Raw genomic sequence first — 451,718 nt, forward strand, 5'->3', positions numbered from 1 at the left:
CACCCAGCCCAGCCCGCCGTGCGCCAGGCAGCCCGCCACCTCGTACTGACCGCGCACCACGTCACCGGCGTTCAGCTTGGGCACGAAGGAGTACGGGTGCCCGCACTTGGTGCAGAACCCCTCCGTCCGGCCCGGCCGGTCGCCGCGGGCCCGGCCCACCGGAGCCCCGCAGTCCGAGCGCGAGCAGAACCGCTTGCGCTCCGGCACCTCCGGGTTGTCCAGGACCGCCGTCGAGGGGTTCGGCCGCGGCACCTCCGGCACGGTGACCAGCCCGGCCCCCAGCCGGCTGCGCCCCGAGGACGAGGCCGAGCCCGAACTGCGCACCGACACCGAACGGGTGGACGCGGTCCCCGACAGGGCCCGGGACAGCCGCCCCGACACCGAGCGGCGGGAGGTGGAGGACCGCGAGGAGCGGGCCGAGGCCGAGGAGCGCGCCGAACCGTGGGAGCCCTGCGACCCCCGGGATCCGCGGGACCCGCCGGAGCCCAGTGAGCCGCGGGCCGCGCTCGTCATCCCGGTCGGCGGCGACACCAGCTCCTCCGCGCCCGCCGAGACCGCGCCGACCGGCGCCAGGCCGCACGTGTCGCAGTACAGCTCGCCGCCGCCCATGTCCTCGTACGCCCCCGGGCAGCCGGGACGCACGCACGTGGTCGCGATCAGGCTCATGCGTCCTCCTTCCCCGGCCCGTCGGGCCGCTGTTCCTCGTCGTGCGGCTGCTCGGGCCGCTGGTCCTGCGGTCGGGGCTGCTGCGGAGCCAGGGACTCCGCCGCCGCCTGCTGGTAGCGCAGCACCGCCTGCTCGGCGGCCCGCAGGTCGCAGGGCGCGCTCCACAGCATCCGCCGGGCCGTGTCGTACCGCTCGATCAGCAGCGGGTCCTCCGCCAGACCGTGCCGGGCCACCTTCGCCTTGTACGCGTCCAGGCGCCCGCGCAGCTCGGCCCGAACCGCCAGCGGAGCCGTCACCGCGGTCAACGATTCACGGGCCCGGCGCAGTTCCTCCTCGGCCCGCTCCTCCAGGGACTCCAGCAGCGGTGAGAGCCGGTGCCAGCGGGAGTGGCGCCGGTGCTCGGCCGCCGCCGCGAGCTGCTCCTGCAGGACCGTCGGCGGTCCGCTCACCGCGGGCACCTCCGACGCGGCGATCTTCGCCAGCACCTCGCCGCGTGCCGTCCGCGCCTCCGCCAGGGTCCGGTCGGCCCGCGAGAGCACGTCCCGCAGGCTGATCAGCCGCTGCTCGGAGTCCTGCCGGACGTCCAGCACCGCCTCGACCTCCCGGCGTACGTCCTCCAGCGCGAGCGCGGCCCGGTCGTAACGCCCGGTGTCCGGACGGCCGCCGCCGGGCGCCGAACTGCCCGTCGCCGGAAGCCAGAACGCCAGCGGGTCCGCGATCACCTGCTCCCGCAGCAGCGTCAGCTCGGCGGTGATGTCCTCCAGGTCGTCGCCCGAGGGGTGTTCGCCCGGGCGCACGCCCACCGAGTGGGCCAGCGAGCGGGTGCGGTGCAGTTCGGCGGCGAGCAGGTCGATCCGGGCGGGCAGCGTCGACCACACCGCGTCGGCGGCGACCACCACGTCCAGGGAGCTCGCGTACAGCGCGTTCATCCGGGCGACCAGCTCGGCCAGGGAGAGGCGCTCCGCGAGCGCGACGCCCTCCGCCGCGGCCCCGGCGATCAGCACCCCGGGCCCGCGCAGCCGTTCGGTCAGTTCGATCAGGTCGTCGCGGTTCGGCCAGCGGCGCCGCTCGCGGACCTCCCGGGCGGCGGTCAGCGCCCCGCTGTAGGCGTCGAAGTACGTCCACAGCCGGGTGATGTCCGCGTCGGCGGCCGACCACCGCTCCTTGGTCACCCCGGTCAGCGCGGCGCCTTCCAGCAGCCTGCGCCCCGCGTGGTCCTGGAGGGCGAGCAGCGAGGTCTCCACGGCCTCGTGCTCCGCGCCCAGCCGGACCAGGGCGCGGTCGACTTCGTCCCGGTCCATCCATGCCGCCCCCGGCTCCACCGACTGTGCCTCCGCTTCCGCTGCCGCCTCCGTGCCCGCCTGCGTGTCCCGCCTCGCGCCCGGTCCTGCGCCCCGTCCCGTGCCCGAAACCGTCACCGGCCTCAGCCGTCCCGGTACTTGGGCGCCGGCGGCGCCGCCACACCGGGCAGCACCAGCTCGAGGTGCTTGCGGTAGGAGTTCATCCACGGGCTGCCGCTGCCGCCCGCCCGGTAGTTCTCCAGCACCTTGTTGACCCGGCGGACCAGATCGGAGGCGTCCTTGTTCATCGCCACACCGTAGAACTCGCGGGTGAAGGGCGAGCCCACCAGCCGCACCGAGGGGTCCTGAGCCGCCTGGCCGGCCGCGAGGGCGTTGTCCGTGACGATGCCGTCGACCTCGCCGAGCTGGAGCCGGACCAGGCAGTCCAGCTGGTTGGCCACGGTGACCGGCACCGAGCCGTACGACTGGGAGGTCAGCGCGGCCTGCGCCGTCGAACCGGCGGCGAAGCAGATCCGCTTGTCCTTCAGCGAGGAGTCGTAGCCGGTGATCGGCGAGCCCTTGGGGACCAGCACCTGCTGCCCCGCCTCGAAATAGGCCGTCGAGAAGGCGACGTCCTCCAGCCGCTTGCAGTTGATGGTCATGGTCCGCACGACGATGTCGACGCGGCCCTCCTGGAGGGCCGGGACCCGCTGGCTGGTGGGGATGGCCCGGTAGATGACCGCGTTCTCGTCGCCGAGGATGTCCTTGGCGATGGCCTTGACCAGGTCGATGTCGAAGCCGTCGAGGCCGCCTTCGGCCGTCTGGTTGCGGTAGCCCCAGCGGAAGCTGTTCTGGTCCACGCCCGCGACGAGCTTGCCCGCCGCCTTGATCCGCGCGATCGCCGCCCCGTCCACGCCCGACGGGCGCAGGCTCGCCTCCGGGTCCGCGCAGGTGTCGGAGAGCACCCACGGCGTGGCGGGGGCCGCGGCCAGCGACGCGGGCTCGCGGACCGCCGCCGGGCGGCCGGTGTCCGGCGTGGCGTGGGCCAGCGGCAGCAGCGCCAGCGCGGCCGTCATGGCGCAGGCTGCGGCCATCGCGCTCACGCCGCCCCAGCCGCGCAGCCGGCCCGCGGCCCGGCGCAGCCCGGGCACGGCGCCCCCGGCCGCCCCGTGCGCCTCACGGCCCGCACGGCCCTCGTACCCCTCGTGGCCCGCGGCCCGCCCCGCCCGTATCCGCATCGCTCTCACCTGTACTCCGAAAGCCGGCGCCCGATACCGAGCAGAGCCGCCGCCGCACCGAGGACCACCAGGACCGCCGATCCCGCCACCAGACCGCCCAGCGCGTCGAGGCCGTCCCGGGCCGAGCGGGTGAACTCGCGCTGCTCGTGGGCCACCGCCTGCTCCAGGGAGGCGTCCACCGTGTCGAAGGCGGCCCCGCTGCTCTCCTTGTGCGTCTCGTCCCCGACGACCTGGGGCAGCGCGGCCTCGTAGTCGCCCTTCAAGTCCGCCTCCCGGGCCGCCGCGTGCCGCTGCTTCCACTGCTCGACGCCGCCGACGGCCCGGCTCACGGGCTCCCGGCCGGCCTCGTCGTCGGCCAGGTGCAGCGCGAGCGCCAGGCCGGCGTCCAGCTGCTTCATGTTGTTGGTGAAGTCCACGTCGTACTTGTCGGACTTCTTGTCCTCGGCCAGTACGGCGCCCCGCGCGATCAGCGTGAGGTTCTCACCGGCGCGCGCCTGGAGGGAGGCGATCCGGGCGTCGTTGAGCACCTTCATCGACTCCTGCCCGTCCGCCCGGGCTTCGCTCAGCGAGGACCGCGCCACCGTGTGCCCCACGGCCAGCCACAGCAGCACCACCACCGAGGCGGCCGTCGCGGCCACCAGCCCGTGGTTGAAGACCCGGTTCGTGTGCCGGTAGTTGCGCCGCTGCACCCACACCAGGGCGCCGATCGCCAGCAGGCCCGTACCGAGCGAGGCCAGCGGCCAGGACCGGGCGTCGTCGTGGTCCGTGTAGAGCCGGGCGGTCTCCGCCTCGTACAGCCGCTGCGCGGCGGGCAGCAGCTGGGTCGTCATCTGCTCGTTGGCGTAGCGGAGATAGGCGCCGCCCAGCGGCAGGCCCTGCCGGTTGGTGGCCCGGGCCTGCTCGATCAGGCCCGTGTAGCGCGGCAGCTGCTCGCTGAGCAGGGTGATCTGCTCGCGGGAGTCCGCGTTGCCGCCGGCGTTGGCGGCGGCGCTCACCAGCAGCCTGGAGGCGTTGGCGATGTCCTTCTCGTAGCGCTGGCGGACCTCGCGCGGCTCCTGCGCGCCCAGGAGGAAGCCGCTGGAGGAGGTCGTGTCGGCGTCGGCGAGGGAGCGGTAGATGCTCGCCGCGTCCGCGCTCAGCGGCTGGCTGCGGCCCACCACGTCGTCGGCCGCCGAGGCCCGGTCGGAGATCTGCACCGCGCTCACCGCGCCGAACAGCACGATCAGGGCGGCCAGGGCGGCGCCGATGATCCGCAGCCGGCCGGGCTCGGTGGTCGCGGCCTCGCGCAGCCGCTCCACGCCCTCGGCCCAGGCGGTGCTCCGCCCGGGCGGCGCGACGGGCGGCGGCGCCGGCGCCGCGGCGGGCGGCACGGAGACACCGCCCCCGGGCGCGGGCGCACGTGATGTGATCGCCACCGTGACCTCCCCCTCGGTCCTGTCGTCCCCCCCCGGACAACCGCCGGAAGGTACCCCCTGCGCAGCAGTATGGCCGTAGTGCCGATCGGCCACAGCACCTGGTACCGGATCTCGGGTGATCCGCTCCCGCGGAGATCCGATCACACGGCACCGGGCCGTCCAGCAGCCCGTACGTCTGCCTCTAGCCCTGAATACGTCTGCGCGAGCGCCACGGTTCCAGACCCTGCCGCTCCTGGGGCAGGTTCATCCGAAATGGGCACGGAGTTTTCCGTGGGCCTCGGGCGGGGACCCGAGCGCGTCCAGGCCGAGCAGGCCCGCACCCAGCACCGGCGGCGCCGTCACCACGCGGACGAGGGCGCGCGGGGCCCGCTCGGCGAGGGCCGCACGGATCCGGTCGTTCAGCTGAGGGTGACGGGCCGCCAGCACGCTGCCGCCCAGCACCACGGGCACCTCCTCGCCCAGCAGCCCCAGGCGCCCCAGCGCGACCGCGGCCATGGCCACGACCTCGTCCGCCTGCCGGTGCACCAGCGACAGCGCCACCGCGTCCCCGGCCGCCGCCACCGCGAACAGCACCGGGGTGAGCTCATGACGCCGAGCGGCCGGGATCCCGCCCAGGTGCAGCGCCTCGATCAGCGCGGCCATCGAGTCGTGGCCGAAGTACGCGGGCAGCGCCCGGGCCAGCTCCGTCGCCTCGCCCCGGCCGTCCTCGGCCCGGGCGGCGTGCCACAGCGCCTCCTTGGCCAGGCCGCCCCCGCCGCCCCAGTCGCCGGAGATCCGGCCGATCGCGGGAAAGCGCGCGGTGCGCCCGTCGGGGGTCATCCCGACGCAGTTGATGCCCGCCCCGCACACCACCGCGACCCCCCGCGGCTCGTCCACGGCGGCCCGCAGGACCGCGAAGGTGTCGTTGCGCACCGCGGTGGCCGCGCCCCAGCCGCGCGCGCCGATGGCCTGCGCGAGCCGGCGCTCCTCCACCGGCAGGTCGGCGTTGGCCAGGCACGCCGACACCTGGGCGGCGTACGGGGTTCCGGGCGCGGGCGCCGGAAGCCCGGCGGCCGCCGCGGCCTCGGCGACGGCCTGCCCGAGGACGTCCACGGCCGCCTCGACGCCGTGGCGCGGCGGCTGGAAGCCGCCGGACCGGCCGGTGCCCAGCACCGTGCCGTCGGCCGCGACCAGCGCCACGTCCGTCTTGCTGTTGCCCGCGTCGACCGCGAGCACGGCGGGCCGGCTCACGCCCACGGCAGGTACTCCTTGTTGTGCGCGAGGAGCCGGTCCGTCAGCCCTTCGGCCACGTCGAACCGGCCGACCAGCGGGTGCGCGAGCAGCGCCTTGGCGACCCGCTCGCGCCCGCCGCGCAGCGCCGCGTCCAGCGCGAGGTCCTCGTACGCGCTCACGTGCGAGACCAGCCCGGCGTACAGGGGGTCCAGCCGGGGCACCGGCAGCGGGACCGGGCCGGAGCCGTCGACGCGTGCCTGGACCTCGATCACCGCGTCGTCGGGGAGGAACGGCAGGGTGCCCTGGTTCAGCGTGTTGACCACCTGGACCGCCGGGCCGCCGTCGCCCAGCAGCGCGGCCGCCAGGTCCACGGCCGCCTCCGAGTAGAAGGCCCCGCCCCGCTTCGCCAGCAGCGCCGGCTTCTCGTCCAGCGCGGGGTCCCCGTACAGCGCGAGCAGTTCGCGCTCCATCGCCGCGACCTCGGCGGCCCGCGAGGGCTTGGCGCCCATCTCCCGTACGACCTCGTCGTGGGCGTAGAAGTAGCGCAGGTAGTACGAGGGGACGACGCCGAGCCGGTCCAGGACCGCGCGCGGCAGCCGCAGGTCCGCGGCTACGGCCTCGCCGTGCGCGGCGAGCAGGTCCGCCAGCAGGTCCTCGCCGTCCGGGCCGCCCCGGCGCACGCCCAGCTCCCAGGTGAGGTGGTTGAGGCCCACGTGGTCCAGGTGGATGTCGGCCGGAGCCAGGCCGAGCAGGGCCGCGAACTTGCGCTGGAGTCCGATGGCGACGTTGCACAGCCCGACGGCCTTGTGGCCGGCCTGGAGCAGGGCCCGGGTGACGATCCCGACGGGGTTGGTGAAGTCGATGATCCACGCGTCCGGGCTGGCCCGACGGATCCGCTCGGCGATGTCGAGGACGACCGGGACGGTGCGCAGCGCCTTGGCGAGGCCGCCGGCGCCCGTGGTCTCCTGGCCGACGCAGCCGCACTCCAGCGGCCAGGTCTCGTCCTGCAGCCGGGCCGCCTGGCCGCCGATGCGCAGCTGGAGCAGGACCGCGTCGGCCCCGGCGACCCCCGCGTCCAGGTCGCAGGTGGTGCTGACCCGCGCCGGGTGTCCCTGCCGGGCGAGGATCCGCCGGGCCAGGCCGCCGATCAGCTCCAGCCGTTCGGCGGCGGGGTCGATCAGCACGAGCTCGCTGACCGGCAGGGTGTCGCGCAGCCGTGCGAAGCCGTCGATCAGCTCGGGGGTGTAGGTGGAACCGCCGCCCACCACTGCGAGTTTCATCCGTTGTCAGCCTTTCACGCCGGTCAGGGTGACTCCCTCGACGAACGCCTTCTGGGCGAAGAAGAAGAGGACGATCACCGGGGCCATGACCAGCACGGTCGCGGCCATGGTCAGGTTCCAGTTGGTGTGGTGCGCCCCCTTGAAGGACTCCAGCCCGTAGCTGAGGGTCCAGGCGGCCGGGTTGTCGGAGGCGTAGATCTGCGGGCCGAAGTAGTCGTTCCACGCGGCGAAGAACTGGAACAGCGCGACGGCGGCGATCCCGGGCCGGGCCATCGGCAGGACGACGCGCAGCAGGGTGCGCACCTCCCCGCAGCCGTCGACGCGCGCCGAGTCCAGGTACTCGTCGGGGATCGTCAGGAGGAACTGGCGGAGCAGGAAGACGGAGAAGGCGTCGCCGAAGGCCATCGGGATGATCAGCGGCCACAGGGTGCCCGACAGGTCGAGCTGCTTGGCCCAGAAGAGGTACATCGGGATGACCACCACCTGGGGCGGCAGCATCATCATGGCGATCACGAGCAGCAGCGAGAGCCGCCGCCCGCGGAAGCGGAACTTGGCGAGGGCGTACGCGACGGGCACGGAGGAGACCACGGTCAACAGGGTGCCCAGTCCCGCGTACAAGAGGGTGTTGCGCCACCAGGTCAGGAAGCCCGGGGTGTGCCACACCGTGGCGTAATTGCCCCACTCCCAGGTGTCCGGCCACAGGTCGCGCGTCAGGGCCTGCCGGTCGCCCATCAGCGAGGTGAGGAAGAGGAAGACGAAGGGCAGGACGAAGAAGAGGGCGGCGGCCACGCCGAGCGAGTGCACCCCGATCCAGTGCAAGGCCGCCCTGCGGCCCTGGCTGCGCGTAGTCATTCACCTGCTCCGATCAGTCCGCCGCGGCGCCGCATCAGGAACGCGGTGAAGGCCATGGAGAGGGCGAACAGGACGAGCGCGACGACACACGCGGTGCCGTAGTCGAAGCGCTGGAAACCGAGGTTGTAGACGAGCTGGGGAAGGGTCAGGGTGGACTTGTCGGGGTAGCCGGGCTCGAACTGCTGGCCCGAGCCGCCGATCACACCGGCCGCCACCTTCCCCGCCACCAGCGGCTGGGCGTAGTACTGCATGGCCTGGATGATCCCGGTGACCACCGCGAAGAGGATGATCGGCGCGATGTTCGGCAGGGTGATGTGCCGCAGCCGCGCCCAGGCCCCGGCCCCGTCCAGCTCGGCCGCCTCGTACTGCTCCTTCGGTACGTCGAGCAGCGCGGCCATGAAGATGACCATGAGGTCGCCCACTCCCCACAGCGCGAGGGCGGTCAGGGCGGGCTTGGACCAGTCGGCGTCGGTGAACCAGCCGGGGGTGGGCAGCCCCACCGCGTCCAGCAGGGTGTTGACGGGGCCGGTGCCGGGGTTGAGTAGGAAGACGAACGCCAGGGTCGCGGCGACCGGGGGCGCGAGGTAGGGCAGGTAGAACAGGGTCCGGAAGACCCCGGTGCCCGTCTTGATCTTCGTGATGAGCAGGCCGACGCCGAAGCCGAAGAGGACCCGGCAGCCGACCATCACCACGACCAGCCAGAGCGTGTTGCGCAGGGCGGGCCAGAAGAGCGGATAGTCGGTGAAGACGTAGGACCAGTTGTCCAGGCCGTTGAAGGCGGGCTGGCGGAAGCCGTCGTACTTGGTGAAGGAGAAGTAGACGGTGGACAGGAGCGGGTAGGCGAAGAAGACGCAGAACCCGATCAGCCAGGGCGACATGAAGGCCGCCGTGCGCAGGGCGGAGCGGCGGCGCTTGGTCCGCAGGGTGGGGGAGGCCATCGGGGCTACTTGGCCTTCGCGATGTCCGTGTCGATCTGCTGGTCCGTCCTGGCGAGGCCGGCCGGGAGGTCGGCCACCTCGCCCTTCTCGACGGCGTAGGCGAAGTCGGTGAAGGTCAGCTGGTAGGTGCCGCCGTCGGCCTGGGCGGGGGTGGTGCTGGACTTGGGGTGCCGCGCGATGTCCAGGAAGGTCTTGAACTCCGGGCTCACCTGGAGCTGCGGGGACTCCAGGGCCGCCAGCGTGGAGGGCACGTTGTGGATGGCGTTGGCGAAGGCCACGACCGCCTCGGTGTCGGTGGTCATGTACTTGACCAGCTCCCAGGCGGCGTTCTGCTTCTTGCTGCCCGCCGCGATGCCCATGATCGTGCCGGAGAGGTAGCCCTTGCCGTAGTCGGCGGCCTGTTCGTCGGGGACGGGTAGCGGCGCGGTGCCTATCTCGAAGGTGACACCGGCCTCCTTGGCCATCGGCGCCCGCCACTCGCCGTCGATCTGCATGGCCACCTGGCCGGTGTGGAAGGGGTGTTCGGCGCTCCATTCGTCTCCGAAGGTGCTCCGGAAGCGCTCCAGCTTCTCGTAGCCGCCGAGCTGGGCGACCAGGTCGCGCTGCGCGGTCAGCATCTTCGCGAAGGCGGGGTCCTCGGCCAGGTTGGACGAGCCGTCGGCGCCGAAGTAGGTGGGGCTCCACTGCGCGGCGAGCCGCATGGGGGTGGTCTCGTAGCCGTGGAAGGTGGGCATCAGGCCGACCTGCTCGTACGAGTCGCCCTTGGGCTTCGTCAGCTTCCGCGCCGCCTCGGTGAACTGGCTCCAGGTCCTGGGGGGTTCGGTGATGCCGGCGGCGGCGAAGGCGGTCTTGTTGTAGACGAGGCCGTAGGCGTCGTTGAGCAGCGGCAGCGTGCACTGGTTGCCGTCGAACTGGGTGTACTCGAGCAGGGTCTTGGGGAAGACCTTGGCCTTGTCGATCCCGGACTTGCGCAGGAAGGGGTTCAGGTCGGTGAAGGCGCGGGAGTTGCAGAACTTGCCGACGCTGTCGGTGGTGAAGGAGGAGACCACGTCGGGGGCCTTGTCGCCGCCGGCCCGCAGCGCCTGGTTGATCTTGTCGTCGGTCATGTTGCCGGTGACCTGGACCTTGATGTTCGGGTGCGCCTTCGTGAAGCGGGCGATGTTCTCCTCGATCGCCTTGACCTCGCCGGGAGCGGACCAGCCGTGCCAGAAGTTGAGGGTCACGTCCGCCTTCGGGTCGTCGGCGGCGGTGTCGGAGCTCTGCCCCGTACAGGCGGTGGCGAGCGCGGATATCACGGCGAGGACGGCGGCCGCGGTGGTCAGGCGTCCGGATCTGGGCATGGCGGGGCTCACTCTCTGCTGGAGGAACGTTCCGTGGGGGGTGCCGGGGGTGCCGATGGGGGGTGTCGACAGGGGGTGCTGACGGGGGTGCCGGTGGGGACGTGCGGGGGCGGGGGTCGTGGGGGACCGGGTCAGCGGGAGGTGTCGAACACCTCGTCGCGGGTGGCGGCGAGCGCGCTCTCCAGCGCGCCGTGCAGGACCGGCCGCTCCAGGACCTCGCCCGGGACCAGGCGCGGCCGGGAGGGGGCCAGTTCGGCCAGTTCGGCCTCCAGCAGCGCGCGCAGCGGCTCGCCGCCCGCGCCGATGGCGGCCCCGGCCAGCACCACGATCTCCGGGTCCAGCACGGCGACGAGCGAGGCGAGACCGGTGGCGAGCGCGGTGGCGTACGCCTCCAGGAAGCGCAGGTGCGGCCCCTCGGGCGTGGCGGCGGCCCGGGTGAGCAGCGCGACGGCCGCGGCGACCTCCGGGCTGTGCGGGCTCTCCGGCCCGCCGCCCTGTCCGGCGCCCGGGGCCCCGGTGACCGGTCCGGGCTCGGGCTCGACGCCCAGGTCCGCGGCGAGCCCGGGCAGCACCTCCACGCCGGCCAGTTCCTGGTAGCCGCCGGAATTGGCCCGGGTGACCTGGCGGACCAGGGGGCGGCCGGGGACGGGCAGGAAGCCCACCTCGCCCGCGCCGCCGGTCCAGCCGCGGTGCAGCCGGCCGCCGAGCACCAGGGCGGCGCCGAGGCCCTCCTCGTTCCACAGCAGCACGAAGTCCTCGTGGCCGCGTGCCGCGCCGAGGCGCTGTTCGGCGACGGCGGCGAGGTTGACGTCGTTCTCGTACCCGACGGGCATCGGCAGGGCCGCCGCCAGGTCTTCGAGGAGGGTGGGGGAGTGCCAGCCGGGGAGGTGGCTGGCGTAGCGCAGCCGGCCGGTCTGCGGGTCGAAGGCGCCGGGCGTGGCGATGACCACCCGGCGCAGGTCGCCGCGGTGCAGTCCGGCCGCCGCGGCGGCCCCGTCGAGGGCCGCGGTCACCTGGTCGACGGCCTGCGCGCCCTCGGCGTACGGGACCTCGTGGGTGGCGATCACCGTGCCGGTGAGGTCGGCGACGGCCGCCAGTACGCGGCCGGGGGTCACGTCGAGGCCGCCGACGTAGGCCGCCCGCGGGTTGATCGCGTACAGCTGGGCGCTGGGGCCGGGACGGCCGCCGTCGGTGCCGGTGGCGACGACGAGCCCGGCGCTCTCCAGGCGTGCCAGGAGCTGGGAGGCGGTGGGCTTGGACAGTCCGGTCAGATGCCCGATGCGGGTGCGGGACAGCGGGCCGTGCGTCAGCAGGAGTTCGAGTGCGGCCCGGTCGTTCATGGCGCGCAACAGGCTGGGCGTTCCGGGCGTGGCGGCGGGCATGGAGCGGTCTCTCCCTCACCGAGGCGATCTGTTAGGTAAGTTTCCTATTACGTTCTGAGCTGTGTCAATGCCGCTGCCCCGCAGGATTCACCTGCGGGGCAGCGGGTCGTGCCGAAGCCGTCTCGTACGGCGGCGCGCGGCCGGCGCCGCTACTTGGTTATGCGCGGGCCGCCCGACTGCGGGATCGGGACGGTGGCCAGCGACTGCGGCGAGGCCGGGTTCGCCAGCGCGGACGGCGGGGCGACGGAGGCCGACGGATCCGCCGGGGCCTCCTCCTCGTCCCCGGCCGGCAGTCCGCCGATGATGCCGATGCCCGCCGCGTCGAAGGCCTCCTTGATGCGCCAGCGCAGCTCCCGCTCCACCGCGAACTGCTGGCCCGGCATCGTCTTCGCGGACACCTTCACGGTCATCGAGGCCAGCAGCACCTCGTCCAGGCCCAGCAGCTCCACCGGACCCCACAGGCGCTCGTCCCACGGGGACTCCTTCGCCAGGCCGTCCGCGACTCCCTGGATCACCTCGCGGATCCGCGACATGCTCTCCGTGGGCTTGACCTGGAGGGCCACGCCCGCGGTCGCCCAGCCCTGGCTGAGGTTGCCGATCCGCTTGATCTCGCCGTTGCGCACGTACCAGATCTCGCCGTTGTCGCCGCGGAGCTTGGTCACCCGCAGCCCGACCTCGACGACCTCGCCCGAGGCCACACCGGCGTCGATCTTGTCGCCGACGCCGTACTGGTCCTCCATGATCATGAAGACGCCGGACAGGAAGTCGGTCACCAGGTTGCGGGCGCCGAAACCGATGGCCACACCGGCCACACCGGCACTCGCCAGGAGCGGGGCCAGATCGATCTTCAGCGCCGCCAGGACCATCAGCGCGGCCGTGCCGAGGATCACGAAGGAAGCCACCGAACGCAGGACCGAGCCGATCGCCTCCGAACGCTGGCGGCGCCGCTCGGCATTGACCAGCAGGCCCCCGAGCGCGGTGCCTTCGACCGCCTCCGCGCTGGTGTTCATCCGGTTGATCAGCTTGGTCAGGGCCTTGCGGACCGCCGAGCGCAGCGCGGCCGCGATCACGACGATCAGCAGGATCCGCAGGCCGATGCTCAGCCAGGTGGCCCAGTTCTGCTCGATGAAGCTGGCGGCCTCGGTGACGCTGGTCTGCGCCTCCTTGACCGAGGCGGGCGCGTCCGGGACTTCGGCTGCCAGCGGCAGCGCGGCGGCGGGCCAGGGCACGACGGGAACCTCCAGGTATAGCGGTCTGCTCGCGGAACTGTGGGCGGGGCAGACCAACCACACTAACGGGGCAATCCCTTCACCATGTTTGCCGAGGGGGTTCCTGTTCGAGGGAGAGACGAGGCTCACCTGGGGATGACTGGACTGTGGTTGAAAACACCTCCGACCCGTTACGGGCGAGTGGTGGCGCTTCGACCAGCCGTAAGGAGAGACTGAAGGCAGATCGTCCCGGCGCGAGCCACGCGCCGCCGGCGTACAAGGAGGCAGCCCGTGCCGCACGTCCTGGTCCTCAACGCGTCGTACGAACCCCTCGGCGTCGTACCGCTCCGCCGCGCGCTCGTCCTCGTCCTGGAGAACAAGGCTGTCTCCCTGGAGGAAAGCGGCGCCTACCTGCACAGCGCGACCAGGGTCGTCCCCGCTCCCAGCGTGGTACGGCTCAAGCGCTTCGTGCGGGTCCCCTACCGGGGGCCCGTTCCACTCACCCGGCGCGCCCTGTTCGCGCGGGACGGCGGCCGCTGCATGTACTGCGGCGCCGTCGCCACCAGCGTCGACCACGTCATTCCGCGCAGCCGGGGCGGTCAGCACGCCTGGGACAACGTCGTCGCCGCGTGCCGTCGCTGCAACCACGTCAAGGCCGACCGGCACCTGCTGGAACTGGGCTGGCGCCTGCGCCACCAGCCGGCCCCTCCCTCGGGCCTGGCCTGGCGGATCATCGGCACCGGTCACCGCGATCCCCGCTGGATGCCGTACCTCCAGCCGTACGGGGCGCAGGACGCGCTGGAGCGGATCGGCGTCGCGGCGTCCTGAGCCGCGGGGGCCGCGCGGGCCCGCGGGCTAAGGGGTGACCGCGTACGCCTCCGCCGACCACAGCGAGCAGCCGTACCGCGTCGCGCGGCGCTCGCACGTCACGCGCAGGAAGCGGGTGTCCGGGGCGTCCAGCCGCAGCGACTCGTGCCCGCCCCGGGAGGCCGGCACGGTGACCGCCGGGCGCCAGGTCACCCCGTCCGCGGAGGTCTCCACCCGGTACGCCGACGGGTACGCGTCCTGCCAGTGCAGCTCCAGGCGGCCGATGCGGGCCGGAGCGGGCAGCTGCGCCTGCCACCACGCGCCGTCCACCGGCGGTGAGGACCAGCGGGTGGAGGCGGCGCCGTCCACGGCCGCCGAGGCCGGGAAACCGGGGGTCTCGTCCGCGGAGGAGGACGCCCGCGCGGTGCGCAGCAGGTCCGGGCCGCCGGTACGGAGCACTGCGCGCACCGTCAGCGTGCGGGTCTCCCCGTCGAAGGTCACCGGCACCTGGTAGGTGCCGGGCGCGGTCGTCGGCGCCACGACGACCTCCAGCGGGATCGCGACCTGGCCGCCGCGCGGGGCCACCACGGCCTGCGGGAGGCGCACTTCGATGCCCGCGGGCGGCCGGGCCGACAGCGGGCCGCGGACCTCGCCGGGGCCCAGGGCGGACAGCTGCGCCGTGACCCGCCGCGGGGCGCCGCCGATCTCGGCGTCGGCCGTGGCCCCGTCCGCCAGCTCGAAGCGGGCCCGCGGGCCGTCGCCGAACCACGGCACCACCCGGTGCACGGCCGGCGCGGCCCCGGCGCGGGCCCAGGACAGCCGTACCGCGTCGGCGTGCAGCCCCGGCGTGTCCACCTGGGTCCAGCCCGACGCCGCCGCATCGGCGACCTTGCGCCAGCCCTCGCCCGGTACGTGGGCCTCCACCGCCGCGCCGCGGGTCCCCGCCGGGAGCGGGTCGGTCATCACCGTCACCGCCGACACCGGGCGCGGCGCGTCCAGCCGCACCGTCCAGGCGCCGTCCTCCTTCGTCACCGTGCCCGTCGTGCGAGAGACCCCCGTCCAGGCGTCGGCCTCCGCCGCCGCCTTCGTCAGGAAGGGCTCCAGGACGGCCTTGTCCACGCGGGCCGTCCCCGGCTCCGCCAGCGCCTCGCGGGCTTCGGCCAGGGCCCGGGCGGACTGCCAGGCGGCCGTCCCGTCCCCGCGGGCCTGGGCCTGCAGGACGTCCACCGCCAGCTCGCCGGCCGTTCCGTAGCGCGCCAGCCGCTCCAGCCAGGGCCCCGCCTCCTGCGACAGGCCCGGCAGCCGGGCCGGGGCCTCGCGCATCACCGTGAACGCCTTGCGCAGGGCGGTCCCGGCCGCCGGGTCGCCCGCGGCGCGTGCCCGCCAGAACTGCTCCACCAGCGGCTTGAGGTACGCCGACTCCTCCAGCTTCAGCCCCGAGGACGTGGTGTTCCCGGCCAGCGCCGCCACCGCCTCGCGGGTGCGCGGGTCGGGTCCCGCCAGCTCGCGGACCGCCGCCGCCCAGGACTCCCCGGCCCGGTAACCGCGCGGGTTCCACGCGAAGTCCGCCGCCGTGAAGAGCGGGATCCGGGACAGGGTGCCCTGCGGCATCGCGTTGGCCAGCAGCGCCGCCGAGCCGCCCGCCACCGCCGGCTCGCGGCCCGCGTACGGGCCGAGGAAGATCCGGCCCGGGTCCCAGTCGTTGACCGGGTAGTTGTCCATGGTGACCAGCCGGTGCCCCAGCGCCGAGCGCGCCCCGGACAGCTCCCTGCCCGTGATGGTGCGCGGCACCACGCCCACGCCCGTCCAGGCCACCTCCACCCGCGGGTCCAAAGCGCCCGCCAGGGCCGTCCGGTAGGCGGTGGCGCCCTCCTGGTAGAACTCCGTCGGCAGCAGCGACAGCACGGGAGCCCCCGGATACCGGGCGGCCAGGTGCGCGGCCAGCACGCCCGCGACCTCCGCGTGCGCCTTCGCGGCCGCCGCCGGGCCCTTCCCGTACCGCTCCCGGTCGGCCCGGCAGCCCCACTCGGTGTAGCTGACGTCCTGGAACTGCACCTGGAAGGCGCGCACTCCGAGGTCCCACATCGCGTCCAGCTTGCGTGCGAGCGCCGCCCGGTCGGCCTCCGAGGACAGGCACATCGACTGCCCGGGGGCCACCGCCCAGGCCAGGACGACCCGGTTGGCGCGGGCCCGTTCGGCCAGCGCGCGGAACTCCTCCTGCTGCTCCTTCGGATAGTCCTGCCGCCAGGCCGTCGTGCGGTACGGGTCGTCGCCGGGCGCGAGCAGCAGCCGGTTCTGCTTGGTGCGGCCCATGAAGTCGAGCTGGGCGAGGCGCTGTTCCCGGGTCCAGGGCTCCCCGTAGAAGCCCTCGGTGATGCCGCGGACCGGCGCGGCCGGCCAGTCCCGCACCATGACCCCGGGGACCTTCCCGCCGCCCGCCGCGAGCAGCTGGCGCAGCGTCTGGGCCGCGTGGAACAGCCCCGCCTCCCCCACCCCGGACAGGGCGACCGTGTCCCGGCCGCCGGGCCGCCCCACGGCCAGCCGGTAGCCCCCGTCGGGCAGGTCCCCGGCCGGCGCCGCGCCGAGCGCCCGCAACGCCTCCTGCGCGCCCGCGTCCTGGAGCCGTACGACGGTGCCCCGCGCGGGCAGCGGCGCCCCGGGGGCGGGCTCGTGGAGGGTGCGCACGCCCGCCGCGCGCAGGGCGTCGCGCACGACCTGGACCGCGTACGGATCGGCGTCGGCCGGCGCCAGCAGCACGGCCTCCCCGCCCAGCGGCACCTCGCGCGCCGCGTCGGCGGCCATCGACTGCGGCCGCGGCCACACGGCGGGCCCCTCGGCGGCCGTGCGCGGGGTGTCGGCGCCGGGGTCGAGCGCGGGCAACAGGACGTCCCCGGAGGCGGGTTCGCGGACCGGTTCGAGCGGGGAGGAGGGCGTCGCGAGGACCCCGGGCGGCGCGGAGGCCACCGCACCGCCCAGCAAGCTCCCGATCACGGCGACGGCGGCCGCCGTGGTCCGCTTCCTGCCCCTGAGCTGCACGGATTCTCCTCGTCCCGAGACGTCACCCACTCGTACGAATGAGCCCGAGCCCACCACCCGTGCGGCTGGGGTGTCAATGCGCGTGGGTGATCTCACCCGGAAACGCCAGGAATGCGGTGCCCCGGACTGGGTAGGGCTGCGGTGTTCCCCGGCCGTGTCCCAGGGTGCTCGCCCGGTGTTGACCGGACGCTGACCCACCCTCATGCACAAAGGAGTGCGTCCATGGACGACCTGGCCCGGCTCGCGAACCTGCACGGCGTGGCCACCGCCTACCAGCCCGCCGCGGACGTCACCGTCGAGGTGCCGCGCGCCACGGTCGCCACCGTGCTCGGGACGCTCGGCGCGGTGACCGACACCCCCGAGGACATCCGGGTGTGCCTGGCGGAGGCCGAAGGGCAGGCGCGGGGAAGGCTGTTGCCCAACGTGCTGGTGTGGTGGGCCGGTTCGCCACCGCCGGACGAGCTGGCCGCGCTGCCGGCCGGGACCCGGATCCGCGTCGAGCTGGAGGAGGAAGCCGAGGAGGGGGCAGCCGAGGTCGTCGAGGGGGTCAGCGGCCCCCACGGGCCGCTGCCCGAGGGCCTGCCGCTGGGCGTCCACCGGATGGCCGTCACCACGCCGGACGGGCGGAGCGCCGAGGCCACGGTGATCCTGGCCCCGGACCGGGCCCCGGCCGCGCCCGAGCGGGCCCACGGACTGCTCGTCCAGCTCTACTCCCTGCTCTCCGAACGCTCCTGGGGCATGGGCGACCTCGGCGACCTCGCGGAGCTCGCCCGCTGGGCCGGCCGGACCCACGGCGCCGGCTTCATCCAGGTCAACCCGCTGCACGCGGCCGTGCCCGGCAGCCCCACCGACCCCTCCCCGTACCGGCCGTCCTCGCGCCGCTTCCCCGACCCGGTGCACCTGCGGATCGAGGACGTCCCGGAGTACGCGCACTGCCCCGACCGCGCGGCCCTCGCCGCACTGGCCGCGCGCGGCGGCGAGCTGCGCCGCGAGGTGCTGGAGAAGGGCGCGCTGATCGACCGCGACGCCGTCTGGGCGCTGAAGAGGACCGCCCTGGAGCTGCTGTACGCCGTCCCGCGCACGCCCGAGCGCGAGGCCGCCTACGGGGCGTTCCGCGCCGCGCAGGGCCCGGCACTGGACCGGCACGCCGCCTGGTGCGCGGCCGCGGCGGGGGAGGACCCCGGCGAGCGGACCGACTTCCACCGCTGGCTGGTCTGGCTGACGGACGCCCAGCTCGCCGCCGCCCAGCGGGCCGCCCGGGAGGCCGGCATGGCCGTCGGCATCGTGCACGACCTCGCAGTGGGGGTGCATCCCGACGGGTCGGACGCCCGCACCGGCTGCCTGCACGCCCGGGGCATCTCCGTCGGGGCGCCGCCGGACGCCTTCAACGCGCGCGGCCAGGACTGGGGACTGCCGCCCTGGCGCCCGGACGTGCTGGCCGCCACCGGCTACGCGCCCTTCCGGTCCCTGCTGCGGGGGGTGTTCCGCTACGCCGGCGCGCTGCGGATCGACCACGTGATGGGCCTGTTCCGGCTCTGGTGGATCCCCGAGGGCACCCCGCCCGCCGGGGGGACGTACGTGCGCTACGACGGCGAGGCCATGCTGGCGGTCCTGGTCCTGGAGGCCCACCGGGCCGGCGCGCTGGTCATCGGCGAGGACCTCGGCACGGTGGAGCCGCGGGTGCGTCAGGAGCTGGCCCGGCGCGGGGTGCTCGGCACGTCCGTGCTGTGGTTCGAGCGGGACTGGGACGGCGACGGCGGTCCGCTTCCGGCGGCCGCCTGGCGGGCCGACTGCCTGGCCACCGCCACCACCCACGACCTGCCGCCCACGGCGGCCAAACTCTCCGGGGGCCACGTGGAACTGCGCGACCGGCTCGGGCTCCTCACCCGTCCGGCCGAGGAGGAACGGGCGCAGGACGCGGCCGACACCGCCGAATGGCTGGAGCTGCTGGACCGGCTGGGCCTGGAGACGAAGGGCGAGGAGGCCGCCGTGCAGGCGCTGTACGCCTTCCTGCTGCGCACCCCCGCGCGGCTGGTCGGCGTGTGGCTGCCGGACGCGGTGGGGGACCGGCGCCCGCAGAACCTGCCGGGCACCTGGGACCAGTACCCCAACTGGCGGCTGCCGCTCGCCGATGCCGGGGGGCGGCCGCTCACCCTGGAGGAACTGGCCGCCTCGCCCCGCGCGAACGCCCTGCTGGAGGCGGTACGGCAGGGCGCGCGGCCCCGTACGGCACCCCCGGGCGCGCGCCCCGTTTAGGTGTTCGCTACGTTTGCACCGTGGACAAGAAGAACGCTCTGCGCGCCGGCGCCGTCACGGCCGGAACGACGCTGATGATGCTGCTGATGACGTCTCCCGCCCTCGCGGTGACCCGCGACGACGGTGACGACCCGGGCCCGGGCCTGAGCATTGGCGAGACGCTCGGCCTGTACGTGGCCGCGCCGATCGTGCTGTTCCTGATCATCGCGGGTCTCGTGATGGTCGGCGACAAGTCGCGCAAGCAGCAGTAACACCGGCTGACCTACGTCAGCCGACACGGGCCGGCCCCGCCGGTCCCGTACGACTTCCGGGCGCCGGGGGTCCGCACGCCGATCGCGTTTCGGCCGTGCGTCGACCCCCGGCGCCTTGTCATGTCCTCTTCTCGGGTGCCCTCGGGTGCCCTCGGGTCGTCTGGTCGTGGCCTAGAGGCCGGCCATCAGCTTGCGGAGCAGGCCCGTGAGGACCTCGACCTCCTCCTCGCTCAGCCCGGTGAGCGCGGCGCGCTGCACCTCCAGGCCGGCGGCCACGGCCTCGTCGATGAGGGCCAGGCCGCGGTCGGTGATCGTCACCTGGAGCCCCCGCCGGTCGTGCGGATCGGGCTTGCGGCACAGCAGCCCGGCCTTCTCCAGCTTGTCCAGACGCCCGGTCATGCCGCCCGTGGTCAGCATCAGCGTGGCCGACAGCTGGCGCGGCGACAGCGTGTACGGGGGGCCGGAGCGCCGCAGGGTGGCGACGACGTCGAACTCCCCGCGTGAGATGCCGAAGCGCGCGTAGGCCCGTTCCATCTCGTCCCCCATGGCCCGGGCGATCCGGTAGATGCGGCCGAAGACGGCCATGGGCTCGGTGTTCAGGTCGGGGCGCACCACGTGCCACTGGGCGGTGATGGCGTCGACGGCGTCCTTGTTGGCCTCGGTCATGTCCCGCAGTATCCAGCCTTCCCCAAGTCGTTCGCAAGAAAGTTGCTTGACGGAAAGTAGCTTAGGAGTAAGCTACTTTCCATCGACCTACTTCGGGGGGAAGTCACATGGAAAAGAGAGTCGCGGGAGAGCGGGCCCTGCTCACCGGCATCGGCATCAGCGCCGTCGGGATCGGGATGTACGTCCCTTTCTCGCTGGTCTTCTTCCACCACGTCACCGGCCTCTCCTTCGCCCTCGTCGGCCTGGTCATGACCGTCACCGGCGTGGCCGGACTGACCGTCATGCCGCTGGCCGGCTCGGCCGTCGACCGGTTCGGCGCCAAGCGGGTCAACCTGGTGCTCTACGGGATCCGGGCGCTCGGCTTCGCCCTCTACCCCTTCGCCGGTTCTCTGCCCGCCTTCGCCGCCGTCGCCCTGGTCACCGCGCTGGCCGACCGGTCCTTCGCCGTCGTCCAGCAGTCCCTCATCGGGGAGGTGGCGCGCGGCGCCGCCCGCGACCGGCTCCAGGCGTCCACCCGGGCCCTGCAGAACGCCGGGATGGGCGCGGGCGCCCTGCTCGTCTCCGGAGTGCTGGCCCTGTGGGGCACCGGCGGCTTCACCTACACCGCCTGGGGCAACGCGCTGGCCTTCGCCCTCGCCGGACTGCTCGTCAGCCGGGTCCGCCCGGTCCGCGACACCGCGACCGGCTCCGCCGGGCGGGCACCCGCCGGGTACCGGATGGTCCTGCGCGACCGGCCCTTCCTCGGGCTCACCGCCGCCAACTTCCTCACCGCGCTGGGCTACTCCGCCCTCTCCGTCCTCTTCCCGCTCTACCTCTCCACCTGGCTGGCGGCCCCCGACTCCCTCACCGGAGCCGCCTTCACCGTCAACACCGTCCTGTGCGCCGGGGTCGGCGTGCTGATCGCCGGCCGCGTGCGCCGCTCCGGCGCCCGCCGCACCCGCTCGGCCGCCCTGGGCGCCCTGCTCTTCGCCGCCGCCTTCGTCGGGCAGATCGTGCTCGGCACGCTGCGCCCCGGCCAGAGCGCCACCCTGGTCGCCCTGCTGGTCATCGTCGTCGTCTACACCCTCGGCGAGCTGGTGCACAGCCCCTCCGGCGGCGCCCTGTCGGTCTCCGCCGCCCCCGAGCCGGTCCGGGGCCGCTACCTCGCCACCTACCAGCTGTCCTACTCGCTGGCCGGCGCCCTCGCCCCCTCGCTCTTCACCGCCCTGCTCGCCGTCGACGGCCGCCTGCCCTGGGCCGTGCTCACCGTCGCCGCGCTCGGCGCCGCCCTGGCCCTGGTCCGGCTGGAGCCGCACCTGCCGGCCGAGGCCGTACACGCCGAGCCGCCCGTCATCACCGCCCCGCGCACGCCGGTGCCCGCCGCCGCCTGAGACCGCCGCCTGAGCCGCGCCGCCTGAGCCGACCGGCCCGCCGCCCGGGTCCCATACGTCCCGCGTTCCTCATCCGCCCGAGGAGTTCCCCGCCATGAAGCGCTTCGCCACCGTCGCCCTGACCGCCCTCGCCCCCGTCTCCTGGGGCTCCACCTACTTCGTCGCCAGCGAACTGCTGCCCCCCGACCGGCCGCTGTTCACCGGGGTCATGCGCGCCCTGCCCGCCGGACTGCTGCTGACCTCCCTGGCCCGGACCCTGCCCAAGGGCCAGTGGTGGTGGAAGTCCGCCGTCCTCGGCACGCTCAACATCGGCGCCTTCTTCCCGCTGCTGTTCCTCTCCGCCTACCGGCTGCCCGGGGGAGTCGCGGCCGTACTGGGCTCCGCCGGCCCGCTGTTCGTCGTAGGGCTCGCCGCCCTGCTCCTCGGGGAGCGCGCGCGGCTGCGCACCGTCCTGTCGGCCGTCGTGGCGGCGCTGGGGGTGAGCATGGTCGTGCTCACCGCCGAGGCGGAGCTGGACGCCCTCGGGATCGTCGCCGGCCTGGTCTCCTCCGCCTCCATGGGCGCGGGCACCGTCATGACCAAGCGCTGGGGCCGCCCCGAAGGCGTGGGACCCCTCGCGATGACGGGCTGGCAGCTCACGGCGGGCGGGCTGGTCATCATCCCCGTCGCCGTCCTCGTCGAAGGCGCTCCGCCCGCGCTCGACGGCAACGCCCTCCTCGGCTACGGCTACATGATGCTGATCAACACGGGGATCGCCTACTGGCTCTGGTTCCGCGGCATCGGACAGCTCAGCGCCACCTCGGTCACCCTGCTCGGCCCGCTCTCCCCGCTCACCGCCGCGGTCATCGGCTGGGCCGCCCTCGGGCAGGCGCTGTCACCCGTCCAGCTCACCGGGATGGCTCTCGCCTTCGGTGCCACCGTCGCCGGACAGCTGGCCGCCGCCCACGCTACCCGAACGTTCACTTCTGCTGAACAATCTGATCAGAACATTTCGATGGACCTGACGGTTGAGCGGGTGCGACGGTAGTCCGGCACCCATCAGATCCGACCCCGAGGGGGAGACCCACAGTGGCCGTCATGGACCGCGTCCGCACCGTTTCGCACGCCGCATCCGGCAGCACGGGGAAGAAGGGAGCCGCCGGGCTCGGCGTGCTCCTCGCCCTGCTCGCGACGGTCGTCTGGTCCGGCAGCTTCGTCGCCACCCGGGGCATGGCCGAGACCGTCCCGCCCGTGCAGGCCGTCTTCTGGCGCTGGGTCATCGCCCTGATCGCCGTCGCCCCCTTCGCCGCCCGCCAGGCCTGGCGGCAGCGGGCCCTGATCAGGCAGCACCTCGGCTCCATCGCCCTCGCCTCGCTGTTCGGCGTCGCCCTCTACAACACCCTCGTGCACCAGGCGGGACTGACGACCTCCGCCTCCAACATGGGCATGATCATGGCCGCCTCGCCCGTCGTCATGGCGCTCTACGCCCGCCTCGGCGGCGAACGCCTCGGATTCCGGCGGACCTTCGGCCTGCTGCTCGCGGCCTTCGGGGTGCTGCTGCTCGTCGGGGACGGCTCCCTCGGCTTCGACTTCGGCGCCGGCGACCTGTGGATGTTCGCCGCCGCCCTGTCCTTCGCCACGTACAGCGCCCTGCTGCGGCGCAAGCCCGCCGAACTGGGCCAACTGGCCTTCCTGATCACCACCTTCGTGCTCGGCGCGCTGATGCTGGCCCCCGCCTACGCCGTCTCCGTCACCGTCCAGGGCGGCTTCGAGGTCACCGCCGGGACCGTCGGACCGCTGCTGTACGTCGGGGTGTTCTCCTCGGCCGTGGCCTTCTTCGCCTGGAACAAGGCCATCGCGATCATCGGCGCGGCCCGCGCCGGAGTCGTCTACTACCTCCAGCCGGTGTGCGTGGCCGGCCTCGGCTTCCTGCTGCTGGGCGAGGAGACCGGCCCGGCGCAGCTGCTGTGCATGGCGCTGATCCTCGGCGGCGTCGGGCTGGGCAGCGCCCGGCGGTAGGTTCGCCCCCATGACCGAGTGGGACATCAAGAAGCTGCGGATCCTGCGGACCCTCGCCGAACGGGGCACCGTGACCGCGACGGCCGAGGCGCTGCACATGACGCCCTCGGCCGTCTCGCAGCAGCTGACCAACCTCGCCCGGGGGCTGGGCGTCGTACTGCTGGAGGCGCAGGGCCGCCGGGTCCGGCTCACCGACGCGGCCCACCTCGTCCTGCGGCACGCGGAGGTCGTGTTCGCGCAGCTGGAGCGGGCCGACGCGGAGCTGGCCGGGTACCTCACCGGGGACGCGGGCGAGGTACGGGTCGGTGCCTTCTCCACCGCCGTACCGGCGCTCGTGGTCCCCGCGGTGGCGGCCCTGCGCCGGACCCACCCGGGGGTGGAGGTCCGGGTCAGGGAGACGGAGGCCGCGGAGGCGTACGAGCTCCTGTCGGCCGGGGGCGTGGACCTCGCGCTGTCCCTGGCGGCGCACGCGCCGACCGCGCGCGACCCCCGCTTCACCCGGGTCACGCTGCTGGAGGACCCGCTGGACGTGGCCCTGCCCCCGGACCATCCGCTGGCGGACGCGGCGGACCTGCGGCTGGCCGATCTCTCCGGGGACCCGTGGATCTACGGGGGCAGCGGCCCGTGGTCGCAGATCGCGGTCGGCGCGTGCGAGGCGGCGGGCTTCGTCCCCGAGCAGGCGCACTCGGCCTCCGGCTGGACGGCCATCCTGGCCATGGTCGAGGCGGGGATGGGCGTGGCGCTGGTCCCGCGGATGGTGTCGAGCCGGGCCTCGGGCGTGGCCGTACGGGTGCTCTCGCGGGACCGGCCGACGCGGCACGTGATCGCGGCGGTCCGCCGCGGCGCCGAATCCGCTCCCGCGGTGGCGCACGTCCTGAACGCCCTGCACACCGCCGCGCGATGACAGCCCCGCCGGCGTTTGAGGCGCGGGGGCCCGGGGGCTGGCCCCCGGCCACGGCGCCGCACCCGCGGGACGACATCACCCCCGCGGGTGCGGGCAGAGCCCGGAGAGGCCCTTAGACCTGAGCGGCAGCGGCAGCGGCGGCGGCGTCGGCCGCCTGCGCCTTCAGCGCCCGCTCGACGCCCGCGCGGGACTCCGAGACCAGGCGGCGAAGGGCCGCGTTCGGCTCGGCCGAGGCCAGCCACGCGTCCGTCGCGGCCAAGGTGTCCTCGGACACCTGGAGGGACGGGTACAGACCCACCGCGATCTGCTGCGCGATCTCGTGGCTGCGGGTGTCCCAGACCTCCTTGACCGCCGCGAAGTACTTCTCGGTGTACGGGGCGAGCAGCTCGCGCTGGTCGGTCTGGACGAAGCCGCCGATCACCGCTTCCTGCACCGCGTTCGGCAGGTCGGAGGACTCCACCACCGAAGCCCAGGCCGCGGCCTTTGCCTCCGCCGTCGGCCGCGCAGCCCGCGCGGTCGCTGCGTGGCGCTCACCGGCCGCCGTGGCGTCCCGCTTCAGCTCCGCCGCGATGGCCGCCTCGTCGGCGACGCCCGTCGCGGCGAGCCGCTCCAGGAACGCCCACCGCAGCTCGGTGTCGACGACCAGGCCCTCGATCTCGGCCGCGCCGTCCAGCAGCGCCGACAGGTAGGTCAGCTGCCCCTCGGTGCGGGCCGTCGCCGCGAAGGCACGCGCCCACGCCAGCTGGTGGTCGCTGCCCGGCTCGGCCGCCCGCAGGTGCTCCAGGGTGGCCTCGGTCCAGGCCGCCAGGCCCTGCTCGCGCCACGCCGGGTCGGCGTACAGGTCGATGGCCAGCTTCACCTGCCGGTGCAGCGACTGGACGACGCCGATGTCGGACTCCTTGCCGATGCCCGAGAGGACCAGCGCGAGGTAGTCGCGGGTGGCGAGCTCGCCGTCACGCGTCATGTCCCAGGCCGAGGCCCAGCACAGGGCGCGCGGCAGGGACTGCGTGAAGTCGCCGATGTGCGCCGTGACGGTGGCCAGGGACTCCTCGTCCAGGCGGACCTTCGCGTACGACAGGTCGTCGTCGTTGAGCAGCACGACCGCCGGGCGGGTGCGGCCGACGAGCTCGGGCACCGACGTCAGCGCGCCGTCGATGTCCAGCTCGATCCGGTCGGTGCGCACGAGCGCGCCGTCCTGGAGCTCGTACAGGCCGATCGCGATCCGGTGCGGCCGCAGCGTGGACTCGCCCTTGGCGCCGGCGGGCAGCGCGGGCGCCTCCTGGCGGACGCCGAAGGCGGTGATCACACCGGCCGGCCCGGTGGTGATCTCCGGGCGCAGGACGTTGATGCCGGCCGTCTCCAGCCACGCCTTCGACCAGGCGGTCAGGTCGCGGCCGGAGGTCTCCTCCAGGGCGCCCAGCAGGTCGGACAGGCGCGTGTTCCCGAACGCGTGCGCCTTGAAGTACGCCTGCACGCCCTTGAAGAAGGCGTCCATGCCGACGTAGGCGACGAGCTGCTTGAGCACCGAGGCGCCCTTGGCGTACGTGATCCCGTCGAAGTTGACCATGACGTCGTCGAGGTCACGGATGTCCGCCATGATCGGGTGCGTCGAGGGCAGCTGGTCCTGCCGGTACGCCCAGGTCTTCATCGAGTTGGCGAACGTGGTCCACGCGTGCGGCCACTTCGAGCCCTCCGCGTACGCCTGGCAGGCGATCGAGGTGTAGGTCGCGAAGGACTCGTTCAGCCACAGGTCGTTCCACCACTCCATGGTGACCAGGTCGCCGAACCACATGTGCGCGAGCTCGTGGAGGATCGTCTCGGCGCGCACCTCGTACGACGCGTCCGTCACCTTCGAGCGGAAGACGTACTGGTCGCGGATGGTGACCGCGCCCGCGTTCTCCATCGCGCCCGCGTTGAACTCCGGGACGAAGAGCTGGTCGTACTTGGCGAAGGGGTAGTCGTAGGCGAACTTCTCCTGGAACCAGTCGAAGCCCTGCCGCGTGACGTCGAAGATCGCGTCGGCGTCGAGGAACTCGGCGAGCGAGGGACGGCAGTAGATGCCGAGCGGCACGATCTGCCCGCCCGGGCCCTCGTAGGAGCTGTGCACCGCGTGGTACGGACCGACGATCAGCGCCGTGATGTACGAGGAGATGCGCGGGGTCGGCTCGAAGCGCCAGACGTTGTCCTTGACGTCCGCGGCGTCCGGAGTCGGGGAGTTCGAGATGACCGTCCAGCCCTCGGGGGCCGTCACGGTGAACTGGAAGGTGGCCTTCAGGTCGGGCTGCTCGAAGCTGGCGAAGACCCGCCGCGCGTCCGGCACCTCGAACTGGGTGTACAGGTACGCCTGCTGGTCGACCGGGTCGACGAAGCGGTGCAGGCCCTCGCCGGTGTTGGTGTACGCGCAGTCCGCGACGACCCGGAGCTCGTTGGCACCGGCCGCGAGACCGGGCAGGGCGATCCGGGAGTCCCGGAAGACCTCCGCGACGTCCAGCGACCTGCCGTTCAGGACGACCTCGTGGACCGCCGGGGCGACCAGGTCGATGAAGGTCTCGGCCCCGGCCTCGGCCGACTGGAAGCGCACGGTGGTGACGGAAGGGTAGCTCCCGCCCTCCTGCGCCCCGCTGAGATCGAGTTCGATCTCGTAGGAGTCGACGGTGAGCAGCTTGGCCCGCTGCTGGGCCTCTTCACGGGTGAGGTTCGTGCCGGGCACGCGGTCATCTCCTTTGATGGTGACGTTGCCCCGCCATCCTTCCACGGGGGGCGCGTCACCGCGCCGGAGTAATCCACGGGCGAACACGCCGAGGTCCGGTGCGAGCCCGTCTCGGTAGCGCCCCATGCCCTACCTCGGTAGCATCGAGGTATGAAGATTAGTGTGAGCCTGCCGCAGGAGGATGTCGCCTTCGTCGACGAGTACGCCACACGAACGGAGGCCGAGTCCCGGTCAGCGGTGATACATGCGGCCATCGACCTGCTGCGGGCCGCGGAGCTGGAGGCCGAGTACACGGAGGCCTTCGCGGAATGGGACGCGAGCGAGGACGCGAAGCTCTGGGACCGGACATCGGGCGACGGGATCACCGATGAGGCGTGGTGACATCTACATGGTCGACCTGGAGCCGGCGCGAGGGAGCGAGGCCAACAAGATCAGGCCGGCTGTGATCGTCTCGAGCAACCCGGCCAACGAGTCCGTGTCCCGCAACGGCCGTGGTGTCATCACGGTTGCGCCGCTCACGTCGAACACGACACGGGTTCTCACGTTCCAGGTGTTCCTCCGCGGCGATGAAACGCGCCTGCCCAAGGACTCCAAGGTCCAGTGCGAGCAGGTCCGTGCGGTCTCGCCGGACCGCATCCTCCAACGCGTCGGTGTGGTGCCCCGTCAGCGGATGGCGGAGATCGACGCGGCGCTTCGGCGCCACCTGGCGCTCTGAACGCACCCGAGGGGCGGCACCGTCACGGTGCCGCCCCTCGGTCGTCCGCCCGCAGGGTCAGCCGCGGAGCTCCTCGGCCACGAGCTCGGCGATCTGGACCGCGTTCAGGGCCGCGCCCTTGCGCAGGTTGTCGTTCGAGAGGAACAGCGCGAGGCCGTTCTCGACCGTCTCGTCCACGCGGATGCGGCCCACGTACGAGGCGTCCTTGCCGGCGGCCTGGAGGGGGGTCGGGATTTCGGAGAGCTCGACGCCGGGGGCGTCCTTGAGGAGCTCGTAGGCGCGCTCGACGCTGATCGGACGCTCGAAGCGGGCGTTGACCTGGAGCGAGTGGCCGGCGAAGACCGGCACGCGCACGCAGGTGCCCGAGACCTTGAGCTCCGGGATCTCCAGGATCTTGCGGGACTCGTTGCGCAGCTTCTGCTCCTCGTCGGTCTCGAAGGAGCCGTCCTCGACGATCGAGCCCGCGAGCGGGATCACGTTGTAGGCGATCGGGCGCTTGTAGACGGCCGGCTCGGGGAAGTCCACCGCGTCGCCGTCGAAGGTGAGCTGGTCGGCGGCCTCGGACACCGCGCAGGCCTGGCCCTTGAGCTCGGCGACGCCCGCCAGGCCCGAGCCGGAGACGGCCTGGTAGGTGGTGGCGACCAGCGCGGACAGGCCGGCCTCCTCGTGCAGCGGGCGCAGCACGGGCATCGCGGCCATGGTGGTGCAGTTCGGGTTCGCGATGATGCCCTTGGGGCGGTTCTTGATCGCGTGCGGGTTGACCTCGGAGACGACGAGGGGGACCTCGGGGTCCTTGCGCCAGGCGGAGGAGTTGTCGATCACGACGGCGCCCTGCGAGGCCACCTTCTCGGCCAGGGCCTTGGAGGTGGCGCCGCCCGCGGAGAAGAGCACGATGTCAAGGCCGGAGTAGTCGGCCGTGGAGGCGTCCTCGATGGTGATCTCCCGGCCCTCCCACACGAGGGTGGATCCGGCGGAACGGGCCGAGGCGAACAGCCGCAGCTCGTCCACCGGGAACTTCCGCTCGGCGAGGATGGTGCGCATGACTCCGCCGACCTGTCCGGTGGCTCCGACGATTCCGACCCTCACGGTGACTCCTTTGGTACGTACGACGCGGGCGCGCGTGGAGCCATCATGCGTTCGACCCCATGAGCCTTGTCCAATCCATTGTCCGTAGTACGGACGATCTGGCGCAGCGGACGGGTTCCCGGGCCGGGGCAGCGCGAAGGGGCGGGTGCTCGCTGCGAGCACCCGCCCCTCCGTCATGCGGTCATGCGGTCACACGGTGACGTGCGCGGGGCGCGTTACGGCAGGACCTTCTCGATCTGCACGCTGCCGGTGCCGGCGGCGGTGCCGCGGGCGTTCAGCAGCTGGACCTGGCCGAAGAACTGCCGGCCCTCGGGAGCCGGGCTGCTGACCAGGACGTTCGCCGAGACCTGCGCCGTGGCGCCGGTGGCGAGGTTCACCGCGGCGGCCTCGTCGACCTGGACGGAGCCCAGGGCGGCCGAGAAGAACACGTCGCGGTAGTCGTAGGTGGTGGAGCCCGACGGGACCGCGTAACCGATCACCTTGACGGTGTAGGTGCCCGCGGCCGGGTTCACCAGGCTCACGGCCTCCTCGGAGTCGCCGTCGGCGGACGAGCCGACCTTGACGCCGTCCTTGTAGACCTCCAGGTCGAGGTCGGCGGCGGTGTCGGACACCTTGCCGATGGCGACGTCGAGGCGCGAGGTGCCCTCGGCGACGGTGACCTCGGTGGTGTGGGTCTCACCGTTCGCGATGGTCGGCTTGGCGACCTTCGCCGAGCCGAGCGGACCGCCCTTGAGCTTGCCGCCGGTGATGGCCGCGCCCTCGTTCTTGACGCTCCACTGGACCGGAGCCGGGGTGCCCTGCTTGACCTCGGGCAGGACCTTGACCGCGGGGTCGAAGGCCGCGCCGAGCACGGAGACGTCCAGCTTGTACGGGTTGTCCAGGACCGCGGACGTACGGCGCGCCTCGACCTCGATCTCCCAGACGCCCGGCGTCGGCTCGGGGTACGAGCGCACGTCGGGGCGGCAGGTGTTGGCCGGGTTGTCGTAGTTCGGGTAGCAGTTGACCGTGGACGTCGGGTCCAGCGGCGTGCCGTACGGGTGGATCGAGATGAAGCGGGTCTGGCTGCCGGCCGCGAGACCGCCGAGGGCGACCTCGAGGCTCTTCGCGCCCTGCGGGACGGTCACGAAGTACGACTTGTGGCTGTTGCGCTGCACGGAGGAGGTCTCCGACAGGGCGAAGGACGGCGAGCCCAGCGGAGCCGCCGCGACCACGGTCGTCAGGATCTGCTTGTCGATGCCCTCGGTGGTCTCGTCGTCCAGCTGCAGGATGCCGCTGTGGACGCCGCCCGACGTGGCGTTGGCCTCGACCTTGATGGTGACGGGCTTGTTCAGCGGCAGGGTGACGTAGTCGTAGCCGCCGATGACCTTGAAGGTCCCGTCGTTGTTGCGCCAGCTCAGGTTGTGCCGGGTGCCGTACTTGACGCCCGTGGTGCGGGTGACGACGACGTTGTAGACCTTCTTCTGGCCGACCTTGAGGCCGCCCTCGCGGTCGTACAGGCCGGTGCCGAAGCCCGGGGTCTTCAGGAACTGGTCGATCGCGGTGTCGACCGGCGCCTTGACCGTGTACTCGTTGGCCTTCGCGTCGCGCTGGATGGACTCCCACGCGCCGGGGACGTTGATCAGACCGGAGCCCTGTGCGTGCGCGGGAACGTCGGCGATCTTCTTGGCGGTGCTGGTGAGCGCGACCCGCAGGGAGGCCGGCGTCAGCTTGATGTTCTGCTGCTTCGCGGCCGAGATCAGCAGGGCGCTGGCGCCCGCCGCCTGCGGCGAGGACATCGAGGTGCCCTGGAGCATGCCGTAACCGGCCGGCAGGTCGTAACCCGCCTCCTTCACCGGCGCGCCGGGCAGCCAGGTCTGGATGGTGTTGATCGAGGCGCCGGGGGCGGTGATGGTCGGCGTGAAGCCGCCGTCCTCACGCGGACCGCGCGAGGAGAACGGGAACATGTTGTACTTCGTCGCCACGCCGGAGCCGTAGTTGGCGGCCCAGGTCTCCTTGGAGACCGCGGCGCCCACGGAGATGACCTTGTCCGCGAGGGCCGGGTCGCCGATCGTGTTGACGCCCGGGCCCGAGTTGCCGGCCGAGATGACCAGCTGGACGCCGTAGGTGTCGATGAGGTTGCGGTACAGCTCCGAACGGGCGTTGTTGCCGTCGTTCAGCGCCGGGAGACCACCGATGGACATGTTGACGATGTCCACGCCGCGGTTGACGACGAGGTCGATCATGCCCTCGGTCAGCGCGATGTTGGTGCAGCCGCCCGACCAGGAGCAGGCGCGCGAGGAGACGAGCTTCGCGCCGGGCGCCTCGCCGTTCATCTTGCCGCCGAACAGGCCGTTGGCGGAGGTGATGCCGGCGACGTGCGTGCCGTGCTCGGACTCGATGATGCCGACGTTGACGAAGTCGGCCTTCTTGCCGACCCAGTCACCGCCCAGCGGGTCCATCGGGACGTCCTTGCGGATCTCGATCACGAACGGGATGCGCTCGGCGACGTCGGTCGCCGGGTTGTCCGTGCCGAAGTAGCCGACCTGGTAGCCGTCCTTGTACGGCTTCATCGGCTCGTTGTTCGTGAAGTCGTTGTCCTGGTCGGTGTCGACGCGGACGGTGCCGGCGGCGACGTCGTAGAGCATGCCGAACCGGTCGGTGGTGTCCCCGTCCCGGTTGACGTCGCCCTTCATGTCGCCGTTGGCGGTGATCGACTCCGTGAAGCGGCTCCACTGGAAGGAGCCCTCGGGGGCCTTCCAACTGGCCCCGCCCGCGGTGAAGGTGCCGCCGGCGGAGGTCACCGGGGTGATCTGGGCGCGCCAGGTGGCGTCGCTGTCGGCGATCGGGTCGGTGGCCGTCACCCAGTCGACGATCTTGCGCTCGCCGGTGGTGGTCTTCTGCAGGGCCGGGTGGCCGAGGTCGACACCCGAGTCCATGATGCCGATGGTGACGCCGCGCCCGTCGGCCTGCGGGTTGTTCTCGACGAACTCCACCGCACCCGTCTCGAAGGACGGGTTGTACGGGTTCTTCGCCGGGGTGTTCTTGTCCGGCGCCGGGTAGGTCTCGGCCGCGGTCCGCTTGACCGTGCCGCTCTCGCGGTCGGCGTCGGGACGCGGGTCCGGCAGCTGGATCTCGTGCCGCAGGTCGATGCCGTGCACCGAGGACAGCTTGGCGGCCGCCTTCAGGGCGGCCTCCGCCCCGCCGGTGGGCAGGGTGGCGCGGACGTAACCGAGCTTGTCGTACGTCTGGCCCACCGAGGCGCCGGGGACGGCGTCGAGCTGGTCGGCCACCTGCTTGGTCTGGCCGGGGGCGGTCGCGACCATGACGGTGACGTTCGCGTCACCCTTGGCCTTGGCCTCCTGGAGCAGCTCGGCGTCGGCCGAACCGAGCTTCTGGTCCGCCGACTTGACCGCCGGGTTGGTGCCGGGCGCGTCGGAGCCGGTCGCGGCGAAGACGGGCGCGGCGCCGGTGGCCGCGAGGGCGGCGACCAGGCCGGCCGCGGCCGCGACGCGTGCGACGCGTCTGGCCCCGGGTATGGAGCTGGGGGATTCGAGGGTCATCAGCATCCCTGGTAAGTGAAAGATACGGTCCGGATTTCGGTGCCGGATGACCGGTCAGACTGTCGTACGTGACAGCTGTTTGGGAACGGTTGTCATTGACCGAGACCTGTCATGGCGGAGACTCGCCAGCGCGGGACATGCGCCATCGCGGCCGTACCGGGGCACAGTGGTGCGAACCTCAGCGGCTGATGAGTTGACTTGTCGACAAGGCGGCCATGCGTCAGCACCGGAACGCGGTCGCGTCCCGGTGGGGGTGTGACAGATTTCGCGCGTTCAGCGCTCGCGCGTGCGCGCGTAGTGGCGAGAGGCCTTCGCCCGGTTTCCGCAGACGGCCATCGAGCACCAGCGCCGCGTGCCGTTGCGCGAGACGTCGTGGAAGTGCAGGAGGCAGGTCGCGGAGGCGCACTTGCGGATCCGGTCGGGCCCTGACTCCAGGAGTTCCAGGTAGTTCCGGGCGGCCGTCCAGGCCGGACCCCAGCTCCGGTCGTCGAACTCGGTGCGCTCGCCGATGCCCTGGGCGCTGAGCGTGGGCCGGATCCGGCCGTGCTCCAGCACCGCGTCGACCAGGGCCCGCGCGCTCTCGTCGGCCGGGTCGGCCACCGCCCGGGCCAGGGCCTCGCGGGCGGTCAGCAGGTGGACGAGGGTCGGGGCGTCCGCGCGGAAGCGGCCGGCCAGGCCGGTGCTCTCCAGCCACACCGCGAGCCCTTCGAGCCGGGACAGCCCGGCGGCGCCCGCGAAGAGGTCGTGCGGTCCTTCCTCGCCGGCCCAGCGGGTGTTCAGCAGGTCGAGGGCGACCGGCTCCCCGGTCAGGGGCCGTGGGTCCACCGCCGTCATGCCTCCGCACCTCCCGTCGCCGCGCCGCTAACCCCTTAAGCGTACGTGACCGGTTGACGTCCCCTCCTCTAACCATTAACTTGAGCTTAGAAGGTTAGAACATTCCTCTGGGGAAGGCACTTCCATGACGCGCGTCATCAGCAAGCTCCGCACCGGCCACGTGGGCCTGAACGTCACCGACCTGGACCGCTCGCTCGCCTTCTACGGGGACGCCCTCGGCTTCCAGGTGCTGACCGAGGGCAAGGAGGAGGGCCGCCGCTTCGCCCTGCTCGGGCAGGACGGCGAGCTGGTCCTCACCCTGTGGCAGCAGGCGGACGGCGCCTTCGCGCCGGCCTCGGCCGGACTGCACCACCTGGCCTTCTCGGCCGGTGAGATCGAGGAGGTGCGGGAGTACGAGGAGCGGCTGCGCGCGCTGGGTGTGGAGTTCGCGTACGAGGGCGTCGTCGCCCACCGCGAGGGCGCGTCCTCCGGCGGCATCTTCTTCCACGACCCCGACGGCACCCGCCTGGAGATCTCCGTACCGACCGGCGCCGAAGGCTCCTCCGCCCCTGTCACAGGGGCTCCGACCTGCGGATTCTTCTAATGAGCAGCAGCGCTTACCACGCGGGCCCGCTGGCCGTGCAGGAACGGGTCGGCGTACGGGAGCTGGCCGAGCACGTTGGCCGCTCGATCGGCACGGGCATCCGGGACGTCGCCGCGGCGTTCCTCGCCCTCCAGCCGCACCTGGTCGTCGGCGCCGCCGACGGCGCGGGCCGCGTGTGGGCCTCGCTGCTCACCGGGGAGCCCGGCTTCGTACGGGCCACCGGGCCGGACCGGATCACGGTCGCCGGGGGTCTGCCGGCGGGGGACCCGCTGGAGGAGGCGCTGGCCACCGCCGGGACCCGGGTCGGCACGATCGCGCTCGATCCGCGCACCCGCCGCCGGATGAGGCTGAACGGGACCCTGGAGGTGACCGGGCGCGGCTTCGCCGTCCGCGCCGAGCAGGTGTTCTCCAACTGCCCGAAGTACCTGCAGAAGCGGCAGCCGCTGGAGCCGGTCGCCGAAGGGGCCGGTGTCCTGCGGCGCGGGGACGCCCTGACACCCGGCCAGGAGCGGGCCGTCCGGGCCGCCGACACCTTCTTCGTCGCCACCACGGCGGAGGCGGACGGGGTGGACGCCAGTCACCGGGGCGGGCTGCCGGGCTTCGTGGAGGTGTCCTCGCCGGGAGAGCTGACCTGGCCGGACTACGCGGGGAACGCCATGTTCCTCACCCTGGGCAACCTGGCGGCCGATCCGCGGGCCGGGCTGCTCTTCCCGGACTGGGAGAGCGGGGCGCTGCTCCAGCTCAGCGGCCGGGCGCAGACCGAGTTCGGGGCCGACGGGGAGCGGCGCGTCCGCTTCCACGTGGAGGCGGTGGTGGAGAGTGCGCATCCGGGGCGGCTGCGGTGGAGCGCCCCGGAGTACTCGCCTCACCTGGGCAGCACCACCAGGTAGGCGGCGGCTTCGCGGTCACCGGAGGCCGTCAGGGCGGTCCGCACGACCGCGGCCTGCTGCTCGGGCCAGTCGCACAGCTTGCGCGGGGTGATGTGGATGACGGTCACCCCGAGCCGCTCCAGCGTCTCCCGCTTGCGCACGCACTCGGACCAGTCCTCGTCCTCGCCCTGGCGCGGGGCCCGGGTGTCGATCTCCACGGCCACGGCGTGCTCGGGCCAGTACGCGTCGACCCCGCCGAGGTGCGGGCCGCCGGGCAGCCGCAGGTCCACGTTCCAGACGGGCTCGGGCAGCCCGTAGCCCCGTACGAGGTGGTAGAGCCGGTCCTCGGCGAGGGCCCGGCCCTCCGCGAGGAGCGACTCGACGGCGTCGACCACGTGCGGCCGGTTCAGCAGCCGTCCCACCGTCAGCTCCCGTACGACCGCGGCCGGTTCGCAGTGGCCGCTGCGCACGGCCTCGCTGAGCAGGCGGCGTACGGTAATGGCGTCCTCCAGCTGCGCGACGGCGTCGGCCACGGCCCGCGCGACGGGCGCCACGGGCAGCCCGGTGACCTCCTGGGGCCGGGGCGGGGTGTGGGAGCGCACGATCCGTACGTCCCCCGTGGACCGCAGCCGCCGGGTGCCGGGCACCAGCACGTCCACGTGCGAGAGAGCGGTCAGCGCCGGCACGGAGGTGAATCGGTACAGGGCCAGCGCCGCCAGCCCGGTGATCATGGCTTCCCCGCTGCCGCGCCGCTCCGCGTACAGCAGTGCGGCGTGCAGCCGCTCCTCGCTGGTCGCGGGCCCGGAGTGGAGGAGGAACACCCCCGGCAGGATCTGCCGCCAGGGCCGGCCGGCGGCGTCGGAGGCGGTGACTCCGTGCTCCCGCAGCTGGGCGAGGCTCAGCACGCGGGGGCGGGTGCCGGTGAGGTGGGCGAGGGGGAGGGGTGCGTTCTGGTTCATGACGCGGTGATTCCCTCAGGCCATGGCCTTGCTAACCCCTGTTACACGCCCGTCGGCAAATCGGGACAAGCTGGGGCTAAAGTACGGGCGTTCGAGTGCCGATGGGGTGCGCCCGTACGGGGACCGCTGCCGGGGGTTCGCAGGCCGAGCCCCCGGCAGCGGCGGCGCCGGCTAGCTGGCGGCCGCCGCGTCGCAGCGCTGCGCGGCGAGGGCGCGGGCCAGGTCGTCGCGCGACTCCAGCACCAGGCGGCGCAGCGCGGGGGCCGCGTCCGCATGGGCGGCGAGCCAGGCGTCGGTCGCCGCGACCGTGGACTCGGAGTCCTGGAGCGACGGGTACAGGCCCTTCACCACGTCGATGGCGATCTGGATCGACCGCTCGGCCCAGACCCGCTCGATCACCTCGAAGTAGCGCTCCGCGTACGGCGTCAGCAGGTCCCGCTGCGAGGACTGCTGCATGCCCGCGATCGTCGCCTCCACCAGCGCGTTGGACAGCGCGTCCGACTCGACCACCGCCGCCCACGCCTGGTCCTTGACCGCCTGCGAGGGCCGCGCCGCGAGGCAGCGCACCTGGTGCCGCTTGCCCGACGCCGTGTCGTCCCGCGCCAGTTCGGCGCTGAGCGCGCCCTCGTCGACCACGCCGTGCGCGGCCAGCGGGAGCAGGAAGTCCCAGCGCAGTTCCTGGTCCACCTCCAGCCCCTCGATCCGCGCCGACCCGTCCAGCAGCCCCAGCAGCAGCTGGAAGTCGCCCTCGGTCGCCGCGCTCGCCGCGAAGAAGCGCGCCCAGGTCAGCTGGTGCTCCGACCCCGGCTCGGCCAGCCGCAGCTCGTGCAGCGCGCCCGCCGCCACCTCCCGGCCGCCCTGCTCGCGCCAGTCGCGGGCCGCGTAGTGGGTGACCGACGTCAGGGTCTGCGAGTGGAGCATCTGCAGCACGCCGACGTGCGTCTCCCGGCCCGCGTGCGCCAGGACCAGCGAGACGAAGTCACGCGCCGGCAGCAGGCCGTCGCGCGTCAGGTTCCACAGCGCCGACCAGCACAGCGCCCGGGCCAGGGGGTCCGTCACGCTGCCCAGGTGGGAGCGCAGCGTCGCCAGCGAGCCCTCGTCGAAGCGGATCTTGCAGTAGGTGAGGTCCTCGTCGTTGACCAGGACCAGGTCGGGCCCCTCCAGCCCGGCCAGCTCCGCGACCGCGGTCCGGGCCCCGGCCACGTCCGCCTCGGCCCGCGCGTACCGGACCAGCGAGCCGTCCGCCGTCAGCCGGTACAGGCCCACGGCCACCCGGTGCGGCCGCAGCTCCTCGCCCTCCTGCACCACGGCGAGTTCGTTGATCCGCCCGACCTCGTCGAGCGTCACCACCGGCGTCAGCGCGTTCACTCCCGCGGTCTGCAGCCACGCCCGCGACCACTCGCTCATGTCGCGCCCGGAGACCTCGGCGAGGACCGACAGCAGGTCGTCCAGCGTGGTGTTCCCGTACGCGTTGGCCTTGAAGTAGCGTCGCGCGCCCTCCAGGAACGCCTCCCGCCCCACGTAGGCGACGAGCTGCTTGAGCACGGCCGCGCCCTTGGCGTAGGTGATCCCGTCGAAGTTCAGCTTCGCGGCCTCCAGGTCACGGATGTCGGCCGTGATCGGGTGCGTGGACGGCAGCTGGTCGGCGCGGTAGGCCCACGCCTTGCGGCCGTTCGCGAAGCTGACCCACGCCTGGTCGAAGCGGGTGGCCTCCACCAGACCGAAGGAACCCATGAAGTCGGCGAAGGACTCCTTCAGCCACAGGTCGTCCCACCACTTCATGGTGACCAGGTCGCCGAACCACATGTGCGCCATCTCGTGCAGGATGACGTTCGCGCGCCGCTCGTAGGAGGCCTGCGTGACCTTCCCCCGGAAGATGTACTCCTCCCGGAAGGTCACCATGCCCGGGTTCTCCATCGCGCCCAGGTTGTACTCCGGCACGAAGGCCTGGTCGTACTTCCCGAAGGGGTACGGGTAGTCGAAGATCTCGTGGAAGAGGTCGAAGCCCTGCTTGGTGACGAGGAAGACGTCGTCCGCGTCGAAGTGCTTCGCCAGCCCCTTGCGGCACATCGCGCCCAGCGGGATCGTCAGGTCCCCGCGCGTGTAGGTGTCGGTGACGTAGTGGTACGGACCCGCCACCACGCACGTGATGTACGTCGAGATCGGCGCGGTCTCGGCGAACCGCCACACGCCGCCCTCGCGCGACTCCTCCGCGCCGTTGCTCCACACCTGCCAGCCCTCGGGTGCGGTCACCTCGAAGCGGTAGGGCGCCTTCAGGTCCGGCTGCTCGAAGTTCGCGTACACCCGCCGCGCGTCGGCCGGCTCGTACTGGGTGTAAAGGTAGACCTCGCCGTCCTCCGGGTCGACGAAGCGGTGCATGCCCTCGCCCGTCCGGCTGTAGGCGCAGTTCGCGTCCACCACCAGGACGTTCTCCGCGGCCAGGCCGTCCAGGGCGATCCGCGCCCCGTCGAAGACCGCGGCGACGTCCAGCGCGCGGCCGTTGAGGGTCACGGAGTTCACCGAGGGCGCGATCAGGTCCGCGAAGGTGGCGCCGCCGGCGGCCGCGGCACGGAAGCGGATCGTCGTCACCGAGCGGAAGGTCCGGGGGCCTTCGGCCGGCTCGGCCTCGTCCACCGCGGACCTGAGGTCGAGGACCACCTCGTACCCGTCGACGGACAGCAGTTCGGCCCGCTCGCGGGCCTCGTCGCGGGACAGATTCTCTCCGGGCACGTGCACTCCTTCGTGCGTGATCGCGTTCGTGTGACGAATCCTCGCACGGGGAATGCGGGCGACCCCGTCCTGGTTGGGGACGGAGAACATGACCGACCGAGGAGAGCCATGACCGAGACCCAGGTGCGCGAGAAGACCCCCGTGGACTTCTGGTTCGACCCGCTGTGCCCGTGGGCCTGGATGACGTCCCGCTGGATGCTGGAGGTCGAGAAGGTGCGCGACGTCCGGGTCCGCTGGCACGTCATGAGCCTGGCCGTCCTCAACGAGGACAAGCTCGACCAGCTGTCCGAGGTCTACCGCGAGACCCTGGAGACCAAGGGCTGGGCGTCGGTGCGCGTGGCCGTGGCCGCCCAGCAGAAGTACGGCGAGGAGATCACCGGCGCGCTCTACACCGCGCTCGGCACCCGCATCCACAACGAGGGCCGGGGCGCGACCCGCGAGGTGATCGCGGAGGCGCTGGCCGAGGTCGGCCTGCCGGCCGAGCTGCTCGCGTACGCCGACTCGGACGAGTACGACTGGGCGCTGCGGGCCTCCCACAACGACGGCATCGACCGGGTCGGCCAGGAGGTCGGGACCCCGGTGATCTCGGTGCCCGGCGCCGACGGCGAGGACGTGGCCTTCTTCGGTCCGGTCGTCACCCCGGCCCCGCGCGGCGAGGCCGCCGCCCGGCTGTGGGACGGCACGCTGCTCGTCGCCTCCACGCCCGGCTTCTTCGAGATCAAGCGCACGCGCACCAAGGGCCCCTCCTTCGAGTAGGCCGCACGCCCGTACGGCCCCGCCGGCGCAGACCACAGGACCCCCGCGAGTCATGTCCTCGCGGGGGTCCTGTGCTGTGCACGCCCGCCGGTGAAAGGTGAGAAGACGATCACGAGGCGGACGGGTTCGCGGGGTGCCGGTCAGCCCTTGGCGGGGATGAGCAGCGGGGTGTTCGCCTTGGCGTCGGCGTAGCGCCTGGCCACGTCCTGCCAGTTGACGACGTTCCACATGGCCTCGATGAAGTCCACCTTCTGGTTCTTGTACTGGAGGTAGAAGGCGTGCTCCCAGGCGTCGAAGACCAGGATCGGCACCGAGGCCTGGCCCACGTTGCCCTGGTGGTCGTAGACCTGCTCGACGATCAGGCGGCCGCTGATCGGCTCGTACGCGAGCACGCCCCAGCCGGAGCCCTGCGTCGCCGAGGACGCGAAGGTCAGCTGCTTCTTGAAGGCGGCGAAGGAACCGAAGGACTCGGTGATCGCGGCGGGGAGCTCGCCGAGGCCGTCCTTCTCGTCCGGGACGCCACCGCCCTCGCCCGTCTTGGGGCTGGCCATGTTGTGCCAGTAGATGCTGTGGAGGATGTGGCCGGAGAGGTGGAACGCGAGGTTCTTCTCCAGCCCGTTGAGGGCGCCCCAGTTCTCCTTGTCGCGCGCCTCCGCCAGCTGCTCCAGCGTGGTGTTGGCGCCCGCGACGTAAGCCGCGTGGTGCTTGTCGTGGTGCAGCTCGATGATCTGCGGGTTGATCACCGGCTCCAGCGCCGCGTAGTCGTACGGAAGCTCAGGAAGCGTGTAGATGGCCATGCGTTGCGGTCCCCTCGGCGTGCCAACTGCTTATTGCAATTAATGCGCAACTGCACGCTAGCAGCATCTATTCCGGGCGGGCCCCTCAGGGGGCCGTGTACGCCGAGAAGGAACCGTCAGGCGGTACGGGCGGCGGCTCAGCCCCGACGGGCCCGGAGCTCCCGGACCCCCGCCACCGCGAGGATCACCGCGGCGGCCCCGCTCGACCACAGCAGCTGCGGCCGGGCCGAGTCGTCGAACAGCATCAGGACCAGCACCGCCGCCATGCCGAGCAGCGCCGCCCAGGTCGCGTACGGGAACAGCCACATCGGCAGGGTCAGCCGCTCGGGCATGTCCCGCTCGATCCGGCGGCGCAGCTTCAGCTGCGAGACCGCGATCAGCGCCCACACGAACAGCAGCACCGCGCCGACCGCGTTGAGCATGTAGAGGAAGATCGTGTCCGGCCACAGCAGGTTCAGCACCACCGACACGAAGCCGAAGGCCACCGACGCGAACACCGCGCGCCGCGGCACCCCGCCGCCCGAGACCTTCAGCAGCGCCTTCGGCGCCTCACCGCGCTCGGCGAGCGAGAACACGATGCGCGAGGACCCGTACAGATTCGCGTTGAGCGCCGACAGCAGGGCCACGAAGACGACGATCTGCATGATCGTCCCGGCCTTCGGGATGCCGATGGAGTCCAGGACCGCCACGTACGGGCTCTGGCCCGGCTTCAGCGAGTCCCACGGCAGCAGGGTCACGATGACCAGCATGGAGCCGACGTAGAAGAAGAGGATGCGCCACACGGCGCTGCGCACCGCGCGGGCCACGGACCGCGCCGGGTCGTCCGACTCGGCGGCGGCGATGGTGACGACCTCCAGGCCGCCGAAGGCGAAGACGACGGCGAGCATGCCGGCGACCACGCCGCCGGCGCCGGCGGGGAAGAAACCGCCCTGGCCGGTGAGGTGGGTGAGCCCCGCGGGCTCGGTGTCCGGGAGCAGGCCGAAGATCGCCAGGGTGCCGAGGATCAGGAACAGCACGATGGCGCCGACCTTCAGCGCCGCGAACCAGAACTCGAACTCGCCGAAGTTGCGCACCGCGGCCAGGTTGGTCACGGTGAAGACCACCATGAAGATCAGCACCCAGACCCACTGGTCGACGGCGGGCACCCAGGTGTTCGCGATGTCCGCGGCGCCGGTGGCCTCCACCGCCAGCACCACGACCAGCAGGAACCAGTAGAGCCAGCCCGCCGAGAAGCCGGCCCAGCGCCCCAGGGCCTTCTCCGCGTAGACCGAGAAGGAGCCCGACGCGGGCATCGCGGCCGACATCTCGCCCAGCGCCCGCATCACCAGCATCGCGAGGACGCCCGCGAGCAGGTAGGAGCAGATGATCGCGGGACCGGCGACGCCGATGCCGGCCCCGGAGCCGACGAAGAGCCCGGCTCCGATCACGCCGCCGAGACCCAGCATGGTCAGGTGGCGCTGCTTGAGGCTGTGGCTGAGGGGTTCCGGGGGCAGTTCGCCCGACGTGGGAGGTGCTTCTTCTTGCAGGCGCTCACGCATGAAGGGATCGCTCGTACTCTCGTTCGGCCCGGCGGCGGTGGGGGCTCCGCATCAGGATTTGGCGGGACCCCACAGTCTCACCGGGCGGCGGCCGTCCGCGCAAAACGGACGTGTGGTCAGATCTTCCTCGTGACGAGGATCACGCCGACTCGGCGGGGGAGCGGGAGATTTGTCAAATCCCCACCAAGCCGGGGAGCCGGGCTTTGTCCCCGGCAGCGGGGGGAGGGTGGCCGGCCGCGCACTAACGTCGGTGATCGTCCTGCCCCCACCACCCCACGGAGCCCCCGATGAGCACTGCTTCCGTCACCCTGCGGCCCGGCACCGTTCTCGCCGACCTGCTGCCCGCGAGCCGCGTCCGCGACATCGCGCTCGTCGTCGGCGGAGCCGCCCTCACCGGGCTCGCCGCCCAGCTCTCCGTCCACGTGGACGGCCTGGCCGCGCCGATCACCGGCCAGACCTTCGCCGCGCTGCTCGTCGGCACCGCGCTCGGCGCCGGCCGCGGCTTCCTCTCCCTCGCCCTCTACACCCTGGTCGGCATGGCCGGCGTGCCGTGGTTCGCGGGCGGCACCTCCGGCGCGGGCGGCGCGACCTTCGGGTACGTGCTCGGCATGCTGCTGGCCTCCACCCTCGTCGGCGCGCTCGCGCGGCGCGGCGCCGACCGGTCGGTCCTGCGCACGGCCGGTGCGATGGTGCTGGGCTCCGCCGTGGTCTACGCGGTGGGCGTCCCGTACCTGATGGCCGCCACCGGGATGCCCCTGGGGCTCGCCGTCGCGAAGGGCCTGACCCCGTTCCTGATCGGCGACGCCCTCAAGGCCGCACTGGCCATGGGCCTGCTGCCGGCGGCCTGGAAGCTGGTCGGCCGCCGCGGCTGAGCCCCCTTCGGCCGAGCGGCCCCCGGGCAGGTGTCCCGGGCCGAGCGGTCCCCCACGCGCCGGAGCCCGGCCCGCCTGTGACGGCGGGCCGGGCTCTGTCGTGCGTACGTACGCGACCAGGGGGTGTCAGCCCTGGAGCGCGGCCCGCTTGCGGCGGAAGTCCAGCACCACACCGACGGCCACGACCAGGCCGGCGACCAGGGTGGACAGCGTGACGACCTCGCGGTTGGCGTCGTCCACGAACATGTAGCCGATCACGAACATGATCAGTGCGGCGGTGGCCCAGGTCAGCCACGGGAAGAGCCACATCTTCACGGTCAGCTTCTCCGGGGCCTCGCGGACCAGGATCCCGCGCATCCGCAGCTGGGTGAAGCAGATCACCAGCCAGACGAACAGCGCGATGGCGCCCGAGGAGTTCAGGAGGAAGGTGAAGACCGTGTCCTTGAAGGCGTAGTTGAAGTAGACGGCGACGAAGCCGAAGACCGTCGAGCCCAGGATCGCGGCGACCGGCACACCGCGGGAGTTGACCTTGGCGAACGCCTTCGGGGCGTCACCGCGCTCGCCGAGCGAGAAGGCCATGCGCGAGGCGGTGTAGAGGCCCGAGTTCAGGCAGGACAGCACGGCGGTCAGGACGATGACCTCCATGATGGTGCCGGCGTGCGCGATGCCGATCGAGTCCAGGGCGGCGACGTACGAGCCCTTCTCGGTGATCGACTTGTCGTTCCACGGGAGCAGGGTCAGCACGATGAAGATCGAGCCCAGGTAGAAGACGCCGATCCGCCAGATGACGGAGTTGGTGGCCTGGGTGACCGCCTTGCGGGGGTTCTCCGACTCACCGGCGGCCAGCGTGACGATCTCGCTGCCCATGAAGGAGAAGACGACCATCAGCACACCGGTCAGCACGGCGCCGTAGCCGTTGGGGAAGAAGCCGCCCGCGTCGGTCAGGTGCGCGAAGCCCGCGCCCGGGTTGTCGGAGCCCGGCAGCAGGCCGAAGACGGCGAGCATGCCGACGATCACGAACGCGCCGATGGCGACGACCTTGATGCCCGCGAACCAGAACTCGAACTCACCGTAGGAGGCGACCGAGCCGAGGTTGGTGGCGGTCAGCACCGCCATCACGATCAGCGCCCAGGCCCACTGCGGGACGGCCGGGATCCAGCCCTCCAGGATGGAGGCACCGGCGGTGGCCTCCACCGCGAGCACGACGACCCAGAAGAACCAGTACAGCCAGCCGATGGAGAAGCCGGCCCAGCGGCCGAGCGCCCGGTCGGCGTAAGCGGAGAAGGAACCGGAGTTCGGGCTGGCGGCGGCCATCTCGCCCAGCATCCGCATCACGAAGACCACCATCGCGCCGACCAGCGCGTAGGAGATCAGGATGGCGGGACCGGCCTTGGCGATACCGCCGCCGGAGCCGACGAAGAGGCCGGCGCCGATGACACCGCCGATGGCGATCATGGACAGGTGGCGGTTCTTGAGACCGGCCTTCAGACCGTCGGAGGGCTGACCTTCACCGTTGTTTCCGGTGGGGCCGCCTTCCTTCTGGAGGGTCGTCGTGGAGCTCATGGACGGATCCTTAGGTTCTCGGGTTGCGAGCCCCGGCATTCAAACCTGAGATGAACGCAGTACGGAAGACCTCAATCCGGATCGTTGCGCTGGGACGAACCTCCAGGACAACGGCCCCGCCCTGTCCCATCTGCGCTCTTTGGGTTTACTTGAGCTTTAGAAGTGACTTACGCGACACCCACCGGCGTCCGTGCGGGGGCCACGTGCCACACTCGTCCCATGCGCGTGTACCTCGGATCCGACCATGCCGGTTATGAGCTCAAGAACCACCTGGTGGACTGGCTCAAGAACAACGGCCACGAGCCCGTCGACTGTGGGCCCCACATCTACGACGCCGTGGACGACTACCCGCCGTTCTGCCTCCGCGCCGCGGAGAAGACCGCCGCGGACGCGGACAGCCTCGGCATCGTGATCGGCGGCTCCGGCAACGGCGAGCAGATCGCCGCCAACAAGGTCAAGGGCATCCGCGCCATCCTCGCGTGGAGCGTCCAGACCGCCGAGCTCGGCCGCGAGCACAACAACGCCAACGTCATCTCCGTCGGCGGCCGCATGCACACCCAGGAAGAGGTCGTCAGCTTCGTCGACGCCTTCCTGAAGACCCCGTACTCCGACGAGGAGCGGCACACCCGCCGCATCGACATGCTCTCCGCCTACGAGCAGACCGGCGAGCTCCCCCCGATCCCGGCCCACCACCCGCAGGGCTGACCCCACGTCCGGCCGTGCCGCTCCCGCCCGGGGGTGGCACGGCCGTTGTCATTCCTTTGAGCTTCGAGGAGCTTCGCCGTGCCCGAGGGGCATACGATCCACCGCCTCGCCCAGGACCACACCGAGCGGTTCGCCGCACGCCCGGTCCGGGTCAGCAGCCCGCAGGGCCGGTTCGCCGAGAGCGCCGCCCTGCTCGACGGCCGTGAGCTGGAAAGCGCCGAGGCGCACGGCAAGCACCTCTTCCTGGAGCTCGGCGACGCCTGGATCCACATCCACCTCGGCCTCTTCGGCAAGCTCGGCTTCGGACCGGCCCCGGCGCCGCCCGCCACGGACACCGTCCGGCTGCGCCTGCTGAACGAGGAGCACTACGCCGATCTGCGCGGCCCCACCGCCTGCGCCCTCGTCACGGAGGGCGAGAAGAAGGCGATACACGACCGCCTCGGACCCGACCCGCTGCGCCCCGCCGACGACCCCGGCCGCGCCTGGGCCCGCATCTCCCGCTCCCGCACCACCGTCGCCGCCCTGCTGATGGACCAGAAGGTCGTCGCGGGCGTCGGCAACGTCTACCGCGCCGAGGTCCTCTTCCGGCACGGCATCGACCCCTACCGCGCGGGCAAGGACCTCTCCCGCGCCGAGTGGGACGCCCTGTGGGCGGACCTGGCCGCGCTGATGCGCGAGGGCGTTCGCCACAACCGCATCGACACCGTCCGCGACGAGCACCTCCCGGAGGCGATGGGCCGCCCGCCGCGGGTGGACGACCACGGCGGCGAGGTGTACGTCTACCGCCGGGCGAACATGCCCTGCCACGTCTGCGGCAGCGAGATCCGCACCGCCGCCCTCGCCGCCCGCAACCTCTTCTGGTGCCCGACCTGCCAGTCCCGTTAGCCGGTCCCGTGAGCCGGTCCCGTGAGGGAGGCCCGTCAGCCAGTCCCGTTGGCGCGGAGCGCTAGAAGCCGTGCGGCAGCCACGGGGCGACGTCCCCCGCGAAGGCGCGGGACGCCTCCGACAGGGAGCCCGCGCGCAGCTCGCGTACGAGACCGGCCGCCGCCAGCGAGGTGAGGGTGATCCCGCCCAGGTACGCCGAGCCGAGCTCCCGGACCGACAGCGACAGGTCCGCCGGCTCCGCGCTGCGGGTGCAGGAGGCGGCGCCCTCGGCGTCCGCGACCAGCCGCCAGCGCCCCTCGTTCCACGGGCAGAACGCGTCCTCGACCTCCAGCACCACGTCCACCGGCGCCCCGTACGTGCGCGCCTCCAGCGCCGCGGCCACGTCCACCACCCTCAGGTGCAGCGCGTCCCGCGTGCGCGCCCCCGACCGCCGGACGTCGCTGACCAGGTGCAGCACCGGGTCGTCCACCGGCCGCCGGGGCGCCCGCACCGTCCAGGTCTATCCCGAAGAGGTAGCGCCACAGCGCCGCGTACGCCGCCGGGTCCAGCGCGTCCACGTCGCCCACCTCGACCTTGCCGTCCGCACCGGCCGCGTCCCGGTCGGCCCTGACCCGGTAGCGGGCGTACCCGGCCACCTCGCCGTCCGCCCGCTCGGCGACCACACACTGCAGCGGCGAGGCGCCGTCGCGCCCCTCGGGCGGATCCAGCAGCGCCTGCCGCTCCCAGCCGGGCCGGCGGGCCGGCATACCCGGCCGGGTGGGGACCAGCGCCGCGTAGACGCGCTCGCAGTCGGCCAGCGCCTCCTGCGGGTCGACGAGGCGCAGCCGCACGTCGTCCGTCCCCGGCGGGACGGACAGCCGTACGCGGGTCGTGTCGACGTCCACGGACAGGGCGTAGGTCGCGGTGCCGTAGCCGAAGCGCCCGTAGATGGCCGGATCCGACGCCGTCAGCACGGCGAGCGGTTCACCACCCGCCTGGATGTCGTCCAGCTGGCGCCGCATCAGGGAGGTGAGCACCCCGCGCCGGCGGTGGGTGGGGGCCACACCCACCATCGTGACGCCGGCCGCCGGGACGAGGGTCCCGCCGGGCACCGAGAGGCGGAAGGTGAAGGCGCCGGCCGAGCCGACGCAGGTGGAGCCGTCCCAGACACCGAGGGAACGTTCCGCTTCCGTCACCGCCCTGGAGAATTCCCGCTCTTCGGAGGGCTCGGGCACGCCACCGAACGCCAGTTCCAGGTTGTCGTACCAGACATCCCACTCATCACCCTGCAATACGCGCGTCTCAAGAGCCATACGGCCATCCCTATCAGGGCATTCCGGCCCAGTCGACGCGTTTTCGGACGGCCGGAGGTCCCCGGGTGCAGGGGTACCGCTGCGCATCCGCAGTCAGGATGGATAGGGTCCCGAAACAATGGCCGGAGCACGCGTGGAGACCCTGACGGCCCGGATGCGCATGCTGTCGCACCGGGCCCGCACCACCCTGCGCAAATCCGCCGTCGACTACTTCCGCGGCGACGGCTCCGACTGGCTGGCCTTCGGCGGGCTCCTGCTCACCATTCCCGCGATCGCCTGCGGCACGCTCATGTTGCCCGTCTGGTTCTCGTCCTCCGCGCTCGTCCTGCCCATCGTGGCCGGGGGACTGCTGCTGCGCCCCGCCAGCCTGCTCGCCCTGTACGCGGCCTCCGCGACCGCGCTGATCGTCGAGGCCCTGGTCCTGGGCCCCTATACCCAGGGCCCCGCGCGCGTCACCCCCGGCACCGTCCTGGTGGTCGCGGCCTGCGGGTTCTTCGGGCTGGTCATCGCGCAGTTCCGCAGCCGCGTGGGCGTGCCCTGGCGGCGCGGCGGCACCATGCTCTTCGACCTGCGCGAACGCATCCGCGTGCAGAGCAAACTGCCTCCCCTGCCGCGCGGCTGGCACCGCGAGATGGCCCTGCGGCCCGCCGGCGGCCAGTCCTTCTCCGGCGACTTCGTGGTCGCGGCCCGCACCAACGGCGGCCGCACCCTGGAGATCGTCCTGACCGACGTCTCCGGCAAGGGCATGGAGGCCGGCTCCCGCGCCCTGCTCCTCTCGGGCGCCTTCGGCGGCCTCCTCGGCGCCCTGCCCCCGCACGGCTTCCTGCCCGCCGCCAACCGCTACCTGCTGCGCCAGGACTGGGAGGAGGGCTTCGCCACCTCCATCCACCTCGTCCTGGACCTGGAGACCGGCGACTACGAACTCCTTTCGGCCGGCCACCTCCCGGCGCTCCAGCTCTCCGCGGGCACCGGCCGCTGGGAGGAGAAGACCGGCGAGGGCCCGCTGCTCGGCGTCTACGACGGCGCCGACTTCACCCCCGCCCGCGGGAACCTGCGGCGCGGCGACGTCCTCATGCTCTTCACCGACGGCCTCGTCGAGACCGCCGACCGCGACATCAGCGAGGGCATCGACCGCCTCACCGGCGAAGCCGACCGCTACGTCGCCTCCGGCTGGGACGGCGCGACCTGGCACCTGATCGAGAAGGTCGCCAAGGACGTCAACGACGACCGCGCGCTCCTGCTGATCCGCCGCGCGCCCTGACGGAGGCGCAGGAGCCCTCACGCGCCACGCGGTCCTGCCTCGCACGGGGCGGGCCACTCCTCCCGGATTGGCCCGCCCGGCCGGCCCCGGCGGGCCCTACCGTGCCCCCATGGACCGCACGCTCGCCGACGACCTCGCCCGGCTCCCCGACCTGCTCGACGCCACCCGCCGCGCCGCCGCCGACGCGCTCGGCACGCTGGACGCGCGTCCCGTCGTACCGCCCGGCCCGCCCGCCGGGACCTCGTACGCCCCCGAACCCCTCCCGGAGCACGGCGTCGGAGCGGACGCCGCCCTCGCCGCCTTCCGCGAGCGCTGGGAGCCGAGGCTGTCGGCCTCCGCGGGCCCGCGCTACCTCGGCTTCGTCACCGGTGGCGCCACCCCCGCGGCCCTCGCCGGGGACTGGCTCACCGCCGCCCACGACCAGAACTCGAACTCCTCGCTGGACGGCGCCGGCCAGGACCTCGAACGCGAGACCGTCGGCTGGCTCCGGGACCTCCTGCGCCTCGGGCCGCAGCACACCGGCGCCTTCGTCAGCGGCGCCACCATGTCCAACACCACCGGCCTCGCCGTCGCCCGCGAATGGCTCGGCGAACGCCTCGGCGTCTCACCCGCCGACGACGGCGCCGGCGCCCTCGGCCCCGTCCGCGTGCTGTCCGGCGCCCCGCACTCCTCCATCGCCAAGGCCCTCTCCGTCCTGGGCATGGGCCGCAACTCCCTCGTCCCCGTCCCCACCCTCCCCGGCCGCGAGGCCGTCGACCCCGCCGCCCTCGACCGGGCCCTCGCCGCCACCCCCGGCCCGGCCGTGGTCGTCGCCAACGCCGGCACCGTCAACACCGCCGACTTCGACGACCTGCGGGCCGTCGCCGCCCTCAAGGAGCGCCACGACTTCTGGCTGCACACCGACGCGGCCTTCGGCGCCTTCGCCGCCCTCTCCCCGGACCACGCCCACCTCGTCGACGGCCTCGACGCCGCCGACTCCCTCTGCGTCGACCTCCACAAATGGCTCAACGTCCCCTACGACAGCGCCGTCCAGTTCACCCGCCGCGGTGACCTGCAGGCCCGCGTCTTCCAGAACGCGGCCGCCTACCTCGGCCCCCTCGGCGACCACCCCGACCTCGTCCACCTCACCCCGGAGAACTCCCACCGCCTGCGCGCCCTCGCCGCCTGGTTCACGCTGCGCGCGTACGGCCGCCAGGGCCACCGGGAGATCGTCGAGCGCGACATCGCCTGCGCCCGCGCCCTCGGCGAGCAGCTCTCCGAGGACCCCGCCCTGCGCCTGCTCGCCCCGGTCCGCCTCAACGTGGTGTGCTTCACCCTCACCGAGGCCCCCACCCCGGACCGCCTGAGCGCCCTGCGCGAGGCCGCGGCCGCCGACGTCTTCGTCACCCCGACCCGCTACGGGGGAATCCCCGCCCTGCGCGCCGCGTTCGCCAACTGGCGCACCACACCGGCGGACGTGCGCCGGGCCGCCCAGGCCCTGCGCAGAGCAGCGAAGGAGATCGCATGACGGACCGGCCCCTGACACTCGCGGAAGTCGAGGCCCTGGCGCGCAGCGCGCACGAGGGCCAGACGGACAAGGCCGGCCGGCCGTACGCCGAGCACCTCGCGGCCGTGGCCGAGGGCGTCCGCGTGCGCGGCGGCACCCCCGAACAGCAGGCCGCGGCCTGGCTCCACGACGCGATCGAGGACGGGGCCCTCAGCCGCGCGTGGCTGGACGCGGCGGCCCTCCCGCAGCCGGTCAAGGACATGGTCCTCGCGGTCACCAAGCGCCCCGGCGAGCCGGTCGAGCAGTACGCGGCCCGCATCCTCGCCACCCCCGGCGCCCTGCTCGTCAAGGAGGCCGACCTCGCGCACAACGCCGACCCCGTACGCCTGCGCGTACTGGACGACCCCACGCGCGAACGGCTGACGGCGAAGTACGCGTACGTCCGCTCCCTCCTGGGGCTCACCGCCCCGTGACCCGCCCGTCACGTCCGAAATGTTCCCGATGCGCGGGGCGTTGGCGGAAACCGAACCCGGACTCTTCGTCACGGGGCGGATAGGCGGGGCAGGTTGGTGGGAGGATGGTGCATGTGGGGGTGTGCGCGGCCGTGCGCCCCGGGCCGACCAGGGGACGACCGAAGGTGTGATCAGAAGTGGCCATTTCGCTGTCAGTGGTGGTTCTGTTGGCGGTCATCCTGGTGGTGCTGATCCGCGGCAACCACATCAAGACGGGCCCGGCCATCGTCGCGGCCCTCTTCGGCTTCTTCCTGGCGTCGAGCTCGATCGCGGACGACGTGAACCGCTTCCTGAACTCCCTCGCGACGATGATCTCCAACATCAAACTCTGACCGCCCCGCCCCGGCCAGCCGGGAACGACGAAGGCCCAGGCGGAGAAGACATCCTCCTACCTGGTGCTGGACCGCCCACCGCCACAGGGCGCGGCAAGTCCGCTCGCCGTCGCCTTCCCTGGGACGCTAGCCATTGCAGTCCCGTGCCCTCAGAATCTGGCTGCGCTGGCGGCGCCCAGCAGGGCACCGCCAGCGCATTCTCATCCGGCCTTCACTCTCCTATTGCTCAACCTCTTTTTGGTAAGACGGATAAGGCATGGGAGAGGAACGCCGGCCGACGTGAGGCCAAGAAAGTGCGGTTACCTTGCGCCTTCCCGGGTCGGGTTGCCGCGGAGGATCTTCACCTTACTGAGAGCGAGGGCATAGGTTCCCCCAAGGAGGAATGTCGCCAGATATTGCGCCCAGGTGATGTTGTCGAGTGCCCTGTTCGCTACGATGAGCACTCCGGCCCAGAGAAGGGTAAACACTATCTTGGCCATCTGAATTCCTACCTTAGGCGAGAGCTGCGAGGCAGCCGGTGGCGCCGGCGACGACGGTCTTGCTCACTATGTCCCTGGCCACGTCCTTGCTGATGAACCGGCTGACGACCAGAGCGCCAGCTCCGCCGATCCCGCCCTTGATCAGGCAGTCCTTCACCATCTGATTCATCTTGGTGTGGGTCATCAGGTACTCGCAGTTGCTCTTGTTCTTGTACATGATGCACATCGAACGCGCCTCTTCGAGCGGATTCACCTGAGCAGACTCAACTACGGGCTGCGGACCCGAATCGGTTGGCCACGCCAGCGCCACTGGCCAGAATCACGCTTGCCATGATGGCAGCGGACAGAGCGCCCGAAACAAGGCTCTTCATTATCGATCTTCCCCGATTCAACTGTTTATTCAGAGCGGCACTGGTCAGGTGCCGCGTCTTCTTGATCACGTGTGAAGCTACTCGCCGGTCAATTTGTTCGGAACCCTAGTTGAGCAAACCTTGAGCTTGGTTGGCGATGTATTTCGGCACCGTCGGAAGATTGGATAGTTTCAGTCACCTCGGGGCCCGTATTTAGCCACCGGTAAATCGTGCAACTCTAAAGCAATGGGCCCAGCAGAAGCACTGACTGCGCCTCAATCCGCCTTAGATCGCGTACGCGCCCTCGCCGTTGGAGACCTCCGGTCGAGGACCCCGTACTACGACACGCGGCCATGCGGTGCACTGGTCTGCGCAGTCACGAGGCGTGCAGTGAGGCGGGGATCAAGGGGCTGCACTTCCGTGACCTTTGGCATACGGGCAACACGCTGGCCGCTTCCACGGGTGCCAGCACGCGGGAGTTGATGACGCGGATGGGCCACAGCACCGCCCGCGCGGCGCTGATCTACCAGCACGCGAGCGCCGATCGGGACCGGCTGATCGCCGACACTCTGAGCGGGCTCGCGAAGAAGGGGCGAAAGGCGGCCGCCAAGGGCACGAAGGAAGATCCACCGCGCAAGAGGCACGCAGGGGGCACGCGGAGCGGGTCGCGGCCCCGGGAACGACGAAGGGCCAGGCGGAGGAAGCGTCCTCTGACCTGGCCCTTTGTGCTTCAGAGCGGGTGACGGGAATCGAACCCGCGTAGCTAGTTTGGAAGACTAGTGCTCTACCATTGAGCTACACCCGCAGCACGTGCGCCGCAGGTCCGGGGACCGCGGCACGGACAGCATCCTAGCGGGTCGCGCCGGGGGAGCGCACACCACATTGCGCGCCCGCGCCGGGGAACCGGCCGAAAGGCGTCGTGATATCCCGCGCATCAGAGGGTCTCCGGGCATGTACCCTACGTGTCGCACCGACGGGGTGTGGCGCAGCTTGGTAGCGCGTCCGCTTTGGGAGCGGAAGGTCGTCGGTTCGAATCCGGCCACCCCGACCACCAGCACTGTCCCCCTCCGAGATCCTTCCGGGTTCTGCGAGGGTCACCACAAGATCGCGTTGTGGGCTGATTGCCGCTTGCGGTTACTATGCAAGCTGCGTGCCCGTGTGTCTGATGTACCGGGCCGAAGTCCGCCGAACCGCTGAATCGCAGCGTGACGGCAGAATCCCCAGCAGTCAGCCACCAAGGAGACCGAACCGTGAAGAGCGCCGTGGAGACCCTGAACCCGACTCGGGTTCGGCTCACTGTTGAGGTGCCCTTCGAGGAGCTCAAGGACAGCCTCGACGCGGCGTACAAGAAGATCAACCAGCAGGTCACGGTGAAGGGCTTCCGCAAGGGCAAGATCCCGGCCCGCGTCATCGACCAGCGCTTCGGCCGCGGTGCGGTGCTGGAGGAGGCCGTCAACGACGCCCTCCCGAAGTTCTACACCGAGGCGGTCAACGAGGCCGACCTGAACCCGCTGGGCCAGCCCGAGGTGGACATCACGGAGCTGAAGGACGGCGAGCTGCTGGCCTTCACCGCCGAGGTCGACGTCCGTCCCGAGATCGAGATCCCGGACTACTCCGGCATCGAGGTCGAGGTCGACGCCATCGAGGTCTCCGACGAGGACGTCGAGAAGTCCGTCGAGCAGCTGCGCGGCCGCTTCGCGTCCACCAAGGACGTCGAGCGCGCCGCCCAGGACGGCGACGTCGTCACCATCGACCTGGAGGCCAAGGTCGACGGCGAGGTGCTGCCGGACGGCGTCGCCTCCGACGTCTCCTACACCATCGGCTCGGGCGAGCTCCTCGAAGGCATCGACGAGGCCGTCAAGGGCCTGGAGGCCGGTGGCGAGGCCACCTTCACCTCCCAGCTGAAGGGCGGCTCCGCCGAGGGCAAGGACGCCGAGGTCACCGTCAAGGTCACCAAGGTCTCCGCCCGCGAGCTGCCGGAGCTGGACGACGAGTTCGCACAGATGGCGAGCGAGTTCGACACCCTTGAGGCCCTCAAGGACGACAGCCGCAAGCGCCTCGAGAACATGAAGCAGTACGACCAGGCCACGCAGGCCCAGGAGCGCGTCCTGGAGAAGCTGCTGGAGCTCGTCGAGGTCCCGATCCCCGAGAAGCTCCTCGCGGACGAGGTCCAGACCCGCAAGCACAACCTCGAGCACCACCAGCTCGGCCAGATGGGCCTGACCATCGAGAAGTACCTGGAGTTCCAGGGCAAGACGGTCGAGGAGTTCGACGCCGAGACCTCCGAGCAGGCGATCAAGGGCATCAAGACCCAGTTCGTCCTCGACGCGCTGGTCAACAAGGAGAAGCTGGGCGTCAACCAGGAGGAGCTCACCGAGCACCTCATGCGCCGCGCCGCCTCCTCCGGCATGTCCCCCGACCAGTTCGCCCAGGCCGTCGTCGAGGGCGGCCAGGTCCCGATGCTCGTCGGCGAGGTCGCCCGCGGCAAGGCCCTCGCGGTCGTCGTCGAGGCCGCCAAGGTCGTCGACACCAACGGCGAGGTCGTGGACCTGTCCGACGAGGACGAGGAGCAGGCCGCCGAGACCGTCGAGGCCACCGTCGACGGTGACGCCGAGGCCGCGGCCGACGAGGCCAAGTAACACCCCGGGCCAAGCCCGCTGAGCAGTGCCCCGAAGGGCCCGGACGCAGCCGCGTCCGGGCCCTTCGCCATGGCGCCCGAAGGCTCCGGGAGCTTGCGCTCCGAGCGAACAGTTCGGGAAGCGGGATGGCGTTGTCCTACCTGCGCGTTAGGGTCCATGAATACGAGGGCACGTGAGCACCCGGGCGCCGGCGGACTCGTCCGCACCGGCCGGACCGTGCCCCAGAACGAGACGCTGAGACGGCACATGGCCGTCGGAGACGAGCAGGTGGATACGTGACGAATCTGAAGCCTTACGCCGCGGGTGAGCCGTCCATCGGTGGCGGCCTCGGCGACCATGTCTACAACCGGCTGCTCGGCGAGCGCATCATCTTCCTCGGCCAGCAGGTCGACGACGAGATCGCCAACAAGATCACCGCGCAGCTCCTCCTCCTGGCCGCCGAGCCGGAGAAGGACATCTACCTGTACATCAACAGCCCGGGTGGCTCCGTTACGGCGGGCATGGCGGTCTACGACACCATGCAGTACATCCCCAACGACGTCGTCACCATCGGCATGGGAATGGCGGCCTCCATGGGCCAGTTCCTGCTGACCGGCGGCGCCAAGGGCAAGCGCTTCGCCCTGCCGAACACCGACATCCTGATGCACCAGGGCTCCGCCGGCATCGGTGGCACCGCGTCGGACATCAAGATCCAGGCCCAGTACCTGCTGCGCACCAAGCAGCGCATGGCCGAGATCACCGCGTTCCACTCGGGCCAGACCGTCGAGGCGATCATCCGCGACGGCGACCGCGACCGCTGGTTCACCGCCGAGGAGGCCAAGGAGTACGGCCTCATCGACGAGATCATCTCGGCCGCGTCCAACGTGCCGGGCGGCGGCGGCACCGGGGCCTGATCCCGGCCCCCACCGCAAGCACCGAGCAGCCGACAGCCCGCAGAACGCCACCAGGATGGTGAACACCCAGATGCAGAACAACTTCTCCGCAAGCGGCCTCTACACCGGCCCGCAGGTGGACAACCGCTACGTCATCCCGCGCTTCGTCGAGCGCACGTCGCAGGGCGTGCGCGAGTACGACCCGTACGCGAAGCTCTTCGAAGAGCGCGTGATCTTCCTCGGCGTTCAGATCGACGACGCCTCCGCCAACGACGTCATGGCGCAGCTGCTGTGCCTGGAGTCGATGGACCCGGACCGCGACATCTCGATCTACATCAACAGCCCCGGCGGCTCCTTCACCGCGCTGACGGCGATCTACGACACGATGCAGTTCGTGAAGCCGGACATCCAGACGGTCTGCATGGGCCAGGCGGCCTCCGCCGCCGCGGTCCTGCTCGCCGCCGGCACCCCCGGCAAGCGCATGGCCCTGCCGAACGCCCGCGTGCTGATCCACCAGCCCTCCGGCGGCACCGGCCGTGAGCAGCTCTCCGACCTGGAGATCGCGGCCAACGAGATCCTGCGCATGCGTGACCAGCTGGAGACCATGCTGGCCAAGCACTCGACGACGCCGATCGAGAAGATCCGCGACGACATCGAGCGCGACAAGATCCTCACTGCCGAGGACGCGCTCGCGTACGGCCTGATCGACCAGATCGTCTCGACCCGCAAGAACTCCCACTGATCCTTGCCGACAGTTGGCGTGATCACGCAGCCGGATCCGGCGATGTGAACCACGTCAAGGGGGCCCCGCACGGGGCCCCCGGCAAGGTACCGTCGGATATGAGGCACCAGGAGCGCTGAACCAGGCGTCTCCCAGGCGAAGGGGAAGCACCTCGTGGCACGCATCGGTGACGGCGGCGACCTGCTCAAGTGCTCGTTCTGCGGAAAGAGCCAGAAGCAGGTGAAGAAGCTCATCGCAGGACCCGGTGTGTACATCTGCGACGAGTGCATCGACCTCTGCAACGAGATCATCGAAGAGGAGCTCGCGGAGACCTCCGAGGTCCGGTGGGAGGAACTCCCCAAGCCCCGTGAGATCTACGAGTTCCTGGAGAGCTACGTCGTCGGCCAGGAGCCGGCGAAGAAGGCGCTCTCGGTAGCGGTCTACAACCACTACAAGCGGGTCCAGGCCGGGGAGAACGGCGGCGCCCAGGGGCGGGACGACGCCATCGAGCTGGCGAAGTCCAACATCCTGCTGCTGGGCCCCACGGGCTCGGGCAAGACCCTGCTCGCCCAGACCCTGGCCCGCATGCTGAACGTCCCGTTCGCCATCGCCGACGCGACGGCGCTGACGGAGGCCGGGTACGTCGGCGAGGACGTCGAGAACATCCTGCTGAAGCTGATCCAGGCGGCCGACTACGACGTCAAGAAGGCCGAGACCGGGATCATCTACATCGACGAGATCGACAAGGTGGCCCGCAAGAGCGAGAACCCGTCGATCACGCGCGACGTGAGCGGCGAGGGCGTTCAGCAGGCCCTCCTGAAGATCCTTGAAGGCACGACCGCCTCGGTCCCGCCGCAGGGCGGCCGCAAGCACCCGCACCAGGAGTTCATCCAGATCGACACGACGAACGTGCTCTTCATCGTGGGCGGCGCCTTCGCCGGCCTGGAGAAGATCATCGAGTCGCGTGCGGGCGCCAAGGGCATCGGCTTCGGGGCGACGATCCGCTCGAAGCGCGAGATCGAGGCCAGCGACCAGTTCCAGGAGGTCATGCCGGAGGACCTGGTGAAGTTCGGGATGATCCCCGAGTTCATCGGCCGCCTCCCCGTGCTGACCTCCGTGCACAACCTGGACCGCGAGGCCCTGCTCCAGATCCTCATCGAGCCGCGCAACGCGCTGGTGAAGCAGTACCAGCGGCTGTTCGAACTCGACGGCGTGGAGCTGGACTTCGAGCGCGGGGCCCTCGAAGCCATCGCCGACCAGGCGATCCTGCGCCAGACGGGCGCGCGCGGGCTGCGCGCCATCATGGAAGAGGTCCTGATGTCGGTGATGTACGAGGTCCCGTCCCGCAAGGACGTGGCCCGCGTGGTCATCACCGCCGACGTGGTCCGCTCCAACGTCAACCCGACGCTGGTCCCCCGCATCGTCCCGAAGGACCAGGGCCCGCAGGAGAAGTCGGCGTAGCCGCACCAGGCATCACACGGGAGGGCCGCTGCCAGCCAGATGGCTGGCAGCGGCCCTCCCGCCATGCGGGGACCGGCCAAAGAAGTGCGAGACCCGGCCATCAGTTCGATTCCCCGTGGAGCTCCTACCCCGCAATGGGTTGACTACCGACTGGTAGAAATCACAACCCGCAAGGAGTAGGTGCATGAGCAAGACGCGACGGATCATCGGCATGGCGGCGGCGACGGCAATGGCGGGTGCGCTGCCCGTGCTCGCGGCATCGCCCGCGCAGGCTACGTCCGGGGACTGCACCAACTACATGCGGAACTTGGGCTACAACGTCGGATCCTACGTCGTCAGCGCTTGCAATAACGGTGAGGGCGGCTTCGTCGGCGAGCAGGTCTGTTTCAACATCCTGATCCAGCTGAACGTGAAGTGGGACGACGCCAAGGAGGCGTGCTACCAGGCGGCGCGTGACTGACGTCCTGGCGCAAGGGCCCAGCGGGTGCTGGGCCCTTGGCGGTATCAGGCCTTGGTGCGCGAGGTGTTGTAGAGCTTCGCCGTCAGGGCTGCAACCTCGTCGAGGGTGCCGCTGCTCCCGCCGAGGAGGAACGTAGCCGGGTCGGCGGCGTTAACGCCGACCAGGGTCGAGTGGTCGGCCCAGGCGCAGGAGGGGACCTCGATGTCCTTCGGCGTCTTGCTCGTGGGCTTGGTGCTGATCATCTTGATGTTCGCGCACTTCATTACGGCGCCCTTGAACCCGGCCGGGCTGAACTCCTTCGGAGTCCCGGCCAGTTCGTACTTAAAGCCGAGCTTCTCGGTTTCCTTGTTGTTCTGGCCGATGCCGGCGTAGTAACCGTCAACCGCCTTCTCTGCATCGGCGATCTCGCCCCACAGGCCGTTGGCCGCGAGCTGCTTGCCCTTCCCGTCCGTACCGATCTGGTATTTGGCGGTCGCGTTGTGTGCGTTCTGCACACCGAGCGCCTCCGCCTTGGCCTTGCCCTCACCAGTGACCGGGGCGTCGGCCGCAGGGGCACCAGAGGCGTCCGGCGCCTTCTGATAGCTGTCGACCGCAGCGGGGTAGGCCAGCTTGTAGCCCTTCGTGTCCGCCGCGATGTCGCCGCCCGCGCCGCCGCCCTGGAGGAAGTACCAGCCGCCGCCCGCGATGACCGCGACCGCGACGACCACGCCGATGATGACGCCGGCCTTCGACTTCTTCGGCGGCGTGCCGCCGTACGGGGGCTGCTGCGGGTAGCCGTAGGCGGGCGTAGGCGGCTGCTGCGGGTAGCCCTGCGGCGGCACACCCGGCTGCTGCGGGTAGCCGTAGCCGGGCTGCGGGGCGGGCTGGCCGTACGGGCCAGGCGGCGGGGGCTGCTGCCCGTACGGGCCCGGCTGCTGCGGCTGTCCGTAAGGTCCCGGCTGGTTGTAGCTCATCCCGCGTCCCCCCATGAGGTCGTTTATATGTTCCACACATCCTGGCGGAAGCCGATGCGGTGCGGGGCGCCGGGCCCCCTCATTACCGGTTTCATGACTGGACTGTTACGCCCTTAAACTGTGGTCCGTGACCGAGAACACGCAGACACCCAGCAGCCCCAACTCCGAACTGCCGACCCAGTACGCGCCGGCCGAGGTAGAGGGGAAGCTCTACGAGCGCTGGGTAGAGCGTGGGTATTTCGAGGCCGACGCGAAGAGCGACAAGCCGCCGTACACCATCGTCATTCCGCCGCCGAACGTCACCGGCTCGCTCCACCTGGGCCACGCCTTCGAGCACACGCTGATCGACGCCCTCACCCGCCGCAAGCGCATGCAGGGCTACGAGACGCTGTGGCAGCCCGGCATGGACCACGCCGGCATCGCCACCCAGAACGTCGTCGAGCGCGAGCTCGCCAAGGAGGGCAAGTCCCGCCACGACCTGGGCCGTGAGGCGTTCGTCGAGCGCGTCTGGCAGTGGAAGAACGAGTCCGGCGGGCAGATCTCCGGCCAGATGCGCCGCCTCGGTGACGGCGTCGACTGGTCGCGCGAGCGCTTCACCATGGACGAGGGCCTCTCCGAGGCCGTCCAGACCATCTTCAAGAAGCTCTACGACGACGAGCTGATCTACCGCGCCGAGCGCATCATCAACTGGTGCCCGCGCTGCCTGACCGCGATCTCCGACATCGAGGTCGAGTACCAGGACGACGACGGCGAGCTCGTTTCCATCCGCTACGGCGAGGGGGAGAACTCCATCGTCGTCGCGACCACGCGCGCCGAGACGATGCTCGGTGACACCGCCGTCGCGGTCCACCCCGAGGACGAGCGCTACAAGCACATGGTCGGCACCGAGATCGAGCTGCCGCTGACCGGCCGCCGCATCCCGATCGTCGCCGACGAGCACGTCGACCCCGAGTTCGGCACGGGCGCCGTCAAGGTGACGCCGGCGCACGACCCGAACGACTTCGAGATCGGCCAGCGCCACGGCCTGCCCAACCTCGCCGTCATGGACGAGCACGCCATCATCACGGCGCACGGCCCCTTCCAGGGCCTGGACCGGCTGGAGGCCCGCTCGGCCATCGTCGCCGCGCTGCGCGCCGAGGGCCGGATCGTCGCCGAGAAGCGTCCGTACACCCACTCGGTCGGGCACTGCTCGCGCTGCAAGACCACCATCGAGCCGCGGCTGTCCCTCCAGTGGTGGGTCAAGGTCGGTCCGCTCGCCCAGGCCGCCGGTGACGCGGTCCGCGACGGCCGGGTCAAGATCCACCCGCAGGAGATGGAGAAGCGCTACTTCGACTGGGTCGACAACCTCCACGACTGGTGCATCTCGCGCCAGCTGTGGTGGGGCCACCGCATCCCGGTCTGGTACGGCCCGAACGGCGAGATCGTCTGCGTCGGACCGGACGAGCAGCCGCCGACGGGCGAGGGCTGGACCCAGGACACCGACGTCCTCGACACCTGGTTCTCCTCGGGCCTGTGGCCCTTCTCCACCCTGGGCTGGCCGCACCAGACCGAGAGCCTCGCGAAGTTCTACCCGAACTCCGTCCTGGTCACCGGCTACGACATCCTCTTCTTCTGGGTCGCCCGGATGATGATGTTCGGCCTGTACGCGATGGACGGCACCCCGCCGTTCCACACCATCGCCCTGCACGGCATGGTCCGCGACGAGCGCGGCAAGAAGATGTCGAAGTCCTTCGGCAACGCGGTCAACCCGCTGGACTGGATGGACGCCTACGGTTCCGACGCGGTCCGCTTCACCCTGGCCCGCGGCGCCAACCCCGGTGTCGACGTCCCGATCGGCGAGGACTGGGTCCAGGCCTCCCGCAACTTCGCCAACAAGATTTGGAACGCCACGCGCTTCGCGCTGATGAACGGCGCGACGATCGAGGGCGAGCTGCCGGCCCCCGAGCAGATGTCGGCGACCGACCGCTGGATCCTGTCGCGGCTGAACAAGACCGTGGCCGAGGTCGACGCGTTCTACGAGGACTACCAGTTCTCGAAGCTGTCGGACTCCCTCTACCACTTCGCGTGGGACGAGGTCTTCAGCTGGTACGTCGAGCTCTCCAAGACGACCTTCTTCGCGGGCGGCGAGCAGGCCAAGGTCTCGGGCCGGGTCCTCGGTGAGGTCCTCGACGTCATGCTGCGCCTGCTGCACCCGGTGGTCCCCTTCGTCACCGAGACGCTGTGGACCACGCTGACCGGCGGCGAGTCCCTCGTGATCGCCGACTGGCCGGCCGACAGCGGTTTCCGCGACGAGGCCGCCGAGGCCGAGATCGGGCTCGTCCAGGCCGTGGTCACCGAGGTCCGCCGTTTCCGCAAGGAGCAGGGCCTGCAGGACGGCCAGAAGGTCCCGGCGCGTCTGGACCTGTCGGGCACCGCGCTGGCCGCGCACGAGGGCGCCATCCGCCAGCTCCTGCGCCTGCAGCCGGAGGGCGAGGACTTCCACGCCACCGCGACCCTGCCGGTCGCCGGCGCCACCGTGGCGCTGGACCTGTCGGGCACGATCGACGTGGCCGCCGAGCGCAACCGCCTCTCCAAGGACCTCGGCGCCGCCGAGAAGGAGAAGCAGCAGGCGCAGGCGAAGCTCGGGAACGAGGCCTTCCTGGCCAAGGCCCCGGACAACGTCGTGGACAAGATCAAGGGCCGCCTGGCCAAGGCCGAGGCGGACATCGCGCGGATCCAGGCGCAGCTGGACGCGCTGCCGGCCGCGTAAGCGCCCGTAGCCGCGCCCGTGAGGGTGCGAAGGCCCCCACACCGTCGGTCGATGTGGGGGCCTTCGCTTCGTGTCTTCCCCGCCCGGGACCTCGGGCCTGCTCGGCGGGCTCGGGCACGGTGAGCGTGGCCGAGCGCGTGCGCAGCCTGGGCGGGACGCTGACGGCGACGCGCACGGCGGACGGCTCCGAGGTCGTGGCGACGCTCCCGCGCGGCTGGCAGGCAGCAGGCCGCGGGCGGCGCCGCAGGCCCCGAAACGGCCGGGCCGGAAATCCTCCGGGTCCCCGTCCGTAGACTGGCCCTGTGAGTGAGCAGCAGCCCGAGAGCCACGACCGCGACGACAACGACGACCTCGCCGGTACCTTCGACGAGTTCGACCACATCGTGGCGGAAGAGTCCGACCGCGACCCCGACCTGGCGGTGATCGAGGCCGGCAGCCGCACCCTGCGGGCCCAGGCCGGTCCGCCCCAGGGCGACCCGGTACCCGCCCGGCCCGTCGACCCCGAGGTCGCCCAGGCGCTGCTGGAGGTGGAGCAGGAGCTTTCCACCCGCTGGGGCGAGACCAAGCTGGAGCCGTCGGTGTCCCGGATCGCGGCGCTGATGGACGTGCTGGGCGAGCCGCAGCGCGCGTACCCGTCCATCCACGTCACCGGCACGAACGGCAAGACGAGCACGGCCCGCATGATCGAGTCCCTGCTCAACGCCTTCGAGCTGCGCACCGGGCGCTACACCAGCCCGCACGTGCAGTCGATCACCGAGCGGATCAGCCTCGACGGGGCGCCGATCAGCGCCGAGCGGTTCGTCGAGACGTACCACGACATCAAGCCGTACGTGGAGATGGTCGACGCCTCCGAGGAGTTCCGGCTGTCGTTCTTCGAGGTGCTCACCGGGATGGCCTACGCGGCCTTCGCGGACGCCCCGGTGGACGTGGCCGTGGTCGAGGTCGGCATGGGCGGCAGCTGGGACGCGACCAACGTCATCGACGCCTCGGTCGCCGTGGTCACCCCCATCAGCCTGGACCACACCGACCGGCTCGGCTCCACGCCCGGCGAGATCGCCGTGGAGAAGGGCGGCATCGTCAAGCAGGACTCGACCGTGATCCTGGCCCAGCAGCCGGTCGACGCGGCGCAGGTGCTGCTGAAGAGGGCCGTGGAGGTCGACGCCACGGTCGCCCGCGAGGGCATGGAGTTCGGCGTCGTCTCGCGCGAGGTCGCGGTCGGCGGCCAGCAGCTGACGCTGCGCGGTGTGGGCGGGGAGTACGACGGCATCTTCCTGCCGCTGTACGGCGCGCACATGGCGCACAACGCGGCGGTGGCGCTGGCGGCCGTCGAGGCCTTCTTCGGGATCGGCCAGGACCGGGCGCGCGTCCTGGACCCGGACACCGTACGCAAGGCGTTCGCGTCGGTGACCTCGCCGGGCCGCATGGAGGTCGTGCGGCGCAGCCCGACGGTGGTCCTGGACGCGGCGCACAACCCGGCGGGCGCGGCGGCGACCGCGGAGGCGGTCACCGAGTCGTTCGGCTTCAGCCGGCTGATCGGTGTCGTGGCCGCGAGCGAGGGCAAGGACGTCCGCGGGGTGCTGGAGGCCTTCGAGCCGATCTTCGCCGAGGTGGTGGTCACGGAGAACTCCAGCCACCGCTCGATGGGCGCGGACGAGCTGGCCGCCGTCGCGGTCGAGGTCTTCGGCGGGGACCGGGTGCAGGTGGAGCCGCGGCTGGACGACGCCCTGGAGGCGGCGATCACCCTGGCGGAGGAAGAGGCCGAGTACGGAGGGGCCGGGGTCCTGGTGACCGGTTCCGTGATCACGGTGGGCGAGGCCCGCCTGCTGCTGAAGAGGGGCTGAGGTATGCGCACGCTGTGTGCGAGCACGCTGATCGGCGAGTTCTTCGTGATCGGCTTCGCGGGCCTGGTGGCGATGAAGAACCCCGATCTGACCCAGGCCACGGTCTGGACGGTGTGCGGGGTCTCGATGGTGCTGTCGGTGCTGCTGTGCGGGATGCTGTCGCGTCCCGGGGCGGTCCAGCTGGGCTGGGCCCTGCAGATCGGCCTGGTCGTGAGCGGGTTCGTCGTTCCCACGATGTTCTTCCTCGGCGCGGTGTTCGCCGGTCTGTGGTGGTGCTCGGTGCACTACGGCCGCAAGATCGACACGATCAAGGCCCGCTGGGCGGCCGCGCAGGAGGCGTCCGGGGCACCCGGTTCGCCTGACGCTGCGTGACGGGCGCCCGCAGGGCACCCCGTAGGGCCCTGTAGATTCGTCCTACCGCACCCGTATGCCGCAAGGAGCCCGAACATGACCCAGCGCACCCTCGTCCTGCTCAAGCCCGACGCCGTCCGTCGCGGCCTGATCGGCGAGATCATCGGCCGCATCGAGCGGAAGGCCGGCTGGACCATTCCCGCGCTGGAGCTGCGCACGCTGGACCAGGAGACCCTTGAGGCGCACTACGGCGAGCACAAGGGCAAGCCGTTCTACGAGCCCCTCATGGGCTTCATGGCCAGCGGTCCCGTCGTCGCCCTGGTCGTCGAAGGGGAACGCGTGATCGAGGGTGTCCGCCAGTTGGCCGGACCCACCGACCCGATCGCCGCGGCGCCCGGCTCCATCCGGGGGGACTTCGGCACCATCGTGCGCGAGAACCTGATCCACGCCTCGGACTCCGAGGAGTCGGCGGAGCGCGAGCTGAAGCTCTTCTTTCCCGCTCTCTGAGCCGCGCCGGGGCACTCCCTCCTGACGCAACATCAGCCGAATAGCGCTCATGACCTGGGGCGACCGAAGTAATTTCGGTCGCCCTTCGGTATGACCGGGCGCTTTGGGGAACGCATCGACAGGACACGACGTCACCACTAAGGGGGCGGGTATCCATTCCGGCGCGATTGCCGGAGTCCCGTCGCGCGGTGTCAGCACTCCCGGCACTACGATGGGGCCTCCACCCACACACCCACTCGCCGACCTGACAGCAGCCGCTATCAACTGGAAGGCCAGACGCTCCTCATGGGGAACAAGGGGAACAATATGTCGTTCATCGGCCGTGACATGGCGATCGACCTCGGGACCGCCAACACGCTGGTGTACGTGAGGGGCCGGGGGATCGTCCTGAACGAGCCGTCCGTGGTCGCCATCAACACGAACACCGGTGGCATTCTGGCGGTCGGCTCCGAGGCGAAGAAGATGATCGGGCGCACGCCCGGCAACATCGTCGCCGTACGGCCCCTCAAGGACGGCGTGATCGCCGACTTCGAGATCACCGAGCGCATGCTCCGGTACTTCATCCTCAAGATCCACAAGCGCCGCTACCTGGCCCGCCCCCGCGTCGTGGTCTGCGTCCCCTCCGGCATCACCGGAGTCGAGCGCCGCGCCGTCATCGAGGCGTCCACGCAGGCCGGCGCCCGCCAGGTGCACATCATCGAGGAGCCCATGGCCGCCGCCATCGGCTCGGGCCTGCCCGTCCACGAGGCCACCGGCAACATGGTCGTGGACATCGGCGGCGGCACCACCGAGGTCGCCGTCATCTCCCTCGGCGGAATCGTCACGGCACAGTCCATCCGGGTGGCCGGTGACGAGCTCGACAACGCGATCATCCAGCACATCAAGAAGGAGTACTCGCTCCTCCTCGGCGAGCGCACGGCCGAGCAGATCAAGATCACCATCGGGTCGGCGTACGACCTCGACAAGGACGAGCACACCGAGATCCGCGGGCGCGACCTGGTCTCCGGCCTGCCCAAGACGGTCGTCATCTCGGCCGCCGAGGTGCGCAAGGCCATCGAGGAGCCGGTCAACGCCATCGTGGACGCGGTCAAGACGACGCTCGACAAGTGCCCGCCGGAGCTGTCCGGCGACATCATGGACCGCGGCATCGTCCTGACCGGCGGCGGCGCGCTGCTGCGCGGCCTGGACGAGCGGCTGCGCCGTGAGACCGGCATGCCGATCCACATCGCCGAGGACCCGCTCGACTCCGTCGCGCTCGGCTCCGGCAAGTGCGTCGAGGAGTTCGAGGCACTCCAGCAGGTCCTGGACGCCCAGCCCCGTCGCTGACGGGGACACCCCCTGCCGGGGGCCGTGTGGAACACAAGGATCCGCCGTACGGGTGCTGCCGCGTCCGTGCGGCGGATCGTTGATATACAGGCAAAGAACCCCGGCGCGCGCCGGCTCCCCGGAGCCGCTCGCGCCGGCACAGCTATCACGAGGAAGGCACGGCCGCCGCACGTGAGGGACACACGAGAAAGCCGGCTGCTCCTGGTGCTTCTGATCGCCATCGCGTTCGCATTGATCACGGTGGACATCAGGGCGGGCGAGGAGTCTCCGGTCGACGGTGCCCGACAGGCCGCCGCAGCGGTCTTCGGCCCGGTCGAGAAGGGTGTGGCGACCGCGGTCGATCCGGTCGCCCACGCCATAGGGGCGGTACGGGACTCCGGCGAGCGTCACAACCGCATCGCCGCACTGGAGCGCGAGAACGCGGCCCTGAAGGCCAAGCTCGGCAGCGACGAGCAGACGCGCAGCCGCATCCACGAGCTCGACGAGATGCTCAAGCGGGCGGGCGCGGGCCAGTACGGCATCAAGGGCGCCGAGGTCATCGCCATAGGAGCGGCCCAGGGCTTCTCCTGGACCGTCACCATCGACGCCGGCAGCAAGGACGGCATCGAGCGCGACATGACCGTCCTGAACGGGGACGGGCTCGTCGGGCGGGTCAGCACCGTCGGCCCCGACACCGCCACCGTCGTCCTCGCCAACGACCCCGACTTCACCGTCGGCACCCGCCTGGAGAAGACGGGCGAACTCGGCTTCGCCACCGGCCAGGGCGACCGCGCCCTGTCCGTCCAGATGCTCAACGGCAAGGCCAAGATCAACCCAGGGGACCGGCTCGTCACCTTCGGCTCGCGCGGCAACAAGCCCTTCGTGCCCGGCGTGCCGATCGGCGAGGTGGTCAAGGTCGACCCCTCGCGCGGCGACCTGACCCGCACCGTCTGGGTGCGTCCGTTCGTCGGCTTCTCCCGCCTGGACATCGTCGGCGTCGTGGTCATGCCGCCGCGCGAGGACCCGCGCGACGCCGTCCTGCCGCCCAAGCCCGAGGCCCCCAAGCCCACTCCGACGGTCACCGTCACGGTCACCCCGTCGGGGTCCGCCAGCGCGCCCGCCCAGCCGGCCGACGAGTAGGAGCCGACCGCCATGCCCTTCAACCGGATCCTGCTCTCGGGCACGCTCGTCGTGGTCGCCCTCGTCGTCCAGGTCTCCATCCTGGGCCGGCTGCAACTGCCCGGCGCCGTCCCCGACCTGCTGCTGCTCACCGTCGTGGCCCTCGCGCTCGTGTACGGGCACGTCAGCGGCGCCCTCATCGGCTTCTCCGCCGGCCTCCTCGCCGACCTGGCGCCGCCCGCCGACCACGCCGCCGGGCGGTACGCGCTCGTCCTGTGCGTCATCGGCTACGTCGTCGGCCTGGTCCGCCCCGACTCCGGCCGGTTCCGCTCCGCCTGGGGCCCGATGCTCACCGTCGTGGCCGCCGCGATCGGCTCCACCCTGCTCTACGCGGGCGTGGGCGCCCTCGTCGGCGACACCGCCGCCCGTCACGTGGGGCTGACGGGGCTGCTGTTCACCGCGACCCTCTACGACCTGCTGCTCGCGCCCTTCACCGTGCCGTTCATCATGGCCCTGGCCCGGCGCGCCGAGAACGACCCGATGGCCGTCGAGGCCGGCGGCGGTCCCGCGAACAAGGCCGCCGACGTCTCCGCCGGCTGGCTGAGCGGCGGCACCGGCCTGCGCCTCGGGAGCCCGCGCGGCGGCCTGCGCCTGAAGACCGCGCGCTCGCGCGCCAACAAGGCGGGGCGCATAAAGGGCGTCAAGGCCGTCAAGGGTGTGAAGAGCATCAAGAAGCTGTGAGGGAGGAGCAGGCGTGAGCAACGTTCCGGAGACCGGCCGCACCTCCCGGGTGCAGATCCGGCTCATCATGATCCAGGTGCTCGTCTTCTCGATGTTCCTCACCCTCGGCGGGCGGCTGTGGTACCTCCAGATCCGCAACGGAGCGGAGTACTACCACGAGGCGAAGAGCAACCACGTCCAGCGGGTCGTGCAGCCCGCCGTGCGCGGCTCGATCCTCGACGCCCGCGGCGTCCCCCTCGCCGACAACGAGACCCGGCTGGTCGTATCGGCCAGCCGCACCGCCCTGATGAAGATGAAGGACAAGGGCAAGGGCGTCATGACCCGCCTGGCCGACGTCCTGGACATGAGCCCCAAGGAGGTCATGGACAAGGTCCGCCTCTGCGACTCCCAGACCCCCAAGCCCTGCTGGAACGGCTCCCCCTACCAGCCGATCCCGGTCACCCTCGAAGCCACCACGCAGCAGGCCCTGCAACTGCGCGAACGCCCCGAGGAGTTCCCCGGGATCACCGCGGAGCCCACCGCCGTCCGCCGCTATCCGGCCCCCGGCGGGGGCCGCACCGCGCAGGTGCTCGGCTACCTCTCGCCGGTCACCGACGAGGAGATCCAGAAGGCCAAGGACACCGACTCGCCGCACCTGCGGTCCGACCAGGTCGGCCGCTCCGGCATCGAGCGCACCTACGACAAGCAGTTGCGGGGCAAGGCGGAGGTCACCTCCTACGAGGTCGACAACCTCGGCCGGGTCATGGGCCAGACGAAGTCCGACCCGGGCGTGGCCGGGTCCACCCTCGTCACCAGCATCGACGCCCGGGTGCAGGCCGTCGCCGAGTACGAGCTCCAGCAGGCGATGAAGACCGTCCGCCAGGAGACCGACAACATCACCGGCCGCAAGTACGAGGCCGACTCCGGCGCCGTCGTCGTCATGGAGGCCAAGACCGGCCGCGTCGTCGCGATGGCCTCCCAGCCCGACTACGACCCCAACGCCTGGGTCGGCGGCATCTCCGGCAAGGACTACGCCAACCTCACCAGCAAGGACTCGAACTACCCGCTGCTCAACCGGGCCATCCAGGGCCAGGCCCCGGCCGGCTCCATCTTCAAGGTGGTCTCGGCGAGCGCGGCCGTGCGGGCCGGCTACGACTTCGACGACAAGTACAACTGCAGCGCCTCCTACAACATGGGCGGCCGCAGCTTCGCGAACTTCGAGTCCAAGGGGCACGGCCCCATCTCCCTCGCCGAGGCCCTCAAGTTCTCCTGCAACACCGTCTTCTACGCCCTCGGGCACAAGGAGTGGCAGCGCGACGGCGGCCTCAAGCCCAAGAAGGACGCGCACGACTGGTTCTACCGGACCGCCCGCGAGTTCGGCCTGGGCGCCGAGACCGGCATCGACCTTCCGAACGAGGTCACCGGCCGCATCCCCGACCGCCGCTGGAAGAAGAGCTTCTGGGCGGCCAACAAGGACTCCTGGTGCAAGCAGGGCAAGAAGGGCGGCACCTACGTCGAGCAGATCGCCTACGAGAGCTGCCTCGAAGGCAACCAGCTCAAGGCCTTCGACAGCATCAACTTCGCGATCGGCCAGGGCGACGTCCTGGTCACCCCGATCCAGATGGCCACGGCCTACTCCGCCATCAGCAACGGGGGCACCCTCTTCCACCCCATCGTCGGCAAGGCGGTGATCAGCCCCGACGGCAAGCGCGTCGAGATGATCAAGCCCAAGCCGCACGGCCGGCTGCCGGTCGACGCCAAGACGATCAGTGACCTCGACCGGGGCCTGCGCATGGTGGTCGAGCCCGGCGGCACCGCCGCCTGGCGGTTCATCGGCTGGCCGCTCGACAAGATCCCCATGCGGGCCAAGACCGGCACCGCCCAGGTCTACGGCAAGCAGACCACCTCGTGGCTGGCCACCTACACCGACGACTTCACGATCGTCATGACGATCTCCCAGGGCGGCACCGGCTCCGGAGCCTCCGGGCCCGCCGTCCGCAACATCTACAACGCCATCTACGGCCTCGACATGGCCGGCAAGCAGGACCTGAAGAAGGCCCTGCTGCTGCGGCCGGAGGCGAAACTCCCCAGGATCCGCCCCGACGGCTCCATCGACTCGCCCGAGATCCGGCCGTACGTGCCGCCGTCCCCGGAGGAGCTGGCGCCGCCCGTGCTCGCCGGGCCGCCCGCCCCGCCGCCCGCGCGGCAGGACTGAGGACCCACCACCATGCAGACCGCCAACAAGTTCTCCGTCTCCCGGTACGCGCCCGAGCGCGGGGCGATGGCCAAGCTCACCGCCCGCGACTCGGTGGTGCGCCGGCTCGACTGGCCGATACTCCTGTCCTCGCTCGCCCTGTCCTTCATCGGCTCCCTGCTGGTGTGGTCGGCGACCCGCAACAGGACGCAGCTGAACCAGGGGGACCCGTACTACTTCCTGGCCCGGCACGCCCTGAACACCGGCATCGGCCTCGTCCTGATGATCGGCACGATCTGGCTCGGCCACCGCACCCTGCGCGGCGCGGTCCCGGTCCTGTACGGGATCTCCCTCGTGCTGATCCTCGCCGTGCTGACCCCGCTCGGCGCCACCATCAACGGCGCCCACGCGTGGATCGTGATCGGCGGCGGCTTCTCGCTCCAGCCCTCCGAGTTCGTGAAGATCACGATCATCCTGGTCATGGCGATGCTGCTGGCCACCCGGGTGGACGCGGGCGACCTCACCCACCCGGACCACCGCACGGTCGTCAAGGCGCTGTGCCTGGCCGCCGCCCCGATGGGCATCGTCATGCTGATGCCCGACCTGGGCTCGGTCATGGTCATGGTCGTCATCGTCCTCGGCGTGCTCCTGGCCTCCGGCGCCTCCAACCGCTGGGTGCTGGGCCTGATCGGCTCGGGCGCGGCCGGGGCCGTCCTGATCTGGCAGCTCGGCGTCCTCGACGAGTACCAGATCAACCGCTTCGCGGCCTTCGCCAACCCGGAGCTCGACCCCGCGGGCGTCGGCTACAACACCAACCAGGCGCGCATCGCGATCGGCTCCGGCGGACTGAGCGGCTCGGGCCTCTTCAAGGGCTCGCAGACCACCGGCCAGTTCGTGCCGGAGCAGCAGACCGACTTCGTCTTCACGGTGGCGGGGGAGGAGCTGGGCTTCATCGGCGCCGGGCTGATCCTGCTGCTGCTCGGCGTCGTGCTGTGGCGGGCCTGCATGATCGCCCGTGAGACCACCGAGCTGTACGGGACGATCGTGTGCGCCGGGATCATCGCCTGGTTCGCCTTCCAGTCCTTCGAGAACATCGGGATGACGCTGGGGATCATGCCCGTGGCCGGGCTCCCGCTGCCGTTCGTCTCGTACGGCGGCTCGTCGATGTTCGCGGTGTGGGTGGCGATCGGGCTGCTCCAGTCGATCAAGGTGCAGCGTCCCTTGTCGGCCTGATGTCCCGTTCACCGTTCCGACGCGATCCGTCCGGGTAAGTTCCGTCTATGGCGGACACGAAGCGCGAGATCGAGCGGAAATTCGAGTTCTCCCCGGCGAAGCCGGCCCGGCGGGGAGTGCCGGACCTGACGGGCACGGCCGCGGTCGCGACCGTTCGCGACCAGGGCACCGTCGAGCTCGACGCCGTCTACTACGACACCCCCGACCGCAGACTCGCGGCCGACGGGCTCACCCTGCGGCGCCGGACCGGCGGCTCCGACGCCGGCTGGCACCTCAAACTGCCCGTCTCCCCGGGCGTGCGCGACGAGATCGGCGCCGCGCTGGGCGACGCCGTGCCGCGCACGCTGGCCGCCCTGCTGCGCTCCCGGGTGCGGGGGGCCGAGCTGGAGCCGCTGGTCAGGCTCCGCTCCTCGCGCCGGATCAGCCACCTCCTGGACGCCCACGGCGCCCTGCTCGCGGAGCTGAGCACCGACACGGTCCGCGCCGAGCGGGGCGAGGCCACCGCCGCCTGGACCGAGGTCGAGGTGGAACTCGCCGACGGGGTCGACCCCGACCTGCTCGACGCCGTCGAGAAGACCTTCCGCAAGGCCGGGCTCAAGGTCAGCGACGCCCCCTCGAAGCTCGCCCGGGCGCTGGCCGAGACCGGCGCGGAGCCGCCCACCCGGCCCGGGGACGACGGCACGGACGGGACGGCGGGCGCGTACGTCCTGGCGTACCTGCGCGCCCAGCGCGACGCCCTGGTCGCCCAGGACCCGGCCGTGCGGCGCAACCTCCCGGACTCCGTGCACCGGATGCGGGTCGCCACCCGCCGCATGCGCAGCGCCTTCAAGACGTACCGCAAGGTGCTGGACCGGGGCGTCACCGACCCACTCGGCGAGGAACTGCGCTGGCTCGCGGCCGAACTCGGCGTCGACCGCGACCAGGAGGTCCTGATGGAGCGGATCCAGGCCCACCTCGACGAGCTGCCCCGCACCCAGCTGTCCGGCCCGGTCCGCGGCCGGCTGCGGACCTGGAACGCCACCCGCCGCTCCGCGTCGCGCCGCCGGGCCCTGGCCGCGCTCGACAGCCCGCGCTACCTCACCCTGCTCGACTCCCTCGACGCCCTGCTGGACGATCCGCCGCTGCGCAAGGCCGCCCGCGGCCGGGCGGAGCGCGTCCTGCCGAAGGCCGTCCTGCACGACTACGAGCGCCTCGCCGGCCGCGTCGACGCCGCCCTCGCCCTCACCGCGGGCTCGGAGCGCGACCTGGCCCTGCACGAGGCGCGCAAGGCCGCCAAGCGCGCCCGGTACGCGGCGGAGGCGGCCGCGCCAGCCCTCGGCAAACCGGCCAAACGCCTGGCCAAGGCCGTCAAGAAGGTCCAGTCCCTGCTCGGCGACCACCAGGACAGCGTGGTCGCCCGCGAGGCCCTGCGCGGCCTGGCCCTCCAGGCGGACGGCGCCGGGGAGTCGTCCTTCACCTGGGGCGTGCTCCACGCCCGCGAGGAGGCCCTGGCCGAGCGGCGCGAAGGCGAACTCCCGGACCTCTGGGCGAAGGCCTCGGACCCGGGGCTGCGGTCGGCGCTGGGATGATCATGTGGGTGGGGCCGTCCGGGGCGCGGGGTACGCTTGAGAGCTGCCCCCTGCCCGCTTCACGAAAGTCGCGTGATGACCGAGTCGGTCTTCCCTCAGCTTGAGGCCCTGCTTCCGCATGTGCAGAAGCCCATTCAGTACGTCGGCGGTGAGCTCAACTCCACGGTCAAGGAGTGGGAGAGCTGCGACGTCCGCTGGGCGCTCATGTACCCGGACGCGTACGAAGTCGGGTTGCCCAACCAGGGCGTCATGATCCTGTACGAGGTGCTCAACGAGCGCGAGGGAGTCCTCGCCGAGCGCACCTACAGCGTGTGGCCCGACCTCGAAGAACTGATGCGCGAGCACAAGGTGCCGCAGTTCACCGTGGACAGCCACCGCCCCGTGTCGGCCTTCGACGTGTTCGGCCTGTCCTTCTCCACGGAGCTGGGCTACACCAACATGCTCACGGCCCTGGACCTCGCGGGCATCCCGCTGGAGGCCCGCAACCGTACGGTCGACCACCCCATCGTCCTCGCGGGCGGCCACGCGGCCTTCAACCCCGAGCCGATCGCGGAGTTCATCGACTGCGCGGTCATCGGCGACGGCGAGCAGGCCGTCCTCGACATGACCGAGATCATCCGGACGTGGAAGGCCGAGGGGCGGCCGGGCGGACGCGAGGAGGTCCTGCTGCGCCTGGCGAAGACCGGCAACGTCTACGTGCCGGGCTTCTACGACGTCGAGTACCTGCCGGACGGCCGCATCGGCCGTGTCGTGCCCAACCGCTCCGGCGTGCCGTGGCGCGTGTCCAAGCACACCGTCATGGACCTCGACGAGTGGCCCTACCCCAAGCAGCCGCTGGTCCCGCTCGCCGAGACCGTCCACGAGCGCATGTCCGTCGAGATCTTCCGCGGCTGCACCCGCGGCTGCCGTTTCTGCCAGGCCGGCATGATCACGCGCCCCGTGCGGGAGCGAAGCATCACCGGCATCGGCGAGATGGTGGAGAAGGGCCTCAAGGCGACCGGCTTCGAGGAGGTCGGCCTGCTCTCGCTGTCCTCCGCGGACCACACCGAGATCGCGGACATCGCCAAGGGCCTCGCGGACCGCTACTCGGACGACAAGGTGGGCCTGTCCCTGCCGTCGACCCGCGTGGACGCCTTCAACGTGGACCTGGCCAACGAGCTGACCCGCAACGGGCGCCGTTCCGGCCTGACCTTCGCCCCCGAGGGCGGCTCCGAGCGCATGCGCAAGGTCATCAACAAGATGGTCTCCGAAGAGGACCTGATCCGCACCGTCGCCACCGCCTACGGCAACGGCTGGCGCCAGGTGAAGCTGTACTTCATGTGCGGCCTGCCGACCGAGACCGACGAGGACGTGCTCCAGATCGGTGACATGGCGGTCAACGTCATCGCCAAGGGCCGCGAGGTCTCCGGGCAGAACGACATCCGCTGCACGGTGTCGATCGGCGGATTCGTGCCGAAGCCCCACACCCCGTTCCAGTGGGCGCCGCAGCTGTCGGCCGAGGAGACGGACGCCCGCCTGGGCAAGCTGCGCGACAAGATCCGCGGCGACAAGAAGTACGGCCGCTCCATCGGCTTCCGCTACCACGACGGCAAGCCGGGCATCGTCGAGGGCCTCCTGTCGCGCGGCGACCGCCGCATCGGCGACGTCATCCGCGCCGTGTACGAGTCGGGCGGCCGGTTCGACGGCTGGCGCGAGCACTTCTCGTACGACCGCTGGATGGAGGCGGCCGAGAAGACGCTGCCCGCCTACGGCGTGGACGTGGCCTGGTACACGACGCGTGAGCGCACGTACGAGGAGGTCCTGCCCTGGGACCACCTGGACTCCGGTCTCGACAAGGACTGGCTCTGGGAGGACTGGCAGGACGCCCTCGACGAGACCGAGGTCGACGACTGCCGCTGGACCCCCTGCTTCGACTGCGGCGTCTGTCCTCAGATGCAGACCGAGATCCAGATCGGCCCCACGGGCAAGAAGCTGCTCCCGCTCTCGGTCGTCAACAAGTAGCGGCGCCCTGACGTAACCCTTGGGTCACGAGAGGCCCCCACCCGCAACGGGTGGGGGCCTTCGCCGTGTCCTCCCCTGCATGGACATGGACCAACGGCCTCCCGCCGACGGCGGCGACGGGTGCCTGACGGGCGTCATCAGGATCCCCGTGAAGATCGTCGCCCTCCTCGTCGTACTGCCCGTACGAGTGGTCTGGGACCTGCTGGCCGCCGCGGGCCGGGCCGTGCACCGCCGTGTCCTCGGGCCGCTGTACGTCCATGTCCTCCAGCCGCTGCTCCGCGCGCTGGGATGGCTGCTGACCACCCTGCTGAAGCTGGTCTTCGTCTGGCCGTGGCTCGGGCTGTGGCGGTACGTGATCGTCCCGGTCGGCCAGGGGCTGGCGTGGCTGGGCCGCGGTGCGTACGAGCACCTGCTCGCGCCGGCCGGGCGGATCCTGTGGACCTCCGTGCTGCGTCCGCTCGGACAGGCGCTGGCCCGGATCGGCCGCGGCGGCGTGCGCTACCTGCTCGCCCCCCTCGCCAAGGGCGTGACCCGGACCCTGTGGGTCCTCGGCATGACGCTGTTCGTGTGGCCGTGGGTCGCACTGTGGCGGTACGTGCTCGCGCCCGTCGGCCGCGGGATCGCATGGCTGGCCGCGGCCCTGTACCGGTACGTCCTCACCCCCGTCGGGCACGCATTGCTCTGGCTGGCGCTCGCCGTCTACCAGTACCTGCTGCGGCCGGTCGGGCTGGGCCTCGTATGGCTCGCGGCCGCCGTGTACCGCTACCTGCTGCGGCCGGTCGGGCTCGGCGTGGCCTGGCTGGCCGTCGCCCTGTACCGGTACGTCCTCACACCGGCCGGGCAGGCGCTGCTGTGGGCCTGGCACGTGGCCGGGCGCCTCACCGCCGCCCTGTGGCGCGGGCTCAAGTGGGTCGGCTGGGTGCTCGTCGGCTGGCCCGCCTCCCGGATCCACCGGCACGTGCTCACCCCCGCCGGACACGCCCTGCGCGAGGTCTGGCGCAGCGCCCGCGCAGCCGTCCGCGAGGCACGGGCCACCGTGCGCCGTGCGCTCCTCGGTACTCCTCCCGTGGAACCGGCGAGGTCACGGGCGCGTACTCTGGGTAGTACGACAGCCGCCGACGCGGCACCCGCAGACGAGATCTCCCAGCCCCGACGGCAGGGGTGAGCCGGAGCGGGTCGAGAAGACCTCAGGGCGACGCGCGAGCCGCGGAGCCCCGCACAAGGAGAAGAACCACTGGGCAAGCGACAGCCCGAAGGCCCGCCTCCCGCACCGGTGGTGCAGCGCATTCGACTGCGCTACACCAAGCGCGGCCGCCTCCGGTTCACCAGCCACCGTGACTTCCAGCGCGCGTTCGAGCGGGCGCTGCGCCGCGCCGAGGTGCCGATGGCGTACTCGGCCGGCTTCACCCCGCACCCGCGCGTCTCCTACGCCAACGCCGCCCCGACCGGGACCGGCAGCGAGGCGGAGTACCTGGAGATCGCCCTCGCCGCGCCCCGCGACCCGCAGAAGCTGCGCGAGCTGCTCGACGAGTCGATGCCGACCGGGCTCGACATCATCGACGCCGTCGAGGCCCGCACCTCCGGCCTCGCCGACCGGCTGACCGCCTCGGTGTGGGAGCTGCGCCTGGACGGCGTGGAGCCCGCCGAGGCCGAGCGGGCCGTGGCGGCCTTCCTCGCCGCCGAGACCGTGGAGGTCCAGCGCCGCACCAAGAACGGCATGCGGACCTTCGACACGCGCGGCGCGGTCGTCAGTCTCGAAACGCTTCCCGCCCCGGCTGATAGGCCCCTGGACCAGGCCTGTGCGATACTGCGGCTGGTTGTTCGGCATCTGACACCTGCCGTGCGACCCGACGACGTCCTGTCCGGTCTCCGAGCTGTGGCCGACCTGGCGCCGCCGGTCCCCTCAGCGGTGACCAGGCTGGCGCAGGGGCTCTTCGACGAGGAGTCCGGCACGGTGACCGACCCGCTCGCGCCCGACCGCGAGGCTGACACGGCCGCCCCACCCACGGCCGCCGTAGCAGCCGACGCGAAGGCGCCGGAAGGTCCCGCCGCGTAAGGAACGTCGTCGTCGCGCAGCCCTGGCACTCGGGAGCCACCTGGGTCGGGCCGCGCACTGACCTGAAGACTTCCGCCAGGCCGTACGGACAACACGTACGGAACCGGCGGCCATGGACTACAGCTCCCGTGTGGCGAACGCGCCCCGGAGGCCGGTTCCGCGCTCATTACGCGGAGCCGAGCCGGACCGGAAGTCAGCCGCGGCGCCCGGGAGCGTGACGGGAGAACCGCCCGCAATGCCCAACAACGAAAACGACACCACCGAGAACACCAGCCCGAGTGACAACCTGCCCCCGCGCAGGCGTCGCCGCGCCGCTTCCCGCCCCGCCGGCCCGCCCGGCGCGACCGCCGCGGAGACGACCCCGGTGACGGAGGCCGCCCCGGCCGCGGCCCCGGCCGCCGAGGAGCCCGCCGCTCCCGCGCCGCGTGCCCGTCGCCGTGCCACCCGCGCCGTGACCGCCCCGGAGGCTCCGGCCGCCGAGGTCGTCGTCGAGGCTCCGGCCGCCGCCCCGGTCGCCGAGGAGCCCGCCGCTCCGGCGCCGCGTGCCCGTCGTCGTGCGACCCGTGCCGTGACCGCGCCCGAGGCTCCCGCCGCCGTGGCCGAGCCGGCGCCCGTGGTCGAGGAGGAGGCTCCGGCCGCTCCCGCCCCGCGTGCCCGTCGCCGTGCCACCCGCGCCGTGACCGCGCCCGAGGCTCCCGCCGCCGTGGCCGAGCCGACGCCCGTGGCCGAGGCCGCGCCCGTGGTCGAGGAGGAGGCTCCGGCCGCTCCCGCCCCGCGTGCCCGTCGCCGTGCCACCCGCGCCGTGACCGCCCCGGAGGCTCCCGCCGCCGAGGTCGTCGTCGAGGCTCCGGCCACCGCCGCCCCGGTCGCCGAGGAGCCCGCCGCTCCGGCGCCGCGTGCCCGTCGCCGTGCCACCCGCGCCGTCGCCGCTCCGGCAGCTCCGGCCGCCGAGGCTCCCGCTGCCGCCGTCGAGGACGAGGCCGCCGAGGCCGAAGCCGTCGTGGAGGAGGCCCCCAAGGCCGCCGCCCGCTCCTTCACCGTGGCCGACGCCCTGGACTCCCCGAAGCGCGGCGGCCGTCGCCGCGCCACCCGCTCCGCGGCCCCGGCCGCCCCCTCGCAGCCGGCCGCCCAGCCCGCCGAGAGCGCCGAGCCCGCCGCCCCGGCCGGCGCCCGCCGCGCCGCGCGTCCCGCCGTGGCCGTCTTCCAGGCCCCGGTCTTCGCCGAGCCGATGTTCCAAACCCCCGAGACCGCCGCCATGGCCGCCGCGGCCGCTGCCGCCGCCGCCCCGGCCGAGGCCGAGGAGGAAGAGGAGCTCACCGAGGTCACCGCCGAGACCGAGGCCGCCGCCGCCCCGCAGCCGGCCGGCCGTCGCCGTCGCCGTGGCCGTGGCGCCCCCGAGTCCGCGCCGGTCTCCCTGCCCGAGGTGCTCGCCGAGGAGGAGCCGGAGGCCGAGGCCGCCGAGCTCGACGAGGAGAGCGCCGAGTTCGACGAGGGCGACGAGTCGGGCGAGCGCCCCTCGCGCCGCCGTCGCCGTGGTGGCCGCCGCCGCCGTCGCGGTGAGGCCGCCGACCTCGACGAGTCCGCCGAGGAGGAGACCGAGGCCGAGCAGGAGAGCGCCGAGCACGAGGCGGGCGAGGAGGAGGACGAGGAGGCCGAAGAGGCCCTCGGTTCCAGCTCCAGCCGCCGCCGTCGCCGCCGTCGCCGCCGCACCGGTGACACCGCCGCCGACTCCGCCGAAGCCGGCGACGAGGACGGCGTGCGTACGGTCGTCAAGGTCCGCGAGCCGCGCCCGGCCCGCGAGAAGGCCGAACCGGGCACCGGCGCGGACGAGGTCCAGTCCATCAAGGGCTCGACCCGCCTGGAGGCGAAGAAGCAGCGCCGTCGCGAGGGCCGCGAGCAGGGCCGCCGTCGCGTCCCGATCATCACCGAGGCCGAGTTCCTGGCCCGCCGCGAGGCCGTCGAGCGCGTGATGGTCGTCCGCCAGAGCGGCGAGCGCACCCAGATCGGCGTCCTCGAGGACAACGTGCTCGTCGAGCACTACGTCAACAAGGAGGAAGCCACCTCGTACGTCGGCAACGTCTACCTGGGCAAGGTCCAGAACGTGCTGCCGTCCATGGAGGCCGCCTTCATCGACATCGGCAAGGGCCGCAACGCCGTCCTGTACGCCGGTGAGGTCAACTTCGAGGCGCTCGGCATGGCCAACGGGCCGCGCCGCATCGAGTCCGCCCTCAAGTCCGGCCAGTCGGTCCTCGTGCAGGTCACCAAGGACCCGATCGGCCACAAGGGCGCCCGCCTGACCAGCCAGGTCTCGCTGCCCGGCCGCTACCTGGTCTACGTGCCCGAGGGCTCGATGACCGGCATCAGCCGCAAGCTGCCCGACACCGAGCGCGCGCGCCTGAAGACCATCCTCAAGAAGATCGTCCCCGAGGACGCGGGCGTCATCGTGCGCACCGCCGCCGAGGGCGCGAGCGAGGACGAGCTGCGCCGCGACGTCGAGCGTCTGCAGGCCCAGTGGGAGGACATCCAGAAGAAGGCGAAGCAGATCTCGACCTCTTCGCCGAGCCTCCTGTACGGCGAGCCGGACATGACCGTCCGCGTCGTGCGCGACATCTTCAACGAGGACTTCTCCAAGGTCATCGTCAGCGGTGACAGCGCCTGGGAGACCATCCACGGCTACGTGAACCACGTCGCCCCCGACCTGGCGGACCGGCTGTCGCGCTGGACCTCCGAGGTCGACGTCTTCGCGACGTACCGGATCGACGAGCAGCTCGCCAAGGCGCTCGACCGCAAGGTGTGGCTGCCCTCGGGCGGCTCGCTTGTGATCGACAAGACCGAGGCGATGATCGTCATCGACGTCAACACCGGCAAGTTCACCGGTCAGGGCGGCAACCTCGAAGAGACCGTCACCAGGAACAACCTGGAGGCGGCCGAGGAGATCGTGCGCCAGCTGCGGCTGCGCGACCTGGGCGGCATCGTCGTCATCGACTTCATCGACATGGTCCTGGAGTCCAACCGCGACCTGGTCCTGCGGCGCATGCTGGAGTGCCTGGGCCGCGACCGTACGAAGCACCAGGTGGCCGAGGTCACCTCGCTGGGCCTGGTCCAGATGACCCGCAAGCGGGTCGGCCAGGGTCTGCTGGAGTCCTTCTCCGAGACCTGCGTCCACTGCAACGGCCGCGGCGTGATCGTGCACATGGAGCAGCCGACGACCATCGGCGGCGGCGGCAACGGCAAGCGCGCCAAGCGCCGCGGCGGCCGGGGCGAGTTCGACCAGCACGACCACGAGGTCGAGACGATCGAGACGGTCGAGACGGCCGAGGTCGAGGGCTTCGAGACCGAGACCGAGGCCGAGGTGGCCGCCGAGGCCGCCGCGCCGCGGGCCCTGCCCGAGCCGGAGTTCGTCGCGGACGAGGAGCTCTACAGCAGCCCGGCCGAGGCCGAGGCCGCAGCGGGCGTGAGCGGGCGCCGCAACCGGCGCCGCGCCACCCGCAAGGCCACCGCCCCGGCGGGCGCCCCGCGCGGTGCGCACACCCCGGCGCAGGCACCGGCCCCCGTGGCCGAGGTCATCGCCGAGCCCGTGACCGAGCCGGCCGACACCGTGCTGGAGCCGGTCGCCGAGGTCGTCGCCGAGGCCGTCGAGGCAGCGGAGACGATCGAGGCCGCGCCGGTCGAGGAGGCCGCGCCCAAGGGGCGTACCCGTCGCCGTGCGACCCGTAAGGCCACCGCCCCGGCGGGTGCCCCGGCCCCCGCGGCCGAGGCGGCCCCGGAGCCGGTCGTCGTCGCGGAGCCGGAGCCCGTCGTGGAGGCCGAGCCCGTGGTGGAGCCGGAGCCCGTCGTGGAGCCGGAGCCGGTCGTGGAGGCCGCGCCGGCGCCCGTCGCCGAGGAGGCCCCCGTCGCGGAGGCCGCACCGGCCCGTCCGCGCCGCCGTGCCACCCGTAAGGCCACCGCACCCGCCGGTTCCCCGGCAGGGGCGGCAGAGGCCGCCGTGGTGGTCGTCGAGACCCCGGTGACCGAGACCGCGACCCCCGTCGAGGAAGCGGCCCCCGCCAAGAAGGCCGCCAAGAAGGCTCCGGCCAAGAAGGCGACCACGGCGAAGAAGGCTCCGGCCAAGAAGGCGGCGGCCGCCAAGAAGACCGTGGCCAAGAAGGCGGCCACGACCAAGAAGACCGTGGCGAAGCGGGCGACGAAGAAGACCTCGGCGGCGGAGCAGCAGACGCCGCCGTCCGTCTCGGCTCCGACCGAAGCCTGATCGCGCGTTCCGTCCGCATCCCAGCGGCATGACCGTGGGCCCCGCCGAACGGCGGGGCCCACGGCCTGCGGGGGCCCGGTTTGACCCTCCGGAACCGGCCCCGTAACCTAGACCGTCGGCGTGTCTTAGTGCGCGCCGCGCTCCTGAGCACCTTCCTCCAGGCTCTGCCCGGAGAGGCCGCTCGTCCAATCCGGATCAGTGCGGTCCCCGTCGTGAAGAGGGGCCTGCCTGAGCGGCTGGCTTCAGGGGCATCCGTCCCGAGTGAGAGAGAGATCCGCGTGTACGCCATCGTGCGCAGCGGTGGTCGCCAGCACAAGGTTGCTGTCGGCGACATCGTTGAGGTTGACAAGATTCCCACTGCCAAGGTTGGCGACACGGTCGAGCTCTCGACCCTGCTCGTTGTCGACGGCGAAGCCGTGACCAGCGACCCGTGGGTCCTGGCCGGCATCAAGGTCCAGGCCGAGATCGTGGACCACCACAAGGGTGCCAAGATCGACATCCTTCGGTACAAGAACAAGACCGGCTACCGCCGTCGCCAGGGTCACCGCCAGCAGTACACGGCGATCAAGGTCACCGGTATCCCCGCGGCTGCGAAGTAAGAGGGACTGAGACATGGCACACAAGAAGGGCGCATCGTCCACCCGGAACGGGCGCGACTCCAATGCCCAGCGGCTCGGCGTGAAGCGCTTCGGCGGTCAGGTCGTTTCCGCCGGCGAGATCCTCGTCCGCCAGCGTGGCACCCACTTCCACCCCGGTGCGGGTGTCGGCCGTGGTGGCGACGACACGCTGTTCGCGCTGCAGGCGGGTGCCGTGCAGTTCGGCACGCACCGTGGCCGCAAGGTCGTCAACATCGTTCCGGCCGCCTGATCCAGCTTCTGCTGATCAAGCGAACGTAACCTCCCGAGGGCGGATCTCAGCTCTTCCCGGCGCGAGCCGGGAAGAGAGGTCCGCCCTCGGCGCGTTGTCACATAGACACGTTTAATGGGCAGCAAGGCCTGCCCGGGACATTCCCGTATGTATCTGGAGGAACACCCATGACCACCTTCGTGGACCGCGTCGAGCTGCACGTCGCCGCGGGTAACGGGGGCCACGGCTGCGCCTCCGTTCACCGGGAGAAGTTCAAGCCGCTCGGCGGCCCCGACGGCGGCAACGGCGGCCGTGGCGGCGACGTCATCCTCGTGGTGGAGCAGGCGATCACCACCCTGCTGGACTACCACCACAGCCCCCACCGCAAGGCCACCAACGGCAAGCCCGGCGAGGGCGGCAACCGCTCCGGCAAGGACGGCCAGGACCTGGTCCTGCCCGTCCCGGACGGCACCGTCGTCCTCGACAAGGAGGGCAACGTCCTCGCCGACCTCGTCGGCCAGGGCACCACCTACGTGGCCGCCGAAGGCGGTCGTGGCGGCCTCGGCAACGCCGCGCTGTCCTCCGCCCGCCGCAAGGCGCCCGGCTTCGCGCTCCTCGGTGTCCCCGGCACCACCGGCGACATCATCCTGGAGCTCAAGACCGTCGCCGACGTGGCGCTGGTCGGCTTCCCCAGCGCCGGCAAGTCCTCGCTGATCTCGGTGCTGTCCTCCGCCAAGCCGAAGATCGCGGACTACCCCTTCACCACCCTCGTCCCGAACCTGGGCGTCGTCACGGCCGGCTCGACCGTCTACACGATCGCCGACGTCCCGGGCCTGATCCCCGGCGCCAGCCAGGGCCGCGGCCTCGGCCTGGAGTTCCTGCGCCACGTCGAGCGCTGCTCGGTGCTCGTGCACGTCCTGGACACCGCCACGCTGGAGTCCGACCGCGACCCGATCGCCGACCTCGACGTCATCGAGGAGGAGCTGCGGCTCTACGGCGGCGGCCTGGAGAAGCGCCCGCGCCTCGTCGTCCTCAACAAGGTCGACATCCCCGACGGCCAGGAGCTCGCCGACATGGTCCGCCCGGACCTCGAAGCGCGCGGCTACAAGGTCTTCGAGGTCTCCGCGGTCGCCCGCACGGGCCTGAAGGAGCTCTCCTTCTTCCTCGCCGAGGTCATCGCCAAGGCCCGCGCCCGCAAGCCGAAGCAGGAGGCGACCCGCATCGTCATCCGCCCGAAGGCCGTGGACGACTCCGGCTTCACCGTCACCTACGACGAGGCCGAGGACGTCTACAACGTGCGCGGCGAGAAGCCGGAGCGCTGGGTGCGCCAGACCGACTTCAACAACGACGAGGCCGTGGGCTACCTCGCCGACCGCCTCAACCGCCTCGGGGTCGAGGACGCGCTGCGCAAGGCCGGCGCCCGCGCCGGTGACGGCGTCGCCATCGGCTCCGACGAGAACGCGGTCGTCTTCGACTGGGAGCCGACCATGATGGCCGGCGCCGAGATGCTGGGCCGCCGAGGTGAGGACCACCGGCTGGAGGCGCCGCGCCCGGCGACCACGCGCCGCAAGGAGAAGGAAGCCAAGCGCGGGGACTCGGCCCAGCAGGAGTACGACGAGTTCCGGCCGTTCTAGTCCCCTCCCGAGGGGATCCGCCCCGGAGGGTTTGAAGGCGCCTTTACGTCGGTCGCCTAGGATCCTCCGGGTGAACAGCAGCAACCTCCCCACCGTTTCCGTCGTGGTGATCGCGTACAACGACGCCGGGCTCGTGGGCGAGGCCGTCTCCTCGGCCCTCGCCCAGGGCCCGGTGGTCGCCGAGGTCATCGCGGTGAACGACGCCTCCTCCGACGACACCGCACGGGTGCTGGACGAGCTGGCCGCCGCCCACCCCCGGGTCAGGGTCGTGCACCGCACGGAGAACAGCGGGGGGTGCGGGACCCCGCGCAACGACGGGATCGCGGCCGCGACCGCCCCGTACGTGCTCTTCCTCGACAGCGACGACATCCTGCCACCGGGGGCGGCCGACGCCCTGGTGCGCACCGCCGAGGAGCACCGCGCCCCGGTCGCCGTCGGAGCCGCCGTACGGCGCGAGCTCCCGCAGCGCCACGACGTGCCGTGGATGCCCGGCCTCTACACCCCGGGCGACGTCATCGAACGGCCGGCGGACCGGCCCGAGCTCGTCCGCGACACCCTGTGCGTCAACAAGCTCTACGCCCGCGCCTTCCTGGAGGAGCACGGCCTGCGCTTCCCCGACGGCCGGTTCGTCTACGAGGACTTCGTCTTCACCTCCCGGGTGCTCGCCGCGGCCCCCCGCATCGCCGTGACCGGCGAGCTCGTCTACGTCTGGCACGTGCGCCGCGGCGCCGCCCAGGTGTCGATCTCCCTGGACCGCAAGGACGTCGGCAACTGGCGCTCCCGCATCGAGGCCCACCGCACGGCCGCCCGGAACCTCGCCGCGGCCTCCCCGGTGCTCGGCCGTGCCTGCCAGGTGAAGTTCCTGGAGTACGACCTGCCGATGTACCTGCGCGAGCTCGGCAAGGACCCCGCCTACCAGGCCGCCTGGTGGAGCCTCACCCGCGAGTACCTCGCCACCTTCGCGCAGGAGGACGTCGAGGCCGCCGCCGCCCCCGCCCGCTGGATCGTAGGGGTGCTGCGCGCCACCGCGACCCCGCCCGCCGACGTGGAGCGGCTCACCCGGCTGGCCGCCGACCCGCCGCGCCTGCTGCCCCCGTACGCCGTCGGCGCCACGGGCGGGCCGGTGTGGAGCGAGGAGCTCCCCGTCGAGCTGGACGGGCTGCCCGGGCTGCCGGTCACCGCACTGCCCGTCACCGTCGACGCCGAACCGGCCGGGCGCGGCGCCGTCCGGATCCGCGTGCACGAGCTGTACGGGCGCCTCGCCGAGGCCGGGCCCCGCACGGTCCAGCTGAGCTTCCTGCCCCGGGCGGGAGGTGAGCCCGTACGCGCCCAGGCCGTCGAGCTGCGCCCCGACGCGCAGGGGGGCTGGAGCGCCCTGCTGCCCTTCCGCCTCGCGGACCTGGCCGTCACCGGCCGCCGCCAGGGACTGCGCCGGATGCAGGCCTGGAACGTGCGCGTGGGCGTGCGGTGCGCCGACGGCAGCGAGGTGACCACCGCGCTGCGCCCCCGCGGCAGGCTCCTGCGCCGCCGCGCCCTGCCCAGCAGCCGGTACGGTGTTCTGCTGGCGCAGCCCTACCGGACGGGGGCCGGCGCCCTCGCGCTGCGCCTCGCGCCGGGTCCCGAGGGCGCGCTCTACCTCGTACGCAACCGCCTCCACCGGGCCCGGGCGGCCCGCGGGGCGCGCTGAAGGCCTTCGCTTTCCCCATCGAAGTCGGACAGGACCAAGGAGATACACATGACGTTTCTGATCACCGGCGGCGCCGGCTACATCGGCGCACACGTCGTCCGGGCGATGCTGCTCGCTGGCCAGAAGGTCGTCGTCCTCGACGACCTGTCCACGGGCAACGAGGACCGCGTCCCCGAAGGCGTCCCGCTGGTGGTCGGCTCGGTCCTGGACCGGCTGATCCTGGACGAGACCATCGCCGAGCACAAGATCACCGGCGTGGTGCACCTCGCGGGCAAGAAGCAGGTCGGCGAGTCCGTCGAGAAGCCGCTGTACTACTACCACGAGAACGTGCACGGCCTGACGGTCCTGCTCCAGGCCGTGGCCGCCGCCGGCATCCGCAACTTCCTCTTCTCCTCCTCCGCCTCCGTCTACGGCATGCCCGACGTGGACCTGGTCACCGAGGACACCCCGTGCGCGCCGCTGAGCCCCTACGGCGAGACCAAGCTGGCCGGCGAGTGGCTGGTCCGCGCCGCCGGCAAGGCGCACGGCATCTCCACCGCCTGCCTGCGCTACTTCAACGTGGCGGGCGCCGCGACCCCCGAGCTCGCCGACACCGGCGTCTTCAACCTGGTGCCGATGGTCTTCGAGCGCTACGACGCCGGCCAGGGCGCCAAGATCTTCGGTGACGACTACCCGACGCCCGACGGCACCTGCATCCGCGACTACATCCACGTCGAGGACCTGGCCGAGGCCCACGTGGCGGCGGCCCGCAAGCTCGCCGAGTGGGGCGCGGCCGGCGAGTACAAGGACCTCACCGTCAACATCGGGCGCGGCGAGGGCGTCTCGGTCGCCGAGATGGTCGAGCTCCTGAACAAGAACACCGGGCACGACTACCCGCCGGTGATCAGCCCCCGGCGAGCCGGCGACCCGGCGAAGGTCGTGGCCTCCGCCGACAAGATCACCAGCGAGCTGGGCTGGAAGGCCCGGCACGACGTCCGTGAGATGGTCACCTCCGCCTGGGCGGGCTGGGAGGCCAACAAGGTCGCCCGCACGGACCGCCACAAGGACGTCCACCAGGCCTGAGCGCCCCGGACACCGACGAAGCCGCCCGCCCCGGATGCGATCCGGGGCGGGCGGCTTCGTGTGTGTCGGGCGCCGGGAACTCAGCGCTCCAGGAAGGCGAACAGCTCTTCCCACCGGTCGGTGATCTCGCTGCTGGAGTACCGCTGCACCGCGCGGAAGGCCTGGTCCCCGAGCCGGTCGCGCAGCTCGGGGTCCGACATCAGCGTGTGCAGGTGCCCGGCCAGCTCCATCGTGTTGCCCAGCCGGGCCAGCAGCCCGTCCTCGCCGAACTCGACGATCTCCCGTACGCCGGGCGCGCAGTCGAAGGCGGCCACCGGCACGCCCGCCGCCATCGCCTCCAGCAGGGTGATCGGGAAGCCCTCGGCCCGCGAGGCCTGGGCGAAGACCGAGGCCCCGCGCAGCGCGCCCAGCACGTCGTCGGTGCTGCCCATCCACTCCACGGAGTCGTCCAGCCCCAGCGAGGTGCAGTGCGCCCGCAGCGTCGGCTCCTCCACGCCCGCGCCGTAGATCCGCAGCTTCCAGTCGGGGTGCAGCGGCGCGGCGTCCGCCCAGGCGTCGAGCAGCAGGTCGACGCCCTTCTCGAAGGCGAGGCGCCCGACGCACGCCACGACCTTCTCCGTGCGCGGGGCGGGGGAGTCCGGCATGAAGGGCAGCGGGTTCGGCATGCTGCCCACGTTCTCCATGCCCGCCCGGATCCACAGGTCCGCGTCCTCGGGGGTCAGCACCAGCAGCCGGTCGACCTGGGAGTAGTAGCGGCGGACCCGGTCACCGCGGGTCGACTTCTGGCTGGCCTCGAACGACTCGTGGCTCATCCCGATGACGCTGAAGCCCTTGGTGTCGGCCAGCGCCACCCACTCCATCGCCCAGACCTGCGTCACGATGACGACACCGCCCGGACGCGCCGCCCGCAGCAGCTCGCTCAGCTGCTCCGCCTTGGCCCGCATCTGCGCCCGCCGGGCCGCCTGGCGGCGCCGCTCGGGTGCGTTCAGCCGGCCCTTGACCCCGCGCAGCCGGCGCGCCGACGGCGGGTGGGCGTCGTAGAGCGTGGTCATCTCGTACGGCAGGTCCTGCGGCAGCTTCTGCCGGATCTCCTCGGCGACCGGGGCGATGCCGACGATGTGCACGCGGTGCCCGCGGCCGGTGAACTCCCGGGCCATCTGGTGCGACCAGGTGGTGACGCCGCCGAGCTCGTCGACGTTGTTGGAGACGATGAAGATGTCACGGCCGCCCGGGGTGGCGGTCTGCTGGCTCACTTGCCGCTCCTGGTGAAGAACTTCTCGACGATCTGGCCGGCCGCGTCCCCGCGGTCGTACTCGCCGAACTCGGCGAGGAAACGCTCCCGCGCCTGGGCGTACTTGGCGTCGGCCTCCTCGAAGGCGGCGAGCGCCTGCAGGAGTTCGTCCGCCGTGGCCACCACCGGGCCCGGGGCCTTCTCCTTCAGGTCGAAGTACGTGCCGCGGATGTCCGTGGCGTACTTCTCGTAGTCGTACGCGAAGAACAGCATCGGCCGGTCCAGGACCGCGTAGTCGAACATCACGGACGAGTAGTCGGTGATCAGTCCGTCGGCGAGGGCCAGCAGCGGGGTGATGTCGTGGTGGCCCGACACGTCGAGGACCCGCCCGCGCACGGACGGCGGCAGCGAGACGCTGTTCAGGTAGTGGGTCCGCACCAGCAGCGTGAAGCGGTCGCCGAGCCGGTCGGCGAACTCCTCCACGTCGAAGGGGAAGGTGAAGCCCTCCACCGTGCCGTCGGCGGCCGCCCGGAAGGTCGGCGCGTACAGCAGGACCTTCTTGTCCGGGTCGATGTCCAGCTCGGCCGCGAGGGGTCCGCGGACCCGCTCGCCGCTCTGCACCTCGGCCCGGTGCGCCTCGACGAGGGCGTCGTTGCGCGGGTAGCCGGTGCGCAGCAGCACCTCGTCGCGCAGCCGGAAGCCCTTGGCGAGGGTGCGGGTGTCGTGCTCGGAGCGGATCAGGAAGTGGTCGAAGCGGTCGACGGCGGCCTGGAAGCGGGCCTGGCCGGCGCGGCCCTGGGCCTTGGTGCGGGGCTCGTGGAAGCCCATCCGCTTGAGTGCGGACCCGTGCCAGGTCTGGATGTACGTGGTCCCCGGGCGCTTGGTCAGCGCCAGCGGGAAGCCCTGGTTGTCGACCCAGAACTCGGCCTGGGCCAGCGCCCGCAGGTAGGCCCAGCTCCAGCGCCGCACCAAGGTGGCCTCCTTGGGGAAGCCGGTGGGCTTGGCGCCCGCGTACGACCAGATCGCCTCGAACGGCGCGCCCCGGCGCACCATCTCCTCGTAGATGGCCTTCGGGCTGTCGCTGTACTGCTTGCCCATGTGGCTCTCGAAGACGACCGTGCCCTTCTTGAGCGGCAGCTTCGAGAAGACCTCGTGGTAGACCTTCACCTTCTGCTCGCCGGAGCCCATGTTCCGGCGGGCCCGCAGGGCCTTGCGCAGGCCCCGCTTGACCACACCGGCCGCCTTGCCCTGTATGGCGCCGTTGATCAGCGCCTGGGTGCGGACGGCGGCGGCGCTCTCGGCGGTCAGGACGTAGCTGAGGTTGCCCTTCTTGGTCATCTCCGGCTCGAAGCGGTCGGAGACCAGCCGGGTCAGCCGCGGCCGCACGCGCAGGCGGGCCGCCGACTCCAGGTCGAGTCCGCCGACCGAGACGCGCGTGGTGATCTTCTGGCCGCCGGCGGTCAGCTTGAGCCGGACGTCCCAGACGGCGTCGATGATGCCGAGGGGCCGGACGGTGCCGGCGACGTCGGCGCTGCCGGACCACTCGATCGTGTCACCCGCGTGGCGCACGGTTGTCACCGGGAAGCTGAACGAGCGCACGCCGATCTGCCGGCGGGCCCGGAATTCGAGCGAGGCCTTGAGCTCCGCGTCGGCCGGGATCCGGCCCAGCGGGTTCACGACGGCGCCCGCGAGCGTGACCGTGCCGCGCCCGTCGTCCTCGTAGGAGGTCAGGCGGTTGCCCAGCTGGAGGGAGGTGAGCGGGGTGGTGTGGAAGCCCTGCTCGGTGACGTCCAGTATCCGGCGGGCCTCGGCGGCGTCGGGGCCGTCGAGGTGCTCGGCGCACCAGTAGACGCGGCCGTCGCGCTCGGCGAGCGAGGAGGAGAGCCGGCCCTTGTTGGTCATGGCGTCGGCGGCCGGGAGCAGGTTGGCCCAGTCCTCCTTCCCCAGCAGGTAGGCGCAGATGGCCTGGAGGTACGTGACGTTCTCGTACGCGGCCCGGTCGATGCCCGCGAGGTAGCCGTTGGCGAGGCGGGCGAATTCCTGGCGGTACTCGTCGCTGAGCAGCGGCAGGTCACGCAGGTGGAGCACCAGGTCGTGCTTGAGGAACTTGGCGTCCTTCGCGGACTTGATGTCCGCGTGGCCCTTGGCCGCGAGCAGCTCGTCGACGCGGCGGTGGATCTCCATCCGGTGGACGAAGTTCGCGATCTCATGGCGCCGGTTGCTGATCGACTTGGCCGCGGCCTTCTCGACCACGTTCCAGAAGTAGACGTGGTTGGGGATCAGGGTGATGCGGCGGGCCGCCACGTACGCCTGCGCGGAGAACAGCAGGTCCTCGTAGTGGATGCCGACCGGGAACTCCAGGCCCTGCTCCAGCAGGAAGTCGCGCCGGTAGCACTTGTTCGTGGAGAGGGTGTCGTAGACCAGCAGGTCGGGGAACTCGGTGATCGACTCCAGCGTGCGCGTGCGGGCGTAGATCCAGGGGTACCACTCGGTGGTCTTGCCCCACCGGTTGTCGAGGTGCACGCGTACGCACATGCCCGAGACCAGGTCGGAGCCGGTGCGCTCGGCGGCGTCCAGCATGTTGCGGCAGGCGTTGCGCTCCAGGACGTCGTCGCTGTCCAGGAACATGACGTACGTGCCGGTGGCCTGCTGGATGCCGTGGTTGCGGGGCGCGCCGCAGCCACCGCTGTTCTCCGGCAGCTGGAAGGCGCGCACTCTCCCGGGGTGCGCCGACTCCAGTTCCTGGGCGACCGCGTAGGAGCGGTCCTTGCTGCAGTCGTCGACGATCACGACTTCCACACCGTGCAGGGTCTGGTCCAAAACCGACTGGACTGCTGTCGACAGACGCTCTGCGTCGTTGTAGACGATGACGACCACGGAGACGTCGGGCACGTGCACCTCGATCCCTTCGATTCGTTTCGTTGCGTTTCGGTCAGCTCATTCCGCTTATCTCGTCCACGCTACCGTGTGCCGCCCTCGCCTCAGGCAGGCCGACGCCCGGCCCACCCCCGCCGTGCATACTTCTGAGGAAGAGGTGAATGGCGGGCCCGGTCGCCCACAATCACCCGTTCGGAGCCAGCAGGAAGTGTTCATGACGAAGCTGTCCGTAGTTGTCCCTTGCTACAACGAGGAAGCGGTCATCGATCGCTTCGACGTGGAGATCCGCAGGGTCCTGGACGCCCTTCCCGTCGAGTACGAGGTCTGCTACGTCGACGACGGCAGCCGCGACGGCACCCTCGGCAAGCTCCGGAAGATCGCGGCGGCGCACGGCGAGCAGACCCGGTACGTCTCCTTCAGCCGCAACTTCGGCAAGGAGGCCGGCATGCTCGCGGGCCTGCGCGAGGCCACCGGCGACGCCGTCGTGATCATGGACGCGGACCTCCAGCACCCGCCGGAGCTCATCGCGACCATGCTGGAGCACTACCGGCAGGGCCACGACCAGATCATCGCCCGCCGCACCCGCGAGGGCGACAAGAAGCTCCGCTCCGCCCTCAGCCGCCTGTACTACCGCGGCGTCAACCGCTGGGTGGACGTGGAACTCACCGACGGCGTCGGCGACTTCCGCATGCTGTCGCGCCCCGCCGTCGACGCCCTGCTGTCGCTGCCGGAGTACAACCGCTTCTCCAAGGGCCTGTTCTCCTGGATCGGCTTCGACACCGTCCACTTCGACTACCGCAACGCGCAGCGCGAGGCCGGCGAGACGAAGTGGAAGTTCGGCTCCCTGCTGAACTACGGCATGGACGGCCTGATCTCCTTCAACAACCGGCCGCTGCGCATCGGGATCTGGTTCGGCGTGTCCCTGGTCGCCCTGACCGGCCTGTACGCGCTGTGGATCACGATCACGGCCATCACCAACGGGGTCGAGTCCCCGGGCTACGTCACCCTCGTGGCGATCATCACCGGTCTGGGCGGCGTCCAGCTGATCATGCTGGGCCTCATCGGCGAGTACATCGGCCGCATCTACTACGAGACCAAGCGCCGGCCGCACTTCCTGGTGCAGGAATCGCACGGCGCGCCGTCCGCCGACCGTGACCCGCAGGCCTCCCTGGCCGGCTCCGCCGCACGGGGCGCCCGTACTCCGGGGACCGCACGCGCCGCGGAGCCGACGATCGCGGAGCGCAGCGCATGACGGGCAGGCGGGACCAGCTGGGCCAGATCTTCCGCTTCGCCCTCGTCGGCGGGGTCAACACCGGCACCTTCTTCGGCATCTACCTCCTCCTGCACCCGTGGATGCCGTACTTCGCCGCGTACTCCCTCGCCTTCGTCCTGGCGATGGTCGGCTCGTTCTTCATGAACACCTACTTCACCTACCGGACCCGGCCGACCTGGAAGAAGTTCCTCCTCTTCCCGCTGACGAACGTGACCAACTACGTCATCCAGTCGGCCGGCCTCTACGCCCTGGTGACCTGGGCCGGGATGGACACCCGGATCGCCCCGCTGGTCGCGGCGGTCGTCGCCATCCCCTTCACCTTCCTGCTCTCCCGCAAGATCCTCGTCCCCAAAGCCGCCCGGGACCGGGAGCCGCGGCCGGAGCCGGCCGGCAGCTCGTCCACGGTCTGAAACCCCCGAGCGGCCCCCGCGGGCCACCCCGTAGATTGAGGTGGCAGATTCCGGCAAGGGGCAAGGGGACAGACGTGTCAGCGGCTAGGCAAGATGTCGTGGACGCCCGCAGGATCGTGGTCAAGGTCGGCTCCTCCTCCTTGACCACCGCGGCCGGCGGACTCGACGCCGACCGGGTGGACGCGCTGGTCGACGTCCTGGCCAAGGCGCGCAGCGGCGGCGAGAAGGAGATCGTGCTCGTCTCCAGCGGAGCCATCGCCGCCGGACTCTCCCCGCTCGGCCTGCGCCGTCGTCCCACGGACCTCGCCCGCCAGCAGGCCGCCGCCAGCGTCGGCCAGGGACTGCTCGTCGCCCGCTACACGGCCTCCTTCGCCCGGTACGGCGTCCGCGTCGGCCAGGTCCTGCTGACCACGGACGACACCAGCCGGCGCGCCCACTACCGCAACGCCTACCGGACCCTGGACCAGCTCCTCGCCATGGGAGCCCTCCCGGTCGTCAACGAGAACGACACGGTGGCCACGGACGAGATCCGCTTCGGCGACAACGACCGCCTGGCCGCCCTCGTCGCCCACCTCGTGCGCGCCGACCTGCTCGTCCTGCTCTCCGACGTGGACGGGCTCTACGACGGCGACCCGTCCCTGCCCGGCACCACCCGCATCGACGAGGTCCACGGGCCCGAGGACATCGCGCACGTCTCCATCGGCAGCGCCGGCAAGGCGGGCGTGGGCACCGGAGGCATGGTCACCAAGGTCGAGGCGGCACGGATCGCCGCCGCGGCGGGCATCCCCGTCGTCCTCACCTCCGCGAGCCAGGCCGCCGACGCCCTGGCGGGGCGGGCGACCGGCACCCTGTTCCACTCCACCGGGCGCCGCTCGGCGGACCGGCTGCTCTGGCTCCAGCACGCGTCGACCCCGCAGGGCCACCTCGTGCTCGACGAGGGAGCCGTCCGCGCGGTGACCCAGCGCGGCAGCTCCCTGCTGCCCGCGGGGATCGCGGCGGTCGAGGGCGACTTCGTCGCCGGGGACCCGGTGGAACTGCGCTCCGCCGACGGCCGGGCCGTCGCCCGGGGCCTGGTCAACTTCGACGCCAAGGAGCTCCCGCAGCTCCTCGGCCGCTCCACTCGCGAGCTCGCGCGGGAACTCGGACCCGCGTACGAACGGGAGGTCGTCCACCGGGACGATCTGGTCCTGCTGGAGGGCTGAGGTTAGGTAAAACCGCAGCGCGGCGGCCCTGGGACTGGTCAACTGTGAAGGCGGACCGACGCACGCGGCGGAGACAGGAGGCGGCTGGTGAGACGAGCGCTGACCAGCGTAGGCGCAGGGGACGGTGACGGCGTCGGGGGCGGGGAGGAGCAGCACCACACCTCACGCCTGTGGCACGTGACCCTGAGCGTCTCCGGCAAGCCCGCCCCCCTGTCCGAGGTCCGGCGCGGGCTGGAACAGCTGGCCCACGACCACCCCTTCCTGCTGACGAGCCGGTACGCCGACGACCACGCGGAGATCCGCTACTGGGAGGAGGCCCGCGACCTCCACGACGCGGCGGCCGTCGCCCTGCGCCTGTGGGGCGAACACCGCTCCTCGGCGAAGCTCCCGCCCTGGGAGATCGTCGGGCTGGAGGTCATCGACCGGGCCACCTACCACCTGCGGGTCGCGGAGGGCTACGGGCCGCCGCCGGCCCACCCGGTGGGCGTCCACCCGTACTGAGCGGCGCCTGCGGCCGCAGGGCCGTCGCGTGGGTGCCCGGAGGCCGTCTCGGGGCCGTCTCGGGGGGTGAAACCCCCAGCGGCGGGGTGCCTGCGGGGGCTTACCCTGGCGGCATGACCTCGCTCGATGCCGCCACCTCGCCCGTCCTCGCCACCGCGCACGCCGCCCGCACCGCCGCCGCGGCCATCGCGCCACTCCCGCGGTCCGCCAAGGACGCCGCCCTGCTGGCGATCGCGGACGCGCTGGAGGCCCGTACGGCCGAGATCATCGCGGCCAACGCCGTGGACACGGACAAGGCCCGCGCCGCCGGCACCAGCGAGACCGTCATCGACCGCCTGACCCTCACCGCGGAGCGCGTCGCCGCCATCGCCTCCGACGTGCGCGACGTCGCCGCCCTCCCCGACCCCGTCGGCGAGGTCGTGCGCGGCAACACCCTGCCCAACGGCATCGACATCCGGCAGATCCGGGTCCCCCTCGGCGTCGTCGGCATCATCTACGAGGCCCGCCCCAACGTCACCGTGGACGCCGCCGCCCTCTGCCTGAAGTCGGGCAACGCGGTCCTGCTGCGCGGCAGCTCCTCCGCGTACTCCTCGAACACCGCGCTCGTCGCCATCCTGCGCGACGCCGTCGCCGGCGCGGGCCTGCCCGCCGACGCGATCCAGCTCGTCCCCGGCGAGTCCCGCGACTCCGTCCGCGAGCTGATGCGCGCCCGCGGCCTGGTCGACGTCCTCATCCCGCGCGGCGGCGCCTCGCTCATCAAGACCGTGGTCGAGGAGTCCACCGTTCCGGTCATCGAGACCGGTACCGGCAACTGCCACGTCTACGTCGACGCCCAGGCCGATCTCGACATGGCCGTGGACATCCTCATCAACTCCAAGGCCCAGCGGCCCTCCGTCTGCAACGCGGCCGAGACCCTCCTCGTCCACCGCGACATCGCCGACGCCTTCCTGCCGCGCGCCCTCGACGCGCTCGCCGACGCCGGCGTCACCGTCCACGGCGACGCCCGGGTCCTCGCCGCCGCCGAAGGCACCAAGGCCACCGCGCTGCCCGCCACCGACGAGGACTGGGCCGCCGAGTACCTCTCCTACGACATCGCCGCCGGCGTCGTGGACTCCCTGGACGACGCCGTCACCCACATCCGGCGCTGGACCTCCGGTCACACCGAGGCGATCGTGACCACCTCGCAGGCCGCCGCGCGCCGCTTCACCCAGCTGGTCGACTCGACCACGGTTGCCGTGAATGCATCCACCCGGTTCACGGACGGTGGTCAGTTCGGCTTCGGCGCCGAGATCGGCATCTCCACCCAGAAGCTGCACGCCCGGGGCCCCATGGGCCTTCCCGAGCTCACCTCGACCAAGTACATCGTCACCGGCGACGGTCACGTCAGGTAGCCGCTCCCTGGACACGGTGTGGCCGGAATTCGGCGCACACCCTGCCCAAAGGCGCCCCCCGGGTCTAGGCTGGTCCTGTGCCGGACGACGTGGGGGGCAAGCCGTTCCCGGACGACGGGGAGCCCGACGACGACCGCGGAGGCGCGGATCAGTACTTCGCCTCCGTGGTGTTCGATGAGGCCTTCGTCCGGAATGCCGAGTTCCATGAACCGAGCGCCGCCGAGCGCCAGCGGGCGGCCGACCGAGCCCGCGCGGAAGCCGAAGCGGCCCGCGCCGTCGCCGGCGGCTGGACGGGCGACGACGACTACGACGGCTACGGATACGGCTACCCCGACGGGTACGAGACCGACGACCACGGCTGGGACCACGATCGCAGCTACGGCTACCCGGACGGGCCCTACGGAGCGTACGGCGGCAGCCTGCGCCCCTACCGCGGCCGCTCGCCCTGGCTGCGCCCGGTCGCCTGGGTGCTCGCCTTCGTGATGGGCCTCGGCATGGTCGCGCTCGCCTTCAGCGCCGTCTACCGCTCCGCCTCGGGCGAGGCGGAGCCCGCCCCGGCGCCCGCCAGCACCCCGCTGCGCGAAGTCACCGGCGTCGGCGCGTTTACGTACCCCTCCGACCGCCAACCCTGAAGGTAACGACCCCACTCGCACACGTCGGAGCTGGGGGCTTCTCTGAAGCGGGGACAGCGGGGAGAAGCGATGGCCGTGCCAGGAGATCCACCCAACGGCACCCCCGAGGGCATGGGCGGGGGCGACGACGAATTCCGGTCGGACGAGTACCGCTCGGACGAATACCGCTCGGTGGTGTTCGACGAGGACTTCGTCCGCGCTGCCCGGCTCCAGGAGTACTCGGCCCAGGAACGCATGGGCGAGCACGCCCGGGCCGTGCGCAGCCGCTCCCTGTGGTCCGGCGGCGGCTCCCTGTCCGGGACCGGCACCCCCGGCCGCGCCGCCCGCCAGGGCATGCTGCTCGTGCTGCTCATCGCCACGGCCTTCGCCGCCGCCGTCTACCTCGGGCTGCGCAACCCCTACGTGCCCCCGCCCGGCTCACCCGCCGAGGCGCTCAGCAGCACGGTGGTCCCGCTAGCGCCCGCCACCCCCGTGCCCGGCGGCCGGCCGGCCGAGCTGTACGCGCAGAGCCCCGCGGCCGACTACCGCATCGGGGCGGCCGGGATCACCCTGCCGGCGGTGCGCCGCACGCACCACTTCACCGACGTCCAGGTCATCACCGCGCTGTCCATCGCCAAGGACTACCTGGTGCAGTCCTCGCTGGACCCCGACGTCCTGTCGGGCGCCGGCTCCCGGCCCGTGCGCGTCCTGCTCGACCCGGACCAGCTGGCGCAGTTCGACCGCAGCATGGCCTCGCCCTCCGGCGACGGCCGGCACGCGGCCACCGGCTGGCTGGTCCGCTTCGACCCGGCCACCGCCGTCGTGGCCGACCCCCGGGTGCGGGTGAGTGGAACCCTCGCCTTCGAGGAGCTGGGCCCGGAGGTGCTGGAGGTCACCACCGACCACACATTCGTCTACGCCGTACGCCCGGCCACCGGAGCCCCGGCCGCGGCCGACGGCGCCTCGCTCTTCACCGTCCGGCGCGAGCTGCGGATCCGCTTCGACCGCGAGGACCTCGCGGCCCGGCGGCTGGAGCTGGCCTCGGCCCATGTGATGGCCGGCCCGCAGGACTGCTCCGCCGACCCGGCCGCGGGCTTCCGCCCGCTCCTGGCGGGCGCGGGGCCGACGACGGTGGGGCCGCCCGCGAGCGACCCGTACGTCAGCGGCCAGCCGCGGCGCACCGCCGGGCTGTGCGGCGTCCTGGCGCAGCCCACGACCCCGCCGTCCCCACAGACCCCGGCGGCCCCGCAGACTCCGGTGGCCCCACAAGCCCCGCCCGTCAGCCCTGGCCCGTAGTCCCGCCCTTGCCCTCGGAGCCGTTGGCCGGCCCGGTGCCGGTGAACCGGTCACGGAGCTTTCCGCCCAGGTCGCCCGCGCCCCCGGCGAGGTCGCCGACCAGCTTCATCAGCGGGTCCTTGCTGGTGCGCACCGAGTCGGCGTAGTGCGCGGCGGACTGCCGGAAGGAGTCCGACACCGAGGTGTCCTTGTCCTCCTCGCGCCGCGGGTAGTGGCCGTCCATGATCCGCTGGAAGTCGCGGTTCTCCGACCATTTCTTCAGCTCGGCCGCGCGCACCGTGGTGAACGGGTGCGTCCGGGGCAGCACGTTCATGATCTTCAGGACGGAGTCGCGGAGATCGCCGCTCTCCTCGTACTCCTCGGCCTGGGCCAGGAAGGCGTCCACGTTCATCTCATGGAGGTGGTTGCCGCCGGCGACCTTCATCAGCCCCCGCATCGAGGCGTGCACGTCCTGGCCCACCAGCAGCCCCGCCCGGTCGGCCGACAGCTCCGACTTGCGGAACCATTCCCGCAGCGCGGTCACGATCGCCATGATCGCCATGTTGCCCAGCGGGATCCACGCGACCTTCAGTGCCAGATTCGTCAGGAACAGCAGGATCGTGCGGTACACGGCGTGCCCCGACAGCGCGTGGCCCACCTCATGGCCCACCACCGCCCGCATCTCCTCCTCGTCGAGCAGCTCGACCAGGCTCGTGGTCACCACGATGATCGGCTCGTCCAGGCCGATGCACATGGCATTGGGCTTCGGGTCCTGCTGCACGTACATCTGCGGGACCTTCTCCAGGTCCAGGATGTGACAGGCGTCGCGGAGCATGTCGTAGAGGTGCGGGAACTGCGTCTCGCCCACCCGCACCGAGTCCGACAGGAACAGCAGGCGCAGGCTGCGCTCCGGGAGCAGCCCGCTCAGGGCCTTGAACACCGTGTCGAAGCCGCTCAGCCTGCGCAGGGCGACGAGGGCGGAGCGGTCCGCCGGATGTTCGTACGCCCGCGAGGAGATGCCGGGGAACCTCCTGCGGTCCCGCGCCGGTGCCTTCTCGAAACCCGTCGCCGTCATAGCGCCCTCCCCTGGATTGACCTGACCGACCTTGCGTCTATCCTCTCCAACGCCTGAGTCGGCGTGAGCGTGCCCCAGGCCCCCGCATACGATGTGAGCGAAGTCTCCGCCCGCTCCCCGACTCGATAGGTACCTGCCTGATGAGCCTCTCCTCCACCGCCCACAACCTGGTCGTCCTCGCCTCGGAGGGGGCCGAGCAGCACGGCGGCAACCACGACAGCCTCAACCCCTACCTGACCGGTGGCGGCGCCTTCGTCATCCTGATGCTGATGCTCTGGGTCACCACGCGCCTGAACCGCGACCGCTGAACCGCGACCGGTGAACCCCGACCGCTGAGCCCGCCGGGACCGCACCGTCCGCCGGGCCAGTAGGCTCTGCGCTCATGGGAGAGCAGGAGATGCCTACCGGTCCGGTCAAGCGCCGGCTCGGCGTGATGGGCGGGACGTTCGACCCGATCCACCACGGACACCTGGTGGCCGCCAGCGAGGTGGCCGCCCTTTTCCACCTCGACGAGGTGGTGTTCGTGCCGACCGGCGAGCCGTGGCAGAAGTCCCAGCGGGCGGTCTCGCCCGCCGAGGACCGCTACCTGATGACGGTCATCGCCACGGCCTCGAACCCCCAGTTCTCGGTGAGCCGCATCGACATCGACCGCGGCGGGCCGACGTACACGATCGACACCCTGCGGGACCTGAAGGCGCTGAACGACGACGCCGACCTGTTCTTCATCACGGGTGCCGACGCGCTCGCACAGATCCTGACCTGGCGGAACGCCGACGAGCTCTTCTCGCTCGCCCATTTCATCGGGGTCACCCGGCCGGGCCACGTCCTCACCGACGACGGGCTGCCCAAGGGCGGCGTCTCCCTGGTCGAGGTGCCCGCGCTGGCCATCTCGTCCACGGACTGCCGTGCGCGGGTCGCCCAGGGGGATCCCGTCTGGTATTTGGTGCCGGACGGCGTCGTGCGCTACATCGACAAGCGTGAGCTGTACCGGGGAGCCTGAGCTTCCGGAGAGAGGGGCCCCGCGGTGAACGACCGACAGGATCCGTACGACCCGTATGCCGCCCAGGAGCAGCAGCTCATCGGCTACGACGCGTACGGGCGGCCGGTGTACGGCCAGGCGCCCGCCCAGCCCGCTCCGCCCCCCGCGCAGTACGAACAGCAGCAGTACGAACAGCAGCAGTACGACCAGCAGCAGTACGACTACGGCTACGACTACCAGGGCTACGCCCAGCAGCCCCAGCAGCAGCCGCAGCCCCAGCAGCCGTACTACCCGCAGCAGCCGGCCGCCCAGGGGTACGGGCAGCAGCAGTACGCCCAGGCCCCCGCCTACGGGTACGACACGCAGCAGACCCAGCAGTGGATCCCGCAGCAGACCGCCCCGGAGCCCGAGGCGCCGCCCGCGCCCCCGGCCGCCCACGTCCCGGAGCCGCGCAGCCCCGAGCCGCCGCGCCGGGCCGACGGCGAGCCCGAGGCGGGCCGGGACTACCGCACCGAGATGTTCGCCTTCATCGACCAGCCGGACGAGGAGTCCGAGGACGTCATCGACTGGCTCAAGTTCACCGAGAGCCGGACCGAGCGCCGCGAGGAGGCCCGCCGCCGCGGCCGCAACCGGGTGGTGGCGCTGATCGTCGCCCTCGCCCTGTTCACCGTGGGCGGCCTCGGCTACCTCTGGTACACGGGCGGGCTGCCGTTCCTCGACGGCCCCGGCCAGAAGAAGAACGCCGCGAGCGCCGATCCGGCGGCGCAGAAGCGCGACATGATCGTCGTCCACCTGCACAACACCAAGAAGGGCGGCACCGCCTCGGCGCTGCTCGTCGACAACGTCACCACCAAGCAGGGCGCGACCGTCCTGCTGCCGAACGCCCTCGCCGTCACCCACCAGGACGGGACCGCCACGTCCCTGGGCAAGGCCGTCGAGGAGGGCGGCCTCGGCACCCGCGAGGCCCTCGACTCCGTCCTCGGCACCCACATCGGCGGCACCTGGCGCCTGGACACCCCCTTCCTGGAGAACCTGGTCGAGCTGGTCGGCGGCATCGAGGTCGACACCGACGCCGCGGTCCCGGCCGACGACGCAGTCAAGGCCCCGGCCGTGGCCCAGGGCCCCAAGCAGAGCCTGAGCGGCGCGATGGCCGTCGCCTACGCCACGTACCGCGGCCAGGGCGAACCGGAGGCCAAGCAGCTGGAGCGCATGGGCAAGGTGCTCCAGGCGGTGCTGCGCAAGGTCCCGGGCGACCCGAAGGCGGCGGCCGTGATGGTCGAGAGCATCGGCCAGATCCTCGACCCGGCGCTGAACGCGCAGACCCTCGGCGCCCTGCTGTCGCGGCTCGGCGCGCACGCCAAGGTGGGCGCGTACCGCACCGACCTCCTCGCGGTGAAGCCGGACGGCGCCCTCACGGACGAGGCGAACAAGGGCGTCGTCAAGGAGGTGCTGGGCGGTTCGGCCGCGCAGGCGCAGCCCGGCGCCGCCCCGCGCGTCGGACTCAAGGACGCCAACGGCGACGAGAAGACGCAGGTCGCGGCGAAGGCGGCGCTGATGAACAGCGGCTACACCTTCGTCGACGGCGGCAAGGCCGACAAGACCGCGGCCGCCTCGCAGATCACCTACCAGGACGACGCGCAGCGGGACCGGGCCATCGAGGTCGCCAAGACGCTGGGGCTGCCCGAGACGGTCGTGAAGAAGGCCGAGAACGCCGTGAACGCGGACGTCGTGGTCATCCTGGGCAAGGACTACAAGGCGTCCTGAGCGGCACTGGCAGACGCCTTCGCCCGCGCGGGACGCTCCGCGCGGGCGGTGTCCGCGGTACGTGAGACCCTTGTATGGATCTGCCCGCCAACCCGAAAGCATGGCCAGTGACCGCCACGGACCGCTCCATCGAGCTCATCACCGCCGCCGCCCAGGCCGCGGCCGACCGGCTCGCGCACGACATCATCGCGTACGACGTCAGCGACGTGCTGTCGATCACCGACGCCTTCCTGCTCGCCTCGGCGCCCAACGACCGCCAGGTCAAGTCGATCGTCGACGAGATCGAGGAGCGCCTGCTCAAGGAGCTCGGCGCCAAGCCGGTGCGCCGCGAGGGCGACCGCGACGCCCGCTGGATCCTGCTCGACTACATCGACATCGTCGTCCACGTCCAGCACAGCGAGGAGCGGGTCTTCTACGCGCTGGAGCGCCTGTGGAAGGACTGCCCCGAGATCGAGCTCCCCGAGGACGCCAAGCTGACCCTCGGCAAGGCCGAGGAGCACGCCAAGCTGCGTGAGGCGGCGGGCGACGAGGACCAGGACGGTGATCTGTTCTGAGCGCGACCACCACGGGCAAGTCCGGTAGGAAGATCGTCCTCTGGCGGCACGGCCAGACCGCGTGGAACCTGGAGCGGCGCTTCCAGGGCTCCACGGACATCGAGCTGACCGAAGCGGGTGTGGGCCAGGCGCGCCGCGCCGCGCGGTTGCTCGCCTCGCTGCGGCCGGACGCCATCGTGGCCTCCGACCTGCGGCGCGCCTCCGCCACGGCAGCCGAGCTGGCCGCCGTCACGGGACTGCCCGTGGCTCACGACGCGGCGCTGCGCGAGACGTACGCCGGTGAGTGGCAGGGCCTCACGCACGACGAGATCCTCGCGAAGTACGGCGAGCAGTACGCCGCGTGGAAGCGCGGCGAGCCGGTCCGCAGGGGCGGCGGTGAACTGGAGACCGAGGTCGCCGACCGCGCCGCGCCGGTGGTGCTGGAACACCTCGCCCGGCTGCCGCAGAACGGCACCCTCGTCGTGGTCAGCCACGGCGGCACCATCCGGACGACGATCGGGCGCCTGCTGGGCCTGGACTCGTCCGACTGGGAGAGCCTGGGCGGGCTCTCCAACTGCTGCTGGTCCGTCCTCGGTGAGGGCGCGCGCGGCTGGCGTCTGATGGAGCACAACGCCGGCACGCTGCCGGAACCGGTGCTCGGCGACGACGACTGAGCAGCTCACTGCCGTTCCCCGGCGCTCCCCGCCCGGGCCACCACCCGGATTTCACTTTCCGGCTGGTCACAGGCTAGAGTTCTTCTTGTTCGCAGCGCGGAACACCGGAGACGGGGGGAGCGCGGCGGAGAGCGGGGCTATAGCTCAGTTGGTAGAGCGCCTGCATGGCATGCAGGAGGTCAGGAGTTCAATTCTCCTTAGCTCCACAATCAGGATCCCGTCCCCAACAGGGGGCGGGATCCTTGTTTTTGTGCCCTTTGCGTTTGCTGACCCGGCCCGCACCGGCATGGCAGAATCGGACCGCCGGAGGGGGAGATCACGGCCCCGACGCGGGAGGGAGTCGCTGACGGATGGGTGCACACCGGCGCCGGTGCGACTGGTGCAACAACGGCACGCCGATCGTGCGGGACATGGACCCCGTCAACCCCGACTACCAGTACTGGTGCGAGGAATGCGCGCGGGCGCTGATCATAAAGGGCGACCCGATCGAGACGTACCGAGAGCTGGAAGGGGAGCCGATCTACGGGCGGCTGCTCGACGAGCACTGCACGCTGAAGCGGTTCTATCAGTTTGCGAGAGCGTGACAATTCGGATCAAAGCGGACATGGCCCGTGGTGCACGGAAACCGATTTTTGGACCAGGGCCATGACCGTGTAATGTTTGGGACGTCGCCAAGGGGAACCGGCAAGGGGAACCGAAGCGGCAAGCGGAACAAGGGGCTATAGCTCAGTTGGTAGAGCGCCTGCATGGCATGCAGGAGGTCAGGAGTTCAATTCTCCTTAGCTCCACAGTGAAGAAGCGGGCCACCCGGATCGGGTGGCCCGCTTCTCGTTGTGCGGTCGTCCGAGCGGGCGCCAGCGGTGCTGCGGTACCCTGACGCCATGCGTGCCGTACGCCTTCTGCTTACCGAGCCGCGCTGATCAGTACCGACCCCACGAGACGGTCGGCCTCGGCGCGGCGCCCCCTCCTGTGCGAGGGGTTTTTTCGTTTGGGCAGGCAGAGACGGCAGAGACGATCGATGGAGCTTCAGAAATCATGAGCGAGACGAACACCCCGGCCCCCGAGGCGGCCGAGGCGCACCGCTACACGGCTGCCATGGCCGCCGACATCGAGGCACGCTGGCAGGACGTATGGGACGCGCAGGGCACCTACGAGGCCCCGAACCCGACCGGTGACCTGGCCGGGGACCCCTCGGTGGTCGCACGGCCCAAGAAGTTCATCATGGACATGTTCCCGTACCCCTCCGGTGCGGGCCTGCACGTCGGCCACCCGCTCGGCTACATCGCCACCGACGTCTACGCCCGCCACCAGCGGATGACCGGCCACAACGTCCTGCACACCCTGGGCTTCGACGCCTTCGGCCTGCCGGCCGAGCAGTACGCCGTGCAGACCGGCACGCACCCGCGCGTGTCGACCGAGGCCAACATCGAGAACATGAAGGTCCAGCTGCGCCGGCTGGGCCTGGGCCACGACAAGCGCCGCTCCTTCGCGACCATCGACCCGGACTACTACAAGTGGACGCAGTGGATCTTCCTGCAGATCTACAACTCCTGGTACGACGCGGACGCGGGCAAGGCCCGGCCGATCAGCGAGCTGATCGCCGCCTTCGAGGACGGCTCCCGCGAGGTTCCCGCAGGCCGTGACTGGGCCGCGCTGAGCGCGGCCGAGCGGGCCGACGTACTGAACGAGTACCGGCTGGCGTACGCCTCGGACGCGCCCGTGAACTGGTGCCCCGGGCTGGGCACCGTCCTGGCCAACGAGGAGGTCACCGCCGACGGCCGTTCCGAGCGCGGCAACTTCCCCGTCTTCAAGTCCAGGCTCAGCCAGTGGAACATGCGGATCACCGCGTACGCCGACCGGCTGCTGGACGACCTGGACGCGCTGGACTGGCCCGAGGCCATCAAGCTGCAGCAGCGCAACTGGATCGGCCGAAGCGAGGGCGCGCGCGTCGACTTCGCGCTGGGCGACGAGGCCATCACCGTCTTCACCACCCGCCCCGACACCCTGTTCGGCGCCACCTACATGGTGCTGGCGCCCGAGCACCCGCTGGTCGAGAAGTTCATCCCGGCCGCCTGGCCCGAGGGCACCCACGACGTGTGGACCGGCGGGCACGCCACGCCGGCGGAGGCCGTCGCCGCCTACCGCAAGCAGGCCGCCTCGAAGTCGGACGTCGAGCGGCAGGCCGAGGCCAAGGACAAGACCGGCGTCTTCACCGGCGAGTACGCGGTCAACCCGGTCAGCGGCGCCAAGGTGCCCGTCTTCATCGCCGACTACGTGCTGATGGGCTACGGCACCGGCGCGATCATGGCCGTCCCGGCGCACGACAGCCGCGACTTCGAGTTCGCGCGCGCCTTCGAGCTGCCGATGCGCTGCGTGGTCGCCCCGACCGACGGGCGCGGCACCGACCCGGCGGAGTGGGACGACGCCTTCGTCGCGCACGACGCCGTACTGGTCAACTCGGTCGGCGAGGGCATCTCCCTGGACGGCCTGGACGTCGCCGAGGCCAAGGCCGCGATCACCGCCTGGCTGGAGTCGCGCGGCATCGGCGAGGGCACCGTCAACTTCCGGCTGCGCGACTGGCTGTTCAGCCGCCAGCGCTACTGGGGCGAGCCCTTCCCGATCGTCTACGACGAGGACGGCGTCGCGCACGCGCTGCCCGAGTCGATGCTGCCGCTGGAGCTGCCGGAGGTCGAGGACTACTCGCCGCGCACCTTCGAGCCGGACGACGCCACCTCCAAGCCGGAGACCCCGCTGTCGCGGAACGAGGCATGGGTCAACGTCGAGCTGGACCTGGGCGACGGCCGTGGCACCCGCTCCTTCCGGCGCGAGACCAACACCATGCCGAACTGGGCCGGTTCCTGCTGGTACGAGCTGCGCTACCTGGACCCGCACAACGCGTCGGCGCTGGTCGACCCCGCGATCGAGCAGTACTGGATGGGCCCGCGCGAGGGCGCTCCGCACGGCGGCGTCGACCTGTACGTGGGCGGCGCCGAGCACGCGGTGCTGCACCTGCTGTACGCGCGCTTCTGGTCGAAGGTCCTCTTCGACCTGGGGCACGTCTCCTCGGCGGAGCCGTTCCACAAGCTGTTCAACCAGGGCATGATCCAGGCGTACGCCTACACCGACGCGCGCGGTGTGTACGTCCCGGCGGCCGAGGTCGAGGAGCGCGACGGCGGCTACTTCTACCAGGGCCAGCCGGTCAAGCGTGAGCACGGCAAGATGGGCAAGTCCCTGAAGAACGCCGTCACCCCGGACGAGATCTGCGAGGAGTACGGCGCCGACACGCTGCGCCTGTACGAGATGGCGATGGGCCCGCTGGACGTCTCGCGTCCGTGGGACACCCGGGCCGTCGTCGGCCAGTACCGGCTGCTGCAGCGCCTGTGGCGCAACATCGTCGACGAGGAGACGGGCGCCGTCACCGTCGTCGACGGCGAGCCGGGCGAGGACACCCTGCGCGCGCTGCACAAGGCGATCGACGGGGCCGGCGCGGACCTGGCCGGGCTGCGCTTCAACACCGCCATCGCGAAGATCACCGAGCTGAACAACGCCCTGACGAAGGCCGGTCGCCCGCTGGAGCGCTCCGTCGCGGAGTCCCTGGTGCTGCTGGTCGCCCCGCTGGCCCCGCACATCGCGGAGGAGCTGTGGCACCGGCTGGGTCACAGCGAGTCGGTGGTCCACCAGGACTTCCCGGTCGCGGACCCGGCGTACGTCGTGGACGAGACCGTGACCTGCGTCGTACAGGTCAAGGGCAAGGTCAAGGCGCGGCTGGAGGTCCCGCCGACGATCTCGGAGGCGGAGCTGGAGCAGCTGGCCGTGACCGATGAGGGCGTCGTCGCGGCGCTGGGCGGTGCGGAGATCCGCAAGGTGATCGTGCGCGCGCCCAAGCTGGTGAACATCGTCATCTGACGTCACCCGCTCCCCATGGGGGACATCCCGTACGGGCAGGTTGGGGGTTCGATGGGAACCCCCGGCCTGCCCGTGGCGTTTACGGTGGAGGGGACGGACACGACGCGCGGGACTGGGGAAGGGACACTCATGGAGGTCGCGTTGATCATCTTCGCGCTGATGGTGCTTTTCACCTTCCTGGGGCTGGGCGTGTATGCGACCGTCAAGGTGGTGGGAGCGGCCAAGCGCGGGGTGGACCGCACCCTGACGCAGGCCCGCCGGACGGTGGAGGACACCACCTTGAAGGCGAAGAGCCTGGGCCAGGTCGGCGTCCCGGGCGCGCTGGCGCAGCTGCGGCTCGACCTGAGGACCTCGCTGCGGGCCACGCAGCAGGCGCTGCACGACGGGGCCAAGGCGGACGCGTCCCTGAAGGAATCGATCGCGCTGTTCGAGCGGCTGAGCGCCCACGGGCGTGAACTGGACGACGAGCTGAAGCGGCTCGAGCAGGATCCCGACCGGAAGCGGATCGCGGAGAGGCTGCCCGACCTGCGGGAACGGACGGCCAAGATCACGCAGGCCGCCGACTCGCTGCGGTGGGCGGCGCGCGACCGGGCGCGCCGTTTCGCGGAGGACGACCTGTCCGTCCTGGCGGCCCAGATCGAGGTCGAGTCGGGCGCGCTGCGCGACTGGTCGCGCGGGTCGGTGGACGACCTGACGGCGGCGGCTGCGGCGTGGGACGCGGCGCAGGGCCAGGCGGAGACACAGAGGCAGACCCAGGGGCAGGGCCAGGCGCAAGGGCACGCGCAGCCGCGGCCGGCCGCCTTGAACCCGGCCGCCGCGCCGAGCCCGTACCCGTGGGAGAAGGCCCGGCGGCCCGAGAGCACGACGTAGGTCCAGCCCCCCCGCAAGGCCGCCGTACAGCCCCGACGATGAGTCCGGGCTGCCGTCACGCCCCCACTGGCGGTAACCTCCGGCTCATGTCCCGCCATGTCGCCATCGTCACCGATTCCACGGCCTACCTGCCCCGACCGGCCATGGCGCGGCACGGAATCACCGCCGTCCCGCTCACCGTGGTGCTCGGCGGAGAGGCGCTGGAGGAGGGCACCGAGATCTCGGCGCGCAGCCTCGCCACGGCCCTGCAGAAGCGCCGCTCGGTCACCACCTCGCGCCCCGGCCCGGAGCAGTTCGTCCAGGCCTACCGGGAGGCGGCGCAGGCCGGCGCCACCGGCATCGTCAGCCTCCACCTGTCCGCGGAGTTCTCCGGCACCTACGACGCCGCCGTGGTCGCGGCCCGGACCGCGGCGGTGCCCGTACGCGTCGTCGACACGGGAATGGTCGCGATGGCGCTCGGCTTCTGCGCGCTCGCCGCCGCCGAGGTGGCCGAGGCGGGGGGCTCCGTGGACGAGGCCGTGGCCGCCGCCGAGAAGCGGGCGGCGGACATGTCCGCGTACTTCTACGTCGACACCCTCGACTACCTCCGTCGCGGCGGCCGGATCGGGGCGGCGCAGGCGCTCCTCGGCTCGGCCCTGGCGGTGAAGCCCCTGCTGACGCTGGAGGGCGGGCGGATCGAGATGCTGGAGAAGGTGCGGACGGCCTCCAAGGCCATCGCCCGCCTGGAGGAACTGGCCGTCGAGCGGGCCGGGTCCGCGAGCGTCGACGTGGCGGTCCACCACCTCGCGGCGCCGGAGCGCGCCGAAAAGCTGGCCGAGCGGCTCCGCGAGCGCATCCCGGGGCTCGTCGAACTGCACGTCAGCGAGGTCGGCGCGGTCATCGGCGCGCACACCGGACCGGGGCTGCTGGCGGCGGTCGTCTCACCCCGCTGATCACCGGAACGAGTGGCGAGGTTATCCACAACGGGTCGGTTGTCCACCGGAATTGAAGGCTCCGAGCGGGCTTCGGGAGGCGCCCCTACGGTCGTGGAATGACTCTTCGCACGCGTACTCCGTATCCGTCGGGCGCCACCAGCGGCCCGGGCCGATCCCGCCTCTCCGACAGCCGTCTGCGGCACCGCCGGGGCCGCCTTGGCCGCCACGGTCGTCCGGACCCGGCCGGGCCGTCGGGGCGTCGGGCTGCTCATCCGGAGCCGGACGGGGTGCGGCTCAGAGCCGAAGCCCTGCTGGGCGGCAGCAGCCCGCCGCGGGCCGTGGTGGAAGCCGGGGTCGAGCCTCATGCCCCGCCGGAGGGTGCGGCCGGGCTGTCCTCCGGGGACGCGGCCGGCTTGTCCTCCGGGGACGCGCGAAGGCTGGCCGTGCGGGAGCGGCTGCCGCTGTGGTTACAGGCCCGGTGCGGGATGGAGCCGCGCACGGTCGCCGCCGTAGCGGTGGTGCTGGTCGCCGCGGTCGGATTCGCCGCGCAGCAGTTCTGGTCGGCCCGGCCGGGGCCGGTGACCGCGCCCGCGGTGGTCGCTCCGGGGCCTGCGCCCCCACCCGCCTTGGCCGCTGCGGGCGCAGGGGCGACCGGGGCGACCGGGGCGCCTGGGGCCGGGGCCGGGGCCGGGGCCGGTGCGGGCGGGGCCGCCGTGCGCATCGTCGTCGACGTCAGCGGCAAGGTCCTGCGGCCGGGTGTGCTGCGCCTGCCCGCCGGTTCGCGGGTGGAGGACGCGCTGGCCGCCGCCGGGGGAGTGCGCCCGGGCACGGACACCACCGGGCTGAACCGGGCCCGGGTGCTGGTGGACGGGGAGCAGGTGTGGGTGGGCGGACCGGCGCCGCCGCCACCGGGCGGGCCCGTCGGGGGAGGCTCGGGCGCCGGCCCGCTCAGCCTGGGCACGGCCACGGTCGCACAGTTGGACGGCCTGCCCGGGGTCGGACCGGTGCTGGCGCAGCACATCGTCGACTTCCGCACCGCCCGCGGTGGCTTTCGTTCCGTGGAGGAGCTCCGCCAGGTGACCGGCATCGGGGAGCGGCGCTTCGCCGACCTGCGCAAGCTGGTGCGGCCGTGAACGGGCCCGAGGGGCGGGGCCCGGCGGATCTCCGGCTCGCCGGGCCCGCCGTGGCCGCTTGGGCGGCGGCCGCCCTCGCCCTGGACGCGCCCGCCGCTCGGACCGCCCTCGGGGTGGGGCTCGGGGTGGTCTGCGCGGGGCTGCTGATGCTGGGGGCGGGGCGGCGGCCGGGGCCGCGCTGGCGGATCGTCCCCGCCGTGGCGGCGGCCCTGCTGTGCGCGGCCGCGGGGGCCGGGGTGGCCGGGCTCCAGCGGGCCGAGGCCCGCGCCGGGCCCGTCGCGGGGCTGGCCCGGGACCATGCCCGCGTGCTCGCCGAGCTCACCGTCGCCTCCGACCCGCGGGCCGCCCGGAGCGGGAGCGGGCCACCGGTGGTGCTGCTGGACGCGGTGGTGACCCGTGTGAGCGGGCCCGACGGGAAGAGCACCCGAGTGCGCACCCCGGTGCGGGTACTGGCCGGGCATCCGGGATGGGCCGCGCTGCTTCCCTCCACGCGGGTGGCCGTGGTCGCCCGGCTGGCGCCGGCGCGGGGCGGGGAGCGGGCCGTGGCGCTGATCCGCCCGGCCGGGGACACCCCGCCCCGGGTGAGCGGCGGCCCGGACCGGGCGCAGCGGCTCGCGGGGCGGTTGCGGGCCGGGCTGCGGGAGGCCACCGCCGGGCTCGCGCCGGACGCCAGGGCCCTGCTGCCCGGGCTGGTCGTCGGGGACACCTCCAGGGTCCCGCCCGATCTCCACGAGGCCTTCCGGGCCACCGATCTGCTGCACCTGCTGGCCGTCTCCGGGTCCAACCTGACCGTGGTGCTGTTCCTGCTCATCGGGCCCCCGTCCCGCGCGCAGCAGGCCGAGCGGAGGGGGCTGGCGCCCCGCCTCGGGCTCTCGCTGAGGGCGACCGCCCTGTGCGGGGCGGGACTGACGCTGGCGTTCGTGGTGGTGTGCCGGCCGGAGCCGAGCGTGCTGCGGGCCGCGGCCTGTGGAGCGGTGACCCTGCTCGCCCTCGCCACCGGGCGGCGCAGGTCGCTGATTCCCGCGCTGGGCGCCGCCGTTCTGCTCCTGGTGCTCTACGACCCGTGGCTGGCCCGCAGTTACGGCTTCCTGCTCTCCGTCCTGGCCACCGGGGCCCTGCTCACCCTCGCCCCCCGGTGGAGCGAAGCCCTGCGGGCGCGGGGGACGGGCCCCCGGCTCGCCGACGCACTGGCGGCCGCCGCGGCCGCCCAGGCGGTGTGCGCGCCGGTGGTCGCCGTGCTCGCGGCCCGGGTCAGCCTGGTGGCGGTGCCGTGCAATCTGCTGGCCGAGCTCGCGGCGGGACCGGCGACGGTGCTGGGCTTCGCGGCGCTCGCGGTGGCTCCGCTGTGGATGCCCGCCGCGGAGGTGCTCGCCCGGTGCGCCGGGGTGCCGGCCGGGTGGATCGCGGCCGTGGCCCGGGCCGGGGCGCGGTTGCCGGGAGCGGAGTCGCCCTGGCCGGGCGGGCTCACCGGGGGCGTGCTGCTGGCCGCCGCGACCGTGGCCGTCGTAGGCGTGGCGAGGCTCCGCCACCGGCGGCGGCGATGGCTCTGCTCCGCGCTCGCGGCGCTCCTGCTCCTCGCCGTGCTGCGGCCACCGCAGCTCACCCGTACGCTCACCGGCTGGCCCCCGCCCGACTGGAGCTACGTCCAGTGCGCCGTGGGCCAGGGGGACGCCGCCGTACTCGCCGTGGGCCCGGGAGAGGCCCTGGTGGTGGACGCGGGCCCGGATCCGGTCGCGGTGGACGGCTGCCTGCGCGCCCTGGGGGTGCACCGGGTGCCGATGCTCCTGCTGACGCACTTTCACGCCGACCACGTGGCAGGGCTGTCCGGGGTGCTGAAGGGCCGCTCCGTGGGAGTGATTCAGGTCACCGGCCTGGAAGAGCCGCCGGGGCAGGCGGAGTTCGTCCGCCGCACCGCTTCCGCCGCCGGGGTGCCGGTGGTGCGGGCGGCGCAGGGGGAGCGGCGCCGGGCCGGGCCGCTGGAGTGGCAGGTGCTGTGGCCGCCGTCCGCCGGAGCGCCGCCCGAGGGGCCCAACGACGCGAGCGTCGCCCTGCTCGTGCGGGGCGCGGGGCTGACCCTGCTGCTGCTCGGCGATCTCGAACCACCTGCGCAGCAGGCCCTGTTGAGGGAACACCCGCACCTGGGCCCCGTGGACGTCCTCAAGGTCGCGCACCACGGCTCCGCGCACCAGGACCCCGGGCTGCACGCCCGGATCCGGCCACGGCTCGCGATCGTCCCCGTCGGCGTGGCCAACCGCTACGGGCACCCCGCCCCGGGTACGCTCGCCCGGCTGCGGGACCTGGGGGCGACCGTACTGCGCACCGATACCGACGGCTCGATCGCGGTCAGTGGAACCGGCGGGCGGCTGCGGGCGTTTCCAGCCAAGAGGCCGCGGAGGCGGCGCGGGCGGCCCAGTCGAAGCGGGCGGGACCGTCCTGTTTGCCCCCGCCCCGACAGCATGATCGAATTCGTTCTCGCCAGAGCGGTACAAGTCCACACAGCACGGGGGTGCAACAACCATGTTCGGTCGCCGACGGGGGATGGAGACGGCCGGAAGTCCCGGTCAGCGGTCATCCGCGACACTGACGCTTCCGCCGACGGCGCGTCTGCTCAGCTGCCGCGTACTCGACACGGTCCACCAGCCGATACGCCAGGCCACCTTCGAGGTGACCGACCCGATCGGCCGCCGGATCGTCCGGGGCGAGACCGATCCGTACGGCGGATTCACGGCCGCCGTCCCGGAGGGGGAGTACCGGCTGTCCGTCACGGCCGAGGGGTACGCGCCGTTCCACGGGGCGACGCTCGTGGGGGACCCGGCGCAGCCCGGGACCGCGGAGATCGTCCTCGACGCGGTGGAACCGCCGCTGCTGCCGCAGCCCGGTCACTGGGAGCTCGACCCGGCGCACTCGTCCATCGGCTTCACGGCCCGGCACATCGGCCTGGCCCGGATCCGCGGCCGGTTCAACACGTTCGCCGGCGCGGTACGGATAGCCGAGCGCATGGAGGACTCCACCATGCACGTGATCATCGATGCGGCGAGCATCGACACCGGGGCGCGGCTGCGCGACGAGCACCTGAGGTCGGGGGACTTCCTGGACGCGGCCCGGCACCCCACGGTGGAGTTCTACAGCGAACGGTTCATCCACCGCGTCGGCAGCCGCTGGGCCGTGGCGGGCGCCCTCACCCTGCACGGGGTCAGCAGCGCCGTCACCCTGGACACCGAGTACCTGGGCCTGGGCACGGGCATGGAGGGCGAGGTGCGGGCCGCCTGCCGGGCCACCACCGAGCTGGACCGCGGGGACTTCACCCTGAACTGGCAGTCGCTGCTGGCCCACGGGATCGCGGCGATCGGCTCCAGTGTGGAAGTGACCCTGGACGTGCAGATCGTGCACAAGGCCTGACGGACCGCGGGACGCCCCGGCTCCTACGAGGTCTCCAGCCAGCCTTCGTACTCGGCGGCGAGGTCGTCCAGCGAGGAGGGCTCCAGGCGTTCCTGCGGATCCTCGACGACCACCAGCCACTGGGCGTCCTCGGCGTCGTCCTCGCCGGCCAGCGCGTCGCGGACCAACTGCGGTTCCTCGGGCAGGCCGAAGCGGTCGACGACCTCCTGGGCCACCTCCTCGGCGGCGTCGCGGTCGGGCAGGACGAGTACATGTCGCACGTTCACCCGACCATTCTCAAGGATCGGCTGAGGGCGGTGGCGCGGGGGACTGTCGGTGCGGCGTGGGATGCTGGAGGCGATGGCCACCAGGAAGAATTCCACCGACGATCCGCTTGCCCCGCTCACCCTCGCGGTGGGGCAGGAGGAGCTGCTGCTCGACCGCGCCGTACGGGACGTGGTGGCGGCCGCCCGCGCCGCCGACGCCGACACGGACCTCCGCGACCTCGCCCCCGAGCAGCTCCAGCCCGGCACGCTGGCCGAGCTGACGAGCCCCTCCCTCTTCTCCGAGCGCAAGGTCCTGGTTGTGCGCAACGCGCAGGACCTGTCCGCGGACTCGGTCAAGGAGGTCAAGGCCTACCTCGACGCGCCCTACGAGGAGATCGTCCTGGTCCTCCTCCACGCGGGCGGCGTCAAGGGCAAGGGCCTGCTGGACGCGGCGCGCAAGGCGGGCGCGCGGGAGATCGCCTGTCCGAAGATGACGAAGCCGGCGGACCGGCTGTCCTTCGTTCGGGGCGAGTTCCGCGCGCTGGGCCGGTCGGCGACCCCGGAGGCGTGCCAGAGCCTCGTCGACGCGATCGGCAGCGACCTGCGGGAGCTGGCGAGCGCGGCGGCGCAGCTGTGCGCGGACGTCGAGGGCACCATCGACGAGGCGGTCGTCGGCCGCTACTACACGGGCCGGGCCGAGGCCTCCAGCTTCACGGTCGCCGACCGGGCGGTCGAGGGGCGTGCGGCGGAGGCCCTGGAAGCCCTGCGCTGGTCCCTGTCCACCGGAGTCGCGCCGGTCCTGATCACCAGCGCCCTGGCCCAGGCGGTCCGCGCGATCGGCAAGCTGGCCTCCGCCCCGCGCGGAGCCCGCCCCGGCGACCTCGCCCGGGACCTCGGCATGCCGCCGTGGAAGATCGACCGGGTCCGCCAGCAGATGCGGGGCTGGTCGGCCGACGGGGTCTCGGAGGCGCTGCGCGCCGTGGCCGCCGCCGACGCGGGGGTCAAGGGCGGTGGCGACGACCCCGAATACGCCCTGGAGAAGGCCGTCGTGGCGGTGGCCCGAGCCGCCCGCCCCCGCCGGTCCTAGGAACGGCCCCGGACGTCCCGGGTAACGCGAAGGCCCCGGCCGGCACCCTGGGGAAGGGTGGCGGCCGGGGCCTTCGGTCACTGCTTCGGTTGCGCCGCACCCGCGTGGCGAACGCTTCGTGTGCGGCGCGGGGTGCCGGTCAGGAGCGGGAGAGAGGGCCCGCTGGATCCGTTCCGGCGATCACATCAGAGCTCAGCCCTGGAGGGAGGCAACCTTGGAGGCCAGCGCCGACTTCTTGTTGGCGGCGGCGTTCTTGTGGATGACACCCTTCGAGACAGCCTTGTCGAGCGCACGCGCGGCGTCACGGGAAGCCACGGTGGCCTTCTCGACGTCACCGGCGAGGACGGCCTCGCGGGCCTTGCGGATCGCGGTCTTGAGCGAAGACTTGACGGCCTTGTTGCGCAGGCGCGCCTTCTCGTTCGTCTTGTTCCGCTTGATCTGGGACTTGATGTTCGCCACGAAAGAGCCTTTTCAGGTTCAGAGTTTGATCTTCGGATTGTGCCTCGACAGCTGAGAGGGCATACGAGACACAGCTGCCCAGGGTACCAGCCACGCTTCTGGTGGCCCAAACCGAGCGCACTACCCCGTCCATGGGACCATGGGAGTACTCAGACTCCGTTCCGAGTTCCGACTGCGACCGAGAATCAGGACACTGCGTGCCCGCGATCCCCAGCCACGTGCCCGAGCCGAGCCGTACCGACCCGGCGCTGATCCGCAATTTCTGCATCATCGCGCACATCGACCACGGCAAGTCGACCCTTGCCGACCGGATGCTCCAGCTCACCGGTGTCGTCGACCAGCGGCAGATGCGCGCTCAGTACCTCGACCGCATGGACATCGAGCGTGAGCGCGGCATCACGATCAAGTCCCAGGCGGTCCGGCTGCCCTGGGCGCCGACCACGGGCGAGGGCCAGGGCAAGACCCACGTCCTCAACATGATCGACACCCCCGGGCACGTCGACTTCACCTACGAGGTCTCCCGCTCCCTCGCCGCGTGCGAGGGCACGGTCCTCCTCGTGGACGCCGCCCAGGGCATCGAGGCGCAGACCCTCGCCAACCTGTACCTGGCGATGGAGAAGGACCTCGCGATCGTCCCGGTCCTGAACAAGATCGACCTGCCGGCCGCCCAGCCGGAGAAGTTCGCCGAGGAGCTGGCGAACCTGGTCGGCTGCCAGCCCGAGGACGTCCTGCGCGTCTCGGCCAAGACCGGTCTCGGCGTGGACGCCCTGCTCGACAAGATCGTCGCCACGGTCCCGGCCCCGGTCGGTCCCAAGGACGCCCCGGCCCGCGCCATGATCTTCGACTCGGTCTACGACTCGTACCGCGGTGTCGTGACCTACGTCCGTGTCGTCGACGGCCAGCTCAACAAGCGCGAGCGCATCCGGATGATGTCGACCGGCGCCACGCACGAGCTGCTGGAGATCGGCGTCTCCTCCCCGGAGATGACCCCGGCCGACGGCATCGGCGTCGGCGAGGTGGGCTACATCATCACCGGCGTGAAGGACGTCCGTCAGTCCAAGGTCGGTGACACGATCACCAGCCTGAGCAACGGCGCGACCGAGGCCCTCGGCGGCTACAAGGACCCGAAGCCGATGGTCTTCTCGGGCCTGTACCCGCTCGACGGCTCGGACTACCCCGACCTGCGCGAGGCCCTCGACAAGCTCCAGCTCAACGACGCCGCGCTCGTCTACGAGCCGGAGACCTCGGCCGCCCTGGGCTTCGGCTTCCGCGTCGGCTTCCTCGGCCTGCTGCACCTGGACGTGGTCCGCGAGCGCCTTGAGCGCGAGTTCGGCCTCGACCTGATCGCCACCGCCCCCAACGTGATCTACCGCGTGGTCATGGAGGACGGCAAGGAAGTCAGCGTCACCAACCCGAGCGAGTTCCCCGAGGGCAAGATCTCGGACGTGTTCGAGCCGGTCGTACGGGCCACGGTGCTCGCCCCGACCGAGTTCATCGGCGCCATCATGGAGCTCTGCCAGCAGCGCCGCGGCACCCTGCTCGGCATGGACTACCTCTCCGAGGACCGGGTCGAGATCCGCTACACCCTCCCGCTCGCGGAGATCGTCTTCGACTTCTTCGACCAGCTGAAGTCCAAGACGCGCGGTTACGCCTCCCTCGACTACGAGCCCACCGGCGAGCAGTCCTCCAGCCTCGTCAAGGTCGACATCCTGCTGCACGGCGACAAGGTCGACGCCTTCTCCGCCGTCACGCACAAGGACGCCGCCTACGCCTACGGTGTGCGCCTCGTCGCCAAGCTGCGCGAGCTCATCCCGCGGCAGGCCTTCGAGGTGCCGATCCAGGCCGCGATCGGCTCCCGCGTCATCGCCCGCGAGACCATCCGCGCCATCCGCAAGGACGTCCTCGCCAAGTGCTACGGCGGTGACATCTCCCGCAAGCGCAAGCTCCTGGAGAAGCAGAAGGAAGGCAAGAAGCGCATGAAGATGGTCGGCTCCGTGGAGGTCCCGCAGGAGGCCTTCATCGCCGTCCTCTCCAGCGACGAGTCCAGCGGCAAGAAGAAGTAGCCGCCCCCCGGCCGTCCGGTACGGAAGAGGCCCCCGCGCTCCGGCGCGGGGGCCTGTTTCGTTATGAACCGGCCGCTTGCGGGCCCTTACGCACGCGCCGAGCGCGCTCTAGTCTGATCACTGCTCGACGGTTACTCGCCAGTCACTAGCCGGCACGTCTCAAACCCGCCAGTCCCAAGCGCCCCGCAAGCGCCCTACGCCCGCGCACAGCCGCACGGGCCGGTCCGGAGGATGTCGTGAGCGACACACAGACCTATCTCGAGAACCGCCCGCCCAGCGTGGCGGCGCTCTTCCTTGAGCGCGTCGCCGCGACGCCCGACGACGAGGCCTACCGGTACCCGGTGCCCGCGGCGGGCGGCCAGGGCGCCACAGACGACTGGAAGTCGCTCAGCTGGGGTCAGGCGGCCGAGCGCGTCTTCGCCATCGCCGCCGGGCTGATCGCCCTCGGCCTGGAGTCGGAGCAACGCGTCGCGCTGTCCTCCAACACCCGGGTCGACTGGATCCTCTCCGACCTCGGCGTGATGTGCGCCGGCGGCGCGGTCACCACCATCTACCCCAGCACGAACGCCGACGAGTCGGCCTTCATCCTCGCGGACTCCGAGAGCCGGGTGCTCATCGCCGAGGACGCGAAGCAGCTGGCGAAGGCGCGCGAGCGCCGCGCCGACCTGCCGCACCTCGCCCACGTCGTCGTCCTGGACGCCGCCGACGCCGTCGCCGCCCCGGGCGACCCCGAGGGCTGGGTGCTCTCGCTCGCCGAGCTGGAGGCGAGCGGCAAGGAGTACCTCGCCAAGCACCCCGAGGCGGTCAAGGAGCGGATCACGGCGATCACCTCCGACCAGCTCGCCACCCTCATCTACACCTCCGGCACGACCGGCCGCCCCAAGGGCGTCCGGCTGCTGCACGACAACTGGTCGTACCTGGCCAAGGCCATGGTCGCCACCGGCCTGATCCACAAGGACGACGTCCAGTACCTGTGGCTGCCGCTGGCCCACGTCTTCGGCAAGGTGCTGACCTCCGGGCAGATCGAGGCCGGCCACGTGACCGCCGTCGACGGCCGCATCGACAAGATCATCGAGAACCTGCCGGTCGTGCAGCCGACGTACATGGCGGCCGTCCCGCGCATCTTCGAGAAGGTGTACAACGGCGTGGCCGCCAAGGCGCGCGCCGCCGGCGGCGCCAAATACAAGATCTTCCAGTGGTCGGTCGGCGTCGCCCGCGAGTACGCCAAGGTCACGCAGGACAACTACCGCCGCACCGGCCGCGCGAGCGCCCCCTTCGGCCTCACGACCAAGCACAAGATCGCGGACGCGCTCGTCTACTCCAAGCTCCGCGAGGCCTTCGGCGGCAAGCTGCGCGCGGCCGTCTCCGGCGCCGCCCCGCTGGCGCCGGACATCGGCTTCTTCTTCTCCGGCGCGGGCATCCACATCCTGGAGGGCTACGGCCTGACGGAGTCCAGCGCGGCCTCCTTCGTCAACCCGGGCGAGGCCTACCGCACCGGCACCGTCGGCAAGCCGCTCCCCGGCACCGAGGTCCGCATCGCCGACGACGGCGAGATCCTGCTGCGCGGCCCCGGCATCATGCAGGGCTACCACCAGCAGCCCGAGAAGACCGCCGAGGTCCTGGAGTCCGACGGCTGGCTGCACACGGGGGACATCGGCGAGCTCTCGGCCGACGGCTACCTGCGCATCACCGACCGCAAGAAGGACCTGATCAAGACCTCGGGCGGCAAGTACGTCGCGCCGGCGGAGATCGAGGGCCAGTTCAAGGCGATCTGCCCGTATGTGTCGACCATCGTCGTGCACGGCGCCGACCGGAACTTCTGCTCGGCCCTGATCGCGCTCGACCAGCCGTCGATCATGGTCTGGGCGGCCGAGAACGGGCTGGAGGGCAAGACGTACGGGCAGGTGCTGGCCGCGCCGGAGACGGTGCGGCTCATCGAGACGTACGTGCAGACGCTCAACGAGGGCCTGCAGAGGTGGCAGACGATCAAGAAGTTCCGGCTGCTGCCGCGCGATCTCGACGTCGAGCACGGGGACCTCACGCCGAGTCTGAAGCTGAAGCGGCCGGTGGTCGAGCGTGAGTTCAAGCACCTGATCGAGGAGATGTACGAGGGGTCGCGCGAGGCGTGACGCCGGCCGCGGGCTTGGCGGGGTGGGGTGTGGGGGCGCGGCCCTCGGACCCTGCCCTGCCGGGGCGTGGCTGGCTGCGGTGCGGGCCGTGTGCCGGGGCTCCGCCCCGGACCCCGCGCCTCAAACGCCGGCGGGGCTGGAGGGGCGCCGGCGAGGCTGGAGGGGCGCCAGCGGGGCTGAGGGGTGGGATCGGTGCGGGACAATGGGGGTATGCCTTCCGCACTGCCCGACGGTGAACCCATGCCCGAAGACGGCTCGCTGCCGTCGCACGCCCTGGTGGGTGCCGGGGAGCGGCCGCTCGGGTTCTACCTGCACGTCCCGTACTGCGCCACGCGCTGCGGGTACTGCGACTTCAACACCTACACGGCCACCGAGCTGCGGGGCACCGGCGGTGTGCTCGCCTCCCGGGAGAACTACGCCGACACCCTGATCGACGAGGTCCGCCTCGCCCGCAAGGTGCTCGGCGACGACCCGAGGGCCGTCCGTACCGTCTTCGTGGGCGGCGGCACGCCGACGCTGCTGCCCGCCGTGGACCTCGTACGGATGCTCGCGGCGATCCGGGACGAGTTCGGCCTGGCGGAGGACGCCGAGATCACCACCGAGGCCAATCCGGAGTCCGTCAATCCGGCCTACCTGGCCGAGCTGCGCGCCGGTGGCTTCAACCGGATCTCCTTCGGCATGCAGAGCGCCAAGCAGCACGTCCTGAAGGTGCTCGACCGCACGCACACGCCGGGACGGCCGCAGGAGTGCGTCGCCGAGGCGCGCGCGGCCGGCTTCGAGCACGTGAACCTGGACCTGATCTACGGGACCCCGGGCGAGTCCGACGAGGACTGGCGGGAGTCCCTCGCGGCGGCGCTGGGCGCCGGGCCCGACCACATCAGCGCCTACGCGCTGATCGTGGAGGAGGGCACGCAGCTCGCGCGGCGGATCCGCCGCGGCGAGGTCCCGATGACGGACGACGACGTGCACGCCGACCGGTACCTGATCGCGGACTCGGTGATGGCCGAGGCCGGCTACTCCTGGTACGAGGTCTCGAACTGGGCCACCTCCCAGGCCGGGCGCTGCCTGCACAACGAGCTGTACTGGCGCGGCGCCGACTGGTGGGGCGCCGGACCGGGAGCGCACTCGCACGTGGGCGGGGTGCGCTGGTGGAACGTGAAGCACCCCGGCGCGTACGCCGCCGCCCTGGCCGAGGGCCGCTCCCCGGGCGCCGGACGCGAGCTGCTCTCGCAGGAGGACCGGCGGGTCGAGCGGATCCTGCTGGAGCTGCGCCTGGTGGACGGCGTCCCGTTGTCGCTGCTCGCGCCCACCGGGCTCGCGGCGTCCCGCCGCGCCCTGGCGGACGGACTGCTGGAGCCCGGCCCGTACGAGGCCGGGCAGGCGGTGCTGACCCTGCGCGGGCGGCTGCTGGCCGACGCGGTGGTCCGGGACCTGGTCGACTGACCAGGTCCCGGGGCGGGGCTCAGCCCGGGTAGTTCTCGCGCCAGGGGCGGTAGTACGGGTTGTCCTGGCACTCGTTCATGATCTCGACCTTGCGCACCTTGTCGACCGGGCACACCGCGACGATGAAGGAACGGTCGATGCCACCGGGGAAGGCGACCTCCACCTGGGAGGCCCACTTGTGGGTGTCGCCGATGGTCCGGTTGACGTCCACCCCGCCGGGGGCGTCGATGTAGTAGTTCCAGCCGCTCTTCCACCACGTCTTGTACAGGTCGTGGTCGTAGGTCGTGGAGACGTACGGGGAGGGCTGGTTGACCAGGACGTACTGCTCGATGTCGTACTGCCCGGTGAGCGTGTCCTTCGGGTGGAAGCCCTCCTCGAAGACGGTCGACGGCGGACGGCTGTCGGCGCGGTAGAGCTGGCTGCAGTCGGTGCGCCAGGCGGGGGCCGGGGTGATGCGGTCCAGGTCGGCCCGCTGGTCGGCGGCGGCGAAGAGGTGGTCCTCGACGACCGGGCAGGAGTTCGCCGGAGCGGCGGCCGCGGCGGAGGCCGCGGGGGCCGCCTGGGCGGAGGCGGACGGGAGCAGGGCGGCGGCGAGCGCGGCGGCGACGGCGAAGCGCCGCCACGAGGCAGTGGTGATCATGATCAGCACCCTTGCCCCGCGTGGTCCGCCGTACACGGACTGTCACCCGAAGGTGAGCGTGTGCCGGAGCGGCCTTGACGCCCTGCCCGGCCGACAGGGCTTTATGGGGCCGTCACGAAGTCGATGAGTTCCTCGACGCGGCCCAGCAGGGTCGGCTCCAGATCGCGGTACGAGGTCACCCGGGACAGGATGTGCTGCCAGGCGGCCCCGGTGTTCTGCGGCCAGCCCAGGGCCCGGCAGACGCCCGTCTTCCAGTCCTGGCCGCGCGGGACCACCGGCCAGGCCGCGATGCCCAGCGCGGACGGCTTCACGGCCTGCCAGACGTCCACGTACGGGTGGCCCACGACCAGCACGTCCGGCGAGGTCACCGACGCCGCGATGCGGGACTCCTTCGAGCCCGGCACCAGGTGGTCGACCAGGACCCCCAGGCGGGCGTCGGGGGCCGGGGCGAACTCCGCCACGACCGCCGGGAGGTCGTCGACGCCCTCCAGGTACTCCACGACGACGCCCTCGATGCGCAGGTCGTCACCCCAGACCCGCTCCACGAGCTCCGCGTCGTGCCGGCCCTCGACGTAGATCCGGCCCGCCCGGGCCACCCGGGCCCGCGCGCCCGGCACGGCGATCGACCCGGACGCCGTACGGGCGGGCGCGGACGGGCCCCGGGAGGGGCGGACCAGCGTGACGACGGCGCCCTCCAGCAGGAAGCCCCGCGGCTCCATCGGGAACACCCGCCGCTTGCCGAAGCGGTCCTCCAGGGTCACCGTGCCCGCCTCGCAGGCCACCACCGCGCCGCAGAAGTCCGTACCCGCCACCTCGACCACCAGGTCGGGCTCGGCCGGCACCTGCGGCACGGCCGCGGGTCGCTTCCACTGCGGGGTCAGGTCGGGGGAGTACTCGCGCATCCGGCCGACACTAGGAGAGCCGCGGGCGTCATGCCCCCGACACGCCGAAACGATCCGCCAGTGTGGCGCGTTGCGCACGCACGAAGTCCGCCCCGACCACCGCACCGTGACCCGGTACGTACAGCGCGTCGTCCCCGCCCAGCGACAGCAGCCGGTCCAGGGCGGCGGGCCACTGGCCGGGCACCGCGTCCGGGCCCGCCAAGGGCTCGCCCGACTCCTCCACCAGGTCCCCGCAGAACACCACCTCGCGCTCGCCCGGCACGAAGACGGCCAGGTCGTGACCGGTGTGCCCGGGCCCCACATTGGCCAGCAGCACCTGCACCCCGCCCAGCTCCAGCGTCCACTCACCCGACACCGGATGCCCGGGCGCCACCAGCAGGTCCACCGCCTCGGCGGCCTCCGCCGGCGCCAGCCCGTGGCGCACCGCGTCCGCCCGCAGCCCGTCGCGGTCCGCCGACAGCAGCGCGGCCAGTCCGACCGCCCCGAACACCTCGGCCCCGGAGAAGGCCGCCGCGCCCAGGACGTGATCGAAATGGCCGTGCGTGAATGCGATATGGGTCACGCGCCGACCCGTCAGACGCTCGGCCTCGGCCCGCACCTGCGCGCCCTCCCGGACGCACGAACCGGGATCGACGAGGAGCACCGAATCGTCCCCCACCACCAGTCCCACCGTGCAGTCCCACACCGGGAGCCGTCGCCGGCCGGCCCGTCCGGTCAGCCGTTCCCAGCCCGCCTCTTCCCAATGCACGTCCATACGGCGACGCTACCTGGCGGGCCTCCCTTGCCAGGGGCTCACCGCCCGGCCGTACACTGAGCGGGGGATGTCTGGCACTCGAACGCCCAGAGTGCCAACGACCACGGCAGTAACGACCACGGCCGTACACGGCAACGGACCACAGCTGGAGGTGTGCGCATGCTCAGCGAACGCAGACTCGAAGTGCTGCGCGCCATCGTCCAGGACTACGTCGGGACGGAGGAGCCGGTCGGCTCCAAGGCGCTCACCGAGCGGCACCGGCTCGGAGTCTCGCCCGCCACCGTGCGCAACGACATGGCCGTGCTGGAGGAGGAGGGCTACATCGCCCAGCCCCACACCAGCGCCGGCCGGATCCCCACCGACAAGGGCTACCGCCTCTTCGTCGACCGGCTGGCGGGGGTCAAGCCGCTGTCGACGCCCGAGCGGCGGGCCATCCAGAACTTCCTCGACGGCGCGGTCGACCTCGACGACGTCGTCGGGCGCACGGTGCGGCTGCTCGCGCAGCTCACCCGGCAGGTCGCCGTCGTCCAGTACCCGAGCCTGACCCGGTCGACCGTGCGGCACGTGGAGCTGCTCTCGCTGGCTCCCGCGCGCCTGATGCTCGTACTGATCACGGACACCGGCCGCGTCGAGCAGCGGCTGATCGACTGTCCGAGCCCCTTCAGCGAGACCTCGCTGGCCGACCTGCGCGCCCGGCTCAACAGCCGCGTCGTCGGCCGGCGTTTCACCGATGTGCCGCCCCTCGTCCAGGACCTTCCGGAATCCTTCGAGGCCGAGGACCGCGGCACCGTTTCCACGGTGCTGTCGACCCTCCTCGAAACCCTGGTCGAGGAAGCGGAGGAGCGGCTGATGATCGGCGGTACCGCCAATCTCACCCGCTTCGGACACGATTTTCCCCTGACGATCAGGCCGGTGCTCGAAGCGCTGGAGGAGCAGGTCGTGCTCCTCAAGCTGCTGGGCGAGGCCAACGAGTCGGGAATGGCCGTACGGATCGGGCATGAGAATGCCTACGAGGGACTGAACTCCACGTCCGTCGTCTCGGTCGGTTACGGTTCGGGCGGCGAAACAGTCGCCAAACTCGGCGTGGTCGGACCGACCCGCATGGACTACCCCGGAACGATGGGAGCGGTACGCGCAGTGGCACGTTACGTCGGACAGATCCTGGCGGAGTCGTAAGTGGCCACGGACTACTACGCCGTTCTCGGCGTGCGCCGCGACGCATCGCAGGACGAGATCAAGAAGGCCTTCCGGCGCCTCGCGCGTGAACTCCACCCGGACGTGAATCCGGACCCGAAGACGCAGGAGCGCTTCAAGGAGATCAACGCGGCCTACGAGGTGCTCTCGGACGCCCAGAAGAAGCAGGTCTACGACCTCGGCGGCGACCCGCTGTCCGCCTCCGGCGGTGGCGGCGGCGCGGGCGGTTTCGGGGCGGGTGGCTTCGGCAACTTCTCCGACATCATGGACGCCTTCTTCGGCCAGTCCTCGCAGCGCGGCCCGCGCTCGCGGACCCGGCGCGGCCAGGACGCCATGATCCGCCTCGACCTGGAACTGGACGAGGCGGCCTTCGGGACCACCAAGGACATCCAGGTCGACACGGCCATCGTCTGCACCACCTGCTCCGGCGAGGGCGCGGCGCCCGGTACCTCGGCGCAGACCTGCGACATGTGCCGCGGCCGCGGTGAGGTCTCGCAGGTCACCCGGTCCTTCCTGGGCCAGGTCATGACCTCGCGCCCCTGCCCGCAGTGCCAGGGCTTCGGCACCGTCGTCCCGACCCCGTGCCCCGAGTGCGCGGGCGACGGCCGGGTCCGCTCCCGCCGCAGCCTCACGGTCAAGATCCCGGCCGGTGTCGAGAACGGCACCCGCATCCAGCTCGCGGGCGAGGGCGAGGTCGGCCCCGGCGGCGGCCCCGCCGGCGACCTGTACGTGGAGATCCACGAGCTGCCGCACCCGACGTTCCAGCGGCGCGGGGACGACCTGCACTGCACGGTGACCATCCCCATGACGGCGGCCGCACTGGGCACCAAGTGCCCGCTGGAGACGCTGGACGGGCTGGAGGAGATCGACATCCGGCCCGGCACCCAGTCCGGCCAGGCGATCCCGCTGCACGGGCGCGGCGTGACCCACCTGCGCGGGGGCGGACGCGGCGACCTGATCGTCCACGTCGAGGTCACCACCCCGAGCAAGCTGGACGCCCAGCAGGAGGACCTGCTGCGCCAGCTGGCGAAGCTGCGCGGCGAGGAGCGGCCCACCGGGCAGTTCGCGCCGGGTCAGCAGGGGCTGTTCAGCCGCCTGAAGGACGCGTTCAACGGCCGCTGACCGGCCCGCGAGCACCGCCACGAGCCCGGCCCGGGGATTCCCCGGGCCGGGCTCGTCGCATCGGGCCGGAGCCGGCCGGACGAGGGCCGGAGGTGGACCGGAGGGGAGTCCTCCGCCAGCTGGGGAAGCGGACTATGCCAGGCGAATGCCGTGATTCGGTCCGCTGAGCGGGACATGGCACGATGCAGTCCATGTCCATGTCCACGGCACCGAACGGTCTCTCCCCCCACCCGATCGTGCAGGCACCCATGGCGGGCGGCGGCTCCGGCCCGCAGCTGGCCGCGGCCGTGTGCGAGGCGGGCGGACTGGGCTTCCTGGCCGGCGGCTACAAGACCGCCGACGGGATGTACCAGGAGATCAAGCAGCTGCGGGCGCTGACCCGGCGCCGCTTCGGCGTCAACCTCTTCATGCCGCAGACCGGTTACGTGGACCCGGCCGCCGTCGAGGCGTACCGCGGGCAGCTGGCGGGGGAGGCGAGCTGGTACGGGATCTCCCTCGCCGACGAGGAGATCATCGGCACCAGCGACGACGGCTACGACGCCAAGCTCGCCATCCTCCTCGAAGACCCGGTCCCGGTCGTCTCCTTCACCTTCGGCTGTCCCTCCTCCGCGACCCTCGCCGCCCTGCGCAAGGCCGGTACGTACACGGTCGTCACGGTGACCTCCGACGACGAGGCCCGTACCGTCCAGCAGGCCGGCGCCGACGCCGTCTGCGTCCAGGGCGTCGAGGCCGGCGGTCACCAGGGCACCCACCGCGACGACCCGCAGGCCGACGGCACGGCCGCCGTGGGCCTCCTCGCGCTGGTGGCGCAGGTACGGGAGGCCGTGGCCCTCCCGATCATCGCCGCGGGCGGCCTGATGCGGGGCGCGCAGATCGCGGCGCTGCTGGCGGCGGGCGCGGAGGCGGCGCAGCTGGGGACGGCCTTCCTGGCCTGCCCGGAGTCGGGCGCCGCCCCGGAGCACAAGAAGGCGCTGACGGATCCGCTGTTCGTCCGCACCGAGCTGACCCGGGCCTTCTCCGGCCGACCGGGGCGGGGGCTGGTGAACCGCTTCATGCGCGAGCACGGGCCGTACGCCCCGGCCGCCTACCCGCAGGTCCACCACCTGACCTCGGGGCTGCGCAAGGCGGCCGCCGCGGCCAGGGACGCGCAGGGCATGGCCCTGTGGGCGGGCCAGGGCCACCGGCTGGCGCGGGCGCTGCCGGCCGGGGAGCTGGTGGAGGTGCTGGCGGCCGAACTGGCCGAGGCGCAGAGCACGTTGAAGAGCAGGCAGATGAGGAGTGCGTCATGACGGCCCCGGTGTTCGTGGTCGAGGAGGTCCCGGCGGGACCGGAGTTCGTCCTGGACGGTCCGGAGGGCCGGCACGCGGTGTCCGTGAAACGGCTGAACCCGGGCGAGGCGGTGGTCCTCACGGACGGTCGCGGCGGCTGGGCCGAGGCCGTCGTGAAGGCCGCGGAGGGCAAGGACCGGCTGGTCGTGGCCGTCTCCTCGGCCGGACGGGAACCGGAGCCGCAGGTCCGCATCACGGTGGTCCAGGCCCTGCCCAAGGGGGACCGCGGCGAGCTGGCCGTCGAGACGATGACCGAGACGGGCGTGGACGCGATCGTGCCCTGGCAGGCCTCGCGCTGCATCACGCAGTGGCGCGGCGACCGGGGGGCCAAGTCCCTGGCGAAGTGGCGGGCCACGGCCCGGGAGGCGGGCAAGCAGTCCCGCCGGGTGCGTTTCCCGGAGGTGGCCGAGGCCATGTCCACCAAGCAGGTGGCGGCGCTGCTGGCGGGCGCCGACCTGGCGATGGTGCTCCACGAGGACCGCGACACCCCCTCCGGGGCCCTGGCCACGGCCGAGCTCCCGCAGAGCGGCTCCGTGGTGCTCGTGGTCGGTCCGGAGGGCGGGGTCTCCCCGGAGGAACTGGCCGTCTTCGCCGAGGCGGGCGCCCGCCCGTACCGCCTGGGCCGCTCCGTCCTGCGCACCTCCACGGCGGGGACGGCCGCCACGGCTGTCCTCCTGGCCCGCACGGGCCGCTGGTCCTGACCCGTTGGTCCTGACCCGCCGGTCCTGACCCGCTGCTGGGAATGGGACGCCCGCGCCAGCGCCCGCTGGATACGATGCCCGAACCGATCAACGTCACGGAAGGCGAAGCAATGGCCGGGGAACCGCAGGCCGACTGCCTGTTCTGCAAGATCGTCGAGGGGCAGGTCCCCGCGGACGTGGTCCGGGAGAGCGAGACCACGCTCGCCTTCCGGGACATCAACCCGCAGGCGCCCACGCACGTGCTCGTCATCCCCAAGGCGCACTACCCCGACGCGGCCTCCCTGGCCGCCGCCGAGCCGGGCGTCGTCGCCGACATACTGACCGAGGCCGGGCGGATCGCCGCCGACGAGAAGATCGACGACCACGGCTACCGGGTCATCTTCAACACCGGCGCCGGCGCCGGCCAGACCGTCTTCCACGCGCACCTGCACGTCCTCGGGGGCCGCGGCCTCCAGTGGCCCCCCGGCTAGACGGACGTGTCCGTACGCGAGTTCGTGGTCCTGGGCACCGCGAGTCAGGTGCCCACCCGCCACCGCAACCACAACGGCTACCTCCTGCGCTGGGACGGCGAGGGCATCCTCTTCGACCCGGGCGAGGGCACCCAGCGCCAGATGCTGCGCGCCGGGGTGGCCGCGCACGACATCAACCGGATCTGCATCACCCACTTCCACGGTGACCACAGCCTCGGCCTCGCCGGGGTGATCCAGCGGATCAACCTCGACCAGGTCCCGCACCCCGTCACCGCGCACTACCCGGCCTCCGGGCAGAAGTTCTTCGACCGGCTGCGGTACGCCACGGCCTACCGGGAGACCGTGCCGCTGCGCGAGGAACCGGTGACCCGGGACGGGGAGCTGGCGCACGGGCCCTCGTACGTCCTGGAGGCGCGGCTGCTCTCGCACCCGGTGGAGTCCTTCGGCTACCGGATCACCGAGCCCGACGGGCGGCGCATGGTGCCGGAGCTGCTCGCCCGGCACGGGATCAAGGGGCCCGACGTGGGCCGGATCCAGCGCGAGGGCCGGCTCGGTGAGGTCACCCTCGACGAGGTGAGCGAGCCGAGGCCCGGCCAGCGGTTCGCGTTCGTCATGGACACCCGGCTGTGCCCCGGCGTGGACGCACTCGCCGAGGGGTGCGACATGCTGGTGATCGAGTCGACCTTCCTCGACGAGGACGAGCGGCTCGCCACCGACCACGGCCACCTCACCGCGGGCCAGGCGGGGCGCGTCGCGCGGGACGCGGGGGTGCGCCACCTCGTGCTGACGCACTTCTCGCAGCGTTACACCGACCCGGCGGAGTTCGAGCGCCAGGCCCGCGCGGCGGGCTACGAGGGCGAGCTCACGGTGGCCGCGGACCTGGTGCGCGTACCGCTGCCGAAGCGGGGCTGAGGCCGGGCCGAAGCCGGGCGACGGCGGCCGCCTGGGCGCCGCCCCCCGGCGGGCCCGGTCCCCGGCACGCCGACGGCTGGACCGGTGGGTGATCTGGGCCACACTGGGTTTGGTCCTGTCGCGCGTGGGCAGGGCTGGCAGCTTTCCGCCGGAAACCCATCGGGGAGTAGACGTGACCAGTAAGGACGACGACAGCCGCTCACCCGCGGTGGACCCGCTCGGTCCGCTGCGCGATCCCCAGGAACCGGGCTGCGACGTCTTCCTGACCGGCACGGTCTTCCTCGACATCATCTTCACGGGCCTGGACTCCGCGCCGGTACGCGGTACGGAGTCCTGGGCGCGCGGCATGGGCTCCAGCCCCGGCGGCGTCGCCAACATGGCCACCGCCCTGGCCCGCCTGGGCCTGCGCACCTCGCTGGCCGCGGCCTTCGGGGACGACCACTACGGCGAGTACTGCTGGGACGCCCTCGAACAGGGCGAGGGCATCGACCTGTCCATGTCGCGGACCATCCCCGGCTGGCACAGCCCCGTCACGGTCTCGATGGCCTACGAGGGCGAGCGCACGATGGTCTCGCACGGCCACGAGGCCCCGCCCCCGGCGGGCCCCGGCCCCTTCCCCCAGTGCCCGCCCCGAGCCCGCGCCGCCGTGGCCTCGCTGGGGCCCGGCCGCGGCGAGGAGTGGATCGGCGAGGCCGCCCGGCGGGGCTCGCGCGTCTTCGCCGACGTGGGCTGGGACGAGAGCGGGCGGTGGGACCTGGGGGCCCTGGCCGACCTGGAGCACTGCGAGGCCTTCCTGCCGAACGCGGGCGAGGCCATGCGCTACACGCGGACCGACTGCCCGCGGGCGGCGGCCCGGGCGCTGGCGCGCAAGGTCCCCATCGCGGTGGTGACCATGGGCGCCGAAGGCTCGTACGCGGTGGACGGGCGGACGGGGGAGACGGCCGAGGTCCCGGGGATCATCGTGGACGAGCTGGACCCGACGGGCGCGGGGGACGTGTACGTGGCGGGCTTCCTCACCGGCACCCTGGCGGGCTGGCCGCTCGCGGACCGGCTGGCCTTCGCCGGGCTGACGGCGGCCCTGTCGGTCCAGGAGTTCGGCGGCTCCCTGTCTGCCCCCGGCTGGCCCGAGGTGGCCCACTGGTGGCGGGCCGCCCCCGAGGCGCTGCACGGCCGCTACGGCTTCCTGGACGACCTGATCCCGCCGGGCTCGACCCCGGCCGCGCGCCGCCGGGCGGTGCCGACCATCGGCTTCCGGCACTCTGCGTGACCCCTGGTTCCACGGAGGCGAAAACCTCTCGGGGATGCGGCCGCGGAGACGTAGGCTTGGTACTCCGGAGGTCGTCGAACGGCGCGGCCCCTCAGCGGGAGGTATGTGCAGGCCACAGTGCCGGCCCATGACTCAGACACCGACAGCCCAGATTCTCCCCCAGCGCCCCGAGGGCGAGGGGGGACCCCCAGCGCCGGGGCAGGCGCGAGCCCACTTCACCGTGCCCGCCACGCACCCGATGGTGACCGTGCTCGGTTCGGGTGACGCGCTGTTGCGCGTGATCGAGAAGGCCTTTCCGAAGGCCGACATCCATGTTCGGGGCAATCAGGTCAGCGCGATCGGTGCGGCGTCGGAAGTCGCCCTGATCCAGCGCCTGTTCGACGAGATGATGCTGGTGCTCCGCACCGGGCAGCCGATGACGGAGGACGCAGTGGAACGCTCGATCGCCATGCTCAAGGCGAGTGAGAACGGCAACGGCCCGGACGAGACGCCCGCCGAGGTGCTCACCCAGAACATCCTCTCCAGCCGTGGCCGCACCATCCGGCCCAAGACCCTCAACCAGAAGCGGTACGTCGACGCGATCGACAAGAACACGATCGTCTTCGGCATCGGTCCCGCCGGTACGGGCAAGACCTACCTCGCCATGGCCAAGGCGGTCCAGGCGCTGCAGTCCAAGCAGGTCAGCCGCATCATCCTGACCCGTCCCGCGGTGGAGGCGGGGGAGCGGCTCGGCTTCCTGCCGGGCACCCTCTTCGACAAGATCGACCCGTACCTGCGCCCGCTCTACGACGCGCTGCACGACATGATCGACCCGGACTCGATCCCCCGCCTGATGGCCGCGGGCACGATCGAGGTGGCCCCGCTGGCCTACATGCGGGGCCGCACCCTGAACGACGCCTTCGTCGTCCTCGACGAGGCGCAGAACACCACCGCCGAGCAGATGAAGATGTTCCTGACCCGGCTCGGCTTCGACTCGAAGATCGTCGTGACCGGTGACGTCACGCAGATCGACCTGCCGGGTGGCGCCAAGAGCGGTCTGCGCCAGGTCCAGGAGATCCTCGACGGGGTGGTCGACATCCACTTCTCGCGGCTCACGTCCGAGGATGTCGTCCGCCACAAGCTGGTCGGCCGTATCGTCGACGCGTACGAGAAGTACGACGACAGCCAGCCGGCCCCGAACGGCCATCAGCGGAAGTAGAGCTCAGCGCACCATGTCGATCGACGTCAACAACGAGTCCGGAACCGAGGTCGACGAGCAGGCGATCCTCGACATCGCCCGCTACGCGCTCACCCGGATGCGGATCCACCCGCTCTCGGAGCTCTCCGTCATCGTCGTCGACGAGGCGGCGATGGAGCAGCTCCACATCCAGTGGATGGACCTGCCCGGCCCCACCGACGTCATGTCCTTCCCGATGGACGAGCTCCGTCCGCCGACGAAGGACGACGAGGAGCCCCCGCAGGGGCTCCTCGGCGACATCGTGCTCTGCCCCGAGGTCGCGAAGAAGCAGGGTGAGGACGCCCCCACGCAGCACTCCATGGACGAGGAGCTCCAGCTCCTGACCGTCCACGGGGTGCTGCACCTGCTCGGCTACGACCACGAGGAGCCGGACGAGAAGGCCGAGATGTTCGGTCTCCAGGCGGCCATCGTCGACGGCTGGCGCGCCGAGCGCGGCATCACCGGCCCGTCCCCGGCGCCGACCGTCTCGTGAACGCACCTCAACTGATCACCGGAGCGGTGCTGCTGGTGGTCGTGGCCTGGTTCGCGGCCTGCGCCGAGTCAGGGATCGCCCGCATCTCAAGCTTCCGCGCGGAGCAGGCCGTACGCGAGGGCCGGCGCGGCAGCGAGAAGCTCGCCCAGGTCGCCGGCGACCCGACCCGCTACCTCAACGTGGCGCTGCTCGTCCGCGTCACCTGCGAGATGGCGGCGGGGGTGCTCGTCACCTACGTGTGCCTCGACGAGTTCGGCGAGAACTGGACCGCGCTGCTCGTGGCGATCGGCGTCATGGTGCTCGTCTCCTTCGTGGCCGTGGGCGTCTCCCCGCGCACGATCGGCCGCCAGCACCCGCTGAACACCGCGACGGCGGCGGCGTACGTGCTGGTGCCGCTGGCCAGGGTCATGGGACCGATCCCCCAGCTGCTGATCCTCATCGGCAACGCGCTCACGCCCGGGAAGGGCTTCCGCAAGGGTCCCTTCGCCTCCGAGGCCGAGCTGCGCGCGATGGTGGACCTCGCGGAGAAGGAGTCGCTGATCGAGGACGACGAGCGGCGGATGGTCCACCAGGTCTTCGAGCTCGGGGACACCCTGGTGCGCGAGGTGATGGTGCCGCGCACCGATCTGGTGTGCATCGAGCGGTACAAGACGGTCCGTCAGGCGACCACGCTCGCGCTGCGGTCCGGCTTCTCGCGCATCCCCGTGACCGGGGAGAACGAGGACGACATCGTCGGGATCGTGTACCTGAAGGACCTGGTCCGCAAGACCCACATCAGCCGCGAGTCCGAGTCCGACCTGGTCTCGACGGCGATACGGCCGGCCGTCTTCGTGCCGGACACCAAGAACGCCGGCGACCTGCTGCGCGAGATGCAGCAGGTGCGCAACCACGTGGCCGTCGTCATCGACGAGTACGGCGGCACGGCCGGCATCGTCACCATCGAGGACATCCTGGAGGAGATCGTCGGCGAGATCACCGACGAGTACGACCGCGAGCTCCCGCCGGTCGAGGACCTGGGCGATGACCGCTACCGGGTGACCGCGCGGCTGGACATCACCGACCTCGGCGAGCTGTTCAAGGTCGAGGCCTTCGACGACGAGGACGTGGAGACGGTCGGAGGGCTGCTGGCCAAGGCACTGGGCCGGGTGCCGATCGCCGGTGCCTCGGCGGTGCTGGAACTGCCCGACGGGCGTCCGCTGCGGCTGACGGCGGAGTCCCCGGCGGGGCGCCGCAACAAGATCGTGACGGTGCTGGTGGAGCCGGTGGCCGCCACCCCGGTCGAGGGCGAGGAGGGCGAATGACGCCGGAACAGCTGCGGGAGTTCTGCCTGAGCTTCAACGCGGCGGTGGAGGAGTTCCCCTTCACGCCGGAGACCTCGGTGTTCAAGGTCCTGGGGAAGGTGTTCGCGCTCAGCGCGCTGGACGCCGCGCCCCTGAAGATCAACCTCAAGTGCGAGCCGGAGCTCGCGGTGCGGCTGCGCGCCGAGCACGAGGCGATCGTGCCCGGCTGGCACATGAACAAGCGGCACTGGAACACGGTGACCGTGGACGGCCTGCCCGACGCCATGGTCCGCGAGCTGGTGGAGGACTCCTACGACCTGGTGGTGGCGGGTCTGCCGCGAGCGGAGCGGTTGCGCCTCGACCGGCCGTGACCTGACCATATGCTTTCGCCCATGAGCGAGAGCACGGGGATCGACCCCGAGGACAGCAAGATCATCACGTTGGCGCGCAGCGCCCGGGCGCGCAACGGCGTGCCCGAGGGGGCCGCGGTGCGGGACGAGACGGGCCGTACGTACGTCGCCGGGACGGTGGACCTCGACTCCCTGAAGCTGAGCGCGCTGCAGACCGCGGTGGCGATGGCGGTGGCGAGCGGCGCCCGGTCCCTGGAGGCCGCCGCCGTCGTCACCGCGGCCGACGCCCCCGCGGACGCGGACCGCGCGGCCGTGAGCGACCTCGGCGGACCGGACACCCCGGTCCTGCTGGCGGCGCCGGACGGCACCCTGAAGTCCACGACGCCCGCGGGGTCCTGACCCGCAGTCGGTGCCATGGTCATGGGCAGTGGCCCGGGCCGTTCCTCACCCGGCCGCCGCCGGGAGGGCCGGCCCGGCGCCGCCGCGCCGGATCACCATCGCCATCGTCGCGGCCATCGCGCACAGCGCGCCCGAGGCGTACCAGACGACGTCGTAGGAGCCGGTGAGGTCCCGGACCACGCCGCCCAGGAAGGCCACCACCGCCGCGCCGACCTGGTGCGAGGCCAGGACCCAGCCGAAGACGATCGCGCCGTCGTCCCCGTAGTGCTCGCGGCACAGCGCGATCGTCGGGGGGACCGTCGCGACCCAGTCCAGGCCGTAGAAGACGATGAAGAAGAGCAGCGGCGGCCGTACCGACGGCGCCAGCAGCATCGGCAGCAGGAACAGCGACACCCCGCGCAGGGCGTAGTAGACGGCCAGCAGCCGCCGGGCCTCGAAGCGGTCCGTGAACCAGCCCGAGGCCACCGTGCCGACCACGTCGAACACGCCGATCACCGCCAGCAGCCCGGCCGCCGCCGTCACCGGCATGCCGTGGTCATGGGCGGCGGGGACGAAGTGGGTCCTGACCAGCCCGTTGGTGGAGGCCCCGCAGATCGCGAAGGTGCCCGCCAGGAGCCAGAACGGGCCGGTACCGGCCGCCCGGAACAGCACCGTCAGCGCCCGGCGGGCCGCGCCCGGGACGGGCGCCGGCTTGGCCGTGTACGTGCCCCCGTAGGGCGCGAGCCCCACGTCCGCCGGGTGGTCGCGCAGCAGCAGCCAGACGAAGGGGACCACGGCCAGCGCCGCCAGGGAGACCGTCACCGCCGCCGGGCGCCAGCCGTGGCGCTCCACCAGCCAGGCCAGCAGCGGCAGGAACACCAGCTGGCCCGACGCCCCCGCCGCCGTCAGGATCCCCGTGACCAGGCCGCGCCGGGCGGTGAACCAGCGTCCGGTCACCGTCGCCGCGAACGCCAGGGCCATCGAGCCGCTGCCCAGGCCCACCAGTACGCCCCAGTACAGCACCAGCTGCCAGGAGGCGGTCATCCACACCGTGGCCACCGATCCGCCCGCGATGACGAGCAGGGCCAGCGCCACGACCCGGCGGATGCCGAAACGGTCCATCAGGGCCGCCGCGAAGGGCGCGGTGAGCCCGTACAGCGCGAGGTTCACCGAGACGGCGAGGGCGATGGTGCCGCGCGACCAGTCGAACTCCGCGTGCAGCGGCTCGATGAGCAGCCCGGGCAGGGAGGCGAAGCCGGCGGCGCCGACGATCGTCACGAAGGCGACGGCCGCGACGAACCAGGCGCGGTGCACGCGCCCGGGGCGGCGCGGGGCCTGCAGGGCGCCGGGCAGGGTGCCGGGTGGGGTGCCGTGCGGGGCGGGGGTGGCGGCAGAGGCGGAGGCTGTCTGGGTCACGCGGACAGCCTCCGGTCCACGGCGCGCCGTACGACAGTGGCCTGACTGTCACGCTTCGATACGATCGGGCCATGGAGTCCGAGCCGCACCCCCACCGCGTCGTCGTCCTCGCCCTCGCCGGACTGCTCCCCTTCGAGCTCGGCATCCCGCACCGCATCTTCGGCCGCGCCAAGGACCCGGCCGGGCGGCCGCTCTACGAGATCCTGACCTGCGCGCTCGCCCCCGGCTCGGTGCGCACCGACGCCGACTTCGCCATCCAGGTGGAGCACGGTCCGCAGCTGCTGGCCACCGCCGACACGGTGGTGGTCCCGGCCTCCTACGAACTGGGCCCGGTCCACGAACACGGCAGGCTGACCGACGAGCTCGCCGCGGCCCTCGCGCACATCCGGCCCGGCACCCGCCTCGTCTCCATCTGCACCGGCGGTTACGTGCTGGCCGCCGCCGGGTACCTCGACGGCCGCCCCGCCACCACCCACTGGGCCAGCGCCGAGCACTTCCAGCGGCTGTTCCCGGCGGTACGGGTCGACCCCGGGGTGCTCTACACCGACGACGGTGACGTGCTGACCTCCGCCGGGGTCGCCGCCGGCATCGACCTGTGCCTGCACGTGGTGCGCCGCGACCACGGGGCGGCCGTCGCCAACGAGGTGGCCCGGCGGACCGTCGTACCGCCGCACCGCGACGGCGGGCAGGCGCAGTTCATCCAGCGCCCGGTGCCCGAGCCGCAGCTCGCCACCACCACGGCGGCCCGCGCGTGGGTGCTGGACCGGCTGCACGAGCCGCTCCGGCTCAGCGACATGGCCCGTCAGGAGGCCATGTCCGTACGGACCTTCACGCGCCGCTTCCGGGAGGAGTCGGGCGTCAGCCCCGGCCAGTGGATCCTGGGCCAGCGGGTGGAGCGGGCCCGCAGGCTGCTGGAGCAGACGGACCTCTCGATCGAGCGCGTGGCGCAGGAGAGCGGCTTCGGGACGGCGCAGTCGCTGCGCAAACACGTGCAGGCGGCCCTGGGGGTGAGCCCCACGGCCTACCGGCGCACCTTCAAAGCCGCGGCCACCCCGCCGTCTCCTGATGGGCCATCAGTCGGTGGCGGATCCGTGCATTGACTTCTCCCGCCGCCCGCTCGTCAATGGCCCCCTGTCGGCGGGACGCGGACCCAGGGGGCGGGCGGTGCGAACAGGGGCGCGCAGCACAAGACGGTGGGCGGCCGTCGCCCTGGCCGTGCTCGCGGCCGCGGGCGGCAGCGCGCTGGGCGCACCGGCGGCCGCGGAAGGGGAACCGCCGCCGCCGGGCCTGATCGACTTCCCGACGCAGTGCCTGCCGCCCCGGGAAGCCGGACTTCCGCCCGCCGACGGGCCGACCACCGCCCGGATCAGCGTCGACGACCCCGCTCCGCGGGTCGGGGACACCGTCACCGTGACCTACGAGGTCCTGCGCAGCCCCGCCGTCAACCCGGCCGGCGGCCCCCTGCCCGCCGACACGCTCACCCCGACCGGGCGGATCCTCCTCGCCGGCGCCCAGAGCGGCGAGGTCACCGTGGTCGGGGCCCGGCGCAACGACCCCGTGGAACCCGGCGCGCCCCTGCCCGCCGTCGTCATGACCGGCACGTTCACCGTCACCGCGCCCGGCGAGATCACCCTCGCCCCGGGCGCCTACACCCTGCACACCGGCCACCTGCTGGACCTCGACACCCCCTGCATCCCGGCCGCCCCGTCCGGCGTCCCCGTAGGCGAACGCCTGACCGCCGCCGAGCTACCCACGGCCAACCTGCGCAGCGTCTTCCTCGCCGCGGCCCACGGAAAGCCGGGCGCCGAGGTCGAGGTGACGACCGCCGGATTCCCGCCGGGCGCCGCCGTGACGGTGGCCGGGCGGGCGGGGGCCGCGGAGACCACCGACCGGGTGACCGCCGTCGCCGACGCTCACGGCACGGCCGTGGTCGGGCTGCCGGTCACGGACCGGGCCACCACCGCGGTCGTGGCCTACGAGGGCGCGGCCTGGTCCGCGCGGCGCGGCTCCGGCCCGGCCGCGTACACGGTCGTCGTCGCCGCCGGGCCGCCGCCGGGCACCGTGACGGTCACCGCGACCGTGGAACCGGGCGCCCTGGGCATGACCCAGACGGGCCAGGGCATCACCCTGGGCGCGGTCCCGTACGGCGCGGGCGGCGCCGCCTCCGGCCGGATCGGGACCGTCACCGTCACCGACGGCCGCGGCGGTCCGGCCGGCTGGTCGCTGACCGGCAGGCTCACCGACTTCCGCGGGCCCGGCGGGATCCGCGTCCCGGGAGCCTCCCTGTCCTGGACCCCGTCGTGCGTGGCGGCCGCGGGCAGCGCGAGCCGCTGTACGCCGGGCAGGGCGGGCGTGGTCGGCCCGGAGGGCGCGGTGCTGGCCTCCACGCCCGACGCGCCGCTGGTCGGCGGGACCTTCACGGTCGACGCCACGGTCACCCTCCAGCTCCCGCGGTACACCCCGCCCGGCGCGTACGCGGCGGTGCTGAGCCTGACGCTGTCGTGACGGGCAATCTCACCCCGGGTCGGCGGAACCACAGCTCAGAGCCGTGCGGTCGACGCCGTGCGCCCCTGGCTCACGCCCGTACACGCCCTCACCGCGGTGATCTGGTCGGCGCTGGGAGCGGCATCGGGGAGAATGGCCCGTATGAGCGATCGTTCCCCCGAGTCCACCGCCCCGCACCGTGCGGGCTTCGCCTGCTTCGTCGGCCGCCCCAATGCGGGGAAGTCGACCCTCACCAACGCACTCGTGGGCACCAAGGTCGCGATCACCTCCAACCGGCCGCAGACCACCCGCCACACCGTCCGCGGCATCGTGCACCGCCCCGACGCCCAGCTCGTCCTCGTCGACACGCCCGGCCTGCACAAGCCGCGCACCCTGCTCGGCGAGCGGCTCAACGACGTCGTACGGACCACCTGGGCCGAGGTCGACGTGATCGGCTTCTGCCTGCCGGCCGACCAGAAGCTCGGCCCCGGCGACAAGTTCATCGCCAAGGAGCTGGCGGGGATCAAGAAGACCCCCAAGATCGCCATCATCACCAAGACCGACCTCGTCGAGTCCAAGGTGGTGGGCGAGCAGCTCATCGCCGTCCACCAGCTCGCCCAGGAGCTGGGCTTCGAGTGGGCCGAGATCGTGCCCGTCTCGGCGGTTGGTGACAGCCAGGTCCAGCTGCTGGCCGATCTGATCGCGCCGCTGCTGCCGGAGAGCCCTCCGCTGTACCCGGAGGGCGACCTCACCGACGAGCCCGAGATGGTCATGGTCGCGGAGCTGATCCGCGAGGCCGCGCTGGAGGGCGTACGGGACGAGCTCCCGCACTCCATCGCCGTGGTCGTCGAGGAGATGATCCCGCGGGAGAACCGCCCGGCCGACCGGCCGCTGCTCGACATCCACGCCAACGTCTACATCGAGCGGCCGAGCCAGAAGGGCATCATCATCGGCCCGAAGGGCTCCCGCCTGAAGGAGGTCGGGATGAAGTCGCGCAAGCACATCGAGGCGCTGCTCGGGACCCCGGTCTTCCTCGACCTGCACGTGAAGGTCGCCAAGGACTGGCAGCGGGACCCCAAGCAGCTCCGCAAGCTCGGCTTCTGACCTGAGGGTGTCCCCGGGGGTCGTCCCCCGGGGGAACACCCGCTAGCGCAGGCGCCGCACCTTCAGCACGTTGTCCGGACGAGTCCCGGGCCGGCCGTCCGGGCCGGTCAGGGGCTGTACGTAGTCCTCCGCCAGGAGGACCTCCCAGTCGCCCTGCGGCAGCTCCAGCTGCCCGAGGACCTCCTCCGGGGTCGGGAAGCCGATCTCGGCGTGCTTGTCCGGGTCCCACGACGGCCCGCCCGCGTGGCCGACCACGAGCAGGATCCCGCCGGGGGCCACGGCGGCGGCGGCCGAGCGCAGCACCCGGTCGCGCGGGAAGTCCCCGTAGTTGTGCAGGAAGCAGGCCGAGACCAGGTCGAACTCCCCGTCGGGGAAGGACTCGGTGAGGTCGTGCCGCTGCCAGTCGACGCGCTCGCCGACCCCGGCCTCCTCGGCGTGTTCGGCCGCACGGCCGAGGGCCACCTTCGAGATGTCGGTTCCGGTGACCTGCCAGCCCTGCCGGGCCAGCCACACCGCGTCGGCGCCCTCGCCGCTGCCCAGGTCGAGGGCGCGGCCGGGGGTCAGGTCCGACACCTCGCGCACCAGGGCCTCATTGGGCCGGCCGCTCCAGATGCGGGTGCTCTCGCTGTAGCGGGCGTCCCAGAACTCCTCGTCCCCGGACTGGTCCTGGTGCGCGTGGTGCTGGTGACCGTGCTGGTGCCGGTGCTCGTGCTCGGACATGCGGGCCTCTTCCTCTGCGGGTTCGCCGGTACGCGTCCGATGCTGCGCCGGAGCCCGGGCCGGGGCAAATAACGTTGCCGTTCCGGCAAACCCGCAGGGTCCCTCAGGCGTCCGCGGGCTCCGCGATCAAGGCCGTCCCCACCCTGCGGAAGCCGACGCGCCCGTAGATGCGGGCCACGTCCTCGTCGCCCGCGGAGAGGAAGACCGTGCGGGCCCCGCGCGCGCGGGCCCGTGCGACCAGGGCCGCGGTGACGCCCAGGGCCAGGCCCTGGCGGCGGGCCGACGGGAGCGTGCCCACGCCCACGACCTCCGCGACGTCCCCGACCGGGTTGTACTGCCCCGAGCAGAGCACGGCGCCGTCCCGGACCGCCGCCGCCAGACCCGTGCGGCCCGAGGCGAGCATCGAGGCCACCCGGGCCCGCCGCTCCTCGGCCGACGGGTCCTGCATCGCCGCCCGGAGCTCCTCCGGGCCGGCCTCGCCGATCGCCGTGCCCGGGTCCGAGAAGGCCAGGGCGGGCACCGTCACCGCGGCCGCCAGCAGCGGGTCGTCCGCTTCGAGCAGGTGCACCAGCGGGTGCGGGGGCAGTTCCTCGGCCGTTTCCAGCACCATCAGCGGGTGCGCGTGGACGTGCAGCCCAGCCGCCTCCACCGCCGCGCGCAGCGAGGGGCTGGTTTCGGCCACCCACTCGAAGGCCTCGGGCACCTTCAGCTCCCGCTGACGGACCCGGACCCGCTCGACGTCGGCCGCGGTCGCGTCCGGGCCGCCGAGCGCGGGGCGCGCGTAGTACGGCCAGCCCTGGCCCTCCTGGACGAAGAGGGTCAGGGACCCGAAGTCCTCGGCGCGGGCCCCGCCCACCCGCGGCACGGTGTCGTAGTACCGCTCGAGCTCGGACAGCACGGAATCGATCATGTGGTCGGTCATCCGGACATCCAAGCAAAGAGCCGCCCCTCGGGCACCTGCTTTCAGGCCCGCCCGAGCCGCTCCGCGCCGAGGGCCGCCGTCAGGCGCCTTCCTTGAGGACGCGCGAGATCAGGGCCCGCTGCGCGTCCGACAGGTCCGGCTCGTGGCAGGAGACGGTCCGGCCGTCCACCGTGATCCGGTACGAGAACCCGTCCCGCACCCGGTCCGCCGCGTGGCCCGGCGGACCGGACCGCAGCGCCAGGTGGGCCAGGGCCCGCCACTCCTCCTCGTCGGGCATGCCCGAGGTGTCCACCTCGGCCCGGCGCTCGATGCCCGCGAAACCGCCCGTCCGCTCCACCTGAATCCGCATGACCGTCTTTCTACTCCAGACGGGCCCCGCTACCCCAGGCCCCCGCTACCCCAGGCCCACGGTGGACCAGGCCTTCTGGAGCGCCTGGTGCTCCGCGCCGCCCTCTCCATACAGGCTCACGGCCGCGGCCACCGACAGCCGGGCGAAGTCCGCGAAGTCGGCGTCCGGGGCCAGCTCCCCGCCCGTGAGGGTGGCGTACCAGATCCGCCCCGCCCGCTCCCACGCCTTGCCGCCCAGTTCGGTCGCGGCCAGGTAGAAGGCGTGGTTGGGGATGCCGGAGTTGATGTGCACCCCGCCGTTGTCACGGGAGGTCCGCACGTAGTCGTCCATCGTCGCGGGCTGCGGGTCCTTGCCGAGCTCGTCGTCGTCGTACGCGGTCCCGGGCGCCTTCATCGAGCGCAGCGCGACCCCGGACACGTTGGGGCCCAGCAGACCGGCCCCGATCAGCCAGTCGGCCTCCTCCGCCGTCTGCTCCAGCGAGTACTGCTTGATCAGGGAGCCGAAGACGTCGGACATCGACTCGTTCAGGGCGCCGGACTGCCCGTAGTACTCCAGGTTCGCCGTGTGCTGGGTGACCCCGTGGGTCAGTTCGTGGCCGATGACGTCCAGCGACACGGTGAAGTCGAGGAAGAGGTCCCCGTCCCCGTCGCCGAAGACCATCTGCCGGCCGTCCCAGAAGGCGTTGTTGTAGTCCTCGCCGTAGTGGACGGTCGCGTCCAGGGCCAGCCCGGCGTCGTCGATCGAGTGCCGGCCGAATCCCTTCAGGTACAGCTCGAAGGTCGCGCCGAGCCCGGCGTACGCCCGGTTGACCGTGGCGTCCTGGCCCGCGGGGTCCCCCTCGGCGCGCACCTGCGTACCGGGCAGGCGGGTGCGGTGCTGTGCGTCGTAGATGGTGCGGTTCGGTGCGTCGGAGGCGGGAGCGTCCGGGGTGGCGGTGATCCCGCGGACGGTGGTCATCCGGCGCCGGGTGCGCAGGAGGGAGTCGTGTTCGAGGGTGCGCTGCGCGAGGTCGGCGCGCCGGGAGTCCTCGGAGCGGGCGGCCCTGTCGAGGAGGTGCGGCGGCACGACGGTGCAGAAGACGGGGTGGCGGTGAGTGTGGGAGGCATCCATCTCCGCAATGTGGCAGCGGGTCACGACGCTGTCACTACCTGCCACCATGATTCATTCGGTGGTCTTAAAGGGGTGGCGCGCGGTTGACGGATCGTCCCGACCTGTGGAGGAAGAAAAGAGGTGTAGCTCACAATTGGTGCAAAACGGACGGGTCGGTCTTGCATACTGACACAGGTCCTCGCGTTACGGCGCGGCTCGGTTAGGCTCGGTCCATCATGCGTTTCGGGCTGCTTCTCCTTAGCTGCCGCGGCGAGGGTCTGTAGTCGTAGGCCGGCCCCCTCCCCGCGGAGTTTGGTGTTGCGGTTTTCACGACCGCCGTCGGCCGTCCCAGCGAACTACCGCGGACACGCGAGGAGCCCAACGCCATGAGCCAGCAGCCTTTTGTCGGTCGCCCCACGCCCATCACCAACGCGACCCACACCCAGAAGCCCTCCGGCATGCCGATCCACAAGTACGGCCAGTACGAGCAAGTGGACATCCCGGACCGCACCTGGCCGGACGCCCGCGTCACCAAGGCTCCCCGCTGGCTGTCCACCGACCTGCGGGACGGCAACCAGTCGCTGATCGACCCGATGACGCCCGCCCGCAAGCGCGAGATGTTCGACCTGCTGGTGCGCATGGGCTACAAGGAGATCGAGGTCGGCTTCCCCTCCTCCGGTGAGACCGACTTCGCCTTCGTGCGCTCGATCATCGAAGAGGGCGCGATCCCGGACGACGTCACCATCTCCGTACTGACCCAGGCCCGCGAGGACCTGATCGAGCGGACCGTCGAGTCCCTGGTCGGCGCCAAGCGCGCCACCGTGCACCTGTACAACGCGACCGCCCCGACCTTCCGCCGGGTCGTCTTCCGCGGCTCCAAGGAGCAGATCAAGCAGATCGCCGTCGACGGCACCCGCCTGGTCATGGAGTACGCCGGCAAGCTGCTGGGCCCCGAGACCGTCTTCGGCTACCAGTACAGCCCCGAGATCTTCACCGACACCGAGCTGGACTTCGCCCTGGAGGTCTGCGAGGCCGTCTGCGACGTCTGGCAGCCGGCCGAGGGCCGCGAGATCATCCTGAACCTGCCCGCCACCGTGGAGCGCTCGACGCCGTCCACCCACGCGGACCGCTTCGAGTGGATGGCCCGCAACCTGACCCGCCGCGAGCACATCTGCATCTCCGTGCACCCGCACAACGACCGCGGCACCGCCGTCGCCGCCGCCGAGCTGGCCCTGATGGCCGGCGCCGACCGCATCGAGGGCTGCCTGTTCGGCCAGGGCGAGCGCACCGGCAACGTCGACCTGATCACCCTGGGCATGAACCTGTTCTCGCAGGGCATCGACCCGCAGATCGACTTCTCGCAGATCGACGAGATCCGCCGCACCAGCGAGTACTGCAACCAGATGGAGGTCCACCCGCGCCACCCCTACGCGGGCGACCTGGTCTACACCGCCTTCTCCGGCTCCCACCAGGACGCCATCAAGAAGGGCTTCGACGCCATGGAGGCCGACGCGGCCGCCCAGGGCAAGACCGTCGACGACATCGAGTGGGCCGTCCCGTACCTGCCCATCGACCCCAAGGACGTCGGCCGCTCCTACGAGGCGGTCATCCGGGTCAACTCGCAGTCCGGCAAGGGCGGCATCGCGTACGTCCTGAAGAACGACCACAAGCTGGACCTGCCGCGCCGCATGCAGATCGAGTTCTCGCGGATCATCCAGGCCAAGACCGACGCCGAGGGCGGCGAGGTCACGCCGAAGGCGATCTGGGACGTCTTCCAGGACGAGTACCTGCCCAACCCCGAGAACCCGTGGGGCCGCATCCAGCTGCGCTCCGGCTCCACCGCCACCGACAAGGACGGCACGGACACGCTGACCGTCGAGGCGGTCGTGGACGGCATGGACACGGTCCTGAACGGCACCGGCAACGGTCCCATCTCGGCCTTCTTCGACGCGCTGGCCGGCATCGGCGTCGACGCCCGCCTGCTGGACTACACCGAGCACACGATGAGCGAGGGCGCCTCCGCCGTGGCCGCCTCGTACATCGAGTGCGCGATCGACGGGCGTGTCCTGTGGGGCATCGGCATCGACGCCAACACCACCCGCGCCTCCCTGAAGGCGGTCATCTCCGCCGTCAACCGCGCGGGCCGCTGACCCCGGAGCACGTACACACGCCTGCGTGGACCCCGTCCCTCCTGCCGGAGGGGCGGGGTTCCGCCGCTCCCGGCCGCACGCCGGCGGCCTGTCGTCCCGCACCGTCTCCGGCTCGGGCACCGGCTCCGTACGGATGGTGCCGGACGCCACCGCGTTGACGCGGTCCCCGGCCGATCCCGTGGGCGGCGCCGGCCGCCGGACGGGCCTGCCGCCCGTGCGGCGACCTCGGGAAACGCCGCGGGGGCGGTGGGGCGCAGATCGGCCAAGTCCGCGCGCGGGCCCATGTTGTCTCGTCACACGACTGACGCATCCTCACCGATGTGGCTAACATCACGCCAACCCGGCGACGTTGCCGGAAGGTTACGCGCGGAGGTGCGACGTGCTGCCAGTTCGGGGTGGGGACGGCCGGAAGCTGACGGTCTGGGGCATCCGTACCACCTGGAGCACCGTGGGCGATGGGGAGTTCTTCTGCCCCGGCTGCGGTGGTGACCGCAACTACCGCCGACGCACCGGTCGGCGCCGTTTCACCGTCCTCGGGGTGCCGCTGCTGCCGCGCGGCGAGGAGGGGCCGGTCGTCGAGTGCCAGGGCTGCCGGGCGCGCTTCGGCACCGACGTCCTGGACCACCTGACCACCACCCGGTTCACGGCGCTCCTGCGCGACGCCGTGCACACCGTGGCGCTGGCCGTGCTCGCCGCGGGCGGGACGGCCTCGCGCAGCGCGCTGGAGGCCGCCGCGTCCGCCGTACGGGCCGCGGGCTTCCAGGACTGCGGCGAGGAGCAGCTGGAGTGCCTCGTGGAGGCGCTGTCCGCCGACGAGGGCCGGCTCGGGCTGTACGGCGTCCCGGAGTGCTGCGGGGCCGCCCTGTCGATCGAGCTCCACGAGGCGCTGGAGCCGCTGGCTCCGCACCTCGCGGGCCCCGGCCGCGAGTCGATCCTGCTCCAGGGGGCCCGTATCGCCCTCGCGGACGGCCCGTACATCCCGGCCGAGCGCGAGGTGCTGTCGACCGTCGGGGCGGCGCTGCGGATCGACGCGGACGAGGTGGCCCGGCTGCTGTCGGCGGTGCGGGCGCCGTAGAGGGGCCCGGTTCGCGTAAGACCCGGTTCGTGTGAGACCCGGTTCGCGTGACGCCCTCCGGCAGGCCGCCCGCCTGTCGGAGGGCGTCCGCGTGCCGCGCCGCGTCCGCGATGCGGACTCGATCCGTCCGAAACTGCGCGGTAGGACGTAACGATCCGGCCTCGTGCGGCCGATTCCGGGCCCTGTGAAGGTCAAGTGAACGGCGCGGGCGATCTCTCCGTGCCCCTGGTGTCCACCTGTCGGACGGCCGGAGCGACGGCTTCCCGTGTGTGGATCCGCGCCGCCGTCAGGCCCATTCGCGCACGTCATCGTGGGTGCGCCGGGCGGTGACGCCGCGCGGGCGGACCGCTGTGGACGGCTCGGCGCATACCCCTGTGCGCGAGCCCGCACCACTGGAGAAAGCTACAGATCGGGACGACCAGAGGGTCAACAATTTGTGGAAGTCGACGATATCTGTGAGGCCCCCCACAGGCGTTCAATTCCGGTCACACGACAAGACGGCGCCGTTAACAGAGCGCGGCTTCGATCCTCCTGAGCGTGAACCCACAGACGACCCTGGCGGACCAACGGGTTAGCGACCCACTCCGGCCAGGGGTCACCCAGATCTCCTCTCGGTTACCTACCTCTTTGAAGGGCAAGGCAGAGATGGCACGTGTCGCCGCCCGGCTTTCCACCGATGGAGAGCGGAGCACGCACCCGGTCGACGAGGTGCTCCCCCTCCCCAAGCTCGCGCTGTACGGCTTCCAGCACGTACTCGCCTTCTACGCCGGTGCGGTGATCGTCCCGATCATCGTCGGCAACGCGCTGAAGCTGAGCCCTGAACAGCTCGTCTACCTGATCAACGCGGACCTCTTCACCTGCGGCATCGCCTCGATCATCCAGGCCTTCGGCATCGGCCGGATCGGCGCGCGACTGCCGCTGATCCAGGGCGTGACCTTCACGGCCGTGTCCCCGATGATCGCCATCGGCCTCGGCGCGGGGGGCGGCACCGCGGCCCTGCTCGTCATCTACGGCGCCGTCATCACGGCCGGCATCGCCACCTTCGCCTTCGCCTGGCTGCCCGCCAAGGCGTTCCGGATGGTCATGCGGCTGTTCCCGCCCGTCGTCACCGGCACGGTCATCACCGTCCTGGGCATCGTCCTGATCCCGGTCGGCCTCAACGACGCGGCGGGCGGCCTGGGCAGCCCCGACTTCGGCGACCCGAAGAACTTCGCCTACGCCGGCGGCACGATGCTCTTCATCCTCGTCCTGATGAAGATCGGCAGGCCGTTCCTCTCCAGCATTTCCATCCTCCTGGGCCTGGTCGTCGGCACCACCGTCGCCTTCCTCCTCGGGGACGCGAAGTTCGGCGACGTCGGCCAGTCCGACTGGGTGGGGATCACCACGCCCTTCCACTTCGGCGTCCCGAAGTTCGAGTGGTTCCCGATCGTCCTGATGCTCATCGTCATGCTGATCACCATGGTCGAGACGACCGGTGACACCTACGCCGTCGGCGACATCGTCGGCAAGGACGTCGACAGCGAGACCGTGGCCCGCGCCCTGCGGGCCGACGGCGCGGCCACCGCACTCGGCGGCGTCCTGAACTCCTTCCCGTACGTCGCCTTCGCGGAGAACGTCGGCCTGGTGCGGATGACGAAGGTGAAGAGCCGGTTCGTGGTCGTCGCCGCGGGCGTCTTCATGATCGTCCTGGGTCTCCTGCCCAAGGCGGCCGCGATCGTCGCCGCCGTCCCGCACGGAGTCCTCGGCGGCGCCGCGACCGTCATGTTCGCCATGGTCGCCCTGGCCGGTATCCAGACCCTGGGCAAGGTGGACCTGAAGGAGGAGAAGAACGCGCTGATCGTGGGCGTCTCCCTCGCCTTCGCCCTGCTCCCCGCGACCGTCCCGGTCTTCTTCTCCGAGCACATGGACCCGGACCTGTCCTCGCTCCTCAACAGCGGTGTCACCCTCGGTGCCACGGCCGCCATCGTCCTGAACCTGATCTTCAACGGCCCGGCCAAGGACGACGCCCACGGCGTCGCGGGCGCCGTCGAGGCCATGGCCGTGGCCGCGGCCGTAGCCGTGCCCGAGGCGGAGGCCGAGGAGGCGGCGGCTCCTGAGGACGCTGCCGAGTCCGCTCCCGAGTCCAAGGACTCCCCGGCAGCCATCCCGGCCCCGTCGGACGAGGGCGAAACCGCCCCCGCGTCGACCGCCTGACCCTCCCAAGGGGTGTCCCCGGCCGGCGCCAGCCCGGCCGGGGACGCTGCCGTCCACGGACCGCCCCTGACCGTCCCGTGACCGCCTCGCCCGTCGCCCCGTCCCCGTACGGGACAATGGGCGCATGAGTCTGTTCCGCGACGACGGCATCGTGCTGCGCACCCAGAAGCTGGGTGAGGCGGACCGCATCATCACGCTGCTGACCCGGGGTCACGGCCGGGTGCGGGCCGTCGCGCGCGGCGTCCGGCGTACGAAGTCCAAGTTCGGGGCCCGGCTGGAACCTTTCTCCCACGCCGACGTGCAGTTCTTCGCCCGCGGCAGCGAGCTCATCGGCCGCAGCCTCCCGCTCTGCACCCAGACCGAGATCATCGCCCCGTACGGCAACGGCATCGTCACCGACTACGCCCGCTACACCGCCGGCACCGCCATGCTGGAGACCGCCGAGCGGTTCGCCGAGAACGAGGGCGAGCCCGCGGTCCAGCAGTACCTGCTGCTCGTCGGCGGCCTGCGCACCCTCTCGCGCGGCGAACACGAACCGCACCTGATCCTCGACGCCTTCCTGCTGCGCTCCCTCGCCGTCAACGGCTACGCGCCCAGCTTCGACGACTGCGCGAAGTGCGGGATCCACGGCCCCAACCGGCACTTCTCCGTCGCCGCGGGCGGAGTGATATGCGGTGACTGCCGGGTGCCCGGCAGCGTCGTACCCTCGTCGGAGGCCATCGCCCTGCTCAGCGCGCTGCTGACGGGCGACTGGGGGTACGCCGACGCGTGCGAGGCACGCCACGTGCGGGAGGGCAGCGGGCTGGTCTCGGCCTATTTGCACTGGCATCTGGAGCGCGGGCTACGCTCCCTGCGATACGTCGAGAAATAGGAGCTGGGCACATGGCACGACGCGGAATTCTGGGACGCTCCCGCCGCGAGTACAAGGTTCCCGAGCCGCACCCGTCCGGTGAGCGCCCCCCGCGGATCCCCGGCGAGCTGGTCCCGAACCACGTCGCGGTCGTCATGGACGGCAACGGCCGCTGGGCCAAGGAGCGCGGTCTGCCCCGCACCGAGGGCCACAAGGTGGGCGAGGGCGTCGTGCTCGACGTGCTCAAGGGCTGCCTGGAGATGGGCGTCAAGAACCTCTCCCTGTACGCCTTCTCGACGGAGAACTGGAAGCGCTCGCCCGACGAGGTGCGCTTCCTGATGAACTTCAACCGCGACGTCATCCGGCGCCGCCGCGACGAGATGAACGAACTAGGCATCCGCATCCGCTGGGTCGGCCGCATGCCGAAGATGTGGAAGTCGGTCGTCCAGGAGCTCCAGGTCGCTCAGGAGCAGACCGTCGACAACGACGCGATGACCCTGTACTTCTGCGTCAACTACGGCGGCCGCGCGGAGATCGCGGACGCGGCCCAGGCGATCGCCCGCGACGTGGCGGCCGGCAAGCTCGACCCGTCGAAGGTGAACGAGAAGACCTTCGCGAAGTACATGTACTACCCGGACATGCCGGACGTGGACCTCTTCCTGCGCCCCAGCGGCGAGCAGCGCACCTCCAACTACCTGCTCTGGCAGAGCGCGTACGCGGAGATGGTCTTCCAGGACGTGCTGTGGCCGGACTTCGACCGCCGCAACCTCTGGGCGGCCTGCCTGGAGTACGCCCAGCGCGACCGCCGCTTCGGCGGAGCGGTCCCGAACCAGGCCGAGGGCTCCGCCTGACCTCAGGGTCCCGCCGCGCCGGAGCGCGCGGCCCCGTACGCGAAGACGCCCGGGCCCGTCCGATGTGGACCGGGTCCGGGCGTTGCTGGACCGAACCGCGGGCTCAGGCCGCGGCGGCCGCGCAGTCCGAACAGGTGCCGAAGATCTCCACCGTGTGGGCCACGTTCACGTAGCCGTGCTCGGCGGCGATGGAATCCGCCCACTTCTCCACCGCCGGGCCCTCCACCTCGACCGCCTTGCCGCACTTGCGGCATACCAGGTGGTGGTGGTGTTCCCCGGTGGAGCAGCGGCGGTAGACGGACTCGCCGTCGCTGGTGCGCAGCACGTCGACCTCGCCGGCGTCCGCGAGCGACTGGAGCGTGCGGTACACGGTGGTCAGGCCGACCGAATCGCCGCGGTGCTTGAGCATGTCGTGGAGCTCCTGGGCGCTGCGGAACTCGTCCACCTCGTCCAGGGCAGCGGCCACGGCGGCCCGCTGCCGGGTGGATCGTCCTCGTACTGGCGCGGTATTCATCTCGCCAGGCGCAGTCGCCACCGGTTCCTCCTCGTGTAGGCCTCCGGCCATTGTGCCAGGCGGCCGTCACTCCCAGGCGGCCTCGCGTGGATCATGGCCGGAGTACGCCCCCTCACGGGCCTGATCCCCTAGACCTTGACGTCGTCCCCCGTGCAGACGCCGTCGGCGGCGGCGCGGGCCGCTTCGGCCCGGCGCCGGGCCAGGGGCGCGGACAGCGCCGTCATGCCGATGAAGACGGTGATGGCGAGCAGCACGATCATGGCGCCCGAGGGCGCGTCGACGTAGTACGTGGTGGCCGTGCCGGTCAGGGCGACGGTGAGGCTGATCGCGATGGCCGTGCCCAGGGTGGCGGCGAAGCCGCGGGTGAGCCGCTGGGCGGCGGCGACGGGGATCACCATCATGGCGCTGACCAGCAGCAGGCCGACGATGCGCATCGCGACGGTGACGGTGACGGCGGCGGTCACGGCGATCAGCAGGTTCAGCGCCCGCACCGGCAGGCCGGTGACCCGGGCGAACTCCTCGTCCTGGCAGACGGCGAAGAGCTGGCGGCGCAGGCCGATGGTGACGGCGAGGACGAAGGCGGAGAGGATCGCCATCGCGGTGACGTCCTCGGGCGCGACGGCGGTGATCGAGCCGAACATGGCGCTGAGGAGCTTGGTCGGGGAACCGCCGCCCACGTGCATGATCATCACACCGCCGGCCAGGCCGCCGTAGAAGAGCATGGCGAGCGCGACGTCGCCGCTGGTCCTGCCGCGGGAGCGGATCAGCTCCATGGCGACGGCGCCGAGGACGGCCACCAGCGTGGCCATCCACACCGGGCTGGTGTTCATCACGAAGCCGAGCGCGACACCGGTCATGGCGACGTGGCCGAGGCCGTCACCCATGACCGCCTGGCGGCGCTGGACGAGGTACGTGCCGATCGCGGGCGCGGTGATGCCCACCAGCGCGGCGGCGATCAGCGCGCGCACCATGAAGGGGGAGGCGAGGAGGTCCATCAGCTCAGCAGTCCCGTCCGCAGGGGCTCGGCGTCGTGCGCCGCGTGGGGGTGTACGTGGTCGTGGCCGGGCAGGGCGTGCTGGCCCACGGCCTCCGGAGGCGGTCCGTCGTGCACGACGCAGCCGTCGCGCAGGACGACCGCCCGGTCGATCAGGGGCTCCAGCGGGCCCAGTTCGTGCAGGACGAGCAGGACGGTGGAGCCGGCGGCGACCTGCTCGCGCAGGGCGCTCGCGAGGACCTCCTGGTTGGCGAGGTCCACGCCCGCCATCGGCTCGTCCATGATCAGCAGCTCGGGCTCGACGGCGAGGGCCCGGGCTATGAGCACGCGCTGGTGCTGGCCGCCCGAGAGGGCGTTGACCGAGGCGTCGGCGTAGGCGTCCATGTCGACGAGGGCCAGGGCGCGGTCGACGGCGGCCCTGTCGGCCTTGCGCAGGAGGCCGAAGCGGGAGCGGGCCAGCCGGCCGGAGGAGACGACCTCGCGGACGGTGGCGGGCACACCGCTGGCGGCGGTGGTGCGCTGCGGGACGTACCCGATGCGGGACCAGTCGCGGAAGCGCTTGAAGTCCGTTGCGAAGAGGGACAGCTCGCCGCCGCTCAGCGGGACCTGGCCGACCACGGCACGCACGGCCGTGGACTTGCCGGAGCCGTTGGCGCCGAGCAGGGCGACGACCTCACCGCGGCGGACGGTGAGGTCGATCCCGCGCAGCACGGGTCGCGAGCCGAGCGAGGCCGTGGCCGCGCGCAGGGATATGACGGACTCGCCGTCCGCCGGGCGGGGCGTGGACTGCATGGCTCGCGCCTCCGTTGCTGCTGCCATTACTTGCTACCGAGTGCCTTCTGGAGGTTCTTCAGGTTGGACCGCATGACCTCGAAGTAGTCAGCGCCCTGGGAGGTGCCGGTGATTCCCTCGAGCGGGTCGAGGACGTCGGTCTTCAGGCCGGTGTCCGCCGCGAGGACCTTGGCGGTCTTGTCGCTGGCCAGGGTCTCGAAGAATACGGTGGAGACGTTCTCCTTCTTCGCGACGTCCTGGAGCTCCTTCATCCGGGCCGGGCTCGGCTCGGACTCGGGGTCGACGCCGGAGATGCTCTCCTGGTCCAGGTCGTAGCGCTCGGCGAGGTAGCCGAAGGCGGAGTGGGTCGTGATGAAGGTCCGGGTGGCCGCGTTCTTCAGGCCGTCCTTGAACTCGCCGTCGAGGCCGTTCAGCTTGGCAACCAGCTCGTCGGTGTTCTTCTTGTAGTCCGCCGCGTGGTCGGGGTCGGCCTTCTCCAGGGCCGCGCCGACGCCCTTGGCGATCTCCGCGTACTTGGTGGGGTCGAGCCACACGTGCGGGTCCGCGCCGGCCTCGCCGTGGCCGTGGTCGTGGCCCTCGGCGGCGTGCTCCTCGCCGTCGTGGTGTTCGCCCTCCTCGGCGTGACCCGGCTCGGAGCTGTGGACTTCGAGGGTGGTGAGGGTCGCGGCGTCGACGACGTTCTTCACGCCGGACTGGGCGACGGCCTTGTCGACGGCGGGCTGCAGGGTCTTGAGGTAGAGGACCACGTCGGCTTCGCCGAGCTTCGCGGTCTGCTTCGGGGTGATCTCCAGGTCGTGCGGCTCGACGCCCGGCTTGGTCAGGGAGTCGACCTTCACGTGGTCCTTGCCGATCTGCTCGGCGAGGAACTGCAGGGGGTAGAACGACGCCGTCACGCCGACCTTGCCGTCCTTGCCTGCCGTGGCACTGGTCGCGGAGCAGGCGGTGAGGGCCGTGGCGCCGAGGGCGACGGCGCCGGCGAGGGCGGCGGTGGGTATGAGGCGTCGTACGTTCATGACATCCATTTTCATCAAAAATGGAAACGATTGTCAAAAGCCCAGGCGAGGGGGGTCGTGCCCGCGTGCCTTGGAGGGGAACCGATTTGAAAGGGGGGGTGCGGGCGCCGGTAACCTAAAGACTTCGCCGTTCGTCCTCGTAATGAAGAGAGCACCGTGGCCGCCGACAAGATCGACACCATCGTCAGCCTGAGCAAGCGCCGTGGCTTCGTTTTCCCGTGCAGTGACATCTACGGTGGCTCCCGGGCTGCCTGGGACTACGGCCCGCTGGGTGTCGAGCTCAAGGAGAACATCAAGCGCCAGTGGTGGAAGGCGATGGTCACCGGGCGTGAGGATGTCGTCGGTCTCGACTCGTCCGTGATCCTGGCCCCCGAGGTCTGGGTGGCCTCCGGCCACGTCGCCACCTTCTCGGACCCGCTGACGGAGTGCACCTCCTGTCACAAGCGCCACCGCGCCGACCACCTGGAAGAGGCGTACGAGGCCAAGCACGGCCGCCTGCCCGCCAACGGCCTCGCCGACGTCAACTGCCCCAACTGCGGCGTGAAGGGCCAGTTCACCGAGCCCAAGCAGTTCTCTGGCATGCTGGAGACCCACCTCGGCCCGACCCAGGACACCGGCTCCAAGGCGTACCTGCGCCCCGAGACCGCCCAGGGCATCTTCACCAACTTCGCCATGGTGCAGACCACCTCGCGCAAGAAGCCCCCGTTCGGCATCGCGCAGATGGGCAAGTCCTTCCGGAACGAGATCACTCCGGGCAACTTCATCTTCCGCACGCGCGAGTTCGAGCAGATGGAGATGGAGTTCTTCGTCAAGCCGGGCGAGGACGAGCAGTGGCAGGAGTACTGGATGCAGGAGCGGTGGAACTGGTACCGCGACCTCGGCATCCGTGAGGAGAACATCCGCTGGTACGAGCACCCGAAGGAGAAGCTGTCCCACTACTCGAAGCGCACCGCCGACATCGAGTACCGCTTCAACTTCGGTGGCAACGAGTTCTCCGAGCTCGAAGGCGTGGCCAACCGCACCGACTTCGACCTCAAGGCCCACTCCGCCGCCTCCGGCCAGGACCTCACCTACTTCGACCAGGAGGCCGGTGAGCGCTACACCCCGTACGTCATCGAGCCGGCGGCCGGTGTGAACCGCGCCATGCTCGCCTTCATGCTCGACGCGTACATCGAGGACGAGGCCCCGAACGCCAAGGGCGTCATGGAGAAGCGCACCGTGATGCGTCTCGACCCGCGCCTGGCCCCGATCAAGGTCGCCGTCCTGCCGCTGTCCCGCAACCCGCAGCTGTCGCCGAAGGCCAAGGGCCTCGCCGCCGACCTGCGCAAGAACTGGAACATCGAGTTCGACGACGCGGGCGCCATCGGCCGCCGCTACCGCCGCCAGGACGAGATCGGTACGCCGTTCTGCGTCACCGTCGACTTCGACACCCTGGACGACAACGCGGTGACCGTGCGCGAGCGCGACACCATGAAGCAGGAGCGCGTCTCCCTGGACCAGATCCAGGCCTACCTCGGCAGCCGTCTGCTCGGCTGCTAGGACCACTGGGGCCGGCTCGGCCCGAACGACCGGTGGCCCGGTGCGCTCGCTGCGCACCGGGCCACCGGTCGTTCGCGTACCGCCCTCGTCAGGCCGTGGCTCCCGGGGCGCCCGGGGCCTCGGCTGCCCGTGCGGCCTCGGCCGCGCGGCGCTCGCCCGCCGCCCGGGACCGCTTCGCGTAGAGCGTGGTCCACAGGGCCAGGGCGCCCAGCACCCCGTAGATCATGATCGGGCTGAGGGTCACCATCGTCTTGGTGTCCAGCGCGTAGGCGAGGACGATCCGGACGGCGGCCTCCGCCACGTAGGCGACGCCCCAGACCAGGGTCATGGTGCGCATGGTGGTCCGGAACCCCTCGTACTGCCACAGGCCGTTCCACCAGGCGGTGCTCTGCGGGGTGCCGTCCGTGGCGAACTTGCGGCCGAAGTAGAACATCAGCGGTCGCGCCGCGGCCAGCGTGGCCAGGCACAGCAGCCCGAACAGCCCCGTCACGGCGGAGTCCTTGATCAGCAGCGTCCGGGCCGTGTGGTCGCCGACGAGCGAGACGACGGCCGTGACCCCCAGGAACACCAGCGTGACGACGGCGAACTCGTCCAGCTTGCGCCGCCAGGCCAGGCTGATGGCGCTGTCGAGCACCGGCCAGGCACTGCTGAGGAGCAGCGCCCGGAACTCGCTCCAGCCGTGGTCGTCGACGAGCGTGTTGTACGTGATGATCGGCGCCACGACGTTGAGGCCGATGGTCAGGATCCAGCCGAGGGCGGCCGCGGCCCCCGAGCGGGCTGGAGGCGCGGGTTGTGCTTCGTGGACGGACAAGTTTCCCCCTGGAACGTGCCTGATGAGTGCGGTAAGGGGACCGTAAGGACACCGCGGGGGCGGCGACAAGGTGAAGGCGCCCCAAATGATCATCAAGCTGTCCGGACCAAAGGATTCCGGACAGGTCCCGCCGGGTGTCGCCGGGTTCCGCCGGCCGCCTGTGTCCCGCCAGGCCCGTCAGGCGCGCAGGCCCCGGATGACCAGAGCGGTGACTGCCTCGAACTCGGCGAGGATCGTGGGGGAGAGCCAGTCCGCCGCGTATTGCGGGTCGTGGAAGCGGCCCGTGGCGTAGAAGACCGCGCGGGCGGCCGCCGGTACGTCGTCGGCGGCGAGCGTGCCCGACGCGACGCCCTCGGCGATGATCCGGGCCAGCTGGTCGATCAGCTGGTTCAGATGCGTGTCGACCACGCCGCTGTTCTCGGTGAGCAGCACCGTGTAGGTGGCGAACAGCTCGGGATCGTCACCCGCCTTGTGACGCTTGGCCTCGAAGAGCGCCTCCAGCCACGCCTCCAGCTTGGAGGGCGCACTCGCGGCGGGAGCCGAGGTGATCTCCTCCAGCGCGGCGACGCTCCTGGCGAGCCAGCGGTCCGTCACGGCCTCGCGCAGCGCTGCCTTCGACGGGAAGTGCCGGTAGACGCTGCCGTGGCTGACCCCCAGGGCGCGGGCCACGTCCACCACCGTCGCCTTGGTCGGGCCGAAGCGGCGCAGCACCTCCTCGGTGGTTTCGAGGATGCGCTCGGGTGTCAGGGGCTCGGCCGCGGCGGGGGACATGGGTATGACCGTACCGCCCGGCTCAGCGCTCGCTGTCGAGGTGGGCCATCTGGGCCGCCGGATACCGCTCGCCGGCCGCGGCTCCCGCCGGCACGGCGTCCTCGATGGCGGCCAGGTCGGCCGCGCTGAGGGATATCTCGATGGCACCCAGTGCCTCGGCCAGCCGGTCCCGGCTCCGCGCCCCGACCAGCGGCACGATGTCCTCGCCCCGGGAGAGCACCCAGGCGATGGCGGTCTGGGCGACGCTCACGCCCTTGCCCTCGGCGACCTTGCGCAGGGCCTCGACCAGGTCGAGGTTCCGGTGGAGGTTCTCGCCCTGGAAGCGCGGGCTCATGCCGCGGAAGTCGCCCGCGCCCAGCGCTCGGTCCCGGGCGAAGTGGCCGCTGATCAGGCCGCGGGAGAGTACCCCGTACGCCGTGATGCCTATGCCGAGCTCCCGCGCCGTCGGCAGGATCTCGTCCTCGATGCCGCGGGAGATCAGCGAATACTCGATCTGGAGGTCGGCGATCGGGGCCACGGCGGCGGCCCGGCGCAGCGTGTCGGCGCCGACCTCGGACAGGCCGATGTGCCGCACGTGTCCGGCCTCGACCGCCTCGGCGATGGCCCCGACGGTCTCCTCGATCGGCACGGCCGGGTCCACGCGGGCGATCCGGTAGACGTCGATGTGGTCCCGGCCGAGCCGCTGGAGCGAGTAGGCGAGGAAGTTCCTGACGGCCTCGGGCCGTCCGTCATAGCCGGTGAAACCGCCCTCGACCGTGCGCAGGGCGCCGAACTTGACGCTGGTCAGCGTCCGCTCGCGGGCCGCGGCGGGCGCGGTGCGCAGGGCTTCGTTGATCAGCAGCTCGTTGTGGCCCATGCCGTAGAAGTCGCCCGTGTCGAGCAGCGCGCTCGTGCCGTCGGGGACCGCGTCCAGATAGGCGTGGATGGTCGCGAGGGACTCGGCCCGGTCGGCCGTCCCGTAGAGGGCGGACATCCCCATGCAGCCCAGCCCCAGCGGGAACACGGCGGGGCCGGTGCTGCCGAGGGTGCGGCGGCGGGGGGTGTCGATGGTCGCGGTGGTGCTCTCGTTCGTCGTCATGACAACGAGAATGGCATGACGAGTGACAGATTTCAATATCTGTCACTCGTCAGTGTCGGGACATAGGGCACAGCACGGCAGGGCAAGGCAGGGTGCCAGTGGCGGAAGGGGGAAGTGGTGTCTGTCAGACCCGCGGGACGTCCGCCGCCGCGGCCGGTCCCACCGGAACCTCCAGCGTGCGGGCCGTGCGGTCCGCCGTCGCGCGGGCCCAGGCGCCGCTCGTCGCCGCGCCCACCACCAGGACCAGCAGCCCGCAGACCGAGATGATCCACCGGGCCGGCTGGGCCGCCGTGGAGAAGTCCGCGCCGCCCGCCAGTCCGGCCGCCAGCACCGAGCCGATGACCGCGACGCCCAGGGTGCCGCCGGTCTGCCTGCTGGTGGAGGCGATGGCGGCCGCGACGCCCGCCTGGGAGCGCGGCATCCCGGAGACGGCCGTATTGGTGATCGGCGCGTTGACCATGCCGAAGCCGAGCCCGAAGAGCACGTATCCCGTGAAGAGGAGCGGGGTGGAGGTCTCGGCCTGGAACAGGGCGAACAGCAGCCCGCTCGCCGACATGGCGACGCCCGCGATCAGGAGGCAGATCCGCGGCCCGCGGCTGCCCACCAGCCGCCCCGCCACCGGCGCGAACAGGAAGGTCAGCGCCGCCATCGGCAGCATGTAGAGCCCGGCGTGCAGGGCGCTGAGCCCCCGCACGTCCTGGAGGTAGAGCGTGTTCAGGAAGAGGAACCCGGCCAGTCCGGCGAACGCGCTGATCGCGATCACCGTCGAGCCGCTGAACGGCGCGCTCCGGAAGAACCGGAGATCGATCAGCGGCTCCTCGCGCCGCGGCTCGTAGACCAGCAGCCCCACGAACGAACAGGCGGCCACCAGGGCGCACCCCATGATCAGCGGCGAGCGCCAGCCGGCGGCCGGTCCCTCGATGATCCCGTAGGTCAGGCTGCCGAGCAGGGCGATGACCAGCAGCTGGCCCACCGGGTCCGGCCGGCGCGGCCGCGCGGCCCGGGACTCGGGGATGTGGCGCAGGGTCAGCGCCAGCGCGGCCAGGCCGATCGGCAGGTTGACCCAGAAGATCGAGCGCCAGCCCACGGAGTCCACCAGCAGTCCGCCGATCAGCGGGCCGGCGGCCATGGACAGGCCCGCGACCGCCCCCCAGACGCCGATGGCCCGGGCCCGCTCGGCCGGATCGGTGAAGGTGTTGGTGATGATCGACATCGCCACCGGATTGAGCATCGCGCCGCCGACCGCTTGCACCATCCGGAAGACGATGAGCCAGCCGAGGCTGGGCGCGAGCGAGCACAGCAGCGAGCCGAGCGTGAAGGCCACCAGCCCGGCGACGAACACCTTGCGGCGCCCGATCCGGTCGGCCGTGGAGCCCGCCAGCATCAGCAGCGAGGCCACGACCAGGGTGTACGCGTCGATGCTCCACTGCAGCCCCGCGACGTCGGCGTCGAGCTCGCGGCGCATCGAGGGGAGCGCGACGTTCAGGATGGTGTTGTCGAGGCTGACGATCAGCAGGCTCATGCAGCAGATCGACAGGACGAGCGTGCGCTGCCGGTGACTCGGCTCGATCATGCCGCCGATGCTACGTCCGCCCCACCCCCTCGGCATGCGGGACAATGGGCGGATGACCACGCTCCCTCCGCCCCTCGCGATCGGCCCGCACACCGTGCAGCCCCCGGTGGTGCTCGCGCCCATGGCCGGCATCACCAATGCCCCGTTCCGTACCCTCTGCCGGGAGTTCTCGGGCGGCAAGGGGCTGTTCGTGAGCGAGATGATCACGACCCGCGCCCTGGTCGAGCGCAACGAGAAGACCATGCAGCTGATCCACTTCGACGAGACCGAGAAGCCCCGCTCGATTCAGCTGTACGGGGTCGACCCCACGACGGTCGGCAAGGCGGTCCGCATGATCGTCGAAGAGGACCGCGCCGACCACATCGACCTGAACTTCGGCTGCCCCGTCCCCAAGGTCACCCGCAAGGGCGGCGGCTCTGCCCTCCCGTACAAGCGCAACCTGCTGCGCGCGATCCTGCGCGAGGCCGTCGCGGGCGCCGGCGACCTGCCGGTGACCATGAAGATGCGCAAGGGCATCAACGACGACCACCTCACCTACCTCGACGCCGGCCGGATCGCCGTCGAGGAGGGCATCACGGCGATAGCCCTGCACGGCCGCACCACCGCCCAGCACTACGGCGGCACCGCCGACTGGGACGCCATCGCGCGGCTCAAGGAGCACGTGCCGGAGATCCCCGTGCTCGGCAACGGCGACATCTGGTGCGCCGAGGACGCGCTGCGCATGGTCCGCGAGACCGGCTGCGACGGCGTCGTCGTGGGCCGCGGCTGCCTGGGGCGGCCCTGGCTGTTCAACGACCTGGTGGCGGCCTTCGAGGGGCGCCCGGAGGACTTCCACAAGCCGACGCTGCGCGAGGTCGCGGTGACCATGCACCGCCACGCCCAGCTGCTGGGGGAGTGGATCGGCGACGAGGCGCGCGGGGTGATCGACTTCCGTAAGCACGTGGCCTGGTACCTCAAGGGCTTCGCGGTGGGATCCGAGATGCGGCAGAAGCTCGCGGTGACCTCTTCCCTGGCCGAACTGGACGCTCATCTGAGCGAGCTGGACCTGGACCAGGCCTGGCCCGAGAGCGCGGACGGTCCGCGCGGCCGGACGTCCGGAAACAACCGAGTTGTCCTGCCGGAGGGCTGGCTGAAGGACCCGTACGACTGCGCGGGCATCAGCGAGGACGCCGAACTGGACACCTCCGGAGGCTGACAAATCGCCCTCCGTGGCGCGTGATATACGCCACGCATGGGAGGGGTTTCGCTCAGATGAGCAGATAAATCACGGGTAAGACTTTCAAAGGGTGGCACTGGGTGCCACCCTTTGTTCGTTCAATACTTGAACGCAAATGTATCGATGATCGCTCATCGGAGCAGGTATGAGCCTCAGGAGCCGCCTCCGGCTTCGGGATCTGAACGCTGAGCGAGGGTTCTGACTACCCATGAGTTACTTTCGATCTGCTGGCGCACGGGTGGTTACAGCCGTATGACGACCAAGTGGACGTACCCATAAGCCTTCGATCTGGGTATGTTCCTGGCCGTCAGGGCAGCCACCGAGCCTCGAGGAGTCGAGACCCGTGTCGGAAAACAAAGATCAGAAGTTCGTCTACGACTTCACCGAGGGCAACCGCGACCTCAAGGACCTTCTCGGTGGCAAGGGTGCCAACCTCGCCGAGATGACCAACCTGGGTCTGCCGGTCCCTCCCGGCTTCACCATCACCACCGAGGCCTGCAAGGTCTACCTCGAGAGCGGCTCGGCCCCGGCCGCGCTGCGCGAAGAGGTCAGCGCCCACCTCGCGGCGCTCGAGGCGAAGATGGGCAAGAAGCTCGGACAGTCGGACGACCCGCTGCTGGTCTCCGTACGCTCCGGCGCCAAGTTCTCGATGCCCGGCATGATGGACACCGTCCTCAACATCGGCCTCTCCGACGAGTCCGTGGCCGGCCTCGCCGCCCAGGCCGGCAACGAGCGCTTCGCGTGGGACTCCTACCGCCGCCTCGTCCAGATGTTCGGCAAGACCGTCCTCGGCATCGAGGGCGAGCTCTTCGAGGACGCCCTCGACGAGGCCAAGGCCGCCAAGAAGGTCGCCGTCGACACCGACCTCGACGCCGCCGACCTCAAGAAGCTGGTCAAGGTCTTCAAGAAGATCGTGGCGAAGGAAGCCGGCCGGGAGTTCCCGCAGGACGCCCGCGAGCAGCTCGACCTCGCCGTCGAGGCCGTCTTCAACTCGTGGAACACCGACCGCGCCAAGCTCTACCGCCGCCAGGAGCGCATCCCCGGCGACCTGGGCACCGCCGTCAACATCTGCTCCATGGTCTTCGGCAACCTCGGCCCCGACTCCGGAACCGGCGTCGCCTTCACCCGCGACCCGGCCAGCGGCCACGCGGGCGTCTACGGCGACTACCTCCAGAACGCCCAGGGCGAGGACGTGGTCGCGGGCATCCGCAACACCGTGCCGCTCGCGGACCTGGAGACCATCGACAAGGCCTCCTACGACCAGCTCATGACGATCATGACGACGCTGGAGAACCACTACAAGGATCTCTGCGACATCGAGTTCACGATCGAGCGCGGCCAGCTGTGGATGCTCCAGACCCGCGTGGGCAAGCGCACCGCCGGCGCCGCCTTCCGCATCGCCACCCAGCTCGTGGACCAGGGCCTGATCGACGAGGCCGAGGCCCTCCAGCGCGTCACCGGTCACCAGCTGGCGCAGCTGATGTTCCCCCGCTTCGACGAGGGCGCGAAGACCACGCTGCTCGGCCGCGGCATCGCCGCCTCCCCGGGTGCGGCGGTCGGCAAGGCCGTCTTCGACTCGTACACGGCCGTCAAGTGGTCCCGCTCGGGCGAGAAGGTCATCCTGATCCGCCGCGAGACCAACCCGGACGACCTGGACGGCATGATCGCCTCCGAGGGCATCCTGACCTCGCGCGGCGGCAAGACCTCGCACGCGGCGGTCGTCGCCCGCGGCATGGGCAAGACCTGCGTCTGCGGCGCCGAGGAGCTCGACGTCGACACCAAGCGCCGCCGCATGACGGTCGGCGAGACGGTCATCGAAGAGGGCGACGTCGTCTCCATCGACGGCTCCACCGGCAAGGTGTACCTCGGCGAGGTACCCGTCGTACCCTCCCCGGTCGTCGAGTACTTCGAGGGCCGCATGCACGCGGGCGCCGACGACGCCGACGAGCTGGTCGCCGCCGTGCACCGGATCATGGCGTACGCGGACCGCGTCCGTCGCCTGCGGGTGCGCGCCAACGCCGACAACGCCGAGGACGCCTCCCGCGCCCGTCGCTTCGGCGCCCAGGGCATCGGCCTGTGCCGCACCGAGCACATGTTCCTCGGTGAGCGCCGTGAGCTCGTCGAGCGCCTGATCCTCGCCGACACCGACGAGGAGCGCGACGAGGCACTCAGTGCCCTTCTGCCGCTGCAGAAGAAGGACTTCGTCGAGCTCTTCGAGGCGATGGACGGCCTGCCCGTCACCGTCCGCCTGCTGGACCCGCCGCTGCACGAGTTCCTGCCCGACATCACCGAGCTGTCGGTGCGCGTCGCCCTCGCCGAGGCCCGCCAGGACGCCAACGAGAACGACCTGCGCCTGCTCCAGGCCGTGCACAAGCTGCACGAGCAGAACCCGATGCTGGGTCTGCGCGGCGTGCGCCTCGGCCTGGTCATCCCCGGTCTGTTCAAGATGCAGGTCCGGGCGATCGCCGAGGCCGCCGCCGAGCGCATGAACGCCAAGGGCGACCCCCGCGCCGAGATCATGGTCCCGCTCGTGGGCACCGTCCAGGAGCTGGAGATCGTCCGCGAGGAGGCCGACCAGGTCATCGCCGAGGTCGAGGCCGCCACCGGCACCAGCCTCAAGCTGACCATCGGCACGATGATCGAGCTGCCGCGCGCCGCGCTGACCGCCGCCCAGATCGCCGAGGCCGCGCAGTTCTTCTCCTTCGGCACGAACGACCTGACCCAGACGGTGTGGGGCTTCTCCCGCGACGACGTCGAGGCCAGCTTCTTCACCGCGTACCTGGAGAAGGGCATCTTCGGGGTCTCGCCCTTCGAGACCATCGACAAGGACGGCGTCGGCTCGCTGGTCCGCCACGCGGTGGAACAGGGCCGGGCCACCCGCCCCGACCTCAAGCTCGGCGTCTGCGGCGAGCACGGCGGTGACCCCGAGTCGGTCCACTTCTTCCACGAGGTCGGTCTCGACTACGTCTCCTGCTCGCCCTTCCGGATCCCGGTGGCGCGCCTGGAGGCCGGTCGTGCGGCCGCCGAGTCCAAGGGCAGCGACAGCCGCTGACCCGCCGGCCCCGCGAGGGGCCCCATAGACCGCGCCTGTCCCCGGGTTCCCTGACTGCCCGGGGGCGGGCGCGCACTATTTCGTTGTTCGCCAAATCTTTACGCCAGCAGGCGGTGGACGGATCCCCACCCGTCCACCGCCGCTGTCATTCTGCCGGGCACGTCGGCGCTTCCCGTGCGACCGACCGCCAGGCCCCGCAAAGCCCCCCACGGCCTTCGCGGAGCGTTTCGGTCGCATCGGAGTGTGCCCGGCGGAGTACAGGATTTCGGTTGTCACGCCCCTGCCGAAAGGGGTTTCAACTGTGGCCGAAAGGGCGTGGTGACCACGTGTGACGGCATGCATACTCATGGGGCGGGGGGATTGCGGTTGCACAGGTGGGGGTTCGGTGCTGCGTATCCATTTCACTGGAGTGGACCTGGCACGCGTACGGATGGCAGGGCGTCCCGATGCGTTGTGGGAAACGATTCTGAGCTTTCACCGCTTAAGAGACCGGCGCGACGCCCGGTTGTTCGGTGAATGGCGGACGGAAACCCGGAGCAGGTTGAATGGTGAAACACGTACGCTCGGTATGCTTATACCGGGAAGGGGTTATTTCCCAGATTTCCTGACCCCCGTCGAGGGGCAGTACGGGTGGGACGTGGGCCTCGACGCCATACGGGGCATCCACCCCGAGCGCATGCGGCACGAGCTCGCGCTGCTCAGCGCGGGCGCGGGTACGGGTGCGTCCGTGCAGCCGAGGCTGCGCGAGTTCATGGACGCCGCCCCGGCCCACCTGCCCAGGGTGCTCGGCGAGCTGCGCGCGTACCACCGGGCGGCCGTGGAGCCGTACTGGACGCACATCCAGGCCCAGATCGAGGCCGAGCGGGCCGCCCGCGGGCGCGCCCTGCTGGACGGGGGCGCGGACGAGCTGCTGGCCTCGCTGCCGCCCATGCTGCGCTGGCGCGCCCCGGTGCTGGAGTGCGACTATCCGGTGGACCGTGACGTACGGCTGCGCGGGCGAGGGCTGCTGCTCCAGCCGTCCTTCTTCTGCCGGCGCACGGCGGTGACCCTGCACGACCCGGAGCTGCCGCCGGTGCTGGTCTACCCGGCCGCCGCGCACCTGGCCTCCGCTCCGGCGGGCGGCGACACCGCCCGGCCGGCGGTGGAGGAGCAGCGGGTGCGCACCCTGGGCAAGCTCGTCGGGCACACCCGCTCGGTGGTGCTGCGGGCCATAGGGGACGGGGCGACCACCAGCGAACTGGCCCGCCGGGCCGGGGTGTCGCTGGCCTCCGCGAGCCAGCACGCCTGCGTGATGCGCGAGGCGGGGCTGGTGACGACGCTGCGCCACGGCAACGCGGTGCTGCACACGGTGACCCCGCTGGGCGCCGCGCTGCTCAAGGGCGGGGCCGTGGCCTCATGACGGCGGCCGCACCCCGGGGTGGAGCCTCGGGGTGCGGCCGGTGGTGGGCGTGCGGCGCGCCGGCGCGGGGGTTGGACGCGGTGAGACGCCGGGTCAGACGCGGAACGGGCCCGTGACCTCGTACGTGATGCCGCCGGAGGAGCTGCCGCTCGTACCGCGCTGGCTGGAGAAGTAGAGCCGGTTGCCCGCGGGCGAGAAGGCCGGGCCGGTGATCTCCGAGGAGGACTGCCCGGTGATCCGCAGGAAGGGCGCGACCACGTCGTCCGGGGTGATCAGGCAGATCTCCATGTTGCCGCCGTCCTCGGCGATGTACAGGTCTCCGTACGAGGAGCCGGTGACGTTGTCGACGCCGGTCAGGGGGGCCGCGCCGCCGGGCACCAGCGAGTCGTCGTAGGCCAGCTCGTACGTGCCGGCGGCGAGGTTGAGCTGCCAGACCCGGTTGTCGCCCTTGGTGGTGAACCAGACGGTGTCGTTGGCGTAGTGGCAGCCCTCGCCGCCGCTGAAGCGCTTGGCGCCCGAGACCTGGTTCCGGGTCGTGGTCGGGGCGCCGTCCGGGTCCGGCACGGTCTGCCAGGTGAAGGAGCCGGAGGTGGCCGTGCCCGCCTTGAGGACCTGGAGGGTGCCGGAGGAGAGGTTGCCCCAGGTGCTCGGGACGAACCGGTAGAAGCAGCCGTCCGTCTCGTCCTCGGTCAGGTAGATCACCCGGCGCACCGGGTCGGCGGCCGCGGCCTCGTGCTTGAAGCGGCCCATGGCCGGGCGCTGGACGGCCGCGTTCACCCCGTACGGGTCGGTCTCGTAGACGTAGCCGAGGCTGACCTCCTCGCAGGACAGCCAGGTGTTCCAGGGGGTCTTGCCGCCGGCGCAGTTCTGGCGGGTGTTGGAGAGGATCCGGTAGGCGCCGGTGATCGTGCCCGAGGAGTTGAACTTCACGGCGCTCGCGCCGCCGGAGGGGTTGATCTCCGAGTTCGACACGTAGATCCAGCCCGTGCCGTCCGCGAAACAGGCGCCGCCGTCCGGGGCGCTGTGCCAGGTGTACGAGGTCCCGCTGACGGTCTGGCTCGAACGGGCGATCACCCGGCTGCTGAAGCCGCTCGGCAGCATGATGCCGTTCGCGTCCGCCGCGCCGAGGGCTCCGTACGGTCCCGCGCCGGGCTGGGCGGGCGCCGCGTAGGCGGCGCCGTGCATCAGCGTGCCGCCGAAGGCGGCGGCCGTCGAGCCGATGACGGCGCCGCGCAGGAAATTACGACGTTCCACGGTCACTCCTGGGGGAGGGAGGGTCCCGCGCCCGGTCGGGCGCGCGATCTCACGCGTGGAGGAACCTAGGAGAGCCGAGTTGACATGGCCATAACGCCGCATGACGCCCGGACGAAAAAACTTCGCGGTCGGGCGATGAGTTCTCCCCGGCGCCCCGGTCTACCTCTCGACAGCAGCGAGCAGCACCCACGAGAGAAGAGACCCCGACATGTCCCACGCCCAGATGATCTTCGTCAACCTGCCGGTCAAGGACCTGGACGCCAGCAAGGCCTTCTGGAGCAAGCTGGGCTACTCCTTCAACGCCCAGTTCACCGACGAGAACTGCGCCTCGATGGTCATCAGCGACACCATCGTCGCCATGCTCCTCGCGGAGGCCCGCTACAAGGACTTCACGCACAAGGAGATCGCGGACGCGACCACCACCTCCGAGGTGCTGCTCTGCCTGAGCGCCCCGAGCCGCGCCGCGGTCGACGAGCTGGTGGACGGGGCGCTGGCCGCCGGCGCCACCGAGCCCCGCCCCGCCCAGGACCACGGCGTCATGTACGGCCGCGCCTTCGACGACCTCGACGGCCACACCTGGGAGATCATGTGGATGGACCCGGCCATGGTCCAGGCCTGAGCCCCCGCCCGCGCGCTCAGGAGGTCGCGGCGGTCCGCACCGGGTAGGTCCGGACCGCCACCTCCTCGTCGTCCAGGCAGCGCCCCGACTCCAGGTCGAAACGCTGCTTGAGCAGCGGTGACGCCACGAAGGGCCGGCCCCCCACGGCCCCCACCAGCCCGCGCGAGAGCACGTGCGCCCCGGTGAAGGGGTCCTGGTTGCCGATGGCGTACGGGCGCCCCGCGCGGTCGACGAACACCGCGGCCTGGCTCCCGTCGGGCAGCAGCGCCGCGACCCCCCGCCCGGGCACGAGCGCGGACAGCTCGCACACCGTCAGCCAGCCCTGCGCCACCTGCAGTTCCACGGTCATCGGACTCCTCCGATCGTCAGGACGGCCAGGTCGGGCTTGACCTGGTCGCGCTCGGGTACGAACTTCACGGTCGGGTCGGGAGCGCCGGGTGCGTTGACGAAGGACACGAACCGGCGCAGCCGCTCCGGGTCCTCCAGCGTCTCGGCCCACTCGTCCCGGTAGTGCGCCACGTGCTCGGCCATCAGCGACTCCAGCTCCGCGCACAGCCCGAGCGAGTCGTGGACCACGACGTCCCGCAGGTGGGCCAGGCCCCCCTCCAGCCGGTCCAGCCAGGTGGAGGTCCGCTCCAGGCGGTCCGCGGTGCGGATGTAGAACATCAGGAACCGGTCGATCAGCCGGACCAGTTCCGCGTCCGACAGGTCCTGGGCGAGGAGGTCGGCGTGCCGCGGGGTGGCCCCGCCGTTGCCGCCGACGTAGAGGTTCCAGCCGCTCGCCGTCGCGATCACCCCGAAGTCCTTGCTCTGCGCCTCCGCGCACTCGCGGGCGCAGCCGGAGACCGCCGACTTGAGCTTGTGCGGGGCGCGCAGCCCGCGGTAGCGGAGCTCCAGGTCGATGGCCATCTTGACGCTGTCCTGGACCCCGTAGCGGCACCAGGTCTGCCCCACGCAGGACTTCACCGTCCGCAGGGCCTTGCCGTAGGCGTGCCCGGACTCGAATCCGGCGTCGACGAGCCGCGCCCAGATCCGCGGGAGCTGGTCCACGCTCGCGCCGAAGAGGTCGATGCGCTGGCCTCCGGTGATCTTCGTGTAGAGGCCGAAGTCGCGGGCCACCTCGCCGATCACGATCAGCTTGTCGGGGGTGATCTCGCCGCCGGGGATGCGCGGGACGACCGAGTACGAGCCGTTGCGCTGCAGGTTCGCGAGGAAGTGGTCGTTGGTGTCCTGGAGGGCGGCCTGCTCCCCGTCCAGGACGTAGCCGCTGGCGCCCAGGGTCGGTGCGAGGGAGGCGATGATCGAGCCGACGGTGGGCTTGCAGACCTCGCAGCCGTCGCCGCCCCGGGCCTCGGGGCGGCCGTGGCCGTCCAGGATCTCCTCGTACGAGGTCAGGCGCCGGGTGCGGACGATCTCGTAGAGCTCGGCCCGGGTGAAGGGGAAGCAGCCGCACAGCCCCTGGTCGGTGGCGGCCGGGAGCAGCTGGCCGATCACCTTGAGGCAGCTGCCGCAGCCGGTGCCCGCCTTGGTGCACTTCTTGACCTCGGGGAGGGTGGCGCAGGCGGTGATGGCCTTCTTGGTGACGTTGTGGCAGGAGCAGATGACCGCGTGGTCCGGGAGCGAGGACGGGCCGAGCGCGACGGGCGCGCCGAGACCGGCGGGCAGCACCAGCTGCTCGGGGGAGACGGGCGGGACGCTGCCGGTGAGCGGGCGCAGCAGCCCGTAGGAGTCCGCGTCGCCGACCAGGACCCCGCCGAGGAGGACCCCGTCGGGGGAGACCACGAGCTTCTTGTAGATCCCCGAGCGGGAGTCGGACCACACGACGTCGAGGCTGCCTTCGGCGGCTCCGTGGGCGTCGCCGAAGGAGGCCACGTCCACGCCGAGCAGCTTGAGCTTGGTCGAGAGGTCGGCGCCGGTGAACTCCTTCTCGCGGCCCAGCAGGTCCTCGGCGGCGGTCTCCGCCATCTCGTAGCCGGGCGCGACCAGGCCGTAGACCCGGCCGTCGACCGCGAGCGCGCACTCGCCGATGGCGTAGACGTGCGGGTCGCTCGTGCGGCACCGGGCGTCGACCGCGATGCCGCCGCGCTCACCGACCTCCAGCCCGGCCCCGCGGGCCAGCTGGTCGCGGGGGCGGACGCCGGCGGAGAAGACGACGAGGTCGGTGTCGACGGTCGAGCCGTCGGAGAGCCGCATGCCGCTGACCCGGCCGTCCTCGCCGGTCAGCACCTCCTGCGTGCCGACCCCGGTGTGCACGGTCAGGCCCATGGACTCGATGGTGCGCAGCAGGGCGGCGCCCCCGCCCTCGTCGACCTGGACGGGCATCAGGCGGGGGGCGAACTCGACGATGCGAGTGGTCAGGCCCAACCCCTGGAGGGCGCCGGCGGCCTCCAGACCGAGCAGGCCGCCGCCGACGACCGCGCCGCTCGTGCGCGTCTTGGCGTACTCCTCGATCGCGAGGAGGTCCTCGATGGTGCGGTAGACGAAGCAGCCGGGGGCGTCCTTGCCGGGGACGGGCGGCACGAAGGGGTAGCTGCCGGTGGCCAGGACCAGCACGTCGTACGGGAAGACCCGCCCCGAGCGGGAGGTGACGGTGCGGGCGTCCCGGTCGATGCTCTCGGCGGGGTCGTCGAGGTGGAGGGTGATGCCGTGCTCCGCCATGAACCCGGCGGGCGTCAGCGACAGGTCCTCGGGGGTGCTGCCGGAGAAGTACGAGGTCAGGTGCACCCGGTCGTAGGCCGGCCGGGGTTCCTCGCTCAGCACGGTGATCCGGTGGCCGGCGGTGGCGCCGCGCTCGGCGAGCGCCTCCAGGTAGCGCTGGCCGACCATGCCGTGCCCGATGAGCACGATGTGGGGCAGGGGCTCGGTCACGGTCATGTCAGTGGCCTCCGTCGTCGGTGAGCAGGTGGAACAGGTCGTGCGGTGATTCCTCGCCCTCCCAGGTGCGGGCGAGGGCGCCCACGGTGGAGAGCTCGCCGAGCAGGACCCCGCCGACGAGGCGGTCGTCGCGCAGGACGACCTTCCGGTAGGTCCGGCGGGTCGCGTCGGTGAGGCGGACCACGTCGTCGCCGGGGCGCGGCGTGGTCTCCCCGAAGGAGGCGAGGTCGAAGTGACCGTCGGCTCCGCCGAGGGTGAGGCGGGTGAGGGCGCGGGTGCCGGTGTACGGCGTGGGGCGGCCGGTGAGGGTCGCGGCGAGGGCGTCGGCCTGCTCCAGCGCCGGGCCGGCCAGGCCGTAGACCTGGCCCGCATGCTCGGCGCAGTCGCCGATGGCGTGGATGCGCGGGTCGCTGGTGCGCAGGTGGTCGTCGACCACGACGCCGCGGCGTACGTCGAGCCCGGCGGCCTGCGCGAGCCCGATGCGGGGGCGTACGCCGCAGGCGAGCACGACGAGGTCGGCGTCGAGGCGGTAGCCGTCGGCGAGTTCGACTCCCGTGACCCGGCGCGGCCCGCGCGCCCCGGCCGGCGGCGGGGCCGACAGCAGGCCGCGGACCCGGCACTCCGTGTGGATCTCCACGCCGAGCGAGGTCAGGTGGGTGTGCAGCAGCGCGGCCGCGTCGGCGTCCAGCTGGCGTTCCATCAGGCGCTCGCCCTGCTGGGCCAGGACCACCTGCGCGCCCCGCGCGGCCAGGGCGCGGGCCGCCGAGACGCCCAGCAGGCCGCCGCCGATCACCACGACCCGCCCGCCGGGGCGCACGGCCGCCGAGAGGGCCAGGCAGTCGTCCATGGTGCGGAAGGCGTGGACCCCGTCCGGGAGGTCGCGCCCCTCGGGCTCGAACAGCCCGCGCAGGGGCGGCAGCACCGCGTTCGAACCGGTGGCCAGCACCAGGGCGTCGTACCGCTCCACCGTGCCGTCGTCGCACAGCACCGTCCGGTCGGCGCGGTCGATCCGTACCGCCCGGACGCCGCGGCGCAGCGCCGGTCCGGGGGCGGGCAGGGCGGTCACCTCCGGCGCGTAGCGGCCCGCGAGCACTTCGGCGAGCAGCACCCGGTTGTACGGGACGTGCGGCTCCTCGCCGAGGACGGTCACCTCCGCGCCACCGGTCAGCCGCGCGGCCAGTCGCAGGCCCGCGAGGCCGCCGCCGATCACCACCACACGCTGTTCCGAGGTCATGCCATGAGCGTGCGCGGTCGCTGTTTCCCCTCCGCATCGCTCCTGTTACCCGGACGGAACGCCGACCTCAGCGCCCCGGTCGCCCGTCCGTGAGGGCTGCCGCGACCGGTGGCCCGAAGGGGCGGTGAGCGGCGAAGCTCAACCTTTGCGCAACTTTCCGGTGATCGATGGCCACTGCACCCACCGGCTCCATAAGGTCGGACGCGTGCCTGACATATCAACGACCATGATCATCGTGTTGTGCGTGGCCGCCGCGGCGGCCGGCTGGATCGACGCGGTGGTGGGCGGCGGCGGCCTGCTGCTCCTGCCCGCCCTGCTGCTCGGCCTGCCGAACGCCCACCCCGCCACCGTCCTCGGCACGAACAAGGCCGTGGCCATCGTCGGCACCGCGGGCGCGGCCGTGACGTACGTCCGCAAGGCCCCGGTGGACGTGAAGCTCGCCGTCCGCATCGGCTTGGCCGCGCTGGCCGGCTCGATGGGCGGCGCCGCGCTCGCCGGCGGCATCAGCAAGGACGCCCTGCGTCCGCTGATCATGGCGGTGCTCGTGGTCGTCGCCGGCTTCGTCGTCTTCAAGCCGGCCTTCGGCACCGCTCCGGCCGCCTCGCCCGTCAGCCGGCGGCGGGTACTGCTGGCCATCGGCCTCGCGGGCCTCGGCATCGGCTTCTACGACGGCCTCATCGGGCCCGGCACCGGCACCTTCCTGGTGCTCGCGCTGACGGCCCTGCTCCACCTCGACCTGGTCACCGCCTCCGCCACCGCCAAGATCGTCAACTGCTGCACCAACGCCGGGGCGCTCGCGATGTTCGCCTACCAGGGCATGGTGCTGTGGCAGCTGGCCGCGCTGATGGCGGTGTTCAACCTGGCCGGAGGCATGATCGGCGCCCGCATGGCGCTGCGGAAGGGCAGCGGCTTCGTGCGCGGCGTCCTGCTGACGGTGGTGGGCGCGCTGGTGGTCAAGCTCGGGATCGAGCAGTGGGGCTGAGGTCCGTGCCCGCCGCCACGGTCCCGCAGGCCCGTACGACTAGTACGTCCCCGTGAGGTGCGCGAAGACGACCACGTTGCCGCGGTAGCCGGTGCGCGGGGAGAAGCCCCCGCCGCAGGTGATCACCCGTAGCTCGGCCCGCGGCGAGGGCCCGTACACGCGGGTGTCCGGGAAGGCCTTGGCGTCGAAGACCTCGACGGCGTGGACCGTGAACACGGCCGTACGCCCGTCCGCGCGCGGCACCTCGATCGCGGCTCCGCGGCGCAGGGCGCCCAGCTGGTAGAAGACCCCCGGCCCCGCCGCGTCGTCCACGTGCCCGGCGATGACGGCCGTGCCCGTGGCGCCCGGGGTGGTGCCCTCGCGGTACCAGCCCGCCAGGTCGCGCCGCGCGGGCGGGGGCACTTGGAGGCTGCCGTCGCGCTCCAGGCCCAGGCCGGCCAGCGCGGCGTCGACCCCGATGGAGGGGATCCGGATCCGGCTGGGGGGCGATCCGGGCAGGGGCGCGATGCCGGGGCCGGTGGCGGCGGCGCCGGCGGCGGTCAGGGCCTCGGCGGGGGAGGGCAGCGGTGGCCCGACCGGCTCGCGGGAACCGCTGGTCACCAGCCAGATCCCGATGCAGGCGGCGAGCGCGACGAGGCCCCCGTGGCGGGCGGTGCGGATGCGGCCGGCCCGGCCGGGGGAGCGCACACCGGACCCCGATCCCCTTCCGGAGTCTCTCCGGGCGCCCCCTGCGGGGTCCGCGCGGTCGGCGTTCGTGGGCCAGGGCTGCCGGTCACGGCCGCCGAAGGCGCCGAAATCGCCACCCATGCGTGCCCCCTCGGCTGTCGTTTCGGGGTGATGGCCGTCGCCCGGCCCCGCGAACGGGGGGGACCTCGCGGGGCGGGCGACGGGGGACGGTACCGGGCGGACCGCGGCCGGAGCCGCGGTGGGCGTCCGTCAGCTCCGCGTGCCGCTCGCCCGGCGACGCAGGAGCCAGGTACCGCCGACGGCGGACGCGGCCAGGACGGCCACCCCCGCCGCGATCTTGACGGGGTCGGAGGCGGTGGTCGTGCCACCGCCCACCCCGGTGTTGACGTGGCCCTGCGGGCCGCGGTCGGTGACGACCAGGTCGCCGGTGGCGAACTTGCCGTTCGCGCAGGTCGCGCCGATGCCGTAGGTGCCGGGGCGGGCGCTGGGGGACACCTGGAACTGCCCCACCACCGCCTCCTTGTGGGTGCCCGGGACCAGCTTGAACCGGCCGCCGCCGACCGTCGTCGCATCGCCGTCGGCGTGGCTGCCCTTCCCGCAGGCGCCGGTGTTCACGGTGACGGTGGCGCCGGGGGCGGCGGACTTGGGCCACACCTCCAGCGGGGCGAAGTCCCCGGGGGAGAAGCCCACCATGCCGAGGTCGACGGCGGCGACCGCGCCGGCGACCGGGCCGATGAACGCGGCGGCGGTCAGCGCGGTCGCGGTCAGCACGTGTGCGGTACGTCGGCGCATGGGGTCACTCCTGGAGACACGGGGTCGTGTCTCCGAGGTAACCCGCCCCGCCCCGCCCCCGCCTCCTGATGTCTCGTCAGGTCTGCTCCGGCGTGGTCCGCCGCGTGACCGTTCTCGCAGGTCGCAGGCCTACAAGCGGCCATACGAGCCACACGCGCCGTCCGGGTGACCCCTCGGCGACGGCGGTGCGTACCGTGGTGGGGCCACCGGACACCCCGAGCCGAAGGAGGAGGGCCCGTGCCCACGGTCGAACGGCCATCGGACCCGAGCGCCGCGCTCCCGTTCTTCGTGTACGGGACCCTGCGCCCGGGCGAGGTCAACCACGACCTGTTCCTGCGCGGCCGCACCGCCTCGGAGGAGCCCGCCACCCTGCCGGACGCGGCGCTCTACGACGGTCCCGGCTACCCGTACGCCCTGCACCGCCCCGGCTCGGCCGTGGTCGGGGAGCTGATCACCGCGGCGCCGGACGCGTACGGGGAGCTGCTGGCCGCGCTGGACGTGCTGGAGGAGTACGCGGGCCCCGGCCGCCCGGGCAACCTCTACGACCGGATCGCCCGCGAGGCCCTGCGCCCCGACGGCACGACGGTGCGGGCCTGGGTCTATCTGGCGTCCCCGCCGTTGGCGCGCCGTCTGACGCAGGCGGGCGTCGAGATACCCGGCGGGGACTGGCTGCGGCGGTAGCGACCTGCGACGGCAGCGGGTCGACGGGCCGGCCGAACGGAACGGACCGGACGGGAACGGACCGGAACGGGCTACAAGCCCTCGGCCCCGCGGTTGCGCAGCCGCTGGCCGTACTGCTGGAGCACCCACAGCTCTTCCTGGACCGCGGCCAGCTGCTCCGGCGGGGCCTGCGGGCCGAGGCGCGACAGCGTGCCCTGGATCTCGTGGACCCGCCGGTCGACGGCCCGCAGCCGCACCTGGACCAGCTGGACCCCCGCGTAGACCTCGTCCACCGTCTTGGCGTGGATGGCCTCGACGGCGAGCTCCGTGACCAGCGCGCGCACGGTGTCGTTCGGGGCGGCCGCGCGGACGCGGGCCAGGTAGTCGTCGGCGGCGAGCGAGGCGCCGCCCGCGTCCAGGATCGCCTGGCGCACGGCAGCGTACGGCGGGGCCGTGAATTCGTCCATGCCGTAGGCGTCGAAGGCCGGCGAGACCAGGGCCGGCCGCTGGAGGGCCAGCTTCAGCAGCTCGCGCTCGGTGCGGTGGGCCGGGCTGCGCAGGTTCAGCGCGGGGCCGCCGGCCGGCTTCGGGGCGGACGCGGAGGGGGCTTCGGCCTGGTGGGAGGGCCGGCCGCCGCCCCTGCCCTGCTGCGGGGGCTGGTTCCCGCGCTCCCGGGCCCAGCGGGCCAGTTGCGCCACCCGCTTGACCACGAACTGCTCGTCGCGGATGCCCAGCATCCCCGCCAGCTGGACCGCCGACTCGTGCTGGATCGCGATGTTCTTGATGTTCGCGACGACCGGAGCCGCCTCGTCCAGGGCGGCCGCCCGGCCCGCCGGGTTCTCCAGGTTGTGCCGGGCGACGATGTGCCGCAGCGCGAACTCGAAGAGCGGCGTACGGGACTCCACCAGCCCGGCCACGGCCGCGTCACCCTGCGCGAGGCGCAGGTCGCAGGGGTCCATCCCGCCCGGGGTGATCGCGATCGAGGTCTCGGCGGCGAACTTCTGGTCGTCCTCGAAGGCCCGCAGCGCCGCCTTCTGGCCCGCGGCGTCACCGTCGAAGGTGAAGATCACCTCGGCGGTGGCGTTGTCCATCAGCAGCCGGCGCAGGATCTTGATGTGGTCCCCGCCGAAGGCCGTGCCGCAGGTGGCGATGGCGGTGGTGACCCCGGCCATGTGGCAGGCCATCACGTCCGTGTAGCCCTCGACCACCACGGCCCGCGAGGTCTTCGCGATCTCCTTCTTCGCCAGGTCGATGCCGTACAGCACCTGGGACTTCTTGTAGATCGCCGTCTCGGGGGTGTTCAGGTACTTCGGGCCGTTGTCGTCGTCGCGCAGCTTGCGCGCTCCGAAGCCGACCACCTCGCCGCTGATGTCGCGGATCGGCCACATCAGGCGGCCGCGGAAGCGGTCGATCGGCTTGCCGCTGCGGCTGTCCTGGGCGAGCCCGGAGGTGATCAGCTCCTTGTCGCTGAAGCCCTTGCCGCGCAGGAAACGGGTCAGGTGGTCCCAGCCGGCCGGGCTGTAGCCGACGCTGAAGTGCGCGGCCGCGGCCTGGTCGAAGCCGCGCTCCGCCAGGAACTTGCGGCCGATCTCCGCCTCGGGGCTGCCCAGCTGGTCGACGTAGAACTGGGCGGCCGCCTTGTGCGCCTCGACGAGCCGGATGCGCTCACCGCGCCCGCTCGTACCGGCGGTGTAGCCGCCTTCCTCGTACCGCAGGCTGATCCCGGCCAGGCCCGCCAGGCGCTCGACCGCCTCCGAGAAGGAGAGGTGGTCGATCTTCATGACGAAGTCGAGGGTGTCCCCGCCCGCCTGGCAGCCGAAGCAGTGGTAGAGGCCCTTGCTGGGGCTGACCTGGAAGGAAGGGGACTTCTCGTCGTGGAAGGGGCAGAGGCCCTTGAGGTTGCCGCCGCCCGCGTTGCGCAGCTGGAGGTAGTCGGAGATCACGGCGTCGATCGGGACCGCGTCCCGTACCGCCTTCACGTCGTCGTCGTTGATCCGTCCTGCCACCCGTGAAGTCTACGGCCGGGCGCCGACAAACCCGTCAGGCCCCCTCGGCCCCGACCAGCGACTCAAGCGGAACTGACGGGTCCGCCAGTGCGTCGCGATCCACCGGCGCCTTTGACCTGATCAGGGCCTGGATGTGCTCGGTGACGTCCCACACGTTCACGTTCATCCCGGCCAGCACCCGGCCCTCCGAGAGCCAGAAGGCGATGAACTCCCGCTTGCCCACGTCGCCGCGGATCAGCACCTGGTCGTAGCCGCCGGGCGGCGCGTACCCCGAGTACTCCAGACCCACGTCGTACTGGTCGGAGAAGAAGTACGGGACCCTGTCGTAGGAGACCTCCCGGCCCAGCATCGCCCGCGCGGCGGCCGGCCCGCCGTTGAGGGCGTTGGCCCAGTGCTCCACGCGCAGCCGGGTCCCGAGCGCCGGGTGGTGGGCGGCGGCGACGTCCCCGGCCGCGTAGACGTCCGGGTCGGACGTGCGCAGCGACGCGTCCACGGCGATCCCGCCGCCGTGCTCCCGGTCGACCAGCGCCAGCCCGGCCGTCTCGGCGAGCGCGGTGCGCGGCGCGGCCCCGATCGCGGCGAGCACCGCGTGCGCGGGGTGCTCCTCCCCGTCGTCCGTACGGGCGGCCAGCACCATGCCGTCGTGACCCACGATCTCGGTCAGCCGGGCCCCGAAGTGGAAGCGCACCCCGTGCTCGGCGTGCAGGTCGCCGAAGAGCCGGCCGATCTCCGGGCCGAGCACCGTGTGCAGCGGCGTGGCCTCCGGTTCGACCACGGTCACCTCGGCGCCGTACCCGCGGGCCGCGGCGGCGACCTCCAGGCCAATCCACCCGGCGCCCGCGATCAGCAGGTGGCCGTTGTCCCGGCCGAGTCCGGCCAGGACGCCCTTGAGCCGCTCGGCGTGCGCGAGGCGGCGCAGGTGGTGCACCCCCGCCAGTCCGGTGCCGGGGACGTCCAGGCGGCGCGGCTCGGCGCCGGTGGCCAGCAGCAGCTTGTCGTAGTGCAGGGCCGTACCGTCCCCCAGGACCACCTTCTTGGCCTCCCGGTCGAGGTGCACCGCGGGCTGCCCGAGGTGCAGTTCGACGTCGGAGGCCGCGTACCAGGAGGGCTCGTGGACGAAGACGCTCTCGCGCTCCTCCTTGCCCGTGAGGTATCCCTTGGAGAGCGGAGGCCGTTCGTACGGATGGTCGCGCTCGTCCCCGATGAGGATCACCCGCCCCGTGAACCCCTCCGACCTCAGCGCCTCGGCCGCCTTCGCCCCGGCCAGCCCCGCCCCGACGATGACGAACGTCCGGTGTGCGTCGACCACGTGATGCCTCCTCATAACCTCTCCGCCACATGCCACCACATGCGAGCGTCCCGCACTGAGCCTGCCGCGTGAAGGGGGAGTGGCTCGATCAGCTCACCCTTCGGCGCGTCGGGTGCGCCGCGTGAGACGCGCGTGCAGGGAACGGGCGGATGCGTCCGTCAGACACGCGATCTGGTCGATGACCGCCCGTTTCCTGGCCTTGTCGTCCGGGGCCGCGTCGAAGATCGCCCGGAACTGCGGGTCCAGGCCCTCGGGGGCGCGTGCGCTGAGCGCCTCCGCCAGTTCGGCCAGGACGACGCGCTGGTCGGCGCGGATCCGCTCCTGCTCGTCGCGCTGCATGACGTACAGGTCGGCGACCGCCTTGAGCACCGCGCACTCGTGGCGCGCCTCCCGCGGGACCACCAGCTCGGCGCCGTACCGGGTGAGGCGGCCCGAGCCGTACGCCTCCCGGGTGGCGCCCTCGGCGGCCAGGCAGAAACGGCCGATCAGCTGGCTCGTGGCGTCCTTCAGGCGGGCCTGGGCGACGGCCGACCCGTCGTACCCGTGCGGCCACCACTCCTGCTCCATCAGCCGGTCGAGAGCGGCCCGCAACTCCTCGGGCTCGGTGTCGGCGGGCACGTACCGGCCGATGGCGACCCGCCAGATCGCCGTGCGCTCCGGCTCGGCGAACAGCAGGTTGGGATCGAGGTGGCCGGCGTGCAGGCCGTCCTCGAAGTCGTGGACGCTGTACGCCACGTCGTCGGCCCAGTCCATGACCTGGGCCTCGAAGCACTTGCGGTCGGCGGGTGCGCCGCGCCGCAGCCACGCGAAGACCGGCAGGTCGTCCTCGTACGCGCCGAACTTGACCGAGCCGGGGTCGGTGGGGTGGTCCCCGCGGGCCCACGGGTACTTCGTCGCCGCGTCCAGGCAGGCCCGGGTGAGGTTCAGTCCGACGCTGACCAGCTCGCCGCTCGCCGGATCGGGCATGAACCGCTTGGGCTCCAGCCGGGTCAGCAGGCGCAGCGACTGTGCGTTGCCCTCGAAGCCGCCGCAGTCCTTGGCGAACTCGTTGAGCGCCTCCTCGCCGTTGTGGCCGAAGGGCGGATGGCCCATGTCGTGGGAGAGGCAGGCGGCTTCCACGAGGTCGGGATCGCAGCCCAGCGCGGCCCCCAGCTCCCGGCCGACCTGCGCGCACTCCAGTGAGTGCGTGAGGCGCGTACGGGGACTGGCGTCCCAGTCGTACGACCGGCTGCCGGGGGTGACGACCTGGGTCTTGCCGGCGAGGCGGCGCAGCGCGGCCGAGTGCAGCACACGGGCGCGGTCGCGCTGGAAGGCGGTCCGGCCGGGCCGTTTGTCGGGCTCGGCGGCCCAGCGCTCGGTGTCGGCTGCGTCGTAGAGGGCGTCGGGGTCGTCTGCGGGGCCGTACGGGGTGCCTTCCATGACAAGACGGTAACCGGAACGACTGACAGATCGGGATCAGGCGGAGACGAGTTCCGGCCGGGCCGGTCCGAGGGGCGCGGCCACGGGCTGAGCGGCGGCGCGGGCCAGGGCCTCGTCGTAGCGGTGCAGCACCAGCCGGGCCAGGGCCGGGTGGTCGCCCAGCGGAGCGGCCGCGAGGGCGGGCGCCGCGGCGGCGCACTGGGTGGCGAACCGGCCGTGGGCGGCGAAGTACGAGGCCACGGCGATCCGGTGGTGCCCGCGCGCGGCCAGGGCACGGACCGCCTCGGGGGTGCTCGGCGCGGCGGCCGAGGCGTAGGCCGGCACCACCGGGATCCCGCCGAGGCGTTCGGAGAGCAGCTCGGCGGTGCGGCGGGTGTCGGTCGCGGCGTCCGGGTCGCGGGAGCCGGCGGCGGCCAGGACGACGGCCGCGCCCGGGCCGGGGTCCGGGCTCCAGCCGGCCTCCAGGAGCCGCTCGTAGAGGGCCTCGACCAGCAGCGGATGCGGGCCGAGCGGGGCGGCGACGCGGGTGCGCAGGTGGGCCGCCCGCGCGGCGGCCGCGGGCAGGTCGCGCTTGACGTGGTAGCCCCGGCCGAGCAGCAGCGGGACGAGGACGGCCTCGCCGGTCAGCTCCCCGAGGACCTCGTCGAGGAGCGGCTCGTTCAACTCGATGTGGCCGAGGCGGACATCGAGCCGGGGGCGGAGTTCACGGACCCGTTCGAGGAGGGCGAGGGCGGTGTGCAGGGCGCGCGGGTCGCGGCTGCCGTGCGCGACGGCGACGAGGGTGGGCTGCATGGGCGGACTCCGGGTCGGCGCAGGCCGCTGAGCTGGGTGCCCAGCTGGATGGTGATGCGGCCGAGCAGCTCGGCGGCACTGTCGAAGGGGAAGGCGGGGGACTCGGGAGGGTGCACCGGCTCCGTCATGCACCGATCCTGCGCCCCGGAGGTTGCCGTCGTGTTGCGCCGGGGTGACGGGTGTTCTTTCCGGTTGCTCACAGCGCCGTCGGCACGGAATGTCGGGGGCTGCGGGGACCCGCACCGGCGCGGATCGGGCCGCCGGGCGAACCACACGGGCCCCACGAGCGTCCTGACCAGGGAAGCAGCAGCCGAGACACCAGGGGGACGGACGATGCGCGGAGCGCGCCTGCCGAGAGTCACGTGGAGCCGGGCGGCCGCGGCGCTGCGCAGCGTGCGGTGCCGGCGGCTCGCGGTGCAGGGCGTCATGGCGGGCTGCGTGCTGGCGCTGCTGCCCTCGGCGTGGATGCACGCGGCGGCCGCCGACCGGCTGCGGACCACCGCCGACGCGCCCGCCGCCGGGGTGGCGGTGGTGTTCGGGGCGGGCCTGTGGCGCGGGCAGCCCACCCCCTACCTCGCCGACCGGCTCGACGCCGCCGCCGAGCTGTACCGCACCGGCAAGGTCAAGGTCGTGCTGGTCACGGGGGACAACAGCCGCAGCGAGTACGACGAGCCCGACGCGATGCGCACGTACCTGACCGCGCACGGGGTGCCGGACGGCCGGATCGTCAGCGACTACGCCGGCTTCGACACCTGGGACTCCTGCGTACGGGCCAAGAAGATCTTCGGCGTCGAGCGGGCCGTCCTGGTCACGCAGGGCTTCCACATCCGCCGGGCCGTCGCCCTGTGCCAGGCGGCGGGCCTGGACTCCTACGGCGTCGGCGTGGCCGACGTGCACGACGCCACCTGGTACTACGGGGAGACCCGCGAGGTCTTCGCGGCGGGCAAGGCGGCCCTGGACGCGGCCTTCAAGCCCGCCCCCCGCTTCCTCGGCCCGAAGGAGCCGGGCGTGTCGCAGGCCCTGGCGGCCGCGGGCGGCTGACGGGCCCCCCCGGCCGTGCCCGCGGCGGCCCGGCGCCTGCCTCACCGCAGGCGGCGGGCGGCGCTGAGGTGGAGCACCCGGACTTGTAACGCGCCGCGGCGCCCCGCGTAACACCACCGACGCACGCTGGGGCGCATGCACCTCTCGGACTCCGCCACCGCCACGCACTGCCCGTACTGCGCGCTGCAGTGCGGCATGAACCTCCGTCCGGAGCCGGGCGGGGCGGGCGTGACGGTGGAGGAGCGCGCGGACTTCCCCGTGAACCGGGGTGCGTTGTGCGGCAAGGGCCGCACCGCCCCCGCCGTGCTCTCCTCCCGGGTGCGCCTGACGCAGCCGCTCGTCCGCACCCACGCCGGGCGGCTCGAACCGGCCACCTGGGAGGAGGCGCTCGACGCCGTCGCCGAGGGCCTCGCCCGGACGGGCCGCGCGTACGGACCGGACGCCGTCGGCGTCTTCGGCGGCGGCGGGCTCACCAACGAGAAGGCCTACGCGCTCGGCAAGTTCGCCCGCGTGGCGCTGCGCACCTCCCAGATCGACTACAACGGCCGCTTCTGCATGTCCTCGGCCGCCGCCGCGCACCAGCGGGCCTTCGGGCTCGACCGCGGCCTGCCCTTCCCGCTGGAGGACATCCCGCGCACCGGCTGCGTGATCCTCGTCGGCTCGAACCTGGCCGAGACCATGCCGCCCGCCCTGCGCTACCTCACCGAGCTCAAGGCCAACGGCGGCACCCTGATCGTCATCGACCCGCGCCGCACGCGCACGGCCGAGCAGGCCGATCTGCACCTGGCCCCCCGCCCGGGCACCGACCTCGCCCTCGCGCTGGGGCTGCTGCACCTGGTCGTCGCGGAGGGCCGTACGGACGAGGAGTTCATCGCCGGGCGTACCACAGGCTGGGAGGAGGCCCGGGCGGCCGCGATGGCCCACTGGCCCGAGCTGGTCGAGCGCATCACCGGCGTGCCGCTCCCCAGGCTCCGCGAGGCGGTGGCGATGTTCTGCGCCCCCGAAACCGCGATGGTCCTCACCGCCCGCGGCCCGGAGCAGCAGTCCAAGGGCACCGACACCGTCGGCGCCTGGATCAACCTGTGCCTGGCCACCGGCCGCGCCGGCCGGCCGCTCTCCGGCTACGGCTGCCTCACCGGGCAGGGCAACGGCCAGGGCGGCCGCGAGCACGGCCAGAAGGCCGACCAGCTCCCCGGCTACCGCAAGCTGACCGACCCTGCGGCCCGCGCGCACGTCGCCGGGGTCTGGGGCGTGGACCCCGACAGCCTGCCCGGGCCCGGCCGCAGCGCGTACGAACTCCTCGACGCCCTCGGTACGGACGTCCGCGCCCTGCTCCTCATGGGCTCCAACCCGGTGGTCTCGGCCCCCCGCGCCGCGCACGTCGAGGACCGCATCCGCTCCCTGGACTTCCTCGCGGTCGCCGACGTCGTCCTGTCCGAGACGGCGGCCCTCGCCGACGTGGTCCTCCCGGTCACCCAGTGGGCGGAGGAGACCGGCACCACCACCAACCTGGAAGGCAGGGTCCTGCTGCGCCGCCGGGCCCTGACCCCGCCGCCGGGCGTGCGCACCGACCTGTACGTGCTGCACGGACTCGCGGCCCGCCTCGGCGTCGAGAAGGGCTTCCCCACCGCCCCCGAGGAGGTCTTCGACGAGCTGCGCCGCGCCTCGGCGGGCGGCCCGGCCGACTACTCGGGCATCAGCTACGACCGCATCGAGGCCGAACAGGGCGTGTTCTGGCCCTGCCCGGACGGCTCGCCGGGCACGCCCCGCCTGTTCCTCGACCGGTTCGCCACCGACGACGGCCGGGCCCGCTTCGTCCCCGTCTCCCACCGCGACGCCGCCGAGGTCCCGGACGCCGACTACCCCCTCCTGCTCACCACGGGCCGCGTCGTCGCCCAGTACCAGTCGGGGGCCCAGACCCGCCGCGTGGACGAGCTCAACGCGGCCGCCCCCGGCCCCTTCGTGGAGCTGCACCCGCGCCTCGCCGCCCGCATCGGCGCCGTCGACGGCAGCCCCCTGGCGGTGACCTCCCGCCGCGGCCGCGCGGTGGCCCCGGCCCGCATCACGGACGCCATCCGCGCGGACACGGTCTTCATGCCCTTCCACTGGCCGGGCGAGGGCCGCGCCAACACGCTGACCAACCCGGCCCTCGACCCGGTCTCCCGGATGCCGGAGTTCAAGGTCTGCGCCGTCCGCGTCGAGCTGGTCTAGAGGAGCTCATCTCGGACATACGTCCGATCTGCATCGGGGTTCCCGCCAAGGGGTAACCATCCGGTCACGCACCGGACTCAGAAAGTGGGCGCACGACCCTCGTGGGGGTGATGTGCCGTACCCCACACTGAGGGCGGTGCCCCCGTCCTCGGAGCCCTGGAGGTCGCCCCCGTGCAGACCCGGACCCTGACCGTGAACGTGAGCGAGTCCTCGGAGGCCACGCCCGTGGACGAAGAGCCCGAGGTACTGGAGCTGATCGAACCAGTGCCCGCTGCGCGCAGGCGGAGCCCAGGGGACAGCGGGAGCGGAGCGGGTCCTTCCGCCGATCTGTTCCGGCAGTACCTCCGCGAGATAGGCAGGATCCCGCTGCTCACCGCCGTCGAGGAGGTCGACCTCGCGCGGCGCGTCGAAGCGGGTCTGTTCGCCGAGGAGAAGCTCGCCAGCACCCCCGATCTCGACTCGCAGCTCGCCGTTGACCTGGACAAGCTCGTCGTCATGGGGCGCATGGCCAAGCGCCGTCTCATCGAGTCGAACCTGCGGCTCGTCGTCTCCGTCGCGAAGCGGTACGTGGGCCGCGGGCTCACCATGCTCGACCTGGTGCAGGAGGGGAACCTCGGGCTCATCCGGGCCGTTGAGAAGTTCGACTACGCCCGCGGCTACAAGTTCTCCACCTACGCCACCTGGTGGATCCGCCAGGCCATGTCCCGGGCCCTCGCCGACCAGGCCCGGACCATCCGCGTCCCGGTGCACGTCGTCGAGCTGATCAACCGGGTCGTCCGCGTCCAGCGGCGCATGCTCCAGGAGCGCGGCTACGAGCCCACGGCCGAAGAGGTGGCCGCCCACCTGGAGTTGAGCCCCGAGCGGGTCCTCGAAGTGCTCCGTCTCGCCCAGGAGCCGGTCTCCCTGCACGCCCCGGTCGGCGAGGAGGACGACGTCGCGCTCGGTGACCTCATCGAGGACGGCGACGCCGCGTCCCCCGTGGAGTCCGCCGCCTTCTTCCTGCTGCGCGAACACCTGGAAGCCGTGCTGTCGACCCTCGGCGAGCGGGAACGCAAGGTCGTCCAGCTGCGCTACGGGCTCGCCGACGGCCGCCCCCGCACCCTGGAGGAGATCGGCCGCATCTTCGGCGTGACGCGCGAGCGGATACGCCAGATCGAGTCCAAGACCCTCAACAAGCTGCGCGACCACGCCTTCGCGGACCAGCTGCGGGGATATCTGGACTGACGGCGACGGGGACGGCGACGGGGACGGCGGCGAGGGCGCCCCGCGGGGCGCCCCCGGCCACCGCCCGCCGCGGTCCTAGTCGACCTCGACGACCGCCTGCGTGAACTGCGCCGCGTACAGCCGCGCGTACGCGCCGTCCGCCGCCAGCAGCTCCTCGTGCGTGCCCTGTTCCACGATCGAGCCGCTCTCCATCACCAGGATCACGTCCGCGTCGCGGATCGTGGAGAGCCGGTGCGCGATCACGAAGGACGTACGGCCGTGCGCGAGCCGCGCCATCGCCTTCTGGATGAGCACCTCGGTACGGGTGTCCACCGAGCTCGTCGCCTCGTCGAGCACCAGGATCACCGGGTCGGACAGGAACGCCCGGGCGATGGTGATCAGCTGCTTCTCACCCGCGCTGACGCCCGCGCCCTCGTCGTCCAGGACGGTGTCGTAGCCGTCCGGCAGGGTGCGGATGAAGCGGTCAGCGTGGGCCGCCCGCGCCGCCTCCTCGATCTCGGCGCGCGTGACCTCGCGCGCGGCGCCGTAGGCGATGTTGTCCGCGATGGTGCCGCCGAACAGCCAGGTGTCCTGGAGCACCATGCCGATGCCGCTGCGCAGTTCCTCGCGCGTCATCTTCGCGATGTCCACCCCGTCGAGGGCGATCTCCCCGCCGGTGACCTCGTAGAACCGCATGAGGAGATTGACGAGCGTGGTCTTGCCGGCGCCCGTCGGGCCGACGATCGCGACCGTGTGGCCCGGCTCGACCGTCAGCGAGAGGTTCTCGATGAGCGGCTTGTCCGGCTCGTAGCGGAAGGCCACCTTGTCGAAGGTGACCTGGCCGTGCAGCTCCTGCGGACGCTCCGGAACCTCGGCGTCCGGTTCCTGCTCCGCCGCGTCCAGCAGCTCGTAGACCCGCTCCGCCGAGGCGACGCCGGACTGCACGAGGTTCGCCATCGAGGCGACCTGCGACAGCGGCATCGAGAACTGCCGCGAATACTGGATGAAGGCCTGCACGTCACCGATCGACAGGGTGCCCGAGGCCACCCGCAGACCGCCGACGACCGCGACCAGCACGTAGTTGATGTTCGATATGAAGAACATCACCGGCTGCATGATGCCGCTGACCAACTGCGCCTTGAACGAGGCCCGGTACAGCGCCTCGTTCTGCTCGGCGAAGAGGGCCGCGGACTCCTTCTGCCGGCCGAAGACCTTCACCAGCGTGTGCCCCGAGTACATCTCCTCGATGTGGGCGTTCAGCGCACCGGTCGTCTTCCACTGCGCCACGAACTGCGGCTGCGACTTCTTGCCGATCTTCGCGGCCACGAAGACCGAGACCGGCACGGTCACCAGCGCGACCAGCGCCAGCAGCGGCGAGATCCAGAACATCATCGCGAGCACGCCGACGATGGTCAGCAGCGAGTTCAGCAACTGCCCCATCGTCTGCTGGAGCGTCTGCCCGATGTTGTCGATGTCGTTCGTGGCACGGCTGAGCACCTCGCCGCGCTTCTGCTGGTCGAAGTACGACAGCGGTAGCCGCGACAGCTTCGCCTGGAGCTCCTCGCGCATCCGGTACACGGTGTCGTTCATGACGTGGTTCGACAGCCGCGTCGCCACCAGCATGAGCAGACCCGCCAGGGTGAAGACCACCAGCGCCCACACCGCCACGACCCCGACCGCGCCGAAGTCGATGCCCCGGCCCGGGGTGAAGTCGGTGCCGGACAGCATGTCCGCCATCCCGCCCCGGCCCTCGGCCCGCATCCCGTCCAGCGCCTGCTGCTTGGTGAGGCCCTCCGGCATCTCCCGGCCCACGATCCCCGCGAACACCAGGTCGGTGGCCTCGCCGAGGATCTTCGGGCCGACGACGGCGCAGCCGACGCTGGCGACCACGGCCCCCACCATGCCCCACAGCTTCGCCCGGTCCTGCGCGAGCTGGCCCAGCAGCCGCTTGCCCGACCCCTTGAAGTCCATGGACCGCTGGACCGGTCCCACCATCATCCGTCCTCCGGGCCCGCTCATGCGGCCTCCGCCTCCGTCAGCTGGGAGAGCACGATCTCCCGGTAGGTCTCATTGCCGTCCATCAGCTCGTGATGGCGTCCCTCGCCCACGACCGCGCCCTCGTCCAGCACGATGATCCGGTCGGCGTCGCGGATCGTGGAGACCCGCTGGGCGACGATGACCACCGTCGCCTCCCGGGTCTCACGGGCGAGCGCCGCGCGCAACGCCGCGTCCGTCGCGTAGTCCAGGGCCGAGAAGGAGTCGTCGAAGAGGTAGATCTCCGGACGCTGTACGAGCGTGCGGGCGATGGCCAGGCGCTGGCGCTGGCCGCCGGAGACGTTCGTTCCGCCCTGGGTGACGGGCGCGTCGAGCCCGCCGTCCAGCGCGGAGACGAAGTCCTTGGCCTGGGCCACCTCCAGGGCGTGCCACAGCTCCTCGTCGCTCGCGTCCGGGCGTCCGTAGCGCAGATTGGAAGCGACCGTCCCGGAGAAGAGGTACGGCTTCTGGGGGACCATGCCGACCGTCCTGGCCAGCAGCTCCGGGTCGAGCCGGCGGACGTCCACCCCGTCGACGAGGACGCGTCCGCCGGTCGCGTCGATCAGCCGGGGGACCAGGCTCAGCAGCGTGGACTTGCCGCTGCCGGTGGAGCCGATCACCGCGGTGGTCTCGCCGGGACGGGCCGTCAGGCTCACGCCGCGCAGCACCGGGGCCTCGGCGCCCGGATAGCGGAAGTCGGCGCCGCGCAGCTCCAGCAGCCCGCGGCTGGCCAGTTCGCGGACCGGGTCGGTGGGCGGGACCACGCTGGAGCGGGTGTCCAGGACCTCCTGGATGCGCTCCGCGCAGACCTCGGCGCGCGGCACCATCATGAACATGAAGGTGGCCATCATCACGGCCATGACGATCTGCATCAGGTAGGCGAGGAAGGCCGTCAGCTGGCCGATCTCCATGCCGCCGCTGTCGACGCGCATCGCGCCGAACCAGATGACGGCGACGCTGGAGATGTTCACGACCACGATGACGGTGGGGAACATCAGGGCGAGGAACTTGCCGGCGAGCAGCGAGACGCCGGTGAGGTCGGCGTTGGCGTCGCGGAAACGGTCCTTCTCGTAGTCGTCGCGGATGAAGGCGCGGATCACCCGGTTGCCGGTGATCTGCTCGCGCAGCACCCGGTTCACGGTGTCCAGGCGGTCCTGCATCTGACGGAACAGCGGCCGCGTCCTGAAGACGATCGCGCCGACCGAGAGGCCCAGCACGGGCACCACGGCGAGCAGGACGCCGGACAGCCGCACGTCGAGCGAGAGCGCCATGGCGATGCCGCCGACGCACATGATCGGCGCCGACACCATCAGGGTGAAGGTCATCAGCACCAGCATCTGGACCTGCTGGACGTCGTTCGTCGTACGGGTGATCAGCGACGGGGCGCCGAACTGGCCGAGCTCCCGTGCGGAGAAGCTCTGCACCCGGTCGAAGACGGCGGCGCGGACGTCCCGGCCGAAGGCCGCCGCCGTGCGGGCGCCGTAGTAGACGGCGCCGGCGTTGCAGACGAGCTGGACGAGCGAGACGCCGAGCATCAGCGCGCCGAAGCGCAGGATGTAGCCGGTGTCGCCGTTGACCACACCGGTGTCGATGATGTCGGCGTTGAGGGTGGGCAGATAGAGGCTCGCGCTGGTCTGCAGCAGTTGCAGCAGGACCAGCACGGCGATCGGTTTCCGGTACGTCCCCAGATGGGTCCGCAGAAGTCGTATGAGCACGCGCAGGCTCCGGTCGGCAAGATCGAGGGGTTCCCCCCATCTTGGGCCAACCGGGGGTCCGATCCCCAGCGGATTTCCTAAAAGCCGGTCAAAAGGACTAGGCCGTGCCGGGATCCCCAGGACCTCCGGCGGGAGCTGCGAGCGGGAGTCCTAGAACGCCCCGGGGTGGAGCTCCTCCCGCGTCGCCACGTACTGCTGGCGCACCGCATGCCACGCCGGGAGCTCCTCGCCCGGCTCGAACACCTGAGCCGCGGGGGTGGGCCACAGCGGCGGGGTGTGCGGGGACAGCGTGCCCTGCGCCACACCGAGCGCCCAGGCCGCCTGGCGCGCCGCGCCCAGCGCCGCGTAGTCGGCCGGCGCCGGCACGACGACCTGCGTCCCGAACAGCCCCGGCGCCGCCGCCTGTACGGCGGGCAGCTCGGCCGCCGCGCCCAGCAGGAACACCCGCCGGATCTCGACCCCGCGCGAGCGCAGCACGTCCAGCGCGTCCACCAGCCCGCACAGCATGCCCTCGAAGGCGGCCCGGGCCAGGTGCTCCGGCTTCATCGAGTCCCGGCGCAGCCCGGACAGCGTCCCGGCGGCGTGCGGCAGGTTCGGCGTCCGCTCACCCTCCAGGTACGGCAGGAGTACGAGGCCGTGCGCGCCCGGCGTCGACTTCAGCGCGAGCTCGGACAGCCCCTCCAGATCGGTGCCGAGCAGCTCGGCGGTGCCGCGCAGGGCCCGTACGGCGTTGGAGGTGTTCACCACGGGCAGGTGCATGCCGGTGGCGTCGGCCAGGGAGGTGATCAGCCCGCCCGGCTCCGACAGCGCCTCGTGGTGCACCGCCATCACCGAGCCGGAGGCGCCGAGCGAGACCACGGCGTCGCCGGGGCCCAGCCCCAGCCCGAGCGCCGCGGCCATCGTCTCGCCCGTTCCGGCGGAGATCAGCAGCCCCTCGGGCGTGGTCCCGGCGGCGTCGGCCGGGCCGAGCACCTCGGGCAGCAGCGCCTGGTGGCCGAGCGCCCGCTCGACGAGGTCGGGCCGCCAGGAGCCGGAGGCCGCCGACCAGTAGCCCGTGCCGGAGGCGCCGCCGCGGTCGGTGGTCCGCCGGACCGGCCGGCCCAGCAGCTGCCAGACCAGCCAGTCGTGGGGGGACATCAGCACGGCCACCCGGCGGGCCGCCTCGGGCTCGGTGCGGGCCAGCCACGCCAGCTTCGCGATGGGCTGTGCGGCGTGCGGGACGCCGCCGACGGCCTCGGTCCAGGCGTGGCGGCCGCCGAGCGAGTCGATCAGCTCGGCCGCGGCGGCCTGGCCGCGCTTGTCGTTGCCGACCAGGGCGGGGCGGACCAGAGCGCCCTGCGCGTCCAGCGCCAGCAGGCCGTGCTGCTGCGCGGAGACCCCGATCGCCTGGACCCCTTCGAGGATCCCGCCGCCGGCCGCCTCGCCGAGCGAGAGCAGCCAGGCCTGCGGATCGGTCTCGTGGGGGCTGGCGCCGTCGGGTTCTCCCGTGGGCTGCGGATGGGGGGCGTACCCCTGGCGCAGCACGGCACCGGTCTCGGTGTCGCAGACGATGATGCGTGTGAAGGCGGAAGAGCTGTCCAGCCCGGCGACTATCCCCATGCGGTGAATTCTGCCGCACGCACGGCCGGTCCTGACCTCTCCGCGGTCCCCGGAACCTCACAGATCCCGGGAACCACGGCGTACCCCGGGCACACCCAGGGGTGTGCCCGGGGGACTGTTAGGTGTTGCTGGTGCCCCAGTCGTCCTCGGCGCCGCCGCCCGCCCGGTCGCGCAGCGCCCGTACCCGCCCGGCCAGGGCCTGCGGGACGGCGTCGCCGACCTTGTCGCTCACCGCGGCGAAGGCCTTCCCGGCGAACTGGCGCCCGGTCTGGCCCGCGCTCTCGGCGGCGTTGCGCACCGCGGGGTTCTTCGAGATCTCCCGCGCGGACTTCTTCAGCTGTTCGTAGCGCTCGCGCCCGGCCCGGCTCCCGAGCACGTACCCGAGGGTCAGTCCGACCACGAACGTGACCTTGTACCGCATGCCTGTCACCCTTCGTCGTGTGGTGCCCGGCCTGCTGTCGATACCGATTGGCGGAGCACCCCCCTGCTTGCGCTAATCTATGACTCGCAGCGGGCGCTCGCCCCCCGGCCAGGCCGGAGGTGGGCCGTTCGATGCACCGCAGCAATCCCCTGTAGCTCAATTGGCAGAGCAGCCGGCTGTTAACCGGCAGGTTACTGGTTCGAGTCCAGTCGGGGGAGCGCGGTCCCCTGTAGCTCAATTGGCAGAGCATTCGGCTGTTAACCGGAGGGTTGCTGGTTCGAGTCCAGCCGGGGGAGCAAGGAAGAAGAAGAGGGCCCCCGAGGGGTCCTCTTCTTTTCTTTGCCGCCCGTCCGGGAACCGGGCAGGCCTCGGCGCGGTCTCTCTGAACAGGCGAAGCCGATCATGCGAGGCATCCGAGGCAGGAGATCGTATGAGCGGCTATGCTGCGGCAGACGGCGCGCACAGGTGTACGCGCCACGCCGTGAAGGGGCGGTAGCTCAGCCGGTTAGAGCAGCGGACTCATAATCCGTCGGCCGTGGGTTCGAGTCCCACCCGCCCCACGGTTCGCCCGTGCCTGCAGGAAGGTTTTTCCTCCGGGCGCGGGCTTTTTGCTGTCGGGCCGAGCCCTGCCCCCTCGTGCCCCGGGCTCTTCGATGGGTCCGGCTCAGCCGGCCCCTACGGGCAGCAGACCGAGCCGCTGCTCCAGTCGGGCGGGCAGGGGCAGCAGCCGGACGCCCTCCTGCTCGTTCGGGTCCGTCCGCGCGACCAGGCAGACCATGTCCTCGGCGCCGCTGTTCACCGGCAAGTGGGGGGTGTCTGCGGGGATGTAGATGTAGTCACCCGCACGCAGCACCGTGTGCTCGGCCAAGTCCTCGCCGTGCCACACCTCGATCTGCCCGGACTGGATGAAGATGGCCGACTCGTGCCCCTCGTGCAGGTGCGGGCGGCCCCGGGTACCCGCCGGCATCACCAGGCGATGGAGGCACAGCCGCTCGGCTCCGGCCGACTGCGCGCTGACACCCGTACCGAAGGTGCCGCCCTGAAGCCCCTCGTATTGTCCGGTTCGGACTACCTTGCACTGCTTCTGATCTGTCACGCGCGCAGTACATCAGCCCGCCCGCGGCGGCCGATCGGTTCACGCCACGCCCTTCACCGGGGCTTCCGGTACCGCGCTCGCATTGACCCCCGGCGAGCGCCTCAACCAGAGGAGACCTTCCTCGCCCGGAACGGTGAAACGTGTGTCCCCGGAGGGCCCCGCTACCGAAACGCCCCTCCCGGCCCCTTCGGGGCGAGGCCGGCGCCCGGCCGGTGAACACCGGCCGGGCGTCGGCGTACGTGCCTGCAGGGCTGCCCTCCCGCGGCTGGCGCCGGGTCAGAAGTCCTCCGTTTCGTCCGTGAGGTGGCGCAGGACGTCCGTCAGGTCCTGGCGGCGGGCGTAGACCATGCGTTGACGGTGGGCGCCCGAGCCGTCGCGCAGGAGGCCGCCCAGGGTCTTCGCCGCGTGGTCGAGGTCGCCGGAGGCGGCCAGTTCCGGGGCGACCAGGTCCAGCAGGGCCTCCGCGAGGTCGGCCGCCGGGAGTTCGGCGCCCGTGTACGGGTCGAGGCCGAAGCCCTCCAGGCCGTCGTGGGCCGCCCGCCAGCGCGCGAGGCGCAGGACGTCGTCCCGTACCGGGGGATCGGGGCGCTGCTCGGCGATCTCCCGCAGGGCCGTGGTCACCAGGGCTCGGGCCAGTTCGGCCTGCAGGATCGCCGAGTCGATGTCCGGGGACATGTCGGGCGCCCGGATTTCGAGCGTCGGCCAGTGCCCGGACGGGCGCAGGTCCCAATAGACCATCTTGGTGTCCAGGGCCGCCCCGGAGCCGAGCAGGGTCTGCACCGAGCGCCGGAAGTGGGCCGTGGACGTGAAGTGCGGGGGCAGCCCCGCCGAGGGCCAGCCGGACCAGGCCATCGCCCGCCAGCTCGCGTGACCCGTGTCACGGCCGCCCCAGAACGGCGAGTTGGCGGCCAGCGCGATCAGGGTGGGCAGCCAGGGTCTGATCCGGTTGGACACGGCCACCGCGGTGTCCACGTCGAGCGTGCCGATGTGGATGTGGCGGCCGCAGCTGACGAGCGTGTCCGTGAGCGCGCCGAAGCGGCGGTGCTGCTCGCGCTGGCGCGGTTCGTCGTCGGTCAGGTGCAGCGGCGCCTCCACGGGAAGGACCGGCGAGGGCGCGGCGAGCAGCCGGCAGCCGTGCGCACGGGCCGCCCGGCCGAGGGTGCGCCGCAGGGCCGCCAGTTCCGTGCGCAGCGAAGCCGCCGAGTGGGCGATCGGGGTGGAGATCTCCACCTGGTAGCGGGTGCCCTCGGGGTGGATCTCGCCGGGCAGTCCGCCGGCCGTGGCGAGGACGAGCGGGGCGGCGGGGACCACCCGGAAGGTGCGGGAGTCGACGAGCAGGAACTCCTCCTCGACGCCGACGGTGAGGGGGACGGTGGAGCGCACCGCGTTCTGCCCGGTGCTGGTGCTCGTGGTGCCTTTGCCAGGTTCGATCACTACGCCTCCCTGGACATACGAGTCTTTTCATCATGAGCTGAACAGGAGGTGAGGAGCGCACGCCGATTCAGTCAAATGTCAGGTGACGGTGGCGAGTTACCGGCAAGCAACCGCCCGCGGCGGGGTCCCGGGGCCGGACGGGGCGACTGGGACCGCAGAGCGGAACGGCGGAAAAATGCCCGGGGGCGGCGGACGGCCGACGGTTATCATCCGCTGTGACCCGGACGACCGCACCCACCCGCCCCCGCCGTCGCATATTCGCCGACCTCACCCCCCTGCGCACGTCCCACGACTACCGGCGCCTGTGGGTCGGCGGGACCATCTCCTGGATCGGCCAGGCGATGACCACCCTCGCGATCTCGCTCCAGGTCTACGACATCACCGGCTCCAGCTTCTCCGTCGGGCTCGTCGGCCTCTTCTCCCTCGTCCCGCTCGTCGTCTTCGGGCTCTACGGCGGGGCCATCGCCGACACCGTGGACCGGCGCACGCTCGGCCTCTACAGCTCGCTGGGCGCCGCCGGGCTCTCGGTCGCGCTGGCCGCCGCCGCGCTGCTCGACTACCACCGGGTCTGGTTCCTCTACTCCGTCGTCGCGCTCCAGGCGGTCTGCGGGGCGCTCACCGGACCGGCGCGCTCCGCCATGATCCCGAGGCTGCTGCCGGCCGAACAGCTGCCCGCCGCCAACGCGCTGAACTCCGTGACCATGACCTCCGGGGCGACGGTCGGCCCCATGCTGGGCGGGCTGATCGTCGGCTGGTGGGGCTACCAGGCGGCGTACCTGATCGACGTGCTCACCTTCACCGCCGCGCTGTACGCGATGTGGCGGCTGCCGTCGATGAAGCCCGACCGCGCCGAGGGCACGCGGGGGAGGGCCTCGGTCGTCGACGGCCTGCGCTTCCTCGGGACCCGCCCCAACATCCGGATGACCTTCTTCTCCGACCTGGCCGCGATGGTGCTGGCGCAGCCGAAGGCCGTCTTCCCGGCGGTGGCCGTGCTCTGGTTCGACGGCGACGCGAAGACCGTCGGCCTGCTGGTGTCCGCGATCGCCGCCGGGGCGCTGCTGGGCGGGCTGGTCTCCGGCTGGCAGGGGCGGGTGCGCCGGCACGGGCTGGCGATCCTGATCTCCGTGGCCGCCTGGGGTCTGGCCATCGCCGTCTTCGGGGTCACGCGCAACCTCTGGCTCGGGCTGCTGTTCCTGGCCCTGGCAGGGTGGGCGGACACCGTCTCCATGGTGTTCCGCAGCACGATGATGCAGGCCGCCACCCCGGACGAGATGCGCGGCCGCCTCCAGGGCGTGTTCATCGTGGTCGTCGCGGGCGGGCCGCGGCTCGGGGACTTCTTCGCCGGGACCGTCGCCGACCTGACCTCCCCGACCGTGGCCGTCACGGGCGGCGGGCTGGCATGCGTGGCGGTGCTGGGGCTGCTCGCGCTCCGGTGGCGGGGCTTCGCCCGGTACGACGCGCGCTCCCCGCAGGCCTGATCACAGGGCCGTACGGAGAGCTGCGCCCGCGCCTCACCCGTCGGCGGGGCCGGAGCGTGGGGCGGGCGCCGAGGAAGGAACGATCCCTCGGGCCAGGCCCAGGGACACCAGGTCCTGGGGGCGGATGCGGAGCTGGTCGGCCGTCGCCGGGGCGGCCGACGGGGGGCGCTTGAGGATGGCCGCCGCCAGTTCGGGGGCGATCACCGAGAAGTAACTGTCGGGGGTGACCCAGGTGTTGCCCGGAGCCGCCAGCGCGAGCGCGCCGCCCGAGCCGCCCTCGCCGATGAGGAGGGTGGTTACGGGGACGGCGGCCGCGGCCACCGCGGCGAAGGTGTCGGCGATGGCGGCGCCCGCCCCGGCGTGTTCGGCGGCGGCGTCGTTGGCGGCGCCCGGGGTGTCCACCAGGGTGAGCACGGGGATGCCGAGCCGGTCGGCGAGGCGGATGACGCGGGCTGCCGTACGGTACCCAGCCGGGCGGGTGGCGGTGCCGCACTGGGCCGCGTACGCCACCGGCCGGCCCTCCCGCAGCCCGAAGCCGCACAGCATGCCCGGGTCGGTGCCGCCCGCGCGGTCCCCGGAGAGGGGCAGGCGGAGGTCGAAGTACGCGTCCAGGTACGCCTCGGCGTGCGGCCGGTCGGGGTGACGGGCCTGCCGGACGGCGTCCCATCCGGTGTGCGGCGGTGCTACGCCGGCCAGCGCGGCCGGGGGCTCGACCGGCCCGGCGGGGCGGGGCGCGGTCAGGACGCGGAGCCAGTCGGCCAGTGTCCCGGCGATGTCGGCCGGGGGGACGACGGCGTCCACGTGCCCGGCCGCGTACTGTCCCTCGGCGCAGTACGCCGCCGGGTCCGCGTCCACCGGGCGCACCCGGGACCCGGCGAAGCCGATCTGGGCGCCGGGGAGCGCGAGGACGACGTCGGCCCCGGCCCCCAGGGTCGCCCAGCCGCCGCCGGTGGTGGGATCGCGCAGGACGGCGAGCTGGGGGAGCCCCGCGGCCCGGGTCAGGACGCACTGGCGGGCCACGCGCTGGAGCTGGGTCAGCGCGAGCATGCCCTCCTGCATCCGGGAGCCGCCCGTGGCGATGAGGGAGATGAGGGGGAGGCGGTGCGCGCGGGCGTGGGCGTAGGCGGCTTCGAGCCGGTCGCCGGTGCGCTGGCCGAGGGACCCGCCGAGGAAGCCGAACTCGAAGGAGATCAGGGTGGCTTCGCGGCCGCCGATGCGGGCGGTGCCGGTGACGACGGACTCCTGCTCGCCGGTCCGCTCGGCGGCGCGGGCCCGGGAGTCGTCGTAGCCGGCCCAGGACAGGGGGCCGTCGGCCGGTGACTCCCGCCGGGGCGCGGGGAGTTCGGTGAAGCTGCCGGCGTCGGTCACGGACGCGAGGGCCGCACGGGCCGAGAGGCGGGTCGTCGTCACGAGGTCACCCTAAGGTCCCGGCCCCGCCCGCGCGACGGGCCGTCACGGCAACGGCAGGGCGATCTTGACGGCGTAGGCGGCGACCAGGCCGTAGCCGAGGCGGAAGGTCCAGACGCGGGCGGTGTCGGAGATGCGGGCGCCGACGAGGACGCCGATCACGACGAGGGTCTCCTGCCACAGGAGGGAGGCGCCGCCGACGCCGAGGAGGAAGGCGGCTCCGGCCGCGCCGGTCGTGAGGGTGGCGCCCTGGGCGGTGGTGAGGGCGGCGAAGTAGAGGGCGGTGGTGGGGTTGACGGCGGTGAGGCCGACGTACCGCGCGAAGGTGGTGGCCGGGCGGGCGGCGGGCTCCCGCGCCCCCGACACGGCGTGCTCTGCTGACGGGGTGGGGCGGCGGGCCCCGGTCAGGCCGTGGGCGGCGATGGCCAGGAGGATCGCCGCCGAGGCCAGGCGGACCCAGGCCTCCACCGGGGAGACGTGGGAGGCGACCCAGGGGCCGAGCGCGGTGGCGAGGGACGCGTAGCCGAGGTCGACCGTGGCGATGCCCGCGGCCGCGGCCACCGCCGCGCGACGGTCGCGCATCGCCTCCTGGAGCAGCAGCACGCTCATCGCACCCATCGGCATGGCCACGCCCAGACCCGCGACCGCGCCCGCCAGGGCCGGTGTCATCAGTTCGCTCATACGGCGAGGCTCGGCCCGTGCCCCCGGCGGATGCGCCCGCATATCGGGCCCGGCTGCGAGAATCGCGGTATGGACCGCCTCGACAGGGAAATCCTCGGCATCCTGCAGCAGGATGCGCGGATCTCGTACCGGGACCTCGGCGTCCGCGTCGGGCTCAGCGCCAACGCCACCGCCGACCGGGTGCGACGGATGCGCCGGGACGGGGTGATCCGCGCCTTCACCGTCGTGGTGGACCCCGCGGCCGACACCGCGGGCGGGCTCGTCGTCTTCATCGACCTCACGCTGCGGCAGGACACCACCAACGAGGAGTTCGAGCGGCAGGTCGCCAAGCTGCCCGGGATCACGGAAGTCGTGCACGTGACGGGCCAGTACGACTACCTCGTACGCGCCCGGGCCGCCGACCCCGCCGCCCTCGACGGGCTGCTGCGGCGGCTCAAGCTGGAGGCGGGCGTCGCACAGTCCAGCACGCGCATCGCCCTGCGCGCCGCCACCCGGGCGGCCCCGCGCTGACGGCGCCGCCCGCGCTGACGGCGCTGCCCGGTCCCCCGCGCGAGTTACAGTGCCGACTCCCACGTCACCGTCGTGCCCCGCGCCCCCGACGGCGTACGGCCGTCATCCGCCACCGTCAGGCGGACCCGGGACGGGAGCGCCTCCACCTCCACCTCGATCGCGGTGACCTCGGCGCGCCGGTGCGCCGCGGCCAGCGCGCCGCGCAGGGCGGACAGCAGGTTGCCGGCCACCGGCTCCGGGAGCAGGGCGTCCACCGGGCCCGCGAAGTGCACCGAGGGCTGGAAGCCGAACAGGACCGCCGCCCCGCCCGTCTCGCGCAGGACCCGGCCCCGGAAGGTCGTCGGGGCGTCGCTCGGCGGCTGCTGGAGGGCGAAGATGGCGGTGCGGACCTCCTGGATGGTGGAGTCCAGCTCGTCGACCGCGCGGGCCAGTTCCTCGCCCACCGGGTCCGCGACCGACGCGTTCGAGGAGCGCCGCCGGGTGCTCTCCAGCATCATCTCGGTGGCGAAGAGCCGCTGGACCACCAGGTCGTGGAGGTCCCGGGCGATGCGGTCGCGGTCCTCGTACACCGCGAGCTGCTCCCGGTCGTGCTGGGCGTCCGCCAGGACGAGGGCCAGCGCGGCCTGGGAGGCGAACTGCGAGGCGAGCAGCCGGTCCACCGCGTCGTACGGCGGGCCGCCGCGGGCGCGCGGCAGGGCCAGGGTGCCGATCAGCTGGCCGCCGCTCTGCAGCGGGAGCATCATGCTGGGTCCGAACCGCTCGCGGACGTGCGTGGTCATCCGGGGGTCCGTCGCCGAGTCCTCTATGAAGACGGGCTCGCCGCCGAGGAGTTGTTCCAGCACCGGGGAGCCGGGCGCGATCGCGGTCCCCACCAGGTCCCCGGGGTCCGCGTGCGTGGAGGCGGCCACGATCTCCATGCCGCCCGCGGGGGTCGGCTGGAGCACCACCCCGGCGGCGGCGTCCGCCAGCAGCCGGGCCCGTTCGGCCACGCACATCAGCGCGTCCGCCGCCGGGCGTCCGGCCAGCAGGGCCGTGGTCACGGCGGCCGCGCCCTCGATCCAGCGCTCCCGGCGGCGCGCGGTCTCGTAGAGCCGGGCGTTGCCGATCGCCATGCCCGCCTGCGAGGCCAGGACGCGGAGCAGGGCGAGGTCCTGGTCCGTGAAGGGACCGCCCCGCTTCTCGGTGAGGCAGAGGTTCCCGAAGACCTCGGTGTGCACCCGGATCGGGACGCCGATGCGGCCGGTGCCGTCGGGGAGCGGCGGGCGCGGATCGTCGGCGAGGGGGCCGAGGGGGCCGAGCAGGTCGCGGGAGCCGTCCGGCAGCCGGGGGATCGCCGCCCGCTGCGCCTCGGTCATTCCGGACGTGAACAGCTCGGTCAGCCGGCCGCGCTCGGGGTCGATGACCCCGAGCGCTCCGTACCGGGCGGAGCACAGCTCGGTCGCCGAGTCCACGAGGTGCTGGAGGGTGGCGCGCAGCTCCAGCTCGGAGCCGACGCCGAGCACCGCCTCCAGCAGGAGCGGCAGGCTGGCGGTCTCCAGCTCATCCGGCTTCCGTGCGCCGGGCTGCCGTGCGCCGGGCCGGCGCCCGGCGTCCGTCATTCGGCCAGTGGGTTGAGGACCATCGGGGCGATCTTCCCTTCGAGCATCGCGCCGAGACCCAGTACGGCGCACACGTCCGGCCGTTCCGCGATGGCGACGGGCATTCCGGTGGCGTCCCGCAGCATCTGGTCCAGGCCGGGCAGCAGGGCACTGCCGCCCACCATCATGATCCCCTTGTCCGTCAGGTCCGCGACCAGGTCCGGCGGGCAGTCCCGCAGCACCCTGCCGATGCCGTCGAGGACGGCGGTCAGCGGCGTGTGGATCGCGTCGCGTACCGCTGCGGTGTCCACGTGGACGGAACGGGCCAGTCCGGTGGCCACGTCGCGGCCGTGGATGAGCGTGGAGGCCGGTCCCTCGGGGGTGATGCCGTTGCCGTGCAGGGCCAGCTGAAGCGGCCGCACCGCCTGGCTCGGCAGCATCAGCTCGTGCGCGTGGCGCAGGTGCTGGACGACCGCGTGGTCGATGGCCTCGCCGCCTACCGGGATCCGCTGGGCGGTGACGATCGAACCGAGCGAGAGGACGGCGACCTGGGTCGCGGCGGCCCCGCACACCATGATCATCGTCGCGGTCGGCTGCTCCACGGGCAGGCCGCAGCCGACGGCCGCCGCGATCAGGGTGTCGACCAGTTCGACGCGGCGGGCGCCGAGCCCGACGAGGGTCTCCACGGTCGCCCGCTGGGCCAGCGGGTCCGCGTCGTGCGGGGTGCAGGCGGCGGCCCGCAGCCGGGGCTTGCGGCGCAGGGCCCGGCGTAGCTTCTCGCCGAGCAGGTGACGCAGCATCCGCTGGGCCATCTCGATGTCGACGACGGTGCCGCCGGAGACGGGGCGCACGACCCGGATGTAGTCGGGCGTGCGGCCGGTCATCCGTTCGGCGAAGGTCCCGACGGCGATGAGTGCACCGGTACGGGTGTTCACCGCGGCGACGCTGGGCTCGTCGACGACGAGGCCGGCGCCCTTGACGTACACGCGGGTCCTAGCCGCCCCCAAGTCGACGGCGACGTGGCAGCGGCGCAACTGCTCAAGACTGACGGTCACGGCAGATCCTCCCGAGAGCGCGGGCGCAAGAAGACCGGCGGAACTGCCGGTCGCTTTCATATCATCTCGGGTTTTTCGGACTTATCGCCCGTTGTGCTGCTCCGGCCGGGGGGTGGGGCGGGGCTGCATGGGGGTGGATTTCTGTACCGACAGGCAGCACCATGCCCGCACCACACGCACTACTCGCGCGTAACAAGGTAAAGGGGACCCGATGCTGACGACCCGCCAGGGGACGCTGGCGTTCCTGACGCTCTGCCTGGCCCTGCTCGCGCCCTTCCCGGCCCATGCCGCCGACCGGGTCGGCGCCGCCGCCTCCGGCCCGGCGGCCCCGCGCAATCCGGTGGTGCTCGTCCACGGTTACAACGCCGACCCCGGCGTCTGGGGAGCCCTGCGCGAGGACCTGCGCGCCGACGGGTACGACGACGCGCAGCTCTTCTCCTTCGGTTACGACACGCACCAGTCGGTCAACGAGGTCCTCTCCGGACGCCTCGCCGCCTACGTCGAGGACGTCCGCCGCCGGACCGGCGCCGCCCGGGTCGACGTCGTCTCGCACTCCTTCGGTTCGCTGGTCAGCCGCTGGTACGTCAAGTTCGGCGGCGGCGCGGCCACCGTGGACCACTGGGTCTCGCTGGCCGGGACCAACCACGGCACCTCCACCGCGTGGGCCTGCGCCCTGTGGGACCAGGCGTGCCGCGACATGACCCCCGGCTCGTACGTCACGAAGAACCTGAACGGCGGGGACGAGACCCCCGGCACGGTGAAGTACGCGACCTTCTGGTCCGGGTGCGACGAGGTGGTGAACCCGGACGACAGCGTCCCGCTGACCGGAGCCGCCAACACGCCGGTCGGCTGCCTCAAGCACAACGACCTGCTCGGCGACGACGGCACCTCGGCCGGCGTCCGCGCCTTCCTGGCCGCTTAGCGGGTGCCTGGTGAGCCAGGGCCGATCAGGCCGGATCGGGCGGGGTCAGACAGGATCGGGCCGGATCAGACCGGGCGGAGCGCGCCGTCGCTCCCGCCGGACGAGACCCGCTGGAGCAGGCCGTACGTGAACTCCGCGACGTACGGTCCGCCGCGTGCGGCGAAGGCCAGGCGCCAGCGGGTGGGCGCGGTGCCCTCCATCGGCCGCACCGGCGCGAAGGCCCGCGCCACCTCGTCCACCGTCGCCGACCAGGGCCGCAGGTCTTCCGGCGACTCCAGTACGGGCCCGGGCGCGCCCGGAGCCCGTACCAGCCACTCGTTCCACACCGCCCCGTCCGGCGCGGCCAGCACCTCGAAGCGCAGGTCCGGCCAGAGCGAGACCGGCCACAGCAGGGCCTCGCACTCCAGATCGCCGATCGTGCGGCGCTCGGAGGACTCCGGCGCGCCCAGCACCGAGCGGTACCGGGCCAGGGCGCCGCGGGAGCGGGGTGAGCGGACCATCGCTTGCCAGCGCTTGTTGGCCTCGCGCTGGTCCGCGAGCGAGGCGCCCAGCCGGCGGCGGGCCTCGTCGGCGAGCTCCGGCTGGAAGTCGGACATCCGCCGCAACAGCACCAACTGAAAGGCGTCCCGCCCGAAGAAAGTCATGGAGGAAACGATTCCACACAGGATCCTTACGTTCTCGGGATCCGGATGTTGTCGCCGACCGCGTAGCCTGCGGGCGCCATGAACTACTGCCACGCCTGCCGGAGGCATCTCAACGGCGCACTGGCGTGCGCCGGGTGCGGGACCCCGGCCGAGTACCTGATGCCCGCCGCGCCCGGCTTCGTGCCGGCCCCGGCGGCGCCGGTCGTCGACGAGCCGCCGACCGCGCTGGCCGACGTGTTCGCGGACTCGCTCGTCGTGCTGTCCGCCCCCAACGAGCGCAGGGCCGGTGCCCGCCGCCGGGCCACGCAGCGCAAGCGCCGGCGGACCGTGCTCACCTTCGGCCTCGGCCTGCTGCTCGTGTGCGGGGGCGCGCTGGCCGCGGTCCACCTGGTCACCGAGGTACAGCGCACCGACCGGGCCGCCAAGGTGGTGCTGACCGACGAGGGTCCGCAGCAGCCCGCCCCGCTGCCCGATCTTCCGCATTCCGGCGCGCCCACGGGCGCGGGGTCGGGGAAGGCCACGGCGAAGGCCGCGGGGACGAAGAAGTCCGGAGCCGGGGCGCCCTCCGGGAGCGCCGCGCAGGCGGGACCGACGACCTCGCCCCCCGCCCCGTCGACCTCGGGGCCGGTGTCCGGCACTCCGACACCCGGGACGTCCGTACAGCCGAGCGGATCGGGCACGCCCTCGCCGGGGGCTTCCGGCAGTGCGCAGCCGCCGCCCCCGCCGTCGCCGTCGCCCACGCCCAAACCGACGAAGAGCTGCGTGCTGTGGATCTTCTGCTCGTGACCGCTTGGTCCAGCCGTGCCGGCGGGACCGGCAGGACCTGCGGGACCGCCCGGATCAGCCCAGCATCCGCCTGAGCAGGTCCCTCAGCAGCGCCCGCTCGGCCGGGGACAGTCCCGCCAGCGGTTCGCGCGCGAAGTCCAGCGACTCGCGCAGCCGCTCCGCGGTCTGCACGCCCTCCTCGGTGGGGGCCGCCAGCTTCACCCGGCGGTCGGCCGGGTCCGGGCGGCGCTCGACCAGCCCGCGGCTCTCCAGCCGGTCGACGATCCCGGTCACGTTGGACGGCTCGCACCGCAGTTTCTGCGCGATGCGGCGCATCGGCATCGGCTCCAGGGAGAGCAGGTTGAGCACCTTGGCCTGCGCGCCGGTCAGCTGGTGGCTGGCGGCCGCGTGCTCGTACTCCATGTGGTAGCGGGCCACGACGTCGCCGATGAGCTCGACGACCTCGACGGTCACTGGGTCTGTGCGACGACTGGGCATGGGACCAGCGTACCCATTTGCTTGACAACATGAAATATCTAGGCGCATGGTTGTTTCACCTAGTGAAGCAATTCCTTCCTTACCCAGGAGCACCGCATGTCTGAGATCCCCGCCGTCAGCCGCGAGTGGCACCTCGTCCGTCGCCCCCAGGGCTGGCCCGTCGCCGAGGACTTCGCCCTGCGCGAGGTGCCCGTCTCGGCCGAGCCCGCCCCCGGCCGGATCCTCGTACGCAACCTGCACATGTCCGTGGATCCGTACATGCGCGGCCGGATGAACGACGTGAAGTCGTACATCCCGCCCTTCCAGCTGGAGCGGCCCATGGACGGCGGCGCGGTCGGCGAGGTCGTCGCCTCCGCCGCCGAGGGCTTCGCGGTCGGTGACCACGTCCTGCACGGTCTGGGCTGGCGCGAGTACGCGGAGCTCGACGCGAAGCACGCCACCAAGGTGGACGCCTCGCTCGCCCCGCTCTCGGCCTACCTCGGCGTGCTCGGCATGCCGGGCCTGACGGCCTACGCCGGGCTCTTCGAGGTCGCCTCCTTCAAGGAGGGCGACGCCGTGTTCGTCTCGGGCGCGGCCGGAGCCGTCGGCGGCCTCGTGGGCCAGTTCGCCAAGATCAAGGGCGCGTCCCGCGTGATCGGCTCGGCCGGCTCGGACGAGAAGGTGACGCTCCTCACGGAGAAGTACGGCTTCGACGCCGCCTTCAACTACAAGAACGGCCCCGTCGGCCAGCAGCTGCGGGACGCCGCCCCCGAGGGCATCGACGTCTACTTCGACAATGTCGGCGGAGACCACCTGGAGGCCGCGATCTCCTCCCTGAACGTCAACGGCCGGGCCACCCTGTGCGGCGCGATAGCCCACTACAACGACACCGAGGCCGCCCCCGGTCCGCGCAACCTGATGCAGGTCATCGGCAAGCGGCTGCGCCTGCAGGGCATCCTCGTCAACGACCACGCGGCACTGCAGCCGCAGTTCGTCCAGGACGTGGCCGGATGGCTGCGTTCCGGTGAGCTGACGTACGACGAGACGGTCGTCGAGGGCGTGGAGAACGCGGCGTCGGCCTTCCTCGGCATGCTGCGCGGCGAGAACACCGGAAAGATGATCGTTTCTTTCACCGGTTAGGCTCACTGCACACCGTCGTGACCGTGGGCGCGAGTCGCGGCGATTACCAGGAGGATTTCCTTACATGTCCATCCAGCAGTCCGACGTCGCGTACACCGCCATCGCCACCGCCGAGAACGGCCGTGACGGCCGCGTCGCCACCCACGACGGCCAGCTCGACGTCGTCGTGAACCCGCCGAAGGAGCTCGGCGGCAGCGGCGCCGGCACCAACCCGGAGCAGCTGTTCGCCGCCGGCTACAGCGCCTGCTTCCAGGGCGCCCTCGGCGTCGTCGCCAAGAACGTGAACGCCGACATCTCCGGCTCCACGGTCACCGCCGAGGTCGGCATCGGCAAGAACGCCGACGGGTTCGGCCTGATCGTCAAGATCTCCGCCGTCATCCCGAACGTGGACGCCGCCACCGCCAAGGACCTCATCGAGAAGGCCCACGAGGTCTGCCCGTACTCGAAGGCCACCCGCGGCAACATCACCGTCGAGCTCGCCGTCTGATCCGGCCCGTCCGCACGCCGAAGGCCGCACCCCGACCGGGGTGCGGCCTTCGCCGTGAGCGGGCCGGGGAGCACCCAGAGGACACGCCCTAAACTGCCCTCATGCGTGATCTTGCGGGTGGCCTGCGGTACCTGTTGGCCGGACAGCGGTGGGTGATGGGCCACGGCCGGTGGCTGGGCTTCGGGCTGCTGCCCGGGCTCGTCTCCTTCGCCCTCTACGCCGGAGCGCTGATCGGCCTCGGCTACGGCGCCGACGACCTCGTCGCCTGGGCCACCCCCTTCGCCGACGGCTGGTCCTCGCCGTGGCTCGGCCTCGTGCGCGGCTTCCTGACCGCGCTGGTCTTCTGCCTCGGGCTCTTCCTCGCGGTGATCACCTTCACCGCCGTGACCCTGCTGATCGGCCAGCCCTTCTACGAGTCCCTCTCCGAGCAGGTCGACCGCAGCGAGGGCGGCGAGGTCCCCCGGTCCGGGCTGCCGCTCTGGCTGGAGCTGTGGGTCTCGGCCCGGGACAGCGTGAAGGTGCTCGGCCGGGTCCTGCTGTACGGGATCCTGCTCTTCGCCCTCGGCTTCATCCCGGTGATCGGGCAGACCGTGGTACCCGTGCTCGGCTTCTGCGTCTCCGGGTACTTCCTGACCCAGGAGCTGACGGCCGTCGCCCTCCAGCGGCGCAAGGTGGACCTGCACGCCCGGCTGGCGCTGCTGCGCTCGCGCCGGATGCTGGTGCTGGGCTTCGGGGTGCCGCTGGTGCTGGCCTTCCTGGTGCCGCTGGTCGCGGTCTTCCTGATGCCGGGCGCGGTGGCGGGGGCCACCCTGATGGCGCGGGACCTCATGCCCGGTCCGGCGCCGCAGGCCGGGTCGGAGCGCGAGGCCGGACCCGAGGCCGGACCCGAGGCGGAGCGCCGGGAGCCGGCCGCCCCGCCCGCCAACGGCTTCGGACCCCCGCCGGTCTACTGAGCCCCCTCCCGGCACCGGACCCTCCCGGCACCGCACCGCACCGTCCCGTCACCGCGCTCGCAGGAGGGTGATGGCCCCGGCCGTGTCCTCGCCGCCGTGAGCGGCGGGGTCCGCGGTCAGCCGGCGGCGCATCAGGTCCAGGTACGGCGAGATCAGCTCGGCGCTGACCCGCTGCTCCTCGGCGGTGCGCAGCAGGGTGCCGGAGGCCGCGACCTGCATGGCCAGGTTGGACACCACCCCGGTGGTGAAGTCCCGCGAGGTCAGCCGCTCGGCGGCGTTGCCGACGAAGAAGCCCATCGCGCCGAGCCACTCGGACAGCAGCGGAGCCAGGTCCTTCGGGGCGACGTCCTCGCCCTCGATGAGCGCGTAGGCGTGCGAGATGCCCGCGAACAGCCCGTACATCGCGCTGAGCAGCGCCACGTCGTGCAGCGCGGCGTGGCCGGGGTCCGCGCCGACGAAGCGGGCCCCGGCCGGGACCTCCAGCGCCGTGCGGTGGGCGTCGAACAGGGCGCGCGAGCCGCTGTAGAAGACGTACCCGCCCGCCTCGGGGACGCCGATCATCGTGGGCGTGGCCATGATCCCGCCGTCGACGAACCGGGCCCCGCGCGCCTCGGCCCAGGCGGCGCGGGCGCGTCCCTCGGCCGGGGTGCCGGTGGTGAGGTTGACCAGGTCCTTGCCGGTCAGGTCGACGCCGTCCAGGGCGGAGCCGACGGTGGGGTCGTCCAGCAGGCAGACCACCACCAGCGTGTTCGCGGCGACGGCCGCGGCGGGGCTCGGGGCGACGACGGCCCCTTCGGCGGCCAGCGCCTCGGCCTTGGCGGCGGTGCGGTTCCAGACGGTGAGGGGGTGCTCGGCGGCGAGCCAGGTGCGGGCGAGGGCCGTGCCCATGTCGCCCAGTCCGAGCAGGGTGAGAGGGTTTCGCGGTGTGTTGTCGGTCATGGCGTTTAGCCTGGTGGCAGGCCGTGAGGCACTCAAGTACGCACTTCGGAGTGGGTGGTTACCCCGAAGTGAGCGAGCAGGTGGGGAGGGGTGGGCCCGATGGCGCTGACACGCAGGCCCGGCGCGGATCACTGCGGGATCGCGGCGGCGATGTCCGTGATCGACGGCAAATGGAAGGTGTCGATCCTGTGGGAGCTGAACCAGCGCCCGCGGCGTTTCGGCGAGCTGCGCCGGCTGGTGCCGGGGGTGTCCGAGAAGGTGCTGGCCGCGCAGTTGCGCGAGCTGGAGGCCGACGGCACGGTCCACCGCAAGGTCCATGACGAGGTCCCGCCGCGCGTCGAGTACTCCCTGACCCCGCTCGGACAGGACCTGAACGCGGCCCTGGAACCCCTCGGCGCGTGGGGGGCCAAGCACCTCCTGGACGACACCGCCTGAGCGAGGGTCAGGCGGCGGCCACCTCCACCGTCACCACCCCGGGCGTACGGTCGTCCGCCGCGGCGAGCAGGGCGCCGCCGGGCGCCCACACGGCCGCGCCCCCGCAGCCCGTCCAGGGACCCGCCGGGCCGACGTGGTTGGCGAGGACCACGTACAGGCCGTGCTGTCGGGCGATCCCCGGGTGGACGGCGGCGCGCTCGCGGACCCCCTCGCCCGTCCCGTACAGGGAGCTCGCGAGGTGGACCCGGCAGCCGTCCGCCGCGCCCCGGCCGGGCAGCTCGGGGAAGTGGTTGTCATAGCAGATGCCCAGGGAGAAGCGGATCCCGCCGAGTTCGAAGCGCCCGTCGCGCTCCCCGGGCCGGAACACGTCCTGCTCGTGCCGGTAGAGGTGCTGCTTGAGGTACGTGGTCACGTGCGCCCCGTCCGCGTCGTGGACCAGCGTCGCGATGGCGGGCCGCCCGTCGTCGGTCGGCAGGGCGACGTTGACGGCGGTGGCGACGCCGGCGGAGCGCAGCGGATCCAGCCGGGGGTCGTCGGCGGGGGTCATGAGCCCCGGGTCGGCGGCCAGCGCGTCCAGCTCGTAGCCGGTGAGCGCGAGCTCGGGGAACACCACGAGCCCGGCGCCCCGTTCGCGGGCCCGCACGGCGAGGGCGGCGGCCTGCGCGGCGTTGGCTTCGACATCGGCGGGTATGCAGGTCAGCTGCGCTGCGGCGATCTTCATCCCCCTCACCCTAGGACATGCCGTCAGAGCTCCGCGGGCCCCCGCAGCAGGGTCAGGAAGGAGCGGAACGCGGCCGGCATGTCCACCGACTCGGGGGCCAGCAGCCACTGGTACTGGAGGCCGTCCATGACCGCGGTCAGGAGCGGGGCCGCCTGTTCCGGCGTGAGGCCCGAGGGCAGGCGCTCACCGAACTCGGCGCGCAGGACCGCCGCCATCTCGCCGCGCACCTGCGCGTAGCGCTCGGTGAAGAACTCCCGCGCGGGATGTCCCTCGGTGACGCTCTCGCCCAGCAGCGCCGAGAAGGTCTGCACGATGCCCGGGCGCATGGCGTTGTACTCCACCAGGGAGGCCAGCAGGTCCAGGCGCCAGGTGTCCGCCGAGGCGCGCGAGCCGCCGCCCGTGTCCCAGCGGTCGCGCTCCTCCAGCACCGCGACCAGCAGGGCCTCCTTGGTCGGGAAGTAGTGCAGCAGCCCCTGCTGGGTCAGGCCGACGCGCTCGGCGACCGCGCCCAGGGACGCGCCCCGGTAGCCGCGCTCCGCGATCACCTCCAGGGCCGCGCGGATGATCTCCGCGCGGCGTTCCTCACTCCTCGCCCTGACCATCGCCCCGGCGCCCCTTCCGTTCACAGCTGCCAGCAGGACCGTACGCCATCCATATATAACGAACAGATGACGAACCCTACCGCTCACCAGGGAACGGGTCCACGATGGGGGCGCCCCACCGCAACGCACCCTCACCGCCATCCCCACCGCACCCGCACCCGCACCCCCACGAGGAGGCACGGCCGTGACCGATGCCGATCAGGCCCGCGAGAACGCCGTCGAGACGGCGCTGGGCAAGCTGGATCTCGACACCAAGGCCCGGCTGCTGGCCGGGCAGGACATGTGGTCCCTGCCCGCCGTTCCCGGGATCGGGCTGGAGTCCCTGGTCATGTCCGACGGCCCCATCGGGGTCCGCGGCGTGCGCTGGACCGCCGACGACCCGTCCATCGCCCTGCCCTCCCCGACGGCGCTCGCCGCCGCCTGGGACCCCGCCCTCGCCCGCCGGGCCGGCCGGCTCCTGGCCCAGGAGGCCCGCCGCAAGGGCGTCCACGTCCTCCTCGCCCCCACCGTCAACCTGCACCGCTCCCCGCTGGGCGGCCGGCACTTCGAGTGCTACTCCGAGGACCCGTACCTGACCGGCGCCATCGGCAGCGGCTACGTCAACGGCGTCCAGGACGGCGGGGTCGGCACCACCGTCAAGCACTTCGTCGGCAACGACGCCGAGACGGAACGCTTCACCGCGGACAGCGTCATCGCCCCGCGCCCGCTGCGCGAGGTGTACCTGGCGCCGTTCGAGGCCATCGTCGCCAACGCCCACCCCTGGGGCATCATGACCGCCTACAACCAGGTCAACGGCACGACCATGACCGAGCACCAGTACCTGGTGAACGAGGTCCTGCGCGGCGAATGGGGCTTCGACGGCTTCAACGTCTCCGACTGGATGGCCGCCCGCTCCACCACCGGCGACATCCTGGGCGGCCTCGACGTGGCCATGCCCGGCCCGCAGACCGTCTACGGGCCCGCGCTCGCCGAGGCCGTCCGCGCCGGCGAGGTCCCGGAGTCCGCCGTCGACGCGGCCGTGCGCAACGTCCTGCGCCTCGCCGCCCGCGTCGGCGCCCTGGAGGGCGCCCCCGCCGTGGTCGACGCACCCCCGGCCCCGATCGACGGCCAGGCGCTGGCGCGCGAGCTCGCCGCCCGCGGCTTCGTCCTCATCCGCAACGAGGGCGGCGCCCTGCCGCTCGACGCCGGCGACGGCCGCACCGTCGCCCTCATCGGCGCCGCCGCCCGCGACGCCCGCGTCCTCGGCGGCGGCTCCGCCACCGTCTTCCCCGAACGGATCGTCTCCCCCCTCGACGGCCTCGCCGCGGCCCTCCCGGCCGGCGCGCTCACCTTCGCCGTCGGCGCCGACCCCTCCGACGAACTCGTCCCCGCAGGCCAGGGCTTCGAGCTGCGCGCCGTCTGCCGCGACGCCTCCGGCGCCGTCCTCGGCGAGGGCGGCCTGCCGACCGGCCAGGTCCAGTGGATCGGGGACGACCTGCCCGCGGGCGTCACGTACGGGGCCCTGGCGAGCATCGAGGTCCGCGGCACCTTCCTGCCGCGCGAGAGCGGCGAACACGCCTTCGGCACCCGCGGGCTCGGCGCCTTCACCCTCGCCGTCGGAGGCCGGACCCTCTGGGAGGGCGTCCAGGAGATGGGCGACGAGGCCGACCCCTTCGAGGCCTTCTTCGGCGCCCCCAGCGAGCGCGGCCGCATCACGCTCACCGCGGGCGAGCCCGTGGAGGTGTCGCTGACCTACCAGGTCCCTGACGTGTCCGCCCTGCCGCTCAAGGCCGTCATGTTCGCGCTGCTGCACCTCGGCCCGCGCCGCGACCCCGACGAGCTGATCGCCGAGGCCGTGGCGGCCGCCCGCGCCGCCGACACCGCCGTCGTGGTCGTCGCCACCACCGAGCGCGTGGAGTCCGAGGGCTTCGACCGCCGCGACCTCACCCTGCCCGGCCGCCAGGACGAGCTGGTGCGCGCCGTGGCCGCCGTCAACCCGAACACCGTGGTCGTCGTCAACGCCGGGTCCCCGGTGGAACTCCCCTGGCGCGAGGAGGTCGCCGCGGTGCTCCTGACCTGGTTCCCCGGGCAGGAGGGCGGGGCCGCGCTGGCCGACGTACTCCTCGGGGACGCCGAGCCGGGCGGGCGGCTGCCCACGACCTGGCCCGCGCGGTTCGCCGACGCGCCGGTCACCGACGTCGTGCCGGCCGAGGGGCGGCTGGAGTACCGCGAGGGCCTCTTCATCGGCTACCGGGCGTACGAGAGGCACGCCGTCGTCCCCGCCTTCCCCTTCGGGCACGGTCTCGGCTACACCGACTGGACGTACGAGGCCCTGGAGGCCACCCCCGACGGGGTGCGGGTCCGCGTGACCAACACCGGCTCCCGCCCCGGCCGCGAGGTCGTCCAGGTCTACCTGGCGCCCGTGGCCGACAGCGTGGAGCGCCCGGCGAGCTGGCTGGCCGGCTTCGCGGGCGTCGAGGCGGGCCCCGGCGAGAGCGTCGAGGCCGAGATCCCCCTGCCGGCGCGGGCCTTCGAGATCTGGGACGAGGAGGCCCGCGGCTGGCGGCGGATCGCCGGCTCCTACGAGGTCCGCGCGAGCCGTTCACACGGTGACACGCGCCTCACGGCCGCGCTGGAGATCGCGTAACACACCGTAATCACCGCAATGGCCGGAAATCACCCCTGAAAGCCGGTCCGGGGGCGAGCCCTGACACTCGCCCCCGGACCTCGCGGACGCGCCGGCGTCAACGCGGCGGTTCGGCGGACGTCACCTGGCGGTGGGCGAGTTCCGCCAGCCGCGCCTGTCCGTCCTTGCCTGGATGGAACCAGTCCCAGCGGCTCAACTGCTCCGCTGCGAAGGGGTACTGGAACACCGCGCCGCCGTCGTAGCGGCACAGCGGGTCCTTCGCACAGACCTCGCGCAGCACCTCGTTGTACTCGACCACCCGCGCCCGCACCTGCTCGCGGCGGGCCGTGGCCCCCGTGGCCGCCGACAGCGGGTCGGCGAGCATCGACTGACAGATGCCCAGCTTCCAGACCTGCCGGACCATCGGGAGGTCCTTGCCCTGCTCCCACAGCCGCTGGAGGTCCGGGACGCTGGAGACGTACACCTGGGAGGAGGGGGAGGCGGCCCGCAGGTCCGCCAGCGCCTTCTCGAATCCGGCCCGGAACTCCGCGACCGGGGTCATCGACGAAGCCGTGGGCCGGCAGGCGTCGTTGGAGCCCACCATGACCGTGACCAGGTCGGGCTTGTGCACGGCGGCCGCCGCCAGCTGCCCCGGCAGGTCCGCCATCCGCGAGCCGGTCACCGCGTAGTTCCAGCTGCGGGCGGGCGCCTCGGAGTCCCCCAGCAGCCGCGCGGCGAGGGAGCGGACCGCGGGGTCGTTCCCGGTGGCCCAGGAGGCCTCCGGGCAGTCGGCCAGCACCGAACAGGCGTCGAAACCGCGGGTGATGGAGTCACCCACGGCCGCGATCGAGGCGGGCGCGGTGTTCCAGCGCGGCGCTCCCCGGGCCCCGCGTTCGTCCGGCGTCCCCGACCCGCCCGGGCCGCACCCGGTGACCGCCGCGGCCAGCAGTGCGACCGCCGTGCCCGCGCCCGCGAGGGTCCGGCGCACGCGGGGGCGCGGAGCGGTGGTGCGCATCGGAAGGACGCCTCCTTGTCGCCCCCCTTCCTTCGGGGGGTCCTGGTGAGTGAAAGCTCTGTGATGACGGGCTTCTGAGCGACCGTACGTCACACCAGGACCCCTGGCGCACGGTAGCTTTTTCCCGTGGCGTTTCGGCCGCAGGTCCCGTAGCGCAATGTCAAATAATTTCCGTTACATTACATCACGTCACATACTGTCCGTTTTCTGGAGTTTATTCCCGACCTCGTCCCACACTGGAGGTCCCGGTGACGACACGTGGAGTTCTGTACGTGCATTCCGCACCGCGCGCGCTCTGCCCGCACGTGGAATGGGCTGTTGCGGGCGTGCTCGGGGTGCGGGTGAACCTCGACTGGATCAGACAACCCGCCTCCCCGGGCACCTGGAGAGCCGAGTTCTCCTGGCAGGCCGAAGCGGGCACCGCCTCGAAGCTCGCCTCCGCCCTGCGCGGCTGGCACCTGCTGCGCTTCGAGGTGACCGCGGAGCCCTGTCCGACCGCCGAGGGCGAGCGCTACAGCTCCACCCCGGAGCTCGGCATCTTCCACGCCGTCACCGGCATGCACGGCGACATCCTGATCCCCGAGGACCGGCTGCGCGCCGCCCTCGCCCGGTCGGCGGGCGGCGAGACCGACCTGGAGGCGGAGATCGCCAAACTGCTCGGCAAGCCCTGGGACGACGAACTGGAGCCCTTCCGCTACGCGGGCGAGGGCGCCCCGGTCCGCTGGCTGCACCAGGTGGTCTAGCCGCCGGCCACGCAGAAGGCCCACCCGAGTCATCGGGTGGGCCTTCTGCGTGAGCCGGGCTCAGATCGTACGGAACGCCAGCGTTACGTTGTGACCGCCGAAACCGAAGGAGTTGTTGATCGCGGAGATCGGGCCGTCGGCCGGCAGCTTGCGCGGCTCGTCGCGCACGATGTCCGCGTCGATGTCCTCGTCCAGCTCGTCGCAGTTGATCGTCGGCGGGGCCAGCCGGTGGTAGAGCGCCAGCACGGTCGCGACGGTCTCGATACCGCCCGCGCCGCCCAGCAGGTGACCGGTCATCGACTTCGTCGCGGAGATCGCGATGTGGTCGAGGTCGTCGCCCAGCACCTTGCGCAGGGCCTTCAGCTCGGCCGTGTCACCCTGCGGGGTGGAGGTGGCGTGCGCGTTCACGTGGACCAGCTCGGCCGGGTCCAGACCCGTGTTGTCGAGCAGGTTCTGCACCGCGGCCGCGACACCGCGGCCGGTCGGCTCCGGCTGCGCGATGTGGTGGCTGTCCGCGGACAGACCCTGGCCCAGCACCTCGCAGTAGATCCGGGCGCCGCGCGCGGCGGCGTGCTCGGCGGACTCCAGGACGACGACGCCCGCGCCCTCGCCCAGGACGAAGCCGTCACGGGCCTTGTCGTAGGGGCGCGAGGCTTGCTCGGGGTTCTCGTTGTTCTTCGACATCGCCATCATGTTGGCGAACGCGGCGATCGGCAGCGGGTGGATCGCCGCCTCGGTGCCGCCCGCGATGACCACGTCGGCGCGGCCGGTACGGATCATCTCGACGGCGTAGCCGATCGCCTCGGCACCGGAGGCGCAGGCGCTGACCGGAGTGTGCACGCCCGCGCGGGCGTTGACCTCCAGGCTGACGTTGGCCGCCGGACCGTTGGGCATGAGCATGGGGACGGTGTGCGGGGAGACCCGGCGCACACCCTTGTCCTTCAGTACGTCGTACTGGTCGAGCAGGGTGGTGACGCCGCCGATACCGGAGGCGATCACGGTGCCCAGGCGCTCGGGGACGACGGCCCCGTCCTCGTCGGCCGGGCCGGTGTAGCCGGCGTCGGCCCAGGCCTCACGGGCCGCGACGACGGCGAACTGCGCCGAGCGGTCGAGCTTGCGGGTCAGCGGGCGGGGCAGGACCTCGCTCGGTTCCACGGCGACCTGGGCGGCGATACGGACCGGGAGTTCGGCGAAGCGCTCGCCCTCCAGGGGCTTAACGCCGGAACGTCCGGCCAGCAGACCTTCCCAGGTCGAAGCGCTGTCGCCACCCAGCGGAGTGGTTGCGCCGATACCGGTGACGACCACGGTGCGATTGGTCGGGCTCACAGGAATTCTTTCTCCACGTCTCAAGGGTGCTGAATTGTCACGGCGCCACCGCCAGGTGGCGACAAACGCTCGTCAGGCTCAGGCCTGGTGCTTCAGGATGTAGCTCGCGGCGTCGCCGACCGTCTTGAGGTTCTTGACGTCCTCGTCCGGGATCTTGACGTCGAAGCGCTCTTCGGCGGCGACGACGACCTCGACCATGGACAGCGAGTCGACGTCCAGGTCGTCCGTGAAGGACTTGTCGATCTCGACGTCCTCGACGGGGATGCCGGCGATCTCGTTGACGATCTCGGCGAGACCGGCGACGATCTCTTCCTGCGTGGCGGCCATGTGGCGCTCCTTCTGTGGATAACTGGGTACATCAGACCGGGATGTGGATCCCGGCCCTAGGGGAGGGTAACGACCGTCGCGGCGTAGACGAGTCCCGCCCCGAAGCCGATGACGAGCGCGGTGTCGCCGCTCTTCGCTGCTCCGGTCGCCAGGAGCCGCTCCATAGCGAGCGGGATCGAGGCGGCCGAGGTGTTGCCGGTGGTCTCCACGTCACGGGCGACCGTCACGTGCTCCGGCAGCTTGAGAGTCTTCACCATCGAGTCGATGATCCGCATGTTGGCCTGGTGCGGGATGAAGACGTCCAGGTCGTCCGCGGTGATCCCGGCGGCGTCGAGCGCCTGCTGGGCCACCTTGGCCATCTCGAAGACGGCCCAGCGGAAGACCGCCTGACCCTCCTGCGTGATGGCCGGGAACTTCTCGCCACCATCCCGGCCGAGGTACTCGTCCCACGGCACGGTCTGCTTGATGGTGTCCGACTTGTCGCCCTCCGAACCCCACACCGTGGGGCCGATGGCCGGCTCGTCCGAGGGACCGACGACCACGGCGCCGGCGCCGTCACCGAACAGGAAGGCCGTCGCGCGGTCCTCCAGGTCGGTCAGGTCCGAGAGCCGCTCCACGCCGATGACGAGCACGTACTGCGCCGAGCCCTCGACGACCATGCCCTTGGCCAGGGTCAGACCGTAGCCGAAACCGGCACAGCCCGCGGAGATGTCGAAGGCGGCGGGCTTGGCCGCGCCGATCCGGTGCGCGATCTCGGTCGCGACGGCGGGGGTCTGCTTGAAGTGCGAGACCGTCGAGACGATCACGGCGCCGATCTGCTCCGGGGAGACACCGGCGTCGGCCAGCGCCTTGCCCGAGGCCTCCACCGACATCGCGGCGACGGTCTCCTCGGGCGAGGCCCAGTGCCGGGTCGCGATGCCGGAGCGGGAGCGGATCCACTCGTCGGACGAGTCGATGGTCTCGAGGATGACCTCGTTGGGCACCACGCGGACCGGGCGGTAGCCGCCGACCCCGAGGATGCGGGCGTACGGGGAGCCCTTGGCAGGCTTGATCTTCGACATGCTGTGTGGGCTCCTTCTCTCAGGCCGTCAGTTCGGCGACGAGCGCCGCGGCCTTGTCGAGATCGTCCGGGGTCTTCAGGGCCACGCTCGGTACGCCCTTCAGCGCGCGCTTGGCCAGACCCGTCAGGGTGCCACCGGGGCACAGCTCGATGATCCCCGTGACGCCCAGCTCGGCGAACGTCTCCATGCACAGGTCCCAGCGGACCGGGTTGGCGACCTGGCCGACCAGGCGGGCGACGACGTCGGCACCCGTGGCGACGACCAGGCCGTCCTTGTTCGAGACGTACTTCAGCGCCGGGTCGGCCGGGGAGAGGGCCTCGGCGGCCTTCTCCAGCGTGGCGACCGCCGGGGCCATGTGGTGCGTGTGGAAGGCGCCCGCGACCTTGAGGGCGACGACCTTCATGGAACCTTCGGGCTTCTCGGCTTCCAGGGCGGCGATCTGCTCCATGGTGCCGGCGGCCACGATCTGACCCGCGCCGTTGATGTTGGCCGCGGTCAGGCCCAGCTTCTCCAGGTGGGCGACGACCACGTCGCGGTCACCGCCCAGGACCGCGGCCATGCCGGTCTCGGTGACGGCGGCGGCCTCGGCCATGCCCAGACCGCGGGTCCGGACGAACGACAGTGCTTCGGCCTCGGACAGGACGCCGGCGTAGGCGGCGGCGGTGATCTCGCCGACGCTGTGGCCCGCGACGGCCCCGAAGACCGTGGAGGAACCCAGTGCCGAGGCGGAGAGCAGGCCCGCGGCGACGAGCAGCGGCTGCGCCACCGCCGTGTCACGGATCTGGTCGGCGTCGGCGGTCGTGCCGTAGTGGGCAAGGTCCAGCTCGATGGCGTCCGACCACGCGGCGACGCGGTCAGCGGCACCGGGCAGTTCGAGCCAGGGAGTCAGGAAGCCGGGCGTCTGAGCGCCTTGGCCGGGAGCGACGAGTACGAGCACCCTCACACTCTCTCTTGTGGATGGTCCCTGCCGCCCGTGGGGACAGGGACGAAGAACCGTCGGGGTAATTGTTGATGTCCGACAAAAGTCTAGGACTGAGGATCTCCGTCGGCCAGACGCCCCAGGATCAGGGCGATCCGCAGCGTGAAGGCCGAGCGGACATCAGAAGGAGACCATCCCGTGACGTCGGTCACACGTCGCAGCCGGTAGCGCACCGTGTTGGGGTGAACGAAAAGCATCCGAGCGGCCCCTTCCAGACTGCTCGCCTGCTCCAGATAGACGCTCAGGGTCTCCAGCAGCGCCGAACCCGCCTCTTCCAGCGGTCTGTAGATCTCCTCCACCAGTTGTTCCCTGGCTGCGGGATCCGAGGCGATGGCCCGTTCCGGCAGGAGATCGTCCGCCAGGACCGGCCGTGGAGCATCCTGCCAGGCCGTGCAGGCCTTCAGCCCGGCCGCCGCGGCCTGCGCCGACTTCGTGGCGTTGAGCAGGTCCGACACCACCGGGCCCGCCACCACGGGACCGGCGGCGAACGGCCCGATCAGGGACTTGGCCACCTGCATCGGATTGTCGCTGCCGCCCGCGATGACGACCAGACGGTCCCCCAGGACACCGGTGAGGACCTGGAGTTTGTGGTGGCGGGCGGCGCGCCGGATCGCCTCCACCGTCAGCTCGCTGTCCCCCTCCGGCGCGGTGCCCAGCACCACGCACACGTGCTCCGGGGAGTTCCAGCCCAGCGCCGCCGCGCGGGACAGCGCGCCCTCGTCGGCCTCGCCGGACAGCACCGCGTTGACGACCAGCGACTCCAGCCGGGCGTCCCAGGCGCCGCGCGCCTCGGCGGCCTGCGCGTACACCTGGGCGGTCGCGAAGGCGATCTCGCGGGCGTACACGAGCAGTGCCTCGCGCAGGATCGACTCGTCACCCGGGGCCGCGACCTCCTCGATCGCCGTCTCCATGACCTCGATGGTCGTGCGGACCATCTCGACGGTCTGGCGCAGGGTGATCGCCCGGGTCAGCTCGCGCGGGGCCGTCCCGAAGACGTCGGTGGAGATCGCCTGCGGGGTCTCCGGGTGCCGGAACCACTCCGTGAACGCGGCGATGCCCGCCTGGGCGACCAGGCCGATCCAGGACCGGTTCTCGGGTGGCATCGCCCGGTACCACGGCAGGGTCTCGTCCATCCGCGCGATCGCGTTGGCTGCGAGCCGGCCGGAGGACTTCTCCAGTCGGCGCAGCGTCGCGGCGTGCGGATGGGCCGGAGCGGGATGCGCGGCGTGTGTGGCGGGCGAATGCTCACGTTCGGGTTGGGGCACGGGACAAGACTGCCTTATCGGGAACGCTGTGCGGAGTCCGGTCCCGTTCCCGGCCCACGCCCGGGACTACGGTGGCCCCCATGATTGATGTACGCCGAGCCGCCGACCGGTACGAGGGCGGGGACCTGCCCGCCGGGATCACCACCCGGCACGCCTTCTCCTTCGGGTCCTTCTACGACCCGGACAATCTGCGCTTCGGTCCCGTCCTGGCCTGCAACGAGGAGTCGCTCGCCGTGGGCGCCGGCTTCGACGAGCACCCCCACAGCCACACCGAGATCGTCACCTGGGTGATCGAGGGCGAGCTCACCCACCAGGACAGCACCGGGGAGAAGGGCCTGGTCCGGCCCGGGGACGTACAGCGGCTCAGCGCCGGATCCGGGGCGCGCCACGTGGAGCGCAACGAGGGCCCGGTGCCGCTGCGCTTCGTGCAGATGTGGCTCGCGCCGCTCACCGCCGGCGGCGAGCCCTCGTACGAGGTGGTCACCGGCCTCGCCGACGGCGCGCCCTACGAGATCCCCGGGGCCGGCGCCGTCCTGCGCGTGCGGCGGCCGGGCGCGGGCGAGCGGGTCGCCGTACCGGCGGCGGAACGGGTCTACCTGCACGTGGTGCGCGGGGACCTGCGCCTGGACGGGGCGGAGCTGGGCCCTGGGGACTCGGTACGGATCACCGACGAGCGGGACCTGGAGATCACCGCCGGATCCCCGGGGGAGCTGCTGATCTGGGAGCTGCCCCGCTAGGACTTGTGGAGCGGGCCGGGCTCAGCGCGAGCGCAGCTCGGCCAGGACCGCGTCCGTGAACGGGGTCCAGGCCTCGACCGCCCACGGGCCGAAGGCGCGGTCCGTCAGCGCCACGCACGCGGCGCGCGCGTCCGGGTCCACCCACAGGAAGGTGCCGGCCTGGCCGAAGTGCCCGAAGGTGCGGGCCGAGGAGGTGGTGCCCGTCCAGTGCGGGGACTTGCCGTCGCGGATCTCCAGGCCGAGCCCCCAGTCGTTGGGGGACTGGTGTCCGTAACCCGGCAGGACGCCCTTGAGCCCGGGGTGGACGACCGAGGTGGCCTCCGCGACCGTGCGGACGTCCAGCAGCCGCGGCGCCTGCAGTTCGGCGGCGAAGCGCGCCAGGTCGCGGACGGTGGACACGCCGTCCTTGGCGGGCGAGCCCTCCAGGGTCGTCGAGGTCATGCCCAGCGGCTCGAAGAGCGCCTGGTGCAGGTACTCCGGGAAGGGGATCCCGGTGGCCTTGGAGATGTGGTCGCCGAGCACCTCGAAACCGGCGTTCGAGTACAGCCGGCGCTGCCCGGGCGGGGCGCTCACCCGGTGCTCGTCGAAGGCCAGGCCGCTGGTGTGCGCGAGCAGGTGACGGACCGTCGACCCCTCGGGCCCGGCAGGCTCGTCCAGCTCGATCGCCCCCTCCTCGTACGCGACGAGGGCGGCGTACGCGGCGAGCGGCTTGGTGACCGAGGCGAGGGCGAAGCGGTGGTCGACGGGCCCGTGGGAACCGGCCAAGCTCCCGTCGGCGCGTACGACGGCCGCCGCGGCCGTGTCCACCGGCCAGGTCTCGATGATCCGCAGGCTTTCCAGGGTCTGAGCGCTCTCCATGGCGCCGAGCCTACTTGCTTGGAGTGCACTCCAGGGTTTTAGCGTGGGGGCCATGAGCCAGAGCCTGACGCAGCCGCGGTACACGATCAGCGAGGTCGAGGCCCGGACCGGTCTGACCCAGCACACCCTGCGCTGGTACGAGCGGATCGGCCTGATGCCGCACGTGGACCGCTCGCACTCGGGGCAGCGGCGCTTCACCGACAAGGACCTGGACTGGCTGGCCCTGGTGGGCAAGCTGCGCGCCACCGGGATGTCGGTGGCGGACATGGTCCGCTACGCCGAACTGGTCCGCGAGGGCCGCGAGGGCCGGGACACCGTCGCGGAGCGCCGCGAGCTGCTGGAGCGGACGCGACGCGACGTGCGGGCCCGGATCACCGAGCTCACGGACGCACTGGCCGTTCTGGACTTCAAGATCGGCATCTACTCGGGGAAGGCACAGTCATGACGGAAACCACGAGGCTCGAACAGGCCGAACTGGGCAAGGGCGGCCCGCTGGTCGGCGTCCAGGGCCTCGGCTGCATGGGCATGAGCGACTTCTACGGGGACACCGACGAGGTGGCCGCCCGCCGGACCCTGGACGCGGCCCTGGCCGCCGGGGTCACCCTCTTCGACACCGCGGACGTCTACGGGCGGGGCCGCAACGAGGAGTTCCTCGCCCCGTTCGTGGCCGCGCACCGGGACGAGATCACCCTCGCGACGAAGTTCGGCATAGAGCGCAGCGACGACCCCTCCTACCGGGCCATCCGCAACGAGCCGGCCTACATGCGCCGGGCCGTCGAGGACAGCCTGCGCCGGCTCGGCGTGGAGGTCATCGACCTGTACTACATGCACCGGCGCGACCCGGCCGTGCCGCTCGCCGAGTCGGTCGGCGCCATGGCGGAGCTGGTGCGGGAGGGCAAGGTGCGCCACCTCGGGCTCAGCGAGGTCACCGGCGCGGAGCTGCGCGAGGCGCACGCCGTGCACCCGATCGCGGCGCTCCAGTCGGAGTGGTCGCTGTTCAGCCGGGACGTGGAGCGCAGCGCGGTGGGCGCGGCGGCCGAGCTGGGCGTGGCCTTCGTCCCCTACTCCCCCCTGGGCCGGGGCTTCTTGACGGGGGCGTTCGCGGACGCCTCGGCGGAGCTGTCGCAGGGCGACTTCCGGCGCCACCAGCCGCGCTTCAGCGGCGAGAACGCGAAGGTGAACGGGGCGCTGCTGGCGCCGGTGCGGGAGATCGCCGAGGAGCTGGGGGCGAGCCCGGCGCAGATCGCCCTGGCCTGGGTGCAGCAGCGGGCTCAGGTGCACGGCCTGACGGTGGTCCCGATCCCGGGCACCCGCAAGCCGGAGCGCCTGCGCGAGAACACCGCGGCCACCCGGATCACCCTGACCCCGGCGCAGCTGTCCCTGCTGGAACCGATCGCCGCCCGGGTCGCGGGCGACCGCTACCCGGACATGACCTTCACCTCGGTGGTCCGGGAGGTCTGAGCGGCGGCTCGGCCGCTAGGTCGTCTCTTGAGATGCGACCGGCTACGCCTCCGCGGTGAAGCGGTCGTGCAGGGCCGTGTACTCGGCGTCCGTGAGCAGGCCCGCGGTGTGCAGCTCGCTCAGGTGCCGCAGCCGCTCGTCGCCGGAGCGGGCCCGGGGGACCGCGGCGAGCGGTGCGCGGGCCCGTACGGCGGCGAGGACGGCCGCCGCGAAGGGCAGCGACTCGTGCACCGCCCCGTACCCCACGCCGAAGACCGCCGCCGCGAGGTCGTGGTCCGGGCGCGGGTCCCCGACCGCGTCCCGCACCAGCAGCCGCAGGTGGCCGCCCGGGCGCTCGGGGGAGTGCCACTCGACGCCGGTGAGGGCGGAGAGCGGGTAACGCTGGTCGCAGGCCTTCCATTTGGTGCTGGTGGCGCCCGTACGCGACCAGCGGAAGGTGACGGCCGAGCCGTCGAACTCCACCCGGGCGTCGTACGCCTTCAGCTGCACCGGCGGCTGCGGCACGCCGACCAGGAAGCGCGTCGCCGGCTCGGTGGCGTCCGGCCCGAGCCGGGAACGCAGGGCGTCGGCGAACGTCGCGGCCTGCGGCGCGCGCTCGCGCGGCAGCACCAGCCGGTACGGATCGCAGTTCTCCTTGAGCTGCCCGGCGGCGGCCTCCATCAGCGGATCCGCACCCGGCCGGGGCAGGGCGCGCAGCACCACCGTGTCCCGCTTCCCGGCGGTCACGGTCACTCCGGACACCGCTTCCAGGGGAATCCGGCGTGCGCCCAGCGCATGAAAGAGCCGCGGCGTCCTCGGCGTTCTCAACCCCCGTGCGAAGCGGATGAGCACCGAGTCCGAGTCGAACTCCCAGACGGCATGGTTTCCGGCCAGTACGTCACCCATGCGCCACATCGTAAAGGGCGCCGCCCCCGCGCGTCCCCCTCGCTGCGGAGTCCTTTTTCGCGCCCCCCGGCCCGTCAGTCCTGCTCTGCCCCGGGGATTTCCCTGCGACATGCGTCGTCGCCGGTCGCGCACACAATGGAAGCGAAGGCGCCGGTTCCGATCTTGGCGAAGTTCTCCACCGAGTCCGTCCCTGGCGCGAAATAGCCGGTGTGGCTCCTGGCCCGCGCCGAGGACAGCAGCCGCGCGCCGAAGTCCGGGGACACCGGGTCGGCTCCGTGGCCCACCCCGCCGACCTCCAGGTGGGGCACGTCCGCGATCCAGTCGCCCTCGTCCCGCGTGGCCCAGACCCGAGCCGTGGTGTGCAGCCCCTCGACGTTCGAAGCGCGCATCCCGGGACTGCCCGCCACCACCACGTCCGTCACCCGGTCCGGCAGCTCGCGCGCGGCGACCCCGCACACCACCGATCCGTAGCTGTGGCAGAACAGCGCCACCTCCGCGTCCCCGGGCAGGGCCACCGCCAGCGACTTCAGCCGGACCGCGCCGTCGAAGGCCAGGCGGCCGGTGGCCGCGTCCATGCCGACCCCGGTGGGAGCGGTGTACCCGGCCCACGCGATCACCGCCGTACGGCTGTCCGGCGCGGCCGCGCGCTCGGCCGCGTACAGGGACTCGGCCATGCCGACGGGCGAGGTCAGGCGGCGCTGGCTGCGCTCGAAGGTCAGCGCGTCGGTGTCGACGCCGGGGACGATCACCGAGACCCGGCGGGCCCGTTCGAGGTCGCCGAAGACCTCGGCCACCCGGCCGCCGCCGGTGGGGTCGAAGGCCAGGATCTGGCGGCCGGGGTCCGCGAGCGAGGCGAAGCGGTGCGCACGGCGGGTGGCCAGGGCGCGGTCGGCCGGGGTCAGCGCCACGTCCCGGCTGCGGGCGTCCTCGACGCGGGCGGCCTGCTCCAGGCCGTGCAGGTTGGCCTCGTAGCGGGTCGCGACGGGCACCCCGTCGAGGTTGCCGACGACCAGGGGGTGGCCCTGCGCGAGCCGGGCACGCTCGGCGCCGTCCAGGGCGGCGAAGAAACGGGCCACCGTCCGTACGGGGGCGTCCGCGGGCGGCACGGGTCGGCCGTCCAGCCGGGCCTTGGCCCAGGCGGCGAGGGCGGTGGCCCGCAGCGGGGTGCCCCCCTCCGGGCGGTGCACGGCCGTCCAGCCGGTCGTCGCCAGCAGCACGAAGACCACCGCCAGCGCGAGCAGGGTGCGCAGGGCGGCGGGGCGCGGGTCGGCGCGAAGGGCGGTGGAGTGGGCGAGGCCGGGCACGTTCACTGGAACCAGCCTAGGAGACGCCCTCCGTGCCGGGCACGCCGGGTGACACGCCTCACGCCCGATCGTGGGACGGTGTGAGGCGCACCGCCGGGCCCCCGGCCGGCCCCCCGCGCGCCCGGCCGGCGTCGGCGCTCGGCCGCCAATGCGCGGCCAGCGCGGGGCCGATCCGGTCGAGGTAGGCCTCCGTCATCCGCCGGATCGCGGCCACGCTGCCGTCCTCGCCCTGCCCCCAGAGCCGCCCGGTGAGACGCATCACCCCGCAGAACGCGGCGACCGCCACCCGCGGCCGGGGATCGGCGTCCACGTCCAGGCCCTCGCGGGCCGCGATCAGCCGTGAGATCCGCTCCTCCAGGTCGGCGCAGCGGCGCAGGTGCACGGCGAGCAGCGCGGGAGTGGACTCGATCAGCCGGTAGCTGCGCATGTAGAGCTCGACCGGGACCGCCTCGGAGATGGCCTCCTCGACGGTGTCCCAGGCGGCGAGCGCGGCGCCGCGCAGGGCTTCGAGGGGCCCCTCGGCGGCCGGCCGGGCGTGCAGTTCGGCGAGGAAGTGCGCTTCGACCAGGTCCTGGACGGCGAAGGCGACCTCCTCCTTGTTGGCGAAGTAGCGGAAGAAGGTGCGCTGGGACACGTCCACGGCGTCGGTGATCTCGTCGACGGTGGTGCGGTCGTACCCCTGGGAGATGAAGAGGAGCAGCGCCGCGCGCAGCAGTGCGCCGCGGGTGCGCCGTTTCTTGCGTTCGCGCAGTCCCGCCACCGGCGCGGGCGGCGCCGACCGCTCGTCGGTCCTCACGGGGGGCTCCCTTCTGACGCCGAGTGGGCGGTCAGCGTACCGGTGACGGCCGCCGGGGCGGGCGCGGCGCCGCGCCGTGCGCGAGGGACCGGAGGCCGCCTTCGGAGGGCTCGCGGGGCCCCTCGCGCATGACACGTTCGGGGCTCCTCCGTCTGGCCCACGCACCCCCTGCGGGGGCCGGTGCGGGGCTGGTCCCGTGCCCTGCGGAAGCGTCAACTCCGCAGGAGCGGCCGCCCTGTCGGCGGGGCCGGGCCGGGAGGTCGCCTATCCGGGTGGACCCGTCCGGGGCCTCTTCCGCCCGCCCGTCTGCGCAGGTCAGCGTGGTGTCAGCGGAGCCCCGGCAACGGTCCGGGAGCCCGTCGTCCACAAGGAGTTGACCCGTCATGCGTACGTGTAACGCCACCCCCGCCGACACCGCCCGCGCCGGCAGCACCAGCCGTGTGAACACCACACGGGTGAGCACGGTCCTGGCCGTGACCGCCCTCGCCCTGAGCGCCCTCATCCCCAGTACGGCCACCACGGCCCACGCGGCGGGCCCGCCGGCCCTGGGGCCCTGCGCGACGGGGCAGTTGTGCCTGTGGGCGAAACCGGACTTCAAGGGCGCCCGGCAGACCCACGAGCTGAGCACCCTGGACGTCAACAGCTGCATCGCGCTGCCCGCCGGGACCACCGCCCAGTCACTGACCAACCGGACCGGGCGCCCGGTGACCACCTACCAGTCGGACGTCTGCGCGGAGACCGGTGAGTTCCAGACCTACCCGGGCGACGGGGTCTGGCTGCCCCAGTCGCCCTACCAGGTGCGGGCCTTCAAGGTGTGGGAGAACTGACCTCCCGCGGCGCCGGCGCCGGCTGCTGTACCGCCGCAGGCGCCGGGGCGCTCGCACCGCCGAGCCGGGCGACCTCGCCGCGCAGCGCCCGTACCTCCTCCTGCAGCTCACGGATGGCCGCCAGCTGAAGCCGTTCCACCTGGTCGTCGCGCTCGAAGCGGGCGATGAACCAGGCGGCGATGTTGGCGGTCACCACACCCAGCAGGGCGATGCCGGACAGCATCAGGCCGACGGCGAGCACCCGGCCGAGGCCGGTGGTGGGGGAGTGGTCCCCGTACCCGACCGTCGTCATGGTGGTGAAGGACCACCACACCGCGTCGCCCAGGTTCTTGATGTTCCCCTCGGGGGCGTCGCGCTCCACGCTCAGCACCGCCAGCGAGCCGAACATCAGCAGCCCCACGACGGCCCCGGCCACGTACGTCGTCAGCTGGATCTGCGGAGCCATCCGGGCCCGCCGGCCCACCAGCATCAAGGTGGCGACCAGCCGCAGCAGCCGCAGCGGCTGCACGAGCGGCAGCACCACCGCCGCCAGGTCCAGCCAGTGCGTGCGGACGAAGTGCCGGCGGGCCGGAGCGAGGGCCAGCCGCACCACGTAGTCGAGGGCGAAGGCCCCCCACACCACCCACTCCACGTGGGTGCAGGCCCGGTGCACGTCCGCACGCGCGTCGGGCAGGACGATCGGCACGGCGTACGCCACGGCGAAGGCGAGGGCGAGGACGAGCAGCGGGGTCTGGCTCCGCCGCTCCCACAGCAGCTGGCGGGACGGTTCCTTCATGCCCGCATCGTAAAGAACGCGTAAGGGGCGCCGGGACAGGTGTCCCGGCGCCCCCACGTAAGGGTGACGCTTACGCGTCGCCGCCCGCCGGACCCGGGTCCGCCGCCGCGACGTCCAGCAGCTGGTACCGGTCGACGGCCTGCTTCAGCACCGAACGGTCGATCCGGCCGGTCTTCGCGAGCTCGGTGAGCGTCGCCAGGACCACCGACTGCGCGTCGATGTGGAAGTAGCGCCGGGCCGCACCGCGCGTGTCCGCGAAGCCGAAGCCGTCCGCGCCCAGCGAGGTGTACGGGCCGGGCACCCACCGCGAGATCTGGTCCGGCACCGCCCGCATCCAGTCCGAGACCGCCACGAACGGCCCCTCGCCGCCCGACAGCTTGCGCGTCACGTACGGCACGCGCTGCTCCTCGTCCGGGTGCAGCAGGTTGTGCCGCTCCACCTCCACGGCCTCGCGCCGCAGCTCGTTCCAGGAGGTCGCCGACCAGACGTCCGCCCGCACGTCCCAGTCCTCGGCGAGGATCCGCTGCGCCTCCAGCGCCCACGGCACCGCCACGCCCGAGGCCAGGAGCTGCGCCCCGATGGAGCCCGCGGTGCCCTGCGACACCCGGTGCACGCCCTTGAGGATGCCCTCCACGTCGACGTCCGCGGGCTCGGCCGGGTGCTGGATCGGCTCGTTGTAGACCGTCAGGTAGTAGAAGACGTCCTCCGCCTCGGGCCCGTACATCCGCCGCAGACCGTCCTTGACGATGTGCGCGATCTCGTAGCCGTAGGCCGGGTCGTACGCCACGCAGCCCGGGTTGGTCGAGGCCAGCAGCTGCGAGTGACCGTCGGCGTGCTGGAGGCCCTCACCCGTGAGGGTGGTCCGTCCCGCGGTCGCGCCGAGGACGAAACCGCGCGCCAGCTGGTCGGCCATCTGCCAGAACTGGTCACCGGTGCGCTGGAAACCGAACATCGAGTAGAAGACGTAGACCGGGATCAGCGGCTCGCCGTGCGTCGCGTACGCCGAACCGGCGGCGATCAGCGAGGCCGTGCAGCCCGCCTCCGAGATGCCGTCGTGCAGCATCTGGCCGGTCGGCGACTCCTTGTACGCGAGCAGCAGGTCGCGGTCGACCGCCTCGTACTGCTGCCCGAGCGGGTTGTAGATCTTGGCGCTCGGGAAGAAGGCGTCCATGCCGAAGGTGCGGTACTCGTCGGGCGCGATCAGCACGAAGCGCTTGCCGATCTCCTTGTCCCGCATCAGGTCCTTCAGGATGCGGACGAAGGCCATCGTGGTCGCGATCGACTGCTGGCCCGAGCCCTTCTTGGCGGCCGCGTACGCCGCGTCGTCCGGCAGCTGCAGCGGCTTGGCGCGCACCACACGGGTCGGCACGTAGCCGCCGTGCGCGCTGCGCTGGTCGTGCATGTACTGGATCTCGGGCGAATTACGGCCCGGGTGGTAGTACGGCGGCGCGCCGCTCTCCAGCTGGGCGTCCGTGATCGGGATGTGCAGGCGGTCGCGGAAGCGCTTGAGGTCGTCGACCGTCAGCTTCTTCATCTGGTGCGTCGCGTTGCGGCCCTCGAAGTTCGGGCCGAGCGTCCAGCCCTTGACCGTCTGCGCCAGGATCACCGTCGGCTGGCCCTTGTGGGCCTTGGCCGCCGCGTAGGCCGCGTAGACCTTCTTGTGGTCGTGTCCGCCGCGGCCCAGGTGCTGGATCTGGTAGTCGGTCATGTTCTCGACCATGGCGCGCAGCCGCTGGTCGCCGCCGAAGAAGTGCTCACGGATGTACGCGCCCGACTCGGTGGCGTACGTCTGGAACTGCCCGTCCGGGGTCGAGTTCATCTTGTTGACCAGGATGCCGTCGCGGTCCTGCGCCAGCAGCGGGTCCCAGGAGCGGTCCCAGATCAGCTTGATGACGTTCCAGCCGGCCCCGCGGAAGATCGACTCCAGCTCCTGGATGATCTTGCCGTTGCCGCGCACCGGGCCGTCGAGGCGCTGGAGGTTGCAGTTCACGACGAAGGTCAGATTGTCCAGGCCCTCGCGCGCGGCGATGGACAGCTGGCCGAGCGACTCCGGCTCGTCCATCTCGCCGTCGCCCAGATACGCCCAAACGTGGGACTTGGAGGTGTCCGCGATCCCGCGCGCCTCCATGTACCGGTTCATCCGGGCCTGGTAGATCGCACCGAGCGGGCCCAGGCCCATCGAGACGGTCGGGAACTCCCAGAAGTCGGGCATCAGCCGCGGGTGCGGGTAGCTGGACAGGCCGTACGGGGCCTTCGACTTCTCCTGGCGGAACGCATCGAGCTGCTGCTCGGAGAGCCGGTCCAGGAGGTAGGCGCGGGCGTAGATACCGGGGGAGGCGTGCCCCTGGAAGAAGATCTGGTCGCCGCCGTCGCCCTCGTCCTTGCCCCGGAAGAAGTGGTTGAAGCCCACGTCGTAGAGGGAGGCGGAGGACGCGAAGGTGGCGATGTGGCCGCCGACGCCGATCCCGGGACGCTGGGCGCGCGAGACCATGACGGCCGCGTTCCACCGGGTGGCGTTGAGGACCTTGCGCTCGATCTCCTCGTTGCCGGGGAAGAACGGCTCGTCCTTGGTGGCGATCGTGTTGACGTAGTCCGTGCTGCGCATCTCGGGGACGGCCACGCGCTTCTCGCGAGCCCGCTCGATCAGCCGCAGCATCAGGTAGCGGGCGCGCTCACGGCCCCGCTCGTCGACCGCGGCGTCCAGGGAGTCGAGCCATTCCTGGGTCTCCTCCGGATCGAAGTCCGGGACCTGACTCGGGAGGCCGCCAATGATGATCGGATTGCGATCGGATGCGGAAGCCACGCTGTTCCTTCGCTGTCGGGGGAGTCGTGCTGTACCCGTGTCTGGGGGGCGCCGCCTCCCATGGTCTTACGCTCGGCCGAAATCGTCATCTTTACCACCGGGTAATCCCTGGAGCGACAGGGAACTCATCGGGAGGACGACGGGGATCGGTGGCGGTCGCGGCCACTTCGCCACCTTACGCCGGAGCCGGCCGGCCCCCTCCGCGGGGCGGTCCGTCCCTCAAACAGGTAGGAATGCCGTGAAGCGTCGCCGATGATGCCAAGCGAGCTGGAATGGTGTGGGATGAATCACCAGAGGTGCACACGGGAAGGCTGAAAGTTGCGGCGAGACGGCCGCAATCGTCACCGTTTCGACGGTCTCGGCGGCCGGGTACTTGCGCGATCCGCCCCGCCCGTGTGGACTACGCCCAATGCTGCGCGTACGCGCGCCGCCCGAAGACATTCACCGAACATGAGCAGGAGGCACCCCGTGAGCGCGACCGCGGACCACGCGGAGAGCCTGGCCGCCCGGCTGGGTTTCCAGTCCGAACAGGTGGTCCAGGAGATCGGCTACGACGACGACGTCGATCAGGAATTCCGTGAGTCCATTCAGGACCACATCAGCAACGACCTCGTCGACGAGGAGTACGACGACGTTGCCGACGCGGTGCTGCTCTGGTTCCGGGAGGAAGACGGCGATCTGACTGACACGCTGGTCGACGCCACAGAGCTGGTCGAGGACGGCGCACTGATCCTGCTGCTGACCCCCAAGACGGGCCGCCCCGGCTACGTCGAGGCCAGCGACATCAGCGAGGCCGCCGAGACCGCCGGCCTTTCGCAGACCAGGAGCATCAGTGTCGGCAAGGAGTGGGCCGCCACCAAGCTGGTGACGCCCAAGACCGCCGCCAAGTCCAAGCGCTGAGCCGCGCCCGCTGCCGAGCGGACACGCTTCCACACCCCGCCGACCAGGTGACACCGGTCGGCGGGGTGTGTGCGTTCCCCGCACCGGGCGGCCCCTAGGCTTTGCCTCACCCGAACAGCCCCATGCACGGATGCAGCGACGAAGGGATGCGAGAGATGGCGATCGAGGTCGGCGACAAGGCCCCGGACTTCGAGCTCAAGGACAACCACGGCGCGACCGTGCGGCTCTCCGACTTCCGGGGGGAGAAGGCAGTGGTGCTGCTCTTCTACCCGTTCGCCTTCACCGGCGTCTGCACCGGCGAGCTCTGCGAGCTGCGCGACCAGCTGCCGCGCTTCCAGAACGACGACGTGCAGCTCCTCGCGGTCTCCAACGACTCCGTTCCGACCCTGCGGGTCTTCGGGGAGCAGGAGAGCCTGGACTACCCGCTGCTGTCGGACTTCTGGCCGCACGGCGAGACCTCCCGCGCGTACGGCGTCTTCGACGAGGACAAGGGCTGCGCGGTCCGCGGCACCTTCATCATCGACAAGGACGGCGTGGTGCGCTGGACTGTCGTCAACGGACTGCCCGACGCGCGTGACCTGAACGAGTACATCAAGGCGCTCGACAGCCTCTAAAAACCCCCTGTGGGGCGGGAACCCGTCACTAGGATCGAAACGTTGATCCCATTGCAACCGCACGACGGGGCATCGCCCCACACAGAACCCAATGGAGGACCCGTGGGAGTCAGCCTCAGCAAGGGCGGCAACGTCTCGCTGACCAAGGCCGCACCTAACCTGACGGCGGTCATCGTCGGTCTGGGCTGGGACGCTCGCACCACCACCGGTGTCGATTTCGACCTCGACGCCAGCGCGATCCTGACCAACGACCAGGGCAAGGTCGCCAGCGACGCGAACTTCGTCTTCTTCAACAACCTGAAGAGCCCCGACGGCTCGGTGGAGCACACCGGTGACAACACCACCGGAGAGGGCGAGGGCGACGACGAGGCGATCAAGGTCAACCTCGCCGGTGTCCCGGCCGACGTCGCCAAGATCGTCTTCCCGGTCTCGATCTACGAGGCCGAGAGCCGTCAGCAGAGCTTCGGCCAGGTCCGCAACGCGTACATCCGCGTCGTGAACCAGGCCGACAACACCGAGCTCGCCCGCTACGACCTCTCCGAGGACGCCTCGACCGAGACCGCCATGGTCTTCGGCGAGCTCTACCGCAACGGCGCGGAGTGGAAGTTCCGCGCCATCGGCCAGGGCTACGCCTCGGGCCTGCGCGGCATCGCGCAGGACTTCGGCGTCAACGTCTGAGCCTGAGCGCAGTTCATCCGTCCGGCGCCGTGCACTGTGTGTACGGCGCCGGACTGGCTTTGCCACCAACACCGTCGTCCGGGGAGGACCACAACATGGGCGTCACACTCGCCAAGGGGGGCAACGTCTCCCTCTCCAAGGCCGCACCGAACCTCACCAGGGTTCTGATCGGTCTCGGATGGGACGCGCGCTCGACGACCGGGGCCGACTTCGACCTCGACGCCAGCGCCCTGCTGTGCAACAGCGGCCGGGTGCTGGGGGACGAGTACTTCGTCTTCTACAACAACCTCAAGAGCCCCGAGGGCTCCGTCGAACACACGGGGGACAACCTCACCGGCGAGGGTGACGGGGACGACGAGTCGATCATCATCGACCTCACCAAGGTGCCGGAGCGCGTGGACAAGATCGTCTTCCCGGTCTCGATCCACGAGGCGGACTCCCGCCGGCAGAGCTTCGGCCAGGTCAGCAATGCCTTCATCCGAGTGGTCAACCAGGCGGACGGCCAGGAGCTGGCCCGCTACGACCTCTCCGAGGACGCCTCCAGCGAGACCGCGATGATCTTCGGCGAGGTCTACCGGTACGGCGGCGAGTGGAAGTTCCGGGCCGTGGGGCAGGGGTACGCGTCGGGGCTCCGGGGCATCGCTCTAGACTTCGGGGTCAACGTTTCGTAAAGCCGTACAACACGATGGGGTGCCAGTGGTTCTCAAAACCTTCGGCTGGTCGTTCGCAGTCACTGCGCTCGGTCTGGTCGCAGCGGTGTTCTACGGGGGGTGGCCCGCATTCGGGATCGTGGCGATCCTGTCCGTCCTCGAGATCTCGCTGTCCTTCGACAACGCGGTGGTCAACGCCGGAATCCTGAAGAAGATGAGTGCCTTCTGGCAGAAGATCTTCCTCACGGTCGGTGTGCTCATCGCCGTCTTCGGCATGCGACTGGTCTTCCCCGTCGTGATCGTCGCGATCAGCGCCAAGATCGGGCCCATTGAGGCCGTCGACCTGGCCATGACCGACAAGGACATGTACAAGCAGCTCGTCACGGACGCCCACCCGGCCATCGCGGCCTTCGGTGGAATGTTCCTGCTGATGATCTTCCTCGACTTCATCTTCGAGGACCGCGACATCAAGTGGCTCGCCTGGCTGGAGCGTCCCCTCGCCAAGCTCGGCAAGATCGACATGCTGTCCGCGTGCATCGCCCTGATCGTCCTGGTCGTCACCGCGATGACCTTCGCCACCCACGCCCACCAGCACGGTGGCGCCCATGTGGACAAGGCGCAGACCGTCCTCATCTCCGGCGTCCTCGGCCTGATCACCTACATGGTCGTCGGCGGCCTCTCCGGCTACTTCGAGAACAAGCTGGAGGAAGAGGAGGAGGCCGAGCACGAGGCCGAGGAGGAGGCCAAGAAGAGCGGCAAGCCCGTCTCGGCCGTGGCGATGGCCGGCAAGGCGGCCTTCTTCATGTTCCTCTACCTCGAAGTCCTCGACGCCTCCTTCTCCTTCGACGGGGTCATCGGCGCCTTCGCCATCACCAACGACATCGTGCTCATGGCCCTGGGCCTCGGCATCGGTGCCATGTACGTCCGGTCGCTGACGGTCTACCTCGTCCGCCAGGGCACCCTCGACGACTACGTCTACCTGGAGCACGGCGCGCACTACGCCATCGGCGCGCTCGCCGTGATCCTGCTCGTCACCATCCAGCACGAGATCAACGAGATCATCACCGGTCTCGTCGGCGTGGTGCTCATCGCGTGGTCCTTCTGGTCCTCCGTGCGCCGCAACAAGCGCCTGGAAATGGAGGGTTCCGCCGCCGAGGCATGACCGCGGCGTTAATGCGGAACGCTCCACTTGCGGGGCGGCCGGAAGGGTCCTCGGACCCGGCGGGCCGCCCCGCTTCCGTATGGGGCAACAGGGGATTCAGGGGGGTAGGGGATGGGATTCTTCGACGGCATTCTGGGCAGCCGGGCCGTGCAGTTCCAGTCGGGCAGCGCCTCGTCGAACGCGATCGAGCTGACCAAGCGACATTCGACGGTGTCGCTCACCAAACAGGGGGCCGTGCACGGCAATCTGCGCGTCAACCTGTCCTGGCGCATGCGCACCTCGGACATCGGCGGCCGCTCCGGCCAGAGCGGCCAGCTCCTGCGGCACCCGTTCAAGCTGTTCAAGCCCGACATGGTGCAGGCGCACACCCAGGGCATGGTCAACGTCGACCTCGACATGGGCTGCCTGTACGAGCTGACCGACGGCACGCGCGGCGCCGTACAGCCGCTGGGCAACCTGTTGGGCGACCTCAACGACCCGCCGTTCGTCAAGCTCAGCGGGGACGACCGGTTCGGCTCGGGGTCCGGGGAGACCCTGTACGTCAACCTCGACCACGCCGACGACATCAAGCGGCTGCTCGTCTTCGTCTACATCTACGACCAGACCCCGGCCTTCGACCGGACGCACGCCATGGTGACCCTCTACCCGGTCACCGGGCCGCGGATAGAGATCCCGCTGGACGAGCGGCAGCCGCAGGCCCGCTCCTGTGCGGTCGTGTCCCTGGAGAAGGTCAAGGGCGAGCTCGTCGTGCGCCGCGAGGTGAAGTTCGTCTACGGGTTCCAGGCGGAGCTCGACCGGCTGTACGGCTGGGGGCTCCAGTGGGGGCGGGGCTTCAAGAGCAGCAAGAGCTGACCGCGGCTGCCGGCGGAGCCCTGCCGGGAGCCCCGCCGGGGCGGCGGCGTCAGTGGCGGATGAACTGCGGGCCCTGCACCGGCAGCCGGAAGGCCGGATCACCGCCCGGCCCCGGTACCGGCGCCGGGGACACCGGCTGCGGGTACCCGTAGGCGGGCGGGACGGCCGGCGGGGCCTGGGTGGGCGGCGCCGGCGGGGCCATCGCCGCCGTCTGGTCGGAGGTGGGACCGGTCGCCGGCGTGGCCGTGCCTGCGCCCGAGGCCTCGGCGGGGCTCTCGCCCGCGTTCTCGTCGACGGAGATCCCGTGGTCGGTCGCCAGACCCACCAGCCCGTTGGAGTAGCCCTCGCCGAGCGCGCGGAACTTCCACCCCTCGCCCCTGCGGTACAGCTCCCCGCAGATCAGCGCCGTCTCGGCGCCGGTCTCGGGCCGTACGTCGAAGTAGGCCAGCGGTTCGGCGCCGCCGGTCGCGGTGGCGTCGTAGAGCAGGATGCGCAGGTCGTGGACCTGCTGGAAGGGGACGTCCTCGGCCGAGGCGACCACCAGGATCCGGTCGACCCGCGGCGTCACCGCGCGCAGGTCCGCCTGGACGGCGTCGGTGACGGCGTCGCCGAGCTGCTTCTTGCCGAGCCGCCACACGGCCCCGGAGGGGTGGCGGGGCTGGTTGTAGAAGACGAAGTCCTCGTCCGAACGCACCCGGCCGTCCGGGCCCACCAGGAGCGCGGAGGCGTCCACGTCCGGTACCTCGGGGCCGCCGGTCCAGCGCAGCACCGCCCGGACCGCCAGGGCGGCCACCGGGATGTTCGAGCCCTTCTGCATCGCGTGCGTCATGCCCGTCATCCTGCCCTCCCGGAGTGGAGCGGGACAATGCGGCCCCCCGTAGGGCCTTGTCTCGAACGCGAGACCTGGGCATGGTGCAAGAGGGTTACCTGAATTTCATGTGCTTGAGGAACTCTTGACTCACGTTCGTACGTACTATTACCGGCCATGCCAGTTGGGCCGCCGAGGCAGTACGGGGGAAGCACATGCGTCACTTTGGGCACGTATCGCCCACGGTCCGTAAGGACCTCTTCCACCAGGAACCGGCGGAGTTCACCGGCGCTTCACCGGCCCGCATCCTCGCCGCGGCGCTCGGAGCCACTCTCTACAGCCCGGCCACCCGCCCCACGCTCGCCCGCGACATCCGCAAGCAGGCCGCCCGCGGGGTCGTCTCCATGGTCCTCTGCCTGGAGGATTCCATCAGCGACGCCGATGTCGCCGGGGCCGAGGAGAACCTCGTCCGGCAGTTCACCGAGCTCGAAGCGGACGGCGCGGAGCACCCCCTGCTGTTCATCCGCGTCCGCACGCCCGAGCAGATCCCCGATCTCGTGCGGCGCCTGGGCCGGTCCGTGAGCCGACTGGCCGGATTCGTACTCCCGAAGTTCGACGAGAGGCGCGGCATCGCCTTCCTCGACGCCGTCGCCGAGGCGGAGGCCGCGAGCGGGCGGCCCCGCCTGTATGCCATGCCCGTCCTGGAGACCCCCGAGCTGCTCCACCTCGAAACCCGCGTCGAAGCGCTCGCCGGCATCTCCCGCACGGTCAACCAGTACCGCGACCGGGTCCTGGCGCTGCGGCTCGGCGTGACCGACTTCTGCTCGGCCTACGGCCTGCGGCGCACCCCCGACATGACCGCCTACGACGTCCAGATCGTGGCCGGTGTGATCGCGGACGTCGTCAACGTCCTCAGCCGGGCCGACGGCACCGGATTCACGGTCACCGGACCGGTGTGGGAGTACTTCCGCAGCCAGCAGCGCCTCTTCAAGCCCCAGCTGCGCCGCAGCCCCTTCCTGGAGGAGGGCGTGGAGGAACTGCGCACGGCGCTCATCGAGCACGACCTGGACGGGCTGCTGCGCGAGATAGAACTCGACCGGGCCAACGGCCTGCTCGGCAAGACCTGCATCCACCCGGCGCACGTCACCCCCGTGCACGCGCTGTCGGTGGTCTCCCACGAGGAGTTCTGCGACGCCCAGGACATCCTGCGGCCCGAACGCGACGGCGGCGGCGTGATGCGGTCTGCTTATACGAACAAGATGAACGAGGTGAAGCCCCACCGGGCCTGGGCGGAGCGCACGATGCTGCGCGCCGAGGTCTTCGGCGTGGCGAAGGAGGAGGTCGGCTTCGTCGACCTCCTCACGGCCGGGCTCCAGGTGTGAGCGGGCCGGTGACGACGAGGGAAGGCAAGAAGATCGACACGGTGTGGTCGGGAACGTGGGTTGCGGACCGCCTGGGCGTCCGGCTGGAGGACGCCGAGGGGACCCCGGGCGGCCCGAGGCTGACCGAACTCCTCGGACTGGCCCTGCGGCGCAACCCCAAGCGGGCGCACCTGCTGGTCTCGCAGGTGCTGGGCAAGCACGTCCCGCAGTCCCCCCGGACGGTGTACGCCGCCGGGTACGGGCTCGGCGAACGCGTGCGGGCGCTGCTCGGCGACGAGGCGGCCGCCTCGGCGGTGGTCCTCGGCTACGCCGAGACCGCCACCGGGCTCGGCCACTGCGTGGCCGACGGCCTGGGAGCCGCCCCCTACCTGCACTCCACCCGCCGGCCCGTGCCGGGCGTGCGGCCCGCGGGCGGCTTCGAGGAGGCCCACTCGCACGCCACCTCGCACCTGCTGCTGCCCGAGGACCCGCGGCTGCTCGCGGGCGGCGGCCCGCTCGTGCTCGTCGACGACGAGTTCTCCACGGGCAACACCGTCCTGAACACCATCCGCGACCTGCACGCCCGCCACCCACGCGCGCACTACGTGGTCGTCGCCCTCGTCGACATGCGCTCCCCGGCCGACCGCGACCGGCTCACCGCCTTCGCCGCCGAGATCGGCGCCCGGGTGGACCTCATAGCCCTGGCCACCGGCACGGTCCACCTCCCGGAGGGCGTCCTGGCCAAGGGCCGGGCCCTGGTGGAGGAACACGAGGCGGGGCAGGACGGGGCTGCGGCGGGGGAGGAGCGGGGCGCGTCGGCACAGGACCAGGCCGCTGCTGGGCAGGGTCAGGCCGCTGCGGGGCAGGGCCAGGCCGCAGCTGGGCAGGGTCAGGCCGCAGCTGGGCAGGGCCAGGCCGCGGCTGGGCAGGACCGGGCGCTGCGGCCCGCGGGGAGCGAGGTTCCGGGCGGAACGCCTTCCGCCCCGGCGCAGGACCCGCGGCCGACGGCGCGCGTCGCGCTGGACTGGCCCGCCGGGGTCCCCGACGGCGGCCGCCACGGCTTCACCACCGCCCACCGCACCCGGCTGGAAGCCGCCCTCCCCGCCCTCACGGCCCAGCTGACCGCCGCGCTCGGCGCACGGCCCGGGCGGATCCTCGTGCTGGGCAACGAAGAGCTGATGTACGCGCCGCTGCGCCTCGCCAAGGCCCTGGAGGACGCCGGCGCCGGCGACGAGGTCCGCTTCTCGACCACCACCCGCTCGCCGGTGCTGGCCGTGGACGACCCCGGCTACGCCATCCGCACCCGCCTCGTCTTCCCCGCCCACGACGCCCCGGCCGACGGCCCCGGCGACCGGTACGCCTACAACGTCGCGGGCGCGGGCTTCGACACCGTCATCGCCGTCGTCGACTCGGCCGGCGACACCCCCGACCTGCGCAGCGGGCTGCTCGACGCCCTCGCCCCGCACACCGGCCGCCTCGTGCTGGCCGTCGTCCCGTCGTACATACCCGAGCGGCAGGAGCCGATCATGCCCGAGCCCCTGCCCCTGCCCCAGCCCCTGCCCCAGCCCCTGCGCGGCCCCGCCTTCTCCTCGTACGCCCCCGAGGACGTCGGCTGGCTGCTCCAGGACCTCTCCGCCGTCGAGCTGGAGGCTCCGACCGAAGAGCGCGAGGAGGCCATCCAGGCGGGCGGCGCGCACTACGCCGAGTCCCTGCCCGTCGAATACCAGCCGTCCCCGCAGTACCAGGAGCTCTACCGCAGCGCCCTGACCGCCTCCGCCGCCCGCATGGCCCGCGCCGTCGGCACGGTCACCGAGACCGTACTCGCCGAGCGTTCGCCCTCCCCGGTTCTGGTCTCCCTGGCCCGCGCCGGCACCCCCGTCGGCGTCCTGATGCGCCGCTGGGCCCGGGCCCGGCACGGCCTGGACCTCCCGCACTACGCCGTCTCCATCGTGCGCGGCCGCGGCATCGACGCCAACGCCCTGCGCTGGCTCGCCGCCCACCACGACCCGGCCGACGTCGTCTTCGTCGACGGCTGGACCGGCAAGGGCGCCATCACCCGCGAACTGCGCGAGGCCCTCGCCGCGTTCGACGGCTTCAACCCGGAGATCGTCGTCCTCGCCGACCCGGGCTCGTGCGTGGAGACGTACGGCACCCGCGAGGACTTCCTGATCCCCTCCGCCTGTCTCAATTCCACCGTGTCCGGACTCGTCTCGCGTACGGTTCTGAGGTCCGACCTGGTCGGACCCGCCGACTTCCACGGCGCGAAGTTCTACCGTGAGCTCGCCGGAGCGGACGTCTCCGTCGAGTTCGTCGACACCGTCGCCGCCCACTTCGACGAGGTCGCGGACGCCGTCGCCGACGAGGTCAAGGAACTGCTCGCGGCCGACCGCACACCGACCTGGGAGGGCTGGGCGGCGGTCGAGCGGATCAGCGAGGAGTACGGCATCCACGACGTGAACCTCGTCAAGCCCGGCGTCGGCGAGACCACCCGCGTGCTGCTGCGCCGGGTGCCGTGGAAGATCCTGGCGCAGCGTGGCGCCGGGGCCGACCTGGACCACGTACGGCTGCTCGCCGAGCAGCGCGGGGTACCGGTCGAAGAAGTCGACGGGCTCCCCTACACGTGCGTAGGGCTGATCCACTCCCGATTCACGCGCGGCGCCACCGGCGCCGACGGAAAGGCTGTGGCCTCGAAGTGACTGTCCTCCTAGCCAGCGACCTCGACCGTACGCTCATCTACTCGGCGGCCGCCCTCGGGCTGACCATGCCCGACCCGCTGGCCCCGCGGCTGCTGTGCGTCGAGGTCCACGAGAGCAAGCCGCTGTCCTACATGACGGAGACGGCGGCGGGCCTGCTGGCGGCGCTCACCGAGGACCCGTCGGTCGTCTTCGTGCCCACCACCACCCGCACCCGCAAGCAGTACCAGCGGATCCGCTTCCCCGGCCGCCCGGCCCCGTACGCGATCTGCGCGAACGGCGGCCAGCTGCTGGTCGACGGGGTGCCCGACCGGGACTGGCGGCGCGCGGTGGCGGGGCGGCTCGCGGAGGAGTGCGCGCCCCTGGAGGAGGTCCACCGGCACCTGCTGGCCGTGGCCGACCCGCAGTGGCTGCGCAAGGCACGGCTGGCGGAGGACCTGTTCGCCTACCTCGTCGTCGAGCGGGCCCTGGTCCCCGACGAATGGCTCAAGGCGCTGACCGAGTGGGCCGGGGCCCGCGGCTGGACGGTCTCGCTCCAGGGCCGGAAGATCTACGCCGTGCCGCGCCCGCTCACCAAGAGCGCGGCGATGCACGAGGTGGCCCGGCGCACGGGAGCGACCACGACCCTCGCCGCCGGCGACTCGCTGCTGGACGCGGACCTGCTGCTGGCGGCGGACGCGGCCTGGCGCCCGGGCCACGGCGAACTGGCCGACGCGCAGTGGACGGCCCCGACGGTGACCGCCCTGACGGCGGCGGGCGTCCTGGCAGGTGAGGAAATCATCCGCGCGTTCGGCCGTTCGGTTGCGAGACTGACGGCATGACCAAGGGCAACAGCACCAAGATCACGGACGAGCTCTACCAGTACATGCTCGACCACAACCCCCCGCTGGACAAGATCCAGCAGGAGCTGGTCGAGACGACCTACGCCACCTTCCCGGACGTCGCCGGCATGCAGTCGGCGCAGGAGCAGGGCCCCCTGCTGGCCTTCCTCGTCCGGCTGACCGGCGCCCGCCACATCGTCGAGGTGGGCACCTTCACCGGCTTCTCCTCCCTGTCGATGGCCCAGGCGCTGCCCGCGGACGGCCGCCTCATCACCTGCGACGTCTCCGAGGAGTGGACGGCGTACGGCCGCGAGGCCTGGCGGGCGGCGGGCGTCGCGGACCGCATCGAGCTGCGCATCGCACCCGCCCTGGACACCCTGCGGGCGATGCCGGCCGAACCGCACGTCGACATGGCCTACATCGACGCGGACAAGGAGAACCAGATCGCCTACTGGGAGGAGCTCGTCCCGCGGATGCGCCCCGGCGGCCTGATCGTCACGGACAACACGCTGTTCCACGGCACGGTCCTCGACGAGTCGGCGACGGGCTCGGCGGCGGGCGTCCGCGCCTTCAACGACCACGTCTCGGCGGACCCGCGCATGGACTCGGTGCTGCTGGCGATCTCGGACGGCCTGACGCTCTCGCGCAGGCGGGCCTGAGGCTTCCGCGCGGGCGGCCCTCAGGCCCGTACGGCTGCCTCCTCAGCCGCAGCCGCCTCCACCGCAACAGCCCCCGCCGCCCGCCGGCCGGGCGGGCGCGGGGGCACTGCTGCTCCCGCCCACCGCGACGGCGGACAGCAGCTTGACGGTGTCGGCGTGCCCGGCGGGGCAGTCGGCGGGCGCGGAGGACTCGGCCATGGGACGGCTGACCTCGAAGGTGTCGTCACAGGTCCGGCAGCGGAATTCGTAGCGAGGCATGCGCACAGGCTACGCAGCCGAACGGCCCGCGGACTACGCCCGCCCCACGCCTCTGCGAACCCGCTGCTCCCGGGCCGCCTGCTCGGGGTGTCGGGCGCGCCAGTACGGATTGTCGTGCGGCAGGGCGCTGCCCACCCGCCCGTACATCCCGAACCACATCAGCATCACGCCGACGACGAAGCTGAACAGCACGTTCTGGATCCGGAACGCCAGGAAGTTGAAGCTGCTGTCCAGCAGGGCGAGATTGACGAAGCCGCTCAGGATGAAGGCCACCCCGAGCACGATGTTCAGGGTGGAGGCGAAGGTCTTGCCGATCACCATCCCGGTGAACAGCAGCGCCCCGATGCAGATCGACAGGACGCTCAGCGCGCCGTTGGTGTTCAGCGCGAGCACCGTGTCCCCGCCCGTGTCGAAGAACCCGATCCGGTCGATGAGCCCCAGGATGCCGAAGGCGACCAGCAGCAGCCCGGTCAGACCGGCGCCGACCCGGTAGACCTTGCTCAGCTTGTGATCGGCGGGCAGGTGCTCGTCGAGCCGGGCGTTGACGGGATGCAGCATGCGCTGCAGGTATCCGTGGGAGGTCTCTTGCGGCTGGGCGGCCGCATGCGGCTCATGGGGCATGAACGGCGCGTAGTGCTCATGGGGCTCGGTGCACCCGTAGAGCGCGTGCGGCACGTAGGAGGCGTGCGGTACGGGAGGCGGCGCCTGCGGCGCACGGCGCGCACGCGGCCTGTGAAAGATCCTGGACCTGTGGGAGGTGTGGGACGTGTGAGACGTATGGGCTGCCATACCGCCCTCCTCTGCTCCGTCTCCGACGATCCGCCAGCGGACTCCGTACGCGAACCCCCATGCCCGGAACCCGTACGCGTCCACTCCCGGAACCTCCAGCATCCGCCGCTCCCGGACCCCCGACAACTCCGCCGACACTGCGCGGCTGGTCGCCCGGCGGCGCCCGCACGGTGCGGCTGGGTGTCCGGCGACTGCGCGCCCCGGCCAGCCGCCGCTCGGGCAGCGGCCCGCGCCCGCCCCGGCCCCACGCCGCCCCCGCGCGTCCAGGCCCCGCAGCCGCCCGACGTGGCCTACGCGCCGCCGCGCACCCCGCCGCCGCCCGTCGCGGACTACGGGCAGGGCTTCACCCCGGCCCCCGCGGGCCCGCTGCCCGGACTCACCCTGCGGCTCGTTGTCCCCGGATGTCGGCCACCACCCGGGCCACGGCCACCCGTACCTCCTCCATCTCCTGGAGGAAGTGCCAGTAGTCGGGATGCCGCCCCTCCAGGGCCTCCCGCGCCCGGCCCACCCGCGCCACGGCCTCGTCCAGAGGCCGCGCGTGCCGCGGATCCGGCACAGTGCGCCCCTCCATCGCCAGGCGCTGCGCATCCCGGATCGCGAACCGCGTCCGGTCCACCTCCGCCTGCGGATCCCGCGCCACTGCCTCCAGCCGCGTCAGCCGGTCCTGCGCCGCCGACACCGCCTCGTCCGTGGCTTCCAGCGCCCCGCGGACCGCCTCGATCAGCGTCCCCACGTCGCCCCAGCGCTGCTCGTCCCGCGCCCGGCCCGCCTCGAACAGCCGGTCCTCGGCCTCCGCGACGTCCCGTAGGGCCTGGTCCGGTACGTGCTGCAGGTCCTGCCAGCACGCGGCCGTGAACCTCCTGCGCAGCTCGCTCAGCACCGGATCCACCCGGTCCGCCCGGTTGCGCAACGCCTGCGCGCGGGTGCGCAGGCTCACCAGCCGCCGGTCGATCTCCGCCGCCCGCTCCGGCAGCCGCGCCGCCTCGGCCCGTATCGCCTCCGCGTCCCGCAGGATCCGGTCGGCACGCTGCACGGTCTCCTGCACCCCGTGCAGGGCCGCACCCTGGTTCAGCTTGGTCAGCTCCGGCCCCAGCGCGGCCAGCCGCGCTGCCAGATCATCGGCCCGCATCCCCTTGGCCCGTACGGCGTCCAGCGCGTCACTGGCCGCGATCAGCGCGGCCCTGGCCCGCTCCCGGGCCGGCGCGACCCGCGCGAGCTGCGTCTCGGCCCTGTCCAGCAGCGGCTGCAGCCCCTGCGCGAACCGCTCCAGCTCGCCCCGTACCCGCACCAGCTCGTCGCGCGCCCGGGTCAGCTGCTCGCGCGCCCGCGCGGCCACGGCCCCGTCCAGCTCGGGCCGGTCCAGGTCGTGCGCGTCGACCGCCTCGATGTAGTGGTGGCTGACCTCGTCGATCCGCCGCCCCAGCGCCGCGAACCCCTCGACCGCCTGCCGCCCCGCTGCCGACCCGTCCGCGGCGGCGATCGTCTCGATGGAGATCCGCAGATCCCGCTGCGCCGTGTCCAGCTCGTAGAACGCGGCGGCGGCGGCATCCTTCGCCGCCTGCGCATCCGCCCGCCGACTCTCGTCCCGCCCACCGAACCACCGCCGGGATGCCGTCGTCACAATCCCTCTCCCGTGCCGCGTCCGCGAAGCCCCGGTCCATTGTCCCCCACGGGAACGGGTTTGCGTGGGTGGTGTGCCCGCCATGTAGGCTGTCCACTCATCCACGGGTGCGTAGCTCAGGGGTAGAGCGCTGCTCTTACAAAGCAGATGTCGGCGGTTCGAAACCGTCCGCGCCCACCAGCGAAAAGGCCCCCCGCCGATCACGGCGGGGGGCCTTTCGCATCCAGTTCTGACACCAGCGGGAGCGAGCCGTGAGCCCGGACCGCCGCCTCAACACCCGGTCCCTGTGCCCGATGGCCCCCAAGGGTCGACGTGAGCCCAGACGTTCATCGCGTCGGCACTCTGAGCGCGCCCCAGCCTCCCCACCCCCGCCTGGGGCGGACACCGACGGCGGCCACCAGGGTCCCGGTCCCGCGCCGAGCGTCGTCCAGCCGGACGACCCAGAGCCCAGCATCCTGACCGCCGCAGGTAAAGGCCGGTAGCCATCCCGCGGCTCGACGGGCCGCCCGGTTCCCGTGATGAACACGCAGTCGCTCTTCTCCTGCGGCCCATAGTCCTTCTCTTCCTCCTATGCTCCCGTTACATGAGCACGGGTTCCCGGCAGGCCAAGCCAAGCCCACTGCACTCCGTGTCCGTCGCCGGGGCAGTGCTGCGCGAGGACGGCCGAATCCTTGCCATCCGCCGAGCCGACTCCGAGGTCTTCGCGATCCGTCTCTGGACGCCCTGGACGTTGCGGACCCCACGTCCGCAGCCCCGACGGGCGCCATCTCCCCACCAGAACAAAGTGAAGGATCGGCTGTGCCAGCTGACGTTGCCCAGCGCCTCGATCGCCTCCCCGAGGCGCGCTCCTATGACGACCTCAAGTTGACCATCGACACCTTTGAGCACCTGTGCGACTCGTCCTACCTCTCGATGGACCTCTCTCCGACCGACACGGACGACCTGGGCGGAGCACTCTCGCGCCTGCTGGAGCAGTGGATGATTCAGATTGAGGGGCTTCGCAGCCTGGGTGGTACCGCCTACCTGCCCTACGACTTCGCAGACCAATGCACGGCATGGCTACGCGTCTCTTCAACGGATGGGCATGCGGCCGATGTTCAAGCAGGCTGGAGCGAGATCCCGGGATGGGACGTCAACCCCTTTGACTACATCCCCCAAGACCGTGAGGTTTTGGACTTCAAGCCACTCCCTGAAGCCCGGATAACCTGCCTACTGGACGACCTGGCAGCCCGTATCAACGCCAACCGCATCGCCCTCGCATCCACAGGCAACTAGCGCGGTAAGAGTGGGCGGGTGGGGAGCAGCTGCTGCACGATGTGGCGTAGGCCGGTGTGGCCGCTCCGCGTCGGTACCGATCTCATTAGGCCCGAGCGATTAGGCGGCGCGTGGCCTGGTCAGCGGGAGGAGTGGTTCGTGGTGGTGCCACACGAGGTAGTGGTCGTCACGCAGTTCTGCCGAGCCCCACTCGACTCGCATCACGCCTTGTTCGACCGAGCAGGCGTACGCCACGATGACTAACCGCAGGTCTGGTGGGAGGAGCGCTACGTCCGGATGGATGTGCTACTCGTCGAGCTCCTCCAGGTCGAGGTCGAGCTTCAGTTGCATCGGCTCCGGGCCGTGACGTCGAATCAGGTCCGCGCGGGGGCCGTAGGCCTTGGCGAGGCGCGCAGCCGTGACCGGAACATCCCTTTTCGCGTAGAGAATCGGCAGAATGGCGTGGGTGCCGATGACCATCACCGTCCTGCCCTGTATGCGTAGGGAGGATGAGCCGTCGAGTGGTGTCAGGCCGGCGGCAAGCGTCTCGTACTGTGCCGCGTGGAGACCATGGCCGTACGCTTCTTTGGTCTGCGTGCGGACTTGCTCATGAGCGTGGCGAGCCCTGGAGTGCGCTTCGACGAGGCTGGCCGGGATCGTCTTGGCCAGCGGACCTGCCACGGCTCCGAAGGTTTCTATGGCCCAAGGCGTCACTGAAGTCACTCTGTGTAGCCCTCCCCTTGCGTCGTGAGAACGCGAGCTGACCGTGCCCACGGTGAGGGCGTTGGGTGGGACGTGCAAGAGGGCAGCATGAGGGCACGGGCGCACGGGCCGCGCATGGGCAATGGCTGACATCCAAGGGTGACAGCAACGACGGCAGACGTCTGCAGCTTCCGATGAACTCTCGGGGCGCCAAAACCGCGGCGGGCAAGTCGCGCCGGACTTGCGGGCGAGCTCGCAAAGCAGTGTCGGCGGTTCGAAACCGTCCGCGCCCACAGCCGGAAGTGGTAGGTGAGAGCTTGTTTCGGCCCCTCAGTCACGATCGACCAAGGGGCCTTCTTCTGTCTGCGAATCCACTAAGAGGTCACTTCTCCTCCGGAGTTGCCGCGGGAGCGGGGCTGGCCCACTTCCCACGCGCGCCTGAGGTGCGCCGCCCGACATCCTGGGATCAGGGATGGCCTCGGCCGGAAGGGGGTCTGGCGGGGGATGGCGTGGACTAGTTCTCCTCAGGGTCCGCCACGACGAATCCGCGCACGGCGGCGAGCCCCTGGCGGCTGGTCTCCTGGTTGGCCTGCACGCGCATCGTCTCGACGAGGGCCGCGTACCGGGGATCGATCCACTCATTCATGCGCGGAGCCTACGCCTCAGCCCTTGGGCTTCGGGATGCTGGCGATCGGCCCCTCCGGGCCGTAGTGCTGGCAGTCGCCGCGACGGTGACCGTGGTGCCGGTCGATCGGCCCGGCTCCAGGTGGCGGCATTGAGTGGTCCCGTCGACCCGTCGGCGGCAATGGCCGAGTCGCGGGCCCTTGGAGTCCCGCCTGTTGTTGTCGGTCACGACATGTTCATCGGGACGACGGTCTGCGAGTAACCCCCGGTGGCTGGCCTCTCCTCTCTCGGCGCAGGTAGGGCGCGAGTGGGGTCCCGGTCCAGGGTGGCGTCGTGAACTGCTGCCTCTGGAACGGGAGATGTGGCCTTGGCGCGATGCCGGGGTAGGAGGGGTCTTGTTGGGGTTCTGGTGCCCGTTGATGAGGGGAGCTGACATGGGCGTTGCGAAGCCGTTGTCGCACGAGGAGATTGCCGAGGGGCTGGCCGAGTTGCCGGGGTGGGAGCAGCAGGGCGACGCGATCGTCCGGACGTACCCCATCGGGTATCACGCTGCGGTGGCCGCGATCGTGACGATCGCGGACCGGTCGCGGCGGATCCGGCATCAGGCGGATCTGGACCTGCGCAGCGACAGTTTGCGTGCCTCGATCACGACGCATGACGCCGGGAACCGGCTGAGCGCCGCGGACTTCGACTTGGCGCACCGCATCGACGAGATCGTGGCCGCGCACCAGGCGATTCCGCTGGACTGAGCCCGTACGGACGCGGAGGAGGCCGGCGGCCGGATGTGCGGGAACCCCTCGCGGTCCGGGCGGCCGGTCCCTACGATGGCCGCCATGGCGACAGGGCGTGCGGAGATAAAGCAGGAGTTTTTGGCTAATGCACCTCACTACGAGGCTCTGAAGACAGAGGTCACCCACTCCCTGGAAAAGGCGCTCTCGAGCCTCCAGAAAGTGAAGATTCACTCCGTTACCGCGCGGGTGAAGTCCGTCGAGAGCTTTCTTGAAAAGGTCGAGCGGAAGTCGTATGCCGATCCGTTCGTGGAGTCTGAGGACCTGGTGGGGGTGCGGCTGGTGTGCCTCTTCCTGAGTGATCTGCCGAAATTGCAGGAGCTACTCAATCGGACTTTCGATGTCCTCTCGGAGGAGGACAAGGTCACTCAGGGGGATGCCTCCTCCTTTGGGTACATGTCGCATCACTACATCTGCCGGCTCTCCGCCGCGCTCTCAGGTCCCCGGTATGACGAGATCAAGGACATCAAGTTCGAAGTCCAGGTGCGTACGATCCTGATGGACGCCTGGGCGAACATCTCGCACCACCTGGCCTACAAGAACGAGGAGAGCATCCCCGCCGACCTGGTGCGTGACTTCCATGCGCTGAGCGGTCTCCTGTATGTGGCCGACCGGCAGTTCCAGACGCTGAACCGGGACGCCGCACATTCGGCAGCCCGTGCTGAGCGGGAGGTCCTCCAGAGTGAGGAGATCCTCGATTCGGCCATTAACAGCGATACGGTGCGGGCGTTGTTTCGGCGGCAGTATCCGGACCGCAAACACGCGAGTGAGACGGCGGTGTCGGAATTCATTTCCGAGTTGCCGTGGAGCGGTCTGGACGACCTTCGGGAACTGGCGAAGATCCTGCGCGACCGTCATGACGACGCACTCGCCTACGAGAAGCAATATCCGCCAGGTCTGAAGAGCCGCTCGTTTGCGGACGTCGGACTGGCCCGAGCTGCTCTGGCCATTCACAGTCCGGCCTATGCCGAACGTAAGTACGGCTATCTGGATATGAGGCACTCCAAGTTCCGAGCGGAGTAAGCGGACGGGAAAGACCCCCGGCCGGTCAAGGTCGGGGGTCTTTGGGTCAGGCGTTGGGGCGCTTGCCGTGGTTGGCCTTCTTCTTCTTGCGTGCACGTCGCTTGTTGCCTCGCTTGGCCATGGTGGAGGACTCCCTCGTCGGTGGTGTTCATGCCTTCGTCAGTCTAGGTTCGGGCTGGTTTGTCCGCATGTGCGGTGAGGTCATGGGGGCTTGGCCGCGGCGTTGGGGCGTGGGATCGTCGAAGGATGGGCGACTGGCTCGCGTGGGGCGGGGTGGGCGCGGCCGTGGTCGCGGCCGCCGGGGTGCTGGTGATGACCGAGCGGGCCCTGGGGGCCGGCTTCGAGCGCAGGCGGGGCGAGGAACGGGCGCGGATATGGGAGCGCCTCGGGGAACGGGACGAGCCGGCCGGGCCGTCCGTGCTGCCCGGCGCTTCGACGTTCGACGACGTCGGCGGCATCCGGCATTCCGCCCCGCGACTCGCCGACCGGCGGGACGACTTCACGCCGCTCCTCGTCGAGTACTACGCCTACGGGCTGACCCAGGCGCGCAGCAGCTTCGCGACCAGCCAGCGGTTCGCCGGGATCGGGGCGGCGATCCTGCTCTGCGGGGTGGCGCTGGCCGTGGCGAAGGCCGAGGCCGGCGGGGAGCTGTACCTCGGGATCGTGACTGGCTCGTTCGGGCTGGTCACGACCCTGATCGGGCAGCTGTTCCATCGGCGGGCCGACCTCGCGCTCAGGCACATGGCCGACCAGACCGCCGCGCTGCGCGACGACCGGCGGGCCGCCGAGACGACTCAGCAGGCCATCGAGCTGCTGGACACCGTGGAGGACGCCGGGCTGAGGGCCCGCCTCCAGGCCGGACTGATCATGAAGTTGTCGGGCGCCGAGCTGCCCCGGTAGCGGGATAGTAGGAGTATGTGCCGCTCCATTAAGACCCTGCGCCCGCCCGCGATCCCCGAGAAGGCGACCGAGGAGGAGATCCGGGCCGCCGCCCTGCAGTACGTACGGAAGGTGTCCGGGTTCCGGGTGCCCGCCGCGCACAACCGCGAGGTGTTCGAGGCGGCCGTGGACGCGGTCGCGGAGGCCACCCGGGACCTGCTCGACGGCGTACACGTACGGGGGCAGGCCGCCCCGGCGTGAGCCGTACGGGGCTACCTCGTTCGGGGCTACGTCGTGCGGCGGCGCATCAGCACCCACACGCCGGCGCCGAGCGCGCTCGCGGCGAGGGCGCCCCCCACTGCGATCTGGCCCGTGCTCATCGAGCCCACGCTGCCGCCCGTCCCGCCGCGCGCGGCGCCCGGCGAGACGTACAGGGAGGCGGTGACGCGCTCACCGCCGGGGCCGCCGCACTCGAAGGTGACGCGGTGCGTGCCCGTGGTGGCGTTGCGCGAGACGGTGGTGCTGGCGAAGAGGGTGCCGGAGTCCGCGTTGCCGGGGCTCAGCCGGACCTCGCCGAAGGCGGTCGACGTGGCCCTGGCGACCCGGGTGCCGCAGCCGTCGACGCTCAGGGCGACCCGGCCGCCCGGGGCGACGCTCGTGGGGGAGACGGTGGCGGAGGGGAAGGCGTAGGCGAGCGTGGCGGGAGCGGCGGCGGCCAGGACCAGGGTCGCGGCTGCGACGGTCATCAGGCGGCGCGGTGCGGCGGGCGGCTTCGCGAGCGGTTTGACGGGCATGGAGTGAACTCCTCGGCTCCTCGAAACGGCGCGGCCAGGGCACGGATGTGACGCGGATTCGGTTGCGCACCGTGCAGTGGACGCTAGGAGCCCAGGACCCGGGCGGCGATCGGGGCCGGGTGAACGGGTGAGCCACTGCTCCGACCGGGGGACCTGAGGGAGAGGTCGAGCAGGCGCCCGGGGGTTCAGGCCGCCGCCGCCGGGAGGGGACGGCGTACGAGGAACGCCGCCAGGGCGCCCGCGGCGAACAGGGCGACGATCGAGAGCGCCGTGCCGAGCCACTGGGTGCCCAGCCACTGCGTCCCGAAATAGCCCAGGGCCACGCTGTACCCGGCCCAGGCCATGCCCGCCAGCACCGACCAGGGCAAGAACTCCGCCACCCTGCGCTGCGTCTTGCCCGCACCCAGCGACACCACCGAACGCCCGGCCGGGGCGAAACGAGCGATCACCACCAGGGCGCCGCCGCCGCGCGCCAGAGCCGTACCGAGGCGCTCATGGGCCCGGGTCAGGCGGCGGGAGCGGGCGATGGCCCGGTCGAGCCGCGCCCCGCCGCGCCGCGCCAGCCGAAACGCGGCCATGTCACCGAGCACTGACGCCGTCGTGGCGATCACCAGCAGCAGCAGGATGTCCGGCACCTGAGCGGGCACCGGTACCGGCACGGGTCCCGCCGCCCCGGCAGCCGCCGCGGCCGCCGCAGCGGTGATCACCAGAACCCCGCTCGGCAGCACCGGAAGGAAGACATCGAGCACGACGGACACCGCCACCAGGGCGTAGATCCATGGGCTCGCGGTCAGCGACCCCAAAGTCTCAAACAAAGCGGGACTCCCCAGTCCGGTTGACGTGCTGCGGCATGAAGCGCCGCGACGTCGCGGGGGAGCGGCAGGAGCGGCTGACAGCCATACAGCGTACGCCCGACGGCGCCACCCCGGACGCCCGGGGCGACTTCCAAGCCACCGCCACGTCACCCCGCGGCCGCCGCCGCGTCAACTCCGCAGCCGCCGCTGCCGAGCAGCCTCCACGCAGCCTCGCACCGGCCCGGCCACCTGCCTCGAGGCACGGCGCATGCCGCTACTCCGCGCCGGTGAGCTCCCGGTCCAGCACCGTCACCAGCCGCGCCGCTCCCCGCTCCTTGCGCGCCTGCTCCAGCCACAGCCGCGCGCCGCGCCCCGACAACGCCAGCGTCATCAGCTGATTCCCGAACCACGGCCCGCCCGTACGACGCCAGTTCAACGGCGGCCGCCCCGTCCGCCCGTGCACGGAGAAACCGCGCCCCAGCCACCGGCCCGTCCGCGACCAGCCCAGCCGGAAGCCCCACTTCACCACGGTATGAATGGAATTGTGAACCGGCGAGCACGTCAGCTGGAACACGCGCGCCGTACTCGGTATTCGAGGCTCGGCCACATACGCGTGATGCACGTCCCCCGACAGCACGCACACCGTCGCCGGCGCCCGCGGACCCGTCCCCACCTCCTCGATCAGATCCGTCAGCGCCGCGAACGAGGCAGGAAAGGCCGCCCAGTGCTCCAGATCGCTGCGCCGGCGCAGATTCTCACCGATCCGCGCCCACCGCGGCCCGCGCTCCCCACGACACAAGGCGGCATTCCACGTCTCGGCATCATGGATCAGCGGCGGCATCAGCCACGGCAGCGAGGAGCCGATCAGCAAATGGTCATAACCGCCATGCCCGGCCAAGGCGTTCTCCCGGAGCCACTGCTCCTCCGTCGGATCGAGCATCGCCCGCCCGTCCTCGGCCAGCACCCGCGCCGCCCGCGTGTCCACCATCAGCAGCCGGGTCCGGCCGAAGTCACGCCGGTAGCTCCAGCGCACAGAGGCGGGATCGGCATCCGCGGCGGACGCGAAGGCCCGCAGCTCATCCGTACCGTCCGGGGTCCGGCTCACCGCCCCGTACAGCCCGTCCTGCGCCAGCTCGGCGGGCGAGAGATTGCCCAGGTGCTGGTACACCCAGTACGACATCAGACCGCTGAGCACCCGCTCCCGCCACCACGGCGTCGCCCGCATCTCCTCCAGCCACGCCGCGCTCGTGTTCCAGTCGTCGATGACGTCGTGATCGTCGAATATGTGCAGGCTGGGCACGGTCGACAGCAGCCAGCGGATCTCGGGGTCGAGCCAGGACTCGTAGTACAGCCGGGTGTACTCCTCGTAGTCCGCGACCTGGGCTCCGGGCGCATCCCGCAAGTCCCGCCGGGCCGCGAGCCACTCCTTGGTCTCCCGCGACAGCGCATCGGCGTACACCTGATCGCCCAGGAGCAGCAGGACGTCCGGACGCACCGCCTCCGGGTCGGCGGCCAGCCGCGACGCGAGGGTGTCGAGCGCGTCAGCGCCGTGCGGCCCACGCCGGCCGGCGGGCGGCGCGGCCTGACGACACGATCCGAAGGTGACGCGCAGCCCGGGAGCGGTCCGGCCGGCAGCGGACCGGTCGGCAGCGAGCCGGCCGGGGCCTGCCACCGCCGGCGTACTGATCGTGCTCGGCGGGAAGCCGCTGCCGGGCAGCGGCCACACCTGCCGGCCGTCGAGCAGCACCTCATACGCCGTCGTCGCACCGGGAGTCAGACCGGTCACCGGCACCAAGGCGTAGTGGTGCCCGGCTATCTGGAAGGTGCGAACACTCCCACCCGCCCCGTCGGCGCACCGCACCTCGGCCGTGCACGGCCGGTCCGCCTCGACCCATATGGTCGCCGAACCGCCCGTATCCCAGTCGACGTAGCGCAGCAGCGGCCCCAGACGCAGTCCGGCCATGTAACTCCCCCTCCTCCGTGTCCCCTTCGATCACGGTACGACGGAGAGGGGGAGCCACGCCTCCCCCTGACGGGGGAAAGATCGACCGGCTGGGTCAGCAGCCGTTCAGGACGTTCACCAGGGCCGTCTTCTCGGCGGAGTCCATGCTCAGGCCCCAGTACTGCTTCACGTGGACCCACATCCGCGCGTAGGTACAGCGGTACGCGGTCCGCGACGGCATCCACTCCGCGGGGTCGAGGTCGCCCTTGGCCTGGTTGACGTTGTCGGTGACCGCGATGAGCTGCGGGCGGGTGAGGTCGTTGGCGAACTGCTGGCGCTTGCTGGTGGTCCAGGAGCTGGCACCGGAACGCCACGCCTCGGAGAGCGCGACGACGTGGTCGATGTCGAGGTCGGAGGCGGCGGTCCAGGTGGCGCCGTCGTACTCGGAGTACCAGTTTCCGCTGATCGCGGCGCAGGAGGAGTCCTGGACGACGTTCACGCCGTCCCGCTTGAGGACGGTCTCGCGGGTGTTGCAGGTACCGGAGACGGTGCTCCAGTGCGGGAAGAGGTCACGGCTGTAGCCGGTGCTGGAACCCTCGGCCTTCGGCGTGACCGTCGCCAGGTACGTGCGGGCGGCCGAGGCGCTGATGGGGGTGGGCGGGGCGGCCTGGGCGGCGGGGGCGTTCACGAGGGTGGTGAGCGCGGCGAGGGCCGCCGCTGACGCGAGCACGCCAAATCGACGCGCGTAGATGCTGGGTATGAGTGCCATGAGGGACTCCCTGGGTGCGGGGGGATCGGCCGTGCGGCCCCGGCGGGGCGTGGCCAGGATGGCGGCGCCGGGTTTCGAGGGGATGGGCGCCAGATGACAGCGTGGCGACATGAGCACGTCACATCAAGAGTTCAACGTGCCGGATTTAAGGGGAAGTTGTAATTCCGGTGGTGGGGGGAGAGGGGCGAAGGGGGCTGGTGGGGCGAGGGCGGGGGCAGCTGCGCGGGCGTCCGTCAGCGGACCGGACGCGTCCGGGGATCAGGGCCGGGAGGTCAGACGGGACCAAAGTCCCCTTCCGGTCGCCCACCGACCTCGCGTACCGTGTACGGAGCAGAAGGGGAGTAGCTCTTCGCCGGACCGTCGACATACTGCTGGGTCACACCAGCCGGCGCCCGGAGGCAGGCCGCGGACAGCGGTCGGCCAGCGAGACCTTCGGCCGCAGTGTCCTGTTCAGGCGTAGGCGCGTTCTCGTACGCGCACACGCACCCCAGGGCGCCGCCGAGCCGAAGCGACCCCCGAATGCGTTCAACAGGTCTCTCGGTACCGATGGCGTCCTGCCCGACCGATTGAGGTTCCCTTCCCGTGTTCAGCTTCAGCATCATGGCGATCGCCTTCGGAGTCGTCTTCCTCGCCGAACTCCCCGACAAAACGGCCCTCGCCAGCCTGCTGCTCGGCACCCGCTACCGCGCCTCGTACGTCTTTGCCGGCATCGCCGCCGCCTTCGCCGTCCACGTGGCCCTCGCCATCGCCGCAGGCAGCGTCCTCACCCTGCTCCCGCACCGGCTCGTCCAGGGCATCGTCGGCGTCCTCTTCTTCGCGGGGGCGCTCATGCTGCTCCTGAAGAAGGACGACGGGGAGGGCGAGGAGGTCAAGGCGCCCGCCGACCAGTCCTTCTGGAAGGTCTCAGGGGCGGGCTTCATGCTCATCCTGGTGGCGGAGTTCGGCGACCTGACCCAGATCATGACCGCCAACCTCGCCGCGCGGTACGAGGACCCCATCTCTGTCGGCATCGGCGCCGTGCTGGCCCTGTGGGCGGTCGCCGGCATCGGCATCCTGGGTGGACGGACGCTGATGAAGTACGTGCCGCTGCGACTGGTGATCAAGATCGCGGCCGCGGTGATGGCGGCGCTGGGCGCGTTCTCGCTGTACGAGGCGATCGGGGGGTAGGGGCGGGGTGGGGCCTGGGGTGGGGGCAGGGGCGGGGGGTAGGGGTAGGCGGCGGGGCGGATATGTCGTTGCGGCGGGAACGCGCACGGGGCACCCTCGTGCGGTGACTGACACCACGGCCCCCACCAGCGCCTCGGACGAGCCCGCGCACTCGTCTTCGCCCTCTCCGTCGCCTTCGTCTGATGCGGATCCGCAGTTCGGCTGGTCCAACATGTTTGTGCACCCCGACGACGACCCCCGTACCGACGGAGGGTTCCAGGGGGAGCGTGCCGTACTCGTCGGCTACCTGCGCGACCAGCGGCTGACGCTGGAGCTCAAGTGCGCGGGACTCGACGCGAAGGCCCTCGCGCGGCGCTCGGTGGAACCGTCCAATCTGTCCCTGCTGGGTCTCGTACGTCACCTCGCGGGCGTGGAGCAGTACTGGTTCAGGCAGGTCATGGCGGGCCAGGACGTACGCCGGCACTACCGCTCGGAGGAAGACCCCACGGCTGATTTCACCGGCGCGGTGGCCGACCCGACGGTGGTCGCGGACGCCTGGACCACCTGGCGAGCCGAAGTCGCCTTCGCCGAACACCTCGTCGAGCAGGCCCCCAGCCTCGACGTCGCAGGTGACAGCGACGGCGAGCCGGTCGAACTCCGCGAGGTCCTGGTCCACATGATCGAGGAGTACGCCCGCCACAACGGCCACGCGGACTTCCTACGGGAACGCGTCGACGGGCGCCGGGGGCAGTAGGGGCGGGGCTTCGCGGGGGCGGGCTTCGGCGGGCGGGAGCGGGAAGGATGGGGTGGCTTCGGGTCGGCGGGAGCCACGCGGGCGGCATCAGAGAGGTCTTGGGGGTTTCCCGTCAGTCTCATCGTCTCTCCGTGTCGGGCCGGTCCCTCAAGGGCGCTCCCTTCGGTCGCGTCGCTGCGCGATGGCCTTCGGCCACCCTTGACCGACCGTCCCGCCCCGGACATACGAAGACTGCCGGGAAACCCCCAAAGGAACGGGCCGGGTCTTCTGGTCTAGGGGCGGGGAGGGTCGCGATGCACGGGTTGGGCGCCGGCGGCCGGATCTCCAGGAGCGGCCCCACCTCCCGGGGACCCGGGGTCGGGGGTGACGCGTCAGATCGCTACGCGCTTCTCATCTCTCAGCGTCCGACGCCCGTCCTAGGCTGGACATAGGCCGCCACAGATCGCTACACGGTCCCCGACGACGGCGACTGCCGGTCGTTTGTGGTGGAGAGGGCCGGCAGGGGGCTGGTGGAGGGTCGTGGGCGTCGATTCCTCGCCTCAGCCGAGCTGTACTCCCATCAGAGCGACCCCACTCCCCACAACCGGCGGACATACATCCCCAATTGGGACAAAAGAACGGCCGTTCCGACCGCCCACCCACGCTGACCCGGATACGGCTCGGAATAGCCACGCTCTGGTGCCTGGACCTCCCCAGACAGCCGTCAGACGCCGTCTTCGTAGACATCGAAGACTCGTGGGCGGCCTATGTCCAGCCCCGGACGGCCGTCGGACGCTGAGAGATGAGAAGCGCGTAGCGATCTGACGCGTCACCCCCGACCCGGCGATCCGATGACGATCGGCCCGCCTCGCGGACCGTCCGGCCAGCGCCCAGGTCGGTGGTCCCACGCTGCCCGTCCCTGTAATGGATGGCCCGGCCCGTTCCTTTGGGGGTTTCCCGGCAGTCTTCGTATGTCCGGGGCGGGACGGTCGGTCAAGGGTGGCCGAAGGCCATCGCGTAGCGACGCGACCGTAGGGAGCGCCCTTGAGGGGCCGGCCCGACACGGAGAGACGATGAGACTGACGGGAAACCCCCATACGCATCTCTGATGCCGCCCGCGGGGCTCCCGCCCCCGAAGCCTGCCCGGCTTAGTTCGCCGGCCGTACCGTCAGCTGGATCGAGCCGTCGGGGGTCGTCGTTACGGTCAGGTGCGTCAGGTCCGGGACGTGGGCCGTGGGGGTGTGGGCTGCCGCGCGGGGGCCCACGCCGATCACGCGCATGCCCGCGGCCCGGCCGGCGGCGATGCCTGCGGCCGAGTCTTCGAAGACGATGCAGTCGGCCGGGTCCACGCCGAGCGCGGCTGCGCCCTTGAGGAAGCCCTCGGGGTGCGGCTTGCTCACCTGGACGGATTCGGCCGTGACCCGTACCTCGGGCATCGGCAGGGCGGCGGCCGTCATGCGGGCCGTGGCCAGGGCGGCGTCGGCGGAGGTGACCAGGGCGTGCGGCAGGCCGGTGATCGCCGCCATGAACGCCGGGGCGCCCGTGATCGGGACCACACCGTCGGTGTCGGCCGTCTCGCGGGCCAGCATCACCGCGTTCTCCGCGTGGTTGATCTCCATCGGGCGCTCCGGCAGGAGCACGGCCATGGTGGCGTAGCCCTGGCGGCCGTGGACCACCTTCAGGGCCTCCTGGGGGTCCAGTCCGTGCGACACCGCCCACTCGCTCCAGCAGCGTTCGACCACCGCGTCGGAATTGACGAGGGTGCCGTCCATGTCAAGGAGCAGGGCCTTGGCGGTGAGGACGACGGGTGCGGTGGTGGTGCTGGCCGACATCGGCGGGGCTCCAGACAGGGCGGGAAAGAGAACAAGTGGTTCCGTCCACCGGTCAGGGAGTGAGGACGGAACCACTTTGTTCCTACACGATACAAAACGAAGGGGGGTCCGCGCCAATCGGTGGAAAGCCCGCCCCGCTACCCCTCCAGCGCCCGGCGGGTGATCGGGCCGTACACGCCCCATTCCTCATCGATGTCGTTGTTGTACTGGAAGGTCGACACGGCGTTCTCCACCCGCCAGTCGTACTTTCCGTTGATCTTGCCGTCGTAGAGACCCCGAGCCGTCAGCAACTGCTGGAGCTTCTGCACCTCCGGACCCGAATCGCCGTACCGCAAGGTCGGGCCGGACGCGGCCGGCGGGGCCGAAGGGCTGGCGGAGCGGCTCGCGCTCGGCGACGGGCTCGGGGAAGGCGGCGCCGACGACCGGGACGGGCTCGGCGACGGGGAAGGTGACGCCGACTTCGAGGGGCTGGGCGACGGGGAGGCCGACGGGGACGCGCTGCCCGGGGTCGGGGAGGCGGTCGGCGCGGTCGGGGCGGCGCTCACCGCGGGCGCCGACGCCTTCGCGTCCCGCAGGGCGGAATCGCTCCCCGCCGAACTAGGCAGCACCCACACGGCTACGGCCGTCCCGCTCAGGGCGACCACCGCCGCGGCGGCGATCAGCAGGGCCAGTGGGCGTCGGGAGGCCGGGCGGCCGCCGGTCCGCTTCTCCGGGCCCCCGCCCCCGCCCCCACCCCCTCCCTCGCCCCAGTTCGCGTTCCCGTTTCCGTTCCCGGTGCCGGTGCCGGTGCCGGTGCCAGTGCCGTTCCCGGTGTCGCTCCCGTTTGCGGTTCCGTTGGTGTCGGTGATGGCGGTGGCGTCACCGACCGCAATGGTGCCCATGCCACCGCCGACCTGCGTGGCGCCGCCGTGCGGGTGGGCGGCGTGCGGGATCGAATGGAGTTCGGTCGTCTCGGTCGTCGAGCCGGGCGGGCTCGACGGGTGCTCCGGCGTGGCCTGCCACGGGCCCGCCTGCCACGGGCCGTCCTGCCATGGGCCGGGCGGTGGCGGTACAGGTGTTCCGTATGGCGGGGTGTCGTTCTGTGCCGCCGTGGGGTGGGGGGCCGGGGTCACCACGCTCGATATGGACGGCGGGGGCGCCGGCTCGTCCGGTTCGCCCGGGTCGGGCAGCGTCACGTACGGGCGGATGCGCAGGGGGTTGAAACCCACACCCGGCGCGCACCCGCAGCCGGCACTCATGGCGCCGCATTGTGGACAGTGCTCACCGCTCACTGGAATTCCTCCCTGGCCGTTTGCCTGCGATTATGCAGACCCGCCGGAGCCCTCCCAACCCGCCCGAGAGGCCATAACCGGACACACCGCTCAGGATGGAGATGTTGATCCGGCCTGAGGAGGAGTCGATGGCTCAGGATGTGACCACGGAGGCCGTGGACCCCGGTTCCGGCCCGCGCAAGTCCGGCCCCGCCCCCGAGCACACCCCCCGCGAGGTGCTCGTCTCCATCGGTGCCCTGCTGCTGGGCCTGCTGATCGCCGCACTCGACCAGACCATCGTGTCCACCGCGCTGCCGACGATCGTCAGTGACCTCGGAGGCATGGCGCACCTGTCCTGGGTCGTCACCGCCTACATGCTGGCCTCCACCGCGGCGACCCCTCTGTGGGGCAAGCTCGGCGACCAGTACGGACGCAAGAAGCTGTTCCAGTACGCCATCGTCCTCTTCCTCATCGGGTCGGCGCTGTGCGGGCTCGCGCAGAACATGCCCCAGCTCATCGGCTTCCGCGCCTTGCAGGGCCTGGGTGGCGGCGGACTGATCGTGCTGTCGATGGCGATCGTCGGCGACATCGTCCCGCCCCGCGAGCGCGGCAAGTACCAGGGCCTCTTCGGTGGCGTCTTCGGTGCGACCAGCGTGCTGGGCCCGCTGCTGGGCGGCCTGTTCGTGGACCACCTGTCCTGGCGCTGGGTCTTCTACATCAACCTCCCCATCGGTCTGGCCGCGCTGCTCGTCATCGCGGCCGCCCTGCACATCCCGGCGCGCCCCTCGAAGCACACCATCGACTACCTCGGCACCTTCCTCATCGCCTCCGTCGCCACCTGCCTCGTGCTCGTCGCCTCCCTCGGCGGCACCTGGGGCTGGGGCTCGGCCCGGATCATCGGGCTCGCCGTCCTCGGCGCCGTGCTGCTCGTCGCCTTCCTCTTCGTGGAGCGGCGGGCCGCCGAACCGGTCCTGCCGCTGCGGCTGTTCCGCATCCGCACCTTCACGCTCTGCTCGGCGATCAGCTTCGTCGTCGGCTTCGCGATGTTCGGTGCGATGGTCTACCTGCCGACCTTCCTCCAGGTCGTCCAGGGCGTCTCGCCGACCATGTCGGGCGTCCACATGCTGCCGATGGTGCTCGGCATGCTGATCTCCTCCACCGTCTCCGGCCAGATCGTCAGCCGCACCGGCCGCTGGAAGGTCTTCCCGCTCGCCGGTACCGCCGTCACCGCCGTCGGCCTGCTCCTCCTGCACCAGCTGCACCGCACCAGCTCGACCTGGGAGATGAGCGCCTACTTCTTCGTCTTCGGTGCGGGCCTCGGACTGGTCATGCAGGTGCTCGTCCTGGTCGTGCAGAACGCGGTCAGCTACGCCGACCTGGGCGTCGCCACGTCCGGCGCCACCTTCTTCCGCTCGATCGGCGCCTCCTTCGGTGTGGCGATCTTCGGCACGATCTTCACCAACCGGCTCGACGACAAGCTGGCCACCGCCCTCGCGGGCGTTCCGCTGCCGCCCGGTGCGGGCGCCGCGCAGCTGGAGGCCGATCCGCGGGCCATCGGCGCACTCCCCGCCGAGCTGCGCCCCCGCGTGCTCGACGCCTACGCCACCTCCATCACCGACGTCTTCCTCTACGCCGTGCCGGTCGTCCTCGTCGCCTTCCTCGTCGCCTGGTTCCTGAAGGAGGACAAGCTCCGCGGTTCGGTCACGGCACCCGATGTGACCGAGACCCTGGCCTCCAATCCGGTCGAGCGCTCCTCGCACGACGAGGTGGCCCGCGCGTTGTCGGTGCTCGGCACCCGCGAGGGGCGCCGCCACGTCTACGAGAAGATCACCGAGAAGGCCGGCTTCGACCTGCTGCCCGCCGCGAGCTGGCTCCTGCTGCGGATCAACAAGTACGGGTCCGCGGAGCCCGCGATCCTTGCCGAGCGCACCAACGTGCCGCTGAGGGCCATCACGGAGGCCGCGCGCCAGATCGAGGAGCGTGGGCTCGCCGTCCGGGACGGGCTGCCGCTGGTGATGACCGACAAGGGGCGCGCGGCCGCCGTGAAGCTGGCCGAGGCCCGGCAGGAGTCCCTCGCCGAACTGCTCGGTGACTGGTGGGGCCCGGACCGGCCGACCGACCTGGTCAAGCTGGTCCAGGAGCTGAACAGCGAGCTGTGCGGATCCGACACCGAGGAGCCCTACGACGCCGCCCCGCGGCGCGACCACGCCCTGCACTAGTGAGGGTCTGAGAAGTCACGCGAGGTGTTTCTCGAACCAGTGCTCGGCATAGGGGCCGGAGTTGTAGGCGGGTATTTCCGCATACCCGTGCCGCGCATACAACGCGCGGGCCTCCACGAGGTCCGACCGGGTATCCAGGCGGACGCGTTCCGCGCCCAGGGCGCGGCCCTCGGCCTCCAGGACCTCGAGCAGCGCGGCCCCGCCGCCGGTGCCGCGGGCGCGCGGGTCGACGTAGACGCGGGTGAGCTCGGCGGTGGCGGGGTCCAGGAGTCGTATGCCGCCGCAGGCCAGGGGCTCGCCGTCCAGCCGGCCGACGACGAACCGGCCCGTCGGCGGGGTGAGCCCCTCGTCCGGGAAGTCGAGCAGTCCTTGGTCGATCTCGGCTTCGGTGACCTGGCGTTTCCAGTACCGGCCTGCGACCTCCGCGTAGTACGCGCGGCGCAGGAGCGTGGCGTCCGGGGTGTCGTAGGGCTCGGGGGTCACGGTCCAGGTGACGGCCTCAGTGAGGGACAGTTGAGCGTTCGGGTGAGTGTTCATGGCGTCATTGTGGAGTCCGGGACGGAGGGCGTGCGTTGGAATATCCACAGGCACGGGCCGATGATGAGGAAAAGGGTAAATAGCACAAATGGAGGGTGTGAGCGCCATGTCCCAGCATCCTGACGCCGTCCTGGTCCGCCGTGGCTACGAAGCCTTCGCCAAGGGCGACCTGGAGACGCTGAGCACGCTGTTTACGGCCGACGTCATCCACCACGTCCCCGGCAACAACCCGCTGTCCGGACACCACAAGGGGCGGGAGGCCGTCCTCGACCTCTACCGCAGGCTGGCGGAGGAGACGAACGGCACCTTCCAGGCCGAGCTGCACGCGGTGCTGGCGGACGGCCGGGGCCACGTCATGGCGTTCCACACGGCCCGCGGCGACCGGGGCGACCGGGGCATCGAGGTCCAGCAAGGCCTCTTCTTCACCATCGTCGGCGGCAAGATCACCGACATCGACGCCTGCACCCAGGACATCGACGAGGAAGACACCTTCTGGAGCTGAGCCGAGCCGAGCCGAGACGAAGAGAAGTCGCTGCGGTCCGGGGACCCCGCCCCGGACCGCACGGCGCCGGGCTCCGCTAGGCCTTCTTCGGCGCCGCCTGCTGCACGACCTCGAACGACCACACCGTCGACCCCGACGCCGCCGGCTTCGGGCGCTCGCCGCCGCCCGCCCCGCCGCCCTGCGCCCCGCCACCCTGGTGCGCGGCCTTCATCGGCCCCTCCATCCAGGCCTGGAAGTCCTCCTCCGAGCGCCACCGCGTGTAGACGAGGTACTGGTCGGTGCCCTCCACCGGGCGCAGCAGCTCGAACCACTCGAAGCCGTCCGAGGACTCCACGGCACCCGCCCGCGAGGCGAAACGCTGCTCCAGCACTTCCCGCTGCTCGGCGGGTACGGTCAGCGCGTTGATCTTCACGATGCTCATGCGGGCCATCCTAGGTATCCGGCGCGGGATATCGTCGTCCAGGTAATGAAACGCGGTATGAAGCGCGGCAGCCAGGCGAAGTCAGGGTTGCGGTCAACAGGGCGGGAGGCCGGCGGGGCGTGGCTAACGCGGCAGAGCACAGCGGTGCGAACGGACATGCCGGAGTCATAGGCGATGACAACAGGCTCGGGGCGGCACGCCTCCTCCTGTGGGCGCTGGCGGGTGCCCTCGCCGTCAGACAGGCGGCCGTCGTGCTACGGGTGCCACCCGGCGAATGGCTGAGCGGCCTCCACCTGCCCGGCGGTCTGCCCGGCTCGCTCTACGACACCGGCCAATTCGCCGGCACGCCCTTCGCCGGGCTGGTCCTCAAGCCGCTCGCCGGTTTCGCCGCCCCGTCGCTGGAGGTGGCCTGGACCTGCGTGACGCTGCTGTTCGTCGCCGCGATCGGGCTCGTCGCCGCACGCGCCCTGGCCGACCCGGTGCCCCGGCGCACCGCGCTGCTGGCCGCGCCCGTGCTCACCGCCCTGATGATGGTCTCGCTGCCCGTCCGCGAGGCCGCCTCACCGGGCCAGACCGCCGTGCTGCCCGTGCTGCTGGTACTGCTGGCCGTCTTCCGCGTCCCCGGTGACCGGCCCGCCGGACTCCTCGCCGGTCTGGCCGCCGCGCTCCAGCCGGGGCTGCTGCTCTTCGCCCCGCTGCTGTGGCTGACCGGGCGCCGCCCCGCCGCGCGGACCGCCGCCGTGACCTTCGCCGCGGCCACCGCCCTGTCCTGGGCGGCCATGCCGCGCGACTCCTGGACGTACTGGGTCGAACACCTGGCCGGTACCGGCCTCGGCGGCGCCCCCGACAGCCTCGCCAACCAGTCCCTGCACGGCGCGCTGCTGCGCCTCGGCCTGACCGGGCCCGCAGAGATCCTCCTCTACGCCGCCCTCGCGGGCGCCGTGGTCTGGATCGGCCTGCGCCGTGCGGTCCGCTACGCCCGCGACGGCCAGCTGCTGCTCGCCGTCGCCATCACCGGCTGCACGGCCGTCGCCGTGTCCCCGACCGGCTGGCGCTACCAGCTGCTGTGGGTCCTGCTCGCCGTCGCCGGGAAGGTCGGCCGGCGCGCCGCCGACCGGCCCGTGTGGCCGGTGGCCGTGGTCCTCGCCATGACCCTGCCGAGCGCGGTGCTGCTGCCGAACCTGGCCGCGCTGGCCCCCGTACGCGACAACGTGCTGCTGCTCACCGCGCTGGCCGCGGCCTGCGCCGTACCGTTCCAGCCGCGCTCCTCGCCGTACTGGCGCGAGCCCGTCCCCACCGACTACGGGCGCCCGGCGGCGGCCCGCTGGGCGCGGGTGCCGCTGCTGCCGTTCTGGCGGCGCGTACTGTCCCGGCCCAACCTGCTGCTGGAACTGCTGCTGATACGGGTCGGGTACTCGCTCTACTCGCACATCCGTGCGGCGGCCCCCACCAGCCGCTCGGTCGCCGAGGGCAACGGCAGCCAGATCCACGGCATCGAGCGGGCCCTGGGCCTGGACATCGAGCACGCGGTGAACCACGCCGTCGTGAACACGCCGTGGGTGGAGGCGTTCTTCAACTTCTACTACACCTCCTTCCACTTCGTGGTCCCGCTGACGATCCTCGCGGTCCTGTACTGGCGGCGCCCCGGCGACTACCGCTGGGCCCGCGCCTCGCTCGGTCTGGCCACCGTCCTGGCCCTGGCGGGCTTCTGGCTCTACCCGCTGGCCCCGCCGCGCCTGATGCCCGGACTCGGCTTCATCGACACCGTGCACGGACCGCAGGACCTGGCCAACCCCTCGTACGGGGCGATGACCGCGATCTCCAACCAGTACGCGGCGATGCCCTCGCTGCACTTCGGCTGGTCGCTGTGGTGCGGCATCGTGATCGTCGTACTGGCGCCGAAGGGCTGGCAGAAGCTGCTCGGGGCGCTGCACCCGCTGATCACGGTCTGCGCGATCGTCGCCACCGCCAACCACTGGGTCCTGGACGCGGTGGGCGGTGCGGTCGTCGTGGCCGCCGGCTTCGGGCTCGTGTACGCGCTGTCCGGGCCGCGGGGGCTGCAGGTGAAGCTGCCGGTGCAGCGGGCCGCCGCGGGTGCGCAGGAGGAGCCGGCCGTACGGGATGCGGCGGCGGGCGTGCGTTCGTAGGTCGCGTTCGTAGGCCCCGCTTGCGGCATGTGCGGCGCCCCCGTTCCGCGATGGCGCGGTGCACCCCTCGCGCGCATCATGGGAGGGGCGCGCCAAGGCCGTTCCCCCGTGCGGGGAGCGTGAGGACCTGGCCTCGGGGAGAGAGAGGGACATCTCCATGAGGAAGCGCACACATACCCGCACCGGCACGCGTACGCGGACGGACACCCGCGCCGCGGTGGCGCTCGCCGCAGCGGGTGTTCTGACCGTCTGCCTCGCCCCGGCGGCCCACGCCACCGGTGCCGTCGCCCAGCCGTGGCCGCACTGCCAGGAGGCGAGCGCCGATTCGTACGACAAACCGCCCCCCGCCGACCCGGGCCGCTTCGGGTACGGGGTGCTGCCCGCCACCGAGGGCGTGACCTGCCTCATCAACCAGGAGCGCCAACGGCTCGGCCTGCAACCGCTGTCGGACTCCCCCGAGCTGAGGGAGGCGGCGAACAAGCACGTGACGGCCGCGCTGGCCCTGAAGTGGTGGGGCAAGGGCAAGGACCCGCACCAGAACCCGCAGGTGCCCGGTACGGGCCAGGAGCAGATCGCGGCCCGCATCAAGAACGCCGGGTACTGCGCGAACGGCACCTCGTGGGAGGGCTACGAGATCGCCTACAACGGGTGGGGCGGCAACGGCACTCCGCGCGCGGCCGTCAGGTGGTGGCTGCAGAGCCCGACCCACGCCGAGATCATCCGCAACCCGGCCCTGACCGAGTTCGGCATCGCGCCGAGGGGCGGCGCGGCCGATCCCGAAGGAGCGGGGGCCTTCGACGCGGGCACGTACGTGGTCACGCTCGGCAGGTGCGAGAAGTAGCGCGCGCGGGCGGCCGGAAGCCCCCCCTGCGCCCGTACCCCCGCCCTGCTCAGTCCTTGCCGGGGCTGGTGACCCGGAGTTCCTTGATGCCGTTGAGCCAGGCCGCGCGCAGGCGGCGCGGCGGCTCGCCGGACAGGCGCAGGTCGGGCAGGGCGTCGGCCAGCGCGTTGAAGATCAGGTCGATCTCCATGACGGCCAGGGACTTGCCGAGGCAGAAGTGCGGGCCGCCGCCGCCGAAGCCCAGGTGGGGGTTCGGGTCGCGGGTGATGTCGAAGACGTCCGGGTTCTCGAAGACCTCGGGGTCGTGGTTGGCGGAGGAGTAGAACATCCCCACCCGGTCGCCCGCCTTGATTTTCCGCCCGCCCAGTTCGGTGTCCTGGGTGGCGGTGCGCTGGAAGGACACCACCGGGGTCGCCCAGCGCACGATCTCCTCCGCGGCCGTGGAGGGCCGCGTGCGCTTGTACAGCTCCCACTGCTCGGGGTGGGTCAGGAAGGCGTGCATGCCGTGGCTGATGGCGTTGCGCGTGGTCTCGTTGCCTGCGACCGCCAGGAGCAGGACGAAGAAGCCGAACTCGTCGGAGCCCAGGTTGCCCTCGCCCTCGGCCGCCACCAGCTGCGTGACGATGTCCTGGGCCGGGCACTCCTTGCGCTGCGCCGACAGGTTCATCGCGTAGCCGATGAGCTCCATCGCCGCGTTCGAGCCGACCTCCTCGGTGATCGCGTACTCCGGGTCGTCGTAGGCGATCATCTTGTTCGACCAGTCGAAGATCTTGGCGCGGTCCTTCTGCGGTACGCCGATCAGCTCGGCGATGGCCTGGAGCGGCAGCTCGCACGCCACCTGCGTCACGAAGTCGAAGCTGCCGTCGGCGGCCGCCGTCGAGGCCTCCTCGGCGATCTTCCGGGCCCGGTCGCGCAACGCCGTCTCCAGGCCGCGGATGGCCCGCGGGGTGAAGCCGCGCTGCACGATCTGGCGTACGCGCGTGTGTTCCGGCGGATCCATGTTCAGCATGATCAGACGCTGGGCATCAATCGCATCACGCGGAATGTGCTCGTTGAAGCGGATGATCGCCGTGTTGACGGTGGAGGAGAAGAGCTCGGGGTGCGTGGAGACGTACTTGACGTCCGCGTGCCGGGTCACGGCCCAGTAGCCCTCGTCGTCGAAGCCGGTGACACCGCGCCGCTGCGGGCACCACCACACGGGAGCCGTCTGCCGCAGCTGCGCGAACTCCGGCAGCGGGACCCGGCTTTGGAGGAGGTCGGGGTCGGTGGCGTCGAAGCCTTCGGGCAGCGCGGGGCAGGACATCGGGCGACTCCAAGGTCTGACGGCCCATCAGATGGTGGCTCGAAGGTAGTAACGAGTTCTAGAAGTGACAAGGGCCGGGGCGCCAACTGTTGCGTGGGGAAACCGTGCAGGGCACGTGCAAGACCCTTGCGTGGCGGGGCGTGAGGTCATAAGACTGCGGGGAGAACTAGAACGCGTACTAGTTCGGGCGGGGCGCCGGGACGGCCCGCCGCGCCGGCACAGTGCAGGAGAGGACGAGCTCATGGCCGCGGAACCCGTCATCGTCGAAGCCGTACGCACCCCGATCGGCAAGCGCGGGGGCGCGCTCGCCAACCTCCATCCCGCCTACCTGCTCGGTGAGACCTACCGCGAACTGCTGGCCCGTACCGCGATCCAGCCCGACTGCGTCGAGCAGATCGTCGGCGGCACCGTCACCCACGCCGGCGAGCAGTCGATGAACCCCGCCCGCAACGCCTGGCTCGCCATGGGCCTCCCCTACGAGACCGCCGCGACGACGGTGGACTGCCAGTGCGGCAGCTCCCAGCAGGCCAACCACATGGTCGCCAACATGATCTCCGGCGGCGTCATGGACATCGGCATCGCCTGCGGGGTCGAGGCCATGAGCCGCGTGCCGCTGGGCTCGGGATCCAAGCACGGCCCCGGCAAGCCCTTCCCGGACGAGTGGAACGTCGACCTGCCCAACCAGTTCGAGGCCGCCGAACGGATCGCCCGCAACCGGGGCCTGACCCGCGAGGACGTCGACCGGCTGGGCGTGCTCTCGCAGGAGAGGGCCCGCGCCGCGTGGGCCGAGGAGCGGTTCAAGCGCGAGACCTTCGCCGTCCAGGTGCCGACCACGGAGGAGGAGCAGGCCGCCGGGCAGGGCATGTGGCGCCTGGTCGACCGGGACGAGGGCCTGCGGGACACGAGCATGGAGGCCCTGGCCCGGCTCAAGCCGGTCATGCCGACCGCCGTGCACACCGCCGGGAACTCCTCGCAGATATCCGACGGGGCCGCCGCCGTCATGTGGGCGTCGCGCAAGATGGCCCGCGCCCTCAAGCTGCGGCCGCGCGCCCGGATCGTCGCCCAGACCCTCGTCGGCGCCGACCCCCACTACCACCTGGACGGGCCGATCGACGCGACCCGGGCCGTGCTCGGCAAGGCCGGGATGTCGCTGAAGGACATCGACCTCGTCGAGATCAACGAGGCCTTCGCCTCCGTCGTCCTCAGCTGGGCCCAGGTCTTCGACCAGGACCTGGAGAAGGTCAACGTCAACGGCGGCGGCATCGCGCTCGGCCACCCCGTCGGAGCCACCGGCGCGCGGCTGATCACCACCGCGCTGCACGAGCTGGAGCGCCGGGACAAGGAGTTCGCGCTGATCAGCATGTGCGCGGGCGGCGCGCTGGCGACCGGCACGATCATCCAGCGCCTGTAGACGCTGCACGCGGAGCCCGTGGGATGGGATGCGGAAGGCCCCGGTGGGCCGGACCTGGGGAGGCCGGCCCACCGGGGCCTTCGTATGACTGACTGCTGGCTATCGCTGCCCGCCGGTGGCTTAGTACCAGTGGTTGGCGGACCAGAAGTTCCAGGCGCCGACGGGGCTGCCGTAGCGCTCGTTCATGTACTCCAGGCCCCACTTGATCTGCGTGGCCGGGTTGGTCTTCCAGTCGGCGCCCGCGGAGGCCATCTTCGACGCCGGCAGGGCCTGGGCCAGGCCGTACGCGCCGGAGGAGGGGTTCGTCGCGGTGTGGTCCCAGCCGCTCTCGTGCGAAATGATCTTGTCGAACGCAGCGAACTGGGCCGGGTCCTTGATCATCTGCTGGGCGATCGCCTTGGCGCTCATCGGGGCGGCCTGCGCGGGAACCGCGGCCAGCATGGAACCGGCGACGCCCAGGGCGAGGACGGTACCCGCGAGGGTCTTCTTGGAAGCGGCGATGCGGCGGATGACGACGTTGGGCACGGATGAAACCTTCCGAAGGGGACAAGGGCGGTCGCAGGCATGCCGAGGACATGCGTGAGCCACTCACGCGGAGGAGAGGGGTTCGTCGGCGGCGGGTGAAGTACCCCTGCCGCCTTGCGACTCATCCAGTTCTACAGACCCCCGGGCGGCCTGGCAAAGGCCTCGCTTACTAGGTCCCATCGCAGTGAGGGCCCTGCGACCCCCGGGTGGGGAGGGCGGCATCCGCGCTGGTGGGAGCGGGACAAAGGGGTCGATACGGGGCCCTGGAGGGCTACTACCCGCCGTCGTATGTGACCTGGGTCCTATGGGGCGGGTCACCGTGGAGGCGTCTGAATCTCACGCTCAGTGTCCATATTGTCCCTTTTTTGGGTGTGGTCCGGCCCACTTCCCACCCCCGAATCGAAGGCGACGGCCGGGTCGAAGGCTGCTTTTCGCGTCGCCCGCCGCAGCGCCTTGAGGAGCGTGGCCCCCAGCGTGAGCGTCAGGACGACGGTCAGCACCGCCCGGCCCAGGTCCCAGCCCACCGAGGTCGCCAGGCAGTACGCGACGAACCGCGCCAGGTTCGCTGCGACCGGATCCCCCGGGTGGAAGGAGACGCCCTGGCCCATGCCCTGCAGGATCACCCAGCCCTGCAGGTTCATGACGGTGCCGTACGCGAACGAACCCGCGAAGCCGTACGCGGCCAGCATCAGCAGCTCCGCACGGCCCCGGATCCTCTCCGGGCCGGGCAGCAGACCGGCGCCCAGCGAGAACCAGCCCATGGCCAGCATCTGGAACGGCATCCACGGCCCGACCCCACCGGTGAGCAGGGCGGAGGCGAACATCGTGACCGAGCCGAGGACGAAGCCGAAGCCGGGGCCCAGGACGCGGCCGCTGAGCACCATCAGGAAGAACATGGGCTCCAGCCCGGCCGTGCCCGCGCCCAGCGGCCGTAGCGCAGCCCCGACGGCGGCGAGTACGCCGAGCATCGCCACGGCCTTGGCGTCCATGCCGTTGTCCGCGATGGTCGCGACGACCACGGCGACGAGGAGCGGCAGGAGCGCGGCGAAGAGCCAGGGGGCGTCCTGGGAGTGGGCGAGGCCCGACTGCCGGTCGGCGAGCAGGGGCCAGCCGAAGGCCGCGATGCCGATGAGGGTGACGAGGACGAGGGCGACGGCGGCGCGGGGGCCGATCCGTACGGGGCGGATGGGACGGGTGGGACGTACGGGGCGGGTCACCGGGTGCCTGCCAGGGCTTCGGCGACCTGGGCCACGGTGAGCCAGTGCCCGGGCGCGAGGATCTTCGCCACCTGGGGCGCGTAGGCGGGGGAGGAGACGACGACCTCGGCGGTCGGGCCGTCCGCCACGATCTCCCCGCCGGCCAGGATCACCACGCGGTGGGCCAGCTCGGCGGCGAGCTCCACGTCATGGGTGGCCAGGACGATGGCGTGGCCCTGGGCCGCGAGGGCGCGGAGGATCTCGACGAGGCGGGCCTTGGCGGCGTAGTCCAGGCCGCGGGTGGGTTCGTCGAGCAGGAGCAGGGCGGGGCGGCCGGTCAGGACCAGCGCCAGGGCCAGGGCCAGGCGCTGGCCTTCGGAGAGGTCGCGGGGGTGGATGGCGTCGGGGACGTCCGGAAGCAGGGCGCGGACGAGGTCCCGGCAGGTGCCGGGGGCCGCGCCGGCGTCGGAGTCGGCGGCGGCGCACTCGGCGGCGACGGTGTCGGCGTAGAGGAGGTCGCGGGGCTCCTGGGGGACGAGGCCGACGCGGCGCACCATCTCGGCCGGGGCCGTGCGGTGGGGGGTGCGGCCGCCGACGCTCACCTGGCCGGTGGTGGGGGCGAGCGTGCCGACGAGGGTGGCGAGGAGGGTGGACTTGCCGGCGCCGTTGCGGCCCATGAGGGCGACGATCTCGCCCGGCGCGACGGTCAGGTCGATGCCGTGCAGGATCTGGGCGGGGCCGCGGCGGAGGCCGAGGTCGCGGACGTGCGCAGGGCCTGCGGGGCTGGCACTGGTCCGGCCCGGCCTGGTCCGGCGGAGCAGGCGGGTGAGCAGGCCGGGTGCGGCGCCGCTGCTGGGGGCTCCGCCCCCAGACCCCCGCGCCTCAAACGCCGGCGGGGCTGGAAGGGTCGCCTCAAGCGCCGGCGGGGCTGGGTGGGTCGCCTCAAACGCCGGCGGGGCTGGATTCGAGGGCCGCTGTGGCGCCGCCGGGCGAAAATCCAGCCCCTCCGGCGTTTGAGGAGCGGGGTCCGGGGCGGAGCCCTGGGAGACGACGCCGCGGGCGGGCTCGGACAGTGGGGGTCCGGGCTCCGGTACGGGTGCCGAGGCCCCGGCGCGGGAAAGGCGGGCGCGGAGTGGGGTGGACAGGCGGCGGGCGTCGCGGACTGACAGGGGGAGGGGGGTCCAGCCTGCGAGGCGGCCCAGGGAGACCACCGGGGGGTGGACGGGGGAGATCGCCATGATGTCGGACGGGGTGCCGAGGACGGGGGCCGCGCCCGGGGACGGCAGGAGCAGGACCCGGTCCGCGTACTGCACCACCCGCTCCAGGCGGTGCTCCGCCATCAGGACCGTGGTGCCGAGGTCGTGGACCAGGCGCTGGAGCACCGCCAGGACCTCCTCAGCCGCCGCCGGGTCGAGGGCCGAGGTCGGCTCGTCGAGCACCAGGACCCGGGGGTGCGGGGTCAACACCGAGCCGATCGCGACGCGCTGCTGCTGACCGCCGGACAGGGTGGCGATGGGGCGGTCGCGCAGTTCGTTCAGGCCGAGCAGGTCGAGGGTCTCCTCCACGCGGCGGCGCATCACGGCCGGGGCCAGGCCGAGGGACTCCATGCCGTAGGCGAGCTCGTCCTCCACCACGTTCGTCACGAAGTGCGCGAGCGGATCCTGGCCCACCGTGCCCACCACGTCCGCGAGCTCGCGCGGCTTGTGCGTGCGCGTGTCGCGGCCCGCGACAGTGACCCGGCCGCGCAGGGTGCCCCCCGTGAAGTGCGGGACCAGCCCGGAGACGGCGCCCAGCAGCGTGGACTTGCCGACCCCGGACGGGCCGACCAGCAACGTCAGCTCGCCTTCGGGGATCTCCAGGTCGACGCCCTGGAGGGAGGCGGTGGACGCGCCCTCGTAGGTGACCGACACCTGCTCGAAGCGGATCACTGCGACGCCTCCTTGGGCGGTACGGGTGCCACGAAGGCGGGCAGCAGGCCGAGCAGGATCGCGGCGGCCGGCCACAGCGGCAGCGAGGGCGCCACCAGCGGGACCACCCCCGGGTGCAGGGCCGCCGGGTCGCGCGTCCCCGCGTGGATGAGGACGGCGGCGACGGCCGCGCCCGAGGCGGCGACCAGCCAGGCGCGCGGCCCCCACCGGTCGGGCCGGTAGCGGGTGCGCACCGAGCGGCGTCCGCCCAGGCGCAGGCCCGCGAGGGCCAGGGCCGCGCCGATGCCGAGTACGGGCAGCCCGTACGCGGCGCCCTGCGCGGCGAGCAGCCCGTACGTGCCCGCGCACATGCCGAGCAGACCCCCGAGGGTCAGGGCGTTGGTGGTGTGCCGGACGGCGGGCGGGACCTCGGCCGTGCGCCCGTACCCGCGGGCGTCCATCGACGCGGCGATCGCGACCGAGCGTTCCAGGGCGCCCTCCAGCACGGGCAGGCCGATCTGGAGGACGGCCTTGATCCCGCCGGTGGGGCGCCCGCGCAGCCGGCGGGCGGTGCGCAGACGCACGACGTCGGCGACCATGTTCGGCGCGAAGGTCATGGCGACGACCACGGCGACGCCCGCCTCGTACAGGGCGGCGGGCAGGGACTTCAGCAGCCGGGCCGGATTGGCGAGGGCGTTCGCGGCGCCGACGCAGACCAGGAGGGCGGCCAGCTTCGCGCCGTCGTAGAAGGCGAAGACCAGCTGCTCCGCCGTGACCCTCCCGCCGAAGCGGATGCCCTGCGCCCAGGCGGGCAGCGGGACCTCGGGGAGGGTGAACAGGACGTGCGAGCCGGGGATGGGGGAGCCCAGCAGCATGGAGAAGAGCAGGCGCAGGCCGATGACGAAGAGGCCGAGCTTGAGGAACGCCCCGTAGGAACGGGCCCAGGGGGCGCTGGTGCGGCGGGCCGCGACCACGTACCCGGCGACGCCCACGATCAGCCCGAGCAGCAGCGGGTTGGTGGTCCGGGACGCGGCGGTGGCGAGCCCGAGGGCCCACAGCCACCAGGCACCCGCGTGCAGGGCCGTGGCCCGGACGGCGTGCGGGGGGCTCCACCTGCTGTTCTCGTACGTCGACCGGGGCGGGGTGTCCGGCGCCGCGGGCGGGCTGCGCCGGGCCGGTGGTGTGGGGGCGGGTGCGGGGCCGTGGCCGGGGGCGCCGCCCCCGGACCCCCGCGGCGCCTTCGGGTCCGTCATCGTGCGCGGCGGCGGGACTGCCAGACGCCGGCCGCGGCCAGGGCGGCCACCGCCGCGATGCCCGCCAGCAGGCCCACCGACGGACCGGTGCCGGAGTCCGGGCCTGCGGCGGGGGCCGCGCCCGGGTCCGGGGTCTGCGCCCGGGCGGTGTCCTGCGGCGAGGAGATCGGCTCGCCGCAGCCCTGCTGCGGGTAGCCCGCGATCGCGCACAGCAGCGCCGCCCCGTTGTAGCGCAGCGGCTTGGCCACCGACGCCAGTGCCTCCGCGGCCGTGGCCTGCGGGGCTACCTGGGCGCAGGCCGTGCGGGGGCCTTCCTGCGGCGGGACCTCGCCCGCCGGGGCGTCCGCGGGCACGCCGAAGTCGATGACCAGCGCCACCCGCTTGGTGCCCTCGGCCGCAGGGGTCGCCCCGCAGACCGCCGCGAAGTCCGCCGCCGCCCGCGGCCGGGCCGCCTCGGCCCCGGCGTCCCGGCTCACCGCGAAGCGGAAGCCCTGCACGGAGCCGTCGGCCGGGCGGGCCAGCGAGGGGCCCGTGGTGGCGTACGACCAGGTCCCGCCGCCGGAGCCGCCGTCCCAGAACGACCAGTAGCGGTAGCTCGACGCCAGGGCCGGACCGGCGGCCAGGACGGCCAGGGCCATGCCGAGGGTCAAGGCCGCGCCGAGGGCCGAGGCCAGGGCCGGGAGGGAGGGACGGCGGCGGCGCATCAGAGCTGGTTCTTCTTCCGGCGGCCGCTCAGCAGGATGCCGATGCCCATGCCGGCCGCGGCGCCCGCGCCGATGATCCACCAGATGTTCTGGCCGCCGGAGGGCTTGTCGTCCTTCTCGTTCTCCACGCTGGTCGCGTCGGTGTCCGCGCCCTGCGGGGCCGGGCCGGTCGCGTTCAGCGCGGCGACCAGGTCGGTGCCGCCGAAGGACTTCGGGTCGGTGCCGGTGGCGTGTGCGGTCAGGATCAGGGTGCCCAGGGCCGCCGGGCTGTCCTTCGCCCACGCGGCCGAGTTCCCCTTGAGCCACTCCAGGGCGCCCGCCGCCGACTGCTTGTGCCCGGCCGCGGCCAGGGCGATCACCGCGTCGGCGGTGTTGCCGGTGTCCGGGGTGGGCTGGTCCGCGCCCGGGGTGACGGCCGTGAGGTGGCCGTCCTTCTTCAGCGCCTGGGCCAGGTAACCGGCCGCGCCCTGGGCGGCGGCCACCGGGTCGGCCGGGTCCGCCGCCGGGCAGGTCAGCGCTGCCGCGGGGGTGTCCGTACCGGAGGGGACGACGGCGGCGCCCTTGCCGAGGCCGGCCAGCGCCGCCGCGGCCGTCGCGTCGGCGTTGGCGAGGAGCTTGCCGTCGACGGGCTGGTACGCGAAGGCGCCCCGGTCGGCGGCCGGCTCGGCGGCGCAGCCCAGCTGGAAGGAGAGCAGGCCCGCGTACGCCGACTTGCCGGCCTTCGAGGTGACCTCGGCCGGCTTCTCGCCGGCCGCCGCGAGGGCGCTGATGACGATGCCGGTCGAGTTGGCGTCCGAACCGGTGTCCATGGCGCCGCCGGGGTTGCTGCTCCAGCCGCCGTCCGGGTTCTGCACGGACTTCAGCCAGCCCACCGCCTTCTTCACCGTCTCGTCGTGGCCGCCGAGCGCGGCCAGCGCCTGCACGGCCGCCGCGGTGGCGTTGGAGTCGATGTACGTCGAGGCGTCGCACTCCTTGGCGGTGTCCGCGCGGAAGGAGGGGAAGGAGCCGTTCGCGCACTGCTGGCCGGTCAGCCAGTCCACGGCCGGCGCGGCGGGCTTGACGCCGACGGTGTGCTGGGCGAGCAGCGCGAAGGACTGGCGCCACACGCCGTCGTAGGTGGGGTCGTTCTTGCCGTAGAGCCCGGAGGGGATGACCGGCGGCGCGGAGGGGGAGGGCGGCGCGGTGTCGGCGAGGGCTGCGGGGGCGACGCCCACGCAGAGCACGGCGGAGGCGGCGAGCGCGGCGGCGCTGCGACGGACGTTCATGGGGGCGGGTGCCTCTCCTGCTGGGGAACCGGAGGCAGGCACGCACAGGCACCGGGCTCCGGCTCCGTTTACCTCGACGGTGCCGGCCGCCGGGGACCCCGGCGGCGCGAGCCGCGCACTTCGGTACGGGGCGATCCGGCTTCCCGCCCGGGGTGCCGGGTGGGTCACGGTTGCGGGTCAGCGCCGGAATCGCACCGGCTTCCCCCCCCGTACGGGAGTGTGGACGACGGGCTCACTGTACCGGCCCGTAGCTTCCGTGCCCGGTGGCGCCGGGGGGCTGCGCCCCTTACCGGTCCCTCACAGCGCCCGGTACGTGACCGGGTCGCTGCCGGGGACCGCCTCCGCGCGGCCCTGCTTCACGAGGCGGCGCAGGTGGGCTTCGGCTTCCGAGACGGCGATGTTCCGCGAGCCGTACGGGATCTGCTCCCAGGGCCGGTTCCACTCCATCCGCTCCGCCAGCGCCCACGGCGTCAGCGGCCGGGCCAGCAGCCTCCACAGCCCGGTCAGCCGCTCCTCGTGGTGGTCCAGGAGCTCCCGTACGCGGCCCGGCGCGTCGGTGAAGGCGTGCTGGTGGGCCGGGAGGACCTCGGCGGGCCCCAGCCGGCCGATGCGTTCGAGGGAGTCGAGGTAGTCGCCGAGGGGGTCGGTGACGTGGGCGTCCTCCGGGGCCTCGTACAGGCCGATGTGGGGGGAGATCCCCGGCAGCAGGTGGTCCCCGGAGAAGAGGCGGCCGTTGCCCGGCAGGTGCGCCGGGTGCTCCTCCTCCAGGTGCAGGCAGACGTGGCCGGGGGTGTGGCCCGGGGTCCAGATCGCGCGCAGCCGGCGCCCGGCCAGCGGCAGCAGCTCGGCCGGGACGATCTCCCGGTCGGGGACGGCCGCGCGCAGCCCGGGCAGGGTCCGCATGCGGCTGCTCGCGCGGGCGGCGCGCATCGGCGCGATGTGTTCCTCGGGGGCTCCGGCGGCGGCGAGCTTCGCGCTCATGTAGTCGAACCAGACGCCGGGCTCCGAGGAGCGGGTGCGTACGACGACCTCGGTGTCGGCGGCGTGCATGGCGATCCAGGCGCCGGAGGCCTCGCGGACCTGGCCGGACAGCCCGTGGTGGTCGGGGTGGTGGTGGGTGATGACCACGCCGTGGACGTCGGCGACGGCGGTGCCGAGCGCGGCGAGGCCGGCGGTCAGGGCGTCCCAGGACGCGGGGTCGTCCCAGCCGGTGTCGACGAGGACCGGGCCGCGGTCGGTGTCGAGGACGTGGACGAGGGTGTGCCCGAGCGGGTTGTCGGGGATCGGCACCTTGATCCCCCAGACGCCTCCGCCGTGATCGGTGACCTGTGCCGTGTCCTGTGGCATGCGACCGTCCCCCCGCCTCTACAAGAACATGTTTCAGTAGTAGCCCAAGTCGACCACCTCCGGGGCTTTCTGACTAGTCGTTGGATCTTCCGTGCTCTTGCGCCCTCGCCGTGGACTCCTGGAACTAGAACTGGTATCAGTTCTGGAACGCCAAGCCGCAGGAGGCCTCAGCCATGACCGAGCTCGTGGAACACGGACAACTGTTCATCGGCGGGGAGTGGACGGATCCGCTGGGCACCGACACGATCCGGATCGTCTCCCCCCACACCGAGCAGGTCATCGGCTCCGTCCCGCACGCCTCCAAGGCGGACGTCGACCGCGCCGTGGCCGTCGCGCGCAGGGCGTTCGACGAGGGCCCCTGGCCGCGGATGACGCTGGACGAGCGGATCGCCGTCGTCACCCGCATCAAGGACGCCATCGCCGTCCGGCACGAGGAGATCGCCCGCTCGATCAGCTCCCAGAACGGATCCCCGTACTCCTGGAGCGTCCTGGCCCAGGCGCTGGGCCCGATGATGGTCTACGACGCCGCGATCACCGTGGCGCGCGCCTACCCGTACGAGGAGCACCGCGCGGGCGTCCTCGGCCCGATCCTCGTGCGCCGCGAGCCCGTCGGCGTCGTCGCGGCCGTCATCCCGTGGAACGTCCCGCAGTTCGTGGCCGCGGCCAAACTGGCGCCCGCCCTGCTCACCGGGTCCACGGTGATCCTCAAGCCCTCCCCGGAGGCCCCGCTCGACTCCTACATCCTCGCCGACATCGCCCGCGAGGCCGGCCTGCCCGAGGGCGTGCTGTCGATCCTGCCCGCCGACCGCGAGGTCAGCGAGTACCTGGTCGGCCACCCCGGCGTCGACAAGGTCGCCTTCACCGGCTCGGTCGCCGCCGGCCGGCGCGTGATGGAGGTGGCCGCGCGCAACCTCACCCGCGTCACCCTGGAACTCGGCGGCAAGTCCGCCGCCGTGATCCTGCCCGACGCGGACCTCGACGCGGCCGTCGCCGGGATCGTCCCGGCCGCCTGGATGAACAACGGCCAGGCGTGCGTGGCCCAGACCCGCGTCCTCGCCCCGCGCAGCCGCTACGAGGAGGTCGCCGAGGCGCTCGCCGCCGCGGCCGGGGCGCTGGTGGTCGGCGACCCGCTGGATCCCGCGACGCAGCTCGGGCCGCTGGTGGCCGAGCGCCAGCGCCAACGCTCCCTGGACTACATCCGCATCGGCCAGGAGGAGGGCGCCAAGGTCCTGTCGGGCGGCGGACGCCCGGCGGGCCTGGACCGGGGCTGGTACGTGGAGCCCACCCTCTTCGGGGACGTGGACAACTCCATGCGGATCGCCCGCGAGGAGATCTTCGGCCCGGTCGTCTGCCTGATCCCGTACGGGGACGAGGCGGAGGCGGTACGGGTGGCCAACGACTCCGAGTTCGGCCTCAGCGGCAGCGTCTGGACCGGCGACGTGGAGCACGGCATCGACTTCGGCCGGCGGATCCGCACCGGCACCTTCAACGTGAACACCTTCAGCCTGGACATGCTGGGACCGTTCGGCGGCTACAAGAACAGCGGCGTGGGGCGCGAGTTCGGCCCGGAGGGCCTGAGCGAGTACCTGGAGCACAAGATGATCCACCTGCCCGCCGGGTACACGGCGGGTACGGGCGAGGCGGGTGAGTGAGTGATGGGTGACCGCTGGCAGGTCGAGGTGGACCGGGGCGTCTGCATCGGCTCGGGCATGTGCGTCAACCACGCCCCGGACGGCTTCGTCCTGGACTCGGCGCGCCAGTCCCACCCCCGCGCCCCGCAGTCGGACGCGAGCGAGCCGGTCCTGGCGGCGGCGGAGGGGTGCCCGGTCGAGGCCATCCTGATCACCTTGGCCGGGACCGGGGAGGCGGTGTTCCCGCCGGAGGAGTAGATGAGGCGGACGGGGCGGTGGGGGCGCCGAAAGGGACCAGGCCCCCGCCCCGCCGGGCGGCGCCGCAGGTGACCGGCTGGTTCAGGACTTTTCTGGCGACGTCAGGTCGATCAGACGGCACACCGTCTCGATGTCGATCTTGACCTGGGCGATCGAGGCGCGGCCCGAGAGCCAGGTGATGAGCGCAGAGTGCCAGGTGTGTTCGATGACGCGGACCGCCGAGAGCTGCTGGGCCGTCGGCGGGGCCTCCAGGCCCATCGCGTCGAGGATGATCGCCGTGGTCAGCCGGGACACCGTGTCGACCTCGGGGCTCACGCTGCGGTCCGCGAAGGTCAGCGCCCGCACCATCGCGTCGGCCAGCTGCGGTTCCCGCTGGAGCGCGCGGAAGGCCCTCATCAGGGTCTCCGCGACCCGGGCCGCCGGGTCGTCCCCGGCCGGGGGGCGCTTGCGCAGCGTGGTGTGCATGTGCTGGAGCTGGTCCTGCATGGTGGCCACCAGCAGGTGCACCTTGGACGGGAAGTAGCGGTAGAGCGTGCCCAGCGCGACGCTGGAGGACTCCGCCACCTCGCGCATCTGGACGGCGTCGAAACCGCCCCGGCTGGCCAGCTGGGCGCTGGCGTGCAGGATCCGGCGTCGGCGTGCTTCCTGGCGCTCCGTCAGGGGAGGCGACGCCGGTGTGGTGACGGCCTTCACTTCCGCTGTCATGTGTCCCGTTCCGTGTCGTTGCGGGGCTGATCCGGGGCCAGCATGGCAGGCGTCGCATCCGTGGCGCGAATCACCTGCTCCACCTCTTACGGTGTGGTTTCCGGCCGGTAGATTCAATGGTCTTCGACGGATCAAGTCTGAAACTTGTTCTACATTATGCGAGCGGTTACGCTCCGGCGAAAGTTCAGCGAAAAGGGGGCGCGAGAGTGACCGCTGAGGCCATGGTGACGAGCCCTTTCGCGGGTGCCGCCACCGACGGCGACCGCCCGCTCCGCATCGCGCTCCTCACGTACAAGGGGAACCCGTTCTGCGGCGGCCAGGGCGTCTACGTCCGCCACCTCTCGCGTGAGCTCGTCCGCCTGGGCCACTCGGTCGAGGTCATCGGCGCGCAGCCCTACCCGGTGCTCGACACCGGCGCCACGCTCACCGAACTGCCGAGCCTGGACCTGTACCGCAGTCCCGACCCCTTCCGTACGCCCAAGCGCGACGAGTACCGGGACTGGATCGACGCCGTCGAGGTCGCCACCATGTGGACCGGCGGCTTCCCCGAACCCCTGACCTTCTCCCTGCGGGCCCGGCGCCACCTCGCCGCCCGCGCCGGTGAGTTCGACGTGGTCCACGACAACCAGACCCTGGGGTACGGCCTGCTCGGCGACCTCGGCGCGCCGCTGGTGACGACCATTCACCACCCCATCACCGTCGACCGGCAGCTGGACCTCGCCGCCGCGAAGGACCGCAAGAAGCGGCTCTCCGTACGCCGCTGGTACGGCTTCACCCGCATGCAGGGCCGCGTCGCCCGCCGGCTGCCGTCCGTCCTCACCGTCTCCGGATCCTCCAAGCAGGAGATCGCCGAGCACCTGGGCGTCCGCGACGAGCGCATCCACGTCGTGCACATCGGCGCCGACACCGACCTGTGGTCGCCGGACCCCTCCGTCGCGGAGGTGCCGGGGCGGATCGTCACCACCTCCAGCGCCGACGTGCCGCTCAAGGGGCTCGTCCACCTCGTCGAGGCGCTCGCCAAGCTGCGCACCGAGCAGCCCGACGCCCACCTCGTGGTCGTCGGCAAGCGCGCCGAGCGCGGGCCGGTCGCCCGCGCCATCGAGAGCTTCGGGCTCCAGGACGCCGTCCGCTTCGTCAAGGGCATCACCGACGCCGAGCTCGTCGACCTGGTGCGCAGCGCCCAGGTGGCCTGCGTGCCCTCGCTCTACGAGGGCTTCTCGCTCCCGGCCGCCGAGGCCATGGCCACCGGTACCCCGCTCGTCGCCACCACCGGCGGAGCGATCCCCGAGGTCGCGGGCCCCGACGGCGAGACCTGCCTCGCGGTGCCCCCGGGCGACGCGGGCGCCCTGGCCGGCGCGCTGGGCCGGATGCTGGGCGACCCCGAGCTGCGGGCCCGCCTCGGCGAGGCCGGGCGCGAGCGGGTCCTGGCCCGCTTCACCTGGGCCCGGGCCGCCGAGGGCACCGCCGCGCACTACCGCGCCGCCATCGAGCAGGCCGCCGCCCGGACCCGCCGCGCGAAGTGAGCCTCCGCCGCTCGTGCCCCTTGCGCTGCCCGCGCACCACCCTCTTCCTCCGCACCACTCTCCCCGTACACCCCCGCGACCGCGAAGGCAGGACCCCGTGCTGACCGTCGATTTCTCCCGGTTCCCGCTCGCCGCAGGCGACCGCGTGCTCGATCTGGGCTGCGGCGCAGGCCGGCACGCCTTCGAGTGCTACCGGAGAGGCGCCCAGGTCGTCGCCGTCGACCGCAACGGCGAGGAGATCCGCGAGGTCGCCAAGTGGTTCGCCGCCATGAAGGAGGCCGGTGAGGCCCCCGCCGGGGCCACCGCCACCGCCATGGAGGGCGACGCGCTGGCCCTGCCCTTCCCCGACGAGTCCTTCGACGTCGTCATCATCTCCGAGGTGATGGAGCACATCCCCGACGACAAGGGCGTGCTCGCCGAGATGGTGCGCGTGCTGAAGCCCGGCGGGCGCATCGCCATCACCGTGCCCCGCTACGGCCCCGAGAAGATCTGCTGGGCGCTCTCCGACGCCTACCACGAGGTCGAGGGCGGCCACATCCGCATCTACAAGGCGGACGAGCTGCTCGGCAAGATGAAGGCCGCGGGCCTCAAGCCGTACGGCACGCACCACGCGCACGGGTTGCACTCCCCGTACTGGTGGCTCAAGTGCGCCTTCGGCGTCGACAACGACCAGGCGCTGCCCGTCAAGGCGTACCACAAGCTCCTGGTCTGGGACATCATGAAGAAGCCGCTGGCCACCCGCCTCGCCGAGCAGGCCCTGAACCCGGTCATCGGCAAGAGCTTCGTGGCGTACGCGACCAAGCCCCACCTCCCCGTCGGCGCCGCCCTGTGACCTCGCCCGGGCGCACCGCACCCGAACACCTCGTCCTGGACGGCGTGCTGACCGCCGAGCAGGCCGCCGAGACGGTGGCGGGCATCCTCGCCGCGCAGCGGGAGGACGGGGCCATACCGTGGTTCCGCGGGCACCACCTGGACCCGTGGGACCACACCGAGGCCGCGATGGCGCTCGACGCCGCCGGTGAGCACGAGGCGGCCGAGCGCGCGTACGCGTGGCTGGCGCGCCACCAGAACCAGGACGGCTCCTGGTACGCGGCCTACGCCGACCGGCCGCAGGGGGTGGACACCGCCGAGCCGCAGGACGCCAGCCGGGAGTCCAACTTCACCGCGTACATAGCCGTCGGCGTGTGGCACCACTACCTCTCCACCGGCGACGACACCTTCCTGGACCGGATGTGGCCCGCCGTCTACGCGGCGGTCGAGTGCGTCCTGACGCTCCAGCAGCCGGGCGGCGAGATCGGCTGGAAGCGGGAGCCGGACGGCGCGGCCGTCACCGACGCCCTGCTCACCGGTTCCTCCTCCATCCACCAGGCGCTGCGCTGCGCACTGGCCATCGCCGAGCACCGCGAGGAGCCGCAGCCGGACTGGGAGCTCGCCGCGGGGGCGCTGCGGCACGCCATCCGCCGTCACCCGGAGCGGTTCCTCGACAAGAACCACTACTCGATGGACTGGTACTACCCGGTCCTCGGCGGGGCCCTGACCGGTGCCGAGGCCACGGCGCGCCTGAAGGACCGCTGGGACGAGTTCGTGGTCCCGGACCTGGGCGTGCGCTGCGTCCTGCCGAACCCGTGGGTCACGGGCGGCGAGTCCTGCGAGCTGGCGCTCGCGCTGTGGGCGACGGGGGAGTCCGACCGGGCGCTGGAGATCCTGCGCTCCATCACCCACCTGCGTGCGGACAACGGCATGTACTGGACGGGGTACGTGTTCCAGGACAAGGCCGTCTGGCCCGTGGAGCAGACCACCTGGACCGCCGGGTCCCTGCTGCTCGCCGTCGCGGCGCTGGGCGGGGACGAGGCCACGACCGCCGTGTTCGGCGGGACCGCGCTCCCGTCCGGGCTGGAGCCCGACTGCTGCGGTTGAGTTCCGTACGAACGGTCAGCGAAGGGCCTTCCCCCACCTGCTGTGGGGGAAGGCCCTTGGCCGTGGATCAGCGGCGGTACAGCCAGCCGGCGACGGCGTGTCCGACGAGGACGTAGACCACCGCGGCCACGCCGTAGCCGAAGACGACCTGGACCCATTCGCGGCTGAAGGTGAACAGGTCGTAGGACCAGCCGGCCAGCCATGAAGCGGTGTCATGGAAGAACTCCACCAGCTCGTTGCCGCGGTTGGCGTCCAGCAGGTAGAGCAGGATCCACAGGACGATCACGAAGGCGAGCACGTCCGCCACCAGTGCGACGGCCCGGCCTGCCTGATTGCTACCTCGGGCTTGTACTCGGGTGTGTGTGCGCATGTCCCGCGTCTTGCCGCCCCGGCCCGCGGCAAACCCGAACGGGTCCCCCAAGTCGCGGGCTCCCGGGGGCCGGGCGAGGCTGCGGGGGACACCAAAGTCCCCGGAGGAAGCCGTGTCCGTAGCCACGTCCACGACCGTTCGATTCCGTCGCGCCCTCACGGCGGTGGTGCTCTCCACCGCGCTGCTGGCCGGTGCCACCGCCTGCGGCGGCGGCGGGAGCAGCAGCGGGAGCTCGCGGGAGGAGCTCTCCGCCGCCTCGATGGGGGAGCTGGCCGCCCTCGCCGCCGCTGAGCCGGCCGCCGTCGAAGCCGACGAACGGGCCGCGGTGACGCCCTCGCCGAGCACCTCCGCCGAGCGGCAGAAGTTCGCCAAGACGCGCTTCGTCGCCAACGCGGGGCTCGCGGCCGGAGCCACGTACCAGTGGATCATCAAGCCGTACCGCGAGGGCAAGTTCAAGAAGGGCGCCAAGGGGCGCACCTTCGCCCTCATCAAGGCGGGCCTCGCGGGCGCGTTCGCGTACAACCGGCTGAAGGCCGCCGCCGACAACGCCAAGGGCGACCCGCTGCTGTCGAAGGCGATGGGGCCGCTGACGGCGAGCATCGACTCCCTCAAGGGCCTCGGCAGCAAGCTGCGCAAGGGCGAGGCGGGCGACGCCGACATCACCAACTTCGACAACGTCATCAAGGGCGTCAAGGAAGCGGGCAGGAACTCGGGCGCCGAGGTCGTCGACAAGGTCCCGAGCGCATCCGAGCTCGCGGGCTAGCACGGACTGGCACGGGCGAGCGCGGGCCGGCGGGGCCGGACCTGCTTCAATGGGCCCGTGATCGAGATCGTGGGGGTCGTCCTCGGGGCGGCCGGGGCCGGGTGGCTGCTGCGGCGCAAGCACCGCGCGCGGGTGGCCGCCGGGCCCGCGGCGGGCATCCCCGCCATGGCGCGGCAGCCGGCCGGCCAGGGCCGCTGGCGGCCGGGCCGGGTGTACGCCGACGGGGGCGCGGCCCGCTGGGTCCCGCAGCGCGGCGAGCCCCTGCCCCTGCCGGGCGCCCGGGCCACCGGCCTGCGCGTGCCGTCCGTGAAGGAGGGCATCTCCATCAACCCCGGCTCGCGGATCGTCACCTGCACCTACGAGGACGGCGGAAGCATCGAGATCGCCGTCATGCCCCTGGACGTACGCGAACTCCTGGCGGCCGTACCGCAGGCCGACCCGGGCACCCCCTCGACCTGATGCGCCGGAAGCCCCGGCCACCGCTGTGTGCGCGGTGGCCGGGGCTTCCGGTGTGCTGCGGGCCGGGTCAGCCCTGGGTGAAATAGCCGAACAGGTCGGTGATCACGTGGTTGCTGCCGCCGTAGCTGTTCCAGATGGTGACGCGACCGTCGCCGACGGGGCTGGTGACGTGGTTGGGCACGGTCTCACCGGCCCGCGTGTTGAGGCTGCTCGCCTCGGGGCGGGCCCCGCCGTGTGCGTACACGGTGAGGAAGCCGGGGCCCGTGGTCTCGGTGGCGGTGACGTTCAGGGCCGCGCCGAGCGCGTTCGCCGGGATCCCGGCGACGGTGGTGGTGGCGCCGGGGGCGAGCTTGCCGGTGGTGCGGGTGTCGGCGAGGCGGTTGGGGACGGCCGGGGTGAAGAGGGCCTTGCCGTCCTTGCCGTAGTAGCCGACCGCGTCCAGGATCAGGTGGGTGGAGCCGGAGTTGTTGTAGAGGGTGATGGTGCCGTCCGGTCCGACCGGGACGATCGCCTGGTTGGACTTGTCCTTGCCCGGTTCGAGGTTGAGGTTCGAGGTGATCGGACGCTTGGCCGGGTCCGGGTAGGCGATGACGTGGCTGTTCTCGGTCGCGCCGGTCCCGGTGAGGTTGAGGGCGACGGCCGTGGCGTCGGCAGGGATCCCGTTGACGCCGGCGACCTTCACCGTACGGGTCTGTCCGCCGCCCAGCGCGCCGCCCGTGATACGGGTGTCGACGACGCGGGTCGGGGCGAGCGGGGAGAACCGCTGCCCGGCGTTCGGCCGGTAGTAGCCGACGAAGTCCACAATGATGTGGGCCCGGCCGGCGTTGAGCTGGGCCAGGAGCTTGCCGTCGGCGCCGATCGGCACGGTGACGGTGTTGGAGGCGGTGCCGCCCGCCTTGATGTTGACGTTCGAGGTGACCGGGCGGGGCTGGCCCGAGGGCCAGACACTGAGGTGGGTCTCCTCGGTGGCGCCGGTGACCGTCACGTTCACGACTGCCGCGGACGCGCCGGCCGTGTGGCTCGGGCCCCAGCTGTAGTGGGCCACCGGCAGGGTGACGGGGGTGGCACTACCGCCCTGAACGGGGGAGTTGGTGGTGCGGGTGTCCAGTACGCGGAACGGGTCGAGGGCGACGTAGCCGGCCGGGGTGTAGGCGACCTGCACGGTCCGCTCGGTCGTGGAGGTGGCGCCCTTGACGTCCTGGAGCGTCATCGTCACCTTGTAAGCGCCGGGCTGCTTGTAGACGTGCCGGACGGTGTCCATCGGGTAGCGGGTCTCCTTGGCCCCGTCACCGTAGTCCACGTCCATGCGCTCGATCGGCCACGGACTGGCGGAGCTCCGCGGGTCCACCTCGATGGCCAGCGGGGCGACGAACTCGCCCGGGGTCTCGGCGCCCGGCAGATACGGCTGTGCGGTGAAGGCCGCGCTCAGCGGAGCGGCCGGGGTCACCTTGGCCGTCTTCAGGGCCTGGACCTGCTGCCCGGCGACATTGACCGCCACCACCTTGACCGTGCATTCGCACGGCGCGCTGTACACGTGCTCGGCGGTGGTCGCCCCGGTGATGACGGGGGTGGTGCCGTCGCCGAAGTCGTACTGGTAGGTGAGTGCGGCGGCCCAGGTGCTCACCGGGGTGGCCTTGGCCTTCACCGTGGTGCCGACCGGTGCCCACGCCTGTTCGAGCTCCAGGCCGACGCTGCTCAGATCGTCCTGCGTCTCGCGGGAGCCGCGGTCGATGTACCCGCCGTCCTTACCTGTGTTGGGGATACGCGGATCGTCGCCGACGGGCTGCCCGAGGAAGTCCGTGAGCAGTACGCCCGGCGCCGTCGGGTCGCCGGAGTCGACGGTGGGGGACCCGTCCCACGGTCCGACGCCCGCCCGGGACGGGCTCAGGATGTCGTGACCGCCCTGGCCGGTCGCGGCGTACAGGGCCGCCTGGTCCCTATAGGCGGCGCCGGCCCAGGTGTAGGCCACCTGTGCATCGCTGAACGGACCGGTGACCACGTTGTAGTCGGCGCGGGTGCCGGAGACCGCGGTCTGCGCCACCTGGATGCCGTAGCGCGGACCGGGTGCCGGGCACTCGCCGTCGGCCTCGGTGTGGATCACGTTGTTGAACAGGGCCGAGGCCGTGGATCCGCCGCCGAGGGTGACGGTCGCATCGCAGTCGGCGTAGACCGTGTTGTTGGTGACGACCGTGCCGGGGGCGTCGAACGCGGTGACCGCCGCGTTGGCGTAGCCGTGGATCTCGTTACGGCTCAAAACGGTCTCCCGCGCGCCCACGATCCGGACGGAGGTGCGCACCCGGCTGCGGAGCAGGCGCACGTCCGCGCTGCCGCCGTCGACCGTGACGGGGCCGGTGCCGTTGATGGCGTGGATGTGTTCCAGCTCGATGTCGGTGGAGCCGGTGACGGTGAGGCCGGCCTTGGTCACCAGCCCGCGGACCACCACGTGGGAGGTGCCGCTGATGGTCAGACTCCTGCCCTCCGCCAACTGGAAGGAGCCCTTACCCGACATGCCACCAACGAAGGCGATCGGCTTGCCGGGCTGCCCGGCCCGCCGGATGGTGACGGCTTCGTCTTACGGCGTGCCCGACAGGATGTGCACGGTCTGGCCCGGCAGAACGCGCTGGGCCGCGGTCGAGATCGTGCAGAAGGGCGCGTCGGGCGAACCGGGCCCGCTGTCGGAGCAGTTGGCATCCGCGGCATGGTTCACGTAGAGGGGAGAAGGGGTTTCGGCAGCGGCGGCCGCGGCGGCCGGCATGCCGAGCAGAAAGGTGAGGCCCGCGGTCAGCAGAACCGTCGCACGACTGGGACGCAACAGGAGGGTTCCTTCGAGCAGAAGAGACAGAGGTCGGCGGGTGTGGCGCTTCGCGACCGGCGTGCGGTCGATCCCCCACGGCGTCAGACGCGCCGGGCCCGCTGACGGTTCATCATCCACTGCCAGTCAGTAACTGTCACGTCGGATAATCGCGCCAATAGTGCCCCTATCCCACAGCACTAGCTGTTGAGTTCCGCCAGGACGCGCAGGGTGTGGGGGTCCGGGGCCGTGAGGAGGAGGTCGGTGACCGGGCCCTTGCGCCACAGGTCCAGGCGTTCGGCGATGCGCTCGCGGGGGCCGATCAGTGAGATCTCGTCGGCGAACGCGTCCGGGACGGCGAGGACGACCTCCTCCTTGCGTCCGGCGAGGAACAGCTCCTGGATGCGGCGGGCCTCCTCCTCGTAGCCCATCCGGGCCATCAGGTCGGCGTGGAAGTTGCGGGCCGCGTGGCCCATGCCGCCGATGTAGAAGCCGAGCATCGCCTTGACCGGCAGGAGGCCCTCCGCGACGTCGTCGCAGACCTTGGCCCGGGCCATCGGGGCGATCATGAAGCCGTCGGGCAGGTCGGTGAGCGCGGCCCGGTAGACGTCCGTGCGGGTCGGTGACCAGTACAGGGGGAGCCAGCCGTCCGCGATGCGGGTGGTCTGGGCGATGTTCTTCGGGCCCTCCGCGCCGAGCAGGAGCGGCAGGTCGGCCCGCAGCGGGTGGGTGATCGGCTTGAGGGGTTTGCCGATGCCGGCGCCGTCCGCGCCGCGGTACGGGTGGCTGTGGAAGCGGCCCTCCAGTGCGACGGGGCCCTCGCGGCGCAGCACTTGGCGGATGACGTCGACGTACTCGCGCGTCGCGGTGAGCGGGCTCGCGGGGAAGGGCCGGCCGTACCAGCCCTCGACCACCTGCGGCCCGGACAGGCCCAGGCCCAGCATCATCCGGCCGCCGGAGAGGTGGTCCAGGGTCAGGGCGTGCATGGCGGTGGCGGTGGGGGTGCGCGCGGCCATCTGCGCGATCGCCGTGCCGAGGCGGATGCGGGAGGTGTGCGCGGCGATCCAGGTCAGCGGGGTGAAGGCGTCCGAGCCCCAGGCCTCCGCCGTCCACACCGAGTCGTAGCCGAGGCTCTCGGCCAGGAGGGCGAGGTCGAGGTGGGCGGGGTGGGGGCCGCGGCCCCAGTAGCCGAGTGCGAGTCCTAGGCGCATGGTCGGTCCCCTCCGCGAGGCGTTCGCGCTCCCCACCGCATCTGACGGTGCGTCAGGTGACTGTAGGGCAACGGCCCCCCGCCCGGAAGGGCGGGGGGCCGTTGCCGTCGGGTCTGCGCTTCAGCCGCGCTGGATGCCCGAGGTGTCGTTCAGGATGCCGCGGCGGCCGTCCTGGGTCTGGGCGATCAGGGTGGCCGGGCCGCGCTGTTCCACGGCCAGGTACCAGGTGCCCGGGGCGAGCTCGGCGATCGGGGTGGGGGAGCCGTCCTCGGCGAAGAGGGGGCGGGCCACCGGAACGGCGAACCAGAACGGCGAGAAGTCCGCCGCCGGGGCGGGCGCCGGGGTCGGCGTCGCGGCCGGACCCTGGTGGGCGTCCTGCGGGGTGCCGCCGTACGGCGGGGCCGGCTGCGGGGTGGAGCCGTACGGCTGCTGCTGGCCGCCCGGGTAGCCGTACCCGGCACCCGGCTGCGGCTGTCCCCCGTACGGCGGGACCGCGGCCGGCTTCGGCTCCGGGACGAGCTGGCCCGCGAGCGCCGGCACCTTGGCGCCGAAGAGGGCGACACCGGCCAGGGCCAGCGTGGCGAGGAAGGCGATGATCGCGCCCGCGCCCAGGTCGAGCCGGGACGGGCAGGTGATCAGGGCCCACAGCGCGGACCAGGCCGCCGAGACCGCGAGTGCGCTGCCCCACGCCGACAGCGGCAGGCCCAGCACCTTGCGGGTCTCCGGCTGGAAACGGCCGGCGATGAGCAGCCCGACCGCGATGAAGCCCATGAGGAAGACCGTGGGGAGCACCAGGGCGTAGGCGTCGGTGTCCCACGCGTTCGGCAGGTCGGCGCCGGTCAGGGAGTAGAAATCGAGGAACGAGGCGATGAACAGCAGCACCGCTGCTCCGATCACCACGCCGTCGCCTCGAGTGAGGGAGCGGATGTTCACGTCTTAGGTGTCCTTCTCGGTCTCGGTCGTCTCGTGGTGCCGCATGCGCAGACCATGCCCGGAGCGGGCGGGCGGGCACCATGGTACGGAGGTTCCGCGCAGCCGAGAGGATCGGGGCGCTGACCAAGTCCCGGCGGGACTCCCGGGGGGACTACCCCCCGAGGAAGCCGACGATGCCGTCCGCGATGCCCTGGGCCGCCTTTTGGCGCCACTGCGGACTCGTCAGCTGCGCCGCGTCCTTGGCATCACGCATGTTGCCGCATTCGATGAACACCTTGGGCCGGGTCGACAGGTTCAGTCCGCCCAGATCGTCGCGGACGACCAAACCCGTGCCGCCGCCGAGGTAGTTGGCGGGCGCCGAGCCGGTGGTGCGGGCGAAGTTCCCGGCGATGCGCTCGCCGAGCTCGCGCGAGGGCCCGACGATCGGCGCGGTGTCGGCGCCGCCGCCCTTGACCTTGGCCGGGAGGATCACGTGGAAGCCGCGGTTGCCCGCGGAGACGCCGTCGGCGTGGACGGACACCACGGCGTCGGCGTGCGCCTCGTTGCCGATGCGGGCGCGTTCGGTGATGCAGGGCCCCCAGGGGCGGTCGGCCTGGTGGGTGAGGGCGACCTTGACGCCCTGGGCCTCCAGGATGGCCCGCAGGCGCTGGGAGACGTCGAGGGTGAACTCGGCTTCCATGTAACCGGAGTTGGTTGTCGTGCCGGTGGTGTCGCACTCCTTGCGGCCCGTACCGATGTCCACCTGCTGGTCGATCTCGGCGGTGTGCTGGAAGTTGCCGGTGTTGTGGCCGGGGTCGATGACCACCGTCTTGCCGGCGAGCGGACCCTTGGCGGGCGCGGCAGCGGTGGTGCTCGCGCTCGCACTCGGGCTCGTACCGGCGTCCGCGCTCGGCGTGGCCGTGGCCCCCGGCTTCGCGTCGCGCTGGCCCGGTGACAGTGCCGAGTGCGATGCGGGCAGCGGGAGCAGCCGGGGCTGCTGCCCGTCCGGCCCGGCCCCGGCCAGCACCTGGGTCACCACCCAGCCCGCCAGACAGGCCGGGGCGATCGCGGCGGCCGCGACGACCAGGGTGGAGCGACGCATGAACCACGGCCGGTCCGGACTGACCGACGCGGCGGACTCGGGGGGCGGGGGAGTGTCGTCGTTGGGCACGCCGCGATGCTAGACGGAGGGCCCCGCCCGATATAGACACTGCGCCATCCGAGGGCGCGGTGCGCTTATATGAGGGGAGCGTCGTCCCCCCCGTCGGTAGATTCCAGCATTCGCCGCGAGCTACCGGAGGGATCCGTACATGTCTGATACCAGCGCAGTCGGCTCAGGGACCGAGACCGATCGGGGCCTCCTCTTCCGGGGGAGCGACGTCGAGGAACTCAGTGACCTGATAAGCGCGCGGTTCGCGCCCCATCGATTATCGGTTCTGGCCGGTCATCCGCTCGACGGCCGTTTCCGGTCTGTCCATGAAGGGGCGCTGGCGGTGTACGAGCTGGGGTACGGCGCGGAGGTCGATGTCACGCCCGGAGTGCCGCTGGACTTCTACAACATCCACGTCCCACTCGCCGGCGACGGCACCGTGACCATGAACGGAAAGACGCTCGCCTCCCCGCTCAGCATCGCGGGACCGGAGCAGAAGCTGTCGATGCGCTGGAGCCACGACAGCGTGAACCGGGCTTTGATCATCCCGCGCCAGATCATCGATCAGGCCCTTGCCGTCCGGCTCGGCGACATGCCCCAGAGGCCCGTTGACTTCGTTCCGGTCCTGGACGACCGGGCGGGCCCGGTGAAGGCGTGGCTGAGCGTGGTGGAGCACTTCACCGAGTTCACCGACTCCCCCCTCGCCGCCCGTTCGCCCATGTCGGTACAGCAATTCGAGCGACTCCTCGTGGACGGTTTGCTGGACGCACAGCCTCACGTGCTCAGTGAAGCAGTGTCCGGCCGCTGCTGCGCAGCCCTGCCCAGCGCCGTACGCCGCGCCGCGAACTTCTGCGCCGAACACGCCGGCGAACCCATCTCGGTGGCCGATATGGCTCAGGCCGCCCGGGTCGGCGTGCGGAGTCTGCGAGAGGGCTTCCGGACGCACATGGCCACCACCCCGCTGGCGTATCTGCGCAGTGTGAGGCTGGACCTCGCGCGTCGCGATCTCCAGGCCGTCGGCGAGGGCCACGCGTCGAAGACGGTCACCGATGTGGCCCTGCGCTGGGGGTTCACCCACTTGGGCCGATTCGCCGGCCACTATCGCAATGCGTACGGGGAGACCCCTTCGCAGACGGTGCGCAGCGCCCGTTGCGTCCGGTGAAACCGGGGGGCCGGGCGCTGCGCTATCCGGAAACGTGTCGGCGTCCCGCCGAAAGCGGATAGCTGCACGACTCGCGCCAGGGTCATGCTGTGGTCCTGCCGGCCTGGGTCACCCCCGAGGCCCGCACGCGACGCATCTTCGTACGGCCCACATCCAACGGGGCTCGGCGGGATGCCCTCACGGCCGCTCAGAGCGGCTCGTTTCCAGACCGTACTGCACAACAGCAAACGGGGAGAACTCATCATGCAGATCAAGCGAACTCTCGCTGTCGGCGCCTGCGCCTTCGCCCTGTCCATGGTCCTCGCACCGGCGTCGGCGACGGCGCTGGAGGCGGATACGGGTGGTAACGCCTCGGCGCCGCTCCTGGCACGGTTCATCGAGGGCGGCGGGGCGACGGATTTCGCTCTCCAAGCCGAGCCCGCCGTCGGGTACATCTACAACCAGAGCGGCAAGTGCCTGGAGATCTCGAACTCCTCCACCGCCAATGGCGCGCGGGCCCAGCAGTGGGACTGCAACGGGCAGGCCGGCTCGAACTGGAGCATGGCTGACGCGGGTGGCGGCACCTACTACCTCGTCAACGCCCACAGCGGAAAGTGCCTGGAGATCGAGAACTCCAGCACGGCCAACGGCGCGCGGGCCCAGCAGTGGGACTGCAAGGGCCAGGCCGGCTCGAAGTGGAAGTTCTACGTGGTCGGGGGCACCGCCGCACGGGTCGTCAACGCCAAGAGCGGAAAGTGCCTGGAGATCGAGAACTCTTCCAAGTCCAACGGTGCGCGGGCGCAGCAGTGGGACTGCAACGGGCAGTCCGGGGCGTACTGGCACTAGGGCGCCACGCCCGGCCGAGAAGGCCGAGAACCATGACCTCCGTGCGGCTCCGGACCGCACGGAGGTCTTTTTTCACACCCTGACGGCGGGGCCGGTGCGGCGCAGGACGCGCAGGGAGTCGGTGACCGAGATCTCCTCGAAGGCGCCGGAGGCCAGGGCGCGCAGGTAAATCCGGTACGGGGCCTGGCCGCCGTCGGCCGGATCCGGGAACACGTCGTGGATGACGAGCGTGCCGCCCGGCGCGACGTGCGGGGCCCAGCCCTCGTAGTCGCCGGTGGCGTGCTCGTCGGTGTGGCCGCCGTCGATGAAGACGAAGCCGAGCTTGCCGCCCCAGGCCGCGGCGACCTGCGGGGAGCGGCCGACGATCGCGATCACGTGGTCTTCGAGACCCGCGCGGTGGAGGGTGCGGCGGAAGGTCGGCAGGGTGTCCATCAGGCCGATCTCCGGGTCCACGACGCTCGGGTCGTGGTATTCCCAGCCGGGCTGCTGCTCCTCGCTGCCCCGGTGGTGGTCGACGGTGATCGCGGCCACCCCGGCCTCGCGGGCGGCGTCGGCGAGCAGGATGGTGGAGCGACCGCAGTACGTCCCGACCTCCAGCAGCGGCAGGCCCAGCGCGGCGGCCTCGGCGGCCGCGCCGTACAGGGCGAGGCCCTCGTGTACGGGCATGAACCCCTTGGCGGCCTCGAAAGCGGCAAGGGTCTCCGGCTTGGGGGTGGCGGCCATGGGTTCCTCCGGCGTTCAGCGTGTCGTGGCGGCCCATGGTGCCCTACCGCCCGGTAGGGCACCATGCCGGGGCCGCCCGGCCCGGTTGACCCGTCCCCGCCGTCGCGTCAGCCGTCGACGTCCGCGCACATCGCCTGGACCGCGACGTCCACCGGGGCGGGGCTGTCGTTCCGGACGCCGGCGTCCCAACGGGTGTTGTCCGATCCGGGCGCCACCCCGGACCCCCTTCGTCTGCTACTTCAGCAGGCTGGCGAGGCCGGTGGCCCTGGCCGGCGCCGGGGACAGCCCGGAGACGACGCCGGTGAGCTGGCGCTTGGCGTCCCGGACGGTGGGAGTGAGGAAGCGCAGCGACAGCAGGTCGTCCAGGCCGAGGGGACTGGCGCTCGGGCGCCCGGGGGTGGGGGCGGCCTGGGCGGCCGGAGCGGAGGCGAGCCCGACGGCGAGCGCCAGGGCCGCCCCCGACACGATGCGGGAAACGGTGAGGTGAGCCATGAAGGCCCCAACGCCCTTGCAGCCGCCCGGTTATGGGCCCTGGTCAGGGCGGGGCGGTTCTTTCGCCCGACTGGAGCCGCCGATTACGCGATTCGGGCTACCTGCGCGCGACCGTGTGGTTACGCTCGGCTACGGAGACCACGAGACGAGCTTGAGGGGTGGCAGCCCATGGTCGGCGTCCGCGTACTCGACCCCAGCGCATCGCCGCTGGACTACTACGCTTACGAACTCCGCCGGTTGAGAGAGGCCGCCGGGCTCAAGCAGGCGCAACTGGGCGAGATCATCTACTGCACCGGCTCCTTGGTCGGCATGATCGAGAACACGAAGCGGGTGCCCACGCGGGACTTCTCGGAGCGGGTGGACGCGGCGCTGGGCACGGACGGGCACTTCTCGCGGCTGGTAGGGCTTGTCCTGCGGAGTCAGTTGCCTACGTGGTTCCAGGCGTTCGCGGAGATGGAGGCGCGGGCGGCGTACCTCTCTACGTATCAAGCACAGCTGGTGGATGGGCTGTTGCAGACGGAGCCGTACGCGCGCGCGGTGCTGCGGGTGTGGAACGAAGAGAACCTTGACGCCAGAGTGGCCGCCCGGATGGAACGACAGCGCATCCTTGACCGCGAGAACCCGCCACTGATGTGGGTGGTGCTCAGCGAGGCTGTGCTCCACCAGGAGATCGGCGGGCGGGAGGTTATGCGGAACCAGCTCGCGCACTTGCTGGCCCAACAGAAGCGGCAGTGGGTTCAGGTGCAGATCCTGCCGTTCGATGCGGGTGCCCACGCGGGACAGCCGGGCTCGTTCAGCCTCCTGCGACTCGAAGACGAGCATGATCTCGTCTACACCGAGGACTTCGTCCAGGGTCATATGACGGCCAATCCGCAGGCTCTCAAGGAGGGTTCGCTCCGATACGATCATTTGCAGGCCGCCGCCCTCTCGGTGGAGAAATCGGCGGCACTGATCGCCCGCGTAATGGAGGAACGCTATGGAGACCATCCAGAACCTGACGGGCGCGCCGTGGCGTAAGTCCTCGTACAGCGCTGACACCGGCGGTGAGTGCGTCGAGTGCGCCCCGCTCGGCGCCGCCGCCTGGCGTAAGTCTTCGTACAGCTCCGACACCGGCGGCCAGTGCGTCGAGGTCGCCACCCAGCCCTGCCTGATCGCTGTCCGGGACTCCAAGATCCCCGACGGGCCCGCCTTCACCGTCAGCCCCACCGCGTTCGCCGCGTTCGTCAGCGCCCTGTAAGAGGGCAGCCCGCCCCGCGCCGCCTCAGGCGCGGGGCTTCGCGCGGACGTGCATGCGCTCGCCCTGTCTGCCGAAGAGGCTGAGGACTTCCACCGGGCGCCCGTCCGCGCTGCTGAACCAGTGGGGCACGTGGGTGTCGAACTCGGCGACCTCGCCCGCGCCGAGGACCAGGTCATGCTCGCCGAGGACGAGCCGTAGCCGGCCGTCGAGTACGTACAGCCACTCGTAGCCCTCGTGCGCGCGCAGGACCGGCTCGGTGCCCCGGTCGGGGATGATCATCTTGTACGCCTGGAGGGGGCCCGGGGTCCGCGACAGCGGGACGTACGTGCCGCCGCTCGCCAGCTTGCCCGGGGTCGCCCGGACCCGGGGGTCGCCCACCTCGGGCGCGCCGACGAGGTCGTCCAGGGGGACCTGGTAGACGCCCGCGAGCGGGAGCAGCAGTTCCAGGCTGGGGCGCCGCTGGCCGGATTCCAGTCGGGACAGGGTGCTCTTGGAGATGCCGGTCGCCTCGGACAGCGCTGCCAGGGTGAGGCCGCGCTGGGCGCGCAGCCGCCTGAGCCGGGGGGCGACCTCGTCGAGGACGGTGCGGTAGGGCGCGTCCGGTGTCTCGGGTGCGTCCGATGCGTGGGGGCTGGCCATGGGGGTCATTCCATCCGGCTGTCCCGGAAACGGCAACAGGAGTTGCCGCCCTTCGCGCGGCGGACGCACGCTCCGCGCCATGAACACAGACCTGACCTCAGTCAAGAGTGCCGAGCAGGGGCGGTCCGGGACGCGGCCGCCGTCGGCCCGCTGGGCGCTCGCCGGGCTGTCGCTGTCCGTGCTGCTGTCCTCGCTCGGCACCAGCATCGCCAATGTCGCCCTGCCGACCCTGGCCGACGCCTTCACCGCTTCCTTCCAGAGCGTCCAGTGGGTCGTCCTCGCCTACCTCCTGGCCATCACGACCCTGATCGTCAGCGTCGGACGGCTCGGGGACCTCATGGGACGCCGCCGACTGCTGCTGGCCGGAATCCTCCTCTTCTCCGCGGCCTCGGTGGTGTGCGGGCTGGCGCCATCCCTGGGGGTGCTCATCGCGGCGCGCACCGCGCAGGGCCTCGGGGCGGCCGTGATGATGGCCCTGACCATGGCGTTCGTCGGTGACACGGTCCCGAAGGAGCGGACGGGCAGCGCCATGGGGCTGCTCGCGACGATGTCGGCGACCGGTACCGCTTTCGGCCCGTCCCTGGGCGGAGTGCTCATATCCGGCCTGGACTGGCGGGCGGTCTTCCTCGTCAACGTGCCGCTCGGCATCGTGGCCCTCCTCCTCGCCCACCGTCATCTGCCCGCCGGGCGGCCCGCGTCCGGCGCGGAGCGGCGGCGACCCCGCTTCGACCACCTGGGCACCCTGCTGCTCGCGCTGACGCTCGGGGCCTACGCCCTCGCGATGACGACGGGCCGCGGCGGCTTCGGTGTGCTCAACGCGGCTCTCGTGGTGGCCGCCGTCCTCGGGGCCGGTCTCTTCGTGCGCGTGGAGAGGCGGGCGGCGTCGCCGCTGGTGCAGCCGGCCGTCTTCCGTGATCCGGGGCTGGGCGCGAGCCTGGGGGCCAGTGCGCTCGTCTCCACGGTGATGATGGCGACGCTGGTGGTCGGGCCCTTCCACCTCGCGCGCGCCCTCGGTCTCCAGGCGGCCGCCGTGGGCCTCGTCCTGTCGGTCGGCCCGCTGGTCGCCGCGCTGGCCGGAGTGCCGGCCGGCCGCATCGCGGACCGCTTCGGCGCCCATCGCATGACCGTCGCCGGGCTCGCAGCCATGGCGGTCGGCGCGCTCGTCCTGGCCGCGCTGCCGAGCAGTCTCGGCGTCCTGGGGTATGTGTCCCCGCTCGTGGTCGTGACCGCCGGTTACGCGCTGTTCCAGACGGCCAACACCACCGCCGCCATGGCGGACGTCCGGCCGGACCGGCGGGGTGTCGTCTCCGGGATGCTCAACCTCTCGCGCAACCTCGGGCTGATCACCGGTGCTTCCGTGATGGGCGCCGTGTTCGCCTTCGCGTCGGGGACGAGCGACATCACGGCGGCGGGCGCCGGGGCCGTCGCCACCGGCACGCGGGCCACCTTCGCCGTCGCGGCGCTGCTGATCGGCCTCGCGCTGGCCCTCGCGGTGGCGGGCCGGGCCCGGACGGCACGACGCGCCGTCATCTGACCTTCCGTCAGAATGGAACGTGTTCTACTCTGGCCCGCGACCGGGACCCGGTGACCGACCGGACCGGGCGGGAGAGGGTGGGGCGAGGATCCGTATGGGCATCGGAATCACGCAAGAACAAAGGGAGTTGGCCGAGGCGGTGCGCGGCTGGGTGGCGCGGGCCGTGCCGCCCGAGGAGGTGCGCAAGCTCCTCGACACCCCGCCGCAGACCGGCGCGCGGCCCGCCTACTGGGACGCCATGACCGCGCAGGGTCTGCTCTCCCCGCACCTCGACGGCGGGACGCTGCTCGACCTCGCCGTCGTCGTCGAGGAGGCCGCCCGGGCCGCGCTGCCCGGGGCGTACCTGCCGAGCGCGCTGGCCTCCGTCCTGCTGGACCGGGCCGGCGCCGAGCCCCTCGCGGGCCGGGTCGGCGCCGTCGCGCTCGGCCCGGGGGCGCTGAGCGCCGTCGCCGTCGAGGGCGGCGGGTACCTGCTCGACGGGCTCGCGCCGCCCGTACTGGGCGCCGGCGAGGCCGATCTCGTCCTGCTCGCCGCCGAGGCCGCGCACGGCACGTGCTGGTTCGCCGTGGACGCGGCCGCGCTGGACATCCGTACGCACGAGAGCGCCGACCCGACTCGCCCCACGGCCGAAGTGCGGGCGCGCGGAGTCCTCACCGCCCCCGACCGGCTGCTGGCGGTGGACGCGGCCCTGGTCCGCGACCTGGCCTGCACGCTGTTCGCCGCCGACGCCTGCGGCACCGCCGCCTGGGCCCTGCACACCGCCGCCGAACACGCCAAGGTACGCGAGCAGTTCGGCCGGCCCATCGGCCGCTTCCAGGGCGTCAAGCACCTGTGCGCCGACATGCTGGTCCGGCTGGAGCAGGCCCGGGCGCTCGCCTGGGACGCCGCGCAGGCCATGGACGAGCCGGCGCCGGTGCGCTCGCTCGTCGCGGCCCTCGCCGCCGGGAGTGCCCTGGACGCCGCGTACTCCTGCGCCAAGGACTGCATCCAGCTGCTCGGCGGGATCGGCTTCACCTGGGAACACGACGCCCACATCCACCTGCGGCGGGCGGTCGTCGCCCGCCAGCTCCTCGGCCCCGGCGACGGCCACCGCCTGCGGGCCGTGCGGTGCGCCGCGGGCGGCGCGCGGCGCGAGCTGCGCATGGAACTCCCGGCGCGGGCCGAGACCTACCGCGCGAAGGCCCGTAGCGCCATCGCGCAGGCGCGCGGGCTCGACCCGGCCGCCGCCCGGCGGGTCCTGGCCCCCACCGGCTACACCGCGCCCTACCTCCCGCCGCCCTACGGACTGGGCGCCGGGCCCGTGGAACAGCTCGTCGTCCAGCAGGAGCTGCGCGCGGCCGGGGTCACGATCGCCGACCTCGGGATCGCCACCTGGGTCGTGCCCTCGCTGATCGCCTACGGGACGCAGGCGCAGCGCGACGCCTACGTCCTGGCGACCCTGCGCGGGGACCTCGCCTGGTGCCAGCTCTTCTCGGAGCCGGACGCGGGCTCCGACCTCGCCTCGCTGCGGACGAGGGCGGAGCGGACCGGGGACGGCTCCTGGAGGGTCAACGGACAGAAGGTGTGGACGAGTTCCGCGCACAGCGCCGACTTCGGGATCCTGCTGGCGCGCACCGACCCGGACGCGCCCAAGCACAAGGGGCTCGGCTACTTCGTCGTCGACATGAGGAACACCCCCGGCATCGACGTCCGGCCGCTGAGGGAGATCACCGGCGAGGCCCTCTTCAACGAGGTCTACTTCGACGACGCGGTCCTGCCCGCGGACGCGCTGGTCGGGGCCGCCGACGAGGGGTGGAAGGTCGCGCGCAACACCCTCGGCAACGAACGCGTCCACATGGCCGACCAGATGAGCTTCGACATGGGGCTGGAGGCCCTGCTCGCACGCTCCGCCGACCTCGACGGCTCGTACGGGGCGCGGATCGGCGCGCTGGCCGCCGAGGCGCACGCGCTGGCCTGCATCGGGCTGCGCATCACCCTCCAGCAGGTGTCGGGGCTGGAGCCGGGCGCGGGCGCCTCCGTACGCAAGCTCATCCAGACCCCGCACCAGCAGCGGACCGCCGAGCTCGCGCTCGAACTGCTGGGGCCGCTGGGCGCGGTACGGGAGGGGGCGGGGGAGCGGGCGGTGCACGGGATGCTCATGTCCCGCTGCCTGACCATCGCCGGGGGCACCACGCAGGTCCAGCTCAACGTCGTGGCCGAGCGGATCCTCGGCCTTCCCAGGGACTGAAGGGCATCAATGATGAAGTCGTACATCGTGGGCGTCGGCATGACGAAGTTCGAGAAGCCGGAGTCGCGGGACTGGCAGTACTGGGACATGGCGAAGGAGGCCGGGTCCGCGGCGCTCGCCGACGCGGGGGTGGACTACGGGCTGGTGGACCAGGTGGCGGCGGGGTACTGCTTCCAGGCCTCCACGGCCGGTCAGCGGGCGGCGTACGAGCTGGGGCTGAGCGGGGTGCCGGTCTACAACGTCAACAACAACTGCGCGACGGGCTCGACGGCGCTGATGATGGCGCGGCAGTTCGTGCAGGGCGGGATCAGCGACTGCGTGCTGGCGCTGGGCTTCGAGAAGATGAAGCGCGGCGCGCTGGGGGGCGGGTCCGACGGCGGCGACTTCGCGACCTCCCCGGTCGCCCGGCACTACGGGATCATGGCCGCGGGCCACGGCTTCGCGATGTCCCCGCCGACCGCGCAGATCTTCGGGAACGCGGCGCGGGAGCACATGGAGCGGTACGGGACGACGGCCGCGCAGCTGGCGGCGGTGGGCGAGAAGAACCACCGGCACTCGGCGAACAACCCGAACGCGCAGTTCCAGGACGTGTACTCGGTGGAGGAGATCCTGGCGGCCAAGGAGATCCACGCGCCGCTGACGAAGCTCCAGTGCTCGCCGACGTCGGACGGGGCGGCGGCGGCGCTGGTGGTGTCGGAGCGGTTCGTGGTGCGGCACGGGCTGCACGACAAGGCGGTGGAGATCGTCGCCCAGGCGATGGCGACGGACACGGAGGAGTCCTTCGCGTCGGGCTCGTGCATCGACGTGGTCGGCAAGCCGATGACGGCGGCGGCGGGGCGGAAGGTGTACGAGGCGTCGGGGCTCGGGATCGAGGACGTCGACGTGATCGAGCTGCACGACTGCTTCTCGGTCAACGAGCTGCTGACGTACGAGGCGCTGGGCATGTGCGGGGAGGGGGGCGGCGGGAAGCTGGTGGAGTCGGGCGCGACGACGTACGGCGGGCGGTGGGTGGTCAACCCGTCCGGGGGGCTGATCTCGAAGGGGCATCCGCTCGGGGCGACGGGGCTGGCGCAGGCGGCGGAGTTGGTGTGGCAGTTGCGGGGGGAGGCCGGGCTCCGGCAGGTGGCGGGGGCGGGGGTTGGGCTGGCGCACAACATCGGGCTGGGTGGGGCGGTGGTGGTGACGCTGCTGCGGAGGTAGGGCCGCGGGTTCGTTGTTGGGCCGCGGGGCCGCGCGGCTCCGCCCGGGGCGAGTGATCGGGGCTCGCCCCCCCCGCGGGGCTTCGGCCCGGGCTCAAAGATCGGGGCTCCGCCCCGGACCCCGCGCCTCAAACGCCGGCGAGGCTGGAATTCGGGGCTCCGCCCCGGACCCCGCGCCTCAAACGCCGGCGGGGCTGATTTGTGCGGCGGGGCTGGGATGGGTGCGGCTCAAAGATCGGGGCTCCGCCCCGGGCCCCGCGCCTCAAACGCCGGCGGGGCTGGAATGGCGGAGCCCGGGGCTAGCGGGGGGTCGGGACCAGTTCGCAGACGCCGTTCGTGCATTCGCGGCGCAGGCGGCCTCGGGAGAGGGTTTGGATGAGGCCGATGGTCCAGCACGTCGGGCAGCCGCGGAGGGCCAGGAAGCCGATCGGGGCGAGGAGGAGGCTGGCCGGGCCCGTGGTCGGCAGGAGGGCGAAGGCGGCTATCAGTGCGCCGAAGCCGATCGCGCCGCGTACCAGGTGCCGGGGCACGGAGGCGCTCGCGAAGTCGCGGCCGTCAGTCTTCATCGGGGGCTCCCGGGGTGGGGTCGGGGTCGGACGGGGTGTGCAGGGTGCGCTGCACCGCCGCGCGGGCCCGGTGCAGGCGCGACTTCATCGCGGCCTGGCTGAGGCCGAGCGCGTCGGCGGTCAGCCGGCCGCTGTAGCCCTGGATGTCCCGCATGATCAGCACGTTGCGCTGGTCCTCGGGCAGCGCGGCCACCGCCTTGGCCACCCGCGCCGCCTCCAGGCGCAGCACCACCTCGTCCTCGGCGGACATCGCGGCGGTGTCCGGCAGCGGCGCGCGGTGCCGCGGGATCAGCCGGGCGCGCCGCAGGCACTCGTTGCGGACGATGCGGAACATCCACGAGGCCAGCGCGCCGGAGGCCCTCAGCATCCCGATCTTGCGGTACAGGATGATCAGCGCCTCCTGGGCCGCGTCCTCGGCGTCCTCGGGCGAGGCGCACAGCGCGTGCGCGAACCGGCGTACGTGCGGGTGCGATCCGGACACCAGGGCGGTGATCGAGTCGAGGTCGCCGCCCTGCGCGGCGACGACCAGCGCCTCACCGGGCCAGGTCGTGTCAGCCACGGGACCGACCCCGCTTGCGCAGGACGAGGACCGTGCACGTGCAGAGCATGACGACGACGACGGCACCGGCGATGAGAGCGGTCACGACAAACCTCCAGGTCATGTCCCGGCGTGGTTGCCGGAACACCCATAAGAGGCGCGGCCACCGGAAAAGGATTCACCCCAGGCTGGGATCGATCACGGTTTCTCCCATCGAGGCGCGGCGGACGGCGTCCGCCAGGTCCTCGACCGGGCCGTCGCGCAGGATCAGGCCCGCCGCGCCCGCGGCCAGGGCGGCGTCGGCCAGGCCCGGGTGCGCGGACCCGGTCAGGACCAGGATCCGGCATTCCGGGTCGTCCTCCAGCAGGGGGGCCACGCTCGTGACCTCCTCCACCAGCGCCACCACCGGCCGGGCCGTGAGGTCGCGTACGACCTCGATGTCGGGCTGGAGGCCGAGCTGGAGCGCCAGGGCCGGGTTCTGCGGCTCCAGCAGGACGCGTAGCGCACGGGCCTGACGGTGGTCAACGGGCATTTCGGTCACCGGCGCAGCATATCTGACGTTGAGTCAGGAGTCTTTCCGTGCGTCTTCCCAAGTGCCGGGGCGTGCGTTATACATTCCCTCACCGGTCGGACCTAGAACGCGTTCTAGAACCGGCCGTCCCGCATGCGACCTCGGTGCGGCCGACGGTGCGGACAGCCGCACCGAGGTCTTCCAGCACGAGCCAAGAACAGGGAGCAGCATCCGTATGCCGATCGATGCCGCCAGGGCCCTCGCCGCAGAACCCCGCCAGGGGGTCATCGGCTGGGACCACAAGGACATCCAGCTCTACCACCTCGGCCTCGGCGCCGGCCGGCCCGCGACCGACCCCGACGAGCTGCGCTACACCCTCGAATCCAAGCTGCACGTGCTGCCCAGCTTCGCCACCGTCGCCGGCGCCGGCATGGCCATGCTGGGCGGCCTGGCCGCACCGGGCATCGACGTCGACCTCGCCATGGTCCTGCACGGCGGCCACTCCATCGAGCTGCACCGCCCCATCCCCGTCACGGGCCGGGCCACCTCCAGCTCCAAGGTCGCCGCCGTCTACGACAAGGGCAAGGCGGCCGTCATCGTGCTGCGCTCCGAGGTCGCGGACGCGGACGGGCCGCTGTGGACCAGCGACGCGCAGATCTTCGTACGGGGCGAGGGCGGGTTCGGCGGCGAGCGCGGGCCCTCCGTCACGTCCGAGCAGCCCGACCGCGCGCCCGACCGTACCGAGGAACGGCGCATCCGCGAGGAGCAGGCGCTCCTCTACCGCCTCTCCGGCGACTGGAACCCCCTGCACGCCGACCCCGAGTTCGCCAAGTTGGCCGGCTTCGACCGGCCCATCCTGCACGGGCTGTGCTCGTACGGGATGACCCTCAAGGCCGTCGTGGACACGGCCTTGGGCGGGGACGTGTCGCGGGTCCGCGCCTACCGCACGCGCTTCGCCGGGATCGTCTTCCCGGGCGAGACCCTGCGGATGCGGATGTGGCAGGAGCCGGGCCGCGTCCTGGTGTCGGTGACCGCCGTCGAACGCGACGACGCGCCGGTCCTGGCCGACACGGTCGTCGAGCACGCGTAGGACCCGGCACTCGGTCCGCGCAGGACCCGGCACGCCCAGCACTCGTAGCACGACACCTCACGGACTGAAGGAGCCGCACCGTGCGCGCAGCACTGCAGAGCGAGATCGGCCAGGACAAGCTGGAGGTCGTCGACGACATGGAGGCCGTGGGCCTCGGTCCCGGCAAGGTGAAGATCAAGGTCAAGGCCACCGGCCTGTGTCACTCCGACCTCTCCGCGATGAGCGGCGTCCTGCCGCAGCCCGCCCCCTTCATCCCCGGCCACGAGGGCTCCGGCGTGATCAGCGACATCGGCGACGGGGTCAGCGGCCACAGCATCGGCGACCGGGTCCTCGTCTGCTGGCTGCCGCCGTGCGGGCAGTGCTCGTCCTGCAAGCGCGGCCAGGGCCACCTGTGCCTGGCGAGCCTGGCCAACGCGGGCACCCCCAACTTCCGCCGCGCGGGCGGTGACATCTTCGGCTTCGCCGCCACCGGCACCTTCGCCGAGGAGCTCGTCGTCGACGCCGCGTGCGCCGTCCCGATCCCCGACGACGTGCCCTACGACATCGCCGCCCTCATCGGCTGCGGCGTCACCACCGGCCTCGGCGCGGCCATCAACACCGCGCAGGTGCAGGCCGGTTCCTCGGTCGCCGTCATCGGCTGCGGCGGCGTCGGCATCTCGGTCATCCAGGGCGCCAAGGTCCAGGGAGCGGCGCAGATCGTCGCCGTCGACCCGGTGGAGTCGCGGCGCGAGGGCGCCCTGCGGTTCGGGGCGACGGAGGCCGTCTCGCCGGAGGCCTTCGACGACGCCAAGAACCGGATCACCGGCGGCGATGGCTTCGACTACGTCTTCGAGGTCGTCGGCAAGTCCGCCACCGCCCTGACCGCCTACAAGATGACCCGGCGCGGCGGCACCGTCGTCATCGTCGGCGCGGGCGCGCTCGACGACAACTTCCAGATCGACATGTTCTCGCTGTTCTTCGACGAGAAGCGGATCCTCCCGTCGATGTACGGCGGCGGGGACGTGCTGCGCTCCTACGAGCGCACCATCGCGCTGTGGCGGGCCGGCCGCGTGGACCTGGCCGGCCTGATCACCCACCGGGTGCAGCTCGCCGAGATCAACGACGCACTCGACCAGATGCGCACCGGCGTGGCCCTGCGCACGTGCATCGAACTCTGACGCTCCGCCGACCAGTCTGAGGGGAACCGTACGGATGTCACTGCCACTTGAGGGACTCTCCGCCATCGTCACGGGCGCCGGCCGCGGACTGGGCCGGGCCGAGGCGATCGAGCTCGCGCGGCTCGGCGCCGGCGTGGTCGTCAACGACTTCGGCCAATCCGGGCGCGACGGCTCCGGGGAGGCCTCGGCCACCCCGGCCGAGGAGGTGGCCGCGGAGATCCGCGCCGCGGGCGGCCGGGCCGTGGCGCACCTGGGCGACGTGGCCGATTTCGCACAGGCGCGCGAGCTGGTCGAGCTGGCGGTGAGCAGCTTCGGCAAGCTCGACATCCTGGTCAACAACGCGGGCATCCTGCGCGACCGGATGGTCTTCTCGATGTCGGAGGAGGAGTGGGACTCGGTGATCCGGGTCCACCTCAAGGGGCACTTCAACACCACGCACTTCGCGTCCGCGCACTGGCGCGAGCGCTCGAAGGCGGCGGGCGGCCCGGTCTACGGCCGGATCATCAACACCTCCTCCGAGGCCTTCCTCGGCGGCTCGGCCGGCCAGCCCAACTACGCCGCGGCCAAGGGCGGCATCGTGGGGCTGACCACCTCGACCGCCCTGGCCCTGGCCAAGTACGGGGTGACGGCCAACGCCATCTGCCCGCGCGCCCGCACCCGGATGACCGAGGACGTCTTCGCGGGCTTCCAGGTGCCGCAGGAGGGCAGGCTGGACGCCCTCGCCCCCGAGCACGTCTCGCCGCTCGTCGGGTACCTGGCCTCACCGGCCGCCGCGAAGGCCAACGGCCAGCTGTTCGTCGTACACGGCGGCATCGTGGCCGTGATGGAACGCCCGAAGGTGGCGGCCAAGTTCGACACGGGCAAGGAGGCCTTCTCCTACGAGGAGCTCGACGAGGTCCTCACCCCGCACTACGCGTCCCGGCCGGCGAACGAGACCTTCGCCGCGACGGAGGTCCTGGGCCTCAAGCACGGCTAGGCGCGCTCACACACGGCTGGGCGTAGCGCTCTTCGGGTCGTCGGCGCGGCTGAGGGCGCTGGGCCACCAGGCGCGCGGCCCGATGTCCAGCACCAGGGCGGGGACGAGCACGGACCGCACGAGGAGGGTGTCCAGGAGGACGCCGAAGGCGACGATGAAGGCGATCTGCGCGAGGAACGCGAGCGGGATGACGATCAGCGCGGCGAAGGTCGCGGCGAGCACCACGCCCGCCGAGGTGATCACTCCGCCCGTCGCCGTCAGCCCGCGCAGGACGCCCTCGCGCGGGCCGTGCAGCAAGGACTCCTCCCGTACCCGGGACATGAGGAAGATGTTGTAGTCCACGCCCAGGGCGACGAGGAAGACGAAACCGTACAGCGGCACGGACGCGTCGGTGCCGCTGAATCCGAAGACGTGCCGGAAGACCAGCGCGGCCACCCCCAGCGTGGCCAGGTAGTTCAGCGCCACCGTCGCCACCAGCAGCAGGGGCACGGGGAACGAGCGCAGCAGCAGGACGAGGATCGCCAGGATGATCACCAGGACGACGGGCACGATCAGGTTCCGGTCCTGCTGTGCGGTGCGCTGGGTGTCGTACTGCTGGGCGGTGTAGCCGCCCACCAGGGCACGGGCCTGCGGCACGGCGTGCACCGCGGCCCGCAGCCGTCCCACCGTCTCCTTCGCCGCGTCGCTGTCCGCGGCGTCCTCGAGGGTCGCCTCGATCCGTACCCGCCCGGCGGCCGGTGCGGCCCCCGCGTCCGGTCCCGGCCGTACGACGGCCGAGGCCACGCCCCGGGTGCCCTCCGCCGTGGCCCGTACCTCCTCGGCCGCGGCCGCGTCGGTCACGATGACGGCCGGGTTGCCCGAGCCGCCGGGGAAGTGCGCGCCCAGGGTCTGCTGGGCCGTCACGGACGGCGCGTCGTTGACGAAGATCTCGTCCAGCGGCACGCCCTTGGCGGACAGCGTGGGCGAGAAGCAGGCCAGGAGGGCGAGCAGCAGGGCCGCCGACACCCACACGCGCCGCGGCGAACGGTCCACGAGGGCGGCGACGCGCCGCCAGACGGCGTGCCCGCCGCGGGCCCCTTCGGCCGGCTTCGGCCTGGCCGGCCAGTACGCGGCCCGGCCCAGCAGGACCAGTACGGCCGGCAGGAACGTCAGCGCGCCGAGCACGGCGCACACGATGCCGATGGCCCCGACCGGGCCCAGGGCGCGGTTGTTCGTCAGATCGCTGGCGAGCAGCGCGAGCAAGGCGAGGGCGACCGTCGCGGCGCTCGCGGTGATCGCGCCGAAGGAGCGCCGCAGGGCCGCGCGGGCCGCGGCGAACCGGTCGTCCCGTTCGGCGATCTCCTCGCGGAAGCGGGCCGCGAGCAGGAGGGCGTAGTCGGTGGCGGCCCCGATCACCAGGATCGAGAGGATGCCCTGCACCTGCCCGTCGACCCGCACGACGTCGTGGCGGGCCAGGACGTAGACGACGGCGCACGCCAGCGACAGCGAGAAGACGGCGCCGAGAATGATCACGAAGGGCAGCAGGGCGCTGCGGTAGACCGCCAGCAGGATCACGAGCACCGCGCCGAGCGCCACGCCCAGCAGGAGGCCGTCGATTCCGCCGAAGGCCTTCGCCAGGTCGGCCTGGGTGGCCGCCGGTCCCGTGAGCTGCGCGGTGGTGCCCGGTACGGCTTCGGCCGCGGCACGGATCCGGTCCAGCGTCGCGGCGAGATCGTCCCCGAGGTCGGGCTCCAGCTGGACGACGCCCCGCAGCGCTTCGCCGTCCTCGGAGGGCAGGGCGGGCGAGGGCGCGCCCACCACCCCGGGCACCCCTCGGAGGGCCGCCAGCGCGCGCGTGGCCGACTCCTGCTGCGCGGGTGTGACGGGCCCCCGGTCGGCGGTCCAGACGGCGATGGCGGGGAGCGTCTGCGCCTGGCGCAGCGCCTTCTGCTCGGCGGCCACGGCCGTGGACTCGGCGCTCCGGGGCAGGAACGCCGCCCGGTCGTTGGAGGAGACCTCGCCGAGCTTCCCCGCGTACGGGCCGAAGGCGCCGCCGATCGCGAGCCAGACGACGACGAGGACGACGGGCAGCACCCATCGGACGTGTCGGTGTGCGGTGATGCCCAACGCTGCCCCGTCTCACTCGGTGTCCACGCGACGAGTCCACCACACGAACTCCTGGAGCGGCGCCTGCAGAGGCCGTTACAGCGGCGCCTGCTGGAGCGGTACCGGGCGGGGCGCGGGCACCGAGGGGTCCACCCGTACGGGGGACGGGGACGGGTCCACCCGTACGGGGGACGGTGACGGGTCCACCCGGACGGGCGGGGGCGGCGACACCGGCAGGGCCAGGTGCGCGATCCCGCACGGGACCTCGGGCGTGGCGTACGGGAGGTGCAGGCGGCCCTGCGGGCTCCACAGACCCGTGCCGAGCCAGCCCACGGGCGCGCCGAGGCGGAACACGTGCCGGTCGGCGGGGCGCCACAGGCCGATGCCCGCCGCGCCGAAGCCCGCCCCGCCGCCGGCGCCGGGCGGGGCCCCGGCGTCCTCGAACCGCAGCGCGACCCCGCAGGTCTCCGGCATCAGGGCCTGGCCGGGCTGCGCCGCGAAGGGATGGGCCCGGCCCAGCCGGGCCAGGCACTCGGGGAAGCGGACCGGCCGGGAGCTGCCCAGCACTCCCCAGCCCAGCCGGGCTTCGCCGGGGGCGTCGGAGCGGATCAGCAGCAGCCCGCTGTCCGGGTCGGCCAGCAGCAGCCGGTCCTCGCTGTGCTCGGTGATCTGGAGCAGCGGGGAGGTCGCCCCGCCGTTGCCGAGGTCGACGGCGACGGCCTTGGTGGCGCCCTCCAGTTCGCGGTCCAGGGCCAGCAGCCGGCCCGCCCGGTCCAGCCACACGCCGCCCGAGCACCGCCCGGGGATCCGGGCGACCGGCCGGGGCCCGAAGGGGACCCCGGCCACCTGCCAGACCGTGGTCACGGTGTCCGCCGCGGCCAGGGCGAAGGCCGTGGCCCCGTCCGGGGACGGCGGGAGCAGACGTACCCGTAGGCCCTCCTGCGCGTCCACCGCGCCGAGCGTCAGCTCCCCGGTGCGGGGCCCGCCGGCGCCGCCGCCCGTCGGGTACAGCAGCGCGAAGGCGTGGCGGTCCGCGACCCGCCGGTGGATCAGCACCCGACCGTCGGCCAGCGGCAGCAGCTCGCTGTCGGCCTCCTCCGGCTGCGCGAGCGGCAGCGGAACCGCGTACGGCTCGGGCCCGCCCAGGGTCCACCGCTCCGCGTAGCGGGCCTCGCCCTGTCCGGCGAGCCGGGCGGCGTACGACCCGTCCGCGGCGATCGTGAACGGGACCGTGGTCGTCATGTCGATGGCACAGACAGTCATCCGGCCGTCACCTCCGGCGAGGAAGGTAGTTTTCGCACTTCCGCCGAACAACATCAAGCAACCCCGCTTCATACATATGGGTGTCCGTACGGCGATTCCCCTGTGGTGGGCGGGACGGTTGTGCTGTGTCATTTCGGGGTGTTTGGGGTGGAAGGAGGTGAGGTGGGCCTCAGTTCCACGGCGTCGCCGATCCGCGTCGGCAGGGCCTTGGGCGGGTCGTGGGCGGGTCGTGGGCGGGCTCCGGTCGGCCGGGCGGGGCGGTCGCCGCGGACGGTAGCCTTGGCCTGTGCCCCGTCTCTCTGAAGTCATCGCCGCGCTGGACGCTCTCTGGCCCCCCTCGCGGGCCGAGCAGTGGGACGCCGTCGGCACCGTCTGCGGCGACCCCGACGCCGAGGTCACCCGGGTCCTGTTCGCGGTGGACCCCGTCCAGGAGATCGCGGACGAGGCCGTGAAGCTGGGCGCCGACCTGATCGTCACCCACCACCCGCTCTACCTGCGCGGCACCACCACCGTCGAGGCCGGCACCTTCAAGGGCCGCGTCGTGCACACGCTGATCAAGAACGACATCGCGCTGCACGTCGCCCACACCAACGCCGACACCGCCGACCCGGGAGTCTCCGACGCCCTCGCCGGCGCCCTGGACCTGCGGATCACCGGCCCGCTGGTGCCCGACGCGAGCGACCCCGAGGGTCGCCGCGGCCTCGGCCGCATCTGCGAACTCGACCACCCCGAGACCCTGCGCGCCTTCGCCGCCCGAGCCGCCGCCCGGCTGCCGCAGACCGCCCAGGGCATCCGCGTCGCAGGCGACCCCGACGCCATGATCCGTACCGTCGCCGTCAGCGGCGGCTCCGGCGACAGCCTCTTCGAGCAGGTCAGGGCCGCGGGCGTGGACGCCTTCCTGACCGCCGACCTGCGCCACCACCCGGTGTCCGAGGCCCGCGAGCAGAGCCCGCTCGCCCTCGTCGACGCCGCGCACTGGGCCACCGAGTGGCCCTGGTGCGAGCAGGCCGCCGCGCAGCTCGACGCCATCTCCGAGCGCCACGGCTGGGGTCTGCGGACCCACGTCTCGCGCACGGTCACCGACCCGTGGACGGCGCACGCGCCGTCCGTGACACCCCCTTCTATCTCTGGAGCCCCCAACTGAACGCCGAGCCCGCCGACCAGATCCGACTTCTCGACATCCAGGCCCTGGACGTCCGGCTGTCTCAGCTCGCCCACAAGCGCAAGTCTCTGCCCGAGCACGCCGAGGTCGACTCGCTGACCAAGGACCTCACGCAGCAGCGTGACCTGCTCGTCGCCGCGCAGACCCAGGCCAGCGACGCGGCCCGCGAGCAGACCAAGGCGGAGCAGGACGTCGACCAGGTGCGCCAGCGCGCGGCCCGCGACCAGCAGCGGCTGGACTCCGGCGCCGGCGTCTCGGCCCGCGACCTGGCGAACCTGCAGAGCGAGGTCGTCTCCCTCGCCAAGCGCCAGGCCGACCTGGAGGACGTGGTCCTGGAGGTCATGGAGCGCCTGGAGGCCGCGCAGGAGCGGGTCACCGAGATCACCGACCGCGTCGCCGCCCTGGAGGCCAAGCTCACGGACGCCACCGCGCGCCGCGACGCCGCCACCGGCGAGATCGACGCCGAGGCCGCCAAGATCGCCAAGGACCGCGAGGTCATCGTCGCGTCCATGCCGACGGACCTGATGGCCCTGTACGAGAAGATCCGCGCCAAGCAGGGCGGGGTCGGCGCCGCGCGCCTGTACCAGCGCCGCTGCGAGGGCTGCCGGCTGGAGCTCGACATGGCCGAGGTCAACGAGATCAAGGCCGCGTCCCGGGAGCAGGTCGTGCGTCACGAGAACTGCGGCCGCATCCTCGTCCGTACGGCCGACTCGGGCATCTGATGCCGCGGTTTGTCGTGGAGGCGGACGGCGGGTCCCGGGGCAACCCGGGCCCCGCCGGCTACGGCGCGGTCGTCCTCGACCCGGAGACGGGCGAGACGCTGGCCGAGCGCGCGGAGTACATCGGCGTCGCGACGAACAACGTGGCGGAGTACAAGGGCCTGATCGCCGGGCTCCAGGCGGCGCGCGAACTGGCCCCGGCTGCGCAGGTCCTGGTCCGGATGGACTCCAAGCTCGTCGTCGAGCAGATGTCGGGCCGCTGGAAGATCAAGCACCCGGACATGAAGCCGCTGGCGGCGCAGGCGGCGCAGATCCTGCCCGCGTCGCAGGTGACGTACGAGTGGATCCCGCGGGACCGCAACAAGCACGCCGACCGTCTCGCCAACGAGGCCATGGACGCCGGCCGGCTGGGCCGGCAGTGGGAGCCGTCGGCCTCCACGGCGGCCCTCGACCACGGCGCCGCCCGCGTGGTGGCGGCCTCCTCCGCTCCGCCCGCGTCCGGGCCGCCGGGTGACGCGGCGGCGGGCGCGGCAGCCGTCCGCGCGGCGCTCGCGTCGGCGGGCGGCCGCACCCGGGCCGGTGCAGCCGTCTCCCCTGAACCAGCCCTCGCGGACACGCTGTTCGGGGACCCCGAAGCCCTGACGGGACCGGGACACCCGGCGGCGCCCGCGGCGCACGAGCCCGCGGCGGACACGCTGGTCATCGAGCCGTGCCTCGACTCCGACACCCCGGCGACCCCGCCGACCCCCGCGGCCGAGCCGTCCGGCGCGGCCGACACCACCGCCGCGGTGGCGGCCGCCGCCCCCGGGTGGGGCCCCGACATGGGCGCGCCCGCCACCTTCGTGCTGCTGCGGCACGGCGAGACCGCGCTCACCCCGCAGAAGCGCTTCTCCGGCAGCGGGGGATCGGACCCCGAGCTGTCCCCCGCGGGCAGGCGCCAGGCCGCCGCCGTCGCGGAGGCGCTGGCCGCACGCGGCACGGTCCAGAGCGTCGTCACCTCCCCGCTGCGCCGCTGCCGCGAGACCGCCCGGGCCGTCGCCGACCGGCTCGGCCTCGACGTGACCGTCGAAGAGGGCCTGCGCGAGGTGGACTTCGGCGCCTGGGAGGGCCTGACCTTCGCCGAGGTGCAGGAGCGCTTCCCGGACGACCTCCAGGCCTGGCTGGACTCCCCGAAGGCGGCCCCCACGGGCGGCGGCGAGAGCTTCGCGGCAGCCACCCGCCGGATCTCCGCCACCCGCGACCGCCTCCTGGCCGCGCACGCGGGCCGTACGGTCCTGCTGGTCACCCACGTGACCCCGGTCAAGATCCTGGTCCGCCTCGCCCTGGGAGCCCCGCCCGAAGCACTGTTCCGCATGGAACTCTCGGCGGCCTCCCTCTCGGCGGTCGCCTACTACGCCGACGGCAACGCCTCGGTCCGTCTCCTGAACGACACGTCCCACCTGCGCTGAACCAACAGCGCCAGCCCCGACACGCGAAAACCCCCGTCACCGGAAGCCCGGCGGCGGGGGCGGCGCCGCTCAGCGGCAGGCCAGCCACCCCGAAGGGGGGTGGGAAGGGCAGACGAGCCGGCCTGTACGCCGGGTTCTGTCGCCCGGAGACCTCGCGGTCGCCGGGGAGACGGCCATCCATCTAGGACCGGTGTTGCCACCGGCCTCGTGCGGTCTACCCGCGAACTCGGGCGGGCAGCCCTCAAGCGTTCGCGCAGACCCGTCCGAAGACGGATCCTCTTGACCTTGCTCCGGGTGGGGTTTACCTAGCCGCCTGAGTCACCTCAGGCGCTGGTGGTCTCTTACACCACCGTTTCACCCTTACCGGGGACCGAAGCCCCCGGCGGTCTGTTTTCTGTGGCACTGTCCCGCGGGTCACCCCGGGTGGGCGTTACCCACCACCCTGCCCTGTGGAGCCCGGACGTTCCTCGGCGGGATCCGGGGATCCCGACGCGGCCGCCCGGCCGACTCGTCTGCCGTGGCGACCATGTTACCGGCTGGCTCGTCGCCGCCCGACCTCGACGAGTCCTCCCCGTCACGCCGGGGCGAAGAGGACCTTCGCCGTGCCCGGGTCCGCCTCCGTCAGGCGGACGCGGATGCGGTCGCCGAGGGGGAGCTCCTCGGTGGACCGGATGCGGCCGACCACCGCGGGGTCCTCCAGGTGGACGGTGCCCACCAGCGGCTCCCGGTCCTTGACGTCGATGACCGTGGCGTCGAAGGTCTCGCCGACGCGGTCCTTCAGTACGGCGGCCTCGACCAGGTCCACGCATTCGCGCTCCGCCGTGTTCGCCAACCGGGTGCCCTGCGCCATCCGCTCGGGCAGCGCGTCCAGCGCCGCCACCGCCCACTGCGGGGGCTCGGCCCCCGCGGCCGCCGCCACGCACAGCTCGCCCGCGTACCGGTCGACGAGCCGGCGCAGCGGCGCGGTGCAGTGGGCGTACGGGGCCGCCACCGCGGAGTGGATCGCCGGGTCGGGGCTCCGGCCGCCGGTGAAGGCGGTGTAGCCGGCGCCGCGGAGCAGGCCGGTGCACTCCTGGAGGAAGGCCGCGTGGGCGGGGCGGTGCGGGTCGAGGGAGCGGACGAGTTCGGCGTACGGGACGTGGTGCGGCCAGTCGATCCGCAGGGCCTTCGCCGCCCGCCGGAGCCTGCCGACGGCGCCGTCGGGGGCGCTGGGCAGGGTGCGCAGGATGCCCTGACCGGCGGCCAGCATCAGATCGGCGGCGGCCATCCCGGTCATGAGGGAGATCTGCGCGTTCCAGCCGTCCGCGGGGAGCGGGGCGCGGTAGGCCAGGGCGTACGAACCGTCGTGCGCGACGACCTCCTGCTCGGGCACGTTGAGGGAGATGCCGCCGCGTTCGCGTTCCAGGGCCTCGCGCAGGCGGCCGACGTCCTCCAGGAGCGCGAGGGGTTCCTCCGCCGTGCGGGTGTCGATGGCCTTCTGGGCGCCGGCGTAGTCGAGTCTGGCCCGGCTGCGGACCAGGGCGCGGAGCACGTCCGTGGTCTCGATGCGGCCGTCGGCGTCCAGGTCGAGGCGCCACACGAGCGCGGGGCGGGTCTGGTCGGGCAGCAGGCTGGCCGCGCCCTCCGAGAGCGCGGCCGGGTGCAGGGGGATCTTCCCGTCGGGGAAGTAGAAGGTGGTGACGCGGCGGTGGGCCTCGGCGTCGAGCGGGCCGCCGGGGGTGACGAAGGCGGCGACGTCGGCGATGGCGTAGTGCACGCGGTAGCCGCCGCCGGAGCGTCGGGCCAGGTGCATGGCCTGGTCGAGGTCGACGGAGCCCGGAGGGTCGATCGTGAAGAAGGGGACGTCGGTGCGGTCCACATCGGGGAGGCGGGGGTGGCCGGCCGCGTGCTCGGCCTCGGCCAACACCTCGGCCGGGAAATCCCCCGGTACGTCCAGCTTCGTCCGCAGTTCACGCAGCGCGGCCCGCAGAGCAGCCCCGTCTGCGCCGGTCATGTGCATCTGACGGCGTGGCATGGCCCGAGCCTATGGGCGCCGGGGCCGGACGGCACGGCGAGCCGTCTACCCTGGCCCGGGGGCCGCATCCCCTGCGCCGTGTCGTATTGAAGGAGAACCACCGTGCTCGTGCTGCTGCCGCCGTCCGAAGGAAAGGCCGCCGGCGGCTCCGGCGCACCGCTGAAGCCGCAGTCGCTGTCCCTGCCCGGTCTGGCCCCGGCCCGTGCGGCGGTGCTGGAAGAGCTGGTCGAGCTGTGCGCGAGCGACGAGCTCAAGGCGCGCGAGGTGCTGGGTCTGAGCGAGGGGCTGCGCGGCGAGGTCGCGAAGAACGCCGCGCTGCGCTCGGCGCCGGCCCGCCCGGCGGGGGAGGTCTACACGGGCGTGCTGTACGACGCGCTGGGCCTGGCCGACCTGCCGCCCGCCGCGCGGGAGCTCGCCGAGCGTGCGCTGCTGGTGTTCTCGGGGCTGTGGGGCGCGGTGCGGATCGGCGACCGGATCCCGTCGTACCGCTGCTCGATGGGCGTGAAGCTGCCGGGGCTGGGGGCGCTCGGGGCGTACTGGCGGGGCCCGATGGCGGAGGTCATGCCGCAGGCCGCCGCGTCGGCCGCCTCTGCCGGGGGCGGGCTGGTGCTGGACCTGCGGTCGGCGGCGTACGCGGCGGCGTGGAAGCCGAAGGGGGAGCTGGCGGGACGGACCGCGACCGTGCGGGTGCTGCACGCGCAGGTGGTCGACGGGGTGGAGAAGCGGTCGGTGGTCAGCCACTTCAACAAGGCGACCAAGGGCCGGCTGGTCCGGGACCTGCTGATCACGGGCTCGGCCCCGGAGTCACCGGCGGAGCTGGTCACCGCCCTACGGGACCTGGGCTACGTGGTCGAGGCCGAGGCCCCCGCGAAGGCGGGCAAGGCCTGGCCCCTCGACGTGGTGGTGACGCAGATCCACCATTGACCCGCCGCTGCCGGGGGCGCCGCCCCCGGACCCCCGCGCCTCAAACGCCGGCGGGGCTGGGAATGTAGCCTCGCCGGCGCCAATTCCAGCCCCTCCGGCGTTTGAGGAGCGGGGTTCGGGGCGGAGCCCCGGTCTTTCAGCCGCGCCGGCGTGTGGGGCGCGGGGTCTGGGGCGGAGCCCCAGGGGCCCGGGTGGGCGCGGCCCGCCGGCACGCCTACGCGCGGCCCAGGGGCCAGGCGACCGCCGCCGGGGTCTGGTCCGTCGCGCCCGCGTACTGCGCGCACGCGTCCGTCAGGGTCTCCAGGAGGGTGAGGGGGTCCGGGAGGGGGTGTTCCATGCCGCGCAGCCAGGTCACCGCGTGCTCACCGGGCAGGGCCGCCGGGGGGACCAGGACGTAGCTGCCGCGGCAGTGCCAGCGCAGGCCGGGGTGTTCGTCCATCGTCTCGGGGTGGCAGTCCAGTTCGCAGGGCCACCACTCGTCCTCGTCCTCGGGGGTGCCGCGCGTGGCGGTGAAGAAGAGCATGCGGGCCTGGTCGCCCGTGCCACCCGACTCGGCGACCGGACCGACCTCGATGCCGGCCTCCAGGAGGCGGGCGAGGGCGGCCGCGCCGGCTTCCAGCGGGACGTCCAGGACGTCGTGGACCATGCCGGTCGCGGTGATGAAGTTGGCCTGGGGCTGGCTGCGCGCCCATCGCTCGACCTGGGCGCGGTCGGTCGTGGACTGGGTCTGCCAGGCGAAGGAGACGGGGTGACGTGCGGGCGTCGGACAGCCGATCCGGTCGCACGAACACCGGTAACCGGCGGGATGGGCGGCGGGGGCGAGCGGCAGACCGGCGGCGGCGACGGCCAGGAGGAGCGCCTCGCGCTCGCGTCCGGGGTCCTCGGCGGTGGGTTTCTGCCGCCGGCGCAGCCACTGGGAAATCCTGCTCTGCTCGCCGCGTTTGACGCGGCCGGACTCAGACCCCATCTATCCCCTCACCTCACCGTATCCCCGGCGGACCTTCACATGGTCCCACCATCCTGCGCCTCAGGTGACCGCTCTTGACGACCGGGGCCCCGGGGATCGGCGGCAGGAAATCCCCACATACCCATAGAATCAGGCCATTTGGTCTCGACCGGCGGCCCGCGGCCGGCCGCTCAGCGGGCGGTGACGTTTGCCACCCCGCCGAGCACCCGGTCCACCAGCGCGTCGGTGTAAGCGTGCGTCAGGGGCGCCGTGCGCAGCAGCCAGCGGTACGTCAGCGGCCCCAGGAGCATCTCCACCGTCAGCCGCAGGTCCGTGTCCGGGGCGAGCTGACCGGCCTCCCGGGCCGTGCGCAACCGGGCTTCGTAGAGCGCGAGCTGCGGCTCCAGCAGCTGTTCGGTGAAGCGGGCGCCAAGCTCGGGGTCGGTGGCCCCGGCCGCCGTCAGGGCGCGCGCGGGGGCCTCGTACGCCTCGTCGTTGAACTCGTCCACCGTCGCCCGCAGCACCTGCTTCAGGTCCGCCGCGAGGTCCCCGGTGTCGGGGAAGCCGGTCCACGCGCCGTCCCGCTCGGCGTCCCCGGCGAGGGCCAGCGAGGCGTCGAGCAGGACGGCGGCCTTGGAGGGCCACCAGCGGTAGATGGTCTGCTTGCCGACGCCCGCGCGGGCGGCGATGGCCTCGATGGTCAGCTTGTTGTAGCCGACCTCCCCGACCAGGGCGAGGGCGGCGTCGAGGATGGCGCGGCGCGAGCGGTCGCTGCGGCGGGTGGCGTCAGGGGTCTTGGTCATGGCCCGAACGTACCAAAGCGAGACGTCTCGTCTTCCCGGGATCCGGTGAACCACCCGACCGGTCCACTGCGCCGCCCTGTTTGAGGAGAGACGATTCTCTCCAATACTCGACTCCGTACTCCAACCGAGTAGAGCAAGCCGTGTAAGTCGTGAGGAGCCTTCTTTGCGCAGAAACGCCACACCCCGGCGTTACCTGATGTGCCCACCCGCACACTTCAAGGTCACGTACTCCATCAATCCGTGGATGGACCCCACGAAACCGGTGGACCTGCCCCTCGCACTCGCCCAGTGGGAAGACCTGAGGGACCGCTACCGCGCCCTCGGGCACACCGTCGAGACCCTCGCGCCCGACCCCGAGCTGCCCGACATGGTCTTCGCGGCGAACGGCGCCCTGGTCGTCGACGGCAAGGTGCTCGGCGCCCGCTTCGCCCACCCGGAACGGACCGCCGAGGCCGGGCTCCACCTCGCGTGGTTCCGCAGCCACGGCTACCAGGACGTCCACGAGCCCTCCCACGTCAACGAGGGCGAGGGCGACTTCGCCGTCACGTCCACCTACATCCTGGCCGGCCGGGGCTTCCGCTCCAGCCCGCTCTCGCACGACGAGGCCCAGGAGTTCTTCGCCCGCCCGGTCATCGGCCTCGACCTGGTGGACCCGCGCTACTACCACCTGGACACGGCGCTCTGCGTCCTCGACGGCGACGAGATCATGTACTACCCCGGCGCCTTCTCGCCCGGCAGCCAGGGCGTGCTCAGGCGGCTCTTCCCCGACGCACTGATCGCCGAGGAGGCGGACGCGGCGGCCCTCGGGCTGAACGCGGTGTCCGACGGCCGGCACGTCGTGCTCCCGCAGGCGGCGACCGGACTGCTGGCGCCGCTACGGGACCGGGGGTTCGAGCCGGTCCCGATGGACCTGGGCGAGCTCCTCAAGGGCGGCGGCAGCGTGAAGTGCTGCACCCAGGAGCTGCGGCCCTAATCCGCCTGCGGCTCGGAGGGCGGGGGCCAGGCCTGGCCCCAGTCGGCGTCCCGGGCGGCCTTGTACAGGTCGCCGTGGCGCTTGGTCACGTTGACCCGGGTCAGGCCCTCGCCCTGCGGCCCGCACAGCTCCAGCAGGACCAGCCCCTTGCGGATCTGCGGCCTGCGCGTGATCCGGAAGGCGGCGGGCCCGGTCGGGAAGCGGGTCGCGGCGACGTAGCTGAACTTCTCGTCCTCGTACGGGAGCGAGCCGCCCTTGACCTGCCGGTGCAGGGAGGACCGGCTGACCCGCGCCGAGAAGTGGCACCAGTCCTGGCCGACCTCGATCGGGCAGGTCCCGTCGTGCGGGCAGGGCGCGGCCACCCGCAGCCCGGCGGCGATCAGCTGGTCGCGGGCCTCGCGGATGCGCAGGTAGCCCTCCGGCGTGCCCGGCTCGATCAGCACCACGGCCTGTCCGGCCCGCGCCGCCTCGGCGACGACCGCCGTACGGGCCTGCGGGGTCAGCTCGCCCAGCACGTACGAGACGGTCACCAGGTCGGCGTCGGGCAGGGCCAGACCGGAGCCGATGACGGCCCGGCGCCACTGCGCCGCGCGCAGCGCGGGGGAGGGCGAGGCGTCCGCGATCTCCTTGCCGAGCTTGAGCGCGGGCTCCGCCCAGTCCAGGACCGTGGTCTCGCGCGGGCCGTCCCAGGTGGCGTCCACCGCCCAGGTGGCCGCGCCCGTACCGCCGCCCACGTCCACGTGCGAGCCCGGCGTCCAGGCGGGCGCCGCCTCCGCGAGCCCGTCCAGCGCGGTCCGTACGGCCTCGAAGGTGGCCGGCATCCGGTACGCCGCGTACGCCGCGACGTCGGAGCGGTCGCGCAGTACGGGCGCGTTGGTCGGGGTCTGCCCCCGGTAGTTGGCGATGAGCCGCTCGACGGCGGCCGCGGCCTGCCTGGGCGGGAGGCCGTCGAGCAGACCGCCGAGGGCGGTGCGCAGGGTCTCGGCGGTGGTGGGGGCGGAGGCGTTCACCCACCGAGTTTACGGCGCGCCGCAGCCGGGCCCGTCGGCCGGGCTCCCGCGGGCCCAGGCCCGCGCGTACAGGTTTAAGCGGTGGCCTCGCGGGGCTGCCACGGGCGGCACAGGCTCAGGAAGGCGGTCACCGCCAGGAGGGCGCACACCAGCTGGACCACCGCCATCGGCACCGCCGTGTCCTCGCCCGCGATGCCCACCAGCGGGGAGGCGATCGCGCCGACCAGGAACGAGGAGGTGCCGATCAGGGCGGAGGCGGAGCCGGCCGCGTGCGGGGTGCGCATCAGCGCCTGCGCGTTGGTGTTGGGCAGCAGCACGCCCATCGCCGACATCAGCACGAACAGCGCGGCGGCGACCGGGGGCAGTCCGACCTCCCCGAACACGCCGGTGGACATCAGCAGCAGCGACACCGCGGCGGCCGTGACGATCCCGAGCCCGACGGCCAGGACCTTGTCCAGGCTGACCCGGCCGACCAGCAGCTTGCCGTTGACCTGGCCGACGGCGATCAGGCCGACGGAGTTGAGGCCGAAGAGGAGGGAGAAGGCCTGGGGCGAGGCCCCGTAGATCTCCTGGATCACGAAGGGCGAGGCCGATATGTAGGAGAAGAGCACGGCGAAGGCGAAGCCGCCGGTGAGGGTGTAGCCGGTGAAGACGCGGTCGGCGAGCAGGCCGCGCATGGTGTGCAGGGCGGATCCGACGCCGCCGGTGTGCCGCCGCTCGGGCGGCAGGGTCTCGCCGAGCCCCCGCCACACGACCAGCGTGAGCACGGTACCGACGCCGGTCAGGACGACGAACACCCCGCGCCAGTCGGACACGCGCAGCACCTGGCCGCCGATGAGCGGCGCGATGATCGGGGCGGTCCCGGATATGAGCATCAGGGTGGAGAAGAAGCGGGCCATCTCGACGCCGTCGTACAGGTCGCGCACGACGGCCCGCGCGATGACGATCGCGGCCGCTCCGGCCAGGCCCTGGAGCAGGCGGAAGGCGATCAGCATCTCCGCGCTCGGGGCGAGGGCGCAGATCGCGGTGGCCAGGACGTAGACGACCATGCCGACGAGCAGCGGACGGCGCCGGCCCCACTTGTCGCTCATCGGGCCGATGACGAGCTGGCCCAGGGCCATGCCGGCGAGGCAGGCGGTCAGCGTGAGCTGGATGGTCGCGGCCGGGCTGTGCAGGGCGTCGGTGACCTGCGGCAGGGCCGGCAGGTACATGTCCATGGACAGCGGGGGCAGGGCCGTCAGCCCGCCGAGTACGAAGGTGACCAGCAGGCTGGTGCGCCGGGCGGACACCAGGGGTGTGGAGGCGGAGGCAGACGTGGGCGATGCGGGCGACGAGTCCTGCGAGGCGGCCGTCGCGGGGCCTCTTTCCGACATGCGGGACTCCCGTCCTCTCAGCTGCTGCACGCACCCCCGACCGACCCATGCTCTCAGCAATCGGAACGTCCGGGGACCGGGGCGCCGTGTGACGTACCCTGCGGCCCCATGGACGAACCTACGAAGAAGATCGCCGTGGTCACCGGCGCCGGCTCCGGGATCGGCCGCTCCGTGGCGCTGGCCCTGGCCGCCGCGGGCTGGGCCGTGGCCGTGGCCGGCCGCCGGACCGAACCGCTGGAGGAGACCGCGAAGGCGGCCGGGGCCGGCGCCGACGTGCTGTGCGTACGCGCCGACGTGAGCGACCCGGACGACGTGACTCGGCTGTTCGAGTCGGTGCGCGCGCACTACGGGCGCCTGGACCTGCTCTTCAACAACGCGGGCACCTTCGGGCCCGGCGGGGTCCCCCTGGAGGACCTCACCTACGAGGCGTGGCGCTCCGTCGTGGACGTCAACCTCACCGGCGCCTTCCTGTGCGCGCAGGCCGCCTTCCGGCAGATGAAGCAGCAGAGCCCGCAGGGCGGGCGGATCATCAACAACGGCTCCATCTCGGCGCACGTGCCCCGCCCCCACTCCATCGCCTACACCGCGACCAAGCACGCGATGACCGGCCTGACGAAGTCCCTGTCGCTGGACGGGCGGCCCTACCGCATCGCCTGCGGCCAGATCGACATCGGCAACGCGGCGACCGAGATGACCGAGCGCATGCAGACCGGCATCCTCCAGGCCAACGGGCAGCTGGCCGTGGAACCGGTGATGGACGCCGCCGACGTGGCCCGTACGGTCCTGCACATGGCCGAGCTCCCGCTGGAGGCGAACGTCCAGTTCGCGACGGTGATGGCCACCGCGATGCCGTACATCGGGCGCGGCTGAGGAACCTCGTTGCGCGCCCGCGCGAAGGCGGCAGATCATGAACGGATGACCGATACCGAGGTACTGCGCTACACCGCCTTCTCGCATGACCCGGCAGGCGGCAATCCCGCCGGGGTCGTGCTCGACGCGGCCGGGCTGGACGACGCCGCGATGCTGGAGATCGCCGCCGGGCTGGGCTACAGCGAGACCGCCTTCCTGACCGCGCCCCCGGAGGGTCTGGGCGGCCCCGAGGGCCGGTCCTTCACCGTGCGCTACTTCAGCCCCAAGGCAGAGGTCCCCTTCTGCGGGCACGCCACGGTCGCCACGGCCGTGGCGCTGGCCGAGCGGACCGGTCCCGGCGAGCTGCTCTTCGCCACCCCGGCGGGACCCGTCCCCGTCGACGTCGTCGCGGAGGCGGACGGACGGCTGCGCGCCACGCTGACCAGCGTCGAACCGCACACCGAGGAGATCGCCGCCGCCGACCTCGCCGAGGCGCTCGCCGCGCTGGACTGGCCGCAGGCCGACCTGGACCCGGCCTTCCCGCCCCGGATCGCCTTCGCCGGAGCCCGCCACCTGGTGCTCGGCGCCGCCACCCGGGCCCGGCTCGCCGACCTCGCGTACGACTTCGCCCGGCTGGAGGCGCTGATGCGGCGCCTGGACCTCACCACCGTGCAGCTGGTGCACCGGGCGGGCCCGGCGGAGTTCCACGTACGGGACCCCTTCCCGGTCGGCGGCGTCGTCGAGGACCCGGCCACGGGAGCCGCCGCGGCCGCCTTCGGCGCGTACGCGCGCGAGCTGGGCCTGGTCCCGCAGGACGCCGTGCTCACCCTGCACCAGGGCGAGGACATGGGGCGGCCGGGGGTGCTCACGGTGGAGCTGCGCGCGGGCGACTCCCGCGTGCGGGTGGGGGGCGGGGGCGTACGGATCGCGTGAGCGCGAGCACCCGCCGTGGAGGGAGGCCGGTGCGGCTCCGCTGCCGGGGCTCCGCCCCGGACCCCGCGCCTCAAACGCCGGCGGGGCTGAAGTGCCGCTGTGGGGGCTCCGGCCCGGACCCCGTGTCTCACAGGCCGGCGGGGCTGAAGTGCCGCTGTGGGGGCTCCGGCCCGGACCCCGTGTCTCACAGGCCGGCGGGGTTGAAGTGCCGCTGTGGGGGCTCCGGCCCGGACCCTGCGCCTCACATGTCGGTGGGGCTGCGTTGGACGGTATGAGGGTGTTCGGGTGGGCTGAGGCGGGCGTGCCCGCTGAGGTGGCCGCGCAGGTCGCTCGGCTGGAGGCCGAGGCCTGGCCGGGGGCTTCGCCGGGGCACGACCCGGCGCTGGCGCCGCGCGCGATGCTGCTGGTCGACGCCGACGGCGCCGTGGCCGCCTCCCTGGCGCTGCTGTTCAAGGAGGTCCCGCTCGCGGGGCGGACGTACCGGGCGGCCGGACTGAGCGCGGTCGTGACGCGGGCCTCGCTGCGCGGCCGCGGGATCGGCGGCCGGCTGGTCGCCGCGGCCCGCGCGGCGCTCGCGGCGGAACCGGGCCTGGACCTGGCACTGTTCAGCTGCGACCGGCCGCTGGGCCCGTTCTACGAGGCGGCCGGGTTTGAACCGCTGCCCTCCACCGTCCTGGTGGGCGGGACCCCGCACGAGCCCCTCGCCACGGACGCCCCGGGCTTCGACAAGACGGTCATGGCCGCCTTCTTCTCGGACACCCCCGAGCGGGACCGGGCGGCCTTCACGGGCGCCCGCGTCCCGCTGTACCCGGGGAGCGTCGACCGGCTCTGGTGACCGGACGCGCCGCTCAGCCGGCCTGGGTGGCCTGCGCCGGCTGCGGCTGCGCGGCCGGCGGGCGGCGGTCGAGGAGGAACAGCGTCAGCACGGGGACCAGGTACAGCGCCCACACCGTCAGCTGGAGGACGGTGGGGTCCGGCTGGAAGTTGAAGACCCCCTTGAGCAGGGTCCCGTACCAGCTGTCCGGCGGGACGGCCGCGCTGACGTCGAAGGCCCGGTCGTTCAGACCGCCGAGGAAACGCGCCTCCTGGAGGTCGTGGACGCCGTACGCGAGCACGCCCGCGGCCACGATCACCAGCATGCCGCCGGTCCACGTGAAGAACTTCGCCAGATTGATCTTCAGGGCACCCCGGTAGAAGAGGTACCCCAGCACGATCGCCGTCGCGATGCCCAGCAGGACCCCGATCAGCGGCGCCGAGGAGCCCTCCCCGCTCGCACGCACCGACGCCCACACGAACAGCGCCGTCTCCAGCCCCTCGCGGCCGACGGCCAGGAACGCGGTGGCGACCAGCGCACCGGTGCCCATCGCGAGCGCCGTGTCGAGCTTGCCGTGCAGCTCGGCCTTCAGATGCCGCGCGGTGCGCTTCATCCAGAAGACCATCCACGTCACCAGACCCACCGAGATGATCGACAGGCTGCCGCCGAGCAGCTCCTGCGCCTCGAAGGTCAGCTCCTGCGTGCCGAACTCCAGCATGGCGCCGAAGGCCAGCGAGAGCCCGCAGGCGATCGCGATGCCGAGCCACACGGGACGCAGGGCGTCCCGGCGCTCCGTCTTCACCAGGTACGCGACCAGGATGCAGACGACCAGGCTGGCCTCCAGCCCCTCGCGCAGGCCGATCAGATAATTGCCGAACACGGCGGTTCCTTCTCTCGGGCTGACTTACGCGAACAGCGTCCGGCCCCACCAGTCGTCCTTGTCGCGGACGCCCGGCGGGACGGCGAATATCGCCGAACCCACGTGCTGGATGTATTCGTTGAGGACGTCGGCCTTGGCCAGCTGGCGCTGGATCGGGACGAAGCCCTTGCGGACGTCGCGCTGGTAGGCGAGGAAGAACAGGCCCGCGTCGAGGCGGCCCAGGCCGTCCGTACCGTCGGTGAAGGAGTAGCCGCGGCGCAGGATCGTCGCGCCGTTGTTCGTGTCCGGGTGCGCGAGGCGGACGTGCGCCTCGGGCTTCATCGCCTTCAGGAACGGCTCGTCGCGCTCCTTCGACTTGCCGACCGGGGCACCCTCGCCCTTGTCGCGGCCGAAGATGTCCTCCTGCTCGCGCAGCGGGGTGCGGTCCCAGATCTCGATGTTCATCCGGATCCGCCGGGCCACCAGGTACGAGCCGCCGGTCATCCAGTCGCTGCCGTCGCCGGGGCCGACCCACACGTGCTTGTCCAGGGCGGCCTTGTCGGTGCCGGAGATGTTCCGGGTGCCGTCCTTGAAGCCCATCATGTTGCGCGGGGTCTGCTCGTCGGGCGTGGTCGACGAGGTCTTGCCGAAGCCCAGCTGCGACCAGCGCACCGCGGTCTTGCCGAAGCCGATGCGGGCAAGCTGGCGGATGGCGTGCACGGCGACCTGCGGGTCGTCGGCGCAGGCCTGGACGCAGATGTCGCCGCCGGAGCGGGCCGGGTCCAGGTTGTCGCCGGGGAACAGCTCCAGGTCCACCAGCGCCTCGGGGCGCTTGCCCTCCAGCCCGAACCGGCCCTTGGCGAACAGGCCCGGACCGAATCCGATGGTCAGGGTGAGGCGGGAGGCCTTCAGGCCCAGGGCCTCGCCGGTGTCGTCCGGCGGGGCCTCCGGGAGGCCGCCGAAGCCGCCCTCGCCGACGGGCCGGCCGGCCGTCATCAGGCGGGCGGCCTCGGTCCACTCCTTGAGGAGCTCGATCAGCTCCTCGCGGCTCTTCGTCTTCACGTCGAAGGCCGCGAAGTGCAGACGGTCCTGCACGGGGGTGGCGATGCCGGCCTGGTGCTCACCGTGGAACGGCACGGCCGCCCCGGCGGCAGCGGCCGAGACCATGTCCGGCCCGCCGCCCAGGGCGGCCGCCGCGCCGCCGGCCGCGGCCGCGCCGAGCGCGAGCCCGGCACCGCCCCAGCCCAGGACGGTGCGGCGCGAGGGCGCGGTGGCCGTCGCCGGCTCGCCGGCGCCGGGCTGTTCGGCCTGCGCCTGCGTCTGGGTCTGCGTCTGCGGCTCCTGCTGCGCCGCCGCCTGCGGCGTGGGCTCGGTCATCGCGCTCTCCCGCCTCCTCGTCCCCGTACCGTTACTTCGTGACCGCGGCGGCGAGCTTGGAGAGCGGCTCACCGAGGGCGCTGACGCCGTCCGAGAGCTCCTTGCGCTCCGGGTCCCCGACCTGCTCGTACGAGGTGAACTCGTAGGAGGTCTTGTCCGCGCGGTACTTGTCCAGCAGCGTGTTCATCGCCGCGAACTGGGTGTCCAGCTGCTTGACGAGCTCCGGGTCGTTCTTCGCGGCGATGGCCTTCAGGACCTCGTACGCCTTCTCCGCGCCCTCGACGTTGGCCTTGAAGTCGACCAGGTCGGTGTGGGAGTAGCGCTCCTCCTCGCCCGTGACCTTGCCGGTCGCGACCTCGTCCAGGAGCTCCTTGGCGCCGTTGGCGATCGAGGAGGGGGTGATCTCGGCCGTGCCGACCTTCTTCTCCCAGTCGGTCAGGTCCGCGATCAGGGTGTCGGCGAGCTTCTTGTCGTTGTCGTCGATCTTCTTGTCGACCCACAGGGACTTCTCCAGGCGGTGCCAGCCCGTCCAGTCCTTCGCCGGGTCCTGGCCGGCCTCCAGGCCGTCCTCGCGCACGTCGACCTTCGGGTCGATGTCACCGAAGGACTCGGCGACCGGCTCGGTGCGCTCCCAGCCGATGCGGGACGGCGCGTACGCCTTCTTCGCGGCCTCCAGGTCGCCGGCCTTGACCGCGTCCGCGAAGGCCTGGGCCTTGGGGAGGGTCTCCTGGGCCTGCGTGACCACGTACTGGCGGTAGGCGGCGACCGCGGCGTCCGCCTCGGGGCTGCGCTTGTCCTCGGCGGCGCCCTTGCCGGTGGCCTTGACCTTCTGGGCGATGCCGTCGCCCTTCATGCCGGGCTTGCAGACGATCTCGTAGTCGCCCGCCTTGATCTCGGCGGTGATGGAGGCCTTGGTGCCGGGGCCGATGTTCTCGCGCTCCGTCACGATGCGGGCGTCCGGGAAGAGGACGTAGACCTCGGTGACCTTGGAGCCCTTGTTCTCGACGTCGATCTGGACCTTGCCCGCCGGGAACTCGGTCGCGGAGACCTCGCAGGCGGTGTCGGAGGCGGCCACCTTGATCGCGCCGTCGCCGCCCGCGTCGCTCTTCTCGGAGCAGCCGGTGACGGCGGTCAGGGCGGCTGCCACGGAGGCGGCGGCGATGACGGTGAGGCGGGCGGGGCGCATGGGGGCTCCTGGGCGTCGGACGAGGGGGCCGTCCCAAGGGGGATCAGGCCGGTGAGGCGGACCTAACTTAACCGAGCCTTACCTCAGTCATACCCACTCGTACAGTGATTCAGCTCTCACCTTTTGTGGACGGATACGAGCCAGTCACGGTCGTTTCACGCCAACCCCATGGTCGGGTCAAGAGGGAGTCAAGCCCTGGTGACCGTTCCGTACTGCGGAAGGGCGGGTCGCGGAACTATCGGTTCCGCGGACGGGGACCACCAGCGGGGCGCCCGTGCGGGGGTGCGCGAGCACCTCCACGGGCTGCCGGTAGACCCGGCTCAGCAGCGCGCCGTCGAACACCTCGCCGGGAGGGCCGTCCGCGGCGATCCGCCCCTCGTGCAGGACGGCGGCCCGGTCCGCGTAGGCGGCGGCCAGCCCGAGGTCGTGCAGGACGACGACCACCGCGTCCCCGGCCGCGGCCCGCTCCCGGCAGATGCGCAGCACGAGCTCCTGGTGGCGCAGGTCCAGGGCGGCGGTGGGCTCGTCGAGCAGCAGCAGCGGGGTCCGCTGGGCCAGTACGCGGGCCAGCGCGACCCGGGCGCGCTCGCCGCCGGAGAGGGCGGAGAAGGGGCGCGCGGCGAAGGTCGTGACCTCGGTGGCGGCCATGGCGGCGGCCACCGCCTCGTCGTCGTGGTCGGCGCAGGCGGTGCCGGCCCAGGGTGCGCGGCCCATCCGTACGACCTCCTCCACGGGAAAGGGGAAGGCCAGTACGGCCGACTGGGGGAGTACGGAGCGGCGCAGCGCGAGGTCCGGGGCGCTCCAGTCGCCCACCGGGCGGCCGTCGATCCGGATCTCGCCGGAGGTGGCGGGAAGGTCGGCGGCGAGTGCGGCCAGAAGGGTGGACTTGCCGGCGCCGTTGGGGCCGACCAGGGCCAGTACCTCGCCGGAGCGCGCGGTCAGGTCGATGCCGGTGAGGACCTCGCGGTGGCCGAGGTGGAGGTGGAGGGCGGTGGCTTGGGCGAAAGGGGTGCCGGGGGTGGGGCGGGGGGGTACGGGGCGGGCGGTGCGGGTGAGGCGGGCAGTGCGGGTGGTTCGGGCGGTGCGGGTGGTTCGGGCGGTGCGGGTGGTGAGGGAGAGGAGGCGGGTCAGGGGGTTTGTGGGGGTGCGGCCGGGGGTTCTGGCCGGGGTGGGTGGGCCGGGCGGGCTCGTGGGGCTCATGCCCAGCCTCCTTGCTTGCGGCGGGTGCGGCGCAGCAGCCAGAAGAAGAACGGGCTGCCGAGCAGGGCGGTCAGGACGCCGAGCGGCAGTTCGGCGGGCTGGGCGAGGGTGCGGGCGGCCAGGTCGCCCGCGACCAGGACCACGGCGCCGGCGAGGGCGCTGCCCGGGATCAGGAAGCGGTGGCCCGGGCCGTGGGCCATGCGCAGCAGGTGCGGGACGAGCAGGCCGACGAAGGTGATGACGCCGGCGACCGCGACGGCGGCGGCGGTGAGCAGCGCGACGACCAGGATCAGGGCGAGGCGCAGCCGTTCGACGTCGACGCCGAGGTGGCGGGCGGGCCGCTCGCCCAGGGAGAGCAGGTCGAGCCGGCGGGCGTAGAAGGGGGCGACGACGAGGCCGGCGAGGGCGCAGGGCAGTACGGCGAGCACCTTGGGCCAGGTGGCCTGGGCGAGGGAGCCGAGCTGCCAGAAGGTGATCTGGTTGACCTGGCCGCTGTCCGCGAAGAAGACGAACAGGCCGATGAGGGCGCCGGCGAAGGCGTTGACGGCGATGCCGGTGAGGATGAGGGTGACGACCTCGGTCCTCCCGCCGTTGCGGGAGAGGAGGTACACCGCGCTGACGGTGACCAGGCCCGCGACGAACGCGCAGGCCGTGACGGTCCAGTTGCCGAGGAAGGTCAGGCCGAGGGCGATGGCGGCGACCGCGCCGACGGCTGCGCCGGCCGAGATGCCGATGACGCCTGGCTCGGCGAGGGGGTTGCCGAAGACGCCCTGCATGAGCGCGCCCGCGCAGCCGAGGCTGGCGCCGACGAGCAGGGCGAGGGCGATGCGGGGCAGGCGTACGTTCCACAGCACGCTTTCGCCGACGCGGTCCAGGGGGGCGCCGCCGAGGCCCAGGCGGTGCTGGGCGGAGGTGAGGACGTCGGGGAGGGGGATCTCGTAGGCGCCGGTTCCTGCGGAGAGCAGGGCGAGGAGGAGCAGGGCGGTGGTGAGGGCGGTGGTGAGGGCGGCGGTGGCGGTCAGGGGGGCGCGGCGGTGAGGCTTGCCGGGGTCTGCCGGGGGCTGTGCGGCAGGCGTCGGCGGGGCGGGGGTGGGGCCGGTTTCGGCGGGGCCGGGCGCGCGCCGGGGCGTCTCCTCGGGCGCCGAACGTGACGAGGGGTCGGAGGGTGCGGCGGCGGTGCGTTCGACGCCCTGCGGGGAGCGCCCCGACACACACCCGACCCCACCGAAACCGGCCGGGGTGGTGCCCTGCGGGAAGCGCCCCGGCACCCGCCCGGCTCCGCCGGGACCGGCCAAGGTGGTCCCGGGTGAAGTGGTCCCGGGTGGGGTGGTGTCCGGTGAGGGGTTGGGGAGTGCGGCGGGGGTGTGTTCGGCGTGCTGCGGGGAGCGGCCCGGCGCATGACCGGCTCCGCCGGGACCGGGCGGGGTGGTGCCCGGTGGGGTGTCGGTGGGTGCGGGGGGCTCGGAGCTGCGGGTGTGCAGGGGGTCTTGGAGGGCCACCTCAGGCGGCCTTGTTGTGGAGTTGGGTGATCAGGGAGGTGAGGACCTGGTCCGTGCGGGGGCCGTAGTTGAGGAGGACGCCGTCGTCGATCGTGAGGACGCGGCGGTCCATGCCGGCCGGGGTCTGCGCGACGCCCGGGATCTTCACCAGGCCGTCGACGCCGCCGACCGAGTCGAGGCCCTTGGACATGACGAGGATGGCGTCGGGGGCGGCCGCCGCCAGGGCTTCGCTGGTGATCGGGGTGAAGTCCTTGCCGAGGCCCGACTCCTTGCCGGTGTCGATCGCGCCGGCCGCTTCGAGGAGGGAGGCCGCGCCGGAGTCCGAGCCGCCCAGGAGGTAGACGGACGCGGTGCCGCGGAGGTAGAGGAAGGCGACCCGGGGCTTGTCGGTGGCCGGAACGTTCTTGCGGGCGGCGGCGATCCGGTCCGCGGTGCGCTGGTTGAGGGCGGCGCCGGCCTCCGGGACGCCCAGGGCGGCGGCGACCGTGCCGATGCGTTTCGGTACGTCGTCCAGGGACTTGGCCGGGGCCACCACCAGGACGGGGATGCCGGCGTCGCGGATCTGGCGGACCGCTTCGGCCGGGCCGCTGGTGGTCTCGGCCAGCACGAGGGTCGGGCGCAGCGACAGGACGCTCTCCGCGGACACGTCGTGGCCTCGGGTCACCACCGGGAGCGCGGCGGCCTGTTCGAAGGTGGCCGTGATGTCCCGGGCCACCACCCGCTCGCCGAGGCCGAGGGTGTGGACGATCTCGTTGAGGCTGCCCGTCAGCGGGACGATCCGGTCCGCGGACGTGACGGTGACCGGAGTGCCGTCCATGGAGGGCACGGTGACGGGGAGGGCGGGTACGGGAGCCGGGGTGAGGGGTTCCACCCGGTCCGGGGCGGCGGCGGGGCGCGGGGACGCGGACGGGGTGCCGGCGCAGGCCGTCAGCGCGAGTGACAGGGCTGCCACGGCGAGGGCGAGACGGGGGAAGCGGTGTGCGGCGGGGGGCGAAGGCACGAGGGCACCGTCCTGATGTTCCGGGGACCGGGGGGTTACGAACCCGACCGGAGGTAGCTTAGGTTAGCCTAACCTTGCTTTGCCAGACCCTGGAGGGGACGTTCATGTCCGTGAGACCCGTCCGTGCGTTCGCCGTCGCCCTGTTGGCGGCCCTGGTGGCGGTCCTGCTCCCGGCCACCGCCGCCCGGGCGGGCACCGTACAGGGGGGTCGGCTCGACTGGGGCGTCAAGTCGTCCTTCCAGAGTTATGTCACCGGGCCGGTGGCGAAAGGCGCTTTCAAGCTGAAGGGCGGCGCCGCGACGGTCGGCGGCAGCCTGTTCCGGTTCCACTCGGCGGCCGGTTCGTATGACGCCACCTCCGGAGCGTTCGAGGCCTCGTACGCGGGCGGGGTGACCTTTCAGGGGCACCAGAGGCCCGACGGCTCCTACGACTTGGACATGACCGTCAGCCGGCCCACCGTCAGGATCAGTGGCGGCAACGGCACGTTGTACGTGGACGTCTCCAGCAAGGCCAAGGGCACCGGCGCGGTCACGAGCCGGGCCCAGGTGCCCTTCGCCACCCTCGGCCTCGCCGGCGTCACGATGAAGGGCGGGGTGAGCCCGCTCAGCCTCACCAACATCCCGGCCACGCTCACCGCGGAGGGTGCCGAGGCCTTCGCCGGCTACTACGCGGCCGGGGCGCAGCTCGATCCCCTCTCGCTCTCCGCCGATGTGAAGGCGGCCCCGGCCCCCTCGCCGTCGGCCCCGCCGAGCGCCACGGCCGAGAGCCCCCGGGGCGGCTTCGCCGACGCCGCCGTCGACTGGGGGGTGCGCCGCACCTTCCGTGAGTACGTCACCGGCCCGGTCGGGCAGGGCGCCTGGAGCCTCACCGAGGGGGCCCGGGACGGCGGCGCGCTGTTCCGCTTCCCGCAGGGCAAGGGCGCGTACGACGCACAGAAGGGCACGCTCGACGCGGCCTTCGCCGGCAGCGTCCACTTCACCGGCGCCCAACTGGACCTCAAGCTCGCCCGGGTGAGCGTCACGGTGGAGGGCGGCAAGGGGGTGCTCCGCGCCGACGTCACGACCGGCGGCGAGACCAAGAGCGCCGTCGCGCTGGTGGAGTTCGACGCCAAGGGGCTGAAGACCGAAGGCGCGCTCGCCGTCCTCAGCGAGGCGCCGGCCACCCTGACCGAGGACGGCTCGCGCGCCTTCGCCTCCACGGCCCCCACGTCCCTGTACACGGCCGGCACCGAGATGGACCCCGTCTCGCTCGCGATCGCCCTCGACTCCACCGCCCGGCTGCCGGCCCTCCCCGACCTGGGCTCCACGCCCGCGCCCGCGGCGGCCCCGAGCGCCGAACCGGAGCCCGCCGCGGAGGCCGGGACGTCCTCGCGCGCCGGGCTGTACGCGGCCCTGGGCCTGGCCGTCCTGGTCCTGGCCTGCGGCGCCGGCCTCCTGGTCGTGCGCGCACGCCGCCGTAGCGCCGCCGCCCGCCCCTCCGACACCCCCTGAACCTTCCTCCCGTACCCCTCCCGTCACCTCAGGAGCTTCCAGCGATGCTGTCCCACCGCCGCCCGATCGCCCTCGCCGCCGCCGTCCTGACCGCCGCCGCGATCGGCGCCACCGCCCTCGTCCTGCCCGCCACCGCCGCGGGCCCCCCGGCCGAACCGATGAAGATCGTCGGCGGCTCCCTCGACTGGGGCGTCCTCGCGAGCTACCGGGCCTACGTGACCGGCATGGCCAAGGGCTCCATCACGGTCGCCGACGGCGCCCGGCAGAACGAGGACGGCAGCCTGCGCTTCGGCGAGCCGACCGGCCAGTACGACCCCGCCGGCGGCCACGTGGTGAAGGCGGCCTTCAAGGGCAGCGTCACCTTCTCCTCGCCGGCCCCGCCGACCGGGCACGGCTTCGAGGTCACGCTCTCGGACTTCCGCATCGACACCGGTACCAGGAAGCTCACCGCGGACGTCACCAAGGGCGGCGCCACGGCCCAGGACGTGCCGCTGGCCGCGGTGGCCTTCGCGGGGCAGTCGATGGCCAACCTGGGGACCACGCTCACGAAGGAGGCCGCGGACGCACTCGGTTCGCCGGGCTACGAGAACAAGGCGGGCGACCCGCTGACCGCGAAGCTGGAGTTCGAGAAGCCCGCCCCGACCCCGACCCGGCCCACGCCGACCCAGCCCACCCCGACCGCCACCGCGCCCACCTCGGCGGCGCCCACCACCCAGCAGCCCACCGGCCGGCCCGCCACGCCGGCCGACGGCGTGCAGAAGGTCCTCAGCGGGAAGCTGACCTGGGGCGTGAAGGAGTCCTTCCGCAGGTACGTGCTGAGCGCGGGCTCCATCACCCCGGCCGGCGGCGCCGCCAAGAACGGCGCACTCTTCGACTTCGCCTTCGGCACGGGCGAACTGGACGTCGGCAAGCAGAAGCTGAGCGCCTCCTTCCAGGGCAGCCTGCGCTTCCAGTACGCCGCCCACGGCGTCGACATGACCTTCGGCAACGCCCGCGTCGAGGCCACCGGTACGACCGGCACCCTGTACGTGGACGTCACGAACGCCTCCGGTAGCAAGGCGGCCGTCCCCTTCGCCACGCTCGACCTGTCCAAGGCGGACTACAAGACCAAGGGGGGCGTGCTGACACTCCCGGCGGTACCGGCGGTGTTCACCGCCGAAGGCGCGGCGAGCTTCGCCAACGCCACCACCGGCTCCCCGTACAAGGCGGGCGACGCGCTCGACCCGCTCGCCCTCTCCGTCGCGGTGGACAAGGACGCGGTGCTGCCGACCACCGGCGCGACCCCCGCCCCCACCGCCACGACGGTCACCACGACCGGCGGTACGGGCGGCAGCGTGGGCGGCGGCTCCGTCGGCGGGAACCTCGCCGCCACCGGCTCGGAGGTCCCCGCCGGAGCCCTCCTCGCCACCTCCGGCGCGGTGGTCGCGGCCGGCGCCGGCGCGGTGTTCCTCGCCCGCAGGCGGCGCGCCGACCTGGTCTGAGCCGTGCTTCAATTCCCGCGTGAACGATCTCGACGTGCTGAAGGTCTTCTGCGCGGGTGACGGCCGCCACGGCAACCTGCTGGGTGTCGTACGCGACGGCCGTACCTGCCCCGACGACGCGGCGCGGCAGGCGCTGGCCGCCGAACTCGGCTACAGCGAGACGGTGTTCGTCGACGACCCCGAGCGCGGGGTCGTCGACATCCGCACCCCCGGCACGCGGATGTCCTTCGCCGGACATCCGCTGGTCGGGGTCGCGTGGCTGCTGGACATCGAGGAGCTCCAGCCGCCGGCCGGCTCCGTATGGGCCCGCGACGACGGGGAGTTCACCTGGATCACCGCCCGCCCCGAGTGGATCGAGGGCAAGCGCACCGAGCAGTACGGGTCCGTCGCCGAGGTCGAGGCCCTGCCGGCCCCGCCCCCGGGCGAGGGCTGGCTGTACGCCTGGGCCTGGGAGGACGAGGCGGCGGGCCGCGTGCGGGCCCGCGGGTTCCCGCGCCGCCCCGACGGGGTCATCACCGAGGACGAGGCCACCGGATCGGCGGCGATCCTGCTGACGGCGCAGCTGAACCGCGCCCTGAACATCACCCAGGGCGCGGGCTCCCAGCTCCTGACCGCCCCCGGACCCGACGGGACGGTCGAGATCGGCGGCCGCGTCCGCTTCGCGCCGAGCCTCGACTAGGTATCCCGCACAGGAGAAGTGAGTACGCGGGCGCTGACGCTGTCCCCGGTCGCCGCGGTGCCATGGCGTCATGACGAAGACTTCGGCGCCCCGGCACCCCGACGAGCGGCGGCAATGGCTGCCGGTGGCGGCGATGTTCACCGTCCTGGCCCCGGCGGCCGCGTGGCTCGGCCAGGCGACCTCCTACCTGCCTCGGATCCCGTACCCGTTCGCCCTGTTCTACGTCCTCCCGCTGGTGATGGTGGCCGGCACCTGGATCCCGCCCCGGACCGACCTTCAGCGCAGGAGGCGCCTCGCGCTGGGGAGCATCGGCTGCCTCCTGGCCTTCCTCTACCCCCACGCGTTCCTCGTCACCGTGCTCACGCTCTGGGCGTTCTCGGGGGGCTGAAACGGCCGCGGGCCGCCCCGGAGGGGCTACGCGCTCAGCGGGAACCGTTCGCCCAGCTCGCGGAAGACCGCCCCGTTGAAGTCGAAGGCGCGCTTGCACTCGTCGACGATGCGCTGCTTCTCCAGGTCGTCCGCGGCGATCGCGTCCAGCAGCTCGCGGTACGTCCGCTTGAAGGCCGCCGGGTTGGCGATGTCCGCGAAGACGTAGAAGCGCACGCCGTCGCCCTTGCGCGCGAAGCCCCAGGTGCGCTCGGCCTTGTCGCGGATGATCTGGCCGCCGGAGAGGTCGCCCAGGTACCGGGTGTAGTGGTGGGCGACGTATCCGCCCGGCCACTCGGCCGCGCACCGCGCCACCCGGGAGGCGTACGCCTCGGTCGCGGGCAGCGCCGTGACGCCCTCGCGCCAGTTCGGGCCCCGCAGGTGGGCGAGGTCGCGTTCGAGCTCCGCGACGCGCATCAGCTCGGGCCGGATGAAGGGGCCGGCCACCGGGTCGTCCTTGAGGGACTCGGCCGCGTCCTCCAGGGCCCGGTACACGAACCACAGTTGCTCGGTGTAGCGCGTGTACGCGTCCACGCCGAGCCGTCCGCCCAGCAGGTCGCTCATGAAGCTCGACGTCTCCGCTTCGGTGTGCTGTTCGTGCGAGGCGACGCGGATGACCGTAGAGAAGGCGTCCAAGGCGGACCTCCAGACAGAGGAAACGGGCGCGGCGGCAGTGCCGCCACGCCCGATCCTCCTACTTAGGTTTGCCTAAGTCAATGCGTTGCCGACGCCTTGTCGGTAAAACGCCGGCCGGTTACGGAAGGGTCAGGATCTCCGCCCCGGAGTCCGTGACGACCAGCGTGTGCTCGAACTGGGCCGTGCGCTTGCGGTCCTTGGTGACGACCGTCCAGCCGTCCTCCCACATGTCGTACTCGTGGGTCCCCAGGGTCAGCATCGGCTCGATGGTGAAGGTCATCCCGGGCTCGATGACGGTCGTGGCGTGCGGGCTGTCGTAGTGCGGGATGATCAGGCCGGAGTGGAAGGAGGAGTTGATGCCGTGGCCGGTGAAGTCACGGACCACGCCGTAGCCGAAGCGCTTCGCGTACGACTCGATGACCCGGCCGATGACGTTGATCTGGCGGCCCGGCTTCACCGCCTTGATGGCCCGGTTCAGCGCCTCGCGGGTGCGCTCCACCAGCAGGCGCGACTCCTCGTCCACCTCACCGCACAGGTACGTGGCGTTGTTGTCGCCGTGCACCCCGCCGATGTACGCGGTCACGTCGAGGTTCACGATGTCGCCGTCGCGCAGGACGGTGGAATCGGGGATGCCGTGACAGATGACCTCGTTCACGGAGGCGCACAGCGACTTCGGGAAGCCGCGGTAGCCGAGCGTCGAGGGGTAGGCGCCGTGATCGCACATGTACGCGTGGGCGACCCGGTCGAGCTCGTCGGTGGTCACCCCCGGCGCGATCAGTTTGGCGGCCTCCTCCATCGCCTGGGCGGCGATCCGGCCGGCGATGCGCATGGCTTCGATGGTCTCGGCCGACTGCACCTCCGGTCCGGTGTACGGCGTGGGCGCGGGCTTGCCCACGTACTCGGGCCGGCGGATGTTTCCGGGAACGGAACGGACGGGGGAAAGCTCGCCTGGTACGAGCAGCGACTGGCCAGACATGCAAGCGAGTGTATCCAGCGGTGATGGGGCAGCATGGCGGCAGAGAGCGGTTGCAGCGGTATCGAGAGGAGCCCGACAGCGATGGCCCTGTTCAAGAAGCGCCAGGTGGGCAAACCGGGCGAGTGGTACTACTGCCTGGTCCACCAGAAGGTCGAGGAAGGCCCCGAGTGCCCGGCCAAGGACCGGTTCGGTCCCTACGAGAGCCGCGAGGAGGCCTCCCGCGCCATGGCGACGGCGCAGGAGCGCAACCTGGAGTGGCAGAACGACCCCAAGTGGAACGACGCGTCCCGCGAGGAGGACGAGGGCTCCGCGCCCTGACCGGAGCCGCCGCGCGGCCGGCCCCGGCAGCGGGGCCCGCGCGCGGCTACCAGCGGGTGGGCGGTGGCGCGGTCAGCTGGTCGACCAGCCGCGCCAGCCGGTCCCGCAGCCGGCGCGGCCCGCGCTGCACCGGCAGGCCGGTGTTCTCGCCGGCCGCCGCGCTGACCAGGTGCTGGACGGTGTCGAGGTCCAGCTCGGCGGCGCCGTCCGGCACCGACAGCGCCTCGTGCGCCAGCGTGCCCAGATCCGGGTCCCCGCCGTCCAGGGACAGTACGGTCGCCCCCGCCCGCCGGGCGTCGTGGACCCGCTCCAGCAGCCCCTCGCCGGGCTCCCCGGGCGCCACCACCAGCAGGGTGTGTCCGCGCCGGGCCGCCTCCAGCCTGCCCAGGCCCACCGACAGGTGCGCCGGCTCCCCGGGCCGCACGTGGTGGCGTACGAGCGTGGGCGCCAGCTCCGGCAGGCCCGACCAGGCGGCCTCGTCCACCAGGTGCGCCGCCAGGTGCCAGGGCTCGTAGCGCTCGGTCCCCACCAGCAGCAGGTTGCCGCCTGCCGGCACGACGGAGCGGCGCAGCGATCCGGCGAAGCGGCGGGCGGCGCCCGGCCACTGCGTACCGGCGAGCACCTCGCGCAGCAGCGCGACCCTCACGGCGTCCATGCCGGAATCCTGCACCATCGGAGGGGCGCGGGGGAGCGGTTCCCTCCGGTCCGCCGCGCCGGGTTCCCGTCCTCCCGTCCCGCCGCCCTCCCCGCGCCCGTCCCTTCGGCTGTGGGCTACCCGGCAGTACCCTCGCCCCCATGACTTCCTCAGACAACACGCAGAAGCCGCCGGCGAAGGATCCGTGGGACCTGCCCGACGTGTCCGGGCTCGTCGTCGGCGTCCTCGGCGGCACCGGCGACCAGGGCCGGGGCCTGGCCTACCGGCTCGCCCGGGCCGGCCAGAAGGTGATCATCGGCTCCCGCGCCGCCGACCGTGCGCAGGCCGCGGCCGACGAGCTGGGCCTGGGCGTGGAGGGGGCGGACAACGCCGCGTGCGCGCGCCGCAGCGACATCGTCATCATCGCCGTGCCGTGGGAGGGCCACGCCAAGACCCTCGAAGCGCTGCGCGAGGACCTCGCGGGCAAGCTCGTCGTGGACTGCGTCAACCCGCTCGGCTTCGACAAGCAGGGCGCCTACGCCCTCCAGGTCGAAGAGGGCAGCGCCGCCCAGCAGGCCGCGGCCCTGCTCCCGGACTCCCGCGTCACGGCGGCCTTCCACCACCTGTCGGCGGTGCTGCTCCAGGACGAGTCGATCGAGGAGATCGACACCGACGTGATGGTGCTGGGCGAATCCCGCGCCGACACGGACCTCGTCCAGGCCCTGGCCGCCCGTATCCCCGGCATGCGCGGGGTCTTCGCGGGCCGCCTGCGCAACGCCCACCAGGTCGAGTCCCTGGTCGCCAACCTGATCTCCACCAACCGCCGCTACAAGGCCCACGCGGGCCTGCGCGTCACGGACGTCTGAGCCCGCCGACCGCCACCCGCCGCCCGTACGCCACCCGTACGGCGGAGGACCCCGACATCCCGGACGCCCCGGCCGGGACATCCTTACGGCAGCACTGCGGGGCATGGGGGACACTGGACGGGCTCGACCCCGTTCCGTGTTCCCGAGGAGCCCTCCCCATGCCCCGCCTTGCAGTCTTCGCCGTCGTCGTGTGCGTCCTCGCGGTGGCCGCGGCCGTCGTCGCCTTCGTGGACGGCAGCCTCCTCGGGATCGTCTGGGTGCTGCTGGCCGGCCTCACGTCCAACATGGCCTGGTACTACCTGCGCAAGGCGAAGGCCGAGAAGGCCGCGCGCGCTTCCTGAGTGAGCGGCGCCGGTGCCCGGCAGGCCTTACGGGGCCGTGCAGAGGCCCTCGCCCTCCTGCCAGAAGCGGTAGAGGTCGCGGCCGCAGTAGGTCTCCAGGTCCGAGACGCCCAGGCCCGACAGCACGCCCTCCACCACGTCGAAGAAGAACGCGTTCACCTCCGGGATCCACAGCAGCGCGAAGACGGCGATCAGTCCGAACGGCGCCAGCGGCGCCACCTCCCGGCGCACGTTGTACGACAGCCACGGCTCGATGACCCCGTAGCCGTCCAGGCCCGGGACCGGCAGGAAGTTCAAGATCGCCGCCGAGACCTGGAGCAGCGCCAGGAAGGCGAGCGCGTAGCGGAACGCCATCGGCACCCCGTCGAGGGCGTCCAGCCAGAACGGCGCCGTGCAGACGACGGCGAACGCCACATTGGTCAGGGGGCCCGCCGCCGAGACCATGCTGTGCTTCCAGCGGCCGCGGATCCGGTCACGCTCGATGTAGACGGCGCCGCCGGGCAGGCCCAGCCCGCCCAGGATCACGAAGAGCACCGGCAGGACGATGCTCAGCAGCGCGTGCGTGTACTTGAGGGGATTCAGCGTCAGGTAGCCCTTGGCGCCGACCGAGATGTCACCGCCGTGCAGGGCGGTGCGGGCGTGCGCGTACTCGTGCAGGCACAGGGAGACGATCCACGCGGACGTCACGAACAGGAACACCGCGAGCCCGATGCTCGTCGCGTACCGCGTCCACACCGCCCAGCCGGTGACGGCCATGACGGCGAGAATGCCGAGGAATACCGAACTGATCTGCCGCTCGCCGCGGCTGCCCTGGTGACCCATGCCCGGAAACCTATCCCGGGGCCCTGGCGGAAATCGGTTCGGGGCCGGGACCGGGTCCGGTGACAATGGGCCGGTGCGTTACGCGATTCTCGGCACCACCCAGGCCATCCAGGACGACGGCACCACCGTCGCCGTCGGCGGAGCACGCCTGCGGGCGCTCCTGACCGCGCTCGCACTGCGACCGGGGCGCGTGGTCCCGGCGCACCTGCTCGTCGCCCAGGTGTGGGACGGCGACCCGCCGGCCGACGCGGTGGCCGCCCTGCAGGCGCTGGTCGCCCGGCTGCGGCGGGCGCTGGGGCACGCGGCCGTGCGCTCCGCCGAGGGCGGCTACCAGCTGGCCGCCGAGCGCGAGGACGTGGACCTGTACCGCTTCGAGCGGCTGGTCCGGGACGCGGCCGCGGCGCCGCAGCCGGCCGAGGCGGCCGCCCTGTACGAGGAGGCCCTCGCCCTGTGGCGCGGCCCGGCCCTCGCCGACCTGCCCGACCCGGCCGCGGAGGCCGCGCGCTGGGAGGCCGTACGGGCGGACGCGCGCCGGGGCCGGCTCGCGGCGGCCCTGGCCCTGGGCGAGGTGGAGCGGTCCCTGCCGGAGCTGACCGCGCTGTGCGCGCAGCAGCCGCTGGACGAGCCGTTGCAGGCGCTGCGGATCCGGGCCCTGCGCGACGCGGGACGCCCGGCGCAGGCCCTGGCCGCCTACGACACCGTCCGCCGCGAGCTCGCCGACCGCCTGGGCACCGACCCGGGACCCGCCCTGCGTGCCCTGCACGCCGAACTCCTGAGCCCGCCGGCCGCCGCCGGGCCCGCGGCGGACGCGCCGCCCCCGGCTCCGGCGCCCGCCGACTGCGCGGCCGCCTCCGGCCAGGGGAACCTCCGGGCGCGGCTGACCACCTTCGTCGGACGCGAGGACGACATCCGCGTCATCGGGGACGACCTCGCGCGAGCGCGGCTCGTCACGCTGCTGGGCCCCGGCGGGGCCGGCAAGACCCGGCTGTCCCAGGAGGCCGCGGAGGCCCACGAGGCGCGCGGCGACTGGCCCGACGGGGTGTGGCTCGTCGAGCTGGCCCCCGTCGACGACCCGGAGGACGTGGCCGAGGCGGTGCTCGCCGCGCTCGGCGCCCGGGAGACCAAACTGCGCGGCGCCGCCGCCGAGGAGCTGCGGGCGCTCACCGACCGCGCCGGGGACGATCCCCTGAACCGCCTCGCCGAGCACTGCGCCCGGCGCCGGATCCTGCTGCTGCTCGACAACTGCGAACACGTCATCGGCGCGGCCGCCGAGCTCGCCGAGCGGCTCCTCACCCACTGCCCCGGCGTGCAGATCCTGGCCACCAGCCGCGAACCCCTCGGCGTACCGGGGGAGTCGCTGCGCCCGGTGGAGCCGCTGCCCGACCCGATCGCGCTGCGGCTGCTCGGTGACCGCGGGGCCGCCGCCCGGCCCGGGTTCACCGTGGACGAGGACCCGGAGGCCGCCGCCGAGATCTGCCGCCGCCTCGACGGTCTGCCGCTGGCGATCGAGCTGGCGGCGGCGCGGCTGCGGCTGCTGACCCCGCGCCAGATCGCGGACCGGCTCGACGACCGCTTCCGGCTGCTGACCAGCGGAGCCCGTACGGTCCTGCCCCGCCAGCAGACCCTGCGGGCCGTCGTCGACTGGTCCTGGGACCTGCTGGACGCGTCCGAACGGGCCGTCCTGCGCCGCCTGTCGGTCTTCGCCGGCGGCTGCGACCTGGCCGCCGCCGAGGCCGTCTGCGCGCAGGGGTCCCTCGACGTGGCCGACGTCCTCGGCTCCCTCGTCGACAAGTCCCTCGTCGTCGCCACCCCCGGACCCGACGGCTCCGGCATGCGCTACCGGCTGCTGGAGACCGTCGGCGAGTACGCCGCCGAGCGCCTCGCCGCCGCCGGCGACGACCGGGAGGACACCGGACGCCGCCACCTCGTCCACTACCGCGAACTGGCCCGCGCCACCGAGCCCCTGCTGCGCGGCCACGGCCAGCGGGCCGCCGCCGACCGCCTCGCCACCGAGTACGAGAACCTGCGTACGGCCCTGCGCCGCGCCGTCGCCACCCGCGACGGCGAGGAACTGCTGTGCCTGATCCACTCCATGGGCTGGTACTGGCACATGCACGACCAGCGCGCCGAGGCCCGGCACTGGGCCGACGCGGCCGCCACCCTCGGACCCAACCCCTTCCTGGCGCCGCTGACCCCCGCCGAGCCGGTGTACGAGCGGCTCGTCGACTCGCCCCCGCCCTACAGCGGCGAGCTGCTCGCCGAGGGCTGGCGCGCCGTCCACCTGGTCCGGCTGGCCTCCCGGGACCAGACGAACGCCACCTGGGACAGCCCCGAGGTGCGGGTCCAGATCGACGGGGTGCTGGCCACCTACCGGCCCGGACTTCCGCAGACCTGCCGGACCCCCGGCTCCCTGTGGATCTACGCCGTCATGATCGCGGGCGACCCCGGGCTGCTCAAACGGGTCGTCGACGAGACCGTGGAATCCGCCCGCGCCCTCGGCTACCGCTGGGAACTGGCCTCCGCGCTCCAGCTGCGCGCCAACATCCTGGCCAACCGCGCCGACTGGGCGGGCGACGCCTCCCGCGACGCCGACGAGAGCCTGGCCCTCTTCCGCGAGCTCGGCGACGCCTGGGGCTGCGCCGAGGCGCTCTCCGCCCGCGCCGAGTCCCGCGAGAAGCGTGGCGAGTACGGGCCGGCCGCCCGGGACTACCGCGAGGCGATCGCCTACGCCGAACGCCTCGGCGCCAAGGCGCAGGTGACCGTCCTGCGCGTACGGATGGCCGGGACGCTCACCGAGGCGGGCAGGATGGAGGAGGCCGAGCAGATCCTCACCGAGGTCACCGCCACGGTGCAGCGGTTCGGCAACGAGGCCATGCCCGCCGCCCGAATGTTCCTCGCGGGCATCCTCGGCCGCACCGGCCGGATCCCCTCGGCGCGCAAGCAACTGCAACTGCTGCGCGACGAGTTCGCCTTCGGCGCCTTCGCGGTCTTCGACGGCTTCCTCCTCGGGACGATGGCCTGGCTGGACAACCAGGAGGGCCACCACGAGGAGGCCCGCGAGCGGCTGCGGCAGGCCATGACCTCCATCCAGGATCCGATGGCGCGGATGGTGGCCCCGCAGATGCCGGCGATCTACCTGATGACCGCGGCCGTCTCCCTGAGCTCGCTCGGCGGCCCGCAGCGGGCGTACGACGCCGCCCGGCTGATCGGCGCCTACGGCGCCCACCTGCCGCCCGGGCACTTCCCCGTCACCACGGAACGCGAGGACCGCGCCCTCGCCGAGAAGCTGGCACGGTCGGCGCTCGGTGACCGCGCCTACGAGGAGGCGTACGCCGAAGGCGGCGGCCTCACGCTGGAGGAGGCCACCGCCCTCATCTGACCCGGCCCCCGGCCGGTGTCCGTCCGGGACGCGATCCGGAACGGATCGGTCCGCGGGTCAGGTCTTCTGGCGGAACTTGCGCACCGCGAGCGGCATGGTGGCCGCCGTGATGGCGACCGACCAGGCCAGGGTCATCCACACCGAGTCGCCCACCGGAGTCCCGTTGATCAGGGCCCGGGCCGCGTCGGCCAGGTTGGACAGCGGGTTGTAGTCCGTGAAGGACTGCAGCCAGCCCGGCATGGTGGTCGGCGGCGCGAAGATCGAGCTGCCGAACTGGAGCGGCATCAGGACGATCATCGCCATGCCCTGGACGGCCTGCGCGGTCTTCAGGGTGAGGCCGAGCAGGATGAAGATCCACATCAGTGAGGCGCCGAAGACGGCGGACAGACCGATGGCCAGGAACAGGTCCAGCACCGACCCCTTGATCGACAGGCCGAGGATGAAGCCCACCGTGAGCAGGATCGCGATGGCGACCATCATCCGGCCGATCTCGACGACGATCTTGGCGAGGAGGACGGAGGACCGGGCGATGGGCATGGACCGGAAGCGGTCCATCACGCCCTTCTTGAAGTCGTCGTTGACGCCGGTGCCGACCGCCATCGAGATGTTCATGCCCATCATGGCCATCAGGCCGGGGATCACGTAGTTGACGTACGCGTCCTGGTTGCCCTTGCCGGAGATCGCACCGCCGAAGACGAACACGAACAGCAGCGTGAAGATGATCGGCATGAACAGGACGTCGAACATCGACTCCGGGTCCTGCTTGATCTGCAGGGCGTTGCGGCGCACCAGCGCGCCGATGTGCCGCAGGTTGGCCCGCAGGCCGATCCGGCCCTCGCCGCCCCCGGCGGCCACCGGGGCCGGACCGGGCGCGGTGGGCGCGGGCTTCGTCGTGGTTACGGTGCTCATGCCGCGACCTCCTCGGTCTTCTCGGTGGGGACGGATTCCGCGACGGCGGTGGGCTTCTGGCCGGTGATGGACAGGAACACCTCGTCGAGGCTGGGCAGGTAGGTGCCGAGGTCGGCGATCGCGTACCCGCGGGCGGCCAGCAGGCCGACCACGGCGGTCAGCTGCTCGTCGCTGAGGATCGGGACCAGCAGCACGCCCTCGTCCGGTACGGCCTGGGTGCCGGCCACGCCGTCCAGTCCGGCCTCGGACAGGGCGCGGGCCATGCCCGGCAGGTCGGCGGAGGCCACCGGGCGGATCCGCAGGGTGCGGCCGCCCACGCGCGCCTTCAGCTCGTCGACCTTGCCGTTGGCGATGACCTTGCCGCGGTCGATCACCGTCAGCTCGCTGGCGAGCTGCTCGGCCTCCTCCATGTACTGGGTGGTGAGCAGCACGGTGGCGCCCTCGGCGACCAGCCGCTGGACCTCGTCCCACACCTCGTTACGGGTGCGCGGGTCGAGACCGGTGGTCGGCTCGTCCAGGTAGAGCACGGCCGGGTTGCCGATCAGCGAGGCGGCGAGGTCGAGCCGGCGCCGCATGCCGCCGGAGTAGTTCATCGCGGCCTTCTTGGCCGCCTCGGTCAGGGAGAACCGCTCCAGCATCTCGTCCGCGCGGCGGCGGGAGTCCTTGCGGGAGAGGTCGAGCAGCCGCCCGATCATGTAGAGGTTCTCCCAGCCGGAGAGCTTCTCGTCGACCGAGGCGTACTGGCCCGTCAGGCCTATGGTGCGGCGCAGCTGCCGGGGCTGGCGGACCACGTCGTAGCCCGCGACGGTCGCGGTCCCGGCGTCGGGGACGATCAGGGTGGAGAGGCAGCGCACCAGCGTGGTCTTGCCGGCCCCGTTGGGTCCGAGGACCCCGAGGACCGTGCCCTCGCGGACGTCCAGGTCGACACCGTCCAGGGCCTTCGTCTCGCCGTAGTGCTTGACCAGCCCCCGTACTTCAACGGCGTTGGGGTTCTTGTCGTTTCGCGTCATGTCCACCATGGGACCACCCGCCACCGACAAAGCACCGACAGCGGACCGACAACCGGCTGACAGCCACCTGACGAAGGAGCGGCGAAGGAGCGGCGAACGCACGGCAGCCCGCCGACGCGGGGTCGACGGGCTGCCGGGGCTTGCGGGCTAGCGAGGCCCAGGGGGCCCGGTTGCCTCAGTGGAAGGCGTGCTCCGCCTGCGGGAAGGTTCCGCCGACCACGTCCTCGGCGAAGGCCTTCGCCGCGTCGCCCATGGTCGCGCGGAGGTTCGCGTACTGCTTGACGAACTTCGGCATCTTCCCGCCGGTCAGGCCCATCATGTCCGTCCACACCAGTACCTGCGCGTCGCACTCCGCGCCCGCGCCGATGCCGACCGTCGGGATGTGCAGGGACCGGGTGACCTCGGCGGCCAGCTCGGCCGGCACCAGCTCCAGCACCACGGCGAAGGCGCCCGCGTCCTGCGCCGCCTTCGCGTCGCGCAGCAGCCGGTGCGCGGCCTCGTCGCCGCGGCCCTGCACCCGGTAGCCCATGGCGTTGACCGACTGCGGGGTCAGGCCCAGGTGGGACATGACGGGGATGCCGGCCTGCACGATCAGCTCGGTCTGGGCCAGCGACCGCTCGCCGCCCTCCAGCTTCACCGCTCCGACCCCGGCCTCCTTCACGAGACGGGTGGCGCTGCGCAGGGCCTGCACGGCGCCTTCCTGGTACGAACCGAACGGCATGTCGCCGATCACCAGCGCACGGCGCGTGCCGCGCACGACGGCCGCCGAAAGCATGGTCATCTGGTCCATCGTCACCGGGACGGTGGAGTCGTAGCCGAGGTGGCAGTTGCCCATCGAGTCGCCCACGAGGATGACCGGGATGCCGGCCTCGTCGAACACGGACGCGGTCATCGCGTCGTAGGCGGTCAGCATGGGCCACTTCTCGCCGCGTTCCTTGGCGAGGGTCAGGTCGCGGACGGTGATGCGCCGGGTGCCGGTGCCTCCGTACAGCGTGGGGGAGGATGCGGGTTCGCGGGCAGGCGAAACGGCATGCGTCATTGCAACTGCTCCTTGTGTCATCTCGAGGCGCCCTCACGGCGTCCCCGGACTCACCCACCATGGTGGCATCCGCGTGGCCGAAGGCGGAAGTGCTGGGGAGCGCGCGCCCCGCCACACGATGCAATGTGCGCGTTTCGTGACAAGCGGAACCCGTGGCGTACGGCCGTTCGTCCTCCCGGACGTACGACCGTGAAGGACGGTCGTGACGTACGGCACGTAAGGCTTCGTCGATCGCCTAGGGTCAAGGGGCGGGGACGGAGCGCGAGCACGGCAGTGAGGGCAGTGGCATGGCACAGGCGTACATGACGGAGTCGGGGAACGGCGGCTCGGACCCCGAGCCCTCCGCGTCCCGCTTCCGACGCCGGCTGGCCGACCTGCGCAAAGACCCCGGAATCTGGCGCCGCGGATGGGTGCTGGCGGGGATCGCCACCCTGATCTCGCTGGTCATGATCTTCCACGCGGACCTTCCCAACGACGTGGGCAACCTCGGCAGCCTCACCGAGACCTTCCTGCCCTGGCTGGGCGTGGCCGTCCCGGCCCTGCTGGCCGGGGCCGTGATCCGCAAGTCCGCGACCGCGCTGATCGCCGTACTGCTGACCGCCGCGGTCTGGGCGAACCTCTTCGGCGGCCTGGTCACCGACAAGTCCGGCTCCGGCGGCAACCTCGTCGTCGCCACCCACAACGTGGACGCCGACAACCCCGACCCGCGCGGCACCGCCGAATCCGTCGCCCGGTCCGGCGCCGACGTCCTGGCCCTGACCGAGCTCAAGGGCAGCGCCGTCCCCGTCTACGAGAAGGCGCTCGCGGCCACGTACAAGTACCACGCGGTCGAGGGCACCGTCGGCCTGTGGAGCAAGTACCCGGTGAGCGCCGGCGCGCCCGTCGACATCAGGATGGGTTGGACCCGCGCCATGCGCGCCACCGTCGACACCCCCCAGGGGAAGGTCGCCGCCTTCGTCGCCCACCTGCCCTCGGTCCGCGTCAAGCTGAACGCCGGCTTCACCGCGAACCAGCGCGACGACAGCGCCGACGCGCTGGGCGCCGCGCTCGCCGCCGAACCGCTGAAGAAGGTCATCCTGCTCGGCGACCTCAACGGCACCATGAACGACCGCGCGCTGTCCGAGGTCACCTCCCAGATGCGCTCCACCCAGGGCGCGGCGGGCGACGGCTTCGGCTTCAGCTGGCCCGCCGAGTTCCCGATGGCCAGGATCGACCAGATCCTGGTCCGCGGGATCCGGCCGGAGGCCTCCTGGACCCTCCCGCGCACGGGCAGCGACCACCTGCCGGTCGCCGCCCGCCTCACCGTCAAGCCGTAGCCGGCGGTAAGGGCCGCTACGCCCGCTCGCGCCAGCCGTTCGTGATGGGCAGCCGGCGGTCCTTGCCGAAGCCCTTCGCGGAGATCTTCGTGCCCGGCGGGTACTGGCGGCGCTTGTACTCCGCCGTGTCCACCATCCGCAGCGTCCTGGCGACCAGCTCCCGGTCGAAGCCGGCCGCGACGATCGCCTCCATGCCCTGGTCCCGGTCCACGTACAGCGCGAGGATCGCGTCGAGCACCGGGTAGTCCGGCAGCGAGTCCGTGTCCACCTGCCCCGGGCGCAGCTCGGCGCTCGGCGGCTTCACGATCGAGTTCTCCGGGATCGGCGGGATCTCGCCGCGCTCGACGGCGGCCCGGTTGCGGTAGTGCGCCAGCCGGAACACGTCCGTCTTGTACACGTCCTTGATCGGGCCGTACGCGCCCACCGAGTCGCCGTACAGGGTGGAGTAGCCGACGGCCAGCTCCGACTTGTTGCCCGGGGCCAGCACGATGTGGCCCTCCTGGTTGGAGACCGCCATCAGCATCGTGCCGCGCAGCCGGGACTGGAGGTTCTCCTCGGCCAGGCCGGTGAGGCCGAGCGATCCCATGTACGCGTCGAACATCGGCTCGATGGGCACGGTCCGCAGGTTCAGGCCCGTTCGCTCGGCCAGATCGGCCGCATCGCCCTTGGAGTGGTCCGAGGAGTACTTCGAGGGCATCGAGATGCCGTACACGTTCTGCGCGCCGATCGCGTCGCAGGCGATGGCGGCGACCAGCGCCGAGTCGATGCCTCCGGAGAGCCCGATCAGGACGGAGCGGAAGCCGTTCTTCCTGACGTACGCGCGCAGGCCCACGACCAGCGCGTCGTAGACCTCCTCGTCGTCGTCGAGCCGGTCGGCGTACCCACCGGGGACGACCGGTTCGTACGGCTCCACGGGCTCCTCGGAGAGGACCACGCGGTCGATCCGCAGCCCGTCGTCCACCACGCCCTCGGGCGCGTCGGCGCGCGCCGCAGGGAGGTCGAGGTCGACCAGGACGCAGCCCTCGGAGAACTGCGGTGCGCGCGCGATGACTTCGCCGGCGGAGTCGACGACGATCGAGTCCCCGTCGAAGACCAGCTCGTCCTGACCGCCGATCATCGCCAGGTAGGCGAGCGTGCAGCCGGCCTCCTGGGCCCGCTTGCGGACCAGTTCCAGGCGCAGGTCGTCCTTGTTGCGCTCGTACGGGGAGGCGTTGATCGAGACCAGCAGCCCGGCCCCGGCGGAGCGCGTGGCCGGGACCCGGCCGCCCTCCTGCCAGAGGTCCTCGCAGATGGCCAGGGCCACGTCGACGCCGTGGACCCGGATCACCGGCTGGGTGTTGCCCGGTACGAAGTACCGGAACTCGTCGAACACGCCGTAGTTGGGGAGGTGGTGCTTGGCGAAGCGCAGGACGACCTGCCCGCGGTGCAGCACGGCGGCCGCGTTCTCGGGGGAGCCGGCCGGGCGGCCGAGCCGGGGCGTGGCCTTCTCGGTGCGGTCGAGGTAGCCGACGACGACCGGCAACTCGCCGAGCCCCTCGGCCGACAGGCGCTGGGCGAGCTCGCGCAGCGCGGTGCGGGAGGCCTCGACGAAGGACCCGCGCAGGGCGAGGTCCTCGACGGGGTAGCCGGTCAGCATCATCTCCGGGAACGCCACGAGGTGGGCGCCCTGCTCGGCGGCGTGCCGGGTCCAGTGGACGACCGAGTCGCAGTTGGCCGCGATGTCGCCGACGTGCGAGTCGATCTGATTCAGAGCGAGGCGTAGTTGAGGCACGGGGCCCAGTCTAATCGTCTTTCTGACGCGATGTCCTGGGCCCCGGCTCTCCCACGGCCCGCGTCAGCCGATCGGGCCGCCGAACTTGGCGGGCGCGAGCAGGGTGGCCGGACTGATGTCCGCACTGATCTTCGTCGTGCCCTCGGGGACCTCGTAGGCGACGACGCCGCTCGCGGAGGCGCCCGGCAGGATGTCGCCCCTGATCATCTTCGGCAGGTCGCCGTCGAAGACGATCTTGCCGGTCATGCCGTTGTCGTCACGGACGTTGGGCATCGCGTAGATGACGTTCAGGGTCTTGTCGGAGTCGTTGGTGATGGTGACGGTCATCTGGACCGCGTTGCCCACCTTCAGGTACTCGCTCTTCGTCACGTACTTCTTCGGCACGCTGATGCTGACCTTGACGCCGCTCGGGTACGTGAACGTCTCGCCGAACGCCAGCGCGCTGGTCATGCCCGGGACCTGGGAGGGCGACGGGGACTTCGAGGGGTACGAGGGCTTCGACGGATACGGGTACGGCGTGGCCGACGGCCACGGGGCGCCGCTGGGGTACGGGCCCAGCTCCATCTGCTCCTCCTCGATCTTCCGGTCGATGCGGTCGACGACGCCGACGGTGAGGAAGAAGCCGACGGCGGAGGCACCGAGCCCCAGCACGCCGAGGACGGTGCCGAGGATGGCCAGCGGCTTGTGCGGCCCGCCCTTGGAGGCGCGGACGAGGGCGCCGATGCCCAGGCCGATGCCGACCACGGCGGTCAGGGCGCCCGCCCAGAAGAGGAAGGGGATGAAGCCGAAGACGATGCCGAAGCCGCCGACGATGAGGGCGGCGATGGCCAGGCCGTTGGTGGCCGCCGGAGCGCCCTGCGGGTAGCCGGGGTACGGGCCCGGGCCGTAGCCGTGGGCGGCGCCGGGCTGGGCCCAGACGTTGCCGGGGGCGCCGGGGGCGCCGTGTGCGCCCGGGACGCCGTAGCCGCCTGCGGGCGGGGCCGGGGCGGCGGGTGCCGGGGTGGGCGGGGCGAACGGCATCGCGACGGTGGCGGGGGACGGGGCGGACGGGGCCGCGGGGGCCGCGGGGGCCGCCGGGGCGGGCGCCAGCGGGACGGTGGCCGGTTCGGTGGGCTCCGCCGCTTCGGGGGCGGTGGGGGAGGGCTGCAGCGGGACGGTCGCCTCTTCCGAGGCCGGGGTGGAGTCCGGGGCCGGGGTCGTGGAGGCCGCCGGGGCCGCCGGGGTCTTCTCCAGCGACAGCGCGGGTGCGGGCGCGGGCGTCGGCTCCGGCTCCGGTTCCGGCGTCGGCTCGGGTTCCGGCGTCGGCTCGGGCTCGGGGGAGGCGGGCTCGGGCGTGGGCTCCGGTATGGAGGCCGTCTCGGGAACGGGCGTGCCCGCGGGCTCCGTCGGCGGACCGGCGGGGGTGCTGGGCGGGTTCGGCGGAGTACTCATACCGGCGGGGTCGTCCTTTTGTCGCAGCAGCTCTGATCACCGCAAGAGTGCCATGCCGGCGCCCCGCCCCCATCCGAATTCCCGTGCGGTTCCGGTCACCGGCCGGAACCGGAACCGCACGGACGGGCCAGGCGTCCGTCAGAGCTGGTAGCCGAGGACCGTCATCATCCCGGACTCCGAGTGGTAGACGTTGTGGCAGTGCATCATCCACAGCCCGGGGTTGTCCGCGTCGAAGTCCGCGGTCAGCCTCTTGCCCGGCAGGAGGATCGCGGTGTCCTTGCGGGCCCCGCCCGCTCCGCCGCCCAGCGCGAACGTGTGCCCGTGCAGGTGTACCGGGTGCCACATCGCCGACTGGTTGCTGAACTCCAGCCGGACCCGCTCGCCCGCCTTCACCGGGTGCCGCTGGTCCGGGGTGTACGGCTTGCCGTCGAAGGCCCAGTTGTACCGGGCCATGGTGCCGGTGAGCCGGATCCGCACCGTACGGTCCGGCTCGCGGGGCGCCAGTACGGCCGGCCCCGCCGCCTTGAGCGCGTCGGCCATCACTGGCCGTACGTCCAGCTCGGCCGGCCGGGTCGCGGCGGTGGGCGCCGTCCCCGACCCGGTGCGCAGCACGGCGAGCGCCGACCGGCCCTTGCCCTCGGCCAGTGCGGTGAGCGGGAACACCCCGTCCTGCGCGGTGACCAGGACGTCGTACCGCTCGCCCATGCCCAGCAGCAGCGAGCTCGCCTTCGCGTGCTCCACCGGGAACCCGTCGGTGTGGGTGACCGTCAGTTCGTGGCCGCCGAGGGCGATCCGGAAGGCGGTGTCCCCGCCGGCGTTGATGATGCGCAGTCGGATCCGGTCGCCGGGGCGGGCGGTGAAGACCGACGGGTCGTCGGCCACGCGGCCGTTGATCAGGTAGTGCGGGTAGACGACGTCCCCCGCGTCCCCGCCGAGGAGTTCGCTGTTGCCGCCCATCATCACGTGGGAGCGCCCGCCGCCGGGTCCGGCCCCACCCCTGCCGGCGGGCGCGGGCGCCTGGCCGTGGGCGTGACCGCCGCCCGCCGCGGTCATGCCCTGGCGGAGCTCTGCGAGGACGGCGTCGGGCGTGGCTCCGTCCACTCCGTCGATCCAGTCGTCGAGGACGACGACCCACTCCTTGTCGTAGGAGAGCGGCTCCTTCGGGTCCTCGACGATGAGCGGGGCGTAGAGGCCGCGGTCCTGCTGGACCCCGGTGTGCGGGTGGAACCAGTACGTGCCCGGGTGCGTGACGGCGAACTTGTACGCGAAGGATCCGCCCGGGGCGATGTCCCGCTGCGTCAGTGCGGGGACCCCGTCCATGTCGTTGCGCAGTGCGATGCCGTGCCAGTGCAGGGAGGTGGCCGCCGGGAGGTTGTTGGCCAGGGTGAGGGCGAGGGTGCCGCCGGCGGTGGCCCGTACCTCCTGGCCCGGCAGCTTGTCCCCGTACGCCCAGGAGCGCACGGTGTGCCCGCCGCCGAGGTCGAGCGGGGTGGCGGTGGCGGTGATCTTGACCTCGGTGAGCGGTCCGGTGGCCTTGCGGGCGGCCTCGGCGGCCTTGACCTCGGGGCCGGCCGGGTCGACGTAGCCAGGCGGGCCGTCGGCGAGGGAACCGCCGTGGTTCATGGAGCCGTGGTCCGCACCGGTGGAACCGGAACCGGAACGGGAAGAGGACCCGGAGCCGGAGCAGGCGGAGAGCAGTCCGGAGCCGAGGACGGCGGCGGACGCGCCGAGGACGGCGCGGCGGGTGGTCGGACGGGTGGGAAGAGAGCGCATGGGGGCACCTCGTGGGTGTGGTGGTACGGGTTCAAGGGCGCGGTCCGGCGCCGCCCCACGGCCGTGCGCACAGGAAGGCGCGCGGGCGTGCGGGCCTGCGGGCACGGGGGCATGGGGGGCGGCGGCGAGGCGGCCTATACCCGCAGAACCGCCAGCCGGGTGAGGAGTTCGCGTGGTGACGACGGGCCCGGGCCACCGGACCGGCCGGGTATGCGGGCCGCGCCCCCGAGCGGCGCGGTGTCGCGGGAGCCGGCCGGTCCGGCGCCGAGGTACAGCAGGACGAGCCCGGTGAGCACGGTGACGCAGACGGACAGGGGGTCCATGCCGGTGCCGGTGCCGGTGCCGACGGCGGCGGTGGGCAGGGGCGCCCCGGCCACCGGTATCGGGTCCTGCGCGTGCACCCGTTCCGCTGTCCGGGTGTGACCGACGGAGGCAACGGAGTGGCCCGCGGGCGCGTCCTCCCCGGCATGGGAGTCAGCCGGATGGCCCAGGGAGTGCATGGTGACGAGGCCCAGCAACAGCGCGGCGAGCAGCAGCAACCGGGCCCCCGGGCCTGCTCGCTCGTCACTGCGCGTCATGCGCGGAACCCTACCCCCGGTGGGTATCCGATCATAGGACCGACCCTGGATCCTCCTAGGATTAGTCACACTATGTCCCCCCATGGTCTCTCTCTGCGGACCGCCTGGCCGGTCGCCGTGCTCATCGGCCTCGCCGGAGCCGCCTACACGGCGTGGGTGCTCGAAGTCGTCCTCTCCACGGGCCTCAACCCCATCGAGACGTACGTCAGCGAGCTCGCCGCCCAGGACCAGCCGCTCGGCGGCCTGTTCCGGGCCACCGACTTCACCGCAGGCCTGCTCGCCTTCGCCGGGGCCCTGACTGCCCTGCTCGGGCTGTTGAGGCACGCCGCGTCCCGCCGCCCCTGGGCGGTCGTCGGCTGGGCCGGGGTCACCCTCTTCGGCGCGGCCACCGCCGCCGACGCCTGGCTGCCGCTGAGCTGCACGCCCACCGCGGACCCCGGGTGCGCGGCCCGGGAGACGGCCGGGCTCGTCCCCGCCACCCATCAGGCGCACGCCATCAGCAGCAGCCTCGCCATGACCGGAGCCCTGACCGGGGTGGTGGCCCTGACCGTGGCCGCGCGCCGCTACGGCTGGTTCGCCCCGCTCGCCCGCTACGGTCCCGCGCTCGTCGTCCTCGAACTGCTCGCCACCGTCTGGACCCTGTCCGCCATCGCGCTGTTCACCGCCGGGCGCGGGACCTGGGCCCTGGGGGCCGGACAGCGGCTCCAGGTGCTGTTCGTCGCGCTCTGGCTGGGCCTGCTCGCGTACTCGGTCCACAAGGAGCGCCTACCGCCCGCCCGCAAAGCGCACCGCAGGTGACCCGCACCGGCCGGTTCGTCCGCGTGGACGGGGCCGCGCTGCACGTCCTCGTCGAGGGCCGGGGCCCCGTGTGCGTGCTCAGCGCCGGGCTGGCGCTGGCCTGGTTCGACTGGGACCCGGTCGCCGCGCTGCTCGTCGCCCGCGGCCGTACCGTCGTCCGCTTCGACCGCCCCGGACACGGGCTCAGCGCTCCGGCCACCGTGCCGCCGACCACCGCCGGGGAGGCCCGCCGGATCGCAGGCCTCCTGGACGCGCTGGGCCTCACCGGCCCCGTCACCGTCGTCGGGCACTCGATCGCCGGGTTCCACGCCGAGGCCTTCGCCCGCCTGTACCCGCAGCGCACCGCCGCCCTGGTGCTGGTCGACTCCAGCGTGGAGGAGACCCCCCGCGCCCTGCTGCCCGCAGGGCCCCGCACCGCGGCCGCCCGCGCGCTCGGCCGGGCCGTGAGCGCCGCGGGCCTGCCGGCCGCGCTGGGGCCCGCGGTGCGCCGGGCGGCCGTACGGGCCTCGCGCACCGGCGGCTCCGACCCGGCCGCGCGTGACCTCGTACGACGCTGCTACGGCACGGGCCGCGTCTGGCGCGGCGCCCTGCTGGAGAACGCCCGCTACCCGGACATGGCGGCCGAGCTGCTCGCGCTGCGCGCCGCGTACCCGCTGGCCGCGCCCGCCACCGTCCTCGCCGCCCACGACGGCTCCCGCGGCCGGCGCGCGCTGCGCTGGCCGGCCCGCCAGGCGGAGCTCGCCGCGCGGCTCGGCGCCCGCTTCGAGGTGGCCGGGCCCGCCGGCCACCTGGTCATGCTGGACCGCCCGGACCAGGTGGCCCGGGCGGTCCTCGCAGCGCGGGAACCGGGTCAGCGCCTGGCGTAGACCTTTTCGACGAAGCCGGCCAGCTGGTCCTCCGACAGGTGCTGGGCCAGGTCGGCCTCGCTGATCATGCCGACCAGCTTCTTGTCCTTGATCACGGGCAGCCGCTTGATCTGGTGGCTCTCCATCTCCTCCAGCACCTCGGAGACGTCCGCGCCCGCGTCGATCCAGCGCGGGGTGCCCTGGGCCATGTCACCGGCGGTGGTCTTCGACGGATCGTGGCCCTTGGCCACGCAGCCCACGACGATGTCGCGGTCGGTCAGGATGCCGCACAGCCGCTCGTCGGCGTCACTGATGGGCAGCGCGCCCACGTTGAGACGGCTCATGAGCTCTGCGGCCCGGTCCAGGGTCTCCGTGGCGGGGATCCACTGGGCCCCTTCGTGCATGATCTCTCCGGCGGTGGTCATTCGTGTTCAACCTCCTGAGCGCCGTTGTGCGGCGGACCCGGACGGACCCGCCTCGGCGCCCTCCTGGCCGCGGCCTGGTCATGCGGCCTGGTCACGGGGCCTGGCCATGGGGCCGTCCGGCGTACGCGCCTCCCCAGGGGGGAGTACACGCCCGTACGGGTGAGAGGGCGCCTCCCACCACCGTACGAGCGTGTCCCGTCACCCGCGCGGCGCGGCCCCGCGCTGCTTGAGCATGTCCGCCATCAGGGTGAGCTCCGAGCGCTGGGCGTCGACCATGCCCTGCGCCAGCGCCCGCTCGACCGGGGTCTCGCACTGCCGCGCGCATCCCTCGGCCATCACGACGCCGCCCTGGTGGTGGTCGGTCATCAGCTGGAGGAAGAGCACCTCCGCGTCCCGGCCCTCGACCGCGCCCAGCCGGGCCAGCTCCTCCTTGGTGGCCATCCCGGGCATCAGCGCGCCGGGCTTGGCCGCGCCGTGGCCCGCGTGCCCGCCGTGGCCGCCCGAGGTGCCCATCCAGGACATGGGCGGCTCGTCGGCCACGACCTTCGGCAGCCCCCACAGGTCCAGCCAGCCGAGCAGCATGCCCCGCTGGTTGGCCTGGGTGTTGGCGATGTCGTAGGCGAGGGTGCGCACGGCCTCGTCCTGGGTGCGGTCGCGGACGATGAAGGACATCTCCACCGCCTGCTGGTGATGCACCGCCATGTCGCGGGCGAAGCCCGCGTCCGGCGAGTGCAGCCCGGGCGTCCGCGGCGCGGCGGGTGCGGCCACGGAGCCGCTGCCGCCGTCGTTCCCGTTGGCGGCGGAGACGGTGGCCGCCGCCGCGAACAGCAGGGCCAGCAGGACGGCCGCGCCGGCGATCCAGTACGTACGCGGGACGCCGGCGCGGGGGAGCGGGCGGCTCACTTGCCGGCCACCCCGCTCGTGCAGGCCGCGCCCGGCTCCGGGGTCTGCTCACCCTGCACGTACTTGGTGAAGAACTGCGCCACCCGGGGATCGTCGGCGCTGTCCACGGTCAGCTGCTTGCCCCACGCGCTGAGCATGATCGAGCCGGTCTGCTCCTTGACCGGGCTCATCAGCGAGTACGGGGTCTTCTCCACCCTCGCGGAGAGCTTGTCGACGTCGGCCTTGGGCGCCTTCTCGTTGTACGTCACCCACACCGCCCCGTGCTCCAGCGAGTGCACGGCGTGCACCTCGGGCACCGGGTTCGCGTAGACGTCGCCGTTGCAGTTCATCCAGCGGGGGTGGTGGTCACCGCCGACCGGCGGGTTCATCTCGTACTTCACCGGCGTCTCGACGTGATTGCGGCCGAACTTCGTCGCGTCCCACAGCTGCTCGCCCTCCACGGGCTTCTTCCGGAGCTCCTGCTGCTCCTTGAACAGCTTCACCGCGGCGTCCTTCTTGCGCTGCTCGGTCTGCTTCTGGTCGATCAGCACCCACGCGCCGAATCCGACGAGGCCGACGACGACGGACGAGGCGACCGTGATCGCGATGGCCTTGTTGCGCCGCTCCCGCACCTGGTCGGCGCGGCGCATCTCGGCTATGCGCGCCTGGCGGGAGTGCGGGTCGGTGTGCTGGGGGGTCCTGCCGGACTTGCTGGCCATGTGCCCTGGTTCCTTCTGCTGAGGGGGGTGGACGGAACGCGAAACCAAACCGGACCGATCAGGTCCGTAGCACCTGGAGGGCATGCAGGTCCGGGGCGCGGGCCGCACGCCCGGGCGGCCGTACCCCTGCGGCCCCGGCGGCCCGCGCGACGGGCGGCGGGTCGCCGCCGGCCACGGTGACGGCGGGCGGCGGCGTGGGCAGCACGCCCGGGGTCACGTGCTCCAGGGACGAGCAGCCGGGCAGGTCGTACGGGGACGCGCAGACGGCGCGGGCGGCGCGGCCTTCCGTGGCGCCGGCGCCGGCCTGCGGGCCGGCCTGCGGGGCGGCCTGCGGGGCGGCGTGCGGCTCGCCGGCCGGGAGGGCGGGACGGGCACAGAGGAACAGCACGCCGATCAGTACCCCGAGCACGGGCACCAGCAGGGCACACCGGAACGCGAGACGTCCACGACGCCCCTGCTGCCCGCGACGCCCCTGCTGCGTGTACCGCTGTTGCGTGTACTCCCGGCCCCCCATGGGCGCAGATGGTAATGCTCATGACGGGACCGAGGTCAGAGCGGGGGTGTCACGACCTTTGCGGGGTGCGTAATGTGGCGGAAACCACCGCTGGCGATACTGGTCCGCCCCCAGCTGTGCGCCGGGCGCCCCTCGGCGGTGGTGCACAGGCCGTCTGAACTGCGAGGATGAAGGCATGGACAAGCAGCAGGAATTCGTCCTCCGGACGCTTGAGGAGCGCGACATCCGCTTCGTGCGCCTGTGGTTCACCGACGTGCTGGGCTTCCTCAAGTCCGTCGCGGTCGCCCCCGCGGAGCTGGAGCAGGCCTTCGACGAGGGCATCGGCTTCGACGGCTCCGCCATCGAGGGCTTCGCGCGGGTCTACGAGTCCGACATGATCGCCCGGCCCGACCCGAGCACCTTCCAGATACTGCCGTGGCGCGCCGAGGCACCCGGGACCGCCCGGATGTTCTGCGACATCCTGATGCCGGATGGCTCCCCGTCCTTTGCGGACCCGCGCTACGTCCTCAAGCGCATCCTCGCCAAGACCTCCGACCTGGGCTTCACCTTCTACACCCACCCGGAGATCGAGTTCTTCCTGCTGAAGGACAAGCCGCTCGACGGCACCCGGCCCACCCCCGCCGACAACTCCGGCTACTTCGACCACACCCCGCAGAACGTCGGCATGGACTTCCGCCGCCAGGCGATCACCATGCTCGAATCGATGGGCATCTCGGTCGAGTTCAGCCACCACGAGGGCGCCCCCGGCCAGCAGGAGATCGACCTGCGCTACGCCGACGCGCTCTCCACGGCCGACAACATCATGACCTTCCGCCTGGTGATGAAGCAGGTCGCCCTGGAACAGGGCGTCCAGGCCACCTTCATGCCGAAGCCCTTCTCCGAGTACCCCGGCTCGGGCATGCACACCCACCTCTCCCTCTTCGAGGGCGACCGCAACGCCTTCTACGAGTCGGGCGCCGAGTACCAGCTCTCCAAGGTCGGCCGCTCCTTCATCGCGGGCCTCCTGCGGCACGCGGCGGAGACCGCGGCGGTCACCAACCAGTGGGTCAACTCCTACAAGCGCATCTGGGGCGGCTCCTCCCGCAGCGCCGGCGCGGGCGGCGAGGCCCCCTCGTACATCTGCTGGGGCCACAACAACCGCTCGGCCCTGATCCGCGTCCCGATGTACAAGCCGGGCAAGACGGGCTCCTCCCGCGTGGAGGTCCGCTCGATCGACTCGGGCGCCAACCCCTACCTCACGTACGCCGTCCTCCTGGCGGCGGGCCTCAAGGGCATCGAGGAGGGCTACGAACTCCCGGCGGGCGCCGACGACGACGTCTGGGCCCTCTCGGACGCCGAACGCCGCGCGATGGGCATCGAACCCCTCCCGCAGAACCTCGGCGAGGCGATCGCCCTGATGGAACGCAGCGAACTGGTCGCCGAAACCCTCGGCGAGCACGTCTTCGACTTCTTCCTGCGCAACAAGAAGCAGGAGTGGGAGGAGTACCGCTCGGAGGTCACCGCCTTCGAACTCCGCAAGAACCTCCCCGTCCTGTAATCGCATTTCAGGACACCTGCCACAGATATGTTGAACTTCGGGCTGAGGGTCGTGGACCGTCAGCCCGAAGCCGTCTTACCCCTCCTGGGCCATCGTGCGCGGAATCGTCGTCCCCTAGAGGCCGCCGACCGCCTTCCGGGCTCGCCCGTCGGCCCCTCCATCAGGTGGGTGTAGACGCGGAGTGTGAACCCAGGGTCTGTGGGCCCGAGGTGCTGAGCGCCTACTCTTCTCCCCGCTGTGCGGCAGGACGGACGCGTAGAAGAGCCGCAGCGCGTGCATCTCGCGCTCTTGCGTGGCCTGGTGGCGCTATCCGTCCGCGGCTGCGGCATGACGCCGACCTGGACGAGCGCCACCTTCTAGACACGGGCGTTGAAGTCAGTCCGGCGCACTGCGCCGCCACCCGAGAGGGAGAACAGCAGCCGCCTTCGTCATGGGGGACTGTCCGGGTGCAACCAGGCAGCATCACGTCCATGGGCGGGAAGTCCTAGCGGTGCTTGCGGAACACGTCAGCCGCGCGGGCAAGCGTCACCTTCCGCTCCTTGCTGCGCTTCGGCGGCGTGGAGACCAGGCTCGATCACCCCAACGAACGGCATGCCATCGAGACCGCGGGCGGGCACAGAGCACGCCACTAAACAGGGCTAGGCCGTGCTCGCCGACGGCTTGTTATCGCTACGGGCATCGATCAAAATCACATCATCCCTGTCACTTAGCCCGAGATCGGAAAGAATTCTTCGAGCTTTCATCTCGTGGGCTTCCGTGTACGAAATGATGACCTTGATCGAGTTTGCGGCGTCATTGGCCTGCTCATAGATCGCCACTTGATGTTCCAGATTTCGCTTCAAGTGGGAGTTGCTGGCGAGCTTGAACTCAATTAGCGTTTTATCGGTAGATCCGCTAGAAATCTTGTAGTCTACGGGGCCGCGTCCGTTATTAACCTCCCTATTGACGTCGAAAGCCGTCCCGTACCAGATAAGACCGAAAAACAGCTGAATCTCGGACTCCTGGCTGAACCCCCGCCCCCTCCTGTTGATCAGCCTGTAGCCGTCCTGGTGCTCGACGTACCGCTTGAAGGCATTTACTCGCGCGAGGCACTCGGCGCGAGAATCGGGGAGTTTTTCATAGAATCGGATTTTGGATTGCAGGTCGGAGATTACGTCATCCAACCCTTCGATGAAGGTGCTGACGAGGTCTTCTACCTTCAGGGCGCTCGAGTTGACCGCAATGTCACCCGAATCTTCCTTGAGTTTAATATAGTAGTCGACCAGCTCGGGGAATTGTCTGATAGTTGCAATTGCGGCCTCGTCAATCTCCTTACGTTTCGGCTTCTTGGAGAGGTGTCTATAGAAGTAGTTGCTCACCTGCTCACGGAGTTGGATATTCGAGACCGCAAGCGGGAGTTCGTGAAAATCCTTCACCAGATCACGCCTGTTAATCCACGTGTCATCGCGGGTGAGGATGTCCTTAGGCGTGAGCAGAATGAAGTCATCGCGCAATCGCGGCAGTACGTACTCCCCGTCCTCCCAAGTCTCTGTTTCGTAATTGAACCGCACTCTCCTCACGCGAAACGGCTTGCGAAGCTCCGGCTCAACGTTATCCAAAGTAAATCTTTGAGTGTAGTCGAGCAGGTATCCCTTGATCAAATTTGTCGTAAAATCGCTAATGGAGTCTCGACCAACGCCTCCTGTGATTAGGCAGATTTTTTCAGGGTGGCTCCCCTCCGTAACAGTCTCATGGCCGAAATTTTGGAACACCTCCGCCAATCCCTGATTGAGAGATCGGGCGAACGAAGCACCCAGCGCGCGGCCGCCATTTCCAAGCACCGTGAAGCCCAGCCAGTTCTGTTTCACCTCCTTGAAGTAGAACCAAGATTCAAGGAGCCCTGGAGCGAGTTTCCCTTCGGTTGATTTGTCTCGAAGGAAAGCCATGTAATTAAGGATTCCCTCGTGGAGGGTCCGATACTCCTCCTTCTCGCTATGGAAAAGGAGGAATGGGTCGATAAATAGTGGAAGGTCGCTGATTAGGCAGATGTCAAGGGCGCCATACTCCTCAATTCTGCCGCGAGTTACCCCAAAATGGTCAGAGAAGAAGACGCCCATCTTACCCCCATAGCTACTGCCTTTTTCGTCCACGCCAAGAGTCTCACAGGGGGGGCGAGCCAGGAGGCATGATTCCGATAGTCGGTTCGGCGGAAAGCAGGCGCTCGTGCCTCCGCCGCCTTCTGGGGAAGAGGGACTCGCGGCTCGACGACGGCATGCAAAGTGCTCAGGTTGATGCTCTGCTCGCCCTGGCCGCGGCTGCGTCATGCCGAGAGAACTCCTCATGGGAATCGTTGATCAACTCTGGTAGCCCCTGCTGGCTCGCTGCCGCCTATACGTGGATGTGAGGAGTCCGAAGGTGATCTCTCAGTCGATTGGCCCGCGCAGATATGCGAGGCGGGCCACCCGGAGCCGTGTGCTGAAGTTGCCGTACGTCGTGGGGGCCAGGCGTGGGACGTCTCTGGGTCGTCGGAGGCGGTCCAGGGAGACTTGCAGGAATAGTGACTGCCCCTCAGATGATCTTGGAGCAGATCCTGCAGGGTCCGCCTGGCGGCTGAGGCGGACATGACTTCCTCCGCAACAAGAGCCAGGAGTGAGAGGAATACCGCTCGCAAGTTGCGGTCTTCTAACCGCGCAAGACCGCCCGGTCTTGTAGGGGCAGGGCATCCGATACTCCGGGCTGGTGGTCGCGGTCCACCGCCGGAGTCGTTCCGTAATGCAAGCGACGGGCGGGACTTCGGCATCGCGCTCGACCGGCCGCCAGCGGCGCACCCGCGCCGGCATCGGGGCGCGTAGGGGGCGCGAGTTGGCGAAACGATACTGCGGCGGGCATTGGAGTGAACTGTCGTTCCCCTGGGTGCTCCCAGGCGTTGGACCGGCCGACGCGCACATCGACCAGCTGCGCGTCGTCGTTCCACAGATCCTTAGGGGAGTCATGCGTATTCGTTCTGCTGTCACCGCGTCCGTCCTGGCCGCCGGCATCCTGCTGGGCGGGGCCGGTGCGGCTCTCGCCAACGACGGGGTCGACATCGACTACTTCTCCGGCGGTCGCGCGGGCTTCTCGTCGAAGTGCTCCACGCTCGCCGCGGTGCCCGCCACCAAGCCCGGCTACACGGGCCCGACCTACACCTCCCACTGCCTCACGGACGGCGAGCTGGAGTGGGCGAAGGGCCACCACCTGGGCGCCTGATCCGGCAGCCTGTGCCGCGGGGGCGGACCGACGACGACGTCGCTCCGCCCCCGCGGCGTACCGGGACCAGGGAGGGCGGAGCCACCGGGCCTCGGGCAGTACCTTGCCCGGTCGGCCCGGATCCGCCTCAGCCCGCTGCGGACATGAATTCCTCGTGCCGCAGACGAGCCGTCTTGAGTAGCAGGGTCTGTAGCCGCTTGCGGTTGCGGCCCCGCGTTTTCAGAGCGTGGCAGTTGGGGCAGAGAGCGATCATCGTTTCCGGGGTGTCGGCTCCACCGCGGGCCAGGGGATTGACGTGGTCCACTTCGAGTATGGGGGCACCCGCGTCGGTACGTTCCTCGGGATGTCCCGGGCAATCACGGTTCTCGCACTTGTCCTGGCTACGGATCATTACCGCCTCGCGAGCTGTCACAGAGCGGTAGTAGCGCTCCACTTCCACGAGCCGGGAGCGACGTGTTCGACGGTCTGCCGTGCGGCGTGCCGCTGCGGTGAGCCGACGGTAGCGTTCGCGGCTACTGGAGACGTCCGACGAACCACCACGGGGAGGAATGCCGGCGGTGTCGTCGTGGACGGTCCCGTCGTCCTCTGCGAGGGCATCGAGCACCTCTGCCGGCCAGGTGTCACGCAGCGGTGAAGGGACAGGTGCGAGGACCCACACGAACTCGCGGCGCGCCAAGCCGTCCGTGCCGATACCCCAGCGCTGCCTCACCTGCACAATGACGACCCAGGACTCGAAGGACCACTGGCCTCCGTCGGGTTTGTGCCAATAGCGCAGCGCCCGCTGTTGCTGTTGATAGGCCTCCATGGAGCGGTTGCCGGAGACCATCCGCTGATGCCCGGTGAGGCCGTCCCCCGTATACCCGATCCAACCGATCTCGTTGATCGGGGCGTCCTGGTACGGTCCCTCGTCGTCGGAGTACACGCTCAGGATGCGGTCTCGGAGCGGCGTGATGCCCATGACCCGGTTGCCGCCGTAGACGTCCGAGATGGCATTCCTATTGGGGAAGGATTCGCCCACCCGGGGGCGGAGGGCTTCGCCCATGCGCTCCGCGAGGAGGTCTGCAAGGCCCAGGTCGTCGAGGAGGCCCGCCGGAGGGGGATTGAAGAAGGTCGACACGACATGGCTGGCCACGCGGGCAGCGATCTCGGGCTCGGCCGAGAGGAGCTCGTACGCGCTCTGCGGGAGCCCCGCAACGGGATCCACGGAGTTGAGTGCACTGAGCGTCGGCCGACGACCGTTGCTGGTGAGCGTCAGGGCTTCGACGTCGGCAAGCTCCCACAGGTCGGACGTTTTCAGGTGCCAGAACGGATAGAGGACTTGATCCGCGGTGGGCGGCACGTCCAGGTAGGTGGTCATCAGAGGGCCTACGGTGTCGCGGACCGTAGACCAACGGTGCTCACGGACCTCTCCCTGCACCGCCTTGCCGATGGCCCACAACAACAGGAACGGCCTGTGGAGGGCGCGCCCCTCGATTCGATTCGCCGGCGTCAACGATCCGACGAGTCCCATCAGTTCTGCTTCGACTGCCGACATCAGCACCTTCCTCGTGGACGACCCGCTACCCATCTCAGCACAGGGCTCTGACATCGCCGCCCCGGCGGCGTACCCGCCGCGCAGCTGAGGGCTGTGGGGTGTCAGTGGACCGCGCGGTGCCAGGTGGGACGGGTGCGGGTGGCGGGGGTGGTGGAGGTGTGGAGTTCGGCGTCCAGGCCCAGGACCGCCGTGGTGGTGGTGCCCGTGGCTTCGAGGACGGCCGCGGGGGCGCCCGCGAAGAGCATGCGGGACTCCGTCCACGCGGGCGGGCCGCCGAGGCCCGTGGTGCTGATGGTGCCGCTGTCCGCGCGGCCCGCCACCACGCGGCCCGCGGCGCCCACCGCGCCGTAGCCGGCCCGGCCGCCCGCCTCGGCGATGCTGGAGACCTGGGGCTTGGCGGCGGGGCCCGCCGTGACCAGGGCCGTGCGGACGACGCCCGAGTCCGGGCGGCGGAAGTAGAGGCGGACGCCCGCGCCGTCCGGGGAGGCCGAGAGCGGGACCGTCGTGGCGGGCAGGCCCGTCAAGGCCGGTCCCGTCAGCGGGGCGCCCGGGCGGGGCTGGATCCAGGCCAGGACCGACTCGGTCGTCGTGGCGTACACGTGGCGCCGCCCCGCGGCGTCGACGGCCGTCACCGGGTCGCTCTGCAGGTCGTCGCCGCCAAGGCGCTGCCACGGTGAGAAGGCGCCGTCCGGCTGCTGGACGGTGGCGCGCAGGGTGCGGCGGGAGTCGCGGAGGTAGACGGTGAGGCGGCCGTCCGCGTCCACGGCCGCCGCGGGTGCGCTGATCGCGGAGGTGCCGTCCTCGTCGGACGTCTCGGGGGTGCCCAGTGACTGCCACGGGCCGAAGGGGCCGTCGGGCGCGGACTGGACGGCGTACACGACCTCGCGCCGGTAGTCGGAGGGGGCGGGGCCGAAGGCCGTACGGGTGGCCAGGACGGCGACGCGGCCGTCCGGGAGGCGGACGGTGCCGGCGCCCGGGTCGATGCCCGTGCCCGGCAGGAGGGTCGGGCCCGCCCAGGCGCCGCCGGGGGCCCTCGTCCAGTACGCGCCCTGGCCGTCGAGCGTGGCGAACGCCCAGAGGCGGCCCGGGGTTCCCTCCGTCAGCCAGGACGTGTGGTCGGCGCGGGTGTAGCGCAGCGACTGGGCCCAGTTGCGCCCGGTCGGGTTGCCCGCCACCTTGCGGTCGCCGCAGCCGGAGGGGGATCCGCAGTAGTCCTGGTGGTCGTGCCACGCGTAGGTCCGCAGGAAGCCGGTCTTGGTCTCGGCCGTCTGCGGGTCCAGCGCGTGCGGGAGGGTGCTGTTGTGGTAGCCGAGGTAGTTCTGGACCGAGAACCGCGGCCGGTCCTTGACCTGGCCGGCGTAGACGGCGGTGGCGGCCTGGACGAAGCGCGCGCCGTACATGTGGTCCTGGTGGTCGGTGTAGCGGCCGTTCTCGCCGTAGCGGCCCGGCGTCGGGTCCTGCATCCGTATCGTCGTCGGCCGGTACCGCTCCAGGACCCCGGCTATCGCCTGTATCAGCTGGTCCTTCGTGTACGTGAACGGCTGCTTGACCGGGGTGCCGGAGGTCAGCTGGGACTCCAGCGCGGGTATGCGGCCGTTCCACAGGCCGCGCAGGCTCTCGGGGGTGTCCCCGGCGGTGCTGCGGGCCTCGCGCAGCATCAGCCACACCAGGTTGACCTGCGGTTTCGCTATGAGGACGTCGAGCTCGGCCCGGCCGCCGCCCGCGGTGGATATCACCGTGCGCTTCCACGCGCTGGTGCGGTCCCCGGTGGCCATCTGGGCGTAGGCGGAGCGTATGCCGTTCTGCCGGGCCTCCGCGTAGTGGGTGCGGTCGGCGGGCTGTTCGGGGTCTTGGGCGGCGCCGCCGCGGGCCTCGTTGCGGCCGTCGGACTCGCCGGAGGTCAGGTACGCGGTGGTGACCTGGGTGCCGGACAGCAGGGAGCGGCTGAGGTCCGGGTTCATGAAGAAGAGGTCGTCGTCGGGGTGCGCGACGACCTGGACGACCGTCCCGGCGGTGACGCTCGCGGGGAGGACGACCGACGGGTTCTCCTGAGTGCCGTCGGCCGAGGTCTGCTGGCCGGAGGCCACGGAGAGCACGCCGGTGGCGCCGGCTGTCAGCACGGTGAGCAGAGCCGCGAAGCGGCGGCGGGTCACGGGCATCGGGGCACGCCTTGGTTCGTTCCGGGCGGGAAATCCGCTGAGCAGTCAGAGAGAGGCCAAAACGCGGCACTTGGTTCACCGCTTTCGCCGATGACTGCGCTTTTTCCCGCCCGGGCCGATCGCCTCGGCCTGCCGCTACGGAGCCCCGTTGCGCGGCCCCACCGGCTGCCACGGCGCCAGGTGGGCGTCCGGGGCGTCCGCCGAAGACGTCACGTACAGGCGGGCGTCGAGCCCCACCACGGCCAGGCTGACCATGTTCCTGCCGGTCATCGTGGAGGACGGGGCGCCGACGAACATCAGCGGCGACCTCTCCCACGGCCGGCCCGACCCGACCTCCGACCCCAGCTGCCCGCCCGCCGCCCGGCCCGCCAGTACGTGCCCGCTCGCCGTCACCGAGCCGAAGCCGCTGAGCCCGCCCAGGTCGGTCAGGTTGTTCACCTTCAGGCCGCCGTCGCCCGTCACCAGGGCGGTACGGACGTTGCCCGAGCCGGGCTTGCGGAACCACAGCCGTACCCCGCCCTCGCGCCCCTGCGCGGTCAGCGGGAGCGTGGTGTCCGGCAGCCCGGTGGCCGTGACCGGCCCGAGCGGGGCGCCCGGCTTCGGCTGCGCCCAGCCCAGCACCGTCTTGGACGTCGCGCAGAACACCATGCGCCGCCCGGCGCCGTCGGTCGCGGTGGCCGGGGCGCCGTGCAGGTCGGCGCCGCCGTGCTTCTCCCACGGCCCCCAGCTGCCGTCCGCCTGCTGCACCCGGCCGCGCAGGGAGCCCGCGCCGTCGCGCACGTACGCCGCCAAGTGCCCGGCGCCGTCGACGGAGACGGCCGGCGCGCTGATGTCGGAGGTCCACGTCTCGTCCGTGGTCTCGGGGGTGCCGAGCGACTGCCACTCCCCGAACTCCGCCGCCCCCGGGCCCTTCTGGACGGCGTAGACGACCTCGCGCTTGTAGTCGGCCGGCCTGGCTCCGAAGGAGGTGCGGGTGCCGAAGGCGGCGATCCGGCCGTCCGTCAGGGTGACGGTGGTCACGCCCGGGTCCACTCCGGTGCCGGCCAGCAGGTCCGGCCCGCTCCACGGACCGACCAGACCCCGCCGGTGCCAGACGGCGACCTGCCCGTCGAGCACCTTGAAGGCCCACAGGCCGTGTTCCCGGTCGGAGGTGAGCCACGAGGTGCTGTTGCCGCGGGCGTAGTTGATGGCGTCCGACCAGCGGTTGCCCGCGGGGTGGTCGGCCACCTTGAGGTCCCCGCAGCCGGCGTCGCTGCCGCAGTGGTTCTGCCGGTCCAGCCAGGCGTAGGTGTCCAGGATGTCGAGCTTCTCCTTGGCCTCGTCCGGGTCCAGGGCGCTGGGGAGGTAGCCGTTGAAGTAGCCGAGGTAGTTCTGGAGCGCGAAGTGCGGCCGATCCCGGACGTCCTTCGCGTAGGCGGCGGTGGCCATCTGCACGAAGCGGGCGCCGTAGAAGTGGTCCTGGTGGTCGGTGTACCGCTTGGTGTCGGCGAACCGGCCGGGGGTCGGGTCCTGGGAGCGGACGGTCGTCGGCTTGTACTGCTCCAGGACGCCGACCAGGGTCTGGACGACCTGGTCCTTCGTGTACGCGTACCTCTGCTTGACCGGGGTCCCCGAGGAGAGCATCGACTCCAGACGGGAGACCTTGCCGTCCCACAGCCCGTGCAGGCTGTCGGGGACGTCGGCGTAGACGTTGCCCGCCTCGCGGAGCTGCAGCCAGACGAGGTTGACCTGGGGCTTGGCGAGGAGGACGTCGACCTCGGCCTGGCCGCCGCCCTTCGTCGGGACGGCGGTGCGCTTCCAGGGGCTGCTGCGGTCGCCGGTGGCCATCTTGGCGTAGGCGGCGCGGATGCCGTTCTGGCGGGCCTCGGCGTAGGCGGGCTTGTTGGGTGGGGTCGTGGTCTCCTTGGCGGCGCCGGCGTTGATGCCGTCGGCTTCGCCGGAGGTGAGGTAGACCGAGGTCACCGGGTGGCCGGTGGATATGGAGTAGCGCAGGTCCGGATTCATGAAGTAGAGATCGTCATCGGGGTGCGCGACGATCTGGAGCACCCGGCCCGGGTCGGGTGCGTCGGCGGGGGCCGCGGGGGCGACGGCCCTGCTGTCGGGGACGGCGGGACCGCCGAGGCGGCCGAGGGCCTCACTGCCCCGGAGCATGAGCATGCTGGCGGCGACCACGGCCGCGCAGAAGGTCACGGCTTTGACGAGTCCGGCCCGGCGCAGGCGGGGGGCGCGCGGGGTGGTGGTTGGCTGGTGGGGGACGTCGGTGGTCCTGCCGGTGCCGGTGCCGGTGCCGGTGCCGTTGCCGTTGCCCTTGCGGTTGCCGCCGGCCCGGCGGCGTCCGCGTCGGCCGCCGGCGCGCGGGGCGTTGCCGCCACCGCCGTTGCGCTCGGCCTCGCGGGCGAGCCGCGCGGCCTTGCGTCCGCCGGTGGGGAGTTGGGGCTCGGGGGCGCGGTCCCGGTCGGCCGACGGATCGTACGGGGTCGACGGGTCGTACGGGAGCCCGGCTGCGGCCGGGGTGGACGGCCGGGCTTCAGTAGCCCGCGCAGCGGGGTCGGCTGACGCCACGTCGTAACCGGCGGGGGTGAACGGGCCCTGCACGTACGGAGCTTGCGGGTACGGCCCCTGCGCGGCCCAGGCTCCGGCCGCGGGGTCGGGCCGGGGAGCGGTGTGGTCGTGCGGCAAGGGGTGGGGGCCCGGGGCCTGTTCGGCCGAGAAGTCGTGCGGGGCCGACGGGCCCTGGGGGTACGGCCCCTGGGGGTATGGCCCCTGCGCGGCCCAGCCCCCGGCCTGGTCGGCCCGGACGCCCCAGCCCTGGTCGGCGTCGGCGGCCCAGCCCCCCGACTCCTGCCAAGAGGGGCCGGAGCGGGGGTGTCCGTCGGGCATGGGGGTGGGCTCCTCGTGGCCGGTCGGCGGGGAGTGGGCCCCATCACGCGATAAGTATTCGGATAATCCGATAATCCACGTCATGGTACGTGCCTGTGGACAGGGCACCTGCTCGGCCCCGGCCAGCCCGTAAGCTCGGTTCAAACACGCCAGGGCAGTGGCAAGCGACGACCGCGGGAGGTGCGGGATGACAGTCCCGGGACGCAGGAGCAGCACCTTCAGCAGGCTGCTGCGCAGCGGCTTCACCGACCCCTCCGCCGCCGCCCGGCTGCTGGACGCCCCCGCGCTGGCCGCCGTACGCGCCGATCCGGTGCTGCTGGACGCCCTCGGGGCGACCGCCGACCCCGACCTCGCCCTCCTCGGGCTCGTCCGGCTCGCCGAAGCGCAGCCGCCGCAGGAGCTGCCCGGGCTCCTCGACACCCTCGTCAGCGCCAAGCCGCTGCGCGACCGGCTGCTCGGCGTGCTCGGCGCCTCCGAGGCCCTGGGCGACCACCTCGCCCGCCACCCCCGCGACTGGCACTCCCTCGTCACGTACGAGGCCGCCGATCTGCACCCCGGGCTCCCCGAGTTCGAGCGCGGGCTCGCGGACGCCCACGACCCGGTCGCCCTGCGCGTCGCCTACCGCCGCTGCCTGCTCTCCATCGCCGCACGCGACGTCTGCGGCACCATCGACGTCGTCGAGACCGCCGCCGAGCTCGCCGACCTGGCCACCGCCACGCTCCGCGCGGCCCTGCGGATCGCCTCCGCCGCCGCGCCCGAGGACGTCGCCCGGTGCCGCCTCGCCGTCATCGCGATGGGCAAGTGCGGGGGTAACGAGCTGAACTACGTGTCCGACGTCGACGTCATCTTCGTCGGCGAGGCCGCCCCCGGCACCGACGAGGCCAAGGGCCTGCAGGCCGCCACCCGCCTGGCCTCCCACCTCATGCGGATCTGCTCCGAGACCACGGTCGAGGGCACCATCTGGCCCGTCGACGCCAATCTCCGCCCCGAGGGCCGCAACGGCCCCCTCGTGCGGACCCTCGCCTCCCACATGGCCTACTACCAGCGCTGGGCCAAGACCTGGGAGTTCCAGGCGCTCCTCAAGGCCCGCGCCGTCGCCGGCGACCGCGACCTCGGCGCGCAGTACGTCGAGGCCATAACGCCCCTGGTCTGGCAGGCCGCCGAGCGCGAGAACTTCGTCGCCGACGTCCAGAAGATGCGCCGCCGCGTCGTCGACAACATCCCCGCCGCCCAGGTCGACCGCGAACTCAAACTGGGCCCGGGCGGCCTGCGCGACGTCGAGTTCGCCGTCCAGCTGCTCCAGCTCGTGCACGGCCGCAGCGACGCCACCCTGCACTCCGGCAGCACCCTCGACGCCCTCCAGGCCCTCGCCGCCGGCGGCTACGTCGGGCGCGCCGACGCCGCCCAGCTGCACGACGCGTACCGCTTCCTGCGCGCCATGGAACACCGCATCCAGCTCTACCGGCTGCGCCGCACCCACCTCGTGCCCGAGGAGGAGAGCGACCTGCGGCGCCTGGGCCGTTCCATGGGCCTGCGCACCGAACCGGTCGCCGAGCTCAACAAGGCGTGGCGCCGGCACGCCTCCGTGGTCCGCCGCCTCCACGAGAAGCTCTTCTACCGGCCGCTGCTCGACGCCGTCGCCCAGCTGGCCCCCGGCGAGACCAGGCTCTCCCCGCGCGCCGCGGGCCAGCGCCTCGAAGCCCTCGGGTACGCCGATCCGGCCGGCGCCCTGCGCCACCTCGAAGCGCTCGCCTCCGGCGTCACGCGCAAGGCCGCCATCCAGCGCACCCTGCTGCCGGTCCTGCTGGGCTGGTTCGCGGACTCCGCCGACCCGGACGCCGGGCTCCTCAACTTCCGCAAGGTGTCCGACGCCCTGGGCAAGACCCCCTGGTACCTGCGCCTGCTGCGCGACGAGGGCGCCGCCGCGGAGAACCTCGCCCGCGTCCTGTCCGCCGGCCGCCTCGCCCCCGACCTCCTGCTGCGCGCACCTGAGGCCGTCGCCCTGCTCGGGGACCCCGAGGGCCTGCAGCCCCGTGCGCACGAGGCCCTCGAACAGGAGGTCCTCGCCGCCGTCGGCCGCGCCGAGAACCCGGAAGCCGCCGTCGCCGCCGCCCGAGGGGTGCGGCGCCGCGAGCTGTTCCGTACCACCGCCGCCGACATCATCGGCTCGTACGGTACGGAGGACAGCCCGGCCGAGGAGGACCACGGAGCCCTGGTCGACCGGGTCGGCGGGGCCGTCTCCGACCTCACCGCGGCCACCCTCGCCGGGGCGCTGCGCGCCGCCGTCCACAGCCACTTCGGCGACACCCTGCCCACCCGCTTCGCCGTGATCGGCGTCGGCCGCTTCGGGGGCCACGAGCTGGGATACGGCTCCGACGCCGACGTCCTGTTCGTCCACGAACCCCGGGAGGGCGTCGGCGAACAGGAGGCCGCCAAGGCCGCCCAGACCGTCATCGCCGAGATGCGCCGGCTGCTCCAGCTGCCCAGCACCGACCCGCCGCTGCTCATCGACGCCGACCTGCGACCCGAAGGCCGCTCCGGCCCCCTGGCCCGCACCCTCGCCTCGTACGCCGCGTACTACCGGCGCTGGTCCCTGACCTGGGAGAGCCAGGCCCTGCTGCGCGCCGAGCCCGTCGCGGGCGACGCGGAGCTCGGCGCGCGCTTCATCGAGCTGATCGACCCGCTGCGCTACCCGGCGGAGGGCCTCGGCGAGGACGCCGTACGGGAGATCCGCCGGCTCAAGGCCCGCATGGAGTCGGAGCGGCTGCCGCGCGGCGCCGACCCGACCCTCCACACCAAACTCGGCCGCGGCGGCCTCAGCGACGTCGAGTGGACCGTCCAGCTGATGCAGATGCAGCACGCCTGGTCCGAGCCGGGCCTGCGCACCACGCGCACCCGCCAGGCCCTGGCCGCCGCCCACGCGGCCGGGCTGATCCCGACCGAGGAGGCGCAGATCCTGGACGAGGCGTGGGTCCTGGCGACCCGCGTCCGCAACGCGGTCATGCTGGTCCGCGGCCGCGCCGGCGACACCTTCCCCCCGGAGGCCCGCGAACTCGCGGCGGTGGGCCGCTACCTCGGCTACGCGGAGGGCACGGTCGGCGAAATGCTGGACGACTACCGCCGCATCACCCGCCGCGCCCGAGCGGTGGTGGAGGAGCGCTTCTACGGCGCGTAGCCACGGACGTCACGTGCGCAGTGACGCGAAGACGGCTCGGGTGGGGGTGCCGGAGGGGGTGTGCCAGGGGGCCGTTACGTGGGTGTGGGGGTCTGTCGGGGCGTGCGGGTTGAGGACGCGGGTCAGCGTTACCGTGGGGCCGGGCTTGCCTGGGACGACCACGACCGTGGGGTCCGGGGTGTCGCTCGCGCTCTGCGCCTGTGGGACCGCCTCGCCGTGGAGGAGTGCGTGGAGTTGGGTCAGGAGGACCGGGTCCGCCGCGCCGTCGTAGATCCACCGGGTGCCCAGGACGCCGTGCTCCGAGGTGCCGACGAGGGCATGCTCGGCGCCGGGGAGCGGGGCGCCGCGGTAGGTCAGCGGCACGTGGTAGGCGACCGGGTCGCCCGGGCCCGCGGTGTCGGTGACCACCATGAACTCGATGCCCACCTCCCCCTCCGGGTCGTCCAGCCGGAAGCCGCCCGCCCTGGCCAGCTCCGGGGCCCGGCCGGGCACGCCCTCGTACCACGGCTGCTCCGGCAGCCATGACGCCACCAGCTCCAGCTTTCCGGGAGACATCGTGGTGCGGTGGACGACGGCCATGGGACGGACCTCCAAGGATGCGGGTGTTGACGTTTCCGAAGCCTAGATCCGTCGGCCGACCGCGAGCAGGTGAATTAGAGGCCGGCCGTGGCCAGGCGGGTGCGGAGTTGTTCGTCCGAGAGGTCTTCCAGGTGGGTCAGGAACACCCACATGTGCCCCGAGGGGTCCTTGAGGATGACCGTGCGGTCCCCGTGGAACATGTCCGTCGGCGGCTGGAGGATCTCCGCCCCGGCGGCCTGCGCGCGCTGCGCCAGGGCGTCGACGTCCGCCACGTAGACGTGCAGGGTGACGGAGGTGCCCCCGCCGAGTGCGGTCGGGGAGGCGAAGGAGGCCTGTTCGGCCGCCTCCACGCTGGCGTCGCCCAGCATCAGGACCGACGGGCCGATGCTGATCTCGGCGTGCAGGATCCCGCCGCCCGGGGCGTCGAGCCGGAAGTCCTCGCGGGCGCCGAACGCCCGCTGGTAGAAGTCGATCGCCGCGGCGGCGTCGTCGACCATGATGTGCGGGATCACGGCGTGGCGGTAGCGCTCGGGGATGTGCGGCTCGGCGGCGTGGAGCTTGGCGTCGGCAGTGCGCTCGGTCATGGCGAACCTCTCGAAGAAGCACCGCCGGGCGATCCGGCGGCCTCTGAGAGCGACCGTAAAAGCTCAAGTTTGGTTCAGGTCAAGCTAAGGGCGCGCGCGGAACCTGTTCAGTACGGCCGCCGTCACCGGGTGCGGGGACGTCTCCAGGGGGCGGCGCGGCAGGTGGTGGGGGAGCGAGCCGAACCAGCCGCGCGACACGGTGTAGCCGAAGGCCAGGCACAGGAGGCCGCCCACCGCGTCCAGCCAGAAGTGGTTGGCGGTGGCCACGATGACGACGAGAGTTGCCGTCGGGTAGAGCAGGCCCAGGATCCGGGCCCACGGGGCCGAGGCGACCGCAAAGATCGTCAGCCCGCACCAGAGCGACCACCCTATGTGCATGGACGGCATGGCGGCGTACTGGTTCGACATGTGCTTGAGGTTCCCGGAGGCCATGGACCCCCAGGTGTGGTGGACCAGCACCGTGTCGACGAAGTTCTGCCCGTTCATCAGGCGGGGCGGCGCGAGGGGGTAGAAGTAGTAGCCGACGAGCGCGACGCCCGTGGTGGCGAAGAGGACCAGACGCGTGGCCGCGTAACGGCCGGGATGGAACCGGTAGATCCATACCAGCACGCCGATGGTCACGACGAAGTGGAGCGTGGCGTAGTAGTAGTTCATGCCCACGATCAGCCACGTCACGGAGTTGACCGCGTGGTTGACCGACTCCTCCACGGCGATGCCGAGGCCCCGCTCCACGCGCCAGATCCAGTCGGCGTTCGCGAGGGCGGCCGTCTTCTGCTCGGGCACCGCGTTGCGGATCAGCGAGTACGTCCAGTAGCTGACCCCGATGAGGAGGACCTCGAACCAGATCCTCGGCCTGCGCGGGGAGCGCAACCGGGTCAGGAGGGCGCGGTCCGGCCCCGGGCGGGTCGCCGTCTCGGTCACGCTGGGCGACGAGACGTCCGTCCGGGCTTCCAGTGTCTTCACGCTCGCTTCACCCATGGGGAGAGAGTCTGCCAGATGCGTTCTCGCCTCCGATCATCCCTCGGGACGGTCTTCGGCGCAGCCGCTCCCCCTCAGGGACGACCCCGGCCCCGGCCCTGACCGGGGCCCGAGGCCGTGGAGCCGCGCACCACCAGCTCGGGCAGGAACACGAACTCGCTGTGCGGCGCCGGCGTACCGCCGATCTCCTCCAGGAGCGTGCGCACGGCCGCCTGCCCCATGGCCTGCACGGGCTGCCGGATGGTGGTCAGCGGCGGATCGGTGAACGCTATGAGGGGGGAGTCGTCGAAACCGACCACCGACACGTCCTGCGGCACCCGCAGCCCCTGCTGGCGGGCGGCCCGGATCGCGCCGAGCGCCATCATGTCGCTCGCGCACACCACCGCCGTGCATCCGCGCGCGATCAGGGCGGCCGCGGCGGCCTGGCCGCCTTCCAGGCTGTACAGGGAGTGCTGGATCAGCTCCTCGACCTCGGCCTCGCCGAGCCCGAGCCGCTCCTTCATCCCCAGCCGGAAACCCTCGATCTTGCGGAGCACCGGTACGAACCGCTTCGGTCCGACGGCGAGCCCGATCCGGGTGTGCCCCAGCGCGGTGAGGTGGGTGACGGCGAGCTGCATCGCGGCCCGGTCGTCGGGGGAGACGAAGGGGGCCTGCACCTTGTCGGAGAACCCGTTGATGAGGACGTACGGGACGCCCTGCCCGCGGAGTTGGTCGTAGCGGCCCATGTCGGCCGTCGTATCGGCGTGCAGCCCGGAGACGAAGATGATGCCGGAGACCCCGCGGTCGACCAGCATCTCGGTCAGCTCGTCCTCGGTGGACCCGCCGGGCGTCTGCGTGGCCAGCACCGGCGTGTACCCCTGCCGGGTCAAGGCCTGGCCGATGACCTGGGCGAGCGCCGGGAAGATGGGATTGTCCAGCTCGGGGGTTATCAGCCCGACGAGGCCGGCGCTGCGCTGGCGCAGCCGCACGGGACGCTCGTAGCCGAGTACGTCGAGCGCGGCCAGCACGGACTCGCGGGTGCCGGCGGCCACACCGGGCTTGCCGTTGAGCACGCGGCTGACTGTGGCTTCGCTGACCCCCGCCTGGGCTGCGATGTCGGCTAGCCGTGCGGTCACGGGATTGGACTGTACCGGTCCCGGGTTCACAATGCCCACCACGTGCACGAATCCGGGGGAAGCCGGACGGTGCGCCCGTCCGTCTCCACGGGCGCGCTGGACAGTACGGGGCGTCCGGGCGCGGGGAGCTCCACCGCGGCGGGCAGGGTATTGAGCGTGCAGGCGAAGCCGGGGCGGGTGAAGAGGAGTACGCCGGCGGGCGCGGGCAGCCAGGTCAGCGGGCCCGCCTCCAGGGCGCCGAGGCCCGGCAGGGCGCGGCGCAGCTCCAGTGCGGCGCGGTAGAGCTCCAGCGTGGAGTGCGGGTCGCCGGTCTGGGCGGCCACGCTGAGCTCGCCCCACCCCTCGGGCTGCGGCAGCCAGCTCCCGGCCGGGCCGAAGTCGTACGGGGGCCGCGTGCCCGACCAGGGCAACGGCACCCGGCACCCGTCGCGCAGCCCGTCCTGGCCGGCCGCCGCCTCCGGCGCGGCCTGCGCGTCGCCGGCGGGTCCGGGGGTGCCGGTCCCGCTCCCGGTCTGCGTATCCGGGCCCTTACCCGTACCGCCCCCGCGGCGCCCCCGCCGGAACGCCGGGTCCTGGCGCACCTGGTCCGGCAGGTCCACCACCTCCGGCAGCCCCAGCTCCTCCCCCTGGTAGACGTACGCCGATCCGGGCAGGGCCAGCATGAGCAGCGCGGCGGCCCGGGCCCGCTCCAGGCTGCCGTAGCGGGTGCGGTGGCGTACGACGTCGTGGTTGGACAGCACCCAGGTGGTGGGGGCGCCGACCGAGCTGGTGGCGGCCAGTGACTCGTCGATCACGGTGCGCATCGCGCCGGTTTCCCACGGGCAGTTCAGGAAGCGGAAGTTGAAGGCCTGGTGCAGCTCGTCGGGCCGGACGTACAGGGCGAGCCGCTCGGAGGTCGGGGCCCAGGCCTCGGCGACGCCGATGCGCGCCCCCTCGTAGGAGTCCAGGAGGCGGCGCCAGGCGCGGTGGATCTCGTGGACCCCGTCCTGGTCGAAGAAGGGGAGCGGCTCGGTGCCGATGAGGGTGGCCTGGGCGCCGCGGCCGATGTCCGGCATCCCGGGGGCCTTGACCATGCCGTGGGCCACGTCCACGCGGAAGCCGTCGACGCCGAGGTCGAGCCAGAAGCGCAGCACCGACGTGAACTCCTCCGCGACCTCGGGGTGCTCCCAGTTCAGGTCGGGCTGCTCGGGGGCGAAGAGGTGCAGGTACCAGGCGCCGTCCGCGACGCGGGTCCAGGCGGGGCCGCCGAAGACGGACTCCCAGTCGTTGGGCGGGAGCTCCCCGCCGGGCCCCCGTCCCGGGCGGAAGTGGTAGCGGGCCCGGGCGGCGGGGTCGTGCAGGGCCGCCCGGAACCACGGGTGCTCGGCGGAGGTGTGGTTCGGGACGACGTCCACGATGATCCGCAGCCCGAGCGCGTGCGCGGCCCGTACGAGCTCGTCGGCGTCGGCGAGGTCTCCGAAGAGCGGGTCGACGGCCCGGTAGTCGGCGACGTCGTAGCCGCCGTCCGCCTGGGGGGAGACGTAGAAGGGGGTGAGCCACACGGCGTCGACCCCGAGACGGGCGAGGTGGGGGAGGCGGGAGCGCACTCCGCGCAGGTCCCCGACGCCGTCGCCGTCGCTGTCCGCGAAGGACCGTACGTAGACCTGATAGATGACGGCATCGCGCCACCACTCGCCGCTCGCGGTCGCGTTGCTGGAAGCGCTTGCAAGCGGGGATGCGGTCAGCTCATGGGTCATATCGGGGTCAACGCGGCTACACGCCCCGTGGTTGCGGGCCCGGACAGTCGAAGGTGACTCGAACTAACAGCAAGCTGCGGCAACCGTACGGACACACGGATGTAACGATCAGCCCTTCTTGCAGAAAATTGCCGCAAGCTCTTTCGGACGGCTTTCAGGCTTGTTACGTTCCCTGCAACTCGGGACCGCGAGGGCGCGGCCGGGATCATCGAAGGAGTTCATATGCGGCGTGGCATAGCGGCCACCGCGCTGGTCGCGACCCTGGCGCTCGCGGCTACGGCTTGCGGCGGTGACACCAAGGGCGACGGTGGCGAGACGAAGGCCGGCGGAGAGCTCTCCGGCACGGTCACGTGGTGGGACACCTCGAACGACGCCGAGAAGGCCAGCTTCCAGAAGATCGCCGAGGCGTTCACCGCGAAGCACCCGAAGGTCACCGTCAAGTACGTCAACGTCCCCTACGGTGACGCGCAGAACAAGGTCAAGAACGCCTTCAGCAGCGGCTCCGACGCCCCCGACGTCATCCGTGCCGACGTCGGCTGGGTCGCCGACTTCGCCTCGCTCGGCTACCTCGACGAGGTCCCGGCCGAGACGGCGAAGAAGGTCGACGCCGAGTTCCTCGCGCAGGCCGCGGCCAGTGGCAAGTACGAGGGCAAGACCTACGCCGTGCCGCAGGTCATCGACACCCTCGGCCTCTTCTACAACAAGAAGATGCTCGCCGACGCCGGCGTCCAGCCCCCCAAGACGCTGGAAGAGCTGAAGACCGCCGCCGCGGCCATCAAGGAGAAGACCGGCAAGGCCGGTCTCTACCTGCGCGGCGACGACTCCTACTGGTTCCTCCCGCTGATCTACGGCGAGGGCGGCGACCTCGTCGACGCGAAGACCAAGACGGTCACCGTCGACAACGCGGCGGGCGTCAAGGCCTTCAAGACCGCTCGTGACCTGGTCACCTCCGGTGCGGCGATCACCAACGCCACCGACGGCTGGAACAACATGCAGACCGCCTTCAAGTCGGGGCAGGCAGCCATGATGATCAACGGCCCGTGGGCGGTCGCCGACAGCTACGCCGGCGAGCAGTTCAAGGACAAGGCCAACCTCGGCATCGCCGCGGTCCCGGCCGGTTCGGTCAAGGCGGGCGCCCCGCAGGGCGGCCACGACCTCGCGGTCTACGCCGGCTCCAAGAACACCGCCGCGGCGCACGCCTTCGTCGAGTACATGACCTCGCAGGAGGTCCAGGTGCAGTCCGCGAAGGAGCTGAGCCTGCTCCCCACCCGTACCGCCGCCTACGAGCAGCCGGACGTCAAGAGCAGCGAGATGGTCCAGTTCTTCAAGCCGGCCGTGGACAAGGCCGTCGAGCGGGCCTGGATCCCGGAGAACGGCTCCCTCTTCGAGCCGCTGAAGGTCGAATACACCAAGGCGATCACCGGGGCGTCGAGCCCGGAGGACGCCGCCAAGTCGGCCGGTGTCGAGTTCCGCAAGATCCTCAAGGGCTGGAAGTAACGAAACCATGGCTGCTCACACCAGCCAGTCGGTGGCGAAGGCCGCGGGCGACGAAGCCGGTACCCCCGGTGTCGCCCGCGGCCGGAGCCGCAGGACTGACAGCGGGAACGGGAACACGGGTGGACTGAGGCGCGCCCTCGCCACCCACTGGTACGCCTGGGCCATGGTCGCCCCCGTGGTGCTCGTCCTCGGCGTGATCATCGGCTGGCCGCTCGTCCGCGGCGTCTACCTGTCGCTGACGAACGCCAACGAGCGCAACGTCGCCCGCGACATCGGCGCCCGGCACATCGACGCCACGTACGAGTTCGTCGGACTCGACAACTACGCGGCCGTGCTCAGCGACCCGGTGTTCGTCCAGCGGCTGGTGTGGACGGTGGTGTGGACCGTCGCGTGCGTGTCCGTCACCTTCACGCTCGGTCTGATCCTGGCCAACATGCTGAACCGGGAGTTCCGGGGCCGCGCCGCCTACCGGATGGCGCTCATCCTGCCCTGGGCCGTCCCCGGCTTCGTCTCCGTCTTCGCCTGGCGGTTCCTCTTCAACCGCGACAACGGCATCCTCAACAAGATCCTCGACGGCGGCGGCATCGCCGCGATCCCGTGGCTCGACGACCCGACCTGGGCCAAGTTCTCGGTCGTCGCCGTCAACGTCTGGCTCGGCGTCCCCTTCATGATGGTCGCCCTGCTCGGCGGCCTGCAGTCGATCCCCGGCGAGCTCTACGAGGCCGCCGAGATGGACGGCGCCGGACCCTGGCAGCGCTTCCGGCACATCACGCTGCCCGGCCTGCGCGCGGTGAGCATGACGGTGATCCTGCTCTCCACCATCTGGACCTTCAACATGTTCCCGGTGATCTTCCTGCTCACCCGCGGCGGACCGGGCGACTCCACCGAGATCCTGGTGACCCAGGCCTTCCGCGAGGCCTTCATCACGAGCCCGCGCGACTTCGCCGTCTCCGCGACGTGGGGCGTACTGATCCTCGCCCTGCTCATGATCTTCGCGCTGGTCTACCGGCGCTCGCTGCGCAAGCAGGGAGAGGTGTGGTGACCGTGACCACTACGCGTACGAGGGGCAGCCGATCCCCGCTCGCCTCCGTCGGCCTGCACGCCACCCTGGTCATCGCGGCCGTGATCGCCGTGTTCCCGGTGCTGTGGATCCTGCTGACCTCGCTCAAGCCCCCGCAGCACGCGATCACCACGGACTTCGTCAAGGAGCCCACCCTCTCCAACTACCGCTACCTGCTGGAGTCCAGCCACTTCTTCAGCTGGTTCGGCAACTCCGTCCTGGTCGCCGGCGTCACCACCGTCCTCGGTGTGTTCATCGCCGCCACCACCGGATACGCGGTCAGCCGCTTCAAGTTCCCCGGCATGCGGCCGCTGATGTGGACCCTGCTCATCACGCAGATGTTCCCGATGGCCATCCTCATCGTCCCGCTCTACAACCTGATGGGACAGCTCGGGCTGCTCAACCAGCCCCTCGGCCTGATCATCACCTACCTCACCATCGCCGTGCCGTTCTGCGCATGGATGATGAAGGGCTTCTTCGACACCATCCCGGTGGAGATCGACGAATCCGGCCGCGTCGACGGACTCAACCCCTTCGGCACCTTCTGGCGGCTGATCCTGCCGCTGGCCAAGCCCGGCCTCGCCGTCACCGGCTTCTACGCCTTCATCACCGCCTGGGGCGAAGTCGCGTACGCCTCCGCCTTCATGGTCGGCGAGGAGAACCTCACCCTCGCCGGCGGCCTGCAGACCTTCGTCACCCAGTACACCTCCAACTGGGGTGCCATGAGCGCCGCCTCGGTCCTCATCGCGATCCCCGCGGCGATCTTCTTCGTCTTCGCCCAGCGTCACCTCGTCGCCGGAATGACCGCAGGCGCCACCAAGGGCTGACCACCCGACGCCCGCTCCTTACCCACCGGCCCGATCTCTTCAAGGACGACATGACCCAGCACCTCGCCGACGCACGTCCCACCTCCACCGGCACGCAGCCCGGCTGGTGGAGAGACGCGGTGATCTACCAGGTCTATCCGCGCAGCTTCGCCGACTCCAACGGGGACGGCATGGGGGACCTCGAAGGCATCCGCAGCCGCCTGCCCTACCTCAAGGAGCTGGGCGTCGACGCCGTCTGGCTCAGCCCCTTCTACGCCTCCCCGCAGGCCGACGCCGGCTACGACGTCGCCGACTACCGGGCCATCGACCCCATGTTCGGCACCCTGCACGACGCCGACGCCGTGATCCGCGAAGCCCACGAACTGGGCCTGCGCATCATCGTCGACCTCGTCCCGAACCACTGCTCCGACCAGCACGAATGGTTCAAGCAGGCACTGCGCGAAGGCCCGGGCACCGCGCTGCGCGAGCGCTTCCACTTCCGCCCGGGCCGCGGCGCGAACGGCGAACTGCCGCCCAACGACTGGGAGTCCATCTTCGGCGGCCCCGCCTGGACCCGCGTCGCGGACGGCGAGTGGTACCTGCACCTCTTCGCCCCCGAGCAGCCCGACTTCAACTGGGAACACCCCGCCGTCCAGGACGAGTTCCGCTCCATCCTGCGGTTCTGGCTCGACCTCGGCGCCGACGGCTTCCGCATCGACGTCGCCCACGGCCTGGTCAAGGCCCCCGGCCTGCCCGACCTCGGCCGCGACGAGCAGCTCAAGCTGCTCGGAAACCAGGTCCTGCCCTTCTTCGACCAGGACGGGGTCCACGAGATCTACCGCTCCTGGCGCCTGGTCCTCGACGAGTACGCCGGCGACCGCATCGGCGTCGCCGAGGCCTGGACCCCCAGCGCGGACCGCACCGCGCTGTACCTGCGCCCCGACGAGCTGCACCAGGCCTTCAACTTCCACTACCTGAACACCGGCTGGGACGCCGAGGCGCTGCGCTCCACCATCGACGAGTCCCTCGACTCGATGCGACCGGTCGGCGCGCCCACCACCTGGGTGCTGTCCAACCACGACGTCGTACGCCACCGCACCCGCTTCGGCAGCCTGGAGCGGGCGCGCGCCGCCGCGCTGCTCATGCTGGCCCTGCCGGGATCGGCGTACGTCTACCAGGGGGAGGAGCTGGGGCTGCCGGAGGTGGTGGACCTGCCGGACGAGGTGCGCCAGGACCCCTCCTTCTTCAAGGCGAACGGCCAGGACGGGCTGCGCGACGGCTGCCGCGTACCGATCCCGTGGTCCGGCGACCAGGCCCCGTACGGCTTCGGGACCGGCGGCAGCTGGCTGCCGCAGCCCGCCGAGTGGGCCGGGCTGAGCGTGGAGGCGCAGACCGGAGACCCGGCCTCCACCCTGGAGCTGTACCGCGCGGCCCTGCAGGTGCGGCGCGCGCACCCCGCGCTGGGAGCGGGCGACGCCGTGGAGTGGCTGCCCGCGCCCGAGGGCGTACTGGCCTTCCGCCGCGGTGACTTCGTCTGCACGGCGAACACCACGGCCCAGCCCGTACGGCTGCCCGCGCCGGGCACGGTCCTGCTGGCCAGCACGGACCTCACCGAGCCGGACGTCCTTCCCGCCGACACCACGGTGTGGTGGCAGGGGTGACTTCCCCGCTGCGGCTGACGGACATCGCTGCGCAGGCCCAGGTCAGCGAGGCGACCGTCAGCCGCGTGGTCAACGGCAAACCGGGCGTCGCGGCCGGCACCCGCCACCGGGTGCTGGCCGCGCTCGACCTGCTCGGCTACGAGCGGCCCGTACGGCTCAAACGGCGCAGCAACGGCCTGGTGGGCCTGCTGATCCCGGAGCTGACCAACCCCATCTTCCCGGCGTTCGCGCAGGTCATCGAGCAGGCGCTCGCCGGGCACGGGTACACCCCCGTGCTGTGCACGCAGACCCCCGGAGGGGCCACCGAGGACGAGCTGGTCGAGCAGCTGGAGGAGCGGGGGGTCACGGGGATCGTCTTCCTGTCGGGCCTGCACGCGGACTCGGCGGCGGACCCCGCGCGCTACCAGCGACTGGCGGCGCGCGGGGTTCCCTTCGTCCTGATCAACGGCTTCAACGAACAGGTCAACGCCCCCTTCATCTCCCCGGACGACCGGGCGGCCGCGGACATGGCCGTGCGGCACCTGGAGGACCTGGGCCACAGCAGGATCGGCCTGGCGATCGGCCCGACGCGGTACGTGCCGTCCGCGCGCAAGGAACAGGGCTTCCTGGCGGTGCTGCCGTCGGCCGACGCCGAAGGCCTGATCCAGCGCACGCTGTTCACGGTCGAGGGCGGCCACGCGGCGGGCAACGCCCTGCTGGACCGCGGCTGCACGGGCATCGTGTGCGGCAGCGATCCCATGGCGCTGGGCGTCATCCGCGCGGCGCGCGAGCGGGGGCTGCGGGTGCCGGAGGACGTGTCGGTGGTCGGCTTCGACGACTCCCCGCTCATCGCCTTCACGGACCCCCCGCTGACCACGGTCCGCCAGCCGGTCCGCGCGATGGCGACGGCAGCGGTCGGAGCCCTGCTGGAGGCGGTCTCGGGCACGCCGGTGCAGCGCACGGAGTACGTCTTCCAGCCGGAGCTGGTGGTGCGGGGGTCTACGGGGCAGGGGCCGGGCTGAGCGGGGGGGTGGGTGTGCGGGGTGGCTTCGGGAGGGGCGGGAGCCCCTGGGGCGGCATCAGAGTGGCGTATGGGGGTTTCCCGTCAGTCTCATCGTCTCTCCGTGTCGGGCCGGTCCCTCAAGGGCGCTCCCTTCGGTCGCGTCGCTGCGCGATGGCCTTCGGCCACCCTTGACCGACCGTCCCGCCCCGGACATACGAAGACTGCCGGGAAACCCCCAAAGGAACGGGCCGGGTCTTCTGGTCTAGGGGCGGGGAGGGTCGCGATGCACGGGTTGGGTGCCGGCGGCCGGATCTCCAGGAGCGGCCCCACCTCCCGGGGACCCGGGGTCGGGGGTGACGCGTCAGATCGCTACGCGCTTCTCATCTCTCAGCGTCCGACGCCCGTCCTAGGCTGGACATAGGCCGCCCACACGCCTCAGATGTCGTCGAAGACGGCGACTGCCGGTCGTTTGTGGGCCATGGGCGGCGATTCCTCGCCTCAGCCGAGCTGTACTCCCATCAGAGCGACCCCACTCCCAGCAACCGGCGGACAGACCGCCCCAATTGGGGCAAACTAGCGTCCTTCCCGGTCGCCCACTCACGCTGACCTGGATACAGCTCGGAATAGCCGCGCTCTGGTGCCTGGACTTCCCCAGATGGCCGTCGGACGCCGTCTTCGCAGACATCGAAGACTCGTGGGCAGCCTATGTCCAGCCCCGGACGGCCGTCGGACGCTGAGACGCGAGAAGCGCGTAGAGATCTGACGCGTCACCCCCGACCCGGCGATCCGATGACGATCGGCCCGCCTCGCGGACCGTCCGGCCAGCGCCCAGGTCGGTGGTCCCACCCTGCCCGTCCCTGTAATGGATGGCCCGGCCCGTTCCTTTGGGGGTTTCCCGGCAGTCTTCGTATGTCCGGGGCGGGGCGGTCGGTCAAGGGTGGCCGAAGGCCATCGCGCAGCGACGCGACCGTAGGGAGCGCCCTTGAGGGACCGGCCCGACACGGAGAGACGATGAGACTGACGGGAAACCCCCATACGCGTCTCTGATGCTGCCCGCGTGGCTCCCGCCCCACCCGAAGCCACCCCGCACGGCGCATCCCACCCGCCGCCACCCCCAGGACACACGCAAGAAACAATTCTGCAATTTCTTGCGCAAGGTATTGCAGGGGTGTTGGTGGGCCCATACGGTCGCCAGCAATCCCCACCTCGGTCACCCACCTCGGTCCCACACCTCGGTCGCACCCCCACCTCTCCGCCAGGAGGCCCACGTGTTCCGCACGCGCACGCGCACCCGCACCCCCCGCACCCGCCCCCACCCCGCAAGAACCGGCAGAGCCCTGCTGGCAGCCACCGCCGCCGCGGCCGCCCTCGGCGCCGCGACCCTGACCGCCGTCGCGCCGCAGGCGCAGGCGGCGCCGCCCGGGGACAAGGACGTCACCGCCGTCCTGTTCGAGTGGAAGTTCGCCTCCGTGGCAGCGGCCTGCACCGGCACGCTCGGGCCCGCCGGCTACGGGTACGTGCAGGTTTCGCCTCCCCAGGAGCACATCCAGGGCGCGCAGTGGTGGACCTCGTACCAGCCCGTCAGCTACAAGATCGCCAGCCGGCTCGGTGACCGGACGGCGTTCAAGAACATGGTCGACACCTGCCACGCCGCCGGCGTGAAGGTGGTCGCGGACTCCGTCATCAACCACATGGCGGCGGGGGACGGCACCGGGACGGGCGGGAGTTCGTACACGAAGTACAACTACCCCGGCCTGTACTCCGGTTCCGACCTGGACGACTGCCGGGCGACGATCTCCACCTACCAGGACCGCGCCAACGTCCAGAACTGCGAGCTCGTCCAGCTCGCCGACCTCGACACCGGCGAGGACTACGTGCGCGGCCGGATCGCCGGGTACCTCAACGACCTGCTGTCGCTCGGCGTCGACGGTTTCCGGATCGACGCCGCCAAGCACATGCCCGCGGCCGACCTCGCCAACATCAAGTCCCGGCTGACGAACCCCGGCGTCTACTGGAAGCAGGAGGCGATCCACGGCGCGGGGGAGGCCGTCTCGCCCAGTGAGTACCTCGGCAACGGTGACGTCCAGGAGTTCCGGTACGCGCGGGACCTCAAGCGGGTCTTCCAGAACGAGAACCTCGCCTACCTGAAGAACTTCGGCGAGGCGTGGGGGCACATGCCGAGCGGACAGTCCGCCGTCTTCGTCGACAACCACGACACCGAGCGGGTCGGTGACACCCTCACCTACAAGGACGGCTCCGCCTACACCCTCGCCAGCGTCTTCATGCTGGCCTGGCCCTACGGCTCCCCGGACGTGCACTCCGGCTACGAGTGGACCGACAAGGACGCCGGCCCGCCCAATGGCGGCGCGGTGAGCGCCTGTTACACCGACGGGTGGAAGTGCCAGCACGCCTGGCGGGAGATCTCCTCCATGGTCGGCTTCCGCAACGCGGCCCGCGGGCAGTCCGTCACCGACTGGTGGGACAACGGCGGCGACCAGATCGCCTTCGGGCGCGGCTCCAAGGCGTACGTCGCCCTCAACCACGAGTCGAGCGCCCTGTCCCGCACCTTCCAGACCTCGCTCCCGGCCGGTGACTACTGCGACGTCCAGAGCGGGCGCGCCGTGACCGTGAACTCCGGCGGCCAGTTCACCGCCACCCTCCCCGCCGGGACGGCCCTCGCCCTGCACGTCAACGCCCGGACCTGCTCGGGCACGCCGGCCGCCTCCGCCGGCGCCTCGTTCGCCGTCAACGCCACCACCACCCTCGGCCAGAACATCTACGTCGTCGGTGACCGCGCCGAGCTCGGGGCCTGGAACCCGGCCGGTGCCCTCAAGCTCGACCCGGCCGCCTACCCGGTCTGGAAGCTCGACGTCACGCTCCCGGCCGGCACGTCCTTCGCGTACAAGTACGTCCGCAAGGACGCCTCCGGGAACGTCACGTGGGAGAGCGGCGCCAATCGCACGGCCACCGTCCCCGCGAGCGGCAAGGTCACGCTGACCGACACCTGGCGCAGCTGACGACCGCCACCCCCCGACCAGGGCCGCCCGGCATCACCTTTCCCCGCCACCGCCGGGCGGCCCTCATCCCTGCGACACGTGACGCGCGCACGACCGGCGTCGTCACGCCGCCCGACCCACGACCCGTACCCAAGGAGAGCCCGCCTTGATACGCCCCGCCGCAGGAGTCCTCGCCGCCGCCCTGGCCGTGACGCTCCTGCCCGCCCTCCCCGCCGCGGCCGCCGCCGCGAGGCCGCCCGCCCCGCCCTCGGACGCGAAGCTGGCCGCCGAGCCCGCCCGTCACGACCTGACCCGGGAGCAGTTCTACTTCGTGCTCCCCGACCGGTTCGCGAACGGCGACCCGGGCAACGACCGGGGCGGTCTGACCGGCTCGCGGCTGGAGACCGGCCTGGACCCGACGGACAAGGGCTTCTACCAGGGCGGCGACCTCAAGGGGCTCACCGACCGGCTCGACTACATCAAGGGGCTCGGCACCACGGCCATCTGGATGGCGCCGATCTTCAAGAACCAGCCGGTGCAGGGCAAGGGGACGGACGTCTCGGCCGGCTACCACGGCTACTGGATCACCGACTTCACCCAGGTCGACCCGCACTTCGGCACCAACGCCGATCTGGAGCGGCTGATCGAGAAGGCGCACGGGAAGGGGATGAAGGTCTTCTTCGACGTCATCACCAACCACACCGCGGACGTCGTGGACTACCGGGAGGCGTCGTACTCCTACCTCTCCAAGGGCGCGTTCCCGTACCTGACGAAGGACGGGGTGCCCTTCGACGACGCCGACTACGCCGACGGGAAGGGGAAGTTCCCGAAGGTCGACGGTGAGTCCTTCCCGAGGACCCCCTTCGTCCCGGACGCCAAGAAGAACCTCAAGTCGCCCGCCTGGCTCAACGACCCGACGATGTACCACAACCGCGGCGACTCCACCTTCGCCGGCGAGTCCTCCGGTCAGGGCGACTTCTTCGGTCTCGACGACCTGTGGACCGAGCGCCCCGAGGTCGTCAGCGGGATGGAGAAGATCTACGAGAAGTGGGTCGAGGACTTCGACATCGACGGCTTCCGCATCGACACGGTCAAGCACGTCAACACCGGCTTCTGGACCCAGTGGGCCACCGCCCTCGACGCGTACGCAGCCAAGCGCGGCCGCGACGACTTCTTCATGTTCGGCGAGGTCTACTCCGCCGACACGGCCGTGACCTCGCCGTACGTGACGCGCGGGAAGCTCGACGCCACCCTCGACTTCCCGCTCCAGGACGCGATCCGCGCGTACGCCTCCCAGGGCGCGGGAGCCGACCGGCTGGCCTCCGTCCTGGGCGACGACTACCGGTACACCTCGGGGAAGGCCAACGCCTACGAGCAGGTGACCTTCCTCGGCAACCACGACATGGGCCGCTTCGCCACCTTCCTGAAGCAGGACCGGCCGGGGGCCGGGGAGCAGGAACTGCTCGACCGCTACCGCCTCGCGAACGAGCTGATGTTCTTCTCCCGGGGCAACCCGGTGATCTACTCCGGTGACGAGCAGGGCTTCACGGGCGCGGGCGGCGACAAGGACGCCCGCCAGCCCCTCTTCGCCTCGCAGGTCGCCGACTACCTGGACGACGACCAGCTCGGAACGGTGCGCACGCACGCGAGCGATGCTTACGATCCGGAGCACCCGCTCTATCAGCAGATCAGTGCTCTCTCCCGGCTGACGAAGGCGCACCCGGCCCTGCGCGACGGCGTCCAGAGCGCACGCCTCTCCGACGGCTCCGTCCACGCCTTCGCCCGCACCGACACCAAGACCCGCACCGAGTACCTGGTCGCCGCCAACAACGCGACCGCCTCCCGGACCGTCGAGATCGACGCCCCGGCCGGCGCCCAGTACCGCACCCTGTACGGCGGCACCGCACTCATCCGCGCCTCGGCGGCCGGCAAGCTCACCGTCCCCGTCCCGGCCCTCGGCTCCGTCGTCCTCCAGGCCGTGACCCCCGCCGCCCAGCCCACCGCCAAGCCCGCCCTGACCCTGAAGGCCCCGGCCGCCGGCGCCACCGGCACCGTCGAGCTCAGCGCCGACGTCACCGGAGGCGGCGGCCGCGTCGTCTTCGCCGCCCAGAGCGGCAACGACAAGTGGCAGGTCCTCGGCACCGCCGACCACGCCCCCTACAAGGTCACCCAGCACATCGAGGCGCCCGCCGGCACCGCGCTGCGCTACAAGGCCGTCGTCGTCGACCCCGCGGGCCGCACCGCGAGCGCCCTCGCGCAGTCCGTCGCCGGACAGGCCCCGCCCGCCGAGGTCCCCACCGCCACCCAGCGCGACTACGCGGTCGTCCACTACAACCGGCCCGACGGGAACTACACCGACTGGCGGCTCTACGCCTGGGGCGACCTCGCCGACGGCGAGGCGACCCCCTGGCCCGCCGGTCACGGCTTCACCGGCCGCGACGCCTACGGCGCCTTCGCGTACGTCCGCCTCAAGCCCGGCGCCTCCTCCGTCGGTTACCTCGTCATCGACAAGGACGGCAACAAGGACGTCGCAGCCGACCGCACCATCGACGTGACGAAGACCGGCGAGATCTGGCTGGAGCAGGGCAAGGAGCCCGCCCGCACCGACCGCCCGGCCCAGCCGCCGCAGGACACCACGAAGGCCGTCCTGCACTACCAGCGCCCCGACGGCGCCTACGACGGCTGGGGCCTGCACGTCTGGACCGGCGCCGCGACCCCCACCGACTGGTCCAAGCCGCTGCTCCCGGTCCGCACCGACCCCTACGGCGCGGTCTACGAGGTCCCCCTCGCCGCCGGGGCGAGCTCCCTCAGCTACATCCTCCACAAGGGCGACGAGAAGGACCTGCCCTCCGACCAGTCCCTGGACCTGAAGGCCACCGGGCACGAGGTCTGGATGCTCGGCGGCAAGGAGAAGTACCTCCTCCCGCAGCCCGCCGGCTCTTCCGCCTCCCTGGACCTCGCCACCTCCCGCGCGATCTGGATCGACCGCGACACCGTCGCCTGGAACGCCCCTGCGGGCGCCGCCTCCGTACAGCTCCTCGCCTCCCGCGAAGGCGCCGTCACGGCCGAGAACGGCGCCCTGCACGAGGGCGGCGCCCAGTGGCTGCGCCTGACCGGCTCCCAGCTCACCGCCGCCCAGAAGCAGAAGTTCCCGCACCTGGCCGCCTACAGCGCCTTCACCGTCGACCCCCGCGACCGGGACCGGGTCCGGGCCGCCCTGCGCGGCCAGCTGGTCGCGAGCGCCCGCGCCGCGAACGGCGCCGTCCTCGCCGCCACCGGCGTGCAGCTCGCCGGCGTCCTGGACGACCTGTACGCGACGACCGCCGCCCTCGGCCCGGTCTTCAAGGACGGCCGTCCCACCCTCTCCGTCTGGGCCCCGACCGCCCAGCAGGTCTCCCTCGAACTCGACGGCCGCACCGTGCCGATGCGCCGCGACGACGCCACCGGTGTGTGGTCGGTCCGCGGCGAGCGGTCCTGGACCGGCAAGCCCTACCGCTTCGCCGTCACCGTCTGGGCCCCCAGCACCCGCCAGGTGGTCCGCAACGTGGTCACCGACCCCTACTCCACCGCGCTGACCGCCGACTCCACCCACAGCCTGGTCGTGGACCTGGCCGACCCGAAGCTCGCCCCGCCCGGCTGGAAGACGCTGCGCAAGCCCGCGCCCGTGCCGTTCACCTCCGCGCAGATCCAGGAGCTGCACATCCGCGACTTCTCCGTCGCGGACCGCACCAGCGCCCACCCCGGCCAGTACCTGGCCTTCACCGACACCGCCTCGGCGGGCATGCGCCACCTGCGCGGTCTGGCCGCCGCCGGCACCTCCTACGTCCACCTCCTGCCCGCCTTCGACATCGGCACCATTCCCGAGAAGGCGGCCGACCGCACCGAGCCGGCCTGCGACCTCACGGTGTACGCCCCCGACTCACAGGAGCAGCAGGCCTGCGTGGCGGCCGCGGCCGCGAAGGACGCGTACAACTGGGGCTACGACCCGCTGCACTACACCGTCCCCGAGGGCAGCTACGCCAGCGACCCGAACGGCACGGCCCGCACGGTCGAATTCCGCAAGATGGTCCAGTCCCTGAACGGATCCGGGCTGCGCACGGTGATGGACGTGGTCTACAACCACACCGTCGCCTCCGGCCAGTCGGACAAGTCGGTCCTGGACCGCCTCGTCCCCGGCTACTACCAGCGCCTGCTGGCCGACGGCAGCGTCGCCACCTCCACCTGCTGCGCCAACACCGCGCCCGAGAACGCCATGATGGGCCGCCTGGTCGTGGACTCGGTCGTCACCTGGGCCAAGGAGTACAAGGTCGACGGCTTCCGCTTCGACCTGATGGGCCACCACCCGAAGGCCAACATCCTGGCCGTGCGCGCAGCCCTCGACGCCCTGACGGTGGCCAAGGACGGCGTCGACGGCAAGAAGATCGTCCTCTACGGGGAGGGCTGGAACTTCGGCGAGATCGCCGACGACGCCCGCTTCGTGCAGGCCACGCAGAAGAACATGGCGGGCACCGGCATCGCCACCTTCTCCGACCGGGCGCGCGACGCGGTCCGCGGCGGCGGCCCCTTCGACGAGGACCCGCGGGTCCAGGGCTTCGCCTCGGGCCTGTTCACCGCCCCGAACGGCTCTCCCGCCAACGGCACCCCCGAGCAGCAGAAGGCCCGCCTCCTGCACGCCCAGGACCTGATCAAGGTGGGCCTGTCCGGCAACCTCGCCTCGTACGCCTTCACCGACACCTCGGGGCGCCGCATCAAGGGCTCCGAGCTGGACTACAACGGCGCCCCGGCCGGCTACGCGGCCGCCCCCGGCGACGCCCTCGCCTACGCGGACGCCCATGACAACGAGACCCTCGCCGACGCGCTGACCTTCAAACTCCCCGCGGCCACCAGCAACGCGGACAAGGCCCGTATGCAGGTCCTGGCCATGGCGACGGCCACCCTCTCCCAGGGCCCGGCCCTCTCGCAGGCGGGAACCGACCTGCTCCGCTCCAAGTCGCTGGACCGCAACTCCTACGACAGCGGCGACTGGTTCAACGCCGTCCACTGGGACTGCAAGGACGGCAACGGCTTCGGCCGCGGCCTTCCGCCGGCCGCCGACAACAGCCCGAAGTGGCCCTACGCCAAGCCCCTCCTGGCGGGACCGGTCCCCACCTGCGCGGACATCACCGCCACCGCGGGAGCTCACCGCGACCTGCTCACGATCCGCACCACCGAGCCGGAGTTCGCCCTCACCACGGCCGAGGCGGTCCAGTCCCGGCTGGCGTTCCCCCTCTCCGGCACGGAGGAGACCCCGGGTGTGATCACCATGACCCTCGGCGACCTGGTCGTGGTCTTCAACGCCACCCCGACGGCCCAGGCCCAGCGCGTCGCCGCCCTCGCGGGCACCGCCTACGCTCTGCACCCGGTCCAGGCGGCGGGCTCCGACGCCACGGTCAAGCGGTCCGCCTACGACGCGCAGACAGGAGAGTTCACCGTCCCGGCCCGCACGGTCGCGGTCTTCACACGACGCTGAGCCGGTCCAGCCGCTTCTCCAGCAGGATCACCCCGTAGACCCTGCCGTCCTTCCCCACCTTGTTGGGGAGCTCCCCGACCACCCGGTAGCCCGCACCCCGGTAGTACGCGAGCAGCCGGGGGTTGGTGGAGACGCAGTCCAGCCGCGCCCGCTCCCGCCCGGTCCTGGCGATCCGCCGCTCGGCGTGTTCGAGCAGACGCCGCCCGGCACCGGCGGGCGCGGCTTCCCTTTCCACCATCAGCCGGTGCACGTACCCGGCCACCGGAGGCTGGACGCCCCAGGCGTCCTCGTCGGACCACCACAGCTCGTACGCCCCGACGACCCGCCCGTCGCAGTCCCCGCCGAGCCACACCTCGCCGTCGGCCATCCGCGCGCGGAAGTGGTCGGCGTCCTTGTCGCCCGGTTTCCACTGCTCGATCCCGTGCTTCTGCATCCAGCGGGCGGCCTGGTCGTACAGGCGCACCAGGGTGCTCGCGTCCTGGTGCCCGGCCGGCCGGAACAAGATCCCGTCGTCAATGATCACGCGGGCATTATCGATGATCATGGGCAGCCGTGACACGGGGATTCACCGCTGGGCGGGCACGCCGTCCAGGACCTGACCGGCGACTTCGTCGGGGACCTCGCCGGGCCCCTCGTCGCCCACCCCGCCCGGAACGAGCGCGACGAGCCGCCCGACCAGCTCCCCGAAAGGCCCGTCGGCGGGCTCGCCGGCCAGGATCCGTACGAGGATCCCCGCCATCTCCGCGTCGTACGCCGCGCTCACGGCGGCCAGCGCCGCGAAGTCGTGCACCAGCTGCAGTTCCAGCTCGGCGCGCGGGATCCTGCGCCCGTCCAGCCAGATCAGCGCGGTGGACTCGGCGAGCGACACCCAGGAGCGCACCACGAGTTCCAGGCGCGCAGGGGGAGCGGCGATCCCGATGCCCAGGTGCGCCAGGATCTGCTCGTACGCCGCCTGGCGGACCTCGTCGATCATCGCGTTGGCGCGGCTGCTGCCGACCGCCGGCCCGCCCCGCATCAGCGCCGAGAAGCCCGGCCCGTGCTCGTCGACGAAGGCGAAGAACCGCCCCATCACCCGCAGCAGCCGCGCCCCGAGCGGCCCCTCCCTGGGCTCCACGAACAGCGCCGCCAGCTCGTCGGCCGCCCGCCGCAGCGCGGCCTCGTACAGGCTCTGCTTGCCGGGGAAGTAGTGGTAGACGAGCGGCCTCGATATCCCCGCGGCCGCCGCTATCTCGTCTATCGACACATCGTCGGGCGACCGGTGGCTGAACAGCTCCAGGGCCACCCCGATCAGCTGTTGCCGCCGCTCCTCGACACCCATCCTGCGTCGCACTCCGGTCGTCATGCCGACACCCTACTGGGGCGCGTTCACAGGTCCAGGACGAGGCGGTTCCCCTTCGCGCGGGAGACGCACAACAGCATCGAGTCCGCGCGCTCGCCGTCCGTGAGCAGCTCGTCGCGGTGCTCCACCTCGCCCGCCAGGACCCGGTGTTGGCAGGTCCCGCAAAAGCCCTGCTGACACGAGTACGGAGTGTCCGGCAGCTCCCTGCGCACCGCGGCCAGCGTGGTCTCGTCCGCGCCGACCTCAACCGTCCGCCCCGAGCGGCGCAGTTCGACCGTGAAGGGCTCAGCGGGGCCGGGCGCCGCCGCCGGGGCGAAGCGTTCCAGATGCACCAGGGCCGGGTCCGGGGCGGCGGCCGTGACGGCCCGCATCAGGGGGTCCGGGCCGCAGCAGTAGACCAGCGTGCCGGGCGGGGCCGTGGACAGCCGGGTCAGGTCGGGCCGGCCCGTCTCGTCCTCGGGCAGGACCGTGACCCGGTCCCCGTACGCCTCCAGTTCGGCCAGGAAGGGCATCGAGGCGCGCGAGCGGCCCCCGTACAGGAGGGTCCAGTCGGCGCCGGCCGCCGTGGCCGCCCGGAGCATCGGCAGGATCGGGGTGATGCCGATCCCGCCCGCGACGAAGACGTACGAGGACGCCGGGACCAGCTCGAAACGGTTGCGCGGCGGCCGCAGTTCCAGCTGGGCGCCCTCGACCAGCCGGGCGTGCGCCTCGCGGGAGCCGCCGCGGCCGTCCGCGATCAGCCGGATGGCGATCGTGTACCGGCCGCCGTCCGCCGGGTCACCGCACAGGGAGTACTGGCGGACCAGCCCCGAGGGCAGGGTGACGTCCACGTGCGCGCCGGGGGTCCACGCCGGCAGGTCCGGGGATTTCAGGGCCAGTTGCAGCACGCCCTCGGCCGGCTGCGTACGGGAGACGATCAGCGCGCGCAGCCGGCGGCGCGGGGAGTGGCCCGAGACGGGCGTCTCCAGCGCGGGCAGGGGCCACAGCGGGGACGCCCCGATGCGCCGGCTCAGGGCGCGCCGCGCCACCCAGGCCGCACCCGCCACCGCCGTCACCGCGAGGGTGCGCCTCATGCCCGGACCCCGCCGTTCGCGCCGGGGGAGGAGGCGAGGTAGGCCACGGCCTGGGCCGTCGAGCCCTCCTGCGAGGGGTGGTAGGTGCGGGAGAGGTACTTCGGGACGGACTTCAGCATCGCGCCCGTGGAGGGGAGCACGCCCTGCTGTCCGGCCAGGAAGAACTGCCCGAAGGACGCCTTGCCGTCCACCAGGTGCGGGTCGTTCGCCATGAAGAAGCGGACCCCGCGCTGCCACAGGAAGACCAGCGCGGAGAAGGCGGTCGCCCAGGTCCGCGCCCGGCGCCGGTAGGTGCCGTCCACGTGCATGAAGAGGTCGAAGGCCACCGCGCGGTGCTCGACCTCCTCGGCCCCGTGCCAGCGCAGCAGGTCCAGCATGGCGGGGTCGGCGCCCCGCCGGTCCAGGGCCTCGGCGTTGAGCACCCAGTCGCCCAGGAACGCCGTGTAGTGCTCGATCGCCGCGATCATCGCGACCCGCTCCATCAGCCACCAGTGCCGCGCCCTGCCGGGCGGCAGGGTCCGGTCGCCGAGCAGCTTCTCGAAGAGCCAGTCCACCTGCGCGGTGTACGGGGTCGGGTCCAGGCCCAGCCGCTTCAGGTGCGGCAGCACGTCGTCGTGGGCGGCGGCGTGCATGGCCTCCTGCCCGATGAATCCGACGACGTCGGCCCGCAGCCGCTCGTCCTCGATGTACGGGAGCACCTGCTTGTAGACGTGCACGAACCACCGCTCACCCGCGGGGAGGAGCAGGTGCAGCACATTGATCATGTGCCCGGCGAAGGGGTCGCCGGGCAGCCAGTGGAGCGGGGTGTCCTCCCAGTCGAAGGACACGTTCCGGGGCTTGAGGTCTATGTGTTCCGACGCCACGGGGGCGGGCGCGAGCGGCCTATTAGACATGGCGTCAATGTACTGAGGGGTAGGGGCGAAGAAAACCCCTCTGCAGCTGCTGGCGCAGCGAGCCCGCCGTCGAGCCGTCCGTCAGCGCAGCGAGCCCGCCTTCGAGCCGTCCGTCAGCTTGCCCGACAGGTCGACCTGCGCCCCGGCCGGAGCCTTGACCGCCAGCCGGTTGCCGTTCGCCGAACCGCTCACGCCGCCGCCCGACGCCGACAGCGACGCGAACTGCGCACTGCCCGCGGCCAGTACGTACCACTGCCCCGCCCGCGACTTCCACAGCACGCCCGCCAGCACCCGCGGCTCCCGGACCCCGCACGCCGGGGACCCCTCCGCCGTGGCCGCCTGCGCCGCCACCGGCGTGCCGGGGGCCAGGAACTGCGCCTGCACCCGGTCCGCCGCGCCCTGCCAGGTCTCGGCCCGCGTACAGAGCCAGGTCGCCGTCCCGTCGCCCTCGGGCAGCGGCTGCTTCGCGTAGGTCCAGGCGTTGACCGTACGGACGCCGTGCGAGCGGACCGAGGGCAGCAGGCATGCGATCCGCGACCAGTCGCCGAGCTCCGCGGCCTCCGTGACGTCGCGTTCGGCGCCCGGCGCGCCCGAGGTCAGCCGGGCCGGGGTCAGCTCGCCGAGGTCGGTGATCAGCCGGGTGGCCCCGTCGCCGGTCAGGGACAGGGCGTTCCAGCTCGTGCAGTTGCCCGCCGGGGCCGGGCTCGGCACCGGCGGGGTCACCCCGTCCGGGCCCGGCTTCAGCGCCGTCGCCGCGTCGCCGGGCTTGAGCAGGTCCCGCAGGGCCGCACCCGTGACCCACGGCGCCGTGAGGTACCGGACGTTGCCGTCGACCCGGCTGAGGACCAGCGCGGTGGCGGTGTCCGCCGAGGCGCCGTCGGTGCGGGCGAAGTCGAGGGCGGCGCCGGTGGTCCCGGTGCGCGGTTCGGCGTAGCGGACCACGCGCAGGCCGTCGTACAGCAGGACGACGACGGCCTGGTCGACTGCGCCCGCGAACAGCAGCTGCGCCGGTCCCATCGGCGGCCCGGCGGGGGTCCCCGGGGTCGCGGAGACCACCACGGAGGAGCCGGGCCGCGCCCAGACGGCCAGCGCCCGGCGCAGCAGCGCGGCGTCGTCGGCGCGGTCGCCGCGGGCGGGCCAGGTGGAGAAGCCCGTACGGGACGACGTACGCCACAGCGTCGGCGCGGCCCGGACCAGCTTGCCCGGGTCCAGGGCCTGTTCGGCCGCGGCGTTGCGGGAGTACGGCGGGGCGGCGGCGCCGTCCGAGCCCCAGCCGCCGCCGGGCAGCGCGAGCAGCGCCCCGCACACGGTGAGCGCGGCGGCCGCCGCCAGGGCGGCGCGGGTGAGACGGCGCCGGCGCAGCAGGTCGGTGGGCCGGGCCTGGAGCACGCACGGGTCGAACTCCGGGGAGGCGAACAGGGCGTCGTTCGCCGGATCACCGGAGCCCGCCACCGCGGCGGCCGGGTCCGGGATCCCGGCCTCGTCGAGCACCCGGAGCACCTCGGGCTCGGACAGCCGCTCCAGGGCCCGCAGCACACAGGCGGCCCGGCCGGCCCCGTCGAGCGTGGCCAGCCACTGGTCGAGGGCGAGCTCCTCGGCCCCGCCCGAGCGGGGGAACAGCCGCAGCCCCCAGACCTGGGGGAGCGCGGGCGGGAGCTGCGCGCGCCGGGGCAACGCCCGGAAGGTCAGCGGGATCCCCGCCTCCAAGGCGGCGCGCAGCACGCGCAGCCGGACGTACGCGTAACCGGAGTCGTCCCCGCCGGCCCGCTGGCCCGGCACCCCGCCCTGCACGGCCGCCACGGCGGCCGCCGCGTCCCGCCGGCCGCGCGGCAGCGCCCGCTGGACCAGCGAGTGGGCGGTGAGCACCCGCCTCTTACGGCCGAGGGCGGGCGGCAGCACCAGGTAGGCGAGCCGCACCAGCCGCGGGTAGTGCTCGACGATGGCGGCCTCGGCCTGCTCGACGTCCGGGGGCACGGGAGACACGGGAGGCAGGGAGCGGGTGGCGGTATCCGGCGCATTCACGTTCAGCAGAACGAGCGAATCGTCGGATGGTCACCCGCCGTCGTATCGCACGTTCGGGTCAATTCGGGTCATGTCGGGACGGCCGGCCACCAGGGGCAGGCGGTCAGGCGATCAGGCGGGCGCGCAGTGCCTCGACCGTCTCGTCCGGGACGACGAGCCCCTCGCGCACGTACTTCTCCATGGAGCCGTAGCGCGCCGCCACCTCGTCGAGCGCGGCCTCCAGGTAGGAGGGGAACACGCCGATCAGCGCGAGCGCGATCTCCGGGTCCCCGCCGGCCGCCGTGAAGCCCTCGATCATCGGGGCGAAGGCCTGCCTGACCGCCGGATTGACCGACAGGTACTCGGCCCTCAGCGTCTCGTCGTCCGCGCCGAGCAGCGACAGGACCACCGTCGCGCCCCAGCCGGTGCGGTCCTTGCCGGCCGTGCAGTGGAACAGCAGCGGGCCCGACGCGGGGTCGGCGGCCTCGGTGAGCAGCATCCGGTAGGCGGCCTGCGCGGAGCCTGAGTTCACGAACGACCGGTAGGTGTCGGCGAACAGAGCCTGCGCCTTGCCGCCGCCCAGGTGCTTCTCGGCCATGACCGGGTCGGACAGCAGGTCCTTCAGCTGCACCGCGGCGGGCACCTTGCCCGCGCTCAGCTTGTCCGCGAGGACGTCGGCGACCAGGAGCCGGGCCCCGGCGGGCAGGCGGTCGGGGTGGTCGGCGCGCTCGGCGTCGGTGCGGAAGTCGAGGACCGTACGCACGCCCAGCGCGTCCACGGCCGGGTCGGCGGCGGGGTCGAGACGGTCGAGCTGGCCGGAGCGCAGCAGCAGGCCGGGGCGCACGGTGCGGCCGCCGCGCAACGGGGTGCCTCCGAGGTCGCGGAAGTTGGCGACGGTGGTGGAGGGGATGGCGGTCATCGTGGCGGCTCCAGCGGGGTGCGCGGTGTGTTCGGGTCGTGCGGGGGGTGGGGGTGTGCGGGGGGCTGGCGTGCGGCATCGCCTGGCCGTCGCGTTATGCGGCGATTCCTGCAATTTTCCGGTGGTTCATCCCGGAAAGACAATCGGCGGCCACCGAGACGCCGATGCCGACCGCGAGCGCCACCAGGTGTCCGGCGTCCGTGAAGGTCCGCCCCCGCTTGACCACCGGCGCCGCCGCGAGCGCGAGCAGACCCACCCGGGCGGCCGTACGGACCTTCCCGCGCGGCAGGGCCGAGGTCAGCGCGCCGAGCACGGCGTTGAACCCGTAACTCGTGCCCACGTCCAGGGCGCGCCGGGTGCGGCGGTCGGCGGTCCTGCGCAGCGCGCCGAACACGAGGAGGGTCGCCGTGGTGTGCCCGAAGAGGAACACCGCGGCCGTCCACCAGGCGCCGTACGCGTACTCGGCGTATCCGAGGACCGCGACCAGCAGCAGCGCGTAGGGCAGAGGCATGGGCTCTTCCACGACCAAGGCGCTGGTCAGCAGCGTCTCCCAGCGCCCGGCGGCCAGATTGTCGACATTCGTCGAGCAGGCGCGCAGCAGTCGCTCCCGCTCGGCCGTCTCCATCCGCTCCAGGGCGAGTGCCCCGAGCTGGACCCCGCCGGCGTACACCGCTCCGAGTGGAATTGGTTTCACGTGTCCATGATCGGATACGGCCCCTGGGTGGGCTCCACCGGCCCCGTGCGAACATGGCCCGGTCATGTCAGAGCACCCCGCGCCGATGCGCGCCACGCGGGCCGCGGTATTCGCGGCGATGTGCGTCGCTCTGGGTGCGGTGGGGCATTCCTTCATGTCGGGCACGGATATTCCGGTTTTGGGTCTTCTGGGCGCCTTTGTGGCGGTCGGCGCGCTCGCGTGGTGCGCCGCGCGGAGGCGGCGGGGGCCGGTGGGGATCACGGCGGCACTGCTCGGCGTGCAAGGGGTGCTGCACCTCGTCTTCTCGGAGAGCATGCCGACAGGGCGCTCGCCCTTGCCCGCGCCCTCGCACACGCACGCCCACCACCACATGCCGGGCATGGACATGGACATGAGCGCGGGCATGAGCGCTGGCATGGACATGGGCCCGGGCGCCGACATGGCCGGTCACGGCGGCCTCGGAATGATCGCCGCGCACGTGCTCGCCGGACTGCTCTGCGCCGCATGGCTGGCGTGGGGCGAAGCCGCCGTGTTCCGGCTGGCCCGGGTGCTGGGAGCCGCCGCGCTGCACGCGGCCCGGCCGCTCTCCCGCGCCCTCGTCCTCGTACGGGCACGGCCGGCCGCCTTGCCGACCCCGCCTGCCTTCCGGGCCCCGTACCACCGGCCGCGCCGCCTGCGCGGGGCCGTGCACGCGCATGCCGTGGTGCGGCGTGGGCCGCCTGTGGCGATGCTCCTTCGCGCCACGGCCCCCGGCCGTCCTGCCCGCGCCTGACCGGCGCACCTCTCTGGTGAGGGGGCGGCGAGACCTGGGGCCGGTTCCCCATGTCTTCGCCAACACCTAGGACCACCATGTCCCTTGACGAGATCCACGACGTCCGGACCTCGGACGCCATCCCGGACGCCATCCCGGAAGCCGTTCCGGGCGAGGCGTCCAAGCGGCGCGGCGGCTGGGCCGCCGTGCGGCCGCTGCTGCTGCGCATGCACTTCTACGCGGGCCTGCTGATCGCCCCGCTGCTGTTCCTCGCCGCCGCCACCGGGCTGCTCTACGCCGCCTCGTGGCAGGCCGAGAAGATCATTTACGCCGACGAGCTGACCGTCGCCCGCGTCGGCGAGAGCGTCCTGCCGCTCAGCGCCCAGGTCGAGGCCGCCCGGGGCGCCGCGCCCGAGGGCAAGGTCGTGTCGGTGTGGCCCGGCCCCGACGAGGAGGCCACCACCCGGGTGATCATGGAGCGCTCGGGGCTCCCGGAGGGCGAGACCCTCACCGTGTTCGTCGATCCGTATACGGCCGAGGTGCGCGGGCAGCTCGCCACCGCCGGCGATGCTCTGCCGCTGCGGGCCTGGTTGAGCGAGTTCCACTCCAGCCTCCAGCTCGGGGAGTTCGGCCGGATCTACAGCGAGCTCGCCGCGAGCTGGATGTGGGTGGTCGCATTCGGCGGACTCGCCCTGTGGATCGGCCGCCGCCGTACGCGCAGGTCGCAGCTGCTGCTCCCGGAGCGCGGCGCCACCGGCCGGCGCCGGACCCTGTCCTGGCACGGGGCCGTCGGTCTCTGGGCCGTCGCCGGTCTCGTCGTACTCTCCGCGACCGGCCTGACCTGGTCGAAGTACGCCGGTGAGAACATCGGGCAGCTCCAGGACAGCCTCGGCGGGGCCACCCCCAACGTGTCCGCCAAGCTGAAGCCCGGCGCGGGCGCCGACGGAGCCGACGAACACGCCGGGCACACCATGGCCCCCGGCGAGGAGATGCCGCCCGCGCCGCCCGCGGTCGACGTCGGCATCGACAGGGCCGTGGCCGCCGCCCGGGCCGCAGGCGTCACCGAGGAGCTGCGCGTGACCCTGCCCGCCCAGGGCAAGGGGTACGTGGTCAAGGAGCAGGACAAGCAGGTGCCGGTGCACCTGGACGCGGTCTCCGTCGACCCCACGGACGGCCGGGTCATGGACGAACTGCGCTTCACCGACTACCCGTTGCTCGCGAAGATGACCCGCTTCGGCATCGACCTGCACATGGGCAAGACCTTCGGGCTCCTCAACCAGATCGCCCTGGCCGCTCTCGCGCTCGCCGTGATGTTCCTGGTCTTCTGGGGCTACCGGATGTGGTGGCTGCGCCGCCCCACGAAGGACCGCAAGCTGTCCGTCGGCCGCGCCCAGCCGCGTGGCGCCTGGCGCAAGCTGCCGGTGACCGTGCTGCTGCCGCTGGTGGCGGTGACCGCCGTCGTCGGCTGGTTCGTCCCGCTGCTGGGGATCAGCCTGGTCGCCTTCCTCGCGGTCGACGTGCTGCTGGGCTTCGTGGGGGGCCGCCGGGCCGCCAAGGCGGCGTAGCCCGGGTGGCGGCGCGTAGCGCCGTTTAGTGCCATCTAGTGCCGTGTAGCGCGGTGTAGCGCCTGCGCTCGGTGGGCCCGTACGCGCGGAAGCGAGTACGGGCCCACCGGCGTGCCGGGCGTCAACGGCCGCCTCAGGGGGCGTACTTGTAGCCCACCCGGCGGACCGTCCGGATCACGCCGCGGTGGGCCGGGCCCAGCTTGCGGCGCAGACGGGCGATGTGGACGTCCACGGTCCGGCCGTCGCCGACGTGGCCGTAGCCCCAGACGGTGGTGACCAGCTGGTCCCGGCTGTGCACGCGGTGCGGGTGCTTCACCAGGTGGGCCAGCAGTTCGAACTCCAGGTAGGTCAGGTCGAGCAACCGACCGTCGACCTCGGCCGTGCGCTGCGCCGTGTCGATGCGGACGAGGGCGTCGCCGCCCGTGGCGGTCGCGGCGTCAGGCGATGGCAGAACGGTCGGGGCGGGCTGCGGTGCGGCCACGGCCTGCGGGGCGAAGGCGATCGGCGGCTGCTGGTCGGCCGGTACGAGGACCAGGTAGCCGACCATCGGAGGCTGGCCCGGCAGCGTCGGCAGGGTGTGCTGCGGCGCGGGCAGCCAGGTGGCGCCGGGCGGGAGGAGGTCCACGACTCGGGCCACTTCGTCTCGGTGTACGGAACGCAGGTGGTGGCGCGCACTGGGCGGGTGGCTCAGGGAAGCGGTCGCAGCGGAGGCGGCGGAGGATGCGGCGGAGGTGAGGGAGCGGGTGTTCGCCATGAGTGGTCAGCTCTTTCACGCGGAGTGGTCGGCAGGAGACGTGCGTACGTCATCGATGTCGTACCGCGCAGACCGAAGGCCTCGGGCAAGGTCGGAAGGGTGGTCCCGGAGGCTTTAGAGGGCCGGCGCGTTCTTCGCGCGGCAACACTCCCGGTCGAACACGTGCGCCTGACGGGACGGCCAGAACGGCTCGAGGTCGCTGCGACCTGACGAGGTGTGCGAATGGCTGGCCATGGCCCCATTCAAGCAGAAGTCATGTCCAGGAGGCAGACCCTGTCTCACGTCGTGGAGCGGAATCTCATATTCCGCCGCCACGTCCGCGCCAAACCAGGACAAATGCGGGTCGTCAGTCCAGGTGCAGTCGCTCCCAGGCCGGCCCGGCGTCCCAGTCCTTCTCCTGACGCGCCCAGCGCGCCATGACCTCCACCACCTCGGCCGCGGTGGGCAGATACGCCTGGAAGTGCCGGTCCGCGGCCCCGGCCCGGTGCTCCAGCTGGTAGTCCTCGCCCTCGTCGCGCCACACCTGTATGTAGACGTCCGGGTCCACGACGAACCGCTCGACGATGAGGAAATGGTCCCGGTCCGCGCCGATGCGCTCCACGAGTTCGGTCAACGTGCCGAGCGCGGGCCGCTCGTAGGACTCGCCGCGCTCCGTCTGGATCCTGATCGCCAACATGTCCCCACCGTGCCACGGGGCACTGACAACGCCCGCCGCCCGCCGGTCCACGGGGGATCGGCGGGCGGCGGGTACTTCGCGGGGCGGCGGGTCCTAGACCAGGCCGTCCTTCTCCAGGCCGGTGCAGCAGGTGTCCGTGATGAGGCGGGTCACCACGTACGGGTCCACGTTCGCGTTCGGACGGCGGTCCTCGATGTAGCCCTTGCCGTCCTTCTCCACCTGCCACGGGATGCGGACCGAGGCGCCGCGGTCCGAGACGCCGTAGCTGAACTCGTTCCAGGGGGCGGTCTCGTGCAGACCCGTCAGACGCTCGTCGATGCCCGCGCCATAGTTCTTCACGTGGTCCATCGGCTTGCTGCCCTCGCCCAGCGCCTCGCACGCGGAGATGATCGCGGGGTAGCTCTCGCGCATCGCCTTCGTGGAGAAGTTGGTGTGCGCGCCGGCGCCGTTCCAGTCGCCCTTCACCGGCTTCGGGTTCAGCGTCGCGGAGACGTTGAAGTCCTCGGCGGTGCGGTAGAGCAGCCAGCGCGCGATCCACAGCTGGTCGGAGACCTCCAGCGGGCCCACGGGCCCGACCTGGAACTCCCACTGGCCGGGCATGACCTCGGCGTTGATGCCGGAGATGCTCAGGCCCGCGGCGAGGCAGTGGTCCAGGTGCTTCTCGACGATCTCGCGGCCGAAGATCTCGTCCGAGCCCACGCCGCAGTAGTAACCGCCCTGAGCGGCCGGGAAGCCGTTGACCGGGAAGCCGAGCGGACGCGAGCCGTCGAAGAAGGTGTACTCCTGCTCGATGCCGAAGATCGGCTCCTGAGCGGCGAACTTCTCGGCGACCGGACGCAGCAGCGCGCGGGTGTTCGACTCGTGCGGGGTCATGTCGATGTTCAGCACCTCGCACAGCACGAGGAGGTTGTCGCCGCCGCGGATCGGGTCCGGGCAGGAGAAGACCGGGTTCAGCACGCGGTCGGAGGCGTGGCCCTCGGCCTGGTTGGTGCTCGATCCGTCGAAGCCCCAGATCGGCAGCGCGTCGCCGTCCGCGAGGATCTTCGTCTTGGAGCGAAGCTTCGCCGTCGGCTCGGTGCCGTCGATCCAGATGTACTCAGCCTTGTAGCTCACGGGCCCCATCCTCAGACTCTGCGGGTGCTGCTGGTCGCTGCTTCATCGCTGCGGTGATGACCGCAGCGTGCCCGCCCGCGATTTCCCTTCCGTTGCCCGTGTGTGAACCCCGTGTTACCGAGGTTTACGCCGCAGGTCGGGTGGGTTGTGCGGGGCGACAGCGGGTTGGTGGCGGCGCGCCCGTCCGGGTGGGGCAGACTGGCCCCGTGAGCATTTCGTCTGATTTGAACCCTGTCGGCGACCCTGGCCCCGGCCGCTCCGGCCAGCCCGGCCCCGTAGAGCCCCGCCCCAGGGTGGGGCTGCTGGGGACCGGCCCCTGGGCGCACCGGACCCACGCCCCCGCCCTCGCCGCGCACGCCGGGTCCGAGTTCGTCGGCGTGTGGGGCCGCCGGCCCGAGGCCGCGGCGGAACTCGCCCGCGCGCACGACGTGAAGGTGTACGAAGACCCCGACGAGCTGTTCGCCGAGTGTGACGCCGTGGCCTTCGCCCTGCCGCCCGACGTGCAGGCCCCGCTCGCCGTGCGCGCGGCCGCCGCAGGCTGCCACCTGCTGCTCGACAAGCCCGTCGCGACGACTGTGGCCGACGCCCGCGCCGTGGCCGACGCGGTGGCCCGTCACCAGGTCGCCTCCATCGTCTTCCTCACCCTGCGCTTCGCCGAGCCCACCGCGGGCTGGGTCGCGGAGCAGGCCGGACGCCCGGGCTGGTTCACGGCGGCCGCGCACTGGCTCGGCGCCGTCTTCCCGCCCGACGGCACGCCCAGCGCGTACGCCGACTCGCCTTGGCGCAGGGCCAAGGGCGGGCTGTGGGACGTCGGGCCGCACGCGCTCTCCGTACTGATTCCGATCCTCGGCGAGGTCACCGAGGTCAGCGCCACCCGCGGCCCCTCCGACGTGGTCCAGCTGGCCCTGCGGCACGCCTCCGGCGCGGCCAGCACCGCCGTGCTCAGCCTGGGCGCGCCGCGGGCGGCCGCCGGGGTGGGGCTGGAACTGCGCGGCACCGAGGGCGTCTACGCGCTGCCGGGCTGGAGCGACGTACCGGGCGCCTACGGGCGCGCCCTGGACGCGCTGCTCACCGCGGCCCGGACGGGCGTACCGGACCCGCGGGGGGCGGAGTTCGGGGCTCGGCTGACGGAGCTGCTGGTGGAGGCGGAGGGGCAGTTGCCGGTTGTTTGAGCCCTTGCCGGCTATTTGATCAGGGCGTTCGCCACGATGATGGCTAGGCCGATCGTGGCGTCGGCCAGGCCGATGAGCAGGGCCGAGCGGAGCCGGTGTCCGACCCGGACCGCGACGAAAGAACCCCAGGCGAACAACAGCGCGGTGTTCAGGCCGAGCCCGACGGCGGTCACCGCGTCGGAGCCCCAGCCGGCGAGCCCCGCGATGACCAGCAGTAGGACGGTGGGAAGCGCGGCCGCGATCATCGGCCACTCGACCCACAGGGCCCGCGCCAGCAACCGCCACCGGTGCCCTACGGAGCCCCGCTGGTGACTGGCCATGTGGTGCGCGTAGCCGTGCGCGAGCCCGGCGGTGGCGGCGGTCACGAGCACCCAGCTGGCGTCGTAGAAAGGCGTGTACTCCTCACCCGCCTGATCCAGCGCGGCCAACAGCCCACTGGCCAGCACCGTTCCGTACACCCCGGCGAACATCCAGTCGGCGCCTTGGCGGGGCGGGGGGAAGGTGGGGTGGGGAGTGGGGGCGGGGGTGCGTTGTGGCTGCTGCTCGCTCACCGGGGTTCCTTGTGGGTTTTTTGGTGCGGTACATCCCTTTTGGGTAATGGAGTCACCCTACGGGGTGGCTTCGGGGGCGGGAGCCTCTCGGGCGGGATCAGAGATGCGTATGGGGGTTTCCCGTCAGTCTCATCGTCTCTCCGTGTCGGGCCGGTCCCTCAAGGGCGCTCCCTACGGTCGCGTCGCTGCGCGATGGCCTTCGGCCACCCTTGACCGACCGTCCCGCCCCGGACATACGAAGACCGCCGGGAAACCCCCAAAGGAACGGGCCGGGCCTTCTTTTTCAGGGACGGGGAGGGCCGGGAGGCGCGGGCTGGGTGCTGGCGGCCGAGTCTTCAGAGCGGGCCCACTTCCGGCAGGCGAGAGTGCTTAGCATCGGGGCATGCCTCAGCTCCAGCTGCTCCGTTTCGACCATGCGCCGGCGCTCCTCGCGTTCGAGAAGGAGAACCGGGCCTACTTCGCTGCGTCGGTACCCGACCGTGGCGATCACTACTTCGCTCATTTCGACGCGCGGCACCAGGGTCTGATGGCTGAGCAGGCCGAGGGACTGTGCTTCTTCCACGTCCTGGTGGGCAGCGGTGGGGAGGTGCTGGGGAGGGTCAACCTCATCGATGTGGAGGACGGTGCGGCCGAACTCGGGTACCGGATCGCCGAGAAGGCCGCAGGGCGGGGGCTGGCCACCGCTGCCGTGCGGGAGGTGTGCGCCCTGGCTGCCACGGAGTACGGGCTGACCGCGCTGCGTGCCGTCACGACCGTCGACAATCCCGCTTCGCGGACCGTGCTGGCCCGCACAGGATTCGTCCCCACCGGTGAGATCCGCATCGACGGCCGCCCCGGTGTCGCCTTTCTCCGGGATCTGCGGGAAGAGGTGTGACGACTACGGCTTCATCCCGTGGATTACCTCCGCCAGCGCGTCCACGGCTCGGGTGAACGACGTGTTCGGTGGGGAGGCGTAGCCGACGACCAGGCCCTCGCGGGGTGGGGTGGGGGAGGACGGGTGGTGGTAGGAGGAGAGGCCGTCCAGGGCGAGGCCTGCGGCGCGGGCGGCTGTGAGGGTGGGGGCTTCGTGGCCCGGGGGGAGGTCCAGGACCGCGTGCAGGCCCGCCGAGATGCCCGTCACGCGGATGTGCGGGGTGCGGGCTGACAGGACGGAGACCAGGTGGTCGCGGCGGGCGCGGTAGCGCAGGCGCATCCGGCGGACGTGGCGGTCGTACGCGCCGCACTCGATGAAGTCCGCCAGTGCCAGTTGGTCCAGCGCGCTCGCCCAGGACTCCCGTAGGCCCTTCGCCGCCAGGACCTGGTCGACCAGGTGGTCCGGGAGAACCAGCCAGCCGAGGCGGAGCGCGGGGGAGAGGCTCTTGCTGAGCGAGCCCGCGTAGACGACGTGGCCGGGGGCGAGTCCTTGGAGGGCGCCGACAGGTTTGCGGTCGTAGCGGAATTCGCCGTCGTAGTCGTCCTCCACGATCACGCCGCCGGTGCTGCGGGCCCACTCGGTGGCGGCGGCGCGGCGTGAGGGGAGCAGGCGGGCGCCGGTGGGGAATTGGTGCGCCGGGGTGAGGAGCAACGTATGGATTCGGGTGGGGAGTTCGGCGGTGAGTTGGGCGCCGTCCTCGTCCACCGGGATGGGGTGTGGGTGGACGCCGGCTGTGTCGAGGATGCTGTGGTGGAAGGGGAGGCCGTAGGCCTCGACCGCCCAGTCGCGGGGGCGGATCGCGGCCAGGAGGCGCAGGCCGTTGGCGAAGCCGGAGCAGATGACGATGTTGGCCGGGGTGGTGCGTACGCCGCGTGCGCGGGAGAGGTAGGCGGCCAGGGCCTGTCGCAGTTCGGGGCGGCCCTGGGGGTCGCCCGGTCCGAACGCCTCGGTGGGGGCCTGGGTCAGGGCCCGCCGTGCGCTGGTGGCCCACGGGGCCCGGGGGAAGGACGCGGGGTCGGGCTTGCCCTGGAGCAGGTCGTGGCGGGGGCCCGGGGGTGCGGGTGTGGTGGTGGGGGCTGAGGGGCTCGCGGCGGCGGCGCCTTCGGCGACGTGGGTGCCGGAGCCCTGGCGGGCGGTGAACCAGCCTTCGGCGACGAGTTCGGCGTACGCGTCGGCCACGGCGTTGCGCGCCAGGCCGAGGTCGGCGGCGAGCGTCCGGTACGGGGGGAGGCGCGTCCCGCCGGCCAGTCGGCCGGTGCGTACGGCGTCGCGCAGGGCCTGGGCGAGGGCGGTCCGCCGGGCGCCTTCGGCGGGGAGGTCCAGGTGCAGGTCGGCGCCGGAGTCGGGGGCGGTCATGCGGCGGGCGGGGTGAAGACGGTGTGGGTGGCCGTCAGGAAGCGGCGGACGGTGTCCCGTTCGGCGGGGTCGAAGGAGTCCAGCACCGCCAGGACCCCGTCGATCAGCGGGCCGAAGAACTCCCGGCCCAGGCGAATCGCCTCCGGCTCCACGCGCAGCAGGATCCGGCGCCGGTCGCGGTCGTCGCGGACGCGGGCCACGTAGCCGAGCCGTTCCAGCCGGTCGATCACGGCGGTGGTGCCCGCCGAGCCCTGTCCGAGGCGGGCGCCGAGCAGGCCCACCGTGGCCGGTTCGCCCGCGCGGGCCGCGTCCAAGAGGCAGATCAGGGCGCGGACGTCCGTGGGGTGCATGTGGTTGCGTCCTGCGAACTCCGCCTGGCGCAGGCTGAATTCGATGCTCACCGCTCGCAGCAGGTGCACCAGGTCAAGGTTCTCGGGTTCTTGGTCGTCGTTCATGGTCGCATTAGTATCTCTTGCTGAGCGAGATTATCGCCCGGCGAGGTAATGGGGTCTGTCATGTTCTCCGCTTCTTCCTTTCGCGCCGCCTACGACGAGGTGCTCGGGCCGCACGTCGAAGCCCTCGAACTGCCTACGCCGTACGGGGTCACCCGCGTCAATGCGTGGGGGCCGGCCGGCGGGACGCCGTGGGTGCTGCTGCCCGGGGGCGGGGCCACCTCCGCCGTGTGGGGCGCGTGCGTCGCCGCCGGGCTCGGCCGTGATCATCGGGTGTACGCCGTGGATCTGGTGGGGGAGCCCGGGCTGAGCATGCCCGCGCCGGGGCGGGCGGTGCGGAGCGTCGGGGACCTCGTCGGCTGGCTCGACGCCGTCCTCGACGGGCTGTGCCCGAACGGGCCGGTCGTTCTCGGCGGGCACTCGTACGGGGCCTGGATCGCCGCCCACTACGCCGCGCGGCGTCCCGCCCGGCTCGGCCGCCTCGTGCTGCTCGACCCGACGCGGGTTTTCGCCGGGCTGCGTCCTGGCTATGTGCTGCGGGCCGTACCCATGCTGGCGCGGCCCACGCCGCGGCGGATCCGCTCGTTCCTCGCGTGGGAAACCCGCGGGGCCGCGCTCGATCCGGCCTGGCTGCGGCTCCAGGACGAGAGCGTCGGCTTTCCCGCCGTGCGCCCGGTGACGGGTCCGCGCCCGGACCTGGCCGGGCTCGGGGCCCCGGTCCAGGTCCTGTTCGCCGGGCGCGCCCGCTGCCACGACGCGGAGCGCGCGGCGCGGGCCGCGCGGGAGGCGCTGCCGAGGGCGCGGGTCGACGTACTGCCCGGTGTCTCGCACCACGGGCTGCCGCTGACCGCGGCCGGGGAGATCGTCCGTCGGCTCACCGGGGCCGTCTAGCCGCTCACTAGGCGAGCCCGGTTCAGGCCTTGCGGGACAGGGCCTCGCGGACGGCTTCCTCCGAGCGGGCGACCACGGCCGTGCCGTCCTCGGCGGTGATGATCGGGCGCTGGATCAGCTTCGGGTGGGCGGCCAGGTGGGCGATCCACCGGGCCCGGGCCGCGTCGGTCTCCTCGCGCGGCAGGTCCCGTACGCCGGTCTCCTTGGCGAGCGGGTCGGACGTACGGGTGATGTCCCACGGCTCCAGTCCGAGCCGGCCGAGCACCTCGCGGATCTCGTCCTCGGAGGGCACGTCCTCCAGGTAGCGGCGCACGGTGTAGTCGGCGCCCTCCGCGTCCAGCAGGGTCAGCGCGCTGCGGCACTTGGAACAGGCGGGATTGATCCAGATCTCCATGGCGCCCCACTCTAACGAGGACGGGGTGCGGGTCTCACGAGGACGGGGTGCGGGCGCCGTCCGGCCAGGGCTTTTGTCAGTGCCCCCCGGTAAAATCGAGGGAGAACGACAGGACGCCAACTACCGTTTGGGAGGCTGTAGATGGCCACTGCCACCACCGTCCAGCACGTCAAGAAGAAGCCACTGCCGGCGGGCCTGCCCCGCGAGTGGTACGAGAGCCACAACCGCCGTCTGAAGGCCATGCGGCTGGCGATATCCCTGCTCGACTCGGGGACGTACGACGCCCGGCGCGCCACCAACCGGAAGATCCGGACGATGGCCGTCCGGACGGGGATCCACCGGCCGTCCAACGTCACGTGCAAGATGGTGCGCGCCTTCATCAAGGAGTCATGATCAAGGAGTCGTGAGGCGTCGGCTCGTCATCGGGCGCCGGGGCCCGGCCGGCCGCAGTGGCCGGGGCCCCGGTGTCCCGTCACGGTGGCGGCGGCGCTCCGTCCACCGAGAGCAGCAGGAGGGCCACGTCGTCGCGCGGACCGCCGTCCGTGAAGGCCGCCAGGTCCCGCCACACCGCGTGCACCAGACCGGCCGGGTCCCTGGCCAGGACGGGCACCCGGGCCGCCAGGGGGTAGAAGCTCCCCGTCGCGTCCCGGGCCTCCGTCACGCCGTCCGTGTGCAGCAGCAGCCGGTCCCCGGGCAGCAGGGGCAGCTCCGCCACCGCGGGGGCCGGTCCCGAGAGCCCCAGACCCAGCGGCGGGCCCGGCTCCACGGCCACCTCCGACACGGCGAAGCCGCGCAGCCGCAGGGCCGGCGGGTGCCCGCACGACACGATCCGTACGAGGTCCAGCCCGGGCGGGAACTCCAGCAGCACCGCCGTCGCGAACAGCTCCGGATGCTCCACGGGGCCCAGCGCCGAGTCGGCCACCAGCCGCCGGTCCAGCCGGGCCGCGACCGCCGCCAGCCCGGCGTCGTCGAGCACCGCCTCGCGGAAGGCGCCCAGCAGCGCGGCCACGGTGGCGACCGCCGCCAGGCCGTGCCCCTGGACGTCGCCGACCAGGGCGCGCACCCCGTACGGACCGGCCCGGACGTCGTACAGATCGCCGCCGACCAGGGTGCCGCGCTGCGCCGCCCGGTAGAGGCCCGAGCAGCGCACCCCGCCCACCTGGTGCGGCACCGGCGGCAGGACGGCCAGCTGGGCCGCCTCCGCCACCGTGCGGACGCTGACCAGCTGCGCGTCCCGGCGCCGGCGCACCCAGGCGATCACCACGCTCAGCAGCGCGACGGCGGCCACCGTGGCCATGTCCGTACCCCGGGCGTGGGTGATGCCGAGGCCGGGCACCCCCACCAGCAGGAGGACGATGCCGGCGAAGACCGCGGTGCCGGCCGCCCCGTACGCGAACGCGGCCACCGGCGGCAGACCCGCCAGGAAGAACCCCAGCTCCACGTCGTCCGGGGTGGCCCGCTGGGCGAGCACCAGCCCGACCAGGGCCACGGCGGGCGCGATCCGGGCCCAGCGCGGCGGTGGCTCCCCGCGCAGCCACCCGGGCTCCGTGCGTCCGCGTCTCACACCTCCACCCTGGTACGGGGTCCGGTCCCGCGCACCCCGGACCGGCCCGCCGGGTGGCCGCGCCGGGCCGGTGCCGGGACAGTGGTGGCGTGACAGGAGACCAGGGTGCGGCGGGCCCGGGGCCCGGCCGGGCGCACGTCGAGGCGCACGGGACGGGAGGCGGCTCGCCGAGCGAGGGGATCAGCACGCGGCTCAACTGGCTGCGCGCGGGGGTGCTCGGCGCCAACGACGGAATCATCTCCACCGCGGGCCTGGTGGTCGGCGTGGCGGGGGCGACGACCTCGCGCGCGGCCATCCTGGCGGCGGGTGTCGCGGGGCTGCTGGCGGGTTCGCTGTCGATGGCGGCGGGGGAGTACGTCTCCGTCAGCTCGCAGCGGGACTCCGAGCGGGCCGCGCTCGACCTGGAACGCCGGGAACTGGCCGAGGAGCCGGAGGCCGAGCTCGACGAGCTGACCGACCTGCTCGCCGCGCGGGGACTGAGCCGCGGGGTGGCCCGGGAGGCGGCCGAGCAGCTGACGGAGCGGGACGCGCTGCGGGCGCACGCCCGGGTGGAGCTGGGGATCAATCCCGACGAGCTGGCCAATCCGTGGCACGCGGCCTTCGCCAGCCTCGTCGCCTTCACGGTGGGGGCGCTGCTCCCGCTGCTGGCGATCATCCTGCCCGGGCCTTCGGCGAGGGTGCCGGTGACGGTGGTGGCGGTGCTGGCCGCGCTCACGTTGTGCGGGGTGCTCAGCGCACGGCTGGGCGGGGCGCCCGCGGGGCGCGCGGTGCTGCGGAACGTGGGCGGCGGCGCGCTGGCCATGGCCGTCACCTACGCGGTGGGCACCTGGCTGGGGACCGGCTGAGCGAAGCCCCACCCCCGGGGCTCCGCCCCGGACCCCGCGCCTCAAACGCCGGCGGGGCTGAAAGTGTGTCGGCGGGGCTGGAATGCGCTGGGGGCCGGGCGCGAGGCCGGGTTCGCGGCCGGTTCGGACCGCCGGGCCGCGCGCCGTACACGCCGACCGGGGCGGATGGTCGCGCCGCGCGGCCGCCGCACCGGCAGGATGGGGGCATGCGCATCGCGGTCACCGGGTCGACCGGGCTCATCGGCAGTGCACTCGTACGGTCCCTGCGGGCGGACGGGCACGAAGTGGTGCGGTTCGTGCGGCGGGAGCCCGCGGCCGCCGACGAGGCGCGCTGGGATCCCGTACGCGGGTACGTCGACCCCGCAGGGCTGGCCGGGTGCGGGGCCGTCGTGGGGCTGGCCGGCGCCGGGGTCGGCGAGCACCGGTGGACGGCCGCGTACAAGAAGGAGATCCGCGACAGCCGGGTGCTCGGCACCGCCGCGCTGGCCCGGGCCGCGGCCGCGCTCGACGAGCCGCCGAAGGTGTTCGTCGTGGGCTCCGCGATCGGCTACTACGGGGACACCGGCGACCGGGCCGTGGACGAGACGGCCCCCGCCGGGCACGGCTTCCTGCCGTCCGTCTGCGTGGAGTGGGAGGCGGCCGCCGCCCCCGCCCGCGAGGCCGGGATCCGCACCGTGTTCGCCCGCAGCGGCCTGGTCGTCGCCCGGGAGGGCGGAGCCTGGGGGCGGATGTTCCCCCTCTTCCGCGCCGGCCTCGGCGGACGGCTCGGCAACGGCCGCCAGTACTGGTCGTACATCTCCCTGCGGGACGAGGTCGCGGCCCTGCGCCACATCATCGACGCCCCCGGCCTCGCGGGCCCCGTCAACCTCACCGCCCCCGAGCCGCTCACCAACCGTCAGATCACCGCAGCCATGTCCCGGGTGCTGCGCCGGCCCGCCGTGCTGCCCGTACCGGCCGTGGCGCTGCGCCTGGTGCTCGGGGAGTTCTCCTCCGACGTGCTCGGCAGCCAACGGGCCCGTCCCGCCCGGCTGCTGGAGTCCGGCTTCGTCTTCCGCGACCCCGGCATCGAGCAGGCCATTCGCGCCGCGCGCTGACAGGCCCGCATGCTCCATCGGAACCGCGTGCGACCGGCGTGCGACCGTTCGTGACCCGGATGCGACCGTCGTGCGACCGGATCTGACCGTAATACTGAGCCGAACTCGGGTTCCCCCGAAGCCCCTTGAGGGAAGGAGGATCCCCACACAGCCGCGCCGACCTCGGGGAGGGGCACGTGCTCAGCAGCGCACACCATGCCGCACACCATGCGGACGTCGTCATCGTAGGAGCCGGAGTCTCAGGACTCGCGGCCGCGCACCACCTGATCGCAGCCGGGGTCACGGTCACCGTCCTGGAGTCCGCGGACGACCCCGGCGGACGGATGGCCACCGAGTCGGCCGACGGGTTCCGGCTGGACCGGATCGGCCAGCTGCTCAACACCTCGTACACCGAACTCGCCCGCACGCCCGCCCTGCGGACCCTGACCCTGCGCCCCTTCGCGCCCGGGGTCCTGGTCCACACCGACGGCAAACAGCTCCGGGCCGGGGCCCTCACCCCCGCCCGCGCCCTGGCCAGCGGCTCCCTCGACCAGGCCCGGCTCAGCGCCGCCCTCGGCCGGCTCGCCGCCGTGCCCGAGGACAAGCTGCTCGCCCGGCCCGAACGCACCGCGCACGCCGCGCTGCGCACCCGCGGGCTGCCGGAGCGCACCCTGGGCGGGGTGCTCCGGCCCCTGCTCGCGACCCTGCTGCGCGACCCGGAGCTCACCACCTCCAGCCGGGTCGCCGACCTGGCCCTTCGCACCTTCGCCCGCGGCCGGCTCGCCGTGCCCGAGGGCGGAGCGGCGGCCCTGCCCGACCTGCTCGCGGCCGGTCTGCCGCCCGGGACCGTACGGACCGGGGTGCGGGTGCGGTCGGTGGCCGTCAACCTCGTCACCACCGAGGAGCACGGCGACTTCAGCTGCCGCTCCGTCCTGCTGGCCACCGGCGCCCGCGCCGCCGCCGAGCTCCTGCCCGGCCTGCGCGTCCCCGCCTTCCACCAGGTCACCGTCCTGCACCACGCCACCACCACCCCCCTGCCCAGGGACGGCTCGCTGGTCCTGGACGGAGACCCGGACTGGCCCGTCTGCCACACCGCCGTGATGAGCGCGGTCGACCCGACGCGGGCCCCCCGCGGCCGGAGCCTGGTCACCACCACCGTGCTCGGCCCGCCGCCCCCCACCCGTAGGGTCGCCTCGCGCCTCGCCCGGCTCTACGACACCACCACGCGGGACTGGGAGCTGCTGGCCGTCCACCACACCCCGGAGGCCGTCCCCGCCATGCCCCCGCCCTACGACCTGCGGCGCCCGGTACGGGTCCTGGCCGGGCTGTACGTCTGCGGGGACCACCGCGACACCAACACCGTTCAGGGGGCCCTGCACTCGGCCCGCCGGGCCACCGGCGCCGTCCTGCGCGACTTCGGCATCCCGCTCCCGGCCACCGCGGAGCACGCGCTTCCGGTGGCGGCCTGAGAACCACCCAGTCCGCCGGCGGGGCCGCGTCCGCAGCCCCGCCGGCACCGGCGCAGCCCCGCCGTCCACGCGCGGGTCACGACAAGGCGGCCACCCGGTCCCGGTACGTCCGCACGGCCGACGCGTCCCGGTACGGCTCCAGCCGCCGCTCGAAGTCCCGTACGTACTCCACCGCGCGCACCGACCGCATCTCCATCGCCTGCTGCGCCGCCTCCGCGCCCAGCGCGCACGCCTGGTCCAGCTCGCCCAGCCCCAGCCGGGCCGTGGCCAGCACCACCCGGGAGAACAGCCGGGAGCGGGCGTACGCAGGGGACCGCAGCTGCAAGGACCGCTCCGCGTGCTGCGCCGAGGCCCGGTACTGCTGGAGGTCCCGGTGGCAGTGCCCGAACTCGGCCGCCAGCTGCGCCTCGTCGTAGCAGCGCGCCCAGTGCGGCACGTCGTCCCCCGGCCGGGCCGCGCCCAGGGCCCTCTCGGCGCGCGCCAGCGAGGCGGTGGACGCCCGCACCTCGCCGAGGACCGCGTGCCCGCGCGCCTCCGCCGCGTGCAGCAGCGCCTGCACCACGGGCGGCGGGCCGGAGCCCACGCCCTGCTGGGCGACGCGGGCCAGCTGCACCGCCTCCCGCCCGTGGCCGAGGTAGACGGCCTGACGGCTCATGGTGACCAGGACGTACGAGCCGTAGGGCCGGTCCCCGGCCGCCTGGGCCAGCCGCAGGGCCTGCACGAAGTACCGCTGGGCCAGCCCGTGCGCGGCGATGTCGTACGAGGTCCAGCCCGCGAGCCGGGTCAGATCGGCCGCGGCCGCGAACAGCCGCCGTCCGGTCGTCTCCCCGTAGGTCCCGCGCAGCATCGGCTCGGCCTCGTGCTCCAGGTACCGCACCAGCGCCTGCCGGGCGTGCCCGCCGCCGTAGGTGTGGTCCAGGGTGCGGAACAGCTCGCTGACCGAGCGCAGCGCGGCGATGTCCCCGCTGGTGACCCGCTGGCCGGGGCCCCGGTCGATCTGGCGCTGGCGGGGCACGGTGGCCCGGCCCTGCAGGGGGACCCGGACGGCGGCCTGGTCGGCGCCCCGCCCGACGCGCTCGTCGGCCCGTCCGATCAGCCAGTCCCGGCTGGGCACGACCAGTCCGGCCGGCGTGAAGGCGATCTTCCGCAGCTCGGCGTGGGATCCGGAGTCCTTGCGCCACAGGCCGCTCGCGATGTCGACGGCCTCCTCCGGGGTCGCCGCGAACTCCAGCCCGGCGTACACGGGCGCGCAGGCGTCCAGGCCCAGGTCCTGCGCGGACAGGCGCCGCCCGAGGCGGCGGGTGAAGACCTCGGCGATCAGCGCGGGGGTGGTCCCGCGCGGCTGCTGCCCGCGCAGCCACCGGGTCACGGAGGTCTTGTCGTACCGCAGGTCGAGACCGTGCTCCAGGCCGAGCTGGTCGACGCGCCGGGCGAGCCCGGCGTTGGAGAACCCGGCTTCCGCGATCAGCGCCGCGAGCTGCCGGTTGGGGACGCGCTGGGCAGGTCGTTCCGTCATCGGCTCCACGGTTTCCTGACGTGACGGACCGGAGTCCCGGCCCTGTGAACGGCGTGAATGTAGCGGCGAACTCCCCTCATGCCGCCCTCTCTGCCCCACATTCATCCGATCGTGTGCCGAATGGGTAGGGCGCTTTACGGACCGTCACCCTCAGCCCGCGTACGCTGCGGGCCATGACCCCTCGGCCCCACAGGGCGCACCTCCCCGAGGAGCGAACCGAATCCACCGTTCCGCTGCCGCCGCCCGAGCTGACGGAGGCCGAGTGCCGCCGCTGCGGCACCTACATCGCGGGGCTCGACGGGCGGTACGCGTGCGGGGTGTGCGGCTGGGTGAACGACCACTCCGAGGGGCACCGCAGGCTGCCGCGCGCCGACGAGGACCCCGACCGGCCGCCGAAGGGCCGGCGCCGCCGGCGGCCCCAGCCGGGCTCCTGAAGGGGCCCGCGGGCGCCGCCGTACCCTTGCTCCGTGGGATACGTGCACACAGCAGGTTCAACGAGGAGGCGCTGCGGTGGCTGAGCTTGGGTTTGTCCATCTGGGCTTCGGGCCGGAATCCGTCGAGTACACCCGCGCCTGGGAGGAACAGCGCCGGGTGCACGCGGCCCGCTTCGCGGACGAGATCGAGGACACCTGCCTGCTGCTGGAGCACCTGCCGGTCTACACCGCCGGCCGGCGCACCGACCCCAGCGAGCGCCCGCTCGACGGCACCCCGGTGGTCGACGTGGACCGCGGCGGCAAGATCACCTGGCACGGCCCGGGCCAGCTGGTCGGCTACCCGATCATGAAGCTGCCCCGGCCGGTGGACGTGGTCGCCCACGTCCGCCGCCTGGAGGAAGCGCTGATCCGCACCGCCGCCGAGTTCGGCCTGGAGACCACCCGGGTCGAGGGCCGCAGCGGCGTCTGGGTGCTCGGCGACCCCGTCGAGGAGCGCCCCGCGATCGGCGGGCTCTCGCTCGACCTGGACCCGCGGCTGCACGACGACGAGTTCGACGCCCGCCTGAACGGCCCCGAGTACGCCCCGTCCAACGCCGGGCAGCGCCGCGAGGACCGCAAGCTCGCCGCCATCGGCATCCGCGTGGCCAAGGGCGTCACCATGCACGGCTTCGCGATCAACGTGAACCCGGACAACACGTGGTTCGACCGGATCGTGCCCTGCGGCATCCGGGACGCCGGTGTGACCTCGCTCTCGTACGAACTGGGCCGCGAGATCACCATCGCCGAGGTACTGCCGGTCGTCGAGCGGCACCTGAAGGACGTACTGGAGCACGCGGAGCTGCTGCCCCGGGAGAGGGAGCAGGTCGCGGGCGCCTAGCGCTGCGACGCCCCCGCGCCGCCCTGGTGGACGGCCGGGGGGCGGCCCGGCGGCCGCGCGGGAATGCGGTCGGCCCCTCGCAGGTTGGCCGACGTAAGAGCGTACGAATTTACGGGCGTACCCTGGTGGGCGCCCGAACAATCGAAGTCACAGGGAGCCGGTCGTGTCCGCAGTCGCACCCGACGGACGCAAGATGCTGCGCCTGGAGGTCCGGAATGCCCAGACCCCCATCGAGCGCAAGCCCGAGTGGATCAAGACGCGGGCGAAGATGGGCCCCGAGTACACCAAGATGCAGGCCCTGGTGAAGGGCGAAGGACTGCACACGGTGTGCCAGGAAGCCGGTTGCCCGAACATCTACGAATGCTGGGAGGACCGCGAGGCCACCTTCCTCATCGGTGGCGACCAGTGCACCCGGCGCTGTGACTTCTGCCAGATCGACACGGGCAAGCCCGAGGCGCTGGACCGTGACGAGCCGCGCCGTGTGGGCGAGTCCGTGGTCACGATGGACCTCAACTACGCCACCATCACGGGCGTCGCGCGCGACGACCTGGCCGACGGCGGCGCCTGGCTGTACGCGGAGACCGTGCGCCAGATCCACCAGCAGACGGCGGGCCGCGAGAGCGGCCACACCAAGGTCGAGCTGCTGGCCCCCGACTTCAACGCGGTCCCGGAGCTCCTGGAGGAGGTCTTCGCCTCCCGCCCCGAGGTCTTCGCGCACAACATCGAGACCGTGCCGCGGATCTTCAAGCGGATCCGTCCCGGCTTCCGCTACGAGCGCTCGCTCGACGTGATCCGCCAGGCCCGCGCCTACGGCCTCGTCACGAAGTCGAACCTCATCCTCGGCATGGGCGAGGAGCGCGAGGAGGTCAGCGAGGCGCTGAAGGACCTCCATGAGGCCGGCTGCGAGCTCATCACCATCACCCAGTACCTGCGGCCCTCGCCGCGGCACCACCCCGTCGAGCGCTGGGTGAAGCCGGCCGAGTTCGTGGAGCTGGCGAAGGAGGCCGAGGAAATCGGCTTCTCCGGTGTGATGTCCGGGCCGCTGGTCCGCTCCTCGTACCGCGCCGGCCGTCTCTACACCCAGGCGATGGAGAAGCGCGCCACGTCCGTGTGAGCTCGCGCACAGAATCTTACTGACCGGTAACCCCGCATCGACGCGGCCCCTAGGCTCTTCCAGTGAGGAAGGGCCCGGCGGGCCGCGTCAATCTTCCATCACGTTTGACCGGCCGGTCATGCGCTGGTAACACCAATCAGTGACGCTGGGTCCACGCACCGCACACGGTGCACGCACCTCACGCACCGCCCGCGGGGCTCCGTGAAAGGAAGGGATCGACATCATGCAGGCCGCGCCCGTACGCGCCATCGCCATCCCGTCCGTCTCCGACGCCTTCCGGGGCTTCGAGTCCCTGCTGATGAGCGGCGCCCGCCGCAATGCCTGGGCGGCTGTGCTCGAAGACCGCCGCAGGGCCAAGGACCGGGTCGAAACCGAACACGTACTTGAGGCCGCGGCGACCCGGACCCCGCAGGCCACGTAAACTTCGCTCTATGGCGAGGAAGTCAAACGCAGAGACTGCTGCGAACCCCGGGCGACTGAAGCAGATCGCCCTGACGTACAAGATGACGCGCAAGGCCGACCCGAAGGTCGGTCTGATCGTCGCGGGCGTGGGAATCGTCACCTTCGGTGTCTTTCTTGCGATCGGCTTCCTGATCGAGCACCCGGTCTACCTGGGCATCCTGGGATTCCTGGTGGCGTTCCTCGCGATGGCGATCGTCTTCGGACGACGGGCCGAGCGGGCTGCCTTCGGGCAGATGGAGGGACAGCCGGGTGCGGCCGCGGCCGTACTGGACAACGTGGGGCGGGGCTGGACGACCACCCCCGCCGTCGCGATGACCCGCCAGCAGGACATCGTCCACCGGGCCGTCGGCAAGGCCGGTGTCGTGCTGATCGCCGAGGGCAACCCCAATCGGGTGAAGCCGCTGCTCGCGAACGAGAAGAAGAAGCTGGCCCGGATCATGCCGGACGTGCCGGTGCACGACTTCATCGTGGGCACGGGCGAGGGCGAGGTGCCGCTCAAGAAGGTGCGCACCACCCTGCTGAAGCTCCCGCGCGTGCTGGCCGGCCCGCAGATCACCCAGGTCAACGACAAGCTGCGTGCCATGGGTGACCTCATGAGCAACATGCCGCTGCCGAAGGGCCCGATGCCCAAGGGCATGAAGATGCCGCGCGGCGGAAAGATGCGCTGACGGTGCGCTGAGCCGTCCACCTGATTTTCGTATACGACGTACACGTACGACACAGGGCGCCCCCCGAGCCGGCCGGCTCGGGGGGCGCCCTGTGTCGTACGTGTCGTACGTCCTCAGATCCGTACCTGGACGGCGCGCGCCAGCCGGTCGTGCAGACCACGGCCGTCCCGGTCCCAGATCAGCGCCGGGACGACCAGGGCCAGCAGCAGCGTCCGTACGACCACCCGGCCGACGCCGAGGCGGCCGCCGGTCTCCGAAATGACCCGGAGGCCCACGATCCGCTTGCCGGGGGTGAAGCCCACGGTGGCGAGCGTGAGGATGCTCAGGGCGATGAAGAGCCCGAGGGTCCAGTTGCCCGCCGCGGCCACGTTCCCGCCGGTGATCAGCCCGTACGCGATGAGCTGGCAGCCGAACCAGTCGATGGCGACGCCGCCGAGCCGGCGCCCGAAGCGCGCGATCGAGCCGGGCCCCTGCTGTGGCAGACCGAGCCGCTGGCCCGGATAGCCGAAGTCGACGCCCATGTCCTCGGCGGCCGCGCGGGGGCCGGAGAGCCAGGATCCGATTGCCTGTCTGTTGTCCACCCGACCACGGTACCGGTGGCGCTCCACGCGGCTCCGTCGGGACCCTGGTTAACTTGTGCGAAACAAATGGGTCATGCTTGGGAAATCCCGTCTGCTTATGGTCGGGTCAGCGTGCGGCACCGCACTGACGCACCACGAGCTATAAAGCCCGTCCCTACCCCGGGGCCGGGAGTAGGAGGAGTTGGATGTTCCAGAACGCCGACGAAGTGAAGCAGTACATCGAGGAGAACGACGTCAAGTTCGTTGACGTCCGCTTCTGTGACCTGCCTGGTGTGATGCAGCACTTCACCATCCCGGCTCGGGCATTCGACCCGGCGGAGGAGCTCGCCTTCGACGGTTCGTCGATCCGCGGCTTCCAGGCCATCCACGAGTCCGACATGGCTCTGCGTGCCGACATCACCACCGCGCGTCTCGACCCGTTCCGCAAGGACAAGACGCTCAACATCAACTTCTTCATCCACGACCCGATCACGGGCGAGGCCTACAGCCGTGACCCGCGCAACATCGCGAAGAAGGCCGAGGCGTACCTCGCCTCGACCGGCATCGCCGACACCGCGTTCTTCGGCCCCGAGGCCGAGTTCTACGTGTTCGACAGCGTGCGCTTCGCGACCTCCGCGAACGAGGGCTTCTACCACATCGACTCCGAGGCCGGCGCCTGGAACACCGGCTCCGAGGAGAACAACCGTGGGTACAAGGTCCGCTACAAGGGTGGTTACTTCCCCGTAGCCCCGGTCGACCACTTCGCCGACCTGCGCGCCGAGATCTCCCTCGAACTGGACGCCCAGGGCCTCCAGGTCGAGCGTCAGCACCACGAGGTCGGCACCGGTGGCCAGGCCGAGATCAACTACAAGTTCAACACGCTGCTGGCCGCGGCCGACGACCTGATGCTCTTCAAGTACGTCGTGAAGAACGTCGCCTGGCGCAACGGCAAGACCGCGACCTTCATGCCGAAGCCGATCTTCGGCGACAACGGCTCGGGCATGCACGTCCACCAGTCCCTGTGGGCCGGCGGCGAGCCCCTCTTCTACGACGAGGCCGGCTACGCGGGCCTGTCGGACACCGCTCGCTACTACATCGGCGGCATCCTCAAGCACGCCCCGTCGCTGCTCGCCTTCACCAACCCGACGGTGAACTCGTACCACCGCCTGGTGCCGGGCTTCGAGGCGCCGGTCAACATGGTGTACTCGCAGCGCAACCGCTCCGCCGCCATGCGCATCCCGATCACGGGCTCGAACCCGAAGGCCAAGCGCGTCGAGTTCCGCGCGCCGGACCCGTCCTCGAACCCGTACCTCGCCTTCTCGGCGCTGCTCCTCGCGGGCCTCGACGGCATCAAGAACAAGATCGAGCCGATGGAGCCGATCGACAAGGACCTCTACGAGCTCTCGCCCGACGAGCACGCGAGCGTCCCGCAGGTCCCGACCAGCCTCGAGGACGTCCTCAAGGCCCTGGAGGCGGACCACGAGTACCTCCTGGCCGGCGGTGTCTTCACCCCGGACCTGATCGAGACCTGGATCGACTACAAGCGCACGCACGAGATCGCCCCGATCGCGCAGCGCCCGCACCCCCACGAGTTCGAGCTCTACTTCGACCTCTAAAAACGCCTGACGGAAAGGCCCCCGCCGCACTCCACGGAGAGCGGCGGGGGCCTTTCCGCGTTGACAGGTCGGCGGGGGCGAGTGACGGTGGAAGTGACCCTAAAGGCCAGATAAGCGAGACATGTTCGGAGGTGCATGGATATGCGCCGCAGGATCGTTGCCGCAGTACTTGCCGGAGCCGCCGGGGCCGCCCTGGCAGTGGTGCCGGCCACCACGGCCTCCGCGTCGGTCTCCGGGGGTGGGGGATCGTGGAGGTGCTCCGAGGAGCGGTGGAACGACTGGCGCCGCTGGGACGAGTGCTGCAACCGCGACTGGCGGGACCGCCCCAGTTGGTGCTGGGACGACGACGGAGTCGGCGGGAACGGGGGCAACGGCCACCACCACGACTGGGGCAACTGGAACTGGAACGACTCCAACTGGCGTGACGCGGACTGGAACGACGGCCGAGGCGGGAACGGCGACTGGGGCAACGGCCACTGGGACAACGGCGGTCGCGGTGGCGACGGTGACTGGGGCTGGCGGCACTAGCGCCCCGGTAGTGCATCAGGGATGAGTCCCGGCCGGCATGCCGTTCACGCGCCGCCACCCGTTCTGTGCGGGTGGCGGCGCGCGCCGTTCCCCGGCGGTGCGGGCCGGCTTCAGCGGAGCAGCGGGATCGCGCCCGTGAGGTCGCGCAGGCAGCGGACCGCGAGTTCCGCGGGGGAGCCGGGGCCCGAGACCGGGGCGTCCGTGGCCGACCACAGTTCCAGGGAGATCCGGATCGCGTCCGTGGCCGCCGCGGCCAGCAGGCGGACCTCCAGGGGGTCGGCGTCCTCGCCCGCCAGCCGGGCGATCACCGGGACCAGCTGCTCCTCCGAGTCCTGGTTCACGCGGTACCAGACCGCGCGCAGGGCCTGGTCGTCCGCGGCGGCGCGCAGCAGGCCGCGGGTCACCTCCAGGCCCTCCTCCACCGCCTGCCGGCCGCTCAGTGACCGCACGACCGCGCGTTCCAGCGCCTCGGCGAGCGGAGTGCCGGGGTCCTCCTCCGCCAGCAGCGCGCGCCAGGCGTCGCCGCCGCCCGCGAGCAGCGGGGCCACGGCCTCCTGCTTGTTGCGGAAGTAGCGGTAGAAGGTGCGCAGCGCCACCCCCGCCCGGTGGGCGATGGCCTCGGCCGTGGTGGCGTCGGGGCCCTGCTCGGCGAACAGTTCGCAGGCCGCGCGGGCGATGTCGAGCTGGGTGGCGGCCTTGCGGCGCTCGGTCAGCGACGGGGCTCCGGGGCCGGGCTGGGCGGCGTACGGGCGGGAGGACCGGGGGGATCTCACGGAGTGAAGCGTACCGTCCGCAGGGCGCAGGGCTGGCGTGTGGTGCCACCATGGCAAAACGTGCCACAAAGGCGTACGCTCACGCCCCATGAACCGTTACGAAGGACGTCGCGTCCTCATCACCGGCGGCGGCTCCGGCATCGGCCGGGCCACCGTCCACCGCATCCTCGCCGAGGGCGGCCGCGTGCACGCCGTGGACGTCAGCGAGGCCGGTCTCCAGACCACCGCGGACCAGGCCGCCGCCGCGGCCCACGCGGAGCGGCTCACCACCGCGCTCCTGGACATATCCGACGAGAGCGCCGTCCGGGAGGGCGTGGCCGCGGCCGTCGCCGCGCTCGGCGGGATCGACGTACTCGTCAACGCCGCGGGCATCCTGCGCTCCGCCCATACGCACCGGACCACGCTGGACCTCTGGAACACGGTCATCGGGGTCAACCTGACCGGCACGTTCCTGATGATCCGCGAGTCGCTGCCGGCCCTGCTGGAGGGCGACCAGCCGGTCGTCGTCAACTTCAGCTCGACCTCGGCGTCCTTCGCGCACCCCTACATGTCCGCCTACGCGGCCAGCAAGGGCGGCATTCAGTCCATGACCCACGCGCTGGCCGCCGAATACAGCAAGCAGGGCCTGCGCTTCGTTGCCGTCGCGCCCGGCTCCATCGAGAGCGGCATGACCACCGGCAACGGCCCCGGCCTGCCCGAGGACACCGACTGGTCCCTCTTCGCCAAGCTGGCCCCCGCGCTCGGGCAGGGCTTCGCCGGCCCCGAGACCGTGGCCGGCGTCGTCGCGATGCTCGGCTGCGAGGACGGCGCCTTCATCACCGGCACGGAGATCCGCATCGACGGCGGCACGCACTACTGATCAGACGATCGCCTGATCAGGCGCGAAATCGTTCCCAGAGCCGGGGGAAGCGTTCCGCCAGCACGGCTTCGTTCTCGAAGTCCAGCGGGGCGCCCTCCGGCTCCTCCGGCTGGAGCGGAATTCCGAGGTCCGGCGCCACCGCCCCGGTCAGCTGCTCGTACGCCTCGTCGGCCGCGTACCCCAGCTCCTCGCCGTCCCCGTCGACCTCCTCGTCGAACTCGTCCAGCAGCTCGGCCAGCTGGTCGGGATCGTGCACCGCTCCCTCGAAGACCTCCCGCCCCTGGCCGATCAGCCAGCACCGGAAGTAGTCGAAGGCGTCGTCGCTCGCCCCGTCGAGCAGCACCCAGGCGGCGCCCCACAGGTCCCAGGTGTACGCGCGGTTGTACCGCGACTCGAAGTGCCGGGCGAAGTCCAGGACGGAGTCCGGATCGAGCTGCGCGAGCCGCTCCACGAGCAGCTCGGCGTGTTCCTCGGGGTCGCCCTCGGCGGCCTCGCGGGTACGGTCGACGATCTCCCAGAACTCCGTCTCGTCCATCACCGCTCCAGCATCACGGGTCGGCCCCCGCACCGCCACCGCGCATACGGCGAAAGGCCGGTGCCCGACCCCCCACAGGGTGGACACCGGCCTTTCGGACGCGGTCACGCGGTCACGCGGTCACCCGCGGCGCCGCGGGTGTGCCGGGTCGCGCGGCTCAGAGGCCGTAGCGCTCCCGGGCCTCCTTGACGGAGGACGCCGGCACCTCGCCGCGGCGGGCGAGCTGGGCCAGCGCGGCCACCACGATCGACTGGGCGTCGACGCCGAAGTGGCGGCGGGCGCCCTCGCGGGTGTCGGACAGACCGAAGCCGTCCGTGCCCAGCGAGGTGTAGTCCTGCTCCACCCACTGGCTGATCTGGTCCGGGACCTGCCGCATCCAGTCGGACACCGCGAGGACGGGGCCGGGGGCGCCCTCCAGCGCGCGGGTCACGTACGGGGTGCGCAGCTCGCCGCGCAGCAGCGCCTCGTCGCACTCCAGCGCGTCACGGCGCAGCTCGCCCCAGGAGGTGGCGGACCAGACGTCGGCGGCCACGTTCCAGTCGGCGGCGAGCAGCTTCTGCGCGTCCAGCACCCAGTGGATCGCCGTACCCGAGGCCATCAGCTGGATCTTCGGGGCGTCGGCGGCCGGGGCCGCCTCCGCCGGGTCGGCGGCCGTGTTGAAGCGGTAGAGGCCCTTGACGATGCCTTCCTCGACGCCCTCGGGCATCGCGGGCTGCACCTTCGGCTCGTTGTAGACCGTCAGGTAGTAGAAGACGTCTTCCGGCTTCTCGCCGTACATCCGGCGCAGACCGTCCTTGACGATCACCGCGATCTCGTACGCGAAGGCCGGGTCGTAGTTGAGCGACGCCGGGTTCGTGGACGCGATCAGGTGCGAGTGGCCGTCCGCGTGCTGCAGGCCCTCACCGGTCAGCGTGGTGCGGCCGGCGGTGGCGCCGACGATGAAGCCCTTGCCGAGCTGGTCGGCGAGCTGCCACATCTGGTCGGCGGTGCGCTGCCAGCCGAACATCGAGTAGAAGATGTAGAAGGGGATCATCGGCTCGCCGTGCGTCGCGTACGACGTGCAGGCGGCGATGAAGTCGGCCATGGCGCCGGCCTCGGTGATCCCCTCGTTGAGGATCTGGCCGTCCTTGGCCTCCTTGTAGTACATGAGCTGGTCGCGGTCGACCGGCTCGTACGTCTGACCCAGCGGCGAGTAGATGCCGGCCGACGGGAAGAGGGACTCCATGCCGAAGGTACGGGCCTCGTCGGGGACGATCGGCACCCAGCGCTTGCCGGTCTCCTTGTCCCGCATCAGGTCCTTGACGAGCCGGACGAAGGCCATGGTGGTGGCCATCTCCTGCTTGCCGGAGCCCTTGAGCAGCGGGGCGAAGGACCGGTCCGCCGGGGCGGGCAGGGCCACGTGCTTGACCTTGCGGGCCGGGGCCGGGCCGCCGAGCGCCGCGCGGCGCTCGTTCAGGTACCGGACCTCGGGGCTGTTCGCGCCCGGGTGACCGTACGGGACCACGCCGTCGGCGAAGGCGCTGTCCGGGATCGGCAGGCCGAGGAGGTCCCGCATGTCCTTGAACTCGTCGATCGTCAGCTTCTTCATCTGGTGGTTCGCGTTCTTCGACTCGAACCCGGCGCCCAGCGTGTAGCCCTTGACGGTCTGCGCGAGGATCACCGTCGGCGCGCCCTTGTGCTCCAGGGCGGCCTTGTACGCGGCGTAGACCTTGCGGGGCTCGTGGCCGCCGCGGGAGCTGTGGAAGCACTCGGCGATCTTCGCGTCGGAGAGCACGCCGGCCAGCTGTACGAGCTCGGCGTTGGCGCCGAAGAAGTGCTGGCGGATGTAGGCCACGTCGCGGGTCGCGTACGTCTGGAACTGCGCGTCCGGTACCTCGCGCAGGCGGCGCACCAGCGCGCCGGTGGTGTCGAGCTGGAACAGCTCGTCCCAGGCGGAGCCCCACAGCGACTTGATGACGTTCCAGCCGGCGCCGCGGAACTGGGCCTCCAGCTCCTGGACCACGCGGAAGTTGGCGCGGACCGGACCGTCGAGGCGCTGCAGGTTGCAGTTGATGACGAAGGTCAGGTTGTCGAGCTGCTCGCGGGAGGCCAGGGCCAGGGCGGCGGTCGACTCGGGCTCGTCCATCTCGCCGTCGCCCAGGAAGGCCCAGACGTGCGAGTTCGCGGTGTCCTTGATGCTGCGGTTCTGCAGGTAGCGGTTGAAGCGCGCCTGGTAGATCGCGGACAGCGGGCCGAGGCCCATGGAGACCGTGGGGAACTCCCACAGCCACGGCAGGCGCCGCGGGTGCGGGTAGGACGGCAGGCCGTTGCCGCCGGACTCCTGGCGGAAGTTGTCGAGCTGCTGCTCGGAGATCCGGCCGTCGAGGAAGGCGCGGGCGTAGATGCCGGGGGAGGCGTGGCCCTGGATGTAGAGCTGGTCGCCCGATCCGTCGGCCTCCTTCCCGCGGAAGAAGTGCTGGAAGCCGGTCTCGTACAGCCACGCGGCGGAGGCGAAGGTGGCGATGTGGCCGCCGACGCCGTACTTGGAGCCGCGGGTCACCATGGCGGCCGCGTTCCAGCGGTTCCATGCGGTGATCCGGGCCTCCATCGCCTCGTCACCGGGGAACTCCGGCTCCGCGGCGGTGGGGATGGTGTTGACGTAGTCCGTCTCCAGCAGCTTGGGCAGGGCGAGGCCGGCGGCCTCGGCGTGCTGGAGCGTGCGGCGGAGCAGGTATTCGGCGCGGCGCGTACCGGCGGCCTTGGCGACGGCGTCGAGGGAGGCCGCCCATTCGGCGGTCTCCTCGGTGTCGCGGTCCGGGAGCTGGTCGAGCTCGCTCGGAAGCTTTGCTACGGGGTCGGACATCGGTGTGCGCCGCCTTCCGGATAAAGGAGAGGTGGTGAAAAAATCCCTGACGGGCAGGACAGGGTCGGTGGACCTGGTTGAGGTCCGCGACGACTGTAAATCCCTGATCGATGATCGATCAAATAAAAGTGACAAAGAAACGTCGATACGGCAAAAGTCGGCACCGGGTGCCAGTGGAACGGGCACCCGGTGCCGGGCAAAACAGGGCAATAGTGGCGCTCGCGAGCGGTCAGGCGCGTGGAGCGCACCCCAGTACGTGCCGCTTCACCAGCAGCCCGATGTCCGGATCCTGATGGCGGAACGCCTCCACGAGGGCCTCGTGCTCCTCGGCGTAGGACTTCTGCACCGTCCCCAGCCAGCGGATGGACAGCGCCGTGAACACCTCGATGCCCAGGCTCTCCCAGGTGTGCAGCAGCACGCTGTTCCCGGCCGCCCGCACCATCTCCCGGTGGAAGCCCACGGTGTGCCGCACCTGCGCCGTACCGTCCTCGGTGCGGTCCGCCTCCCACAGCGCGGCCACGTGCGGCTCCAGGGCCGAGCAGTCGGCCGCCAGGCGCGGAGCGGCCAGCTCGGCCGCGATCTGCTCCAGGCCGGCCCGTACCGGGTAGATCTCCTCCAGGTCCGCCGCCGAGAGGTTGCGGACGCGCACGCCCTTGTTCGGCGCCGACTCGATCAGCCGCAGCGTCTCCAGCTCGCGCAGGGCCTCCCGTACGGGCGTCTGGCTGACCTCCAGCTCCACCGCGATCCGGCGCTCGACGATCCGCTCGCCGGGCTTCCAGCGCCCGCTGACGATCCCCTCCACGATGTGCTCGCGGATCTGCTCGCGCAGCGAGTGCACGACGGGTGGGGTGATCATCGGGCTTCATCTCCTGTAGGGGCATGCATCGCTTCGATGCGTAGACAATACGGCGGAGTGGACCGGCCCGAAGCGTTCCAGGTCAGGGACGCCGGGTGAGGCTGGTTACAGGAAACGCCGACGACTGCGCTGCTCAGGGCGCTGAAGCCGGCCGCGGGCCCCGGTCGCTGCGCGGTCGGCGCCTCCGGTGGTGCGGCGCCCGCGCCGTGATCGCCGGGGGCCGGCCCGGCGCGGTCGGTGAACTCCCGTCCGTGCACGTGCTGTTCGAGCGTACACAGGCTCACGGCCGCTCCGGAACAGTGACGGCGGGGGCGGGAAGACGACGGCGCCCCCGCCCGGAGGGAAATCCGGGCGGGGGCGCCGTGGTGCGACAGCTGCTGCCGTGCGGTGAGCCTCAGAGGCCGAGCTCGACCTCGAACTCGCCGGCTTCCAGGATCGCCTTGACGGCCGAGAGGTACCGGGCCGCGTCCGCGCCGTCCACCAGGCGGTGGTCGTAGGACAGGGTCAGGTACGTCATGTCGCGGATGCCGATGTTGGTGCCCTCGGCGGTCTCGATGACCACCGGGCGCTTCACCGTGGCACCGATGCCCAGGATGGCGACCTGGTTCGGCGGCACGATGACCGTGTCGAACAGCGCACCGCGCGAGCCGGTGTTGCTGATGGTGAAGGTCGCGCCCGACAGCTCGTCCGGCGTGATCTTGTTGCCGCGGACCTTGGAGGCCAGGTCGGCGGTCGCCTTGGAGATGCCCGCCAGGTTGAGGTCACCGGCACCCTTGATGACCGGGGTCATCAGGCCCTTCTCGGAGTCCACGGCGATGCCGATGTTCTCCGAGTCGAAGTAGGTGATGGTGCCCTCGTCCTCGTTGATCCGGGCGTTGACGACCGCGTGGGCCTTCAGCGCCTGGGCAGCGGCCTTGACGAAGAACGGCATCGGCGAGAGCTTGACGCCCTCACGGGCCAGGAACGCGTCCTTGGCCTTCTCGCGCAGCTTCATGATCTTGGTGATGTCCACCTCGACCACGGAGCTGAGCTGAGCCTGCGAGTGCAGGGCCTTCATCATGTTGTCGCCGATGACCTTGCGCATGCGGGTCATCTTGACCGTCTGACCGCGCAGCTCGGACACCGCGGCGGCCGGAGCCTTGGCGGCGGCCGGGGCGGCGGCGGGAGCCGGGGCGGCAGCGGCGGCCTTGGCGGCCTCGGCGGCGGCCAGGACGTCCTGCTTGCGGATACGGCCACCGACACCGGTGCCCGACACCTGCGACAGGTTGACGCCGGACTCCGAGGCGAGCTTGCGCACCAGCGGGGTCACGTACGCGCCCTCGTCACCGGCGGAAACCGGGGCGGCGGGAGCGGCAGGGGCGACCGGAGCCGGAGCGGCGGGCGCGGCCGGAGCCGGAGCGGCCACCGGAGCCGGAGCGGCCACGGGGGCCGGGGCGGCGGCGGGGGCGGCAGCCGGGGCCGGAGCCGGGGCGGCGGCCGGGGCAGCCGGGGCCGGAGCCGGGGCAGCCGGAGCCGGAGCGGCGGCCGGAGCCGGAGCCTCGGCCGGAGCGGCGGCAGCCGGAGCGGCACCCGCCGCGCCGATGACGGCCAGACGGGCGCCGACCTCGGCGGTCTCGTCCTCGCCGACCACGATCTCCAGCAGCGTGCCGGAGACCGGCGCCGGGATCTCGGTGTCGACCTTGTCGGTGGACACCTCCAGCAGCGGCTCGTCCGCCTCGACGGACTCGCCGACCTGCTTCAGCCAGCGGGTGACGGTGCCCTCGGTGACGGACTCGCCCAGGGCGGGGAGCACGACATCGGTGCCGGACGCGGCGGGGGCAGCGGCGGCGGCGGGCGCCTCGGCGGCCGGGGCGGGGGCCGCGGGGGCCTCCGCGACCGGAGCCGGAGCGGCCGGAGCCTCAGCAGCCGGAGCCTGAGCGGCGGCGGGCTCGGCGGCGGCCGGAGCCGCGGCCTCGGCCGGGGCGCCCGAACCGTCGTCGATGACGGCCAGCTCGGCGCCGACCTCGACGGTCTCGTCCTCGGCGACCTTGATGGAGGCCAGGATGCCGGCGACGGGCGACGGGATCTCGGTGTCGACCTTGTCGGTCGATACCTCGAGCAGCGGCTCGTCGGCCTCGACGCGCTCGCCCTCGGCCTTCAGCCAACGGGTGACAGTGCCCTCAGTGACGCTCTCACCGAGCGCCGGAAGGGTTACGGAAACCGACATGGTTTCTGTTGCTCCTAACGAAAGTGCGGAAGTGGTCGTCGCGCCCGGTGACGATTAGTCGTGTGCGTGAAGCGGCTTGCCGGCGAGCGCCAGGTGGGCCTCGCCCATCGCCTCGTTCTGCGTCGGGTGCGCGTGGATGAGCTGCGCGACCTCGGCCGGCAGGGCTTCCCAGTTGTAGATCAGCTGGGCCTCGCCGACCTGCTCGCCCATCCGGTCACCGACCATGTGGACGCCGACCACGGCACCGTCCTTGACCTGGACGAGCTTGATCTCGCCCGAGGTCTTCAGGATCTTGCTCTTGCCGTTGCCCGCAAGGTTGTACTTCAGCGCCACGACCTTGTCCGCGCCGTAGATCTCCTTGGCCTTGGCCTCGGTGATGCCGACGGAAGCGACCTCGGGGTGGCAGTAGGTGACGCGCGGGACACCGTCGTAGTCGATCGGGACGGCCTTGAGGCCGGCCAGACGCTCCGCGACCAGGATGCCCTCGGCGAAGCCGACGTGCGCGAGCTGGAGGGTCGGGACGAGGTCACCGACGGCCGAGATGGTCGGCACGTTGGTCTGCATGTACTCGTCGACCAGGACGTAGCCGCGGTCCATCGCGACGCCCTGCTCCTCGTAGCCCAGGCCCTGGGAGACCGGACCGCGGCCGACGGCGACCAGCAGCACCTCGGCCTCGAAGGTCTTGCCGTCGGCCAGCGTGACGCGCACGCCGTTCTCGGTGTACTCGGCCTTGTCGAAGAAGGTGCCGAGGTTGAACTTGATGCCGCGCTTGCGGAACGCGCGCTCCAGCAGCTTCGAGCTGTTCTCGTCCTCGACCGGCACGAGGTGCTTGAGGCCCTCGATGACGGTGACATCGGAACCGAAGGACTTCCACGCCGAGGCGAACTCGACGCCGATGACGCCGCCGCCCAGCACGATCGCCGACTCGGGGACGCGGTCCAGGACCAGCGCGTGGTCCGAGGAGATGATGCGGTTGCCGTCGATCTCCAGGCCCGGCAGCGACTTCGGCACGGAGCCGGTCGCCAGCAGGACGTGGCGGCCCTGGATGCGCTGGCCGTTCACGTCGACGGAGGTCGGCGAGGAAAGGCGGCCCTCACCCTCGATGTAGGTCACCTTGCGGGAGGCCACCAGACCCTGCAGGCCCTTGTACAGGCCCGCGATGATGTCGTCCTTGTACTTGTGGACACCCGCGATGTCGATGCCCTCGAAGGTGGTCTTCACACCGAACTGGGCGCCTTCGCGCGCCTGGTCCGCGATCTCGCCCGCGTGCAGCAGTGCCTTCGTGGGGATGCAGCCGTTGTGCAGGCAGGTGCCGCCGAGCTTGTTCTTCTCGATCAGGGCAACGTCCAGACCCAGCTGGGATGCGCGCAGCGCTGCGGCGTAACCGCCACTGCCACCGCCGAGGATCACTAGGTCGAAAACGGTGCTGGCGTCGTTCGCCACGTCACGTCCTCCATGCATGTGCGCCGGGCACCGGTCCTCTGTGACCGGGCGGCGGCTGGTATACGGCCGCTTGTTTCTTCGGCCCTGTGGTGGGGGCCCTGTCCTGCCGAGAACCCATCTTCGCATTTGTCGGGGGAACGCGGGACGCCGGGCCCGGCATGTGGAAGGTCGTTCTGTCCGAGGTGAGGGTTACCGCTGCGTAGAAACCTACGTATTCCTTGAAGTTTCGTTGTGAGCTGAACACACCCCGGGCCCTGACCGCCATGCGATCAGGGCCCGGGGTGCTACGTGTCACACGCGGAGCGTCAGCCCAGGTCGCCCGTGGCCGTGCGCTCGGCCAGCCGCACCAGGGTGCGCACGGCCGAGCCGGTGCCGCCCTTGGGGGTGTAGCCGTACGGGGCGCTCTCGTGGAAGGCCGGACCGGCGATGTCGAGGTGGGCCCAGGTGATGCCCTCGCCGACGAACTCCTGGAGGAAGAGGCCGGCCGCCAGGCCGCCGCCCATGCGCTCGCCCATGTTGGCGATGTCGGCGGTGGGGGAGTCCATGGCCTTGCGCAGGTCCGCGGGGAGCGGCATCGGCCACGAGGCCTCGCCGACCTCCTCGGCGATCTCGTGGATCGACGTGCGGAAGGCGTCGTCGTTGGACATGACGGCGAACATCCGGTTGCCCAGGGCCAGCACCATGGCGCCGGTCAGGGTGGCGACGTCGACGATCGCGTCCGGGTTCTCCTCGGAGGCCCGGGTCAGCGCGTCGCCCAGGACCAGGCGGCCCTCGGCGTCGGTGTTGAGGACCTCGACGGTCTTGCCGCTGTACATGCGCAGGACGTCGCCCGGCTTGGTGGCGGAGCCCGACGGCATGTTCTCGGCGAGCGCGAGCCAGCCGGTGACGTTGACCTGGAGGCCGAGCTTCGCGGCGGCGACGACGGCGGCGAAGACGGCGGCGGCGCCGGCCATGTCGCACTTCATCGTCTCGTTGTGGCCGGCCGGCTTCAGGGAGATGCCGCCGGAGTCGTAGGTGATGCCCTTGCCGACGAAGGCGAGGGTCTTCTCCGCCTTGGGGTGGGTGTAGGAGAGCTTCACCAGGCGCGGCGGGTTCTCGGACCCCTTGCCGACGCCCATGATGCCGCCGTAGCCGCCCTTGATCAGCGCCTTCTCGTCCAGCACCTGGACCTTGATGCCGTTCTCCTTCGCGGTCGCGGAGGCGACGGCGGCGAAGGCCTCGGGGGTGAGGTCGTTCGGCGGAGTGTTGACCAGGTCACGGGCGATGTTGACCTCGGTCGCGACCACCGTGGCGCGCTCGGCCGCGGCCTTGTGCTCCTTGTCGCGCGGCTTGGCGCCCAGCAGGGCCACCTCGGCGAGCGGCTGCTTGGGGCCGCCGTTCTTGCCGCCGTTCGCGGCCTTCTTCTCGCCGCCCTGGTAGGCGGTGAAGGCGTACGCGCCCAGCAGGGCGCCCTCGGCGACCGCGGTGACGGCGGAGGCGTCGTCCAGGGGGAGGGCGAAGGCGGCCTTCTTGCTGCCGTGCAGCGCGCGGGCGGCGGCGCCGGCGGCGCGGCGCAGCACCTCCTCGTCGAACGACTCGTCCTTCTCGGGGACGGAGCCGAGCCCGACCGCCAGCACGACCGGGACCTTCAGGCCCGCCGGGGCCGGCAGCTTGGTGATCTCGCCTTCGGCGCCCGAGGCACCCATGGCGTCGAGGACGCCGGCGAACTTGCCTTCGTACGCCTCGTCCACGGCCTCGGCGCCCGGCGCGAGAACCGGGCCCTTGGGGCCCTTCGCGACGCCGACGACGAGGGCGTCGGCGCGCAGCGTCGCCGCGCCGGCAGTGCTGAGAGTCAGAGCAGTCACGGTGGTGAAGTCTCGCTTCCGTTTGTATGTGTGGGCCGAGTGGGTGGACGGCCATCCGTAGCGATCGTATTCGGGCCCGACGGCCGCCAGAAATGACCCTACGCGTAGGGCCCCCTCCGCACGGCACTCGAAGGTTTGTCAAGTTGTTCGATCAACAGGTCATCAGGTTCACCCATCTGTGGACTCTGCTCCAGGTTTGCCTCGTAGACCTGACGAGGTCCGAGAGACTCGGTCCACTCTCGCAAGGGGACGCGGGGTTCCTTTGCATGATTTCCACAGAGCCTCCCCGGCCCGGCCCACCGCCAAGGGCCGAGTCGAGGGACGCCTGCGGGGGGAAAGGCCGAAATGGTCAACAAGAACCGGATGAACAGGGTCGCCGCCGCCATGGCCGCGGCAGCTCTGGTGTCCGTGGCGGTACCTGCGGCGTCCGCCCAGGCGGCGGAGACGCCGCGGATCGACCTCAGGGTCCTCGTCGTCGACGACGGCGGCAGCTCGGTCGAGGCGATCACGGCGGAGCTGCGGGACACAGGCGTCCCCTACACCCGCGTGGAGCTGGGCGGCGCGGGCCGCCCGGTCATCGACGCGGCCTTCCTCAGCGACACGCTCGACGGCCGGCCGCGCGCCAAGTACCAGGGCGTCGTCCTGCCGAACGAGAACCCCTTCGGGGAGGGCTCGGCCGAGATGGCCGCGCTCGCCGCGTACGAGACGGCGTACGGGATCCGCCAGGTGGACGCCTACACCTGGGCCCACCCGGGGGTCGGGCTGGAGTACACCGACAACGGCGGCTACAGCGGCCAGCTCGACGGCACCCAGGCCGCGGTCACCGCCGCCGGCAAGACGGGCCCCTTCGCGTACCTCGGCGGGCAGGTCGCCTTCGAGGACAACTCGGCGCTCGTCCCCGAGAGCTTCGGGTTCATGGGCAAGCCGCGGGCCGGCTACACCAGCTACCTCGACGCCCCCGTGGACGCCGGACGGGCCTCGCTCGTCGGCGAGTACGCGCACGACGGGCGCAGCGAACTGGTCGTCACCTTCGGCTACAACCAGTACCAGCAGCAGTTCCGGCTGCTGGCCCGCGGCATCGTCGACTGGCTGACCCGCGGGGTCCACCTCGGCCAGAGCCGCAGCTACTTCGCGGTCCACGTCGACGACGTCTTCGCCCCCGACGCCCGCTGGAGCAAGGACCTCAACTGCACGCCCGGCGACTACGCGTGCCCGGGCGGCGAGGGCAAGGAGAGCACCATCCGGATGACCGCCGCCGACGCGGTCTACGCGGCGCAGTGGCAGCAGTCCAAGGGCTTCAAGCTCGACATGCTCTTCAACGCGGGCGCCGGCGAGGAGTGGAAGGCGGAGAACGGCGGCACCGACGCCCTCACCGCGCAGCTCGTCGCCGACCGGGCCAAGTTCCGCTGGATGAACCACACCTACACGCACCCCTTCCTCGGCTGCGTCCAGGACACCACCACCATCCCCTGGAGCTGCACGAAGAACGCCCTGGGCACCGTCAACTGGATGAGCCGCGCGGAGATCTCCGCGCAGATCCGCGACAACAACAACTGGGCCGCGTCCAAGGGGATCACCACCGACCGCAGCGAGCTGGTCACCGGCGAGCACTCGGGGCTCAAGACCCTCCCGCAGCAGCCCCAGGACAACCCCAACCTGGCCGGGGCCCTCGCCGACAACGGCGTGAAGTGGGCGGGCAGCGACAACTCCCGCGAACCCTCCCAGCGGCCGGTCGGCGCCGCCCTGACCGTCCCGCGCCACCCGATGAACGTGTACTACAACACGGGCACCAACGCGGAGATGGCCGACGAGTACAACTGGATCTACACCAGCCGCGCCGACGGCGGCAGCGGCGTCTGCGAGGACAACCCCGCGACGTCCACCTGCCTGCCGGAGCCGCTCGACGTCACCACCGGCTACCTCCAGCACATCGTGCCTCAGGAGGCCCGGACCGCGCTGCGTCACGTACTGGCCAACGATCCGCGTCCGCACTACGTCCACCAGTCCAACCTCGCCGAGGACCGCACCCTCTACCCCGTGCTCAACCAGGTCCTCGACACCTACCGGGCCCTCTACGCGCCCAGCGCCCCCCTCGTCAACCAGACCATGAAGGAAGCCGGCGTCGAGCTCGGCCGTCGCGCCGCCTGGGACAAGGCCCTCGCCGAGGGCAAGGTCAGCGCCTACCGCATCGGCAGCACCGTCACCGTCAAGGCGCCCGCCGGAGTCGTCGCCCCGGTCACCGCCCCCACCGGCACCAAGAAGCAACTCCTGCTGGGTACCGCCGACTTCGGCACCCCGTACGCCGGAACCCGCTCCACGTGGACCGCGCCCGAGCTGCTCCAGAGCGCCGTCACGCTCCGACTGCCCAGCTGACCGCACCGGGCCGACCAGCAAGCCGTCACGCGTAACACACTGCGCCGGCGCTCCGCGAATCCACGGGCGCCGGCCCCTTTTCCGTCCTGGGGGGACACACCGCATGAGTCATGGGCGTCACGTCACCATGCTCACCGAAGGCACCTACCCGCACGTCCACGGGGGCGTCAGTACCTGGTGCGACCAGCTGGTACGCGGAATGCCGGAGGTCGACTTCAACGTCATAGCCCTGACCGGCTCCGGACGAGAGCCGGTCACCTGGGAACTGCCCCGCAACGTCTACCGGCACACGGCCGTCCCGCTGTGGGGGCCGCCCCCCGGCAGGGGCCGGCGCTCGGCCCTGCGCGGCAAGGCCCACCGCCGCTTCACCGAGGTGTACGAAAGCTTTCTGCTGTCCCTGCTCGACCCTCCCGCCGCCCCCGCCCCCGGCACCGCCGCAGGGGCCGCGCCCGCCTCCGGGGCGTTCTCCGCGGCCCTGCGCGAACTGGCCGCCCTCGCCCGGTCCGGGAAACTCGCACCGGCCCTGCGCTCCGAATCGGTTCTGCGCCTGCTGATGCGGGTATGGACCCGCCCCGGCCTCAGCACCGCCGCCGCCGCGCCCACCATCCACGACGCGCTCACCGCCACCGACCTGCTGGAACACGCGCTGCGCCCGCTCGCGGTCCGCATTCCACGCGACAGCGTCGCGCACGCCGTCAGCAGCGGCCTCGCCACCCTCCCCGCCCTCGCCGCGAAGTACCTCGACGACGTGCCCTTCCTGCTCACCGAGCACGGCATCTACCTGCGCGAGCGCTACCTGGGCTACCGCAGCGCCGAGCAGCGCTGGCCCGTCAAGGCGCTGATGCTCGGCTTCTACCGCGAGCTCAACAGCGAGGGCTACCGGCAGGCCGACCTGATCACCCCCTGCAACCAGTACAACCGCCGCTGGGAAGAGCGCGGCGGCGCCGACTCCGAACGCATCCGCACCGTCTACAACGGCGTCGACCCGCACCTCTTCCCCGACGCCGGTCCCGAACCCGAAGTGCCCACGCTCAGCTGGTGCGGCCGCATCGACCCGATCAAGGACCTCGAAACCCTCATCCGGGCCTACGCCTTCATGCGCGAGGAGATGCCCGCCCTGCGGCTGCGGCTCTTCGGACCCGTCCCGGCCGGCTGCGAGGAGTACCGGCTCCGGCTGGAGAAGCTCGCCGCCGACCTCGGCGTGAGCGACGGGATCACCTACGAGGGCCGCATCGAGCAGGTGGCCCGGGCCTACGCGGCCGGCTCCGTCGTCATGCTCTCCTCCATCAGCGAGGGCTTCCCGTTCAGCATCATCGAGGCCATGTCCTGCGGCCGCACCACCGTCTCCACCGACGTCGGCGGAGTGCGCGAGGCCGTCGGCGACACCGGCCTCGTCGTCCCGCCGCGCGAACCCGAGACCATGGCCCGCGCCACGCTCGCCCTGCTGCGCGACGACGAACGCCGCGCCGAGCTCGGCCGGATGTCCCGCAAGCGGGTGGTGGAGAAGTTCACCCTCCACCAGTCCGTGGACGGCTTCCGGCACATCTACCGGGAACTCGCCGGGCCGCCCGTCCTGCCCGTCCAGGCGGGAGAGGGCTGGATCCAGCGGATCGCCGACCCCTGGCACCGCGAACTGGCCGCCGACGGGAGCGTGTGGTGAGCGGATCCCTCTGGCTCAGGCCGCCCGGCGGCGCGCCCCAGACCCTCCTGGCCGTCCCCCGGCCGCGCACCGAGGACCCGGCCGCCGACCCCATGGACGAACTCGCCGAGCGCCTCGACGTGTTCATCGCCGCGGCCGTCCACCCCGACGAGATCGCCGCCGTCCTCGAATCCGACGGCATGACCGACGAGTACATCCGCCTCACCTACGGCCGCCACGACTCCTTCTCCCTCGCCGAGGAGCTCTACGCCCGGGTGCCGCGCTCCTACCCGGAGCCGGCCGACACCCCCGACCCCTGGAAGGTCTCGCTCACCGCCTGCCTGCTCCGCGGGGTGATCTTCGCCCTGCCCGGCCTGGCCTACCTCCTCGGCGCCCCCCTCCTCGAAGGCCCCCAGGACCGCCTCGGCCTGCCCGCCGGGACCCTGACCCTGCTCGCCGGGGCCCTCATCGGCTGGGTCTGGGACCAGACCCTGTCCCACCGCGCCTACTCCTGGCTCGGCCTGGGCGACCGGGCCGCCGCCGGGCGGACCCTGCTCGTCGGCGCCCCCGCCGGATCCCTGCTGGGCACGGCCGCCGCGCTGGCCGTGCCGGGCGGGCCGCCCTTCTCCTACGCCTTCGCCGCCGGACAGGCCCTCTACGTCGGGGCCGCCACCGTCCTGCTGGTCCTCGGCCGCGAGCGGGTGCTGCTCGCCGCACTCGGCCCGATGGCCGCGGGGGCCCTGCTCGCGCTCTTCGTCGACCTGCCCGTGCCGGTCCGGGTGAGCCTGCTCGCGGTGTCCCTGCTGGCCGCCTGCACCCTGGCCGTACGCGAACTGCCCCTGGCCGACGGGGTACGGGCCGCCGTGCTGCGCGTGCGGGGCTGGACGGCGCGCCGCCCCGGCAAGGGCCCCGTGCGCTGGCGGATGCTGCGCGGCGCCGAGGAGGAGTACGCACCGCGCGGACCGAGGCTCGGGGACTCCGTGCCGTACGGGGTCTTCGGCCTGGGCACCGGCCTGCTCGTGCTGTACGCCGCCCTCGGCGAGGTGCTCGCCGGCGGCCCCGCCGAGGCCGTCGCCGCCCCCTCGGCGGTGGCCCTCACCCTCAGCATGGGCCCGGCCGAATGGCTGCTCCACCGGTTTCGCAGCGGCAGCCTCAGCGGGCTGCGGGGGGCCCGCTCGCCGCGGGACTTCCGGCGGCGGATGCTGGTGACGCTGGGCCGCTGCCTCGCCCTCTACCTCCTGGTCCTCCTGGCGCTGGGGGTGGCCGGAACCCTGCTCTGGCCGGACGCCCCCGGCCTGACCGGGGTCCGCGTCGCCACCCTGCTGCTGCTCGGCGCGGTGATGTGGACCGGGCTGCTCCTCCAGTCCTTCGGGGCGGTCCGGCCCGCGGCCGTGGTCTGCGCCTCGGCCGCCGTCGCCCAGAGCCTGGCCCTGCTGACCGGGCTGGGCCAGCCCCGGGTGGTCCAGCTGGTGGTGGCGGGCACGGCCGCCGCCCTCCTGGCCGCCCTGGTCTGCCTGCTCCTCGGCCGTGCGACCGCCCACCGATGACGACGTACGAGAGGCAGGACCCCATGCTGCTGGTGCCCCTGTACGAGCACCCCGCCGACCGGCCCGAGGCCTGGGACCGGCTCATCAGCTCCGCCGGCCGGCTCCACTCGGTGGTGCTCAACCCCGACAGCGGGCCCGGCGCCGCCCCCGACGAGCGGTTCGCCCTCGTCGCCCAGCGGCTGCGTGACGCCGGGGTGCCCGTGCTCGGATACGCCGACACCGACTACGGGCGCCGCCCGCACGCCGCCGTGGTCCAGGACCTGCTGCGCCACCGCGACTGGTACGCCACCGACGGGGCCTTCCTCGACCAGGCCTCCGCCGAACCCGAACTGCTCCCGCACTACGGACGCCTCGCGGTCGCCGCCCGGGCCGCGGGCGTGCGCACCCTCGTCCTCAACCACGGCGTCCACCCGCACCCCGGCTACGCCGACCTGGCCGACCTGCTCGTCACCTTCGAAGGCCCGTGGGACGCCTACCGGGAGGCGGCCCCCGTACCGCCCTGGACCGCGGAGCACCCCGCCCAGCGGTTCTGCCACCTCGTCTACGCCGTCCCGCCGGGCGCGCTCGCCGCCCGGCTCGCCGAGGAACTCGCGGCCGCCCGGGGCGCCGGGGTGCACTGCGCGGTCCCCGGGAGTGGCGCGCACCCGTGGGGGACGCTCCCGTACGCCCTGGAGGCCGCCGGATGAAACGCCTGAGGCTCCTGCTGCTCCTGCCGCTGCTGCTGCTCGCCGCGTGTACGGCGGGGCGGGACACCGACGACGGTGCGGACGACGGCCCCTACCCCTGGCCGGAGCTGGCGCCGGGGGAGCACTGGCAGCCTCTGCCCGGTACCGGCTGGCAGTGGCAGCTCACCGGCAGGCTCGACACCTCCGTGAAGGCGGCGGTGTACGACGTCGACGGGTTCAACACCACCAAGGAGCAGGTCGCCGAGCTGAAGAAGGCCGGGCGCAAGACCATCTGCTACCTGTCCACCGGCGCGTGGGAGGACTTCCGGCCCGACGCGGAGGCCTTCCCGAAGGCGCTGCTCGGCGAGGGCAACGGCTGGGAGGGTGAACGCTGGCTGGACATCCGGGCCCTGACCGCGCTGGAACCGCTGATGGGCAAGCGGTTCGACATGTGCCGCGACAAGGGCTTCGACGCGGTCGAGCCGGACAACATGGACGGCTACGCCAACGACTCGGGCTTCCCGCTCACCGCCGACGACCAGCTCCGCTACAACCGGCTCATCGCCAAGCTCGCGCACGACCGGGGCCTGGCCGTCGGCCTGAAGAACGACCTCGACCAGATCCCGCAGCTCGTGGGCGACTTCGACTTCGCGGTGAACGAGCAGTGCGCGCAGTACGACGAATGCGAGCGGCTGACCCCGTTCGTGGAGGCCGGCAAGGCCGTGTTCCACGTCGAGTACGAGCTGAAGGTGGACCGCTTCTGCGCGCGCTCGCGCGAGCTGAAGCTGAGCTCGATGCAGAAGCACTACGACCTGGACGCCTGGCGCCGCACCTGTCGTTAGGCGGCGTGGCCCAGGGCCAGGACGATCAGGGCGGCGGTCGCCGCGGTCTCGGCCAGGGCGCCGAAGACGTCGCCGGTGACGCCGTCGAAGCGGCGTACGCAGCGGCGCAGCAGCAGCTCCGCGACGAGCAGGGCGGCCAGGACCGCGGCGCCGTGCCGGACCGCGGCCGCGGGGCCCAGCGGCAGCGCGGCGGCCGTGGCCGCGGCGAGGACGAGTACGGCGATCGCGGCGGCCGCGGGGCGGGGCACCACCCCGGCGACCGCGGCCCCCAGCCCCTCGGGGCGGGCCGGAGGGACGCCCCGGCGGGAGGCCGAGGTCAGGGCGAGGCGGGCGGTCACGGCCGCGACCACGGCGGCGAGGGCGCCGCGCACCCAGCCGTCGGCGTACGCGTCGGACAGGGCCGCCACCTGCACCAGGAGCACGAGCACCAGGGTCACGACACCGAACGGGCCGATGTCGGACCGCTTCATCACGCGCAGCGCGTCCTCGGCGGGTTTGGCGCTGCCGAGGCCGTCGGCCGTGTCCGCGAGCCCGTCCAGGTGCAGACCGCGGGTCAGCGCGGCCGGTACGGCGACGGTGACGACCGCGGCGAGCAGCGGACCCCCGCCCAGCAGCAGCAGGAGCACCCCCGGTACGGCGGCCAGCAGGCCCACGACCAGCCCGGCGAGCGGGGCGCAGGCCATGCCGGCCCGGGCGGCGGGGCGGTCCCAGCGGGTGACGCGGGCGGGCAGCACGGTGAGCGTGCCGAAGGCGAAGCGGACGCCGTCGAGGAACGAGGCGCGCTCCGAGGGCGGCGACAGGGGCGGATCTTCGAGCGAATCTGGCATCGGCGCGAAGGCTACCCGCTCGGGGTGACCTGTAAATTGCCCATTACGTTCCAAATAGGGAGTCAGTGGGATGGGTCACTGGTGGTATCGGAACATCGTCGAACCGGGGAAACTGCCCCTTCTCCTCGCCCTGCTCTCCTTCGTGCTGTCGTTCCTGGTCACCCGGGTGATCACCCGGCTTATCCGGGCCGGCCGGGGCCCCTTCAAGAACGTCACCCCGGGCGGCATGCACGTCCACCACGTCGTCCCCGGCGTGGTGCTCGTGATCATCGGCGGGTTCGGTGCGGTGGGCAGTGACCGGTACGGCTTCGGCGCCTGGCTCTCGGCCGTCCTGTTCGGGCTGGGCGCGGGCCTGGTCCTGGACGAGTTCGCGCTGATCCTGCACCTGGACGACGTGTACTGGAGCGAGCAGGGCCGCAAGAGCGTCGAGGTCGTCGTCCTCACCGCCGCGCTCGTGGCGCTGGTGCTCGGCGGATTCGTGCCGTTCGGGGTCGACGACCTGACCGCCGAGGAGCGCCAGAGCCGCGGACTGGTCGCCATGAACGCGGCCGGCAACTTCTTCCTCGCGCTGATCGCCCTGTGGAAGGGCAAGGCGCGCACCGCCGTCTTCGGCGTGGTCATCCCCTTCGTGGCGCTGATCGGCGCGATCCGGCTGGCCCGGCCCGGGTCCCCGTACGCGAAGCGGTTCTACGCCAACCGTCCGCGCGCCCGGGCCAAGGCCGGACTGCGCGCCTTCCACCACGACCGGCGCTGGGCGGCCAAGCGCCGCAGCTTCGAGAACTTCATCGGCGGGACGCCCGACGCGGAGCCGGCCGTGTCCCTGGAGAAGCCGCCCGAGCACTGAAGGCGCGGTCCCGGGATCAGCCCGGGATCAGCCCGTCGTCGCTGAGCATGGCCCTGACCTCGTCCAGGCTCGCGTCGGGCGCGGGCAGGATCAGCTCGGACGGCTCCAGCGCGTCGTCCGGGAGCGGCCGGCCGAGCCGCCGGACGGCTTCGAGGAGCGCGTCCAGCGTGCGCCGGAAGCCCTCCTCGTCGCCGCCCTCCATCTCCACGAGCAGCTCGTCGTCCAGCCTGTTGAGCTCGGCGAAGTGGCTGTCGGCCAGCTCCACCTGTCCTTCCCCCATGATGCGGACAATCATGACGGGCCCCGTCCTACTGCTTGTCGAACCGGTGCTGGGTCGGCGACGGCTGGCCGGTGCCGGGGGCGCCGCCCTCGATGGCCTGCTGCTGCGCGGACGGGCCACCGGCCAGCTCGGCCTTCATGCGCTGGAGCTCCAGCTCCACGTCCGTGCCGCCCGACAGGCGGTCCAGCTCGGCCTGGATGTCGTCCTTGGAGCCGAGCCCGCTCTGGTCGTCGAGCGCGCCGGAGGCCAGCAGCTCGTCGATCGCGCCGGCGCGGGCCTGCAGCTGGGCGGTCTTGTCCTCGGCCCGCTGGATGGCCAGGCCGACGTCGCTCATCTCCTCGGAGATGCCGGAGAAGGACTCCGCGATCCGGGTCTGCGCCTGGGCCGCGGTGTAGGTCGCCTTGATGGTCTCCTTCTTCGTGCGGAAGGCGTCCACCTTGGCCTGGAGCCGCTGGGAGGCGAGCGTCAGCTTCTCCTCCTCGCCCTGCAGCGTCTGGTGCTGCACCTCAAGGTCGCTGACCTGCTGCTGGAGCTGGGCGCGGCGGGACAGGGCCTCACGGGCCAGGTCCTCGCGGCCCAGGGCGAGGGCCTTGCGGCCCTGGTCCTCCAGCTTGGCCGACTGCCCCTGCAGCTGGTTCAGCTGGAGCTCCAGGCGCTTGCGGGAGGTCGCCACGTCGGCGACTCCGCGGCGCACCTTCTGCAGCAGCTCCAGCTGCTTCTGGTACGAGTAGTCGAGGGTCTCGCGCGGGTCCTCGGCCCGGTCCAGGGCCTTGTTCGCCTTCGCGCGGAAGATCATCCCCATACGCTTCATGACACCGCTCATGGGCTTCGCGCGCCCCCTTCTAGACGGACTGTGGTGCAGGTCACCGACAGGACCCACAGTACGGGCCCTGTCTCCATTACCGCACTGTTCAGGTGCGGATGCGCTCCTCCTCCAGGACGACTGCGCCCACGCCGTATCAGGCGTAAGGAGTAGGTGCGTCCCGGACGGAGCCCGCACTGGGAAGACGCCCGCCGTTGCCGGATCGTTCCCCACCAGGGTGGGGGCCGTGCCCGCAACCACGTAGGCTTGGGTTTTGTGTTTGGTAGCCGCTCCTCCAAGGAAGAGAAGGCCGCCGCCACCGACAAGGTGAGCGCCGACCTCTCGCAGCCCCGTGACCCGCAGGCCCCCAAGGGCCGCCCTACGCCGAAGCGTGCTGTGGCCCAGTCGCAGCGCAAGGCCGTGGTGGCCTCGACCGGCAATCGCAAGGAGGATGCCAAGCGAGCGCGTGAGCGCCGCCGCGTGGAGATGGCCAAGCAGCGCGAGGCGCTGGCCAGTGGCGACGAGCGCTATCTGCCCACCCGTGACAAGGGCCCCGTCCGCAGGTTCGTCCGCGACTTCGTGGACTCCCGCTTCTCGGTCGCCGAGATGTTCCTGCCGCTGGCCGTGATCATCCTGGTGCTGAGCATGGTGCGCCAGCCGACGATCCAGACCATCGCGCTGATGCTGTGGCTCGGCGTGATCGCCCTGATCATCGTGGACTCCATCGGCCTGGTGTTCCGCCTGCGCAAGGCGCTGGTCCAGCGCTTCCCGGACGAGCCCCGCCGCGGCGCCGTGGCGTACGGCCTCATGCGCACCCTCCAGATGCGCCGGCTGCGCCTGCCCAAGCCGCAGGTCAAGCGCGGGGAACGGCCCTGAGCCGAGCAAAGCCCGGCACATCGGGGGAAGGCTTCGCCGAAGGGGCCCGGCTCTGGCTCGAAGGCCTGGGGGGACTGCGCAACGCCGTCCGCCAGGAACTCGTGGGCCGGCAGGTCGACGAGCAGATCGCGCACCGCTTCCCGGTCGGGCAGCGGCTGCGCGTGCTCGACGTCGGCATGGGCCAGGGCACCCAGGCGCTGCGCCTCGCCCGCGCCGGGCACAAGGTGACGGGTCTGGAACAGGACCCGGGGATGCTGGCCGTCGCCCGTGAGGCGCTGGCCGCGGAACCCCCCGGGATCCGCGACCGGGTCCAGCTCATGGAGGGCGACGGCCGCGAGACGGGCGCGCACTTCCTGCCGGGCAGCTTCGACGTGGTGCTGTGCCACGGGGTGCTGATGTACGTGCCGGAGCCGGACGCCATGCTCGCCGGGCTCGCCCGGATGCTGGCCCCCGGCGGCCTGCTGTCCCTGCTGGTGCGCAACGGCGACGCCCTGGCCATGCGGCCCGGTCTGGACGGCGACTGGAAGGGCGCGCTGGCGGCCTTCGACAGCATCGACTACACCAACCGGCTCGGCCTGGACGTCCGCGCCGACCGGCTGGCCGGGCTGACGGCCACGCTGTCCGGGATCGGTGCGCCGCTCCAGGCCTGGTACGGCGTACGCGTCTTCACCGACGGCACCGAGGCCGGCGAGACCCTGCCGCCCGACGAGGAGCTGGAGCGGTTGCTGGCCGCCGAGGACCGTGCGGGGCGGACCGACCCGTACCGGGGCGTCGCCGCACTGCTGCACCTGTGCGGCGTCCGCGGCTGAGCCCGCCGGGGCGGGGGTCACGGGGGCCCGGCTCCCGCACCCCCGCACCCCCCGCCCCTCACGGCTCCGGGAACGCCTAGGCCTCCAGGGCCTCGCGCAGGCTCATCGTGTAGAGCTCGGTGCCGCCGTCGTCGGACAGCTTGACCTGCTCGACACCGCCCTCCAGCAGCTCCTTCCAGTACTCACCGATCCACGACTCCGCGTCCCCCTGCGTCGTGAACTCCTCGGGTACCACCGACGGGCTCGCCTCGGTGCCGTCGGCCGTCTCGAACCGCCACGTCCACGCCATGTCCGCCTCCGTTGTGCGTCCGCTGCTCTCACGCTTCTCGCCTTGAGTGTGCCCGCAGAGTAACCGGGCGCGCAGCAGTCTCGGCGACGCGGGAGGATCATCCTGTGGAACTCACTCTGCTCGGCACCGGCACGCCCGAGGGCCTGCCCCGGCCCGGCTGCCCCTGCGCCGCCTGCGCCGTCTCCGTCGGCGCGCGCTCCCGCGCCGCGACGGCCGTCCTGGTCGACGGGGCGCTGCTGCTCGACCTGACCCCCGGGGCGGTGCTGGCCGGGGCCCGGGCCGGGCATTCGCTGGGCGGCGTACGGCAGGTCCTGCTGACCCACCCGCACGACGGACCGGCCGTGGAGCTGCCGCCCGGGCTGCCGGCGGCCGGGCGGGTGCCCGACGGGCGGGAGCTCGCGGTGATCTCCGGGCACCGGGTGCGGGCGGTGGCGATGGACTCGCCGGGCACCGGGTACGAGGTGACCGGCCCGGACGGCGTCCGCCTGCTCTACCTGCCGCCGGGCGGGGCCCCGGCCGGCACGAACGGCGGGCCCCGGCAGCGTCCGTACGACGTGGTCCTCGGCGATGTGCTGGGCCGCCCCGAGGCCCTGGCGCGGCTGCGGGCGAGCGGCGCCGTCGGCCCGGCCACGGACGTCATCGCCGTCCACGTGGACCACGACACCCCGCCGGGCCGCGAGCTGGAGCGCCGGTGCGCGGCCGCCGGGGCCCGCGCGGTGCCGGACGGGACCACCGTGATCGTCGGCGAGTACCACGCGGCGCCGGAGCTGCCGCGCCGGACCCTGGTGCTGGGCGGGGCCCGCTCCGGGAAGTCCGTCGAGGCGGAACGGCGGCTGGAGTCCTTCCCCGAGGTGGTCTACGTGGCCACCGGCGGCGCCCGTGACGGGGACGCGGAATGGGCCCAGCGGGTCGGCCTGCACCGCGAGCGCCGGCCGGCGAGCTGGCGGACGGAGGAGACCTGCGAGCTGGTCCCGCTGCTGGCCGCGGAGGGACCGCCGCTGCTCGTCGACTGCCTGGCGCTGTGGCTGACGGACGCGATGGACGGGGCCGGGGCCTGGGACGACGCCGTCTGGGCCAAGAGCGGGCAGCGGCGGCTCGGCGAGCGGACCGCCGAGCTGGTGGCGGCCGTGCGCGCGACCCGTCGCCGGGTGGTGCTGGTCAGCAACGAGGTGGGCTCGGGCATCGTCCCGGCGACCGCCTCGGGCCGCCGCTTCCGCGACGAACTGGGCCGGCTGAACGCGCGGGTCGCGGGCGAGTGCGAGCAGGTGCTCCTGGTCGTCGCGGGGCAGGCGACCGTACTCAAGGAATAGCGGCCGCGCCCGGCGCGGTCCGGCGTCCCGCGACCCGGCCCCAACGGGCCGCAGGGGCCTGGTCCCAGGCCTGAGGGAGGGCCTTACCGGCTGTACTCTCTGGCAGATGAGCACGCTGAATCTCGACGACTTCTCCGATCTGATCGAGCGCCCGGACGGTGGCGTGCGACGCGATGCCGAGGAACGCCGTGAGCGCCTCGCCGTGCCGCCCGGTGCGCTGGGCCGGCTCGACGATCTCGCCGAGTGGCTCGCCGCGGCGCAGGGGCGGGTGCCGGTCAAGCCGATCGAGCGCCCGCGCGTGGTGCTGTTCGCCGCCGACCACGGGATCGCCGCCGCGGGCGTCTCCGCGCGGGCCGCGGGCACCGGCCACGAGCTGGTGCGGGCCGTGCTGGAGGGGGCCAGCCCCGTGGCGATCCTGGCCGGCCGGCTGGGCGCCACCGTACGGATCGTCGACGCGGGACTCGCCTGCGAGCCCGGGCTGCTGCCCGAGGACGTGGTCAGGCACCGCGTCCGCAGCGGCAGCGGCCGGATCGACGTCGAGGACGCCCTGACCGTCGAGGAGGCCCAGGAGGCGCTGCGGCTCGGCATGCGGATCGCCGACGAGGAGGCCGACTCCGGGACGGACCTGGTCGTCCTCGGGGACCTCAGCGTGGGCGGAACCACCGTCGCGGCGACCCTCGTCGCCGCCCTGTGCGGAACGGACGCCTCCGTGGTCACCGGCCGCGGCGGAGCGCCCATCGACGACCTGGCCTGGATGCGCAAGTGCGCGGCGGTCCGCGACTCGCTGCGCCGGGCCCGCCCCGTCCTGGGCGACCAGGTCGCCCTGCTGGCGGCGGTGGGCGGCGCCGACGTCGCCGCCATCACCGGCTTCCTGCTCCAGTGCGCGGTGCGCCGTACGCCGGTCATCCTCGACGGGGTCGTCTCGGCCGCCTGCGGGCTGGTCGCCCAGCGCGCCGCGTTCCGCGCGCCCGACTGGTGGCTGGCGGGGCAGGCGAGCGGTGAACCGGGCCAGGCGAAGGCACTGGACCGGATGGCACTCAACCCTGTGCTCGACCACGGCGTCACTGTGGGCGAAGGCACCGGGGCGTTGCTGGCCCTGCCCCTCGTCCAGGCGGCCGCCGCACTCGCGGCGGAGCTGCCCGAGCGGGTGGCGCAGGAGCCGACTGAATGAGCCGCCGGGGCCCGCGGCCTTGACCAGGTCGTGGTCTCCGACGCGCCCAACGACGGGCGGTAGCGCCCCATATGATCGCTTTTTATGGGAGAGGTCCGTTTGACCAGCGCAGAGACCGACCGCAGCGCCGTACCGGCGACCGGTCCGTCATCCGGCAGGAAAGAGACCGGCGGCGATCCCGCCGGCAAGGCGGCGGGGGGCAGCCGGGAGACCGGACGGGAGACCGGGCGGGAGACCGGGCGCGGCAGTGCGCGCTCACGGCGCGGCGCCGCGTTCGCGGTCTGGTACCTGCGCACCGTCACCTTCGTCAACTTCCTGAGCGCGGTGTGGGTTTCCCTCGGGCAGGACCTGCGGCGCCACAACGCCGACAACTTCTACACCCCGTACCTGCTCACGGCCGGCTTCGCCTCCGGGCTCTTCTGCCTGCTGCTCGCGGTCACCATGGGCCGCCGCAAGCGGGCCGCCTGGATCCTGAACCTCGTGGTGAGCGGGCTGCTGCTGCTCGCCTTCCTCAGCGCCGCCCTCGTCCCCTGCTCCTGGGGGGCCGACGTCTGCTACCCGGAGTTCCGCGAGCACGCGCAGAACTGGTTCTCGCTCGCCCTGACCGCCGCCTTCGTCGGCGCCCTGCTGCTGGGCCGGCGCGAGTTCTACGCCAAGGGCGACCGCTCCAACCCCGCGCTCGCCACGGCCGTCGCCGCCGTCGGCCTGCTGCTCGGCTCCCTGGTCGCGGCCCTGCTCGTCGGCGCCACCAACACCCACGCCGCCGCAGCCGACGCCACGTTCACCGACCGCTGGCGCTACGGGGTGATGCGGCTGATCACCCTGGCACCGGACGACCGGGTCTCCCGGGTGATCACCACGCCCGGCTGGGTCGACGTCTTCATCAACGTCATGTCGATGCTGCTGCTCCTCGCCGTCCTGTTCGCCGCCTTCCGCTCGCGCCGCGCCGTCGACCCGCTCACCGCGGACGACGAGGAGCGGCTGCGGGCCCTGCTCGCCCGGCAGGGCGACCGGGACTCGCTGGGCTACTTCGCGCTGCGCCGCGAGAAGTCCGTGATCTGGTCGCCCACCGGCAAGGCTGCCGTCACCTACCGCGTCGTCGGCGGGGTCTCGCTGGCCTCCGGCGACCCGATCGGCGACCCCGAGGCCTGGCCCGGCGCCATCGAGCCGTGGCTGGCCGAGGCCCGCGAGCACGGCTGGATCCCGGCCGTCAACGGCGCGAGCGAGGAGGCCGGGCAGATCTACGCCCGGCACGGCCTGGACGCGCTGGAACTCGGTGACGAGGCGATCGTCGAGACCGCCGAGTTCACCCTGGACGGCCGCGCCATGCGGACCGTCCGGCAGGCGTTCAACCGCGTCAAGCGTGCCGGCTACACCGTCCGCATCCGCCGCCACGGCGACATCCCGGCCGAGGAGATGGACGAGCTGGTGCGCCGCGCCGACGACTGGCGCGACGGCGCGACCGAGCGCGGCTTCTCCATGGCGCTGGGCCGACTGGGCGATCCGGCCGACGGCCAGTGCGTGATGCTGGAGTGCACCGACGCCAACGGCGATCTGCGGGCCCTGCTGTCCTTCGTACCGTGGGGGCCCAAGGGCCTGTCGCTGGACCTGATGCGCCGCGACCGGGACTCCGAGAACGGTCTGATGGAGTTCATGGTCATCGAACTCCTCGAACGCTCCAAGGAGATCGGCATCACCCAGGTCTCCCTCAACTTCGCGATGTTCCGGTCCGTCTTCGAGCGCGGCTCCAGGCTCGGCGCGGGTCCGGTGCTGCGGATGTGGCGCTCGCTGCTGAGCTTCTTCTCCCGGTGGTGGCAGATCGAGTCCCTCTACCGGGCCAACGCCAAATACCGGCCGATCTGGGAACCGCGGTTCATGCTCTTCGAGAAGAGTTCGGACCTGCTGCGGATCGGCATCGCGGCGGGTCGGGCCGAAGGGTTCCTGGAGGCCCCCGGCCTTCCGAAGTGGCTGCACCGCAGACACCTGGAGACCCGCCGTTGACAGCGTGGCACACCACCTCCGCACGGCGGTTCGCCCGCCGTGAGTGGGGGCCCGTGGTCCGGACCGTCCGGGACCGGCTCGTCCACGACAGGTGGCGGGCGCTCCCGATGACCCTCGGCGCGGTCTGCCTGACCTCGGTGTTCCAGATCGTGCAGAACACCGCCTGGGGCTTCCAGCCGGTCCAGAACCTCGGGTCGGTCAAAGCCGCCGACCCGCTCTGGCTGGCGCTGCTGCGCACCCCGCTGTCGCTGTTCGTCCCCGCGCTGGACCTGCCGGTGTGGGGCGCGCTCGCCCAGATCCTGCTCGTCTTCGGGATCGCGGAGATCTGCGTCGGCTGGTGGCGCACGCTGCTGGTCGCCTACGTCGCCACCCTCGCCGGGACCACGTACGCGCGGATCGGCCTCGCGCTGGGCCCCGACCACCCCTTCGGCCTGCCGGTGTCCGACCGGATCGTCAACGACACCGGACCCTCGGCGGCGGTGGTCGGGCTCGCCATGTACGTCTGCTGGCGCTACCGGGCGTACCTCACCGGCGGCCTGGTGATCCTGCTGATGATCGGCGAGGTGCTGATCAAGAACAACCTGGCGGGCAAGGAGCACCTGGCGGCCATGGCCGCGGTCATGGCGGTGTGCGTGGTCCGCGCCCAGTGGGGCCCGCGGCGCTCAGGCACCCCGCGGGGGCAGCGGCACCGGCCGCCGGCGCGGGCCCGGCCCGGCCGGCCGGGCAGAGGCTAGGTGCATCGACCCGCAGGGGTATGTGTCCCGGCCGCGGCCCCAGCCCGTACCGTATCCGCGTGACGACAGAGCCCGGGCGGTTCGGCCCCAGCCGGCAGTGGATGCGGACGCATCCGCTGGCCACCGACGCCGTGCTGGCGTTCGGGGCGTTCGTCGCCATGGTCGTCGGCTCCTTCGCCGATCCGAACGGGCCCCACGGGCCCACCTTCGGGACGCGCACCCCCGACCCGTTCTCGCTGCTGCTGATGCTCCTGGGCGCCGCCGCCCTGGTGTTCCGGCGCCGCCAGCCGCGCGCCGTGCTCCCCGTGACCTGCGGGCTCTCCCTGCTGGAGCTGGCCACCGGGGATCCGCGGGCGCCCGTCGTCATGTCCACGGTGATCGCCCTGTACACGGTCGCCTCCTGCACCGACCGGCCGACGACCTGGCGGATCGGGCTGCTCACCATGACGGGGCTGACGGGCGTGGCCATGCTCGCCGGGCCGCTGCCCTGGTACGCCCAGGAGAACATCGGGATCTTCGCCTGGACCGGGATGGCCGCGGCGGCCGGGGACGCCGTGCGCAGCCGGCGGGCCTTCGTCGACGCCATCCGGGAACGGGCCGAGCGCGCCGAGCGGACCCGCGAGGAGGAGGCCCGGCGGCGGGTCGCCGAGGAACGGCTGCGGATCGCGCGGGACCTGCACGACGTGGTGGCCCATCACATCGCCCTGGTCAACGTGCAGGCGGGCGTGGCCGCGCACGTCATGGACAAGCGGCCCGACCAGGCCAAGGAGGCCCTGGCCCACGTACGGGACGCCAGTCGCTCCGCGCTGAACGAGCTGCGGGCCACCGTCGGGCTGCTGCGGCAGTCCGGCGACCCCGAGGCGCCCACCGAGCCCGCGCCCGGGCTGGGCGTCCTGGACGACCTGGTGGACACCTTCCGGCACGCCGGGCTGCCCGTGGACGTGATCGTCCAGCTGGACACCGGGGCCGGGCCGCTGCCGGCCGCGGTGGACCTGGCGGCGTACCGGGTGATCCAGGAGGCGCTGACCAACGTACGCAAGCACGCGGGCCCCGGGGTCAGGGCGGAGGTGAGCGTGGTCCGGGTCGGACCCTCGGTGGAGGTGACGGTCCTGGACGACGGCGGCGGCGCGGAGCCCCGCGACGCGGAGCCCGGCGGCGGCCACGGTCTGCTCGGCATGCGGGAGCGCGCCACCGCCCTGGGCGGATCCTGCTTCGCGGGCCCCCGCTTCGGCGGCGGCTACCGCGTCCACGCGGTCCTGCCGGTGTGAGGCGCCCCGGTGACCTGGCGACCCGAGTGACGCCGTGACCGGGTGACCCGGCGACCCGTGACCCACTGACCCGGTGACCCACTGACCCGGTGACCCACTGACCCGGTGACCCCGTGACGTGGTGAGCCGGTGACGCGCCTACCCTGAGCCCATGACCGCGCCTGCCGACGCCAGCCCCGTGAGCCGGATCCGAGTGCTGCTCGCCGACGACCAGGCCCTGCTCCGCAGCGCCTTCAAGGTGCTCGTCGACTCCGAGCCCGACATGGAGGTCGTCGGGGAGGCCTCCGACGGGGCGCAGGCCTTCGAGCTCGCCCGCCGGACCCGCGCCGACGTCGTGCTCATGGACATCCGGATGCCCGGTACCGACGGGCTCGCCGCCACCCGCATGATCAGCGCCGACCCCGACCTCGCCGCCGTGCGCGTGGTGATGCTGACGACCTTCGAGGTCGACGAGTACGTGGCCGCGGCCCTGCGGGCCGGCGCCTCCGGCTTCCTCGGCAAGGGCGCCGAGCCCGAGGAACTGCTCAACGCCATCCGCGTCGCCGCCGCCGGCGAGGCGCTGCTCTCCCCGGCCGCCACCAAGGGGCTCATCGCCACCTTCCTCGCCCAGGGCGGCGGCGCCGACCCCTCCGTGGCCGGGTCCGGGGCGCACACGCAGCGGCTCGCCGCGCTGACCGTCCGGGAGCGCGAGGTCCTCGTCCACGTCGCCGCGGGCCTGTCCAACGACGAGATCGCCGGACGGCTGGAGGTCAGCCCGCTCACCGTCAAGACCCACGTGAACCGGGCCATGGCCAAGCTCGGCGCCCGCGACCGGGCCCAATTGGTGGTCATTGCCTACGAATCGGGCCTGGTCCATCCGCGAGCGCAGGAGGCGTAGTAGTACGGCGTACTGCGGACGCGGTATGCCGCGGATAAGGACGGGACCTGGGAGCGACGCACGACGCCCGCGGCGCGGGAGAGGCTGGAAAGGCCCTTGCGTTCGTCACTGCAGAGAGATCTCACACCCATGTCGTGGCTGTCCCGGTTCAGCCTGGCCCAAAGGGCGTTGGTCGGCCTCGTGTCGATCGTCGCGCTCCTCTTCGGGGCCATAGCCATCCCGCAGCTCAAGCAGCAGCTGTTGCCCTCCATCGAACTGCCGATGGTGTCCGTGCTCGCGCCGTACCAGGGCGCCTCGCCCGACGTGGTGGAGAAGCAGGTCGTCGAACCGATCGAGGCCATGCTCAAGGGCGTCGACGGCATCACCGGCATCACGTCCACCGCCAGCGAGGGCAACGCCCTCGTCATGGCCACCTTCGACTACGGCGACAGCGGCACCAAGCAGCTCGTCGCCGACGTCCAGCAGGCCGTCAACCGGGCCCGGGTCCGGCTGCCCGCCGAGGTGGACCCGCAGGTGGTGGCCGGTTCCACCGACGACATCCCCACCGTCATCCTCGCCGTCACCTCCGACAAGGACCAGCAGGCGCTCGCCGACCAGCTGGACCGGTCCGTCGTCCCCGTCCTCTCGGACATCGACGGCGTCGGCCAGGTGACCGTGGACGGCGTCCAGGACCTCCAGGTCACCGTCACCCCCGACGACGCCAAGCTCGCGGCCGCCGGCCTCGACGGCGCCGCCCTCGCCCAGGGCCTCCAGGCGGGTGGCGCGAGCGTACCCGCCGGCTCCTTCGACGAGGCGGGCAAGAACCGCACCGTCCGCGTGGGCGCCGGCTACACGTCCGTCGCCCAGGTGGAGGACCTGCGCCTGAGCCCCGGCCCGGGCAAGCCGGCCGTCCGCCTCGGCGACGTGGCCACCGTCAAGCAGGAGCCCGCCAAGGCCGTCTCGCTCACCCGTACCAACGGCAAGCCCAGCCTCGCCCTCGTCCTCACCATGGACAAGGACGGCAGCGCCGTCGCCATCTCCGACGCCGTCAAGGACAAGCTGCCCGAGCTGCGCTCCGCCCTCGGCTCCGGCGCCGAGCTGACCGTCGTCAGCGACCAGGGCCCGGCCGTCGCCAAGTCCATCTCCAGCCTGACCACCGAGGGCCTGCTCGGCCTGGTCTTCGCGGTGCTCGTGATCCTGGTCTTCCTGGCCTCGCTGCGCTCGACCCTGGTCACCGCGGTGTCCATCCCGCTGTCCGTGGTCCTCGCGCTCATCGTGCTGTGGACCCGCGACCTGTCGCTCAACATGCTGACGCTCGGCGCCCTCACCATCGCCATCGGCCGCGTCGTCGACGACTCGATCGTGGTCCTGGAGAACATCAAGCGCCACCTCGGCTACGGCGAGGAGCGCGAGACCGCCATCCTCACCGCGGTCAAGGAGGTGGCCGGCGCGGTCACCTCCTCGACGCTCACCACCGTCGCCGTCTTCCTGCCCATCGGCCTCGTCGGCGGCATGATCGGCGAGCTCTTCGGCTCCTTCTCGCTCACCGTCACCGCGGCCCTGCTGGCCTCGCTGCTCGTCTCCCTCACCGTCGTACCCGTGCTCTCGTACTGGTTCCTGAGCGCGCCCAAGGGCGTCGCGGCCGGGGACGCCGAGAGCGCCGCCCGGGCCCGGCGCGAGGCCGAGGAGAAGGAGGCGCGCAGCAAGCTCCAGCGGTTCTACGTACGGGTCCTGGGCTTCGCCACCCGGCGCCGCCTGACCAGTGCGGCCATCGCGGTCGTCGTGCTCCTCGGCACCTTCGGGATGACCCCGCTGCTGAAGACGAACTTCTTCGACCAGGGCGAGCAGGACATCCTGACGGTCAAGCAGGAGCTCGCCCCCGGCACCTCGCTGGGCGCCTCCGACGAGGCGAGCCGCAAGATCGAGAAGGCGCTGGCCTCGATCGACGGCGTCAAGAGCTACCAGGTCACCGTCGGCTCCTCCGGCTTCCTCGCGGCCTTCGGCGGCGGTACGGGCTCCAACCAGGCCTCGTTCCAGGTCTCGCTCGAGGACGCCGGCGAGGCGGACGCCGTGAAGAAGCGGATCGAGGGCGAGCTGGCCAAGCTCGACGGCATCGGCCGGACCCGGATCACGGTGGGCGACGCCTTCGGCAGCCAGAACCTCAGCGTGGTCGTCAAGGCCGGGGACGGCGACGTCCTCGCCAAGGCCACCGAGCAGGTCCGCGCCGAGGTCGCCGCCCTGAAGAACGTCACCGACGTCCAGAGCGACCTGTCCCAGTCCGTGCCGCGGATCTCCGTCACCGCCACCCCCAAGGCCGCGGAGGCGGGCCTGAACCAGGCCGCGCTCGGCGCCGTCGTGGCGCAGGCCGTACGGGGCAACCCGGCGGGCAAGGCCGTACTGGACGACACCGAGCGCGACATCGTCATCAAGTCCGCGCAGCCGGCCACCACCCTGGCCGAACTGCAGGCGCTGCCGGTCGGCCCCCTGAAGCTCGGCGACATCGCCGAGGTCAAGGAGGTCCCCGGCCCGGTCGCGATGACCCGGATCGACGGCGCCCGCGCCGCGACCGTCACGGCGCGGCCGCTGGGCGACAACACGGGCGCGGTCAGCTCCGAGCTCCAGACCAAGCTCAAGGCGCTGGACCTGCCGGAGGGCGCCACGGCCTCCATCGGCGGCGTCTCCGAGGACCAGGACGAGGCCTTCGCCTCGCTGGGCCTGGCCATGTTCGCGGCCATCGCGATCGTGTTCATGCTGCTGGTCGCGACGTTCCGCTCGCTGGTCCAGCCGCTGATCCTGTTGGTGTCCATCCCGTTCGCGGCGACCGGCGCGCTCGGTCTGCTCCTGGTCACCGGCACCCCGATGGGCGTCCCGGCGATGATCGGCATGCTGATGCTCATCGGCATCGTGGTGACCAACGCGATCGTCCTGATCGACCTGGTCAACCAGTACCGCGCCCAGGGACTGGGCGTCGTCGAGGCGGTCATCGAGGGCGGCCGGCACCGGCTGCGCCCGATCCTGATGACGGCCCTGGCGACGATCTTCGCGCTGCTGCCGATGGCGCTCGGCGTCACCGGTGAGGGCGGCTTCATCTCGCAGCCCCTCGCCGTCGTGGTGATCGGCGGCCTGGTCAGCTCGACCCTGCTGACGCTGCTGCTCGTGCCGACGCTCTACACGATGGTGGAGCTGCGCAAGGAGCGCCGCCGCGCCAAGCGCTCGGCGCGCGGCGAGGCCCGGCTGAGGGTGGTCTCCCCGAAGGAGGAGACGCCGACCGGCGTCTGACCCGCATGACGAAGGGGCGGTTCCCGTACGGGAACCGCCCCTTCGTGTGTCCGCCGGCGCGTCCGTTACGGCAGCGCGAGCATCCGCTCCAGCGCGAGCTTGGCGAAGCCCTCCGTCTCCTTGTCGACCTGGATCCGGTTGACGAGGGTGCCCTCCGCCAGCGACTCCAGGGTCCACACCAGGTGCGGGAGGTCGATGCGGTTCATCGTCGAGCAGAAACAGACCGTCTTGTCGAGGAAGACGACTTCCTTGTCCTCGGCGGCGAATCGATTCGCCAGGCGCCGGACCAGGTTCAGCTCGGTGCCGATGGCCCACTTGGAGCCGGCCGGGGCCGCCTCCAGCGCCTTGATGATGTACTCCGTCGAGCCGACGTAGTCCGCGGCCGCCACGACCTCGTGCTTGCACTCGGGGTGGACCAGGACGTTCACGCCGGGGATCCGGGCGCGCACGTCGTTGACCGAGTCGACCGAGAAGCGCCCGTGCACCGAGCAGTGCCCGCGCCACAGGATCATCTTGGCGTTCCGCAGCTGCTCGACGGTCAGGCCGCCGTTCGGCTTGTGCGGGTTGTACAGGACGCAGTCGTCCAGGGACATGCCCATGTCGCGGACGGCGGTGTTGCGGCCCAGGTGCTGGTCGGGGAGGAAGAGCACCTTCTCGCCCTGCTCGAAGGCCCACTCCAGGGCCTTCTTCGCGTTGGACGAGGTGCAGATCGTGCCGCCGTGCTTGCCGGTGAAGGCCTTGATGTCGGCCGAGGAGTTCATGTAGGAGACGGGCACCGTGACGTCGGCGACACCGGCCTCGGTCAGCACGTCCCAGCACTCCGCGACCTGCTCGGCGGTGGCCATGTCGGCCATCGAGCAGCCGGCGGCCAGGTCGGGCAGGACGACCTTCTGGTCGTCCGAGGTCAGGATGTCCGCGGACTCGGCCATGAAGTGGACGCCGCAGAAGACGATGTACTCCGCCTCCGGCCGGGCGGCCGCGTCCTTGGCCAGCTTGAAGGAGTCGCCGGTGACGTCCGCGAACTCGATGACCTCGTCACGCTGGTAGTGGTGGCCGAGGATGAAGACCTTGTCCCCGAGCTTCTCCTTGGCCGCGCGGGCGCGCGCCACCAGGTTCGGGTCCGACGGCGAGGGAAGGTCGCCGGGGCACTCCACTCCGCGCTCGCTCTTGGGGTCGGCCTCACGGCCGAGCAGCAGCAGGGCAAGGGGCGTCGGCTGGACGTCCAACGGCTGGGCGGTGGTCACGACACGCACCCTTTCTGTTCTGCGACAAGGGACTTCTGGATCATCGCTTCGACTTCTCGTCTACTTGACGCTATCTATCATAACCGCTTCACGTCAGTTTGACGATGCCGATAGTGTCAATGTGACGCATCAGCCCCCGGATCCGGGCGATCCAGTCGGGTTCACCCCGCGCCCGGTGTGCGAGCATGGAATATCTGAAACAAGCGTCGGGTCCCGGAATGAATCCGCGGTCCCGCTCGTTGCCACCGACGGCAAGAGTCCGACGTTTCCTCGCCTCCGGCGGGGAGCCGCCCACTTCGGGAGTGAATGCAGATGTCCGTACAGGACGACAAGACCACCGTGAGCGACGGCATCCTCCTGTCCGACGCCGCCGCCGACAAGGTCAGGACCCTGCTGGAGCAGGAAGGCCGCGATGACCTGGCGCTGCGCGTCGCCGTCCAGCCCGGCGGCTGCTCCGGCCTGCGCTACCAGCTCTTCTTCGACGAGCGTTCGCTCGACGGCGACGTCGTGAAGGACTTCGACGGCGTGAAGGTCGTCACGGACCGGATGAGCTCCCCGTACCTGCACGGCGCGTCGATCGACTTCGTCGACACCATCGAGAAGCAGGGCTTCACCATCGACAACCCGAACGCCACGGGCTCCTGCGCCTGCGGCGACTCGTTCAGCTAGGACCCCGGCCCCGGCCGGACCACCTGCACGACGAGGGCCCGCCCCCGGTCATCCGACCGGGAGCGGGCCCTTTTCGTACGGGCTACTGCCGGGGGAGCGGCTTGCCCGTGGTCGCGTCGACCACCTTCCGCTCGCCCAGCGGCTGCTGGAGCGTCGCCGTCAGGGACATCTCCTGCGCGAGCATGATGCAGGCCTGCCCCGGCTTGTTCGGCGTCTCCGTGATCTTCGCCATGACCGTGTCCGGCTGCTCCCGCGCCTCCAGGGCGTAGGTGCTGCACACGCTGCCCCAGAAGTTCACCGTCAGCTTCCGGTCCGCCTGCGCGTACGAGAACCCGGGCACGGTTCGACCGTCCTTCGGGCCCGCGGTGCCCGGCTCGCCGGAGCCTGCGGGCTCGACGGCGGCCGGCTGGGCCACCGTGTGCGCCGGGGCTCCGCCCTGGCCCGCCACCTCGAAGAGCCAGGCCGGGACCAGCGCCCGCTCCCCGTTCTGCGTCCCGGGGGCCAGCCCCAGTACGGCGCCGCGCACCGTCTCCGTCCGCGGCGGCTTCATGGGCCGCGGCTCCGGGTTGCACGGCAGGGTCGCGGGGTCGCCCGGCTCCAGCGGGACCGAGGTCGCGCAGCCGCTGGGCTCCGGGCTGCCCTCCCGCCCGCTCGACTTCGCGTTCAGCCGGGCCAGCGCCTCCACGGCCCCCACCACCGGCTGCTCGGCCGCCGCCCGCACGGGCGCCTTCAGCTCACCGGTGCCCGACAGCACCGATCCGTCCGGGCCCACCCTGACCTGCGTGGTCCAGCCCTGCGTGGGCAGCCCGCCGACGACCGGGTCCGCGTTGACCACCCGCACCGCGCCCTGCGTGAGCCGGGCGTCCAGCTTCGCCCCGTCCTGCCCGGCCGCGGCCAGCACCGGGGCGGCGGCGGCCTTGGCCGTCTCCTCGGACACCGGCTTGGGCGCGTCCGCGCCGCCCGGGACCTGGGGGAGGGTGGCCGGGCCGCAGGTGTCCTTGCCGCGCGCGCAGTTGTCCCCGGCGCCGTTGCCGCTGTCGGTGCCCGGCGCCTGGTGGCGGGCGAAGTTCCAGGCCCCCGGCGCCTTGCGGTTCACCGTGAGCCGCGGACCGGAGCCGTCGGCCGCCTCCCCGACCAGCCAGGTCTCCCCGTTGAGCCGGGGGGCGTCGGCGAGGCCCAGGGCCTGGGCGAGCCGGCTCACCTCCTGCGAGGTGACCTCCCCGGACGCGACGAAGACCGGCGCGGTGCCCGGGCCCTCCGGGAGCTTGACGTCGGCCCGGTAGACCACCCCGGCCCCGGACGGGTCGGGCTCCCCGGGCGCGATGCCCGGGCCCGAGGGGTCTCCCGCGTCACGGGGCGCGGAGGCCGCGCTGTCGCCCGTACGGCCCGGCGTACCGTCGCCGTACGCCGTGGACGCCCAGTAGGCGGTGCCGCCGCCCGCGAGCAGTACCGCCGCCGCGATCGAGCCGACGGCCCAGGCCGGCCGCCGTCGTGTGCCGCGTGATGTGTCGGGTTCTTCGCTGGTCACCGCAACGCTCCTTCACCGGTTCCGCAGTGTCTGATGCGGGTGTGACGGAACAGGCGCCCAACCGGTTCCCCACCGGTTCCCGAACGGGTCCGTACCGGGGCCGGACCGGCCCCGGCCGGGCGGGTCCTACTGGTCCCCGTACGCGGCGGTGCCCGCGATCAGCCGCGCCGAGGCGGCCGGGACGCTGATCCCGTTGATCTGCGAGGGAGCCACGCGGACCGGCCGGGGACCGGCCGCGACCGCCCAGTGCGGGGCCATCCGGGCGCAGTCGCCCAGCAGCCGGTCGAGCTCGTCAGCGGTGTACTCGGAGCGGCCGAAACCGTCGGTGTAGGTCATGCAGGCACCGTAGGCACCGAGGCTCACGCGAAGAAAGAGTTACTTCAGGGTAGTTTCAGGGGTTCGGCCTGGGCCCGCCCAGCGGGTAGTTTTGACTGTCCCTCGCCGTCCTCAGCAGGAGCGTCCACGCCGTGCGCATCGCAGTCACCGGCTCCATCGCCACCGACCACCTCATGACCTTCCCCGGCCGTTTCGCCGACCAGCTGGTCGCGGACCAGCTGCACACGGTCTCCCTCTCCTTCCTGGTCGACAACCTCGACGTCCGCAGGGGCGGTGTCGGCCCGAACATCTGCTTCGGCATGGGTCAGCTCGGCAGCCGCCCGGTCCTCGTCGGCGCCGCCGGCTACGACTTCGACGAGTACCGCGCCTGGCTGGACCGGCACGGCGTCGACACCGAGTCCGTCCGCATCTCCGAGGTGCTGCACACCGCGCGCTTCGTGTGCACCACGGACTCCGACCACAACCAGATCGGCTCCTTCTACACGGGCGCGATGAGCGAGGCCCGCCTGATCGAGCTCAAGGCCGTGGCCGACCGCGTGGGCGGCCTGGACCTGGTCCTGATCGGCGCAGACGACCCCGAGGCGATGCTGCGCCACACCGAGGAGTGCCGCACGCGCGGGATCCCCTTCGCCGCCGACTTCTCCCAGCAGATCGCCCGCATGGACGGCGACAACATCCGCACCCTGATGGAGGGCGCGACCTTCCTCTTCTCGAACGAATACGAGAAGGGCCTCATCGAGTCGAAGTCGGGCTGGTCCGACGAGCAGATCCTGGCCAAGGTCGGCACCCGCGTGACCACGCTGGGCTCGCAGGGCGTGCGGATCGAGCGCGCCGGCGAGGAGCCGATCGTCGTCGGCTGCCCCGAGGAGACCGCGAAGGTCGACCCCACGGGCGTCGGCGACGCGTTCCGCGCCGGGTTCCTGACCGGCCTCGCGTGGGGCGTCAGCCTGGAGCGGGCGGCGCAGGTGGGCTGCATGCTCGCGACGCTGGTCATCGAGACGCTCGGCACCCAGGAGTACACCCTGGCCCGCGCGCACTTCATGGAGCGCTTCACCAAGGCCTACGGCGACGAGGCCGCGGCCGAGGTCCAGGCCCACCTGGCCTAGCCGGCGCCTTCGCCTCGGCCGGGCCGTTCCAGCCTTTGCTTTTTCAGCCCCTCCGGCGTTTGAGGAGCGGGTCCGGGCGGAGCCCGGTGCCCGGCGGAGCCGGGTTTCGGGGGGGGGGGGGGCCCCCCCCCCCCCCCCCCCCCCCCCCCCCCCCCCGGGGGGCGGGGGGGGGGGGGGGGGGGGGCCCCGCCTGTCTGGAGGAGGCCGTCCCAAGGGTCGCGAACCGTTGCCGGAGGGCGGCCGGGGGCCCGCGGAG

At 72.2% G+C, this 451,718-nt stretch carries 394 protein-coding genes, 8 tRNA genes, 1 other RNA gene, 6 pseudogenes and 1 riboswitch (1 of these 410 running past the window's edge); of the genes and pseudogenes, 220 read left to right on the plus strand and 189 right to left on the minus strand.

All coding sequences use genetic code 11. The annotated features are described in order from the left end of the window. The 11 genes from ACF059_RS16410 to ACF059_RS16460 all read right to left on the minus strand — a co-directional run. Positions 1 to 657, minus strand: the 5' portion of a protein-coding gene (locus ACF059_RS16410; protein WP_392058122.1) for a tetratricopeptide repeat protein. 2,187 nt of this gene lie to the left of the window's left edge; the window shows 657 of its 2,844 coding nt (coding positions 1–657); its start codon is at positions 655 to 657; its stop codon lies off the left edge, out of view. Positions 658 to 662: 5 nt separating this feature from the next. Beyond that, entirely contained in the window at positions 663 to 1,967 is a 1,305-nt protein-coding gene (locus ACF059_RS16415) for a hypothetical protein (protein ID WP_392057249.1), read from the minus strand. Between the two features lie 122 nt (positions 1,968 to 2,089). Next, entirely contained in the window at positions 2,090 to 3,184 is a 1,095-nt protein-coding gene (locus tag ACF059_RS16420) for a glutamate ABC transporter substrate-binding protein (RefSeq protein WP_392057252.1), read from the minus strand. A 5-nt stretch (positions 3,185 to 3,189) separates the two neighbouring features. Beyond that, a complete protein-coding gene (locus tag ACF059_RS16425; protein WP_392057255.1) occupies positions 3,190 to 4,599 on the minus strand; it encodes a hypothetical protein in 1,410 nt (469 codons plus the stop codon). Between the two features lie 243 nt (positions 4,600 to 4,842). Then, entirely contained in the window at positions 4,843 to 5,835 is a 993-nt protein-coding gene (locus ACF059_RS16430; protein ID WP_392057258.1) for an N-acetylglucosamine kinase, read from the minus strand. Then, entirely contained in the window at positions 5,826 to 7,091 is a 1,266-nt protein-coding gene (locus ACF059_RS16435; protein ID WP_392057261.1) for a 6-phospho-beta-glucosidase, read from the minus strand. The genes ACF059_RS16430 and ACF059_RS16435 overlap by 10 nt, the downstream gene beginning before the upstream one ends. A 6-nt stretch (positions 7,092 to 7,097) precedes the next feature. Then, the gene (locus ACF059_RS16440; RefSeq protein ID WP_392057264.1) at positions 7,098 to 7,943 is read right to left on the minus strand and encodes a carbohydrate ABC transporter permease; all 846 of its coding nucleotides are present in this window, start codon (positions 7,941 to 7,943) and stop codon (positions 7,098 to 7,100) included. Continuing rightward, positions 7,940 to 8,881, minus strand: coding sequence for a carbohydrate ABC transporter permease (locus ACF059_RS16445; protein ID WP_392057267.1), 942 nt, complete (start codon positions 8,879 to 8,881; stop codon positions 7,940 to 7,942). Before ACF059_RS16445 ends, ACF059_RS16440 begins: the two co-directional genes overlap by 4 nt. A 5-nt stretch (positions 8,882 to 8,886) precedes the next feature. After that, positions 8,887 to 10,221 carry an ABC transporter substrate-binding protein gene (locus ACF059_RS16450; RefSeq protein WP_392057270.1) on the minus strand — a complete coding sequence of 445 codons (1,335 nt, stop codon included), beginning with the start codon at positions 10,219 to 10,221 and terminating at the stop codon, positions 8,887 to 8,889. A 131-nt stretch (positions 10,222 to 10,352) separates the two neighbouring features. After that, the gene (locus ACF059_RS16455; protein ID WP_392057273.1) at positions 10,353 to 11,603 is read right to left on the minus strand and encodes an ROK family protein; all 1,251 of its coding nucleotides are present in this window, start codon (positions 11,601 to 11,603) and stop codon (positions 10,353 to 10,355) included. Between the two features lie 149 nt (positions 11,604 to 11,752). Continuing rightward, complete coding sequence (locus tag ACF059_RS16460) at positions 11,753 to 12,832, minus strand: mechanosensitive ion channel family protein (RefSeq protein ID WP_366869260.1); 1,080 nt, start codon at positions 12,830 to 12,832, stop codon at positions 11,753 to 11,755. A gap of 270 nt (positions 12,833 to 13,102) precedes the next feature. On the opposite strand from ACF059_RS16460, the gene ACF059_RS16465 reads away from it, so the two are divergent. Beyond that, positions 13,103 to 13,639, plus strand: coding sequence for an HNH endonuclease (locus ACF059_RS16465; protein WP_360892756.1), 537 nt, complete (start codon positions 13,103 to 13,105; stop codon positions 13,637 to 13,639). A gap of 27 nt (positions 13,640 to 13,666) precedes the next feature. Here ACF059_RS16465 and ACF059_RS16470 read toward each other — a convergent pair whose 3' ends face one another. Beyond that, a complete protein-coding gene (locus ACF059_RS16470) occupies positions 13,667 to 16,654 on the minus strand; it encodes a beta-N-acetylglucosaminidase domain-containing protein (protein WP_392057276.1) in 2,988 nt (995 codons plus the stop codon). A 222-nt stretch (positions 16,655 to 16,876) separates the two neighbouring features. On the opposite strand from ACF059_RS16470, the gene ACF059_RS16475 reads away from it, so the two are divergent. Beyond that, complete coding sequence (locus ACF059_RS16475; RefSeq protein WP_392057279.1) at positions 16,877 to 18,910, plus strand: 4-alpha-glucanotransferase; 2,034 nt, start codon at positions 16,877 to 16,879, stop codon at positions 18,908 to 18,910. 20 nt (positions 18,911 to 18,930) lie between these two features. Beyond that, a complete protein-coding gene (locus tag ACF059_RS16480; protein WP_360892764.1) occupies positions 18,931 to 19,161 on the plus strand; it encodes a hypothetical protein in 231 nt (76 codons plus the stop codon). A 171-nt stretch (positions 19,162 to 19,332) separates the two neighbouring features. Here ACF059_RS16480 and ACF059_RS16485 read toward each other — a convergent pair whose 3' ends face one another. Beyond that, positions 19,333 to 19,827: a MarR family transcriptional regulator gene (locus ACF059_RS16485; protein ID WP_361942385.1), complete on the minus strand. Its 495-nt coding sequence runs from the start codon at positions 19,825 to 19,827 to the stop codon at positions 19,333 to 19,335. Between the two features lie 107 nt (positions 19,828 to 19,934). Here ACF059_RS16485 and ACF059_RS16490 point away from each other — a divergent pair, with 107 nt between their 5' ends. The 4 genes from ACF059_RS16490 to ACF059_RS16505 all read left to right on the plus strand — a co-directional run bounded on the left by ACF059_RS16490 (position 19,935) and on the right by ACF059_RS16505 (position 24,099). Further along, complete coding sequence (locus ACF059_RS16490) at positions 19,935 to 21,197, plus strand: MFS transporter (protein ID WP_392057283.1); 1,263 nt, start codon at positions 19,935 to 19,937, stop codon at positions 21,195 to 21,197. 94 nt (positions 21,198 to 21,291) lie between these two features. Next, positions 21,292 to 22,224: an EamA family transporter gene (locus ACF059_RS16495; RefSeq protein WP_392057286.1), complete on the plus strand. Its 933-nt coding sequence runs from the start codon at positions 21,292 to 21,294 to the stop codon at positions 22,222 to 22,224. 50 nt (positions 22,225 to 22,274) lie between these two features. Then, positions 22,275 to 23,195, plus strand: coding sequence for a DMT family transporter (locus ACF059_RS16500; protein WP_392057289.1), 921 nt, complete (start codon positions 22,275 to 22,277; stop codon positions 23,193 to 23,195). A gap of 10 nt (positions 23,196 to 23,205) precedes the next feature. Beyond that, positions 23,206 to 24,099 (plus strand): LysR family transcriptional regulator, encoded by an 894-nt coding sequence (locus ACF059_RS16505; protein WP_392057292.1) that lies wholly within the window; start codon positions 23,206 to 23,208, stop codon positions 24,097 to 24,099. Between the two features lie 112 nt (positions 24,100 to 24,211). On the opposite strand, the gene pepN (ACF059_RS16510) is transcribed toward ACF059_RS16505, so the two are convergent. Further along, complete coding sequence (gene pepN / locus ACF059_RS16510; RefSeq protein WP_392057295.1) at positions 24,212 to 26,809, minus strand: aminopeptidase N; 2,598 nt, start codon at positions 26,807 to 26,809, stop codon at positions 24,212 to 24,214. Positions 26,810 to 26,959: 150 nt separating this feature from the next. Between pepN (ACF059_RS16510) and ACF059_RS16515 the strand changes: the two genes are divergently transcribed. Together ACF059_RS16515 and ACF059_RS16520 are read left to right on the plus strand one after the other, a co-directional pair. Continuing rightward, positions 26,960 to 27,190 (plus strand): ribbon-helix-helix protein, CopG family, encoded by a 231-nt coding sequence (locus tag ACF059_RS16515; RefSeq protein WP_361953001.1) that lies wholly within the window; start codon positions 26,960 to 26,962, stop codon positions 27,188 to 27,190. Between the two features lie 7 nt (positions 27,191 to 27,197). Then, positions 27,198 to 27,524, plus strand: a complete 327-nt coding sequence (locus tag ACF059_RS16520) for a type II toxin-antitoxin system PemK/MazF family toxin (protein ID WP_361952998.1) — start codon at positions 27,198 to 27,200, stop codon at positions 27,522 to 27,524. A 57-nt stretch (positions 27,525 to 27,581) separates the two neighbouring features. On the opposite strand, the gene ACF059_RS16525 is transcribed toward ACF059_RS16520, so the two are convergent. The 3 genes from ACF059_RS16525 to ACF059_RS16535 all read right to left on the minus strand — a co-directional run bounded on the left by ACF059_RS16525 (position 27,582) and on the right by ACF059_RS16535 (position 32,983). Continuing rightward, a complete protein-coding gene (locus ACF059_RS16525) occupies positions 27,582 to 28,610 on the minus strand; it encodes an aspartate-semialdehyde dehydrogenase (protein ID WP_392057298.1) in 1,029 nt (342 codons plus the stop codon). 215 nt (positions 28,611 to 28,825) lie between these two features. After that, positions 28,826 to 32,149 (minus strand): S8 family serine peptidase, encoded by a 3,324-nt coding sequence (locus ACF059_RS16530; protein ID WP_392057301.1) that lies wholly within the window; start codon positions 32,147 to 32,149, stop codon positions 28,826 to 28,828. 273 nt (positions 32,150 to 32,422) lie between these two features. Further along, the gene (locus tag ACF059_RS16535) at positions 32,423 to 32,983 is read right to left on the minus strand and encodes a CGNR zinc finger domain-containing protein (protein ID WP_392057304.1); all 561 of its coding nucleotides are present in this window, start codon (positions 32,981 to 32,983) and stop codon (positions 32,423 to 32,425) included. A gap of 124 nt (positions 32,984 to 33,107) precedes the next feature. On the opposite strand from ACF059_RS16535, the gene ACF059_RS16540 reads away from it, so the two are divergent. Further along, on the plus strand, positions 33,108 to 33,566 hold the full coding sequence (locus ACF059_RS16540) for a VOC family protein (RefSeq protein ID WP_392057306.1): 459 nt from the start codon (positions 33,108 to 33,110) through the stop codon (positions 33,564 to 33,566). After that, positions 33,566 to 34,456 (plus strand): pyridoxamine 5'-phosphate oxidase family protein, encoded by an 891-nt coding sequence (locus tag ACF059_RS16545; RefSeq protein ID WP_392057309.1) that lies wholly within the window; start codon positions 33,566 to 33,568, stop codon positions 34,454 to 34,456. The genes ACF059_RS16540 and ACF059_RS16545 overlap by 1 nt, the downstream gene beginning before the upstream one ends. On the opposite strand, the gene ACF059_RS16550 is transcribed toward ACF059_RS16545, so the two are convergent. Beyond that, positions 34,432 to 35,394, minus strand: a complete 963-nt coding sequence (locus ACF059_RS16550) for a hypothetical protein (protein ID WP_392057311.1) — start codon at positions 35,392 to 35,394, stop codon at positions 34,432 to 34,434. The genes ACF059_RS16545 and ACF059_RS16550 overlap by 25 nt on opposite strands. Before the next feature lie 171 nt (positions 35,395 to 35,565). Further along, positions 35,566 to 38,124 (minus strand): aminopeptidase N, encoded by a 2,559-nt coding sequence (pepN, locus tag ACF059_RS16555; protein ID WP_392057314.1) that lies wholly within the window; start codon positions 38,122 to 38,124, stop codon positions 35,566 to 35,568. Between the two features lie 108 nt (positions 38,125 to 38,232). On the opposite strand from pepN (ACF059_RS16555), the gene ACF059_RS16560 reads away from it, so the two are divergent. Continuing rightward, positions 38,233 to 38,880: a DsbA family protein gene (locus ACF059_RS16560; protein ID WP_360892807.1), complete on the plus strand. Its 648-nt coding sequence runs from the start codon at positions 38,233 to 38,235 to the stop codon at positions 38,878 to 38,880. Between the two features lie 140 nt (positions 38,881 to 39,020). On the opposite strand, the gene ACF059_RS16565 is transcribed toward ACF059_RS16560, so the two are convergent. Continuing rightward, positions 39,021 to 39,677, minus strand: a complete 657-nt coding sequence (locus ACF059_RS16565; protein ID WP_392057319.1) for a superoxide dismutase — start codon at positions 39,675 to 39,677, stop codon at positions 39,021 to 39,023. 137 nt (positions 39,678 to 39,814) lie between these two features. Continuing rightward, the gene (locus tag ACF059_RS16570; RefSeq protein ID WP_392057322.1) at positions 39,815 to 41,215 is read right to left on the minus strand and encodes an amino acid permease; all 1,401 of its coding nucleotides are present in this window, start codon (positions 41,213 to 41,215) and stop codon (positions 39,815 to 39,817) included. 287 nt (positions 41,216 to 41,502) lie between these two features. Here ACF059_RS16570 and ACF059_RS16575 point away from each other — a divergent pair, with 287 nt between their 5' ends. Continuing rightward, positions 41,503 to 42,087 carry a biotin transporter BioY gene (locus ACF059_RS16575; protein WP_361952967.1) on the plus strand — a complete coding sequence of 195 codons (585 nt, stop codon included), beginning with the start codon at positions 41,503 to 41,505 and terminating at the stop codon, positions 42,085 to 42,087. Positions 42,088 to 42,213: 126 nt separating this feature from the next. On the opposite strand, the gene ACF059_RS16580 is transcribed toward ACF059_RS16575, so the two are convergent. Further along, positions 42,214 to 43,650 carry an amino acid permease gene (locus tag ACF059_RS16580; RefSeq protein ID WP_392057325.1) on the minus strand — a complete coding sequence of 479 codons (1,437 nt, stop codon included), beginning with the start codon at positions 43,648 to 43,650 and terminating at the stop codon, positions 42,214 to 42,216. Between the two features lie 219 nt (positions 43,651 to 43,869). On the opposite strand from ACF059_RS16580, the gene ACF059_RS16585 reads away from it, so the two are divergent. Together ACF059_RS16585 and ACF059_RS16590 are read left to right on the plus strand one after the other, a co-directional pair. Next, a complete protein-coding gene (locus tag ACF059_RS16585) occupies positions 43,870 to 44,355 on the plus strand; it encodes a ribose-5-phosphate isomerase (protein WP_360892821.1) in 486 nt (161 codons plus the stop codon). A 78-nt stretch (positions 44,356 to 44,433) separates the two neighbouring features. Then, positions 44,434 to 45,240 (plus strand): Fpg/Nei family DNA glycosylase, encoded by an 807-nt coding sequence (locus ACF059_RS16590; protein ID WP_392057328.1) that lies wholly within the window; start codon positions 44,434 to 44,436, stop codon positions 45,238 to 45,240. 61 nt (positions 45,241 to 45,301) lie between these two features. Here ACF059_RS16590 and ACF059_RS16595 read toward each other — a convergent pair. Further along, positions 45,302 to 46,532 (minus strand): annotated as a pseudogene (locus ACF059_RS16595) (GNAT family N-acetyltransferase). 118 nt (positions 46,533 to 46,650) lie between these two features. On the opposite strand from ACF059_RS16595, the gene ACF059_RS16600 reads away from it, so the two are divergent. From ACF059_RS16600 to ACF059_RS16615, 4 genes are all read left to right on the plus strand, one after another. Further along, positions 46,651 to 47,793 carry a PP2C family protein-serine/threonine phosphatase gene (locus ACF059_RS16600; RefSeq protein WP_392057330.1) on the plus strand — a complete coding sequence of 381 codons (1,143 nt, stop codon included), beginning with the start codon at positions 46,651 to 46,653 and terminating at the stop codon, positions 47,791 to 47,793. A gap of 109 nt (positions 47,794 to 47,902) precedes the next feature. After that, positions 47,903 to 49,300: a pyridoxal phosphate-dependent decarboxylase family protein gene (locus tag ACF059_RS16605; protein WP_392057333.1), complete on the plus strand. Its 1,398-nt coding sequence runs from the start codon at positions 47,903 to 47,905 to the stop codon at positions 49,298 to 49,300. Beyond that, positions 49,297 to 49,752 carry an HD domain-containing protein gene (locus ACF059_RS16610; RefSeq protein WP_392057336.1) on the plus strand — a complete coding sequence of 152 codons (456 nt, stop codon included), beginning with the start codon at positions 49,297 to 49,299 and terminating at the stop codon, positions 49,750 to 49,752. The genes ACF059_RS16605 and ACF059_RS16610 overlap by 4 nt, the downstream gene beginning before the upstream one ends. Positions 49,753 to 49,928: 176 nt before the next feature. After that, positions 49,929 to 50,123 (plus strand): membrane protein, encoded by a 195-nt coding sequence (locus ACF059_RS16615; protein WP_030710827.1) that lies wholly within the window; start codon positions 49,929 to 49,931, stop codon positions 50,121 to 50,123. Between the two features lie 492 nt (positions 50,124 to 50,615). Here the strand turns inward: ACF059_RS16615 and ACF059_RS16620 are convergent, their stop codons facing one another. Then, positions 50,616 to 50,819, minus strand: coding sequence for a hypothetical protein (locus tag ACF059_RS16620; protein WP_392057339.1), 204 nt, complete (start codon positions 50,817 to 50,819; stop codon positions 50,616 to 50,618). A gap of 867 nt (positions 50,820 to 51,686) precedes the next feature. Next, positions 51,687 to 51,757, minus strand: a tRNA-Gly gene (locus ACF059_RS16625). A gap of 169 nt (positions 51,758 to 51,926) precedes the next feature. On the opposite strand from ACF059_RS16625, the gene ACF059_RS16630 reads away from it, so the two are divergent. The 6 genes from ACF059_RS16630 (at position 51,927) to ACF059_RS16655 (ending at position 57,105) form a co-directional block, all read left to right on the plus strand. Beyond that, a tRNA-Pro gene (locus ACF059_RS16630) sits at positions 51,927 to 52,003 on the plus strand. Between the two features lie 199 nt (positions 52,004 to 52,202). Next, entirely contained in the window at positions 52,203 to 53,591 is a 1,389-nt protein-coding gene (tig, locus tag ACF059_RS16635; RefSeq protein ID WP_392057342.1) for a trigger factor, read from the plus strand. Between the two features lie 275 nt (positions 53,592 to 53,866). Then, the gene (locus tag ACF059_RS16640) at positions 53,867 to 54,484 is read left to right on the plus strand and encodes an ATP-dependent Clp protease proteolytic subunit (RefSeq protein WP_360892853.1); all 618 of its coding nucleotides are present in this window, start codon (positions 53,867 to 53,869) and stop codon (positions 54,482 to 54,484) included. 55 nt (positions 54,485 to 54,539) lie between these two features. Further along, positions 54,540 to 55,205, plus strand: coding sequence for an ATP-dependent Clp protease proteolytic subunit (locus ACF059_RS16645; protein ID WP_150257432.1), 666 nt, complete (start codon positions 54,540 to 54,542; stop codon positions 55,203 to 55,205). Positions 55,206 to 55,358: 153 nt separating this feature from the next. Beyond that, positions 55,359 to 56,645, plus strand: coding sequence for an ATP-dependent Clp protease ATP-binding subunit ClpX (gene clpX, locus ACF059_RS16650; RefSeq protein WP_360892857.1), 1,287 nt, complete (start codon positions 55,359 to 55,361; stop codon positions 56,643 to 56,645). A 184-nt stretch (positions 56,646 to 56,829) separates the two neighbouring features. Continuing rightward, positions 56,830 to 57,105, plus strand: a complete 276-nt coding sequence (locus ACF059_RS16655) for a hypothetical protein (RefSeq protein ID WP_392057346.1) — start codon at positions 56,830 to 56,832, stop codon at positions 57,103 to 57,105. 44 nt (positions 57,106 to 57,149) lie between these two features. On the opposite strand, the gene ACF059_RS16660 is transcribed toward ACF059_RS16655, so the two are convergent. Continuing rightward, positions 57,150 to 58,058 carry a hypothetical protein gene (locus tag ACF059_RS16660; protein ID WP_392057349.1) on the minus strand — a complete coding sequence of 303 codons (909 nt, stop codon included), beginning with the start codon at positions 58,056 to 58,058 and terminating at the stop codon, positions 57,150 to 57,152. 127 nt (positions 58,059 to 58,185) lie between these two features. Here ACF059_RS16660 and ACF059_RS16665 point away from each other — a divergent pair, with 127 nt between their 5' ends. The 19 genes from ACF059_RS16665 to galE all read left to right on the plus strand — a co-directional run bounded on the left by ACF059_RS16665 (position 58,186) and on the right by galE (position 85,180). After that, positions 58,186 to 60,807 carry a valine--tRNA ligase gene (locus ACF059_RS16665; RefSeq protein WP_392057352.1) on the plus strand — a complete coding sequence of 874 codons (2,622 nt, stop codon included), beginning with the start codon at positions 58,186 to 58,188 and terminating at the stop codon, positions 60,805 to 60,807. A gap of 302 nt (positions 60,808 to 61,109) precedes the next feature. Continuing rightward, positions 61,110 to 62,648 (plus strand): bifunctional folylpolyglutamate synthase/dihydrofolate synthase, encoded by a 1,539-nt coding sequence (locus ACF059_RS16670; protein WP_392057355.1) that lies wholly within the window; start codon positions 61,110 to 61,112, stop codon positions 62,646 to 62,648. Positions 62,649 to 62,651: 3 nt separating this feature from the next. Further along, positions 62,652 to 63,020: a DUF4233 domain-containing protein gene (locus ACF059_RS16675; protein ID WP_360892871.1), complete on the plus strand. Its 369-nt coding sequence runs from the start codon at positions 62,652 to 62,654 to the stop codon at positions 63,018 to 63,020. A gap of 75 nt (positions 63,021 to 63,095) precedes the next feature. Beyond that, positions 63,096 to 63,506 (plus strand): nucleoside-diphosphate kinase, encoded by a 411-nt coding sequence (gene ndk, locus ACF059_RS16680; RefSeq protein WP_360892874.1) that lies wholly within the window; start codon positions 63,096 to 63,098, stop codon positions 63,504 to 63,506. Between the two features lie 306 nt (positions 63,507 to 63,812). After that, on the plus strand, positions 63,813 to 64,832 hold the full coding sequence (locus ACF059_RS16685; RefSeq protein WP_008738981.1) for a rod shape-determining protein: 1,020 nt from the start codon (positions 63,813 to 63,815) through the stop codon (positions 64,830 to 64,832). A 171-nt stretch (positions 64,833 to 65,003) separates the two neighbouring features. Then, positions 65,004 to 65,951: a rod shape-determining protein MreC gene (gene mreC / locus ACF059_RS16690; protein WP_392057359.1), complete on the plus strand. Its 948-nt coding sequence runs from the start codon at positions 65,004 to 65,006 to the stop codon at positions 65,949 to 65,951. A gap of 12 nt (positions 65,952 to 65,963) precedes the next feature. Next, positions 65,964 to 66,671 (plus strand): rod shape-determining protein MreD, encoded by a 708-nt coding sequence (gene mreD, locus ACF059_RS16695; RefSeq protein ID WP_361948533.1) that lies wholly within the window; start codon positions 65,964 to 65,966, stop codon positions 66,669 to 66,671. A 13-nt stretch (positions 66,672 to 66,684) separates the two neighbouring features. Next, positions 66,685 to 68,865: a penicillin-binding protein 2 gene (gene mrdA / locus ACF059_RS16700; protein ID WP_392057362.1), complete on the plus strand. Its 2,181-nt coding sequence runs from the start codon at positions 66,685 to 66,687 to the stop codon at positions 68,863 to 68,865. 12 nt (positions 68,866 to 68,877) lie between these two features. Then, complete coding sequence (rodA, locus tag ACF059_RS16705) at positions 68,878 to 70,077, plus strand: rod shape-determining protein RodA (RefSeq protein WP_392057364.1); 1,200 nt, start codon at positions 68,878 to 68,880, stop codon at positions 70,075 to 70,077. 47 nt (positions 70,078 to 70,124) lie between these two features. Beyond that, positions 70,125 to 71,645: a CHAD domain-containing protein gene (locus ACF059_RS16710; RefSeq protein ID WP_392057367.1), complete on the plus strand. Its 1,521-nt coding sequence runs from the start codon at positions 70,125 to 70,127 to the stop codon at positions 71,643 to 71,645. Positions 71,646 to 71,717: 72 nt separating this feature from the next. Next, complete coding sequence (locus ACF059_RS16715) at positions 71,718 to 73,646, plus strand: TIGR03960 family B12-binding radical SAM protein (protein ID WP_366867189.1); 1,929 nt, start codon at positions 71,718 to 71,720, stop codon at positions 73,644 to 73,646. A gap of 79 nt (positions 73,647 to 73,725) precedes the next feature. After that, positions 73,726 to 74,811: a hypothetical protein gene (locus ACF059_RS16720; RefSeq protein ID WP_392057370.1), complete on the plus strand. Its 1,086-nt coding sequence runs from the start codon at positions 73,726 to 73,728 to the stop codon at positions 74,809 to 74,811. A gap of 111 nt (positions 74,812 to 74,922) precedes the next feature. Then, positions 74,923 to 75,702, plus strand: coding sequence for a TIGR03936 family radical SAM-associated protein (locus ACF059_RS16725; protein ID WP_360892897.1), 780 nt, complete (start codon positions 74,923 to 74,925; stop codon positions 75,700 to 75,702). Between the two features lie 235 nt (positions 75,703 to 75,937). Then, entirely contained in the window at positions 75,938 to 79,951 is a 4,014-nt protein-coding gene (locus ACF059_RS16730) for a ribonuclease E/G (RefSeq protein ID WP_392057373.1), read from the plus strand. Between the two features lie 278 nt (positions 79,952 to 80,229). After that, positions 80,230 to 80,550: a 50S ribosomal protein L21 gene (gene rplU, locus ACF059_RS16735; protein ID WP_214950890.1), complete on the plus strand. Its 321-nt coding sequence runs from the start codon at positions 80,230 to 80,232 to the stop codon at positions 80,548 to 80,550. A 13-nt stretch (positions 80,551 to 80,563) separates the two neighbouring features. Further along, positions 80,564 to 80,818: a 50S ribosomal protein L27 gene (gene rpmA / locus ACF059_RS16740; RefSeq protein ID WP_008738950.1), complete on the plus strand. Its 255-nt coding sequence runs from the start codon at positions 80,564 to 80,566 to the stop codon at positions 80,816 to 80,818. A 167-nt stretch (positions 80,819 to 80,985) separates the two neighbouring features. Beyond that, positions 80,986 to 82,431, plus strand: coding sequence for a GTPase ObgE (obgE, locus tag ACF059_RS16745; protein ID WP_361948483.1), 1,446 nt, complete (start codon positions 80,986 to 80,988; stop codon positions 82,429 to 82,431). Positions 82,432 to 82,501: 70 nt separating this feature from the next. Further along, the gene (locus tag ACF059_RS16750) at positions 82,502 to 84,118 is read left to right on the plus strand and encodes a glycosyltransferase family 2 protein (protein ID WP_392057377.1); all 1,617 of its coding nucleotides are present in this window, start codon (positions 82,502 to 82,504) and stop codon (positions 84,116 to 84,118) included. Positions 84,119 to 84,166: 48 nt separating this feature from the next. After that, the gene (gene galE, locus ACF059_RS16755) at positions 84,167 to 85,180 is read left to right on the plus strand and encodes a UDP-glucose 4-epimerase GalE (protein WP_360892909.1); all 1,014 of its coding nucleotides are present in this window, start codon (positions 84,167 to 84,169) and stop codon (positions 85,178 to 85,180) included. An 80-nt stretch (positions 85,181 to 85,260) separates the two neighbouring features. Here the strand turns inward: galE and ACF059_RS16760 are convergent, their stop codons facing one another. Together ACF059_RS16760 and ACF059_RS16765 are read right to left on the minus strand one after the other, a co-directional pair. Next, positions 85,261 to 86,433, minus strand: coding sequence for a glycosyltransferase (locus ACF059_RS16760; RefSeq protein ID WP_392057380.1), 1,173 nt, complete (start codon positions 86,431 to 86,433; stop codon positions 85,261 to 85,263). Beyond that, the gene (locus ACF059_RS16765; protein WP_392057384.1) at positions 86,430 to 89,309 is read right to left on the minus strand and encodes a CDP-glycerol glycerophosphotransferase family protein; all 2,880 of its coding nucleotides are present in this window, start codon (positions 89,307 to 89,309) and stop codon (positions 86,430 to 86,432) included. The genes ACF059_RS16760 and ACF059_RS16765 overlap by 4 nt, the downstream gene beginning before the upstream one ends. A 193-nt stretch (positions 89,310 to 89,502) precedes the next feature. Here ACF059_RS16765 and ACF059_RS16770 point away from each other — a divergent pair, with 193 nt between their 5' ends. From ACF059_RS16770 to ACF059_RS16800, 7 genes are all read left to right on the plus strand, one after another. Further along, positions 89,503 to 90,540, plus strand: coding sequence for a glycosyltransferase family 2 protein (locus ACF059_RS16770; RefSeq protein WP_392057387.1), 1,038 nt, complete (start codon positions 89,503 to 89,505; stop codon positions 90,538 to 90,540). Beyond that, positions 90,537 to 90,971: a GtrA family protein gene (locus ACF059_RS16775; RefSeq protein WP_366867181.1), complete on the plus strand. Its 435-nt coding sequence runs from the start codon at positions 90,537 to 90,539 to the stop codon at positions 90,969 to 90,971. The genes ACF059_RS16770 and ACF059_RS16775 overlap by 4 nt, the downstream gene beginning before the upstream one ends. 74 nt (positions 90,972 to 91,045) lie before the next feature. Further along, entirely contained in the window at positions 91,046 to 92,173 is a 1,128-nt protein-coding gene (gene proB, locus ACF059_RS16780; protein WP_392057392.1) for a glutamate 5-kinase, read from the plus strand. Positions 92,174 to 92,272: 99 nt separating this feature from the next. Beyond that, positions 92,273 to 92,674 carry a hypothetical protein gene (locus tag ACF059_RS16785; RefSeq protein ID WP_392058125.1) on the plus strand — a complete coding sequence of 134 codons (402 nt, stop codon included), beginning with the start codon at positions 92,273 to 92,275 and terminating at the stop codon, positions 92,672 to 92,674. 113 nt (positions 92,675 to 92,787) lie between these two features. Beyond that, a complete protein-coding gene (locus ACF059_RS16790) occupies positions 92,788 to 94,065 on the plus strand; it encodes a glutamate-5-semialdehyde dehydrogenase (RefSeq protein WP_392057395.1) in 1,278 nt (425 codons plus the stop codon). 77 nt (positions 94,066 to 94,142) lie between these two features. Continuing rightward, a complete protein-coding gene (locus tag ACF059_RS16795) occupies positions 94,143 to 94,697 on the plus strand; it encodes a hypothetical protein (RefSeq protein ID WP_361953209.1) in 555 nt (184 codons plus the stop codon). Between the two features lie 69 nt (positions 94,698 to 94,766). Continuing rightward, on the plus strand, positions 94,767 to 95,972 hold the full coding sequence (locus tag ACF059_RS16800; protein ID WP_392057398.1) for a hypothetical protein: 1,206 nt from the start codon (positions 94,767 to 94,769) through the stop codon (positions 95,970 to 95,972). On the opposite strand, the pseudogene ACF059_RS16805 reads toward ACF059_RS16800, so the two are convergent. Beyond that, a pseudogene (locus tag ACF059_RS16805) lies at positions 95,959 to 97,026 on the minus strand (M48 family metallopeptidase); the annotation flags it as partial. The gene ACF059_RS16800 and the pseudogene ACF059_RS16805 overlap by 14 nt on opposite strands. A gap of 140 nt (positions 97,027 to 97,166) precedes the next feature. Here ACF059_RS16805 and ACF059_RS16810 point away from each other — a divergent pair. The 14 genes and pseudogenes from ACF059_RS16810 (at position 97,167) to ACF059_RS16875 (ending at position 111,198) form a co-directional block, all read left to right on the plus strand. Next, positions 97,167 to 97,334 carry a hypothetical protein gene (locus ACF059_RS16810; protein ID WP_361953218.1) on the plus strand — a complete coding sequence of 56 codons (168 nt, stop codon included), beginning with the start codon at positions 97,167 to 97,169 and terminating at the stop codon, positions 97,332 to 97,334. Positions 97,335 to 97,408: 74 nt separating this feature from the next. Next, positions 97,409 to 98,026, plus strand: coding sequence for a nicotinate-nucleotide adenylyltransferase (nadD, locus tag ACF059_RS16815; protein WP_360892938.1), 618 nt, complete (start codon positions 97,409 to 97,411; stop codon positions 98,024 to 98,026). A 24-nt stretch (positions 98,027 to 98,050) separates the two neighbouring features. Beyond that, entirely contained in the window at positions 98,051 to 99,769 is a 1,719-nt protein-coding gene (locus ACF059_RS16820; RefSeq protein WP_392057402.1) for an LCP family protein, read from the plus strand. Between the two features lie 107 nt (positions 99,770 to 99,876). Continuing rightward, positions 99,877 to 100,323, plus strand: coding sequence for a ribosome silencing factor (gene rsfS, locus ACF059_RS16825; RefSeq protein WP_360892944.1), 447 nt, complete (start codon positions 99,877 to 99,879; stop codon positions 100,321 to 100,323). Further along, entirely contained in the window at positions 100,320 to 100,976 is a 657-nt protein-coding gene (locus ACF059_RS16830; protein WP_392058128.1) for a histidine phosphatase family protein, read from the plus strand. The genes rsfS and ACF059_RS16830 overlap by 4 nt, the downstream gene beginning before the upstream one ends. 133 nt (positions 100,977 to 101,109) lie before the next feature. Then, positions 101,110 to 101,182, plus strand: a tRNA-Ala gene (locus ACF059_RS16835). Between the two features lie 144 nt (positions 101,183 to 101,326). Then, positions 101,327 to 101,560, plus strand: a complete 234-nt coding sequence (locus tag ACF059_RS16840; RefSeq protein WP_008738908.1) for a hypothetical protein — start codon at positions 101,327 to 101,329, stop codon at positions 101,558 to 101,560. Positions 101,561 to 101,691: 131 nt separating this feature from the next. Continuing rightward, a tRNA-Ala gene (locus ACF059_RS16845) sits at positions 101,692 to 101,764 on the plus strand. 247 nt (positions 101,765 to 102,011) lie between these two features. Continuing rightward, complete coding sequence (gene leuS / locus ACF059_RS16850; protein WP_392057407.1) at positions 102,012 to 104,882, plus strand: leucine--tRNA ligase; 2,871 nt, start codon at positions 102,012 to 102,014, stop codon at positions 104,880 to 104,882. Positions 104,883 to 105,011: 129 nt separating this feature from the next. After that, a complete protein-coding gene (locus ACF059_RS16855; protein ID WP_392057411.1) occupies positions 105,012 to 105,752 on the plus strand; it encodes a hypothetical protein in 741 nt (246 codons plus the stop codon). An 86-nt stretch (positions 105,753 to 105,838) separates the two neighbouring features. Further along, the gene (locus tag ACF059_RS16860; RefSeq protein ID WP_392057415.1) at positions 105,839 to 106,684 is read left to right on the plus strand and encodes a DegV family protein; all 846 of its coding nucleotides are present in this window, start codon (positions 105,839 to 105,841) and stop codon (positions 106,682 to 106,684) included. A 98-nt stretch (positions 106,685 to 106,782) separates the two neighbouring features. Further along, positions 106,783 to 107,799: a helix-hairpin-helix domain-containing protein gene (locus tag ACF059_RS16865; protein ID WP_392057418.1), complete on the plus strand. Its 1,017-nt coding sequence runs from the start codon at positions 106,783 to 106,785 to the stop codon at positions 107,797 to 107,799. A gap of 146 nt (positions 107,800 to 107,945) precedes the next feature. Continuing rightward, positions 107,946 to 110,171: pseudogene (locus tag ACF059_RS16870) on the plus strand (ComEC/Rec2 family competence protein); the annotation flags it as partial. A gap of 145 nt (positions 110,172 to 110,316) precedes the next feature. Then, positions 110,317 to 111,198 carry a YceI family protein gene (locus ACF059_RS16875; protein WP_392057421.1) on the plus strand — a complete coding sequence of 294 codons (882 nt, stop codon included), beginning with the start codon at positions 110,317 to 110,319 and terminating at the stop codon, positions 111,196 to 111,198. Between the two features lie 23 nt (positions 111,199 to 111,221). On the opposite strand, the gene ACF059_RS16880 is transcribed toward ACF059_RS16875, so the two are convergent. After that, positions 111,222 to 111,464 (minus strand): hypothetical protein, encoded by a 243-nt coding sequence (locus tag ACF059_RS16880; RefSeq protein WP_392057424.1) that lies wholly within the window; start codon positions 111,462 to 111,464, stop codon positions 111,222 to 111,224. A gap of 73 nt (positions 111,465 to 111,537) precedes the next feature. Here ACF059_RS16880 and holA point away from each other — a divergent pair, with 73 nt between their 5' ends. Continuing rightward, positions 111,538 to 112,530, plus strand: coding sequence for a DNA polymerase III subunit delta (gene holA / locus ACF059_RS16885; RefSeq protein WP_392057427.1), 993 nt, complete (start codon positions 111,538 to 111,540; stop codon positions 112,528 to 112,530). A gap of 192 nt (positions 112,531 to 112,722) precedes the next feature. Here holA and rpsT read toward each other — a convergent pair whose 3' ends face one another. Further along, the gene (rpsT, locus tag ACF059_RS16890; protein ID WP_361943772.1) at positions 112,723 to 112,989 is read right to left on the minus strand and encodes a 30S ribosomal protein S20; all 267 of its coding nucleotides are present in this window, start codon (positions 112,987 to 112,989) and stop codon (positions 112,723 to 112,725) included. 197 nt (positions 112,990 to 113,186) lie between these two features. Between rpsT and lepA the strand changes: the two genes are divergently transcribed. From lepA to hemW, 3 genes are all read left to right on the plus strand, one after another. Then, positions 113,187 to 115,052 (plus strand): translation elongation factor 4, encoded by a 1,866-nt coding sequence (gene lepA, locus ACF059_RS16895; protein WP_361943775.1) that lies wholly within the window; start codon positions 113,187 to 113,189, stop codon positions 115,050 to 115,052. 236 nt (positions 115,053 to 115,288) lie between these two features. After that, the gene (locus ACF059_RS16900; RefSeq protein WP_392057432.1) at positions 115,289 to 117,181 is read left to right on the plus strand and encodes an AMP-dependent synthetase/ligase; all 1,893 of its coding nucleotides are present in this window, start codon (positions 115,289 to 115,291) and stop codon (positions 117,179 to 117,181) included. A gap of 210 nt (positions 117,182 to 117,391) precedes the next feature. Next, complete coding sequence (gene hemW, locus ACF059_RS16905; protein ID WP_392057435.1) at positions 117,392 to 118,624, plus strand: radical SAM family heme chaperone HemW; 1,233 nt, start codon at positions 117,392 to 117,394, stop codon at positions 118,622 to 118,624. A 19-nt stretch (positions 118,625 to 118,643) separates the two neighbouring features. Here hemW and ACF059_RS16910 read toward each other — a convergent pair whose 3' ends face one another. The 3 genes from ACF059_RS16910 to ACF059_RS16920 all read right to left on the minus strand — a co-directional run bounded on the left by ACF059_RS16910 (position 118,644) and on the right by ACF059_RS16920 (position 120,920). Continuing rightward, the gene (locus ACF059_RS16910; protein WP_392057438.1) at positions 118,644 to 119,264 is read right to left on the minus strand and encodes an ADP-ribosyltransferase; all 621 of its coding nucleotides are present in this window, start codon (positions 119,262 to 119,264) and stop codon (positions 118,644 to 118,646) included. Positions 119,265 to 119,365: 101 nt separating this feature from the next. Beyond that, entirely contained in the window at positions 119,366 to 120,166 is an 801-nt protein-coding gene (locus tag ACF059_RS16915) for a DUF3097 domain-containing protein (RefSeq protein WP_361943787.1), read from the minus strand. Positions 120,167 to 120,194: 28 nt separating this feature from the next. Further along, positions 120,195 to 120,920 (minus strand): MBL fold metallo-hydrolase, encoded by a 726-nt coding sequence (locus ACF059_RS16920; protein ID WP_392057441.1) that lies wholly within the window; start codon positions 120,918 to 120,920, stop codon positions 120,195 to 120,197. A 159-nt stretch (positions 120,921 to 121,079) separates the two neighbouring features. Between ACF059_RS16920 and hrcA the strand changes: the two genes are divergently transcribed. The 12 genes from hrcA to ACF059_RS16980 all read left to right on the plus strand — a co-directional run bounded on the left by hrcA (position 121,080) and on the right by ACF059_RS16980 (position 131,652). Then, the gene (hrcA, locus tag ACF059_RS16925; RefSeq protein WP_392057444.1) at positions 121,080 to 122,096 is read left to right on the plus strand and encodes a heat-inducible transcriptional repressor HrcA; all 1,017 of its coding nucleotides are present in this window, start codon (positions 121,080 to 121,082) and stop codon (positions 122,094 to 122,096) included. Then, entirely contained in the window at positions 122,097 to 123,236 is a 1,140-nt protein-coding gene (dnaJ, locus tag ACF059_RS16930) for a molecular chaperone DnaJ (RefSeq protein WP_360892983.1), read from the plus strand. 197 nt (positions 123,237 to 123,433) lie between these two features. Next, positions 123,434 to 124,525 carry a nitronate monooxygenase gene (locus ACF059_RS16935; protein ID WP_392058131.1) on the plus strand — a complete coding sequence of 364 codons (1,092 nt, stop codon included), beginning with the start codon at positions 123,434 to 123,436 and terminating at the stop codon, positions 124,523 to 124,525. Continuing rightward, positions 124,522 to 125,265, plus strand: coding sequence for a 16S rRNA (uracil(1498)-N(3))-methyltransferase (locus ACF059_RS16940; protein WP_392057447.1), 744 nt, complete (start codon positions 124,522 to 124,524; stop codon positions 125,263 to 125,265). The genes ACF059_RS16935 and ACF059_RS16940 overlap by 4 nt, the downstream gene beginning before the upstream one ends. A gap of 110 nt (positions 125,266 to 125,375) precedes the next feature. After that, a complete protein-coding gene (locus ACF059_RS16945) occupies positions 125,376 to 125,735 on the plus strand; it encodes a histidine triad nucleotide-binding protein (protein ID WP_392058134.1) in 360 nt (119 codons plus the stop codon). Between the two features lie 6 nt (positions 125,736 to 125,741). Next, positions 125,742 to 126,647 carry a ribonuclease Z gene (locus ACF059_RS16950; protein WP_392057451.1) on the plus strand — a complete coding sequence of 302 codons (906 nt, stop codon included), beginning with the start codon at positions 125,742 to 125,744 and terminating at the stop codon, positions 126,645 to 126,647. Positions 126,648 to 126,819: 172 nt separating this feature from the next. Beyond that, positions 126,820 to 127,914 carry a PfkB family carbohydrate kinase gene (locus ACF059_RS16955; RefSeq protein ID WP_392057454.1) on the plus strand — a complete coding sequence of 365 codons (1,095 nt, stop codon included), beginning with the start codon at positions 126,820 to 126,822 and terminating at the stop codon, positions 127,912 to 127,914. A 127-nt stretch (positions 127,915 to 128,041) separates the two neighbouring features. After that, positions 128,042 to 129,112 carry a PhoH family protein gene (locus tag ACF059_RS16960; protein WP_392057457.1) on the plus strand — a complete coding sequence of 357 codons (1,071 nt, stop codon included), beginning with the start codon at positions 128,042 to 128,044 and terminating at the stop codon, positions 129,110 to 129,112. Between the two features lie 13 nt (positions 129,113 to 129,125). Next, the gene (gene ybeY / locus ACF059_RS16965; protein WP_360892996.1) at positions 129,126 to 129,623 is read left to right on the plus strand and encodes an rRNA maturation RNase YbeY; all 498 of its coding nucleotides are present in this window, start codon (positions 129,126 to 129,128) and stop codon (positions 129,621 to 129,623) included. Continuing rightward, positions 129,620 to 130,924: a hemolysin family protein gene (locus ACF059_RS16970; protein ID WP_392057460.1), complete on the plus strand. Its 1,305-nt coding sequence runs from the start codon at positions 129,620 to 129,622 to the stop codon at positions 130,922 to 130,924. The genes ybeY and ACF059_RS16970 overlap by 4 nt, the downstream gene beginning before the upstream one ends. Then, positions 130,921 to 131,274, plus strand: a complete 354-nt coding sequence (locus tag ACF059_RS16975; RefSeq protein WP_366867155.1) for an MmcQ/YjbR family DNA-binding protein — start codon at positions 130,921 to 130,923, stop codon at positions 131,272 to 131,274. The genes ACF059_RS16970 and ACF059_RS16975 overlap by 4 nt, the downstream gene beginning before the upstream one ends. A 9-nt stretch (positions 131,275 to 131,283) precedes the next feature. Beyond that, positions 131,284 to 131,652 (plus strand): cytidine deaminase, encoded by a 369-nt coding sequence (locus ACF059_RS16980; protein ID WP_392057463.1) that lies wholly within the window; start codon positions 131,284 to 131,286, stop codon positions 131,650 to 131,652. A 45-nt stretch (positions 131,653 to 131,697) separates the two neighbouring features. Here the strand turns inward: ACF059_RS16980 and ACF059_RS16985 are convergent, their stop codons facing one another. Further along, positions 131,698 to 133,047 (minus strand): MFS transporter, encoded by a 1,350-nt coding sequence (locus ACF059_RS16985; protein ID WP_392057466.1) that lies wholly within the window; start codon positions 133,045 to 133,047, stop codon positions 131,698 to 131,700. Positions 133,048 to 133,118: 71 nt separating this feature from the next. Between ACF059_RS16985 and ACF059_RS16990 the strand changes: the two genes are divergently transcribed. From ACF059_RS16990 to era, 3 genes are all read left to right on the plus strand, one after another. Then, on the plus strand, positions 133,119 to 134,147 hold the full coding sequence (locus tag ACF059_RS16990) for a GlxA family transcriptional regulator (RefSeq protein ID WP_392057469.1): 1,029 nt from the start codon (positions 133,119 to 133,121) through the stop codon (positions 134,145 to 134,147). 64 nt (positions 134,148 to 134,211) lie between these two features. After that, a complete protein-coding gene (locus ACF059_RS16995) occupies positions 134,212 to 135,552 on the plus strand; it encodes a beta-xylosidase (protein WP_392057471.1) in 1,341 nt (446 codons plus the stop codon). A gap of 132 nt (positions 135,553 to 135,684) precedes the next feature. Continuing rightward, positions 135,685 to 136,635 (plus strand): GTPase Era, encoded by a 951-nt coding sequence (era, locus tag ACF059_RS17000; protein WP_392057474.1) that lies wholly within the window; start codon positions 135,685 to 135,687, stop codon positions 136,633 to 136,635. A gap of 42 nt (positions 136,636 to 136,677) precedes the next feature. Here era and ACF059_RS17005 read toward each other — a convergent pair whose 3' ends face one another. From ACF059_RS17005 to ACF059_RS17020, 4 genes are all read right to left on the minus strand, one after another. Beyond that, positions 136,678 to 137,355: a class I SAM-dependent methyltransferase gene (locus tag ACF059_RS17005; protein ID WP_392057476.1), complete on the minus strand. Its 678-nt coding sequence runs from the start codon at positions 137,353 to 137,355 to the stop codon at positions 136,678 to 136,680. Between the two features lie 103 nt (positions 137,356 to 137,458). Then, positions 137,459 to 138,277, minus strand: a complete 819-nt coding sequence (locus ACF059_RS17010) for a GNAT family N-acetyltransferase (protein WP_392057479.1) — start codon at positions 138,275 to 138,277, stop codon at positions 137,459 to 137,461. Positions 138,278 to 138,356: 79 nt separating this feature from the next. Beyond that, a complete protein-coding gene (locus ACF059_RS17015; RefSeq protein ID WP_392057481.1) occupies positions 138,357 to 138,626 on the minus strand; it encodes a protealysin inhibitor emfourin in 270 nt (89 codons plus the stop codon). Positions 138,627 to 138,671: 45 nt separating this feature from the next. After that, positions 138,672 to 139,736 carry a M4 family metallopeptidase gene (locus ACF059_RS17020; protein ID WP_392057484.1) on the minus strand — a complete coding sequence of 355 codons (1,065 nt, stop codon included), beginning with the start codon at positions 139,734 to 139,736 and terminating at the stop codon, positions 138,672 to 138,674. Positions 139,737 to 140,101: 365 nt separating this feature from the next. On the opposite strand from ACF059_RS17020, the gene leuA reads away from it, so the two are divergent. The 5 genes from leuA to ACF059_RS17045 all read left to right on the plus strand — a co-directional run bounded on the left by leuA (position 140,102) and on the right by ACF059_RS17045 (position 146,834). After that, positions 140,102 to 141,865: a 2-isopropylmalate synthase gene (leuA, locus tag ACF059_RS17025; protein WP_361943830.1), complete on the plus strand. Its 1,764-nt coding sequence runs from the start codon at positions 140,102 to 140,104 to the stop codon at positions 141,863 to 141,865. Positions 141,866 to 142,244: 379 nt separating this feature from the next. Then, positions 142,245 to 142,940 (plus strand): TerB family tellurite resistance protein, encoded by a 696-nt coding sequence (locus ACF059_RS17030; protein WP_392057487.1) that lies wholly within the window; start codon positions 142,245 to 142,247, stop codon positions 142,938 to 142,940. A gap of 645 nt (positions 142,941 to 143,585) precedes the next feature. Then, positions 143,586 to 145,133 carry a nucleobase:cation symporter-2 family protein gene (locus tag ACF059_RS17035; protein WP_392057490.1) on the plus strand — a complete coding sequence of 516 codons (1,548 nt, stop codon included), beginning with the start codon at positions 143,586 to 143,588 and terminating at the stop codon, positions 145,131 to 145,133. 124 nt (positions 145,134 to 145,257) lie between these two features. Next, a complete protein-coding gene (gene recO / locus ACF059_RS17040; RefSeq protein WP_360893035.1) occupies positions 145,258 to 146,004 on the plus strand; it encodes a DNA repair protein RecO in 747 nt (248 codons plus the stop codon). Between the two features lie 11 nt (positions 146,005 to 146,015). Then, positions 146,016 to 146,834, plus strand: coding sequence for an isoprenyl transferase (locus ACF059_RS17045; RefSeq protein ID WP_360893038.1), 819 nt, complete (start codon positions 146,016 to 146,018; stop codon positions 146,832 to 146,834). Between the two features lie 103 nt (positions 146,835 to 146,937). Here ACF059_RS17045 and ACF059_RS17050 read toward each other — a convergent pair whose 3' ends face one another. The 4 genes from ACF059_RS17050 to ACF059_RS17065 form a co-directional block, all read right to left on the minus strand. Next, entirely contained in the window at positions 146,938 to 147,348 is a 411-nt protein-coding gene (locus ACF059_RS17050) for a Fur family transcriptional regulator (RefSeq protein WP_392058137.1), read from the minus strand. A gap of 128 nt (positions 147,349 to 147,476) precedes the next feature. Further along, entirely contained in the window at positions 147,477 to 148,343 is an 867-nt protein-coding gene (locus ACF059_RS17055) for a metal ABC transporter permease (protein ID WP_392057494.1), read from the minus strand. After that, complete coding sequence (locus ACF059_RS17060; protein WP_392057497.1) at positions 148,343 to 149,134, minus strand: metal ABC transporter ATP-binding protein; 792 nt, start codon at positions 149,132 to 149,134, stop codon at positions 148,343 to 148,345. The genes ACF059_RS17055 and ACF059_RS17060 overlap by 1 nt, the downstream gene beginning before the upstream one ends. A gap of 26 nt (positions 149,135 to 149,160) precedes the next feature. Beyond that, complete coding sequence (locus tag ACF059_RS17065; protein ID WP_392057501.1) at positions 149,161 to 150,147, minus strand: metal ABC transporter substrate-binding protein; 987 nt, start codon at positions 150,145 to 150,147, stop codon at positions 149,161 to 149,163. A gap of 156 nt (positions 150,148 to 150,303) precedes the next feature. Here ACF059_RS17065 and ACF059_RS17070 point away from each other — a divergent pair, with 156 nt between their 5' ends. Beyond that, positions 150,304 to 151,686 (plus strand): glycine--tRNA ligase, encoded by a 1,383-nt coding sequence (locus ACF059_RS17070; protein ID WP_392057503.1) that lies wholly within the window; start codon positions 150,304 to 150,306, stop codon positions 151,684 to 151,686. An 88-nt stretch (positions 151,687 to 151,774) separates the two neighbouring features. Here ACF059_RS17070 and ACF059_RS17075 read toward each other — a convergent pair whose 3' ends face one another. The 4 genes from ACF059_RS17075 to ACF059_RS17090 form a co-directional block, all read right to left on the minus strand. Then, positions 151,775 to 152,497 (minus strand): VC0807 family protein, encoded by a 723-nt coding sequence (locus ACF059_RS17075; RefSeq protein ID WP_392057506.1) that lies wholly within the window; start codon positions 152,495 to 152,497, stop codon positions 151,775 to 151,777. A gap of 177 nt (positions 152,498 to 152,674) precedes the next feature. Further along, positions 152,675 to 153,268 (minus strand): TetR family transcriptional regulator, encoded by a 594-nt coding sequence (locus ACF059_RS17080; protein WP_366867139.1) that lies wholly within the window; start codon positions 153,266 to 153,268, stop codon positions 152,675 to 152,677. Between the two features lie 22 nt (positions 153,269 to 153,290). After that, positions 153,291 to 154,346, minus strand: a complete 1,056-nt coding sequence (locus tag ACF059_RS17085; RefSeq protein WP_392057509.1) for an aldo/keto reductase — start codon at positions 154,344 to 154,346, stop codon at positions 153,291 to 153,293. Between the two features lie 124 nt (positions 154,347 to 154,470). Then, a complete protein-coding gene (locus ACF059_RS17090) occupies positions 154,471 to 155,919 on the minus strand; it encodes an MFS transporter (protein WP_392057512.1) in 1,449 nt (482 codons plus the stop codon). 34 nt (positions 155,920 to 155,953) lie between these two features. Here ACF059_RS17090 and dusB point away from each other — a divergent pair, with 34 nt between their 5' ends. From dusB to ACF059_RS17105, 3 genes are all read left to right on the plus strand, one after another. Beyond that, a complete protein-coding gene (dusB, locus tag ACF059_RS17095) occupies positions 155,954 to 157,114 on the plus strand; it encodes a tRNA dihydrouridine synthase DusB (RefSeq protein WP_366867210.1) in 1,161 nt (386 codons plus the stop codon). A 364-nt stretch (positions 157,115 to 157,478) separates the two neighbouring features. Then, positions 157,479 to 160,187: a pyruvate, phosphate dikinase gene (gene ppdK, locus ACF059_RS17100; RefSeq protein ID WP_392057515.1), complete on the plus strand. Its 2,709-nt coding sequence runs from the start codon at positions 157,479 to 157,481 to the stop codon at positions 160,185 to 160,187. Positions 160,188 to 160,572: 385 nt separating this feature from the next. Next, entirely contained in the window at positions 160,573 to 161,586 is a 1,014-nt protein-coding gene (locus tag ACF059_RS17105) for a helix-turn-helix domain-containing protein (protein ID WP_392057517.1), read from the plus strand. 93 nt (positions 161,587 to 161,679) lie between these two features. Here the strand turns inward: ACF059_RS17105 and ACF059_RS17110 are convergent, their stop codons facing one another. Then, a complete protein-coding gene (locus ACF059_RS17110) occupies positions 161,680 to 162,840 on the minus strand; it encodes an alkaline phosphatase PhoX (protein ID WP_392057520.1) in 1,161 nt (386 codons plus the stop codon). Positions 162,841 to 163,048: 208 nt separating this feature from the next. On the opposite strand from ACF059_RS17110, the gene ACF059_RS17115 reads away from it, so the two are divergent. Next, the gene (locus ACF059_RS17115) at positions 163,049 to 163,459 is read left to right on the plus strand and encodes a VOC family protein (RefSeq protein ID WP_392057523.1); all 411 of its coding nucleotides are present in this window, start codon (positions 163,049 to 163,051) and stop codon (positions 163,457 to 163,459) included. 16 nt (positions 163,460 to 163,475) lie between these two features. Here the strand turns inward: ACF059_RS17115 and nirD are convergent, their stop codons facing one another. From nirD to ACF059_RS17130, 3 genes are read right to left on the minus strand one after another with little or no spacing between them, the layout of a single operon-like run. Beyond that, positions 163,476 to 163,808 (minus strand): nitrite reductase small subunit NirD, encoded by a 333-nt coding sequence (gene nirD, locus ACF059_RS17120; RefSeq protein WP_360903528.1) that lies wholly within the window; start codon positions 163,806 to 163,808, stop codon positions 163,476 to 163,478. Further along, positions 163,805 to 166,333: a nitrite reductase large subunit NirB gene (gene nirB / locus ACF059_RS17125; RefSeq protein WP_392057526.1), complete on the minus strand. Its 2,529-nt coding sequence runs from the start codon at positions 166,331 to 166,333 to the stop codon at positions 163,805 to 163,807. Before nirB ends, nirD begins: the two co-directional genes overlap by 4 nt. Before the next feature lies 1 nt (position 166,334). After that, entirely contained in the window at positions 166,335 to 167,567 is a 1,233-nt protein-coding gene (locus ACF059_RS17130; protein WP_392057530.1) for an NAD(P)/FAD-dependent oxidoreductase, read from the minus strand. A 205-nt stretch (positions 167,568 to 167,772) separates the two neighbouring features. Here ACF059_RS17130 and ACF059_RS17135 point away from each other — a divergent pair, with 205 nt between their 5' ends. Then, positions 167,773 to 168,549 (plus strand): TSUP family transporter, encoded by a 777-nt coding sequence (locus ACF059_RS17135; protein ID WP_366867126.1) that lies wholly within the window; start codon positions 167,773 to 167,775, stop codon positions 168,547 to 168,549. Between the two features lie 39 nt (positions 168,550 to 168,588). Here the strand turns inward: ACF059_RS17135 and ACF059_RS17140 are convergent, their stop codons facing one another. Both ACF059_RS17140 and ACF059_RS17145 read right to left on the minus strand, forming a co-directional pair. Next, on the minus strand, positions 168,589 to 169,236 hold the full coding sequence (locus ACF059_RS17140) for a class F sortase (RefSeq protein WP_392057532.1): 648 nt from the start codon (positions 169,234 to 169,236) through the stop codon (positions 168,589 to 168,591). A 249-nt stretch (positions 169,237 to 169,485) separates the two neighbouring features. After that, positions 169,486 to 170,028, minus strand: coding sequence for a hypothetical protein (locus tag ACF059_RS17145; RefSeq protein ID WP_392057535.1), 543 nt, complete (start codon positions 170,026 to 170,028; stop codon positions 169,486 to 169,488). Positions 170,029 to 170,265: 237 nt separating this feature from the next. Between ACF059_RS17145 and ACF059_RS17150 the strand changes: the two genes are divergently transcribed. Continuing rightward, the gene (locus ACF059_RS17150) at positions 170,266 to 170,709 is read left to right on the plus strand and encodes a gamma-glutamylcyclotransferase family protein (RefSeq protein WP_392057538.1); all 444 of its coding nucleotides are present in this window, start codon (positions 170,266 to 170,268) and stop codon (positions 170,707 to 170,709) included. A gap of 71 nt (positions 170,710 to 170,780) precedes the next feature. On the opposite strand, the gene dnaG is transcribed toward ACF059_RS17150, so the two are convergent. The 4 genes and pseudogenes from dnaG to ACF059_RS17170 form a co-directional block, all read right to left on the minus strand. After that, positions 170,781 to 172,694 carry a DNA primase gene (gene dnaG, locus ACF059_RS17155; protein WP_392057541.1) on the minus strand — a complete coding sequence of 638 codons (1,914 nt, stop codon included), beginning with the start codon at positions 172,692 to 172,694 and terminating at the stop codon, positions 170,781 to 170,783. Between the two features lie 34 nt (positions 172,695 to 172,728). Next, positions 172,729 to 174,003, minus strand: a complete 1,275-nt coding sequence (locus ACF059_RS17160; protein WP_392057544.1) for an NAD(P)/FAD-dependent oxidoreductase — start codon at positions 174,001 to 174,003, stop codon at positions 172,729 to 172,731. Positions 174,004 to 174,096: 93 nt separating this feature from the next. Next, on the minus strand, positions 174,097 to 175,422 hold the full coding sequence (locus tag ACF059_RS17165) for a deoxyguanosinetriphosphate triphosphohydrolase (protein WP_392057547.1): 1,326 nt from the start codon (positions 175,420 to 175,422) through the stop codon (positions 174,097 to 174,099). 36 nt (positions 175,423 to 175,458) lie between these two features. Continuing rightward, positions 175,459 to 176,342: pseudogene (locus ACF059_RS17170) on the minus strand (sirohydrochlorin chelatase). Positions 176,343 to 176,547: 205 nt separating this feature from the next. Between ACF059_RS17170 and ACF059_RS17175 the strand changes: the two are divergent. The 3 genes from ACF059_RS17175 to ACF059_RS17185 all read left to right on the plus strand — a co-directional run bounded on the left by ACF059_RS17175 (position 176,548) and on the right by ACF059_RS17185 (position 180,690). Beyond that, on the plus strand, positions 176,548 to 177,255 hold the full coding sequence (locus tag ACF059_RS17175; RefSeq protein WP_392057550.1) for a vancomycin high temperature exclusion protein: 708 nt from the start codon (positions 176,548 to 176,550) through the stop codon (positions 177,253 to 177,255). Positions 177,256 to 177,390: 135 nt separating this feature from the next. Further along, positions 177,391 to 179,466, plus strand: coding sequence for a molybdopterin oxidoreductase family protein (locus tag ACF059_RS17180; RefSeq protein WP_392057553.1), 2,076 nt, complete (start codon positions 177,391 to 177,393; stop codon positions 179,464 to 179,466). Between the two features lie 171 nt (positions 179,467 to 179,637). After that, positions 179,638 to 180,690, plus strand: coding sequence for an RNA polymerase sigma factor (locus tag ACF059_RS17185; RefSeq protein WP_392057556.1), 1,053 nt, complete (start codon positions 179,638 to 179,640; stop codon positions 180,688 to 180,690). Between the two features lie 75 nt (positions 180,691 to 180,765). On the opposite strand, the gene ACF059_RS17190 is transcribed toward ACF059_RS17185, so the two are convergent. The 4 genes from ACF059_RS17190 to ACF059_RS17205 form a co-directional block, all read right to left on the minus strand. After that, complete coding sequence (locus ACF059_RS17190) at positions 180,766 to 182,688, minus strand: ABC transporter ATP-binding protein (RefSeq protein WP_392057559.1); 1,923 nt, start codon at positions 182,686 to 182,688, stop codon at positions 180,766 to 180,768. Further along, a complete protein-coding gene (locus ACF059_RS17195; protein WP_392057562.1) occupies positions 182,685 to 184,418 on the minus strand; it encodes an ABC transporter ATP-binding protein in 1,734 nt (577 codons plus the stop codon). Before ACF059_RS17195 ends, ACF059_RS17190 begins: the two co-directional genes overlap by 4 nt. Positions 184,419 to 184,568: 150 nt before the next feature. Next, entirely contained in the window at positions 184,569 to 186,017 is a 1,449-nt protein-coding gene (locus tag ACF059_RS17200; RefSeq protein WP_392057565.1) for an FGGY family carbohydrate kinase, read from the minus strand. A 118-nt stretch (positions 186,018 to 186,135) separates the two neighbouring features. After that, positions 186,136 to 186,438 carry a YtxH domain-containing protein gene (locus ACF059_RS17205; RefSeq protein ID WP_392057568.1) on the minus strand — a complete coding sequence of 101 codons (303 nt, stop codon included), beginning with the start codon at positions 186,436 to 186,438 and terminating at the stop codon, positions 186,136 to 186,138. A gap of 145 nt (positions 186,439 to 186,583) precedes the next feature. On the opposite strand from ACF059_RS17205, the gene ACF059_RS17210 reads away from it, so the two are divergent. The 3 genes from ACF059_RS17210 to ACF059_RS17220 all read left to right on the plus strand — a co-directional run bounded on the left by ACF059_RS17210 (position 186,584) and on the right by ACF059_RS17220 (position 186,998). Continuing rightward, positions 186,584 to 186,656, plus strand: a tRNA-Asn gene (locus tag ACF059_RS17210). Positions 186,657 to 186,661: 5 nt separating this feature from the next. Further along, positions 186,662 to 186,734: transfer RNA gene (locus ACF059_RS17215), tRNA-Asn, on the plus strand. A 190-nt stretch (positions 186,735 to 186,924) separates the two neighbouring features. Next, a tRNA-Ile gene (locus ACF059_RS17220) sits at positions 186,925 to 186,998 on the plus strand. Positions 186,999 to 187,102: 104 nt separating this feature from the next. On the opposite strand, the gene ACF059_RS17225 is transcribed toward ACF059_RS17220, so the two are convergent. Next, the gene (locus ACF059_RS17225; protein ID WP_392057571.1) at positions 187,103 to 187,534 is read right to left on the minus strand and encodes a cupin domain-containing protein; all 432 of its coding nucleotides are present in this window, start codon (positions 187,532 to 187,534) and stop codon (positions 187,103 to 187,105) included. Between the two features lie 276 nt (positions 187,535 to 187,810). Next, positions 187,811 to 188,968, minus strand: coding sequence for a glutamate--cysteine ligase (locus ACF059_RS17230; protein ID WP_392057574.1), 1,158 nt, complete (start codon positions 188,966 to 188,968; stop codon positions 187,811 to 187,813). Between the two features lie 215 nt (positions 188,969 to 189,183). On the opposite strand from ACF059_RS17230, the gene ACF059_RS17235 reads away from it, so the two are divergent. Further along, on the plus strand, positions 189,184 to 190,446 hold the full coding sequence (locus tag ACF059_RS17235) for an MFS transporter (protein WP_392057577.1): 1,263 nt from the start codon (positions 189,184 to 189,186) through the stop codon (positions 190,444 to 190,446). 33 nt (positions 190,447 to 190,479) lie between these two features. Here ACF059_RS17235 and ACF059_RS17240 read toward each other — a convergent pair whose 3' ends face one another. Continuing rightward, positions 190,480 to 191,856 (minus strand): carboxyl transferase domain-containing protein, encoded by a 1,377-nt coding sequence (locus tag ACF059_RS17240; protein ID WP_392057580.1) that lies wholly within the window; start codon positions 191,854 to 191,856, stop codon positions 190,480 to 190,482. Positions 191,857 to 191,898: 42 nt separating this feature from the next. Further along, positions 191,899 to 192,534, minus strand: a complete 636-nt coding sequence (locus ACF059_RS17245; protein ID WP_392057582.1) for a LysE family transporter — start codon at positions 192,532 to 192,534, stop codon at positions 191,899 to 191,901. A 69-nt stretch (positions 192,535 to 192,603) separates the two neighbouring features. On the opposite strand from ACF059_RS17245, the gene ACF059_RS17250 reads away from it, so the two are divergent. Continuing rightward, positions 192,604 to 193,044 (plus strand): Lrp/AsnC family transcriptional regulator, encoded by a 441-nt coding sequence (locus ACF059_RS17250; RefSeq protein WP_392057585.1) that lies wholly within the window; start codon positions 192,604 to 192,606, stop codon positions 193,042 to 193,044. A 44-nt stretch (positions 193,045 to 193,088) separates the two neighbouring features. Here ACF059_RS17250 and ACF059_RS17255 read toward each other — a convergent pair whose 3' ends face one another. Continuing rightward, a complete protein-coding gene (locus ACF059_RS17255; RefSeq protein ID WP_392057588.1) occupies positions 193,089 to 194,642 on the minus strand; it encodes a GAF domain-containing protein in 1,554 nt (517 codons plus the stop codon). Beyond that, entirely contained in the window at positions 194,639 to 195,676 is a 1,038-nt protein-coding gene (locus ACF059_RS17260; protein WP_366868743.1) for a rod shape-determining protein, read from the minus strand. Before ACF059_RS17260 ends, ACF059_RS17255 begins: the two co-directional genes overlap by 4 nt. 211 nt (positions 195,677 to 195,887) lie before the next feature. Between ACF059_RS17260 and ACF059_RS17265 the strand changes: the two genes are divergently transcribed. Next, positions 195,888 to 196,598, plus strand: coding sequence for an esterase/lipase family protein (locus ACF059_RS17265; RefSeq protein ID WP_392057591.1), 711 nt, complete (start codon positions 195,888 to 195,890; stop codon positions 196,596 to 196,598). 65 nt (positions 196,599 to 196,663) lie between these two features. On the opposite strand, the gene ACF059_RS17270 is transcribed toward ACF059_RS17265, so the two are convergent. After that, positions 196,664 to 197,242, minus strand: coding sequence for a hypothetical protein (locus tag ACF059_RS17270; protein WP_392057594.1), 579 nt, complete (start codon positions 197,240 to 197,242; stop codon positions 196,664 to 196,666). A gap of 78 nt (positions 197,243 to 197,320) precedes the next feature. Here ACF059_RS17270 and ACF059_RS17275 point away from each other — a divergent pair, with 78 nt between their 5' ends. Further along, positions 197,321 to 198,028: a hypothetical protein gene (locus ACF059_RS17275; protein ID WP_392057598.1), complete on the plus strand. Its 708-nt coding sequence runs from the start codon at positions 197,321 to 197,323 to the stop codon at positions 198,026 to 198,028. A 54-nt stretch (positions 198,029 to 198,082) separates the two neighbouring features. On the opposite strand, the gene ACF059_RS17280 is transcribed toward ACF059_RS17275, so the two are convergent. Further along, positions 198,083 to 198,505 carry a MarR family transcriptional regulator gene (locus ACF059_RS17280; protein WP_360899192.1) on the minus strand — a complete coding sequence of 141 codons (423 nt, stop codon included), beginning with the start codon at positions 198,503 to 198,505 and terminating at the stop codon, positions 198,083 to 198,085. Between the two features lie 96 nt (positions 198,506 to 198,601). Between ACF059_RS17280 and ACF059_RS17285 the strand changes: the two genes are divergently transcribed. The 3 genes from ACF059_RS17285 (at position 198,602) to ACF059_RS17295 (ending at position 201,064) form a co-directional block, all read left to right on the plus strand. Beyond that, a complete protein-coding gene (locus tag ACF059_RS17285) occupies positions 198,602 to 199,624 on the plus strand; it encodes an NADP-dependent oxidoreductase (protein WP_360899189.1) in 1,023 nt (340 codons plus the stop codon). A 64-nt stretch (positions 199,625 to 199,688) separates the two neighbouring features. Then, positions 199,689 to 200,111: an organic hydroperoxide resistance protein gene (locus tag ACF059_RS17290; protein ID WP_360899186.1), complete on the plus strand. Its 423-nt coding sequence runs from the start codon at positions 199,689 to 199,691 to the stop codon at positions 200,109 to 200,111. 101 nt (positions 200,112 to 200,212) lie between these two features. After that, entirely contained in the window at positions 200,213 to 201,064 is an 852-nt protein-coding gene (locus ACF059_RS17295; protein WP_392057601.1) for an EI24 domain-containing protein, read from the plus strand. Positions 201,065 to 201,112: 48 nt separating this feature from the next. On the opposite strand, the gene ACF059_RS17300 is transcribed toward ACF059_RS17295, so the two are convergent. Continuing rightward, positions 201,113 to 202,003, minus strand: coding sequence for an NAD(P)-binding domain-containing protein (locus tag ACF059_RS17300; protein ID WP_392057604.1), 891 nt, complete (start codon positions 202,001 to 202,003; stop codon positions 201,113 to 201,115). A gap of 99 nt (positions 202,004 to 202,102) precedes the next feature. On the opposite strand from ACF059_RS17300, the gene ACF059_RS17305 reads away from it, so the two are divergent. After that, the gene (locus tag ACF059_RS17305; RefSeq protein WP_392057607.1) at positions 202,103 to 202,438 is read left to right on the plus strand and encodes a winged helix-turn-helix transcriptional regulator; all 336 of its coding nucleotides are present in this window, start codon (positions 202,103 to 202,105) and stop codon (positions 202,436 to 202,438) included. A gap of 7 nt (positions 202,439 to 202,445) precedes the next feature. On the opposite strand, the gene ACF059_RS17310 is transcribed toward ACF059_RS17305, so the two are convergent. Together ACF059_RS17310 and ACF059_RS17315 are read right to left on the minus strand one after the other, a co-directional pair. Then, positions 202,446 to 203,159: a carbon-nitrogen hydrolase family protein gene (locus ACF059_RS17310; protein WP_392057609.1), complete on the minus strand. Its 714-nt coding sequence runs from the start codon at positions 203,157 to 203,159 to the stop codon at positions 202,446 to 202,448. 23 nt (positions 203,160 to 203,182) lie between these two features. Beyond that, positions 203,183 to 203,761, minus strand: coding sequence for a TetR/AcrR family transcriptional regulator (locus ACF059_RS17315; RefSeq protein WP_392057612.1), 579 nt, complete (start codon positions 203,759 to 203,761; stop codon positions 203,183 to 203,185). Positions 203,762 to 203,945: 184 nt separating this feature from the next. On the opposite strand from ACF059_RS17315, the gene ACF059_RS17320 reads away from it, so the two are divergent. Then, a complete protein-coding gene (locus ACF059_RS17320) occupies positions 203,946 to 206,387 on the plus strand; it encodes a glycoside hydrolase family 3 protein (protein ID WP_392057615.1) in 2,442 nt (813 codons plus the stop codon). 97 nt (positions 206,388 to 206,484) lie between these two features. Here the strand turns inward: ACF059_RS17320 and ACF059_RS17325 are convergent, their stop codons facing one another. Further along, on the minus strand, positions 206,485 to 207,381 hold the full coding sequence (locus tag ACF059_RS17325; protein WP_392057618.1) for an SGNH/GDSL hydrolase family protein: 897 nt from the start codon (positions 207,379 to 207,381) through the stop codon (positions 206,485 to 206,487). 248 nt (positions 207,382 to 207,629) lie between these two features. Between ACF059_RS17325 and ACF059_RS17330 the strand changes: the two genes are divergently transcribed. Continuing rightward, positions 207,630 to 208,124 (plus strand): DUF3145 domain-containing protein, encoded by a 495-nt coding sequence (locus tag ACF059_RS17330; RefSeq protein WP_134075368.1) that lies wholly within the window; start codon positions 207,630 to 207,632, stop codon positions 208,122 to 208,124. 60 nt (positions 208,125 to 208,184) lie between these two features. Here the strand turns inward: ACF059_RS17330 and fabF are convergent, their stop codons facing one another. The 5 genes from fabF to ACF059_RS17355 all read right to left on the minus strand — a co-directional run bounded on the left by fabF (position 208,185) and on the right by ACF059_RS17355 (position 213,082). Beyond that, positions 208,185 to 209,450, minus strand: a complete 1,266-nt coding sequence (fabF, locus tag ACF059_RS17335) for a beta-ketoacyl-ACP synthase II (protein WP_392057621.1) — start codon at positions 209,448 to 209,450, stop codon at positions 208,185 to 208,187. A 78-nt stretch (positions 209,451 to 209,528) separates the two neighbouring features. After that, a complete protein-coding gene (locus tag ACF059_RS17340) occupies positions 209,529 to 209,777 on the minus strand; it encodes an acyl carrier protein (RefSeq protein ID WP_360899160.1) in 249 nt (82 codons plus the stop codon). 56 nt (positions 209,778 to 209,833) lie between these two features. After that, positions 209,834 to 210,838, minus strand: a complete 1,005-nt coding sequence (locus ACF059_RS17345; RefSeq protein WP_360899157.1) for a ketoacyl-ACP synthase III — start codon at positions 210,836 to 210,838, stop codon at positions 209,834 to 209,836. A gap of 19 nt (positions 210,839 to 210,857) precedes the next feature. Next, positions 210,858 to 211,775 carry an ACP S-malonyltransferase gene (locus ACF059_RS17350; protein ID WP_392057624.1) on the minus strand — a complete coding sequence of 306 codons (918 nt, stop codon included), beginning with the start codon at positions 211,773 to 211,775 and terminating at the stop codon, positions 210,858 to 210,860. A gap of 89 nt (positions 211,776 to 211,864) precedes the next feature. After that, the gene (locus ACF059_RS17355; protein WP_360899151.1) at positions 211,865 to 213,082 is read right to left on the minus strand and encodes a helix-turn-helix domain-containing protein; all 1,218 of its coding nucleotides are present in this window, start codon (positions 213,080 to 213,082) and stop codon (positions 211,865 to 211,867) included. Positions 213,083 to 213,162: 80 nt separating this feature from the next. Between ACF059_RS17355 and ACF059_RS17360 the strand changes: the two genes are divergently transcribed. Beyond that, on the plus strand, positions 213,163 to 213,819 hold the full coding sequence (locus tag ACF059_RS17360) for a pirin family protein (protein ID WP_361940884.1): 657 nt from the start codon (positions 213,163 to 213,165) through the stop codon (positions 213,817 to 213,819). 21 nt (positions 213,820 to 213,840) lie between these two features. Here the strand turns inward: ACF059_RS17360 and ACF059_RS17365 are convergent, their stop codons facing one another. Beyond that, on the minus strand, positions 213,841 to 214,659 hold the full coding sequence (locus tag ACF059_RS17365; RefSeq protein ID WP_392058140.1) for a serine hydrolase domain-containing protein: 819 nt from the start codon (positions 214,657 to 214,659) through the stop codon (positions 213,841 to 213,843). A 70-nt stretch (positions 214,660 to 214,729) separates the two neighbouring features. Between ACF059_RS17365 and ACF059_RS17370 the strand changes: the two genes are divergently transcribed. Continuing rightward, positions 214,730 to 215,122: a MerR family transcriptional regulator gene (locus ACF059_RS17370; RefSeq protein ID WP_366868727.1), complete on the plus strand. Its 393-nt coding sequence runs from the start codon at positions 214,730 to 214,732 to the stop codon at positions 215,120 to 215,122. Then, entirely contained in the window at positions 215,119 to 216,138 is a 1,020-nt protein-coding gene (locus ACF059_RS17375; RefSeq protein ID WP_392057627.1) for an aldo/keto reductase, read from the plus strand. Before ACF059_RS17370 ends, ACF059_RS17375 begins: the two co-directional genes overlap by 4 nt. Positions 216,139 to 216,180: 42 nt before the next feature. On the opposite strand, the gene ACF059_RS17380 is transcribed toward ACF059_RS17375, so the two are convergent. The 3 genes from ACF059_RS17380 to ACF059_RS17390 all read right to left on the minus strand — a co-directional run bounded on the left by ACF059_RS17380 (position 216,181) and on the right by ACF059_RS17390 (position 219,123). Beyond that, on the minus strand, positions 216,181 to 217,023 hold the full coding sequence (locus ACF059_RS17380) for a DUF4429 domain-containing protein (RefSeq protein ID WP_392057630.1): 843 nt from the start codon (positions 217,021 to 217,023) through the stop codon (positions 216,181 to 216,183). A 74-nt stretch (positions 217,024 to 217,097) separates the two neighbouring features. Continuing rightward, a complete protein-coding gene (locus ACF059_RS17385; protein ID WP_392058143.1) occupies positions 217,098 to 218,327 on the minus strand; it encodes an alpha/beta hydrolase in 1,230 nt (409 codons plus the stop codon). A gap of 58 nt (positions 218,328 to 218,385) precedes the next feature. Then, positions 218,386 to 219,123, minus strand: a complete 738-nt coding sequence (locus tag ACF059_RS17390) for a TetR/AcrR family transcriptional regulator (RefSeq protein ID WP_392057633.1) — start codon at positions 219,121 to 219,123, stop codon at positions 218,386 to 218,388. Positions 219,124 to 219,506: 383 nt separating this feature from the next. Between ACF059_RS17390 and ACF059_RS17395 the strand changes: the two genes are divergently transcribed. Then, positions 219,507 to 219,950 carry a peptidase inhibitor family I36 protein gene (locus ACF059_RS17395; protein ID WP_392057636.1) on the plus strand — a complete coding sequence of 148 codons (444 nt, stop codon included), beginning with the start codon at positions 219,507 to 219,509 and terminating at the stop codon, positions 219,948 to 219,950. Here ACF059_RS17395 and ACF059_RS17400 read toward each other — a convergent pair. Both ACF059_RS17400 and aceE (ACF059_RS17405) read right to left on the minus strand, forming a co-directional pair. Next, complete coding sequence (locus tag ACF059_RS17400; RefSeq protein ID WP_392057639.1) at positions 219,931 to 220,725, minus strand: potassium channel family protein; 795 nt, start codon at positions 220,723 to 220,725, stop codon at positions 219,931 to 219,933. The genes ACF059_RS17395 and ACF059_RS17400 overlap by 20 nt on opposite strands. A gap of 70 nt (positions 220,726 to 220,795) precedes the next feature. Continuing rightward, positions 220,796 to 223,528, minus strand: coding sequence for a pyruvate dehydrogenase (acetyl-transferring), homodimeric type (aceE, locus tag ACF059_RS17405; RefSeq protein WP_366868722.1), 2,733 nt, complete (start codon positions 223,526 to 223,528; stop codon positions 220,796 to 220,798). A gap of 468 nt (positions 223,529 to 223,996) precedes the next feature. Here aceE (ACF059_RS17405) and ACF059_RS17410 point away from each other — a divergent pair, with 468 nt between their 5' ends. The 6 genes from ACF059_RS17410 (at position 223,997) to ACF059_RS17435 (ending at position 228,384) form a co-directional block, all read left to right on the plus strand. Beyond that, a complete protein-coding gene (locus ACF059_RS17410) occupies positions 223,997 to 224,428 on the plus strand; it encodes a DUF3052 domain-containing protein (protein ID WP_030711344.1) in 432 nt (143 codons plus the stop codon). Between the two features lie 155 nt (positions 224,429 to 224,583). Beyond that, positions 224,584 to 225,042 carry a peroxiredoxin gene (locus ACF059_RS17415; RefSeq protein WP_360899123.1) on the plus strand — a complete coding sequence of 153 codons (459 nt, stop codon included), beginning with the start codon at positions 224,584 to 224,586 and terminating at the stop codon, positions 225,040 to 225,042. A gap of 102 nt (positions 225,043 to 225,144) precedes the next feature. Further along, positions 225,145 to 225,720 (plus strand): TerD family protein, encoded by a 576-nt coding sequence (locus ACF059_RS17420; RefSeq protein ID WP_008739115.1) that lies wholly within the window; start codon positions 225,145 to 225,147, stop codon positions 225,718 to 225,720. 95 nt (positions 225,721 to 225,815) lie between these two features. Further along, complete coding sequence (locus ACF059_RS17425; protein WP_069920148.1) at positions 225,816 to 226,391, plus strand: TerD family protein; 576 nt, start codon at positions 225,816 to 225,818, stop codon at positions 226,389 to 226,391. A 25-nt stretch (positions 226,392 to 226,416) separates the two neighbouring features. Then, complete coding sequence (locus tag ACF059_RS17430) at positions 226,417 to 227,532, plus strand: DUF475 domain-containing protein (protein WP_392057643.1); 1,116 nt, start codon at positions 226,417 to 226,419, stop codon at positions 227,530 to 227,532. Between the two features lie 111 nt (positions 227,533 to 227,643). Beyond that, entirely contained in the window at positions 227,644 to 228,384 is a 741-nt protein-coding gene (locus ACF059_RS17435; RefSeq protein ID WP_392057645.1) for a Tellurium resistance, read from the plus strand. Positions 228,385 to 228,433: 49 nt separating this feature from the next. Here the strand turns inward: ACF059_RS17435 and ACF059_RS17440 are convergent, their stop codons facing one another. Further along, on the minus strand, positions 228,434 to 229,213 hold the full coding sequence (locus ACF059_RS17440; protein WP_392057648.1) for a TerD family protein: 780 nt from the start codon (positions 229,211 to 229,213) through the stop codon (positions 228,434 to 228,436). A 194-nt stretch (positions 229,214 to 229,407) separates the two neighbouring features. On the opposite strand from ACF059_RS17440, the gene ACF059_RS17445 reads away from it, so the two are divergent. Genes ACF059_RS17445 through ACF059_RS17460 form a run of 4 tightly spaced genes read left to right on the plus strand, consistent with a single transcriptional unit; the run spans position 229,408 to position 234,726 of the window. Then, entirely contained in the window at positions 229,408 to 230,574 is a 1,167-nt protein-coding gene (locus ACF059_RS17445) for an HpcH/HpaI aldolase/citrate lyase family protein (protein WP_392057651.1), read from the plus strand. Beyond that, entirely contained in the window at positions 230,571 to 233,249 is a 2,679-nt protein-coding gene (locus ACF059_RS17450; protein ID WP_392057654.1) for a phosphoribosyltransferase, read from the plus strand. The genes ACF059_RS17445 and ACF059_RS17450 overlap by 4 nt, the downstream gene beginning before the upstream one ends. Then, positions 233,246 to 234,067 (plus strand): HAD family hydrolase, encoded by an 822-nt coding sequence (locus ACF059_RS17455; RefSeq protein ID WP_360899106.1) that lies wholly within the window; start codon positions 233,246 to 233,248, stop codon positions 234,065 to 234,067. Before ACF059_RS17450 ends, ACF059_RS17455 begins: the two co-directional genes overlap by 4 nt. Further along, positions 234,064 to 234,726 carry an O-methyltransferase gene (locus tag ACF059_RS17460; RefSeq protein ID WP_361940926.1) on the plus strand — a complete coding sequence of 221 codons (663 nt, stop codon included), beginning with the start codon at positions 234,064 to 234,066 and terminating at the stop codon, positions 234,724 to 234,726. Before ACF059_RS17455 ends, ACF059_RS17460 begins: the two co-directional genes overlap by 4 nt. A 42-nt stretch (positions 234,727 to 234,768) precedes the next feature. Here ACF059_RS17460 and ACF059_RS17465 read toward each other — a convergent pair whose 3' ends face one another. From ACF059_RS17465 to ACF059_RS17475, 3 genes are all read right to left on the minus strand, one after another. Beyond that, positions 234,769 to 234,984 (minus strand): zinc ribbon domain-containing protein, encoded by a 216-nt coding sequence (locus ACF059_RS17465; protein WP_361940929.1) that lies wholly within the window; start codon positions 234,982 to 234,984, stop codon positions 234,769 to 234,771. Positions 234,985 to 235,017: 33 nt separating this feature from the next. Further along, positions 235,018 to 235,542: a DUF4383 domain-containing protein gene (locus ACF059_RS17470; RefSeq protein WP_361941077.1), complete on the minus strand. Its 525-nt coding sequence runs from the start codon at positions 235,540 to 235,542 to the stop codon at positions 235,018 to 235,020. Between the two features lie 607 nt (positions 235,543 to 236,149). Continuing rightward, positions 236,150 to 237,478 (minus strand): hypothetical protein, encoded by a 1,329-nt coding sequence (locus ACF059_RS17475; protein ID WP_392058146.1) that lies wholly within the window; start codon positions 237,476 to 237,478, stop codon positions 236,150 to 236,152. Positions 237,479 to 237,499: 21 nt separating this feature from the next. Between ACF059_RS17475 and ACF059_RS17480 the strand changes: the two genes are divergently transcribed. From ACF059_RS17480 to ACF059_RS17490, 3 genes and pseudogenes are all read left to right on the plus strand, one after another. Continuing rightward, a tRNA-Val gene (locus ACF059_RS17480) sits at positions 237,500 to 237,574 on the plus strand. A 403-nt stretch (positions 237,575 to 237,977) separates the two neighbouring features. Then, positions 237,978 to 238,088 (plus strand): annotated as a pseudogene (locus ACF059_RS17485) (NUDIX hydrolase); the annotation flags it as partial. Positions 238,089 to 238,192: 104 nt separating this feature from the next. Next, positions 238,193 to 238,669 carry a hypothetical protein gene (locus ACF059_RS17490; RefSeq protein WP_392058174.1) on the plus strand — a complete coding sequence of 159 codons (477 nt, stop codon included), beginning with the start codon at positions 238,193 to 238,195 and terminating at the stop codon, positions 238,667 to 238,669. A 285-nt stretch (positions 238,670 to 238,954) separates the two neighbouring features. On the opposite strand, the gene ACF059_RS17495 is transcribed toward ACF059_RS17490, so the two are convergent. Both ACF059_RS17495 and ACF059_RS17500 read right to left on the minus strand, forming a co-directional pair. Further along, positions 238,955 to 239,329, minus strand: a complete 375-nt coding sequence (locus tag ACF059_RS17495; RefSeq protein ID WP_392057658.1) for a hypothetical protein — start codon at positions 239,327 to 239,329, stop codon at positions 238,955 to 238,957. Between the two features lie 535 nt (positions 239,330 to 239,864). Beyond that, positions 239,865 to 239,996: a hypothetical protein gene (locus tag ACF059_RS17500; RefSeq protein WP_392057661.1), complete on the minus strand. Its 132-nt coding sequence runs from the start codon at positions 239,994 to 239,996 to the stop codon at positions 239,865 to 239,867. A 412-nt stretch (positions 239,997 to 240,408) separates the two neighbouring features. Here ACF059_RS17500 and ACF059_RS17505 point away from each other — a divergent pair, with 412 nt between their 5' ends. Both ACF059_RS17505 and ACF059_RS17510 read left to right on the plus strand, forming a co-directional pair. Next, positions 240,409 to 240,723, plus strand: coding sequence for a 4a-hydroxytetrahydrobiopterin dehydratase (locus tag ACF059_RS17505; RefSeq protein WP_366868689.1), 315 nt, complete (start codon positions 240,409 to 240,411; stop codon positions 240,721 to 240,723). Positions 240,724 to 240,807: 84 nt separating this feature from the next. Continuing rightward, entirely contained in the window at positions 240,808 to 241,785 is a 978-nt protein-coding gene (locus tag ACF059_RS17510; RefSeq protein WP_392057664.1) for a GTP pyrophosphokinase family protein, read from the plus strand. A 46-nt stretch (positions 241,786 to 241,831) separates the two neighbouring features. Here ACF059_RS17510 and ACF059_RS17515 read toward each other — a convergent pair whose 3' ends face one another. Continuing rightward, the gene (locus ACF059_RS17515; RefSeq protein ID WP_100661309.1) at positions 241,832 to 241,906 is read right to left on the minus strand and encodes a 50S ribosomal protein bL37; all 75 of its coding nucleotides are present in this window, start codon (positions 241,904 to 241,906) and stop codon (positions 241,832 to 241,834) included. Between the two features lie 125 nt (positions 241,907 to 242,031). Between ACF059_RS17515 and ACF059_RS17520 the strand changes: the two genes are divergently transcribed. Both ACF059_RS17520 and ACF059_RS17525 read left to right on the plus strand, forming a co-directional pair. After that, on the plus strand, positions 242,032 to 242,685 hold the full coding sequence (locus ACF059_RS17520; protein WP_392057667.1) for a hypothetical protein: 654 nt from the start codon (positions 242,032 to 242,034) through the stop codon (positions 242,683 to 242,685). A gap of 15 nt (positions 242,686 to 242,700) precedes the next feature. Then, the gene (locus ACF059_RS17525) at positions 242,701 to 242,925 is read left to right on the plus strand and encodes a DUF2277 domain-containing protein (RefSeq protein WP_361940954.1); all 225 of its coding nucleotides are present in this window, start codon (positions 242,701 to 242,703) and stop codon (positions 242,923 to 242,925) included. Positions 242,926 to 242,951: 26 nt separating this feature from the next. On the opposite strand, the gene ACF059_RS17530 is transcribed toward ACF059_RS17525, so the two are convergent. From ACF059_RS17530 to ACF059_RS17545, 4 genes are all read right to left on the minus strand, one after another. Then, positions 242,952 to 243,458 (minus strand): hypothetical protein, encoded by a 507-nt coding sequence (locus tag ACF059_RS17530; protein ID WP_392057670.1) that lies wholly within the window; start codon positions 243,456 to 243,458, stop codon positions 242,952 to 242,954. 185 nt (positions 243,459 to 243,643) lie between these two features. Further along, a complete protein-coding gene (locus tag ACF059_RS17535) occupies positions 243,644 to 244,273 on the minus strand; it encodes a VTT domain-containing protein (protein ID WP_361940960.1) in 630 nt (209 codons plus the stop codon). Between the two features lie 253 nt (positions 244,274 to 244,526). Further along, positions 244,527 to 246,215: an alkaline phosphatase D family protein gene (locus tag ACF059_RS17540; protein WP_392057673.1), complete on the minus strand. Its 1,689-nt coding sequence runs from the start codon at positions 246,213 to 246,215 to the stop codon at positions 244,527 to 244,529. Positions 246,216 to 246,309: 94 nt separating this feature from the next. Continuing rightward, positions 246,310 to 246,963 carry an HNH endonuclease family protein gene (locus ACF059_RS17545; protein ID WP_392057675.1) on the minus strand — a complete coding sequence of 218 codons (654 nt, stop codon included), beginning with the start codon at positions 246,961 to 246,963 and terminating at the stop codon, positions 246,310 to 246,312. Positions 246,964 to 247,545: 582 nt separating this feature from the next. On the opposite strand from ACF059_RS17545, the gene ACF059_RS17550 reads away from it, so the two are divergent. Beyond that, complete coding sequence (locus ACF059_RS17550; protein ID WP_392057678.1) at positions 247,546 to 248,130, plus strand: TMEM165/GDT1 family protein; 585 nt, start codon at positions 247,546 to 247,548, stop codon at positions 248,128 to 248,130. 211 nt (positions 248,131 to 248,341) lie between these two features. Then, positions 248,342 to 248,863, plus strand: a complete 522-nt coding sequence (locus tag ACF059_RS17555; protein ID WP_392058150.1) for a DinB family protein — start codon at positions 248,342 to 248,344, stop codon at positions 248,861 to 248,863. A 1,127-nt stretch (positions 248,864 to 249,990) separates the two neighbouring features. Here ACF059_RS17555 and ACF059_RS17560 read toward each other — a convergent pair. Both ACF059_RS17560 and ACF059_RS17565 read right to left on the minus strand, forming a co-directional pair. Then, complete coding sequence (locus ACF059_RS17560; RefSeq protein ID WP_392057681.1) at positions 249,991 to 250,674, minus strand: HAD-IA family hydrolase; 684 nt, start codon at positions 250,672 to 250,674, stop codon at positions 249,991 to 249,993. A gap of 137 nt (positions 250,675 to 250,811) precedes the next feature. Beyond that, entirely contained in the window at positions 250,812 to 251,882 is a 1,071-nt protein-coding gene (locus ACF059_RS17565; protein WP_392057684.1) for a peptidoglycan-binding protein, read from the minus strand. A gap of 191 nt (positions 251,883 to 252,073) precedes the next feature. Between ACF059_RS17565 and ACF059_RS17570 the strand changes: the two genes are divergently transcribed. Further along, positions 252,074 to 254,143: a DHA2 family efflux MFS transporter permease subunit gene (locus tag ACF059_RS17570; RefSeq protein ID WP_392057687.1), complete on the plus strand. Its 2,070-nt coding sequence runs from the start codon at positions 252,074 to 252,076 to the stop codon at positions 254,141 to 254,143. Positions 254,144 to 254,158: 15 nt separating this feature from the next. On the opposite strand, the gene ACF059_RS17575 is transcribed toward ACF059_RS17570, so the two are convergent. Then, the gene (locus ACF059_RS17575; protein ID WP_392057691.1) at positions 254,159 to 254,680 is read right to left on the minus strand and encodes a GNAT family N-acetyltransferase; all 522 of its coding nucleotides are present in this window, start codon (positions 254,678 to 254,680) and stop codon (positions 254,159 to 254,161) included. Positions 254,681 to 254,786: 106 nt separating this feature from the next. Here ACF059_RS17575 and ACF059_RS17580 point away from each other — a divergent pair, with 106 nt between their 5' ends. Further along, a complete protein-coding gene (locus ACF059_RS17580) occupies positions 254,787 to 255,182 on the plus strand; it encodes a nuclear transport factor 2 family protein (protein WP_392057694.1) in 396 nt (131 codons plus the stop codon). Positions 255,183 to 255,258: 76 nt separating this feature from the next. Here the strand turns inward: ACF059_RS17580 and ACF059_RS17585 are convergent, their stop codons facing one another. Further along, entirely contained in the window at positions 255,259 to 255,603 is a 345-nt protein-coding gene (locus ACF059_RS17585) for an antibiotic biosynthesis monooxygenase (RefSeq protein ID WP_361940984.1), read from the minus strand. Positions 255,604 to 255,722: 119 nt separating this feature from the next. On the opposite strand from ACF059_RS17585, the gene ACF059_RS17590 reads away from it, so the two are divergent. Then, positions 255,723 to 257,750, plus strand: coding sequence for a phosphatase PAP2 family protein (locus tag ACF059_RS17590; protein WP_392057697.1), 2,028 nt, complete (start codon positions 255,723 to 255,725; stop codon positions 257,748 to 257,750). A 157-nt stretch (positions 257,751 to 257,907) separates the two neighbouring features. After that, positions 257,908 to 258,591, plus strand: a complete 684-nt coding sequence (locus ACF059_RS17595) for a CAP domain-containing protein (protein WP_392057699.1) — start codon at positions 257,908 to 257,910, stop codon at positions 258,589 to 258,591. Positions 258,592 to 258,640: 49 nt separating this feature from the next. On the opposite strand, the gene ACF059_RS17600 is transcribed toward ACF059_RS17595, so the two are convergent. Beyond that, the gene (locus ACF059_RS17600; protein WP_392057703.1) at positions 258,641 to 259,894 is read right to left on the minus strand and encodes a cytochrome P450; all 1,254 of its coding nucleotides are present in this window, start codon (positions 259,892 to 259,894) and stop codon (positions 258,641 to 258,643) included. A gap of 241 nt (positions 259,895 to 260,135) precedes the next feature. Between ACF059_RS17600 and ACF059_RS17605 the strand changes: the two genes are divergently transcribed. Further along, positions 260,136 to 261,305: a steroid 3-ketoacyl-CoA thiolase gene (locus ACF059_RS17605; protein ID WP_392057706.1), complete on the plus strand. Its 1,170-nt coding sequence runs from the start codon at positions 260,136 to 260,138 to the stop codon at positions 261,303 to 261,305. A gap of 120 nt (positions 261,306 to 261,425) precedes the next feature. On the opposite strand, the gene ACF059_RS17610 is transcribed toward ACF059_RS17605, so the two are convergent. The 7 genes from ACF059_RS17610 to ACF059_RS17640 form a co-directional block, all read right to left on the minus strand. Beyond that, positions 261,426 to 261,830, minus strand: coding sequence for a transglycosylase SLT domain-containing protein (locus tag ACF059_RS17610; protein ID WP_392057709.1), 405 nt, complete (start codon positions 261,828 to 261,830; stop codon positions 261,426 to 261,428). Between the two features lie 314 nt (positions 261,831 to 262,144). Then, on the minus strand, positions 262,145 to 263,047 hold the full coding sequence (locus tag ACF059_RS17615; protein ID WP_392057712.1) for an ECF transporter S component: 903 nt from the start codon (positions 263,045 to 263,047) through the stop codon (positions 262,145 to 262,147). Next, positions 263,044 to 264,954: an ATP-binding cassette domain-containing protein gene (locus ACF059_RS17620; protein ID WP_392057716.1), complete on the minus strand. Its 1,911-nt coding sequence runs from the start codon at positions 264,952 to 264,954 to the stop codon at positions 263,044 to 263,046. The genes ACF059_RS17615 and ACF059_RS17620 overlap by 4 nt, the downstream gene beginning before the upstream one ends. Then, positions 264,951 to 266,186 (minus strand): energy-coupling factor transporter transmembrane component T, encoded by a 1,236-nt coding sequence (locus ACF059_RS17625; RefSeq protein WP_392057719.1) that lies wholly within the window; start codon positions 266,184 to 266,186, stop codon positions 264,951 to 264,953. The genes ACF059_RS17620 and ACF059_RS17625 overlap by 4 nt, the downstream gene beginning before the upstream one ends. Continuing rightward, entirely contained in the window at positions 266,183 to 266,890 is a 708-nt protein-coding gene (locus ACF059_RS17630; protein ID WP_392057722.1) for an SCO2322 family protein, read from the minus strand. The genes ACF059_RS17625 and ACF059_RS17630 overlap by 4 nt, the downstream gene beginning before the upstream one ends. Further along, positions 266,890 to 268,155 carry a prenyltransferase/squalene oxidase repeat-containing protein gene (locus tag ACF059_RS17635; protein WP_392057725.1) on the minus strand — a complete coding sequence of 422 codons (1,266 nt, stop codon included), beginning with the start codon at positions 268,153 to 268,155 and terminating at the stop codon, positions 266,890 to 266,892. The genes ACF059_RS17630 and ACF059_RS17635 overlap by 1 nt, the downstream gene beginning before the upstream one ends. Before the next feature lie 128 nt (positions 268,156 to 268,283). Then, positions 268,284 to 268,360, minus strand: a riboswitch (cobalamin riboswitch). 92 nt (positions 268,361 to 268,452) lie between these two features. Beyond that, positions 268,453 to 269,502 (minus strand): MBL fold metallo-hydrolase, encoded by a 1,050-nt coding sequence (locus ACF059_RS17640; RefSeq protein ID WP_392057728.1) that lies wholly within the window; start codon positions 269,500 to 269,502, stop codon positions 268,453 to 268,455. 173 nt (positions 269,503 to 269,675) lie between these two features. Here ACF059_RS17640 and ACF059_RS17645 point away from each other — a divergent pair, with 173 nt between their 5' ends. Both ACF059_RS17645 and ACF059_RS17650 read left to right on the plus strand, forming a co-directional pair. After that, a complete protein-coding gene (locus ACF059_RS17645) occupies positions 269,676 to 271,154 on the plus strand; it encodes an aldehyde dehydrogenase (RefSeq protein WP_392057731.1) in 1,479 nt (492 codons plus the stop codon). 3 nt (positions 271,155 to 271,157) lie between these two features. After that, positions 271,158 to 271,391, plus strand: a complete 234-nt coding sequence (locus ACF059_RS17650) for a ferredoxin (RefSeq protein WP_360897796.1) — start codon at positions 271,158 to 271,160, stop codon at positions 271,389 to 271,391. Between the two features lie 81 nt (positions 271,392 to 271,472). On the opposite strand, the gene ACF059_RS17655 is transcribed toward ACF059_RS17650, so the two are convergent. Beyond that, the gene (locus ACF059_RS17655) at positions 271,473 to 272,096 is read right to left on the minus strand and encodes a TetR family transcriptional regulator (protein ID WP_360897798.1); all 624 of its coding nucleotides are present in this window, start codon (positions 272,094 to 272,096) and stop codon (positions 271,473 to 271,475) included. Between the two features lie 206 nt (positions 272,097 to 272,302). On the opposite strand from ACF059_RS17655, the gene ACF059_RS17660 reads away from it, so the two are divergent. The 3 genes from ACF059_RS17660 to ACF059_RS17670 all read left to right on the plus strand — a co-directional run bounded on the left by ACF059_RS17660 (position 272,303) and on the right by ACF059_RS17670 (position 275,536). Then, on the plus strand, positions 272,303 to 273,619 hold the full coding sequence (locus ACF059_RS17660; RefSeq protein ID WP_392057734.1) for a glycosyltransferase family 4 protein: 1,317 nt from the start codon (positions 272,303 to 272,305) through the stop codon (positions 273,617 to 273,619). Between the two features lie 97 nt (positions 273,620 to 273,716). Continuing rightward, positions 273,717 to 274,451 (plus strand): class I SAM-dependent methyltransferase, encoded by a 735-nt coding sequence (locus ACF059_RS17665; RefSeq protein WP_360897802.1) that lies wholly within the window; start codon positions 273,717 to 273,719, stop codon positions 274,449 to 274,451. Beyond that, positions 274,448 to 275,536 carry a prenyltransferase gene (locus ACF059_RS17670; RefSeq protein ID WP_392057738.1) on the plus strand — a complete coding sequence of 363 codons (1,089 nt, stop codon included), beginning with the start codon at positions 274,448 to 274,450 and terminating at the stop codon, positions 275,534 to 275,536. Before ACF059_RS17665 ends, ACF059_RS17670 begins: the two co-directional genes overlap by 4 nt. A gap of 67 nt (positions 275,537 to 275,603) precedes the next feature. Here ACF059_RS17670 and ACF059_RS17675 read toward each other — a convergent pair whose 3' ends face one another. Continuing rightward, positions 275,604 to 275,906 carry a hypothetical protein gene (locus ACF059_RS17675; RefSeq protein WP_392057741.1) on the minus strand — a complete coding sequence of 101 codons (303 nt, stop codon included), beginning with the start codon at positions 275,904 to 275,906 and terminating at the stop codon, positions 275,604 to 275,606. A gap of 112 nt (positions 275,907 to 276,018) precedes the next feature. Between ACF059_RS17675 and ACF059_RS17680 the strand changes: the two genes are divergently transcribed. Beyond that, positions 276,019 to 276,669 (plus strand): hypothetical protein, encoded by a 651-nt coding sequence (locus ACF059_RS17680; RefSeq protein WP_392057744.1) that lies wholly within the window; start codon positions 276,019 to 276,021, stop codon positions 276,667 to 276,669. A gap of 57 nt (positions 276,670 to 276,726) precedes the next feature. Continuing rightward, the gene (locus ACF059_RS17685) at positions 276,727 to 277,128 is read left to right on the plus strand and encodes a hypothetical protein (RefSeq protein ID WP_392057747.1); all 402 of its coding nucleotides are present in this window, start codon (positions 276,727 to 276,729) and stop codon (positions 277,126 to 277,128) included. 67 nt (positions 277,129 to 277,195) lie between these two features. Here the strand turns inward: ACF059_RS17685 and ACF059_RS17690 are convergent, their stop codons facing one another. The 5 genes from ACF059_RS17690 to ACF059_RS17710 form a co-directional block, all read right to left on the minus strand. After that, entirely contained in the window at positions 277,196 to 279,637 is a 2,442-nt protein-coding gene (locus ACF059_RS17690) for a PKD domain-containing protein (protein WP_392057750.1), read from the minus strand. 63 nt (positions 279,638 to 279,700) lie between these two features. Beyond that, complete coding sequence (locus ACF059_RS17695; protein WP_392057753.1) at positions 279,701 to 280,060, minus strand: hypothetical protein; 360 nt, start codon at positions 280,058 to 280,060, stop codon at positions 279,701 to 279,703. A gap of 59 nt (positions 280,061 to 280,119) precedes the next feature. Next, positions 280,120 to 281,130 carry an LLM class F420-dependent oxidoreductase gene (locus ACF059_RS17700; RefSeq protein ID WP_392057756.1) on the minus strand — a complete coding sequence of 337 codons (1,011 nt, stop codon included), beginning with the start codon at positions 281,128 to 281,130 and terminating at the stop codon, positions 280,120 to 280,122. A 120-nt stretch (positions 281,131 to 281,250) separates the two neighbouring features. Further along, the gene (locus tag ACF059_RS17705; protein ID WP_392057759.1) at positions 281,251 to 282,063 is read right to left on the minus strand and encodes a hypothetical protein; all 813 of its coding nucleotides are present in this window, start codon (positions 282,061 to 282,063) and stop codon (positions 281,251 to 281,253) included. Between the two features lie 151 nt (positions 282,064 to 282,214). After that, a complete protein-coding gene (locus ACF059_RS17710; RefSeq protein ID WP_392057762.1) occupies positions 282,215 to 283,213 on the minus strand; it encodes an N-acetylmuramoyl-L-alanine amidase in 999 nt (332 codons plus the stop codon). A 139-nt stretch (positions 283,214 to 283,352) separates the two neighbouring features. On the opposite strand from ACF059_RS17710, the gene ACF059_RS17715 reads away from it, so the two are divergent. Both ACF059_RS17715 and ACF059_RS17720 read left to right on the plus strand, forming a co-directional pair. After that, a complete protein-coding gene (locus tag ACF059_RS17715) occupies positions 283,353 to 284,354 on the plus strand; it encodes an AraC family transcriptional regulator (RefSeq protein ID WP_392057765.1) in 1,002 nt (333 codons plus the stop codon). A 243-nt stretch (positions 284,355 to 284,597) separates the two neighbouring features. Next, positions 284,598 to 285,179: an RICIN domain-containing protein gene (locus ACF059_RS17720; protein ID WP_392057769.1), complete on the plus strand. Its 582-nt coding sequence runs from the start codon at positions 284,598 to 284,600 to the stop codon at positions 285,177 to 285,179. A 72-nt stretch (positions 285,180 to 285,251) separates the two neighbouring features. On the opposite strand, the gene ACF059_RS17725 is transcribed toward ACF059_RS17720, so the two are convergent. After that, a complete protein-coding gene (locus tag ACF059_RS17725; protein WP_392057772.1) occupies positions 285,252 to 285,902 on the minus strand; it encodes a class I SAM-dependent methyltransferase in 651 nt (216 codons plus the stop codon). Between the two features lie 234 nt (positions 285,903 to 286,136). Then, positions 286,137 to 286,394 carry a hypothetical protein gene (locus ACF059_RS17730; protein WP_392057775.1) on the minus strand — a complete coding sequence of 86 codons (258 nt, stop codon included), beginning with the start codon at positions 286,392 to 286,394 and terminating at the stop codon, positions 286,137 to 286,139. Positions 286,395 to 286,562: 168 nt separating this feature from the next. Here ACF059_RS17730 and ACF059_RS17735 point away from each other — a divergent pair, with 168 nt between their 5' ends. Both ACF059_RS17735 and ACF059_RS17740 read left to right on the plus strand, forming a co-directional pair. Continuing rightward, positions 286,563 to 287,411, plus strand: coding sequence for a helix-turn-helix transcriptional regulator (locus tag ACF059_RS17735; RefSeq protein ID WP_392057778.1), 849 nt, complete (start codon positions 286,563 to 286,565; stop codon positions 287,409 to 287,411). Further along, positions 287,371 to 287,631 (plus strand): DUF397 domain-containing protein, encoded by a 261-nt coding sequence (locus ACF059_RS17740; RefSeq protein ID WP_392057781.1) that lies wholly within the window; start codon positions 287,371 to 287,373, stop codon positions 287,629 to 287,631. Before ACF059_RS17735 ends, ACF059_RS17740 begins: the two co-directional genes overlap by 41 nt. Positions 287,632 to 287,655: 24 nt before the next feature. Here ACF059_RS17740 and ACF059_RS17745 read toward each other — a convergent pair whose 3' ends face one another. Beyond that, on the minus strand, positions 287,656 to 288,270 hold the full coding sequence (locus tag ACF059_RS17745; protein ID WP_392057784.1) for a helix-turn-helix domain-containing protein: 615 nt from the start codon (positions 288,268 to 288,270) through the stop codon (positions 287,656 to 287,658). Positions 288,271 to 288,349: 79 nt separating this feature from the next. Here ACF059_RS17745 and ACF059_RS17750 point away from each other — a divergent pair, with 79 nt between their 5' ends. The 3 genes from ACF059_RS17750 (at position 288,350) to ACF059_RS17760 (ending at position 293,231) form a co-directional block, all read left to right on the plus strand. Continuing rightward, entirely contained in the window at positions 288,350 to 289,804 is a 1,455-nt protein-coding gene (locus ACF059_RS17750; RefSeq protein WP_392057787.1) for an MFS transporter, read from the plus strand. 94 nt (positions 289,805 to 289,898) lie between these two features. Further along, on the plus strand, positions 289,899 to 292,031 hold the full coding sequence (locus tag ACF059_RS17755; RefSeq protein ID WP_392057790.1) for an acyl-CoA dehydrogenase: 2,133 nt from the start codon (positions 289,899 to 289,901) through the stop codon (positions 292,029 to 292,031). A 12-nt stretch (positions 292,032 to 292,043) separates the two neighbouring features. Next, positions 292,044 to 293,231: a beta-ketoacyl synthase N-terminal-like domain-containing protein gene (locus ACF059_RS17760; RefSeq protein ID WP_392058153.1), complete on the plus strand. Its 1,188-nt coding sequence runs from the start codon at positions 292,044 to 292,046 to the stop codon at positions 293,229 to 293,231. Between the two features lie 298 nt (positions 293,232 to 293,529). On the opposite strand, the gene ACF059_RS17765 is transcribed toward ACF059_RS17760, so the two are convergent. The 3 genes from ACF059_RS17765 to ACF059_RS17775 form a co-directional block, all read right to left on the minus strand. Continuing rightward, the gene (locus ACF059_RS17765) at positions 293,530 to 293,796 is read right to left on the minus strand and encodes a hypothetical protein (RefSeq protein WP_392057792.1); all 267 of its coding nucleotides are present in this window, start codon (positions 293,794 to 293,796) and stop codon (positions 293,530 to 293,532) included. Then, positions 293,786 to 294,355, minus strand: a complete 570-nt coding sequence (locus ACF059_RS17770) for an RNA polymerase sigma factor (RefSeq protein ID WP_392057795.1) — start codon at positions 294,353 to 294,355, stop codon at positions 293,786 to 293,788. The genes ACF059_RS17765 and ACF059_RS17770 overlap by 11 nt, the downstream gene beginning before the upstream one ends. Positions 294,356 to 294,512: 157 nt before the next feature. Further along, complete coding sequence (locus tag ACF059_RS17775; RefSeq protein ID WP_361953419.1) at positions 294,513 to 294,866, minus strand: DNA-binding response regulator; 354 nt, start codon at positions 294,864 to 294,866, stop codon at positions 294,513 to 294,515. A 214-nt stretch (positions 294,867 to 295,080) separates the two neighbouring features. On the opposite strand from ACF059_RS17775, the gene ACF059_RS17780 reads away from it, so the two are divergent. The 3 genes from ACF059_RS17780 to ACF059_RS17790 all read left to right on the plus strand — a co-directional run bounded on the left by ACF059_RS17780 (position 295,081) and on the right by ACF059_RS17790 (position 298,068). Beyond that, positions 295,081 to 295,935 (plus strand): MaoC/PaaZ C-terminal domain-containing protein, encoded by an 855-nt coding sequence (locus ACF059_RS17780; RefSeq protein ID WP_392057798.1) that lies wholly within the window; start codon positions 295,081 to 295,083, stop codon positions 295,933 to 295,935. A gap of 80 nt (positions 295,936 to 296,015) precedes the next feature. Next, entirely contained in the window at positions 296,016 to 297,092 is a 1,077-nt protein-coding gene (locus ACF059_RS17785) for a Zn-dependent alcohol dehydrogenase (protein ID WP_392057800.1), read from the plus strand. Positions 297,093 to 297,126: 34 nt separating this feature from the next. Continuing rightward, positions 297,127 to 298,068, plus strand: coding sequence for a 3-oxoacyl-ACP reductase (locus tag ACF059_RS17790; RefSeq protein WP_366867679.1), 942 nt, complete (start codon positions 297,127 to 297,129; stop codon positions 298,066 to 298,068). A gap of 6 nt (positions 298,069 to 298,074) precedes the next feature. Here the strand turns inward: ACF059_RS17790 and ACF059_RS17795 are convergent, their stop codons facing one another. Continuing rightward, entirely contained in the window at positions 298,075 to 300,174 is a 2,100-nt protein-coding gene (locus ACF059_RS17795) for an MMPL family transporter (protein ID WP_392057803.1), read from the minus strand. Between the two features lie 75 nt (positions 300,175 to 300,249). After that, positions 300,250 to 301,416 carry a hypothetical protein gene (locus ACF059_RS17800; RefSeq protein WP_392057806.1) on the minus strand — a complete coding sequence of 389 codons (1,167 nt, stop codon included), beginning with the start codon at positions 301,414 to 301,416 and terminating at the stop codon, positions 300,250 to 300,252. Positions 301,417 to 301,702: 286 nt separating this feature from the next. Between ACF059_RS17800 and ACF059_RS17805 the strand changes: the two genes are divergently transcribed. Genes ACF059_RS17805 through ACF059_RS17815 form a run of 3 tightly spaced genes read left to right on the plus strand, consistent with a single transcriptional unit; the run spans position 301,703 to position 304,745 of the window. Then, positions 301,703 to 302,560 carry a Nif3-like dinuclear metal center hexameric protein gene (locus tag ACF059_RS17805; protein ID WP_392057809.1) on the plus strand — a complete coding sequence of 286 codons (858 nt, stop codon included), beginning with the start codon at positions 301,703 to 301,705 and terminating at the stop codon, positions 302,558 to 302,560. After that, a complete protein-coding gene (locus ACF059_RS17810; RefSeq protein ID WP_360897962.1) occupies positions 302,557 to 303,300 on the plus strand; it encodes a C4-type zinc ribbon domain-containing protein in 744 nt (247 codons plus the stop codon). The genes ACF059_RS17805 and ACF059_RS17810 overlap by 4 nt, the downstream gene beginning before the upstream one ends. Beyond that, a complete protein-coding gene (locus tag ACF059_RS17815; protein WP_392057812.1) occupies positions 303,300 to 304,745 on the plus strand; it encodes a bifunctional RNase H/acid phosphatase in 1,446 nt (481 codons plus the stop codon). Before ACF059_RS17810 ends, ACF059_RS17815 begins: the two co-directional genes overlap by 1 nt. 109 nt (positions 304,746 to 304,854) lie before the next feature. On the opposite strand, the gene rnpB is transcribed toward ACF059_RS17815, so the two are convergent. After that, positions 304,855 to 305,256: RNase P RNA component class A (gene rnpB, locus ACF059_RS17820), an RNA gene on the minus strand. Between the two features lie 63 nt (positions 305,257 to 305,319). Further along, positions 305,320 to 306,759, minus strand: coding sequence for an RNB domain-containing ribonuclease (locus ACF059_RS17825; RefSeq protein WP_392057814.1), 1,440 nt, complete (start codon positions 306,757 to 306,759; stop codon positions 305,320 to 305,322). Positions 306,760 to 306,861: 102 nt separating this feature from the next. On the opposite strand from ACF059_RS17825, the gene yaaA reads away from it, so the two are divergent. Then, entirely contained in the window at positions 306,862 to 307,683 is an 822-nt protein-coding gene (yaaA, locus tag ACF059_RS17830) for a peroxide stress protein YaaA (protein WP_392057816.1), read from the plus strand. A 214-nt stretch (positions 307,684 to 307,897) separates the two neighbouring features. Here the strand turns inward: yaaA and ACF059_RS17835 are convergent, their stop codons facing one another. Beyond that, entirely contained in the window at positions 307,898 to 308,650 is a 753-nt protein-coding gene (locus tag ACF059_RS17835; protein ID WP_360897864.1) for a bifunctional DNA primase/polymerase, read from the minus strand. A gap of 170 nt (positions 308,651 to 308,820) precedes the next feature. After that, positions 308,821 to 309,432, minus strand: a complete 612-nt coding sequence (locus ACF059_RS17840; RefSeq protein WP_392057819.1) for a TetR/AcrR family transcriptional regulator — start codon at positions 309,430 to 309,432, stop codon at positions 308,821 to 308,823. A 103-nt stretch (positions 309,433 to 309,535) separates the two neighbouring features. On the opposite strand from ACF059_RS17840, the gene ddaH reads away from it, so the two are divergent. Continuing rightward, positions 309,536 to 310,405, plus strand: a complete 870-nt coding sequence (ddaH, locus tag ACF059_RS17845) for a dimethylargininase (RefSeq protein WP_392058157.1) — start codon at positions 309,536 to 309,538, stop codon at positions 310,403 to 310,405. On the opposite strand, the gene ACF059_RS17850 is transcribed toward ddaH, so the two are convergent. Together ACF059_RS17850 and ACF059_RS17855 are read right to left on the minus strand one after the other, a co-directional pair. After that, entirely contained in the window at positions 310,402 to 311,415 is a 1,014-nt protein-coding gene (locus ACF059_RS17850; RefSeq protein WP_392057821.1) for a small ribosomal subunit Rsm22 family protein, read from the minus strand. The genes ddaH and ACF059_RS17850 overlap by 4 nt on opposite strands. Before the next feature lie 74 nt (positions 311,416 to 311,489). Beyond that, positions 311,490 to 312,788, minus strand: a complete 1,299-nt coding sequence (locus tag ACF059_RS17855; RefSeq protein WP_392057824.1) for a multidrug effflux MFS transporter — start codon at positions 312,786 to 312,788, stop codon at positions 311,490 to 311,492. Between the two features lie 108 nt (positions 312,789 to 312,896). Between ACF059_RS17855 and ACF059_RS17860 the strand changes: the two genes are divergently transcribed. The 3 genes from ACF059_RS17860 to ACF059_RS17870 all read left to right on the plus strand — a co-directional run bounded on the left by ACF059_RS17860 (position 312,897) and on the right by ACF059_RS17870 (position 315,405). Continuing rightward, complete coding sequence (locus ACF059_RS17860; RefSeq protein ID WP_392057827.1) at positions 312,897 to 313,658, plus strand: SDR family oxidoreductase; 762 nt, start codon at positions 312,897 to 312,899, stop codon at positions 313,656 to 313,658. A gap of 45 nt (positions 313,659 to 313,703) precedes the next feature. After that, positions 313,704 to 314,570 carry a PhzF family phenazine biosynthesis isomerase gene (locus ACF059_RS17865; protein ID WP_361953087.1) on the plus strand — a complete coding sequence of 289 codons (867 nt, stop codon included), beginning with the start codon at positions 313,704 to 313,706 and terminating at the stop codon, positions 314,568 to 314,570. Positions 314,571 to 314,871: 301 nt separating this feature from the next. Next, complete coding sequence (locus tag ACF059_RS17870; RefSeq protein ID WP_392057830.1) at positions 314,872 to 315,405, plus strand: GNAT family N-acetyltransferase; 534 nt, start codon at positions 314,872 to 314,874, stop codon at positions 315,403 to 315,405. 13 nt (positions 315,406 to 315,418) lie between these two features. On the opposite strand, the gene efeU is transcribed toward ACF059_RS17870, so the two are convergent. The 6 genes and pseudogenes from efeU to ACF059_RS17900 all read right to left on the minus strand — a co-directional run bounded on the left by efeU (position 315,419) and on the right by ACF059_RS17900 (position 322,505). Continuing rightward, entirely contained in the window at positions 315,419 to 316,264 is an 846-nt protein-coding gene (gene efeU, locus ACF059_RS17875) for an iron uptake transporter permease EfeU (protein ID WP_392057833.1), read from the minus strand. 24 nt (positions 316,265 to 316,288) lie between these two features. Next, positions 316,289 to 317,620, minus strand: a complete 1,332-nt coding sequence (efeB, locus tag ACF059_RS17880) for an iron uptake transporter deferrochelatase/peroxidase subunit (RefSeq protein ID WP_392057836.1) — start codon at positions 317,618 to 317,620, stop codon at positions 316,289 to 316,291. A 31-nt stretch (positions 317,621 to 317,651) separates the two neighbouring features. After that, positions 317,652 to 318,806, minus strand: coding sequence for an iron uptake system protein EfeO (gene efeO, locus ACF059_RS17885; RefSeq protein WP_392057839.1), 1,155 nt, complete (start codon positions 318,804 to 318,806; stop codon positions 317,652 to 317,654). A gap of 177 nt (positions 318,807 to 318,983) precedes the next feature. Then, positions 318,984 to 320,006, minus strand: coding sequence for a heme ABC transporter ATP-binding protein (locus ACF059_RS17890; RefSeq protein WP_392057842.1), 1,023 nt, complete (start codon positions 320,004 to 320,006; stop codon positions 318,984 to 318,986). Continuing rightward, positions 320,003 to 321,085 (minus strand): annotated as a pseudogene (locus tag ACF059_RS17895) (FecCD family ABC transporter permease); the annotation flags it as partial. The gene ACF059_RS17890 and the pseudogene ACF059_RS17895, both read right to left, overlap by 4 nt. A 421-nt stretch (positions 321,086 to 321,506) precedes the next feature. Further along, a complete protein-coding gene (locus tag ACF059_RS17900) occupies positions 321,507 to 322,505 on the minus strand; it encodes a hemin ABC transporter substrate-binding protein (RefSeq protein WP_392057845.1) in 999 nt (332 codons plus the stop codon). Between the two features lie 104 nt (positions 322,506 to 322,609). Here ACF059_RS17900 and ACF059_RS17905 point away from each other — a divergent pair, with 104 nt between their 5' ends. The 4 genes from ACF059_RS17905 (at position 322,610) to ACF059_RS17920 (ending at position 326,543) form a co-directional block, all read left to right on the plus strand. Then, positions 322,610 to 323,995: an HtaA domain-containing protein gene (locus tag ACF059_RS17905; protein ID WP_392057848.1), complete on the plus strand. Its 1,386-nt coding sequence runs from the start codon at positions 322,610 to 322,612 to the stop codon at positions 323,993 to 323,995. A 44-nt stretch (positions 323,996 to 324,039) separates the two neighbouring features. Next, positions 324,040 to 325,476: an HtaA domain-containing protein gene (locus ACF059_RS17910; protein WP_392057851.1), complete on the plus strand. Its 1,437-nt coding sequence runs from the start codon at positions 324,040 to 324,042 to the stop codon at positions 325,474 to 325,476. A 19-nt stretch (positions 325,477 to 325,495) separates the two neighbouring features. After that, positions 325,496 to 326,155: a PhzF family phenazine biosynthesis protein gene (locus ACF059_RS17915; RefSeq protein WP_392057854.1), complete on the plus strand. Its 660-nt coding sequence runs from the start codon at positions 325,496 to 325,498 to the stop codon at positions 326,153 to 326,155. A 70-nt stretch (positions 326,156 to 326,225) separates the two neighbouring features. Further along, entirely contained in the window at positions 326,226 to 326,543 is a 318-nt protein-coding gene (locus ACF059_RS17920) for a hypothetical protein (protein ID WP_392057857.1), read from the plus strand. A gap of 26 nt (positions 326,544 to 326,569) precedes the next feature. Here ACF059_RS17920 and ACF059_RS17925 read toward each other — a convergent pair whose 3' ends face one another. Further along, the gene (locus ACF059_RS17925; protein WP_392057860.1) at positions 326,570 to 327,217 is read right to left on the minus strand and encodes a heme oxygenase (biliverdin-producing); all 648 of its coding nucleotides are present in this window, start codon (positions 327,215 to 327,217) and stop codon (positions 326,570 to 326,572) included. 118 nt (positions 327,218 to 327,335) lie between these two features. Beyond that, complete coding sequence (map, locus tag ACF059_RS17930) at positions 327,336 to 328,193, minus strand: type I methionyl aminopeptidase (protein ID WP_360897889.1); 858 nt, start codon at positions 328,191 to 328,193, stop codon at positions 327,336 to 327,338. Positions 328,194 to 328,274: 81 nt separating this feature from the next. Here map and ACF059_RS17935 point away from each other — a divergent pair, with 81 nt between their 5' ends. Then, on the plus strand, positions 328,275 to 328,511 hold the full coding sequence (locus tag ACF059_RS17935) for a hypothetical protein (protein ID WP_360897891.1): 237 nt from the start codon (positions 328,275 to 328,277) through the stop codon (positions 328,509 to 328,511). A gap of 46 nt (positions 328,512 to 328,557) precedes the next feature. Here the strand turns inward: ACF059_RS17935 and ACF059_RS17940 are convergent, their stop codons facing one another. Then, the gene (locus tag ACF059_RS17940; protein ID WP_392057863.1) at positions 328,558 to 329,166 is read right to left on the minus strand and encodes a hypothetical protein; all 609 of its coding nucleotides are present in this window, start codon (positions 329,164 to 329,166) and stop codon (positions 328,558 to 328,560) included. Between the two features lie 140 nt (positions 329,167 to 329,306). Here ACF059_RS17940 and npdG point away from each other — a divergent pair, with 140 nt between their 5' ends. After that, positions 329,307 to 330,011 (plus strand): NADPH-dependent F420 reductase, encoded by a 705-nt coding sequence (gene npdG / locus ACF059_RS17945; RefSeq protein ID WP_360897894.1) that lies wholly within the window; start codon positions 329,307 to 329,309, stop codon positions 330,009 to 330,011. Positions 330,012 to 330,169: 158 nt separating this feature from the next. After that, positions 330,170 to 330,352 (plus strand): hypothetical protein, encoded by a 183-nt coding sequence (locus ACF059_RS17950; RefSeq protein WP_392057866.1) that lies wholly within the window; start codon positions 330,170 to 330,172, stop codon positions 330,350 to 330,352. Between the two features lie 27 nt (positions 330,353 to 330,379). Here ACF059_RS17950 and ACF059_RS17955 read toward each other — a convergent pair whose 3' ends face one another. Continuing rightward, on the minus strand, positions 330,380 to 331,174 hold the full coding sequence (locus ACF059_RS17955) for a site-2 protease family protein (protein WP_392057869.1): 795 nt from the start codon (positions 331,172 to 331,174) through the stop codon (positions 330,380 to 330,382). Positions 331,175 to 331,247: 73 nt separating this feature from the next. Here ACF059_RS17955 and ACF059_RS17960 point away from each other — a divergent pair, with 73 nt between their 5' ends. Next, positions 331,248 to 334,553: a BTAD domain-containing putative transcriptional regulator gene (locus tag ACF059_RS17960; protein ID WP_392057872.1), complete on the plus strand. Its 3,306-nt coding sequence runs from the start codon at positions 331,248 to 331,250 to the stop codon at positions 334,551 to 334,553. 57 nt (positions 334,554 to 334,610) lie between these two features. Here ACF059_RS17960 and ACF059_RS17965 read toward each other — a convergent pair whose 3' ends face one another. The 3 genes from ACF059_RS17965 to panB form a co-directional block, all read right to left on the minus strand. Further along, positions 334,611 to 335,462 carry an ABC transporter permease gene (locus tag ACF059_RS17965; RefSeq protein WP_361949771.1) on the minus strand — a complete coding sequence of 284 codons (852 nt, stop codon included), beginning with the start codon at positions 335,460 to 335,462 and terminating at the stop codon, positions 334,611 to 334,613. Then, positions 335,459 to 336,481, minus strand: a complete 1,023-nt coding sequence (locus ACF059_RS17970; protein ID WP_392057875.1) for an ATP-binding cassette domain-containing protein — start codon at positions 336,479 to 336,481, stop codon at positions 335,459 to 335,461. The genes ACF059_RS17965 and ACF059_RS17970 overlap by 4 nt, the downstream gene beginning before the upstream one ends. Before the next feature lie 166 nt (positions 336,482 to 336,647). Beyond that, positions 336,648 to 337,511: a 3-methyl-2-oxobutanoate hydroxymethyltransferase gene (gene panB, locus ACF059_RS17975; RefSeq protein ID WP_392057878.1), complete on the minus strand. Its 864-nt coding sequence runs from the start codon at positions 337,509 to 337,511 to the stop codon at positions 336,648 to 336,650. Between the two features lie 287 nt (positions 337,512 to 337,798). Here panB and ACF059_RS17980 point away from each other — a divergent pair, with 287 nt between their 5' ends. After that, positions 337,799 to 338,827, plus strand: coding sequence for an endonuclease/exonuclease/phosphatase family protein (locus ACF059_RS17980; protein WP_392057881.1), 1,029 nt, complete (start codon positions 337,799 to 337,801; stop codon positions 338,825 to 338,827). A 16-nt stretch (positions 338,828 to 338,843) separates the two neighbouring features. On the opposite strand, the gene ACF059_RS17985 is transcribed toward ACF059_RS17980, so the two are convergent. From ACF059_RS17985 to ACF059_RS18000, 4 genes are all read right to left on the minus strand, one after another. Continuing rightward, positions 338,844 to 340,598, minus strand: a complete 1,755-nt coding sequence (locus ACF059_RS17985) for an NAD+ synthase (RefSeq protein WP_392057884.1) — start codon at positions 340,596 to 340,598, stop codon at positions 338,844 to 338,846. Between the two features lie 63 nt (positions 340,599 to 340,661). Continuing rightward, a complete protein-coding gene (locus tag ACF059_RS17990) occupies positions 340,662 to 342,029 on the minus strand; it encodes a DUF4190 domain-containing protein (RefSeq protein ID WP_392057887.1) in 1,368 nt (455 codons plus the stop codon). Positions 342,030 to 342,167: 138 nt separating this feature from the next. Next, entirely contained in the window at positions 342,168 to 343,802 is a 1,635-nt protein-coding gene (locus ACF059_RS17995) for a multicopper oxidase family protein (RefSeq protein WP_392057890.1), read from the minus strand. A gap of 134 nt (positions 343,803 to 343,936) precedes the next feature. Continuing rightward, on the minus strand, positions 343,937 to 344,380 hold the full coding sequence (locus ACF059_RS18000) for a hypothetical protein (protein WP_392057893.1): 444 nt from the start codon (positions 344,378 to 344,380) through the stop codon (positions 343,937 to 343,939). Positions 344,381 to 344,452: 72 nt separating this feature from the next. Between ACF059_RS18000 and ACF059_RS18005 the strand changes: the two genes are divergently transcribed. Beyond that, positions 344,453 to 345,178, plus strand: a complete 726-nt coding sequence (locus tag ACF059_RS18005) for a DUF998 domain-containing protein (RefSeq protein ID WP_392057896.1) — start codon at positions 344,453 to 344,455, stop codon at positions 345,176 to 345,178. Beyond that, complete coding sequence (locus ACF059_RS18010; protein WP_392057898.1) at positions 345,175 to 346,044, plus strand: alpha/beta fold hydrolase; 870 nt, start codon at positions 345,175 to 345,177, stop codon at positions 346,042 to 346,044. The genes ACF059_RS18005 and ACF059_RS18010 overlap by 4 nt, the downstream gene beginning before the upstream one ends. Here the strand turns inward: ACF059_RS18010 and ACF059_RS18015 are convergent. The 4 genes from ACF059_RS18015 to ACF059_RS18030 form a co-directional block, all read right to left on the minus strand. Continuing rightward, positions 346,029 to 346,448 carry a CBS domain-containing protein gene (locus ACF059_RS18015; RefSeq protein ID WP_360897922.1) on the minus strand — a complete coding sequence of 140 codons (420 nt, stop codon included), beginning with the start codon at positions 346,446 to 346,448 and terminating at the stop codon, positions 346,029 to 346,031. The two genes, ACF059_RS18010 and ACF059_RS18015, sit on opposite strands and share 16 nt — an antisense overlap. Positions 346,449 to 346,646: 198 nt before the next feature. Beyond that, complete coding sequence (locus ACF059_RS18020) at positions 346,647 to 347,351, minus strand: DUF305 domain-containing protein (protein ID WP_392057900.1); 705 nt, start codon at positions 347,349 to 347,351, stop codon at positions 346,647 to 346,649. After that, complete coding sequence (locus ACF059_RS18025; RefSeq protein WP_392058160.1) at positions 347,348 to 347,980, minus strand: DUF3105 domain-containing protein; 633 nt, start codon at positions 347,978 to 347,980, stop codon at positions 347,348 to 347,350. The genes ACF059_RS18020 and ACF059_RS18025 overlap by 4 nt, the downstream gene beginning before the upstream one ends. Before the next feature lie 127 nt (positions 347,981 to 348,107). Further along, entirely contained in the window at positions 348,108 to 348,458 is a 351-nt protein-coding gene (locus tag ACF059_RS18030; protein ID WP_392057903.1) for a hypothetical protein, read from the minus strand. A gap of 280 nt (positions 348,459 to 348,738) precedes the next feature. On the opposite strand from ACF059_RS18030, the gene ACF059_RS18035 reads away from it, so the two are divergent. Beyond that, positions 348,739 to 350,100: a glutamine synthetase family protein gene (locus ACF059_RS18035; RefSeq protein WP_360897930.1), complete on the plus strand. Its 1,362-nt coding sequence runs from the start codon at positions 348,739 to 348,741 to the stop codon at positions 350,098 to 350,100. A 638-nt stretch (positions 350,101 to 350,738) separates the two neighbouring features. On the opposite strand, the gene ACF059_RS18040 is transcribed toward ACF059_RS18035, so the two are convergent. Next, entirely contained in the window at positions 350,739 to 352,229 is a 1,491-nt protein-coding gene (locus ACF059_RS18040) for a hypothetical protein (protein ID WP_392057906.1), read from the minus strand. An 841-nt stretch (positions 352,230 to 353,070) separates the two neighbouring features. Here ACF059_RS18040 and ACF059_RS18045 point away from each other — a divergent pair. After that, positions 353,071 to 353,325 (plus strand): hypothetical protein, encoded by a 255-nt coding sequence (locus ACF059_RS18045; protein ID WP_392057909.1) that lies wholly within the window; start codon positions 353,071 to 353,073, stop codon positions 353,323 to 353,325. Between the two features lie 127 nt (positions 353,326 to 353,452). Here the strand turns inward: ACF059_RS18045 and ACF059_RS18050 are convergent, their stop codons facing one another. The 3 genes from ACF059_RS18050 to ACF059_RS18060 form a co-directional block, all read right to left on the minus strand. Then, positions 353,453 to 354,859: an HNH endonuclease gene (locus tag ACF059_RS18050; RefSeq protein ID WP_392057912.1), complete on the minus strand. Its 1,407-nt coding sequence runs from the start codon at positions 354,857 to 354,859 to the stop codon at positions 353,453 to 353,455. A 101-nt stretch (positions 354,860 to 354,960) separates the two neighbouring features. Next, a complete protein-coding gene (locus ACF059_RS18055; protein ID WP_392057914.1) occupies positions 354,961 to 357,018 on the minus strand; it encodes a PIG-L family deacetylase in 2,058 nt (685 codons plus the stop codon). Positions 357,019 to 357,153: 135 nt separating this feature from the next. After that, complete coding sequence (locus tag ACF059_RS18060; protein WP_392057917.1) at positions 357,154 to 359,898, minus strand: PIG-L family deacetylase; 2,745 nt, start codon at positions 359,896 to 359,898, stop codon at positions 357,154 to 357,156. Between the two features lie 187 nt (positions 359,899 to 360,085). On the opposite strand from ACF059_RS18060, the gene ACF059_RS18065 reads away from it, so the two are divergent. After that, positions 360,086 to 363,073, plus strand: a complete 2,988-nt coding sequence (locus ACF059_RS18065) for a bifunctional [glutamine synthetase] adenylyltransferase/[glutamine synthetase]-adenylyl-L-tyrosine phosphorylase (protein ID WP_392057920.1) — start codon at positions 360,086 to 360,088, stop codon at positions 363,071 to 363,073. A 9-nt stretch (positions 363,074 to 363,082) separates the two neighbouring features. Here the strand turns inward: ACF059_RS18065 and ACF059_RS18070 are convergent, their stop codons facing one another. The 5 genes from ACF059_RS18070 to ACF059_RS18090 form a co-directional block, all read right to left on the minus strand. Continuing rightward, positions 363,083 to 363,652 (minus strand): 1,4-alpha-glucan branching protein, encoded by a 570-nt coding sequence (locus tag ACF059_RS18070; RefSeq protein WP_392057923.1) that lies wholly within the window; start codon positions 363,650 to 363,652, stop codon positions 363,083 to 363,085. A 74-nt stretch (positions 363,653 to 363,726) separates the two neighbouring features. Beyond that, positions 363,727 to 364,236 carry a VOC family protein gene (locus ACF059_RS18075; RefSeq protein ID WP_392057926.1) on the minus strand — a complete coding sequence of 170 codons (510 nt, stop codon included), beginning with the start codon at positions 364,234 to 364,236 and terminating at the stop codon, positions 363,727 to 363,729. Positions 364,237 to 364,320: 84 nt separating this feature from the next. Then, entirely contained in the window at positions 364,321 to 365,214 is an 894-nt protein-coding gene (locus ACF059_RS18080; protein WP_392057929.1) for a phosphatase PAP2 family protein, read from the minus strand. 74 nt (positions 365,215 to 365,288) lie between these two features. Further along, positions 365,289 to 366,329, minus strand: coding sequence for a LacI family DNA-binding transcriptional regulator (locus ACF059_RS18085; protein WP_360897944.1), 1,041 nt, complete (start codon positions 366,327 to 366,329; stop codon positions 365,289 to 365,291). 26 nt (positions 366,330 to 366,355) lie between these two features. Next, positions 366,356 to 368,065 carry a glycoside hydrolase family 13 protein gene (locus tag ACF059_RS18090; protein ID WP_392057932.1) on the minus strand — a complete coding sequence of 570 codons (1,710 nt, stop codon included), beginning with the start codon at positions 368,063 to 368,065 and terminating at the stop codon, positions 366,356 to 366,358. A 222-nt stretch (positions 368,066 to 368,287) separates the two neighbouring features. Between ACF059_RS18090 and ACF059_RS18095 the strand changes: the two genes are divergently transcribed. The 7 genes from ACF059_RS18095 to pulA all read left to right on the plus strand — a co-directional run bounded on the left by ACF059_RS18095 (position 368,288) and on the right by pulA (position 382,576). After that, positions 368,288 to 369,562, plus strand: coding sequence for an extracellular solute-binding protein (locus tag ACF059_RS18095; protein WP_361951738.1), 1,275 nt, complete (start codon positions 368,288 to 368,290; stop codon positions 369,560 to 369,562). Positions 369,563 to 369,569: 7 nt separating this feature from the next. After that, positions 369,570 to 370,604, plus strand: coding sequence for a carbohydrate ABC transporter permease (locus tag ACF059_RS18100; protein WP_392057935.1), 1,035 nt, complete (start codon positions 369,570 to 369,572; stop codon positions 370,602 to 370,604). A gap of 2 nt (positions 370,605 to 370,606) precedes the next feature. Continuing rightward, positions 370,607 to 371,449, plus strand: a complete 843-nt coding sequence (locus tag ACF059_RS18105) for a carbohydrate ABC transporter permease (RefSeq protein WP_366867733.1) — start codon at positions 370,607 to 370,609, stop codon at positions 371,447 to 371,449. 50 nt (positions 371,450 to 371,499) lie between these two features. Further along, the gene (locus ACF059_RS18110; RefSeq protein ID WP_392057937.1) at positions 371,500 to 373,089 is read left to right on the plus strand and encodes a glycoside hydrolase family 13 protein; all 1,590 of its coding nucleotides are present in this window, start codon (positions 371,500 to 371,502) and stop codon (positions 373,087 to 373,089) included. Next, entirely contained in the window at positions 373,077 to 374,090 is a 1,014-nt protein-coding gene (locus tag ACF059_RS18115; protein WP_392057940.1) for a LacI family DNA-binding transcriptional regulator, read from the plus strand. The genes ACF059_RS18110 and ACF059_RS18115 overlap by 13 nt, the downstream gene beginning before the upstream one ends. A gap of 1,318 nt (positions 374,091 to 375,408) precedes the next feature. Beyond that, positions 375,409 to 377,088 (plus strand): carbohydrate-binding module family 20 domain-containing protein, encoded by a 1,680-nt coding sequence (locus ACF059_RS18120; RefSeq protein ID WP_392058162.1) that lies wholly within the window; start codon positions 375,409 to 375,411, stop codon positions 377,086 to 377,088. 145 nt (positions 377,089 to 377,233) lie between these two features. Continuing rightward, positions 377,234 to 382,576, plus strand: a complete 5,343-nt coding sequence (pulA, locus tag ACF059_RS18125) for a pullulanase-type alpha-1,6-glucosidase (protein WP_392057942.1) — start codon at positions 377,234 to 377,236, stop codon at positions 382,574 to 382,576. Here the strand turns inward: pulA and ACF059_RS18130 are convergent. From ACF059_RS18130 to ACF059_RS18160, 7 genes are all read right to left on the minus strand, one after another. After that, complete coding sequence (locus ACF059_RS18130; RefSeq protein ID WP_361949636.1) at positions 382,563 to 383,099, minus strand: GNAT family N-acetyltransferase; 537 nt, start codon at positions 383,097 to 383,099, stop codon at positions 382,563 to 382,565. The genes pulA and ACF059_RS18130 overlap by 14 nt on opposite strands. Before the next feature lie 42 nt (positions 383,100 to 383,141). Next, positions 383,142 to 383,918, minus strand: a complete 777-nt coding sequence (locus tag ACF059_RS18135) for a TetR/AcrR family transcriptional regulator (RefSeq protein WP_392057945.1) — start codon at positions 383,916 to 383,918, stop codon at positions 383,142 to 383,144. A gap of 23 nt (positions 383,919 to 383,941) precedes the next feature. Beyond that, complete coding sequence (locus ACF059_RS18140; protein ID WP_392057949.1) at positions 383,942 to 384,988, minus strand: PDR/VanB family oxidoreductase; 1,047 nt, start codon at positions 384,986 to 384,988, stop codon at positions 383,942 to 383,944. Next, on the minus strand, positions 384,985 to 385,881 hold the full coding sequence (locus tag ACF059_RS18145; RefSeq protein ID WP_392057952.1) for a metal-dependent hydrolase: 897 nt from the start codon (positions 385,879 to 385,881) through the stop codon (positions 384,985 to 384,987). Before ACF059_RS18145 ends, ACF059_RS18140 begins: the two co-directional genes overlap by 4 nt. Positions 385,882 to 385,962: 81 nt before the next feature. After that, on the minus strand, positions 385,963 to 387,903 hold the full coding sequence (locus ACF059_RS18150) for a hypothetical protein (protein ID WP_392057955.1): 1,941 nt from the start codon (positions 387,901 to 387,903) through the stop codon (positions 385,963 to 385,965). A gap of 103 nt (positions 387,904 to 388,006) precedes the next feature. Then, positions 388,007 to 388,801, minus strand: coding sequence for a tyrosine-protein phosphatase (locus ACF059_RS18155; RefSeq protein ID WP_392057958.1), 795 nt, complete (start codon positions 388,799 to 388,801; stop codon positions 388,007 to 388,009). A 94-nt stretch (positions 388,802 to 388,895) separates the two neighbouring features. Then, the gene (locus tag ACF059_RS18160; RefSeq protein WP_392057961.1) at positions 388,896 to 389,495 is read right to left on the minus strand and encodes a rhomboid-like protein; all 600 of its coding nucleotides are present in this window, start codon (positions 389,493 to 389,495) and stop codon (positions 388,896 to 388,898) included. A gap of 250 nt (positions 389,496 to 389,745) precedes the next feature. Here ACF059_RS18160 and ACF059_RS18165 point away from each other — a divergent pair, with 250 nt between their 5' ends. Both ACF059_RS18165 and ACF059_RS18170 read left to right on the plus strand, forming a co-directional pair. Continuing rightward, positions 389,746 to 390,267, plus strand: coding sequence for a hypothetical protein (locus ACF059_RS18165; protein WP_392057964.1), 522 nt, complete (start codon positions 389,746 to 389,748; stop codon positions 390,265 to 390,267). Between the two features lie 77 nt (positions 390,268 to 390,344). Then, the gene (locus ACF059_RS18170) at positions 390,345 to 391,811 is read left to right on the plus strand and encodes a PepSY-associated TM helix domain-containing protein (protein WP_392057966.1); all 1,467 of its coding nucleotides are present in this window, start codon (positions 390,345 to 390,347) and stop codon (positions 391,809 to 391,811) included. Positions 391,812 to 391,944: 133 nt separating this feature from the next. Here the strand turns inward: ACF059_RS18170 and ACF059_RS18175 are convergent, their stop codons facing one another. The 3 genes from ACF059_RS18175 to glnII all read right to left on the minus strand — a co-directional run bounded on the left by ACF059_RS18175 (position 391,945) and on the right by glnII (position 394,354). Beyond that, positions 391,945 to 392,565: a winged helix-turn-helix domain-containing protein gene (locus ACF059_RS18175; protein ID WP_392057969.1), complete on the minus strand. Its 621-nt coding sequence runs from the start codon at positions 392,563 to 392,565 to the stop codon at positions 391,945 to 391,947. Between the two features lie 346 nt (positions 392,566 to 392,911). Continuing rightward, the gene (locus tag ACF059_RS18180; protein WP_392057972.1) at positions 392,912 to 393,241 is read right to left on the minus strand and encodes a hypothetical protein; all 330 of its coding nucleotides are present in this window, start codon (positions 393,239 to 393,241) and stop codon (positions 392,912 to 392,914) included. A 93-nt stretch (positions 393,242 to 393,334) separates the two neighbouring features. Then, entirely contained in the window at positions 393,335 to 394,354 is a 1,020-nt protein-coding gene (gene glnII, locus ACF059_RS18185; protein WP_392057974.1) for a glutamine synthetase, read from the minus strand. 212 nt (positions 394,355 to 394,566) lie between these two features. Here glnII and ACF059_RS18190 point away from each other — a divergent pair, with 212 nt between their 5' ends. Beyond that, positions 394,567 to 395,526, plus strand: coding sequence for a Gfo/Idh/MocA family protein (locus tag ACF059_RS18190; protein WP_392058165.1), 960 nt, complete (start codon positions 394,567 to 394,569; stop codon positions 395,524 to 395,526). Between the two features lie 11 nt (positions 395,527 to 395,537). Here the strand turns inward: ACF059_RS18190 and ACF059_RS18195 are convergent, their stop codons facing one another. Further along, the gene (locus ACF059_RS18195; protein ID WP_392057977.1) at positions 395,538 to 396,077 is read right to left on the minus strand and encodes a hypothetical protein; all 540 of its coding nucleotides are present in this window, start codon (positions 396,075 to 396,077) and stop codon (positions 395,538 to 395,540) included. Between the two features lie 382 nt (positions 396,078 to 396,459). Here ACF059_RS18195 and ACF059_RS18200 point away from each other — a divergent pair, with 382 nt between their 5' ends. Beyond that, positions 396,460 to 396,951 carry a GNAT family N-acetyltransferase gene (locus tag ACF059_RS18200; RefSeq protein ID WP_392057979.1) on the plus strand — a complete coding sequence of 164 codons (492 nt, stop codon included), beginning with the start codon at positions 396,460 to 396,462 and terminating at the stop codon, positions 396,949 to 396,951. Positions 396,952 to 396,954: 3 nt separating this feature from the next. Here the strand turns inward: ACF059_RS18200 and ACF059_RS18205 are convergent, their stop codons facing one another. After that, positions 396,955 to 398,346, minus strand: coding sequence for a PLP-dependent aminotransferase family protein (locus ACF059_RS18205; protein WP_392057982.1), 1,392 nt, complete (start codon positions 398,344 to 398,346; stop codon positions 396,955 to 396,957). Then, entirely contained in the window at positions 398,343 to 398,801 is a 459-nt protein-coding gene (locus tag ACF059_RS18210) for a MarR family transcriptional regulator (RefSeq protein ID WP_392057985.1), read from the minus strand. The genes ACF059_RS18205 and ACF059_RS18210 overlap by 4 nt, the downstream gene beginning before the upstream one ends. A gap of 60 nt (positions 398,802 to 398,861) precedes the next feature. Between ACF059_RS18210 and ACF059_RS18215 the strand changes: the two genes are divergently transcribed. Next, on the plus strand, positions 398,862 to 399,689 hold the full coding sequence (locus tag ACF059_RS18215) for an alpha/beta fold hydrolase (RefSeq protein WP_392057988.1): 828 nt from the start codon (positions 398,862 to 398,864) through the stop codon (positions 399,687 to 399,689). 22 nt (positions 399,690 to 399,711) lie between these two features. On the opposite strand, the gene ACF059_RS18220 is transcribed toward ACF059_RS18215, so the two are convergent. After that, positions 399,712 to 400,083: an ArsC/Spx/MgsR family protein gene (locus tag ACF059_RS18220; protein WP_392057992.1), complete on the minus strand. Its 372-nt coding sequence runs from the start codon at positions 400,081 to 400,083 to the stop codon at positions 399,712 to 399,714. Between the two features lie 141 nt (positions 400,084 to 400,224). Between ACF059_RS18220 and ACF059_RS18225 the strand changes: the two genes are divergently transcribed. Continuing rightward, positions 400,225 to 400,476: a hypothetical protein gene (locus tag ACF059_RS18225; protein ID WP_361949587.1), complete on the plus strand. Its 252-nt coding sequence runs from the start codon at positions 400,225 to 400,227 to the stop codon at positions 400,474 to 400,476. 79 nt (positions 400,477 to 400,555) lie between these two features. Here ACF059_RS18225 and ACF059_RS18230 read toward each other — a convergent pair whose 3' ends face one another. Continuing rightward, entirely contained in the window at positions 400,556 to 401,647 is a 1,092-nt protein-coding gene (locus ACF059_RS18230; RefSeq protein WP_392057995.1) for a PP2C family protein-serine/threonine phosphatase, read from the minus strand. Positions 401,648 to 401,736: 89 nt separating this feature from the next. On the opposite strand from ACF059_RS18230, the gene ACF059_RS18235 reads away from it, so the two are divergent. The 3 genes from ACF059_RS18235 (at position 401,737) to ACF059_RS18245 (ending at position 405,034) form a co-directional block, all read left to right on the plus strand. Next, complete coding sequence (locus tag ACF059_RS18235) at positions 401,737 to 402,492, plus strand: VIT family protein (RefSeq protein WP_392057998.1); 756 nt, start codon at positions 401,737 to 401,739, stop codon at positions 402,490 to 402,492. Positions 402,493 to 402,698: 206 nt separating this feature from the next. Continuing rightward, positions 402,699 to 403,586, plus strand: a complete 888-nt coding sequence (locus tag ACF059_RS18240) for a TIGR01777 family oxidoreductase (RefSeq protein ID WP_392058001.1) — start codon at positions 402,699 to 402,701, stop codon at positions 403,584 to 403,586. A gap of 176 nt (positions 403,587 to 403,762) precedes the next feature. After that, positions 403,763 to 405,034, plus strand: a complete 1,272-nt coding sequence (locus tag ACF059_RS18245) for an FAD-dependent oxidoreductase (RefSeq protein ID WP_392058003.1) — start codon at positions 403,763 to 403,765, stop codon at positions 405,032 to 405,034. Between the two features lie 76 nt (positions 405,035 to 405,110). Here the strand turns inward: ACF059_RS18245 and ACF059_RS18250 are convergent, their stop codons facing one another. Beyond that, the gene (locus tag ACF059_RS18250; RefSeq protein WP_392058006.1) at positions 405,111 to 406,550 is read right to left on the minus strand and encodes a regulator; all 1,440 of its coding nucleotides are present in this window, start codon (positions 406,548 to 406,550) and stop codon (positions 405,111 to 405,113) included. A gap of 173 nt (positions 406,551 to 406,723) precedes the next feature. On the opposite strand from ACF059_RS18250, the gene ACF059_RS18255 reads away from it, so the two are divergent. From ACF059_RS18255 to ACF059_RS18275, 5 genes are all read left to right on the plus strand, one after another. Further along, entirely contained in the window at positions 406,724 to 406,984 is a 261-nt protein-coding gene (locus ACF059_RS18255) for a hypothetical protein (protein ID WP_366869026.1), read from the plus strand. A gap of 76 nt (positions 406,985 to 407,060) precedes the next feature. Continuing rightward, entirely contained in the window at positions 407,061 to 407,861 is an 801-nt protein-coding gene (gene lipB, locus ACF059_RS18260) for a lipoyl(octanoyl) transferase LipB (RefSeq protein WP_360902208.1), read from the plus strand. A gap of 163 nt (positions 407,862 to 408,024) precedes the next feature. Next, on the plus strand, positions 408,025 to 408,975 hold the full coding sequence (gene lipA / locus ACF059_RS18265; RefSeq protein ID WP_366869028.1) for a lipoyl synthase: 951 nt from the start codon (positions 408,025 to 408,027) through the stop codon (positions 408,973 to 408,975). A gap of 223 nt (positions 408,976 to 409,198) precedes the next feature. Then, positions 409,199 to 409,396, plus strand: a complete 198-nt coding sequence (locus ACF059_RS18270) for a hypothetical protein (RefSeq protein WP_360902214.1) — start codon at positions 409,199 to 409,201, stop codon at positions 409,394 to 409,396. A gap of 10 nt (positions 409,397 to 409,406) precedes the next feature. Further along, positions 409,407 to 410,105, plus strand: coding sequence for a DUF4191 domain-containing protein (locus ACF059_RS18275; protein ID WP_360902217.1), 699 nt, complete (start codon positions 409,407 to 409,409; stop codon positions 410,103 to 410,105). A gap of 113 nt (positions 410,106 to 410,218) precedes the next feature. Here the strand turns inward: ACF059_RS18275 and ACF059_RS18280 are convergent, their stop codons facing one another. Further along, entirely contained in the window at positions 410,219 to 410,686 is a 468-nt protein-coding gene (locus ACF059_RS18280; RefSeq protein ID WP_392058010.1) for an RDD family protein, read from the minus strand. Between the two features lie 185 nt (positions 410,687 to 410,871). On the opposite strand from ACF059_RS18280, the gene glnA reads away from it, so the two are divergent. Together glnA and ACF059_RS18290 are read left to right on the plus strand one after the other, a co-directional pair. Then, positions 410,872 to 412,281, plus strand: a complete 1,410-nt coding sequence (glnA, locus tag ACF059_RS18285; RefSeq protein WP_360902445.1) for a type I glutamate--ammonia ligase — start codon at positions 410,872 to 410,874, stop codon at positions 412,279 to 412,281. Positions 412,282 to 412,422: 141 nt separating this feature from the next. Beyond that, positions 412,423 to 412,809 (plus strand): hypothetical protein, encoded by a 387-nt coding sequence (locus ACF059_RS18290; RefSeq protein WP_392058013.1) that lies wholly within the window; start codon positions 412,423 to 412,425, stop codon positions 412,807 to 412,809. A gap of 110 nt (positions 412,810 to 412,919) precedes the next feature. Here the strand turns inward: ACF059_RS18290 and ACF059_RS18295 are convergent, their stop codons facing one another. Further along, a complete protein-coding gene (locus ACF059_RS18295; protein ID WP_392058016.1) occupies positions 412,920 to 413,582 on the minus strand; it encodes a TetR family transcriptional regulator in 663 nt (220 codons plus the stop codon). 88 nt (positions 413,583 to 413,670) lie between these two features. Between ACF059_RS18295 and ACF059_RS18300 the strand changes: the two genes are divergently transcribed. After that, on the plus strand, positions 413,671 to 414,441 hold the full coding sequence (locus ACF059_RS18300; RefSeq protein ID WP_392058019.1) for an SDR family NAD(P)-dependent oxidoreductase: 771 nt from the start codon (positions 413,671 to 413,673) through the stop codon (positions 414,439 to 414,441). A gap of 16 nt (positions 414,442 to 414,457) precedes the next feature. Here ACF059_RS18300 and ACF059_RS18305 read toward each other — a convergent pair whose 3' ends face one another. From ACF059_RS18305 to ACF059_RS18330, 6 genes are all read right to left on the minus strand, one after another. Continuing rightward, the gene (locus ACF059_RS18305) at positions 414,458 to 414,976 is read right to left on the minus strand and encodes a DUF4240 domain-containing protein (protein ID WP_392058022.1); all 519 of its coding nucleotides are present in this window, start codon (positions 414,974 to 414,976) and stop codon (positions 414,458 to 414,460) included. Between the two features lie 157 nt (positions 414,977 to 415,133). Beyond that, positions 415,134 to 417,818, minus strand: a complete 2,685-nt coding sequence (gene aceE / locus ACF059_RS18310) for a pyruvate dehydrogenase (acetyl-transferring), homodimeric type (RefSeq protein WP_392058025.1) — start codon at positions 417,816 to 417,818, stop codon at positions 415,134 to 415,136. Between the two features lie 229 nt (positions 417,819 to 418,047). Further along, positions 418,048 to 418,671: a GntR family transcriptional regulator gene (locus ACF059_RS18315; protein WP_360902453.1), complete on the minus strand. Its 624-nt coding sequence runs from the start codon at positions 418,669 to 418,671 to the stop codon at positions 418,048 to 418,050. A gap of 397 nt (positions 418,672 to 419,068) precedes the next feature. Beyond that, a complete protein-coding gene (gene sucB / locus ACF059_RS18320; RefSeq protein ID WP_392058027.1) occupies positions 419,069 to 420,880 on the minus strand; it encodes a 2-oxoglutarate dehydrogenase, E2 component, dihydrolipoamide succinyltransferase in 1,812 nt (603 codons plus the stop codon). Between the two features lie 54 nt (positions 420,881 to 420,934). Then, on the minus strand, positions 420,935 to 422,323 hold the full coding sequence (gene lpdA, locus ACF059_RS18325; RefSeq protein WP_392058030.1) for a dihydrolipoyl dehydrogenase: 1,389 nt from the start codon (positions 422,321 to 422,323) through the stop codon (positions 420,935 to 420,937). Between the two features lie 305 nt (positions 422,324 to 422,628). Next, positions 422,629 to 424,167: a leucyl aminopeptidase gene (locus ACF059_RS18330; RefSeq protein WP_392058034.1), complete on the minus strand. Its 1,539-nt coding sequence runs from the start codon at positions 424,165 to 424,167 to the stop codon at positions 422,629 to 422,631. A gap of 345 nt (positions 424,168 to 424,512) precedes the next feature. Here ACF059_RS18330 and ACF059_RS18335 point away from each other — a divergent pair, with 345 nt between their 5' ends. The 5 genes from ACF059_RS18335 (at position 424,513) to ACF059_RS18355 (ending at position 431,233) form a co-directional block, all read left to right on the plus strand. Further along, on the plus strand, positions 424,513 to 426,540 hold the full coding sequence (locus tag ACF059_RS18335) for a hypothetical protein (RefSeq protein WP_392058037.1): 2,028 nt from the start codon (positions 424,513 to 424,515) through the stop codon (positions 426,538 to 426,540). A gap of 103 nt (positions 426,541 to 426,643) precedes the next feature. Beyond that, positions 426,644 to 428,200, plus strand: coding sequence for a GT4 family glycosyltransferase PelF (pelF, locus tag ACF059_RS18340; RefSeq protein ID WP_392058040.1), 1,557 nt, complete (start codon positions 426,644 to 426,646; stop codon positions 428,198 to 428,200). Continuing rightward, complete coding sequence (locus ACF059_RS18345) at positions 428,197 to 429,726, plus strand: hypothetical protein (protein ID WP_392058043.1); 1,530 nt, start codon at positions 428,197 to 428,199, stop codon at positions 429,724 to 429,726. Before pelF ends, ACF059_RS18345 begins: the two co-directional genes overlap by 4 nt. Continuing rightward, positions 429,723 to 430,412 carry a spherulation-specific family 4 protein gene (locus tag ACF059_RS18350; RefSeq protein WP_392058046.1) on the plus strand — a complete coding sequence of 230 codons (690 nt, stop codon included), beginning with the start codon at positions 429,723 to 429,725 and terminating at the stop codon, positions 430,410 to 430,412. The genes ACF059_RS18345 and ACF059_RS18350 overlap by 4 nt, the downstream gene beginning before the upstream one ends. Further along, the gene (locus tag ACF059_RS18355) at positions 430,409 to 431,233 is read left to right on the plus strand and encodes an endo alpha-1,4 polygalactosaminidase (RefSeq protein WP_392058049.1); all 825 of its coding nucleotides are present in this window, start codon (positions 430,409 to 430,411) and stop codon (positions 431,231 to 431,233) included. Before ACF059_RS18350 ends, ACF059_RS18355 begins: the two co-directional genes overlap by 4 nt. On the opposite strand, the gene ACF059_RS18360 is transcribed toward ACF059_RS18355, so the two are convergent. Further along, the gene (locus ACF059_RS18360) at positions 431,230 to 432,060 is read right to left on the minus strand and encodes an adenosylcobinamide-GDP ribazoletransferase (protein ID WP_392058052.1); all 831 of its coding nucleotides are present in this window, start codon (positions 432,058 to 432,060) and stop codon (positions 431,230 to 431,232) included. The genes ACF059_RS18355 and ACF059_RS18360 overlap by 4 nt on opposite strands. 70 nt (positions 432,061 to 432,130) lie before the next feature. Between ACF059_RS18360 and ACF059_RS18365 the strand changes: the two genes are divergently transcribed. Then, the gene (locus tag ACF059_RS18365; RefSeq protein WP_392058055.1) at positions 432,131 to 432,904 is read left to right on the plus strand and encodes a hypothetical protein; all 774 of its coding nucleotides are present in this window, start codon (positions 432,131 to 432,133) and stop codon (positions 432,902 to 432,904) included. 16 nt (positions 432,905 to 432,920) lie between these two features. Here the strand turns inward: ACF059_RS18365 and ACF059_RS18370 are convergent, their stop codons facing one another. Continuing rightward, positions 432,921 to 433,199: a hypothetical protein gene (locus ACF059_RS18370; RefSeq protein WP_392058058.1), complete on the minus strand. Its 279-nt coding sequence runs from the start codon at positions 433,197 to 433,199 to the stop codon at positions 432,921 to 432,923. A gap of 13 nt (positions 433,200 to 433,212) precedes the next feature. Then, positions 433,213 to 434,007: a PspA/IM30 family protein gene (locus ACF059_RS18375; protein WP_392058062.1), complete on the minus strand. Its 795-nt coding sequence runs from the start codon at positions 434,005 to 434,007 to the stop codon at positions 433,213 to 433,215. Between the two features lie 246 nt (positions 434,008 to 434,253). Between ACF059_RS18375 and ACF059_RS18380 the strand changes: the two genes are divergently transcribed. Continuing rightward, positions 434,254 to 434,862 carry a DUF3043 domain-containing protein gene (locus ACF059_RS18380; RefSeq protein ID WP_392058065.1) on the plus strand — a complete coding sequence of 203 codons (609 nt, stop codon included), beginning with the start codon at positions 434,254 to 434,256 and terminating at the stop codon, positions 434,860 to 434,862. Between the two features lie 65 nt (positions 434,863 to 434,927). Further along, positions 434,928 to 435,671: a class I SAM-dependent methyltransferase gene (locus ACF059_RS18385; RefSeq protein WP_392058168.1), complete on the plus strand. Its 744-nt coding sequence runs from the start codon at positions 434,928 to 434,930 to the stop codon at positions 435,669 to 435,671. 76 nt (positions 435,672 to 435,747) lie between these two features. On the opposite strand, the gene ACF059_RS18390 is transcribed toward ACF059_RS18385, so the two are convergent. Further along, on the minus strand, positions 435,748 to 435,960 hold the full coding sequence (locus tag ACF059_RS18390; protein ID WP_392058067.1) for a hypothetical protein: 213 nt from the start codon (positions 435,958 to 435,960) through the stop codon (positions 435,748 to 435,750). 104 nt (positions 435,961 to 436,064) lie between these two features. On the opposite strand from ACF059_RS18390, the gene ACF059_RS18395 reads away from it, so the two are divergent. The 7 genes from ACF059_RS18395 to ACF059_RS18425 all read left to right on the plus strand — a co-directional run bounded on the left by ACF059_RS18395 (position 436,065) and on the right by ACF059_RS18425 (position 446,579). Beyond that, positions 436,065 to 437,270: a bifunctional adenosylcobinamide kinase/adenosylcobinamide-phosphate guanylyltransferase gene (locus ACF059_RS18395; protein WP_392058070.1), complete on the plus strand. Its 1,206-nt coding sequence runs from the start codon at positions 436,065 to 436,067 to the stop codon at positions 437,268 to 437,270. A gap of 106 nt (positions 437,271 to 437,376) precedes the next feature. Further along, the gene (gene cobT, locus ACF059_RS18400) at positions 437,377 to 438,441 is read left to right on the plus strand and encodes a nicotinate-nucleotide--dimethylbenzimidazole phosphoribosyltransferase (RefSeq protein WP_392058074.1); all 1,065 of its coding nucleotides are present in this window, start codon (positions 437,377 to 437,379) and stop codon (positions 438,439 to 438,441) included. 84 nt (positions 438,442 to 438,525) lie between these two features. Continuing rightward, positions 438,526 to 440,442 (plus strand): phosphatidylglycerol lysyltransferase domain-containing protein, encoded by a 1,917-nt coding sequence (locus ACF059_RS18405; RefSeq protein WP_392058077.1) that lies wholly within the window; start codon positions 438,526 to 438,528, stop codon positions 440,440 to 440,442. Next, positions 440,439 to 441,176 carry a hypothetical protein gene (locus ACF059_RS18410; protein WP_392058080.1) on the plus strand — a complete coding sequence of 246 codons (738 nt, stop codon included), beginning with the start codon at positions 440,439 to 440,441 and terminating at the stop codon, positions 441,174 to 441,176. Before ACF059_RS18405 ends, ACF059_RS18410 begins: the two co-directional genes overlap by 4 nt. 101 nt (positions 441,177 to 441,277) lie before the next feature. Next, positions 441,278 to 442,444, plus strand: coding sequence for a sensor histidine kinase (locus tag ACF059_RS18415; RefSeq protein WP_392058171.1), 1,167 nt, complete (start codon positions 441,278 to 441,280; stop codon positions 442,442 to 442,444). A 151-nt stretch (positions 442,445 to 442,595) separates the two neighbouring features. Then, the gene (locus tag ACF059_RS18420; RefSeq protein ID WP_392058083.1) at positions 442,596 to 443,321 is read left to right on the plus strand and encodes a response regulator; all 726 of its coding nucleotides are present in this window, start codon (positions 442,596 to 442,598) and stop codon (positions 443,319 to 443,321) included. A 129-nt stretch (positions 443,322 to 443,450) separates the two neighbouring features. Then, positions 443,451 to 446,579 carry an efflux RND transporter permease subunit gene (locus ACF059_RS18425; RefSeq protein ID WP_392058086.1) on the plus strand — a complete coding sequence of 1,043 codons (3,129 nt, stop codon included), beginning with the start codon at positions 443,451 to 443,453 and terminating at the stop codon, positions 446,577 to 446,579. 65 nt (positions 446,580 to 446,644) lie between these two features. Here the strand turns inward: ACF059_RS18425 and nadA are convergent, their stop codons facing one another. Continuing rightward, the gene (gene nadA / locus ACF059_RS18430; protein ID WP_392058089.1) at positions 446,645 to 447,832 is read right to left on the minus strand and encodes a quinolinate synthase NadA; all 1,188 of its coding nucleotides are present in this window, start codon (positions 447,830 to 447,832) and stop codon (positions 446,645 to 446,647) included. Between the two features lie 303 nt (positions 447,833 to 448,135). Between nadA and erpA the strand changes: the two genes are divergently transcribed. Beyond that, the gene (erpA, locus tag ACF059_RS18435) at positions 448,136 to 448,492 is read left to right on the plus strand and encodes an iron-sulfur cluster insertion protein ErpA (protein WP_214940913.1); all 357 of its coding nucleotides are present in this window, start codon (positions 448,136 to 448,138) and stop codon (positions 448,490 to 448,492) included. Positions 448,493 to 448,574: 82 nt separating this feature from the next. Here the strand turns inward: erpA and ACF059_RS18440 are convergent, their stop codons facing one another. Together ACF059_RS18440 and ACF059_RS18445 are read right to left on the minus strand one after the other, a co-directional pair. Then, the gene (locus ACF059_RS18440; protein ID WP_392058093.1) at positions 448,575 to 450,020 is read right to left on the minus strand and encodes a hypothetical protein; all 1,446 of its coding nucleotides are present in this window, start codon (positions 450,018 to 450,020) and stop codon (positions 448,575 to 448,577) included. A gap of 126 nt (positions 450,021 to 450,146) precedes the next feature. Then, positions 450,147 to 450,356, minus strand: a complete 210-nt coding sequence (locus ACF059_RS18445) for a hypothetical protein (protein ID WP_392058096.1) — start codon at positions 450,354 to 450,356, stop codon at positions 450,147 to 450,149. 131 nt (positions 450,357 to 450,487) lie between these two features. On the opposite strand from ACF059_RS18445, the gene ACF059_RS18450 reads away from it, so the two are divergent. Continuing rightward, entirely contained in the window at positions 450,488 to 451,462 is a 975-nt protein-coding gene (locus ACF059_RS18450; RefSeq protein WP_360903101.1) for a carbohydrate kinase family protein, read from the plus strand. Positions 451,463 to 451,718: the final 256 nt, after the last annotated feature.

The organism is Streptomyces sp. NPDC016562, from assembly GCF_043076955.1.
In the GTDB taxonomy this organism is placed as follows: Bacteria; Actinomycetota; Actinomycetes; order Streptomycetales; family Streptomycetaceae; genus Streptomyces.

Excerpts from the sequence above, each read along its gene's own strand:
- ACF059_RS16865 (WP_392057418.1), top strand. The coding sequence starts at position 106,783 with ATGACTCTTCGCACGCGTACTCCGTATCCGTCGGGCGCCACCAGCGGC.
- ACF059_RS17305 (WP_392057607.1), top strand. The coding sequence starts at position 202,103 with ATGGCGCTGACACGCAGGCCCGGCGCGGATCACTGCGGGATCGCGGCG.
- ACF059_RS16945 (WP_392058134.1), top strand. The coding sequence starts at position 125,376 with ATGGCCGGGGAACCGCAGGCCGACTGCCTGTTCTGCAAGATCGTCGAG.
- ACF059_RS17775 (WP_361953419.1), bottom strand. The coding sequence starts at position 294,866 with ATGCCCGTTGACCACCGTCAGGCCCGTGCGCTACGCGTCCTGCTGGAG.
- ACF059_RS18390 (WP_392058067.1), bottom strand. The coding sequence starts at position 435,960 with ATGGCGTGGACGTGGCGGTTCGAGACGGCCGACGGCACCGAGGCGAGC.
- era (WP_392057474.1), top strand. The coding sequence starts at position 135,685 with ATGGCCCGTATGAGCGATCGTTCCCCCGAGTCCACCGCCCCGCACCGT.
- ACF059_RS17575 (WP_392057691.1), bottom strand. The coding sequence starts at position 254,680 with ATGAACACTCACCCGAACGCTCAACTGTCCCTCACTGAGGCCGTCACC.
- ACF059_RS18025 (WP_392058160.1), bottom strand. The coding sequence starts at position 347,980 with ATGCGCCGCGCCGACCAGGTGCGGGAGCGGCGCAACAAGGCCATCGCG.
- ACF059_RS17540 (WP_392057673.1), bottom strand. The coding sequence starts at position 246,215 with ATGGCCGGACTGCGTCTGGGGCCGCTGCTGCGCTACGTCGACTGGGAT.
- ACF059_RS18405 (WP_392058077.1), top strand. The coding sequence starts at position 438,526 with ATGGGAGAGGTCCGTTTGACCAGCGCAGAGACCGACCGCAGCGCCGTA.
- ACF059_RS17295 (WP_392057601.1), top strand. The coding sequence starts at position 200,213 with ATGCGTGATCTTGCGGGTGGCCTGCGGTACCTGTTGGCCGGACAGCGG.
- ACF059_RS17505 (WP_366868689.1), top strand. The coding sequence starts at position 240,409 with ATGGGCGTTGCGAAGCCGTTGTCGCACGAGGAGATTGCCGAGGGGCTG.
- ACF059_RS18255 (WP_366869026.1), top strand. The coding sequence starts at position 406,724 with ATGACCCCTCGGCCCCACAGGGCGCACCTCCCCGAGGAGCGAACCGAA.
- ACF059_RS17920 (WP_392057857.1), top strand. The coding sequence starts at position 326,226 with ATGACGAAGACTTCGGCGCCCCGGCACCCCGACGAGCGGCGGCAATGG.
- ACF059_RS17580 (WP_392057694.1), top strand. The coding sequence starts at position 254,787 with ATGTCCCAGCATCCTGACGCCGTCCTGGTCCGCCGTGGCTACGAAGCC.
- ACF059_RS17375 (WP_392057627.1), top strand. The coding sequence starts at position 215,119 with ATGACGGAAACCACGAGGCTCGAACAGGCCGAACTGGGCAAGGGCGGC.
- ACF059_RS17445 (WP_392057651.1), top strand. The coding sequence starts at position 229,408 with ATGCGTCACTTTGGGCACGTATCGCCCACGGTCCGTAAGGACCTCTTC.
- ACF059_RS17635 (WP_392057725.1), bottom strand. The coding sequence starts at position 268,155 with ATGAACGTCCGTCGCAGCGCCGCCGCGCTCGCCGCCTCCGCCGTGCTC.
- ACF059_RS16540 (WP_392057306.1), top strand. The coding sequence starts at position 33,108 with ATGACGCGCGTCATCAGCAAGCTCCGCACCGGCCACGTGGGCCTGAAC.
- ACF059_RS17345 (WP_360899157.1), bottom strand. The coding sequence starts at position 210,838 with ATGTCGAAGATCAAGCCTGCCAAGGGCTCCCCGTACGCCCGCATCCTC.
- ACF059_RS18035 (WP_360897930.1), top strand. The coding sequence starts at position 348,739 with ATGGACAAGCAGCAGGAATTCGTCCTCCGGACGCTTGAGGAGCGCGAC.
- nirD (WP_360903528.1), bottom strand. The coding sequence starts at position 163,808 with ATGACCGTGGAACTGCAGGTGGCGCAGGGCTGGCTGACGGTGTGCGAG.
- ACF059_RS18155 (WP_392057958.1), bottom strand. The coding sequence starts at position 388,801 with ATGACCGCCATCCCCTCCACCACCGTCGCCAACTTCCGCGACCTCGGA.
- ACF059_RS16980 (WP_392057463.1), top strand. The coding sequence starts at position 131,284 with ATGCTTTCGCCCATGAGCGAGAGCACGGGGATCGACCCCGAGGACAGC.
- ACF059_RS16655 (WP_392057346.1), top strand. The coding sequence starts at position 56,830 with ATGAGCAAGACGCGACGGATCATCGGCATGGCGGCGGCGACGGCAATG.
- ACF059_RS17250 (WP_392057585.1), top strand. The coding sequence starts at position 192,604 with ATGGACCGCCTCGACAGGGAAATCCTCGGCATCCTGCAGCAGGATGCG.
- ACF059_RS18045 (WP_392057909.1), top strand. The coding sequence starts at position 353,071 with ATGCGTATTCGTTCTGCTGTCACCGCGTCCGTCCTGGCCGCCGGCATC.
- galE (WP_360892909.1), top strand. The coding sequence starts at position 84,167 with ATGACGTTTCTGATCACCGGCGGCGCCGGCTACATCGGCGCACACGTC.
- ACF059_RS17200 (WP_392057565.1), bottom strand. The coding sequence starts at position 186,017 with ATGGGGATAGTCGCCGGGCTGGACAGCTCTTCCGCCTTCACACGCATC.
- ACF059_RS18290 (WP_392058013.1), top strand. The coding sequence starts at position 412,423 with ATGCGCCGCAGGATCGTTGCCGCAGTACTTGCCGGAGCCGCCGGGGCC.
- ACF059_RS16545 (WP_392057309.1), top strand. The coding sequence starts at position 33,566 with ATGAGCAGCAGCGCTTACCACGCGGGCCCGCTGGCCGTGCAGGAACGG.
- ACF059_RS16620 (WP_392057339.1), bottom strand. The coding sequence starts at position 50,819 with ATGTACAAGAACAAGAGCAACTGCGAGTACCTGATGACCCACACCAAG.
- ACF059_RS17625 (WP_392057719.1), bottom strand. The coding sequence starts at position 266,186 with ATGACGGACCCGAAGGCGCCGCGGGGGTCCGGGGGCGGCGCCCCCGGC.
- ACF059_RS17700 (WP_392057756.1), bottom strand. The coding sequence starts at position 281,130 with ATGCGCCTAGGACTCGCACTCGGCTACTGGGGCCGCGGCCCCCACCCC.
- ACF059_RS17310 (WP_392057609.1), bottom strand. The coding sequence starts at position 203,159 with ATGAAGATCGCCGCAGCGCAGCTGACCTGCATACCCGCCGATGTCGAA.
- ACF059_RS17270 (WP_392057594.1), bottom strand. The coding sequence starts at position 197,242 with ATGACTTTCTTCGGGCGGGACGCCTTTCAGTTGGTGCTGTTGCGGCGG.
- ybeY (WP_360892996.1), top strand. The coding sequence starts at position 129,126 with ATGTCGATCGACGTCAACAACGAGTCCGGAACCGAGGTCGACGAGCAG.
- ACF059_RS17815 (WP_392057812.1), top strand. The coding sequence starts at position 303,300 with ATGCCGCGGTTTGTCGTGGAGGCGGACGGCGGGTCCCGGGGCAACCCG.
- ACF059_RS16840 (WP_008738908.1), top strand. The coding sequence starts at position 101,327 with ATGGGTGCACACCGGCGCCGGTGCGACTGGTGCAACAACGGCACGCCG.
- leuS (WP_392057407.1), top strand. The coding sequence starts at position 102,012 with ATGAGCGAGACGAACACCCCGGCCCCCGAGGCGGCCGAGGCGCACCGC.
- ACF059_RS18275 (WP_360902217.1), top strand. The coding sequence starts at position 409,407 with ATGGCGAGGAAGTCAAACGCAGAGACTGCTGCGAACCCCGGGCGACTG.
- ACF059_RS17180 (WP_392057553.1), top strand. The coding sequence starts at position 177,391 with ATGCACCTCTCGGACTCCGCCACCGCCACGCACTGCCCGTACTGCGCG.
- ACF059_RS18095 (WP_361951738.1), top strand. The coding sequence starts at position 368,288 with ATGCGGCGTGGCATAGCGGCCACCGCGCTGGTCGCGACCCTGGCGCTC.
- ACF059_RS17760 (WP_392058153.1), top strand. The coding sequence starts at position 292,044 with ATGAAGTCGTACATCGTGGGCGTCGGCATGACGAAGTTCGAGAAGCCG.
- ACF059_RS17065 (WP_392057501.1), bottom strand. The coding sequence starts at position 150,147 with ATGAACGTACGACGCCTCATACCCACCGCCGCCCTCGCCGGCGCCGTC.
- ACF059_RS17175 (WP_392057550.1), top strand. The coding sequence starts at position 176,548 with ATGCGCGGAGCGCGCCTGCCGAGAGTCACGTGGAGCCGGGCGGCCGCG.
- ACF059_RS18055 (WP_392057914.1), bottom strand. The coding sequence starts at position 357,018 with ATGCCCGTGACCCGCCGCCGCTTCGCGGCTCTGCTCACCGTGCTGACA.
- ACF059_RS17890 (WP_392057842.1), bottom strand. The coding sequence starts at position 320,006 with ATGAGCCCCACGAGCCCGCCCGGCCCACCCACCCCGGCCAGAACCCCC.
- ACF059_RS16575 (WP_361952967.1), top strand. The coding sequence starts at position 41,503 with ATGAGCACTGCTTCCGTCACCCTGCGGCCCGGCACCGTTCTCGCCGAC.
- efeO (WP_392057839.1), bottom strand. The coding sequence starts at position 318,806 with ATGCGCCCCGCCCGCCTCACCGTCATCGCCGCCGCCTCCGTGGCAGCC.
- ACF059_RS17165 (WP_392057547.1), bottom strand. The coding sequence starts at position 175,422 with ATGGAAGGCACCCCGTACGGCCCCGCAGACGACCCCGACGCCCTCTAC.
- ACF059_RS16515 (WP_361953001.1), top strand. The coding sequence starts at position 26,960 with ATGAAGATTAGTGTGAGCCTGCCGCAGGAGGATGTCGCCTTCGTCGAC.
- ACF059_RS17050 (WP_392058137.1), bottom strand. The coding sequence starts at position 147,348 with ATGAATACCGCGCCAGTACGAGGACGATCCACCCGGCAGCGGGCCGCC.
- ACF059_RS17255 (WP_392057588.1), bottom strand. The coding sequence starts at position 194,642 with ATGACGGACGCCGGGCGCCGGCCCGGCGCACGGCAGCCCGGCGCACGG.
- ACF059_RS17015 (WP_392057481.1), bottom strand. The coding sequence starts at position 138,626 with ATGCGGATTCAGGTGGAGCGGACGGGCGGTTTCGCGGGCATCGAGCGC.
- hemW (WP_392057435.1), top strand. The coding sequence starts at position 117,392 with ATGCCTTCCGCACTGCCCGACGGTGAACCCATGCCCGAAGACGGCTCG.
- ACF059_RS17440 (WP_392057648.1), bottom strand. The coding sequence starts at position 229,213 with ATGACGCACGCGATGCAGAAGGGCTCGAACATCCCGGTGGCCGCCCTG.
- ACF059_RS16550 (WP_392057311.1), bottom strand. The coding sequence starts at position 35,394 with ATGAACCAGAACGCACCCCTCCCCCTCGCCCACCTCACCGGCACCCGC.
- ACF059_RS17855 (WP_392057824.1), bottom strand. The coding sequence starts at position 312,788 with ATGTCGGAAAGAGGCCCCGCGACGGCCGCCTCGCAGGACTCGTCGCCC.
- ACF059_RS16450 (WP_392057270.1), bottom strand. The coding sequence starts at position 10,221 with ATGCCCAGATCCGGACGCCTGACCACCGCGGCCGCCGTCCTCGCCGTG.
- ACF059_RS16855 (WP_392057411.1), top strand. The coding sequence starts at position 105,012 with ATGGAGGTCGCGTTGATCATCTTCGCGCTGATGGTGCTTTTCACCTTC.
- ACF059_RS17740 (WP_392057781.1), top strand. The coding sequence starts at position 287,371 with ATGGAGACCATCCAGAACCTGACGGGCGCGCCGTGGCGTAAGTCCTCG.
- ACF059_RS16685 (WP_008738981.1), top strand. The coding sequence starts at position 63,813 with ATGTCGTTCATCGGCCGTGACATGGCGATCGACCTCGGGACCGCCAAC.
- ACF059_RS17020 (WP_392057484.1), bottom strand. The coding sequence starts at position 139,736 with ATGGATGCCTCCCACACTCACCGCCACCCCGTCTTCTGCACCGTCGTG.
- ACF059_RS16800 (WP_392057398.1), top strand. The coding sequence starts at position 94,767 with ATGGCCGTGCCAGGAGATCCACCCAACGGCACCCCCGAGGGCATGGGC.
- ACF059_RS17825 (WP_392057814.1), bottom strand. The coding sequence starts at position 306,759 with ATGCCACGCCGTCAGATGCACATGACCGGCGCAGACGGGGCTGCTCTG.
- ACF059_RS17645 (WP_392057731.1), top strand. The coding sequence starts at position 269,676 with ATGACCGAGCTCGTGGAACACGGACAACTGTTCATCGGCGGGGAGTGG.
- ACF059_RS18335 (WP_392058037.1), top strand. The coding sequence starts at position 424,513 with ATGGTCAACAAGAACCGGATGAACAGGGTCGCCGCCGCCATGGCCGCG.
- ACF059_RS18210 (WP_392057985.1), bottom strand. The coding sequence starts at position 398,801 with ATGAACGACGACCAAGAACCCGAGAACCTTGACCTGGTGCACCTGCTG.
- ACF059_RS18425 (WP_392058086.1), top strand. The coding sequence starts at position 443,451 with ATGTCGTGGCTGTCCCGGTTCAGCCTGGCCCAAAGGGCGTTGGTCGGC.
- ACF059_RS16645 (WP_150257432.1), top strand. The coding sequence starts at position 54,540 with ATGGTGAACACCCAGATGCAGAACAACTTCTCCGCAAGCGGCCTCTAC.
- cobT (WP_392058074.1), top strand. The coding sequence starts at position 437,377 with ATGAGCACGCTGAATCTCGACGACTTCTCCGATCTGATCGAGCGCCCG.
- ACF059_RS18180 (WP_392057972.1), bottom strand. The coding sequence starts at position 393,241 with ATGTTGGCGATCAGGATCCAGACGGAGCGCGGCGAGTCCTACGAGCGG.
- ACF059_RS17570 (WP_392057687.1), top strand. The coding sequence starts at position 252,074 with ATGGCTCAGGATGTGACCACGGAGGCCGTGGACCCCGGTTCCGGCCCG.
- ACF059_RS17725 (WP_392057772.1), bottom strand. The coding sequence starts at position 285,902 with ATGGCCGCCACCCCCAAGCCGGAGACCCTTGCCGCTTTCGAGGCCGCC.
- ACF059_RS17130 (WP_392057530.1), bottom strand. The coding sequence starts at position 167,567 with ATGACCTCGGAACAGCGTGTGGTGGTGATCGGCGGCGGCCTCGCGGGC.
- ACF059_RS17690 (WP_392057750.1), bottom strand. The coding sequence starts at position 279,637 with ATGTCGGGTAAGGGCTCCTTCCAGTTGGCGGAGGGCAGGAGTCTGACC.
- ACF059_RS16455 (WP_392057273.1), bottom strand. The coding sequence starts at position 11,603 with ATGCCCGCCGCCACGCCCGGAACGCCCAGCCTGTTGCGCGCCATGAAC.
- ACF059_RS17720 (WP_392057769.1), top strand. The coding sequence starts at position 284,598 with ATGCAGATCAAGCGAACTCTCGCTGTCGGCGCCTGCGCCTTCGCCCTG.
- ACF059_RS16500 (WP_392057289.1), top strand. The coding sequence starts at position 22,275 with ATGGACCGCGTCCGCACCGTTTCGCACGCCGCATCCGGCAGCACGGGG.
- ACF059_RS18250 (WP_392058006.1), bottom strand. The coding sequence starts at position 406,550 with ATGACGGAACGACCTGCCCAGCGCGTCCCCAACCGGCAGCTCGCGGCG.
- ACF059_RS17360 (WP_361940884.1), top strand. The coding sequence starts at position 213,163 with ATGATTGATGTACGCCGAGCCGCCGACCGGTACGAGGGCGGGGACCTG.
- ACF059_RS17290 (WP_360899186.1), top strand. The coding sequence starts at position 199,689 with ATGTCCATCCAGCAGTCCGACGTCGCGTACACCGCCATCGCCACCGCC.
- ACF059_RS17655 (WP_360897798.1), bottom strand. The coding sequence starts at position 272,096 with ATGACAGCGGAAGTGAAGGCCGTCACCACACCGGCGTCGCCTCCCCTG.
- ACF059_RS18305 (WP_392058022.1), bottom strand. The coding sequence starts at position 414,976 with ATGGACGAGACGGAGTTCTGGGAGATCGTCGACCGTACCCGCGAGGCC.
- nadD (WP_360892938.1), top strand. The coding sequence starts at position 97,409 with ATGGGAGAGCAGGAGATGCCTACCGGTCCGGTCAAGCGCCGGCTCGGC.
- ACF059_RS17525 (WP_361940954.1), top strand. The coding sequence starts at position 242,701 with ATGTGCCGCTCCATTAAGACCCTGCGCCCGCCCGCGATCCCCGAGAAG.
- ACF059_RS17325 (WP_392057618.1), bottom strand. The coding sequence starts at position 207,381 with ATGCGCACCACCGCTCCGCGCCCCCGCGTGCGCCGGACCCTCGCGGGC.
- ACF059_RS17605 (WP_392057706.1), top strand. The coding sequence starts at position 260,136 with ATGGCCGCGGAACCCGTCATCGTCGAAGCCGTACGCACCCCGATCGGC.
- ACF059_RS17115 (WP_392057523.1), top strand. The coding sequence starts at position 163,049 with ATGTCCCACGCCCAGATGATCTTCGTCAACCTGCCGGTCAAGGACCTG.
- ACF059_RS18415 (WP_392058171.1), top strand. The coding sequence starts at position 441,278 with ATGCGGACGCATCCGCTGGCCACCGACGCCGTGCTGGCGTTCGGGGCG.
- ACF059_RS16530 (WP_392057301.1), bottom strand. The coding sequence starts at position 32,149 with ATGACCCTCGAATCCCCCAGCTCCATACCCGGGGCCAGACGCGTCGCA.
- ACF059_RS18080 (WP_392057929.1), bottom strand. The coding sequence starts at position 365,214 with ATGGGTGAAGCGAGCGTGAAGACACTGGAAGCCCGGACGGACGTCTCG.
- ACF059_RS17435 (WP_392057645.1), top strand. The coding sequence starts at position 227,644 with ATGGGATTCTTCGACGGCATTCTGGGCAGCCGGGCCGTGCAGTTCCAG.
- ACF059_RS16600 (WP_392057330.1), top strand. The coding sequence starts at position 46,651 with ATGGCCGGAGCACGCGTGGAGACCCTGACGGCCCGGATGCGCATGCTG.
- ACF059_RS16565 (WP_392057319.1), bottom strand. The coding sequence starts at position 39,677 with ATGGCCATCTACACGCTTCCTGAGCTTCCGTACGACTACGCGGCGCTG.
- pelF (WP_392058040.1), top strand. The coding sequence starts at position 426,644 with ATGAGTCATGGGCGTCACGTCACCATGCTCACCGAAGGCACCTACCCG.
- ACF059_RS17245 (WP_392057582.1), bottom strand. The coding sequence starts at position 192,534 with ATGAGCGAACTGATGACACCGGCCCTGGCGGGCGCGGTCGCGGGTCTG.
- ACF059_RS18220 (WP_392057992.1), bottom strand. The coding sequence starts at position 400,083 with ATGGAGATCTGGATCAATCCCGCCTGTTCCAAGTGCCGCAGCGCGCTG.
- ACF059_RS16730 (WP_392057373.1), top strand. The coding sequence starts at position 75,938 with ATGCCCAACAACGAAAACGACACCACCGAGAACACCAGCCCGAGTGAC.
- ACF059_RS16790 (WP_392057395.1), top strand. The coding sequence starts at position 92,788 with ATGACCTCGCTCGATGCCGCCACCTCGCCCGTCCTCGCCACCGCGCAC.
- ACF059_RS17585 (WP_361940984.1), bottom strand. The coding sequence starts at position 255,603 with ATGAGCATCGTGAAGATCAACGCGCTGACCGTACCCGCCGAGCAGCGG.
- ACF059_RS17415 (WP_360899123.1), top strand. The coding sequence starts at position 224,584 with ATGGCGATCGAGGTCGGCGACAAGGCCCCGGACTTCGAGCTCAAGGAC.
- ACF059_RS17560 (WP_392057681.1), bottom strand. The coding sequence starts at position 250,674 with ATGTCGGCCAGCACCACCACCGCACCCGTCGTCCTCACCGCCAAGGCC.
- rodA (WP_392057364.1), top strand. The coding sequence starts at position 68,878 with ATGCAGACCGCCAACAAGTTCTCCGTCTCCCGGTACGCGCCCGAGCGC.
- ACF059_RS17780 (WP_392057798.1), top strand. The coding sequence starts at position 295,081 with ATGCCGATCGATGCCGCCAGGGCCCTCGCCGCAGAACCCCGCCAGGGG.
- ACF059_RS17500 (WP_392057661.1), bottom strand. The coding sequence starts at position 239,996 with ATGAATGAGTGGATCGATCCCCGGTACGCGGCCCTCGTCGAGACGATG.
- ACF059_RS17980 (WP_392057881.1), top strand. The coding sequence starts at position 337,799 with ATGGCACAGGCGTACATGACGGAGTCGGGGAACGGCGGCTCGGACCCC.
- ACF059_RS16415 (WP_392057249.1), bottom strand. The coding sequence starts at position 1,967 with ATGGACCGGGACGAAGTCGACCGCGCCCTGGTCCGGCTGGGCGCGGAG.
- ACF059_RS17955 (WP_392057869.1), bottom strand. The coding sequence starts at position 331,174 with ATGGGTCACCAGGGCAGCCGCGGCGAGCGGCAGATCAGTTCGGTATTC.
- ACF059_RS16605 (WP_392057333.1), top strand. The coding sequence starts at position 47,903 with ATGGACCGCACGCTCGCCGACGACCTCGCCCGGCTCCCCGACCTGCTC.
- nirB (WP_392057526.1), bottom strand. The coding sequence starts at position 166,333 with ATGACCGTGACCGAGCCCCTGCCCCACATCGTGCTCATCGGGCACGGC.
- ACF059_RS17765 (WP_392057792.1), bottom strand. The coding sequence starts at position 293,796 with ATGAAGACTGACGGCCGCGACTTCGCGAGCGCCTCCGTGCCCCGGCAC.
- ACF059_RS17090 (WP_392057512.1), bottom strand. The coding sequence starts at position 155,919 with ATGATCGAGCCGAGTCACCGGCAGCGCACGCTCGTCCTGTCGATCTGC.
- ACF059_RS16495 (WP_392057286.1), top strand. The coding sequence starts at position 21,292 with ATGAAGCGCTTCGCCACCGTCGCCCTGACCGCCCTCGCCCCCGTCTCC.
- ACF059_RS17045 (WP_360893038.1), top strand. The coding sequence starts at position 146,016 with ATGGCACGACGCGGAATTCTGGGACGCTCCCGCCGCGAGTACAAGGTT.
- ACF059_RS18170 (WP_392057966.1), top strand. The coding sequence starts at position 390,345 with ATGTCCCTTGACGAGATCCACGACGTCCGGACCTCGGACGCCATCCCG.
- ACF059_RS18145 (WP_392057952.1), bottom strand. The coding sequence starts at position 385,881 with ATGTCTAATAGGCCGCTCGCGCCCGCCCCCGTGGCGTCGGAACACATA.
- ACF059_RS16860 (WP_392057415.1), top strand. The coding sequence starts at position 105,839 with ATGTCCCGCCATGTCGCCATCGTCACCGATTCCACGGCCTACCTGCCC.
- ACF059_RS17275 (WP_392057598.1), top strand. The coding sequence starts at position 197,321 with ATGAACTACTGCCACGCCTGCCGGAGGCATCTCAACGGCGCACTGGCG.
- ACF059_RS17790 (WP_366867679.1), top strand. The coding sequence starts at position 297,127 with ATGTCACTGCCACTTGAGGGACTCTCCGCCATCGTCACGGGCGCCGGC.
- ACF059_RS17750 (WP_392057787.1), top strand. The coding sequence starts at position 288,350 with ATGAACACAGACCTGACCTCAGTCAAGAGTGCCGAGCAGGGGCGGTCC.
- ACF059_RS18005 (WP_392057896.1), top strand. The coding sequence starts at position 344,453 with ATGTCCCCCCATGGTCTCTCTCTGCGGACCGCCTGGCCGGTCGCCGTG.
- ACF059_RS17340 (WP_360899160.1), bottom strand. The coding sequence starts at position 209,777 with ATGGCCGCCACGCAGGAAGAGATCGTCGCCGGTCTCGCCGAGATCGTC.
- ACF059_RS17990 (WP_392057887.1), bottom strand. The coding sequence starts at position 342,029 with ATGAGTACTCCGCCGAACCCGCCCAGCACCCCCGCCGGTCCGCCGACG.
- ACF059_RS16940 (WP_392057447.1), top strand. The coding sequence starts at position 124,522 with ATGACGGCCCCGGTGTTCGTGGTCGAGGAGGTCCCGGCGGGACCGGAG.
- ACF059_RS18135 (WP_392057945.1), bottom strand. The coding sequence starts at position 383,918 with ATGACGACCGGAGTGCGACGCAGGATGGGTGTCGAGGAGCGGCGGCAA.
- ACF059_RS16775 (WP_366867181.1), top strand. The coding sequence starts at position 90,537 with ATGACGGGCAGGCGGGACCAGCTGGGCCAGATCTTCCGCTTCGCCCTC.
- ACF059_RS17265 (WP_392057591.1), top strand. The coding sequence starts at position 195,888 with ATGCTGACGACCCGCCAGGGGACGCTGGCGTTCCTGACGCTCTGCCTG.
- ACF059_RS16910 (WP_392057438.1), bottom strand. The coding sequence starts at position 119,264 with ATGATCACCACTGCCTCGTGGCGGCGCTTCGCCGTCGCCGCCGCGCTC.
- ACF059_RS17470 (WP_361941077.1), bottom strand. The coding sequence starts at position 235,542 with ATGCTGCATCCCGTCAACGCCCGGCTCGACGAGCACCTGCCCGCCGAT.
- aceE (WP_392058025.1), bottom strand. The coding sequence starts at position 417,818 with ATGTCCGACCCCGTAGCAAAGCTTCCGAGCGAGCTCGACCAGCTCCCG.
- ACF059_RS16475 (WP_392057279.1), top strand. The coding sequence starts at position 16,877 with ATGGACGACCTGGCCCGGCTCGCGAACCTGCACGGCGTGGCCACCGCC.
- ACF059_RS16420 (WP_392057252.1), bottom strand. The coding sequence starts at position 3,184 with ATGCGGATACGGGCGGGGCGGGCCGCGGGCCACGAGGGGTACGAGGGC.
- ACF059_RS17145 (WP_392057535.1), bottom strand. The coding sequence starts at position 170,028 with ATGCGCCGACGTACCGCACACGTGCTGACCGCGACCGCGCTGACCGCC.
- ACF059_RS17530 (WP_392057670.1), bottom strand. The coding sequence starts at position 243,458 with ATGCCCGTCAAACCGCTCGCGAAGCCGCCCGCCGCACCGCGCCGCCTG.
- ACF059_RS16990 (WP_392057469.1), top strand. The coding sequence starts at position 133,119 with ATGGAGTCCGAGCCGCACCCCCACCGCGTCGTCGTCCTCGCCCTCGCC.
- ACF059_RS18420 (WP_392058083.1), top strand. The coding sequence starts at position 442,596 with ATGACCGCGCCTGCCGACGCCAGCCCCGTGAGCCGGATCCGAGTGCTG.
- ACF059_RS16660 (WP_392057349.1), bottom strand. The coding sequence starts at position 58,058 with ATGAGCTACAACCAGCCGGGACCTTACGGACAGCCGCAGCAGCCGGGC.
- ACF059_RS17935 (WP_360897891.1), top strand. The coding sequence starts at position 328,275 with ATGGCCCTGTTCAAGAAGCGCCAGGTGGGCAAACCGGGCGAGTGGTAC.
- leuA (WP_361943830.1), top strand. The coding sequence starts at position 140,102 with ATGAGCCAGCAGCCTTTTGTCGGTCGCCCCACGCCCATCACCAACGCG.
- ndk (WP_360892874.1), top strand. The coding sequence starts at position 63,096 with ATGACCCAGCGCACCCTCGTCCTGCTCAAGCCCGACGCCGTCCGTCGC.
- ACF059_RS17510 (WP_392057664.1), top strand. The coding sequence starts at position 240,808 with ATGGCGACAGGGCGTGCGGAGATAAAGCAGGAGTTTTTGGCTAATGCA.
- ACF059_RS16490 (WP_392057283.1), top strand. The coding sequence starts at position 19,935 with ATGGAAAAGAGAGTCGCGGGAGAGCGGGCCCTGCTCACCGGCATCGGC.
- ACF059_RS17800 (WP_392057806.1), bottom strand. The coding sequence starts at position 301,416 with ATGACTGTCTGTGCCATCGACATGACGACCACGGTCCCGTTCACGATC.
- ACF059_RS16915 (WP_361943787.1), bottom strand. The coding sequence starts at position 120,166 with ATGCGCGAGTACTCCCCCGACCTGACCCCGCAGTGGAAGCGACCCGCG.
- ACF059_RS16560 (WP_360892807.1), top strand. The coding sequence starts at position 38,233 with ATGACCGAGACCCAGGTGCGCGAGAAGACCCCCGTGGACTTCTGGTTC.
- mreD (WP_361948533.1), top strand. The coding sequence starts at position 65,964 with ATGCCCTTCAACCGGATCCTGCTCTCGGGCACGCTCGTCGTGGTCGCC.
- ACF059_RS17190 (WP_392057559.1), bottom strand. The coding sequence starts at position 182,688 with ATGAGCGGGCCCGGAGGACGGATGATGGTGGGACCGGTCCAGCGGTCC.
- ACF059_RS16585 (WP_360892821.1), top strand. The coding sequence starts at position 43,870 with ATGCGCGTGTACCTCGGATCCGACCATGCCGGTTATGAGCTCAAGAAC.
- ACF059_RS16485 (WP_361942385.1), bottom strand. The coding sequence starts at position 19,827 with ATGACCGAGGCCAACAAGGACGCCGTCGACGCCATCACCGCCCAGTGG.
- ACF059_RS17730 (WP_392057775.1), bottom strand. The coding sequence starts at position 286,394 with ATGGCTCACCTCACCGTTTCCCGCATCGTGTCGGGGGCGGCCCTGGCG.
- ACF059_RS17035 (WP_392057490.1), top strand. The coding sequence starts at position 143,586 with ATGGCACGTGTCGCCGCCCGGCTTTCCACCGATGGAGAGCGGAGCACG.
- ACF059_RS16610 (WP_392057336.1), top strand. The coding sequence starts at position 49,297 with ATGACGGACCGGCCCCTGACACTCGCGGAAGTCGAGGCCCTGGCGCGC.
- ACF059_RS16435 (WP_392057261.1), bottom strand. The coding sequence starts at position 7,091 with ATGAAACTCGCAGTGGTGGGCGGCGGTTCCACCTACACCCCCGAGCTG.
- ACF059_RS17965 (WP_361949771.1), bottom strand. The coding sequence starts at position 335,462 with ATGAGCACCGTAACCACGACGAAGCCCGCGCCCACCGCGCCCGGTCCG.
- recO (WP_360893035.1), top strand. The coding sequence starts at position 145,258 with ATGAGTCTGTTCCGCGACGACGGCATCGTGCTGCGCACCCAGAAGCTG.
- ACF059_RS17545 (WP_392057675.1), bottom strand. The coding sequence starts at position 246,963 with ATGGCACTCATACCCAGCATCTACGCGCGTCGATTTGGCGTGCTCGCG.
- ACF059_RS17860 (WP_392057827.1), top strand. The coding sequence starts at position 312,897 with ATGGACGAACCTACGAAGAAGATCGCCGTGGTCACCGGCGCCGGCTCC.
- ACF059_RS17300 (WP_392057604.1), bottom strand. The coding sequence starts at position 202,003 with ATGACCGACAACACACCGCGAAACCCTCTCACCCTGCTCGGACTGGGC.
- ACF059_RS16570 (WP_392057322.1), bottom strand. The coding sequence starts at position 41,215 with ATGCGTGAGCGCCTGCAAGAAGAAGCACCTCCCACGTCGGGCGAACTG.
- rpmA (WP_008738950.1), top strand. The coding sequence starts at position 80,564 with ATGGCACACAAGAAGGGCGCATCGTCCACCCGGAACGGGCGCGACTCC.
- ACF059_RS17995 (WP_392057890.1), bottom strand. The coding sequence starts at position 343,802 with ATGCGCTCTCTTCCCACCCGTCCGACCACCCGCCGCGCCGTCCTCGGC.
- ACF059_RS18365 (WP_392058055.1), top strand. The coding sequence starts at position 432,131 with ATGGGTCACTGGTGGTATCGGAACATCGTCGAACCGGGGAAACTGCCC.
- ACF059_RS16580 (WP_392057325.1), bottom strand. The coding sequence starts at position 43,650 with ATGAGCTCCACGACGACCCTCCAGAAGGAAGGCGGCCCCACCGGAAAC.
- efeB (WP_392057836.1), bottom strand. The coding sequence starts at position 317,620 with ATGACCGAGCCCACGCCGCAGGCGGCGGCGCAGCAGGAGCCGCAGACG.
- ACF059_RS18375 (WP_392058062.1), bottom strand. The coding sequence starts at position 434,007 with ATGAGCGGTGTCATGAAGCGTATGGGGATGATCTTCCGCGCGAAGGCG.
- ACF059_RS17840 (WP_392057819.1), bottom strand. The coding sequence starts at position 309,432 with ATGACCAAGACCCCTGACGCCACCCGCCGCAGCGACCGCTCGCGCCGC.
- ACF059_RS16440 (WP_392057264.1), bottom strand. The coding sequence starts at position 7,943 with ATGACTACGCGCAGCCAGGGCCGCAGGGCGGCCTTGCACTGGATCGGG.
- dusB (WP_366867210.1), top strand. The coding sequence starts at position 155,954 with ATGCGGGACAATGGGCGGATGACCACGCTCCCTCCGCCCCTCGCGATC.
- holA (WP_392057427.1), top strand. The coding sequence starts at position 111,538 with ATGGCCACCAGGAAGAATTCCACCGACGATCCGCTTGCCCCGCTCACC.
- ACF059_RS16520 (WP_361952998.1), top strand. The coding sequence starts at position 27,198 with ATGGTCGACCTGGAGCCGGCGCGAGGGAGCGAGGCCAACAAGATCAGG.
- glnA (WP_360902445.1), top strand. The coding sequence starts at position 410,872 with ATGTTCCAGAACGCCGACGAAGTGAAGCAGTACATCGAGGAGAACGAC.
- ACF059_RS18110 (WP_392057937.1), top strand. The coding sequence starts at position 371,500 with ATGACCCAGCACCTCGCCGACGCACGTCCCACCTCCACCGGCACGCAG.
- ACF059_RS17650 (WP_360897796.1), top strand. The coding sequence starts at position 271,158 with ATGGGTGACCGCTGGCAGGTCGAGGTGGACCGGGGCGTCTGCATCGGC.
- hrcA (WP_392057444.1), top strand. The coding sequence starts at position 121,080 with ATGCTCAGCGAACGCAGACTCGAAGTGCTGCGCGCCATCGTCCAGGAC.
- ACF059_RS17865 (WP_361953087.1), top strand. The coding sequence starts at position 313,704 with ATGACCGATACCGAGGTACTGCGCTACACCGCCTTCTCGCATGACCCG.
- ACF059_RS18065 (WP_392057920.1), top strand. The coding sequence starts at position 360,086 with ATGACAGTCCCGGGACGCAGGAGCAGCACCTTCAGCAGGCTGCTGCGC.
- ACF059_RS18225 (WP_361949587.1), top strand. The coding sequence starts at position 400,225 with ATGGCCACTGCCACCACCGTCCAGCACGTCAAGAAGAAGCCACTGCCG.
- ACF059_RS16535 (WP_392057304.1), bottom strand. The coding sequence starts at position 32,983 with ATGACGGCGGTGGACCCACGGCCCCTGACCGGGGAGCCGGTCGCCCTC.
- ACF059_RS17595 (WP_392057699.1), top strand. The coding sequence starts at position 257,908 with ATGAGGAAGCGCACACATACCCGCACCGGCACGCGTACGCGGACGGAC.
- ACF059_RS18090 (WP_392057932.1), bottom strand. The coding sequence starts at position 368,065 with ATGACCCATGAGCTGACCGCATCCCCGCTTGCAAGCGCTTCCAGCAAC.
- ACF059_RS17970 (WP_392057875.1), bottom strand. The coding sequence starts at position 336,481 with ATGGTGGACATGACGCGAAACGACAAGAACCCCAACGCCGTTGAAGTA.
- ACF059_RS18000 (WP_392057893.1), bottom strand. The coding sequence starts at position 344,380 with ATGACGCGCAGTGACGAGCGAGCAGGCCCGGGGGCCCGGTTGCTGCTG.
- ACF059_RS16960 (WP_392057457.1), top strand. The coding sequence starts at position 128,042 with ATGACTCAGACACCGACAGCCCAGATTCTCCCCCAGCGCCCCGAGGGC.
- map (WP_360897889.1), bottom strand. The coding sequence starts at position 328,193 with ATGTCTGGCCAGTCGCTGCTCGTACCAGGCGAGCTTTCCCCCGTCCGT.
- ACF059_RS18205 (WP_392057982.1), bottom strand. The coding sequence starts at position 398,346 with ATGACCGCCCCCGACTCCGGCGCCGACCTGCACCTGGACCTCCCCGCC.
- ACF059_RS17280 (WP_360899192.1), bottom strand. The coding sequence starts at position 198,505 with ATGCCCAGTCGTCGCACAGACCCAGTGACCGTCGAGGTCGTCGAGCTC.
- ACF059_RS17475 (WP_392058146.1), bottom strand. The coding sequence starts at position 237,478 with ATGGCGGGCACACCACCCACGCAAACCCGTTCCCGTGGGGGACAATGG.
- ACF059_RS18445 (WP_392058096.1), bottom strand. The coding sequence starts at position 450,356 with ATGACCTACACCGACGGTTTCGGCCGCTCCGAGTACACCGCTGACGAG.
- ACF059_RS17940 (WP_392057863.1), bottom strand. The coding sequence starts at position 329,166 with ATGGACGCCGTGAGGGTCGCGCTGCTGCGCGAGGTGCTCGCCGGTACG.
- ACF059_RS16505 (WP_392057292.1), top strand. The coding sequence starts at position 23,206 with ATGACCGAGTGGGACATCAAGAAGCTGCGGATCCTGCGGACCCTCGCC.
- ACF059_RS17380 (WP_392057630.1), bottom strand. The coding sequence starts at position 217,023 with ATGGGTGACGTACTGGCCGGAAACCATGCCGTCTGGGAGTTCGACTCG.
- ACF059_RS17005 (WP_392057476.1), bottom strand. The coding sequence starts at position 137,355 with ATGTCCGAGCACGAGCACCGGCACCAGCACGGTCACCAGCACCACGCG.
- ACF059_RS17460 (WP_361940926.1), top strand. The coding sequence starts at position 234,064 with ATGACCAAGGGCAACAGCACCAAGATCACGGACGAGCTCTACCAGTAC.
- ACF059_RS17465 (WP_361940929.1), bottom strand. The coding sequence starts at position 234,984 with ATGCCTCGCTACGAATTCCGCTGCCGGACCTGTGACGACACCTTCGAG.
- ACF059_RS17910 (WP_392057851.1), top strand. The coding sequence starts at position 324,040 with ATGCTGTCCCACCGCCGCCCGATCGCCCTCGCCGCCGCCGTCCTGACC.
- ACF059_RS17080 (WP_366867139.1), bottom strand. The coding sequence starts at position 153,268 with ATGTCCCCCGCCGCGGCCGAGCCCCTGACACCCGAGCGCATCCTCGAA.
- ACF059_RS17395 (WP_392057636.1), top strand. The coding sequence starts at position 219,507 with ATGCGTACGTGTAACGCCACCCCCGCCGACACCGCCCGCGCCGGCAGC.
- ACF059_RS17205 (WP_392057568.1), bottom strand. The coding sequence starts at position 186,438 with ATGCGGTACAAGGTCACGTTCGTGGTCGGACTGACCCTCGGGTACGTG.
- erpA (WP_214940913.1), top strand. The coding sequence starts at position 448,136 with ATGTCCGTACAGGACGACAAGACCACCGTGAGCGACGGCATCCTCCTG.
- ACF059_RS16810 (WP_361953218.1), top strand. The coding sequence starts at position 97,167 with ATGAGCCTCTCCTCCACCGCCCACAACCTGGTCGTCCTCGCCTCGGAG.
- ACF059_RS18015 (WP_360897922.1), bottom strand. The coding sequence starts at position 346,448 with ATGACCACCGCCGGAGAGATCATGCACGAAGGGGCCCAGTGGATCCCC.
- ACF059_RS17400 (WP_392057639.1), bottom strand. The coding sequence starts at position 220,725 with ATGAAGGAACCGTCCCGCCAGCTGCTGTGGGAGCGGCGGAGCCAGACC.
- ACF059_RS16920 (WP_392057441.1), bottom strand. The coding sequence starts at position 120,920 with ATGGACGTGCATTGGGAAGAGGCGGGCTGGGAACGGCTGACCGGACGG.
- ACF059_RS18350 (WP_392058046.1), top strand. The coding sequence starts at position 429,723 with ATGACGACGTACGAGAGGCAGGACCCCATGCTGCTGGTGCCCCTGTAC.
- ACF059_RS18300 (WP_392058019.1), top strand. The coding sequence starts at position 413,671 with ATGAACCGTTACGAAGGACGTCGCGTCCTCATCACCGGCGGCGGCTCC.
- ACF059_RS18240 (WP_392058001.1), top strand. The coding sequence starts at position 402,699 with ATGCGCATCGCGGTCACCGGGTCGACCGGGCTCATCGGCAGTGCACTC.
- ACF059_RS17600 (WP_392057703.1), bottom strand. The coding sequence starts at position 259,894 with ATGTCCTGCCCCGCGCTGCCCGAAGGCTTCGACGCCACCGACCCCGAC.
- ACF059_RS16675 (WP_360892871.1), top strand. The coding sequence starts at position 62,652 with ATGCGCACGCTGTGTGCGAGCACGCTGATCGGCGAGTTCTTCGTGATC.
- ACF059_RS18215 (WP_392057988.1), top strand. The coding sequence starts at position 398,862 with ATGTTCTCCGCTTCTTCCTTTCGCGCCGCCTACGACGAGGTGCTCGGG.
- ACF059_RS17285 (WP_360899189.1), top strand. The coding sequence starts at position 198,602 with ATGTCTGAGATCCCCGCCGTCAGCCGCGAGTGGCACCTCGTCCGTCGC.
- ACF059_RS17835 (WP_360897864.1), bottom strand. The coding sequence starts at position 308,650 with ATGGGGTCTGAGTCCGGCCGCGTCAAACGCGGCGAGCAGAGCAGGATT.
- ACF059_RS17425 (WP_069920148.1), top strand. The coding sequence starts at position 225,816 with ATGGGCGTCACACTCGCCAAGGGGGGCAACGTCTCCCTCTCCAAGGCC.
- ACF059_RS16935 (WP_392058131.1), top strand. The coding sequence starts at position 123,434 with ATGTCCACGGCACCGAACGGTCTCTCCCCCCACCCGATCGTGCAGGCA.
- ACF059_RS17315 (WP_392057612.1), bottom strand. The coding sequence starts at position 203,761 with ATGGTCAGGGCGAGGAGTGAGGAACGCCGCGCGGAGATCATCCGCGCG.
- ACF059_RS17735 (WP_392057778.1), top strand. The coding sequence starts at position 286,563 with ATGGTCGGCGTCCGCGTACTCGACCCCAGCGCATCGCCGCTGGACTAC.
- ACF059_RS17060 (WP_392057497.1), bottom strand. The coding sequence starts at position 149,134 with ATGCAGTCCACGCCCCGCCCGGCGGACGGCGAGTCCGTCATATCCCTG.
- ACF059_RS17520 (WP_392057667.1), top strand. The coding sequence starts at position 242,032 with ATGGGCGACTGGCTCGCGTGGGGCGGGGTGGGCGCGGCCGTGGTCGCG.
- ACF059_RS17555 (WP_392058150.1), top strand. The coding sequence starts at position 248,342 with ATGTTTGTGCACCCCGACGACGACCCCCGTACCGACGGAGGGTTCCAG.
- npdG (WP_360897894.1), top strand. The coding sequence starts at position 329,307 with ATGACTTCCTCAGACAACACGCAGAAGCCGCCGGCGAAGGATCCGTGG.
- ACF059_RS16710 (WP_392057367.1), top strand. The coding sequence starts at position 70,125 with ATGGCGGACACGAAGCGCGAGATCGAGCGGAAATTCGAGTTCTCCCCG.
- ACF059_RS18355 (WP_392058049.1), top strand. The coding sequence starts at position 430,409 with ATGAAACGCCTGAGGCTCCTGCTGCTCCTGCCGCTGCTGCTGCTCGCC.
- obgE (WP_361948483.1), top strand. The coding sequence starts at position 80,986 with ATGACCACCTTCGTGGACCGCGTCGAGCTGCACGTCGCCGCGGGTAAC.
- ACF059_RS16770 (WP_392057387.1), top strand. The coding sequence starts at position 89,503 with ATGACGAAGCTGTCCGTAGTTGTCCCTTGCTACAACGAGGAAGCGGTC.
- ACF059_RS18070 (WP_392057923.1), bottom strand. The coding sequence starts at position 363,652 with ATGGCCGTCGTCCACCGCACCACGATGTCTCCCGGAAAGCTGGAGCTG.
- ACF059_RS17745 (WP_392057784.1), bottom strand. The coding sequence starts at position 288,270 with ATGGCCAGCCCCCACGCATCGGACGCACCCGAGACACCGGACGCGCCC.
- ACF059_RS17755 (WP_392057790.1), top strand. The coding sequence starts at position 289,899 with ATGGGCATCGGAATCACGCAAGAACAAAGGGAGTTGGCCGAGGCGGTG.
- ACF059_RS17085 (WP_392057509.1), bottom strand. The coding sequence starts at position 154,346 with ATGACGACGAACGAGAGCACCACCGCGACCATCGACACCCCCCGCCGC.
- ACF059_RS18050 (WP_392057912.1), bottom strand. The coding sequence starts at position 354,859 with ATGTCGGCAGTCGAAGCAGAACTGATGGGACTCGTCGGATCGTTGACG.
- ACF059_RS17010 (WP_392057479.1), bottom strand. The coding sequence starts at position 138,277 with ATGACCGACCACATGATCGATTCCGTGCTGTCCGAGCTCGAGCGGTAC.
- ACF059_RS17370 (WP_366868727.1), top strand. The coding sequence starts at position 214,730 with ATGAGCCAGAGCCTGACGCAGCCGCGGTACACGATCAGCGAGGTCGAG.
- ACF059_RS18370 (WP_392058058.1), bottom strand. The coding sequence starts at position 433,199 with ATGATTGTCCGCATCATGGGGGAAGGACAGGTGGAGCTGGCCGACAGC.
- ACF059_RS16445 (WP_392057267.1), bottom strand. The coding sequence starts at position 8,881 with ATGGCCTCCCCCACCCTGCGGACCAAGCGCCGCCGCTCCGCCCTGCGC.
- ACF059_RS18075 (WP_392057926.1), bottom strand. The coding sequence starts at position 364,236 with ATGACCGAGCGCACTGCCGACGCCAAGCTCCACGCCGCCGAGCCGCAC.
- sucB (WP_392058027.1), bottom strand. The coding sequence starts at position 420,880 with ATGTCGGTTTCCGTAACCCTTCCGGCGCTCGGTGAGAGCGTCACTGAG.
- ACF059_RS17640 (WP_392057728.1), bottom strand. The coding sequence starts at position 269,502 with ATGCCACAGGACACGGCACAGGTCACCGATCACGGCGGAGGCGTCTGG.
- panB (WP_392057878.1), bottom strand. The coding sequence starts at position 337,511 with ATGACGCATGCCGTTTCGCCTGCCCGCGAACCCGCATCCTCCCCCACG.
- ACF059_RS18200 (WP_392057979.1), top strand. The coding sequence starts at position 396,460 with ATGCCTCAGCTCCAGCTGCTCCGTTTCGACCATGCGCCGGCGCTCCTC.
- ACF059_RS17675 (WP_392057741.1), bottom strand. The coding sequence starts at position 275,906 with ATGCGCACACACACCCGAGTACAAGCCCGAGGTAGCAATCAGGCAGGC.
- ACF059_RS16720 (WP_392057370.1), top strand. The coding sequence starts at position 73,726 with ATGGACATGGACCAACGGCCTCCCGCCGACGGCGGCGACGGGTGCCTG.
- ACF059_RS18175 (WP_392057969.1), bottom strand. The coding sequence starts at position 392,565 with ATGGCGAACACCCGCTCCCTCACCTCCGCCGCATCCTCCGCCGCCTCC.
- ACF059_RS18060 (WP_392057917.1), bottom strand. The coding sequence starts at position 359,898 with ATGCCCGACGGACACCCCCGCTCCGGCCCCTCTTGGCAGGAGTCGGGG.
- ACF059_RS16975 (WP_366867155.1), top strand. The coding sequence starts at position 130,921 with ATGACGCCGGAACAGCTGCGGGAGTTCTGCCTGAGCTTCAACGCGGCG.
- ACF059_RS18360 (WP_392058052.1), bottom strand. The coding sequence starts at position 432,060 with ATGCCAGATTCGCTCGAAGATCCGCCCCTGTCGCCGCCCTCGGAGCGC.
- ACF059_RS17950 (WP_392057866.1), top strand. The coding sequence starts at position 330,170 with ATGCCCCGCCTTGCAGTCTTCGCCGTCGTCGTGTGCGTCCTCGCGGTG.
- ACF059_RS17715 (WP_392057765.1), top strand. The coding sequence starts at position 283,353 with ATGTCTGATACCAGCGCAGTCGGCTCAGGGACCGAGACCGATCGGGGC.
- ACF059_RS18140 (WP_392057949.1), bottom strand. The coding sequence starts at position 384,988 with ATGAGGCGCACCCTCGCGGTGACGGCGGTGGCGGGTGCGGCCTGGGTG.
- ACF059_RS17055 (WP_392057494.1), bottom strand. The coding sequence starts at position 148,343 with ATGGACCTCCTCGCCTCCCCCTTCATGGTGCGCGCGCTGATCGCCGCC.
- ACF059_RS18270 (WP_360902214.1), top strand. The coding sequence starts at position 409,199 with ATGCAGGCCGCGCCCGTACGCGCCATCGCCATCCCGTCCGTCTCCGAC.
- ACF059_RS17630 (WP_392057722.1), bottom strand. The coding sequence starts at position 266,890 with ATGCGCCGCCGCCGTCCCTCCCTCCCGGCCCTGGCCTCGGCCCTCGGC.
- ACF059_RS16875 (WP_392057421.1), top strand. The coding sequence starts at position 110,317 with ATGTTCGGTCGCCGACGGGGGATGGAGACGGCCGGAAGTCCCGGTCAG.
- ACF059_RS18100 (WP_392057935.1), top strand. The coding sequence starts at position 369,570 with ATGGCTGCTCACACCAGCCAGTCGGTGGCGAAGGCCGCGGGCGACGAA.
- ACF059_RS17905 (WP_392057848.1), top strand. The coding sequence starts at position 322,610 with ATGTCCGTGAGACCCGTCCGTGCGTTCGCCGTCGCCCTGTTGGCGGCC.